Here is a 458421-nt window from a genome sequence, read left to right on the forward strand (position 1 = left end):
CATACATAGATCATGTCGGACAAAGGAAAACCATATATCGTGGCCGCGCCGCCAGAGCCTGCGTCCGAAGCGGGCGGCAACCGGGTGCAGGAGACTGGCGCGGGCGCGTCTGACATGGGCCAGAACACGGCACAGCCCCGGCGCAACCGGTGGCGCCGCCGCCTTTGGAAAAGCACGGTCTGGACCCTGGCGCTTTTGGCGGGGTTGACGGTTGCGGCCTGGGTGCTGCTCGACAAGCGGCTGGATGCGCCCGAGTGGCTGCGCAGCGAGGCCGAGCGGCGCATCGAGCGCCATTTGGGCGGGCTTCAGATTGAGTTCGGTGAGATCGAGCTGGTGGTGCGCCGGGGCTGGCGGCCGCGTCTTTCGCTGCGCGATGTGACGCTGTTTTATCCCGACGGCAGCCCGGCTGTGCATCTGGAGGACGCGCAGGCGGCCTTGGCGATGCGGCCCTTGCTGCGCGGGCAACTCCGGCCCAAGCTGATTTCGTTGTCGGGGCTGTTTGCGACCCTGGAAACGGGCAGCGACGGGGCGGTGGCGCTCAGTTTTTCGGATGGGGCGGCGCCGTTGCGGCAAGCGCGCAACCTGCCGCAACTCATCGAGGCCTGGGACCGTCAGCTGGAACTGCCGATCCTGTCGGCGGTGACGCAGGTGGAAACGCAGGCGGTGACGCTCAATTATATCGACCGTCGGATCGACCGCGCCTGGACGCTGGATGGCGGCGCGGTTCTGTTGTCGCGCAAGGGCGATCGTGTCAGCATCGATGCGGGTTTCTCGGTGCTCAGCGGGCGCGAGTATGCCAGCACCGTGGAGGCCAACTACCAATCCGACATCGGGGATACCGCAGCGGAATTTGCGGTGGTGGTGGATCAGGTGCCCAGCAGTGACATCGCCAGCCAGAGCCCGGCCTTTGGCTGGCTGGATGTGCTGCGTGCACCCATTTCAGGCGCGCTGCGTGGTGCGGTCGACAGCGAGGGCGCGTTGCGTCCGCTCAATGCGAGCCTGCAGGTGGGGCGCGGTGTGATCCAGCCCAATGACCAGCTCAAACCCATCCCCCTGCAATCGGCCGAGAGCTATTTCACCTTTGATCCTGCGCGTCAGGAGCTGGCCTTTTCGCGCCTCTCGGTGGAGAGCGGCTGGATCAGTGGCCAGATGGAAGGCCGCGCCGAGCTGGTGGGCGTGCGCGACGGGCGGCTGACGCAGCTTGTGGGCCAGCTGAGCTTTTCCGATCTCAAGCTCAACCCGCTGCGCCTTTATCCTGAACCTCTGGCGTTCTCCGGGGTGCAGGCCGATTTCCTTATGGAGCTGCAACCTTTCCGGCTGCGCCTTGGCGAGGCGCTGGTGCAGCAGGGCGAGACCGACGTGCTGTTGCGTGGTGATGTGCGCGCGGGCGAAACAGGCTGGCACTATGATCTCCAAGGCGCGGCGGATCGGCTTGATGTGGCGGTGGTCAAGGAAATGTGGCCGCCCTCCGCCCCGCCAAAGCCGCGGGCGTGGTTTACAGAGAACGTGCTCGCCGGAGACATCCACGACGTGCAGTTTGCCCTGCGTGGGCGCGATGGGCAAAAGCCCTTTGTGGCGCTGGATCTTGGATTTCTGAACGGCGAGGTGCGGTTCAACAAGTTCTATCCGCCGCTGACCCAAGCGGCGGGGCAGCTCAGTATCTATGGCCGGCGCCTGGTGGTGACGGCCACCGAGGGCGGCGTGGACGCGGATCTAGGCGGGCGGATGGATGTGGCAGGGACTTCCTTCATCATCCCGGATACGTCGCTCAAGGGCGACAACAGCCTTGGGATCCTGCGCGCCGAACTCGCGGGGCCCGCGCTGGCGGCGCTGTCGCTTCTGGACCGCGAGCCCCTGTCGATCCTGAGCAAGGTGAACCTTCCGGTGGCGCTTGGCACGGGTGAGGTCGACCTGAGCGCAACCGCTGCGATGCCGCTCAAGAAAGGGGTCAACGTCGCGGAGATTGACTATCACTACGCTGGCCAAATCAAGCAGGCCCGCAGTGAGGTCCTGGTGCCGGGCTATCCGATCGAGTCCGAGGCGTTGCAGATCTCGGGGGACAATCACCATGTCACGGTGGCGGGGCCCGGCCTTTTTGCCGGTGTTCCAATCGAGGCGCGCTGGCGTCAGGGTATCCGCCCCGGAAATGCACCCGATGGCACCATCGAGGCCGAGATCGAACTCTCGCCGCGCACCTTGGCGGCGCTCAACATCGGGCTGCCCGAAGGCATGGTGCGCGGGCAGGGGCAGGCGCAGGTCGAGGTGGTTCTGCCCCCCGGCGAGCCGGTCGCGCTCTCGGTGCAAAGCGATCTACGCGGCATTGGCCTGTCGCTGCCCGAGGTAGGCTGGCGCAAGGCCGAAAACAGCAGCGGCACACTCTCGTTTGAAACTGTACTGAGGGACACGCCATCGATCGAGAGTTTTACCCTCGAGGCCAATGGCTTGCGCGCGGCCGGGCGGATCACGGTAAAGCCGGATGGCGGGCTGGATCAAGCGCAGTTCTCGGCCGTGTCGCTTGGAAACTGGCTGTCGGGGGCGGTGACATTGCGCGGGCGGGGCGACGCCACCCCTGCGCTGTCGATGACCGGGGGCTGGATCGACCTTGAGCGCGCGCCCTTTGACAGCCGCGCGGAGGGCGGCTCTGGTGGCGGTGGCAGCAATACGCCGATCTCGCTGGCCATTGATCGGCTGCAAGTCACCAAGGAACTGGCGTTGACGCGCTTTCAGGGGCGGTTTGACACGCTTGGCGGGTTCAACGGGGCCTTCAGCGGCAACCTCAACACGCTCACCCCGGTCGAAGGGGTGGTGGTGCCGCAGTCCGGGGGGCTGGCGATGCGGCTGCGCTCGGCGGATGCGGGCGGGGTCTTTCGTGCGGCGCAGGTGATGCAGAACGGCTATGGCGGCAGTTTCGAGATGACCATGCTGCCGGCTTCAGATCCCGGCGAATATGTCGGCCAGCTCCGCGTGAAGAACATCCGTGTAAAACGCACCCCCGCCATTGCGGCGCTGATCAACGCGCTCAGTCTTGTGGGGCTCTTTGATGAGCTGTCGGGCCAGGGCATCCTCTTTACCGCGATGGAGGCCGATTTCCGCCTTGGGTCGCGCTATCTCACGCTGGTGAAGTCCTCGGCGGTGGGGCCGTCGATGGGGATTTCGCTCGATGGGGTCTATGACCTCAGCACCAGCCAGATGAACATGCGCGGGGTGCTTTCGCCGATCTATCTGGTCAACGCCATTGGCAGCGTGCTGACGCGCAAGGGCGAGGGGTTGTTTGGATTCTCATTCACCCTGAAGGGCAAGGCCGAGGACCCGGTGGTGTCGGTGAACCCGCTTTCGGGCATCGCGCCGGGGTTCCTGCGCGAGATCTTTCGCGGCGAGGCGCCACGGGCGCCCGGAGCGGCCCCCTTGCCGGAGGACGAGCAGAACCAGACCGCCGAAGAGCTGCGCGAAGAACGCGAGCGCCGCCGCGAGGCCCGCTAGGCAGGCTTTGCAGGGCAAAGATCGCGTCACGCGCGCCGATGCCCCATGGACTTTTGCGCAGGCGCGCAGTATCGCGCGGCCCAAGATGAAATCGGCGGTGCAAGGGCCTGCGCGGACGGTGCAACAGGTGGCACGACGAACGGCAATCCGCCCGGCAAGACAGACGACATCCCAAGCGGCGACGCAGTTGGTGAAACAGACGGTGAGCAGACCATGACAGAGTCCTTGAAACTGGGCGATTTTGATTTTGACCTGCCAGAAGAGCTGATCGCGACACGCCCTGCCGTGCCGCGCTCTTCGGCGCGTCTTCTGGTGGCAGAGCAGGACCGGATTTCGGACGGGCGCGTCACCGACCTTTTGGACTGGCTGGCACCGGGGGACCGGCTGGTGCTCAATGACACCCGCGTGATCCCTGCGCGTCTCAGCGGTCAGCGCCACCGCAACTCAGCGCAGGGACCGGTCTCGGCACGCATCGAGGTAACGCTTCTGGAGCCGCAGGCCGATGGCAGCTGGGCGGGTCTCCTGAAGCCCCTGAAAAAAATCAAGATCGGCGAGACCCTGCGGTTCTCCGATGCGCTTTCGGCCGAGCTTGTCGATGTGGTCGATGGTCAGGGACGGCTTCGGTTCAACCTCGCGGGCGATGATTTTGACGCGGCGCTGGCAGAGGCGGGCGCGATGCCCCTGCCGCCCTATATCGCCGCCAAACGCCCCGCCGACGAGCAGGACAAGACTGACTATCAAACCGTCTGGGCGCGCAATTCCGGCGCGGTGGCGGCGCCCACCGCGAGCCTTCATTTTGACGAGCCGCTCCTGAAGGCGCTGTCCGAGAAGGGGGTGACCTTTACCTATGTGACCCTGCATGTGGGCGCGGGCACCTTCCTGCCCGTGAAGGTCGAGGATGTGACCACCCACAAGATGCACGCCGAATGGGGCCAGGTGACGCCGGAGGCCGCCGCCGAGATTGCAGCCACCAAGGCCGCAGGCAATCGGGTGATCCCCGTGGGCACCACGGCGCTGCGCCTGATCGAAAGCGCGGCACGCGAAAGCGGCGCCATCACACCCTGGGAAGGCGAGACGGACATTTTTATCTATCCGGGTTTCGAGTTCCGGGTGGCTGATGCGTTGATGACGAATTTTCATCTGCCAAAATCGACCCTGATGATGCTGGTCTCTGCCCTGATGGGGCAGGATCGCATCCGCGCGATCTATGCGCATGCGGTAAAGGAGCGGTATCGCTTCTTTTCCTACGGGGATGCCTCGCTGCTCATTCCCTGATCGCGGCCCGTTGACGGCGCTGTGTCGGGGACCGGCAAGGGGTTGACCCATGTTGTCACTGTGCGAAAGGTCGCCCTAAGACCGCCCCGAGTCGGAATTGCCGGGTCAGGGCACCCTGAATGAGAGCATAACCAGACCCTTGGGGTGTGCTGGGGCTGATGGCCCTTTGCCCCTCTGACAGCCCACCGCGGCCTCGGGCCGGTTTTACTGAAAATACTTCCCGTATGCCGCTGTGCTGCGGGCTCCTCACGGACCGAAGGAGAACACGTCATGCTGCAAGTTCTGTCGAGCGCCTGGGCGCTTTTGCTGGGCATTGGCCTTTTGATGTTGGGCAACGGCCTGCAAGGCACGCTGCTGGGTGTGCGCGGTGGCATCGAGGGCTATTCCGCGCTCACCATGTCGCTGGTGATGTCCACCTATTTTGTGGGCTTGCTCCTGGGGTCCTGGGTGGCGCCGGGGATGATCCGGCGTGTGGGCCATGTGCGGGTCTTTGCGGCGCTGGCCTCGCTGATTTCGGCGGTGATGGTGATCTATCCCGCGCTGCCCAACCCGATTGTCTGGATGCTGGGCCGTCTGGTCGTGGGGTTCTGCTTTTCTGGCGTGTATGTCACCGCCGAAAGCTGGCTCAACAATGCGGCTGACAACCAGAACCGAGGCAAGGCGCTCTCTCTCTATATGGTCGTGATGACACTGGGGCTGGTGGCCGCACAGGGTTTCATCCTGATCGGGGACCCGGCGGGCTATCTGCCGTTTGTGATCGCCTCCATCGCGGTTTCGATCTCCTTCGCCCCGATTTTGCTGTCGATTTCGCCGACCCCCGCCTTTGATACGGCCAAGCGGATGACGCTTCGCGAATTGATGCATGCCTCGCCCCTTGGGTGTGTGGGGATGTTCCTCATTGGCGGCGTGTTCTCGGCGCAGTTTGGTATGTCTGCGGTCTATGCCACCGAGGCTGGGATGGAGCTGCATCAGGTTTCGCTCTTTGCGGCGAGCTTCTATGTCGGTGCGCTCTTTATGCAGTTCCCGCTGGGGCTGCTGTCCGACCGGATGGATCGACGGGTGCTGATCATGATCGTGGCAGGGGTCGCCGGGGTGACCTCGGTGCTGGCGATGCTGCTTGGGGGCACGTTCAGCCTGCTTCTGCTGGCCGCCTTTGTGATCGGCGGGCTGATCAACCCGCTCTATTCCTTGCTCCTGGCCCACACCAATGACTTTCTCGATCACGACGATATGGCCTCTGCCTCGGGCGGGCTGATCTTTATCAACGGGCTTGGCGCCTGTAGCGGGCCGGTCATCATCGGCTGGCTGATGTCGGACGCGATGTTCGGACCCAACGGGTTCTTCCTCTTCATGGCGATATTGCTGGGCGTGTTGGTTCTTTATGCCGGGTATCGCGCAACGCAGCGTGCGACCATTCCAGTCGAAGAGACCGGTGTCATGCCCGCCATGAGCCCGACCGCGACCTCGGTCGCGGTAGAGGTGGCGCAGGAATACGCCATCGAAACCGAGCTCGAAGAGCAAGACAGCGCCACAACCACGGGCTGACGGCAATAACCTGCTGAAAAATTGGCCATCTCTTCACAAAAGTGACGGAGGTGGCCTTTTTTGTAACGTAACGTCACTTGTGCTTGGGGGGTGAATCAGGCTTTTGATGGGTGTGTGGAAAACGTTTTACAGCCGGTGGAGAGAAACCAATGGCAGCCCCTGAAGAGATCCTGAAATTCTGGCTCGATGAGGTCGGAGAATCAGGGTGGTACCGTCAAGATGATGCGTTGGATGCTGAAATCCGCAAGCGGTTCGAGCAGGCCTGGATCAACGCCTGCGAAGGCAGCTACTCGCTCTGGCTCACCTATCCCAGCGGCACCTTGGCGTATATCATCCTCACCGATCAGTTCCCGCGCAACATGTTCCGTGGTCAGGGCAAAGCCTTTGAATCAGACCATATCGCGCTGGCGGTGGCCAAGGCTGCGGTGGATCGCAAATGGGATCTCAAGATCAACGAACCCGCGCGGCAATTCTTTTACCTGCCTATGATGCACTCCGAGAGCCTCTGTGATCAGGAACGCTGCGTGCGGCTGATCCACGAACGGCTCGACAAGACGGGCGCGCAGAACCTCCTGCATGCGCGCGCGCACCGTGAGGTGATCCGTCTCTTTGGCCGCTTCCCCTATCGCAATGATGCGCTCGCGCGTCACAGCACCGCCCCCGAACGTGACTATGTGAGCGCGGGCGGCTATGGCTCTACCGTGCGAGAGCTGCAGGCCTACGCCTGACAGGCACCTGACTAAGTGACCAAGGCCCTGCCGATTGCCACGGCGGGGCCTTTTTCATGTGGCGCGCGGATCTGAGACACGCGCAAGACGTTGCCACGCGCGCGGAAAGGATGGGGTTTTTGGTTGAACCTGTAGGCTTGCTTGTTAGGGTCAGAGGGTCTTAGCCGCCGCCACAGCAGGGGCAGGGCGGCGCGCCCGCTTCGACAGTTGCGGCGTGTGAGAAATTAGTTTAACGGTAAACTAGTTTTTGGATCTTAGTTCATGAGGGAACACAATGGCCGCAGCATCCTATGACGTGATCGTAATCGGCGCAGGCCCCGGCGGCTATGTTGCCGCGATCCGCGCTTCGCAACTTGGGCTCAAGACCTGCGTGGTTGAGCGCGAGCACCTGGGCGGCATCTGCCTCAACTGGGGCTGTATCCCCACCAAGGCGCTGTTGCGGTCCTCGGAAGTGTTTCACCTGATGGAGCGGGCCAAGGATTTTGGTCTCAAGGCCGAGAACATTGGGTATGATCTGGGCGCTGTGGTGAAACGCTCGCGCGGGGTGGCCAAGCAGCTCTCGTCCGGGGTCAAAGGTCTGCTGAAGAAGCACAAGATCGACGTCATCATGGGCGAAGCCACACTCCCCGCAAAGGGGAAGGTCGCGGTCAAGACCGACAAGGGCTCCGAAGAGCTGACGGGCAAGAATATCATTCTCGCCACCGGCGCACGGGCGCGTGAACTGCCCGGCCTCGAGGCGGATGGCGATCTGGTCTGGACCTACAAGCACGCCCTTGATCCCAAGCGCATGCCCAAAAAACTTCTGGTCATCGGCTCCGGCGCAATCGGCATCGAATTTGCGAGCTTCTACAACACCTTGGGTGCGGATACGACCGTCGTTGAAGTGATGGAACGGGTGCTTCCCGTCGAGGACGAGGAAATCTCCAAATTCGCCAAGAAGGCCTTTGAAAAGCAGGGCATGAAGATCATGCAAAAGGCGATGGTCAAGCAGCTTGATCGCGCCTCTGGCAAGGTCACGGCGCATATCGAAGTGGGCGGCAAGGTCGAAAAACACGAGTTTGACACCGTGATTTCCGCGGTGGGGATCGTCGGCAACGTCGAGGGGCTCGGGCTTGAGGGGCTGGGCGTCAAGATTGACCGCACCCATGTGATCACCGATGAATACTGCCGCACGGGTGTCGACGGGCTCTATGCCATTGGCGACATCGCGGGTGCCCCCTGGCTTGCGCACAAGGCGAGCCACGAGGGCGTCATGGTGGCCGAGCTGATCGCGGGCAAACATGCGCATCCGGTGAAGCCCGAAAGCATCGCGGGCTGCACCTATTGTCATCCGCAGGTGGCCTCTGTGGGCTACACCGAAGCCAAGGCCAAGGAGCTGGGCTACAAGGTCAAAGTGGGCCGTTTCCCCTTTATTGGCAATGGCAAGGCGATCGCGCTCGGAGAGCCCGAGGGCCTGATCAAGACCGTCTTTGACGAGAAAACCGGCGAGCTGTTGGGCGCGCATATGATCGGCGCCGAAGTCACCGAACTGATCCAGGGCTATGTGGTCGGGCGCCAGCTGGAAACCACAGAAGAAGACCTGATGAATACGGTCTTCCCGCATCCGACTCTGTCCGAGATGATGCACGAAAGCGTGCTGGACGCCTTTGACCGGGTGATCCACATCTGATTTCGCCAGCATATGTTTGATGAAAGGCCGGGTCTCATGCCCGGCCTTTTTTGTGGGGTTTGTGTGGGTACAAAATAGCGCGTTATCGATCTGGCGCCCCGGAGCCGGGAGGCATAAGTTGGCCGCTCATTTTCTTTACAGGGTCGAGGGCGACGAGATGCAGCAGCAGGGGCAGGGGACGAACTGGGTCATGGTGCTCTTGATCTGGGCCGCGGGCCTCGGCGCGGCGGCGCAATACGGCAAGATCGCCGTGATCTTTGACCAGCTGCCTGCGCTTTATCCCGGTGTGGGCGCGGCGATGGGCTGGACGGTGTCGCTGGTGGGGGTGCTGGGGATCATTTTTGGCGTTGTGGCGGGGCTTTATGTGTCGGCCATCGGTTTTCGGCGTACGCTTGTTCTGTCGCTGGTGCTTGGCGCGGGGGTCTCGGGCCTGCAGGCGCTGCATCTGCCCTTTGGCCTGTTTCTCATCACGCGCATGGTCGAGGGGATCTCCCATCTGGGCGTGGTTGTTGCGGCGCCGACGCTGATGGCGATCCTCGCGCGTGGCCCGGCGCGTGGGGTGGCGCTGACGATCTGGAGTACGTTCTTTGGCGTTGCCTTTGCGCTCTTGACGTGGTTCGGGCTGCCGCTCGTCGAGGCACGGGGCATCCCTGCGCTTTTTGCGGTGCATGCGGGGATGATGGGCCTTCTGGCGCTCATCCTGCATTGGGGGCTGCGCGACTTGCCGGTGCCGCCGCGCGCCAGCTATCCTGATCTGCGCGCCTTGCCATCGCTGCATCTGAATATCTACCGATCGCCGCACAAGCTGGCGCCTGCCGCGGGCTGGCTCTTTTATACCTGCTGCTTTGTGGCGGTGCTGACGGTGCTGCCGCCCTATATCGCCGAGAGCCAGCGTGCGCATGTGATGGGGGCGATGCCTCTGGTGTCGATCGTGGTCTCTCTGACGCTTGGGGCTGGCCTGCTGCGCGTGACCTCGGGGGTCAAAGTGGTGCAGCTTGGGTTCCTCATCGGCACGGTGGCGATGCTCTGGCTTTGGGCGATGCCGGGGTACTGGCTGGCCTGCATGGTCTTGGCGGCGGGGTTCGGGCTGGTGCAGGGGGCCAGCTTTGCTTCTGTGCCGCAGCTCAATGACACGCCTTCGACGCAATCAGAGGCCAATGGCGCCATGGCGCAGGCGGGCAACATGGGCAATGCCATCGGCACACCGCTGTTTGTCGCCGTGCTGACCTATGGGGGCTATGGCTCGCTGGTGCTGACCGTGGCGCTGCTGCTTTTGGCCGGGGCCGTGGTGCATCAGGCGCTTGCGCTGCACCGGCAACGGGTGGCGCGGGGGGCGGTCTGACAGTTTCTGTCAGGACAGATTTGCGCGTTCCCCCTCTGTTCCTCTTTTTCTCTTGGAGACTCGCGGCGGCTCACCTATGTGTAGTTCAAAGTTTGGGGGCAATATGGCTGAGTTGAAGAACATTGAGGTGCGCGGCGCGCGCGAGCACAATCTCAAGAACATCGACGTGGACATCCCGCGGGATGAACTGGTGGTGATCACGGGCCTCTCCGGTTCCGGCAAGTCGAGCCTTGCCTTTGACACCATCTACGCCGAGGGGCAGCGCCGCTATGTCGAATCCCTCAGCGCCTATGCGCGCCAGTTCCTCGATATGATGGAAAAGCCCGATGTGGATCATATCTCGGGCCTGTCGCCTGCGATCTCCATCGAGCAGAAGACCACATCGAAGAACCCGCGCTCGACCGTCGGCACCGTCACCGAGATCTATGATTATCTGCGACTGCTGTTTGCCCGCGCGGGCACGCCCTACAGCCCTGCCACCGGCCAGCCCATCGAGGCGCAGCAGGTGCAGGATATGGTCGACCGGATCATGACGCTTGAGGAGGGCACGCGGGGCTATCTGCTGGCGCCCATCGTGCGCGACCGCAAGGGCGAGTACAAAAAAGAGATGCTGGAGCTCAGGAAACAGGGGTTCCAGCGCGTGAAGGTGGACGGGGAGTTTCACGATCTTGATACGCCGCCCACGCTCGACAAGAAGTTCCGCCATGACATCGACGTGGTGGTCGACCGGCTGGTTGTAAAAGAGGGCATCGAGACCCGGCTGGCGGACAGCTTGCGCACTGCGCTGGATCTGGCCGACGGGATCGCCATTCTGGAGACCGCCCCGCGTGAGGGCGACCCGGAGCGGATCACCTTTTCCGAGAATTTCGCCTGTCCCGTCAGTGGCTTCACCATCCCCGAGATCGAACCACGGCTGTTTTCCTTTAACGCGCCCTTTGGGGCCTGTCCGCATTGTGACGGTCTGGGCGTGGAGCTGTTCTTTGACGAACGTCTCGTGGTACCGGATCAGAGCCTCAAGGTTTATGACGGGGCGCTGGCGCCCTGGCGCAAGGGCAAATCGCCCTATTTCCTGCAGACTATCGAGGCCATCGCCAACCACTATGAGTTCGACAAGAACACGCCGTGGAAGGATCTGCCCGCGCATGTGAAACAGGTGTTCCTGCATGGCTCCGGCGACGAGGAAATCGCCTTTCGCTATGACGAAGGCGGGCGCGTCTACAATGTGACGCGCGTCTTTGAGGGCGTGATCCCCAATATGGAGCGCCGCTACCGCGAAACGGATTCCAACTGGGTGCGCGAGGAGTTCGAGCGCTACCAGAACAACCGCGACTGCGGCCATTGTGGTGGGTATCGTCTGCGCGAAGAGGCGCTGGCGGTCAAAATCGGCCCGGCGGGAGGCCCCGCCGAGCATCGTCTGCATGTGGGGCAGGTGGTGGAGAAATCCATCCGCGAGGCGCTGGCGTGGATCGAAGAGGTGCCGAGCCATCTCAGCCCGCAAAAGCAGGAGATCGCCCGCGCCATCGTCAAGGAAATCCGCGAGCGTCTTGGGTTCCTCAACAATGTGGGGCTTGAGTATCTGACCCTCTCGCGCAACGCGGGCACGCTCTCGGGCGGGGAAAGCCAGCGGATTCGTCTGGCGAGCCAGATCGGCTCTGGCCTGACCGGGGTGCTCTATGTGTTGGACGAGCCCTCCATCGGCCTGCACCAGCGTGACAATGACCGGCTGATCACCACGCTCAAGAACCTGCGCGATCAGGGCAACACGGTGATCGTGGTGGAACATGACGAGGATATGATCCGGCAGGCCGATTACGTCTTTGATATTGGTCCCGGCGCCGGGGTGCACGGCGGGCAGGTTGTCAGCCACGGCACGCCCGCCACGGTTGAGGGTGATGCGGGTTCGGTCACCGGTCAGTATCTGGCCGGAACGCGTGAGATTGCGGTGCCGGATACGCGCCGCAAGGGCAACAAGAAGAAGATCAAGGTGGTGAAGGCCTCCGGCAACAACCTGAAGGACGTCACCGCCGAATTCCCGCTGGGGAAATTTGTCTGCGTCACCGGTGTGTCGGGCGGTGGCAAGTCCACGCTGACCATCGAGACGCTGTTCAAGACTGCCTCGATGCGTCTCAACGGGGCGCGCCAGACGCCTGCGCCTTGCGAAACCATCAAGGGGCTCGAGCATCTGGACAAGGTGATCGACATCGACCAGCGCCCCATCGGGCGCACGCCACGCTCGAACCCGGCGACCTATACCGGGGCCTTCACGCCGATCCGCGACTGGTTTGCCGGCCTGCCCGAAGCCAAGGCGCGCGGGTATAAACCGGGGCGGTTTTCCTTTAACGTGAAGGGCGGACGCTGCGAGGCCTGTCAGGGTGACGGGGTGCTGAAGGTCGAGATGCATTTCCTGCCCGACGTCTATGTCACCTGCGAGACCTGTCAGGGCGCGCGCTACAACCGCGAGACGCTGGAGATCAAGTTCAAGGGCAAGAGCATTGCCGATGTGCTGGATATGACAGTGGAGGATGCGCAGGAGTTCTTTGCCGCCGTGCCGACGATCCGCGACAAGATGGACGCGCTGATGCGGGTGGGTCTTGGCTATATCAAGGTCGGCCAGCAGGCCACCACACTGTCGGGCGGCGAGGCCCAGCGGGTGAAACTCTCAAAGGAACTCGCCAAACGGTCGACGGGCCGCACGCTTTATATCCTGGATGAGCCGACCACCGGTCTGCATTTTGAGGATGTGCGCAAGCTCTTGGAAGTTCTGCATGAATTGGTTGAGCAGGGCAATTCCGTGGTGGTGATCGAACACAACCTCGACGTGATCAAGACGGCTGATTGGCTGATCGACATTGGCCCCGAAGGCGGTGATGGCGGCGGCGAGATTGTCGCTGTGGGGACGCCGGAAAAGGTCGCCGAAGAGCCGCGCAGTCACACCGGGCGCTATCTGAAGCCGATGCTGGAAGCGCAGGCGCGCAAGAAGGTCGCGGCGGAGTGATCTCTGGGCGAGGGGCGCTGCCCCTCGCGCTCCCCGGGATATTTGGGGTTAGAAGAAGAGGGGCGCGGGTGCGCCTCTCTTTGTTTGGAACACTGTGTGTAGGGGTCAGCCTTGTGGCGAGAGCTTCTGGCCGGATGCTGGTTTGAGCAGCAGAAGCGGCGCCAACAGCAGGGCAAGGAAGGCGGTGTTCATCACCACGTTGAAGCTGGCGCCCGAGAGGGCGGAGCCGAGGCTGTCGGGCAGATACCAGGTGAGGAGCGCGGGGATCAGGAGCTGACGCGCGCGTTTTGGGTCGCTGGGCAGCACATGTGTGGCAATCTGCCAGATCAACACGCCAAGGCCGCACAGAAGCCCGCCCGAAATCGCCATCATCAGTTGGGCGACCTCGTCATTGATCTGTTGTGCCTGATCAAGAGGCAGGAAGGCCAGATCGACAAAGAACAGACCGGCAGGGCCGAGCGGGCTGTGCGGAGCCAGCACCAGCATCATCCCAAGAAGCGCCGTCCCAGCGGCGGTGACGCGCAGGAGCCGTGCTGCAAAATCAACTGTCATCATGTGGTCCTCTTTTATGCAAACTTGCCGGGAGGCTCGCCGATGCAGGGAAGGGATTCAATTACCTCGGAGGTAACTGTATTTCACAAGCGGATCGGCTAGGAATGTCAAAAAGCGAGGGGCGGATGAGCGCGTTTGGAACACAGCTGAAAGACTGGCGACAGCTGCGCCGGATGAGCCAGTTGGATCTGGCGCTCTCGGCAGAGGTCTCGGCGCGGCATCTGTCGTTTCTGGAAACCGGGCGTGCGCGGCCCAGCCGGGACATGGTGCTGCGTTTAAGCCGGGAGTTGCTGCTGCCACAGACGGAGATCAACGCGCTGCTGACAGCGGCGGGGTTTGCGCCTGCCTATGGGGCGCGTGATCTGGAGGACGCGGAGCTGGCCCCGGTGCGGGCGGCGGTGATGTGGATGCTGGAGCGCCACGCGCCATATCCGGCGATGGCTCTGGATCGACACTGGCAGCTGGAAGCGGCGAATGCGCCTGCCCGAATGCTGTTGCAGCCTGTGGGCATCGACTTGGGCGACAGCCTGCTGGAGGCGCTCTTGCACAATAGCGGGCTGCGTTCGAATATCCTCAACCTTCGGGAGGTCGAGCAGCTGACCCTGCAACGTTTGCGCAGCGAGCTGGCGCATTTTGGCCGGGACAGCGTGATCGAGGCCCATGTGGAGGATCTGCGCGCCCGGGGCGCGGGGCAGGTGCCAGAGGCCGGGCCATTGCCCGCCATGATCCCCACCCGCTATCAGATCGGCGCGCAGGTGCTCTCGTTTTTTTCGGCGATGTCGCAGTTTGGCACGGTGGAGGATATTGCCCTCTCCGAGCTCAGGATCGAATGCATGTTCCCGGCGGATGAGGCCACGCGAGTGGCGCTCATCCAGATGGGGGCGTCCTAGCTGCGGCCGCGTTTTTCAAAGCGCGGCAACATGGCGGAGAAATCCTTGCCCTTGCCGTCCTCTTTGTCGACGAACTGGCTGTAGAGCGCTTCGGCCAGTTTGCCCATCGGGGTGTCGGCATCGGCGCTGCCGGCGGCCTGCTGCGACAGGCGCAGGTCCTTCAGCATCAAATCGGCGGCAAAGCCCGGCTGGTAATCGTTGTCGGCGGGGGACTGCGGGCCGACGCCGGGTGCGGGGCAATAGGCGTTCATGGTCCAGCTGTAGCCTGAGGAGGTCGAGACCACATCGAACATCTTCTGGCGATCAAGGCCGAGTTTGTCGGCCAGCGCAAAGGCTTCGCAGGTGGCGATCATGGTGACGCCGAGGATCATGTTGTTGCAGATCTTGGCGGCCTGACCGGCGCCGGAGTCGCCGCAATGCACGGCCTTCTGGCCCATGATATCAAAGAGCGGTGCGGCCTTGGCAAAGGCCTCCTCAGATCCGCCCGCCATAAAGGTGAGCGTGCCGCCCGCAGCCCCACCGATGCCACCGGAGACCGGCGCATCCACGGCCAGAAGCCCGGCCTCTGCCGCCTGTTGCGCCACCGCGCGGGCGCTGTCCACATCAACGGTGGAGCAATCCACAAAAGCCGCGCCATTGGTCATGGCGGGGATGATCTCGGAGGCGACATGGCGCAGGATGTCACCATTGGGCAGCATGGTGATCACCACATCCGCGCCCGTTGCGGCCTCGGCCGCGCTCTTGGCGAGGGAGACGCCTTCGATCGAGACATCCGCCATGTCAAAGCCGGTAACGCTATGGCCTGCCTTGGCGAGATTGGCCGCCATCGGGCCGCCCATGTTGCCCAGTCCGATAAATCCGATTTGCATCTTAGCTCTCCTCCTCAAAACTCAATGCCTCGGCTCCAAGCGGTTGGAGCATCTGGCTCACGGCGACCGCAGGCACGTTGCCGTCGGCATATTGCCACTTGGGCGATTTGTCCTTGTCGATGATGAGGGCGCGCACGCCTTCGAGAAGGTCGCCCTTATCCATCGCACGATAGGTGAAACGATATTCCAGATCCAAGGCCCGGCGCATGGTCGCAGTGGAGCTGCGCAGGCGGTGGATCATCTCGACCGTGGTGGCGATGGAGAGCGGCGCACCGCGTTCCAGCACCTTGAGGGTGTCGGCGGCAAAGCTGTCCTTTCGCCCGCGCAGGACGGTCAGGATGTCGGCGGCGGTTTCGCCTGCAAATGTGGCGTCGATATCGCCCTGCATCGCCTGCAGCTTGCTCTCTGGGGCGGGCTGTGCGGCGGCCTCGAGAGCTGCGACATCGCCTGTCTCCTCAAGGGTCTTGATCAGCGCAGGCCAGGTGGTTTCGGGGATGTAGTGATCGGCAAAGCCAGCATAAATCGCATCGCCCGCATCCATCCGGTAGCCGGTGGTGCCGAGATATTCGCCCAGGCGCCCCGGCGCCAGCGCGAGCAGAAGCGAGCCGCCCACATCCGGCACCAGCCCGATCCCGCATTCGGGCATCGAGAGTTTGGAGCTGTCGCCCACCACGCGATGCGTGCCGTGACAGCCAATGCCAACACCGCCGCCCATGGTAAAGCCCTGCAGGAAGCTCACCACCGGTTTGGGATACTCAAAGATCCGCGCGTTCATGCGGTACTCATCCCGCCAGAATGTGCGGCCATAGGCAAAATCGCCCTTGGTTCCCGTCTCGTAGAGCTCGGCAATGTCACCGCCCGCGCAGAAGGCCTTGTCGCCAGCGGCGTCAAACACCACCAGCGCCACGGCATCGTCCTTGGCCCAGTCCTTGAGGGCAGCGTCGATCGCAAGGCACATGTCGTAAGAGAGGGCGTTGAGGGCCTTTTCGCGGGTGAGCGTTATGCGCCCTGCGCGCCCTTCGATACGGATATGGATGTCGCTCATGGCGGCGGTCCTTTCCTGAGACACTTAGTGGTTTTCCGCCAGCATATGACGGGCGACGATCACGCGCATGATCTCATTGGTGCCTTCAAGGATCTGATGCACCCGAAGGTCGCGTACCAGCTTCTCGATGCCGTAATCCGCGAGATAGCCATAGCCGCCGTGCAGCTGCAGGCATTGATCCACCACGTTGGAGCCGGTTTCGGTCACGAATTTCTTTGCCATGGCGCAGAATTTGGTGGCATCCGGGCTGCCCTGGTCCAGTTTCCATGCGGCCTGGCGCAGGAAGGTGCGTGCGGCCTGAAGCTCGATCTCCATATCCGCGAGGCGGAACTGAAGCCCCTGGAACTGGTCGATGGATTTGCCAAAGGCCTTGCGCTCGGACATGTATTGCAGCGTCGCATTTAGCCCGGCTTGCGCGGCGCCAAGCGAACAGGCGGCAATGTTGAGACGCCCGCCATCAAGGCCCTTCATGGCGTATTTGAACCCGTCGCCCTCCTGGCCCACGAGATTGCCCGCCGGCACGCGGCAGTCGTCAAATTGCACCTGCGCGGTGGGCTGGCTCTTCCAGCCCATCTTGTCCTCAAGCCCGCCAAACGAGAGCCCCGGCGTGCCATCCTCGACATAGAGCGTGGAGATCCCCTTGGGGCCGTCCTCGCCGGTGCGCACCATGCAGACATAGGCGTCGGAATAGCCGCCGCCGGAGATGAACGCCTTGGTGCCGTTGAGCACATAGCCTTCGTTGTCCCGGCTCGCGCGGGTCTTGAGCGCCGCCGCGTCAGAGCCGGACCCCGGTTCGGTGAGGCAGTAGCTCAGCACCGTGTTGAGGCTCATGACGTCGTCCATCACGCGCGCCTTCAAATCGTCGCTGGCAAACATGTCGAGCATCTTGGCGCACATGTTGTGAATCGACAGGAACGCTGCCACCGAGGGGCAGGCCATCGACAGCGCCTCAAAGACCAGGGTGGCATCCAGCCGCAAAAGGCCGGAGCCGCCGGACTCTTCGCTTACATAAAGAGAGCCAAAGCCCAGCTCACCCACCTTGGGCCACAGATCCTTGGGGATGGTGCCTTCAGATTCCCACTGGCGGGCAAAAGGCGCGATATGCTCCTGGCCAAAGCCATAAGCCATGTCAAAGATGGCCGTCTGCTCTTCTGTCATTGCGAAGTCCATGGGTTCTCCTCCCCGTTTCAAATGTGGCCGCATGCGGCGCCACAAGAATTGAACAACTGTTTATTTCTTACGCGGCTCGGGGCGTCACTTCAATATGCACAACTGCAAGATGGTCCTGCACCGTTGCGCCCATCGGCGCAAAACAGCGCTCAATTGGGGTGTTTTTCGATGCATTCATGTGGAATTTGAGGGAAATTTTAAGACCTCTGCGCCACTACTTTGGACCAAAGGCCCTCCTGTTTCCCATAGGATAGGGGCAAACCTATAGTCTGAGAAGGAGCGAGATCCTCGTGTCGCAGCCCAATCAAACCCCAAAACTCGCGGTGATGCAGCCCACCAAGAAGCAGTTCCCCGAGTTCGAAAAATTCGCCAATTCCGTCAAGGCGCAGGAACGCGCGAAATTCGCCTATGAAATGAAAAACGGGCTGCGCAGCAGCCGGGCGAAAGGGGAGCAGACCAAGGACACTGTGACCAAGCTTCTGCGCAAGGCTCAGGCGCTCATCCTGAAACATGAGAACGAAAAGGCCGAGGCGGTGATCAACCAGGCGATTGCGCTCGAGGGACAGGATGCGCGGCTCCATTCGCTGATGGGCGAAGTGCTCATGAAGGATTCCAACCGGATGATGGACGCGCTGGGGAGCCTGATGCGAGCCGTCAAGCTGGAGCCGACCAACGGCAGCCACTACGGCATGATCGGCACCCTTCTGATGCGCCTTCAGAAATTTGAAGAGGCGATCGATTACTTTGAAATTGCTGTGAAATTCGATCCCAAAAATCATATCGCCCTGTCGCGGATGATGCATACCAAAGCCCATCGCGCGCGCTGGGATGATTTCAACAAGATCCCGACCTACCTCAAGCAGTTCAAGAACCAGAACGTGCTGTCCGATCCTTTTGCCTTCCTGTCGCTTTGCGATGATGCGGCGTTTCAGAAACAGCGCTCCATCGCCCAGATCAATTCCAAGTTCTGCAACCCCGTCAAAGCCCCCATCTTCAAGGGGGAGCGCGCGGCCGGCGAAAAGATCCGGATCGGCTATTTCTCGAACGACTTCTACAACCACGCCACCATGCATCTCATGGGGGGGCTGCTGGAAAACCACGACCGATCGAAGTTCGAGATCTATATCTACGACTATGGCTCCAAGCTGCGGGACCACGAACACGAGCGCGCGCGTCGCAGCGCCGATGTGTTTCGCGATATCCGCACTCTGAACACTGCGCAGATCGTTGATCTGGCGCATGGGGATGCTCTGGATATTGCGGTGGATCTCAAGGGCTTTACCGAGAATGGGCGGCTGGACATGTTCAACAGTCGCGTGGCGCCTGTGCAGGTGGCCTATCTGGGGTATCCGGGCACGACCGGTTTGAAATCAATGGATTACATGGTGGCCGACAAGATCACGATCCCGTCGCACCTGCGCAAGCACTATACCGAAAACATCCTCTATATGCCCAATTGCTACCAGCCCAATGACGAGTCGCGCTTTATCGCCGAGGTTGCAGACACGCGGGCCAGCCATGATCTCCCCGAAGAGGGGTTTGTGTTCTCCTCCTTCAACAACCCCTACAAGGTCACGCCGCGCGAGTTCGGCATCTGGATGGACCTCCTGAAAGAAGTGCCCGACAGCGTGCTGTGGTTCTATGTCTCAAAGGCAGAGATCATCGACCGTCTGCGCAAGGAAGCCGAGTCGCGCGGTGTCGATGGTGCGCGCATCATCCCCACCGGGCGGATGCAGCCGGAGTACCACCTGGCGCGCCTGAAACACGCCGATCTTTTCCTGGATACCTTCAACGTCAACGCACACACGACCGCCAGTGATGCACTCTGGGCGGGCTTGCCCGTTGTCACCAAAACCGGCGAGCAATTCGCCGCGCGGGTGGCGGGCAGCATCCTCAGCGCAGCGGGGCTTGAGGATCTGGTCACTCATAGCGAGAAGAAATATTACGAAGTGGCTCTGCGCATTGCCCAAGATCCTGACTATCTTGCGGATATTCGCAAGCGTCTGGCGGCGTCGCACGAGAACTCGCCGCTGTTTGATACCAAATCCTACACCCGCGATTTTGAACGTCTGATGGAGCGCGCGTTCCAGAATTACATCGACGGCAACGCCCCGCGCAGTCTCGGAATTTCCGCAGCCTGAGCCGGGTCTCGCGGACTTCAGATCAAAGACTACAAGGCCGCGTCCCCTTTGGGAGACGCGGCTAATTCTTGGGCCTCTTCATGCCGGAGCCTAACGTTCAGGCGGGCGATCAGAGCAGGCGGACCTGTGTTCCGACTTTGACCAGCGGATAGAGTTTCTCGACGTGCTGATTGTAGAGCCCGATGCAGCCAGAAGAGCTCTGACGGCCAATTTTGCGGGTGTCGTGGGTGCCATGCACCAGATAGGCAGGCCAGTCGAGATAGAGCGCGCGGGTGCCAAGCGGGTTGTTTGGCTCGCCGCCTTCAATACGCTGCGGCAGCGAGGGATCGCGCTCGCGCATGTTGGCCGTCGGCGTCCAACTTGGGTTTTCGCGCTTGCGCACGATCTTGGAATAGCCCCGGCGGGTCAGCTCTTCGCTCATCGGGACAGATGAGGGAAAGAGCAGATAGGTCTCGCCATCGCCGCCCCAGTAATGCAGCGCGCGGCTCTCGATGTCGGCCAAGAGACAGCCCACGCCCAGCGTCTCAAAATGGTCCTGCCAGCGCTGCTGCTGGAACGAAGACACATTGCGCTGAACCGGGATTTGCTCGCGGATTGCGGGCTCTGATGCGGGGAAAGCATCGGTGGATTGCGCGCGCAAAAGCCCCGGTGTTGCAAGTGTTGCCGCCGCGCCCGCCATCAGGCTGCGGCGCGTCAGAGAAAGACGGGATTTGGTGAAGTCGGACATGCATCCATCCTCGTGGCTTTGAGTGCTCGAATTTTGATGGCGACACTATGAAAGCCAGGGCAGCTGCGCCAGTGCCATCCCCGCCTTGAAGGGGTGACATTTGCGTGAGCAGGCCGCTTGCGCAACTTATCGCGCATTCCCCAACAAAAAAGGCCGCCCGGAGGTCCCGGACGGCCAAAACATGAACCTTTCGGGGATCAGTCCATGGCTTTGAAGTTGAATTCGCCGCCTTCTTTGATGCCCGAGAACCAGCGCTGGGTCACAGTCTTGGTGCGGGTGTAGAAGCGGAAGGCGTCGGGGCCATATTGGTTCAGATCGCCAAAGGCCGATTTCTTCCAGCCGCCAAAGGTGTGGTAGCTGAGCGGGACCGGGATCGGGAAGTTGATACCGACCATGCCCACGTTCACGCGGTTGGCAAAGTCACGCGCGGTGTCACCATCGGCAGTGTAGATCGCGGTGCCGTTGCCATAGGCGTTGTCTTTGACAAGGTTCAGTGCGTCCTCGTAGTTGTCCATGCGGACTGTCGACAGAACCGGGCCAAAGATCTCTTCTTTGTAAATGTCCATCTCGGCGGTGACATTGTCAAAGAGGGTCGGGCCAACAAAATAGCCGTTCTCATACCCCTGCAGCGTCAGGCCACGGCCATCGGTCACAAGGGTTGCGCCCTGCTCGACGCCGCTGTCAATGAGACCCTCGATGCGCGCCTTGGCCTGCGGGGTGATCACGGGGCCGTAGTCGATGTCCTCACCGGCGGTGTAGGGGCCGACCTTGAGTTTCTCGATGCGGGGCACCAGACGCTCAATGAGGCCATCGGCGGTTTCTTTGCCGACCGGCACCGCAACGGAGATCGCCATGCAGCGTTCGCCCGCTGCGCCAAACCCGGCACCAACCAGCGCGTCTGCCGCCTTGTCGAGATCCGCATCAGGCATGATCAGCATGTGGTTCTTGGCGCCGCCAAAGCACTGCGCGCGCTTGCCGTTGGTCGCCGCGCGGCCATAGATATACTGCGCAATCGGGGTGGAACCCACAAAGCCCACGGCCTGAATGGTCTCGTTGTCGAGGATCGCGTCCACGGCTTCCTTGTCGCCGTTCACAACCTGCAGCACACCATCAGGCAGACCGGCTTCTTTCAGAAGCTCCGCCAGATAGAGCGAGGTGGACGGCACGCGCTCGGAAGGTTTCAGGATCATGGCGTTGCCGCACGAGAGGGCAGGGGCCATTTTCCACAAGGGGATCATCGCCGGGAAGTTGAAGGGGGTGATGCCCGCAACCACACCCAGAGGCTGGCGCATGGAGTAAAGGTCGATGCCCGGTCCGCCGCTGTCGGTGAATTCGCCTTTCAGCAGGCTCGGCGTGCCCATGCAGACCTCGACAACTTCAAGGCCGCGCTGCACGTCGCCGCGCGCATCAGGCAGGGTCTTGCCGTGTTCACGGGCAACCAGTTCTGCGAGCGTGTCCATGTGTTCGTTGATGAGTTGGCCGAACTTCATCATCACACGGGCGCGTTTTTGCGGGTTGGTTGCCGCCCATTCCACCTGTGCTTCGGCGGCTTTGGCGATGATTGCGTCCATTTCCGCCTTGGTGGCAAGCGGCACCTTGGCCTGCACTTCACCGGTGGCGGGGTTCAAAACGTCGGCAAAACGGCCGGAGGTCCCGGCGACTTTTTCACCATTCACGTAATGGGTCAGTTCCTGCATGTGCAGTCCTCCTCTGATCAGTGGTCGCCGCCATCCTAGGATTGCAAAAACAGACGTAAAAGAGGAAAGGCTTCAAATAGGTTTTGCATTTACGCAAATGGTTAAGGTAGGTTAACCATGAGCAGAATGCGAAGAAGGCTGGAGGATCCCGTCAGATGGAACCCCAATGGGACGATATGAAAGTGTTTTTGGCGGTCGCGCGGGAGAGCAGCCTCTCTGGCGCGGGGCGGGTCCTCAAGATGGACCCTGCCACAGTGGGCCGCCGGGTGGCCCGGTTTGAGGCCGCGCTCAAGACATCTCTCTTTGTAAAATCACCGCAAGGCTATGCGCTGAGCGCGGCCGGAGACAGGCTCTTGGGGCATGCGGAAGCGGCGGAACTCGCCATGCGGGCGGGCGAAGAGGCGCTCACTGGCCCGAGTGACACGCTTTCGGGGCAGATCCGCATCGGCGCGCCGGATGGATGTGCCAACTACATCCTGCCGCAGGTCTGTGCCGCGATTTCCAAAGACAACCCGGATCTTGATATTCAGGTTGTCGCCTTGCCGCGTGTGATCAACCTGTCGCGGCGCGAGGCGGATATGGCCGTCACCGTCAGCGCGCCAACTGCGGGCAAGCTGCTGGTGCAAAAGATCACCGATTATCACCTGCATCTGGCGGCCACCCGCCACTATCTGCGCGACAATCACCCGATCGAAAAGCTCGAGCACCTGCGCGACCATCGCATGATCGGCTACATTCCGGACATGATCTTTGATCGCGAGTTGGATTACCTCAATGATCTGGGCATCGAGCGCGTGTCGCTGGCGTCCAATTCGGTCTCTGTCCAGATCAAGATGCTTGCCGAAGGCAGCGCGCTTGGCGTGGTGCATGATTTTTCACTGCCGAGCCACCGGACCCTGCGCAAAGTGCTGAAGGAAGAGTTCAGCCTGACCCGCAGTTTTTACCTTGTCCGCCATCAGGGCGACCAGCGCAGCGACCGGCTTAATCGCTTTGCAGAGGCGCTCTCGGCGGGGATACGCGCAGAGGTTGAGCGATTGGAAGGCTTGACTTGATGTGATCTTGCGGCAAACCTTGAGGGAGTGAAAGAAAATTTCAAGGGTGCGCAAAATGCTCGTTAAGTCGATCCTTAAGTCCAAAGATATCGCCGAAGTTGTCACGATCACACCGGAGGCCACGATTGAGGCGGCGGCGCAGCTCTTGTCCGAGCATGGCATCGGGACAGTCGTTGTGTCGCCGGATAAATCCAAACCTGTTGGGATACTCTCGGAGCGCGACATCGTGCGCCAGCTCGCCAAGGTGGGGTCGGTTTGTCTCAATCATAAGGTCGAGGACTACATGACCCGCGACGTGGTGACCTGCACCCAGGACAGCGTTGCAGAGCAGGCGCTGAGCACGATGACCGAAGGGCGATTCCGCCATATGCCCGTTGTCGAAGATGGCGCGCTGGTGGGGATCATCTCGCTTGGAGATGTGGTCAAGGCGCAACTCAACGAGGTGGCGATGGAGAAAACCGCGCTTGAGGGCATGATCATGGGACACTAGGGAGCAAATCGCGGCTGGGCGGCGGCGATTATGCACTGGCTGAAGATTCAGTATTCTCACGCACTTGCATTGCGTCGCGCAACATGATTGCGTGCCCGGGAATGTGACGCAGGCAGGAGGGGCCCATGCGCATTGGCTTGTATCCCGGAACCTTTGACCCCATCACCTTGGGGCATATCGACATTATCCGGCGGGCAACCCTGCTGGTAGACCGGCTTGTGATCGGCGTGGCGATCAATCGCGACAAGGGACCGTTGTTCGATCTCGAAGAGCGCGTCGCCATGATCGAGGCAGAGTGCGCCAAGCTCACCGAGCAGACCGGCACCGAGATCGTCGTCCACCCGTTTGAGAATCTGCTGATTGACTGCGCCCGCGATGTGGGCGCGCAGGTGATTGTGCGCGGTCTGCGCGCGGTTGCGGATTTTGAATATGAATTCCAGATGGTTGGCATGAACCGCGCGCTCGATGACAGCATCGAGACGGTGTTCCTCATGGCTGAGGCCCGCCATCAGGCCATCGCCAGCAAACTGGTCAAGGAAATCTCGCGCCTCGGGGGCGATGTCAGCAAGTTTGTGACGCCTCTTGTGCGCGAACGCCTCGCAGAGCGTCTGGGCCAGCGCTAGGCCCCAGCCAGTCCATTTGGAACACTTGGATCCGGTCTGCCGCGCGCGGGCCGGTTTTGCTTTGTGGTCAGCGCCAGAAAGCGAGCCACTCGATCAGCTCAAACAGCTTTTTGCCCAAAAACAGCACATGACCGGTGCCAAAGAACACGATGTCCACCGTCAAAGCGGTGATCAGGAACAGCCCCAGGGCGATGGCGATGGTGTTGGTCATGCGGGAAGCCCAATAAAATACGCCCGGCCAGCTATGCCTGACCGGGCGTAAAATCTCAACCCTCACGCGAGGAAGGTGTTAGTTCAGGCGACCCATGGCGGTGGCAACATCGGCCATCCGGACCGAGAAGCCCCATTCGTTGTCATACCACGCCAGCACGCGCACCATGCGACCGTCGACCACGCGGGTCTGGTCGGGCGCAAAGATGGAGCTTTCTTCGGTGTGGTTGAAGTCGGTCGAGACCAGCGGCGCGGGCTCATAGCCCAGAACGCGCGACATATGGCCCTTGGACGCCTCTGCCACGGCGGCGTTCACCTCTTCGGCGGTGACCTCGCGCCCCGCGCGGAAGGTCAGGTCCACCGCGGACACATTCGGGGTCGGCACGCGGATCGCTGAGCCATCGAGACGGCCCTTGAGGTTCGGCAGAACCTCACCCAGCGCCTTGGCCGCGCCCGTAGAGGTCGGGATCATCGACATCGCTGCCGCACGGGCGCGGTAGAGATCGTCGTGACGGCGGTCTAGCGTCGGCTGATCGCCGGTGTAGGCGTGGATGGTGGTCATGATGCCATGCTCGATGCCAAAGGCCTCGTCCAGTACCTTGGCCAGCGGTGCAAGGCAGTTGGTGGTGCAAGACCCGTTGGAGACCATCTTGTCGGTGGACAGAAGATCCTCGTCGTTGACGCCGTAAACCACGGTGCGGTCCACGTTCTTGCCAGGTGCGGACAGCAGAACCTTGCCTGCGCCGCGCTCGAGGTGCTTCTTCGCCTTCAGGCCATCGTTGAATTTGCCGGTGCATTCCAGCACGACATCGCAGCCTTCCCAGTCCAGCGTGTCCATGTCGTAGGTGGAAAACACCTGCATGTCGCCGCGGCCAAGGTTCAGGCGGCCTTCGCTGAAATCGACCTGACCGGGGAAACGGCCATGCACGCTGTCGTATTTGATGAGATGCGCTGCCGTCTCGATCGGGCCGGTCGCATTGACCTTGATCACCTCGATATCGTTGCGAAAGCTGCCCGCGATATGGGCGAGGGTGCAGCGGCCGATACGTCCGAAGCCATTGATTCCAACTTTGATGGTCATCTCTGTCGTCTCCACGAGAAGGCTGTCTTAGGGGCAGCCTATAGCGATCATTAACCTCGGGAAAAAGAAGAAATTAGAGTAAACACAGACTGTTAGCGCAAAACCTTGATGGTGGCGTTAACACCTCTGACGGCGTTTGCGGTAACTGTTGCTCCGGGGGAGCGGCGCGATGCTGCGATGCGGCACGCTTGAATGATTCCCCTCCCGCAGGCTACACAGGGTCCCATGAATGCCACAGTGCAAAGGGGTGAGGTATGAGCGGTCTTCTGGCCTTGTTGGACGATGTCGCGGGGATCGCAAAGGTCGCTGCCGCATCGGTGGATGATGTGGCGACCCAATCGATGAAAGCGGGCTCGAAGGCGGCCGGCATCGTGATTGACGATGCCGCGGTCACGCCGAAATATGTCACCGGCTTCCACCCGGCGCGCGAGTTGCCGATGATCTGGCGCATTGCGCGCGGCTCTTTCATCAACAAACTGGTGTTCCTGTTGCCCGTGGCCCTGTTGATGTCGCAGTTTGCGCCCTGGCTCATTCCGCCGCTCCTGATCCTCGGGGGCTGCTACCTGTGTTTTGAAGGGGCCGAAAAGATCGCCCATGTGGTGCTGCCCCATGACGATCATTCCGGCGGGCCAGACGGCAGCCACGACATTGGAGATCCGGCACATCTCGAAGAGCAGAAGGTCAAAGGCGCCATCAAGACCGATTTCATCCTCTCGGCTGAAATCATGACGATATCTCTCTCGACGATCGAGAGCGATGTCTTGTGGATTCAGGCGGCCACCCTGGCCGTGGTGGGCATCATGATTACCATCGTGGTCTATGGCGTGGTTGCGGTGATTGTAAAAATGGACGACGTGGGCCTCTGGCTTACCAAGGTGGGCCGCACGGGCGTTACCCGCGCCCTCGGCCGCGGCATTGTCGCGTTTATGCCGTGGTTCCTGAAAATGCTGACTGTGGTCGGGACGGCCGCCATGCTCTGGGTCGGCGGGTCGATCATTGTGCATTCCGCGCATCAGATGGGCTGGCACTGGCCCGAAGATACGATCTACAGCTTTGCCAAATCCATCGCCCAAGGTGACGGGCTGGTGGAATGGCTGGTGAAGGCGGTGGTCGACGGTCTCCTCGGCTTTGTGGTGGGCCTCCTCTTGATCCCCCTCGCCACCAAAGTGATCGCGCCGCTGTTTGGCACCAAAGCCGCGCACTGACGACATCCGGACCTGACCAAACGCCAGACCTGACCAAAAAGGGCGCCCCAAACCCGGGGCGCCCTTTCATCTTCTAACTCAAAATATCCCGGGGGAGACCCGAAAGGGTCGGGGGCAGCGCCCCCAGCACCCGGCTTAGCCCAACAGCTCTTTGACCTTGGCGACGGTGCCTTCGGCGGTAATGCCGAATTTCTCAAAGAGCTCACCCGCCGGGGCAGAAGCACCAAAGCCCTGCATGCCGACAAAGCCTGCCTTCTTCTCCTGGCCGCGTTCCCCCAGCAAGAGGCGATCCCAGCCGCCATCGCGCACGGCGGCCTCGATGGCCACGCGCACGGGACCTGCGGGCAGAACCTTGCGGCGGTAGGCTTCGTCCTGCGCGTGGAACAGCTCCATGCAGGGCACAGAGACCACGCGGGTGCCGATGCCTTGACCCTCGAGGATGTCTTTTGCAGCCATCGCAACCGACACTTCGGAGCCGGAAGCCATCAGGATCACCTGACGCTTGCTCTCGGCCTCGGCCAGCACATAGGCGCCTTTCTCGGTGAGGTTGGCCAGCTTGTGCTCGGTGCGCACGGTGGGCAGGCCCTGACGCGTGAGCGCGATCACCGACGGGGTTTCCTTGGCCGTCAGCGCGATTTCCCAGGCTTCTGCGGTTTCCACCGCGTCGGCAGGGCGGAAGGTATAGGTGTTCGGGGTCGCGCGACAGATCGCGAGATGCTCGACCGGCTGGTGGGTCGGGCCATCTTCGCCCACACCGATGGAATCGTGGGTCATCACAAAGACCGTCGGGATCTTCGACAGGGCCGCCAGACGCATGGCCGGACGCGCATAATCGGTAAAGCAGAAGAACGTCCCGCCATAGGGGCGAATACCGCCATGCAGCGCCATGCCGTTCATCGCTGCCGCCATACCATGCTCGCGGATGCCCCAATAGACATAGCGGCCCTTGCGGTTGTCGGTGTCAAACACCCCAAGATCGCCGGTCTTGGTGTTGTTGGAGCCGGTGAGATCCGCCGAGCCGCCAATGGTTTCGGGCATGATCGGGTTGATGACCTCAAGCGCCATTTCCGACGCCTTGCGGGTTGCCACCTTGGGTTTGGTTTCCGAGATCTGCTTTTTCAGCGCCTTCACGGTCGCGGAGAGCTTCTTCGGCGCCTCAAGGGCAAAGGCCCGGTTGAACCGGTCCTGTTTCTGCTTGGAAATCTCGGCAAAACGCGCTTCCCATTCAGCGCGCGCCGTAGCACCGCGCTGGCCGATCGCTTCCCACTGGGATTTGATCTCGGCGGGCACCTCATAGGCGCCACCGGTCCAGCCATAGGCTTCCTTGGCGGCTTTGAGCTGATCGGCGTCGGTCAGAGCGCCGTGGCCTTTGGAGGTATCCTGCGCAGCGTGACCCAGAGCGATATGGGTTTTGCAGGCGATCATCGACGGTTTCTTGGTCTTCTTCGCGGCCTCGATGGCGGCGTCGATCTCGGCCGGGTTATGGCCGTCGATTTCCTGCACATGCCAACCGGACGCTTTGAAGCGCTGCACCTGATTGGTGCGATCAGAGAGATCAACGGTGCCGTCGATGGTGATGTTGTTGTTGTCCCAGAACACCACGAGCTTGCCCAGCTGGTGACGCCCGGCAAGGCCGATTGCCTCCTGGCTCACGCCTTCCATGAGGCAGCCGTCGCCCGCGATGACATAGGTGTAGTGATCGACAACCTTCTTGCCATACTGGGCGCGCAGGCTTTCCTCGGCCATGGCAAAGCCGACAGCGTTCGAGATCCCCTGGCCAAGCGGGCCGGTGGTGACTTCGACCGCGTCCAGAAGAAAGTTCTCCGGGTGGCCCGCCGTGAGCGCGCCGGACTGACGGAAGTTCTTGATCTGCTCGAGCGTGACCTGTGCGTCGCCCATGAGGTAGAGCAGCGAATAGATCAGCATGGAGCCGTGGCCGGCCGACAGGATGAAGCGATCGCGGTCCGCCCATTTGGGGGCGGAGACGTCGAACTTCATGTGCTTTTCAAACAGCACGGTTGCGACATCGGCCATGCCAATCGGCATGCCGGAGTGGCCGGAGTTTGCACCCGCAACCGCATCCAGCGTCAGGGCGCGGATGGCGGCGGCTTTGTTCCAATGATCGGGGTTTTCAGAGCGCAGGGCTGTCAGATCCACTGAACTGTTCCTCTTTGGGTTCGCAGGGGTTTGCCGCTGGATAGCAGTCTCAAAGCAAAGATCAAGCGCTGAGGCCCTGTTTTGCGGGGTTTCGCCACTCCCGGCGCCGGTCTGGCCATGAACTGTGCTCTGCAAGTGCTTGAAAGCAATGGGGGGGTGTTTTACCCCTTCATGAGATAAGCTGATCGCGGTGGCGCGCTGCCGGGTTGATTCGAACCCTGTTCAACTGGGACCCGCTCAGGCGGGGCGGGCGAACAGACGGGTGGCAGGCATCGCGAAACGGCGACAGATCGGCTCGGGACGGGCAGGCCGCAGGCTACGGTCTTGGCCCCGGGAAGACGAGGTGAAGAGGAACGCATGGAGCAGTTAGAAGAACTACAGGGCCGCATCCAGACCGCGCTGCATCGTATCTATGGCGGCGTCGCCGCGCTGGAGCAAAAGCATGCCAATCGTCCGGTGCCGACACTGGAAGAGCTGGATATGCAAAAGCATGCGGAGCTTCTGGCCGATCTCGAAGACGAGAAGATGGCCAATGCGCAGCTGATCGAACGGCTGCGCCTGCTGCATGGCCGGCTCGAGGACATGGAAAAGAAAGTGGCTGCCGTGGATGGCGCACAAGATCTGATTGCGCTGCATGCGGAACTGGAGCTGCTGCGCAACGAGGCCGGAAACTCCGTCGAAACGGAGGCACTGAAAGCCGAGGTCGCGCGCTTGAAGCAGGATCTTGAGGCCGCACGCAATCAGGCCGCAAGCGAGCGTGAAAAGCTCGAAGATGACCTGAGCGAAGCCACAGCCCAGAATGAACAGCTGCAAGCGCAGCTCTCGGCTCTGCCGGAGAGCCCTGCCGACACCGAGATGACGTCTGACGTGAAGGGCGATGCACATGCCGACAGCGCCGAGCTCGAAGCGCTGCGTGCAGAAGTCGCCGAATTGCGTGCGCGTGCGGAAGCCGCCGAAAGCGCCGCTGTCTCGCAGGATGTGGAGCCTGCTGACGAGGGCGTCAGCGCCGAGCTTGATCTGCGTCTGAGCGCCCTTGATGGCGAATTGCAGGGCCTGCGGGCCAGCAACGACCAGTTGCGCCAGTCCAATGCGGCCCTGCGTGCGGCCAATGCCGAAGGGGTTGCGGATCCTGCGCTCATCAACTCTGGCCTTGAGGCCGAGCTGGAGGGGCTGAAGGCCGCCCGCGCCACCGATCAGGCCGAGGTCAACGCGGTGCTGGCCCGATTGGAGCCGCTCCTTGCCACAGCCCCCAACCTGCCTGAAGGAGAAGAAGCCTGATGCCGGAAGTGACCATTCATATCGGGGGCCGCGATTTTGAGGTGTCCTGTCAGGAAGGCGAAGAGAGCTTTCTGCATATGGCGGCGGGGATGCTCGACGACGAGGCGCAGGTGCTGTCGGATCAAATCGGGCGGATGCCCGAGGCGCGGATGCTCTTGATGGCGGGTTTGATGCTTGCGGATAAGACCGCAGCCGTCGAGGACCGCATCAAGGAAGTCGAGGCCAAACTGGCCGAGAAAGACGCGCTGCTCGAAGAGCGGGATGCAGAGCTCGAGGAGTTGCGCAACGCGCCACCACCGCCTGCTGAACAAATTGAGGTGCCCGTGGTGCCGCCGCAGGTCGCCGAGACCCTCGCAGAGCTTGCGGCACGGGCCGAAGCGCTGGCGGGCGAGATCGAAGAAAAAGCCGCGCCAGATGATGACGAAGACGACGATGAGGCTGCAACCACTCCCGCGGTGGATCCGAGCGCCGACGCAATGGCGGCAGAAGGCAATGCGGATGAGGCCCGTGAAGAGACTCCTGACGACGTCAAGGAACAGGTCTGAACTCTGATCGCCCCGGGGCAGGCGCGCTGAGCAGTTGCGTCCACTAGTGCTGATGTCGCAGGAATGCTGATGTCGCAGGCGCCCGGATATAAAGGCCGCGCCACAAAAAAGCCCGCGAGACCCAGAGGTCTGCGGGCTTTTGTTTTGCGCCTCGCGAACGGATCAGGCGTTGGCTTCGCGGATCTTGTCGGCGGCATCCTTGTCGAAGCTGATGCCGTTTTGTTCAAACATTCCGTCGAGTTCGCCCGAAAGCGTCATCTCGGTGATGATGTCGCAACCGCCCACGAATTCGCCCTTGATGTAGAGCTGCGGGATGGTCGGCCAGTCGGAATAATCCTTGATGCCCTGGCGGATGTCCTCATCCGCAAGCACGTTCACGTCGGTGTAGTCGACACCGATGTAGTTCAGCACACCGGCCACGCGCGAGGAGAACCCGCACTGCGGCATGTCCTTGGTGCCTTTCATGTAAAGCACAACATCGTTGGCTTTGACGGTTTCATCGATGCGGGTCTTTGCGTCGGTCATGGTATTGGTCCTTTCGGTCTGGCCCCTGGTTCATAGAGCCGCTGAAAACTGTGGTTTTGGGTCCGAGCAACGAGGCTGCGGCGCTCGGTATCATTGCGGTTCTAGATCAGCGTATTGGAATGTCTGTTGCTGATCTAACGCCATGGTTTTGTAAAGAAATCTCCGGTATGACGTCTCTGCGCGCGCTCCAGCATATCCTGCATGCGCTCTTCTTTTTCATGCAGTATCTCTTGTTCCTCGGGCGTCAACGGCGGCATCCGGCGCTGTCTGAGCTTCTCGCGAATATGGAGAAAATCCGAGAAGAGGGCGATCGCGACAATGATCGCAATCGCGCCGCCTATGATCCAGATTGCCTCCATACCGGATGCTACTCCGGCGCTTTGGTGGTCAGGGCGAGGGCGTGCAGCTCACCGCTGGGGCCATCCATCTTGCCCTTGAGCGCGGCATAGACGGCGCGTTGCTGCTGCACGCGGTTTTTGCCGCGAAAGCTCTCGTCGATGACCATGGCGGACATGTGAACGCCATCGCTGCCGCCCACCTGAATTTGCGCATCCGGGAAGGTCTCGCGCAGGAGGGCTTCGATTTCATGGGCCTGCATTGGCATGGGGCGCATCCTTGCTGTGGTGTTCTTTGGCCAAAATGTAGGGCTGCAATGCGGGGGACGCAAGCAAGTCTACCGTGATTGTAAGGTCTGTTTTGTCGCGACCGATGTGAAACGGGACGGGGGGCGCTCCCGCCTGCTTATGGACCGGCCCCAAAGGGGCCCGCCCAACACAGTTGGGCCCGGCACCGCGCAGGCGCGGTGCCGGGCCCAAGGCCGCCAAGGGGGCTTAGCAACAGCTAAGGCCCCTCCGGGCGCGGGAGTGTCCCCGCCTTTTGTGATTAGGCGACTGCTTCGGCAAAGCTCGTGCGGAAGATCTGGCTCAGCTCTTCGAGCGTTGCCTCCGATCCGCCCATCTTCACCGTGTCGCCGGTAAACTTGCCAACGGTCTCAAGCGGCACCCCGGCCTGACCGGCAGCGATCATCAGCGCCTCGGCCTGGTCGAAGTTGCAGGCCACCAGATAGCGTGCCTGATCCTCACCAAAGAGCGTCGGGGTGTCGCTGGCGTCGATCTGCACCCCTACGCCTGCGGCCTCTGCAAGCTCAAACGCCGCGAGCGCAAGCCCACCGTCGCTGATGTCGGTGCAGGCCTTGATGAAATCGCGGTTGTTGCGGATGAACTCGCCGTTGCGCTTTTCGATCTCAAGATCCACTGCGGGGGCGTCGCCGTCCTCGCGGTTGAAGACCTCGTGCAGAAGCGCCGACTGGCCAAGATGACCAATGGTTTCGCCCACCAGCAGCAGCACATGACCGTCGCGGGCCTCGCCCAGGATCGGCTCTTCGCCCGCCGCAACCAGACCTACCGCGCCAATGGTCGGTGTCGGCAGGATCGCCTGGCCGTCTGTTTCGTTGTAAAGCGAGACGTTGCCCGAGACGATTGGCATATCAAGCGCCGAGACCGCCTCGCCGATGCCTTTGAGTGCGCCGACAAATTGGCCCATGATCTCGGGCTTTTCGGGGTTGCCGAAATTGAGGTTGTCGGTGGTCGCCAATGGCTTGGCCCCGACAGCGCAGAGGTTGCGATAGGCTTCGGCCACGGCCTGTTTGCCGCCCTCAACCGGGTTCGCCTTGACGTAACGCGGGGTCACGTCAGAGGTAAAGGCCAGTTTCTTGTCGGTGCCATGCACGCGGACCATGCCGCCACCCAGACCCGGACGACGCGCGGTGTCGCCCATCACGGTGGTGTCATATTGCTCATAGACCCACTGTTTGCCGGCATAGTTGGGGCTGGAGATCAGCGCCTTCAGGCCGTCGATCGGGTCAATGGTCGGCACATCCGCATCCGTAAGCGCCGCGGGGGCCTCGACCTCGATCCACGGGCGGTCGTATTCCGGCGCCGAGGACGAAAGCTTTGACAGCGGCAGATCCGCTTTGACCTCGCCGTTGTGCATGATGAGGAAGCGATCTTCGGCAATGGTCTCACCCACTATGGCAAAATCGAGGTCCCATTTCTCAAAGACGGCTTTGGCCTCGGCCTCCAGCTCGGGCTTCAGCACCATCAGCATGCGCTCTTGCGATTCCGAGAGCATCATCTCGTAAGCGGTCATGTTTTCTTCGCGCTGCGGAACCTTTTCCAGATCCAGACGCACGCCAAGGCCGCCCTTGTCACCCATTTCCACAGCGGAGCAGGTGAGGCCTGCCGCGCCCATGTCCTGAATGGAGATCACGGCACCGGTCTGCATCAGCTCCAGCGTGGCTTCCATCAGGCGTTTTTCGGTGAACGGGTCACCAACCTGCACGGTGGGGCGCTTTTCTTCGATGGTGTCGTCGAATTCTGCCGACGCCATGGTTGCACCACCAACCCCGTCGCGGCCGGTCTTGGCGCCGAGGTACACAACGGGCATGCCCACACCGGAGGCGGCGGAGTAGAAGATCATGTCGGTTTTTACGAGGCCTGCCGCAAAGGCGTTCACCAGGCAGTTGCCATTGTAGGCGGGGTGAAAGCGCACTTCGCCGCCGACACAAGGCACACCAAAACAGTTGCCGTAGCCGCCGACGCCCTCAACCACGCCGTTTACCAATTGGCGGGTCTTGTGATGCGCAGGCTCACCAAAGGACAGCGAATTCATCGACGCGATAGGCCGCGCGCCCATGGTGAAGACATCACGCAAAATGCCGCCAACACCAGTGGCGGCACCTTGATAGGGCTCGATGTAGGAGGGGTGGTTGTGGCTTTCCATCTTGAAGACGACCGCATCGCCATCGCCGATGTCCACGATGCCGGCGTTCTCGCCGGGGCCGCAGATCACCTGCGGGCCGGAGGTCGGCAGGGTGCGCAGCCATTTTTTCGATGATTTATAGGAACAGTGCTCGTTCCACATGGCGGAGAAAATGCCGAGCTCGGTGAAGGTCGGCTCGCGGCCGATGATCTCGAGGATCAGATCGTATTCATCGGGCTTCAGTCCGTGGTTTTCGATCACTTCAGGCGTAATGGCTGGTTCCTGCATGGCGCTAGATGGCCCCCCGGGTCGCTTCATGTTGTCGGCCTTTTAGAGCAAGCCCCGCTGCGGGGAAAGGGGGCATGAGAGGCGTGCAGAGATTGCCTCATGATTGGGCATTCTCGAAATGGAATGCATGAACATCCGGCAACGGCATGATGATGTCGGGAAATCTGCCCCTCGGGCGCGTTTTGGGCTGGCAGGGGCGCGCGCCACACGACAAAGAAGGATAAAACCGCGCACAGAGATGCGGGCGTTGGGCCAAAAAAAAGGCCGAGCACTAAGCTCGGCCGAAGTCCAACAGGGAGGTATGAAGTGCGGCCAGTGCCGCGTCTTCATGCAGGTGATTTAGGGTGCCCGCTGCGCTGCCGCAAGTGTTTTGAAACCCTTGTTGGATCAAGCCTGCCATGCGCTATGTGCATAGCTCCTGCGCGTGGCGCAGAAGGTAGATGGGAAAGTTATATTTTCCCAAGCTCTTTCATGTGCTTACGGTGTGCGATGATCTCATTCTGCACAAAGTCTCGGAAGGCGGAGACCCGCTGCGAGTGGCGCAATTCTTCTGGATAGGCGAGATAAACCGGCACACCATTGGTGTCCTCATTGGGCAAAACCTGCACCAGATCCGGGAAATCCTCGGTCACGTAATCCGGCAGAACCCCGATGCCGAGATCCTGCAAAACCCCCTGTAACACGCCGAAATAGTTGTTCACCGTGAGCATGGATTTGGGGTTATGGGTCATCAGCTTTTGCACCATGACCGCAGCGGACCCGACTTGCGCCGAACGCAGGCTCTGGCAGATCAGGCGGTGATCGCGGATTTCCTCGATGGTTTCGGGCCAGCCAAATTTGTCGATATAGCCGCGGGACGCATAGAGGCGCATCTGCACGGTCATCAGGCGTTTGCGAATGAGATCGGCCTGGCTTGGCTCTTTCATGCGGATCGCCACATCGGCCTCGCGCATGGGCAGATCCAGCACCCGCTCTTCGAGCATCAGGTCCACTTTGAGGTTGGGATACTGCTCGTAGAGCTTGATGAGACGCGGCGCGAGCCAGAGCGTGCCAAATCCGGTGGTGGTGGTGACGCGCAACTCGCCAAAGACGCCTTCTTCGCTGTCGCGAATCCGCGCCGAGGCGGTTTCCAGACGTTTTGACATCGTTTTGGTGGCGTCAAACAGCAGCTCGCCCTGTTCGGTGAGAATCAGCCCCCGCGCGTGCCGGTGAAAAAGCGTGGCGTTCAGGCTCTCCTCAAGACCCCGAATCTGCCGCGAAACAGCCGATTGGGACAGGTTGAGGTGTTCGCCCGCATGGGTCAGGCTGCCTGCATCCGCAACCGCGTGAAAGATCCTGAGCTTGTCCCAATCCATTGTTTTTACTCTTTCTGCCTCTTTGCCCCAAACTACATGATGATGAACCTAAGTTTCAAACCTTACCGGAGGCTGACACCGAAACTTTAAACAATCGGATATACAGGTCAGCATTTATGACCTATTATCTGGTCAAAATGCCAGCAAGTCGTGGTTGAGGAGGACCTGATGAGCACGCAAAAGATTTCGCTCAATGACCGTTACGATCTGGAAAAATCGCCCATTCTCTTGAATGGGACTCAGGCGCTGGTGCGTTTGATGTTGATGCAGAAGGCGCGCGATGTGGCTGCGGGTCTCAATACGGCGGGGCTGGTGACCGGCTATCGCGGCTCGCCGCTTGGCGCGGTCGACATGCAGATGAAGCGGGCCGAAAAACTGCTGACGCAATCTGATGTGACGTTCCAATATGGGCTCAACGAGGATCTCGCCGTCACCGCGCTTTGGGGGGCGCAGCAGGCGGAAATCCGCGGTGAGGGTAAATACGACGGTGTCTTTGGGCTCTGGTATGGCAAGGGGCCGGGGGTGGACCGCTCTGGCGACGCGCTGCGGCACGCCAATATGGCGGGCTCCTCAAAGCACGGTGGCGTCCTGGTGGCGATGGGTGACGACCACACCGGCGAAAGCTCCACCGTGCTGCACCAGTCCGAGTGGTCGCTCTTGGATTGTTACCTGCCGATCGTAAGTCCGGCAGGGGTTCAGGAAATTCTCGACTACGGCATCTATGGCTATGCTTTGTCACGGTTTTCCGGTCTCTGGGTTGGTCTCAAGACGATGAAGGACACCATCGAGGTGACCTCTGTTGTCGACGGTGATCCCAATCGCATTCAGCTTGTCACACCCGAAATGGATCTGCCCGCGGATGGGCTGAACATTCGCCTCGATGATGACCGCTTCCGCCAGGAAGACCGCATCATCGACCACAAGCGTTTTGCCGCCGAAGCCTTCAGCCACGCCAACAAGATGGACAAACGGGTCTGGGGCAAGCCCGGGGCCAAGATCGGTTTTGTGGCCGCCGGCAAGAACTGGCTGGATCTGGTTCACGCGCTAAGCCTTTTGAATATTGACGAAAACATGGCCGAGCGCCTGGGTATCACCACCTATAAGGTGGGCCAGACCTGGCCGATGGATATGAAGGGCTTTAATGCCTGGGCCGAAGGGCTCGACCTGATTGTGGTCGTCGAGGAAAAGCGCAAGCTGATCGAGATCCAGATCAAGGAAGCGCTGTTTGACAACCGGCGCGGTCGCCGCGTCTATGGCTGGTACAAGGGCGGCGCGGGCACCATGCACCGCGAGGAACTGTTCCCCACGAAATATGCGCTCGACCCGATCATGATTGCCGAGAAACTGGGCAATATCCTTATCGAGGAAGGGCGCGACACCGAAGCGATCCGCGCCGGACTTGCCGATCTTGACGAGGCGCGCCGCGCCGACAACGCTGAGGAAATCGCCTCGCGCCTGCCGTATTTCTGTTCCGGCTGCCCGCATAATTCCTCGACCAAGCTGCCCGATGGCGCACGCGCCTATGCGGGGATTGGCTGTCACTTCATGGTGCAGTGGATGGACCGGGAAACGGTCGGCTTTACCCATATGGGCGGCGAGGGCGCCAACTGGATCGGCGAGGCTCCGTTTTCCAATAGAAATCATGTTTTTCAAAACCTCGGGGACGGAACTTACAATCACTCCGGGGTGATGGCGATCCGTGCGGCGCTCGCTGAGGGCACCAATATCACCTATAAGATCCTCTATAATGACGCGGTGGCGATGACCGGTGGCCAGCAGGCCGAAGGCGGTCTCACGGCGCATCAGATCGCCCATGAATTGCGCGCGATGGGGGTCAAAACCATCGCCGTGGTCTATGACGAAAAAGAAGACGTGGACGCCAAGCTCTTTCCCAGCGGCATGCGGATGCATGAGCGCGCCGAGCTCATGCAGGTGCAGCGCGAGTTTGAACAGATCGAGGGCGTCTCTGCCATTATCTACGTGCAGACCTGCGCTGCGGAAAAACGCCGCCGCCGCAAGAAAGGCCTGTTCCCGGATCCCGATCAGCGGATCTTTATCAATTCGGACGTCTGCGAAGGCTGTGGAGATTGCGGCGTGCAATCAAACTGCGTCTCCATCGTGCCAAAGGAGACCGAACTGGGGCGCAAACGGGCCATTGACCAGTCGAGCTGCAACAAGGATTTTTCTTGCGTCAACGGGTTCTGCCCGTCGTTCCTCAGCATTGAGGGCGCCAAGATCAAGAAGAGCGCAACGGCCAGCCTCGATTTGCCGGACCTGCCCGAACCGCAGCTGCCGGAGATCGACGGCACGCATAACGTGGTGATCACCGGCGTGGGCGGCACAGGCGTTGTGACCATCGGCGCGGTGCTGGCACAGGCCGCCCAGATCGACGGCAAGGGCGCGGGCATGATGGAGATGGCGGGGCTCGCCCAAAAAGGCGGTGCGGTACATATCCATTGCCGCCTCGCCAACCGTCCCGAAGACATCAGCGCCATCCGGGTCGCCACCGGCGAGGCGCATGCGCTGATCGGCGGCGATCTGGTGGTGAGCGCGGGCGCAAAGACGCTGGGGCTGACCTCGACGGGCCGCACCGGTGCGGTGGTCAACAGCCATGAAATCATCACGGGTGACTTCACTCGAAACACCGATTTTTCCTTGCCAAGCGACAGGTTGCAGGTCGCGCTTCAGGCGCGGATTCGGGATCGGCTTGATCTCTTTGATGCGTCGGAACTGGCACGGGTCAGCATGGGAGATTCGATTTTCTCCAACATGATGGTCTTTGGCGCCGCTTGGCAGCGGGGGCTGATCCCGGTGCGGTTTGAGGCGATCAAACAGGCGATCGAGCTGAATGGCGCAGCGGTCGAAAAAAACCTGCGCGCCTTTGATATTGGCCGTTGGGCGGTGCTCTATCCCGACGAGGCAGCAAAGCTGCTGACGCCCAATGTGGTGGAACTACCCAAGTCGCTTGATGAGAAGATCGCCTATCGCCGCGATCATCTGATCGCCTACCAAGGCAAGCGTCTGGCCAAGCGGTATGACAAACTCCTGAGCGGAATTTCTGACGCCCGCCTCAAGGAAGCCGTGGCAAAAGGCTATCATAAGCTGTTGAGCTACAAGGATGAATACGAGGTGGCGCGGCTTCTTCTGAGCAGTCGCGAGAAGGCCGAAGAGGCCTTTGAGGGGGATCTCAAGATCAGCTACAACCTCGCGCCGCCGCTTCTGGGGGGCAAGGATGCCAATGGCCGCCCGAAAAAGCGCAAGTTCGGCCCCCGCACTGAACGTCTGTTCCGCGTTCTGGCCAAGCTCAAATCCCTGCGCGGCACGCCTCTGGATATCTTTGGCTATACTGCGGAACGCAAGATGGAGCGCGCGCTCATCAAACAATACGAGGCCGACATGAAGGCGTGGCTGCCAAAGGCCGGGAGCGTCGACCCGGGCGCCTTGGTTGCGCTTGCGGAACTGCCCTTGCAGATTCGCGGCTTTGGCCCTGTGAAAATGAAAAACGAGCAAGCAGCCGCCAAACGGCGCGAGGAATTGCTCGTGGCGCTGAAACAGGGGGCAACGCCGGTCAAAACGGCCGCAGAATAGGAACAGATCTGACATCTGGAATTAACCGGATGTCATGAATATGTTACCGAGGCCGGGCTAGATACACGCCCGGCCTTGGTCGGGGGAGGGTGCTTTGATCGGTGCCCTTTCCTTGTCTTTACGGAGATCACAAAGACATGCTTGAGCGTCGCCATATCGCGCGCGATATATCCTACTCCCACTCTGCCGAGACGCGGCCGGGTCGGATCATGATCCGTCTGATGGAAAACACCACCGGTCGGTTGCGGCTGATCAAACGGGCCAAGGGCTATGACATGGAAGTCGCCTCCGGGCGTAGTTTCTGGGATGTCATCGTCGAACGCTATGGCCTCAGCCTCGATGTGGTGGGCGGCAGCCTCGACGCGATCCCGCGCGACAAGCCGGTGATCCTGATCGCCAACCATCCCTACGGCATCCTTGATGGGCTGATGATGGGGCATATCCTGTCGCGCACGCGCTGCGATTTTCGCATGCTGGCGCATCAGGTGTTTCGCAAGGCCGAGGATCTGAACAAGGTGATCCTGCCGATTGATTTTGCCGAAACCAAAGAGGCAATGAAGGTCAATCTGCAGACCCGCAAGGACGCGCTCGATTACTTGGGGCAGGGCGGCGCTATCGGGATCTTTCCGGGCGGCACGGTCTCCACGGCCTCCAAACCCTTTGCACATCCCATGGATCCGGGCTGGCGCGGCTTCACCGCGCGGATGGTGGCCAAATCGGATGCGGTGGTGGTGCCTTTGTATTTCGACGGCCATACCTCGCGTCTGTTTCAGATCGCTTCGCACCTGCATTACACGTTGCGCATGGGGCTCTTGATTAAGGAGTTCAAAAAGCGCGTCGACACCCCCGTCAAGGTGGTGATCGGTGAGCCCATCGGGCGCGATGTGCTTGACCCCTTGGCAAAGGACTCCAAAGCAATGATGGATTTCCTGCGCAAAGCCACGTATGAGCTGTCACCAACACCGCTCAAATCCTATGACTACGGGTTCGAGTTCGAAGAAAAACACCGGGCGTGACGCGCGCCCGCACACCCAAAGGCAGTGTGACATGGCAGTTGGTATTTTTGATTCCGGTCTTGGTGGTCTGACCGTGTTGGATGCGGCGCAAAAGCGCCTGCCGGATGTGGATTTCCTGTATTACGGCGACAACAGCCATGCGCCTTACGGCGTGCGCGACGCCGAGGACATCTATGAGCTGACGCATAAGGCCGTGCATGACATGTGGGATCGCGGCTGCAATCTGGTGATCCTGGCCTGTAATACCGCCTCGGCCGCTGCGCTGCGGCGCATGCAGGAGGCCGGCGTGCCAGAGGGCAAGCGGGTGCTTGGCGTCTTTGTGCCGCTGATCGAGGCGCTCACCGAACGCCAGTGGGGGGACAACTCTCCTCCGCGGGAGGTGGCCGTGAAACATGTGGCGCTGTTTGCGACCCCTGCCACCGTGGCAAGCCGCGCATTTCAGCGCGAGCTGGCGTTTCGCGCCATCGGCGTCGACGTCGAAGCGCAGGCCTGCGGTGGCGTGGTCGATGCCATCGAGGAGGGCGACATGATCCTCGCCGAGGCGCTTGTGAAAAGCCATGTCGATGCGCTGCTGCGCAAGATGCCCCGCCCCGAGGCGGCGATCCTGGGCTGCACCCATTATCCGTTGATGGAAGACGTCTTTCAAAAGGCGCTGGGGCCCGATGTGCAGGTCTTCAGCCAGGGCCGTCTGGTTGCCGACAGCCTCGCGCACTATCTCGAGCGTCGTCCCGAGATGATTGGTGGCGGCAATGCGGGCTATGTGACCACCGGGAATGCCAACCGCGTCAGCAGCCGCGCGACGCAATTCTTGCGACGAGAAATCACTTTTGAAGCGGCCTGAGGGATTATACCCTCGCGCCCAACCTGATGTCCTGCCTGCGCTCTTTGCAGGCCCCCTTCATATCTGAACATTCGAGGTCTCGACATGACCCATAACGTGGCAATTCTTGGTGCGTCCGGCTATACCGGCGCAGAGCTGATCCGGCTGATTTCTCAGCACCCGAGCATCACCATCAAAGCCCTCGCAGCCGAGCGCAAGGCAGGCATGGAGATGGCAGATGTATTCCCGCATCTGCGTCATCTTTCGCTGCCAACCCTTTGCAAAATAGACGAAATCGACTTCGCACAGATCGATCTGTGTTTCTGTGCTCTGCCGCATAAGACCAGCCAAGAGGTGATCGCGAAACTGCCGGGTGATCTGAAAATCGTGGATCTGTCGGCGGACTTCCGGCTGCGCGACCCGGAGGCCTATGAAAAATGGTACGGCAACCCGCATGCGGCGCTCGAGCAGCAGCAGGAGGCGGTCTATGGTCTCACCGAATTTTATCGCGATGAGATTAAGGGCGCGCGGCTGGTGGCGGGCACGGGCTGCAATGCGGCCACCGGGCAGTTTGCGCTGCGGCCGCTGATCGCGGCGGGTGTGATCGACCTTGATGAGATCATCCTCGATATGAAATGTGCGGTCTCCGGCGCCGGGCGGGCGCTCAAGGAAAACCTGCTGCATGCGGAGCTGAGCGAAGGCTATAACGCCTATGCCATTGGTGGCACCCACCGGCATATCGGCGAGTTCGATCAGGAGTTCTCGGCTATCGCTGGGCGGCCCGTGAAGGTCCAGTTCACCCCGCATCTGCTGCCGGTGAACCGGGGGATCCTTGCGACCACCTACGTCAAAGGCGATGCTCAGGCGATCTATGAGACATTTGCCAAGGCCTATGCCGATGAGCCCTTTGTCGAGCTGCTGCCTTTTGGCGAGGCGCCTTCCACCCATCATGTGCGCGGGTCAAACTTTGTACATATCGGGGTCACTGCCGATCGCATCGCAGGGCGCGCAATTGTTATCGTGGCGTTGGATAACCTGACAAAAGGTAGCAGCGGTCAGGCCTTGCAGAATGCAAACCTGATGTTAGGTGAGGACGAGACAGCCGGGCTGATGATGGCACCGCTGTTCCCCTGAACATCAAGAGGTCCAGATGAAGTCCCTGAAGAAGCAGCGGCGTATCCAGATCATAGCGCTTGCCACCGTGGCCCTTGTTGGGTCCACGGCGCTCATTGGCTATGCCATGCGCGATGGCATCAACTATTTCCGCTCGCCCAGTCAGGTGATGGAGACCCCGCCCGAGCCGACAGAGACCTTTCGCATCGGTGGCCTTGTCGAAGAAGGCACCCTGCAACGCGGTCAGGGCGAGGCGGTGCGCTTTTCGGTGACCGATGGTGGCGCCAGCGTGCCGGTCACCTATGTGGGGGTTCTGCCGGATCTCTTTGAGGAAAATCAGGGCATGGTGGGGACCGGGCGATATGTCAACGGTGTCTTTGAAGCCTCTGAAATCCTTGCAAAACATGACGAGACCTACATGCCCAAAGAGGTCGTGGATGCCTTGAAAGAACAAGGTGTCTACCGCGAAGGCGACAGCTGATCTTTTTGCATTCTGGTCTGATCTGATAACGCGCCCGGCGATCACCGCCCGGGCGCGTTGCGTTTGCAGCGCACGGTCCGACCACCGGATCGAAAGTCGCATGCGATAGTCTTCCTGCCAGTTCCCGATTGGAGGATCTTGCATGGATGTTGTCAAAATTGCCCAAGAGATCGTCGCCCGTGAGGGGGGCTATGTGAATGATCCCGATGATCCTGGTGGGGCAACCAAACATGGCGTGACCATTCACACCATGCGCCGACTTGGGCTGGATCTCACCGGCGATGAGAGGGTGGATGCGCGCGATGTGCAGGCCCTGAGCCGGAAGGAGGCCGTAGAGATCTTTCTGCGCGAATACTATCGCCGTCCGCGCCTGCATCTGCTGCCGGCGCCGCTGCAGCCCAGCGTCTTTGATATGCATGTCAACGCAGGCGGCAACGCGGTGCGGATCCTGCAGGAGTTGCTGTGTGAGATGGGCTATGATCTCAGCGTTGACGGCGTGATCGGGCCACACACGGCCAAAGCGGCTGCGGCCGCCGGAGCGGTCAATATGGACGCGCTGGTCAATGCCTATGGGATCGCGCGCCGGAACTACTATTTTCAGCTGGCCGAGCGACGTCCGCAGAGCCGGAAATATGCCCGCACGCGTGCAGGCAAAAAGGGCGGCTGGATCCGGCGCGCAGAAGAGTTCATAGCGCCGCGTTATCATCTCACAGTGGCTGAATTTCATACGCGCACCGCGCATTGGGCTTGAGGTAAACACATGTTTTCAATGCTTTGGGAGACGTTCTTTGGGGGGCGTCGCAATCTTGTGCGCGAAACGGTCGAAGTGTTTCGTGAAAATTCCGAACAGTCCGCGGTGCGCGCGCATGATCTGCAGGCCGCTGCTTTGGCGCAATTTGCGGCGGAATTTGGTGGTCAGAAGAGCGGCTTTGACCGCTTTATGGATGGGCTCAACCGCCTGCCGCGACCGATGCTGGCACTGGGGACCTTGGGGCTCATGGGGGCCGCAATGCTGGACCCGGTGTGGTTTGCCGCGCGCATGCAAGGCATCGCGCTGGTGCCAGAGCCGCTGTGGTGGCTCCTGGGGATTGTGGTGTCGTTCTATTTCGGCGCGCGAGCGCAGGCCAAGACGCAGGCGTTTCAGGAAGGGATCGCGCGCAGTCTGGCGCGGGTGCCGCAGGCTGTTGAGAACCTTCAGAGCCTGAACGCCCTTCGTCAAGGCACTGATCACGATGAGAAAAGTGAAAACTCGGACAATCCCGCACTGGCGGACTGGCACCGTGATCGGCGCGGGTGAGAGCGCAGCTGCCTGCGGCGCGGCGACGCGGGCAAATGTGATTGGCGCGCAGGCAGGAGCGGGATATAGAAACAGGTATGATTACAGAGCTCGGTCACTTCGCCCTCATCCTCGCCTTTATGATCGCCATCGTGCAGACGGTTGTGCCCCTGATTGGTGCGCATAAACGCTGGCCCGGCTGGATGGCCGTGGCGGAACCCGCAGCGCAGGCCCAGTTCCTGTTTACGGCGTTTTCCTTTGGGGCGCTCACATGGGCCTTTGTGACCTCGGATTTCTCGCTGCGGCTGGTGACGCTCAACAGCCACTCCGCCAAACCGATGATCTACAAGATCTCGGGCACTTGGGGGAACCATGAGGGCTCCATGCTGCTCTGGGTGCTGATCGTGACCCTCTTTGGGGCCTTGGCCTCGGTGTTTGGAGGCGGGCTGCCGCCGACACTCAAGGCGCGGGTGCTCAGTGTGCAATCGGCCATTGGCGTGGCCTTTTTCGCGTTCATCCTCTTTACCTCCAACCCCTTCTTGCGGCTGGAAAACCCTCCCTTTGACGGGCAGGATCTCAATCCGCTCCTGCAAGATCCGGGCCTCGCGTTCCACCCGCCGTTTCTGTACTTGGGCTATGTGGGGCTCTCGATGGCGTTCTCCTTTGCTGTGGCTGCCCTGATCGAAGGGCGGGTTGATGCGGCCTGGGGGCGCTGGGTCCGGCCCTGGACATTGGCGGCGTGGGTGTTCCTGACCATCGGCATCGCGCTGGGGTCCTGGTGGGCCTATTACGAGCTTGGCTGGGGCGGCTTCTGGTTCTGGGATCCGGTGGAGAATGCGTCCTTCATGCCATGGCTTCTCGCCGCTGCGCTTCTGCATTCCGCGATCGTGGTGGAAAAGCGCGAGGCGCTCAAGAGCTGGACCATCCTTCTCGCGATCCTCGCCTTTGGCTTTTCGCTCATCGGCACCTTCATCGTGCGCTCTGGGCTTTTGACCTCGGTGCATGCCTTTGCCAATGATCCAGAGCGTGGCGTGGTGATCCTTGGAATTCTCGCCTTCTTTACCGGCGGCGCGCTGCTGCTCTTTGCCCTGCGCGCGCAGGCTATGGAGGCCAAAGGCGTGTTCTCCATGGTCAGCCGGGAGAGCGCGCTGGTGGCCAACAACCTCTTGCTGGCGGTCAGCTGCTTTGTGGTTTTTGTTGGCACGCTCTGGCCGGTGGTGGCGGAGATGGCCTTTGATCGCAAGCTCTCGGTCGGGGCACCGTTCTTTGATGCGGCCTTCCCGCCCTTCATGGTGGCGCTGGGGCTCTTGCTGCCGATCGGCTCAATGCTGCCGTGGAAGCGCGGTAAAGGCGCCAAGACGCTCTGGACGCTGCGCTATGGCATCGTACTGGCGCTGGCCCTTGCGGGGCTCGCCTGGGCGATCCAGACCGAAAAGAGCCTGCTTGGCCCCGTTGGCGTTCTGCTGGGCGCTTGGGTCGTAAGCGGCGCTGCACTTGATTTGTTGCAACGCGCAGGGCGCAAGGACCGGCTCTCGCGCCTGATGCGGTTGCCGCGTGCCGATTGGGGCAAGGCGGTGGCGCATGCCGGGCTTGGCGTGACGATCTTTGCCGTGGCAGGGCTGACGGCCTGGCAAAAAGAAGACATCCGTGTTGCCAACCTCAATGAGCCGTTCCGCGTCGGTCCCTTTGAACTGGTGCTGTCTGCGGTCGAAGAGGGGCGCGGGCCGAATTACTTCACCACGATGGGCGTGGTGGATGTGACCCGCAACGGCAAGGACGTCGCAACGCTGCGGCCGGAGAAACGCGTCTATCCGGTGGCGCAGATGCCCACCACGGAGGCGGCGATTGATTATCGGTTCACCCGCGATCTCTATGTGGTGCTGGGCGATGCGCAAGAGGGCGGCGGATTTACTCTGCGCACCTATATCAAGCCCTTCGCCAACTGGATCTGGGGCGGCAGCCTGCTGATGGCCCTTGGCGGCTTCCTGAGCCTCTCGGACCGTCGGTTCCGGGTTGCGGCCGGGGTGCGCAAGGCCCCCACCGAGGGGGTGCCCGCGGAATGAGACCTCTGTTTTCTGTGGCGCGCATTCTCGCGGCCTGCCTTGCGGCCTTGGTCCTGAGCCTTTCACCTGCACTGGCGGTGCAGCCGGACGAGGTTCTGGACGACCCGGTCCTGGAAGAGCGTGCGCGCGATCTCTCGGACGGGCTGCGCTGTCTTGTGTGCCGCAACGAGAGCATCGACGAGTCCAACGCCGATCTGGCCCGCGATCTGCGCCTCTTGGTGCGCGAGCGCCTCGTCGCCGGGGATAGCGACGAAGAAGCGATCGACTTTATCGTGGATCGGTACGGGGAATATGTGCTGCTCAAGCCCACAACGCAGGGGGCCAATTGGATCCTCTGGGCGGCGGGGCCCATGATGCTGGCGCTCGCTCTGCTCATTTCGTTCATGTATCTGCGCGGCCGCGCCACGGCGACGGCTGGACCAGAGGCAGACGGGCTCTCGGCCGAAGAACAAGAACGCCTGCGGGAAATTTTGAAAGACTGAGTTCTCTTCCCGTCCTGCGGGAAGGAGGGCGCCGAGGGCGTGCTGGATTGCCGCCCTTGGCATGATCTGCTAAAGAGGCCTTGGTCTGCAGTTCACCAAGGCTCCGCCACGCGCTAAACCTGCATCACATTGCTTCCATTGGACTCCTGATCGGGGTGCCACTGGATAAGGGCGGACATCCATATGGCCTGCGCCATATCCGGCATCCTGAAGTTACGGAGGACATGATGTCCAAGGATGTGATCCGTCTGACCATTCCTGATGTGTCGGATTTTGCCAAACATTTACGCCGCGCGTTTGCGCAGGCGCCCGGCCATGTGGAAATGCTGAACCATGTGGCCCGCGCAGCGGGGTATCGCAATTTTCAGCATCTGCGCCAACAGAACCCGCCATCACCCGAGATCGACCATAAGCGTATCGCGCGCGCGGCGCGCTATTTCGATGCGCAGGCGCGCTGGCAGAGCTGGCCGACCAAACGCGGTGTGCGAGAGCTGTGTCTTTGGGTGATCTGGGCGCGTCTGCCGTCGCGGACCTACTTCAGCGAGCGGGAGATTTCGGCCGTCATTGACGAACACTGCGTGTTTCGCGATGCCGCACAGATCCGCCGGAGCCTGATTGAGATGGGGCTTTTGCGTCGCAACCGGGATGGATCTGATTATCAGCGGGTCGAGACGGCGATGGACCCGCATGGGGCTGCGCTGATGTCTTTGCTCGCCGAGCGGCAAAAAGCGCAAGAAAATCCCTAAATAGCCTGACGCGGCGTTTGTCTTTTCGAGGTCGGATGCTTAGGTCAACATGCGCATAACTCGAACAGGGATATTTCACGCATGGACTACCGCGACATTCAGTATTCGCTTGAGAACGGGCTTGCGACCGTCACTTTGAACCGCCCGCAGAGCATGAATGCGCTCACCAGCCAGATGCGGGCGGAAATCACCCATGCGATGAAAACCGCCGCCGAAGAGGCGCGTGCGGTGGTGATCACCGGCGCTGGCAATGCCTTTTGTACCGGTCAGGACCTGAAGGATGCCTCCTCGAGCGGCAACCAGATCGATCTGGAGCGTACGCTGCGTGACGAATACACGCCCATGCTGGAAGCGATCTACACCTGTCCAGTGCCGACGATCTCTGCTGTGAATGGTCCGGCAGCAGGGGCGGGCGCCAATCTGGCACTGGCGGCGGATGTGGTGATCGCAACCGAGAGCGCCTATTTCCTGCAGGCCTTTGCCAAGATCGGGTTGATGCCGGACGCCGGCGGTACTTGGTTCATGCCGCGCCAGATGGGGCTGGCCAAGGCCATGGGCGCGGCGCTGTTTGCCGACAAGATCACCGCCCGTCAGGCGAGCGATTGGGGCATGATCTGGGAAGCGGTTGCGGATGACGGGTTTGAGGCGCATTGGCGCGCCCGTGCCGCGCACCTGGCCTCTGGTCCCTCCAAGGCCTTTGGCGCCATCAAGCAGGCGCTGCGCCAATCCACCACCAACAGCCTGCCAGATCAGCTGTCGCTGGAGGCGCATCTGCAGGGGGAACTGGGCCGCAGCCGCGATTTCATGGAGGGCGTCACCGCCTTTGTGGAAAAGCGCAAACCGGATTTCGAGGGGCGCTGAGGCCCCACTTGTTATGATCCCACGAAAAAGCCGCCCCCGATTGAGGGCGGCTTTTGTTTGCTCAAAGACCGAAGATCACGCAGAGACCAGGGCCACGTTTGACGCAAGGTCGAACCCATCGCCCGCGTTCTCGAGATAGGCGACCACCTCGCCGTTCACGGTGACCTCGATATCGGAAGATCCATCAGAATTGACGACCGTGTTGTAGTCGAGATCTGGTGCAGCGCCGGAGTAGCGGTAGAGCACGACTTCGTCTTCCACGTCGAAATCGCGAATGATCACCTGTTCGCCGGCTTGCAGCCAGTCTCCGACCAGGAACGTGTCGTCGCCGGTGCCGCCATTGAGGACGTCACCCGCGCCCCCCACCAAGAGATCACTGCCCGCGTCGCCATTCAAAACGTCGCTCTCTTTGTCATCCTCAAAGAGGAAGTCCAGGTTGGCTGGGCTGTTTTCACCATCAAGGAAGGCCTCGCGCAGGGCGGACGCCGAGGTGAGAGAGGTATCAACAAGCAGTTCGCCCCCGTTGATCACATCATCGCCGTCGCCGCCGGAGACCGTGTCCTCTCCGTTGCCGCCGTGCAGCCCGTCTGCACCATAGCCCCCATTCAGGACATCGTCGTCGTTGCCACCGTAGAGCAAGTCCTGACCAAGGCTGCCATTCAGGGTGTCCTCGCCGTTCCCGCCGAGCAGAACGTCAAGGCCACCGCCGCCGGTCATGCGGTCGTCGCTGCCCCCTCCCTCGAGGATGTCTGCATCCGCGCCGCCCGAGAGGAAATCATCGCCCGCGCCGCCGTAGAGATTATCGTTACCATCGCCACCGTAGAGATCATCGCCCCCAATCTGGCCGCCGAGCACATCTGCGCCGGCATCCCCGTGAATGGTGTCATCCCCATCGCCGCCAAAGCTGCTGTCATCCCCGTCGCCAAGCGTGATCAGATCACGGCCATCGGTGCCATCAAGCTGATCTGAACCTGGGGTTCCGGTTTCGGTGTTGTCGGGGATCGTGTCTTCGGTGTCGTCGTCATCATCGAGCGCAACAAACGCGCCGATGACCGCAATCGAGCCAATAAGTGCAAGCATCAACATAAAAATACTCCTCTGGCCACCACGAAAATCGGGCCGGGATCGGGTTAATCGCTGTCAGCAAGACGCCGCGAGAATTGCGGCACGTTTGACAAATTCATGATTTTTTTACGGCAAATCCCCGGCGTGCGGAGAATTTTAATCTTCATTTCTGAAAACGCAGCGTTTCCAGGCTCTGAACAATCGGGGATACCTGACCTCGACCGGAAATATTGTACTTATTATCAGTGCTTTAAATGAAAACGCCGCCCCGAATTGGGGCGGCGCACGCATTTCAGAGAGAGTTTCTCTTAGCGGTTTTCGATGTCGACATAGTCGCGCTGTGTCTCACCGAGATACAATTGGCGCGGACGGCCGATTTTGTTCTGCGGATCACCGATCATTTCTTTCCACTGGGAGATCCAGCCGACGGTGCGCGACAGCGCAAAGATCGGGGTGAACATGGAGGTCGGGAAGCCCATCGCCTCGAGGATGATGCCCGAGTAGAAGTCCACGTTCGGGAACAGCTTTTTCTCGATGAAATACGGATCGTTGAGCGCGGTCTGCTCGAGTTCCTTGGCGACCTGCAGGAGCGGGTTGTCTTCCACGCCCAGAAGCTCCAGCACTTCGTCTGCAGACTGCTTCAGCACCTTGGCGCGCGGGTCCGTGTTCTTGTAGACGCGGTGGCCAAAGCCCATCAGACGGAACGGATCGTTCTTGTCTTTGGCGCGTGCGATGAACTCCGGAATGCGATCGACAGAGCCGATTTCCTTGAGCATCTCGAGGCAGGCCTGGTTGGCGCCACCGTGGGCAGGGCCCCAGAGGCAGGCAATGCCAGCTGCGATACAGGCAAAGGGGTTGGCCCCGGAGGAGGACGCCAGACGCACGGTCGAGGTCGAGGCGTTCTGCTCGTGGTCCGCATGCAGGGTGAAGATCCGGTCCATCGCGCGGCTCAGGATCGGGTCCACGGTGTAGTTCTCGGCCGGGACAGAGAAACACATGTGCAGGAAGTTCGCGGCGTAATCCAGATCGTTGCGCGGATACACAAACGGCTGGCCGATGGAATACTTGTAGGCCATCGCAGCAATCGTCGGCAGTTTTGCAATCAGGCGGATTGCAGCCACTTCACGCTGCCACGGATCGGAGATGTCGGTGGAGTCGTGATAGAAGGCCGACATTGCGCCCACAACGCCCACCAAGGTTGCCATCGGGTGCGCGTCCCGGCGGAAACCACGGAAGAAGTTGTGCATCTGCTCGTGGACCATGGTGTGGCGGGTCACACGGGTCTCGAAATCCTCAAGCTGCGTCGCGGTCGGCAGCTCACCATAAAGGAGCAGGTAGCAGACTTCGAGGTAGTGGGATTTACCGGCCAGCTGGTCGATCGGATAGCCACGATGCAGCAGCACACCTTCGTTGCCGTCGATATAGGTGATCGTGCTGTCACAGCTCGCAGTGGAGGTGAAGCCCGGATCATAGGTGAACACTCCGGACTGCGCGTAGAGCTTGCGGATATCCAGAACATCGGGCCCGGCAGTCGGCGAGAAGATGGGGAGTTCGTAGGTCTCACCATTCAAGCTGAGCTGGGCTGTTTTCTGTGTGTCGGTCATAGATGTCCCTTCCTGTTACAGGCGCAGAGAGGGCGGGTGGCCCGTCCCGCGCAGCGGGGCGCCCGCGCCATCAAAGGCGCAGACGCAGTCCTATACGAACGGGCTTACCCAGACCTTAACAAGAGATCCTGACGGGTGCTCAGCCAGTTACGTCCTTGAGCCGGGCCAGAGTTTCCTCGCGGCCCAAGCAAATCATCATGTCAAAGACCGAAGGCGTTACCGCGCGGCCTGCAAGCACAGCCCGCAGGGGGCCAGCCAATTTGCCAAACTTCGTGTCCTTAGCCGCGGCAAATTCATTCAGGGCGGCCTCTAACTCGTCTCGCGACCAGCTAGCATTTTGCAGATGCGGCGTCAATTCGTTCAGTATACCAATGGATACTGGGTCGAGTGCTTTTTCGGCCTTCGCATCCCGTTCCAGGGGGCGTGAGGTCAGCACAAAATGCGCTTTTTCAAGGAGTTCGGGGAAGGTTTTTGCCCGATCCTTGAGGCAGTACATTGCCCGCTCAAGCCCTTGTGACTGTACGTCATTTAGGGCCGGCTGACCGGCCGCGTCCAGATAGGCCTCGATTTCTTGCCGCAGTGCAGCATCATCCGCGATTGCGATATGTTGGCCACAGAGATTTTCGAGCTTTTTGGTGTCAAATCGGGCCGGACTTTTGCCGATTCCGTCCAGATCGAACCAGTCTTTGGCCTGCTCATCGGTAAAGAACTCGTCATCGCCATGCGACCAGCCCAGACGCGCAAGATAGTTGCGCATGCCTGCCGCGGGATAGCCCATCGCCTGATATTCCTGCGCCCCAAGCGCGCCATGGCGTTTGGAGAGCTTCTTGCCGTCCGAGCCGTGAATGAGCGGGATATGAGCATAGACCGGCACGTCCCAGCCCATCGCCTCGTAGATCATCATCTGGCGCGCTGCATTCATCAGGTGATCGTCGCCCCGGATCACATGGGTCACACCCATATCGTGATCGTCCACCACCACGGCCAGCATATAGACCGGCGTGCCATCCGAGCGCAGCAGGATCATATCGTCCAATTGCGCATTTTTGATGGTCACATCGCCCTGAACCTGATCGCGAATGACGGTTTCGCCGTCTTTGGGCGCCTTGATGCGGATCGCAAAGGGCGCATCGGGGTGCTCAGACTCGGGCGTGTCGCGCCAGGGCGAGTGAAACAGGGTCGATTTGCCCTCGGCCTTGGCGGCCTCGCGAAAGGCGGCGATTTCTTCCTGGGTGGAGAAACACTTGTAGGCTTTGCCCTCGGCGAGCAGCTGGTGCGCCACTTCGGCATGGCGCTCGGCGCCTTCAAACTGGCTTACCACCTCGCCGTCGTGATCCAGCCCAAGCCACGCCATGCCCTGCAGGATGGCGGCGGTGGCTTCCGGGGTGGAGCGGGCGCGGTCGGTGTCTTCGATCCGAAGCAGGAATTTGCCGCCGCGGCCACGCGCAAAAAGCCAGTTAAACAGCGCGGTGCGCGCGCCGCCGATGTGCAAAAAGCCTGTGGGCGAAGGGGCGAAGCGGGTGACGACCGGTTGGGACATATGGGGCATTTACCTTTTGGAAACCTTGTGGGGTCAACGTTTGTCGCCTGTGTACCGAGCCAGAAGGCAGGGAGCAAGCGTGCGCGTGTTTGGCGCTCTTGATGCAAGGCTGCAGGCCCAGCGGGGACATCTGTTTCCATGGGTGCCGGTCTTCTTTGGCCTTGGGATCGGACTGTATTTTGCCTCTCCCATGGAACCCCAGCGGTTGCATTACCTTGGCATCCTGTTTGCGGCGGTGGGGCTCGGGGTGCGCGCGCGTCGTGGCGACGGGGTTGGTCTCCTTGCGGGGGCGTTGCTCTTGGTGGGGCTTGGGTTTTGCTACATGGGGCTGCGCGCGCATCAGGTTGGCGCGCCGGTTCTGAGCTATCGCTATTATGGCCCGGTCGAAGGGCAGGTGCTTGCGGTGGATCGCTCGGCTTCGGATGCGATGCGGATCACGCTCGGGTCGGTGCGGCTTCGGGATATGTCGCCCGCGCGGACGCCGGACAGGGTGCGAATTTCGCTCTTTGAGGGCTCCGCCCCAATGCCCGGATCATGGGTGATGACCACCGCCAATCTCTCGCCCCCGCAGGGACCCGCCGAACCGGGCGGCTTTGATTTTCGCCGTCATGCCTGGTTCCTCGGACTGGGGGCTGTCGGCTACAGCCGTGTGCCGGTGTTGCGGACCGGTCCACCCGAGGTCTTGCCGGTGGCGACCTTGCGGGCGCAGCTTTCTGAGCGGGTGCGGGCGGCCATGCCGGCTGACACAGGCGGCGTCGCCACAGCGCTTATGACCGGGGACCGGGCGCATGTGCCGCGACAGGTGACCGAGAACCTACGCGCGAGCAATCTGGCGCATCTTCTTGCGATTTCGGGCTTGCATATGGGGCTGTTTGCAGGGGTGGTCTTTGCCAGTCTGAGGCGTTGCTTTGCGCTCTGCCCGCCGATTGCCCTGCGCTGGCCGGTCAAGAAACTCTCGGCGGCTGTGGCCCTTGTCGCGAGCTTTGGCTACCTGCTCCTCTCGGGCGCCAATGTCGCCACCGAACGTGCCTTCCTGATGGTGGCGGTGATGCTGGTCGCGGTGATGCTGGATCGGCGGGCGATCTCGGTACGGGCCGTCGCCCTGGCGGCCATGCTTGTACTGCTGCGTCGCCCCGAAAGCCTGCTGAGTGCGGGGTTTCAGATGAGTTTTTCGGCAACCCTTGCGCTTGTTGTGGCCTTTCAGCTGTTGCAACCCTGGTTCCGCCCCGGGCGAGGAGGCGTATTGGGGGCGGCGGCACGCTGGGGGCTTGCGCTATTGGTGTCGTCGCTGGTGGCAGGCCTTGCCACAGCCCCGTTTGGGGCGGCGCATTTCAACATGATCTCGCACTATGGGCTCTTGGCTAATCTGGCGGCGGTGCCGGTCATGGGCGCGGTGGTGGTGCCGGGCGCAGTGCTGGCGATCTGCCTCGCGCCCATCGGGGCCAGCGCGGTTGGATTCTGGATCATGTCGCAGGGCATCGCATGGATCCTGAAGGTGGCAGAGACCGTGGCCACATGGCCGGGCGCGCGCGGTCATGTAGTTGCGCCCGAGGCGTGGATCCTGCCGGTTCTGGTGGCGGGCGCCTTGTGGCTGCTTTTGTGGCAGGGGCGATTTCGTTGGGCAGGGTTGATCCCAATTGCGCTGGCGCTTGTGGTCTGGCCATTCTCCCCCCGGCCCGAGGTTCTGATTTCTGCCGATGGCGGGCTTGTGGGCGTGATGACAGAGACAGGGCGCGCGTTGTCGCGCCCAAGCGGCAAGAGTTTTGTTGCAGGGATCTGGCTCGAGAATGACGGCGACGGGATGGACCAGGCCCGCGCCTATCGCCGTATTCCCGAGGGGCGAGATGGAAAAGTTCAGATCTTCCAATCCATTGGGAGGCGTTTTGTGCATGTGTTGGGCAAGACGGGATTGCGCGCATGGCAACCAAGCTGCGCGCGAGGAGAGGTCATCATCCTCTCGATAGAGGTCGAGCCCCCCGCAGCCGGAGACTGCCTCTGGCTGACGCCCAGACAACTGCGGGAAACGGGCAGCATCGCCTTTGCCGGAAATGGCGCGATGATCACCGCCAATGGGCAGGCGCGCCGCTTGTGGTCGGCGCCCTGAATAAACGCCCTGACAAAAACGCCCGGCCACAGAATATGCGGCCGAGCGAGAAATGGTGCACGCAGGTGTTTGCTCAGTAGGTGCGGATCAGCCCCACCAGACGCCCCTGCACCTTCACTTGATCCTCGGTATAGCTGCGGGTGGGGTAGGCCGGATTGGCGGCGTGAAGCTCGATCATGCGGCCCTTGCGTTCAAACCGTTTGAGCGTGGCCTCATGCCCCTCCACGAGGGCCACCACAATGTCGCCATTGTCGGCCGCGTCGGTCTCGCGGATCACCACCACATCGCCGTCGTTTATCCCGGCGTCGATCATCGAGTCACCGCGCACCTCGAGGGCGTAATGCTGACCCGAGCTGGAGAGCATGGCATTGGGCACCGCCACATGGGCGGCGGCCTGGTTGATCGCCTCGATCGGGACACCGGCTGCGATCCGGCCCATGATCGTGAGTTCCGTCGCCCCGGTATCTGCCACGGGTTTCAATTCTGCCGCAGCGCCGCCGTCGGCACTGTCACCCCGGCCGCCGGCGATCACTTTGGGCTGGAAACCATCGCTCGCAGCACCAAGCGCGCCGCCACCGCCCAGACTGTCGGGCAGGCGGATCACCTCGATGGCGCGCGCGCGATGGGCAAGGCGGCGGATAAAGCCGCGCTCTTCCAGCGCCGTAATCAGACGGTGAATGCCGGACTTGGACCGCAGATCCAACGCGGTTTTCATCTCATCAAAACTGGGAGGGACGCCATCCTTCTGCAGACGCTTGTGAATAAACTCCAGTAGCTGAAGCTGTTTTTTCGTCAGCATGGCTGCCCCCTCTGCACAATATCGTTGTTTATGTTCTATTCATGTTCCCGTTTTGTGTCAACGGGTCGGGTCATAAGGGGAACATAAAAAGCCCAGCTAAGGCGCAGAGACATCAGAGATTTCAGGCTAGAGCGGCAGATACTCCACCAGAGAGCCCGCCTCGCGCGCGGGGTCATTGGGGGGACGCACGATCAGCGCTTCGGCCTGAGCAAGGACCGACAAAAGCGAGCTGTCCTGACTGTCGAAGGCCTGAACGTCTGCGCCCCGCCATATGGCGCGCATGTAGTGCTGGCGTGGTCCATTGGCGGGCAGTCGGGCGGCAAGGGGCGCTTGTGCAAGTGGCGTCGTCTTGGTGGGAAGGCCAAGCATGGCTTCGATCATGGAGACCACAAAGACCCGCCCGCAGACCATGGCAGAGACCGGATTTCCGGGGAGCCCCACCAAAGATTCTTCGCCAAAACGACCTGCCATCAAGGGTTTACCGGGGCGCATCGCGACTTTGTAGAAGGCACGCTCAAACCCGAGGCTCTCGGCCACGCCTGCAACCAGATCGTGATCTCCCACGGAGGCGCCGCCGATGGTGACGATCAGATCGGCCTCCCGCGCCAATCCAAAGGCAGTCTGCAAGGAGGCTTCTGTGTCGCGGGCAATCGGCAGCACCCGCACATGGGCGCCGTGTTCTTCGAACATGGCCTTCAGGCCAAAGGTGTTGGAGACGATGATCTGATCGGGGCCGGGGATCTCGCCGGGCATCACAAGCTCGTCGCCGGTCGACATCAGGGCCACCACGGGACGGCGCCGCACGGGTACCTCGGCGATGTTCATCGCGGCCAGAAGCGCGATATCGGCCGGGCGCAAAAGGCGCGGCGCGTCAATCGTTTGTCCGGCACGAAAATCGCGGCCACGGTCGCGGATATTGGCATTGTCGCCCGGCGCGTCCGTGATTGTGATCAGATCGCCTTTGCGGTCCACATCTTCTTGAATCACAACGAAACTTGCACCCTCCGGCACCGGGGCGCCGGTAAAGATCCGCACGGCTTGTCCCGCGCCGACACGGCCCTGGAACCCATGTCCGGCTGCGGCCTCGCCGATGACCTTGAACATCGCGTGGCGTTCGACTTCGTCCGCATTGACCGCATAGCCATCCATCGCAGAGGCCGCAAAGGGCGGCTGGTCGCGGCGGGCCGAGACCGGTTCGGCCAGCACCCGCCCTGCGGCCTCTGCCAGTGGGACGGTTTCAACCGTGAGCGGCGCGACAAGGTCCAGAAGGGCGGCGCGGGCGTCAGCGACGGAGATCATGGATCACGCCTCATACCGACCGGATTTGCCGCCGTCTTTGAGCAGGACCCGGACGCCTCCGATTTCCATCGCCTTATCAACGGCTTTGGCCATGTCATAGACGGTGAGGCAGGCCGTGGAGACCGCTGTGAGCGCTTCCATTTCGACGCCGGTCTGGCCGGTGGTCTTGACGGTGCCCTCAACGCGCACGCCGGGCAGATCGGGGTCGAGCGTCAGGTCCACGGCGACCTTGGTGATCGGCAGCGGGTGGCAGAGCGGGATCAGTTCGGCGGTTTTCTTGGCGCCCATGATTCCGGCAAGGCGCGCCACAGAGAGAACATCGCCTTTCTTGGCGCGACCTTCGCTGATCACGTCAAAGGTATCTTGCGCCATCTTGATATGGCCCTCGGCCACGGCAATGCGCGCGGTCACGGCCTTTTCGGAGACGTCGACCATATGGGCATCGCCCTTCTGGTCAAAATGTGTGAGCGACATCGGCGGTCTCTCCTGTGGACAGATCAAAAGGGTCAGTTCGATTGGATCAGAGCGAGGGGGTCAGCGGGTTTGCAAGGATCGCGCGGGTGGCGGCGGTCACATCCTCCTGACGCATCAGGCTCTCACCGATGAGGAAGCTGCGCGCGCCATACTGGGCCATGTCGGCCAGATCCTCGGGCGTGAACAGGCCGCTTTCACAGACGATCGTGCGATCCGGCGGCACCATCCGCGACAGGGTGCGGGTGGTGTCGAGCGTGGTCTCAAAGGTCTTGAGGTTGCGGTTGTTGATGCCCATGAGGGGCGATTTCAACAGGCAGGCGCGGTCCAGTTCTTCTTCGTTGTGGACCTCCAAGAGCACGTCCATGCCCCATTCAAAGGCGCAGGCTTCGAGCTCGGCCGCTTGTGCATCGCTGACAGAGGCGAGGATGATCAGGATACAGTCGGCGCCAAGCGCGCGGGCTTCGGCCACCTGATAGGTGTCGTACATGAAATCCTTGCGCAGGCAGGGCAGATCGCAGGCCGCGCGCGCCGCCACCAGATAGTCCTTTGCGCCCTGAAAACTCGGCGTATCTGTCAGCACCGAAAGACAGCTCGCGCCCCCTTCGGCATAGGCTGTAGCGAGCGTGGCAGGGTCGAAATCTTCGCGGATCAAACCCTTGGAAGGGCTCGCTTTTTTGATTTCGGCAATCAGTCCATAGCCCTGATGCGTGGCCTTTTGTAGACGCTCGGCAAAGCCGCGTACGGGATCTGCGGCGCGGGCCTCGGCTTCGACATCCGCAAGAGGTTTGGCGGCTTTGTCGGTGGCGACCTCTTCGAGCTTGTAGGCCTTGATTTTGTCGAGGATGGTCTCAGACATCGAAGATGCTCCCTTGGGCTGGACGTGGGTCTGCCCACGTGATCGGCGGCTCGCCGCGCGCGGTGAGCCAGTCGTTGATCGCCGAGAACACGCGCGAGCCGAAAAAGCCCCGGCGTGCCGACAGCGGTGAAGGATGGGCCGTCTTGACGATCAGGTGATCGCCGGGACGAATGTGGCTTTCGAGCTTCTGCGCCTGATTGCCCCAGAGCACATAGGCCGTGGGGCGGCGCGAACTGAGGTCGAGCACCTGATGGGCCAGCTCTTGCCAGCCCAGCGATTTGTGGCCGTTGGCCTCGCCTGCGGGGACCGACAGCACCGTATTGAGCAGGAGCACACCCTGCGCCGCCCAGGGGCGCAGATCGCCGGTTTCCGGGCAGGTGCCGAGATCGTCGCGCATTTCCTGATAGATGTTGCGCAAGGACCGGGGCAGGGGCGTCACATCCGGTTCAACGGAAAACGACAGCCCATGCGCATGGCCCGGCGTCGGATAGGGGTCCTGACCAAGGATCACCACGCGGGTGGACTCGGGCGGGGTACGCTCCAGCGCGGCAAAGCGCTGATGCGCAGGGGGCAGGATCTGGCGCGTCTCCTGTGCAAGCGCTGCCTCGATCCGGGGCCAGTGGGTTTCAAAGAAGGGCAGCTCCGCCCAGCCCCCGACCGCAGGCCGCAGGGCTGAGGCGTGGTCTTGCGGGGCCATCAGCTGGCCTCCGACGTGATCCGTGCAACCGCCGTCACCTTGCCCAGAGCGGCACCGCTGTCGATGCTTTCGGCAGCGCGTTCCGCGCCCTCCTTGAGCGACGACACCACGCCGGCCACCTTGAGTGCTGCGGCAGAGTTCAAAAGCACCGCATCCCGGTAGGCCGAGGGCGTGCCTTCGAGGAGGGCGCGGAAGGCGGCGGCGTTCTCGGCGGGCGTGCCACCGACGATGGCCTCAAAAGGATGCTCCGGCAGGCCTGCCTCTTCGGGGTGGACCTCGAATTCGGAGATGTTGCCATCCTCCGAGAGACCCGCAACCCAGCTGACACCCGTGATCGTGAGCTCATCAGTCCCGTCAGAGCCATGCACCAGCCATGCGACCTCGGAGCCGAGCTGTTTCAGCGTCTCCGCCATCGGTCGGATCAGGTCACGGCTGAAGGCACCGGTGAGTTGGCGTTTGACATCTGCGGGGTTGGTGAGCGGGCCGAGGATGTTGAAAATCGTCCGCGTGCCAAGCTCCTGACGGGTGGGCATCACATGGGCGATTGCCGGGTGATGCATGGGCGCCATCATGAAACAGATGCCCGCCTCTTTGAGGGACTTTTCGACCACTTTCGGGCCAACCATGACCTGAATGCCCATCTCGGTGAGCGCATCTGCGGCGCCGGATTTGGACGACAGGTTGCGGTTGCCGTGTTTGGCGACGGGCACGCCTGCACCGGCAACCACAAAGGCGGTTGCGGTCGAGATATTGAGCGTGCCTTTGCCATCACCGCCGGTGCCAACGATGTCCATCGCATCTGCGGGGGCCGAGACCTTGTTGCATTTTGCACGCATCACGGCGGCGGCGGCGGCATATTCGTCCACCGTCTCGCCGCGGGTGCGCAGGGCCATCAAAAGACCGCCCATCTGGCTTGGCGTGGCTTCGCCATTGAACAGCGCGGCAAAGGCGGTTTCGGCTTCGGTTCGGGTCAGGGCGCGATCCGCGGCCAGACCGATCAGGGGTTTCAACGCATCACTCATGCCGGCACTTTCATTTCATTCAGGAAGTTTTGCAGCAGCGCATGCCCATGCTCGGAGGCAATGGATTCCGGGTGGAACTGCACGCCGTGGATGGGCAGCTCCTTGTGCTGCAGCCCCATGATGGTGCCATCCTCCAGCTCTGCGGTGATCTCCAGGCAGTCGGGCAGGCTCTCGCGCTCCACCACCAGTGAGTGATAGCGGGTGGCATCAAAGGGCGACGGCAGACCCTTGAAGAGACCTTTGTCGGTGTGGTGCATTTTGCCCATCTTGCCATGCACGATCTCATGGCAGCGCACGACCTTGCCGCCAAAAGACTGGCCGATGGTCTGATGACCAAGGCAGACTCCCAAAAGCGGCGTGCGGGTTTCGGCGGCGGCCTCTGTCAATGCAAGGCAGATCCCGGCCTGATCCGGGTCACAGGGGCCAGGGCTCAACAGGATGCCCGCAGGCTTCATCGCCATGGCTTGCTGCACGTCCAACGCATCGTTTCGCCAGACCTCGATCTCGGCGCCCAATTCGCCCAGATAATGCACGAGGTTGTAGGTGAAGGAGTCGTAGTTGTCGATAAGCAGCAACATCTTGGGACGCTCTTTTAAGGGTGGCGGGCGGGGTGCGCGCCGCAGTATAGTGTGTGGGACCATACATGTTCAGGGATGCGCGGCAGCGTCAAGGGCACATCCGGTCTGGCGCGCGTCAGACGGTAAAGATGACCGGCGCTGAGGCCTTTGGATGGGCGGCGCGCGTGAGAAAGAGCACAGGCGAGAAGGCGAAACAGGCATGCGAGGATTTCTGGGTGGCGTGAGCGTAGGGGCGCTGGTCGCAGTTGCGGGGGCGGCGGTGTGGTCGCTGTCGACGCCATTGCCGCAGGCGGTCGATGTCTCGCAGGAACTGCCCGTCACAACATTGCAGCCGCGTGAGGTTCCAGCGCCCCCGTCCGATGTGCCCGGAAGCGACGCAGATCTGGTTGAGGCCGCCCCAGCGGAACCCGATGCAAATGCCCTTGGCCGAGACAGCGCCCCAGATGAGATCGACACTTCGCTGCCAGAGCGTCCCAGCGTTTCGACCGATCCCGAGGTCACATTGGATGGCGCCCCGGTTCAGAGCGACACCCCCCGGATTGCGGTGACTTCCGATGCGGATGCGCCCGTGTCTGGTGGCGATGACAGCATCCGCCCTGAGGCGCCCTCGCAAGACACCACACCGGATCTGGGAGCAGATTCCGCCACACGGCCCGAGGTTTCGGCGGCCTCAGACCTGCCACTGCAGGCGCCAGACGCGGAAATCCCCACCCCCGATCTGTCGACCGAGGCCGATCCGGCGCCCCTGCGCCAGGAGACGCTTCAAGTGGAGGCGCCAGATATCGGCACGCCTCCGGATGTGACCGCGTCGCCCGTGTTGACCACTCCGCCCGTGCGGTCGCTCACCCCTTCTGATCCGGTCGAGGACAACGCGGGGGCAAATGGGGGCGTGAGAATCGCGGATCTGCCGCAGGCCTCCGAGGACCCAGAGACAAATGCAGGACCCAGTATCGGCACGCGCGTGCTGCCACTGACAGAACGCGACACCACGGGCGCGGATGCGTCTTCTGCAGCAGACAGTAGTGCTGCGCCCTTTGTGCGCAACAGCGAGCCGGCAAACCCGGAGCCGGGCCTGCCCTTGATGTCGATTGTCCTCGTCGAAGAAGAAGGCGCGGTGGGCGCCGAGGCGCTTGAGGATTTCCCCTATCCGCTGACGTTTACCATCGACCCGAGCGACCCGGATGCGGTGGCACGCATGAAAGCCCGGCGCGCGGCGGGGTTTGAGGTCATGGTGTTGGCGGATCTGCCCCGCGAAGGCCAGCCGCAGGACGCCGAAACCGCGATGCCGGTGTGGTTTGACCGCCTTCCAGAGGCGGTGGGCATCCTTGAGGGCATCGACAGCGGCGTGCAGGGCAACCGGGCGCTTGCGGATCAGGTGGCCAGCATCGCCGGTGATCTGGGCTATGGGCTGGTGCTACAGGACAATGGCCTGAACACGGTCCACAAAATGGCGCTGCGCGATGGTATTCCTTCGGGCGTGGTGTTTCGCGACTTTGACGGCGCGGGTCAGGACCCGCGCGCCATGCGCCGTTTTCTGGACCAGGCCGCGTTCCGCTCCGGTCAGGAGGGCGCGGTCATCATGCTGGGACGTCTGAAGCCGGACACGATTTCCGCGCTGCTGATCTGGGGGCTGCAAGACCGCGCCAGCAGCGTGGCGCTGGTGCCGATCTCGACCAGTCTCAAACGCCTGCTGGAGCCGGTCTCAAACTAATACCGTCGGCCAATGCGACAGCCGAATGTCAAAAAAAACGCGCTCCACGAGGATCTCGGGAGCGCGTTTTTCTTTTCCCTGCTGGGCATTTAGCTCAGCGGTTGCCGTTGCCGGTAAAGCGCGCCGCATCTGCAGCCGCACGGCGGATCGCGTTCGATTTATGCACGGTCTCCATATATTCGGCCTCCGGGTCGCTGTCATAGACGACGCCGCCCCCGGCCTGAATATAGAGGTTCTGATCCTTCACGATGGCTGTGCGCAGCGCGATACACATGTCCATGTCGCCGCCAGCGCTGAAATAGCCGACGCCACCGCCATAGATGCCGCGCTTTTCGGGTTCGAGCTCGTCGATGATCTCCATCGCACGCACCTTGGGCGCTCCGGAAACCGTACCCGCAGGCATGCCTGCAAAAAATGCATCGAGCGCGTCTTTGTCCTCGTGGAGTTCGCCAACAACATTCGAAACGATATGCATCACGTGGCTGTAGCGCTCGATGATGAATTCCTCGGTGGGTTTCACGGTGCCGATCTTGGCAACGCGGCCCACGTCGTTACGGCCCAGATCCAAGAGCATCAGGTGCTCGGCCAACTCTTTCTTGTCGGCAAGCAGATCCTGTTCCAGCGCTTTGTCTTCTTCGGGGGTTGCGCCGCGCGGACGGGTGCCAGCAATGGGGCGAATGGTGACCTCGTTGCCAAAGACCCGAACGAGGATCTCGGGGCTGGCGCCGATCACCTGAAAACCGCCGAAGTTGAAGTAGAACATGAACGGCGAGGGGTTGGTGCGTCGCAGCGAACGATAGAGCGCGAAGGGCGGCTGCGGGAACTCCTGCGTCCAGCGCTGTGCGGGCACTACCTGAAAGATGTCGCCGGCACGGATGTAGTCCTTGGCCTTCTCCACGGCGGCCATGTAGCCGTCCTTGGTGAAGTTGGAGACCGGGGGCGCGACCTCGCGCGCCTCGCCCAGATCGCGGGTCTCGGCGGGCATGGCACGTTCAAGATCACGCACCGCATCCATCACGCGTTCGGCAGCCTGAGCATAGGCCGCGCGCGCCGACTGGCCTTCGCTGACCCAGGCGGGAGAGACCACTGTGACCTCGCCTTTGACACCGTCCAGCACGGCCACCACGGAGGGGCGGATCATCACCGCGTCCGGCAGGCCAAGCGGGTCGGGGTTCACATCCGGCAGATGCTCCACATGGCGGATCATGTCATAGCCCAGATAGCCAAACAGCCCCGCCGCCGCCTGTGGCAGATCATCCGGCAGGTCGATGCGGCTCTCGGCCAGTAGCGCGCGCAGTGTATCAAGTGGGTTGCCGTCGAGCGGGGCAAAGCCCTCGGGATCGAACCGCGCGGCGCGGTTGATTTCGGCCTGTTCGCCCCGCGCACGCCAGATCAGGTCAGGCTTCATGCCGATGATGGAATAGCGCCCGCGGACCTCGCCGCCGGTCACCGATTCCAGCATGAAGGCATCCTTCTGCGCGCCGGTGAGCTTCAGCATCAAGGAGACGGGCGTATCCAGATCGGCGGCAAGCCGTGTGTAGACCACCTGGTTTTCGCCCGCCTCATAGGCTTTGGCGAAACTGTCGAAATCGGGGATCAGGGCCATAAGCGCATGCGCCTCGTACTGAGTTACTGGAAGTTGGCGTGAACAGCATTCACGGCCTGTTGGTTGACCTGCGGACGGGCGCGGGTCTGAACCGATTGCAGATAGATCTGGAAGATCTCGTTGGAGAGCGACTGGTTCAGCTGATCGCCGAGCGCCTGAGACAGGAACTGCATGTCATTGCCGTCATCCGGGGGCAGGATCTCGTCGAGACGCACCACAACAGTGCCTTCTGCGTCGGAGACAACACGCACTTCGCCCACTTCCATTTCGAACACCTGATTGAGGAGATCAACCGGGGTCTGATCGAGATAGGCGGTCCGGGTAAGGCCGGTCTGCTCGATCACTTCGCGACCTTCGGGGAACTGGCCGTTGTTGCCCTCGGTCGCGGTTTTGATCTGTTCGGCCTGCGCGGCAAGCGCCTTGGCGATCCGGTCGCCCTCGTAGGCTTCGGAAACGGCTGTGCGCGCGTCCTCAAAGGGCTCGGGGCGCGGGGGCAGGACCTCATCGAGGCGCAACGCAAAGAGGCTGCCATCCTCGAGATAGCCCACTTCGGGGAAATCTTCGGTCGTCACGGCCTCTGCCGCGTTGCGGAAGGTGTCATAGGCCGCAATGTCGTCAGTGGTATTGGCGGTCCAGTCAAGCTGGCCGAGCACCACGCCGTTTTCTTCCTCGGCGAGATCTTCGAGCGTCGCGCCACCGGCGAGCGCATCATCCAGCCCTTCGGCGCGGGATTCAATCAGGCGGCGGGCACGATCCAGAGCCAGCTCTTCGCGCAAGACCGGCAGGGCCTCTTCAAAGCTGGTGAAATTCGCTTCGAGCACGCCGTTCACACGGTAGAGCGCGGGGCCAAAATCTGATGGAAGCGGGCCAACCACGGCGCCCACGTCGGCGGCAAAGACGGCTTCGCCCGCAGCGCCAAGGTCGCCAATCGCCACATCACCCATGTCGATGTCCGACAGGGAGAGTTCGCGATCTGCCACCAGGGTTTCAAAGGTGGTCCCCCCCACATCGAGCTCGGCCTTGGCGGTTTGGGCGGCGTCCTCGTCGGGGAACACCAGCTGTTCGACAAGGCGGCGCTCGGGGACGTTGAATTCTGCGTCGCGCTCCTCGTAGAGACCGCGCAGAGCGGTTTCATCCACCTCGACCTGATCCACCAGCGCGTCGGGGCGCAGGGCGACATAGGTGATCACCTTGGTCTCGGGCAGGGTGAAATCCTCGATGTGGGTCTCGTAATAAGCCTTGAGCGCATCCTCGGTGGGCGCGATCGCGGTCAGGGGGACGTTGGCCTCGGCGAGCCGAACATAGGAAAAGCTGCGACGCGCACCGATATAGTTGGTGAGTGTCTCGCCCAGCACCGCGGGCATGCGGGTGCCACCGGTGATGGCCCCTTGCAGCAGCGTGCGCGCGGTTTCAGACCGCATGTCGGCCTCGAACTCAGCCTCGGACAGACCTGCGTTATCAAGGGCAAAACGGTAGTTGTCGCGGCTGAAGCTGCCATCAGACCCCTGGAAGGCCGAAATCCGGGTGATCTCTTCGAGCAGCACTTCGTCGCCCACAGACAGGCCGATCTCTGTGAGCTCATTGTCGAGCGCGGCCGTAGCCACAAGCCCCGAGAGCACACCGCGATCCACGCCCATGGCGATCAGCTGCGACAGGGGAATGGACTGGCCGGACTGGGCCTGAATGGCACGTTGTTCCTGTTGCAGGGCGCGGGCGTAGTCATCAACGCTGACGGTGGCATCACCCACGGTGGCCAGCGTGCGGGTGGTGCCGGATACGTTGATCGCACCAAAGCCCGCAAGCCCCACGAACAACAGACCCATGAGGATCCAAACGAAGGTCTTTGAAAGCTTTTTCATGCCTGCGGCCCTTTATGTCGTCTTTTTTGCTGGCGCGCCGGGGCGGGGATGCCGGGCGGCCGAAATTCTGCCGAATGGCTCGGCGGTCTCCTGTCGTCGCCCTGAATACGCGTCTGCCCCGGCGGGAGCAAGCATAGACGCGCGGCGGAGCCCAGAGGTTTTATCAACCGTCAAACTGCGCCAGTCGCGCGAGCATCTCCGCAATGCCGGTCTGATCGACATTGGCAAAGGCAATGCGGAACTGGCGGTGGCCCTCGGGGGCGCCAGCCGGTGTGAACATCGTGCCCGGCAAAAGCAGCATGCCAGCCGAGTGAAGCAGGCGTTGTGCTATCTCGTCGGAGCTTGCCGCGAACGGATGCGCCACATAGGCGAAATAGGCCCCCAGTCCCAAAAGCTGCCAGCCTTTTGCCGCCAGCGGAGCAAATCCGGCGGCAATGGCGTCGCGCCGCGCGAGGATCTCGCCGCGCTCGCCAGCGAGCCAGTCATCGAGGTTCTCGATCCCCCATTTGGCGCCGATCTGGCCGATCTGCGCGGGACAGATGGTGACGGTATCGAGGAATTTCTCCATCTCGAGCAGGCGCTCGGGCGCAGCCACGATCGCGCCCACGCGATGGCCGGTCAGCCGATAGGCTTTGGAGAAGGAATAGAGATGTATCAGGGTTTCATGCCAGTCCTTGCGCGAAAACAGCCCGTGGGGCGCGCCATCGCGGCTGTCGAAATCGCGATAGGTCTCGTCCACAATCAGCGTGAGCCCATGACGCTGTGCCAGCTCAAAGAACGCGTCCATCAAGGCCGCGGGATATTCAACGCCGCAGGGATTGTTGGGTGTGACCAGGACGATTGCGCGAGTGCGCGGCGTGATCAGCGCTTCGGCCTTGGCGACTTCTGGCAACATTCCGTCGCCCACAGGCAAGGGCAGGGTGGTGACCCCCTGCATGTCGAGCCACATCTTGTGGTTAAAGTACCATGGCGTCGGCAGGATGACCTCGTCACCTTCGGCGCAGAGGCTCTGGATGGTGGCGGCAAAGGCCTGATTGCAGCCCGAGGTGATCGCGACCTCGGACGGTGTGATGTCCGCCTCGTAGTGGCGCGTGATTTGGGCGGCGAGAGCTTTGCGCAGATCCGCATTGCCAAGCACCGGTCCGTAGAGATGGGCGCTGGTCTCTGACAACAGGGCGTCGGCCATCGCCTGACGCAGCCCTTCTGGTGGTGGATCGGCCGGGGCGGCCTGACTGAGATTGAGGAGCGGCAGATCGTCGGAAAAGGTCACATCTTCCAGCCAGCGCCGGGATTGCACGATTGGCGAAACAAAAGTGGCGTTGGTGCGGGAAAGATGCATTTGAATTTCCTCTTTTGACGTGACGTAATTTTTTTCGGATTTTTGCTATTCGGCCGCTTTTCAAATCTCAAGACAAGAGATGGAAAACAAAGCCAAAAAAGAAAACGCGCCAACAGGGGCGCGTTTTGTCATTTTCTAAATTGACGCTGGGTCAATCCGTACCCCGGTAAGGTTCGACATACTGCAACGCCATATCCCACGGGAAAAAGATCCAGGTGTCCTGGCTCACGCCCGTGATAAAGGTATCGACCTGCGGCTCACCCTGGGGCTTGGCGTAGACGGTGGCAAAATGCGCCTTGGGATAGAGGGTGCGCACCAGTTCCAGCGTTTTGCCGGAGTCGACCAGATCATCCACGATCAGGATGCCGGTCCCATCGCCCATGATGTCCGCGTCGGGGCTCTTGAGCACCTCGGCCTCGCGACGCTGATCAGCCTTGCCGCCGCCGGAGTGGTAGGATTTCACGCTGATGGTATCCACCGTGCGGATATCCAGCTCGCGCGCGACGATCATTGCGGGCGCCATGCCCCCGCGGGTGATCGCCACCACGGCGCGCCAATGGCCATCGTCGGGGCCAAGCCCGTCCAGACGCCACGCCAGCGCGCGGCTGTCTCGGTGGATTTGATCCCAGGAGATGTGAAACCCCTTCTCGTGGGGCAGGCGGTTCGGATCCTTGGTGCTCATCAGGGGTTAGCCTTTCTCGATATCGGGGGCGTCCACGGCCTTCATGCCGACCACATGATAACCCGCATCCACATGCAGGTTCTCGCCGGTCACACCGGAGGCGAGATCCGACAGCAGGTAGAGCGCGGATTTGCCCACGTCATCGGTGGTCACATTGCGGCGCAGGGGCGAATTGTATTCGTTCCACTTCATGATGTAGCGGAAATCGCCAATGCCGGAGGCGGCCAGGGTCTTGATCGGGCCGGCAGAAATCGCGTTGACGCGGATGCCGTCCTTGCCCAGATCCTCGGCGAGATATTTCACAGAGGCTTCCAGCGCGGCCTTGGCGACACCCATGACATTATAATGCGGCATCACTTGTTCGGCGCCATAATAGGTCAGCGTCAGCATGGAGCCGCCGGCTTCCATCATCTTTTCCGCACGCGCCGCCACGGCCGTGAAGGAATAGACGGAAATATCCATGGTCATCTGGAAATTTGCGCGGCTGGTGTCGACATAGCGACCACGCAGCTCGTTCTTGTCGGAAAAGCCGATGGCATGCACAACAAAGTCAAGCTTGCCCCATTTTTCCTCGAGGGACGCAAAGAGTGTGTCGATGGATGCTTCGTCTGAAACATCGCAGGGCAGAACAATGTCGCTGCCCAGCTGTTCGGCCAGTGGTCCAACGCGTTTCTTGAGCGCGTCTCCTTGATAGGAGAACGCAAGTTCCGCCCCGGCCTCGGCGCAGGCTTTGGCGATGCCCCACGCAATGGATTTGTCGTTGGCCAGGCCCATGATGAGGCCGCGCTTACCGGCCATCAGTTGACTAGACATGCAGGTTCTCCGCCTGTGATCGGTTAATAGAATGTCCTTTAGCCCGCTGGGGCAAAGTCATCAAGCCTACTCGCTCTTGTGGGGGCGTTCAATCGGGCAGAACGTCCCCCTTTCCAACGGCCTGCAAGGCCACTAGATGTATGCGCAAGCAGTAGGGAAACACCATTATGTCTGATCGTGAAGGACTCTTTGGCGGCGATGATCCGTTTGAGATCGCCCGCAAGTGGCTGGCAGAGGCCACCGAGACCGAAATCAACGACCCCAATGCCATTGCGCTTGCGACCGTGGATGCCTCCGGCATGCCCAACAGCCGCATGGTGTTGCTGAAGGAAATCGAAGACGCTGCCTTTGTGTTCTATACCAACTATGAGAGCGCCAAGGCACAGGAGATCGAGGCCAGCGGCACCGCGTCCTTTGTGATGCACTGGAAATCCCTGCGTCGCCAGATCCGCGTGCGCGGACATGTCACCAAGGAAAACGGACCGCAGGCGGATGAGTATTTTGCGTCCCGCTCGCTCAAGAGCCGTCTTGGGGCCTGGGCCTCCAAGCAGTCGCAGCCGCTCGCCTCGCGCAGCGCCCTGATGGCAGAGGTGGCCAAGATCACTGCCCAGAAAGGTCCAAATCCGAAGCGCCCGGAATTCTGGGGCGGCTACCGGATCACACCGATTGAAATTGAATTTTGGGCGGATGGGGCCTTTCGATTGCACGACCGTTTTGTGTGGCGAAAAAATACTTCACATGATAATTGGACAATCACGCGTCTTAGCCCGTAAGATCACCGTGAAAACGCCCATGGGCCACTCTGTGGCTCCTGACTCTTTTGCTCTTGAACTCCGATATGGATTTCGCGCAGGTAGGCGGGCATCACGGAAATAAAAAACGAACCGGTGGAATACTAAAGTGGCCGATGATCTGAGCAGTTTGCAGCATGTCCGTGGACTAGTGAAGTGGTTTGACCCCGCTAAGGGGTATGGATTCATTGTCTGTCCTGACGATGGTCCCGATATTCTCTTGCACGTGAACGTCCTGCGTAACTTCGGGCAAAGCTCTGTCGCGGATGGCGCCGGGATCGAGGTTGTGACCCATCGCACGGATCGCGGTGTGCAGGCGGTTGAAATCGTATCCATTACCCCACCGGAGCGCGAGGACACCCCCGTCCTGAGTGATCTGGCACAGCTGGATGACGAGGAGCTCAGCAACACACCGCTGGAGCCTGCGCGCGTGAAATGGTTCGACAAAGCCAAAGGGTTTGGCTTTGCCAATGTGTTTGGCCGCGACGAAGACGTGTTCCTGCATGTCGAAGTGCTGCGCCAGTCGGGGCTCTCTGACGTGCAGTCCGGCGAGGCACTGGCGATGCGCGTGATCGACGGCAAACGTGGCCGGATGGCTGTGGATGTGCTTGCCTGGGAGGCAGCCTCTTCAGACACCAGCAGCGTCTGATGATTCGTCGGGCGGCCTCGCATATCGCAGCCGTCGCCCTCTGGGTCGTCACGACCTCTGGTCTGGCTACCGCGGCCTGTTCGCGGGACCATGTAGATCTGCGCGGCCCGTGGGGGCAGGCGCGGTTCTCGGTCGAAGTGGTCGACACGCCCGAAACCCGCGCTCAGGGTCTGATGCACCGCAAGAGCCTTCCTGCGCGCTCTGGCATGCTCTTCATATACGAAGAGCCGCAGCGCGTGGCTTTCTGGATGAAAAACACTTTGATCCCGCTCGACATGATCTTTGTCGAGGCGGACGGCGTCGTATCGCACATCCATAAAAACGCTCTGCCCGGGGATCTTACGCCGATTCCGGGGGGCGATCAGGTGTTGGTCGTGCTCGAGGTCAACGCTGGCATCGTCGAGACCTACGGGATTTCAGTTGGCACTGAGATGCGGCACGAAGTTTTTTCATCTGAAGCTGCAAAATGGCCCTGTTAGGGCTTTTCAAATCAGAACAGCCCCGTTAGGAAGACGCACGGTCCGGGGCGTGGCGCAGTCTGGTAGCGCACCTGTTTTGGGTACAGGGGGTCGTGAGTTCGAATCTCGCCGCCCCGACCATTTCTTCCTCACATGATGAAGACCCTGCTATCTGCTGAACCTTCGGGTTCAGCAGCGGCGTCGGGTGCAGGAAACTCAACCCGCTCTTTTGGGTGAGTTGACGCTCAGATCACGTTCCAGAGAGAATCACTCCCTACGAATAGCGGGTCGGTTCGTCGGTATACCCACATATGGTGTTTACCCTTTGTTTAGAAACTGACGCAATCTGGCGTCAGGAGGGGTCAAAATCTGCTCGAAATTTTTGCGGAAGCAGCGCGTCGCGTGCGGGGCGTTGCAGATCGGTCGCGGCTCTGAATACGGCCGGTAAATCATCCGTGAGTTGTTTCAAAAATGCCACTGTATCGATGCATTCTGCGCGTGCACGAATGACGTCCTGCGGACAAGCCCCTCTCATTACGAGAGTTTTCATCTTTCCTTAACCAAGCATTCAAATTTGGCGATCCACCTCTGCGCCTGTGGATGAATCATATGCTCGGCGCGACCCTCGAAACCGTAAAAACGGTCAACTGGATTCTGGTCCGTAAAATTTGAAAATTTGCGTTGACCCTTTAGGCTCTCTTACGCGAGATTGTGGGTGTCGCTTGGGGGCGCCACAAGATCTAGTTGGATTTCAATCGCTGCTCCCTTGCATGGTGCTTAGTGCAAAACCGTTAATTTTGGGCCGGTGTAGGGCCTTCGAGCGTGGGAGCGAACCTGCGCCGGATGATGGATTTTGTGCTTAGCCCCTGGCGGCAACACAGGCCGGTACGCTGGGTGCCGGTGCGCAAGCGGGACTAATTGGGACAGGTGTAGCCATGAAAATCGAGCGTCGTTTCACAGAAGCAGGGCAGGATGCCTATGCATCCTTGGATTTCATCGGGGCGACGTCCGAGATCCGAAACCCTGATGGCACCATCGTGTTCCGGCTCGAAGGCATCGAGGTTCCATCGACCTGGAGCCAAGTGGCCAGCGACGTGATCGCGCAGAAGTACTTTCGCAAGGCCGGTGTCCCGTCGCGCCTGAAGAAAGTCCGCGAGAAAGGCGTGCCGGAGTTCCTGTGGCGTTCGGTTCCAGCTGATGACAATGTGGAGCTCGGCGGCGAGACCTCCTCCAAACAGGTGTTCGACCGTCTGGCCGGGGCCTGGACCTACTGGGGCTGGAAGGGGGGCTATTTCTCCTCCGAGGAGGACGCGCGCGCCTATTTCGACGAGATGCGCTATATGCTGGCAACCCAGCGCGCCGCGCCCAACAGCCCGCAGTGGTTCAACACTGGCCTGCACTGGGCCTATGGCATCGACGGCCCGGCGCAGGGGCATCACTATGTGGATTACAAGACCGGAAAGCTGACCAAATCCGACAGCGCCTATGAGCACCCGCAACCGCACGCCTGCTTTATCCAGTCCGTGTCGGACGATCTGGTGCAGGACGGTGGCATCATGGATCTCTGGGTGCGTGAGGCGCGCTTGTTCAAATACGGCTCCGGCACCGGCACCAACTTCAGCCATCTGCGGGCCGAGGGCGAGAAGCTCTCTGGTGGGGGCAAATCCTCTGGTCTCATGGGCTTTTTGAAAATCGGCGATCGTGCTGCTGGCGCGATCAAATCAGGCGGGACAACCCGTCGAGCAGCGAAGATGGTGATCGTGGATGCCGATCACCCGGATATCGAGCAATTCATCGAATGGAAGGTGCTCGAAGAACAGAAAGTCGCCTCCATCGTGGCCGGCTCCAAGATGCACGAGAAGATGCTCAACGGTATCTTTGAAGCGCTGCGGACGTGGGACGGTCTCTCTGAGGATGCCTATGATCCGGCGGAAAACCCGGCTCTGAAAAAAGCGATCCGCGAAGCCAAGAAGGTCGCCATCCCAGAGACTTATATCAAACGCGTGCTGGATTATGCTCGTCAGGGCTATGACAGCATCGAGTTCCCGACCTATGACACCGATTGGGACTCTGAGGCCTATTCGTCGGTCTCGGGCCAGAACTCCAACAACTCCATCCGCGTCACCAATGCATTCCTGCATGCGGTCGAAAAAGACGCCGATTGGGAGCTGATCAACCGCACCGACGGCCAGGTCGCCAAGACCGTGAAGGCGCGTGATCTCTGGGAGAAGGTCGGCCACGCAGCCTGGGCCTGCGCCGATCCGGGCATCCAGTTCCACGACACTGTCAATGAATGGCACACCTGCCCCGAAGATGGTGAGATCCGGGGCTCAAACCCTTGTTCTGAATACATGTTCCTGGACGACACCGCCTGTAACCTGGCGTCGCTGAACCTCCTGACCTTCTATCAGGGCGGCGTGTTCCAGGCCGAAGATTTCATGCACGCCAGCCGTCTGTGGACGCTGACGCTGGAAATCTCGGTGATGATGGCGCAGTTCCCATCGAAGGAAATCGCGCAGCTGTCGTATGACTTCCGCACGCTGGGTCTGGGCTATGCCAACATCGGTGGCCTGCTGATGAACATGGGCTACGGCTATGACAGCGACGAAGGCCGCGCGCTTTGCGGATCTTTGACAGCGATCATGACTGGTGTGGCCTATGCGACCTCTGCCGAGATCGCCTCCGAGTTGGGGCCCTTTGCGGGCTATGAGCGCAATGCCGACCACATGCTGCGGGTGATGCGCAATCACCGCAACGCGGCCTATGGTGCGACCGAGGGATATGACAAGCTCACCGTGAAGCCGGTGCCGTTGGATTTGCAGAATTGCCCGGATGCGCGTCTCACGGAACTCGCGATGAGCGCCTGGGACGAGGCGGTTCGCCTTGGCGAGGAACACGGCTATCGCAACGCCCAATCCACCGTGATCGCGCCCACCGGTACCATTGGTCTGGTGATGGACTGCGACACCACCGGGATCGAGCCGGACTTTGCCCTCGTGAAGTTCAAAAAACTCGCAGGTGGCGGGTATTTCAAGATCATCAATCGCTCGGTGCCCTCGGCGCTCGAAGGGCTCGGCTATTCCTCCGCGCAGATCGAAGAGATCGTCTCTTATGCGGTCGGTCATGGCTCCATCGGGAACGCGCCGGGGATCAACCACACCTCGCTCACCGGCCATGGTTTTGGCCCCAATGAGCTGGCAAAGGTGGACGCTGCACTTGAGAGTGCCTTTGACATCCGGTTTGTGTTCAACCAGTGGACATTGGGCGAGGAGTTCTGCACCGGCGTGTTGGGCATTCCTGCCGATAAGCTGAATGATCCGGCCTTTGATCTGCTGCGTCACCTTGGGTTCTCCAAGGCCGACATTGAGGCTGCCAATGACCATGTCTGCGGCACCATGACGCTTGAAGGTGCGCCGCATCTCAAGGAAGAGCATTATTCGATCTTCGATTGTGCCAACCCCTGCGGCAAAAAAGGTAAGCGTTATCTTGGGGTTGAGAGCCATATCAAGATGATGGCGGCCGCGCAGAGCTTTATCTCCGGTGCGATTTCCAAGACCATCAACATGCCCAACAACGCCACCATCGAGGACTGTCAGAAGGCCTACGAGCTGAGCTGGTCCTTGGGTGTGAAGGCCAATGCGCTCTATCGTGACGGCTCCAAACTGAGCCAGCCGCTCGCGGCGGCGCTCGTTGAGGATGATGACGAGGCGGCGGAGGTGCTCGAGAGCGGCTCGGTGCCGGAAAAAGCGGCTGTTCTGGCCGAGAAGATCGTCGAGAAAGTGGTCATCAAGGAGGTGATGAAATCTCATCGCACCAAGATGCCGCAGCGCCGCAAGGGCTATACGCAAAAGGCGGTTGTCGGCGGCCACAAGGTCTACTTGCGCACGGGGGAATATGAGGACGGCAACCTCGGCGAGATCTTCATCGACATGCACAAGGAAGGCGCGGGCTTCCGGGCGATGATGAACAACTTTGCCATTGCGGTCTCGGTTGGTCTGCAATACGGCGTGCCGCTCGAGGAATTTGTGGATGCCTTCACATTCACGAAATTCGAACCTGCGGGCATGGTTCAGGGCAACGACTCGATCAAGAACGCGACCTCGATCCTCGACTATGTGTTCCGCGAACTCGCCGTCAGCTACCTTGATCGGACGGATCTGGCGCATGTGAAGCCCGAAGGCGCAACCTTTGATGATCTGGGCCGTGGCGAAGCAGAAGAGGGCGTGTCGAACCTCTCTGAGCTGAGCGATGGGGCTGCGTCGAAATCGCTCGAGGTGCTAAAGCAGATCTCCTCTACCGGCTATCTGCGCAAGCGTCTGCCGCAGGAACTGGTGGTGCTGCAAGGCGGCCAGACCAGTGTAGCGGTGACCGCTCTGGATGGTAGCACTGATCCGGTTGCAGCCCTGCAAAAACTGGTACCTGAGACCTCTGAGGCCCCGGCCGTGAGCAGCGCAATGGATGCGCGCACCAAGGCCCGGATGCAGGGCTATGAGGGGGATCCTTGCGGCGAATGCGGCAACTACACGCTGGTGCGCAACGGCACCTGCATGAAATGCAACACCTGCGGCTCCACCTCGGGCTGTAGCTAAGAGATCTCCCGGCGCCAAGGCGTGCGCCGGGATCCAAGACCGCATCCGTAGGCTTACCTCGGGGGATGCGCAGGGGATGAGGCGGCTCTTTTGGATCTGCGGGCATCCCCGACGAACAAGAGGGATCACTGCGGTTGATCTCTCACCAGGATCGGAGCTCAGACATTTGGAGTTTCGAAATCTGTCTGGGGTGGGTGCGCTCACCCCATACGCCGAGAAGGACAAGGCAAGAAAAACATCGGGCGGTCAACAAAAAGAGCCTGATCGGCGAAACTGGCCCTCTCCCAATCGGAGGGGGCCTTTGCTTTGGTGAAGCCGCTGGTCTCCGGCGCGGCAGCAGGCCGGATTTTTGCGATCTGATGCCGATTTTCCCAGCCGACTGAACGAATTGTTAAGCATAATGAACGACCCTGAACACAGGGCCGGAGTCGCGCGGCCCGGCGGCCTTTCGGGGCTTGTATCTTCTTGTTTTGATGGGGTTGACCGATGCGCTTTGCTGCTCGGCATAACATGGGCGTCCTGTGTGGTCTGACACCTCTTTTGGGGGCTGTCGCCGCGCTCGGCCTGCTGGTTGGGTCCGCAGGGCTGGCCGATGACTGGTCCGGGCGGTTCCTTGGCGCGCGACTGGCGAGCGGGACACTCTCGCCGGACCCCATCCCAACGCTGCGCGCAGAGCCTCAGGCAGGGCGATCTGTGCCGCAGGCGGACTCAGGGGCCGGCTATCGGGTCGAATTTCCCCCTGTTGCAATCGCGTCGGGTGAAACGGCGACGTTCGAATTGGTCCCGCGCGCCGTCGGTTCTGTCTTTGTCGAGGAACTTCCGGAGCAAGAGGCCCTCAGTCTTGGGTGGGAAGTCGAGATTTCTCCGGGCTTTCAGTTGCGAGGCAGCGTCAGCGGAGATTATGGCGAGGATGGCAACTATTCCCTGTCACCAGAGCACCGGCAATTGGCGCTTACCGCCTCCTTTCGGTTCTGATCGGCGCAACCGCATCCCTGCGGAGAATGCCGAACTCCGGACAGGCTGCGTGTATGGGCGGGGGTAGGATTTCGGCGGCACCTAAAGAATTTGAGGTCCAACGGCTGGGGCTTGGGTCTGAGACCAGACACCCAAAGGTTCAACAAATTGAGACGGACACGCTCGCTAACAGACTTGCTGACAAAATGGCCGACAGCGTGGCGGAAAGGGCCACTTAACTTCGGATCGTTTTATGGTCCCAGCCGGACACTCTGCCGACACCGCAGTGTGGCAAGGCGTAAACGCAACACCTGAACCAAGTGCGCGGAGGAACGCCTGCGAACTCCGGGCTTGGCCGTTGTCACAACTTGTGCTAGGCCCAACCCATGGCGCATACCGAAACCATTATTACCATCTGTATTGCCTGCTGATCCACAGCGGGCTGGTTTCTGTCGTTCTCTTTCTTGTGACAAGTTGCTAAGCCCGCGCTACGCGCAGTGCGCTTGCTGTGGTGCTTGGGATTTGCCCGCGCTGACTTGTTGTCGAAGGAGCTGACATGACGACGATCAAATTGCACAACTCAAAGACCCGCAAGAAAGAGGTCTTTACGCCGATTGATCCCGACAATGTGCAAATGTATGTCTGTGGCCCAACGGTTTATGATCGCGCGCATCTTGGGAATGCCCGCCCGGTGGTGGTGTTTGACGTTCTGTTTCGCCTGCTGCGCCACGTCTATGGCGACAAGAAAGTCACCTACGCGCGCAATTTCACCGACGTCGATGACAAGATCAACACTCGCGCCGCCGAAAGCGGGCGCGCAATTGGCGAGATCACCTCGGAGACGATCCAGTGGTTCCTTGAGGATATGGGCGCGCTTGGGGCGCTGCAGCCCACGCATATGCCACGCGCCACGGAATACATCCCGCAGATGATCGCCATGATCGAAGAGTTGATCGCGCGCGATCACGCCTATGAAGCCGAGGGGCATGTGCTCTTTGCGGTGGACTCCTGGCGCGAAGGGTATGGGCAGCTCTCGGGACGGTCGGTTGACGATATGATCGCTGGCGCGCGGGTTGAGGTGGCACCCTACAAGAAAAACCCGATGGATTTTGTGCTCTGGAAGCCGTCGGATGCCGACCAGCCGGGCTGGGAGAGCCCATGGGGGCGGGGACGGCCGGGCTGGCACATCGAATGCTCTGCCATGAGTCATGATCTCTTGGGCGAGAGTTTTGATATTCATTGCGGTGGCAATGACCTGATGTTCCCGCACCATGAAAACGAGATCGCCCAGAGCTGCTGTGCCAACCCCGAAGGCGAGTTTGCGCGCTATTGGCTGCACAATGAGATGCTGCAGGTTGAGGGCAAGAAAATGTCTAAATCGCTGGGCAATTTCTTTACCGTGCGCGATCTCCTGGATCAGGGAATCCCGGGCGAGGTGGTGCGATTTGTGTTCCTGCAGACCCACTATCGAAAGCCGATGGACTGGACCGAGAAGAAAGCCGCCGAGGCGGAGGCGACGTTGCGCAAGTGGCGGGCGCTGACAGCGGGCATCGAGCCCGCCGCCACCGCAGCTGCCGCGGTTGTGGACGCGCTGTCGGATGATCTCAATACCGCAGGGGCGATTGCCGAGATGCACAAGCTGGCGGCGGCTGGCGATGGTGCAGGGCTTTTGGCGGCTGGCCAACTGGTTGGCCTTTTGGGCGATGAGATGGGCGAATGGGCTGCTGCGCCCTCGGTGGATCTCTCGGCCCATGAGGCGCGCCTGTTTAAGGCACGCCAGGCGGCCATGGAGACCAAGGATTTCTCCGAGGTGGATCGCCTGAAGGCCGCCTATACCGAGGCAGGGCTTGAGGTGCGCATGTCCAAAACCGGGGTGGAATTGGTCCCGGGCGCAGGCTTTGACGCTGCAAAGCTGGAGGCGCTGTCGTGACGGAACGGCTCTATCTTTATGACACCACCCTGCGCGACGGTCAGCAGACCCAAGGGGTGCAATTCTCCACGCTTGAAAAAAAGCAGATCGCCCAGGCCCTTGACGACCTAGGTGTGGACTATATCGAAGGCGGCTGGCCGGGGGCCAACCCCACCGACAGCGCCTTTTTCGATGAGGCGCCCAAGACCCGCGCGACGCTCACCGCCTTTGGCATGACCAAGCGGGCAGGACGTTCGGCGGCAAATGACGATGTGCTGGCGGCTGTGATGAACGCAGGCACCCGGTCGGTCTGTCTTGTGGGCAAGTCGCATGATTATCACGTAACGACCGCGCTTGGGATCAGCCTTGACGAGAACCTCGACAACATCGCGCAGTCGGTGGCGCATATCGTGGCCGAGGGGCGCGAGGCGCTGTTTGATGCAGAGCATTTCTTTGATGGCTACAAGGCGAACCCGGAGTATGCGCTGGCGGCCTGCCGTGCCGCGCTCGATGCGGGCGCGCGCTGGGTTGTTCTGTGTGATACAAATGGTGGCACGCTGCCGCATGAGGTGTCTCGGATCGTCACTGAGGTGATTGCTGCGGGGCTGCCGGGCGAGAAGCTCGGCATTCACACCCACAATGACACCGAAAACGCGGTGGCCTGTTCGCTGGCAGCGGTGGACGCCGGGGTGCGCCAGATCCAGGGGACGCTGAATGGGCTGGGGGAGCGCTGCGGCAACGCCAATCTCACCACGCTGATCCCGACGCTGCTGCTGAAGGAGCCCTACGCGAGCGGCTATGAGACAGGCGTGCCAAAAGGCGCGCTGGCCCGGCTCACCAAGGTCAGCCGGATGCTTGATGAGATCCTCAACCGGGTGCCGCAGAAGCAGGCCGCCTATGTGGGGGCCTCGGCCTTTGCCCATAAGGCGGGCCTGCACGCCAGCGCGATCCTCAAGGACCCGTCAACCTATGAGCATATCGACCCGGCTGTGGTCGGCAACGGCCGCATCATTCCGATGTCCAATCAGGCCGGGCAGTCGAACCTGCGCCGTCGTCTGGCCGAGGCGGGCCTCACGGTTGAAAAAGGCGACCCTGCGTTGGGCCGTATTCTGGAGCGGGTGAAGGAACGCGAGACCGAGGGTTACTCCTATGACACCGCGCAGGCCTCGTTCGAGCTGCTCGCGCGCGAAGAACTGGGCCAGATGCCAGAGTTTTTCGAAGTGAAGCGCTACAAGGTCACCGTGGAGCGGCGCAAGAACAAGTACAACAAGATGGTGAGCCTCTCCGAGGCGGTGGTCGTGGTCAAGGTCGACGGTGAAAAGCTGCTCTCGGTGAGTGAATCGCTGGATCCCTCGGGCAGCGACCGTGGACCGGTGAACGCGCTCGCAAAGGCGTTGCGCAAGGATTTGGGGCGCTATTCCAAGGTGTTGGATGATATGCGTCTGGTCGACTTCAAGGTGCGGATCACCCAGGGGGGCACCGAGGCCGTGACCCGCGTGATCATCGACAGCGAGGACGGCAAGGGGCGGCGCTGGTCCACGGTTGGGGTCAGTGCCAACATATTGGATGCCTCGTTCGACGCGCTGCTTGATGCGATGAACTGGAAGCTTCTGCGGGATGCATCTGAGGCAGCGGATGCAGTTTGACGATGACCTGATTGCCTGCGCCGAGGCGGTTCAGAAGGGCGATCCAGACCGGTTCCTGGCCGCAATGGCCGCGCCGGTAGAGGCGCGTGCTGTGCTGTTTGCCCTCTATGCGTTCAACCTGGAGATTTCGCGTGCGCCCTGGGCCAGCCAGGAAAGCATGATTGCAGAGATGCGGGTGCAATGGTGGCGTGATGTGGGCGCAGAGATCGCCGCAGGCGGGCCGGTGCGCAGACACTATGTGGCGACACCTCTCACGCGGCTTGTTGATCGCAGCGCGGCGCGAGCGATTGACGCGATGGCGGAGGCGCGACGCTGGGACATCTACCGCGACCCTTTTGAGGATGAGGCGGCGTTTGATGCCTATATCGACGCAAACGCCGGGGGGCTGATGTGGATGGCGGCGGCCTCTCTGGGGGCGGCAGACGAAGCCGTTGTGCGTGACTATGCCTATGCGGCGGGTCTGGCGGCCTATATGCGGGCGATCCCGGAGCTTGAGGCGCAACACCGCGTGCCGCTCTTGGATGGGACCTCTGCAGGGCTGGTCGCCTTGGCAGAGCGTGGGCTGGATCGGCTGGCAGCGGCGCGCCGTCGCCGGGGCGCGGTCTCACCCGCTGCGCGCGCGGCGCTCCTGCCCGGCTGGCAGGCGGAGGCGCTATTGCGGCAGGTGCGGGCAGAGCCCGAACGGGTTGGGGCAGGGGCGCTTGGCGTCAGTGAGTTCCGCCGGCGTATCAGCCTGATGTGGCAGGCTGGCAGCGGGCGCTGGTAGCTGCGCCCGCGCAATGGGGACTGAGACTGCGGCTGGCGATCAGGTCCCGTCTGGCGATCAGGCCGCGGCGGATTTGGGTTTCAGCACCAGCCAGATCAGTGCGCCCCCCGCGAGAACCAGGAAGGGCGCCATCGCCATATTGACAGCGGCCCAGCCCTCGACCGGGTTGCCGCCTGAGCAGTTCATCAGGCCTCCCGAGGCCAGTGATGCCACGGTGACACCGCCAAAGACCAAGAGGTCATTGAGACCCTGCATACGGCCGCGCTCATGCGCCTCATGCGCGCCGGCCAGCATTGTGGTTGCGCCAATAAAGCCAAAATTCCAGCCGACGCCCAGAAGGACAAGCGCCACAAAGAAGTTGCTGAGTTCTACGCCCTGCAAGGCGACCGCACCGGCGCCGGCGAGGATCACAAGCCCCGCGCCAACGATTTTCTCCACCCCGAAGCGCGCGATCAGATGCCCGGTAAAGAAGGACGGCACATACATGGCCAGAACGTGCCATGTGACCACATCCGCCGCCGCGTCCTGACCAAAGCCGCAGCCTACAACTGCAAGCGGTGTCGAGGTCATCACAAGGTTCATCAGCGCATAGGATACCATGGCGCAGATGACCGCGACGGCAATGGTTGGTGTTTTCATCAGCTCCCAGCGGCTGCGGCCCATCGGGGCGTCCTCGCTCGGGGCTTCGGGGCGGGGGATGCGCAGGAACGCAAAGAGCCCGACCCCCAGCACATTGACCGCAATCACCGCCATATAGGTGCCAAGGAAAGGAATGACGAAGGCGTCGCTTGTGGCTTTGACCAGCTGCGGGCCGATGATGGCCGACAAGAGCCCACCAGCCATGACATAGGAAATCGCCTTGGGGCGGAAACTGTCAGAGGCGGTGTCGGCGGCGGCAAAGCGGTAGAAGCCCTGCGCGCTCATGTAGACGCCGGTGAGGGCGCTGCCGATGAGAAACACCGGAAACGACCCGGTATAGAGCCCATAGCCGCCAATCAGACCACCAAGTGCGCCGCCCGTGGCCCCGATCGCAAAACCAGCGCGCCGGCCAAAGCGCTGCATGATCGCAGAGATCGGCGTGGCCGAGATCATCGAACCCGCGACAATGAGCGAGATCGGCAATGTCGCAAGACAGGGGTTGGTGGCAAGCGATTGACCGGCCAGCCCCCCAACGATGAAGATCATCGGCATCTGCGCACCCAAAAAGGCCTGCGCAAGCACAAGAATCAGAACATTGCGCTTTGCAATATGGTCGTCGGGGGCAGGAGCGGTCATAGTCATGGCCATTGCGTAGCCCTGAACAGGTGAAGGAACAAGCGGCGTGCAGTGCACCGATACAATTTTCGCGCGTGGCTCCAGATGACGGTGGGCCGCCTGATCGAGACCCCGGCCTGCGTGGCCGAAGGGGCTGCCTGGCTGGCGGCGCAAGAGCCACGCTTTGCCGAAGCGCTCGCGCAGACCGGGGACTTGCCGCTGCGGCGCAAGCCTGACGGGTTTGCACAGCTTCTCAGCGCCATTGTCAGCCAGCAGGTCTCGGTGGCGTCGGCCAATGCGATCTGGGCGCGGATGCGGGCCGCCAATCTTACTGGGCCGCGCAAGATCCAATGGGCCAGCGACGAGGATCTGCGCGCGGCCGGACTCAGTCGCCAGAAGATCCGCTATGCCCGTGCCCTGTCGGAGGCACGCATTGATTTCAAGGCGTTACGGCACGCTCCTACAGCGGAGGTGATCGCCGAACTGACACAGGTTTCAGGGATCGGGGTCTGGACGGCAGAGATTTACGCGATGTTTTCCTTGGGGCGCGCTGATGTCTTTGCGCCTGGCGATCTGGCCCTGCAAGAGAGCGCGCGGATGCTTTTTGATCTGTCCGAGCGCCCCAAAGAGCGCGCCCTGCGCGAGATGGCAGAGGCCTGGTCACCGTGGCGCTCGGTTGCGGCGCGGCTTTTGTGGGCCTATTACCATGTGGCAAAGGACAGGGAAGGGATCCGATGACTCGCGTTTTGACTGCCGGCCGCAAAGAGCCGCTCTCCGGGGAAACTCGTTCTGCCGTGGTGTTTCTGCACGGCTATGGCGCCAATGGGGCTGACCTTCTGGGCCTTGCCGATCCGCTGGCTGAACATCTGCCTGACACCCTGTTTGTGGCGCCGGATGCGCCCGAGGCCTGCGCCGGGGCGCCGATGGGCTATCAGTGGTTCCCGATCCCGTGGATCGATGGCTCTTCCGAGGAAGAATCCATGCGCGGCATGATGGCGGCGGTTGAGGATCTCAATGCGTTTCTCGACGCGCTTATGGTCGACGAGGATCTGCTGCCCGAGCAGGTGGTGCTCTTGGGCTTTTCGCAAGGCACCATGATGGCGCTGCATGTCGCCCCGCGCCGCGAAGATCCGGTGGCGGGTATTGTTGCATTCTCGGGGCGCTTGCTCTCGCCCGAGACGTTCAGCGACGAGGTCGTGAGCCGGATGCCTGTGCTTCTGGTGCATGGCGACCAGGACGACGTCGTGCCGCCGCAATCGCTGCCGCAGGCGGCCGAAGCCTTGCAGGAGGCGGGCTTTCGGGATGTGTTTGCCCATGTGATGAAGGGAACCGGCCATGGGATCGCCCCCGATGGGCTGAGCGTGGCGCTTGCCTTCATGCGCGACAAGCTGAGCCTCTGACGGGCGAACTAGCAAGCGTTCAGCGCTGTTCTTTAAGGATAATCTGAGATTGGGCCCGCTCGATGAGCGGGCTCTTTGCTATTTGGTCATTGAGCTGCGTGAGCGCATCTGTATCTGCAACCGCGATCATGGCCATTGCGTCCCATTCCCCGGCCAGCGAGGCCACATAGGTGATGCCCGAGACTTCTGAAAGCCAGGTCAGCGCCGGTGCACAGGGGCGTGTCGCAAACTGCAGCAGGATCATCGCCCGCAAGGGCGCTGCGGCCTCGGTGACTGCTGCGTGGTAGCCGGTAATGATGTTCTGATCTTCCATCGCGCGGATCCGGTCCTGCACCGCCTGGCGCGAGAGATGAACCGCGCGCGCGATGGCAGCGGTGCTCTGGCGGGCATTTCGCGCAAGTTCCGCCAGAATGCGCCGATTGGTTGGATCGAGATCCACGTCGCCGTCCTTTTCAAAGCGCCCGCGCCTGTGCCGGTCCAAAACAGCGAAACGCCGTCATTTTCCGTCGCTCTGCGGGCTGTTGTTGCGTCCATTCGTAAAAGATCATGCGCGCTATCAGAATGGAGAGAAAGATGAAACTGATTTCACCGCTTGAGTTTACCGGCACGCGTGCATGGGATGCGCTTGATATTGAACGATTTACCGGTGCCACCACGGTCCGGTTGCATTGGACGGATCAAGCCTATGTCTGGCATGTCAACGACGGGGCCGAGGTCTTTGTCGTGCTCAAGGGTGCGGTCGATATGCATGTGCGCCAGACCGGTCGGGAGGAGGTCTTCTCGCTGTCGGAGGGGGATATCTTTCACGCCGAGGCCGGGGACGAGCATGTGGCGCATCCGCGGGGTGCGGCGCGTGTCCTCGTGATCGAAGCTGAGGGCAGCATCTGATCTGATTAGCCGTCGCGGCGCTGCCGGGGCTTGCGGGCAGGTGTCGCCGTGGCGCGCCGTTTTGCGGCATGCTTGCGATGCGGTTTGGCCGCGGGCTTTGGCGGGCCGGGCACGCGGGGCGGGTCAAGATCGTCCCATTTGCCCTGCGCCAGACCATCGAGCGTCCAGGCGCCAATGGCATAGCGGATGAGACGCAGGGTCGGATAGCCCATAGCGGCCGTCATCCGCCGCACCTGCCGGTTTTTGCCTTCGGATATCTTCAGTTCGAGCCAAGCGGTCGGCACGGATTTGCGCTCTCGGATCGGCGGCGTGCGCGCCCAGAGCTGTGCGGGTTCCGAGATCAGTTCCGCCTTTGCGGGGCGTGTCATTCCGTCTTTCAAATCAACGCCTTGGCGCAGGGCCTTCAAAGCGTCCTCGGTGGGGATGCCTTCCACCTGAACCCAATAGGTTTTCTCGAGCTTATGCTTTGGGTCGCTGATCCAGGCCTGCAAGCGGCCATTGTCTGTGAGCAGCATCAGCCCTTCGCTGTCGCGGTCCAGACGCCCTGCGGGATAGACGCCGGGACAGTCAACATAATCGCTAAGCGTTGCGCGCGGGCTGCCCTCGCTGCCACGATCGGTGAACTGCGGCAGCACATCAAAGGGTTTGTTGAAACGGATCAAGCGGCTCATGAGGATCGCTCTACGGGCAGGCGGGGCGCGGTGCAAGCCCGGGCATCGGTGCCGCAGCGCAGAACGCCTGTTTTTTGGGCTGTGGATAACTGTCACGCCCCTGTCACGGAATCATCCTATCCCACACGACATCTGGTGGCGAATAGGGGCTTGTCAGGTTCCGGCCACGATATATAGTTAATCTCAAGCTGGGGCGGGTTCCCCGCTCTGGTGCCATCTCGAGGCAAGCAGGGCGAGGAAGACGTTTATGGACGGAGACTTCAGGACAGAATTCGTAAGAGAGCCGCGGGCTCTGAAGCAGCACCCGGCTTTGGTGCTCAATGCGGATTATCGTCCTTTGTCATACTATCCCTTGTCACTCTGGCCATGGCAGGACGCCGTCAAAGCCGCATGGCTCGACCGGGTTGCCATCGTGGCCGAGTATGACGAGGTTGTGCGCAGTCCCAGCACCGAAATCCGAATACCTTCGGTTGTGGTACTGAAAGATTTTGTCAAACCCCAAAAGCGCGTGGCCTTCACGCGCTTTAATTTATTCTTGCGCGACGAATTTCGCTGTCAGTACTGCGGCGCAAAGGGAGACCTTACCTTTGATCATGTGGTGCCGCGCGCCTCTGGGGGGATCACCAGCTGGGAGAACGTGGTCGCGGCCTGCTCGCGTTGCAACCTGAAGAAAGGCTCCAAACCGCTGCACCGTGCGGGCATGTCCCTGCGCAAACCGCCGCGCCGTCCGGGCGCGGAAGAGCTGCGCAATATGGGGCGGAAGTTTCCACCCGGATACCTGCATGAAAGCTGGATGGACTACCTCTATTGGGATAGTGAGCTTGAGGCTTGAAGCCCTTGATTTAAAAAGAAAAGCGCGCCATCGAGGGGCGCGCTTTTGTCGTCAGGCCTTGGCGCGCTGCACCATGCCAAAGAGATCGCGCGGATCATCCGGGTCCGCCAGCATATCGAGATCGATGAAGTAGTCCGTCCCTTTGATCCGGTCGCGAATGTAGCGCAGGGCGGAGAAATCCTCGATGGCAAAGCCGACGCTATCAAAGAGCGTGATTTGACGATCACCGGTGCGCCCCGGTTTCTGGCCTGAGATCACTTCCCACAGTTCGGTCACGGCAAAATCCTCGGGCATCTGCTGGATCTCACCCTCGACGCGGGTTTGCGGCGGGTATTCCACAAACACGTCCGACCGGTTGAGGATCCCGGGCGCAAGCTCGGTTTTGCCGGGGCAGTCGCCGCCAATCGCGTTGATATGCACACCGCTGCCGACCATGTTGTCGGTGAGGATCGTGGCATATTGCTTGTCGGCGGTGCAGGTGGTGAGGATCTGGGCGCCCTCGATCGCCTCTTCGGGGGTTTTGCAGATGGTGACATCCACCCCAAGCCCCGCGAGGTTCTGTGCACATTTCTCGGTCGCCGCCGGGTCTTTGTCATAAAGGCGCACGGCCTTGAGGCCGATGATGGCCTTCATCGCCAGCGTCTGGAATTCCGACTGTGCGCCATTTCCGATCATCGCCATCGTGTCGGCACCTTTGGGAGCGAGGTGCTTGGCCACCATGGCCGAGGTCGCAGCGGTGCGCAGCGCGGTCAGAATGGTCATCTCGGTCAACAGCACCGGATAGCCGGTATAGACATCCGCCAGCAGGCCGAAGGCGGTCACGGTCTGCAGCCCCTCAGAGGTGTTCTTGGGGTGGCCGTTGACGTATTTGAACCCATAAGCCTCACCGTCTGAGGTCGGCATCAGTTCGATCACGCCGACATCGGAATGGCTGGCGACGCGGGGGGTCTTGTCAAAGAGTTCCCAGCGCTTGAAATCGGCCTCGATATAGTCGGCCAGATCACGCATCATATCCTCGATGCCAACATGATGAATGAGGCGCATCATGTTGTCTACGCTGACAAAAGGAACAAGGGCCTTATCGGAAGGTTGGGTCATTGCATGGTCCTTTGACGGGGGCTGAGGTGAATGCCGGCGAGCATGCAACGCACCGACCCACCGGCCGTTTCAAGTGTGGGAATGGAGAGCGGCAGCAATTCTGCCGAGCGTTCGATCACCGCCCGCTGGTCCGGGGTCAGCGCCTGTGCCGCGCGGGCAGAGAGCGCCAGCACGCGCCGGTGCCCAGTGAGTTCGAAGGTGTTGCCGAGAAAGTTCTGGATCTGCGCGGCAGACAGGTCGATGACGCTGCGCCCGCTTTCTTCGAGCCGCTGCCTGACTTCAGCGCGGCGGGTGGTATCGCGGATCATATCCAGACAGATCAGCGCATAGTCGGTACCGATACCCATCAGGACATTGGTGTGATACACGTCACGCCCCTGATCGTCGCAGGCCTCGAAGACCATCGGTTCATAGTTGAAATGGGTGCAGAACCGCTCCAGCAGCACCGGATCCGCGCGGTTTGACTTTACCGTATAGGCAATGCGCCCGATATGATCGAGCACCATGGCGCCGGTGCCTTCGAGCGACAGAGAGTCCTGTTCCAGGCCGGAATAGTCGATCACGTCCTGAACGCGATACTCCCGCTTCAGCATCTCGATCACGTCCCAGCGTCGCTCCCGGCGACGGTTGGGTGCAAACATCGGATAGACCGCCACATGACCACCGGCATGGGTGGAGAACCAGTTGTTGGGAAAGACGGAATCGGGGGTGTCGCGGCTGGTGTCCTCGAACACATGAACCGTTACGCCAGCGTCGCGCAGCGCGGCGACCGCGCTGTCGAATTCCGCGATCGCGCGTGCGCTGATGGTGTCGGCATTGGTATCGGCCTGCGCCTGAAAGGCGTTGTCCCCTCGCGTTTCCGGGTTTGAGGTAAAATGATGCGGGCGCACCATAACCACAGCTGCCGGAGCTTGAAGCGTGCTCATGTGTTGTAGCTCCGGGTCGGTCGGTCAAAGACGCGCCGCCCCATGGCAGAGGCACAGAGATCCACCATCAGATGTGCTGTACGGCCACGCTCGTCGAGGAAGGGGTTGAGTTCCACCAAGTCCATCGAGGTCATCAAGCCGCTATCGTGCAAGATTTCGCAGACCAGATGGCCTTCGCGCACGGTGGCGCCGCCGGGAACCGTGGTGCCCACGGCAGGCGCAACGGAGGGGTCGAGGAAATCCACATCCAGAGACACATGCAGCATGCCGTTCTGCGCGGCGACCTTTTCAAGGAAGGCCGACAGCGGCCGGGCAATGCCATTTTCGTCAATGTCGCGCATGTCGTGGCGATGAATGCCGACCTGCTCCATCGCTTCGCGTTCGGGAGTATCCACCGACCGCAGGCCGATCATGCAGACGTTTTCCGGCGGCACCGGGTTGGGCACGGGCGGGAAATTGTCGAACCGGGCCTGATTGGTGAAATAGCGCACCGGGCAGCCATGAAGATTGCCTGTTTCCGTGCTTTCGAGCGAGTGAAAGTCACTATGCGCGTCGAGCCAGAGGACAAACAGCGGTCGTCCCACGGTGGCGGCGTGGTTTGCGACCCCGTGCACGGTGCCCAGGGCAAGGGCGTGATCGCCGCCCAAGAAAATGGGCATGCCCCGCGCCATGGCCGCCTCGGCCGCTTCAGACAGGCTTTCGGTCCAGGCTCGCGTTAAATTTGGCTCGTGGAGTTTGCCGGTGCCATCGTCGGGGGCATGCGGGGCAGGGGTCACGTTGCCGATGTCCTCAACCGTATGGCCGAGGCTCTCGAGCGCCTGCGCGAGACCGGCAGTACGGTAGGCATCAGGGCCCATCAGACAGCCCGTGCGGCGCTTGCCGCTGTCAACGGGTGCGCCAACGAGAATACAGTGACGAGACGACATCCGAGATCTCCTTGATTGAGGGTGTCTCTGATATTTCTCCGATTTGAGGTGGAATACAGAGAGCAAATTGCTCATAAGGGGAGCGGATACCACAAAACGGAGCCGATTCATGGACAAAACGGATGAACGCCTGATCGCGGCCCTGCGCCACGATGCCCGGGCTTCGCTCTCTGATCTGGCCATGCAGCTGGAGCTGTCGCGCACCACCGTCCGCACGCGGATCGAGCGGCTGCAATCGCGCGGGGATATTCTGGGCTTTACCGTGGTTCTGAAAGAGGACGTGCTGCGCGATCCGGTGCGAGGTCTGATGATGATCGGCATCGAGGGGCGCGGAGCGGCGCGGATTACCCGTCAGCTTCAGGGCTTGCCCGAAGTGCGCGCGATCCACACCACCAATGGGCGTTGGGATCTGATTGTGGAGCTCGGCACAGAAACGCTGGAGACGCTGGATGAGGCGCTGGCAAAGATCCGCATGTTTGATGGGGTGGTGACCAGCGAGACAAACCTTCTTCTGGCCACCAAGAAAGATAGTCGCGTCTAAGCGCCTGGGGTCAGGCGTTTTTGCGCGCGTGACGCGCAGCTGCAAACCAAAGCGCAGCCAATCCGAGCGAGATCACCGCGTTCCAGCCTGCCATGGAGAGGCCGAGCATCTCCCAGGGGATGTCGTCACAGCGGACAAGCGGTGCCGACATGATCTGCGACATCAGCTCATCTGCGCTGAGGCTTTCGATCGCGCCAGAGGTGCAGGTGGAGGGGCCTTCCCACCAACCTTGTTCGACACCCGCGTGAAAGGCCCCAATCGCCGAGGTGGCGAGTGCGGCCACCGCGCCGAGATAGGGCAGCACCGCGCCGGGAATGAGCAACGCCAGCGCGCCGACGCCAACTGCTGCGCCGTGAGGGTAGCGCTGCCAGATGCAGAGTTTGCAGGGCGCAAGCTCGCCAATGTATTGAAACGCAAAGGCGCCCAGCAGCAAGGCGGCAGAGCCACCGGCCGCGAGCAGGACGAGAAATCGGCTGAATGTCATAGATACCTCAGTGCAAGAAAGCCACCAAACAGCAGCACACAAAAGACGGTGAACACCAGCCCCAGGCGTTTTTCAATAAACTCCCGCACTGGCGCGCCAAATTGCCACAAGAGCCCGGCCACGAGGAAGAACCGCAACGCCCGTGCCAGCAACGATGTGACCACGAATGTCATGATCGGCATGCCCGTCCAGCCCGACATGATGGTGATGACCTTGTAGGGGAAGGGTGTCACCCCAGCGATCAGCACCGCCCAGAAGCCAAAGTCGTTAAAACGCTCGTTGAATTCGACCATCTTGTCGGCCTTGCCCATGGCCTCGAGGATCGGTTGGCCGATGCCTTCGTAAAAGAAGGCGCCGATTGCGTAGCCCATGAGCCCGCCGGCCACCGAGGAAAACAGCGCCACCAAGGCGATCAGCCAGGCGCGAGAGGGCCGCGCAAGGATCATCGGGATCATCAGCACATCGGGCGGGATCGGAAAAACGGAGCTTTCGATGAAGGCCACACCGGCCAGCCACCACAGCGCATGGGGATGGTCGGCAAGGGCCATGGTCCGGTCATATAGGCGACGCAGCATTCGGGGGGAAACCTCAGAGACAAGCAATGGGGCGGAGGTCGCATGTGCGCCCGCCCGGGTCAACTCTGCACTGCCGATGCACCCGGAGATGGGCGAATTTTCTGCATCCTTCCGCGATTTTGCCTCTGGACCTCGGCCTGCAGCAGCGCTAGGAAACAGGCGTTGCCCAAGTGGCGGAATGGTAGACGCAGGGGATTCAAAATCCCCCGCTGGTGACAGCGTGCCGGTTCGAGTCCGGCCTTGGGTACCATCGCAAAGCATTGCTTTTGCATGAGAAAACCGCCGGTCGTAAGATCGGCGGTTTTTCAGTTCCTGGGGGGTGTCCTGGTCTGTAGAGACATCCGAGGGCGTCTCGGGTCGTCGCTGTTCCTCAGGAAGGGGCGAGCTCAAGTGTCTCGTGCAACGTGATGTTGCGACCCGTCACCTTGGCCTGCAGCAGCGCTGAATCCGCGCGGCTCAACAAGGTGTCGAGGGTGCCTGCGGATGCTGCAACCGCAAGACCGATGGAAATCGTGACCTTCCCAAGAGATTGCCCGCGATGGGCAATGGCCATCTTTGCGGTGCGGGTGCGAATGCCTTCGGCGATCTCATGCGCGGCATCGACGTCGTGATCCGGCAGGATCACCACAAATTCCTCGCCGCCAAAGCGGTAACAGGAGCCGCTGTCGCCCACGACCTCGCGGAGTAACCCGGCAAAGCTTTGCATCACCGTATCCCCGGCCTCATGGCCAAACTCATCATTGATCCGCTTGAAGTGATCAATGTCGATCATCAGGCAGGCGGTCGGAAGGGTTGGCGGGTTTTGCACAAAATCGCCAAAGGCCACATCCAGCGAGCGCCGGTTCAAAAGCCCGGTCAGAGGATCATGTTCGACCAGCTGCGAGAGCCGGGTGCGCAGATTGAGGTTCACGGCCGCAAGCGCGACGTTTTCAGCAATAAGCTCCAGATAGACCCGATCTTCGCGCGCAACCTCTGTCGAGGTCTCGGCGCCAGAGAAACTCAGAAGGCCGATGGTCTCGCCCTGAGCAGCGAGCGGAATGCACAGGGTCGAAACGTTCGGGTCAGCGAGATGGTTGCAAATCACATCTTCTTTTGATTCCAAGGCGCTATAATGAGCGCGTCCGCGGCGCAGGGCCCAGCAGGCCTCGCAGATGATCTCGAGCGGGTCGTCGAATGACGTCTGCCATCGGGACACACAGTTCAAGGTCTCGTGACCGTCAGCGCGCAGGTAGAGCGTGCCGGAGAGGTCGGGAAAGATCTGCGGCGCATACCGCGCAAGGACATCCCCCAGTTCGTCGAGAGACTGGCAGGCCTGAACCCGGTGCATGAGCTTCAGGATCAGATCCTTGATCTTGATGTCACGGCGGCGCTCGGCGTCGAGACGTTCCCGCTCGAGCCCGTTTTCGCGGAACACATGCACGGCGCGATTGAGCTCACCAATCTCGTCCCGTCTGCGATCCAATGGCACCTCGACCTCGTAGTCCTGGCTGGCGAGGCGCTTTACGATGCCGGCCATGCGTGCCAGGGGCACCGCCACCCGGCGACGCAGGACAAAATAGAGTACGCCGAGGAAAACGGTGGCGGTGAGCGCGAGGGAGATCTGCGCAACGAATTCGAACCAGTCGCTGCGTTGATGTGCGGTGTCGAGCTCACGGTCTGTCCGGCTTTGCACCATCCGGCGGAACTGGACTACATCGTCAATGAGTTTGAGGTGGGCCTGGTAATGCGCGCCCCCGAACAAGAGCCCCCGCGCGCGGTCAATGTTGCCCGCTTGATAAGCTTTGATTGCCGCACGCTCCATCTCTTGCAGCGCATCTATATCCGCGATGATCCGATTCAGAAATGCGGTCTCTTCCGGGGTGGTGCCAAGACGCGTGCCGTCGCGGGCGGACTCTTCCAGCGCCATTTCGGCCTGATCGGTCCGCTCAAAAGCCTCAAGATGATCCGGGTCGCCGCGCATCACATAAAGCCGTGCCTCGTCGGTGCGCAGCTCCGCTCCGATCGCAAGCTCTTCGCCCAACTCGTTCAGGATTAGATGTGTTTCAACCGCCATGCGTTCTTCGGCCGAGCTGTTGATCGACGCGATGAACGCGGCGCCCGACAACGCGGTCAGAAGAACAGTCAATCCGTAGGCCCAATTCGTGATCGTATTGATTTTCATTCGAAAGTTCCAAAATTGACAAGACCCCGGCAGGGAATCGAATTTACGGATAATTTAAATATAAGAGTTTTTGAAGAAGTCCCGCGAAAGGAAATTCGCCAGAGCGCAAGGTTTTGGAAACTGAGGGCCTTGGGACACAGGATATTTTTGTCAAGAATTGCCAAATCGCCCGTGTTAGAGTCGGGTATGACCCTTGGGCTTCGCAGAGGATTTTAGCCCTTGCTGCGCGCCCGGCGCTGCGCGGGTTTCGGTCGAACTTTGGTTTCTTGAAACCTGCAGGCCACACCTGCGCGCGGGTGCGACGACGCCGTTTACACCATCCGTGAAGTGAGGTCAGCCCTTTTACAGAGAGGGTCGAAATTTGTCACAACGCGCCCACGCCCTGGTGGAACTGCGCCGAGGGTCTGATCCCCCAGCACAGATCGCGTATCGGCACCTTGCGCGGCGCAGATCAGCAGAGCGACTTCGCCTGTTCCCGCAGGGCGAATTTCTGGATTTTCCCGGTTGAGGTGCGCGGGATTTCGGTCAGGACAAATTTGCGCGGCACCTTGTAGGGGGCGAGTTGGTCACGACACCATTGCCTGAGCGCATCGGTGTCGATCTCTGCACCTTCGGCCAGCTCGATGAAGGCGCATGGTGTTTCGCCCCATTTCTCGTCGGGCATGGCGACAACGGCGGTGACGGCAATCGCGGGATGGCGATACAGCGCCTCTTCGACCTCGATGGAGGAGATATTCTCTCCGCCGGAAATAATGACATCCTTCGAGCGGTCCTTGAGCTGGATATAGCCGTCAGGATGAACAACACCCAGATCGCCGGAATGAAACCAGCCCCCCTCAAAGGCTTTTCGGGTGGCGTCAGGATTGCGAAAATAGCCCTTCATCACGACATTGCCGCGAAACATGACCTCGCCCATGGTTTCGCCATCATGGGGCACGGGCTCTAGGGTTTCGGGGTCCAGAACGTTGAGTCCCTCGAGCGGAAGATAGCGCACGCCCTGCCGGGATTTCAGGCGGGACTGTTCGTCGTGCGGCAGCTCGGACCAGCTTTGATGCCAGTCGTTGACCACGGCAGGGCCATAGGTTTCTGTGAGTCCATAAAGATGCGTGACTTCAAAGCCTGCGGTTTTCATGTCCGCCAGCAGCTTTTCCGGCGGCGGGGCAGCGGCTGTAAAAAACTGAACGGTCTGATCGAGGGGGCGCTGCACGTCGGCGGGGGCCGAGATCATCAGCGACATCACGATGGGCGCGCCACAGAGATGCGTGACGCCCTCGTCGGCGAGCGCGTTCCAGATCTGATCCGCCCGCACCTGGCGCAGGCAGACATGGGTGCCAATGATCGCCGAGAGCGTCCAGGGAAAACACCAGCCGTTGCAGTGAAACATCGGCAGGGTCCAGAGATAGACCGCATGTTTGCCCATCGTTGTCGTGAGCGCATTGCCCTGCGCCAAAAGATAGGCCCCGCGATGATGCGAAACGACCCCCTTGGGGTCTCCGGTGGTGCCCGAGGTGTAGTTGATCGAGATCGCGTCCCATTCGTCTTCGGGCATGAGCCAGGCAAACTCGGCGTCACCATCCGCAATAAAGCTATCGTAGTCCACGGCTTCGGTTTTGATCCGCGCGCCCTCGTAGACGGGATCGTCGACCTCGATCAGCAGGGGCTGCACCGAGCAAAGCGCCAGCGCCTCCTGCATCAAGGGCATGAATTCAGAGTCGACGATGACGACCTTGGACATCGCGTGATCCAGCTGAAAGGCGATGATCGCAGCATCAAGCCGGGTGTTGATCGAATGCAGCACCGCACCGCACATGGGGACGCCATAGTGACACTCAAGCATCGCGGACGTGTTTGGCAGCAGGGCCGAGACCGTATCGCCCCGCGTGATGCCCCTATGCGACAGTGCCGAGCCAAGCTGGCGCGCGCGTGCATAAAAAGCGGCGTAGCTGCGTCGAAGGGGGCCGTGAATGATTGCCGTGTGCTCTGGAAATACCGTTGCGGCCCGCTCCAGAAACATGAGCGGGGTCAGGGGCTGATAGTTGGCCGGGGTGCGATCCAGATCGGTATTGTAGGGGTTGGCGCTCATCGGCTTATGCATCCTGCCATTGCGGGGAACGTTTTTCGACAAAGGCATTGATGCCTTCTGCGGCATCCTGCGCCAACATGTTTTTGACCATCACGTCCGCTGCATAGTCATAGGCGTCCGACAGGGGCATTTCGCGCTGCGCATAAAACGCCTGCTTGCCAGTGGCGAGCGTCATGGAGGATTTGGACGCGATCTTATGCGCCAGTTCCAGCACCGCGTCCTGCAAGCCGTCTTCGGAGGTGACGCGGTTGACAAGACCGATCTCGGCGGCGCGCTCCGCAGAGGTCATGTCGCCCGTCAGCAGCATTTCCATGGCGTGTTTGCCAGCCACATTGCGGGACAAGGCAACCATCGGGGTGGAGCAAAACAGCCCGATGTGAACACCCGGCGTGCTGAAGCGTGCGCTCTCGGCGGCGATCGCGAGGTCGCAGCTGGCCACAAGCTGACAGCCCGCAGCGGTCGCGACGCCGGTGACTTCGGCGATGACGGGTTTGGGGCAGGTCACAATGCTCTGCATGACGGCCGAGCAAAGCGCCATGATCCGCGCAAAATAGGCCTTGCCGCCATCCGGCGCCGCGCGGCCGCGGGTCAGCTCCTTTAGGTCATGACCTGCGCTGAACGCAGGGCCATTTGCCGCAAGCACCACCACACGTACCGCGGGGTCCTGACCCGCGCTGGCTAAGGCCTCGCCGAGCGTGCCCAGCATCGCCTCGGAGAGTGCATTGCGGCGCGCGACATCATTCAGCGTGAGGCGCAGCACGCCGGTCTCGCTCAATTGCTTGAGGAGGATTGCATCCGTTTGCATGGGTGTTCTTTCAATGAATGTTGATTTCAACGCTATCGGCCAGGGTATTGGCGATAAAGCAGTAGCGGTGCGCGCGGTCCTGCATCTGGGCGAGCTCCTCCGCATCGACGCTAAAGCCCGTATCAAATCGCACCACCGGATTGAGATCGATCCGGGTCACGGACATCTGGCCTTTGGCGTTCTTGCCAAGGTGCGCCTCTGCATAGTCATGATAGCTTGCAACCGGCCACCCCGCCTTGGCCGAGAGCGCCAGAAAGGTCATCATGTGGCAGCTCGACAGGGCAGAGGCGAGGGCTTGCTCGGGATTTGTGTTTGCAGCGTCGCCGCCCCAATCGGGGGCGGCGTCCACCTGGACGTCGTAGGTGCTATTGTACTGGACCGTGTGCTCGTTCGAGAACTTACCGGTTTGCAGTTCGTTTTCAGTACGTTGCCAGTGCAATTCGATCGCGAGATGGGACATGTTTTGGTCTCCTCTCCAACGCTCAGGCGGCGGCAATCTGCTTGCGCGGATCAAAGAAGGGACGCTCCACAACGCTGGCAGAGGTTGCACCCGAGGTCATTGTCACCTCAACGTCGCTGCCGATCACCGCGTGTTCGGCGTCCACCATCGCCAGGGCGATGTTCTTTTCAAGGCGCGGGGAATAGACGGCGGATGTGACCTTGCCGATGGTTTCGCCATTCTTGGTGATCGGCCAGAACGTGGTGTTGGGCCCCCGCAGCGGTGCGGCGTCGATTACCAGACCAACCTGCAGGCGTGCGGGACCTTCCTTTTGGATGCGCTTGAGCGCCGCCTTGCCGATGAAGTCGGCTTCCATGTCGAGGTTTACAAGCCGGTCAAAGCCCAGCTCGAAGGGGTTGGTGTGAATATCGGCATCCGCATGATAAGAGAGCATGCCCCCTTCGATCCGGCGAATGGAGGAGGTGTGGCCCGGCTTCAAACCATGCTGCATCCCCGCCGCCATGATCCGTTCCCAGAGTGCGTCGCCCTGGCTTCCGTCGCGCAGATAGAGCTCATAGCCAAGCTCGCTCGACCAGCCGGTGCGCGAGACAATCAACGGGATACCATCGAGGTCGAGTTCGCGCAGCCAGTAGTATTTGAGGTCCATGATGCTCTCGCCAAAGAGCTCCTGCATCACCAGCCCAGATTTCGGCCCCTGCAGCTGCAGCGGAGAGACGTCCGGTTCGCAAATCTGCACATCCAGGCCAGAGTGCACCGCCACGCCCTGCGCCCAGAGCAGGATGTCGCTGTCAGCAAGCGAAATCCAGAAGTGGTTTTCAGCCAGCCGCAGCAGGATCGGGTCGTTCAAGATGCCGCCTTCGGCATTGGTGATCAGGATGTATTTGCACTGACCCACGGCCATGGTCGACAGGTCGCGCGGAGTGAGCATCTGAACGAATTTTGCCGCATCCGGTCCGGTGATCTCCACCTGGCGCTCGACCGCGACATCGCATAGGATTGCATCGTTGACGAGGTTCCAGAAGTTCTGCTCCGGATCGCCAAAGTCGCGCGGGATATACATATGATTGTAAACGGAAAAACCCTTTGCTCCCCAACGCACGGTGGCGTCGAAATACGGGGATTTGCGGATCTGGGTGCCAAAGCCGAAATCGTCTGCTTGCGTCATGTGTCGTCCTCCCAACGGTCGGCCAGATCGGCCGAGACAAGCCTGTGTTCGACGACGATTTAGATCGAAAAACGCGCGCAATTTGGTCCGGAGTTTTCAAATTCTCAGACCGTTCAGACCAATTTTGACGCCCGTTTTGGACAGATCAGACTTGTCGGGTCATTTCTCGCTTTTGGCGACCAGTTTCGCGAGGTTCGGGCGGCTCGTCTTGATCTGACGAGTCGCGATGTAGGTCATGTAGCGATCGATGGAGAGCTCGGCCGAGAGCATCTCATCCATGAGGCTCTGAAAGGCGGCAAGCGTGGGGGTGGCGACCTTCATGACATAATCCATGCCACCTCCGGTGGCGACACAGTCGATCACTTCATCAAGTCCGCGGATGTAGGTTTCAAACCTGTCAAAATCCGTCTTGCGGTGATGGGTGAGCGAGATGGTGACGACCACTTGGGTAAAATCAATGATCCGGTCGAGTGCCAATTCGGCATGATAGCCGCGAATATAGCCAGCGGCCTTGAGCCGTACCAGGCGCGCCCAACAGGGAGTGGGCGAGAGGTTCACAAGCTCCGCAAGCCGGGTCTTGCTCAGTTGGCCGTGTTGCTGCACGGCGCTCAGGATCCGAATTTCTGTCGCGTCGAGACCTTGCTTCTTCATTTGTGTGACACATCCATCCAGTCGAACGCCCTGAAGAATCATCCACAGGGGCTACTGGCTCGATCATGAATGAAATTTCCGCTGTCCTGAGCGGGGTTTCCGACCGTTCCTCATATGGCCACGTCAATTTTTCATTTTCCCGGAGAGACGGGTGGGAGCCAGCCGCGTTGGATTGCGCGTCATTAGGGTTTGGCCCTGTGTCACCTCGGGCAAGCAGGGCCTTTGCCGCGGCGGGTGCATGTTTTGGGGCCCGAACGGGCCTGGAGGCGGCTGAATTTGGGGGCGCTGCGTTAAATTGAGATTTACAACAAGTGTTTAGGTAGGTCATTGACGCTAAAAAAACACCGAAGCGCGCGTTGTGGCCCTTACTGTAAGCAGACCTACCGAACTTGACAGATTTGAGGCCATTTGGAACTTTGCGCGCAAATATCTGGTCGGGGGGCAAGATGGCGATCATCAACAGGGCCATAACGGGGCTCGCGGCGACCATATTGATGTGCGCCACCTTGAGCAGCCCTCAGGCGCAGGCCGAAGATTTCATCACAATAGGCACGGGGTCGGTGTCGGGTCTCTATTACCCGGTGGGCAATGCGATCTGCCGCCTTCTGAACAAGGACCGTCACCGGCACGGGATCCGCTGCACCGCCGAGACCAGCGAGGGGTCACTGGGCAATCTGCGCGATTTGCGCGAAGGGCGGATCGACTTTGCGCTGGTTCAGTCCGACTGGCAGGCCAAGGCCTTTGAAGGCACGGCGGCACTGTCACAGGGGGAGCCGTTTTCGGACATGCGCGCGGTGCTGTCCCTGCACGAAGAGATCTTTACCGTTGTTGCCCGTGCGGATTCCGAGATTGCGACCTTTTCCGATCTGCGCGGCATGCGGGTGAACATCGGCAATGAGGGCTCGGGGCAGCGCGCCACGATGCTCGCGTTGATGGGGGCTCTGGGCTGGAGCATGGAGAGTTTCTCCGAGGTGCATCATCTGTCTGCCTCCGAGCAATCCGCAGCGCTTTGTGCGGGGACATTTGATGCGATGGTCTTTGCTGTTGGCCACCCCGCTGCCACCGTCGAAGAGGCGACGACTGCGTGCGACTCGGTTCTGGTGTCGCTTGATGAACCTTCAATCCGCGCCGTGATCGCGGATACCGGGTATTTCGAGTTCACCGAGATTCCGGCCAACCTCTATCGCGGCAACCCGCATCCGGTGCAATCCTTTGGCTTTACGGCGACTTTGGTGACAACACGGCACCAGCGGCTCAAGGTGGTGCATGAACTGGTGCGCGCGGTGTTCTCTGATCTCGACGTTTTGCGCGGCGCGCACCCGGCTTTTTCGCGTCTGGAGGCCGGACCTATGGTTCAAAACGGGCAGACGGCCCCGATCCATCGCGCGGCGCGTGCCTATTATCGTGCGTCGGATCTGCTGGAGCGCGACGGTCAGTAGCCCGTCATCTCCAGATACCCGCTGCCGCCGTGGCTCCCGGAGATCAGAATGGGGCCTTCCCAATAGGAAAAACGCGTTCCCATCCAGGCCTTTGGGTTGAGCGCGCGCACGCGGATGTCGATGTCGCGCTCGGGCAGGGAAACCTGCCATGTGGTTGGAAGGCTACGCCCGGCCACCTCTGACCAGTCTTGGGGCGTGGCCTGAAAAGCGCCGGGCGAGAGCGGGTGAGCTGTCCCGTCCGGTGAGATCCATGTCCCGGAGGTGAAATCTCCCCGGTCTCCACGCAGGACAAAGCCCATCAGCTTGGCGCCATCGTCAAGACGCAAGGAGAACCAGTCCCAACCGGTCTGGTCCTCTGCAAGCGGCTGGCTCGACCATTCCCGGTCGAGCCAGGCTGAACCGGTGACGTTGACCGGGCCTTCGGGCAGGGTCACGGTGCCTTGGACCTCATAGGCAGGCTGGGCGTAATAATAGCTGGCCTGTCCGTCGGCTGATTTCACCGAGTAGCCCGCATCCCCATGCAAGATCAGCGGCGCATCTGCGGCAAGATCCAGATCATAGGAAAAATCCTGCCCCCGGGCCGTGAGCGTGAGTTTCTCCAAGCTTGCGTCCGGTGAGGTCATCTCCCAATCGTCGATCCAGGCGGAAAACGGTGCTGCCGAGACACCCGCCTGACCCGTGCCACCGCGCCCGATACGTTCTGCAAAGCGGTGAGTGGTCGCTGTGGTGAGGGCGGCATGTCCCATCCAGATTTGTGGGCTTTGCCAGCCTGCGCGCTCTTCCGGGGCAAGCGCCGAGCGAAACAGGGTCCATTGGATACCGAGATCCGCGCCCTCGGCGGTGCGCAGGTTTGCGGTGAGATACCACCATTCGATGCGATATTCGGGGTGGGCGGCGTGATCTTCGGGAAACCTCAAGGCGACACCGCGCTCTGGCACCGCAAAGCCGGTGGCCTCGGTGCCGAGATTGGCAAAGCCCTGCGCGAGAGCGCCAAGCGGCATGAGCCCGGCCCAGAGACATAGACACAGACAAAGGCCTATGCCTGCGTCTGTTAGCAAAGAGGAAACGCGAGAAAGGCTAGCGATCACTTGCAAATACTCCAAGCAGGGTGGCAGGGGCGAGCCGCGCGAGACGCAAGGCTGGCAAGAGGCTCGCAAGCGCTGCAACCGCAAGCGTCAGCACCAGCAATCGCCCCCAATCGGCAGGAAAAAGATACATTGGCAGGCGCCAGCCAAAGGCTTCGAGGTTGATGACCTTCAGCAAGGCCCAGGCCAGAAACAATCCCAGCGGCAGCGACAGCATGAATGTGGCAAGCGCAAAGGCGAGGCTGCGGCATAGCTCAAGCCCTGCAAGCGCGGGCCGCGTCACACCCATCGCCCAGATCGGGGCCAGATGGGGAAGACGTTTGTGCCACTGGCTGAGAAAGCTGGTCAAAAGCGCAAACCCCGCCACCCCCAGTGTCAGGATGTTGAGCGCGCCCGTCACCACAAAGGTACGGTCAAAGATCCCAACCGAGAGCTGCCGGATCGCCGCGCCCTCGACAATCTCATCGGTGCCAAGATTGAGGTCGCCCCGCGCGCGTTGCATCAGCTCTGCGGTCGAGAGGCCTTCTGGCGCGATCAGCCCGACCCGCGATACGGCGAGGTCACTGCGCTTGGCGCGCAGCGTGGAGAGCGCCACCACCGCCTGACCGTCCGGGTTGCCGTAATCTGGATAGATCCCGGCCACCGTCGGCGACCAGTCCGGGGCAAGGCGCAGCCGATCGCCCAGCGCCAGACCTTCGCGATGCGCAAGCTGTTCGCTGACCAGCACCGCGCCCGCACTGTAGAGCTGTGTCCAGACCTCTGGGTCTGCGCTCAGAAGCGGCCACTTGCTGCGGTAGATCGGATCATCGACGATGCCATAGATGCGCAGCGGCGCCGAGGCGGTGCGGCTGTCGCTGCGATACTGCGGCAGGGTGCGGGCGCCAAGGCTCTCGGCCCATGTCGCGACCTCTTCAGCCGCGAGGGGGGATGTGACCTCCAGATAGGCATCGGCGGGCACGCGCTGCTCGATCCAGTCCAGAAAGGTGAGCCGGAAGCTCGAAACCATGGTGCCGACACCGATGTTGGTCGCAATCGCCAAAAGGAGAGCCATCAAGGGCAACGAAAGCCCCACCAGTTGCAAGCGGCTGTCTGCCACCATCCAGCGCCAGACCGGGCTCTTGAGCGGTTTGAGGAAAAGGCCGGTTGCCCCCCAGAGGAGCGGCGGCACCAAAAGCGCGCTCCCGAGCAGAGTGCCCCCCAGAAAGCCAAAGCCGCCCCAGAGCCCCGGCAGGCCCCAGAGTGCGAGTGCGCCGGCTGCGATCAAACCGATTGCAGCGCCGCAGAAGAGCGCAATGCCCCGCGCGGTGATGCGAGAGGCGGAAACCGCCGGGCGTGAGAGCGTGCTCGCCATACGGTGCAGCGCCAAAAAAGCCTGCAGCCCTGCCGCCGCAGTGCCTACGGCCGTCATCGTCAGCCCTGAGAGCACCCAGAGCGGGCGCAGCGTAAGACTGCCATCAACAGGCGCGCCATAAAGCCCGCGCAGCGTGGCGCTGACGTCCGGCAGCAGCATCGCCGCCAGCAGATAGCCGATGACCAACCCTAATGTTCCGGCTACGACTGCAAGGATCAAAAGTTCCAGGCAGAGCGCCCGCAGAAGCGCGCGGGTGGACACTCCGAGGCAGCGCAGAGTGGTAATGGTACCGCGGCGCTGCTCGATCCCGAGTGTCACGCTCCCCTGTACGATAAAGAGCCCGACGCAGAAGGCGAGAAATCCAAAGGCGGTCAGGTTGAGGTGAAAACTGCGGGTCAGGCGCGCAGGATCGGCCAGCGCACCATCGGCGTTTTGCGAGACCTCCAGCTCTGGGGCAAGAGCGGCAAGCGCGGTGAGCCCGGATGGCTGATCCGGCAGGATCAACAGGCGCGAGAGCGAATTCTCCTGGCCCAGCAGTTCCCCGGCAAGAGAAAGATCCATCAGCACCACGCGCGGCGGCAGTTGTGGCAACGGAACCCTGTTCTCAAACTCGGCGAGCGCGGGCAGGGTGTCGGGATGGGCATAGACCACGCCCGGCGGGGTCAGGAGCGCAGGAAGATCGAACCCGGCCTCTGAGGCGGCGTCCAGCATCGCAGCCGTGCCCGGGTAGCTGAGCGCATCCACGCCCAGAACCGTAATCGGGCTGCCCGCTGCCTGCCAAGTGCCCTCAAGGATCGGTGAAAGCTGCCACCCCGCGCGCCGCAGCGAGACATAGGTCTGAAGCGGGATCGGGTCATTGTCCGGTGCTGCGAGGGCCTGAAGCTCAGTGTTGCCAAGTTGCTCAACCGCGCGGGCATAGGAGGCGCGGGCCTCAGCGTTGATCGCTTGAACTGCGGACCACAACGCCGTTGCAAGTGCCAGACCGGCAACCAGCAAAAAGAGCTGCAACGGCGCCCGGCGCCAATGGCTCAGGAAGCAATAGAGCGTCTGCCTCATGGGGCGTGATCCCGCACCTGCCCGGCCCTCAGGTGCAGGTGCCGACTGCAGCGCGCCGCGATGGCGGCGGAATGGGTGACAAGGAACAAGGCACAACCGGTGTCCGCGACCAGCTCCAGCATCAGGCGCAGCACCTCCGCGCTTGCGGTTTCATCTAGATTGCCGGTGGGCTCATCCGCCAACAGAAGATCCGGGCGCAGGGTCAGGGCGCGCGCAATCGCCACCCGTTGCTGCTGCCCGCCAGAGATTTGCTCGGGGTAGCGCGCAGTGAGATCCGCAAGGCCCAGTCGAGACGTGACTTCCGCACTCCAGGCGGGATCAAATCGCCCGCCGAGCTTGGCGTGAAGCGCGATATTGTCCGCAACCGTAAGCGCGGGCACGAGGTTGAACTGTTGAAAGACCAACGCAATGCGGCTGCGCCGAAGCTCCGAGGCTGCGCGATCATTGAGCCGGGTGATCTCGTGTTCCAGAAAGCGGATCTCTCCGTGGCTGGGGCGGTCCAGCGCTGCCAGCATGTGCAAGAGCGTGCTTTTGCCCGAGCCGCTCTCTCCGGTCAGGGCCACGCTTTCGCCGCGCGCCACCTCGAACGAGACATCCCGCAGCACATCGCGGGTCCCGCCGGGGTGGCGATGGGTCAGGCCGTTCACACTCAAAAGCATCAGAATGCCCCTTGAACCAATATCTTGCCTCATGGATGTAATGCAGGCGTTGCACGATCAACCCCTGATTTCTAAGCTGCGCCAGAGTGCCGCCCTATTGACCGAGCGAAGGACCCGCTACTTAGATGACATTGATCCAGCAAATTTTCTGGGGGGGGCTGTTTCTGTTTGTATGCCTGATCCTCGAGACCATCATGCTTTTGTGGTGTGCGGATGCGCTGCGACGCCATCGCATCCGCTTTCAACGTCTCTCGAGTATGGCGCATCAGACCGGGGTCCTGCTGATCTCGATCGGGTTCGTGGTCGGAGCGCATACGGCACAGATCTGGATCTGGTCCGCGGCGCTGTTGCTCAAGGCGCAGACCTTTGAAACCTGGAACGAGGCGGTCTATTTCTCGGTCGCCACCTACACAACGCTGGGCTATGGCGACATCGTATTGGACGCCGGACACAGGATTTTTGCGTCTTTTGCGGCCATGACGGGCATGCTCGCGTTTGGGATAAGCACGGCATTTCTGGTGGCCGTGATGCGGTCCGGGCTGGCACATGGGCCTTTTCGCGATGAGTAAGCCCGCAGATTTGCCTTCTCAGAGGAGAGGATGATGGCGATTGGCCAAGCCGTGATACAGGCTCTCGTGATTGCGCGCCGCGCGCTCGGGCGCTTCAGCCGCAAGAATGCATGGGTGCTGAGCAGCCATATCGCCATGTCGATGATGATGGCACTCTTTCCTTTTGTTCTCTTCACGGTGTCGCTGAGCGGCGCCATCGCCAGCCTGTTTTCCCATCGCATCGTTGTGGATGACGTGGTCAATCTGGTGTTTGGCAGCTGGCCGCAGTCGGTTGCTGAGCCGATCACCCGCGAGGTCTATGCCGTGCTCGAGACCTCTGGCACTGGCCTCATGACCCTTGGCGGGGTGCTGGCGCTCTATTTTGCCTCCAATGGTGTGGATGCGATCCGTATCGCGATGCTCAGAGCCTACGGTCAGGAAGAAACACGTCCCTTCTGGAAGCACCGCCTGATCTCCTTGGGGCTGGTGATCCTGGGCGGAGCAGGGCTGCTGCTGACAGCAGTGTTTGAACTGTTCTTGCCGCTGGGGGCGCGCTTTGTGGGGCGTTTCTTTCCGGATCTCGATTTTCTGCGAGGCTGGGAGCAGGGCGCCAACGGGCTTGTTGTGGCCGTGATCCCGGTGGCGGCGGTGTTCCTCTATCACCTTGTTCTTCTGCCAAAGCGTGAAACCCTGCGCCATGTGCTGCCAGGGGCGCTCGTGACGCTCGTGTTGTGGTGGGCGTCTGGTGCCGGGTTTGCGTTCTATGTCTCGAGTTTTGCAAGCTATTCTGCCACCTATGCGGGGCTTGCGGGGGCGATGGCGGCGCTGATCTTTCTGTACCTCAATGCAGCGATCCTGATCCTTGGTGCCGAGATCAACGGGGTCCTGCAAACCGACCGACAGGCGCGCGATGCCTGATCTGTCGTCTTAAATTGTCCTGAAGCGCACGTTTTTCGCCGTATTTCAGCCCAGAGCTTGACCAGGCCTACGCAGTAGCTAGGAGGAGGTGGATTTACGGGTCGCGTTTCGGGGGAACCTTTTTATGTCACAGACTGCTTTGCCTTCGGGCCGTGCTAAGCTCCTGGAACTGACCCGCTCGGTCGTAACGCAGAGTCATGCGCGCGCGGGACTGGCGCGCCGCGCGACTGAAAAGCCCGGCATGCCGGGCGCAAGCAACAGTGATCCGCTCCTGTCGCTCAGAGATCTCGCGGTAAAGTCGCTGCGCCCCAAAGCGATGCGCGACAGAGGTTAGACACCGCTTTTGATGTTCGGCGGGTGAAGATCAGCCTCTAAAGCCTGTCGCCACAACAAATTTCTCCGAACTGTCAGCCCGTGAGGAGGGCGGCTTTACATTGGCGACGGATTTGAATTTCTGCTTCAGCAGCTTTTGCAGTTCGCCTTCGGCACCACCGGCCAGAACCTTGGCGACAAAGGTGCCGCCTTCCTCGAGTACATCAAAGGCGAAATAGGCAGCGGTCTCGCAGAGAGACATAATCCGCAGGTGGTCCGTCTGCTTGTGCCCCGAACTGGAGGCCGCCATGTCCGACATCACCACATCCGCCTGACCGCCTAACCATTCCTTGACCTGATCGTCCGCGCCTTCGTCCATAAAGTCGAGCTGATGGAACTCGGCGCCTGCAAGTGGTTCGACCTCTTGCAGGTCAATGCCGATGAAACGTCCAATGGCTTTGCCGGATTTCTCGCCCAGCGCATTGATGCGCGGCACCGCCACCTGTGCCCAACCGCCCGGCGCACAGCCCAGATCAACAACCCGGGCCCCGGGCACAAGAAAGCGGTATTTGTCGTCGAGTTCCATGATCTTGAACGCCGCGCGTCCGCGATAGCCCTCGGCCTGCGCCCGTTTGACATATGGATCATTGAGCTGCCGCTGCAGCCAGCGGGTCGAGCTCAGTCGGCGCCCACGCGCGGTCTTGACCTTGACGGTCAGATCCCGCTGGCCCCGGCCAGAGGTGTTCTTTCCTGTTGGTTTCTTCGCCATGGTCATTCCTCTTACACGTCGTGCGCCACCTCAAAGGCGCGGCTTTGGGGCTATAACCGAGTTTTGCCGGCGCAGAAAGGGGCCTCAGAAAGGGCCGTCCTCCAACACGCCATCGGCGCTCATCTGCGCGTACAAAAGCCCCTCACGCAGGCCCCGGTCTGCCACCGACAAGCGATCGGTGGGCCAGCAGCGCAACAGCGCCTGCAGGATCGCGGCACCGGACATAATAAGCGCTTGTCGATCTTCGCCGATACGAGGATCGCGACGGCGGCCTTGCGGGCCGAGTTCGAGGTAGCCGCGGATCACCTTGTCGATCTGATCGGATGTCATCCGCAGCCCATCGACCTTGGTGCGGTCATAGCGCTTAAGCCCCAGGTGTGAGGCCGCCACGGTGGTCACGGTGCCGGAGGTGCCGACGATCTGGAACCCCTCGCGCGCCTGTTCGTCCTTGTAGGGGGCAAAATCGGCCAGATGTTCCTCGAAGAACCAGCTCATCAGGGCAAAGCGGGCGGCATCGTCCTCCACGTCGTTGAACTGGTCCCGCAGGGTTGCAACGCCCAGCGGCACCGAAATCCAATCCACCACTTTGGCGGCGGGAAAGGGGCTCTCGACGGTGTGAAATCCGGCATGCAGCCGCATGATCGCCGACGGGCGGTCGCGGCGCGGTACAGAGGAAATATCGATCCAGACCAGTTCAGTCGAGCCGCCCCCGATGTCGACCACCAAGAGCTGTTCGGTTTTCGTCGATACAAGCGGCGCGCAGGAAATCACGGCAAGACGCGCTTCTTCCTCGGGCTGGATGATGTCCATGGAGAGGCCGGTCTCGCGCTTGATCTGGCGCATGAAGTCGCGCCCGTTCTTTGCGCGCCGACAGGCTTCGGTCGCAACAAGCCGCATGCGTTTTACGCGATTGCGATTGATTTTCTGCTGACAGATGCGCAGCGCCTGAATGGTGCGCGCCATGGAAGAGCGCGACAAACGCCCAGTCTTTTCAAGGCCGGAGCCGAGCTGCACCGACTTTGAAAAACTGTCCACCACATGGAAGCCGCTGCCCTTGGGTTGGGCAATCAGCATCCTGCAACTGTTGGTGCCAAGATCCAGCGCTGCATAGAGCGCATCCGGATCTGGCCGGGCCGGTACAGGGGTCTCAACCGCTCTGGGAAACGCTCCTGTACCTTTGGAACGCCTGGGCGCCATGAATCACGCCCTCCGATTATCGTGTTGAATTTACAGTACGTCCGCAGGGGGCTCTCCGCAAGGGACTGTATCGGCGCGCAGCCAGGAAAGCCGATTCAAAAACCAGACTCACCCTCGCCCAGAGCGGTGTTGCCAGCAGCGGACACAAATGCGTGCAAAGGTCGCAAACGTCGCTCCTCCCATCTTTGTTGTCGAAATCCGACGCACCCGACCTTTGGCGGCGGACTAGAAACGCAGTACGACAGACGGATCTGAAAGGAACGGCAATGCCAGACGTCACCATCGTTTATTGGCGCGACATCCCGGCCCAGGTCATTGTGGGCAAGGGGCGACGGGGTGCGAAACGCCAGCTTGAAGAGCGCTTTGAGCAGGCGATTGATCGCGCCGCAATGAAGGTGAACGCCAAGGATAGCGACGCCTATCTCGCGGAATGGCGCAAAGCCGCACCTTTCAGCGTGGAGGGTGAGCCTGGTGATATTGCCGAAGCAGAGGCCACGCGTCTGGAGCAGGAATACGATCAGGACCGCCTCAAGGCCTTGATCGCAAACGATGGCTGGGCATGACAGCCCTCAACGCATTATGGGAGGCCGCCATGGCTTTGCTGAACTTCAAAAAACGTGCGGCTGACACAGAGATCACCGTGAACCCGGACGTGGAGGCCTTTCTGCAGGGCTATTCCATCGAGGTGATGCCGCGCACCGCGCAAAAGGTCGAGGACTTCCGCGAGCTTCTGCCCGCCGGCACCCGAGTCTATATTGCCCACATTGAGGGCACCCCGATCGAGGATATGATCGCCACAGCCAAACGCCTGAATGACGAAGGCTACCCGGTGATGCCGCATTTCCCGGCCCGCATCATCAAGGATGAGGCAACGCTTGCCGATTGGATTGCGCGCTATCAGGGTGAGGCGGATGTCAAACAGGCCCTGCTGCTGGCCGGTGGCGTGGCGCAGCCTCATGGTGCCTTTGACAGCTCCATGCAGCTTTTGGAGACCGGCCTCTTCGACAAGGCAGGGTTCACCAACCTGCATGTGGCGGGCCACCCCGAGGGCAACAAGGATATTGATCCCGACGGCTCCATGAAAAACGTCTCCGAAGCGCTTCAGTGGAAACAGAAATTTTCCGAGCGGACCGACGCGAAAATGGCGCTGGCAACCCAGTTTGCATTTGAGGCAAAGCCGATCATCGCCTGGGCGAACGGCCTGAAAGACGCGGCCGTTGACCTGCCGATCCATATCGGGATCGCGGGGCCTGCCAAGCTGCAGACGCTCATTAAATTCGCCATTGCCTGCGGTGTGGGACCGTCGCTCAAGGTGCTTCAGAAACGCGCCATGGATGTCACCAAGCTGATGCTGCCCTATGAGCCCAACGAGGTTGTGGCTGAGCTTGCGGCCTACAAGGCGGCAAACCCCGATTTCAACATCACCAATGTTCACTTCTTCCCGCTCGGCGGCATCAAAACCAACGCCACCTGGGCCATCAACAATGGCGGCGAGTCCACTCGCCCCGCCAAACAGCAAGGATAAACCATGACCCGTACTGTCGTAGAATCAAAAACAAAAACTGCTGTTCTGGGCTTTGATGAACCCTTCTGCGTGATCGGCGAGCGCATCAACCCCACCGGCCGCAAGAAACTGGCGGCGGAGCTGGAAGCGGGCGATTTCTCGACCGTGGAAAAGGACGCATTGGCGCAGGTGATGGCCGGGGCCAACATCCTCGATATCAATGCAGGTGTTGTCTACAATTCCAACCCGAACCCGAATGAGACCGAGCCGCCCTTGATGACCAAGATCGTCGAGCTGGTGCAGGGCCTTGTCGATATTCCGCTTTGCATCGACTCTTCTGTGCCCGGCGCGCTGGAAGCAGGTCTTGCCGCAGCCGAAGGTCGCCCGCTGCTGAACTCCGTCACCGGTGAAGAAGACCGCCTGGAGCTGGTTCTGCCGCTGGTCAAGAAGTACAATGTTCCGGTTGTGGCGATCTCCAACGACGACACCGGGATCTCCGAAGACCCCGATGTGCGCTTTGCAGTGGCCAAGAAGATCGTGGAACGCGCGGCCGATTTTGGCATCCCGGCGCATGACATCGTGGTGGACCCTCTGGTGATGCCCATCGGTGCGATGGCCACCGCAGGTCAGCAGGTCTTTGCTCTGGTGCGCCGCCTGCGTGAAGAGCTTGGCGTGAACACCACTTGCGGTGCCTCCAACGTCTCCTTCGGTCTGCCGAACCGTCATGGCATCAACAACGCTTTCCTGCCGATGGCAATGGGGGCGGGCATGACCTCTGCGATCATGAACCCGGTGGCCCTGCCGGTGACGCAGAAGGCGATTGCCGAAAAGAAAGAGCAAGTCGCTGCCGCGGGAATCATCCTGCCCGAGGGCATGGATGACGAGACTTTCGTGACGATGTTTGGCCTTGGCTCCACAAAGCCGCGCGCCGGCAAGGAAATGGAAGCGATCCGCGCTGCGAACCTGCTGACCAACAACGATCCGCATGGCGGCGATTGGATCAAGTTCAACAAGGCGCCGTCCTCTGAGGCCGAGGGCGAAGGCCGCGGGCGTCGCGGTGGCGGTCGCCGTCGTCGCGCGTGAGAAACGCCTTATAATTACCTGACAATATTTAAAAAGCCGGGCGCAGCGCTCGGCTTTTTGCATTTGGTCCGCTTGGGCAAACGCATCATGCGCCCTCAGAGCTTGCGTGTGAATGCGCCGCAAAATCTGCCGCAAGCCATAACTCCGGCACACCGCATTCCTGCAATAAATTTCAGTTTGCAGGATTTTTTTCGCGATGATTGATCCAAGGGATTTTTCCTCTCTAAATCAGAGTTGTGCAAAACATTGCATCAAGCGAAATTTATTGCAGTCCGGCGGGAGGAGACGCCGTGCGGCAAGGTGAAAGACCACAAGGGAGGAAAACTTATGGTCAATTTCAAACAGGTGGCCGTCTGCGCCGCAGCGTCCATGACCACGGTTCCCGGAGCCGCTCTGGCGGAGGCGGGAACGCTCAAATGCGAGCCGGGTGAAACCTATATCATGAATGTGATGGTCTCGAGCCATCCTTATTGGGTGCCAGTCTATCAGGGCTTCAAGCAGGCTGCAGAGGCTTTTGGTTGCGAGACCGTGTTCTCCGGCACGCCTGATTATGACATCACCAAGCAGATTGCGTCCTTTGAGCAGGATATGGTGAAGGCACCCGCAGGCATTCTGTTGCATCCGATGCAGTCTGACCCCTTCATCGAGCCCATCAACCGCGCCATCGATAACGGCACCGAAATCGTGACCTTTGCGGCGGACTCGCCCAATTCCAAGCGCTCTGGCTATATCACCTCCGACAATATGGCGGAGGCCAAGTTTGCCGCCGAGGAATTTGTCAAAGAACTGGGCGAGAGCTTTGAGTTTGCAGTGCTCGAGAACCCGGGTCAGTCCAACCACGACCTGCGCGTCACCGCATTCCTGTCTTACATGGAAGAGCATTATCCGGAGGCCAAGCTGGTGGGGCGTCAGGCCACCAACCAGGACAGCAACGCGGCCTATCGCGCCACCGCGTCGATCATACAGGCCAATCCGGACCTGAAGGCCCTGTGGATCCCAGAGGCAGGATCGGCAGAGGGCGCCGTCGCGGCCAAGCTCGAGGCGCAGTCCGATGTGATGGTGATGCATGCCGATATCACCCCGACCACGCTTGAGCACATCAAGGCGGGCAACATCCATGCGGCTTTGAACCCGAACCAGGGCATGCAGGGCTTTATGGGGTTCATGGGGGTCTTCCTCGCAGCAAAATCCGAGGTGTTTGATCCGTTCAACGACTACAAGGTCTCTGGCTACAACCCGGTGCAGATCCCGTTTGTTGACAATGGCTTTGCCGTGATCACGCAAGAGAACGCCGACAGCTTTGATCTCAACGCCTATATGGCCGGTCGCGATCCCAGCTGATCCGGACATCGCGGATGTGGCTGCCCGGTGAGGGGCCGGGCAGCCCACAGATCAATTTTCCAGAAGAGACGGGCGAGCGATATGACAGGCGACGTGATCCTGCAAATTTCGAACCTCACGAAGTCCTTTGGGCCGGTAAAGGCGCTAAAGGGCGTGGATTTCGAACTCCGCCGTGGCGAGATCCACGCAATCGCCGGAGAGAACGGCGCCGGGAAGTCCACGTTGATGAACATCATCGACGGTATTTTGCAGCCCGACAGCGGTGAAATCCGGCTCGATGGCACCCCTGTCGAAATTCCGTCTCCGGCAGCGGCGCAAAAGATGGGGATCGGCTTTGTGCATCAGGAGATCGCACTCTGTCCGGATGTCTCGGTCGCTGAAAACATCTTTATGGCTGCGACCAATTCAAGCCGGTCTTTTCTGATGGATTACAAAGGGATCGAAGCCAAAGCGCGCGAAGTTTTTGCGCAGTTGTCGAGCATTGATCCCTCTGTGCTCGTCCGGGACCTTTCGATTTCGAACCAGCAGCTTGTGGAGATCGCCAAGGCGCTGACGCTGGACTGCCGGGTGTTGATCCTGGATGAGCCAACGGCAGCGCTGACCGAGGCGGAGGCGCAGGTGCTGTTCAAGATCATGCGGCGGCTGGCGGATCAGGGGATTTCGTTGATTTATATCTCGCATCGTATGGTCGAGATCTTTGACAATTGCGACCGGGTCTCGGTGTTTCGCGATGGCCGCTATGTGACGACACAGGATGTCGCCAAAATCACGCCTGCAGATGTGGTCCGGGCCATGGTGGGGCGCGAAATTGGCGATCTCTATCCCGAAAAACAACGTCCCGAGGCCTGCAGCACGACCGAGGTCCTCCGGGTTGAAAACCTTTGTGAGGCCGAGCGGTTTCACGATGTGTCCTTTTCGCTGCATAAGGGCGAGATCCTGGGCTTTGCCGGGTTGATCGGTGCAGGGCGCAGCGAGATCGCCAAAGGGGTCTGCGCGCTTGAAGGTCAGGTGACTGGCAGGCTCTGGCTCAATGGAGAGCCGCTGGCGCTGCGCGACTATCAGGACAGCATTGATGCGGGGATTGTGTATCTCTCCGAGGATCGCAAAGGCGACGGCGTGTTTCTGGATATGTCCATCGCCAGCAATGTTTCGGCGCTGAAGGTCGAACAGGTGGCCAGCGCCCTCGGGTTGATCCAGCCTGGCAGGGAAATAGAGCAGGCGGACCGACTTGGGCGCAAGCTCAACCTCAAATGCGGCACGCTGCAGGATCCGGTTTCGTCGCTTTCGGGCGGCAATCAACAAAAGGTAGCACTGGCCAAGATGCTCTCGGTCAACCCGCGACTGATCTTTCTGGATGAGCCGACGCGTGGCGTTGACGTTGGCGCAAAGGCCGAAATCTACCGCATCCTGCGGGATTTGGCCGAGGAGGGCGCAGGCATTGTGGTTATTTCATCCGAGCTGCCAGAACTGATCGGTCTGTGTGATCGCGTGCTGGTGATCCACGAAGGGTGTCTGAGCGGTGAAGTGAGTGGCCCGGACATGACAGAAGAAAACATCATGCACCTTGCCTCGGGCACTCAGCAAGGCACGGGTGCAGCGTCGGTTGCGGCGCAATGAAGGGGGAGACAATGGAGCAATCTGTGAACATCGCACTGGCCGAAACATCGAGGGGAAAATCGCTTTTGGGGCGGCTCTTGCGGATGCGCGAAACGGGCCTCATTCTGATTATCCTGGCGCTTTTCATCGGCATGTCCTTTGCCTCGCCCTATTTTCTGACATGGGTCAATATTCGCGCCATGACCATGGCCTTTGCCGTCGAAGGCATCGTGGTTGTGGGCATGACGGTTTTGCTGATTTCTGGCGGCATCGACCTTTCGGTGGGGTCGGTCACGGCTCTGTCGGGGGTGATCGCGGGCTGGCTGTTCCTGCAGGGGATTGACCCCTGGGTGGCCGCAGCGATTGCGATTTTTGCCTGTACCGCCATCGGGTCGTTCATGGGGTTCTTTACCACGCGGATCGGGCTGCACCATTTTATCGTGTCGCTTGCCGTCATGGTGATTGCACGCGGGATCTGTCTTTTGGCGACGGGCGGGCGGCCCATCGGGCTCTATACGCTGCCGCCAGAGTTCAAATTCATCGGGCAGGGCACCATTGGTCCCATTCCGGTTGTGATCATCCTCTTTGTTGTGGTGGTGATCGCCGCGGATTTCATGCTGCGCCGCACCACCATGTTCCGCAAGGTGTTCTACACCGGCTCCAACGAGAAGGCCGCCGCCTATTCCGGCATCCGCACCAAGAAGGTGGTGTTTTTGACCACGACGCTTTGCTCTGCGCTTTGTGGGTTCGCCGGGATCATCTACATGGCGCGCTTCGGGTCTGCGCAGCCGACCTTTGGACTCGGGATGGAACTGAACGTCATCGCCGCTGCGGTGATCGGCGGTGCGAGCCTCAACGGCGGCTCGGGATCCATCTTTGGCGCGATCCTTGGGACGGTGCTGTTGTCGGTGGTGTCGTCTTCGCTCGCGCTCTTGGATGTGTCGGTCTACTGGCAGGACATCATCCGGGGGTCGATCCTTCTGGCGGCGGTGACAATCGACCACTTCCTCAACAAGAAGCGGGGCTGAGGGGGATATGGTTGAGCACAGACAAGGGTTCGAAACCGTCCGCCAGATCCACACTGTTTTGGTCCTTCATTTTATCGAGGGCAAGAAACAGTCGGAGATCGCGACCGAACTGAACCTCTCCACATCCAAGGTGAACCGGCTGATCTCTCAGGGGCGCAAGCTGGGCATGCTGAAGATCGAGATCGAGAGCCCGTTTCAGCGGCTCATGGACATTGAGGAGGCCGTCACCCGCTTTGCCAATCTCGGCAGCGCCGTTGTGACGCCGACCGTGGAGGGCAGCGAAAAAGCGACGCTGCAGCAGGTTGGCCGCGCTGCGGCTAGCCACCTGACCGAGACGCTGCGCGATGGCGATGTCATTGCGATTACCGGTGGCAAGGCGGTGAGCGCCCTGGTCGATGGACTTGATGTGGAGCGGCAATGGGACGTGACCGTTGTGCCGCTCACAGGGGGGGTGCAGGGCAAATATTTCACCGACGTTAACCACCTCGCCACCCGGTTGGCTGAACGTCTGGGGGGCAAGACCATGCTGCTGCATGCGCCGCTCTTTGCCGAAAGCAAGGCCCAGCGCGACATGCTGATGGATATTTCCTCCATCAAGGAAGTGCTCGATCTGGCCCGTCGCGCCAATGTGGCGCTTGTGGGGATCGGCTCCGTGCAGCCAGCGGAATCAAGCTATTACGACCTCCACCCGGTGCCGGAAGCCGATCGCAAGATGCTTGTGGGCACCGGTGTTGTGGGCGAGTTCATGGGCCATCTGATCCGCGACAATGGTGCGGTGGCCAATTTCGCCCTTAACTCGCGCCTCGTGGCCCTGTCGCCACAGGAACTGGGCCAATGTGAGCGCGTGATCGGGATCGCGGCGGGCGCCAGCAAGGTGCGCCCCATCGAGGCGGCGCTTGAAGGCGGGTTTCTGAGCTCGCTCATCGTTGACGAAGACACGGCCGCAGAAGTGCTGCAGAAATATGAAGGAACTGAATATGTCGCATGAAATGCTGAAACGTGAGATCGGCCGCTCCGGGATCGAGGCTTCGGCCATCGGGCTTGGCACCTGGGCCATTGGCGGCTGGATGTGGGGTGGCACGGATGAGGCGCGCTCGATCGCCGCTATTCAGGCCTCGATTGAGGCCGGAGTGAGCCTCATCGACACCGCGCCCGCCTATGGTCAGGGCGTCGCCGAGGAGATCGTCGGCAAGGCCATCAAGGACCGTCGCGACAAGGTGGTGCTGGCCACGAAATGCGGGCTCGTCTGGCACACGCAAAAGGGCAATCACTTCTTTGATTACGACGGCGCGCCGGTGCATCGCTATCTTGGCAAGGATGCGATCATCTATGAGGTCGAACAAAGCCTCACGCGTCTCGGCACCGATTACATCGATCACTACATCACCCATTGGCAGGATCCCACGACGCCGATTGCCGAAACGATGGAGGCGCTGGAGCAGCTGAAAACACAGGGCAAAATCCGCTCGATTGGTGCCAGCAATACCACGCCTTTGGACGTGCGTGCCTATCTCGAGGCGGGACAGCTTGATGCGGTTCAAGAAGAATATTCGATGGTGAACCGCGCGGTTGAGGCCGAGATGGCGCCGCTCTGTCATGAAAACGGGGTGTCCATCCTCAGCTATTCCTCGCTCGCGCTGGGGCTTCTGACCGGCAAGATCGGCCCCGACCGGGTGTTTGAAGGCGACGATCAGCGCAAGGACAACCCACGGTTTTCAATTGCCAATCGCGAAAAAGTGGCCCGCTTGATGGAGGCCATCGCGCACATTGCCGAAGTACACGGTGCCACCAAGGCCCAGGTGGTGATCGCCTGGACGCTGCAGCAGCCGGGGATAACCTTCTCGCTCTGCGGGGCGCGCGATGCGACACAAGCAGTTGAAAACGCCAAGGCGGGTCTGCTGCGTCTCAGCGCGGATGACATTGCCCGGATAAGCGGTGCCGCCAGCACGCATCTCAGCGACCTCGACGGCTGATTCACAGGCCCTGACGCCACCACATGACATGCACAAAACGCTGCGACGACCTCGTCAGCGCACGGAGAAGATATGCCCGATCAACGAGTGAAAAACTGGCAAAGCCTGTCTGGTGACGGGGCCTTTGACGTCGTGGTCGTGGGCGGTGGCGTCAATGGGATCGGCACCTACCGGGAGTTGGCGTTGCAGGGATTGCGCGTTCTTCTGGTCGAGCGGGGCGATTTTGCCAGCGGCTGTAGTGCGGCGCCGTCGCGGATGATCCATGGCGGCCTGCGATATCTGGAGAATGGCGAGTTCGACCTGGTGCGCGAGAGCCTGCAGGAGCGCGATGCGCTGTTGGTGAACGCGCCGCATTTTGTGCATCCGCTGCCGACGGTTATCCCCGTGACCTCGCTGTTTTCCGGTCTGTTCAACGCGGCGGCGTCCTTTTGGGGGCTGAGCAGCAAACCAGCGCCGCGTGGTGCGGTGCCGATCAAGCTGGGACTGAGCCTTTATGACTGGGTAAGCCGCAAACGCCGCCTGATGCCAAGGCACAGCTTTCAGGGACGCCGCGCCACCCGCCGCGACTGGCCCGAGCTGATGGAGGAGGCGCGGGGCACCGCGACCTACCATGATGCCTGGATCGGGTTTCCAGAGCGTCTCTGTATCGAAATGCTTCAGGATGTGGCGCGGGTGGCGCCGGGCTGTGTCGCGCTCAATTATTGCGAGATCGCAGCGGAGACCGGCGGGTTCAGTGTGACCTGCCAGCGCAGCGGTCAGACCGCAGAGATACGGCCCCGGCTCATTGTCAACGCCACGGGAGCCTGGCTGGATGAAACCGTGGCGCAGCTCGGCGGGACGGCGCCGCGGATGGTGGAGGGCACCAAGGGCTCGCATCTGATTTTGGATCACCCGGAGCTTTTTGCCGCGCTCAAGGGCAATATGGTCTTCTTTGAAAACGATGACGGGCGGGTCTGTATCGTGTTTCCGTTTCACGATCGGGTGCTGGCGGGCTCGACCGATATACGGGTGGCGCGCACCGGACGCGTGCGCTGCGAGCCGGAGGAGACCGACTATATCCTCGGTGCGCTCGCGAAAGTGTTTCCGGGGCTGCAGATTGACGCCAGTCAGATCGTGTTCAGCTATTCCGGAATCCGGCCCTTGCCGCAGAGCGACCAGGATTTTACCGGCCGGATTTCGCGCGGCCACGACATTCGCAAACTGGAGGGCAGGGTGCCCCAGCTCTGCATGATCGGTGGCAAATGGACCACCTTTCGCGCTTTTGCGCAGCAGACGGCAGATGCAGCGCTCGGGGAGCTTCGGCACGGTCGGCGCGTTGATACGCTGGATCTGGCGATTGGGGGCGGGGCGAAGTTTGAAGGGCGAGAAGCCCAGATCCTGCAGGAGCTTTGCAAGGTACAAAACCTCAGCCACGCCCGCGCCGGTCATCTCTTGCAGCGCTACGGCAGCCATGCCCCCAAGGTCGCAATCGCCTGTGGTCGCGAGGACCGCCCGCTGGCCGCAGGGACGCTCTATTCCGAGGGCGAGATCCTGCACCTTATCCGAAGCGAGTTTGTCGAAACCCTATCGGATCTGGCCCTTCGGCGCACGGATCTGGCGATCTCTGGCGTGCTCTCGATGCAGATCATCGAGGCGCTGGCGGCGCTGATGGCGCAGGAAACGGGTCTCTCGCCTGATCTCATCACGGCTCAGAAACAGGATCTGATTGCAGAGCTGAGCACCTATCACGGCGTAACCGCCGCAACTCTTGAACGTCGAAATACCGAAAGGAATGCCCAATGCGCATGAGCATGAAAGCCCGCATGAACCGGATGTTTAGCAACGGTGGTTGTCTGGACGTGGCCATCGACCATGGTGTCTGCAACGAACCGAGCTTCATGGTTGGTCTTGAAGACATGCCAGCGGTGATGAACACGCTGATTGACGCCCGCCCCGATGCCATCCAATGCGCCTATGGTCAGGCGGACCTCTTGCAGAGCCGCCCGGAAAAAGACAAACCGGCGTTGGTGATGCGCATTGATATGGGCAATCCCTATAACGATCAGCGCCACCGCGTGATGTGGTCAATGCTGCAAAACGCCGAAGAGCCCATCATCGGCGCCCTTGAGATGGATGCGGCGGCGGTGGTGGTGAACCTCTTCATGCTGCCCGATGAACCGGAACTCTTTCGCCAATGCGTCGAGAATATCTCTCGGGTGCGGGCGTCCTGTGAAAAATACGGCATGCCACTGATGATCGAGCCCTTGGTGATGCTGCCCAATGATGTGCGCGGTGGCTATCAGGTGGACGGGGATGCGGAAAAGATCGTGACGCTGACCCGTCTTGCCAGCGAAATGGGGGCCGACATCATCAAGGCCGATCCCACCGACGACCCAGAAGAGTTTTATCGCGTGGTCGAGGCGGCGCGCGTGCCGGTTCTCGTGCGGGGCGGCGGCAAGGACGATCTGCGCGCCGTGTTGAACAAATCCGCCGCTTTGATGCGTCAGGGTGCAAAAGGCATGGTCTATGGCCGCAACATCTATCAGCATGAGAACCCAAAAGCCGTGGTCAATGCCTTGATGGCCATGATCCACTCTGGCGCGGATGGTGAAGAAGCATGGGACATTTATAACCGTGGGTGAGGAACAGACATATCTCTTGGGTCTGGATGCGGGCAATACGGTCATCAAAGCCGTGTTGTTCGATCAAGACGGGCGGCAAGTGGCGATGCAGGCGCTCGATGGGCAGACCGCGACCCCAGCACCGGGCCATGTGGAGCGCGACCTGGGCGAATTGTGGCAGAACGCGGGTCAGGTGATCCGGGGCTGCATCGAAGAGGCTGGCATCTCCGCCCGCCAGATCGCTGGCGTTGGGTGCGCGGGGCATGGCAACGGGCTCTATGCGCTGGATAAATCTGGCGCGCCTTTGATTGGCATTCAGTCGCTTGATACCCGCGCCGCAGAGCTAGCGGAAGACCTATCCGAGACCCATGGCTCCGACCTGCACAAGATCTGCCTGCAGAAACCCTGGCCGTCGCAGACGCCGGTGTTGCTCGCCTGGGTCAAGCGACATCAGCCCGAGATCTATGACCGGATCGGAACGGTGTTGCTCTGCAAGGATTTCATCACCCATCAGCTGACGGGTATAAAGGTGAGTGACATCTCCGATATGTCCGGCTGTGGTCTGACGCGGATGCCAGCCTGCCGTTATGATGCTGAATTGATGCGCCTCTACGGGCTTCAGGATGCGCTTTCGATGCTGCCCGCGCTTGTGGAACCTGCCGAGATCGCGGGTCATGTGACCGCCGCTGCTGCCGCGCAGACCGGTCTCATCGAGGGGACGCCGGTGATTGGCGGCTACTTTGACGTGATCTCTTCGGCGCTGGGGTCCGGTGTCTGTCGCGCGGGGGAGGCATCAATCATCGCCGGAACCTGGTCGGTCAATCAGGTCTTTTCGCCAGAGCCGGTGTTGGACTCTTCGGTGTTCATGGCGTCCGGTTTTGCGCCGGGGCGCTTTGTGAACATCGACTCCTCGGCCACATCGGCGGTCAACCTCGAATGGTATGTGCGCGAACTGGTCGAGCGCGGCGCCCATGTCGATGATCCCTTTGGCCAATGCAACAATTTGGTGGCCGAGGTAACGCCCGCGCCGGATGATCCGATCTGCCAGCCCTTTCTCTACGGGTCGGGGCAGGGCGCTCAGTTCCGGGGCGGCTATTTTGGTCTTGCGGGCTGGCACGGCGAGGGCCACCTGCTGCGCGCGCTTTTTGAGGGCGTCGTATTCGAGCACCGCCGCCATATCGAGGTGCTGCGCGGGGCGGGGCTCGACTTTGACACAGCGGTGCTGTCGGGGGGCGGCTCGCGCAGCCCGCATTGGCCGCAGATCTTTGCCGATTGCCTTGATCGCAAGATCCGTGTTTCCGAGGCCAAGGAAACAGGCGCATTGGGAGCCGCCATCGGCGTCGCGGTGGCCGTGGGGCTGGCCGAGGACTATGAGAGCGCCGTGGCGCGGATGACCCGTACCAAGGCCGAGTTCACCCCAAACCCATTGATGAGACGGCATTACGACCAGCGCTACGCGCTCTACTCGGAGCTCAACGCGACTCTGCAGCCGCTTTGGGCACGATTGGGCGCCATGCAGACCGGCCAATGTGATGAGAATGGATCATAAGAGGAGGCCGCAATGGCCGTTTTGGTAATCGCAGAGCTGAAGACCGCTTATGAGCGGCGGGACACGCTGTTGGAGTTCGTCCAGACCCTCGCAGCGCACAGCAGGGCAGAGCCCGGCTGCCTGTCCTACCGCCCGATGCTCGATGTCGATCAGGCTGGTACGATCGTGATTGTCGAGAAATGGCAGAGCGCCGCCGCGCTCGAGGCCCATGGTCAAACAGCCCATATGGCGGACTTCAAGGCGGAGCTTGGCGGGGTCGAGGTCTCAATCGAGACCTTTGACATCGCCAACCCGTCATAGCGTCAAACATCAGGGTCGAGCCGGACCAATACCGCGGGCCGCAGACAGGCGGCCCGCGGCTCCGTGAAACATTGAATCTGAACGGGACCTTTCGTTCCGTCGCGGTGCGCGCGCCCAACAGTCGGCAAATGTTGAGACAAAGGGGACGCATGTGAGCGCGAACAGCGAGGATAATCGCGCAGCGCCTGCAAAAATCACGGTGAATAACTAGCGCTTGAGATATGTTTCAGATTAGTTTGGCGCATGCCAACCGTGACCAATGCTTTTGCGCGCGCCATGGCCCAAGCGGGCGGGATGACGCTGACCGACGATGGAGAGCTGATCTCTGGCGGTACTGTGGTGCGCCGACTTCCCAAACCTGCTGATGGCAAACTCTCTGAGACCGATTATTTCGATCTTCTGGATTGGATCCGGTTCCAGCAAAAGGACGAGATGGCACTGCTTGCGGCCTATGCCAAACTGATCCGGGCGGATGATATTGGTGTGCTGGGCCTTGCGATGAAAACCGCGCCAACCCTGCGGGCATCGCTCGAACGTTTGGAACGGTATTGGCAGGTTGTCACGGATACTGCGATCTATCGACTGGACACCTCCCAAGATCCGGCGCTCTTGATCTTTGAGGCGCGCACGGGGCATCATCCTGTGCTGGATTTTCGCAACGAGGGCGCCTTTGCCGGATTGGCACGGAATATGCGTCTGTTTGTCGAGGGGGATCTGGTTCTGGACTATGTCACCTTCAGACATGCCTGCCGCAGCGATCCAGAGCAGTACCAGGCGCATTTTGGCTGTTCCGTCCGCTTTGATGCGGAGCAAAACGTCATCGCGCTGCGCAAAGAGATGCTTGATCTGCCAAACCGGTTGGGCGATGCGGCGGTTTCGGACTTTCTGACCACGCACTTAGAGACCGAGATAGGCACGCTACAGGATGAAACCTCGGTACGTGCGGGGCTTTTGCGACTGTTGACGCCTGCGCTCAGTAACGGGGTGCCGCAGGCCGCAGATGTGGCCCGCGAGATGGGCATGAGCGAGCGCACGCTCTACCGGCGCCTTGCGGACGAGGGGCTTACGTTTCGCGACGTGCTGACCGAAGCTCAGTCGTCTCTGGCGCAGGAGCTTTTGAAAGACAGCCGCAGCTCGATCGCGGAGATCGCCTTTTTGACCGGGTTTTCGGAGCAGAGCACCTTTAGCCGTGCCTTCAAGCGCTGGGTCGGGCAAGCGCCAGCGCAGTTTCGACAGCAGTTCCCATCGCCCTGATCGCGATTGCTCGCGTATAGTGCACGCGGCCTCTGGCCCCGGCGGTCTATCAGGCACGCGATGCTCGCGCCCAATTGAAACCCTCTCAACTCAGGGGGCTGCTACGGCATTTACGGACGCTTGGCAGGTCCGGCCATGCGCTTGGCAGGTCCTGCCAATACCCGAAGGTCCCACCGAGCCTAACGTAAGGTCATCGACCCCAGAGAGGTCGGGTGATGTTCACAACCCGGCAAGGCCTCTCTGACATCCCAGGAGGCCCATACTATGACCGAAACATCCCCGACACACCCAATCCCGCAAAAGCCACGCGGCAGCCGCTGGTCTGGCTTGCCCGCCTGGCCACAGATCCGGCTGGGCGAGATGACGCAGATGCTCCTGCTCGCAGTTGCAGCGGCGCTTTTGACCGGGCTCCTCGCTCTGCCATTCACGATGCAGGGCCGCCTCATTGCGGACCCGATTGGCGACTTTGGTCGCATAACCCCTGTGGAGGACGCGCGTCAGTCGGCCTGATCTGCGGCTTGAATGGCGCGTGGTGCGGCGTCGGAGCCTCCCCTCTGGCCCATGCTGACCGATGCGCTACCCCCCAGCCTTAACCGCAGTTCTGACTGCGATTGCCCCCCGAGCGGATGGGCATGACGCGCCCGGTGCCCCATTGCCGTGCGTCAAGGCCCTAAGTGCTCGGACCGGTCGCGGCCGTCGGCGCCTCCGCGATGGCCGCACCACCTGAGGCCCGGCTCTATGCCTGTCCCGCAGAGCCGGGCCTATCCTTGATCGACGTCCTGTCCACAGGCGGCGTCACTTTCCTTTCTGGGTAAGCGTGTTTTGGCCGCTTCGCTTTTGTTGATTTCCTGCCTTGAGGAGAACCATCGCCATGACCCTGATTCTGCGCCTTGATACCAGCCCCCGTGTAAAAGGGGCGTACTCTCGTCATCTGGGAGATCGGTTCATCGAAGAATGGATCAACCGACGCAGTGATATGCGGCTTATCGCGCGCGACATTGGGTGTCCTTCGCCAAGTGCCCCTGGGGGATTGCATGATCCGCGCCTGTGTTTTGATACGGCCAAAAAACAATACATCCCGTGCAACCATCGAAAGAGGTTGTCTGCAGGGATATATGCAGAGGTCGATGCAGCCGAGGTCATCGTCATCACCGCGCCTCTGGGCGTTGATGGTGTGCCCGCTGCATTGACGGAATGGTGTGATCACGTGGCGCAGGCCCAATCACGCCGCGCCTCTGGGCCTTTTGGGCGGCGGTACGCCCGCAATGCCATGCTCATGGGGAAGATGATTGTGCTCCTGAGCGCCTGGGAAGAGGACCTTTGGAGCGACCGTGACGGGGCAAGCCTGCCGCATTTGAATGTCGAGACGCGCCCACTTGGTGCATCGGTCATCCACCACATGCACATCGCGCGATCTGGTATGGGCCATGAGGCGCAGGCCCTCTCGAGGTTCACTGCCGCAGGTGTGCTGGAGGATCTTGTGGCCCGCTTCGCGCATCCAAGATCCCACGCTGAGTCTGTGGTCACAGCATCCGCGTGTTCGGCCCAAGTGGCTTGAATTTCGGATTGCTGCCGATCAACTCTACGTCATCAAGGGGCGCGTTTCCGGCCTGAGAGGCTGAGCCATTGACGTCCAGACGTATCAGCATGCTCGAAAGCATGCGCTGTTCCGGTCACTCCACAGTGCCGCGCGCAGGTAGGTTTGAACCGGCCCGAGACAGATCCCGCACGAGCGCCTATTGCGCCGGGGTATGGTCAGCAGTTCACACTTGATTTTGAAGGAATAAGTGGCGGAGAGACAGGGATTCGAACCCTGGGTGCCCGTGAAGGCACAACGGTTTTCGAGACCGCCCCGTTCGACCACTCCGGCACCTCTCCGCGGGGGGTGTGAGGGCGTTTAAAGGTGATTTTCTCCGCGTGCAAGGGGCGATTTCACAGTTCGTTCAAGAAAGTCGAATTTTGGTTTGCTGAACGCAATTGTGCTTCTACATTTATTGTATGATCCGTTCGCTTCCCGCGCCGCTGCGCCCCGCCGCATTTGTCACTGTCCTGCTCAACGGCCTCTTTGCCGCAGCCTTTGCTGTTGTGATTGCGCTGCCCTCAAAAACCGAGGCCGCCGATCGTGATCAGGTCAAAGCCTTCCTTGAAATTACCGGTTTTGATGTGGCGCTTGACAGTATTGCGGAATCGGCAAGCGACGCGCCCAAGATCCTCGGGGCGGATGCGGGGGATTTTGGCCTGGCTTGGGAAAGCCTGACGGCTGAAGTATTTGACACCCAGAAGATGCGCGATACCGCGCTTGATATTCTTGAGCAAACCCTCTCTGCCGAGGCACTTTTCTTTGCCGCCGAGTTCTATGCGAGTGACCTTGGACAACGGCTGGTAGCGGTGGAGAACGCGTCTCACATGAACGAAGATGGCGGCACGCTGGAGGCAGGGGAGCGCATCGTCAGCAAGCTGGTGGAAGAGGGCGACCCGCGCGTTGCGCTCTACCGGGACATGAACGTCGCCATCGGCGGCACCGAGACCGCGTTGCGCGCGGTGCAGGAAATCCAGTTTCGGTTCTTGATGGCCGCCTCGGCTGCCGGGGTGATCGAGATGCGGATCGACGCCGATGGGCTGCGTGCCTTGATGAAGGCGCAAGAAGGCGAGATGCGACGCGAGATGGCCGCATCAAGCCTTGCGCAATCGGCCTATATCTATCGTGACTTCACCATCGAAGAGGTCGAGGCCTATGTCGAGGCGCTGGAGCATCCGCTGATGCAGGAAGTCTATGAACTCTTGAACGCGATCCAATATGAGATCCAGGCCAACCGCTTTGAGGAACTGGCGCATCGGATGTCGGATCTGCAGCCCGTGCAGGAACTCTGAGCATCCAACGGCCCCGTAGCAGGTGTTGGGTGATGTCCGTCTGTGGATAAATCTTTGCCGAGTGCAGACGAAGGCTTGACTTTGACTTTGTTCAGGTCCAAAAGCCCGCATCCCGGCCCGGAATCCCCGCGCCGGGGTTTTATTGTCATACCGTCCCGATAGGGGCGCGCTGTTCGAGGTGACACGGGCCAAGCCCTGTCGCAAACGCCCGCAAGGGGACCGAAGGACGCGGTGAGAAAAGGAAAGACTGAAATGTTCGCAGTCCTCAAGACTGGCGGCAAGCAGTACAAAGTTCAGGCGGGCGATATGCTCCGCGTTGAGAAACTGGCTGCAGACGCTGGCGAAACCGTCCAATTCAATGACGTTCTGATGATCGGTGGCGATGCCCCCGTCGTTGGTGCTCCGTTTGTGTCCGGCGCTGCCGTGCAGGCGGAAGTGGTCGAACAGATCAAAGGTGACAAGGTCATCAAGTTCGTCAAGCGTCGCCGTAAGCACTCCTCCAAGCGGACTGTCGGTCACCGTCAGAAGCTGACCCTGGTCAAGATCACCGAGATCCTGGCTTCTGGTGCGGATGCATCCGGCGTGAAAGCGGCAACCGGCAAAGGCGAGGCGGCTCCTGCTGCCAAAGCGGCGCCGAAAGCCAAAGCTGCTGCACCTGCAGCCGCAGGCTCCGACGATCTGACCCAGCTGACCGGTGTTGGCCCTGCCGCCGCCAAGAAGCTGGAGGCCGCTGGCCTCACCACCTTCGCTCAGATCGCAGCCTTGTCTGAAGACGACATTGCTGGTATCGACGCCATCAAGATCAAACCCGAATGGGTTGAGCAGGCCAAAGAGCTGGCTCAAGGCTAAGGAGAGACAAGAATGGCACATAAAAAAGCTGGCGGTTCGTCCCGTAACGGTCGCGACTCCGCAGGTCGCCGTCTTGGCGTGAAACTTTATGGTGGTCAGTCTGCAATCGCGGGCAACATCATCGTGCGTCAGCGCGGCACCAAGTTCTGGCCGGGCGAAGGCGTTGGTATTGGCAAAGATCACACCATCTTTGCGACCGCCAACGGCAACGTGACCTTCCACAAGGGCCTCAAAGGCCGCACCTTTATTTCGGTTCTCCCGGCGGCGGAGGCCGCTGAGTAAACCGGACCCAAAGGGTAATAAAATCTTTAGGGGGATCGGTTAAAAGACCGGTCCCTCTTTTCGTTTCTGGATGGGCCTGCTGGATCTAGCTGGGTGTGCGTGCAGGGGTGACTTGTTTGTAGCCTGTGCACTCCCCATCTCTTTGGCGCGGGGCAGAGGAGATAAGCCCCGGAAAGCCAAGTGTATTATCGAGGTCAGAGTTTCTTGAGGAGGAGCGTCGTTATGGGTTTGGATCAGACAGATCAGCAAGCCATCATCGAGGCGGATCGTTTTGATCTGCGGCCCTTGCGTCCGTCGGATGTGGGATTGATCGAACATTACGCAGGAGATGCGCGCATCGCAAAGATGACCGCACCGATCCCGCATCCGTATCCCCCCGGCGCGGCCGAAGCCTATGTCAAACGCGGCATCGAGGCAGAGCAGGGAGAGTTCATCTGGGCGATGGATGGCACGAAAGACGGCAATCCTGAACTCATGGGTGTGATCTCGCTGAAGTCCATGGACCGCAACCAGTCCGAGGTTGGCTATTGGGTGGCGCCAGCGTTCTGGAATACGGGCCTTGCGTCCATGGCGGTACAGCTTCTGGTCGAGGCGAACCCTCTGGGTGATGCCACCATGTTTGCAAGTGTGTTTCAGGACAACCCGGCCTCGGCGCGGGTACTGGCGCATTGCGGCTTTGAATACCTTGGTGACGCAGAAGATTTCAGCGTCGCACGGGATGCCAATGTCCCAACATGGACCTACAGCCGAAAGCTGTAACCGACAGGCAGCAGGCGGTATCATCGCGGGCGCGCCACCGGGCGGGTCCGCGTTTTTATGCCGGGCTGCGCAGCTTGGGCATGGAACGGGATCTCCTCAGATCCAAAGACGCAGGGTTGAGCCATCCCCTGAATTCAAGTATTGGCGATCCAACTCGAACACAGAGGCCTACTCATGAAATTCCTCGATCTGGCAAAGGTCTATATTCGCTCCGGCGCCGGCGGGAACGGTTGCGTCAGTTTTCGGCGCGAAAAATTCATCGAATACGGCGGCCCCGATGGCGGTGACGGCGGCAAGGGCGGCTCGGTCTGGGCGGAGGCCGTGGATGGCCTCAACACGCTCATCGATTTTCGCTATCAGCAGCATTTCTTTGCCAAAAACGGCCAGTCCGGCATGGGGCGCCAGCGCTCCGGCAAGGACGGTGACGAGATCGTGCTGCGGGTGCCTGTGGGCACCGAGATCCTCGATGAGGACGAAGAGACGGTTCTGGCGGATCTGACCCATGTGGGCGAACGCGTGCTGCTGGCCAAAGGCGGCAATGGCGGCTTTGGGAACCTGCACTTCAAATCCTCTACCAACCAGGCGCCCCGGCGCGCGAATTCCGGTCAGGAGGGTGTCGAACGCACCATCTGGCTGCGCCTGAAGCTGATTGCGGATGCGGGTCTATTGGGTCTGCCGAATGCGGGCAAATCGACGTTCCTGTCGTCGACCTCCAACGCGCGACCCAAGATCGCCGACTATCCTTTCACCACATTGCACCCGAATCTCGGGGTGGTGGGCATCGACAATACCGAATTTGTGATGGCGGATATTCCGGGCCTCATCGAGGGGGCGCACGAAGGCCGTGGCATCGGGGATCGTTTCCTGGGCCATGTGGAGCGTTGCGCTGTGCTGCTCCACCTGGTTGATGGCACCTCTGAAACGGTGGCCGAGGATTACCGCACCATCATCAACGAACTCGAAGCCTATGGCGGAGAGCTTGCGAGCAAGCCCCGTGTCACCGCGCTCAACAAGATTGACGCGCTGGATGACGAGGAACGGGCCGAGGCGCGTGCTGCGCTTGAGGCCGAGGTGGGAGCGCCGGTTCTGATGATGTCGAGCGTGAGCCGGGAAGGTCTGGATCTGGTCCTGCGTGCGGTGCGCGCCGAGATCGATGATGACCGCCTTCGGATCAAACAGGCGGAGGCGTCCGAGGAGGAGGACACCCCTTGGCAGCCCTAAGCACGGCGCGGCGCGTCGTCATCAAGATCGGCTCCGCCCTTTTGGTGGATCGCACCAGCAGTGCCTTGCGGCAGGAGTGGCTCCTGTCGCTGGCAGAGGATGTGGCCCGCCTGAAAAAACAGGGCAAGGATGTGATCCTCGTGTCCTCGGGCTCGATTGCGCTGGGGCGCGGTGCCCTGGGCCTGCCGCGCAAGGATCTGCCGCTTGAACAGTCACAGGCCGCCGCAGCTGTGGGCCAGATCCGGCTTGCGCGCGCTTATGAGGAGGCCCTGGCGCCGCATGGGATCACCACGGCGCAGGTGCTTGTAACGCTGGAGGACAGCGAAAACCGCCGCCGTTACCTCAATTCCCGCGCCACGCTCGAGACTTTGATCGGTCTGGGCGCGGTGCCCATCGTCAATGAGAACGATACCATCGCCACCGACGAGATCCGCTATGGCGACAACGACCGTCTGGCGGCCCAGGTCGCGGTGACGGTGGGGGCCGATGTGCTGATCCTGTTGTCGGATGTGGACGGGTTCTACAGCGCCAATCCTGCGCTTGATCCAGACGCCAAACGGTTTGACCGGATCGAACAGATCACGCCCGAGATCGAGGCAATGGCGGGCGATGGGGTCTCGGGGCTGTCCAAAGGCGGCATGATCACCAAGCTCTTGGCGGCCAAGATGGCCACCGCCGCAGGCTGCGCCATGGCAATCTCCGAAGGATCGGTGATGTCGCCGGTTTCGGCACTTGAGGCTGGGGCTGCTTCGACGTGGTTCACAGCCCAAGGTGACCCGCAGGTCGCGCGCAAACGCTGGATCGCCGCGATGAAAACCCGCGGCGTGATCACCGTGGATGAAGGTGCGGCCAAGGCGCTGCACAACGGAAACAGTCTGCTGCCCGCAGGGGTGCGTCATGTGGAGGGTGACTTTGGCCGCGGAGATCCGCTGGCCATCCTCGGCCCAGATGGCCGTAAGCTGGGGCAGGGGCTGAGCCGCTACACGGCCGAGGAAGCCCGCGCCCTTCAGGGACATCGTTCGGATGAGATCGAGGCGATCCTCGGCTATGCTGGACGTGCGGCCCTGATCCACCGGGATGACATGGCGCTTTGATCCTGTCATTCTGGCGCTAAGAAGACGTCCTGCCGGCGCGTGATGTGGCGGTATGGCTCGCACCCCGCCTGGGGAAGAAAAGGGCAAAGACATGAAAGATCTGGAAAATATTCCCGCGCTGATGGAAGACATCGGCAAGCGCGCCAAAGCGGCTGCGCAACAGCTTGCGACAGCCTCGGCGGCGCAAAAGGAGCAGGCGCTCAACGCGGCCGCCGATGCGGTCTGGGCCCAGCGCGGCGAGATCATTGCCGCCAATGCCAAGGACCTGGAGTTCGGGCGCGACAAGGGCTTGTCCTCGGCGATGATGGATCGCTTGATGCTGGATGAAGCCCGTATTCAGGGCATCGTGGACGGGTTGCGCGCCGTGGCTGCGCAGGCGGACCCGGTCGGCGCCGTCCTGGACGAATGGACACAGCCCAGCGGTTTGCGCATTCAGCGCGTGCGCACGCCGCTGGGTGTCATTGGTGTGATCTATGAGAGCCGTCCCAATGTTACCGCAGACGCAGGCGCGCTGTGTCTGAAATCCGGCAACGCGGTGATCCTGCGCGGCGGCTCCGAGAGCCTGCATTCCGCGCAGGCGATCCATGGCTGTCTTGCGGCGGGATTGCGCGCTGCAGATCTGCCCGAGGATGCGGTGCAACTGGTGCCGACCCGCGATCGTGCGGCGGTGCAGGAGCTCCTGACGATGACCGCGTATGTGGATGTGATCGTTCCGCGCGGTGGCAAAGGGCTGGTGGGGCTGGTGCAGCGCGAGGCCCGGGTGCCGGTCTTTGCGCACCTCGAAGGGATCGTGCATATCTACCTCGACAAAGATGCCGATCGTAAAAAGGCAATCGACGTGGTCTTGAACGCCAAGACCCGGCGTACCGGCATCTGTGGCGCGGCGGAGTGTCTGCTGATCCACGAGGACATTGCCGACAGCATCGGCAAGGATGTGCTGGATCTGCTTGCCATGGGCGGGGTCGAAATCCATGCCGAAGAGGGGCTGCCCGGCCCTGACAGCATGCAGGTCGCCACGTCCGAGGATTGGGGTAAAGAATATCTCGACGCGATTATCGCCGCCAAAAAAGTGGCAAGCATCGACGAGGCAATTGCCCATATCCGCAGGTATCATTCGGCCCATACCGATTGCATCATTACCGAGAATGATGCTGCCGTGGCGCAGTTTTTCTCTGAGCTCGACAGCGCGATCCTGATGCACAACGCCTCCACCCAGTTTGCCGATGGCGGCGAGTTTGGCATGGGAGCAGAGATTGGCATTGCAACGGGCAAGATGCACGCGCGCGGACCGGTTGGGGCGACGCAGCTGACGAGTTTCAAATATCTCGTGCGCGGTGACGGCACCGTGCGCGCCTGACCTGCGTGACGGATGTGACGCCTTGCTGAAACGCAAAAACGCCGCTGAGAGATCAGCGGCGTTTTTCATAGGTATGGCGACATGATTAGAAGCTGATCGAGATCTTCTCCGCAGTCTGGTTGAAGGCCAGCGTGTAGCCGGCTTCTTTGGCCGCGGCGGGCAGCAGTGCAAATTGCACCAGTGCTGGCGTGATTTCCGCAGGTGTGGTGTCTGCCACCAGACCAGACCAGAGCGTCTCGTCCAAGTTGATTTTGCGCCCTTCGCCGGTGACGGTCCAGCCGTCGGTGCTGCGCAGGATCTGGACAGTGCCGCCATAGGGCAGCGCGCTTTCGAGACAGAGCCCCGCCAGAAACGCCATTCGTACATCGCGGCGCGCAGCCGAGTCCTGAGACGACCAGTTGTATTTGATCCGCCCGCCTTTGCTGACGTCGCTCAGCACGCTCATGATTTCCATCCGGCCCAGCTCTTGTTCGCCGGCGGCGCCAAAAGCGACACGAAAGAAACGAATGCGGGCGTTGGCATTGTTCACACTGTCCGAAATCAGTTCAAGCTCCGGCCCCTCGAGCGAATTGGACATGCCGAGCAATTCCAGACCGTTGTTGATCGCGCCCACCGGGCTGATCAGGTCGTGACATATGCGTGAGCCTACCAATGCGGCCAGATTGGCGTTATCTACACTCATAACTTTCCTCCAATAGGGCCACCCAAGCGATGAATGACCTGAATGCGATCCTGGCACCCGGCATGTTTGTCCGTCATCCCGACCACCCGGATTGGGGGCTGGGGCAGGTACAGTCAAACGTGGGCGGTAAGATCACTGTCAATTTTCCCGACCAGGGCAAAGTCGTCTTTGACGGCGCGCGTATTGCCCTTGTTCCTGTCTTTGATCCGTAAAAACGGTTTATGAAAGGTTAACCAATCATAGACAAGTGTGCATATTTCTTGCGCACGAATATGCCGATGGGCTATTGCCCGCGACAAATCAAGGGTAGAGCTGAACCATGCACGATGGCGCGCCACAGTTTTCCGTGAGGATGGCAAAGACCGACGAGGACCTACGCGCCGCGCAGGCGCTGCGCTACGAGGTCTTTGTGCGCGAGCTGGGCGGATGCGGGGCTCTGGTGGATCACGAAGCCGGGCTGGAGCGCGACCAGTTCGACCCTTATTTCGATCATATGCTGGTGAGCGACGACACCTCGGGCGAGGTGGTTGGCGTCTACCGGTTGCTCCGGGGGGATCAGGCCGAGCGTTTAGGGCGGTTTTATTCCGAGGATGAATATGATCTTGCGCCCTTGCGGGCTTCGGGGCGCAAACTTTTGGAGTTGGGGCGCTCCTGCCTCCATGCGCAGTATCGCGGTGGCATGGCGATGTTTCACCTCTGGAACGGGCTTGCGGCTTATGTGGCCGAACATGAAATCGAAGTGCTCTTTGGGGTGGCGTCCTTTCATGGCACCGATGCCATGGATCTGGCGCAACCTCTGTCCATGCTGCATGCCAATCATCTCGCGCCTGAAGAATTACGCGTTCGTTCAAAGGCTTATCAGCCAATGAATGTATTGCCCGAAGATCAGATCGACCGCCGCAAGGCGATGCTGGAGACGCCTGCGCTCATCAAGGCGTATCTGCGGCTCGGCGGGTTTGTTGGCGACGGCGCTTATGTGGATCATGATTTCAACACCACGGATGTCTGTCTGATCCTCGACACCGCGCGCATGAACGCGCGCCAGAAGAGCATCTATACCCGCGGAACCGCCTCTGCATGAGTGTCAGCTGGCAGAGCGAGACGCCCCCCGAGAAGACCCGGATCACGGCGCTTGGTTGGGGCAGGGTGGTGCTGCGGGGCAGTGCGCTTGCGGTGCTTGTTTTTGGCTGTCTGGCGCTGTTGCTGATGGTCCGTCTCGTTGAGCGCCCGCTTTTTGGGGTTCAGAGACCGCTGACGCCGTTCATCACCGTGTTTGTGTGCCGCAACGCCTTTCGCATTCTTGGCATGCGGTTTCACACCCGTGGCCGCAGCATGCGCGCACCGGGAATTGTGGTGGCGAACCATTCGTCCTGGCTCGACATTTTTGCGCTGAACGCCAAGAAGCGGATTTATTTTGTTTCAAAGTCCGAGGTCGCGGGCTGGCCCGGCATCGGCTGGCTGGCGCGGGCGACGGGGACCGTGTTCATCGAACGCAACCGAGCCAAGGCCCAAGAGCAAAAGGCGCTGTTTGCCGCACGCCTCAAGGCCGGGCACAAGCTGTTGTTTTTTCCCGAAGGCACCTCTACCGACGGGCTGAGGGTCTTGCCGTTCAAGACCACGCTGTTTGCCTCCCTCTTTGAAGATGATCTGCGTGAAGAGATGCATGTGCAGCCTGTCTCGGTTGTCTTTGATGCCCCCAAAGGCGCCGAGCGCCGGTTTTATGGCTGGTGGGGCGACATGGACTTTGGCTCGCATCTTCTAAAAGTGCTTGCGGCGCAGCCACAGGGCGGGGTGGAGATCCTTTATCATCCGCCGGTTCGGGTGGCGGATTTTGCCGATCGCAAGGCGTTGGCGGCCTATTGCGAAGAAGTGGTGCGCGACGGACATGCCTCTGCGCTGCCTCTGGTGGTCGACGCGGTAGCCAAAGATCACCCCTGAGCCGTGCGCTTTTGCGCTTGCGCAACAGGAAAACCTGCCTTATACGCGCTCCATCGAACCCGCAGGCGGGGTTTGGCCTGTTCAGGGGAGACATCCCTGACAGACCGCCGGTTGGACACATTCCTGTCTGAACCCCCGCTGAGGATAAAACCGGAAAGGAAAGAATAGCATGGCTCTTCCCGAGTTCACCATGCGTCAGCTGCTCGAAGCTGGCGTTCACTTTGGTCACCAGACTCAGCGCTGGAACCCGCGCATGTCGCCCTTCATCTACGGCGCGCGCAACGGCATCCACATCATGGACCTCACCCAGACTGTTCCGATGCTGGACCAGGCTCTGACCGCGATCCGTGACACCGTCGCCAAAGGCGGCCGCGTTCTGTTTGTTGGCACCAAGCGTCAGGCCGCAGCGCCGATCGCCGAAGCCGCAGAGAAATCCGCGCAGTACTACATGAACCACCGTTGGCTCGGCGGCACGCTGACCAACTGGAAAACCGTATCCCAGTCGATCAACCGTCTGAAAGAGATCGACGAGCGCATGGCTGCTGGTGCCGAAGGCCTGACCAAGAAAGAGCGTCTGGGCATGGAGCGTGACCAGGAGAAGCTGCAAGCGTCCCTCGGCGGTATCCGCGACATGGGCGGCGTTCCGGACCTGCTGTTCGTCATCGACGTGAAAAAAGAAGCGCTGGCAATCGCCGAAGCCAACAAACTGGGTATCCCGGTTGTGGCTGTTGTCGATACCAACTGCTCGCCCGATGGTGTAGACTACATCATCCCCGGCAACGATGACGCGGCGCGCGCGATTTCGCTCTACTGCGATCTGGTTGCCCGTGCAGCACTGGACGGCATGTCCGCGCAGCTCGGCGCTGCCGGTGTTGACCTCGGTGCTCTGGAAGAGGCACCTGTCGAAGAAGCCGTCGCTGAAGAAGCAGCCGGCGCCTGATCCGACAGCGTGTCATCGAATTGACATGTGGGGCAGGGTAGACCTGCCCCAAACCGCATTTGACTTGAGGAGAGCCTAAGATGGCAATCACTGCAGCAATGGTGAAAGAACTGCGCGAATCCACCGGCGCAGGCATGATGGACGCGAAAAAAGCACTGGTCGAAAACGACGGCGACATGGAAGCCGCTGTTGACTGGCTGCGCACCAAGGGCCTCGCCAAAGCGGCCAAGAAATCCGGCCGTACCGCCGCAGAAGGTCTCGTGGCAGTTGTCGTCGACGGCGGCAAAGGTGTTGCTGTTGAGGTGAACTCCGAAACCGACTTCGTCGCGAAAAACGGCGAGTTCCAGACCATGGTTGCTGGCATCGCCAAAGCAGCCCTGTCCGTGAACACCGTTGAAGAGCTGGCAGAGGCGGATCTGGGCGGCAAAACCGTTGCCACCACCCTGACCGACAAGATCGCCACCATCGGCGAGAACATGACCCTGCGTCGCATGGCGAAGCTCGAAGGTGAGACCGTTGTGTCCTACGTGCACAACGCTGCCACCGACGGCATGGGCAAAATCGGCGTTCTCGTTGCGCTCTCGGGTGGTGACGAAGCGATCGGCAAGCAGGTAGCGATGCACATCGCAGCTGTGAACCCGGCGGCTCTCTCCGAGGCAGACCTTGATCCGGCGATCGTTGAAAAAGAGCGTCAGGTTCAGATCGACATCGCGCGCGAGTCCGGCAAGCCCGAGCAGGTCATCGAGAAGATGATCGAAGGCCGCATGAAGAAATTCGTTGCTGAATCCACACTGCTGAACCAGCAGTTCGTGGTGAACCCCGACCTGACCGTGGAAGCGGCAGCGAAAGAAGCAGGCGCAACCGTCACCGGCTTCATCCGCGTTGAGGTTGGCGAAGGCATCGAAGTCGAAAAAGAAGACTTCGCAGCAGAAGTGGCAAAGGCCGCTCAGGGCTGATTGCCCGTCTGAATAAGTGTTGAAGAGACCCCCGTAACCTTATGGTTGCGGGGGTTTTTCTATTTGATCTGTGCGTTTTTGGCAGGTGTCGTCGCGGCATCGATGCAGGCTTTGACGCATTCCGCTTCTAGTGAAAGAGCGCGTTCTGCATTGTGTCTGCGTTGCAAGCTGAAGCTCCGGCCATCAGCGCGGAAAAATACACGCTGACAGGCCGGACAGGTCAGAGAGCCCTTGTAATATCAGGGATCGTTTCCTGAAGTTCCCAGGCTAAGCCACCACTCACGGAACATCCTTAGTCTGAGCCGCCGATAAGATTCCGTAAAGTCTGCTTTTCCATACCATTTGAGGGGCTTACTGCATGAAAGTCACATGGAAACGTCATGAAAATGTAGCGTTTTAACGGGTACTCCCGGCACCGTGTTGGGCGTTTCAATGCACTTTGAGGGCTGCGTTTTAATGCTCGACCGCATACATTTGATTGTGCAATGCCGCCTTCAGCACAGCCTGGGCCGTTGTTTCAACACTCAGTGTCGCGCGTGCCAGACGGAGGTGCTTTTCGATCGTCGCGGGCGTCAGCCCCATCAGGAGCGCGATGTCCTGAGTGGTTTTGCCGTCGCCCACCCATTGCAGCACCTCGCGCTGTCGCTTGGTCAGGCCGCGTTTCGGTGCGTGGTAGGGCAGGGTCAGAATCTTGAGATGCGCCACATTGTTCATCAACACGATGTCCGCGCCATGCTCGGCCCAGATCTGATCGATTCCATCCTGATCGAGGTCCGCGCGCGCCGCCAGTGAGATCGCCCCCTTGAAGCGCTCTGAGGCGGAGTTGAAGCTGATCGTATACCCGGCATGCACGCCCATGGATTGATTGAAGTCCTGCACTTTGCGGGCCTGTTTGTCCAAGAGCCCCTGCGCGGCCATCTCCTGCGACACGCGCCAGCTTGCATGGCCCTCGTTCTCCAAGGCCCAGGTCAGCATCGGCGCATGTGCGTATAGCCCATCGGCAAGAAAGCCCTGCAGATACTCTGGGCAATGGTTGGTCAGGATCACAAAATCATCCGGATCCCCCAACGAGGTGCGTGTCTTGAACAGCGTGTAGCCATAGAGCAGGCGATCAAAACCATAGCGGCTCATTTGTTGGACATGCGCGCGCCACAACTCCTCGATGGTTTTGAACTGGGTCAGTTGTTGCAAATACTCAGACAGGGTCATGTCTGAGTCTCCAGCTTCCATGCGGGACACGGGACTGTTCGAGCATTGAGGCATAGTGCATGCGGCGTCCAGAGGCGCCGATCATGAAATCGCGGCGTTTCGGGATCAAAGCAGACTGTGGCGGTGCCAGCTGCGAGCTCGTTCTGCCAATTCAGTTTATCGCGCGTGTTCATGTCGCCTTTTGGTGCCCCCGTTGACCCAAACCGTTGGTTCAGGTTGCGAAAACCTGATGCGTGAGGGGCGTCACCTGTGTGAAACTCGGTCTTGCCGCAGTCATTTAAAGCGACGTGGCATCCCTTTGGTTTTGCAAAGGCAGCCCCCTGATCCCCAGACGTGTTTGCACAAACCTTGCGCAAAATGACCGGGCATTCAACTGCGGGTTGCCGCTTTGGAGGAAATCTTCTGCTGATGAGGTCGCAAAGCGCCAATGCGGCCCACCAGGGTGATGGCTCCAATACGATTAGAATTGCGCGCGGATCGGCTGAGGCTGGTAACACAATAGCAAACCTCCCTCTCCAGACTCGGCCATGGTGGGTTTTCTGCAGAGTTATCTGCGGTGCCAAGAATTTGAATTTGGGGGACTTATGGAACGCGAGGAATGGATCAACCGTCGGCTGCATGGTGACGGCGTGGTCGAGCTACAGTTGGGGCATGCGCCTCAAAACCAGCTCACGTCAGCTTTTCTGAAGGATTTTGCGCAAGAAATCAATGAGATGCGTTCTGATTCTGACGTGAGGTCCGTGCTGTTGACCAGCCCGTTCAAGGATTTTTCGACCGGCGTAGATCCTGAACTTAAGGATGTCAGCGCGCTGGAAGGTGACCTCAACGCTGCATTTCTGGCGCTCTATGCCTTCCCCAAGCCTGTTGTCGTTGCTTCTGTCGGCCTGAGCTCCGGGGCGGGCATGTTTTTTGTATTGGCCAGCGACCTGCGGGTCGCCCACGCGCGGGCCGGATTTGAGCTGATCGACGTACAGTTGGGACGTGCCTATCCCGCCGCCTTGATGGAGATTGCCCGCGCGACGCTTGATACCAACACCCAGCGACGCTTGATGCTCACTGGACAGCGCCTCGGTCCGATTGCGGCCCGCAACGCGCAGTTCATCGAAGTCTTGGCAGATGACCTTGAGGATCTGCACGGTTACGCCCTGAAAGAGGCCCGACGTATGGCGCAACTGCCGGCGGAGGCTTATGCGGCGATCAAACGCGATCTGCGGACCGATACAATCAAAAGGATCGAATCCCGCCTGGACGCCGCATTGCAGCCCACTTTTGGCACGTCGCGCCTCGCGAGCTGAGCGCGTGCTTGGATTTTTGAACCTGCGCGGTTAAACATGGCTCAAAACCAATAGGTTGGAGCGGGATGTTATGATCGCGAACAAGATCGAAGTGCGCCGCGCCGAGGACGGACAGATCGTGGTGAGCAAAGGCACCTGGTCTGATACCTTTCCGGAAGAACAGCGCGAAGCCTGGGCAACTTGGTATGAGCAGATGTATCAGGACTATGCCTATGATGGTTATGCGCTGATGGCGCAATCCCTGCGCGATCTCGCCTAGCGCGCGCAGATAGTTCTTTTACCAAAGATGCATCGCCGCAGAGGATTGAGGTTCGCTCCGCACATTCTCTGCGCCGTGGTCGGAATTGAATGATCCGAGAGCCGGGGAATGGAGCCTCTATGTCGGATACGTGTTGATGCTTGCCACGATAGCAATGCGTGCGTATTCGAGTGGTTCAACCCGTTGGCTAAGGGCCTCCACTTGATTACTCAAGCAGTCGAGTGATCGTGCTCTCGTGCTCTCGTGCTCTCGTGCTCTCGTGCTCTCGTGCTCTCGTGCTCTCGTGCTCTCGTGCTCTCGTGCTCTCGTGCTCCTCGGCCTGAAGGGCGAGGTCGCAAGCTCCTGCAGCGTTTCGAGTGGCCCCGTCACGGGGCGCCTTCGTCGGCTAAACCGCCAACCCGTCAGCGCGCGAAATTCGGCGCACAGTATCAGTGCCTGGGCGTATCGGGCAGTTCCACGGTGATCCAGTAATCGTCCAGAAGGGAGAGCAGCCGTGTGAAATCCTGGCCTGCGGTTTCTTTGACGACATAGCCCGCCACATGGCTGCTATAGGCCTGATGGATGTCTCCGGGATCTCGGGAGGTCGTGAGCATGAAGCAGATTAAATTCTGCAAGGCAGGCTTTGATCGAATGATCTCAACCAATTCGAGCCCGGTCATTTTCGGCATATTGATGTCGATGAGTGCGATGAGTGGCGTCGGCACGTGAATATGCGGGTGTGTGTTCTCAAGGATGGCCAGAGCCTCTTCCCCGTTCACGGCGCGCACGATTTCGTTCTTGATGCGGGCTTTGTGAAATGCGCGGCGCACGGCCTTTGCCTCAAAATCATCGTCCTCAACGAGAAGGATATTTGCCTTCTGCAAACCCTCCATCGCGTTTTCATGCAACATTTTGTACCTCCTCCAAATTTGGTTTTGGCCAGGTGAAAACGAACTCCGCACCGTTGCCATCGCCTTCTGAAATCACTTTGATCGACTGACCAAGGACCGCGAGGTGCTTGGCGACAAAGGCGAGACCCATCCCGCTGCCCTCGACTTCGTCCTTGGATTTCAGGGTGCGGAACAGGCCAAAGATAGCCTCCTGGAATTTCGGGTGAATGCCGGGGCCATTGTCCTTGACTGAAATCTCGAAGTGATCGCCTTGATCCTTGAGCGCCACGAGAACATGGCCCTGTGCCTTGTCATTGTGCTTGAAGGCATTGGACACCAGATTGAGCAAAACGACCTGCAACGGCATCTGGTTCATCTGCGCAGCAAGGAAGTCCTGCGAAAACTCGAGCTGAGTATCCTGGCCGGAGCCGCAAAGATCGGCAATGTTATGCGACAGATCCAAACCGGACATGATGTTGGATTTTGGATCAAAATCCCTTGTCCCAATCTTGGAGTGCGCAAGCAGATCGTCCAGCAAGCCAGACATCCGCAGGATGCGGGATTTCATGTAGTGAAGATGCTCTGTGGTTTCCTCTGTAAGATGTTCCTCGAGATCCTCCTCAAGCCAGGTAGCGGCGTGAGAGACTGCTCTCAGCGGGGCTTTCAGATCATGCGAGGCCACATATGCAAATTCCTCGAGATCCTTGTTGGACCGGTTGAGCTGCTCGATCAGGTCCTTTTGAGATTTCGACATCGCCTCGCGTTCCGTCACGTCCCGGATCACCACCAGCGCCAGTTTTTGCTCGGCCTCCCTGAGCAGGGCGAGGGTGACTTCGAACCAGTTCGAGCTGCCATCTTTTGCGTCTCTTTTGCCGCGGCATAATACGGCCTCCGCAAAATGTTTTCCGGCGTTGCCGGAGGCCAGAAGTTTGACTTTGGCCTCAATCGCCTGGGCGTCCCCTGAGGCGAAGTAGTCCGTTAGGGTGCTCTCCCCCATGACGACCGGGCCAAACAATGCACCAAAGGCCGCGTTGGACTGCTGTATCAGGCCATTGGAGGTGACCAGAACCATGCCATCGGTGGTGCCGTCAAAGACTTGGCGAGCGTCGGATTCCTGGCTGCGCAGGCGGGTGATCAGACCTTTGAAGGATTGCGCGAGATCGCCGACCTCATCCTCAAGATGGATGGGGAGAACGGGATCCTGCCCGGTTTCTGCCGATGCGAGAATATTGCCGCGCATGGTTTGCATTGGCGCCAGTGCCGTTTCAATGCCGCGTCTCGCAAAGGCGTAGCTGCAGAAAATGAGCAAAAGCCCCAAGACGATGAGATTGAGTGTGCTGAACGGCAGTATATTGGAAAAGAAATGCCGCTCCTTGATCAGTGTGAGAAATACGCTGTGTGTGGCTGAGCTCACGCTCTCGAGCTTGAGGGTGATGTATTCCGCGCCCTCGTTCACGAGCCGGAGCGGCTGCTCTGCATTGGCCCGGGATAGGTCGGTGCGCACGATTTCTGGCAATCCAACGACCATGCCGCCGTGATACTGTCCCGATTGCGCCTCTGCATCCCAGACGTAGCTGCTCCCCTTGGAGTTGTGTATGACGAAACTTGATGCCAGATTGAGCGGCTTGTACGCGGCTTGGTTATGTTTCAACAGGTCGACGTTGATAACGATAAAGCCAAATCTATGACCCTCGAATTTGTAGCCTGCCGGTTCCAACACGGGCACAAGCACCCGATACATCAGGGTTTTGGGTTCCTGGATGATGCCATTTTCGCGGTTGTAGGAGGGAGGCAGCGGTACTGCCTGACCGATGGGAACCGTCCTCGCAGCCTCGACATAGGGTTCGTTTCCCTTTTGCTGGAGCCGGTGATCAGGAACCCGCTCTATCCGTTCCCCGACTTTGTCAACACGCAGGATCTCCTGAGCGTTGTCCGCAAAGCCGACAAAGCGGATTTGCAGGTAATTCGGGCGAAGCGCGTGAAACGAGGAGAAAATCGTTGTCAGCCGTTCTTTCCATTCCTCGGTGGTATCGCCACTCACTGGATCGATCCCATTATTGTAATGCGCCCTGATCAATGCAGCGACCGGGGGCATATTCGCAAGGATTTCGGCGTCGGTAATGATGGCCGCGGTGGCATCCGCACTCGCGCGGCTGATTTTGTCGGCCGTTTCCCGTGTTAGAATGTTGGCATGCTGCAATTCAAGGTTTCGGGTGACCAAGGCGCTGGCCAAGGTGAGGGACGTCACCGCTGCAACGGCCACGATCACGGCAATTTTGCGCACCTTTGCGCTGATCGACTTTCTGGCGGAGCTGGTCAATGTCCGAGAACCTATGTGAGCGGCGCGCAAGACATCTCATTGAGGCTTGCATTGGAAAGCCTGCGCAGGAGTGGTCAAGCAAAGGTTAACACAGCAGGCGCAAAGGACGATATTGCGCTATTGTAACGCTTTATGTGGTCTTCGGGGAAGCCTTCACCAAAGAGCCCGCGGACAGGATCGGTCGCGTTGTGCGCCTTGTGCGGCGGTGCCTTGGGATTGTCAGGCGCGCGAGAGTAGAGTTGATGCATGCGAACATGCACGATCTGAGCAAAGCAACTCTCTTGGGACAAAGGAGAAATGGCGCACCTGAGAGGATTCGAACCTCTGGCCTCTGCCTTCGGAGGGCAGCGCTCTATCCAGCTGAGCTACAGGTGCGTCTGTCTGCGCGATATACGCGGCTGTGAAAACCACTGCAATCGAAAAATCACCGTCTCTGATCATTCATTGAATTTCCAGTGAATGATCAATGAGTTCCGCAGCGCATGCAACAAAATCTGCCGCGAACAGCGCGCAGGACATGTGAGAGCTTGGGCAGGGCCCTGTCATGCCTGACACAGGTTCAGGACCACGCTGCGCGTGCAGCGAGGCTCCGATTGCAATCGGATGGGGCGCTGTTAGCCGCGCCAGCTACGGACCACGCCGCAGTCCATGTGTACGAAGTTCGAGCCATAGTAGCGCCCGACGCCACCCGCTTTGCAGGCCTGAGCGGCTTGCGCCATCTGGCTGACTGTACGGGTAGACAGACGCAGGTCTGCAGCCTGACCCTTCATGTGAAGCGAGTTCTTGGCCACACCACGCGAGCGGCTGCGCAGCATCGCATTGGTCTGCGGGCTCCGGTAGCCGGAGAGCAGCAGGTAGGGTTCGTTCACTTCAAGAAGGTTCGACGAGGCCGCCATGATGTCAATTGTGCGCAGGTCGATCGCCTTGACCTGATCATTGCGCCAGTCGCGCATGAAGTGATTGATCTCTTTCACCGCGTCCTTGATGTACTTGCCATCGATCCAATAGATCATGTCCAAGCGCTCGCCTGTGCGACCGGAGTACATACGAATGCGCCGGATGTCGCCCCCTCCACGGAGGAAGCCGGCTGCCTGTGTGTAGGTTGGGGCTGCTGCGACTGTTGTGGCCGCAAATGCCTTTAGGAGTGCTCGACGGGATAACCCGGTAGTTTTTTCTGTCATCGTGATGAGCGTTGTCCCATACGCTTTTGTTTTCACACGTCCCGAAGTTTCGGGAAATTTGCGCTATTTCGCGCGAGAACTGTATGGCACAGCGAGAATCGACTGCCAACTGATGAATGATTGATTAAGACAGAGGGGCGTTTTTTCGGCAAAAATTTGCGCAAAAGGGGAGGGAGTGAGCTATTTTCCCCCTCATGCGATGCGCGTTTCTGCGTCAATTGGGGTTTCAAAGCATCACTGCGCCGCGTTCGGGTGCCGGTGAAGCAAATGTGAGTGGACTTGCAAGGGTCTCGTTTACCAACACTCGGATACAGTCTAACTGGACGTCTGCGTTACATACTGGAGTTTTTCAACAATGCCGCTGGCTCGCGCCCCGAAATTTGCTTCGTTCGTCACTGGTGGAATTCTTGCCGCCGTTCTGGGGACGACCCTGCTTTTTGCTGAAAAGGCCGAGGCGGCGAGCACCGGGTTTCGCCAAGCGGTTGCCGAGATGGCGTGGGAGGACGAGGCGGTCTCCAGCTATTACCGTCAAAACCAATACGCCCCCCTTTGGACCGCAGACACACCAGAGGCGACGGCGCGGCGCCGTGCCCTGATGCAGGCGCTCGAAGAGGCCTCCATGCATGGGCTGCCTGATATGTCGGCGCGGGCGGCGGACCTCGTTGAACAGATGCGCAACGTCCGTTCCACCCGCGATCTTGGCGCGGTCGAGGTTGCTCTGAGCCGGGCCCTGGTGGACTACGCAACGGACTTGCAGACCGGTCTGATCGACACGCCCGTCCGCATTGACGAAGGCATCGTGCGGGAAAAGCACAAGGTGGATGCGACGCGTTTCCTCGAGGGGATTGCGACCGATCGCCCGGCAGCCTTCCTGCAGGATCTTGTTCCGACCTCCTCTCAATATCGTGCTCTGCTGCGCGAGAAGATGCGGCTTGAGGCGCTGCTGCAGGCTGGCGGCTGGGGCGCAACCGTTCCCGTGCGCAAGATCGAGCCGGGCGACACGGGCCAGAGCGTGCTTGCCCTGCGCAACAGGCTGGTGTCGATGGGCTACCTGGCGCCCACGGCGACACGCAGCTATGACCTTGATGTTGAGGACGCCGTACGCCGGTTCCAGTCTGAACATGGCCTCGAGGTCGATGGCGTCGCAGGCGAGGGCACACTCAAGGAGCTGAACCGCCCGGTTTCGGATCGGATCAAGTCGGTTCTGGTCGCCATGGAGCGCGAACGCTGGCTCACCCCTGAGCGCGGCCTGCGTCATATCCTTGTGAATCTCACGGATTTCTCGGCCAAGATCATGGATGAGGGTGAAATCTCCTTTGAGACGCGCTCTGTGATCGGCAGCACCAAAAGCGACCGCCGCACGCCAGAGTTCTCGGACGAGATGGATCATATGGTGATCAACCCGAGCTGGTATGTCCCGCGCTCGATCATCACCAAGGAATATCTGCCCAAACTCAAGAATAACCCCAACGCCCACAGCTACATCGAGATCACCGATAATCGGGGTCGGGTGGTCAATCGAAACAACGTGGACTTTAGCCAGTTCACCGCGCGCAGCTTTCCGTTTGCCATGCGCCAGCCTCCGAGCAGCCGAAATGCGCTTGGTCTGGTCAAGTTCATGTTCCCGAACAAATACAACATCTACCTGCATGACACCCCGCAAAAGCATCTCTTTGGCCGCGAGGTGCGCGCCTTTTCGCATGGCTGCGTCCGTCTGCATCAACCCTTTGAATTTGCGTATGAACTCTTGACGCCTCAGACGGAGAACCCAAAGGACTACTTCCACCGGGTGCTGAACAGCGGCAAGGAAACCAAAGTGCCGCTGGAAACCAAGGTGCCGGTGCATCTGATCTATCGCACCGCCTTTGTGTCGCAGGATGGCCGCGCCGAATTCCGCCGCGATGTCTACGGACGTGACGCAAAGATCTGGTCCGCTTTGGAGCGGGCAGGGGTGGCACTTCCCGGCGTTCAAGGCTAAGTCTCAGGCCAAGATCCGCATTTGGAGGGATGGCCTGATGTTCACCGTTCGTGAAATTGCCACGGCACTTGGCGCGCAGGCGGCGGGTGATCTAGACCTCAAGATCACACATGCCTCAGAGCCCCAGGATGCGGGCGCTGAGGCGCTCGCGATGGCGATGTCGCCGCAATATGGTGAGGCCCTGACGCAGGGCAATGCACGCGCCGCCCTTGTCTGGGAGGGCGCAGACTGGCAGGCTCTGGGTCTAGACGCTGCTATTTTTGTTGTCCGTCCGCGCCTCGCCATGAGCGGTGTCACCCGCATGATGGACCGAGGTCAGCGCTTAGCTGCGGGAATCCATCCTTCTGCCGTCATCGACCCCTCAGCCGAGATCGGCGCGGATGTCACGATCGGGCCTCTCTCCGTGGTTGGACCGGACGCCAAGATTGGGGCGGGTTCGCTTATCGGGGCGCATTGTTTCATCGGCGCGGATGTCACAATTGGTCCAGAGGCCAACCTGAGGGAAATGGTGTCGATTGGTGCGCGCGTCACCATTGGTGCGCGGTTTCGCGCCCAGCCGGGCGCGCGGATTGCTGCGGATGGGTTTTCCTATGTGACGCCCGAGACGTCTGGCGTCGAGAATGCCCGGAAAACGCTCGGAGATCAGGGCGACACCTCCGCCCAGTCCTGGGTTCGGATTCATTCGCTTGGATCGGTGCGGATCGGCGACGATGTGGAGATCGGCGCAAACTGCACCATCGACAATGGCACCATTCGGGACACCGTGATCGGCAATGGAACCAAGCTCGACAACCAGGTGCATGTGGGCCACAACTGCCGCATTGGCAATGATTGCCTGCTCTGCGGCCAGACGGGCCTCTCTGGTTCGGTTGATATTGGCAACAACGTTGTCCTTGGCGGGCAATGTGGCGTCGCCGACAACCTCTTTATCGGTGACCGCGTGATTGCGGGAGGAGGCACCAAAATCCTCTCGAATGTTCCGGCCGGGCGAGTGATGATGGGCTATCCGGCGGTCAAGATGGACACCCACACAGAGATGTACAAAGCCCAGCGCCGTTTGCCGCGCCTGATGCGCGATCTCGATGCGTTGAAAAAGGCTGTTTTCAAATAGCGGCGCAGTCAGTAAACCACAGGCAATCTTATCTCCCGCAGGAGCCGCCCTATGAGCACGCAGGACAAGGTCATCGCAATCATCGCAGAGCAGGCGGTGTTGGAACCTTCGGATGTTTCTCTCGACAGCACGCTGGAAGATCTTGGCATTGACAGCCTCGGACTGGTCGAGAGCATCTTTGCGATCGAGGAGGAGTTTGACATCTCGATCCCGTTTAACGCGAATGAACCCGAGCAGAGCGATTTCGATATTTCAAATGTCGCAGCCATTGTGACCGGGATTGACAAGCTGATCGCTGAAAAGGGCTAACCGCCCAGAGCGCCATCGGACAAGAGGATTTGCGATGAAACGGGTTGTGATTACCGGCGCCGGGACCATCAACGCGCTGGGGCATTCGGTCGCCGAAACCTTGGAGTCCATGCGTGAAGGGCGTTGCGGAATTGGCGAGTTGGACTTTCGCGATGTTGATCGTCTTGCGATTAAGATAGGCGGGCAAGTCCAGAATTTCGAAGCAGAAGGTCGCTTCAATCGCCAGCAGATGGTGCTCTACGATCGGTTCACGCAGTTCACCTTGGTGGCGGCCTCTGAGGCGATCCGTCAATCCGGTCTCGAGTTCACCGGCGACCTGGCTGCGCGGTCCGGGGTCGTGCTGGGAACGGCAGGCGGTGGTGTCTCGACCTGGGATGACAACTACCGATCGGTCTACGAGGATGGCAAGAATCGCGTGCATCCTTTTGTTGTTCCGAAACTTATGAACAACGCCGCTGCCAGCCATGTGTCGATGGAATACAACCTCAAGGGGCCGAGCTTTACGGTTTCTACCGCCTGTGCGTCCTCAAATCATGCGATGGCGCAGGCCTTTCAGATGGTGCGCAGCGGCATGAGTCCCGCCATGGTCACGGGTGGGTCTGAATCGATGCTCTGCTTCGGCGGGGTGAAGGCGTGGGAAGGACTGCGCGTGATGTCCAAGGACGCCTGCCGCCCCTTCAGTGCCAACCGCAATGGCATGGTGCAGGGCGAGGGTGCTGGGATCTTTGTGTTTGAGGAATATGAACACGCCAAGGCCCGCGGCGCGGAGATCCTGTGCGAAGTGATCGGCTACGCCATGAGCTCGGATGCGGCCGACATTGTGATGCCCAGCAAACAGGGCGCGGCGCGTGCAATCTCGGGCGCGCTCAGGGATGCTCAGATCAACGCCAGCGACGTGGGGTATATCAACGCGCATGGGACCGGCACCGCCGCCAATGACAAGACCGAATGCGCAGCTGTTGCGGATGTCTTTGGGCCGCATGCTGATAACCTCATGATTTCGTCAACAAAATCCATGCACGGTCACCTTATTGGTGGGACGGGCGCGGTGGAGCTTTTGGCCTGTATCATGGCGTTGCGCGACGGGGTGATCGCGCCGACCATCGGCTATGAAGAGGCCGACCCTGAATGCGCGCTGGACGTGGTGCCCAATGAGGCGCGAGAGGCCAAGGTAGACGTGGCCTTGTCAAATGCTTTTGCCTTTGGCGGCCTCAACGCTGTGCTAGCGCTGCGTCGGGTCTGACGGTCAGGGCTGAGACCTGTCCGAGCGCACAGTAATCTTCTGCCGGAGCTCAAACCCGCCAGACCTCATATCGACCAGACATTAAAAAGCCCCGCCTGATCGATACGTCAGGCGGGGCTTCTTATTGTTAGGCCAGAGGCTTACTGCTGGACGACGTCGACGGCATTATAGCCTGCGGTAAAGCCTTTGAGCGACATCGGCACGGAGACGGTGGTGTCCGGTGCTGGCGCCGGGCGCAGGCTGAAGATGGCCTGGCTACCTTGTTTGAACGCGTTGATATCGGCTTCTGTAAGGCCGATCTGCGCGATGCAGCCAGCGGTGTTGCAGAAGGAGAAGTTATAGCGCTTGCCCGGTGCCCCATCGACGGAAACGGTTAGGCCTGCAGGCAGCAGGGTTTCAAGCGGTGCAATCACGGTTGCGCCTGCCACGGCCTGCCCACCGGTCTGTTCAATGCGAAAGAGGGAGACTTCGGCGACCGGGCCACCTTCTTCGTCGAGGAGAACCTGCAACAACGAGCACGGATCATCGCCGGACTGGGTCCGGACACAGGCCAGATCCCAATCGCCAAATTTTTCTTTGGAATATCGCTGACCAACCTGAAGCGCAGCCTCTGCAGGGGTTCCCAGATCGAGCAGTTGATCTGCAGAAGCCGTAGGGGCGTCTGCGCTTTCCTCTGCGGTTTGATCGGCGGTGTCCTGATCTGTCGTCTCTTGCGCCACCAGCGGCGACGCCGCAAGAAGAAGTGCGAGAGAGACGGAGCTGAGGGATTTCAACATAAATGCCTCTTCTGTTTGAATCTGTCCTCGCCGTTTACCACGCTATCCCATGAGTGTCAGGCGAATATGCGGGCGGGCCCAAACATATCCCTGATTTCCGCCGATTTGCAGCTGAGTTGCGTCTTGATCGGCCGCCGTCATCGCGTCTGACCTGGCAAGGGCGTGTTTTGTGGGATTGGTCGGGCGAGGGCGAACACACTGTATGCGGGTGCAACGAAAAAAGGGGGCCGAAGCCCCCTTTTTGCGTCTACATCTCCCCGTCGGACTGGCCGACTTAGTTATTATTCAGAACGTTACGAGCGAAATCGCCATCGGTCAACATGGAATAGAAAAAAAATGATCCCAGACTGCTGCGCGGCGTTTTACGGTCCAATTACTGTGAAAATATGACAAGCTGGCTGCAGTCTGGCGAAGGTTTCGCCGATGAGGCAGAGAGCGAGATAAAAAAAAGGCCGTGCGCGAGGCACGGCCAGTCTGACAGGGAGGAAATGTCCGATGACTCAACCGCATTCGAGCCAACGGGCATCTTCACGCTGGCACATAAAGGTTAACATTGTATTTTGATCCGGGCGCAATTTGGGGAGATACACGGGCATGGCAGAGGAAATATTCGTCGGTGGCGGAGGGGACGCATATGGCGATCCACAATACCTCACGTTGAAATATGCCAACCGGCACGGTCTGATTGCGGGCGCAACGGGAACCGGTAAAACCGTTACACTTCAAATCCTTGCCGAGAGTTTCTCGAATGAAGGCGTGCCGGTCATCTTGGCGGATGTCAAAGGAGACCTGTCCGGACTGGCGCGCGCAGGCAGCGAAACGGCGGAGTTGCATGCGCCTTTCGTGAAAAGAGCACAAAAAATTGGATTTACCTCTTTTTCCTATCACGACACCCCCGTCACCTTCTGGGATCTCTTTGCACAACAGGGCCATCCGATCCGGACCACGGTTGCCGAAATGGGGCCTTTGCTGCTGTCGCGTCTGCTGGAACTCAGCGAAGCACAGGAGGGTATCCTGAACATTGCCTTCCGGCTTGCGGATGAGCAGGGGCTGCCGCTGCTGGATCTCAAGGATCTACAAGCGCTGTTGGTCTGGGTCGGCGAGAACCGCGAAAGCCTGTCCCTGCGCTACGGCAATGTCTCCACCGCTTCGATCGGCGCCATCCAGCGCCGCCTGCTGGTTCTGGAGAACCAGGGCGGGGCGCTGATCTTTGGCGAGCCGGCCTTGGATCTTGAGGATCTGATGCGCTTTGATGCTGCGGGCCGGGGCATGGTGAACATTCTGGCCGCGGATAAATTGATGGCTTCTCCAAAGCTTTACGCGACGTTCTTGCTGTGGCTGTTGAGCGAGCTGTTCGAGAGCCTTCCTGAAGTCGGAGATCCGGAAAAGCCCAAGCTGGTGTTCTTTTTCGACGAGGCGCATCTCCTGTTTGAAGACGCACCCAAAGCCCTCATCGACAAGGTGGAACAGGTCGCACGGCTGATCCGCTCCAAGGGGGTTGGGATCTATTTTGTCACCCAGTCTCCGGACGACATTCCTGAGGATATTCTGGGGCAGTTGGGCAATCGCATCCAACATGCGCTGCGTGCGTTTACGGCGCGGGATCAGAAGAAGCTGAAGCTTGCCGCAGAAACCTATCGTGCAAACCCGCGTTTTTCGACCGAAGACGCCATCCGTGAGGTCGGCGTCGGCGAGGCGGTGACCTCCATGCTCGAGAAAAAGGCCGTACCTGGCGTGGTGGAGCGGACGCTTATTCGCCCGCCCTCGAGCCAGCTTGGACCGATCACCGAAGAGTTCCGCAGGAGTGTAATGCAAGCGTCTGATATGGCGGGAAAATATGACAAGTCTGTTGATCGCCATTCAGCCTATGAAATCCTGAAAGAGCGGGCGGACAAAGCCTCGAGAGAAGCGGCAGACGCCGAGGCGCAAGCCGAAACAGCGCCAGATCCGGTGGTGCGCGAGTTCAGCGCCGCGCGACGGTATAGCGGCAGTCGCGTGGGGCGATCCACCTCGCGCCGGATCGGCGGCGGTGACACTTTTGCCTCCGCCATGTCCGAGTCGGTGATCAAAGAACTGAAAGGCACCACCGGGCGGCGCATCGTTCGCGGGATTCTGGGCGGGCTCTTCAAGGGGCGCTGATGTAAAAAGAGCCGGAACCTCAGTGGGTTCCGGCTCTTTCTTTGTCTGTGATTTGGAGTGATCAGCCGATCCGGTAGTTCGGGGATTCGCGGGTGATCTGCACATCGTGCACATGGCTCTCTTTGAGGCCTGCGCCCGTGATGCGAACAAATTCACAAGAGGTGCGCATGTCATCGACAGTGGCGCAGCCGGTATAGCCCATGGCTGCACGCAGGCCGCCGACGAGCTGGTGGATCACTGCGCCAGCGGCGCCCTTATACGGAACCTGGCCTTCGATACCTTCGGGCACCAGCTTGTCGCTGGCAGCGTCTTTCTGGAAATAGCGATCCGCAGACCCGCGCGCCATCGCACCCATGGAGCCCATGCCGCGATAGGATTTGAAAGAGCGGCCTTGGTAGAGAATGACTTCGCCGGGCGACTCGTCGGTGCCCGCAATCATCGACCCCACCATGGCGCAGGAGGCGCCGGCGGCGATGGCCTTGGCAAAGTCACCAGAGAACTTGATGCCACCATCTGCAATTACAGGCGTATCGCCCGCAGCGCTTGCGCAATCCATGATGGCCGTCAGCTGAGGCACGCCGACGCCGGCCACCATGCGGGTGGTGCAGATGGAGCCCGGACCAATGCCGACCTTGACCGCATCCGCGCCCGCATCGATGAGCGCCCGTGTTGCGGCCGCGGTGGCGACGTTGCCTGCGATGACCTGAACATCGCTCGATAGCGCCTTGATGCGTGTCACGGCTTCGATCACGCCAGCGGAATGGCCGTGGGCTGTATCGACCACAACCACGTCGACGCCCGCATCAATCAACGCCTCGGAACGCTCGAACCCGCTATCCCCGACGGAGCTTGCTGCTGCAACACGAAGGCGGCCCAGGTCGTCTTTCACCGCTGTCGGGTTCAGGACGGCCTGTTCGGTGTCCTTGAGGGTCAAGAGGCCCGTCAGCTTGCCGTCCTTGTCGGTCACGAGCAGCTTCTCGATCCGCCGCGCCTTCATCAAAGAGATCGCCTCGTCGCGTTCTGCCGGTTCTTGCAGCATTGCAAGATTGTCAGAGGTCATCATCACCGAAACCGGCGTCTTGTCATCGGAGGCAAAGCGCATGTCGCGGTTGGTCACGATCCCGACGACACGGCCACTGTCATCCACAACCGGGAACCCGGTGACGCGATAGCGTTCTTGCAGTGCCTTGGCATCTGCCAGCGTCTGGTCGGCGCGCAGGGTGATGGGGTTGTAGACGATGCCGCTCTCGAAACGCTTCACGCGACGCACCTGACGGGCCTGCTCCTCGATGTCGAGGTTCTTGTGGATCACGCCCATGCCACCGGCCTGCGCCATGGTAATCGCCATGCGCGATTCCGTGACCGTGTCCATTGCCGAACTCAGCAGCGGGATATTGAGCGAGATAGCACGGGTCACCCGCGTGCGCGTGTCCGCCGTATTTGGCAGTACACTGGATGCGGCCGGAACCAGCAAAACATCGTCAAAGGTGAGAGCCTCACGAATCTGCATCTGTCTTCCCCATGCAAAACACCGTTTGGCGGTGACCCTATTGCACAGTTCCGCGAAAGGGGGAAGGGGGGCGCGACATTTTTCGCCGCATCGCGGCGGCCTTCGCCCCGCTGGCTGATGCAGATCAAAGAGGTGTTGGATTTGCCGGGTATTGGGTAGGCATATGGAAAACGCGCGGAGACACCTATGTTAGCCCCCCTCGACGGATTGATCATTCTCGACCTCACACATGTTCTTGCCGGGCCCTATGCCTCCATGACGCTTTCGGATCTCGGCGCGCGGGTCATCAAGGTGGAACGCCCTGGCGTTGGTGACGACACCCGCGCCTTTCCGCCGTTCAAAGACGGCGAGAGCGCCTATTTTGCAACCATCAATCATGGCAAGGAAAGCATCGCGCTCGACCTCAAGAATGCCAAGGACCGTATTGTTTTTGAAGAGCTACTTCAAAAATCGGATGTGGTTCTTGAGAACTATCGCCCCGGTGTGATGGAACGCCTCGGATATGGTTGGGATGACCTTCACCCCAAGTACCCCAAGCTCATCTATGGTGCGGTTTCCGGCTTTGGTCACAGTGGTCCCGACAGTCAGCGCCCCGCCTACGACATGGTGGTGCAGGCCCGCGGCGGCGTGATGTCGATCACCGGTGAACGAGACCGCGAACCTGTGCGCGTGGGCGCCTCTATCGGAGACATCGCCGCCGGTATGTTTCTGGCGCAAGGGATCCTGGCCGCCCTGTTGCAGCGCGAGAAAACCGGTGAAGGACAAAAGATCGACATTGCCATGCTTGATTGCCAACTCGCCATGCTGGAACATGCAATTGCACTGACCACCATAAGCGGCGAGGCGCCCCGGCCCTCGGGGGCAAGACATCCCTCGATTACCCCGTTTGAGACCTTTCATGCGGCAGATGGGCTGTTTGTAATCGCGGCAGGAAATGACGTTCTGTTTGCCCGGCTCTGCGAGGCATTGGAGTTGCCCATTGCGCAGGATGAGCGCTTTGCCACCAATCCCGCAAGATGCGAAAATGCGCGCCTTCTCAAGCGGTTGATCGAAGCAGTTACACTGGAGCATGGCAAACGGCACTGGATCGACCTACTGACCAAAGCTGGGGTGCCCACAGGGCCGATACAGAATGTGGCCGAGGTGCTGGAGGACCCGCAGATCCGGGCACGCAACATGGTGGTGGATGTGCTCGATCGGGACGGAAACCCGGCCTATGTGGCGGCAGGCAACCCAATCAAGATGAGCGCGCTCAAGGACCCAAGCACCCGCCCCGCCGCACCCAAGCTGGACGAGAATCGCGAAGAGATCCTGACGTGGCTGAGAGAGGCCTGAGGTCTCTCGGGTATTTTGCGCAAATGCCGCCGTTGGAACAGAAAACGGCGGTGTTCGACGTTCTCGCGCCTGAAACTGCCATATGCTTCGCATCAACTGCGCAGAATTAAAGGCTAAAGACATGTCGAACGATCCCCTCGTCGTGTTCACCCCCTCCGGCAAACGCGGACGTTTTCCAGTTGGCACTCCGGTGCTGACGGCGGCGCGCCAGCTGGGGGTCGATCTTGATTCCGTTTGTGGTGGGCGGGGCATCTGCTCCAAATGCCAGATCACGCCGTCTTATGGTGAATTCTCGAAACACGGTGTCACCGTGGCCGATGACGCCCTGTCGGAATGGAACAAGGTCGAGCAGCGCTATAAGGACAAGCGCGGTCTGATCGACGGGCGCCGTCTGGGCTGTCAGGCGAAGATCGAAAAAGACGTGGTGATCGACGTCCCGGCCGAGAGCCAGGTCCACAAGCAAGTGGTTCGCAAGCGGGCCGAGGCGCGCGACATCGTCATGAACCCCTCAATCCGCCTGTATTATGTCGAGGTAGAAGAACCGGATATGCACAAGCCCACCGGCGACTTGGAGCGTCTGTGTGAGGGGCTTGAGAAGCAGTGGAATATCAAGGGCGTAAAAGCCGATTTTGAGGTTCTTAGAGAGCTGCAGCCGACCCTGCGCAAAGGCGGCTGGACGGTGACGGTCGCGGTGCAACTGGGGACTGAGACCGCGCCTGCGCGCATCATGCAGATCTGGCCGGGCTACTATGAAGGTACGGTTTACGGGCTGGCGGTGGACCTTGGCTCTACCACCATTGCGGCGCATCTGTGCGATCTCAAAACCGGCGAGGTTCTGGCGTCCTCGGGGATCATGAACCCGCAGATCCGCTTTGGCGAAGATCTGATGAGCCGGGTGTCTTATGCTATGATGAACAAGGGCGGTGATCTGGAGATGACCCGCGCCGTGCGTGAAGGGATGAACGCGCTCTTTTCGCAGATTTCAGAAGAGGCGCAGATTGATCAGGGGCTGATCATGGACGCGGTCTTTGTCTGCAACCCCGTCATGCATCACCTGTTTCTCGGAATCGATCCCTTTGAACTTGGACAGGCACCCTTTGCGCTGGCCACATCGGACGCCTTGGCGCTGCAAGCGCGCGATCTGGATCTGAAACTTCACCGTGCGGCGCGGATCTATCTGTTGCCCTGTATCGCGGGACACGTCGGCGCGGATGCAGCGGCCGTCGCCCTCTCTGAGGCACCGGATAAATCCGATGACCTCGTGCTCGTTGTCGATGTGGGAACAAATGCCGAGATCCTATTGGGAAACAAGGATAAAGTGCTGGCGTGCTCTTCGCCAACGGGCCCTGCCTTTGAGGGGGCGCAGATTTCCTCCGGCCAGCGTGCAGCCCCCGGTGCCATCGAACGTGTCGAGATCGATCCCGTCACCAAAGAGCCTCGGTTCCGTGTCATCGGGTCCGAGATCTGGTCGGATCAGGACGGGTTTGAGCAGAGCATCGCAACCACCGGGATCACCGGCATCTGCGGCTCTGGCATCATCGAGGCCATCGCAGAGATGCGGCTGGCTGGTGTATTGGATGCCTCGGGTCTGATCGGATCCGCCGAGCAGACCGGAAGCGCGCGGTGTGTCCCCGAAGGTCGCACCAATGCCTATCTCCTGTGGGACGCAACCGCAGAGGGGGGGCCACGCATTACAGTCACCAATCCCGACATCCGGGCGATCCAGATGGCCAAGGCGGCGCTCTATTCCGGGGCGCGGCTGCTGATGGACAAGATCGGCGTGGATCAGGTGGACCGCGTGGTTCTCGCGGGGGCCTTTGGCGCGCATATCTCGGCCAAACATGCGATGGTGCTGGGCATGATCCCCGATTGCCCCCTCGACAAGGTGACAAGCGCAGGCAACGCGGCGGGAACGGGCGCGCGGATTGCGCTCCTCAACACTGACGCGCGTCAAGAGATCGAAGATACCGTGCGCAAGATCGAGAAAGTCGAAACCGCTGTCGAGCCACGTTTCCAGGAGCATTTTGTCAATGCTTCTGCAATTCCGAACTCCGCCGAGCCTTTCCCGATCCTGCAAAGCGTGGTGAGCCTGCCGGAGGTGAGCTTCAACTCCGCCGGGGCAGACGCCGCCCGCAGCGGTGGTCGGCGCAGGCGCCGCGGCGGCTGAGGAATAGGTCATCGCCATCGGTGTTGAAACCGCTTGTGGCGTGCCCGGCGCGGGCGTTAGAGAGGCATCCAAACGGAAACCGCGCCGGCAATCTGCATGGCGTCTCTGGAGCGGATGCAAATATGACACCGGGTGCGCGCGTACAGGCGGCTATTGAAATTCTCGATGAAATCCTCGCGGGTCAGGCTGTGGAAAAGACCCTGACCAACTGGGCGCGGCGCAGTCGATTTGCCGGATCAAAAGACCGCGCCGCGGTGCGCGATCACGTCTATCAGGCGCTTCGGTGCCGCCGGTCCTATGCGGTTCTGGGGGGAAGTGAGACCGGACGGGGGCTGATGCTTGGCGCTTGCAAGGATCAAGGGCTTGATCAGGCAGTGCTCTTTCACGGTGAAGGGCATGCGCCGTCCCCCCTCAGCGCCGCCGAACAGAGCATCGCGCCCGAATTTCACAGCGACGCAGAGCGTCATGATATCCCGGAGTGGCTCTGGCCCGTGTTTTCACGCAGCCTCGGCACTGAGGCGATTGCAGCGGCAACCGCGCTCAGGTCTCGAGCGGCAGTTCATCTGCGGGTGAACCTCTTGAAAGGAGATCGCGACAACGCCATCAAGCGGCTCACGCGGGAGGGCATTGCCACAGAGCCGCATCCAGCCTCGCCGACCGCCCTGACCGTGACAGAGGGGGCGCGCCGCATAAAAAACGCAGAAAGCTACCTGCAAGGCTTTGTGGAATTGCAGGACGCTGCCAGTCAGGCAGTCGTCGATAAGCTGCCAGTGCAAAATGCCCCGAGGATATTGGACTATTGTTCCGGCGGTGGAGGCAAGGCTCTGGCGATTGCAGCACAGACCCAGGCTGAGGTCTATGCGCATGATGCAGACCCACGACGCATGCGCGACATTCCCGAACGCGCCATGCGGGCGGGGGCGGATATTCGCTGCCTTACCTCCGAGGAGCTTGTAACGCAGGCGCCGTTTGACCTCGTGCTCTGTGATGCGCCCTGCAGTGGTAGCGGGTCTTGGAGGCGTGATCCCGAGGGTAAGTGGCGCCTCACGCAGGACACTCTTGATGACACCGTAGCGCTGCAGGCCCGAATTCTGGATGAAGCTGCTCAACGCGTCGCGCCGGGGGGCGTCCTGGCCTTTGCGACCTGTTCGATGCTGGATGTGGAAAACAGCCTGCAGACACAGCGCTTTCAGGAGCGGCACACCGGCTGGGCGCACTTGTCTGAAACGGCATGGCATGTGCATAGTGGAACAGACGGATTTTACGTATCGGTGTTTCGGCGGAATGGCACAGAATAAACGATTGTAAAGTTTCGCATTTCGGCGCTGTGGTTAACCTCGCTTTAACCATCCGTGTCATGATAGTGCGTCAATAAGACTGTTAACGGAGCCGTAATGATTGGTCGCTCTTCTTCGATTGCCCCCAGCCTGAAGATCCAGACGCCGGAGCAGGCGCGCTTGGCGGCGACCTTTCTGCTATCGGCGCTGTTGATCGTGTTGCCGTGGCTGTTGCCGGTGCCGGAGTGGATCGGGCGGGCGCTGGTGGCAGTCGGGCTGACGCTGGGCGGTGTCTCTGCGATGATCTTGATACAGACCCGGGTCCGCATGGGCGCGCGCACGATGGCGAGCGAGTTGCTGACGGGCTTTATCGACAAGGACGCATCCGCCAGCTTCGTCACCGACGAGGACGGGGTGATCCATGCCTGCAACACCGCTGCGCTCAAGCGATTTGAGGGCAGCGAAAGTGATACGATCTCGGGCACATTGCGCTCGGTTCTGGCCAATCCGTCCGCGGTGCTCTTCCGTTTGCAGAGCCGTGCCAAGCTCGAAGGGTCGGCCCGCGAGGACATCGTGACGCGGCGTGGAAACGTCCGCATTGCGGTGCATGAGATGGCCAATGGCAGCTTCTTGTGGCGAGTTGAGGACATGGGCGAACGCCCCTCCGGGCGCACGGCGGATGCCAGCCCGGTGCCGATGATCTCGGTTGGACGCACGGGCGCCGTCCTGTTCATGAACGAATCCGCGCGCAGCCTGATCGGAGAGCGCGTGAAATCGACAGATCGGCTCTTTACGTCACTGCCGGTGATCCCGGGGCGGATCAACACGATCATGACCAAAAGCGGCCCCGTTGAGGTGCTGGTCAGCGAACACGCGCGCGGCCAGGGGCGCAGCGAAATCTACTTCATGAAAGCCGTTGTCGAGGACAGTGGGCCTCATACCGGGTTCGAGAGCCTGCCGGTGCCGCTCCTCAAGGTTCGCGCGGGTGGCGAGGTGATGGCGGTCAACCGCATGGCCATGCGGCTTTTGGGCATCGAAGAAGCCGAAGGCGTGCAGTTGGGGCAATTGATGGAGGGCCTTGGCCGCCCCATGAACGATTGGCTGCAAGAAACGTCCAAGGGGCTTGCGCCGCATAAGTCCGAGTTCCTGCGGGTGTCACGCGACGACAAGGAAGTCTTTGTGCAGGTGACGCTCACGCGGATCATCGAGGATGGCGAGACGCTATTGCTGGCGGTTCTGAACGATGCAACCGAGCTGAAAACCCTTGAGGCGCAATTTGTTCAAAGCCAGAAGATGCAGGCGATCGGTCAGCTCGCGGGCGGCGTGGCACATGATTTCAACAATCTTTTGACTGCGATTTCAGGGCATTGCGACCTGCTTTTACTGCGTCACGATCAGGGCGATCAGGATTATGGTGATCTGATCCAGATCCATGAAAACGCCAATCGCGCTGCTGCCTTGGTGAGCCAGTTGCTTGCGTTTTCGCGCAAGCAGACCCTGCAACCCGAGGTGCTCGATGTGCGCGAGACGCTCTCGGATCTGACCCATCTGCTGAACCGTCTGGTGGGGGAGAAAGTCTCGCTCACGCTGAGCCATGACCCGGTTATGCGCTCCATTCGGGCTGACAAACGCCAGCTTGAACAAGTTCTGATGAACCTCGTGGTGAATGCGCGGGACGCGATGCCACACGGGGGCGAAATCCGCGTGGAAACTGAGGTAGTAGCGCTCGACACAGCACTTGAACGCGATCGCGCCCTTGTGCCGCCGGGCGAGTGGGTCACCATCCAGGTGAGCGACGAGGGCACAGGGATCTCGCCGGACAAGCTTCAAAAGGTGTTTGAGCCCTTCTACACCACCAAACGCACCGGCGAAGGCACGGGGCTTGGGCTTTCCACCGCCTATGGCATCATCAAACAGACTGGTGGCTTCATTTTTGTGGATTCCGTGCTCAATCAGGGCACCAAGTTCACGCTCTATTTCCCGGTTTATCGCAGCGATGCGTCACACGACGTCGAAGAAGCGGTCGCACCGGCCAAGACCAAGGCACCGGCAGCACAACACGGCGAAGGCGTGGTTCTCTTGGTGGAGGACGAAGCTCCGGTTCGGGCCTTTGCATCGCGCGCGCTGCGCATGCGCGGCTATACGGTCCTTGAGGCCGAATCCGCTGAAGAGGCGCTCGACACGCTCGAAGATCCAAACCTCAGCGTTGATGTCTTTGTGACCGATGTCATCATGCCCGGGATGGATGGGCCGACTTGGGTGCGGGAAGCCCTCAAAACCCGGCCCGGCACCAAGGTGGTCTTTGTGTCCGGGTACTCCGAAGGGGCCTTTGGCGATGCGGAGCCCGACGTGCCGAATTCGGTCTTCCTGGCCAAACCGTTCTCGCTCTCGCAGCTCACGGAAACCGTTCAGTCTCAACTTCAGTAAGCAAGCTCCGCGTTGTGCGGCGTGCCTGATTCAGGTGGTGATCGATTGATAGAGCTCAAACTCCTCAGGGTGTTTGCGCCTGAATTTCTGCTCCGTGGCGGCTGAAAGTGTTAGATCGCCCTTGGGGCTCACATTTTCCGGCTGCGTTTCATAACTGAGGCCCGTACGATCCCTCAAAAAGGCGTGAAAGGGCGCGAGGTCTTCATAGGCGAAGAGATGCGTCACACGACAGCCATTTGGCTGAGATTCCAGGAACTTGGCCTGACTTCCTACATTGGCATGAGCGGGTCGTTTGCCGCGGCAATAGTCAGTCACGAATTCATCAAAGCTGAGGTCTTTGGTTGATGCGGGCTGCCCGTCCAGATGCGGACGTTGGCGAAACCGGTACCAGCTGCCGAGCCAGCTGATCGGCTCGCGCATGATGGCGGCGACTTCGAGTTCGGCATCGCAGACCTTCTCAAACATCGGACGGATCCAGCGATTGTAGCGATAGAGCGGCGCATGTTTGAGCTCTGGCGGGTCGGAAATCACCAGATCGGCATGAGGCCTCAGCGCGCTCTGCAGGGCGGTTGTGCCGGTCTTGGGCACCGAAAGCAGCACCAGCCGCGCGCAGTAAAATACCATCATGACGTTAAAGCTCCGGCAATAGTTCAAACTGTCTTCGCTTTGTAAACCTATCCTTAACCACACTGCCAGTCCCGTAAACGAACTGGAAATCATCTTGCAATGTTCTTGTTTTGACCTCATAAGGAACAAGAGGAGAACAAAGCAGTCATTGTCGTCCGCCTCCGGGTGTGACACATAGAGAAGGACACGGGTACTATGGCGGATCTATTGACCATGAAGGACGACAAGAAGAGCGGCGACAAGCAGAAGGCCTTGGACAGCGCGCTTGCCCAGATCGAACGGCAGTTCGGCAAGGGCTCGATCATGAAACTCGGCGATGGCACAGCCTTGCAAGAGATCGAGGCAAGCTCTACCGGCTCTCTTGGGCTGGATATTGCGCTTGGCATTGGTGGTCTGCCGATGGGCCGGATCGTCGAGATCTACGGGCCGGAAAGCTCCGGGAAAACCACGCTGACGCTGCACTGTATTGCTGAGCAGCAGAAAAAGGGCGGCGTTTGCGCCTTTGTGGATGCCGAACACGCGCTGGACCCGCAATATGCCAAAAAGCTGGGCGTCGATCTGGACGAGCTGCTGATTTCGCAGCCCGACACCGGCGAACAGGCGCTTGAGATCACCGACACGCTGGTGCGCTCCGGTGCGGTCAACATGGTGATCGTCGACTCGGTGGCGGCTTTGACCCCGAAGTCAGAGCTCGAGGGCGACATGGGTGACAGCAACGTCGGCGTGCAGGCCCGCCTGATGAGTCAGGCGATGCGCAAGCTCACCGGTTCCATCAGCCGCTCCAAATGCATGGTGATCTTTATCAACCAGATTCGCATGAAGATCGGCGTGATGTTCGGCTCGCCCGAGACCACCACCGGCGGCAACGCGCTGAAGTTCTACTCCTCGGTGCGACTGGACATCCGCCGCATCGGGTCGATCAAGGACCGCGACGAGGTTGTCGGCAACGCCACCCGCGTGAAGGTCGTCAAGAACAAGGTCGCACCGCCGTTCAAACAGGTGGAATTCGACATCATGTATGGCGAAGGCATCTCCAAGATGGGCGAATTGCTCGATCTGGGTGTGGCCGCAGGCGTGGTCAACAAGTCCGGTGCCTGGTTCTCTTATGGGGACGAGCGGATCGGGCAGGGGCGCGAGAATGCCAAAGGGTATCTGCGCGAAAACTCCCGCATCGCACTGGAGATCGAAGACAAGATCCGCGCTGCGCATGGGCTTGATTTCGACATGCCCCCCGAAGCGCAAGACGACGATGTTCTGTTTGAAGGCTGACGATGCACGTCACCGCTGAGGAACTTGATGCGGCGCTGCCGCATGTGATGGCCGCCCCGAAGGATCGGGCGGCCATTTCCATGTTGTGCCTGCGTCCCGGCTATAATCAGCGCCACTTTGTGGATGAGATTACTGTCACCCCCGAGGGCGGCATTCCCGGCGAACGCTGGTCGAGCCGACCTTGGCTGCAATTGGACGACGGCAGCGCCCATCCGGGCATTCAGGTCTGCATCCTGTCAAAGCGGGTGCTGGATCTGGTCTGGCGTCACCGGGAAGAGGTGCCCCATCCGGGCGATACGTTTATCGTCGATATGGATCTGTCCGAAGAAAACCTCCCCGTGGGGCAGCTGCTGCAGGTGGGTAGCGCGCTGTTGCGGGTGTCGGATGTGTTCAACGATGGCTGCGTAAAGTGGAAAACCCGCTATGGTGTCGCGGCAAAGGATTGGGTGAACCGGCCAGAAAACCGCGCATTGCGGCTGCGCGGAATTCTCTGTTCCGTCGCGCAGGCTGGACGCTTTCAATCCGGGGATCTTATGATCAAAAAACAGTGACCAACCCCACTGTTTTCCTTGGGAATATGCGCCAGGCAACTTGGGCGGTGGACAGCCCTGCATGGGCGCGATAAACCGCTTTGGACTGTTCCAATCACATCTAGAGAGCCGCGTTGACATGCCCAGCTTGAACGACATCCGGTCGACCTTTCTGAACTACTTTGCAAAGCAGGGCCATGAGGTCGTGGATTCCAGCCCGTTGGTTCCGCGCAATGACCCGACGCTCATGTTCACCAACTCCGGCATGGTGCAATTCAAAAATTGCTTCACCGGTGTGGACCGGCGTGACTATGTCCGCGCCACCACGGCGCAAAAATGTGTGCGTGCTGGCGGCAAGCACAATGACCTCGACAATGTCGGCTATACTGCCCGCCATCACACGTTTTTCGAGATGCTCGGCAACTTCTCCTTTGGGGATTATTTCAAAAACGAGGCGATCCCCTTTGCTTGGGAGCTGATCACCGGCGAGTTTGATATTCCCAAGGATAAACTCTACACGACCGTCTATCACACAGACGACGAAGCCTTTGAAATCTGGAAGAAAGTAGGCGTCCCGGAGGAGCGGATCATTCGGATTGCGACCTCTGACAACTTCTGGCAGATGGGCGACACGGGCCCCTGTGGTCCCTGCACCGAGATTTTCTATGACCACGGCGATCACATCTGGGGTGGCCCTCCGGGCTCGCCCGAGGAAGATGGCGACCGGTTCATCGAAATCTGGAACCTTGTTTTTATGCAGAACGAGCGCTTTGCGGATGGGTCCATGGTGGACCTCGACATGCAGTCGATCGACACCGGCATGGGGCTGGAGCGGATTGCGGCTCTCTTGCAGGGCACCCATGACAACTATGAGACCGATCTTTTCAAATATCTCATCGAGGCCTCGGCCACGGTGACCAAGAGCGAGCCCTATGGTGACCAGAACGTGCATCACCGCGTCATCGCCGACCACTTGCGGTCCTGTTCCTTCCTGATTGCCGAAGGTGTGCTGCCCTCCAACGAGGGACGGGGCTATGTGCTCCGCCGCATCATGCGTCGCGCGATGCGCCATGCCTCTCTCTTGGGGGCAACCGATCCGGTGATGCACAAGCTGGTGCCCGCGCTCGTGAGCCAGATGGGAGCGGCCTATCCGGAACTGGGGCAGGGGCAGGCGCTCATTGAAGAGACCTTCGAGCAGGAAGAAACCCGTTTTCTCAAGACCTTGGATCGCGGCCTTAAGCTCCTGGACGATGCGTCCGGTGATCTAGAAAAAGGCGATGTCCTGCCGGGCGAGACGGCCTTCAAGCTCTATGATACCTTCGGTTTCCCGCTCGACCTCACTCAGGATGCGCTGCGCGCGAAGGGCATCGAGGTGGACACCGACGGCTTTGACGCCGCGATGAAAGCCCAGAAAGAGCAGTCGCGCGCCGGCGGCATTGGTCTGGGCGATGCGACCGATGTCAAAGTCTACTTTGATATCGTCGACGCCGAGGGCACGACCGAATTCCTTGGCTATGAGACGGAAAAAGCCGAGGGGCAGATCGTGGCGCTGGTCAAGGACGGCGCCAGGGTCGACAGTGCCAAAGCGGGCGAGAGCGTTCAGATCATCCTGAACCAGACACCTTTTTATGGCGAGAGCGGTGGCCAGGTTGGCGACAGCGGTATGCTCACGGTTGAGGGCGGCGCTGCGCGGATCACCGACACCAAGAAGGTCGAAGGCCTGTTCCTTCACATCGCAGAAGTCACCGAGGGCGAGATCGCTGTCGGCAGCGGTGCAGCGATGGAAGTCGACCACGTCCGCCGCAGCCAGATCCGGGCGAACCACTCTGCCACCCACCTGCTGCACGAGGCGCTGCGCAATGCGCTTGGCGATCACGTTGCCCAGAAAGGCTCGCTCAACGCCGCAGATCGTCTGCGCTTTGACTTTAGTCACAACAAGGCGGTAAGCGCAGAGGACTTGTCGAAGATCTCCGCAGAAGTGAATGATTTCATTCGCCAAAACTCGGCCGTCAGCACCCGCATCATGACGCCCGATGATGCCCGCGCCCTGGGCGCTCAGGCGCTCTTTGGTGAGAAATACGGCGAAGAGGTTCGCGTTGTCTCCATGGGGCGCGCACCGACTGGCAAGGGTGCGGATGGCGAAACCTACTCCATCGAACTCTGCGGCGGCACCCATGTGAAACAGACTGGTGACATTGGCACCTTTGTGATCTTGGGTGACAGCGCATCCTCGGCTGGCGTGCGCCGGATCGAGGCGCTCACGGGCGCGGCCGCTTTTGCGCATCTGGAACGCGAAGCCGGGCGGATGGCGGAGGTTGCCGCCTCGCTCAAGGCACAGCCTGCGGATGTGATGGAACGGCTGAAGGCGCTTATGGACGAGCGCAAGGCCCTGCAGAACGAGATTGCGACCCTCAAGCAGCAGATCGCCATGGGCGGCGGCGCCGGTGGCGGTGCTGAAGCCAAAGAGATCGGCGGCAAGACCTTTCTCGGTCAGGCGCTGCAGGGAGTCTCGGGCAAGGATCTGCGTGGGCTGATAGATGCGCATAAGCAGAAAATCGGCTCTGGCGTGATCCTGCTGATTGCCGAGGATGACGGCAAGGTCGCCGTTGCTGCCGGGGTCACCGATGATCTGACCGGCGAAATTTCTGCTGTGGATGTGCTCAAGGCGGCTGTGCCAGCTGTGGGCGGCAAAGGGGGCGGTGGTCGTCCCGACATGGCGCAGGGCGGCGGTAAGGATTTCTCCGGCGCCGACGAGGCCATCAAGGCTGCCGAAGCTCTTTTGAAAGGATAAGACATCATGCCAGCTCTTTGGATTGCTCATGTAACCGTCACCGATGCCGACGCGTATGGAAAATACGCCGAGCTTGCCGGGCCAGCGATTGCGAAACATGGCGGAGAGTTCATCGCCCGGGGAGGCCGCTTTGTGCAGCTCGAGGGCAAGGAGCGTCCGCGCAATGTGGTTGCAAAGTTCCCCAGCGTTGAGGCCGCAGTCGACTGCTACAACAGCCCTGAATACCAAGAGGCGCTGAGCCACGCACGCGATGCATCCGAACGTGAGCTGATGGTTGTCGAAACCAGCGCCTGAGGCGTAAAACCTGTGCAAAACAGAAGATTGGGCTGCGCGTTTCGCGTGGCCCTTTTTCGTGATTAACAGCACCTTGACGTCTGGGTGAGAGAATAGCCAGACGAGTTGAGGAGAACATCATGTGCCGTTGGGCCGCCTATATTGGTCCCCCCGTCCATCTGGACGAAGTCGTGTGCAAGCCCGAGCATTCGCTGGTCGCGCAATCTGTCCACGCCTTTGAGTGTAAAACACAAACCAATGCCGACGGATTTGGGATCGCCTGGTATGACAGCCGCGAGGAACCGGGGCTTTATCGCGACACCCACCCGGCCTGGTCCGATCCGAACCTGAAGTCGATCACCCATCAGGTGCGCTCCGGGTTGTTTCTGGCGCATGTGCGCGCCTCAACCGGAACCGCGACCAGTCGCAATAACTGTCATCCCTTCACCCATGGGTGCTGGTCCTTCATGCACAACGGTCAGGTGGGCGGGTTTGAAAACTTTCGCCGTCGCGCCGATATGATAATCCCGGATGAGCTTTATTCTGCGCGAAAGGGGGCGACGGATAGCGAAGCGCTGTTCCTGATCGCCATAGCGGAAGGGCTCTACGAGGACCCCAAGGGCGCCATGCAGCGCGCAGTCGGCAGGCTGGAGGCGTTGAGCAGAGAGTTTGGTCACACACCCCACATGCGGATTGGCGCGGCCTTCAGCTGCGGCGGCGCTCTCTATGCGGTGCGCTATGCCTCGGATCACCTCGCACCCACGGTCTACAGCAGCAAAAGCGCAGATGGCACCGGGCGGCTCGTGGTGTCCGAGCCCCTCCACAAAGGCGAATGCTGGGAAGCAGTTCCCGCAGGATCTTTCTGCCGTTTCACGGCTGATGACACGGAGATCGAGGACTTTGTCCCTCAATTCTGATACCAAGCGCTCAAATGAAAAGGCCCGGTCAGTTTTGACCGGGCCTTTTTGCATTTCTGAGGGGGCGATCAGCTGTTCGCCTTGGCCATCCGCTTGCGCTCATGCGGATCGAGGTAGCGCTTGCGCAGACGCACGGAGTTCGGCGTCACTTCGACCAGCTCGTCGTCGTTGATATAGGCAATCGCCTCTTCCAGCGAGAGCGTGACGGGCGTGGTCAGGCGCACGGCGTCATCAGAGCCAGAGGCCCGCACGTTGGTGAGCTTCTTTCCCTTGAGCGGGTTCACCTCGAGATCATTGTCGCGGCTGTGCTCGCCAATGATCATGCCGGTGTAGACGTCGGCTTGTGCGCCGATAAACATCTTGCCACGCTCTTCGAGGTTCCACAGCGCATAGGCCACGGATTGACCGTTCTCCATTGAGATCAGCACGCCCGCGCGACGGCCCGGGATGGCGCCCTTGTGCGGGGTCCAGCCGTGGAACACGCGGTTCAGAACACCGGTGCCGCGGGTGTCGGTGAGGAATTCACCGTGATACCCGATGAGGCCACGTGACGGGACATGGGCGATGATGCGGGTCTTGCCTGCACCGGCGGGCTTCATCTCTACGAGCTCGCCCTTGCGGTTGCCGGTGAGCTTTTCGATCACCACGCCGGAGTATTCGTCATCCACGTCAATGGTGGCTTCCTCGACCGGCTCCATGCGCTGACCGTTCTCTTCTTTGAACAGAACCTGCGGGCGCGAAATAGAGAGTTCAAAGCCCTCGCGGCGCATGTTCTCGATGAGAACGCCCATCTGCAATTCGCCACGACCTGCGACCTCAAAGGCCTCACCGCCGGGGGTGTCGGTGACCTCGATGGCGACATTGAGCTCGGCCTCTTTCAGGAGGCGATCCCGGATCACGCGCGACTGGACTTTCTTGCCATCACGACCCGCCAGAGGGCTGTCGTTGATGCCAAAGGTCACGGTGATCGTCGGCGGATCGATCGGCTGGGCGGGCAGGGCTTCGGTAACGGAGGTGTCCACAAGCGAATCCGCAACGGTGGCCTTTGCCATGCCGGCGATGGTCACGATGTCGCCAGCTTCGGCGAGATCGATCGGCTGCTGGGCCAGACCACGGAACGCGAGGATCTTGGTGGCACGGAAGTTCTCGATCAACTCGCCCTCACGAGTCAGCGCCTTTAGGCTGTCGCCCACCTTGAGCGTGCCGCTTTCCACACGTCCGGTCAGGATGCGGCCCATGAAAGGGTCGGAGCCGAGCGTGGTTGCGAGCATGCGGAAGGGTTCATCCTTCTGCGCGATCTGCTTGGGCGCGGGGACGTGCTTTACGATGAGGTCAAACAGCGCCGAGAGATCCTTGCGCGGACCATCCAGTTCCATATCGGCCCAGCCGGAGCGGCCGGACGCATACATGGAGGGGAAGTCGAGCTGATCGTCGTCCGCACCGAGGTTTGCAAACAAGTCAAAACACTCGTCGAGCGCGCGGTCGGGCTCGGCATCGGGCTTGTCGACCTTGTTCAGCACAACGATCGGGCGAAGGCCCAGCGCAAGCGCTTTCGAGGTCACGAATTTGGTCTGCGGCATCGGGCCTTCGGCGGCGTCCACAAGCAGAACAACACCGTCCACCATGGAGAGGATGCGTTCTACTTCGCCACCAAAGTCGGCGTGGCCGGGGGTGTCGACGATGTTGATCCGCGTGCCGTTCCATTCTACCGAGGTGGCTTTGGCCAGGATGGTGATGCCGCGCTCGCGTTCCAGATCGTTGGAGTCCATGGCGCGTTCAGCCACGGCCTGGTTTTCGCGAAAGGCGCCGGATTGTTTCAGAAGCTCGTCAACCAGAGTGGTTTTGCCGTGGTCAACGTGCGCGATGATCGCAATATTGCGCAGGTCCATGAGGTATGCCTTTGATTGGGGTTGCCGGGCGCATACCGCGATAAAGCCCCCATGGCTAGTGCAAAAGAGGGACAAAGCCACAACTGTCGCCGCACTGCCGCGTGATCCTGGTCTTTGCGGCGGGTATCAGTGGCCAGAGCTGCTGGAGAACAGGTGGATCACCAGAATGCCTGTGATGATCAACGCCATTCCCGCAATTGCAGGCAGATCAATGCGTTGGCCAAAGACAAGAAAGCCGATGGTGGCGATCAGGACAATCCCGAGCCCGGACCAGATCGCATACACGATCCCCACTGGCATCACCTTGAGCGTGAGGCTCATCAGAAAGAAAGACAGGCCGTAAGCAACGACAACAATCACAGACGGCAGCAGCCGGGTGAATTGCTGGCTCGCCTGAAGTGCGGTTGTCCCAATGGTTTCGGCCAAAACGGCGGCCATCAGGTAAAGATAATGCATGGCATGTCCTCATCGGTCCTGAGAGTCCCACCTCAAGCGGGCAGGGCATGCTCCCCTCAAATCCTGCCATGCGCGCCGACGCAAGAGGGGAAATGCAGGCGCGCCCATCGATTGAGCCGTGCGCGCCGGGTTCTTAGCCTTCAGAGGCGGCCTTGTGCCGTAAACCAGGGCAACAGAAGCGCACGCACATGGTCCCAGACCTTCGGTGCGCCCCGCGCAATTTTCACGCCCACGCGGGTTTCCAGCTGCGGTAGGGTGACATCATAGGCCACCCAGCTGCCACCGCCGGTGGCAATATTCAACAAGACCGGCTGCACGCGGTCGATGGATTTGGCAAAGACCGCATCCGCGCTCTGGGCGGCTTCGAATTCCTGCCAGATCATGAGGCAGTCCTTGGCCTGCGCGTCCGGCAACAGCCCAAAGATCCGCTCTGCGGCGGCTTTCTCAGTCTCTTCGATCTGGCGCAGCGCGGCGGCGTCCAGATTGGAGTGAATGGGCACATCGCCGGCGTCAATCTCGACCAGATCGTGCAGTAGCAGCATCTTGAGAACGCGCGAGACGTCGACTTCCGACAGGCTATGCGGAGCGAGGATCCAGCCATAGAGCATGATGTGCCAGCTGTGTTCTGCCGAGTTTTCATATCGGGTGCCGGAGGCAATCCGCGAGGCGCGTAGAACCGACTTCAACCGGTCAGCTTCGGACAGAAACGCGAGCCGTGCTGCAAAGTCCGGATCGCTGACGGTCTGACCGTCAATGAGGCTGCATGCTGCTGCATAAGCCTCGGGAAACCGCTCTCGAAGAGAGGTGGCGCGACCGGTGGTCAGGTTTTCGCGTACCACCCGAAGGTGATCGGCGGGAGGCGAAACAGCGCAAAGCGTCTGGAAGATCGGCTGGCAGTAGTCCAGCGATTTTGCAAAGCGCGCATCTGCTGTATGCGCCGCTTCAAATTCCTGCCAGAGCGCCTGCAGCCGGTGGCCCTGCGCTTCTGGAAGCAGTCCGAATATCCGTCGCTGCGCGCGGTCTTCGGCTTGTGCCACCGCCTCCCAGTCTGTTGGCTCATCAATCGGATGATCGCCAACGTCGATCTCCACGATGTCATGCAGCAAGAGCATCTCGATGACACGGGTTATGGACACGTCGGAGGGCGCATAGGGGGCAAACACCAGCGCATAGAGCGCCAGATGCCAGCTGTGCTCGGCCGAATTTTCTACCCGGCTGCCGTCCAGCAGAAGGTTCTGCCGTTCCACCTCGCGCAGCCTTTCGATTTCAGTGAGGAATTCGAATTGCTGCTCAAGATCTGTGGTCATTGGTGTTTTTTGGCCTCTGCCTCGAGTGCAGCCTTGGCGGCCTCCAGGCGTTTGCTGAGAAAATCACGGGCCTTGCGCTCGGCAAGACGAATGCGAACCTCTGTCAGAAAGGCTTCTTCAAGAGATTGGGAGGCCGCCCCGAGCACCTGGGCGATCTCCATGTAGATGCGATCTTCGCCGAGCGCATCTTGGACCTTGAGGGTGTCCTCCGCCAGCTTTGCAGCCAGTGTGTCCAGCGTCCCCATCAGCGGGTGTTCTCTGTCAGGCGTCGCTTCACATAATCGGTCACGCTGCCGATCATCGTGTCCATATGCGGCTCCTGGAAGAAATGATCCGCGCCTTCGACTTCTTCGTGGGTGATGGTGATGCCCTTCTGCTCGTGCAGCTTGTTCACCAGCCCCACGGTGTCCGCAGGCGGCGCCACGCGGTCGGCGGTGCCGTTGATGATCAGACCAGAAGACGGGCAGGGCGCCAGGAAGGAGAAATCATACATATTGGCAGGCGGCGCGACAGAGATAAATCCGGTGATCTCCGGACGGCGCATCAGCAGCTGCATGCCGATCCAGGCCCCAAAGGAGAATCCCGCAACCCAGCAGTGCTTGGAGTTGTTGTTCATCGACTGCAGATAATCCAGCGCGGAGGCGGCATCCGAGAGTTCGCCCACCCCTTGATCATATTCGCCTTGCGAGCGACCCACACCACGGAAATTGAACCGCAAAACGGTAAAGCCCATGTTGTAGAAGGCATAATGGAGGTTGTAGACCACCTTGTTGTTCATTGTGCCGCCGAACTGCGGATGCGGGTGCAACACGATCGCGATCGGCGCATCCTTTTCCTTTTGCGGGTGATAACGGCCTTCCAGGCGTCCTTCGGGTCCGGGGAAAATGACCTCAGGCATGGGTGGGTTAATCCTACTCTGCTTCTTGGCGAGGTGGCGGAGACAAATACTTGACGAATTTTATCCGGCACCTTAGAACTGTTCTAAAGAGGCGCAGGTGAAGGACCGGCACCCTGTCAAGCTGAGATACGCATTGGCAGGGCTATCGTCAATCATTTGCTGCTTTTTCGACAAAAGGGTTGGCAGATGAAGCTTTCGACAAAAGGACGGTACGCAATGGTGGCCTTGGCTGACATCGCGTTGCAGCCATCAGAGGGACTGGTCGTCCTGGCCGATATCTCCAAGCGTCAGCAGATCTCTTTGCCGTATCTCGAGCAGCTCTTCGTGAAACTACGTCGTGGCGGGCTTGTGGCCTCCGTGCGTGGGCCCGGGGGTGGGTATCGTCTGGCGCGGCCCGCATCCGAAATTCGGGTCGTTGAGATCCTCGCCGCCGTTGATGAGACCGTAGACGCCATGCACAAGGGGGCAGGGGCGTCGGGTGGATCAAGTGGGAGCAGGGCGCAATCACTGACCAACCGTCTGTGGGAGGGGCTGAGTGCGCATGTCTACGTCTTTCTTCATCAAACACGCCTTTCGGATGTGATCGAGAACGACCTCGCGCCCTGTCCAGCAGTGCCCAATCTCTTCTCCGTGGTCGATGAATAGACCACGCGCGAGGCCCCCCTTGACCTCTGCGTGAATGCAACTGTGACTGCCTGAAAATATGACTCCATGACTCGTGTTTATTTAGATCATAACGCCACATCGCCCCTGCGCCACGACGCGCGGGCAGCGATGATCGCGGCCATGGATGTGTGCGGCAACCCGTCGTCGGTGCACGCCGAAGGACGCGCGGCCAAGGCCGTGGTGGAGCGTGCCCGGGCCCAGATTGCAGCGGCCTTTGGCGCCGACGGGGCAGACATCGTGTTTACCTCGGGTTCGACCGAGGGAGCCGCACTTGCGTTGATGGGGCGTGATCTACACGGATCCGCGCTTGAGCATGACGCTGTAAGGGCTTGGATCAAAGAGGATCTTACAGTTGAGGCTCAGGGTCGTGTCGCGGTTTTGGACCCGCAGAGTTCCTGTCTTCAGCTTGCCAACTCGGAAACCGGCGTCATCCAGGATCTGCCCGAAGGGCTTGCGGTCACGGATGCCACGCAGGCCTTTGGAAAGCTGCCGGTCGCCTTCAATTGGATGGGCGCGACGATGGCGCTCATCTCGGCGCACAAGCTCGGTGGACCCAAGGGTGTCGGGGCGGTTGTGCTGAAGCGCGGGACGGATTTGGCCGCGCAGATCAAGGGTGGCGGCCAGGAGATGGGGCGCCGCTCCGGGACGGAAAATGTTATTGGAATCGCAGGGTTCGGCGCCGCAGCTGAAGCAGCCGCGAAGGATCTTGATAACGGTGTCTGGGACCGGGTTGCAGAAATTAGAAATATTCTAGAAAAGGCGGTTGCGGCCCAGTGCCCGGGCACTATTTTTATTGGCAACGAGGCGCGCCGCCTGCCCAATACCTCGTGTTTTGCGACCCCCGGCTGGAAGGGCGAGACGCAGGTGATGCAGATGGACCTTGCGGGGTTTGCCATCAGCGCGGGGAGCGCCTGCTCTAGCGGCAAGGTGCGCGCAAGTGCGGTTCTGACCGCGATGGGATTTGATGAGAAGACAGCTCAGGGAGCGATCCGCGTATCGCTTGGGGCTGACACGACCGAAACGGATGTGCTGCGGTTTGCAGAAACGTGGTGCGCCAAACAGAAGAAACATCGCGCCCGCTCGGCGTGAGTGCAGGAGAAGACGATGGCCGCTCTGGACCAATTCGAAGCCAAGGAAGGCGTTGATCAGGAAACCGTGGATGCGGTGCGCGAGGTCAGCACATATAAATACGGCTGGGACACCGATATCGAGATGGAATACGCCCCCAAAGGCGTGAACCAGGATATCGTGCGCCTGATTTCCGAGAAAAATGAAGAGCCTGAGTGGATGACCGAATGGCGTCTTCAGGCCTTTGAGCGCTGGGAAGGCATGAAAGAGCCGAACTGGGCGATGGTGAACTACCCTGAAATCGACTTTCAGAACCAGTATTACTACGCCCGTCCCAAGAGCATGGAAGTGAAGCCGAAGTCGCTGGATGAAGTCGATCCAAAGCTGCTTGCTACTTACGAAAAGCTCGGCATCCCCTTGAAAGAGCAGATGATTCTTGCGGGTGTTGAGGGCGCAGAGGATGCCCCCGCAGAGGGCCGCAAGGTGGCTGTGGATGCGGTGTTTGACTCCGTGTCTGTCGGCACGACCTTTCAGGACGAACTCAAGAAGGCTGGCGTGATCTTCTGTTCCATCTCCGAAGCCATCCGCGAGCATCCCGAGCTGGTCAAGAAATACCTCGGCTCGGTGGTCCCGGTGTCGGACAACTTCTACGCCACACTGAACTCGGCCGTGTTCTCTGATGGGTCCTTTGTGTATGTGCCGCCGGGCGTGCGCTGCCCGATGGAACTTAGCACCTATTTCCGCATCAATGCCGAAAACACCGGACAGTTTGAGCGGACGCTGATCATTGCCGATAAAGGCAGCTATGTCAGCTACTTGGAAGGTTGTACTGCACCACAGCGTGACACTGCGCAGCTGCATGCTGCCGTGGTTGAGATCATCATCGAAGAAGATGCCGAGGTGAAATATTCCACCGTGCAGAACTGGTTCCCCGGCGATGAGAACGGCAAGGGAGGCATCTACAACTTCGTGACCAAACGTGCCGATTGCCGCGGCGACCGCTCCAAGGTGATGTGGACGCAGGTTGAGACCGGCTCTGCAGTGACTTGGAAGTATCCCTCCTGCATTTTGCGCGGCAATGAAAGCCAGGGCGAGTTTTATTCCATCGCCATCGCCAACAACATGCAGCAGGCCGATACGGGCACCAAGATGATCCACCTTGGCAAGGACACCAAGAGCCGGATCGTGTCCAAAGGGATCTCTGCCGGCAAGGCGCAGAACACCTATCGCGGTCTGGTGTCGATGCACCCAAAGGCCAAGAATTCGCGCAATTATACCCAGTGCGACAGCTTGCTGATCGGCGACAAATGTGGCGCGCATACAGTGCCTTACATTGAGGTCAAGAACAATTCCTCGCGCTGCGAACACGAGGCGACAACCTCCAAGGTGGATGATGATCAGCTGTTCTACTGCCGCCAGCGCGGTATGGACGAAGAAGAAGCGGTTGCACTGGTCGTGAACGGTTTCTGCAAGGACGTCCTACAGGCTCTGCCGATGGAATTTGCGATGGAAGCGCAGCAGCTTGTTGCAATCTCCCTTGAGGGCTCGGTCGGCTAATGGCCGGCCCCTGGCAAACGAGCGAAGGAGCGACCTCCATGATCGTCACGACAACAAATAGCGTCGAAGGCTACCAGATCTCCGAGTACAAAGGCATCGTCGTGGGCGAGGCAATCATGGGTGCCAATGTTGTGCGCGATGTATTTGCCCAGATCACCGACATTGTTGGCGGTAGATCAGGCGCTTATGAGAGCAAGCTGCAGGACGCGCGCGAGACGGCTTTGAGCGAACTCGAAGACCGGGCGCGTGCGCTTGGCGCGAATGCGGTTGTGGGGGTCGACCTCGATTATGAAGTTGTCGGGCAATCGATGCTCATGGTCTCTGCCAGCGGCACCGCTGTCGTGATCGGCTAAAGAGGAAACGCCGTGCTGTTTGACCCTTCAAAACTCCCTGACATTGTTGCCCGGATCTCTTCCGGGCAATCCGTGGGGTTTGCGGATGTGTCGCTCTACACGAGCGAAATTCACGGGCGCCGCATGGTGTTTTCTGTCGATATGCAGCGCGACCCGATCCAGCGCTCCCATCGCGAAGGGCACTTTTACGAAGAGGAAGAACTCTCTGTAATCAAGTCTCTTTTCCCGCTTGGGGGCACCTTTGTCGACATCGGGGCCAATGTTGGAAATCACGGGCTTTATGCCGCAGCCTTCCTGTCGGCTGCGCGCGTGATCCCCTTTGAGCCGAACCCAAAAGCGCTAAAGCTCTTGCTGGCAAATATCTCTGCCAATGGGCTCGCCCCCAAATATGACCTCAGCCATCTGGGCAAAGGTCTGGGGGATGCGCCACGCGCGGGGTTTGGGATGGAGGCCAGAGACCGCAATCTCGGGGCTGCAAAGATGCTTGCCGGAGAGGGTGATATCGAGATCACCACGGGGGATCTGGCGCTTCAGGATGAGCAGGTCGATTTCATCAAGATCGACGTGGAAGGCATGGAAATCCTGGTGCTTTCCGGCCTGCAGGACACGATCAAACGATGCCGGCCAGCCTTGCTTGTCGAGGTCGACCGGGAAAACGATGCAGCGTTTCACGCCCTGATTGAACAGATGGGCTACGGGGTGTTCGACACCCTACAGCGCTATAACCGAAACAAGAATTACGTCATCAAGCCGCTTCAGTTGGATGCGGAGAGCTGACGAAACCACGATCTGCAGATCGCGCAGCCAGCGCTGACTGCAAGCAGAAAAAGGCGAAAAACATGCTAGAAATCAAAAACCTGCACGTGAAACTTGAGGATGAAGACAAGCAAATCCTCAAAGGTGTGAACCTCACCGTCGAAGCTGGCAAAGTGCATGCGATCATGGGGCCGAACGGCTCAGGCAAATCGACGCTGTCCTATGTGCTGTCCGGCAAGGACGGCTATGAAGTCACTGAGGGCTCCGCATCCCTGTTGGGTGAAGAACTCCTGGAGCTAGAGCCCGAAGAGCGCGCAGCGCTTGGCGTGTTCCTCGCGTTCCAATACCCGGTCGAGATCCCCGGCGTGGGCAACATGACCTTCCTGCGGACTGCGGTGAATGCGCAGCGCAAGGCGCGTGGCGAAGAGGAACTCTCAGCGACCGACTTCCTGAAGCACGTGCGCGCGCAGGCCAAAGAGTTGAAGATCGACGCCGACATGCTGAAGCGCCCGGTCAATGTCGGCTTCTCCGGCGGTGAGAAGAAGCGCAACGAAATCCTGCAGATGGCGATGCTTGAGCCCAAGATGTGCATCCTCGACGAGACCGACTCCGGTCTTGACGTGGACGCGATGAAACTGGTCGCGGACGGCGTCAACGCGCTGCGTGACGAAGGCCGCGGCTTCCTCGTTATCACCCACTACCAGCGTCTTCTGGATCACATCAAACCGGATGTGGTGCACATCATGGCGGATGGTCGCATCGTTAAAACCGGTGGTCCCGAGCTGGCGCTTGAGGTCGAAAACAACGGTTACGCAGACATCCTGTCCGAGGTGGCATAATGGGACTTCCCGAGCTGAAACAAACAACGACGGAGGCACGCCTGGCGGCGTTGTCCTTGCCCGAAGGTGGATGTCTTGAGGCGGCGCGTCGCGCCGCCGTGGCCCGGGTTCAGACCATGGGGCTGCCGGACCGTCGGGATGAGTATTGGAAATACACCCGCCCGGACACGCTGACCGCGGCAGACGCGCCTGCGGCTGCCGTTTTCGACAGTGGCGAGGCGCCGATGTTCGACAACTTCGACCGGCTGCGCATCGTTTTTGTAGATGGCGTGTTTGACGCAGAGGCCTCTGATGACCTCGCACTTGAGGGTGTGAGCATCGAGCGTTTGGCTGACATAGATCGCAAAGATATCCATTGGGCCAAGGACATCTACGGTGTTCTTGAAGCGCGTGGCCAATCCCCGGTGGAGCGTCCTCTGGCAGCGCTCAACACGGCTTTTGCGACGGATGGCGTGGTCATCCACGTCACCGGCAAGCCGTCCAAGCCGATCAACTTGGTCTATCAGCACGCGAGCGAAAACTCGGATGCGATCCTGCACCATGTGATCAAAGTCGACAGCGGGGCCGAAGCGACGATCCTCGAAAATGGCCCAGCCGCGTCTCGCTTTAACAAAGCGATGGAAATCGACATCGCTGACACGGGCAAGCTGCATCTGGTGCGCGCCCAGGGGCGCGATCACGAGCGCCGCGCCGCAACGCATCTCTTTGCGCGGCTTGGGACGGAGTCCGTTTTCAAGAGCTTTACGCTGACGGTGAACGGTGTGCTGACGCGCAACGAGGCCGTGGTCGAATTCCTCGGTGATGACGCTGTGGCGCATCTGGCTGGTGCCTGTGTTGGTGATGGTGATTTTCACCACGATGACACCGTGTTTGTTACGCATGACGCGGTCAATTGTGAGAGCCGCCAGGTCTTTAAGAAGGTCCTGCGCAACGGCGCCACCGGCGTTTTCCAGGGTAAGATCCTTGTGAAGGAAGGCGCGCAAAAGACTGATGGATATCAGATTTCTCAGTCTTTGCTCTTGGATGACGACAGCCAGTTCCTCGCCAAGCCAGAGCTTGAGATCTACGCAGACGACGTGGCCTGTTCGCACGGGTCCACCTCCGGTGCCATTGATGAGGATGGTTTGTTTTACCTGCGTTCTCGTGGCGTGCCTGAGGCCGAGGCCACTGACCTGATGACGCTGGCGTTCCTGGCCGAAGCGGTTGAGGAAATCGAAGACGAAGAGATCGCCGCAAGCATCAACGACCGCCTTTACGGCTGGCTCGCACGGCGGCGCTGAGGTCCGGGATGGCTGTGACCGCAGACATCACGGCGACATATCGGGGGCCGCGCAAGGTGATTGCGCGGCTTCTCGCTATGGGGCCGCGTGAAGACCGGCTTTTGGCTTTTGTAATGGGCGCTTGCGTGCTGTTGTTCATTGCACAGATGCCGAGATTGGCCCGTGAGGCTCATCTGAGTGGGCAAGAGCTGAATATGCTGCTGGGCGGAGCCTTGATGGGAATCATCTTCATCGCTCCTTTGGCGCTCTATGCGCTTGCGCTGATCTCGCACCTGGTGGTGCGACTGGTCGGAGGGCAGGGCGATGCCTACTGTGGTCGGCTTGCCCTGTTCTGGGCACTTCTGGCGTCATCGCCATTGCTGTTGCTCAATGGTCTGGTGGCAGGCTTTATTGGGCCGAGCCCTGCACTGAGTTCAGTTGGACTTTTGTGGCTTGCTGTTTTCCTTTGGTTCTGGATCTCTGGTCTGATCGAGGCCTACTGGGGTAAAAACTGATGAACTTCAAAGACCTATTGGTCGAAACTATCGTTAATCCTGCCTCGGCTGCGCGCCGGATCATGGCGCTCAATCTTACTGACGAAGTGGTCTGGACGGGGTTTGCGCTGAATGTTGTGCTCAGCGTTCTGCTCTATGCAGGGCAGGGCGTGTTGCTGGGCGATCCCTCCAATGCGCTCTTTCCGGGACTGAGCCCCGCACTCTTTGGCGCGTTCCTTGTCGTGCTGCAGCTCAGCTACACTGCCGCGTCGATGGTTGCGGCGAGGTGGATGGGCGGAGACGCAGAATTTGGCACCATTCTGGGACTGCTCGTCTGGCTGCGCATCGTGAATATCGTTGTGCAGGTTATTGCGATTGCGATGGTTTTTGTCATTGCACCCTTGGCCGTTCTGTTTAACTTCGCAGCTGCGCTCTATGGGCTCTATGTCTTGGCGCACTTCACTAAAGAAGGGTTTGGCCTCTCTTCGCTTGGCAAATCTGCAGGCGTGATCCTGTTGGCCGGGCTTGGTGCGATGATCGCTGTTTTGATCCTGATGGGCCTTTTTGCGCCCACAATTCTGGAGACGTCCAATGTATGATGTCGAAAAAATCCGCTCTGACTTTCCGATCCTGTCACGCGAAGTGAACGGAAAGCCGCTGGTCTATCTCGATAACGGGGCCTCTGCGCAGAAACCTCAGGTTGTGATCGATGCCGTGACCAAGGCATACGCGGAAGAATATTCAAATGTTCACCGTGGCTTGCATTATCTTTCTAATCTCGCGACTGAGAAATACGAAAGCGTACGCGGCATCATCGCAAAGTTTTTGAACGCGGGTCACGAAGATCACATCGTGCTGAATTCCGGAACCACAGAGGGTATCAACCTCGTGGCGTATTCCTGGGCCATGCCGCGGATGGAAGCCGGCGATGAGATCATCCTCTCCGTCATGGAGCACCATGCGAACATCGTGCCCTGGCATTTCCTGCGCGAACGCCAAGGTGTCGTCATCAAATGGATCGACACGGACGCGGACGGAAGCCTGGACCCGCAAAAGGTTCTGGACGCCATTACACCAAAAACCAAGCTGATCGCAGTCACCCAGTGTTCCAATGTCTTGGGAACCGTTGTTGATGTAAAATCCATCACAAAAGGCGCGCATGACAAAGGCGTGCCAGTGCTTGTCGACGGCTCTCAGGGCGCGGTTCACATGCCCGTGGATGTGCAGGATCTCGACTGTGATTTCTATGCCGTCACCGGGCACAAGCTTTATGGTCCGTCTGGGTCCGGCGCGATCTATATCAAGCCGGAGCGTATGGCCGAGATGCGTCCGTTTATTGGCGGCGGCGATATGATCAAAGAAGTGTCCAAGGATCAGGTGATCTACAACGATCCGCCGATGAAGTTCGAGGCTGGTACGCCAGGGATCGTGCAGACGATCGGTTTCGGCGTCGCGCTCGAATATATGATGGAGATCGGAATGGCAGAAATTGCCGCCCATGAGGCCGATCTGCGAGACTATGCATCGGAGCGTTTCAAGGGGTTGAACTGGTTGAATATTCAGGGCCATGCTCCTGGAAAAGCAGCGATATTCAGTCTGACCCTTGAGGGCGCGGCACATGCGCATGACATTTCAACCATTCTCGACAAGAAAGGTGTCGCGGTGCGTGCCGGGCATCATTGTGCGGGGCCTTTGATGGATCATCTTGGCGTCTCTGCAACTTGCCGCGCGAGCTTTGGCATGTACAACACGCGTCCAGAGGTAGATACGTTGATTGAGGCGCTAGAACTCGCACATGAGCTTTTTGGCTAGGACTGGTGGGGCTCCAATCGGAGTGTATGCTCTATAGTAGCATATTTTACATAATACTGATTATGGGATTTGTATTCGCCCTCATATCCAGCGTCGATCAGCACCCTTGAGCCCATGAAAACAGACAAAAAAAACGCGCTCCGGTTTGGAGCGCGTTTTCTTGAATTTGATGTTGGTTCAGTCTCGCACGATCAGCACCGAACATGGTGCGTAGCGCGCCACGCGTGCTGAGTTTGGACCTTGTAGTCGATCCATCAACTCAGGTTTATGCGCGCCCATCACGACGAGATCTGCTTCGGAGCGTTTGATCGCATCCAGGATCATCTCGTAGACATTTGCCCCGACTTCAACGATGTGCTGCACGTCCTTCATGTCCGGCACGACCTTTTTGACATAGGCATGCAATTGGCGGTCCGCTTCTTTGACTGCCTCTTTCATGGTGCCGTCCTTGAAAAACGATCCCACAATGCTCATGCCGTAGTCCGGGACCACGGTCACCACGCTCAGCGTGGCACCGTAGAATTCCGCAAGCTCTGCTGCGCGCTTCAGCAAGGTCTCTTCCGCGTCCATATGCGTCAGGTCGATGGCGCAAAGTACATGTTTGGTCATCAGGCTACTCCTTCTTCTTTGCGCTTCCGGCCCATTTGCAGGAAGACCACGAAACCAAGGATCAAGAACGCCGGCAGATAGAAGACTTCTTTCGGCAGACGATCAGCCTCAACCTCCATCTCGACCAGTTCCCAGTCGAAATCGATGCCAAGCTGCTCTGCCGGACCGCCAAAGTTCAGGTTGTCGACGTAGATCTTGCCATCCTCATCGCGGAACTCAATCCCAGCGCCATCATAGAGACGGGTCTGCCCATCCGCGCCCTTTTCGCCAAGCGGCAACAGGAAACGGGCATCGACCATATCGCCTTCAAGGCTTTCGCCCACCAGACGCACACGCAGCGTTCCGCCATCTTCGACCGCTTCGGCCATCTCGTAGACCGCAGAGCCCGGTCGGGTTTCAAAGGCGGGTTGCAACTGATCGAGGAAGAACCCGGGCCTGAACAAGGTAAAGGCCACCAGGAGCAACAAGACACTTTCCCAAATCTTTGATTTCACGATGAAATAGTTCATTGTCGAGGCCGCAAACAGCAGCATCGCAATCATCGCGACGATAAAGACAAAGATGGCCTGGATCGGTCCCACATCAATCAGCAGAAGATCTGTGTTGAAGATAAAGAGGAACGGCAACAGCGCGGTGCGGATCGAGTAGAAAAACGCCTGAAAGCCGGTGCGCAGCGGATCACCCTTGGAGATTGCCGCAGCTGCAAAGCTTGCAAGGCCCACGGGTGGCGTCACATCCGCCATGATCCCGAAGTAGAAGACGAACATATGGACAGCAACCAGCGGCACGATCAGGCCGTTTTGCGCGCCAAGTTCGACCACAACGCCGGCCATCAGCGAACTCACCACGATATAGTTGGCGGTTGTTGGCAGACCCATGCCCAGAACAATGGAGATGAGCGCGACAAATATCAGCATCAGCATGACGCTGCCACCCGAGAGGAATTCTACGAATTCCGCCATCACCTGCCCAATCCCCGTAAGGGTCACGGCGCCCACGATGATCCCGGCAACACCCATGGCGCAGGCCAGGCCAATCATGTTGCGCGCACCGATGATCAGGCCTTCAAAGATGTCCGCAATGCCTTGTTTGAAATCAGCAATTGCAGTGTCTTGACCTCGGAACATCGCCTTGATCGGGTTCTGCGTCGCGAGGATCACAAGCATTGCGACGGACGACCAGAAGGCCGACAGCCCCGGCGATTTCCGTTCGATCATCAGAAGATACATCAGCAGCAGGATCGGCATGATATAATGAATGCCGGTTTTAAAGATCTCGCGCGTGGGAGGCAGGTTTTGCATCGACTCGATGCTGATCTCCAGATCCTCTTGTGCGGCAGCCACCTTCAGCGCCAGAACATAGAGCACCGCCATGATCACGACGATCAGCCATGTGGTTGCGCCACCTGCAATGCTCTCCAGCGCGTTCACGAGAACACCGCAGAGCCAGAGGGTGCCGCCCCCGATCAGGATCGAGATCGAGATGGTGAAGATTGCACCGAGGAAGAACTTGACCGGATGCATCCGGCTCGAGCCCTTCATGCCCATTTTCAGCGCTTCAAGGTGCACGATGTAGATCAGCGCGATATAGGAAATCGCTGCCGGGATGATCGCAGTTTTGACCACTTCCACATAAGGAATGCCGACATACTCGGTCATCAGGAAGGCCACCGCGCCCATCACGGGCGGCGTCAGAACGCCGTTGATTGACGAAGAGACTTCGATCGCGCCTGCCTTGGTGGCGGGAAAGCCCACGCGCTTCATCAGCGGAATGGTGAAGGTCCCGGTTGTGACCACATTGGCGATGGACGAACCCGAAATAAGACCGGTGGCGGCCGAGCCGATCACAGCTGCTTTGGCGGGGCCGCCGCGCAGGTGCCCGAGGGCCGCAAAGGCCAGTTTCAGAAAGTAGTTCCCTGCCCCGGCTTGATTAAGAAGTGCGCCGAAGAGCACAAAAAGAAACACAAAACCCGAGGATACGCCCAGAGCGACACCAAAAACGCCCTCAGTGGTTAGCCACATATGGCTCATGGCTTTGTTGATCGAGGCGCCCTTCCATTGCACCACTTCCGGCAACCATGGCGAAGAGCCAAAAAAGACATAGGCGAGGAAGAACAGCGCAACACCCATCAACGGGAAACCAAGGCTGCGGCGTGCGGCCTCCAGCAGCAGCACCAGCCCCACGATGGAGACGATCACATCGGTCTGGTTGGGCGCACCAGAGCGCGCAGCGACGCCGGAGTAGGCATAAAACAGATAGGAGGCACAGAGCGCACCAACGGCACCAATGATCCAGGTTGGAATCGGAATGTGGTGTCTAGGGCTCGATTTCAGTCCGGGAAACGCGATGAAGGCCAGAAGCACCGCAAAACCAAGGTGAATGGCCCGGGTCTGGGTGTCATTCCACACGCCAACCCCGAGGATAAAGGGCAGCGGTGAGGCGATCCAAAGCTGATACAGCGACCAGACAAGTGGTAGATACCACAGCGCATTACGTCCCAACGCATCCTGCGGCAAGCGACCGCCAGTGTCGCTATCGGCTACAAAATCCTCAAGCGAACGGTCTTCTTGAGCCGTCGCGCTCTGGTTATCTGTCATCGTGTCCCCACCCGGTTTGTTATGCACTCTTGTTGAAACGAAAACGGCTCCCGCCCCTTAAAGAAAGGGGCGAAAGCCTTTGATTTCACGAAAGAAGTGATTGGATCACTTCCAGCCGCGCTCTTTGTAGTACTTCATCGCGCCGGGGTGGATTTCAGCCGACAGTGCGTCGCTCACCATCTCTTCTTCGGAGAGACGGGAGAAAGCCGGATGCAGCTTTTTGAAGTCGTCGAAGTTTTCGAAGACCGCGCTTACAACAGCGTAGACCACCTCGTCGGAGACGTCAGCGGAGGTCACGAAGGTTGCTTTGGGGCCCCAGGACGGAATGTCGTCCGGGTTACCCGGATACATGCCACCGGGGATGGTTGCGGCTGCGTACGGCGTGTTCTCTGCCAGCAGAGTGTCAATGTTTTCACCGGACAGCGGAACGATGTTCACGTCACAGGACGAGGTCGCTTCCTGGCTCGAACCATTCGGCAGACCGGAGGCCCAGATGGTTGCGTCGATCTTGCCGTCGCACAGCGCCGCGGCCTGCTCGGAGGACTTCAGCTCTGCTGCCAGCGCAAAATCATCGGTGGTCAGACCGGAGTATTTCATCAGGGTTTCGGCCAGAACGCGGGTCCCGGAGCCGGGGTTCGCGATGTTGACTTTCTTGCCCTTCAGATCGTCGACGGAGGCGATTTCCGCATCCTTGCGCGCCATCAGGTGCATCGGCTCCGGGTGGACCGAGAACAGAGCGCGCAGACCTTCGAACGGGCCGTCTGCTTCAAATGCGCCGGTGCCGTCGAGACCAGCCTTCTGAACGTCGGACTGGACAACGCCGAACTCCAGCTCGCCTTCACGGATGGTGCGGGTGTTGTAAACGGAACCACCGGTGGATTCCACGGAGCAGCGAATGCCGTGCTCTTTGCGGTCTTTGTTCACCAGACGGCAGATCGCGCCACCCGTAGGGTAGTAAACGCCGGTCACGCCACCGGTGCCGATGGTGATGAACTGCTGTTCAGCCGCGGACGCCGCCCCGGCAAAGCCGAGCGCAACAGTTGCAGCAGATGCAAGAAGTGTGTGCTTGAGGACCATAAGTACTCTCCCTGATTTAAAACCTAAAATCGGTCGCGGTGCCGATAGTATGCGCGCGATGCTTCCACAAGTTATTTTTGCAGTCACGACATAACTAATGTTTTTTCTTCGCCACCCAGTAGGCGTTGTTGTCCTTGCGCAGGGTCTCATAAGACGTGATTCTGTCCTTCACGTCCTGACCGCCCAAAGCCACCAGCAATGACACAAGATTTTCGGCCACCGCCATAACCCCCGTGTAACACCCAAAGTGATGTGTGCTCAATGTAGACGCAACAAGAGTTTCTTCAGGGGTGAATTTTGAAGAAATCACCTCACTATCGGAGATCATGACCAGTTTGACCCCCTTTTTACGTGCAAATTCACAGGCTTCGATGGTCTCGCGCGAATAAGGCGTGAGCGTGATCGCGATCATCACGTCGCCTTCGTCGGCATAGTTCAACTCATCAATGGCGCTGTTGATATGGCGAGGAATCAGTTGCAGCGACGGCAGCGCCATGCGGCCGACGTAATGAAAATAGTAGGCAATCGAATAGCTTGCGCGCACAGCGGTCAGATAGACATTCTTGGCACCAAGGAGCATCTCGGCCACCCGCTGCAATTGCCTTAGATTCTGCCCCTCCAAGCTGCGTTGGACAATCGCCATCGAATTCAGCGCCGCTTCGGCCTGTTTCTGGCCAAGTTCTCCACTTTCGCGCCATCGGTTGATCCATTCAGGCGCATCGACAAACTGTGTTGGGGCCACCAGCGCGACACGAAACGGATCCCGCATGTCCTCGTAGCTGTCAAAGCCGAGCCGTTCGGAGATCCGCACCAGGGTATAGGTCGAAACCTCGGCCTTGCGTGCCGTGTCGCGGATCGAGTCGAGCCCAAAGTCGGCCGGGTGATCCACGATGTATTTTGCGGCCACCTGGAGGCGCGGTGACAGGTCCGAAAGCTCCTCTTTGAGGCGTGTTATCGTTTTATTTCTGAGGGTTGGGTCCATACTCTCACCCGTTTTCTCTCCTGTTGCGATTATAACGAACGTTATTTTTTGCTCACATTGACGGGTTTCGTGATTTCATCAAGGCTTTTTTGCACGCCCGGTTCGCCGGGACACTGATCCTGATTCCGCCCAAAATGGAATGACACCATGCCCAAAGACCTTCCCGCACACGCCTCCGTAGTCGTCATCGGCGGCGGCATCATGGGGTGTTCGACACTCTATCACCTCGCAAAGATGGGAGCGCACGACGCGATCCTGCTCGAACGCAACCAGCTGACCTCTGGCACCACCTGGCACTCTGCGGCTCAGGTGCGGGCGCTGCGCCATTCGCGCAACCTCACCCGAATGATCCAATACTCGGTGGAGCTCTACAGCCAGCTCGAGCGTGAAACCGGGCAGAGTGTTGGCTGGATTCAAAAAGGCTCCCTGTCGCTGGCCACCAATCCTGACCGGCTGGTTCATATCCAGCGGCAGGAGGCGCTTGCACATGCCTATGGTATTGAAGCGACATCGATTTCACCGCAGGAGGCCAAAGAACGCTGGCCGCTGATGAACGCGGATGATGTGCTTGGCGCAGTGTGGTCGCCCGATGATGGCCGGGTCTCGCCTTCGGACGTCTGTGCCGCATTGGTCAAGGGCGCAAAATCCCTGGGTGCGCGTCTCTTTGAACAAACTGGTGTGACGGGAATTCTGACGGAGAATGGCCGCGTCAAAGGAGTCGAAACGAGCCGCGGTGTCGTCATGTGCGATGCGATTGCCCTATGTGCGGGGCTGTGGTCGCGTGAGATCGGTGCCATGGCCGGGGCCGAGGTCCCTGCCCTTGCCTGCGAGCATTTCTACCTGCTGACCAAGCCGATTGACGGAATCCAGGGCAACACGCCGACCCTCTCGGATCACGACAACCATCTGTATATTCGAGACGATTCCGGCGGGCTGCTGGTGGGTTGTTTTGAACCCATGGGCAAAGCAATCGCGCCCGGGCGTCTTGATGAAAGCTTTGAATTTGGCCTGCTCCCCGAGGATTGGGACCATTTTGAGCCGATGATGCTGAACGCGCTGCACCGTTTGCCCGCATTGGAAACGGCAGAGGTCAAAATGCTGCTTAACGGCCCCGAGAGTTTCACGCCCGATGGCACGTTTATGCTCGGTGAAACCGCCGAGACGCGTGGGTTGTTCTTGGGGTGTGGGATGAATTCGGTGGGGATCGCGTCGGGAGGTGGCGCGGGCATGAACCTTGCGCATGCAATCCTGCATGGCGCGCCAGCCTATGATCTCTCTGAAGCGGACGCAAAGCGCTTTGCGCCGGTCTTCAATTCATTGGATCACCTGATGGCGCGCGCGCCCGAGATCCTCGGCACCCATTACGAAATTGCATACCCGGACCGACAATTGTCTACTGCGCGCAATCTGCGCCCCCTGCCCGTTCACGCGGCGCATGTCTCGTCCGCTGCGCATTTTGGTCAGGTCTACGGGTGGGAACGCCCGCTTTATTTCGGAAGGACCGCGGAACCAAGGCTGAGGTTCGAACGGCCGGACTGGTTCTCCAATGTCGCCAATGAGGTCAAGGCCGCACACACCCGTGCTGCCGTGTTTGATGCCTCTTCCTTTGGCAAAATTGACGTGACAGGACCGGATTCTGAGGCGTTTCTTTTGCATGTTTGTTCGGGTCACATGGCGCGCGCGCCCGGATCCGTCATCTATACCGCCATGCTGAACGAACATGGGCGGTTTGAATCTGACATCACGGTGCACCGACTTGCGACAGATCATTACCGTTTGTTTGTCGGCACAGCGGCCATCAAGCGAGACATGGCCTGGCTTCTGCGGCACAGCCGCGAGTTCGACGTAAAGATATGTGATACAACAGAAGATTTCGCCACCTTTGGTTTGATGGGGCCAGAGGCTATGCGCATTGCGCGCGATCTTGGCGCCGCAGAGCTGGCCTCACTTGGCTATTTCAAACATGGCGAAGCGATGATCGCGGGGCATCCTGTGCGCGCGGCCCGGCTCTCTTATGTTGGCGAGGCTGGTTGGGAAATCACCTGCAAGACTACATCCGCGCAAGAGGTCTACACCGCGCTCCTTGATGCAGGTGCGACCCCGGCCGGGCTCTATGCGCAGACCTCCATGCGCATCGAGAAAGGGTTCTGCGCGATGGGGCATGAATTGGACAGCGATGTAAGCCCGCTTGAGGTCGGCCTTGGTTTCGCCCTACGCAAGAGTGGTGGCTTTATCGGTGCTCAAGCGCTTGAAGAGATGAAGAAAAAAAGCCTCAACCATCAAATCGTTTCGCTCCTGTTCGAGGAGGTGGATGTGGTGCCGCTGGGGCATGAGCCGGTCAGTGCGCGCGGTGACATCATCGGGCATACGACCTCCTGTGCCTTTGGCTACCGCATCGGGCGCCCGGTCGCTTTGGCTTTTTGCAAAGCGGGATTGGAAACCGGCCATGAGGTAGAGGTCAATATTGCAGGGCGTCGGGCGACAGCGCGGGTTCAGATTGGGCCGGTGTTCGATCCTGAAGGCCTCCGGATGCGCGACATTGGCTAAAACAGGGCGCGACACAGCGGTTCTAGGGGTAATTTTGCAAAAACGCACCCCAAACCCCACCAGATTGGGGGTGCTTGGATGAGATACCGCAAAGCGCATTAACCTCTGGAAGGGCACGCCTTAGCACTGTTCGTTCAGAGGTTTTGCGCGGATACCCCTGCCTTTCTGATGGGCGCACATGTGAAGGAGGTCTGCAAAAATGTCCCTGCACTACGCCAAGATGATGCATTGGGATGATTCATGTGCAAAGCAACTTGGGATCGATTCATACCTCTTAATCGCAGAGCCGCTGGCCTAAGCGGTTTTGCTTCCTGTGTTAATCCGCGCCTTAAGGTTTGTCGCGAGCTGCTCACCGATCCCGTGAGTGTTGGCGCCCCTTGCGTCGCGGAATCCCCGCAAAATAGCCGCCCTTGCATTCCTGCAAGGGCGGCTTTGCGTTTTTGAGCCTCGTTAAGGCTTAGAAGAACGCCTGCAGGCCGGTCTGCGCGCGCCCAAGGATCAGGGCATGGACGTCATGCGTGCCTTCGTAGGTGTTCACGGTCTCAAGGTTCATCATGTGACGAATGACCTGGAACTCAAGGCTGATGCCGTTGCCGCCGTGCATGTCACGCGCATGCCGTGCAATTTCGAGAGCCTTGCCGCAGTTGTTGCGCTTTACGATGGAGATCATCTCCGGCGCGGCATTGGCCTCATCCATGAGACGCCCAACACGCAAGGAGGCTTGCAGGCCCAACGCGATCTCGGTTTGCATATTGGCCAGTTTCAACTGGAAGAGCTGCGTGTTCGCCAGAGGGCGCCCAAACTGATGGCGGTCGAGGCCATACTGGCGCGCCGCATGCCAGCAGGCTTCCGCCGCCCCCATGACACCCCAGCTGATCCCGTAACGCGCGCGGTTCAAACAGCCAAAGGGTCCCTTCAGTCCTTCGACATGTGGCAGCAGCGCCTCTTCGCCAACCTCGACCCCATCCAGGACGATCTCACCCGTGATCGAAGCGCGCAGTGACATCTTCTGTTGAATTTTCGGAGCCGACAGGCCCTTGGTGCCCTTATCGAGCACAAATCCGCGGATCTTGCCGCCGTGGGCTTCGGATTTTGCCCAAACCACAAAGACATCGGCGATGGGCGCGTTCGAAATCCACATTTTGGAGCCCGTGAGGCGATAGCCATCTGCGGTCTTTTCGGCGCGTGTTTTCATGCCGGCCGGATCTGAGCCCGCATCGGGTTCGGTCAAACCAAAACAACCGATCCACTCACCGGAGGCGAGTTTCGGCAGATATTTCTGGCGCTGCTCCTCGCTGCCATAAGCGTAGATCGGGTACATCACCAGCGAGCTTTGCACCGACATCATGGAGCGATAGCCGCTGTCGACACGTTCCACTTCGCGTGCCACCAGGCCGTAGGAGACATAACCGCCACCGAGGCCGCCGTATTCCTCTGGGATCGTGGTGCCCAGAAGCCCCATTTCGCCCATTTCGCGGAAAATCTCGGGATCGGTCTGTTCGGTCTCATAGGCCTCAGTCACACGGCTTTGCAGTTTTTCCTGTGCGTAAGCGCGTGCAGAGGCTTCAATCATGCGTTCGTCTTCGGTCAGCTGATCGCTCAGGCGCAGCGGGTCGTCCCAAGCAAAGCGGCCAAGGTCAGGTGCATCTTTTGCGCGAAGTGTGGGTTTGTCATCCAGCATGTGGGCCTCCAATCAAAGTGTTGACGAGAGCTTAAGCGCGGCTGGCCGCAAAAAACAGCGAGACTTTGGAAAGAATGTATGACAAAAAATCATACATGTCGGTACCTCGCAGATTTCTTCCTTCGATTGCGTCCCTCCGCGCGCTGGAGGCGGTTGACCGCCTCGGGAGCGCTTCTGCGGCTGCGGTAGAGCTCTCCTTGACGCAAGGGGCTGTGAGTCGCCAGTTGCAGGCGCTGGAGCGGCAGCTTGGCATTGAGCTTGTCCTGCGCGATGGAAAGGCGCTCTCTTTGACGCCAGATGCGACGGACTATGCCCAGGAGGTACGCCATGCGCTCGACCGGATTGCGCAGGCAACCCTGCAGGTGCAATCCGTTCCATTGGCCGGAAGCCTGAACCTCGCCATTTTGCCCGCCTTTGGCATGCGCTGGCTGATGCCTCGTTTGCCGGCGTTCTCACGGCGACATCCGGATGTGACAATCAATATGTCCACCCGGTTGTCGCCTTTTAACTTTGCAACGCAAAGCTTTGATGCCGCACTTCATTTTGGACATGCAGACTGGCCGGGGACGGATTCTCTGCTGCTCAAGCACGAGCAGCTTTTGCCGGTCTGTGCGCCGGAGCTTGTCAAACGCGCCAAGGTTGATGCACCGGGCGATATCCTCGCCCTACCGCTTTTGCATATTCAAACCCGGCCGACCGCTTGGGCGGATTGGTTTCAACGGCAGCAAGTTCCGACTTCGGGCACGCTCGGTGGTAGCATGTATGACCAGTTCTCGACCATCAATCAGGCTGCGCTGCATGGTTTGGGGGTGGCCTTGATGCCGGATTATCTCGTGGAACAGGACCTCGCGACAGGGCGGCTGGTGTCATTGCATCCCGTGCCCGAAGACATTGGCGGCGCGTATTATCTGGTCTGGCCGACCAGCAAGTCTCGCCACAGCGGCCTTCAGAAATTTCGTGACTGGCTAGCCGAACAGGCACAGCCCGAAGATCCCTTGCCGCGCTAAGCCCACTGTTTGATGGAAAAACGGCTCCGGAAAACCGGAGCCGCAATAAATCGTTACAGTACAAATCTAATGTGGTCGGCTACCCGAGCGCATAGCCCGCACCGCGCACCGTACGGACGGGATCATCGCCCCCATGCTGGGTCAGTGCCTTGCGCAGACGGCCGATGTGAACATCGACGGTGCGGGTGTCGACATAGATATCCCGCCCCCAGACGCGATCCAGCAGCTGTTCACGGCTCCAGACACGGCCCGGCTTCTCCATAAAGGTCGAGAGCAGGCGAAACTCGGTCGGGCCAAGCTTGAGCGGATGTTCCGAGCGGCTCACCTTGTGCGTTTCCGCGTCAAGGATAATGTCGTCAAACTCGAGCCGCATGCCAACGGTGGCTGGCCGGACGCGGCGCAGTTGCGTGCGCACCCGGGCCATCAGCTCGATCACGGAGTAAGGTTTCACCACATAGTCGTCCGCGCCGGTCTCCAGACCGCGCACCTTGTCGACCTCTTCCGAGCGCGCGGAGAGCATGATGATCGGAATGCTCCGGGTGTCCGTGCGCGTCTTCAGGCGGCGGCAGATCTCGATTCCGGTCAGATTGGGCATCATCCAGTCGAGTACGATGATGTCAGGCATGTCCTCTTCGACGAGCAGCAGCGCCTCTTCACCGTTCTCCGCCTTGATCACCCGAAAGCCGTCCGCCTCCAGATTGTAAGCAAGCACTTCGCGCTGCGCCAGTTCGTCCTCGACGACCAGAACAGTAGGCTGATCGACTGCCATGGCTTAGATCTCCTGCATGGTCACCGACGTATTGTCGGCTTTTGTGCGTTCTTCCTCGGGCTTGTTGCCGGTCACGAGATAGACCACCTGCTCTGCGATCGCGGTGACATGATCGCCCATGCGTTCGATGTTTTTTGCAATAAAGTGCAGGTGCATACAGGACGAAATGTTGCGCGGGTCTTCCATCATATGCGTGAGGAACTCCCGAAACAGAGCGTTGTACATCTGGTCCACGTCGCGGTCGCGCTGGATCACGTCGCGCGCCAGCTCATCATCTCGCTGAATATAGCTGTCGAGCGCGTCCCGGAGCATCAACTCCACCTCACGCGCCATGCGCCGCAAGGCTGCTGCACTGTCGGCCACTGATGGGCTCTGGGCCAGAACGCTGGTTCGTTTCGCCATGTTCTTGGCATAGTCGCCAACCCGCTCCAGGTGGCCCGAGATCTTGATGACGCTGAGCACGACGCGCAGATCAACGGCGGCCGGTGCGCGGATGGCGATCACGCGGGCGGCATCCTCATTGATCAGCTCTTCGAGTCCGTCGATGGCTTTGTCGTCCTGCACCACTTTTGCGGCCAGCTCTTCGTCGCGTGTTTCAAGCGCGCGCGCGCCTTCCATGATGGCGGCCTCGACAAGCCCGCCCATCTTCATGATCCGGGCCTGAATGGCCTCCAGGTCGCGGTCGAATGCAGATGCAATATGTTGTTCAACCATTTGATATGTCTCCAACTTAGCCGATGCGGCCAGTGATGTAGCTTTCGGTGCGCGGATCTTCGGGATTGGTAAAGATCTGACCGGTTGGGCCGAACTCCACGAGGTTTCCGAGGTGGAAAAACGCGGTCTTTTGGCTCACGCGTGCAGCCTGCTGCATGGAGTGTGTCACGATCACAACCGAATAGTTTTCGCGCAGCTCGTCGATCAGTTCTTCTACCTGTGCAGTTGCGATCGGATCCAGTGCGGAGCACGGTTCGTCCATCAGCAGAACCTCGGGCTCTGTGGCGACCGCACGGGCAATACAGAGGCGCTGCTGCTGGCCACCGGAGAGCCCGGTGCCCGGCGCGTGAAGCCGGTCTTTGACCTCGTCCCAGATCGCTCCGCGACGCAGAGATTTCTCAACAATTTCATCGAGTTCCGCTTTGTTCTTGGCCAGGCCATGAATGCGGGGACCATATGCGACATTGTCATAGATCGACTTGGGGAACGGGTTGGGTTTCTGAAACACCATCCCAACCTGCGCGCGCAGCTGGACCGGGTCGACGCGTTTGTCGTAGATATCCTCGCCCTCAAGCAGGATGTCCCCGGTGACGCGGCAGATGTCGATCGTGTCGTTCATCCGGTTGAGGCAGCGCAGAAAGGTCGATTTTCCGCAGCCCGACGGACCGATGAAGGCGGTCACGGTCTTGTCCTCGATCTCGACGTTCACGTCCTTGATGGCGTGGCTGTCGCCGTAATAGACGTTGACGCCCTTGGCTGCGATCTTGGTGCGTTGTGTTTCCACGGTGCTGTCCATTGCTGTCATATCGTTCATTGTAGGGCCCCTTTACCAGCGGCGTTCAAATCGGCGGCGCAAGATAACGGCCAATGTGTTCATGGTGATCAAGAAGACCAGCAGGATGATGATACCGCCCCAGGCGCGTTCGTAAAACGCTGGATCGGCGCGTTTGGCCCACTCATAGATCTGTGCGGGCATGGCGGAGTTCGGCGACAAGAGACCGGAGGCAATGCTGTCGGGGGCGTTGGAGGCGATAAAGCCCACCATGCCGATCAGCAGAAGCGGCGCGGTTTCACCCAGTGCTTGTGCCAGACCGATGATGGTCCCGGTGAGGATCCCCGGTGCGGCGAGCGGCAGAACATGGTGAAACACGGCCTGCATCTTGGAGGCGCCCACGCCCAATGCGGCATCGCGGATCGAAGGCGGTACGGCCTTAAGCGACGCGCGGGTCGAGATGATGATGGTCGGCAGTGTCATCAGCGTGAGCACCAGACCGCCCACAAGCGGCGCCGAGGTCGGCAGGTGCATGTAGTTGATAAAGACCGCAAGCCCCAGAATACCAAAGACAATCGAGGGTACCGCCGCGAGGTTGGAGATGTTCACCTCGATGATGTCGGTAATCCAGTTCTGCGGCGCAAACTCCTCAAGATAGATCGAAGCCGCAACTCCGATCGGCAGTGCAAGCGCCAGCACCACGAACATCATGAAGAGCGACCCCAACATGGAGACCCCCATGCCTGCGGCTTCGGGGCGTGCGTCCGATGCATCCGAGCCGAGAATGAAGTCGAGGTTGAAGGTTTTTTCGATCACATTGGCCGCCACCAGCGCGTCAACGAGATCGAGCTGTTCAACCGAGATATTCTTGTCATTCTCGATGCTGTCTCGGCTCACGCGCCCCTTCAGATACCCGTCGACACGGCTCTGTGCGAGGAAGCGGAACTCCACAGTGGTGCCGATCTGATCCGGATTGGCGATCACGAATTCGCGCAGGGTTGCGGCGGCGTTCTTGGACAGAAGCCCCGCCATGTCCTTGGCCTTGAGCGAGGTTTCAACGCCAAGATCGGTCACTTTCGCCTCGACGGCGTTGCGAATGATCGGCGCATATCCAAACGTCGTGACCTTCTTGATGTCTTCAATATCGCGGTTGCCGTTCTTGTCGAGCTTGCTTTCCAGGAGCTCGACCGGGAGCGTGATGAATGTCTGCTGAAACGCGCCTGTTCCCTTGCTGACGATGGTTGTCACCAGAACAACAAGCATCAACAGGCCGACCGCGATAGCGGCAATGCCATAGGCCTTGAACCGGGTCTCGGCGGCGTTGCGGCGTTTGGTGCGATCCGACAGTTCCAGCAGTGAGGTGCCAGGTTTGCGCGACATGGGTGCGTCTCCGGAGGAGGGATTTTGGCTAAGATCGGTCATCAGTCATACTGCTCCCGGTATCTGCGCACGATGTAGAGTGCGAGGACATTGAGCCCGAGGGTCAGCACGAAGAGTGTCAGGCCAAGGGCAAAAGCGACCAGGGTTTCGGGGCTGGCGAAATCGGTATCGCCAGTCAGCTGGCTCACGATCCGGGTGGTGATTGTTGTCATGGAATCAAGCGGGTTGAGCGAGAACTTCGCAATCGCGCCTGCGCCCATCACCACGATCATGGTCTCGCCGATCGCGCGGGAGGCTGCCAGCAGGATCGCGCCGACGATGCCGGGCAAGGCTGCGGGCATGACCACCTGACGCACGGTCTCGGACTTTGTGGCGCCAAGACCAAGCGAGCCATCGCGCATCGCCTGTGGCACCGCGTTGATGATGTCATCAGAGAGCGAGGAGACAAAAGGAATGAGCATGATCCCCATCACGACGCCTGCGGTCAGAACCGAGGTCGCGCCGCTCATCCACTCCACTCCCAGGACGCCGTTTTCGCCCTGGCCAAAGAAACGCACAAGCGCCGGTCCCACGGTCAAAAGCGCAAAGAGGCCATAAACGATGGTCGGGATCCCGGCGAGGATCTCAAGCAGAGGCTTGGCAAAGGAACGGGTGGTCTTGCTGGCATATTCGCTGAGGTAGATCGCGGCAAACAAACCGATCGGCACTGCAACCATGAGCGCAATAAAGGAGATATAGAGTGTGCCCCACAGAAGCGGCAGGATCGACAGATCGGAATCACCGCGAAAGTTCGGAGCCCAGGTGTCGCCAAAGAAGAAATCGGTCCAGGAATGCAGCGCAAAGAAGTTGCGTGTCTCAAACAGCATCGAAAGGACAATACCGATGGTGGTGAGGATCGCGAGCGATGCCGCAAGGATCAGCAATGCCATGATGCCCTGCTCGACCACGTTGCGGGCGCGAAAATCCTTGTGCGTGCGCCCGTAGGACCAGCCAAAGCCGCCCAGAGCCACCAGAACAACGCTGACCCACATGGACAAATGGCCGGTGCTGGAAAGCGCGCGATAGGTTTGCGCGGCGCTCAGCACCTCGGGACGCACGTCCGATCCCAAGGCGACGCCAACATCGCCCAGAACGGCGCGTACGTCGGTGGTGCCGCTGCTGAGGTCATCTGACTGTGCCTGCGTCATGGCCCCCTGGGCCACGGCAATGTCGAGCCCCTCGGCCACGCGGCGCACGTCGCTCATGACGAGGCTCAGGGTCGAGCCTTCGGAGATCGCCGCGTCGGGGATCATGCCGGAAACCCGTTTGTCGATGATCATGGGCTGCGCCAAGAGCCAGACGGCAAGAAGGACAAGCGCCGGCACCAAAGCCGACAGTGCCACGTTATGCCCATAATAAGAGGGCAGCGAGTGTAGATCCTTGGGGTTTCCATCCGCGGAAACCAAGGCCCGATTGCGGCCGAGGAAGAACCCGGCGACCGAGAGGGCGATCAAGCCGAGGATAAGCCATAGGGTAGGCATCAAGAGCTCCGTTTGGCGGTGCAAGAAGGGAGGAAAACAGCGATACTTTTGAAACGAAAGGCCGGGACGTCATATCCGCCCCGGCCTGAACTTTACATGCGCGGGGCTATTAGGAGTTGCCGCCCATGGTTGCTTCTGCTGCAACAGCTTCCTGAGTCTTTGCAAGCTCGGGGTCTGCTACGAGGCCGTATTCGGCCAGCGGGCCGTCGGGGCCAGCAACTTCATCTGCAACGAAGAACTCAGCGAATTCCTTGAGGCCGGGGATTACGCCGATGTGCGCTTTCTTCACGTAGAAGTACAGCGGGCGGGACACCGGATATTCGCCGGTTGCGATGGATTCGGTGGAGGGAACAACGCCGGACATGGTTGCAACCTGCAGCTTGTCGGTGTTGTTCTCGTAGAAGGCCAGACCGAACACGCCGATACCGTCCTTGTTGGAGTCGATACGTGCGAGGGTCTCGGTGTAGTCGCCGTCGATGTCCACGGACACGCCGTCGGTGCGCAGAGCGATACAGGCTTTTTCGGCTGCTTTCTTGTCGCCACCGTTGGCTTCTTTCAGCAGATCGAACGCGCCGGTTTCTTCACAGCCAGCGAGGATCACTTTGTCTTCAAAGACTTCGCGGGTGCCGTGCTTGGTGCCGGGGATGAAGGCCTGGATGGGCTGTGCCGGGAAGGCGGCGTTTACATCGGCCCAGGTCTTGTTCGGGTTGTCGACCAGCGCGCCGTCAACAACAACTTTGTCGGAGAGCGCGAGGAACCAATCGGTCGGGGTGAATTCAAAACCGTTGCCGTCGATGTCGGAGGCAAACACGATGCCATCATAACCGATGCGGACTTCGATGATGTCGGTCACGCCGGCTTCGGCACAGGCCTTGATCTCTTTTTCTTTGATCGCGCGGGAGGCGTTTGCAATGTCGATGGTGTTTTCGCCAACGCCTTCGCAGAAACGCTTGAGGCCGGCGGAGGATCCACCGGATTCGACAACCGGTGTCGGGAAGTCGAAGTTTTCGCCAAAGGCTTCGGCAACGATCGAAGCATAGGGCAGAACGGTGGAAGAACCTGCGACCTGCACCTGCTCACGCGCAGAAGCTGCGGTGGCCGATACGGCTGCGATGGCGAGAGTGGATGCGGTCAGTTTCACAAAGGACATTGAAGTCTCCATGAGTTTAAGAAGTTTACGATCACCCCCAAGATGATCTTGCGCCCCTCCTAGAAGGCTCAGGTGTGGCTTTTGTGACAGCTATGTAACAGCTGTATGACAACAGCGGGCCTGAGGTGAAAAAAATCCGAAACACTTGGAAAAGAGACCTGTGAACTTGGTGCAACGGCCGGTTTGCCGGGGATGGCGTGGCAGAAAGTATGAATCCTGTGTCACAAAACGCGCCAGTACCAATGGTTCGCGCGCAGGATTGCACGTGAAAGCCGTCTCAACGAAGAGAAGGACGCGGGACCTATTGGGGCAAGATCACGGTGAAGGTCGCGCCTTTGCCAAGGTCGCTCTCGACGCGCAGGCGTCCGCGGTGGCGGTTGATGATGTGTTTTACAATCGCGAGTCCAAGGCCCGTGCCCCCCAACTCGCGGGAGCGGTGATTGTCGGCGCGATAGAATCGTTCGGTCAGGCGCGGCAGGTGAACCGGATCAATGCCAGGGCCATCATCGATCACCTGCACCCGCACCGCCGGACATCTGAGCGCGGGATCCCGCTCCAGCGCCATCAGGGAGACGGTCACATTGTCCCCACCATATTTCAGCGCATTCTCTATGAGGTTGGTGAAAACCTGCTGGAGCTGATCCGGATCCGCAGGGATCTCCACTGCGCCTGCGGGCGCATCAAGCGTAAGCTGGGTGCCGCCGCTCTCGGCGAGGGGCGCCAGCGATTTGATCGTGGACTGAAGATGCGCCAAGAGGTCGATACGTTCCTTCGGGCGTACGCGTTCCTCGCTCTCGACACGGTTGAGCGACAGCAGATCCCCCACAAGGCGATTCATCCGGCTCGCCTCGCCTTCCATGATTTCCAGGAAACGATCCCGCGCCGCCGCATCATTGCGCGCAGCACCCCGCAGGGTCTCGATGAACCCCATCAATGCGGTCAGTGGCGTGCGCAGCTCGTGGCTGACATTGGCGACAAAATCACGCCGCATCTGGCTGGCCTGCTCGCGGTCGGTGATGTCGTCAAAACACAAGAGCACCGCGCCGCCATTCACGGCTCCTACTCCCGGCACATATCGCAGGGTCACTTCAAAGGTGGTGTCCTGCGCGCCATCATTGGAAAGATGGCGCGCGGTGCGCGGTTTGCGGTCCAGAAGACAGGCCTCGATCGCAGTGGTCACATTGGGCTGACGCAAGATCGTTGCAAAATGACGCCCGATGACTTGCGGGCCAAGCAGGGTCGCCCCCTCCACATTGGCCGCAATCAACCGCTCTGTCTGATCGATCAAAACAGCCGGCATCGGAAACGCGGCCAGAAGCCCGTCGATCAGCTCTTGCGACATGATTTTATGCCTCGTCATTGCGTCGTGGCGGCCTTCTTAGGGTTCAATTGTAACTAGGACATGGCAGAGGTGATGGCGTTCTCGAAGATCGCGCAGAGCGCCTCTGGATCCTCCAGCCCTACGGACACGCGAAAGAAACCCTCGTGCAGGCCGAGTTCTGCCCGGTTTTCAGCCGTAAGCGCCCGATGCGATGAGGATGCCGGATGCGAGAGCGTCGTGCCCACATCGCCCAAGGTCGGCGCAAAGGACAGGCCTTCTGCTGCGCGGGTAAAGGCATTGGCCGCTTCTCGTCCGCCATCAAGCTCAAAGCTCACCATATTGCAGCCCCGCCCCTTCAGGAGCGCCTCTGCGCGCGCATGATCGGGATGATCCTTGCGCGTGGGGTAGATCACGCGTTTGATGCCCGGCAGGGTTGCGATGTGATCCGCAAGCCGTGCAGCCGTCGCCTCGGCGCGGTCAAAGCGCAGATCAAAGGACAACAGCCCCCGCTCCGCCAACCAGCAGTCAAAGGGGCTTGGCGTCATGCCGGTGGTCACGGAGAACACGCGCATCCGGTCATTGAGCGCCGGATCTTTGGCGACCACATACCCAAGCATCACATCAGAGTGGCCCGCGAGCAGCTTTGTCACCGAATGGATCACGATGTCCGCACCATGCTCAAAGGGTTTGAACGCGCGCGGCGTGGTGAAGGTATTGTCGACGGCCAGCAAAATACCGTGCTCGCGGCAGAGCGCTGCAAGGCCATCGATGTCGGCCACCGCCAGTGTCGGATTGGAAACGGCTTCGACCAGAATGAGCTTGGTCTCGGGGCGGATTGCCGCGCGGATCGCCGCAACGTCACCGGGGTTGGCGAGGGTTGTTGCGATCCCCAGCCGTGGCAGGTCTTCTTTCATCAGGCGCAGCGAGCGCCCGTAGAGCTGATCGCCGCCGATGACATGATCACCGGTTTGCAACAGCCCCAGCAGCACCGCTGAGACCGCCGCCATGCCGGAGCCACAGACAACGCCGCCCGACGCCCCTTCCATGTCGTCGAGCCGCCGCGCGATCACATCCGCGTTTGGGTGTCCCTCGCGCGAGTAGGTATAGCCATGGACGCGGCCCTCATATTGATCATCCAGCGCATCCGGGGTTTCAGACGCGTAAACGACCGAGGGGCTCAGCGGAGTGACAACCGGGTGGCTGGCGCTGTCCGGCAGGCCATGGGGACGCATTACGGAGGGGCGAGAATTCTTCACGGTCAAATTTCCTTCAGGTCTTTCTTAAAACGGCGCATGTTGTCCTGGTAGTGAATGGCGCTTGCGGTGAGCTTGGCGACAAGCGCATCGTCCACCTCGCGCACCACTTTGCCGGGGGCGCCCATCACCAGAGAATTATCAGGGATCTCCTTATTCTCGGTGATCAGGGCGCCCGCCCCGATCAGGCAGTTTTTACCGATCTTGGCGCCATTCAGGATGGTAGCCCCCATCCCGATCAGGGAGTTGTCGCCGATGGTACAGCCATGCAGCATGACCTTATGGCCGATGGTGCAGTTCGCGCCAATGGTGAGCGGGTAGCCCGCATCAATATGCATCACCACGTTTTCCTGCACATTGGTGCCACGACCAACGCGGATTTCCTCGTGATCGGCGCGGATGGTGACGCCAAACCAGACCGAGGCCCCCTCTTCCAGCACCACTTTGCCAATGAGATTTGCGTCAGGCGCGACCCATGTGTCGGCATGGATCTGGGGGCGGTCTTCTCCTAGGGCGTAGAGGGTCATGACAGGTCCTCAAATTCCTGCTGCAGGGCGCGTGCGTGTTCGATGAGCGACGGCTGTTGAATGCGGCGCAGGCGGGTGGCGGTGATGATCGTCTTCAAGGCTTCTTCGGTCTCATCGAGATCCTCGTTGATCAGCACATGATCATAGGACCCCCAGTGCGAGATCTCGTCCCAGCTCTTTTGCATGCGACGGCTGATGGTTTCCGCGTCGTCCTGACCACGGCTTTCGAGGCGGCGGCGCAGCTCGGTAATGGAGGGCGGCAACAAAAAGATCGACAGCGTGTGTTTGCCGAGATCCGAATTGGTGATCTGCTGCGCGCCCTGCCAGTCGATGTCAAAGAGCACATCGCGGCCTTCGTTGATGGCTGTCTGAACCGGCCCCTTCGGAGAGCCGTAGAAATTCCCGAACACATGGGCGTGTTCGAGCATATCGCCATTGGCCACGTCCTGTTTGAACGACTCGACCGTGACAAAATGATAGTCCTGCCCATCGACCTCGCCCGGGCGGGGCTTGCGCGTCGTGGCCGAGACCGAAAAGCTGATGTCGCTGTCCCAGGCCCGCAGCCGCTTGGCGAGGGTGGATTTGCCTGCACCGGAGGGGGAGGACAGGATGATGAGAAGACCCCGTCGCTGCGCTTTTGAATGTGCCATGTTAGGGAGTTCTCCTTATTCTATGTTCTGAACCTGCTCGCGCATCTGGTCGATCACGGTTTTGAGTTCCAAACCCACTTCGGTCAAGGCCGCGTTCTGCGCCTTTGAACAGAGCGTGTTGGCCTCCCGGTTGAACTCTTGCATCAGGAAGTCGAGCTTTCGCCCCACCAATCCCCCCTGCCCGAGCAGTTTGCGTGCGGCGGCAATATGCGCCTTCAGGCGGTCGAGTTCTTCGGTAACATCTGCTTTGACCGCGATCATGGCGAGCTCCTGCGCCACGCGGTCGGGATCTGCGCCGTCGCTTTGGTCCAGCACACGGGCAAGATTTGCGCGAAGCGCCTCCTTTATGAGGGGGTCGCGCGCTGCGGCGCGCTGGGCGGCCTCCTGGCTCAGGGATTCGATCCGTTCAAGTTGTGCGCTCAAAACCACCTCCAGAGCCGCCCCTTCATTAGAACGCATGTTAATGAAGTCGGCCAAAAGTGAGTCGAATTCGGATAGCAGCTGGGTCACGAGGTCTTCGGTTTTGGCTTCGTGACTGACCTGTTCGAGCACGCCACGTATCTGAAGGATATCCGTCGCTCGCACCGGTGTGAGGTCCAGGCCCGCTTCGGTGGCGGCAGCCTGTGTCTGCTGGATCGCCGCCAGTGCAGCCGTCATCGCAGCAGCATTGATCTGTAGCTCGCCTTTGCCATCGTCGGCACGGCTCAGCCGCAGTCCGATCGTGACATTGCCACGACCTAGGCTTTTGGTTGCGCGTTTTTTAATTTCATTTTCAAGACCTTCGAGCCAGTCAGGCACGCGCACACGCACATCCAGCCCCTTGGCGTTCACCGATCTGATGTCCCAGATCCAAGCCAAGGCACCCTCACCGCCCTGCCCTGAGGCAAAGCCTGTCATCGAATGCAAAACCATCTGTGATCCTCCTGCATCCTGAATACAGTGGCAGGGTCCGGGGTCAATGGTCCGGCGGATAGTGCCTTGCACATAGGCAGAGCGGACCTATACCAAAGTGTTAACCATTGATTAAACTATTGGTCCAAACTTTAGTCAGATTGTGTCATGTTAACTTCAAGGTAACCACTATGGCGTTAACACTTGAGCATGGGCCTCCTGCCAAGTTTCGATGCTGGAACCGGATGCAGAGGACAAGAGAATGATGTTTCGCGGTCAAGACGACACAGATAAAAAGACAGGGTTGGATAAAGTGGTAGCTATGGATCGCTTTCGCACACGTTCGAACGTGTCGCCTCTGCGTCAGGCCGAGGCCTATTGGACCGCACTGCGTCGCGGGGATGACATTCCCAGCCGCTCGCAGGTCGACCCGCGCGGTCTTGAAAACATCCTGAGTCAGACCTTCATTCTGGAGCGTGTTGCACCGGGCATCGCGCGATTCCGCCTTGCCGGGCAAAAGGTCAACGAGCTTGCGGGGATGGAAGTGCGCGGTATGCCTCTGACTGCGTTTTTCACCGCCGAGTCCCGCAAGACCGTGAGCGCCGCGCTCGAGCACATGTTCGACGACCCCTCCATTCTGGAATTTGAACTGCACACCCAGGCCACCCGTCTGCGCGGCAGCCGCACCGCAAAGATGATCCTGCTGCCGCTGCGCAGTGATCTCGGCGATGTGAGCCGGGCGCTGGGCGTCATGGTCTCTGAAGGGGCAGCAAGCCGCGTGTCGCAACGCTTCCTCGTCGACAGCTGCGACATTCGCAAGATCACCAAGGCCAGCGAGTCCAAAACTGCGCCCGAGTTCAAGGCCGCACCCCGCGTGTCCGAACCCCAGATGCAGGGCCAATCGCAGCGCGATCTCACGAACAAACCGGTGAGTACCGGTGGTTTCAGCGAGCCGCGCACGGGATTTGAACGCAAATCCCCGAGCCTGATGGATGAGGCCCGCTCGCTTCTGGATCGGGCCCGCCGCGAAAACCGCGACGCTTTGAAATCTGCCCGCACGCCTGCCCGGGCCGATGCGCGCCCCGAGGGTCCTGTGACGCTGGAGACCGTCTCCACCACCGATGTCGAAAAACTTGTTTCGCGCCCGCCGCGTGGTGGCAAGCTGAAGAAAGGCGCGTCGCACCTGCGTCTTGTGGTTTCGCGGGACTGATTATTAAAATTCGAATCGAAAACGCCAAGAATTCTTATAAGTTTCAAGCTACTGGACATAGACCTTGAAGCATTGACGCCCGAACGCAGAACGCGTTTCGGGCGTTCTTTTTGCGTGCAAGGACGATACCGCGCCCAGACTATCACGCGCTGCCAGGCACTTTGCAAAAGCCCGGATAAAAAAAGGCCCGCAAAGCTGCGGGCCTTTTGAAATGCTGCGGACGGATCACTCAGATCGCGGCGCGCGTGTCGTCCGGTGTGCGCAGGCGCGACAGTTCTTCTGCGACAAGAAACGCCAGTTCCAGCGATTGATCCGCGTTGAGACGGGGATCGCAGGCGGTGTGGTAGCGATCGCTCAGGTCCTCGTCGGTCACTTCGCGCACGCCGCCGGTGCATTCGGTGACATCCTGGCCCGTCATCTCAAAGTGAACGCCACCGGGGATCGTTCCTTCGGCCTGATGCACACCAAAGAAATCACGCACTTCGCGCAGCACCGAGTCAAACGGACGGGTCTTGTAGCCGCTGGCGGATTTGATGGTGTTGCCATGCATCGGATCACAGACCCAGGTGACATTGGCCCCTTCGTCCTTCACGGCCTGAATGAGGCGTGGCAGATGGTCTGCAACTTTGCCGGCGCCAAAGCGGGCGATCAGCGTCAGCTTGCCTTCTTCGTTTTCAGGATTGAGCTTTTGCATCAGGACCTTGAGGTCGTCAGCTGTGGTGGTCGGACCACATTTGAGACCGATCGGGTTCAAGACCCCGCTGCAGAATTCCACATGCGCGCCATCGGGCTGGCGTGTGCGGTCCCCGATCCAGATCATGTGACCCGAACCCGCAAGCCATTTGCCGGAAGTCGAGTCGAGACGTGTCAGCGCCTCTTCATACTCCAGCAACAGACCTTCATGGCTGGTGTAGAATTCCACCGTCTGCAGCGTATGAGCATTGTCGGCGGTCACACCGGCGGCTTTCATGAAGTCGAGCGTATCGGTGATCCGATTGGCCATATCCCGATAGGCTTCGGCCTTGTCGCCTTCGGTGAACCCCAAGGTCCAGGCGTGGACCTGATGCACATCCGCATAGCCGCCGGTCGAGAAGGCGCGGATCAGGTTCAACGTCGCCGCCGCCTGGGTATAGGCCTGCAGCATTTTGCGCGGATCGGGAATACGCGCTTCGGGTGTAAAGGCCAGCTCGTTGATGATGTCACCGCGATAGCTCGGCAGTTCGACCCCATCAACGGTCTCGGTCGGCGCCGAGCGGGGTTTGGCAAATTGACCGGCCATGCGGCCCACTTTGACCACCGGCACCTTGGCGCCATAGGTCAGCACCATGGCCATCTGCAACATCACCTTGAAGGTGTCGCGGATGCCGTCTGCGCTGAACTGCTCAAAGCTCTCGGCGCAGTCGCCGCCTTGCAGCAAGAAGGCCTCGCCGCGCCCGGCAGCACCCAGTTGCGCCTTCAGGCGACGGGATTCACCGGCAAAAACCAGGGGCGGATACTTGGCCAGCTGCGCCTCAACAGCCTGCAGCGCGGCCTGATCGGTATAGTCAGGCATCTGTACGCGCGGCTTGCTGCGCCAGTTCGTTTTTTGCCAGTCGCTCATGGCTTTCACTCCGAAAATAACTTTGGAACCGTGATTTACGAAAGAAGCGTATACATAAGAGCGCTAACAGAGGCCAGTTTAGAATTTCCACATCTTGACCATGACGCTATCCTATGAGCAGGGTCTTTGAATTCGCGGCCATCGTGTCGCGTGGCTTTCCCAGCTCCGTCTAAAAGACCAGATTTGTAAGGACCAGAGCCATGCAAACCAAGCCAGAGGCGATTCCCGAGCTCACGTCGGGCGGTAAACATCGTCGGTTTACGTTTGTCCTGTTGGATCAATTCACCCTCCTGTGCTTCTCCGCCGCGATGGAATCGCTGCGGATCGCCAATCGCATGGCAGGTCGCGACCTCTATTCCTGGACCCTTGTTGGCGAAGGTGGCGAGACTGTTACCTGCTCTGCCGGGACCGTGTTTCAGGTGGATTCTGACCTCACAGAGTTACAACGTGATGACACCATTATGCTCTGCGGTGGGATTGAGGTGCAAAAAGCCACCACCAAGCGGGTGCTCTCTTGGCTGCGTCGCGAGGCGCGCAAGGGTCTGACCATCGCGGGCTTGTGTACGGCCTCTTATACCCTGGCCAAGGCGGGTTTGCTGGATGGCAAGCGCGCGACCATTCACTGGGAAAATTCCGACAGTTTTGCCGAAGAGTTCGAAGATGTGGATCTGACCAAATCGGTCTTTGTGATCGATGGCAATCGTCTGTCGACCGCGGGGGGCACCTCGTCGATCGACCTCATGCTCAAGATCATTGCCGACGACCATGGCGAGGAGCTTGCCAATATGGTGGCGGATCAGCTGATCTATTCGTCGATCCGCACCGATCAGGACACCCAGCGCCTGTCGATTCCGACCCGCATCGGCGTGCGCCATCCCAAACTCTCGATGGTGATCCAGATGATGGAGAAGAACATCGAAGAGCCGATCAGCCCGTCGATCCTCGCAGAAGACGTGGGCATGTCGACGCGTCAGCTTGAGCGGTTGTTCCGCCGATACCTCAACCGCAGCCCCAAGCGGTACTACATGGAGCTGCGCCTGCAAAAGGCTCGCAACCTCCTGATGCAGACAGATATGAGCGTCATCAATGTGGCGCTGGCCTGTGGCTTTGCATCGCCGTCGCATTTCTCCAAATGCTACCGCGCTCATTACGACACCACGCCCTATCGAGAGCGTGGCAGCAAGGGCGTACGCCACATCACCTGAGTTTGCTCAGTTCGGGGTGATCCGAAAGAGGGCGCCCTCGTATTCCGAGGCAAACCAGATGCTGCCATCGGGGGCTTCGCGGATATCGCGCACCCTTGCGGTTTCGGGCGATTTCATCTGCTCGACCTCCTGCAGGGGTGCCCCCGAGAGCCTTGAGATGTAATCAAATTTCAGGGATCCCACAAAGATGTCTCCGCGCCAGTTGGGCCAGAGCTTGCCCGAGTAGATCATCATACCCGAGGGCGCGATGGAGGGATCCCAATACCACTCCGGCTGTTGCAGCCCCGGCTTTTCGGTGCCCTCGCCGATCTTCAGCCCCGAATAGTGGCGCCCGTAGGAAATGACCGGCCAACCATAGTTGGCGCCCCGTGTGATCCGGTTGATCTCATCGCCGCCGCGCGCGCCATGTTCAACGGCCCAGATGTCGCCGGCCGCATCAAGCGCCATGCCCTGCGGGTTGCGGTGGCCGTAGGACCAGATCGCCGGACGCGCGTCCTCAGAATTTACAAAAGGATTGTCCGAGGGAATGCTGCCATCCGGAAGGATGCGAATAATCGAACCCTGCTCGCGTGACAGATCCTGTGCGCTGGGACGGTCACCACGTTCTCCGAGGCTGACATAAAGACTGCCGTCGGGGGCTTCGACCAGCCGCGAGCCAAAGTGCCGCCCGCCCCGCGCGCCTGGCGTGGCTTCAAAAATCACCTCAAGCGAGTCGAATCGGCTGCCGTCTTCAGAGAGTTCAGCCCGTGCCACAGCGGTCCCCGCGCCGCGCCCCTGCGGACGGGCAAACGTGAGATATACGGTGCGGCTCTGAACGAAATCCCGCGCGGCAACAACGTCCAGAAGGCCACCCTGCCCGTCCGCAGCGATCTCAGGGACGCCATCGACCTGTTGGCGTCGCGCGCCGTTCAGATACCAAAGCTGTCCGGAGCGCTCCGTGACCAGCAGTGCGCGTCCGGGCAAAAACGTAAAACCCCAAGGAACATCAAACCCATCGGCCATTTTTTCAACGCGGAGCGTGCCTTGGCTTGAGTCCATTTGCTGCGCCAGCGAGGGCACGGCCATCGCGGCACTAAACATCAAACTGGCGATCACGGCGAGCGGGCGTAGCATCAGCTTTCTCCTTTGACAGTGGGATGTTAGCGCAGACATTGTGACGTAACAAAAAGCCTGTCCGATCGCTCTTCCCTTTCTTGCGGGGCTTGCATAGGGTTCGTGTCGAACAACATTGTTCCAATTAGGGAGAATTCAAATGAAAAAACTGCTGACCGCGACGGCAGCCATCGCATTGAGCGCTGGCACCGCGTTTGCAGACGGCCACGGCCACCCCGACGAAGTAAAGCTGGGTGTCCTGTTTGGCTTCACCGGCCCGATCGAATCCCTGGCGCCGACCATGGCCTCTGGTGCTGAACTCGCGATGTCCGAAGTCACCGAGTCCGGCAAACTCTTTGGCGGTGCAAAAGTGACCCCGATGCGCGCGGACACCGGCTGTATCGACAATGGTCTTGCGACTGCGAACGCAGAAAAGCTGATCGCAGATGGCGCCAACGGCATCGTGGGTGGTGACTGTTCCGGCGTGACCGGCGCGATCCTGCAGAACGTCGCGATCCCGAACGGCATGGTGATGATTTCTCCCTCCGCAAGCTCGCCGGGTCTGACCTCGATGGAAGACAACGGCCTGTTCTTCCGGACCACCCCGTCTGACGCACGTCAGGGCGAGATCATGGCGTCGATCCTTGCAGATCGTGGCGTCGACAGCATCGCCATCACCTATACCAACAACGATTACGGCAAGGGTCTGTCGGATTCGATCAAATCCGCATTCGAGGCCGCAGGCGGTGAAGTCACCATCGTGACCGCGCATGAAGACGGCAAGGGTGACTACTCTGCCGAGGTTGCGGCGCTGGCATCAGCCGGTGGCGATATTCTGGTTGTTGCGGGCTATCTCGACCAGGGTGGTCTGGGCATCATCCAGGGCGCGCTCGACACCGGTGCGTTCGACACCTTTGGTCTGCCGGACGGGATGATCGGCGATTCGCTGCCCAACAACGTGGGCCCGGACCTCAATGGCTCCTTCGGGCAGATCGCCGGCTCTGACAGTGAAGGTGCCGAGATGTTCGCTGCCAAAGCCTCCGAGCTTGGCTTTGACGGTACTTCTGCCTATTCGCCGGAATCCTATGATGCGGCAGCGCTTTTCCTGCTCGCGATGCAGGCATCGGGCTCTGTTGATCCCAAGGATTACGTCGCCAAGATCACCGAAGTCGCCAATGCTCCGGGTGAGAAAATCAACCCCGGTGAGCTCGGCAAAGCGCTCGAAATTCTCGCCAATGGCGGTGAGATCGACTATGAGGGCGCAACCGGCGTCAACCTGATCGGCCCCGGCGAGAGCGCAGGCTCTTTCCGTGAGATCGAAGTTCAGGACGGCAAGAACGTGACCGTGAAATTCCGCTAAGGCGGACCACTGTTGCACATCGCATCTGATCAGCCCGGGAGCCATTGCGCCCCGGGCTGTTCCAAATAAAAGGGCCGACAAAGAGATCGGCAGGGGTAAACATGACATGATCGTCGTCGAGGATTTGCATAAGCACTTCGGCGGGTTCCACGCGGTTGACGGCGCCTCGCTCGAAATCGCAAAGGGCTCGATTACGGGTTTGATCGGACCAAACGGTGCCGGAAAGACCACGCTTTTCAACGTTGTGGCAGGGGTTCTTCCTCCGACGTCAGGCCGCGTCCTGATGGATGGAGAGGATATTACCGCCCTGCCGCCACATGAATTGTTCCACAAAGGTCTGCTGCGCACCTTCCAGATCGCGCATGAGTTCTCCTCGATGACCTGCCGCGAGAACCTGATGATGGTTCCGGGCAACCAATCGGGTGAGACGCTGTGGAACACCTGGTTTGGCCGCAAGCGCATCGCCGATGAAGAGCGCGCCCTGCGCGCCAAAGCAGATGAGGTGCTGGAGTTCCTCACCATCAGCCATATCGCCGATCTCAAGGCCGGCGAGATTTCTGGCGGCCAGAAGAAGCTCCTGGAGCTGGGGCGCACCATGATGGTCGATGCCAAGATCGTCTTCCTCGACGAGGTGGGCGCCGGTGTGAACCGTACCCTCCTTTATACGATTGCCGATGCCATCAAACGCCTCAACGAGGAACGTGGCTATACCTTCGTGGTGATCGAACACGACATGGAGTTCATCGGCCGCCTGTGTGATCCGGTGATCGTCATGGCCGAGGGCAAGAAACTGGCCGAGGGTACCCTCGATGAGATCAAGGCGAATGAGCAAGTCATCGAAGCTTATCTCGGCACGGGCCTGAAAAATAAAGATAAACTGCAAGGGGCTGACGCATGAGCGAACCCTTTTTGATTGGCGACAGCATGACGGGTGGCTATGGCAAGGGGCCGGACATCCTGCATGATTGCACCATCGCCGTGAACCCGGGCGAAATCGCCGTGATCGTGGGCCCCAATGGCGCGGGAAAATCCACCGCCATGAAAGCCGTCTTTGGTATGCTGAACGTGCGCTCCGGCGCGGTACGTCTGGGCGGAGAAGACATTACCAGCCTCAGCCCGCAAGAGCGCGTGATCAAGGGCATGGGTTTTGTGCCGCAAACGAGCAATATCTTCACCTCGATGACGGTCGAGGAAAACCTCGAGATGGGCGCCTTTATCCGCACCGATGATTATTCCGACACCATGGAGCAGGTCTATCACTTGTTTCCGATCCTGAAGGACAAACGCCATCAGGCGGCCGGGGAATTGTCGGGCGGTCAGCGTCAGCAGGTGGCCGTGGGCCGCGCATTGATGACCAAGCCCAAGGTTCTGATGCTGGATGAGCCGACCGCTGGCGTGTCGCCCATCGTGATGGACGAGCTGTTTGACCGCATCATCGAGGTTTCCCGCACCGGGCTGCCGATCCTGATGGTGGAACAAAACGCCAAGCAAGCGCTTGAAATCGCGGACAAAGGCTATGTCCTCGTTCAAGGCGCGAACGCCTATACGGGCACCGGTCAGGAACTGCTGGCCGATCCCGAAGTACGCAAATCTTTCCTGGGAGGCTAAGAGATGGATTTCCTCAATGCCTTCGTGGCGCTTTCAAACTTTGTTCTGATCCCCGGCATCGCCTATGGCAGCCAACTGGCGCTTGGCGCACTTGGGGTGACGCTGATCTACGGGATCTTGCGCTTTTCGAACTTTGCCCATGGGGACACCATGGCCTTTGGGACCATGGTCGTGATCCTGTTTACTTGGCTGTTCCAGTCCTGGGGCATCTCCGCAGGCCCGCTGCCAACCGCGCTTCTGGCGTTGCCAATCGGGATCGTGATGACCATGGGGTTGGTTCTGATCACCGACAAGGCCGTGTTCAAATTCTACCGCGAGCAAAAAGCAAAGCCCGTGGTCTTTGTGATGGTCTCGCTTGGCGTGATGTTCATGATGAACGGGCTTGTGCGCTTTATCATCGGTCCCGGCGATCAGCGGTTTGGTGATGGCGAGCGGTTCATCATCAAGGCCCGCACCTTCAAGCAGATGACCGGTCTTGATGAGGGTCTAGCAATCAAGACCTCGCAGGGCATCACCGTGGTCACAGCCATTGTTGTGGTGGCGCTGTTGTTCTGGTTCCTCAACAAGACCCGAACGGGCAAATCCATGCGCGCCTATTCCGACAACGAGGATCTGGCGCTGTTGTCTGGCATCAATCCCGAACGCGTGGTCATGATCACATGGATCATCGTCGCAGCACTGGCGACCATTGCCGGCACGCTATACGGGCTTGATAAGTCATTCAAACCTTTCACTTATTTCCAGCTTCTCCTGCCGATCTTTGCGGCGGCCATCGTGGGCGGTCTCGGCAGCCCTCTGGGCGCAATCGCTGGTGGGTTTGTCATCGCCATGAGCGAGGTGATGATCACCTACGCTTGGAAAAAAGTGGGCGGTTACCTGCTGCCTGAAAGCCTGGAACCAGAGGGGCTCGCACAGCTTCTGAGCACGGATTACAAATTTGCGGTTTCCTTTGCGATCCTCGTCGTTGTGCTGCTGTTCAAACCCACCGGTATCTTCAAAGGAAAAGCGGTATGAGCGATACGTTGAAACATACGCTTCTGTTCGCCTTCGTCGGCCTGTTGCTGGTGCTCGAGGGGACCACAAATGCGTTTGGCGTTTTCTCGGGATCGTGGAACTCTGCGTTGACCATCCTCAATATGGGGCTGATCTCGGCCATCATGGCGATTGGGGTCAATCTGCAGTGGGGGTTTGCCGGGTTGTTCAACGTCGGCATCATGGGCTTTACCGCGCTTGGCGGGCTGGCCGTGGTTTTGACCTCCATGCCGCCCACCCCCGGTGCCTGGCAGGCAGGTGGTTGGCAAATCCTGCTGGCGCTGGTGCTGGGTGCGGCGACCATCGCAGCCGCAATCTACAGCTATCGGGTGATGGCGGCGGGCAAGGCGCGCACGCTGACCCTGCTTGCAATCCTGATCGTGGGATTTGTGGTTTACCGCGCAGCGCTGGATCCCGGTGTTGAAGCCATCGAGTCGATCAACCCCGCGCTTGAGGGCAACATTGGCGGCTTTGGCCTGCCCGTGCTCCTGGCCTGGCCGCTGGGCGGTCTGCTGGCGGCGGGTGTTGCGTGGATGATCGGCAAGACAGCGCTGGGGCTGCGGTCGGACTATCTGGCGATCGCAACACTTGGCATTGCCGAGATCATCATTGCGGTGCTGAAGAACGAGGACTGGCTGTCCCGAGGGGTCAAAAACGTCGTCGGCTTGCCGCGCCCCCTGCCCTATGAGGTTGATTTGCAAGCAGATCCTGCGTTCGTGAACCAGGCTGCGGCTTGGGGCATGGATGCCACCACGGCCTCCACGCTCTACGTGAAACTGGGCTATGCGCTCATGTTCACGGTCGTGCTGCTGGTCTTCCTCTGGATGGCACAAATGGCGCTCAAGAGCCCCTGGGGGCGGATGATGCGCGCCATTCGGGACAATGAAGTGGCCGCCAACGCCATGGGCAAACATGTCACCCGGCGCCATCTGCAGGTCTTCATCCTTGGTTCGGCCATTTGCGGCGTGGCTGGTGCGATGATGACGACGCTCGACAGCCAGTTGACACCCGGCACCTACAACCCGCTGCGGTTTACCTTCCTCATCTGGGTGATGGTGATCGTCGGAGGCTCCGGTAACAACTTCGGCGCGGTGCTTGGCGGGCTCTTGGTGTGGTTCCTGTGGATCAAGGTGGAGCCGATGGGCGTGATGCTGATCGAGCTTGTGACCTCTGGCATGTCCGAGGACAGCGGACTGCGCGCACATCTTCTGGAGAGTGCCTCACATATGCGCCTGTTCACCATGGGGCTGGTCTTGCTGCTGGTGCTCCGGTTTAGCCCAAGGGGTCTGATCCCGGAGAAATAACCTCGGCAAGCCTGCCAACTTGAAGACAAACAAAAACGCCTGTCGAAATATTCGGCAGGCGTTTTCAATTTCCCGAGAGCCTTAATCCCGAAGCTTTGTAAATACCAGTTTCATGGGAATATCCGGCGCATCACGGCTTGCGGCGGTGCCGACGATGCGGTTGTTGCTCAGCAGTTTTGCGTTCACTGCGATGCTCACATGCTCTTTGCCAAAGACTGGCACCATGTCGTTTTTATGCGCGTGTCGAAACGCTTCGAGTTCGAGCGCCACATCAGATCCTGCCTGCGAATAGTTCCCGTCGTATGCGATGATACTGTCACCTCCGCGCGCGCGCCCGCCCGCAAAACTGATGACTCCAAATCCGCGCAGAGCGGGGGTTACAAATTCGACTGTGTAAAGACCATCGATGTTCTTCAACTGCTACTCCAAAAACCATGTCGCAAAACGCCCCAAAGGAATGTCGCAATTCCATCGGGGTCTATGAAAAATAGAATCGATATTGATCAAAAAGAAGTGGTTCGGATCAAAATGGTGAATGGGACGGGCCTATATTGCAAGCCCCAACGCAGTATCTGGTCTGATCTGCCTCATGGGACATGGCGTCATCATCAGGCAAAGACTGGCCACGCTCAAAAGCGCAGCGTCTAGTTTGAAACTTATGGAGAAGTGGTGCGGGTGAAGGGACTTGAACCCCCACGCCTTGCGGCGCCAGAACCTAAATCTAGCGCGGATTTATGCAAATCAGCGCCTTAGCTTTTTTATTTCCCCAAACAAAGCCAGAACGAACTAGGAAACCGGGAAACTCGCGCAGCTGCCTATTCTACCGGCTCAGCCGTGATTGCGGTGCGATATCCCCCACTGTCTAGGATGTGGGTTGCCCGGCTGACCAACCATTCTCCGTCAATGTAGGATCGAAACCCACTGGCGCTCAGGCGCGCCTCGGCGACTATGTCGGAGTTTCCGGGCATGGTGATTGAAAGGCTGCGTCCTGCTCGCCCCAAGCGCTTTAACTCGGATTCGGCTGTTTTCCGGGCTGTTACCTTGTCCGGGAAGCGTCGCCGCAGCCTTAAGGCGGGCTCACCTTGCCCGGCCTCTACCTCAACCGGCTGACCAGCTTCGAGATCCTGCGTGGTCGCGATTACGCGCCCAACCCGCTCGCGCAGGCTGTTCCTGTAGCGCCATTCGGTCACCGATGATTTATCAACTCTCACCACCGGGAGAGGCTGGCCGGATGCGGTTAGGCTTTCCCCTCGCCTGGTCATGATCAGTCGGCCATTGCCCGGCTTGGCAATCGCATCAAAATCCCGCGCGATCCGTGACAAGAGATTGATATCGCTTTCGTCAATCTGATCGATGTGAGGCAAAGCCTCTGCGCGCAGGCTTTCGGACACCATAGCGATCAGGCCATGCTCGCTCGCGATTTTTTCGACCATTGCCCCTATTGTGGTGCCTTCGGGCCAGCTCCGCTTTTTCTGATCGGTAAGCGCCGTTTTGCCGCTTGTGGTTTCTCCGTTCACCGATGCCGTCCCGGTGATCGTCACGGTATCAGGTGGCCCGCCCGTCTCAATCGTATCGGCGACAAACAAGCCCATGTAGGACAGACTAAGCGGGAACCCCAACCAGACTTCGATTTCAGCGCCAGCGCGGGGTTCGGAAATCCTCTGAAACAGGTTCGTGTCACTTAGGCGGATCTCGACAGTGTCAGACTGCACGCCTGCGCCATCCGTCACACGTAAGCTCACCAGCCGCGGCGCAAGAACGCCACTGATATCTTTGCCGTCAACAGTGACTCGAAAGTACGGTCTGAAATCCATCAATCCCATAGGCGCAGGCTTTCTGCTTCTTTGGGTGTATCGATCACGGGGAGTTTAACCCGAGTTCCCAGCGGCAGGATCGGCCCCATTGCAGCGATACCCGGATTTGCTTCGAGCACCGTTTCGAACGCGCCCCGGATCTCTGCGCGGTAGTGGCGCCAGACAATCTCATCGAGGGCCTCACCTTCCTTAGAATGGTAGAAGACTGCGGAGTCCACCGTCGTACCTCCGAATACTGATCCCAAATTCTTGCCACAGTGGCGCGCCATGGTGCGTAAAGGTCCGTTGGCCCTCTCGCACACTTTTGACCACCCAAACGCCCAGAATGCGCCCTGTACCAGCAATGAGCGGCAACGGAATGCCGATGGCGGCCTGACGGCGCATCTTGTCTAGTTGCGCCAGCCCGCCCTTGAAGTGTGGATAAATTACTCCGCGCAACGAAATCGTGTCCTCGCCATATCCCGTGAATTGCAATGCGTCATCTGCGCCGACACGCTCCTGCGCAGCCCAGCGGTATTCGGTCGACCTCTCAAGGTTTTGATAGGCAGCGTTGTCGATACTGAACTGGTAGGCGCCGAGTTGCATCATCGTTCCGGCCATCATGCGCCCCCGTATTGCCCATAATTGTGAGCCTGGTCATAGAGCGCCCCTGCCTGCGCTTCGCGCCCGCGGCGCTCGAGCTCGTCGATGAGACTCTGCGGGCTCATACTGCCAGCATGAATTTGTGCATGGATCACAACCGGCGCGGCCTGAGCAGCATGCGTCTGCGGAGAAGCTACCCGACCCTGCATCTGATCGCCTGTGACCTCGATACGCTGCAACACCGGCGCGACGGCTTGCTGCGCGCCCGCCATGGCCCTCTGCAGGCCAGCACCCAAAGCATCCAGAACAGGCCCAGCGCGCTCAGACAGACGCGCCAGACGCTCTGTCGCGTTTGCGTGTGCCACATAGCCGCCCTTCGAGGTCCAGATCGTCTCAGGCCCTTGTTCTCCAACCTCGCGGAAGCCACGCCCGATGGTGCCGCCTAAATAGGAACCAGAAATCCTTATGGGCTTTGCGCGACCGCTGCGCGGATTGGCCGGCCCTTCATCGCCACTGCTATCGCCACCGCCGAACAGATTGCTGACACCGTTACTGATGCTGTCGCCGATTCCCTGGATGCCCGCGACGGCTCCCGCACCCTTGTCCCGGAGCCATGACAGGCCATCGAGGACGGGTTGCAGCTTTTCCATCAGCCAAACGAACTTTTGCGCCAGCCATTCGATCACAGCGCCGACAGCGGTTTTGACCTCTTCCCACGCGGCGGAGATCCCGCCGGTTGCGCCCAGTGCCTCGATCACAGGTCCGATACTGCCGTCATACGCAGTTTCGAGCACGACGCCGATTTCGCCAATAGCGGTCCCGATCATCGTGCGGGCGATGTCCCACGCTGCTGTGATGTGGCTTGTAATCCCCAGCTTGTCGGTGATCGGCTTTATCCCGTTCTCCCATGCAAAACGAAAAACTCCAGTGATCCCGTCGAACACTGTCGAGAAGACCGCCTTTGCTGATCCCCAAGCGTCGGACAGGCCTGCAGCGGCGGCATCCATGTCACCCCGCCAGACACCAGAGACAAATCGACCAAGCCCGCCGAAATGACCCTTCACGCCATCCCATAGTTCGGCGAACCACGGCCCGACCTTCTCCCAGTTTTCATAGATCAGGTAAGCAGATCCCGCGATCCCGGCCACGGCAAGCCCAATGGGGTTCATCAGCAAAGCCCGCCCGACAGCAAGAACGCCCGTCTTGACCAGGGCAAGCCCACCAGCGAACAACTTCATCGCGCCAGCTCCTGCGGCCCCCCACGGCACAAGCGCCGCCATAGAGACGCCGAGGCGACCGACCGCCCAGCCGAAATTGAGCACGCTGGCGATGGTGCGACCGGCCAAGACCGTGCCGACGACGATTCCGAAATTCTTCCAGCCCCCGACCATTTCCGCCGTTTTGGAGATCACGCCACCGACTGCCTTAGACACATCACCCATGCCCTCGGCGATTTGACCGATCACAGGCAAAGCTGCCTCAAGCTTGGTTGCGGCGGTATCAGCAAAGGCTGCAACGTCGTCGCGATTGGTCACGGCCCATTCGCTAAACCGCTGCATCGACCGGGTGACCACAGGCATCAGCTCTGACCCGATGGTGTTTTTCAGGCCTTTGATCGACAGTTGCGCATCTAGCTGTGCGTCGGCAAAAGCTTCTGCGTCCCGCGCAGCTTCCTCGCTCAAGACATAGCCGGTGCGCCGGGCGTCTTCGCGCAGTTGTTCCAGCGCATCCGATCCGTTTCCGAGCATGTTTACCATGCCGATCCCCGACCGGCTGAACAATGCCGCAGCAATCGCCGCGCGTTCGGCTGGCGCTTCGATACCCTGCAGTTTGTCCGCGATTGCACCCATGGCGCGCTCTGGCCCCATGGCTATCAGGTCGCTTGCACTCAGGCCGATCTGGTCGAGCGCTTTTTTCGCGGCACCCGTGCCTTGCGCTGCCTCGCCCAGGCGCTTCTGCATTGCTGTCAGTGAGCTATCGAACGTCTCTGTCGACACCCCAGAGCGCTCGGCCGCATAGCGGTATTCCTGTAACGCCTCGATCCCGATCCCGAGCTTCCCTGCCGTTTTGGCAACCTGGTCACCGTATGAAGCCGTTGAACTGGTCAGCGCGAAGATCCCGGCGCCAACCGCTGTAATTCCAATTGCCGATTGCCTTGCGAGCCGTCCGATCCGTTGGGTCATATCGCCAAAGGTTTTGCCGACCCGGGCGCTGTCGCGCATCGCGCGCTCCCAGCGCCTCTGTTTGCGCGCCAGATCCTCGAGCGTGCGCTCTAATGCTTCATACTCGCGGTCCAGGTGCTCGACCGATTTGCCCTGTTTCTCAAGGTCTTTGCGCGTGCGCGAAAGCTCTTTCTGGCGTTCTTTAACATCGCGGATGCTTTGCCCGACCTTGTCAAAGCCCGACCGGACAAAACCGATACCCTTGCGGAAGGAATTTTCAACAACACCGCCGATGGTCACAGTGGCGTTAAGGCGCTGATTTTTTGCCATTGATTTCCCTCAGGCCTTCAAGCCACCACGTCATGCGACTGACGCTCATTGCGGAGATCTCGGCGCACGACCAGCCGGTCTCGCGTGCGATCAGCAGCACGCCGAGGCGCGCCGCCTCAGGCGTCAGCCATTGAAAAAATCCAGCGCCTCTTGAAGTCGGCGGTAGTCGCGCATCGGAGCGGTCTGCACCTCTTCGGGCGACAGATCTGCCAGATTTGCAATCAGCGTGATTTCATGAACGGCGTTGTCACCCTTTGCCATTTGGCGCGCGGCCATGTTGTCGCCTGCCGTCGGTTCGCGCAGGGTGACCTCTTTGCGTTTTTCGCTGCCAACGGTGATGCCCTTTGCAAGCGTCACGGTCACGGACTCCTGATCGCCGTCGGTGTTGTGCTTGCAATAGGAAGGAAGTGCCGGATTTTGCATGGTTGCTCCTTAGATGCCCAGCGCGGCGCGCTGCTCTGCCAGATGATCGACGCCGTCGATGATCCGCTTCATATTGATCACGTCGATATCGCAAACGACGCGCGGCCCGACGGTTTCCTTAAACGCTTCAAGCGTCATGCTTACAGTGAGGGTCGCAGACTGCCCGGGCGACCAGGTGCCACGATCAGGGGTGATGATCTTTCCCCGCATGTTGTGGATTACCGGCGTGACGGTGCCATCCTCGCTTTCCAGAGCGCCGCGCGCGGTGATCTGGATCCGACGCCCCGGCGCGATACCCCAGAGGGCCAACACGTCTGCGCTGTAGTTGCGCAACACAAACGAGGTGGTCATCTTTTCCATGCCCATATCGAGATCGATCGGGCCGTTCATACCACCGCCGCGGTATTCCTCGGTTGCGATAGACGGGCTTGGCGGGGTGTAGTCGCCCAGCTCACCAGCAAAGCCCCGCCCGTCAACGAACAGATTGAAGTTTTTCAGAATGTTGCGAATAGACATTAGCCCAGCGCCTCCGTGATGTACTCATTTGTCAGGTGAGAGCGGAAGGTCACCCGCTCGGCTGGGTACACGGGTGTAAAGTCAAAGTTGAACCACACCTGCCCGTTGGCAATGCTCTCGGGGGTGTTCAAATCCGGATCAGCCCAGCACGTACCACCGAGGATCGCACCTTGCGCAACCAGCCCCGCGATAAAGGCGTTCACCCCTTCGACCACGTCCTCGATGTAGGTCTTGGAAATCCCACGGTCCACGGCCCAAAGATGCGTGCGCTGGATGCTTTCATTCAACACATCTGCGGTGCGCCGCACACAGAGGTATTGCCACTTTGGATCGGCTGTGGGCGCGCGGTTCCCCCAAAGGCGGAACCCGTCCTGACGGATGATCGTAGCGACGTCATTGCTGTTGAGCAGGTTCGCTCGGCTTGCCTGATCGCCCAGCTTGAAATCAACCGGGCGCGAGGTCCCGATTATTCCAAAAATACCCTTATTTGAGGGCGATACCCAAAACCCTTCGTCATTGTCAGTGCGGGCAATCACACCAGCAACCCGGGCAGAGGCCGGTTCATTGACCACCTCACCTGCGCTGTCGAGAACCTTCACCCAAGGGTCAACGACATAGATGCGACCTGAAGTGCCCCAATCGCCAGCGTAAGTGTGTGCATCTGCGTCGGTCGTGTTCGGCCCGTCTGCGATGATCACCGCGCCGATACGGTTAGCAATGCCTTCCAACTCGGCGACCACCGGGTTCGCAAGATAGGAGCCGGGATTTCCTGCGTCCTCTGGGCGCTGATGCGTCCAACCTGGGGCGATAAGGATGCGCGGTGCAAACCCCACGACGCTCTCCGCACCAGACAGCGCATGCACACCCTCAAATTGCCCGTCCGTCGCATTCACGCCGCCGATCACATTGGCGAGCGTTGCTGCTTCATCGACGCCCTCGTCAACGCGCACAACGATCACAACCGCGCCGATCTGGTCAAAGATCCCGTCGAGCGCAGCAGGAAGCGTTCCACCGCCGGTGCCGTCGTCGGTGGTGTCGAGCTTTGCCGCCTCAAGGCGGCTGCCTGCGACCAGTACCGGTGTATTCAGCGGAAAGGCAGTTTCGTCAGCCGCAGGCGCAGTCCCAACAATACCGATCACACTGGTCGGGATCGCTTGGATCGGGCGCGGACCCGTGTCGATCTCGAGAACCTCGACGCCGTGAAGAAACCCAGCCATTTTACCCTCGCTGCAAATTGCATGTTGCTGCAATCATCGCGAGCGCGAGCGATAAGCGCCTCTGGCGGTTTTCCTTCGGTATAGCCAGAGGGTCAGATTCCCAATGCCGAGATTCACAGTCCCAATGCAGATTGACCTAAGCGGCGGGCCCACATCGCGACAAAAGCGATGGTCGTGCGAAGTGGGGGCGCATGATCGCTCAAAGCAGCTGCTCGCCATTGTGCGTCGGCCTCGAAAGCGCGAGATCCGTTCTCGAGAAGCGTGTCATGTATCAATGCCGCTTTAAGGTAATAGGGATCATCTGGCGACCAGATCCATTGCAAAACGCGAGGTACAGAGCTTTCAAATTCACGGCCCGGCGGAATTGTCAGAACAAATGGTGATGTTTTCCACATCAGGTGCCAGGTTACGGTTCGCGTGGTTACATAGCCACGCGAACCACCCTTGATGCACCATGACGTATCAAGCGCCATTTATGCCTCGACACCGCTCGAGATTTCCGCCTTTCGTTCTGGCGTCAAAAGCCCAGCTGCAACCAGCAGATCTAGTCCCGCCTGAATTTGCGGATTACCCAGATCAACATTGTCAGTTGGTGCGAGCGCATCAATCCGCTGCAACATGACTGCCAATTTGGCGACCCCCATCAAGCGAGCCTTTTCCGGCGCATCTGCGGCGTTAAGCTTGTCAGAGGTGACCTGTTCAGATGCCGCGATACGGATCATTGCTTCCTCATCAGGGGTAAACAGACCGTAGTATTCGGTGCGGGTTACACTGGTTCGCATTTGCCCAGAGTTCGGCTCATTTGATGGTCCCGGCTCAGGTGGCGCTACCCAAGTGCCTTGCGCATCGCGCCGCCAGCCTAGCCCTACTTCGTCCGGCACCGCTTCGAACTGCGCAGCAATGCTGGGGTGAAATGCTGTCTCGGGTGCAGGATGCACATCGACTGCAACGTCGTTTTGAATGCGCGCTTTCATTTTACCACTCCACAATCACGAGGCCATGTCCGCCTTTGCCGCCATCACCGCGGGCGCCGCCGCCACCGCCGCCAATGCCGCCGTGGTTGCGACCTCCGGAGAACCCGCCGCCCGCACCGCCACCAATACCGCCGCGACCACCGTGGTGTGATGTTGTATTCCAACCACCGCCACCGCCGCCGCCAATCCCTCCCGGAGCGCCTTGATACTCAGTGCCCTCTCCACCGCCGCCAACGAACCCATCAAACGGAAATCGTAGAACAGCGTTTATCGGGTTGAAGGACGTGTAGGGGTTCTCGGATGAGCTTGCGCGCTCTATTCCGGCCTGATGGCCAAGAATGTCGGGCGCACCGAAATTGTCGCTCTCATGCCAGCCGTGGTGGTGCAAGTCTGCTAGGCCAAATGGCCCACCGCCACCATAAGCGAAGCTGTGACCGTTGTTCACGCCTGCCCCGCCCGATTGGACAAACGCGGCGCTATTGCCGCCATTTCCAAGCTGTGATCCAGCGCCCCCGCCCCCAGTTCTCTGGGCTTGCCCCGACACCCCGCCCGATGCCTGAAAGTCGCCACCAAAGCCTTGGCCTCCGACCGTGGGCGTGTTGCTGTCGTCGGATGCAGTGCCGCCCGTGGCCGAAATCAAAGCGCCAAAAGACGACGTGCCGCCCGAAGTTGGGAAATCGCCACCGTCGCCGCCTTGCCCCACCGTTACGTCGAAGCTGTCGCCCGGTGTGACGTCAAAAACGCCATGTGCATAACCACCTCCGGCTCCGCCGTAGCCGTCATTGCCGCGCCCGCCGCCGCCGGGGCCAACAACACGCACACGTAGACTTGTGACACCTGCGGGAACGATGAAGATGTGTGTCCCGGGCTGTTGGAAACAACTCCACATGCCCGAGCCGAACTCGCCCATGTAGCCTGCCGGTAGGATTTTCTGGCCCGAAATTGTATTGGTTCCGATCCCCACTGCTGCTGCGCTAGCTTGTTCCGAACCTGATGCAAAACGCGCCATCAGACGTCCTCCTCATAACCTGAAACCCTCACATCCACTGTGTCGGTGGAAGCTTGGACATAGATCACCTCACCCGCCGCCATCGGTTCATTGGTGCGGAGAAGTGGGTTGGCAAGGGACACAGAATGTCCGGTTTCAATCCAGTCACCATCAGCAGGCGCGCTACCATCCGTGATCGCAATTTTTACGGTTGCCGCATCGGGTCCATGATTTGCCACGTTGATATTGATTGCCGCACCAGTTGCAGCCGGAACGGTATAGAGGGCGGTGTTTACACCCGCCGACAACCTCGCTCGCGCCTTGATAAATCCGCTCGCCATGTTAGCGACCTCCGAGGTAAGCGCGCCGTGCGCGCGTGGGTTTCAAGAGATTGGCCACGGTATCCGCATAGTTTTCATCATTGGCGATGGCAGCGGCGATCTCGGACAGCGTGTTCAAAGCTTCGGGCGCGCCAGCCACCAAATCATTTACGGCCTGATCCAGAACCAATTTGACCGCATGTGGCGACATGATTGTGTCTGTGCTGACACCCGCAATGGCCTGCGGATCGGTTGCAAATTTGGCAGAGACTTGGCCATCAACATAATTGATCACCCATGCCGTCGTGGCCGTCACCACTGCTGGATCAATAGTGAGGTTGATTGTGCCTGCATTGGCGACAAGGAACTCGATACGGACCAGGGTGTCCGAAAACGCGCCATCGGCGGGCACCGGCTTGTATGTCTCCGGCAGGTTGCCGACTACAAAAAGTGTGCCATCATCTGTAAAAAGGCCCACCTCGCGCATAACAAAAGCGCCCGTTGCGGCGGGGATCACAAGCTCGGCGGCATATTTGGTGGGCTGGCCAATCGGATCGGGCTGATAGACGCGATTGATCGCGGCCCGAAACACCTCTCCCGCGAGGCCAGTCATAGCCGGATCAGGGACAATTGCCGCGCCACCACCGTCGCCCACCGCCATATCGCCGAGGGTGATCAGCGCCCCCTCTCCCTGAGCTTGCGCCAAAAGCGCCAGTCCTGCGGTGGTGTGAATTGCAACTATCTGTGTCATCTTACCCCCTTCATGCTGCGCTCACGGTGATCTCTTGCCCCACCACTACCGCCGCTGCGGCGACGGGTTCAGAGACTGTTGCGGTCGAGATTTGAACTGATGTTAGGTGCGCCCGAATAGGCTTTGATTCATCAACTGCGCGCAGTGCGCGCTGGATACTCTCAGGGCTGTTAAAGTCGCGCACAGCATCAAGCTTGAGTGCAAAAGTATGGGGTGCCCTTCGCGGATCTGCCTGAAACCACTCCACGATTTCAGGCACAAACCCAATCGCCTCGAGCGCCTCAGCGACTGCACCCCGTGTCCCTTTTCGTTGATGGACCACAAAAGAGCGGCGAATAACCTCACGCTTTGCAGGCTCGCTCCAAGAAGGATCCCACTCATCTACAGAGAGAGAAAAGGCCAACCATGGCAAAAGCTCAACCGGGCAACGATCAGGATCCCAGATTTCGCGGAGCGGCGCTGTCGTGAAGAGAGGCGGCCCGCTAACTGCTTCCAAAGCGCGTTCCTGCGTCGTTGCGTTATGCGGCAGAAGGCTTTCAGGCATTGGTGCCCCCAATGCTAACTGAAACAGCAGAGCAGAATGCCGCCTCGCTTGCATCTACCAGAATATCTGCTGCAGGACTGATCAGCGCGACGTTCTGCACTCCTGGCTGATGAAGTGCAGCATAAAGCCCCGAAAGGGTAATATCTGCCCCGATACGGTGCTGCTGGCTTGCATACTCTAGTGCTGCGCGTTGAGCCGCGTCTCGCACAACCGCACTATCGGGTCCGGGTAAGACAGTAAGAACCGCCTCGATGGTATATCCGATGATTGCGGCCCCTTGGACAGTCACGAGATCCGTAAGCGGGCGCACATCATCCTTGTTCAAGGCAGCATCAACAGCAGTCAGCAGAGTTGCAGGCGCAGCACCATCGCCCGACCGGGAAAGAACCGTGACCAGCACCTCGCCCGGCGCGGGGCTTTGCACGCTGGCATCCCCGACGTCCGGATCCGCGCCAAGTGCATGGAACACATAGGCACCCATCGGCCCCGCAGTGCTCAGCCCTTCAAATGCGAGGAACATTCGGCGGCGCAATGCGTCGTCGGTCTCAAGGACAGGGGGAACTGGCGGGAGAGCCTCAGGATCACCGGGATCGATCACCAATCGTTCAACAGCATAGCGGGCGGCAATATGGTCAAGATCAGAACCCGTCGCATAGGCAGGCATCACTGCTCGCGCTGCGTCGTTCCCCTGCTGAATAGTCAAGGTTCGATAAAACGCCGCGATCTCGAGGATTTTGTAGGCAGGGTCACTTTCGACCAGAGCGTCAAAAGCCGGATCTCTCTGCCTGAGCTCAGATAGCATTTCTGCGAGCGCGACTTCGTAGTCGATAGCCTGCAACACATCGGGCGCAGGCAACTGAGACAGATTGATTGATGCAAAGCCGCCAGCCATCAGTTGAGCCCTATTCCTTCGAGAAACACAGGCTCACCTGTTGGAAGATACTGGCCCGCCAAAGCGATTACGATTGCGCCAGGTTCGGAACCCTCGAGCGAAACACTTTCCAGTTGAAGCCTTGGCTCCCACGTTTCGATGGCTTCGTAGGTCGCTGCCATCATATCTAGTCGAGTTGCGTCATTCATTGGCGCATCAACCAAGCGGTAAAGGCGACTTCCATAGTCGCGGCGCATCACACGGGTGCCAATCGGCGTTGTCAGGATGTCACGCACCGACTGACGCAGATGCGCCAGATCAGACATGTGTTTGCCAGTGGATGCGTCTATTCCAATCATGGGCCGATCATTGCCGTGATCAGCTCCACTAGGCCTCTGGCGGTTTTCCTATCCACCCGCGAACACGTTCCCGGAGCCGCTCGCGACGGAGGAACCGCAATCGACGGGATCACCGATGCGCCCAATCTGTTTGCCCTCAACGAACACGGTGCTCGACCCGGTGGCAAGGATGCCGCCATGGCAAATCGGTACTGGATTGCAATGAACCGACCAGCCATCTCCCTGTCTGTGGACAGGCTTGCCGTTTGTATAGACGGAACCGCTACCGCCAGTGCTCGAGCGGGAAGGATAGTTGCCGTGGCCCGTGCAGGTGTCGCCTTTTCTGGTAACAGCCGGCATCAGTTCAGGTCGATCCTGGGTGCGCTAATCCGGATCCCGTTTTCATCGATCTCAATCGAGGAATCGCCGACTTGGATCTTGAACAACCCACCCGCTCCGGCTGTTGGAGGGTTAGAACTGCTGAAGGCCGAGCCGATGATTACGCCTTGCGCGGTGTCACCAGATTCCGACAAGACCATGACCTGCTCGCCCTCCGACGGTGGAGCCCAGACGCTGATTGCCCCGGCGCGAAGCGGAAACCATGACAGCCAAGCGCTTTCGCTCTCGCCGCCGAAACTAACCTTCGCGCGAGCGGCGCCCGGGTCAACGGCGGTAATCACACCAAACCGCACGATCCCCTCGCGCACTTGTTCGTTTCTTGCCGCGCCATAGCTCATAGCGGTGCCTCCACGGTTTCGGAATATTCATCCTCATTGCCTGGCCCGATATCTGGTGCCCAGCCTACATTTACCACCTCTGGAACGACGCCCTCGCCGGTCCACACGCTTTCGCCCAGATCGATCTGTTGATCCCATTCGACGGACCAGACCTCGAACTTGTCAAATTCAGGGTCGAAAGCATCAGGCCCGATATACGTCACCTGTGCCGGACCAACCCTTTGCCCCCATCTCTGGCGATGAACTTTGGCGGCGAGCGCGGCCGTCAATTGGCGAACCTCACGTTTGACGCCCTCTGTGCGAAAGCCGAGGATAACGCGGGCGACCCATTTTGAAACGAAAGGCACCTGTTCGGTGCCGGGGTCTGCATCCGGATCGCCTTCTAGGTCGATCAGTTCGACCAGTACCGCAGGCACCGGCAGGGCCTTTTTATCGAGGTCATAGTCACCGACAGTGGCGAGGTCAGGAAAGTCGGCCCTGATCTGGGCGAGTATTGCGTCGTGCATCGCGATCAGATCAACGTTTCTGGACATCAGCTACCCACTCCATAGATCGTACGGGCGCGCACCTCGGCCCGAAAATAGTGAAAGAATACCTCTTCGATCTCGTCAAAAACTTCGTCCTCGATAAAGGTTTGGGCCTCATCGTCGATAGGCATCCTCGCCTCTTTGATCGGATAGGCACGAGATCCGGCCCGCTGTTTGATCGTAGGGCGGCCCTTTGCATTTCTGCCAATGAACCCGCCCGGGAAATCGTGCCCGGCATAGCTGGCTCCTGTCGCCGTCCTGGACGCGCGGCCCTTGAAGGCTGACACCCGCATATCATTCAGGCCGAACCACATGCGAACGCTCCCCATGGCGCCATTCCGCTTGAACCGAAACCCTTGCAGGCGTCGGCGTAGCTCCGCAGCGGTGCGCAATTGCAGCTTGGTTCGCAGTCCCTTGCGCGAGCGAGTTTTCATGGTTTGCGCGGTTCGACGCAAGGCGCGGGAATAGGCGTTGCGCAGATCCTTTTCGCTGGCGTCAAACTCTTCGGCGATGCGCCTCAGTTCGCCTTGATCAAAATCGAAGGCAGCAAACACGCGATCACTCCGTCGCCATGTGCAGCACCGCGAAACCGGTTCCGTCAGGCTGCGGATTTGTCAGCAGGTAATAGGTCCGCCCCTCGATCACGACGGGATCCTTGTCGCGCAGGTCGGCGACATCGGACGCCTTGCAAGTCAGGCGCGGATCGGAGCTGTCAGCCTCATACTCACCAATCTGGGCGTTCATGTAAGGCTCGTCGAAGATCCCGCGGATGGTACGAGAAACGCCTCCCCGTGGCGTGACGGTTACCTCAAGGGCAAAGTCGTCCGTCGACAGGAAGGCGTCGGGATTATCCCAGCTCGGCGCTGGCATCAGGTGGGCGCTTTGGCCGTGGCTGCCGGATCAGTTTTGGCCGGGTCGGTCGCTGCCGCCTTCTTCGCGCCCGTCTCAGCAGCTTTCTTGCTGGCAGGTTTCTCCGGCGGTTCTTCGATCTTGCCCCGCTCTTTCAGCCCGTGAGCCTCTGCGGCAGTCAACGCGACGGTATCGCCTGGCTTCTTGATCGCCTTATCCCAGACAAAAGCACTGGTGACGGCGAAAATCTTTTTCTGCGGTTTCTTGGTATCAGCCACGTTTTCGATCCTTTTTCAGGGGGTGTCTCTGGCCTGATCAGGCCAGAGATTTAATGCGTGCTCGGGTTAGCTGGCGTCAGTGCCGAAGCAGAGGCCCGCCGGGTGACGCAGAACATAATCCGCGTCCTGCATCGTCACGATGCGCAGGCGCCCGCGGCGGCTGTGGGTGTACGGGTCCACCGTAATATCCAGACCACCCCACATGCCAACCAGGACGTTCGCGAAATCACCGTGGAACACGTCACCATCTTTAATCTGGTTGGTAACTTCGCCGCGATATCCGTTCACGGTGTTGTCGCTCTCCCAGATGGGCGCACCGTTTGTGCCGCTGAATTTCTGCGTGCTCTTGAAGTGACCACGCATCTTGGCGTTCTGCACATACGCCATGCTATTCACATCGGCATTTGCAGCAGAAATCTCGCTCTCCATCTGGATCACTTCGGCCCAGGTCGGGAGGGCGGATCCGCCACCAGACGCTGCGCCGCCAAAGTCGACCACATTCACGCCGCTCGTATTCGCGATACCCAGCGGCTGATCGTTGGCGCCGGTGCCATAGAAACCCGCAAAATCCAGCGAGGTTGCCAATGCGAGCGCAAGGTCACTACGCACCAGCGCCTCGATATCCAAACTGGATTGCTTGAGAGTGCGGCGCGTGATCTCCGAATAGGCCGCAACAGTTTTCGGAGAAAACTGGCGCTGACCCAGAGACAGCAGATCCTCTGTCGCCTCGATATCCTCACCGATCCAGTAGCCGGTCGCACCACCTTCCTGCGTCGGGATATCAGGGTTGCCCACCAGACCCATCAGCGGAGTCGCGAGCTGCAAAAGGATCGTACGGTTGCGCAGCATCTGAATAAAGCTCTGCGTCAGCAACGGGTTTGCGATGGTGTTGCCGCCGGTATCGGCAGCGGTCGCGCCACCGGAACCCGTGTTCAGCGGCGCACGCATCAGCACGTCCATCGGCACCATTACGCCCTGCGCATCGCGCCCCTGCGCCTCGGCGGCAGCATCGGAGACCTCGAACTCGAAAGCAGCCGCTTCCTGGGCGCTGCGGTCTGTCGGATTTGCCAGCGCCCGGATCGCGCGCAGGAACGAAAACTGCTCTGTTTCGCTGTCGGTCAGGCCAATGCTGGAACGCTCAGAAATTTGGCGACTTTCATTGCTGCGCTGGTGTAGGTGATCAAGCAGGCGTTCGCGCATGTCGGTCACGCCATGACGCCCGGCAATCATTTCTGTTGCGAGCTCCGGCGCGTCGTATTCGCGACCCAACTCGGTCAGTTCGCGCACGCGGGCCGCTTCCTGCTCCTGCAGACGCGACAGCATGGCAGTTTCCGCTGCGCCTGCACGTTCGAGCACCTCGATCACTTCGATGATCTGATCGTTTTCGTCGACCTTGGCCCGGACAAGATTGCCCTCGGCGTCGCGGGTGATGATGGTTTTCATCTGTGTTTCCCTTTGTCCTGTATCGTTGGGCTCGGCCACCGCGCCCGCATTCTCTTCGCCAGTTTGGCCACGATCCGCCCCGCCCGCCTCTGGCGGATTTTCCAGCGCGCGACCGATGCCGACTGTCGGATCAGCTGGCACCGGTACGACCGAAATCTCGAACGGCTCCCAGCGCGTGACCGTGATAAGGTTCGGCTGACCTTCCCGTATTTCCTCGCTGATCGTGATCACCCGGTAGCCAACCGAGACGTGCTGCCGAATGCCGTCGACGATGTCCTGAAAGATCTCGCTCGCGCGGGCGCTCTTGCCGAACCGCACAACAGCGCGCCCGACGCCGTCGGAATCGACGCGCGCACTTTGCACAACGCCGACCTGATCGTCCCAATTGTGCCCGACCAATACTGCCCCGCCGTCGAGCAGACGGTCCAGAACCACGGCCTCGGCGTCATGGGAAAGCACCTCATCGCCAAACCAGCGCCGCACCGGGGTCGTGCTCGAGAAGGCAAGCTCGACAGTGCGCGCCTCGACGTTGATTTCGCGCACCTCTCCCATGCGGCGCATCGCACCGCCCTCGCCGCGCGCGTTGATCTGCTCCGCTGTGACTTCGCGGGTCAACGACCGCCCGATAATGTCATTCGCTTTTGTCGGGGTCTGGGTCGGCGTCTGGGTCGGTTTCTCCGGTGCCGGTTTTGGCTGGCTGTCCACTGCCCTGCCCTCCTTTTGATTTGGCTGTGATCAAGGCCTCGATCACGTTGTCGGGGATTTTCGCCTCGCGCATCGCTGCGATATCTTCTGCGACCTCGGCATAGACCTCGCGCGGGTCGCGCCCGCGCTCGCGGATCACCTGACCGCGCGACTTGAACAGGTTGTCGACGGCGTCGGCGTCGGCCGTCACGTCTTTTGCAGGATCAATCCACTGCCAGCGCCGTGCCTGGAAGGTCACCGCCATGAACTTCGACCGCTTGCTCGCTGGCAGCGGCGATCCGTTGTCGAGGGTGATTTTCTGTTTCAGCAGCGAGTATTCGAGCCAACGCTCATAGATCGGCAAGGCAAAGGCCTCGATCAGGCTCTCTTGCAACTCAATCCACTGGTCCCGCTCACTCAAAACGCCGTGGCGGATGCTCGATAGATTCACGCCCTCAAGGTCATTGGCAAGATCGTTGTAGGCAACGCCCAAGCCTGTCGCGACCCCGCGCAGCATGTGCTTTGAAAACACCGCCATTTCGCCGTTTGGATATCCGGTTTCGACCCGCTTTAGACGCGCACCCATCGGGAGCTGATGATAAACTCCCATTTCACTATCGAGTTCGATGTCCTCAAAGCCTAGATCATCGTCGCTCTTGGTGGCGTCGTCCTCTTCTGGCTCAGGGCCGAACCCTTCGTCCCATTCGATCACGCCGACCTTGTTCGCGCCTTCACGAGCGTTGTTCAGAGCGCTTTTCTCGAACTCGCCAAGTTGGCGCATACGCAAGAGCGCGGTCGCCATCCACGGCAGCCCGCGTTTCTGCCCGACAAAATCCTCTTCAAACCAGTGGATAATTTCATCCGCCGGAACCCGGATGAACGCCCGCCCGGAATAGTGATAATCGGCCTGCGATTGATCGAGGGTGGTGAAATAATAGGCCACGGGTCGGCCCATCTTCGTATATTCGATCCCTGCCCGAATGAACCCACCACCGGGGCGACGATCCTCATCAAAATCGACCGGGCACAACACCGGGTCGAGGATCTGCAATGCAAATCCCCACGGGCCCGCATCCCGCCCAACCACCATGCGCACCATAAACTCGCCATCGGTGCAAAGGCCGTTCACAATCGTTTTCTGGATCTGCCGTAAGGTGCGACGCCCTTTGACGTCGCAATTCATCGCCTTGCACCAGGCGCGCCATGCGCGTTCGATGGCCTTGTTTGCCTGTGCGTCCAGCTTGTCACCGTCAAACGCCTGCGCCTGCAGTGTGAACCCCTTCTGTCCAATCAGGTTTCGCCGTGCGCTGGCCTTGAACGCCTTTGCATAGTCGTTGTTCGCCGACTGCTCGCGCGAACGTGCCACCAGCACGCGCCAATTGCGGCGGATGATTTGATCCGCTGGCATTGGTGAATTGGTCCAACCGCTTGTCATGCGATCTGTCTCTGCGGCGGCAAACATGCGCTGGCCACGCCTTCGGGGTGCCGTCAGCATTGGAGGGGGCTTGCGATCCGGCTCCGGCGCAACAGGATCTTCGCGTCTGAACAGTCGCCAGATCATGTCAAGCGCACCTTGATCGCGCGCCCGAAGCCGCCGCGCCGCCGCGCTTTCTTAGCCGCCAGCTCGGCACGATATTGATGGCGCAGTTTCATCAGCTCCGACAACGGCGTGCGCTGCAGTGATCGGTTGTTGATGGTGTAACTTTGCTGATCAATGGTCGCGCGGTTTTCGATCACCGCCTCGATGGCATCCAGCACCTTGCGCACATGATCGCGTCCGTCGAAATTCTCACCTTGCGCAGCAAGATCCGGCGCGATCAGAACTTCGCCGCGCTCGACCGGATGCACATCAGCGCCGTCGCTGGCACGGATCACGTAGGCATACCGCCCGGGCTGCCAAGAGGCCGTGACCAACGCAGATGCCTCAAAAATATGATCCACACCACTCGCAGCGCTAATCAAGTCAATCGAGCTCTTGCCGCGCAGGAAGAGAGAAAGCCCCCACTCCGGCGCCGGAAAAATCGGTTGCTCGACCACTGCCCGAAACGTCAACCCTGCCCCGATTTCAGTTGGAATTGCGCCCACGTCCTAACCCTGCTCAATACCTGCGACGGCGTCGGCGCTTCTTCGCCCCCCAGCCAGTCTTTTTCGGAGCTTGGCTGTTTGGGGCTTCCGGTTCCTCTGGCGGTTTTACCAAAGCTCGCTCAGCGTCTGGTGAAATCTCGACGGCCTCGTCCTCGGTCTCCTGCCCCTGAACATCCAGTGACGCGACCAGGCGTTTGATATTCGGGCGCAGGATGCGCAGCGCTGCGTAGGCATAGACGCGGCAGTCAAATGCTTCGTTGCGTGGGCGTACATTGTGCCATTCTCGGACTGCGAACCCCTTCACATACCGGGTGCGCAGCGCCTCGGCGGTGAACATATCGAACCACGCCGGATCCCGATCTGCCGGGAAATGGCAATGGCCCGGCCCCGCGTCGCTAATCCGCGCCCGCTGGGCGACTACGGCTTTCGCCTCATCGACGCCGATGGAGTGCAAGTAGACGGGGCGCACGCCCTTTTGTTTGACCTTCGAGGGCTGCGTAACGATGGGTCTGCCCCAGCCACCGACGCCCTTGATCGCCCAGACCTTGCGGCCCAAACGCTTGCGGGCATAGTCATAGGCTGCTTGCGTGCGCCCACCTTCACCCCCGGTATCGAGGCAGGCGGCAGAGACCCGCAACTCCGCTCCGCTCTCGTGCTCCCATGTTTCCGACAGCAAGGCGTCTAGTTCGTCCCAGACGTCCTGTTGCAGCGGATCGCCCCACAAAACCCGATAATCGACAGACCAGGATTCCTCCCCCAAGCCCCAGCCAACTATTTCGACCTCGAGGCGGTCGTTTTGCATATCAATACCAGCCGTCAGGACGCCTGCCCCCAACGGGACCGGTGCTGCGAACTTAGCAGCCCGTGCCATCAGCACGGACGCCTCGAGCTTGTCGCCTTCCTCTTCCCATGTCTCAGCGAGCGACACGTTCACAAAGGTTTGCAAATCCCCCGCGGCCTTTTTGTCGAGGAAGGACTGCACGATATCCTCGAGCCGCCGAAAGCAGGAATACAGCTCCGACAAATGATAGGACGCGTGACCTCGGAACGGCTTGCTGGCGATCCAGCCGCCGCCGTCGCGTTCGGCGTTGCGGATCGCTGCCACTCGCTCGCCATCGCTCCAAACGGTTCCGCATCCCTCACCCACGCACAGATAGCCTGCTGTTTCGGCGAGGTGCAGCCCGTCGGCGTCTTTGGACCAGGTCACCTGCGACCAGTTCAGCCGTTGCAGGTGGCCGCAATGCGGACACCGCACGTAAAAATAGCGCTGGTCTCCTGCCTCAAAGGACTTTTCAATCCAGCTGCCGCCCTTGATCGTCGGCGTGCTGATTTCCAACAAGAGCCGCTGATCACCAAAGGTCGCCGCCCGTTGCCACAGCAGGCCGACCGGGTGGCCTTCGTTTGTCCGGTCGTAGCCGTCGGTTTCATCGCAAACAATGAACGGCGCCGAACGTCCGCGCATGGTCTTCGGAGAACCCGACCAACTGAACATGAGAAACCCGCCCGGGTAACTCTTCATGCGCTGATTATTGACGCCTTGGCGCCCGCGCGGCTTCGCGATCAGCTCGGCGAGGTCTTCGTTCTCTTCAACAAGCGGGTTGAATTTGGTCTCGAGCCACGTCGTCAAATCGCCTTGGCTCGGCTGCATCATCATCTGAGACACAGGATTGAAGCCGATGCGATAGGCCTGCGCCGCAAGCGCGGTCTGCGTCTTGCCGACCTGCGCGCCCCACATGAGCGAGATCCGGTTGCACCGCGGATCTGCGGTCATATCGATCACTTCGCGCTGATAGGGCGCGTTGTCGAACCGCATTTTGCCCGGCACAGCGTTTCCGACGGGGATCTTGATATTTTCCTCGGCCCACTCCGACGGCTTTAGGTTCGGCGGCGGGCGCAGAAATGCCCGGGCGCGCCGAGCAATGCGGACAACAGCCCGCGCATTCGAGAAATCAGCCCGGGCGTTCACGCACTGTCGGCCCCCTCTTCGGCCTCTTCGTCGTCCTCGTCGAGATCCGCCTCGGTAATTAGGTCCGTATCTGCCAGCGCCTCAAGCACCTGGTCGACCTCATCCAGCAAAACCGCCTTGATCTGCGTTTCATCGCTTTCACCGATCAGGCGCCGCGCTGCACGGCTGGGCAGGACGTTGCGGATACCCGCGCGCACCTCGCCAAAGGCTTTCGCAAGGGCGCGGTCGAACTGCTCCACCGGCACCAACTCTTCCTTGGCCCGCGCGAGATCAAGCTCTGCTTGTTCCGTTTCCGCTGCGAGCTTGCGCAATGTCAGTTCGTCTTTGGTCGCCATTCCGGTGTGGCTCGCCTGCGCCCGGATATCATCATCGCGCCAGCTCCGAACCTCAGCTGTGTTGAATTTCCAAGCCCGGCCGCGCCCGCCACGCTGAACCACCGGGCAGCCGCGCCGAACCCACTCATCGACGGTCGGCAGCGACACGCCGTTGATATTGGCGAGTTCGGCCCGGTTTACTTCCTGACCCTTGCTTTTCTTATTTTTCTCAGCCACTTGCGCCCCCTAGTGACGATTTTCAAACCCTGCCCGGCAACGCGTGCATTTTTACCTCCCCAAACCGCTTTATTGAAATTCATCAGGGAGTTGCGCGATCTATATAATAAACAACCCCTTCGCCCGGCGGCACGCACACATAAATTTCGGCGCATAGGCACACCCACAGACGTCACCCCCCGGGGAAGGACCCGCGAAAAGGCCTGGCGATAATGCCGAACAGCGCTCCGCCCATCTGCTGCGGTGTTGGCAGCAGCCAGCCGACAAGGGCCACCAGAAGCAACCATGCAGGCGGATCTTCGCGAACGATCACCGTCTCGACGTTCTCACTCCTGACCCGCGTATCGCCTGCGCTCAGTTCTACGCTGCGCGCCTGCACGTCCTCGATCCTCTGATCGCTGAACGTCGCCTGCCCGACGGTCTGGGCATTGTTACGGCCTGCCTGGACGTTCGCCGCCACGCTGGGCCCGCCACCCAGCGCCCCGCCGACGAGACCCGCAACCTTCGCGCAGGACGCCAAAGCCGCACAGATCAGCAGGAGAGGCAGCAGCGGCATCAGGTCAGCCCCTTGAGGCACAGCGTTCGCTTGCTATCGGCCCGGCGATTGGCTAGCCCGCGCACCCGTTTGCCACCCGCGATCACCCAGCGGCGCAGTTCATCGCACGCGGCCCGGTGCTTACCAGCGTTTGCAAGGCGCATCATCGTCGACCGACAAACCGGGCCAGACCCAACATTGTATGCAAGCTCTAGCATGGAGGCCTGAACACCTGCCGGAATATTCGGGTTCGTCATGCAAGGACGGATCTCGGAATAAAATGCACGCACATCTTTCTCGAGCCGGTCGACGCATTCAGCCATAGTCGCAGTGTCACCGATCTGAACGCCGTGAGTATCGCCGAAACAGATCGTCGGCACACCCACGATATCGCGGTAGGCCTCAAGCCGCACACCTTCCCACTTGGCCACAAATGGCGATGCTAGAGCAATCACAAGCGCACCAGCGCCGACGCCCTTTACAAACCTCGTACTGGCCGCACCCGATGTGTCTTGCCAGAACTCGGACAATAGCTTGGACAGGCCCACTTGTGCGATCAGGCGCGCAGGAATAGCCAATGCGTTCACCGCTGCGGCCAACCCGGCAAAGATAAGGGGGTCGACACGAAGCAATCCGGGCGACACCAGCGACACAAATATGGGGAAAGCCGAGATCAAGCACGCAAGCGCAATGAGACGGATAGACCATGCACCCTTGAGCGTTTCTTTCCAATTTTGAATGAGTTGCATTGCAAAGCTCTCCTTTCGCCCCAGAACAGGGCATTGCCCCTGTTATCTACGGTGAAGGATCTCGCGGATCTCGCGAACGTCTTTACGGACCTCCGAAAAGGCCTCGCGATCCTCGTCGCGCTGCTTGTCACGCGCCTCGAGTGACTGCTGCAGCATTTCGATCTGTTTCTGATTGGTGAAGATCCTACGCACCAACCAAACACCGCCCGAAGCCGCTCCGGTGATCGCAGTCACAAATAGCCCGGTGGATGCCTGTTCAATGCGTTCGATAAGCGACATGCGCGCGACCCTCAGCCCGTTTTCGGCAAGGTCGCGCGTTTAGGGCGCGGGTTCCTCTGGCGGTTTTGCCATCAACACTTCTCGGCAGTCCTGTCAGTGAGTCCCGCCTGCATTGACGCGATATCGGCTCACAATAGAATTTGCTTCTAAACAATAATAGCGTGGAGTTTGGAGGTTTTATTCCCTAACATAAAACTCCCCAATAGAATGTCGCAACCGGTGTGATTGGTGTGAATGAGGATTTCGTGTGAGCAAAGAGATTATTAATATAAGTAACTTAGCATCCGTTGACGAAACAGAGCTAGTCCTCGTGCAGAGTATGGTTGCTGAGCTATTCGGTGAACCGCATCAACTTGTAAATCTTCAGGGAGCTTATTTCGGGCCTCGTCGATATCCACACACGGTCTATCTATCTGAGGCGGATCGATTTTGTGTGGCGATTTTAATTCCTAGTCACCAAGCTGATAAGCTTGCTTTCCGCGTCGCGCATCTCTCGCACGAACTAGTACACTGCTTGAACCCTAATGGATGGCCCTCCAAGGCGACAATACTCGAAGAAGGGCTCGCAGAGCACGCGAAAGTCTATATATCGCGTGTGATGTACGAGGGCTTTCCTCAACTCGGTGCTAACATACAGACGTATGGTGCATACCAAGAAGCATTTGATCGGATCGAGGATCTAATCAAATACGAAGGTCTTAAAGGTTTTTATAGTGGAATTAGAAAACTGAGAGAAGACACATGCCGTCCGTTCGCGGAGATCAAAGCAGAAGATTTGAAGAAGGTGTTCTTGAACACACCTGTCGAACTCTTGGAACTTCTAAGTCAGCCATTTCGCGAGTTAGATTAGTCTCCTTTATCCCCGCCCCGGTTCTGCTGATGTGAGAATAAAAAATGAAGCGTGACGACGACTACATTAGAAGAATGTTGTTAGCTTTAGAGCTCGCTGACGACCCCTACCTTGCAGCCAGTCAAGAGACCAACAGCATGTCTGCAAGCGAGGTGAAGAAAAACTATCATATCGCTCTTTTGTGTGATGCTGGTTTCATGAAACGTCACTCTGAAACACGTTTTCGAATGACAAACCAAGGGCACGATTATGTTTTATCCATCGAAGACGATGGCGTTTGGGATCAAACCAAGAAGAGTGCTGCCCAGGTTGGGGGTGTTGCTCTTGGCCTGATGAAAGATATAGCGCTTGGCTATGTAAAGCAGAAGTTAGTTGGGCTAGGGATACCTGTTGAGTAGGGACTAAACGGCCCCCAAAGTCTGGGATACAAATCTGGTTTCAGTTAGAGAAATCATAAAAGAGTACAGGCACTACCGCCTTCAACTGCAGTTTACTCGCGATGTGATGCTGCTCCCACGTTCTAGGTCAATGAACTCGAAGCGACAGCTCTCGTTGCCAAACTCGATATCGATATGTTGGCCGATTGTCGGCCAAGCATTGACTTCAGCGGGCGCGCCATCGACCTGTACGAACATCGCACTCCCGGAGTTCGTATCCTCGAAAACTAGAAGGCGGCTGACACCATTAGGAGCGATAAAGTCGTAAGCTACGTTTTGCTCAAAGGTTCTAAGCCCTTGGAAGCTACGTGGCACAAAGGGAAGCTGATCGTTGTCACCTGTTGTAATCGTTCGTGCGATTTGCGTTTCCAGTGACTGAAGCCGTTGCTTGAGTGCCTCGCTTTCATCTTCCGTCAACGCTAGGCTCAGTCCGTCAAGTGCGGATGAAAGACTTCCAACACTTTCGATCAAGTCGGGTGGGGATTCGATTGCAAGCTTACCCGGATAGAAAAGAGAATACGCTCCAATACTTGCTGCTACAGCTGTTCCGACACCACCCAAAAAAGAGCCGAAGTTTTTAATACGCGACATACGGAGCTCCTAGAAAATACGAAAAGGCCGACTTATCAAGTTTTTCAATCTTTGATGTACGCAAAAACCAACTCACGCAGGCTCGCACGTCCACCACAGTGCCGATCTCAATGCCTTCTGTAAAGTACCAGATAGGGCTCGAACTCGCTGCAGTCCAAGGCGAATAGTGCTTGTTTTGATAGCTACCCTAGCCTCTTGCGCCAGTACTCGCCCTGATCTAACAGCCCCTGCGCGGTCTTGATCTCGACGCCCATTTCTTGCGCGATCTCGGCAATGGATGCGCCTGCGTCCCACTGGCGCAACGCATGGTCAGCCATGTACGCCTTGCGAAGCCCGTGGCAGCTCGGAAGCTCGAGGATACAGTTCGCATGGCTGTGACTGAGCTTTTGCGCCGCCTCGATGCCGATCATGGTGGCGATCCGGTGGTCCTCGGGGATGCTGCCCGGGACGTAAAGCTGTCGCCGCCATTTCCGCGCGCCTGTCGCCCGGGTGCCCTCTACCAGACGCACCGCATTGCGCCGGCCGATTACCTCCGCGATCTCCTGGACGCTCTCGGGCAGCGGCACGTTGCGGCCCCGGCCTGCGGCAAACTCCGCCAGCGGATAGCGCACGACTGCGGGTAGATCGGGCTGATAGAGCGCAGGAACCGAGGCCGAGGCTTTGCGCTGCCCGGAGCGCTGCGCCTGATCGAGCAGTTTGCGCAGGTTCGCCACCTCGTGTTTCAGGTCCTCGACTACGCCCATGACTTAGCCCTTTGCTCGCGTGACTAGGATCTCCATGCCTTGTGCGGCCAAAATCGCTTTCTTAAGCTTGAACGCTTCCGTTTCATGGCCTTTGCGATCCTCGATCACAGTCACGCCGAGGCGATTGTCGACATAAACAAAATCTGCGCGATAGACGCGCTGCTTGGCCCCGCCGTCGGTCATGATCGGCCCGTCTCGCCCGATCAGCCCGATCTCGACCTGACGCCGCAAGCCGCAGATCTCGCCCGCCGCCTGTAGCAGCTTCAATTCTTCCCAACGCTCAGCCTCGGTCTTGCTGTCGTGAGTGATCCCGTCGGCGGTAGTCGTGCGCTTCGTGCCGCGCACCCGGCGCCGGTCCTCGACGGTGGTGGCCTGATGGGCGTCCCGATATTCCTCGGCTGTCATGCGTTCTGTCACTGCGTCCCCCTTCTCTCTTTGGCTTCTGCCTCCATCCGCTCTCGCAGATCTTGTTCGAAGAACTGCGCGAGAGAGATCGTCTGAACCCACCCGCCTGTTTTGCCCGTGTCGGTACAGCCTGACCGGCGCGGCAAGCCCATCACCCCTGCACGCGTCCCAATCGCTGAGCGGTGAGAATATCCGAAGTGTTCTGCCATTTCCGTCGAGTTGACACCGGCGAGCCACATCCGGCGAAACGTCTCGTTATCACAGAGCTGTTTGCGCACTTTCGCGCGGCTCGGCAGCCCAAGTGTTCGGGCTTTGTAGCTGACGGCCTGACGCGTCACGCCCAGCGCCTGAGCGATGCGCTCTGTTGGAATATCCTTGCGAGCCCAAAGCGGCGCAAGAGATTCACGGGTGATGTTCTTTAGTGGGCGCTCCGTCATAGTTGTCACCCCATTCCCAAGCATTCTTTATAGAGTGCGAGAACGGCCTCTTCCTCGGCGATGTCATCGGCGTCGCGTTTGCGCAGGGCGATCAGCTTTCTCAATACCTTGACGTCATATCCCCGGCCTTTGGCCTCGGCCATGACCTCTTTCTGTTGCTCAGCAATGGCCTTCTTCTCTTCTTCCAGGCGCTCGAAGCGTTCCACAAACTGCCGGAGCTCGCTCGCTGTGGCGCGATATGCGGCACTCTCTGCCCCCTCCCGGACGGCCCTATCCGCCTCGGTCTCCCGCATCGGAAGGGAACTCACCTTCGAGGCTTGGGTCGCAGCCATTTCAAACAACCGCTCTGGTACCTCTGTCGCGACTATCTCACGGCGTCCGACGTGATCATGGACAGTCACAACGCCCAGCGCTTCCAATGCCTCAAGCAACCGCGCTGCCTTGTTGTATCCGATGGCCAGGGAGCGCTGCACATAGGAGGTGCTGGCCTTCTGGTCCTCAATGAGGATCTGTGCGGCCTTGGCGAGCAATGGGAAGTCGACTGGCGTCTTGCTGAGTTCCGCGCAAACGTCAGAGGCTTGATCAACCACGGCGTTTCCTTTCCTGTTCAGCCTTGAGGCGCTGTCCTGCGAATTTGAGGGCGCTTGCCATGTCTCCGGCGTGCGGGTGCTGTTGAGGTTTCCGGCTAAGCCAGTTTTGAGTTCGATAGGCTTCGCGGATCTCGTCGAGAGAGTTGAACCGCGTTTGCCGGTCGATAGTCTGCAACGGTCCCTTGCTGGGTTGCGGGGCGCGGATCACGCAATCGCCCAGTGCGAGATCGACGGTCACGACCACAGCTCCAAAGCGGTGGCCATGGGTGTCGGGGTCAGCATGGTTGCTCATTGCGCCACCTCAAGCATGGCTTGCGCCTCTGCGTCGGTGATGCGAAGTCCAGCCCTACGGCAGTCCGCAGCGGTCACCTTCCCGGCACGGATGCACTTCGCTGCGGTGTCAGGGCTGATCTTGCCGAACATGAAATGGCCCATTTCGACGCTGCGTATCGTCTTTGCCCAGTGTTCGACGAAATCAGTTTCGGATGCGCTGGGCGTGGCAGGCTGGGCTGGAACGTAGGTTTGCCAGAAACCATCCTCGAAAAACCGATCTGCGCGGCGGATATAGCGCGGGGCGTTTCCCTGCTGCTCAGCCGCATAGGCCTCGGCTGCGCCGATGATCTGCTCGGCAGTAGCCCCGGACTCCAAGGCTCTGCTGATCGCTCGAAGGGTTGCCTTCGCTGTCGCCAGCTTCGGAAACACCCGCTCGAAGTCTTTCAACAAATTATCCGAACAAACATCCGTTGTGGGCGCGGATTGGTCCGCGCAACTTGTTTGTTTTTCTTTTTGTTTGTTGTTCTTTCTTATGGGGCCGGTTTTTCCGGCGGGCGGGTTCAACCGGCGGGCGGGTTTTTCCGGCTCACGGTGAGAGGGTTCGACCGGCTGCGCACCGGTAGCCGGTTTTTCCGGCTCACGGTGATTGCCGTTTTCCCCCGCATCTTGTGGCTCGCTACCCCCTGATGACACTGCATCTGGTGCCTGCGGTTCGTCGAACACTTCCCAGATATATCCCTCCAGGCGCCCGTTTTCGCCGTTCTTGGCGTGGACGCGTAGATAGCCCGCTTCGATCACCTCGCGGCGGATCCGCTGCCACTTGTCTTTTTTGCAGCCGAGGATGCGCTGACATTCGGAAACGTAGAACGTCCAACTATCGCTGCATGACATGATGTAGCAAAGCAGGAGCCGCGCCTCTGGCGAGATCTCCACATCGCGGATCAAAGCGTTCGGGATTGTCGAGAATGCAGTACGGCGGCGAATGCTGACCGATGCCTCTTTCTTGGCCGTCATGACCGCCCCCTTAGCTGCGCCAAGGCTTGCGAGAATAGCTTTCCGCCGAGCGACGCGGCTGGAACCGTCGATGCGACCGCAGGGCCCAAGATCTTGTGCGTGACCCGACAGGCCTCGGCGGCAGCCTTGGCCAGGGCGCGGGTGTCGCGCCTTTCCTGCGCATGCCTGACGGCTGCACAGGCCTGCTCTCTGGGATTCATGGTTAGACCCTCCCTATGAACTCGGTGCGCCCGTGGTCCTCTGCTGTGAACAGATGCCAGGCGCAGTTGTCTTTTCCGGTGTGCTTGCTGCCCTCGATCCACTTGACCCGCCCGACCGATACGATCTTGCGGCAGTGGCGCAGGTACGGGCGCGCCTGCAGGGTGTAGGACCAATCCGCATCGAACAGCAGCCACGTCGGGCAGACCTGAATGCAGTGCGCAATCAGCGGGTGCAGGATCACGCGCGACCACGGCGGGTTGGTAATGATGAAATCCAGCGGGCGCTGCGGGCGCTGCAGCGGTTGCCAATTCAGGGCGTCGCCCTGTACTACGTCGCCGCGCCCGGGATTGATATCGACCGCCTCGGCGCACGTCCCACCGATCCGGCGCAGGTGGTCGATCAGTTTACCGTTTCCGGCGCAAGGCTCAGAGAACCGAAACTGCGCTGGCAGATGTGGCGCCAATATCGGCACCGGCCCCCAGGGCGTGCGGTACAGATCATTCTTGCGGCGTTTGAAGGAGCTGCGCTTACCCATGGGTGGCACCTCCTAAGAATAGCTGACGGTGACGGGATTGCCCGCCTCTGGCGCCCGCCCGCGCCCCGGTGATCAAGCTTTTCAGGCTCCATTGCTCTCTCAGGCCGCGCCGGGTCCTGATGCCAGCATGATCTTGGTGTTCCGCTGTCCCGTGATGTCCAGCGGGGAAGTATTCCGGCGCGTGTTCGTTGCGCGGTGGGTTTGCAGCCCCACCGAGCGCCTTCATCCCGCTAACCAGATAGGAGGCAGCAGAATGAAATTCTCTGTGACGACACTTCATTCGGTCGCCTTGTCTTGGCGAAACTCGTAGCGCCGTTTCACTTCACGGTTGCTAGAGAGGTGACGAACGGTAATCTCAAAAGTGGAGAGCTTGCTTCCAAATTTGGCGACAATCGACTGCTCCACCGAGTTGCCATCATCAACAGAAGGTATCCCGCCCTTGGTTTCGGTATCAGACATTTTGAAAATCCTTGATAAAGCGCCCATCTGGAAGCGGCTCAAAGAGCTGCCCGGACGGATTGAAGCGCTTGAAGCGCGAGTTGCGGAGTTGGAGGGTCAACCGGCACAAGCGTCGCACCTGCATACCTGCGCACAATGCGGGAAGCCTGCGAGTGTCACAAAAATTTCGGATCACCCGGAATTTGGCTTTGCTGGCGTGAAAATCCGCACGATCACATGTGAGGATGGTCACGCGCTCAACTATGATTGGGACCCAAGTAAGGACTAGTGGGTGCTGATTTCTCTTGCTTTTGTGAGCCATATTCACGCCGCTACCTCCAACGCCTGACCGAAAAACTCAGGCGCGCCGGGGTCGGTCAGCATGACGAGCAAAGCGATATGGCTGGCTGGCGCTGTGACGGCGCCCCACCAGTTCAGCGCGGTCTGAAACGATACATCGCAGAACAGCGCGACCTCGCGCGGGCTGTGGAACCGGGTACGGAAGTATGACGACCAAAGATCAGGCGCGCTGACCTTTAGGGCGTGCGGGTCAAACTGATTTGACCAAGACTTTTGCCCAGCGCCACGCGCATCATGACCGCATGGTAGATCATTGTTCACAATCAGGGTTAGACGCTGGCGGCTCATGCGGCTGCCTCCGGCGAGTCCGCAGGTGCGGGATTGTCGGCCATATAGCGGCGGATCTTGTCCACGGTGTGCAGCGTCGGGCTGGACCGTCCTGCCTTCCAGGCTTTCCACTGGCGCCAATTGGCACCGATGGCTTGACGCAAGATATGCTGCGGGCTTCGGCCAACAGCAGCCGCATAGGTTGTGATCTCTTCGAGAAACTGTTCCATGCCCCTTAATGGGGTTTATTTACCCCATCGGTCAAGGGTCATTTTACGCCATGCGCGACGCTCAACAATGGGGTAATTTACCCCTCATGCAACAGACTTTTCGGGACGCATTTCTTGCGGCTATCAAAACCACCGGCAAATCTATGCGACAGGTCGCTCTGGACGCAGGCGTTTCCTATGAGCAACTCAAAAATCTTTCGCAGGGCAAGAGTAAGTCGACAAACGTTGACGATGCCATCCGCATAGCTGCATCTTTCGGGACCAACCTCGAAAACTTCTTGGAAGGGAATACCGCACCCTCTGTGCGCCCGACTATCTCGATCGCGGGCACAGTTGGCGCGGGGGCGCAGGTTCCGGTGTTCGATGCCTACCCGAAAGGCGGTGGCCCGCAGGTGGAGTGCCCTCCGGGCCTGTCTCCGCATGGCATCGTTGCTGTTGAGGTTGAGGGAGACAGTATGGAGCCCGTTTATTCGGACAGGGACTTGTTGTTTTACAGCCGAAACGGTCACGACAGCGTTCCATCGGACATCATCGGGCATCGCTGTGTCTGCGAAGACGAGGACGGCATGGGGTGGGTCAAACAAGTAAAGGCCGGGGACGAACCCGGCCTATTTCATCTTATTTCATTGAATCCCGGCGCGAACAACATCTGGAACGTGCGTCTGAAGTGGGCGGCTCGGGTCCAACTGCACTGGCCAGCCGACTTGGCGAAAAAGGCATGACATATCGCTTCATGCGTCAAGTCTAGATAGACCTGCTTGGCGGCTATGCGCAGTTAGCGACATTTGCAAAGTCTTAGGATCTGCCACCTGGGCAATGGCCCCATGCTGCACGAGCAATCGAGGGAGCAGACCTTCGCTGCAGATGCAGCCATAAACCACTGTCGAACGGAAGGGAGGCGGACATATCAGCCGCTCGCCTGCCGAGGAGCAATGAGCGCTTTGAAGTTTTTGTGGGCATTCGTGAGAGCATTGGAATCGGTAACATAGCCGTCACAGAAGGCAGGAAATAGACAGGCATTTCCAAACCAATGCCATCGGTGCGCGGCGACATCCTCGAAGCCTCGCCGGTCGCTCAATAAGTCATTCGCCTGGGCGCCTTACATTCTCGAACTCAGGCGCACCATCAAAACTCGGCGATGCAGATTCGCCAGGGCGCAGGATAGTTGAGCAGTCGAACCGAAGTTCGGCTGGCACATCTGCACTCAGATCGCGGCACGAAGTCACGTCAGGACCACCTGCCAAAATATCCCAAAACTCCGCTGGCGAATAGCCACAGGCAGGAACTTCCGCTTCAGGCTCACCCGATAGCAGCTCCGACATCTCGCGGGTATCTGCTAGGGTTAAGCAGGCATCGCGCACCTCCATGAAGGTAACACCGACAATCGCGGCGACGCCGACATATGGCACCGCTTCGATCGCCATTGAGGACGTATTAGTGGAGATCATTCGCGAAGTTCGTCGAGCAAGCCGTTCGTTGATCGCACTGACACGCTCGCGAAGTGGTCCATCAAGCTCCTCGACTTGAATTTCGAGATTAGCAAGCCGACGACTAAGGCGAACGCGTTCGGCGGTGAGTTCCGCGGTTTCGCTGGACAAGTTTGTTAGCTCCCGCCGAGCGCGTCTAAGATTTTGATCGAGCTCCGCCTTCTCGTCCGCGAGACGGGCAGCACGCCGATTCAACGTCTCATTGTCAGCACTGAGTTCGACCACTTCGTTTCGTGCGCGCCGCAACTCGGCATCAAGCCGCTGCGCCTCGGCCTCGAACACTTCAGTCTGCGCAGTCAGTCTGACCACGGCTTCGCGGTTTCCGCGATGAGTTGTCGGGGTGCCGACATCTGCCACAACGCTGGCTAAACTCCAGAGACCTCGTTTTGTGGCGTCGTAAACTGCGTCAGCGGTCAGCAAAAGGATATTGCTGCCGAGGATCAACACTACGAAAACAAGTAAGAAAGCGGTACGCCTGAGAACGCGAAGAACGAAGCTTACTATCCGTCGCATATTGTCTCAATTCCCTTCGACGCAGATCTCATGAAACCGGAGATCTAGCGCATGGTCCCCGGCGATAGCCTCATTCACTTTAAGCAACTCGCGTGCGGTACGCTCCTTTGTGTCTGCGGCGCACGGGTCGTCCATAGCTTCGAGGAGGCTCGCCACAGTTTCCGGTTTGGATGAGTAACGAGCAGCGAGATGCAGAGGTGTCTGACCTTCATTGTTAGTCGCGTTGGCATCTACTCCCTTTTCAAGGAGAAAACGGATCACGCCACTCGGCCGGTCCCAGCCCGCCGCAACATGCAGCGCATTGTTGTCATCGTTTGAAACAACACTCAGGTCCCCTCCACCGGCCGCGAAGGCAGTCAGGACCCGCAGGTCCTCGGCATGACGGCTCGCGACCAGGAAAGCAGGCCAATAGTATTTGTCTGCATTCGACTCGATCGGGCGAGCTATCGACGGATCAGCACCACCTGCCATTAGTGCCGAGACAACATCCGCGCTGTTGGGGCGCATTACGGCTAAGTGGAGTGGCGTAATTCCGTAGTCCGAGGACAAGGGATTCCACCGATTTTCGACCGCATACCTCGCATTTGGATCCGCACCCCAAGCCAAAAGCCAGCGGACGGTTTCGGCGGTTTCACCAGTCTCGGTAGCAATGTGCAGTGCCGTGCGCCCGGCATTATCCAAGCGGTCTCGTAAGTTCTGCCAGCCCTCCTCGCCTGCGGCTCGACGTATTGCATCAAGCACGAGGTGGTTCTTCTCTGTTTCGACGGCTAAATGCAAAACGGTAGCGAGTTCGGAGTTTCGTCCATTCAGAAACTCATCACTCTCCGATCCTTCCAGGCAGGCGATCAGCGTTTCGCTGTTACTCTCTCTCACAAATTCAGCATCGACTTCGCAGGCGGATGCACTGGCTGAAAAAGCACAGGATAAAAATAGGCCCAAGTATGTTTTCTGCACAGCTGCACTTTCCCAGGAATTTATCACAACGGCACAATTAGACATTCCTCAGCATCCCGCAAGGCTGCAGGCTTTTCAACAGCGACGACCTTTGGCCTTATCGCGCGTTCGCTTCCAACGATCCTGTGACTGGATGAAGTCGGCTTGCTGTGCATTTCAGTCATTGGACGTTGTCGCAGCATCGGTCAATGTGGGCTCAAACCGGACATGCGGCGTCGCGGCAGCAGTGTTGCAGCAAAATCGCATGCCAGCCCTGCTGCGGGGTGACAGCTGTCAGGAAGCCTTTCGCGCTCGCAGCAGCCCTTTCGTTGCGCCTTGCATGAATGTCGTGGTTGGGCTGAGTACCGGTCATTCACTGCGCAGGCGCGAAGGTCCGGAGAGGGCCGACGGTTTTGAAATGCGCCATTCGATGGATATCGAAGGCGAGCGCGAATAGGAGGTCGAGAAGGATCGCGACATCGACCGGGGACCGGATCACAGCCACTAGCCGTTGAGTAGCTTGTGCAGGGTCGTTTCACCTTCTCGGAGCGGGATGTCTGCGTGATCGAACCCAATGCCAATCAAGAAGGAAATCACACCTGTCGCTGTTTTGAACTCTCGCACCTTGATCGAATTCTGCGTCAAGCGAGTCCTTGCAGTTACAAGGAGCTTTTCCTTACCGTCAGCCCCTATAGTCCGCATAATCCAACGGCCATACCAGCTTGGTCCTTTGCGTTCCGGGACGGTCTGACACAACACTTCGACCCCATGCCCCTTCTCAGCAAGCTCGCGTAGGCCCTGTTCAGTGATCACGTTTGGTTCAAGTTGGGTTGGTCTGGTCATCGGATGATCTTCACATAACGGGACTTACATCCCTATGCTAGAATGTACCCCAGTTATCAATAGTATATAATTGGTTTTGTCTCTCCGAATATATCCTCGCGAGAATGCTCGCAAGGCTGGCGGGAGACAGACCCTCCACTCGGAGAGATGCTGCAGAAGATCTCACGACAGGAAAATGCTCATAGTCCATAATGCTGCATCAGCTATGAGCGGCGGCTTTGCGCAGATAGCGACCTTTGCAAAGTCGCAGCGGCCAGCCAAGCACAAAGACGTGACCGACTCACAGCCGCCATTCGTGTTAGTTACAGCTGATGATCGGTACACGCTTTTAAGAGATGATCGTATCGGACGCAGCCCGGCACGGACTGAATTCCTACCTCATTACCTTCAAGATATTTCAGAGTTCGGCCTCAGAGCCTGCTGCGCGACGTTCGAAGCGACTGATCATAGCCGTAATATCTGGGTCGCCGAGTCGGCCTTCCGCAGCCTTCAACTCATCCATAGAGGCATCGAAAAAGCTGTATGACCCGGTTCGACGAAGATACTCCAAACCTAGCTCTGCATATGCGGACAGAATACTCTTATTGTTCGGAAACCTGGCGATACCCGTCGAAGCAAGTTCTTGGGCTTGCTCAAGAATAACAATTCTATCCTCATCGAGCAAACCAGGCGCACGAGCTGCTCGAGCAACCATCAACTTAATTTTATAGCGATGGACGGGGCCGTCTGAGCCGAAGTCAAAGTTGAAGACGCGAATCTCCGTTTCCGCTTTCTCAAACTCACCTTGGTCGATGAGGTTCCTGATCAGCCGATGTCGCGGAACCCTCTCGCCTGGGGCCATGGATATCATTCGCCTCAATAGACGATTCTGCTCTTTCTTTTCGGGAATTCGTGAAATTCCGCCGTCGAGATTGCAAAGCTCGCGCAGGGTTCTAACCTCAATATCGTAGGACGGAGAAATGTTATCTATGACGTGATCAAGGAGGGATATTATCTGTTCGAGATCCCCAAATTTGTATCTAGTGACAATTTCTGAAATGACACCATGCCTGCACTTCCACCCATATATTCCTTTGCGTCGATCAACCGGATATTCTTCGACGATATCATCCAAGGAAGTCAAAATATTTGAGATATTGCTCGCTTCAACGTTAAGCATGCGAACGGCAAGTTGGCGGTGGACGCGTACTCCGAGTGTCTCCATAGCTGCGACGTGTTTATAAATGTCCTGAGGGATGGCGTCCAAGCCAGCAAATTCTCGAAGGATGATATCGTCGAACGACTCAGACGCAAAAATGTTCTTCAGACAAACAAACATGTCTGCTTCGCATCTATGCACCAACCGCCTTCTGCGCTCGCCTTTGTTGAATCCGCTAAAAGACTCCTCGACAAGCTCACGGATGCGCGGCTGTCGTTCAATTAAATTCAAGAGCCGGTCGATCTCATCTACAGACAGTTTTGAAAGCCAAAAATCCTTCCCACAACGATTGAAGTTTGGTGTTTTGCTTCGAGGTATCCAATTGCTTTTTGTTGAAACAGCAAGAATTTTCAGGTGCGGATTGTCATCTGCGACAAGCAGGTCCATCAGCTCATTAAGTTGGTGCAAATGAGAATGTGCTTCGTCTACAAGCAGGACACCTAAGAGCTCACTTTCCTTGAGGTTTCCGGCAATCTTTCTCCAGTTGGCGACGCTAAGAGTATGTTCATTCACATGCTCCCAGGCCCTGAAGCCTGCGCGGCGGAGGAGTTGTAATGTCTGTCTGGCAGCGGTTGACTTGCCTACTCCGGCAGCCCCTAGAATAACCCCAGAAAGGGTACAAGGATCTTCAAAGTGTTTAGCAACCTCACGTGAGATATCGCGTTCGAATGTTAGGCCCGCTTCGACCTCTCGGTGAGTTGCAGGCCAGCCGTTGAACATCGAACTGACGTCGGCTTCGGCTCCATTGGAAACTTCCGACACTTCGACAATAGAGTTTGATATATGCGTGCCGATTAGCGCCTCGTCGTCTTTCGAAATCATGACGGGTGCGATCTTTGGCGGTCTTTTGTCGAGTCGCGTGAAGAACTCGTCAATTCCGCCGAAGACTACACGCAACCCTTTGCGTTCTTGAAGGAGCGCACGACTTTGGTTTTCAGAGTAGATCAGAAGTGTGATCTGACCAGGGGATAGCGCTTTTTCATTGATCTTTACAGCCCGCCTCACCAGAGTATCCATGTCTGGATCGGACAGTGATTGCCCAATTATCACAAGATCGGCACCTGCCAGATCGCCGCGCATCCGATCATAAAGCTGTTCTCGAAACTCTTCAGTATGATCGTAGTCATCCACAGTCAGGATAATTCTGCTATGATGGCCGGTTGAAATATCTTTTTCAATTGTCCCATGAATCTTAAATAGCTCGCAATCGTATTCTTCCTCATCTATATGGAAGTCAAAGTTAGAAGAATATACTCGACACCTCTTTTTGGCACTATCGAACGATTGTTCTACGAGAGTGTCATAGTTTGTAGTATAGATACTCTTCCACCTCCAGCGAGGGATTTTCATGAGTCCACCCTTCGGCTTCACATGTGGGAAAAATTTGCGCAAGTCATTAATGACCTGCCGACGGCTTGACTTTTTTTCGGCCAAGAAGGTGATTTCGGACAGCTCAAGATCTTTTTCCAGGCTGTACTTTTCGGAGTAATGACTGATCAGTGAATCAACGCCTGGAGCCCCCGACGGGATTGATGCGCCTGCACCAAACAGAAGCACAGTTTTTTCAGGATCCACTTGGCCAATAAATTCATCCATTGAAACCGGCAATGCTCTACACCTCGCTTAAATTCTGATCCGAGAAGGATCCACCGCAAGACAACTAGAAAGGGAGAAGAGTTTCAAGCTCAGATGGCCAGCGCCTCTTAGGAAAACGCATCTCCAGAGCAAAACTGACTTTCACGTACACACGTTTCTGCACAACCTGTGGTGACAGGGATCAGGCAAAATAACGCGGGAGCTTGGTGCAACCCTCGACTCTGCCTTGCGTACTTCGCTCAGTGCGTGTCCGAAATCTGCGCACTGCTGCCGTTCGTGACAAGCGCAGCGAAGGTCGGCCCTCCGCCCGAGGTGTAGATCGATCATGTCTGCTTGGGGCTGGGACCCGCCCCTCCCGACCATGATGAGTCTCCAAGCATCGAATGGGGTTTTTTTACCCCACTTACCTTGACGGGGTAATATTACCCCACTACAGTCAATTCATCAACCGATGGAGGATTGAATGCAAGACCTTACCCAAGCCGCTCGGCAAATCGCCGGTTCGCCCGAGGAGCACCTCGACGAAATCCACCTGTTTACATCCGCATGGGCAACAATGAAGGCCGCGCGCGGCCAGGGCTTCAACCCTGCGCGCTTGCGCCCTCAGCATCTGATTGATCGCCCAGCGCCAACACCGGAGCCGACCGATATGGCTCTGGATCGTGTCGGGCAGAAGGTCCGCGCGATCATGGATGAACGGGGGATCCAGCCGCACCGCCGCCATGCGGCGTAATGCCCGACGCAGCCGCAATGCCCCTCCGTTCTTCGCGGTAAGCGCGGCGCATATCGGGCAGCCCCCACGGGCTCCACCCGCCCCAATATGAACACCACGCGGCAAGGTTTTGAGGATTGGCTTTGCCGCGCATTCCAGAGGTTTCGCACCCGTCTTGCGGTGCGGATCGGGCGCGGGCGGTTCAATCCTCCAAATTGCACGCCGCCCGCGCATTTACCGAGAGAGAGCATGACCCCCTATTCCGCTGCCCAGATCCTGAAAGCCACGCCCCTACTCAACCGCGCGCGCAAATTTCGTGAGCTCGGCGGCAACATCTGGCGTCCAGATCATGACCCATGGGTTTATGAAGAAATGCTTTGGATGGTTGATCTTCACGGCATCCGCGTCGACGCGCCTACCAGAGGCCAAGCGATTTCGCTTTGGATCGAGGCAGCAATCAGCCGCACGACCAAACGCGCGACCGACGGTCGCCCAGATTGCCCGTTCAACGGCCAAGAAAGCGCGCCGTCCAAGATCCCCGTCGAGGCCTGAAACCTGCCTCTGACCAACTGGCAGGGGTGATCGCACCCCTGCCCTTTTCTCACACCCTGCGGATAGTGCCGCAGCGCCCGGGGCCACGTCCACCACTCACGCGAACCAAAGCGCCCCGGGCAAAATTCCAAAGGTGATCCAAATGGCAAAGATACTGATCGGTTGTGAAACCAGCGGCATCGCCCGGCGCGCCTTTGAGGCCCTCGGCCATGACGTCTGGTCTTGCGACATTGAGGCCGCAGAGGATGGCTCCAACCGCCATATCCGCTGCGACATTCGCGACGGTATACTTGACGAGGGCTGGGATCTTTTGACCGTGATGCACCCGCCTTGCACACGCTTGTGTCGTTCCGGCCGTCGCTGGATGAGTGGCCCCGGCAAGTGGACCCGCCCCCGTCAACTCCCAAAGGGGAAGACCTGGCAAGACATGCGCGACGACTTTGAGGAAGGCGTCAGTATTTTTACTGCTTGCTGGCGCGCTCCGATTGATCGGGTCGCTATCGAAAACCCGGTGATGAACGACCTCGCCAAAGATCGAATGCCCGCAGATTTGCCAGCACCGCACCTTGTGCAACCGTTCTGGTTTGGTGAGCCGACCTATAAAGCGACAGGATGGTATCTGCGCGGCCTTTCACCCTTGGTCGAGACCAACCGGCTCAAGGAGCCGGAACGCGGATCCGATGAGTGGAAGAAATGGAACCGTATTCATCGGATGTCGCCCAGCGCGGAGCGCACCCGACTGCGCAGCCGATCCTTCCCCGGAATGATGGAAGCCGCCGCTCTGCAATGGGGCGACCAAGCATCAAAGCAATATGCCGCCGCGGCTTAATCCACGAACCAACCGAAAGGCCTAAAGATGAATGCTCATACTGAAATCAAATCCGATCACGCGATTGAGTCTTTGACGGTTGGTATTGGCGCCCAATGCACTTCCCGCGCTGCTTTCTTGGATCAGATCGAAGAGGCGGAGCAATACCGCGCGGATCCGAAATTCGCACCAAACGAAGGGAAGCTCTCGGTGCTGCGCACGGAATAGTGCCCGTACATCAAATAGAGCAGACCGACCGTTTAAGGACTCCCCCATGGGACGAATCGCACAGATAGCAGTTGCCGAACGCACAGCGGCAAAGATGATGGACATGGCTCCGTCAGACTTTCGCCGATTGGTGCAGGCCGGATCTCTCCCCTCTCCAGTTCGTATCTCTGGCTTTGAGCGCTGGCGGGTGTCCGACCTTGAGTCAGTTTTGAACGGCAACGCTATGAGCGAAGATGAGTTCACATGGTAAAGAAGTTGGAGCGAAAGTATGTGACGACCAAGACCGTCAAGGGTCGTGTCTACTATTATTTTCGGCGCGGAGAGACGTATCAGCGTCTTCCAAATGACCCTGACAGCCAAGAATTTGATGATGCTTATTGGGCCATCCGATCAGGGCGCGCGAAAAAAAAGGCCAAAACGACATTCGAGGCCCTGATTGTCAGCTACTACCAGACGCCAGAGTTCAGAGATCGAAAGCCCAGAGTGCAGCAAGAGTACAGACGCACGCTTGAGCTGATCAGAGAAAAGAACGGCCCCAAGGATTTCACCAAGCTGCGCAGGCGCGACGTTATTGCCGCTCGCGATGCGTATGCCGATACATGGCGTAAAGCAAATGCAATGGTCGAGATGATTTCCATCCTATCGCGTCACGCCATCGATCTTGAATGGATTACAGCAAATCCAGCAAGCGGGGTGAAGAAGCTGACGGGGGGTGAATATGAGCCTTGGCCTGACGCCAAGCTGCAAGCCTTCGAGGCATTTTGCAAGAAACATGATCTCGAATGGGAATTGACTGCCTACATGCTGGGTGTGGGAACCGGTCAGAGAATCGGTGACGTGGTAGGTATGGAGTGGGCGCACTATGACGGCCAGTTCATCGCTGTCGTTCAAGAGAAGACAGCAGCGCGTTTGTGGGTAGCTTGTCCTACGTTCTTGAAGCGATACCTCGACGGCTTGCCGCGTAGAGGGCGCTTCATCATCGCGCAGTCACTGCACAAAGGAGTCGCGAAGCGGACTATTCAGCAGCGCGTCATGGCCGTGCGCGAGAAAATCGGTGCTGTTGGCTATGTAATTCACGGATGGCGATACACCGCTGCGGTCCACCTGGCAGAGGCCGGTGCGAGCGATAGCGAGATCCAAGCTGTGACCGGTCACAAGACGCTTGAGATGGTCAAGAAATATCGAAGTCAAGCCAATCAGAAGCGCCTTTCAAAGTCCGCACAAGCGCGACGGACCAGAACATGAACAGAACGAGAAAGCGGGAAACTAAATGGGAAACTCGACAAACGCCGCAAAAGTTGGCTTTCCCTAGGGTCTAGATTTTTTGTTTGGAAACAATGTGGTGCGGGTGAAGGGACTTGAACCCCCACGCCTTGCGGCGCCAGAACCTAAATCTGGTGCGTCTACCAATTCCGCCACACCCGCAGTGAGAGGCTATTTGTCAGCCTCGCTTCGGAATGTAAAGAGCTTTTGGGGAGAACGCGACGTGAATTGCCTCGATAATCTTCTGCAATCTGGGGTGGTTGCCTCACTGCATAGGTGTCCACCGCTAGCCTACTGAAAGCGGATGAGAAATCACCAGAACTGAGGATCAATTCGCTTGCCGAGGTCAGCCGGTCAGTGGTAATGAACCCCTGTCGCGGGTGTAGCTCAATGGTAGAGCAGCAGCTTCCCAAGCTGACGACGAGGGTTCGATTCCCTTCACCCGCTCCAAACTCCCCCTGACCTCTATCGTACCTCGTCTGCCGCCGCTGGAACGGCTTGCGTTTGCGTGGGTTTCGAAATAGGCCAGTGCCATGGAACCTCGATTTCTCACCCCGCTCACCGCCGAAGAACAACGCGCGTATGGCCTGTCAAATCCCGCGCCCATGGCAATGGCGGACCGGGTTCGGTTCTCTGAAATCGACATCCTGCAGCATGTAAACAACAAAGCCTATCTCGACTGGTTCGAGGCGCTTCGGGTGAACTACTACAACAGCCATTTTCGCCATCATTTCAATGGCGAAGAGCCACGTCATGTGGTGCGCAACGCGGATATTCACTATCTGCGCGAGATGGTGCTCGGGGAAACCTATATCACCACTGCTCGGGTTCTGTCGTTCCGGCGCACCTCTTATGTGCTGGAACAGCAGATATGGTCCGGCGATCTTCGCGCCAGCATGGTCGGGGTGATGGTGTTTAGAACCGCGGACGGCAGCGCCGGCTATCCGATCCCGGAGAGCCTGACGCAGCAGTTTGTCGACGTTGATGGGGCGACGCAGGCAGGCTGAGCACCTCCCTGCGGCAAGATCATCGAGGGCTCAGGCAGCCCAATGGACCTCACATTCAGACAGGACAGCCTGAATCGGCGCTTCTTCTGGCGGCAGGCTTTGCGCGCGTTCCAGCGCCTCGCGTTTGTCCGCACCAAAAATCACCAAGTGTTTTGCCATAGCGGCGTCCAGGACCCGTGCGGTCAGCGTGATACGCGGCTCGGGTTGGCTATCGGGACGCATTACGGCAAGCTCTGGCGCGTCTGCGGCCAGCGCGGCCTCGAGCCCGGAAACGCCCGGAAAGAGGCTGGCCGTGTGCATGTCCGTGCCCATGCCCAAGAGCGCAACTCCAAGGCCACCCTGCCCGCGCACCTCTTCGCAGAGCGGCGCGATCGCGTCGTTTGGCTCAAGCCCTGTTTTGTAAAACGGCAAGAACCGGGCCTCGGACGCACGGTTGGTCAAGAGCCGATTGCGGATCAGCTTTGCGTTCGAGCGATCGCTGTCCTCTGGAACCCAACGCTCGTCCGAAGCCATCACGCAGACATTGGCCCAATCGAGCTCAGCAGCGCAGAGGTCGTCGAATATCGGGCCCGGAGTGGTGCCGCCAGCGACGGCGATGGCGGCGTGCCCATCGTTCAAAAGCTGGGTTTTCAGATCCCCGGCAATCCGATTGGCAACCGAGATCGAGAGCATCTCTCTATCCGGATATTCGTTGAAATACATGACACTGCTCCTGAAACTTGAGGTCGCATCCCGCAGGATGAAATCGTCTGTTCAAAACAGTGTCACAGCTTGCCGCAAAGGCCAAGCCATCGAACCGGATCTAGTTGATGTAGAATTCGCCGACGACGTTTCGCCATTCCCCGGCGGAAACCATCTTGCGATGCGCAAAGCGAACGTGATGAAGGGCTCCTTCTATCTCTTCCTGCCAGAACTCGATGAAGGAAAACAATCGTGGGTGGTCCGGGGCGAGATCATAGTCTTGCCAGACGAAGGTGTTCAAGACATGGGCGTAGTCGGGCATTCTGTAGGTCAATTCGGCCGTTGTGAGCCCATATCCCTTGAGCATCAATTCTGTCTCTGATGGCGCCATTTGTGTCCTCCGAAAAGTTTCGATACACCCAGCCTATTCATGATAGGTAAATTTTCAAATAAATCAGTTTGTTAGCAGTTATCCGTAGATGCTGCTAAGGTTTGCAGGGCTGCTTGCTTGCACGGTATATGCGCAGTCTGATAAGGTAGTCCCACAATATATAGATCCCAAAGAGAAGCGGGCAGCCAACGTGAGCGATACGCCGGAAACCCCTGAAAACCCTGACGAAAACCTACCTCAGCGTCCATCATACGATGGTCCGACGGTCTCCATCGAATCCGAGATGCGCAACTCGTATCTCGACTATGCGATGTCGGTCATCGTCAGTCGCGCCATCCCCGATCTTCGGGATGGTCTGAAGCCGGTCCACCGCCGGATCCTCTATGCGATGCATGAGACCGGAAACAGCCACGACAAGGCCTACCGCAAGTCGGCGCGTCCCGTTGGCGACGTGATGGGTAAGTACCACCCGCATGGCGACAGCGCGATCTATGACGCCCTTGTCCGTATGGCGCAGGACTTCTCCATGTCCCTGCCGCTGCTGGACGGCCAGGGCAACTTTGGCTCCATGGACGGCGATAACCCGGCTGCGATGCGCTATACCGAAGTGCGCATGGACAAGCCTGCGGCCTTCATGCTCGCCGATATCGAAAAAGAAACGGTTGATTTTCAGGACAACTACGACGGCAAGGACAAGGAACCCACTGTTCTGCCAGCACGTTTCCCGAATATGCTGGTCAATGGCGCCGGGGGTATCGCGGTGGGGATGGCCACCAATATTCCGCCGCACAACCTTGGCGAAGTGGTGGATGCGACGCTTGCGCTGATCGAAGATCCCGATCTGACATCCGAGCAGCTCATCGAATATGTGCCGGGACCGGATTTTCCGACCGGCGGCGTGATGCTGGGCCGATCGGGAGCGCGCAAAGCCTATCTTGAGGGGCGCGGCAGCGTCATCATTCGCGCAAAAACCCGCGTCGAAGAGATCAGGAAAGATCGCTATGCTATTGTAGTTGATGAGATTCCCTATCAGGTCAACAAAGCGTCCATGATCGAGAAAATCGCCGAACAGGTGCGAGAGAAGCGCATCGAAGGCGTGGCACATGTGCAGGACGAGTCCGACCGCAACGGTGTGCGCGTGGTCGTCGAACTGAAGCGCGACGCGACACCCGAGGTGGTTCTGAACCAGCTTTATCGCTTTACGCCGATGCAGACCTCTTTTGGCTGCAACATGCTGGCGCTGAACGGCGGTCGCCCCGAGCAGCTGACCCTGCGCAAATTCCTTACATCTTTCATCGACTTCCGCGAGGATGTTGTCGCACGTCGCACCGCGTATAACCTGCGCAAGGCACGCGAGCGCAGCCACATCCTGTGTGGCTTGGCGGTGGCAGTGTCCAACGTCGATGAGGTCGTCGCCACCATCCGCTCCTCTGCGGATGCGGCCGAGGCCCGTCACAAGCTGATGACTCGTCGCTGGCCTGCGGCAGATATTGCCGGCTACATTCGCCTGATCGATGATCCGACCCACACGATGAACGACGACGGGACCTATAACCTCTCTGAGGTACAGGCCCGCGCGATCCTCGAACTCCGGCTGCAACGCCTCACCCAACTGGGGGTCAAGGAAGTCACCGACGAGCTTGAAGAACTGGCAGGTAAAATCAAGGAATACCTTGAGATTCTATCGTCACGCGAACGTATCATGAGCATCATCGCCGATGAGCTTGCCGAGGTCCGCGAGAGCTTTGCCGTGCCGCGTCGCACCGAGATCGTCGACTGGTCCGGCGACATGGAGGACGAGGATCTGATCGAGCGCGAGGACATGGTCGTGACCGTGACCTCTGGTGGCTACATCAAGCGTACGCCGCTCGCCGATTTCCGCGCCCAGAAACGTGGCGGCAAAGGGCTGTCCGGGATGCAGACCAAAGAAGAGGATGTGGTGACCACGCTCTTTGTGGCGAATACCCACACGCAGCTTCTGTTCTTTACCACCGACGGGATGGTTTACAAGCTTAAGACCTGGCGCCTGCCGCAAGGGGGACGGACCTCCAAGGGCAAGGCGATCGTCAACATTCTGCCAATCCCCACGGGCGTCTCCATCGCGGCGATCATGCCAGTCGATCGGGATGAAAAGGAATGGGATGATCTGCAGATCATGTTCGCGACCTCTGCTGGAACTGTGCGTCGTAACCGGTTGTCCGACTTCACAAATGTGATGCGCAACGGCAAGATCGCGATGAAGTTCGAGGATGAGAACCAAGGCACCAAGCTGATCAATGCGCGCATCTGCTCGGAAGATGACGACATCATGCTGGTGACCAATACCGGTCGCGCGATCCGCTTCCCTACCACTGAGGTGCGCGTCTTCAACTCTCGCAACTCGGTCGGTGTACGCGGGATCAAGCTTGGCGAGGACGACGAGGTTGTCTCCATGTCGGTGATCCGTCACTCGAAATACACGCCCGAGCAGCGCTCCGCCTATCTCAAGATGCGTCGCGCCATGGCGGGTCTGACGGATGAGGATGCCTCTGACGAGGATGCGGTTGAGGATCCGAATTTCTCTACCGAGCTCTTTGCAGAGATGTCTGCGGCGGAAAACCTGATCCTGACCATTACTGCAGGCGGGTCCGGTAAGCTCTCGTCCAGTCACGATTATCCTGTGCGCGGGCGTGGCGGAATGGGCGTCACCGCGATGGACAAAGCCATGCGCGGCGGGGCATTGGTGGCCTCCTTCCCGGTAGAACTGGATGACCAGATCATGCTGGCAACATCCAAGGGGCAGTCGATCCGCGTGCCGGTTGATGGCATTTCCTTCCGGTCTCGTTCTGCGGGCGGCGTGCGGATCTTCAACACCGGTAAGGGTGAAGAGGTCGTCTCGGTCGCTTGGATTGCGGACAACGGTGACGACGAAGAAACCGTGGAAGAATAATCTCTTACCGCTAAAATCTCGCGAATACGCCGCTCCAGATTTGGGGCGGCGTTTTTCGTTTACGCTTCGCTCATGTTTTGGGCGCAAACTTGACCGTGATTTCCGCGTATTGAGTCGGGAGAAGCGGCGCATGAATCTCTACCATTGTCAGATTGACCTCCAACACGAAGCTAAGGCTTTGGCCTTTGCCAGCGCAGTGGAGCAATGGATGGAATATCTGAAAAGTCGCGGCGCGATCACCGGTTGGCGCCTACTTCGGCGCAAGCTGAACCTTGCAAACGATACCTGCAAGGATTTCCTGCTGGAGATCGAGTTTGAGAATATGACTCAGCTCGATCAGGCGTTTCGAATTCTGGGTGAACACGACGAGGAGGTCGCGCGCCTCTATGCAAACGTCAACGTTCTTATCGCGAGATCCGATTTTGGCCTCTATCGACCTTTCCCCGATCCCGAACGCGCGGAGCGGATGGCGTTGATCTAAAAAAAGCCCGGGACATATTGCCCGGGCTTTGATCTTTCTCCGACGTCACCTGTGTCAAAGATCATAGATCTCTGAGAATTTTGCTTCGAGGTAGTGCATCAATGGGGCGTGGGTCGGCGCAGAGCCTGCAGCATGGGCAATGGTCTCTTGCGGCTCTCGCAGCCCGCCGAATTGCTGCAGGTTTTCCCGCAACCATTCGGTCGCACCAGAGGTGTTTCCTTCAGACAGTTGTGCATCCAGATCCGCGATGTCGCGGCGCAGCGCCTCATGTAGGCAGCCAGCGTAGACGTTGCCAAGCGAGTAAGTCGGGAAATACCCAAAGAGCCCAACGGACCAGTGAACGTCCTGGAGGCATCCGTTTGAGGGCTTGTCCACCGCATAGCCAAAATCGGCAAGGAAGCGATCATTCCAGGCGCTCTCGAGGTCCTGAACCTCCAGATCGCCCAGCATCAAGGCGCGTTCCAGGTCGAATCGGAGCATGATGTGCAGGTTGTACTGCAGCTCATCCGCCTCTGTCCGGATGTAGCCATTCTCCACGCGGTTTACCGCTTTGTAGAACTCCTCCGGAGAAGAAACGCCAACATCCCCAAAGGCTTCGGTCATTTCCTTGAAGAGCCATCCGGTGAAGGCGCGGCTGCGACCGATCTGATTTTCATAGATCCGGCTCTGGCTTTCATGCACCCCCATGGAGACGCCGCGGCCAAGCGAAGTCAGCAGATGAACCCGGTCTATATTCTGCTCATAGGCGCCGTGGCCGACTTCGTGAATGGTTGAGTAGATGCAGTTGAACGGATCTAGCGGGTTGGTTCGCGTTGTAATGCGCACATCCAGACCGCTACCCGAACTGAAAGGATGGACCGCTTTGTCGACGCGACCGTGGCTCATATCATAGCCAAAGGTCTTGGCGACCTTGCGCGCGAGCTTCATCTGGGTGTTCTCGTCAAAGGTGCCAGACAGCCCCGCCGGGGTCGGTTTTTCCAGCACGCGCGCACGTAGATCGACCAGGCCCGGACGCATCGCATCAAAAATTTCCGCAATTTCCGAAGAGGTTGTGCCCTGCTCGTAATCTGCAACCATTGCGTCGTAGAGGTTTCCACCCGCCGCCAATGCCTGACCTTCCTGCCGCTTCAGTGCGACTACTTCGCTGAGGACCGGCAGGAATGCCGCGACATCTTCATCGGCGCGGGCCTGCGCCCACTTGCCTTGTGCCTCGGATGTGACTCGCGCGATCTGACTGGCCAGATCACCGGGGACCTTGACCGCCCGCTCGTAGGCGCGGCGAATTTCGCGCAATTGTGCCGCGCCGGTCTCATCCGGGGCCTGCGCAGTGTCGAGCCACTCTGCGACCCGAGGATCAGAGCGACGCGCGTGCAGCACGGCTTCGATTGCCGCCATCTCCTCACCGCGCTGGGGGGCCGCGCCGCGAGGCATCATGGTCTCCTGATCCCAGCCCAACCGACCTGCGATTTGACCCAGAGCCTGCGTTTGGCGTTCAAAAGCAATCAGTTCTTCAAAAGAGCTCATGTCTTCAATGTCCTTTGATGGAAGTTGCGACAGGATAGGCAGAGAGGAAGCGCGCGCGCAAGATCAGCACCCAAACCAGCACGGCGACGGCTTGGTGAACGATTGCGATCTCGACCGGGGCTGCGGTCATGACTGTGACGATGCCGATCACGAGTTGGAGGCTCAGTGCTGCGAACACGGCGTTGAAGGCAAATTGCGTCGCCTTGTGTGCGCTCCGGCGTCCCCGCAGCCAGACCACAACGGCAAAGGCAAAAAGAAGATAGCCGGCAACCCGGTGAATGAACTGTACAAGCCCAGGATTTTCAAAGAAGTTTTTCCACAGAGGCTCAATCATGAAGGGGCGCGGTGGAAAGATCTGCCCCCCCATAAGCGGCCAATCGGTGTAGGATCGCCCTGCATCAATGCCAGCCACCAGCGCACCCAGCAGGATCTGCAGGAAGGCAAAGTGCAAAAGGCCGGTGCTCATGCCAAAGAGCTTTTCTTCCTTCAGGCGCCGCGCCTGCATCAGGTCGCGTTCTTCGCGCCCGAGGAGAAACATGTACCAGGCCAGGAAACCGAGGATCACAAAGGCCAGGCCAAGGTGTGTCGCCAGCCGGTATGAGGCAACCGACGTCATCCCCTCACCAAGCGTCACACCGGAGGCAACCATCCACCAACCGATAGCGCCCTGAACACCGCCGAGAATACCCGGAAGAAGCAGACGCCCGGTCCAGCCAGTTGGGATGCTTCGGGTGACAAGAAAGCCGAAAAAGCCCAAGGCCCAGATCAATCCGATCACACGACCAAGCTGGCGATGGCCCCATTCCCACCAGTAAATAGTTTTAAAGTCAGAGAGTTCCATCCATGTGTTCATCAGATGGTACTGGTCGATCTGCTTGTATTTCTCGAATTCGGCCTGCCATTCGGCTTCGCTCATCGGCGGCACCGCGCCGGTCACGGGACGCCATTCCGTGATCGAAAGACCAGAGTCGGTGAGACGCGTCAGGCCGCCGACTGCAATCATGGCCACCACCAGTGCAAACAGCACCGCAAGCCAGACACGGATCGCACCGCGCGCGCCCCGGCGCTTGCGATCAATCCCGCCCGGCGTTGGCGAGGACTGTTGTTTGCTGTCGGAGGAGACTTCCTCAAAAATCGTGCGATTGCTCATCTTGGCCTCACATCTTAATCTTGCAGGACGCTAGGGTCTGAGGGTGGAAAGGTCCAGCGAGAGTTAGTCCTCTTCGCGCTGCTTCCAACGGACCATCTGTCGCATCACCCCATGTAGCATTTGCACATCAGCGCGCGTCAGTTGCATCCGGCTCCAGAGGTTGCGGAACACTGTCTTCATGCCGGGGGCCTTTTCGGGCGGGAAGAAATAGCCCGCTTCCGTCAGGCGCTCCTCATAGTGGTTCACAAGGGCTTCCACCTCTTGATTGGTTGCCCATTCGGATTTCCCGATTTCAAAGGTCTCATGCGCGACCTGCTCTTGCTGGCGGCGCCATTCATAGGCGGTCAGCAAGACACATTGCGCAAGGTTGAGCGAGGCAAACTCCGGGTTCACCGGCACGGTGATGATGGCGTTTGCCTTGGCAATGTCATCGTTTTCCAATCCGGCGCGTTCCGGACCAAAGAGAACGGCAACCTTCTCGCCCTGCACCATCAGTTCTGCGGCCTTCTTCATTGCCCCTTCGGGGCTGAACACCGGTTTGGTCAGCTCGCGCGGGCGCGCCGTGGTGGCAAAGACATAGGTGCAATCCGCCAGCGCTTCGGGCAGGTCCTGTGCCAGTTGCGCTTCGTCGAGGAGGCGCCCCGCTCCGGAGGCCATGGCCACGGCCTTGGGATTTGGCCAGCCATCGCGCGGCGCAACGATACGCATGCGGTCGAGGCCAAAGTTCCACATGGCCCGCGCGGCCCCACCGATGTTTTCACCCATCTGAGGGCGCACGAGCACAAAGTCAGGTTGAGGACGGTCTGAGGGCATCTTGGAACTCCGCAAAAATCGGCTCTGCCTTACTGTCTGCGCCGGGTTGGGGCAAGGCTTCGGGGTGGGAAAACCCACGCGATCCGTGCCCAAATCCTTGCGTTGCGCGTGAATTCGGGTAAATACCCGCCAATCACGCCAACAGGAGCCCTGACAATGGACAGCGCAGAGCAGACACCGGAGCAGCCGCAGATTTACCTGGTCACGCCGCCGAGCTTTGAGCTGGGGCAGTTTCCCGGCCAGTTGGCCCGCGTTCTGGACGAGATTGAAGTCGCCTGTGTCCGGCTCGATCTGGTGAGCCGCGATGAGGACACCCTGAGCCGCGCGGCCGACGCCCTACGCGAAGTCACCCATGCCCGCGACATCGCGCTGGTGATCTCGGATCATCAGATCCTCGCTGAACGGCTGGGGCTCGACGGGGTGCATCTGACGGATTCGTCGAAATCCATCCGCAGCGCCCGCAAGGCTCTGGGCACAGAAGCCATTGTCGGCTGTTTCTGCGGCGCCTCGCGTCATGAAGGCCTCACCGCCGGCGAAGCGGGTGCGGATTACGTCTGTTTTGGTCCGGTCGGGGCCTCCGGGCTTGGCGATGGGGCGATGGCAGAGGCGGATCTGTTCCAGTGGTGGTCCGAGATGATCGAAGTCCCGGTCGTGGCCGAAGGCGGTCTCACCGACGATGTGGTGCGCAAGATCGCGCCCTTTACGGATTTCTTTGCCGTCGGCGAAGAAATCTGGCGCGAGGAGGATCCGGTCGCAGCGCTGAAGTCGCTTCAGGCCGCGATGGGCTAACCACCGCACAGACCATTTCAACCTTACCAATGATTGCGCGGCATCGCCCGGCCGTGCACAGTCATTCCTGTTGCGACAAGAGGCTTCCGGCACCGTAAATGGGCTTGCGGGGGCCAACGAAAGGCGTCATGAGATCCCTATGACTGAAAGCGCTGATTTCTCCAAACCTGATATTCTCTGTGTCGGTTCCGTCCTTTGGGACATTATCGGCAGAAGCACCATGGAGATGCAGCGTGGCTCTGACATGCCCGGGCGCATCACCCGCCTGCCCGGCGGAGTTGCCATGAACATCGCGATGACGCTGGCGCGTTTTGGAATGAAACCCGCCGTGCTGAGCGCCATTGGGCGCGATCCCGAAGGGGATGAGCTGGTTTCGGCCTGTGGGCATCTGGGGCTGATGACGGACTATCTATATCGCTCGGAGGATTTGCCGACCGATCGCTACATGGCGGTTGAGGGTGCCAATGGGCTGATCGCGGCGATTGCCGATGCCCATTCGCTCGAGGCAGCAGGCGACAAGATCCTGCGCCCCCTCGTCGAGGGGCCGCTGGGCACGGCCGATGCGCCGTTTGAAGGACCGGTAGCGCTTGATGGGAACCTGAAGCTGGCGCTTCTGGATGAGATCGCGACCCATCCTGCCTTTGCGCGCTCGGATTTGCGCGTCGCGCCCGCCTCGCCCGGCAAGGCGGAACGGCTGCGCCCGTTTCTGACCCATGCCCGCGGCACGCTTTACGTGAACCTCGAAGAGGCAGGCCTGCTGTGTCAGGACCAGTTTACCGACAGTGAAACCGCTGCACAGGCGCTGCTGGCGCGCGGGGCTGCCCGCGTTCTGGTTACCGATGGTGGCCAATCCGCCACCGAAGCCGATGCCAGCGGTCACCGCACCCAAGTTCCGCCACGCGTCACCGTCGCCCGGGTCACCGGCGCAGGCGATACGTTCATGGCCGCCCATATCGCTGCTGAGGCGCGGGGAGAAGACCGCGACAGCGCGCTCGCTTCTGCGCTTCATGCAGCCGCAACCTATGTTTCCGGAGAACCGCCCCTTTGATCGACATTACCTATTCCGCAGAAGTCGAAGCAGCCCGCGCCGCAGGCAAACCAATTGTTGCGCTTGAAAGCACCATCATTACCCACGGTATGCCTTACCCGCAGAATGTCGAGGTGGCCGCACAGGTCGAGGCTGACATCCGCGCTGCAGGCGCTGTGCCCGCGACCATGGCTGTGATCAATGGTACACTGCATGTCGGGCTTGAGGCCGACACGCTGCAGTCGCTCGGTCAGGCAAAAGACGTTGCAAAAATCTCGCGCGCTGATTTTGCCGCCTGCATGGCGACGGGCGGCACCGGGGCAACCACGGTGGCTGCGACCATGATCGCGGCGCGGCTCGCCGGTATTTCCGTCTTTGCCACGGGCGGCATTGGCGGCGTTCACAAGGGCGCTGAGACGAGCTTTGATATTTCTGCCGATCTGCTGGAGCTGGCGCAGACGCCTGTGACGGTTGTGGCCGCCGGCGCCAAGGCAATCCTCGATGTGCCCAAAACGCTGGAAGTGCTTGAAACACAGGGCGTTCCGGTCATCGCCTATGGTCAGGACAGCTTTCCTGCGTTCTGGTCCGCGACCTCGGATCTGAAGGCCCCCCTGCGCATGGACAGAGCCACCGAGATTGCTCGCGCGCATTTCCTGCGCGGCGCGATGGAGTTGCCCGGCGGTCAGCTGGTGGCAAACCCGATCCCTGTCCAGGACCAAATCGCAGCCACCGACCTGGCCCCGATCATTGCACAAGCGCAAAGCGAGGCAGATGCACAGGGTGTGACCGGCAAGGATGTGACCCCCTTCCTGCTGCAGCGCATTTTTGAGCTCACCGAAGGGCGGTCTTTGGAGGCCAATATCGCACTTGTGCGCAACAACGCGCGCCTTGCGGCTGAAATTGCCAAAGAATTGGCCAAACTCTGAGACAATCTTAACCGGCTCGCATGCGAAACCATTGTAGCGCAGGGCGACAGTCCCTAATTTGCATGCGAGCCAACTAGATAGCAGACCATGAACACGCCATTCGACGAGACCCCGCCCCCGCCCCGCCGTCCCGGGCTCTTTGCCCGCCTTCGGTCGTCCTTTCTGACGGGGATTGTCGTCATTGCGCCAGTCGGTCTGACGATTTGGCTCCTTTGGACCGTGATGGGCTGGGTGGATGGCGTTGTTCTGCCGCTGGTGCCAAATACGTTTCAGCCGGAGCAGTATATCGGCATCAACCTGCGCGGTGTCGGGCTGATTATCTTCCTGCTCTTCACCATTGTGGTGGGCTGGATCGCCAAGGGCATCATCGGGCGTTCGCTCATTGGGTATGCCGAAAGCCTAGTCAATCGGATGCCGGTAGTGCGATCAATCTATTCCGGGATCAAACAGATCTCGGAAACGGTCTTTGCCCAGACCGAGCGCAGTTTTGAAAAGGCCTGCCTGATCCAGTATCCGCGTCGCGGCATCTGGGCGATTGGGTTCATCTCGACCACCGCCAAGGGTGAAATCGTCAAACACACGGAAACGAGCGGGCGTCTCGTAGGTGTTTTTGTGCCCACCACTCCGAACCCGACCTCCGGTTTTCTTTTGTATTTTCCCGAAGAGGACGTGGTCGAGCTCGACATGACCGTCGAGGACGCGGCAAAGCTGGTGATTTCGGCGGGTCTGGTCTACCCCAATGGCAAGGACGCAGCCGAGGCGCTTGAGGAAAAAGCCGCCAAAGAGCTTTCCTGATCAGCCAAACATCTCAACAAGATCAACGGTTTGCCGTTGATTGAGATCGTCTCTATGGGCTGCTAGAAACGCATCGGCTGCGTTGCGCCCCGCTTCTTTGAGCATGTGAAGGACCTGCGGGATCGGGATGAGCTTGGTTGTCACCGAAAGACGCGTCATCAAGGCATCATCGGCAATCATATGCACCAGAACCCGCTTCATCTGGCCTTCTTCAATATTGCCCTGCGAAATCAACCTTTGCACAAACGAGATCGCGCGGAGTTCGCGCAGCAAGGACGAGTTGAAGCTGATCTCATTGATCCGGTTTTGAATGTCATGAGCCGTCTTTGGCACTTCCTCACGCACCAGCGGATTGATGTTCACAACAATCAGGTCGTCCGGAAGGTCGTCGCGAAACAGCGGAAACAGCGCCGGATTCCCAGTATAGCCGCCGTCCCAATAGGATTCGACATGCCCGGTCTCGGGATTATCAATCTCGATCGCCTGAAACAGATTGGGCAGGCAGGCCGAGGCCAAAATGGCGTCGGTTGAAACATCTGTTCCGGAGAACACCCGAACTTTGCCGGTTTGAACGGATGTGGCGCAAATAAAGAGATCAGGCCCCGCATCGGCGCAAACCTTGTCGAAGTCGAATTGTTCAACGACCGGCTGTAAAGGGTTTCGATAAAATGGACCGTAGGTATAGGGGGAGATCGCCTGGCTCATAGCCTCAATGGGAGAAAAAGGCGCAGCCACCTTGAGCGCGCCCAGGATTGGAGCGGCGTCAAAGCCGGCGATCCAATTGGCCATCCGCATGTCGCCCACAGCCCCCATGCGTGCCCAGAGCCGATCCAGGGACGCCTTGGCGCCTGCACGCCCCTCTTTGGCCATGCCCGCCTTGAAAGCCGCACCGTTGAGCGCCCCCGCAGAGGTTCCCGTGATGGCTGCGACCTCGATGTCCGGATCTTCCAGGATGCGATCCAGCACCCCCCAGGTGAAGGCACCATGTGCGCCGCCGCCCTGCAGGGCCAGATTGATCTTTTTGACCATGGTTGCTGTTTCCCTCGCGTTCCGGTCCTGAACATTCAGGTCCCGGCACAGATGCGCGCTGCCGGTTCAGTGCCCCGGCCGCGCGCAGGCATCCTCAGAGTGCGGTCCAGCCGCCGTCGACGCTGATGGTGGTTCCGGTGATTTGCTTGGCCGCATCCGAGCAGAGGAAATTCACGGTCCCGCCCAGTTGTTCGACGGTGGCAAACTCTCGCGAGGGCTGGCGTTCGAGCATCACCTTCTTGATGACCTCTTCGCGCCCCATGTTGTATTTCTCCATGGTGTCAGGGATTTGCGCCTCCACCAATGGGGTCAGCACATAACCCGGACAGACCGCGTTGCAGGTGATAGGCTCTTCGGCGGTCTCAAGCGCAACGGTTTTTGTCATGCCCACAATCCCGTGTTTGGCCGCGACATAGGCCGATTTATAGGGAGAGGCCGTCAGCCCATGGGCCGAGGCGATGTTTACCACCCTGCCCCAACCGGCCGCGCGCATCATCGGCAGGGCCGCCGCCGTGGTGTGAAACGCAGAGGTGAGGTTGATCGCAATGATCGCGTCCCATTTTTCGGTGGGGAAGCTGTCAATCGGGGCAACATGCTGGATGCCGGCATTGTTCACAAGAATATCGCATTGGCCCGCCGTCTCGATCAGCGCGCGGCATTGCTCCGCTTTGGACATATCCGCCTGAATATAACGCGCCTCCACTCCAAATTCCTTGCCGATCTCGGCGGCGATGGCGTGGTCTTCATCGCGATCGGTGAAAGAGTTCAACACAACATTGGCGCCAGCCTTGGCCAATTCCCGGGCGACACCCAGACCGATTCCGGAATTGGACCCGGTGATCACTGCGGTTTTACCTTTGACGGACATGAGCATTCCTCTGCTAGCCTGCTTTCCTTTCGCTCAGCTTCGCATGCTGCAGGCGCAAAATAAACGCCCTTCGGATCGGAAATTTACATCACAGGAGTGCAACGCGGGAATTGGCTGCTGCACCGGGCGCGGTCACCACAAAAGAAAAAAACGCCGGCACGAAGCCGGCGTTCAGTTATTGAGGCAGGTTTCATACAGGCAAGAAACCTATCGAGCAGTGACACTGTTATAAGCAATTTCTGGCCTCGGTCCAAGCTAAAAGTTTGAACTCTTCCCGTAGCCCAGATAGCGTCATGACTTATGAAAATAAGGGCAGCGCAGGATTGTTCTCAAAATGAGACCATTATTTTTCTCTTCTATCCGCTCAGCCGTGGCTGGAATCACGTTTCTCACCGGGGCGTCCTTTGCGGCCGCAGAATCAGCCCATGGCATCGCCATGTATGGCGATCCCCAGCTTTCGCCGGGGTTTGAATCTCTGCCCTATGTGAACCCCGAAGCCCCAAAAGGCGGCGCGGTTGTATTTGGCAATCTGGGCGGTTTTGACTCCCTCAATCCATTTACCCAGAAAGGCAACCCGCCCTGGCAAATGCGGTTCTGGGGTTACGAGAGTTTGATGGGGCGCTCCTATGACGAGCCGTTTTCGCTCTATGGGTTGCTGGCCGAATCGATTGAAACGCCAGAGGACAGATCCTGGGTCGAATTCACGCTGCGCGAAGAGGCCAGGTTTTCGGACGGCACCCCGGTCACGATCGAGGATGTCATCTGGTCCTACGAGACCCTCGGCACCGAGGGAAACCTGCGCTATCGCGGTTTCTGGGCCAAGGTTGACAGCATTGAGCAGACCGGCCCGCGGAGCCTGCGGCTGACGTTCAATGTCGAGGATCGCGAGCTCGCGTTGATCGCTGGGCTGCGACCCATCCTCAAGAAGTCACAGTGGGATGGGCGTGACTTTGCAGATGCTCCGCCGAATGAGGCCCCCATCGGCACGGCGCCCTATGTGGTGAGCGACTTTGAACTTGGTCGCTCTGTGACTTTCACCCGCAACGCTGACTATTGGGGCAAGGATCTGCCACTGCGCCGGGGCACCAATAATTTCGACGAAATGCGACTCGAGTTCTTTGGCGACCAAACGGTCCTCTTTGAAGCCTTCAAGGCAGGGGAACTCTCGGCGGTGCGTGAATTCAACGCTGCGAAGTGGGATAGCGATTACGGTTTTGCACGCGTGCAAAATGGGGATGTCATCAAGACGGAAATTCCCAATCAGAAACCCTCGGGCATGACGGGGCTTGTGATGAATACAAGGCGCGCACCATTGGATGACTGGCGGGTGCGGCAGGCTCTTATCGAGGCGTTCAACTACGAGTTCATCAATGACACGCTGACCGGCGGGCGACTGCCGCGCATCACCTCTTATTTCTCGAACTCTTACCTGTCGATGCAGCCGGGAGAGGCAACAGGTCGTGTGGCAGAGCTGCTGGAGCCCTTTAAGGATGCGCTTCTTCCCGGCACGCTCGAAGGCTATGCGCTTCCGGTTTCTGATGGCAGCGAGCGCAACCGCGCCAATCTGCGCCGTGCCCGCGCCCTGTTGCAGGATGCCGGCTGGACCGTCGGAGACGACGGGATACTGCGCGACGCGAAGGGCGCCACGATGGCGCTCAAGGTTCTGCTCCAGAATGGCAACCTCGGCGAAGCTGAGATGCAAAAAGCCGTCGACATCTATGCCACCGCACTGGAACGTCTGGGGATCAGCCTGACCACAGACCTCGTTGACAGCGCACAATATGTCGAGCGCCAGGACGCCTATGAATTTGATCTGACCTTCTTTCGCCGCGCGCTTTCGCTCAGCCCCGGCAACGAACAGATGCTCTATTGGGGCAGCGCAGGGGCGGACACGCCCGGCTCTCGTAACCTGATGGGCATGAAAAGCCCCGCTGCCGAGGCGATGATCCAGCATATGCTGACGACCAAATCCTCGGAAGAGTTCATTGCCGCAGCCCGTGCTCTGGACCGGGTATTGACCGCAGGACGCTATGTGATTCCCATCTGGCAGTACGCAAAAAGCCGCATCGCGCATGAGGCAAGCCTGCGCTACCCGATGCGCATCCCGATCTATGGCGACGGGATCTATTACATGCCCGAGGTCTGGTGGAACGCCTCCGAATAAACCTCTAACCGGCCCTCTGGGCCGGTTTTTTTTCGCATCTGGCGAGGGGATTGAGTGGAAAATCATGCGCTGTTTTCTCACTGAAACGGCGCCTTTGAGCGAGGACACAGGCAGCACTGGCTCGGCCAAGATGAGCCTAATGTTTCAAATCCACTAAATTCTTATGACATTGTTGTTGTTTCTTGCTAGATTTGCGGCACAGAGTTCGAAATCTGTCTCAGACGCGAGTGATCCGATGTTGAACTGCACTGAAGTCGATCTTGCTCAGAGTTTGCCACGCCTGCGACAGCGGTTCCCGGGCTTTGTGGTCGATTCCAAATTCACTGCCAAGGCGCGTGGTGAGGATCTCGTCCGTGCGCTCGCCACCTCTCAAGGAATATCGATGACAGAAGCCCGCGAAGAGATGCGGGATTTTCTTTATCTGGAAAGCCTCAGAGCGGAGCTCAGCCTGACGCGTTGACCTCTACCGGCCCCGCCAGCAGGCAGGTCCGTGAAAGACTTCCGCTAGGATTGCCAGCTCACATCTGATTGAGCGATGTCACCCAGAGAATAGTCGCGTCTTCGGAACTGACCGAGATCACATTGTGCCCCATGGCGCCGTCATAATAGGCGCTGTCGCCTCGGCGCATCTCCACGGGTTCGTAAAACTCTGTATAGAGTTTGACGACCCCCGTCAGGACATACATAAATTCCTCGCCGTCATGGCGCACCCAGCCATCAAATTCATCCATGGAGCGCGCGCGCACACGGGCGCGATAGGGCAGCATGTTCTTGCGTGTCAGCCCATCTGCCAGCAGTTCATGCTCGTAGGTTGCCGTGGCATGCGCAGAGCCCTCGCCGAATTTGGTCACGATCATGCGGCCATTGACCTGATCGCGCTGCGGCGGCGTAAACAGCTGCGGCACGGAAATCTGCAGGCCGACCGCCAGCTTCTTGAGCGCGTCATAGGTCGGCGACATCTGGCCGTTTTCGATCTTGGACAAAGTGGATCGCGCAAGTCCGGCCTGGCTGGCGGCATGTTCGAGTGTCCAGTCCCGCTGCTTGCGCAGCTCGCGCACACGCGCGCCCAGATCTAATGCTTCGGGCGCGCTTTGATCGCCATTGGCGTGCGCGATAGAGATGAGTTTCTTCGGGTCGCGTTCCTGCATAGCAACCCTATAAGTCTGCACGCAGGGCCTTGCAACGCCGACTTGCTCGAATGCGCACCTCAGGATAGGCATTTCACCATGCTTTCCATTTTTGACACCGGCGCACCGCCTGCCTGCCCCCCAGCTTTCAATCTTGCGGCGCATGTCTTGCGCCACGCCGCGAACCGTGCCGGTCACCCCGCCCTGGTGATTGCAGGACCGGAGCAGGATCAGATCTGGACCTATGCTGCCTTTGAACGCGCGGTGCGGGGAACCGCACGGGGCTTTCTCGAATCCGGATTTGAGCCCGGCGATATCCTCTTGATGCGATTGGGAAATACCGTCGAATTCCCGATTACGTTTCTCGCCGCGATCCTGGTCGGTATTGTGCCAGTGCCGACATCTTCGCAGCTGACCAAACGCGAGGTCGCGCGGATGGTGGAGGATCTATCCCCCGCAGGGATCGTCAGCGCGCCTGACATCGCCACCCATCCGCACTCGCGCGCGGTCTCTCTTGATAGGCTGCGCGCCATGCAGTCCTGCCCACCAGCCGACGCCGTGCTCGGTGATCCGGATCGGCTCGCCTATATCGTCTATACCTCTGGCACTGGCGGATCTCCGCGCGCGGTGCAACATGCCCATCGGGCTATCTGGGCCCGGCAGATGATGATCCGCGACTGGTATGACCTGAGCCGAAATGATCGCCTGCTGCATGCAGGAGCCTTCAACTGGACCTTTACCCTTGGCACCGGGATCATGGATCCGCTGTCCGTCGGTGCAACCGCCATCATTCCATCTGCCGACACGGATCTTTTGGACCTGCCGCGGGTATTGACGCGCACTCAGGCGACGATCTTTGCCGCCGTACCAGGTGTTTATAGAAAGATTCTGAAGTGCGACACCCTGCCCGTTCTGCCTGACCTCAGACATGGGCTTGCAGCGGGTGAGGCTCTGAGTGGCGATATCCGCGACGGCTGGAAAGATCGAATTGGCACCCCGATCTTTGAGGCCTTTGGCATGTCTGAATGCTCCACCTTTATCTCCTCGGCCCCGCATCGCCCTTCTGTCGCACAGAGCATGGGCGCGCCACAACGCGGCCGCAGAATTGCGATCATCGGCGAGGATGGCCCTGCTCCAATCGGCGAAGAAGGGATCATCGCGGTTCACCGATCTGATCCCGGTTTGATGCTCGGCTACCTCAATGCCCCCGAGGAGACTCGCGCGCGCTTTGACGGTGAGTGGTTTTTGACCGGGGATCGTGGCATCATGCGGGCGGATGGCCAGATCATCTATTGCGGGCGCAACGACGATATGATGAATGCAGGGGGCTTTCGCGTCTCCCCGCTCGAGATCGAAACAGTGTTTGCGACCCATCCCGGTCTGTCTCAATTTGCGGCGGCTGAGGTGGAGGTGAAACCCGGCGTCCACATCATCGTGGGCGTTTTCAAGGGTCGCGAGGATGTGACCGAAATGGCGCTACAGGCTTTTGCACAAGAGCGTCTGGCCGCGTACAAACGCCCAAAGACTTACAAGCGCCTGGCGGAGTTTCCAACCAACCCGAATGGAAAACTCTTGCGCCGCGCCCTGCCCGATCTGTTTAAGGACTGACCCATGACTGAACCGCTTGCGCAAGTGAAACTCGATATTCTGTCGGATCCGATCTGCCCCTGGTGCTATATCGGCAAGACCCATCTGGACCGCGCTCTGGCAGAGGCGCCGGATCATCCTTTTGTGATCGAGTGGCACCCGTTCCAGCTCAATCCTGATATGCCAGGCGATGGCATGGACCGCCGCACCTATCTGGAAACGAAATTTGGTGGCAAAGACAACGCGGTAAAGGTCTATGCTCAGATCGCGGAGCATGCGCAGGCCGCGGGTGTCGAGATCAACTTCGAAGCCATGCAGCGCACCCCGAACACGATCAACGCGCATCGTCTGATCCATTGGGCCGGATTGGAAGCCAAACAATCCGACGTCGTCGACGCTCTGTTCAAAGCCTATTTCGTCGAGGGCAAGGATATTGGCGATCCCGTGGTGCTCGCCGATCTGGCCGAACAAGCAGGCATGGAGCGCGCCGTAGTTGAGCGTCTTCTGAGTGGTGATAGCGATGCAGAGGACATCCGCGCACGCGACGCGCATTCGCGCAAGATGGGTGTCAATTCGGTCCCGACATTTGTGATTGCCAATCAACATGTGGTGCCGGGTGCGCAACAGCCCGAGCTCTGGGCGCAGGTCATAGCGGATATTCGCGCTCAACTTGAACAATCGGCCGCCGCATCAGACTCGCCTGAAGAAGGTGATGCAGTGCATTAATAACGCGCGTGTTTTGCGGATCTGGCTCGCCCAGGCCGCCGGACATCGCTCCAGAGCGCACAGGGATCTGTGCGCTCATTTAACACTTGAAGCACTTCCCGCCACATTCATATCGTGTTAGCGCCGTTGGGCTGGTGGCCGAACCTTTCGCAGAGTGCGCCTATGTTCATGTCACCGCGAGAGGTTACACATGATTGAAAAACGCAAAAAAGCCCTGCCACAGGGCGAATTCATTGCTCTGATCGCGATGATGTTTGCAACCATCGCGTTCTCGATCGACGCGATGCTGCCCGCACTTCCGGAAATCGGCGCAAGTCTAAGCCCTGACGATATAAATCAGGCTCAACTTATTATTTCTTCCTTTGTTCTTGGCATGGGGGTTGGCACCTTTTTTACCGGCCCCCTGTCAGATGCCTTCGGGCGCAAGCCGGTGATCTTTGTTGGCAGCGGTCTCTATTGCCTTGGCGCTCTGGCTTCGTTTTTCAGCCAGTCTCTGGAGACGATTTTGATCTCGCGGCTGCTGATGGGGCTTGGGGCTGCTGGCCCACGGGTGGTCGCGATCGCGATTGTGCGCGACCTTTATGTCGGGCGCGACATGGCGCGCATCATATCGCTCGCGATGATGATTTTTACGCTGGTGCCCGCCTTTGCGCCCCTGCTCGGAAGCGGCATCATTGCTGTCTCCAGCTGGCGCGGAATCTTTGTCGCCTTTGCGGTGTTTTCGCTGATCACCGTGCTCTGGATGAGCATCCGTCTTGAGGAGCCCTTGCCCCGGGACAAGCGTCGGCCTTTCCGGTTGCCGCAGCTCATGGGCGCGCTTCGCGAGATGGTCAGCCATCCAACCGTACGTCTCTCGATCATGGCGCAGACCTTTTGCATGTCGATGTTGTTCACTGTTATCATAATGGTACAGCCCGTTTATGATGTCGTGTTCGCACGCAGCGAGAGCTTTCCCTTCTGGTTCATGATGGTCGCTCTGATGGCCGGTACCGCCAGCTTGTTGAATGCCTCTTTGGTGGGGCGCATTGGTATGCGGCGCATGGTGACCTGGGCCCTGGGAGTTCAGATCCTCATCAGCACAGGTGTCTTCGCCCTGACCCAGCTCTCACTTGGCGAGCCGACGAGCTTTTACATTTTTGTCTTCTGGCAGACGAGCGTATTCTTCATGGTAGGGCTCACCCTCGGAAATTTGAATGCCATCGCCATGGAGCCAATGGGGCATATCGCTGGCATGGCAGCGTCCGTCATGGGCGCCCTTTCCACCGTGGCGGCGGCAGTGATTGCCGCGCCGATTGGCCTTCTGTTTGACGGCACGATCATCCCGATGGTTGGCGGTGTTCTTGCAACCGCTGGGCTGGCGTTCATCGTAATGCTCTGGATGGGGCGCGTTGAGGCGGCAGCAACTCCCGCATAAAAGAACAGTCCCTCTGTCAGGCAGAGGGACTGTTTTAAATCAAAACCTTATGTAGATCAGTTGATGGAGCGGCCATCGCCCTAGCGGTTCTTCTTGCGCTCCGCGATGATCTTTTCAGCAAGGTCACGCGCGATGGCAAAGGCCCCTTTGATCTTGTCGCTGTCCTTGCGCCAGTCACGACGCACGACGATCTTGTTGTCCTTGACCTTCGCCAACCCATTTTGGGATTGAATGAACTCAACCAGACCTTGGGGCGAGGCAAACTTGTCGTTGTGAAACTGGATGGTCGCGCCCTTGGGGCCACCATCGAGCTTGGCAATCCCGGCCTTCTTGCACATGGCCTTGATCCGAACCACCAACATCAACGTGTTGACTTCTTTTGGTAATTTCCCAAATCGGTCGATCAGCTCGGCGGCAAAGCCCTCAAGTTCAACTTTGGTTGTGAGCGAGGACAAGCGGCGATATAGGCCCAGACGCACGTCGAGATCCGGCACATAGGCTTCTGGGATCAGAACCGGCACGCCAAGATTGATCTGCGGCGCCCATTGATCGTCGCCTTCAACCAGCCCCTCGACCTCACCGGATTTGATCTTGGCAATCGCCTCTTCCAGCATCGATTGATAGAGCTCATAGCCCACATCTCGCATCTGACCGGACTGTTCCTCGCCAAGAAGGTTCCCTGCACCGCGGATGTCAAGGTCCTGAGATGCAAGAGTAAAACCTGCCCCCAGAGTGTCGAGCGAACCCAACACACGTAGCCGCTTTTCTGCGCTATCGGTGAGTCTTTGTCGTGGCTTTGTGGTCAGATAGGCATAGGCGCGGGTTTTGGAGCGCCCCACACGTCCACGGATCTGATAGAGCTGCGCCAGTCCAAACATATCGGCGCGATGCACAACCATTGTGTTAGCGGTGGGAATATCCAGCCCGGACTCAACAATCGTGGTCGCCAGAAGAATATCGTACTTGCCGTCATAAAAGGCGTTCATCCGGTCATCGAGTTCACCGGCGGCCATCTGCCCATTCGCCACCACATAGGACAGCTCCGGCAGTTGCTCCTGAAGGAAGGCTTCGATCTCGGGCAGATCGGAAATCCGCGGCACCACATAAAAGCTCTGCCCGCCCCGGTAGTGCTCGCGTAGCAGTGCTTCGCGAATGGTGATCGCGTCAAACTCGGTCACATAGGTACGGATCGCGAGACGATCCACTGGTGGCGTGCCAATAATCGAGAGATCCCGAACCCCTGTCAGGCTGAGTTGAAGTGTCCGCGGGATCGGGGTTGCGGTGAGCGTCAGCACATGGATGTCGGATCGCAGCTGTTTTAGGCGCTCTTTGTGGGCCACACCAAAATGCTGCTCCTCGTCGATGATCAACAGCCCAAGGTTCTGAAAGCGGATATTCTTGGCCAATAGCGCATGGGTCCCCACAACGATGTCGACCGTGCCCTTGGCCATGCCTTCGCGTGTCTGGCTAGCCTCTTTTGAAGTCACAAAGCGCGACAACTGTCTGACTTCGAGAGGAAATCCACGGAACCTCTCTTTGAAAGCCGCAGCGTGCTGACGGGCGAGCAATGTGGTCGGCGCAACAATCGCGACCTGAAGGCCGGACATTGCCGCCACGAATGCGGCGCGCATGGCCACTTCGGTCTTGCCAAAGCCAACATCGCCGCAGATCAGACGATCCATCGGCTGACCCGAGTTGAGGTCGCTAATTACATCTTCGATGGCGCGCAGCTGATCGTCGGTTTCCTGATAGGGGAAACGGGCGGAGAACTCTTCCCAGGCATGCGGCGGCGGATCCATCGCAGGCGCTTTGCGCAAGGCGCGCTCAGCGGCAATGCGGATCAAGCGATCCGCCATCTCGCGGATGCGCTCCTTGAGGCGGGCTTTCTTGGCCTGCCAGGCACCGCCTCCGAGCTTATCCAAGAGGCCTTCGTCATGGCCGTATTTGGACAGCAGTTCGATGTTTTCAACCGGAAGATAGAGCTTTGACTCTTCGGCATATTCCAGCAACAAACATTCATGTGCAGCGCCCGCGGCAGTCACGACCTCAAGTCCGATATAGCGGCCAATGCCGTGATCGACATGCACCACAAGATCCCCCGGAGAGAGGGATTGCGCCTCGGTGAGGAAATTCTCCGCCTTGCGGCGCCGCTTGGGCTTGCGGATCAGCCGATCCCCAAGCACGTCCTGTTCGGAGATCACCGTCATATCCGGTGCTTCAAAACCGTGTTCCAGCGCCCAGACCGCGAGGTGGAGGCCAGACTTTCCGATCCGCCGTCCGTCCGAGACAGCGATCGTCTCGGCGAGGCCCTCATCCTCGATGAGGCCGCTCAGGCGTTCACGCGCACCCTCGGAATAGGAGGCAACAACCACTGGCCCCTTGGTCATCCGCGCTTTGATATGGTCGGCTAACGCACCAAAAAGACTTATGTTTTCCTGCTGGCGCTCGGGCGAAAAATTGCGTCCGATGCGACCGCCCGCATCGACCACACCAGGGCCGGAGGCCTGAGGGAACGGATGGAATTGAACCGCGCGATGGGCGTCAATCTGCGTCTCCCAGGTGGTGTCATCGAGATAGAGAAGCCGTGGCGGGGTCGGTTTATAGACCGAGTCCATGCGCCCCTTGGTGTCCATCGCGATTTTGCGGGTCTCATATTGATCGACGATGCTGTCCCATCGCGCCAAACGCGCCGGGGTCAGCTGATCGTCCAGCGTGACCGATGCATCGGGCATATAGTCAAACAGGGTCTCAAGCCGCTCATGAAAAAACGGCAACCAATGCTCCATGCCTTGATGTTTGCGCCCTGCACTTACGGCCTCATAAAGCGGATCATCACTGCCGGCCGCGCCGAACTCTATGCGGTAATTCTGTCGAAACCGGGTGATCGCGGCCTCATCAAGGATCACCTCGGAAACCGGCGCAAGCTCGACCACCTCGAGCTTTTCGGTGGTGCGCTGGGTGGCGGGATCAAACCGGCGCGCGCCATCAAGCGTGTCGCCAAAGAGATCAAGCCGAACCGGCCCGCTTTCGCCGGGCGGAAAGATGTCGATGATGCCGCCGCGAATGGCGTAGTCGCCGGGTTCCATCACCGTTGGGCTTTGGGAGAACCCCATACGCACCAGGAACTTACGCAACGCATCTTCATCAATTCTGGAGTTCACCCGCGCGGAGAATGCGGCTTCTTTCAAAACCTCGCGCGCAGGGACGCGTTGCATGGCGGCATTCAGCGTGGTGAGCAGGATGAACTGGTCCGGCAACCCGTGCACCAGCGCCGCAAGGGTCGCCATGCGCGCAGCGGAAATATCAGCATTGGGCGAGACACGGTCATAAGGCAGACAATCCCAGCCGGGGAAGATCACCACCGGAATCTCTGGGGCAAAGAACCGCAAAGCCGCGCGCATGGCTTCAAGCCGCTTGTCATCGCGGGCGATATGCAGCACCGGGCCGGCGCTTCGCGCCATTTCTTTCAGAACCAGGCGCGCGTCATACCCCTCGGGTGCGCCCCCCATTACGACGGATTGCTGTGACATAAGCGTTCCTTAGTAGATCCTGTTGGCTCTTTAGCCGAGCGCGCCAAAAGTGAGGTTCTGATACATTCCCCAAAGGGCGGTGACAAATATCGAGATAACGCCGACCAACTGTATCAGAACCCGCGCCCGTGTGAGCCGTTTGCGCAGCGCATCAATATCATGCGGCGTGCGCAGGGCCCGAGCGGCGCGCAGGTTAATTAGGCCGACGACATACATCGGTATCAGCATCAGCACCACGGCCTGTGCAAATTCGACGCGGTAGTAAAACCCCAAAAGCACCAAGGTGGTGATCATAAAAAACGCAAAAGCAGTGAGGGCAAACCCCGAAACTTCAGAGATATAAAGAAGCCTGTTCACCTGAATGCGCACCGCATCCTGGAGATCTTGGGCCGCTGATCCACCGTGTTTTGCCGCGCGCGCGACCATGTCAAAGGGTACGCCAAGAACCCAGTGGCTCGCCGAGGACCACAGCACCGCCAGCGCGATCCAGTACCAAAGGTTCGAAAACGACCTGAGGTCGATCAACTCGAAGATGAGACTAAAGAGATCCAAGGTGTTTGGGTTCCCCAAGAGAGTAAACAAAAGACGCCCTGCGCGCTGCCTGCCCTGTATCCATCGCCACGCTCTGCGACACAAGTGCTGCTGCGTCAGAAATGCGCGGATCGGAGACTTGTGAAGCACCACTGTTCCATGCAACCCATGTGCACCGGAACAGAATACGAGACCGAGATGCCCCATATCAGCGCTTCCTTTCCTGCCTCCCGCCCCCGTCGCCTGCGTGCCTCTGCCGCTTTGCGCGACCTCACGCGGGAGAACGAACTCTCGGTGAATGACCTGATCTGGCCGGTTTTTGTACGCGATGGGGAGGGGATCGAGGAGCCGGTTCCCTCGATGCCAGGCGTGGTGCGGCGCTCTGTCGACAAGGTGGTTGAGGCCGCCGTCGAAGCGCAGGCACTCGGAATTCCGGCGATCTGCCTCTTTCCCTACACGGATCCGTCTTTGAAAACAGAGGATTGTGCCGAGGCTTGGAACCCGGAGAACCTCTGCAATCGGGCCATCCGTGGGATCAAGGCCGCGGCGCCCGATCTCGCCGTGATGACCGATGTCGCGCTAGATCCCTATAATATCAACGGCCACGACGGCTTTGTGATTGATGGCGAAATTCGCAACGACGAAACCGTCGAGGCGCTGGTCAAGATGACCCTCGCACAGGCCGAGGCCGGGGCGGATATCATCGGCCCCTCTGACATGATGGACGGGCGCATCGGAGCCATGCGGTCTGCATTGGAAAGGAAGGGATTTCAGAATGTTACGATCCTGTCCTACTCTGCAAAATACGCGTCTGGATTTTATGGACCGTTTCGTGATGCGGTCGGCGCCTCGGGGGCCCTGACCGGCGACAAGAAGACCTATCAGATGGACCCCGCCAACACCAATGAAGCCCTTCGCATGATTGAACGCGATCTGCGCGAGGGGGCGGATATGGTGATGGTGAAACCCGGATTGCCCTATCTCGACATCTGCCACCGCGTGAAAGAGACCTTCCAGGTCCCGACCTTTGCCTACCAGGTGTCAGGAGAATACGCGATGATCCAAGCGGCGGCTCTGAATGGTTGGATCGATGGGGAAAAAGTTATGCTAGAAAGCCTCATGGCCTTCCGTCGGGCTGGATGTGATGGTGTGCTTACCTATTTTGCGCCACAGGTCGCGAAACTGTTGAACGGCTAAACCTCTTTGCAAGACCCCGGCAGGAACCTGCTCAATCGGGCAGGCTTCAAAGTGACAGCTTTAGGGATTATGCATATAGTTGTGTCAAACAAAGCGCCAAAGCGCAGATTCACGAGCAGGTAACAGAACATGAGCACATCCAAATCCCGTCTTTCCCGTCGTGCGTTTACCGCCAGCGGACTCGCGGCCATTGGGGCCACCGCAGCATGCAGCAACGGGATCGGCAACACCAATGACGTGAAAATCGACGCCCGCGTCAATGCCACCCTCAATCAGATGTATGACCGCTATCCCGGCACCCGCGATCTGGCACAGAAATCTGCCGGTATGCTGGTGATGCCCCTCGTCACCGAGGCGGGCTTTATCTTTGGTGGCGCCTATGGGCGCGGCGCGCTGCGGATCAATGGCGCCACGGTTGACTATTATGCCGCCCTCAAGGGCAACGCCGGTCTGCAGCTGGGCGCGCAGCAATATTCCCATGTCTTGTTCTTTATGACCGACGCCGCGCTGGCGCGGTTCCGCCGCTCGTCGGGTTGGACGGCCGGTGCAGATCTTGAGTATGTGGTCATCGACGAAGGCGACGCACTGACGGCGGATACAAATACGCTGACGGCGCCTGTGGTTGCTGCAGTCTTTGGTCAGGCCGGGATTCGGATCGGAGCCACCATCGAGGGCTCCAAATACACACGTATCATTCCCTGATTTTGTTTTATATCAAGGTGATGAAGACCTCCCCTCATTCGAGGGGAGGCTTTTTTTCAGCCCAAGGCCCGCAGCCGTTTGATCAGGGATGAGGTGTCCCAACGCCCGCCGCCCAGTTTTTGAACGTCCTTGTAGAACTGATCGACCAAGGCCGTGACAGGCAGGCTTGCGCCAATGTCGTCGGCGGTATCAAGGCAGATTCCGAGATCCTTGCGCATCCAGTCCACGGCAAACCCGTGCTCGAACTCATCGTCGAGCATGGTCTCATAGCGATTTGCCATCTGCCAGCTGCCCGCTGCCCCCTGACTGATCACCTCGACCACCGCGCGCCCGTCGAGCCCGGCTTTCTCCGCAAAATGAAGCGCTTCGCTCAAACCTTGCACAAGGCCGGCAATGGCGATCTGGTTGCACATTTTGGTCATCTGGCCTGCGCCACTTTCACCGATGCGCCGGCAGATCCGTGCATAGGCTTCCATCACTGGCGCAGCTTTGTCGTAATCCGCAGCATCCCCGCCGCACATCACCGAAAGAACCCCATTCTCGGCCCCCGCCTGACCGCCCGAGATCGGAGCGTCGACAAACCCAAGCTGCGCGTCTTTGGCGCGGGCGTAGAGCTCTGCCGTGACCTCTGCTGATACCGTGGTGTGATCGACAAAGATCGCACCCGGTTTCATTCCGGCAAAGGCACCGTCCTCACCTAGGCAAACAGAGCGCAAATCATCGTCATTGCCCACACAGGCCATGACAAAATCCGCGTTTTGTGCGGCCTCTCTGGGCGTTGGCGCAGACCGACCGCCCGTCGCTGCCGCCCAGCCTTCGGCCTTTGCAGTTGTGCGGTTGTAAACCGTGACCTCATGCCCGGCCTTTTGCAGATGCCCGGCCATCGGATACCCCATGACCCCGAGCCCAAGGAACGCAATTTTTGCCATGTCCTTTCCCCCTGTTCTGTCTTCGCATATGTTGGCGCCAACCCTAGCAGCACCCGCCCAAAGCGCAATGCGGCTTGGCAACAAACACAGAAATACCAAGGGAATAGAAAAGAATGGCACGCCTCTTCCGCTGGCTCCTCCGCCTCACGGCTGGTACGATTCTGCTTGGTATTCTGGGGGCGATCCTGGTCTATTTCCTCGCGGCGCAGTCCTTGCCAGACTATGACAAGGAGATCGCCCTGCCCGGCCCTACGGCTCCGGTCGAGATCGTGCGCGACAACGCGAATGTGCCGCATATCTTTGGCAGCTTTGGTGCCTCGGATGAGGACGTGTTTTTTGGGCTCGGGTATGCTCATGCGCAGGATCGACTGTGGCAGATGGCCGTGATGCGACGCACGGCGCAGGGTCGGCTTTCCGAGGTCTTTGGCCCCCGTACCGTCCGCACAGACAGTTTTTTGCGGCGGCTTGATCTTTATGGGGCGGCGCGAAGTTCGGTTTCCGCCCAGAGCCCCGAAACGCTCCGGGCGCTGCAGGCCTATGCTGCGGGCGTGAATGCGCGCCTGCAAGAGATCAACGAAGACGCGCTGGGGCGTGGGGCACCGGAAATGTTCCTGTTCAACATGCCCATAGCGCCGTGGCAGCCCGCCGACAGCATCGCCATTATGAAACTGATGGCCGTGCAGCTCTCATCCAATATGCAAGAAGAGATCCTGCGCGCGCAGACTTCCATTGCCCTCGATGATCCCAAACGCCTTGAGGATATCCTGCCCGATGCTCCCGGCTCTGGGACGGCGACGCTTCCGGAATATACGGAGCTGTTTCCCGGCCTCCCGGGATTTCGTGGTCTCGAGGAACAGCGCCGGGCGCAAACGGCGCATGCTGCGTTGATGCCCCTGGCGCCACGTGGGCTTGGTGGGGCTTCGAATGCCTGGGCTGCGGCGCCCAATCGTTCGGCGGCGGGTGGCACGCTTCTTGCCAATGACCCGCATCTGAAGCTGACAGCGCCCGGAACCTGGTATCTGGCACGTCTTGAGCTTGGCACCGGCGGTGTGATTGGTGGCACAATCCCGGGCATCCCGGCTGTGCTCACCGGGCGTTCTCAGCAGTTGGGATGGGGGCTCACCTCTTCCTATCTGGATGATCAGGACCTCTTTATCGAGAAGATCAACCCGGACAACCCGCAGCAGTATCTGACCCCAAATGGCTACAAGGACTTCACATCGCGGCCTTCGATCGTGCAGATAAAGGGCAATGCGCCGCTGACGCTGACCCTGCGCTGGACCGAAAACGGGCCGGTTCTGCCCGGCTCGCTGTTTGAGCTCAGCACCATTACGCCGCCCGGCCACGTTGTGAGCCTAGGGTGGACGGCATTGTCGCGCGAGGACACCTCGATGACTGCGGCGCTCGATCTGATGCGGGCAGAAAATGTCGCGCAGGCCATTGCCGCAGGCGAGAACTTCATCGCGCCTTCCCAAAATATCACGCTGGCGGATCATGACACCATCGCGCTCAAGACCGTGGGCGTCATGCCCGACCGCGACCTGCGCAACCAAAGCCGGGGACGCCTGCCCAACCAGGGCTGGCGGCGCGAAAACCGCTGGCAAGGGCGCTTGCCCTATGCGGCGAACCCGGAGTTCATTGCGCCCAGCGGTGGGATTTTGGGAAATACAAACAACAAGTTGCTAGAGCGCCCCTTTCCCAACCACGTCAGTTATTCCTGGGGCGACACACAGCGGATCAATCGCTGGCGCCGTCTGATGCAGAGCCGCGAGGTGCATACCCGCGACAGTTTCATCGAAGCGCAGCTCGATACGGTTTCCTATAGCGCGCAAACCCTCCTGCCTCTTATCGGGGCGGATCTGTGGTTCACCGGTGAAGCTGCGCCCAATGGCACGCCGGAACGCCAGCGCCAGATCGCATTGTCGCTCTTGGCGGAGTGGAACGGCGAGATGAACGAGCATTTGCCCGAGCCTCTGATCTACGCAAGTTGGGTGCGTGCTTTGCAAAAACGTCTGATCGAGGACGACCTAGGCCCCCTTGCGGATGCGTTTGACCGGGTTGAGCCGCTGTTCCTGGAACGGGTGTTCCGCAATATCGATGGCGCTGCAGCCTGGTGTGATGTCGCCCAGAGCGCCCCGACCGAGAGCTGCACCGACATGGCGCGCCTCGCGCTGGACGACGCGCTCGTCTACATCAGCGAAAACTACGGCAGTACATTGGAAAGCCTGCGCTGGGGGGATGCGCATCAGGCCACCCAGGATCACGAGGTCTTGGGCGAGGTGCCGTTCCTGCGCTATTTCGTCAACATCCGTCAATCCACCAGTGGTGGAGACAATACGCTGCAGCGCGGCCTCACCTCGGGCGAGGAGCCGGCGCCCTTCAACAATGTGCATGGGGCGGGCTATCGCGGTGTCTATGATTTCGCCGATCCCGAAAGCTCTGTTTTCATTATAGCAACAGGCCAGTCCGGGCATTTCCTGTCGCGCTACTACGATGACATGGCACAGTACTGGCGGCGTGGGGAGTATATCCCGATGTCTCTCGACGAAAAACTGGCGCGCGCCGCTTCCGTCGGCGTCACCCGTATCCTGCCGCGCAACTAAAGAAAAACGCAGCGCTCTAGAGCGCTGCGTATTGTGCTTTTTGCTTTTCGGTCCAGCGCACGGAAATCTCAAACCCGGTGTCGGTCTGGTTTTCCTCTTGCACAACGTCTTGTTTGAAGAGCCAGGCGCGCTGTTTTCCTTGGGAAAAGTCCAGCGTCAGTACCTCATCCACACGCACGCCCTGAAGCTTCATGGCAATGTCGTGCAACAGTTGAGGCAGCCCCTCGCCGGTTATCGCGGAAATCGCGTAGAGCGAGTCGTTGCGGTCTGCCCGTTGGCGGCAGGCATCCGCCTCTTCCTCGGAGAGCTGGTCGATCTTGTTCCAGACCTCGATGACCGTGCGGTCCTCGTCCACTCCAAGCGAGCTCAGGATCTGCTCCACGTCTTCGGCCTGATGTTCGGTGTCGCTGTGGCTGATGTCGCGCACATGTAGGATCACATCTGCGGCCAGCACCTCTTCGAGCGTCGCGCGAAACGAGGCAACCAGTTCGGTCGGAAGATCAGAGATGAATCCCACGGTGTCCGAGAGGATGACTTCTGGCCCATCCGGCAGCTCAACGCGGCGCATGGTGGGGTCCAGCGTGGCAAAGAGCATGTCTTTCGCCATCACCTCTGCCCCGGTCAGACGATTGAACAGAGTGGATTTTCCAGCGTTGGTATATCCCACAAGCGCAACAATCGGATAAGGCACTTTGGCGCGCGCGGCGCGATGCAGCGTACGCGTTTTCACAACCTTGTCGAGTTGTCGCCGCAGTCGGACAAGCTGTTCGTCGATGGCGCGGCGGTCCGCTTCGATCTGGGTTTCGCCGGGGCCGCCGACAAAGCCAAGACCACCACGCTGACGCTCTAGGTGGGTCCAGGCACGCACCAGTCGCGTGCGCTGATAGCTGAGCGCTGCCATTTCAACCTGCAGCACGCCCTCACGGGTGCGCGCACGATCCGAGAAGATCTCGAGAATAAGCCCGGTTCGGTCAAGAATTTTGACCTTCCAGGCTTTTTCGAGGTTGCGCTGCTGGACCGGGCTTACGGGGCCGTCAATCAAGACCAGTTCGACCTCTTCGGCTTTGAACAGGGTCTTCAGCTCTTCGATCTTGCCGGAGCCAAACAGCATACCGGGATGCGCCTTGGGAAGGCCCACGACAGTTGAGCCGACCACTTCAAGGTCGGGCAGTGCGGCGGCGAGCGCCACACCTTCCTCTAGCGCCGGAACTGCGTCGCGACGATCCCTATCTGACTTGATATCCGGATGCAGAACCCAAGCCCGGGTCTGCTTCCTGTCATGCTCCATCAATTGGAGTCTTCACCTTCATATAGGCTGATGGGCTGGGCCGGCATGATGGTGGAAATCGCATGCTTGTAGACAAGCTGCGACTGGCCATCGCGGCGCAGCAACACACAGAAGTTGTCGAACCAGGTGATCACGCCCTGCAGTTTCACACCGTTGATCAAGAAAATTGTGACTGGAACTTTTGTTTTGCGAACGTGGTTCAGGAAAGCGTCCTGAAGATTCTGTCTGTCCGAAGCCATTTGCTTATTATCTCGCCTTTGTTCTTGCCACGCGCTGCGGCCCAACGCGTCCCTTATGGCGAGTATGGACGCAGATTTCGCGGGTTTCCACCCGAAAAACGTCACTTTTTCGCATGACTTAGCCAGTATGTGTCAGTTGCGCCAAAGATTGGGCGACAGAAGCGCGATAATGGCCAGCGTTTCCAGACGCCCCAGAACCATCGCAAAACACAAGATCAGCTTTGCGGGGGCATCCAGCAGATTGAGCTCGATGGGAACCTGCCCTGCGGCCTCCACCAAAGGCCCCGTTGTGGAAAGCCCCGCAACGGCGAGAATCATAGCCTGTTCAAACGGAATACCAAAGGCCGAGAGCGCCACCGAAATGAGCGTCAAGGACAGCGCAAAGAGCATGAAAAAGATCCAGGCCACAAAGGCACCATTGCTCTGCAGGCGTCGATTGCCCCGCCCCTCACCACTGACGGAGGACGGTAGGACCAGACGCTCCATTTCCCGAAGACCATTGAGATATAGCGCATAGACACGCAGGAGCTTTACGCCGCCTGCAGTGGTCGCAACGCCACCGCCCATGACCGCCAGCCCGAGCAGGATCATACCCGGTGTCTCCAGTCCCGACCATTCCTGCGCGCTGAACCAATACGCGCTCTCAAATCCGTTGGTTGTGAGGAATGAGGCAACGGTGAAAATCGCACCCCAAAGAGAGGTCAGCGCCATGCCCCAATCGTCAGACGCATTCACCTCGAGCGAGGCTAGCCAATGCCGCAGAAACAAGAGCATCGGCACGCCGAGAATGATGAGAATGCCAGAGCGGAACTCGGGATCCTTGTCGAGACGCCCATGCCCCACAGCCACTGTATCGCTGGAAAACGTCAGGCGTGAGAGCGCAAACAGCAGAAAAAGGAACATGATCATCTCGCCAGCGAGGCCCGCCTGTGCATCCTGAATGCCGCCAATCGGCGACAGACCGGAGGTCGCCATGATCGACATGGCATGGCTGACGGCGACAAGGCCGCTCTCGCCACACAGCATGAGCAAAAGAGCCAGCGCAAAGGTCAGGCCCGCATAAACCGGCGCAAGCGCACGGGTCACGATGATCAGCTTACGCCGCGGGTCGGGGCGCTGGCTTTCGCGCAGGATTGCATCGCTGCGACCGGGTTCTGCGCGCGTGGTGACCTCAAACCCGCCGAGCGACAGAGGCGCCAGCACGGCTGAGGCCGCAATCCACATGAACATGCCGCCAAGCCACGCCACCAGAACCCGCCACAGGTGCACCGAGTCCGGCACCCGTCCAGGACGGTCAAAAATATCGGCCCCCGTGGTCGTTAGCGCCGAGACCATATCGAAATAGGCATTGAGATAGCTTGTGTTTTTCAACGCATCCTGCAGCGGAATGGCGAGGTAGAGCGGCAAAAGCACAAAAGTCGCGAGCAGGGTCATAAGCTGCCCTGGCATCCCGTAACGCGGCACGCGGTTCGAAACCGAAAGCCCCACAAAGGCCACCAACGTGAGCCCGACAATCCCGGAATAAAAGAAGCTCTGCGATGTCTGGTGGTCATCCACAATCACCGCATGTACGGCCGGGATCCACATCGCAATGGCAAACACCCCCCAGATGAGCAGCAGCAGCGGCAAGCGCAGCACACCGCGCACTTGTTTCAGGGGGCGGCGTATCATCCTAGAAGTAGTCGATCGAGACTTGCATCAGGCGCTCGACCTCCCGCACATCAGCGGCCATCGCAAAGAGGGCAATCGTGTCCCCCGCCTCGATCCGAAGCCCGCCACTGGGGCGCATGACCTCGCCGTTCTTGGATACAGCGCCCACCAGCACACCTTCGGGGAAATCAATGTCCCGAATGGCCTGCCCCGCCATGGGAGAGGTAGAAAGCACTTCGGTTTCAATAACTTCCGCTTCGGCGTCGCCAATGGAATAAACCTGCCGGATACGGCCATAGCGGATGTGACGCAGGATAGAACTGACGGTGGTGGCGCGCGGATTGATATGCGCGTCAATCCCGAGGTGCGGCAGCAGCGGCAGCAGCGTCGGGTCGTTGATCAGGGCGATTGCAAACGGGCAGCCTTCGGTCTTGGCACGCACCGCTGCCAGCATGTTGGTCTTGTCGTCATCGGTCACCGCCAGCATGGCATCGGCCTTGTCGATGCCCGCCTCGATCATCAGCCCCCGATCCAGACCATCGCCATTCAGAACGATCGTGCGTTCCAGAGCCTCTGCGGCAACCTCGGCGTTTTTGCGGTTCTTTTCGATCATCTTGGCCCGCGTGCGCCGGGTGCGCGCCTCGAGCGCTTTGGCAACTTCAAGGCCGACATTGCCGCCGCCGACGATCACCACGCGCTCCTGACGTTTCTCAGTCTTTCCAAAGACTTCCATCGTGCGGCTCACGTCGTCTGCATGGCAAAACACATAGGCCGCATCGCCCACAAACAGTTGATCCCCTGGCTCCGGCGCAAACAGCGATCCGTCGCGGCGAATGCCAACCACAATGGCACGCAACGTCGAGAAGAGCTCCGTCAACTGGCGCAGCGGCGTGTTTACAACGGGGCAGTCTGCCTCCACGTTGATGCCCAACAGCTGCGCACGTCCGTCCATGAATACTTCGGTGTCAAAAGCTGCCGGCGCGCGCAGACGCTGCATAGCCGCCGCCGCAACTTCCCGCTCCGGGCTGATCACCACATCGATCGGCAGATGGTCCCGGCGATAGAGATCGGAATAAATCGCGTTCAGATAGCTCTTGGCCCGCAGACGCGCGATCTTGCGCTGGATGGCAAACACGGAATGCGCCACTTGGCAGGTGACCATGTTCACCTCGTCCGAGTGCGTGGCGGCGATGATCATATCCGCGTCCCGCGCCCCGGCCCGATCAAGAACATCCGGATATGAGGCAAAGCCCGCAATGCCTTGAACATCAAGCGTATCTGTCGCGCGGCGCACAAGGTCAGGATTGTTGTCGACAACCGTCACGTCGTTGTGTTCGCCGGACAAATGCCGTGCGATCTGCCAACCGACCTGCCCGGCTCCACAGATGATAACTTTCATAGATCCGCTCTCCGGGCGCTGGACTGCCTGATTTGCATGCCAGATGGTGCGAAGGGGGTCAATTCAATTGTCCCGCCGCAGCCCTGGCCTACACCTGATTTACGCTGTCTCTTCCGTGGCTTCCTCGCTCTCGACCCGCGCCACCCGCGCGCCCGCCTTGTTCGATGTGACAACGCCGAGCGATTTCAGTTTGCGGTGGAGCGCCGAGCGTTCCATGCCCACAAAGGAGGCCGTGCGGCTGATGTTGCCGCCAAAGCGATTGATCTGCGTCAGAAGATATTCGCGTTCAAAGGCCTCGCGTGCCTCGCGCAAAGGCAGCGTAGCCAAGGCGCCAGAGAGCACGACGCGACCTTCTGTTTCGACCTTTTCTTCTTCGCTCGGCAGATCCTTTGCCTGAATGGGACCGGAGGTTTCTCCAAGGATCAGAACGCGTTCCACCAGATTCTTCAGCTGGCGCACATTGCCCGGCCAGGTCATCGTCTGCATCAAGGCCACGGCGTCTTCGCTAAGGGCGCGCAGTGGCAGGCCCTGCGTCTGGTTGAAGCCTTGGATGAAATACTCCGCCAGCAGCGGGATGTCCTCGCGCCGGTCCGAGAGCGATGGCACGCAGATCGGAACCACATTCAGACGGTGATACAATTCCTGACGGAAGTTGCCATCCTTGATCTCCTGTTCGAGATCGCGATTTGTGGCCGAGATCACCCGTAGGTCCACCTTGACCTTCTCGGTGCCGCCAACGCGCACAAACTGCTGATCCACCAGCACGCGCAGGATCTTGGATTGGGTGCCGGGGGGCATATCCGCCACTTCGTCAAAAAAGACGACGCCCCCATCTGCCTGCTCCAGCAGCCCCGGCTCGACGCCGCGTTCGCTGCTCTCACGCCCAAAGAGCACATCTTCCATGCGCTCGGGCTCAATGCTGGCGCAATTCACGGTGACAAAAGGCTCACTGGCGCGGTGGGAGTTTGCGTGAATATAGCGGGCTGCTACTTCCTTGCCGCTGCCCGCAGGCCCGGTGAGCATGACGCGCCCATTGGATTTCGTCACCTTGTCAAGCTGGCTGGTCAAGGCACGAAACGCGGGCGACGTCCCGACCATATCGGTTGCACCTACATCCTTGCGGCGCAGATCCGTGTTTTCGCGACGCAGGCGAGAGGTCTCCATCGCGCGCCGGATCACAACCATCAACTGGTCGATATTAAAGGGCTTCTCGATGAAGTCATAAGCGCCCTGCTTGATCGCCGCGACCGCAATTTCGATATTCCCGTGCCCCGAGATGATGACCACCGGAACCTCCGGGTAATCCCGCTTTACGGTTTTCAGGATGTCGATCCCATCCATCTGGCTGTCTTTGAGCCAGATGTCCAAAATCAGCAGCGCAGGCGGAGCGTCTTCAAAGGCGGCCATGCATTCTTCGGAGTTGGCCGCTTTGCGCGTGGCATAGCTTTCGTCCTCCAGGATGTCTGAAACCAGCTCCCGGATGTCACGTTCATCATCAACAATCAGAATATCACTCATGTCAGCCCTGCTACTATAGTTTGTTTCTGGACGGCATTTCCTGGCGCCAGCGCCGGGAGACGGATCACCGCCATTGCGCCTTGGTGGCTCATCCCGTCAAAGATGGGCGCGTCTTCCAGCACCAAACTGCCACCATGCTCTTCGATAATTTTCTTTACGATCGGCAGGCCGAGGCCTGTGCCCTCGTCACGGGTGGTGACATAGGGTTCAAACAGCCGGGCGCGATCTGCGGGCAAGCCGATCCCATTGTCCGCAATCGTAATGACAAACCCGCTATCATCGCTGCTCACATCGACCCGGATCTCCGGCGCGTAGCCCGGCTCTACGCCTTTCTTGCGCAAGGTCTCCGTGGCTTCGCCAGCGTTCTTGATAAGATTGGTCAGCGCCTGCCCGATCATTGTGGCGTCAACATCCACGTTCAGCGGATGATCCGGGATCTGCGCGTGGATCTTGAGATCAGGTTGCCCGGCTTGCTGCAGCAACACGGCACTATGCACCAGCGCGCCTAGGTCTTCTTCGTGTCGATCGGGTTCCGGCATCCGTGCAAATTTTGAAAACTCATCAACGATGCGACGCAAGTCGTTGGTTTGACGCACAATAACATCGGTCATCGACTGCAGTTGATCGCTCTGCTCTTCGCTGAGTTTTGGAGCAAACTTGCGCTTGATCCGCTCCGCGCTGAGCTGGATCGGGGTGAGCGGGTTCTTGATCTCATGGGCGATCCGGCGCGCCACGTCACCCCATGCCGCCATGCGCTGCGCACTCACGAGATCGGTGACATCGTCAAAGGCAACCACATAGCCCTCGAGCGTATTGTCATCGCCGTGTCGGCGCGACATCCGCACAAGGAGGTTCTCCAACTGCCCTTGTCGGGTTACTTTGATCTCACCCTGGGCATTGTTGCTGCCGCCTTTGACGAGATCGTCAAACAGCGGACCAAACTCCGGAATGGCCACCGCAAGTGCAAGTGACTTTTGGTCCTCACGCCAATCCAGCAAGCGCTTGGCCGAGGTGTTCACAAAGGTCACGCAGCCCTTTGCATCAAGCCCCACAACGCCAGAGGTCACCGACGACAGCACCGAGTCAAACAGACGACGGCGCTGCTCGATCTGATGCGTGTTCTGTAGCAAGGTTTCACGTTGTGCCTGAAGTTGCTGCGTCATCTGATTGAAATAACGCCCTAATTGCGCAATTTCGTCGTCGCCGTTCTCTTCTACCACCTGCACACTCAGATTGCCACCGCCCACACGCTGCGCCGCAACCGTCAAGCGCCCGACCGGGCGTGAAAGGCGCTCCGCAAACCACATGCCAAGCCACATCGCCGCAAGGATCAGGATCACTGCAAAGCCGAGATACAACAGGCCGAATTCAAATAGCACCCGCCCGCGCTCACTCTCGAGTTGTTGATAAAGATGCGCAGTTTCCTGAGTGTCGTCGAGCAGGTTCAACAGTTCACCGTCGACTTCACGACTGACGTAGAGATACCGATCCACAAAGGCGTTGAGACGCACCAGGGCGCGAAACTCGCTATTGTCCCAATCCTGGATCAGGTGCAGCCCCTCGGATTCGGCGGCTGCGATCTGTGCATCAGTGGGTTCTTCGAAGTCAAACTCGTAGGATCGCTCCCCGCGGGTTTGGATCGCCCCGATCCCATTGATCACATAGGCCTCTTGCAGGCCGCGCTGGATCTGCAGCTGGCCTTGCGACAGAACCTGCCGCAACTGCCCGTCGCTCATGAAGAAATTCTTGTTCCGGCTTCGATCCAGAAAACGCGCCAGCGCCAGCGCATCCTGTTCGAGATCCTGACGCTGCTGGCGTTCATAGGCTTCTGCAGCCTTGACCGAGTTGCCAATCACATCGCGCACGCGCTCGGAAAACCAGCCCTCAAGACCCACATTCACCGTCAAGACAGCAAAGACCGCAACCGTCACGGTGGGCACCAGCGCGAGGAAGGCAAAGGCGCCGATCAATCGCAGGTGCAGACGCGAGCCCGCCGACTTCTCACGCCGCGCGGCGATCAGACGTCCGATCTGGCTGAGGACCAGCGCTGCAATCGACAGCACATAGACAAGATCAGCGAGCAGGATCAGGCGCAGCGCCGGGGAGCTCGCATTCTGGCCAAAGGGACCGATCACAAGAAATGTCACCAAAGCCATGATGGGCCCGAGCAACACCAGCCCCAAGGTGGTGATGTTGCGCGCGCGGCGCGTCTTACGCCAGCGATCCAGGGCGCCAAGCCACAGATACACCGAACGGATATGTGACAACTGTGCCACCGCCTGCCCCCAGTTGATGTTGAGCCTTCTTGGCTCACCACACTATCTCGCGTTGCCCCATGGGCCTATTGACCTCCGGGCAACGCTGCTGTGGCGATATTACATCAGTTTGCGGCGGCGTGTCACCTCTATATCGAGATCAGTGATTTTCTTGCGCAGCGTATTTCGGTTGATCCCGAGGAGATCGGCACATTTCGCCTGATTTCCGCCGGTTGCAGCAAGCGAGATCTCGATCAACGGCGCTTCGACTTCGCGCAGCAGCCGCGCATACAGCCCCGGTGGTGGCAGCATGTCGCCATGCAGATCGAAATATCGCTGCAGATGGCGCGCCACAGATTCGGAGAGCTTTTCATTGCTTGCCCCGCCCCCCATGACGGGCGCAACTCCGGTGCTCTGCGGCCCAAGCGCTGCGGCGACTTCTGACTTGCTGATTGTATCTCCGCGCGCTGTAAGCGCCAGTCTTTTCACGATATTTTCAAGCTGACGCACGTTCCCAGGCCAAGAATAGTGCCGCAAGAGATCCCGCGCTTCGTCGCTCAGCATGCGTCGCGGCCCCCCTTCGGCGTCCGCGCGGGTCAGGAAATGCTCACACAAAAGTGCGATGTCCTCGACCCGTTCGCGCAACGCAGGCACCGCAAGCTCCGTACCGCAAATCCGGTAGTAGAGATCCTGACGCAGTTTGCCGGCTTCGATCTGTTCAGCAAGATCTTGCTGACTGGAGGTCGCAATAAAGCGCGGTGCGTGGTCTCCGGGCGAATCCATCATCCGCACAAGCCGCGCCTGAGCCTCATCGGTCAGATCAACCAGCTCATCGACCAGCAAGGTGCCGCCCTTCACTTGACTGAGCAGGCGCGAGGGGCCTTCAAGCTCGATGAGATCAGACGCCTCAGCGACCACAAATGGCAGGGTCCTGCGGTCCGAGAAATCGTGTATTGCCTTGGCAATTAAGGACTTCCCAGACCCGCTCTCGCCCGTGATCAAAAGCGGCATATCGGTGTTCATAACCCGCGCAATCAGACGATAGAGCGTCTGCATCACCTCTGTGCGCCCCACCAGCGGCAGCTCATCGGGTCGCTCCTCGACGACCTCGACATGGCTGGTGCTCTGGGCGCTGCGCTTTTCGGTGAGGGCCTTGGCCGTGCGCTTCATCAGCTCAGGCAGGTCAAAAGGTTTGGGCAGATAATCATAGGCTTCGGCTTCGGCAGCCTTGATGGCGGTCATGATCGTATTCTGCGCCGAGATCACGATGACCGGCAGCCCGGGCCGGTCCTGGGCAATCTTGGGGAGCATCTCCAGCCCATTGCCGTCCGGCATCATCACGTCGGAGATCACAACATCGCCTTTGCCTTCGCCAACCCAGCGCATCAACGTTGTGAGAGAGGACGTCGCATGGACCTTGCACCCCGCCCGCGTCAGCGCCTGTGTGAGCACAGTGCGGATCGTACGGTCATCATCTGCAACAAGAACGGTGCCATCCATGTCTTTGGTCTCCTGAGTTATTTCTGCTCTCGCGGAACGCGCGAAAGCGACAGTCTGAAGGTCGTGTTGCCGGGCTCTGAGCGCACGGAAATCCAACCGTTATGGTCGCCGATGATCTTGCTGACCAAGGCCAGGCCAAGACCTGTTCCGTTCTCCTTGCCAGAGACAAAAGGCTCAAAGATATCGTCGCGGATCTTCTCCGGCAGCCCTGGCCCATCGTCGCTGATCTCGATCTGCAAGGGCAGCAGCTTGCCCTGTCCGTCGCTGCGACGCAGGCGGAAGGAGTGTTCATAAAAGGTGCGTACCGTAATGGTGCCACCCGCGCTGCCTGCGGCCTCTGAGGCATTCTTGAGAAGGTTCAAAACCACCTGCAACAGCTGATCCGGGTCGCCCCAGGCCAGCGGCAGCGAGGGGTCGTATTTCTCGACAATCTTCATATGTGCGCCGAAGCCCAGCAGCGCGGAGCGGCGCGCGCGGTCCAGAACATCATGCAGATTGACCGGTTTGAAGTCCGGCTCGGAGAGATTTCCAAACTGCTCCACCTGCTCCAGCAGCTTCACGATCCGGCGGCTCTCACTCACGATTAGATCCGTAAGTTCAAGGTCATCCGTGGAGAGGTTCATGCTCAAAAGCTGCGCGGCACCGGTGATCCCCGCCAAAGGGTTCTTGATTTCATGCGCCAGCATCTCTGCCATGCCGATCGCCGATTGCGCGGCCGATTTGGCGGAGTGGGTCTGCGTCATCCGCCCCGCAAGCTCTCGCGGCGAGAGCATCAGCAGCATATGACCAGGATGCCCGTGGAGCGGCGCAATCTGCACAGCACATTGCAACGGTGCGCGTTCGCGGGCGCCGACATCGACATCATTCACAAATAGGGGCGTGCCCTGCTCTCGAGCCTTGTCAAAGGCCAGTTCGATCGAGGACTCAATCGCGACCTTCTGCCAGATTTTCTTACCAATCAGGGACTTGCGCGAGGAGTTGATAAAGCCCTCAGCAGCTGAGTTCACATCTTCAATGCAATTATGCTCATCGACCAGAAACGCGGGTACCGGCAGCGAAGCCCAGATGTCGCAGTCGTTGCTGTGAGGATTCGAGGCATCATTCATGCGGCAGTCTCCTGCTCAGTTCCCTGAAGCGCACTCGGGAGCAATCGCAACACATCAGAGGGGGATTTGGCCGTCAGAACCTCGCGCCGCAGGGCCGCAGGTGTCCCGGCCTCATCCATATACCAGCCTAGGTGCTTGCGCGCGACGCGGAGGCCCAACTCCGCCCCATAAAAGGCAAGCATCGCCTCGTAGTGCTTTGAAACCAGATCAATAAATGCGCGCCCTTCGGGAACGTCCGGAGCAGCCGTGCCCCAGAGATCATGCGCGATCTGAGCCAGAAGCCAGGGTCTTCCCTGCACACCGCGCCCGATCATGACGCCATCCGCTCCGGAGTCTGAGAGCGCCTTGCCCGCGCTTTTTGCATCGACAATATCGCCATTGGCCAGCAAGGGAACAGAGATCGCATTCTTGATCTCCGAGATCGCAGCCCAGTCAGCATGACCTTTGTAAAACTGGCACCGGGTACGACCATGGATAGTGACCATCTGGACACCCGCGGCTTCGGCGCGGCGCGCCACATCAGCGGCATTGAGACAGTTATCGTCCCACCCCAACCGGGTCTTGAGCGTGACAGGCACATCCACCGCCTGAACGACTGCCTCAATCAACGACAGCGCGTGATCGGGGGTCTTCAGGAGCGCAGAGCCCGAATAGCCGTTGGTCACTTTCTTTGCCGGACATCCCATGTTGATGTCGATCATCCGCGCCCCACGATCTGCCACCTGACGCGCGGCCTCTGCCATCCAATACGCGTCGCGCCCGGCGATCTGAACCGAGGTATTCTCCACATCGGCGCTCAGTTCCGCCTTCTCGCGCACGCCGGGCTTGGCTTGAACCATCTCCTGACTGGCGACCATCTCGCTCACCACTAGGCCCGCCCCGAAAGAGCGCACCAGATCCCGAAACGGGCGGTCAGTGATCCCGGCCATGGGCGCCAGAGCGACGGGGGGATCGAGATGTGTGGGTCCAACTGAAAAGGACAACTGCTTAATCCTTATGCATACGAGTGTTTTTTAGCTTGAATCGGAGCTATGCTCCATTCCAACACGCCATTCCAGCCCTGCTCATGACACTGTATGCCTATTTTTTAATCACACCTGCTCGAAACATTGCTACTTTATCCGCCGCAGCTTAAACACGCCGGCAAGTTGCTCATGCACAGGACGAACACCGCGCCATGACCCTCGCCGTATTGATCGTTGCCGCCGGCAAAGGCACCCGCGCAGGCGGTGGTCTCGCCAAGCAATGGCGCCCACTGGCCGGGCGACTGGTCATCGACTGGACGATCGAGGCCTTTCAACGTGCGGGGTGCGGCACCATCATGGTTGTGCGCGATCCCGACAATGAGCACGCGATCGAGGCGCTTGCGCCCTACCCTGAATTATTGCTCGCAGATGGCGGTCCCTCGCGGTCTGAATCCGTGCGTAACGGTTTGATTGCGCTCCAAGAGATCGGTGTCGAACGCGTTCTTATTCATGACGCGGCGCGTCCATGTGTGTGTCCTCAGGTGATCCAACAGGTGCTCGACGCACTTGATGACACGCCTGCTGCCGCGCCAGGACTTGCGGTGACAGATGCGCTTTGGACCGGGGCCGATGGCCATGTCACAGGCACGCAGGACCGAAGCGCGCTCTTTGCGGCGCAAACGCCGCAAGGCTTTCATTTTGACGCGATCCTTGCGGCGCATATGCGCCACGACGGCACCGCAGCGGATGATGTCGAGGTTGCCCGTCAAGCGGGGCTCGCGGTCCGTATCACGCCGGGTGACGTCAATAATATCAAGATCACCCGGCCCGAAGATTTCTCCCGCGCCGAGCACATATTGAGGAGCACCATGGACAACATTCCTGACATCAGGCTTGGAAATGGCTATGACGTTCACCGGTTCGGACCCGGGGATCATGTCATGCTCTGTGGGGTTCAAGTGCCGCATGAGCGCGGTCTGCAAGGCCATTCCGATGCGGATGTGGGCATGCACGCGGTCACCGACGCACTCTACGGGGCGATGGCAGAGGGCGACATCGGCCGCCACTTCCCGCCAAGCGACCCTCAGTGGAAAGGCGCGGCGTCGGACATCTTCCTGCGCCATGCGGTCGAATTGGCACGCTCCAAAGGGTTCACCATCAATAACGTGGATTGCACCCTCGTCTGTGAATACCCCAAAGTCGGCCCCCACGCAGAGGCGATGCGCGCCCGGATGGCAGAGATCATGGGCATGGATATGGGACGCCTCTCGATCAAGGCGACAACTTCAGAGCGGCTTGGGTTCACCGGTCGCAAAGAAGGCATCGCGGCACTGGCGACAGCAACATTGGTGCGGGCATGACACTTCCACAACTTCTCGGAACCTGTTGCGGAATAGGGTATTTTCGCCCTGCGCCCGGAACCTGGGGGTCACTGGCCGCGCTGCCGTTGACCTATGTGTTGCATGTCACGGGTGGCTTTCCTCTGCTCGCCGTTTTTACCGTGGCCTCTGTTCTTGTGGGCCTGTGGGCGGCCAAGGAAATGACCCGCGGCCAGGAAGATCTGGACCCTTCGGAATTCGTGCTGGATGAGCTCGCGGGGCAGATGCTTGCGCTCTGGGCCATATCTCTGCCGGCCTGGTTGCATGGACTGGAGATCACCGCGCTCTGGCCCGGTTGGGTCGCAGGATTTTTGCTGTTTCGGCTCTTTGATATCTGGAAGCCCGGGCCGGTGGGCTGGGCGGACCGCAAGAAAGGTCCCTTTGGCGTTGTCATGGACGATGTCATAGCCGGTGGTATGGCCGCGGTAGGGGTCGCGATGCTTGCAGGCCTCTCCCATGGGGTGCTTGGGCTATGAATATCAAAGACTTACTTCGCGCAGCTCAATCAAAGAATGCCACCATCGCCACAGCCGAAAGCTGCACCGGAGGCATGGTTGCGGCGGCGCTCACGGATATTCCCGGCTCCTCTGCGGTGGTGGATCGTGGGTTTGTGACCTATTCCAACGCCGCGAAGATGCAGATGCTCGGCGTCCGTCCCGAGACGCTTCGGGAGTTTGGCGCCGTGAGCGAAGAAACCGCGCGCGAGATGGCAGATGGGGCGCTGAAGGAAGCCGGAACGCAACTGGCCATCTCTGTCACCGGCATCGCAGGTCCCGGTGGCTCGGAGCATAAGCCCGAAGGGCGCGTCTGCTTCGGTCTGGCACAAATCGGGGCCGAGACCAGAACGGAACTGGTGGAGTTTGGCGCGCTAGGCCGGGACAAGGTGCGCCTCGCCAGCCGCGATCATGCGCTGGCGATGTTGATGCAGGCGCTCAGCGACAGCGGCGCCTGACGGCGCAATCCGCCTTGTTAGAGCCTGATGTGGTCAGCCATAAAGCTCTGCCGCGCGCCGCTCAAATGCGCGCACGATCCGCTGCATCGCCTCGTTGAAGACGACCCCGATGATCCCCTGTAGCACGGCGTTCTTGAATTCAAAGTCGACAAAGAAACTGACATCGCAGCCCCCATCCGCGCGGTCCTGAAACGCCCAGTTTGACTTCATGTAGCGAAACGGCCCGTCAAGATATTCGGTGTCGATCTTGTGCTCATTGGGATGCAGGACCACACGGCTGCCAAAGCGTTCTCGGAACACCTTGAAGGAAATCACCAGATCCGCCTCCATCACCTCGGATGCGCCCTGCGGTGTGCGGCTGCGGATGCGCGCTGCAGCGCACCACGGCAGGAATTTCGGGTATGATCCCACATCGGCCACCAGATCATACATCTGCTGGGCGCTATAGGGCATCGGTCGGGTTTCCGAATGTGTTGGCATCGCGGGTCCATTCGTCTTCTGTACAGGTGGCGCGTGGTGTCCTATGAACGCGTGCGAAATTCAAGGGGGCAAGCATGTCAGAGCGACCATATGTCATTGATGTAATGATCTCGGCCAAGGCCATCGCTGCACGAATCGAAGAGCTATGCGGCGACATCACGGCCGAGTTTGGCGATACCGACAAGCTCGTGGTCGTGGGCCTGCTGCGCGGAAGTTTTGTCTTTATCGCGGATCTGGTGCGTGAGCTGGATCTCCCGATCGAGGTCGACTTCCTTGAGGCGTCCTCTTATGGCGACGGCATGGAAAGCAGCCGAGAAGTGCGCATTCTCAAAGACTTGCGTGGCGCTATTGAAGGGCGCGATGTGCTGGTGGTTGAGGATATCGTCGACACGGGCCATACCCTGAACCATGTGATCTCGCTCCTGAAGAGCCGCAAGCCTGCGCGTCTCAAATCCATTGCGCTTCTGGACAAACCCTCGCGTCGCGAAGTCGACTTTCGCGCAGATTGGATCGGCTTTGAGATCCCGGATGAATTTGTCGTGGGCTACGGAATCGACTTTGCCCAACGCAACCGCAACCTGCCTCACATTGGCAAAGTGCGCTTCACCGAAGTGTGACCCCAGACCAGCAAAGCCTTGCCGGTTTGCCTTGATGCAACCGGCGGCATCTGGCGCATGAGATTTGGCTCCGAACGGCCTGTGCGACATATACTGACGCAACCTACCGTTCAAAGGAGCGTCGCATGTCATATTCAAAGCTCATCCCCAGCCTTGCGATTGCAGGGCTGACCCTCGCACCGCTCGCCGCGCTGGCCGGTCCACCCAAATGGGCACCAGGTCATAAAAACAGCGCCGCGCATTACGCGCCGGGACAAGTCAAGAAGCTTCACGCGCACGACCAGTATCTGAGCGGGGCTTGGGACTATGTCACTGACTATCAGCGCTGGGGACTGCAGCCCCCTGCTCCCGGCCATCACTATGTGCGCAAGGATGGGGAAATCCTTGAGGTGGTCAAAGACACGCTCGCCATCGTGGGCGCGGTCGCCGTTGTCGATGCCCTGATCGACTGATCACACGACCGCATTCTGGCAGAGCGCTGAGCCTACCCCAACAGCTGACGGATCGCGCGAATAAAAATTCCGGACCCGATTGGGATGAGAGCATCCGGAAAATCATAATCGGGATTGTGCAATTGGGGATGGCTCTCTCCTGCCCCCAACCAGAACATCGCGGTCCGGGCAGATTTCCCAAACTGGCCGAAGTCTTCGGAAAACGCCTGCGGGCTCTCGGTCAGGGTGATTGGAACCGCGCCTGCGTGGCAAGCGGCTTCGATCACCTGAACCGCATCAGGAGCGTTTGTACAGGCGTCAAAAACATCGTGATAGGTGATCACATGACCAAGCCCAAGATCCGCGGTGGCGCTCTCGACCATGATCTGCACAGCTTCGATGAGCTCTTGCATCTTGCGATCCGTCGCGGTCCGAAGAGTCACCCAAACCTCACCCACCCCGGGTGCGATCCCAAAAGTGGGCTCGCCCAAAGTGGCGTGTGTTACGGTGGTTAGGGCGTAGTCTTCATCCAACGCGCTGCCCGTCGCCAGCGCTGCAAGCTTCTGCATCAGCTGCGCAATCGCCAGCGCAGGAGAGCGCCCATCTTGTGGCGCAGCGGCATGGGAGGTCCGGCCCGTCAACCGGATCCGCGCGCCGCGCGAGGCGCAATTGGCAGGTCCCACCGGCAAAGAGACATGCCCAAGCTCCAGCCCCGGCAGATTGTGCAGCGACAGAACCATGTCGGGTCGGATCTCGGGGAACTTTGTATCTTCCCGATAGGCTTTCGCCCCCTGACCGGTCTCTTCTGCTGGTTGAAAGATCAACACAACACGCCCTGAGGCTGGCCGCTGACGCGTCATCTCCTCGGCCACGGCCAGAACCATGACCATATGCCCGTCATGCCCACAAAGATGTGCTTTGCCAGGGGCTTGAGAGATGTAACTGAGGCTGCTTTCTTCCTGGATCGGCAGCGCGTCCAGCTCACAGCGGATTGCAACAGTTGCGCCGGGCGCGACGCCGTCAAAGATGGCAGCGATCCCATGGCCGCCAATGTCTGTTAGGATCTGATCAGGGTTGAGGCGCTGCAACTCGGACAGGATGCGGGCAGCCGTTTCCTGTTCAGCGCCAGAGAGTTCCGGCGCTGAATGAAGTGCATGGCGCAGTGCGATCAACCGATCCAGTTCGTCAGGCGTCATGCAAGCCCAAGCTTGGCATTCCGCGCCGCGCGCAGCTTGGCGAAATCATCGCCCGCGTGATAGGACGACCGGGTCAGCGGTGTTGCCGACACCATCAGAAAGCCTTTGCCATAGGCTGCTTTTTCGTATGACTCAAACTCTTCCGGTGTCACGAACCGATCCACCGCATGGTGCTTGGGCGTCGGCTGCAGATATTGGCCGATGGTCAGGAAATCAACATCCGCCGCACGCATGTCATCCATCACCTGTTTCACCTGAGGCGCCTGCTCTCCCAGCCCCACCATGATGCCCGATTTGGTAAAGATGCTCGGATCGAGCTCTTTGACGCGCTGCAACAACCGCAGCGAGTGGAAATAACGCGCACCTGGCCGCACCTCGGGATAGAGCCCGGGAACGGTTTCGAGGTTGTGGTTGAACACGTCTGGCTTGGCCTCGACAACCGTTTCCAGCACCTCAGGGGCACATTTCAGAAAGTCCGGGGTGAGGATCTCGATCGTGGTCTGCGGCGAGCGATGACGCACCGCGCGGATCGTTTGCGCAAAGTGATCGGCACCGCCATCCTCTAGATCGTCGCGGTCCACGGATGTGATCACAACATGGTTGAGGCCGAGTTTTTGCACCGCATGCGCCACGCGCCCAGGCTCAAACGCATCCAGAGTGTCGGGGCGACCGGTTGCAATATTGCAGAAGGTGCAGCCACGAGTACAGATTTCACCCATGATCATCATGGTTGCGTGGCCCTGGCTCCAGCATTCGCCCACATTGGGGCAGCCCGCCTCTTCGCACACGGTTACGAGGTTGTTTTCCCTCATAATTTTATGCGTCTCGGCATAGCCCTTGCCACCTGGCGCCTTGACGCGAATCCAGCTTGGCTTTTTGGGCTGAGCATTATCGGGACGGTGCGCCTTTTCCGGGTGGCGCTGTTCCGGGATTTTCAGATCTCTCACAGGGTCTTCCTTGTGACTGCGACAGGTATTTGGGCGCAACATAACAGTCCCTGCCCTGCTCCACCAGTGCCGCTTCGCAATAACGATGTGTCGCTCTTGGTTCTGCAACGGACTTGGAACTCAGGCGCGCGGACACTTGCCCGAAACTTTTACCACCCAAGGCAGAATGAAATCCGCATTTGAAACAGCAATCATCCGATCATTTGGGTTTGCGGCGGCAAAGATTCATAGTGGTGATGCAATTGCTGAAGCGCAATTCTGAGAACGATCTTGCCCGACCTTGCGGACCAGCCGAGTTCGCGTTCCGCCACCTCGAGCCCCTCGAGATGACAGCAGCAGCGCAGGGCAATATCGCTCAAGCCCGGCCCGAGTGCACACAGCGCGGTTGTGGCGCGCTGGAAGGCGTCGCGGCTGAGGGCGTTTGTCGGACCCGTAGCATGCTCTGCCGCGCGCGGATTGTCGTCAAAAACCCGGCGCTCCGTGGCGACATGCTGACCAATCTGCGCGAGTTCGAAATCTTCTCTTAATCGTTCACCTGCGCGTACCATCTCTTTGCTCAGAAAAGAATTTCCATCACGGTCTACCAACCGCGCAAGGGTTTGCAACGGTGTGTCCTGCTGGCCATACCGCGCTCGTTTTGCGTTAAGAGCGTCAGACTGTGAAAACTCCGCAATCTGTCCTGCAAGGCCCGATTGCGTTGTCGTTTCCATGCGTGAACGGTGACACGCCTCGGCCTTTGCTGTCAGCTGGGCAAGTGCGCTACGACCGTCCTTGCTGAGCCGATAGCGATAGACGCGGCCAGAGGAAAAACAGCTGACCCAATCGCGCAGCGCAAGGATTTCGGCAAGGCTACGCTCTATGACGGTTTTGTGCACCTCGGACCCGACCTCGCGCAGGATCACCGCCTTGGGCATATCCCGCCCAACCGCAAGCACCGCACCACCATATGAGAGAAGCGTTAAACTTCGCACTGCATCTTCTTCTTTGTAATGGGAAATTTCCCCAGATGGATCTGAATCCGCATCACAGAGTTCAGACAAGCGCTGCAATGCGCCGTCCATCAATGGATCTTCGCGCAGTTGCTCGACACGGTGGATCTGGCGCATAACGGTCGACGGGTGACACGCCGCGCTGCGCGCCAGTTCGCGGATCGAAATCTGAGAGACCGTGTGCGCGAGATAACGAGAGATTTCAACAGGTACCCAATCCGGCAGACACGGCCGGGTTACTCCATTCATAGCTGACCCCTAGCTTTGCCCAGGCCCACGCCACCGATCACCGGCCGGATGACACGCATCATGACCTTGATCTCTCCCCATTCCTGAACGTTAAAACTTCGGCAATTTCAAAATATTGCCACAAATTGTCAAAGCTATTGGAAATGGACCGTTCGCTCACATGCTGATTTGCGCAACACCCGTTTAGGTTGTTTACTATTGCCCCTGTTGTTCACTCAGGCTCGGGGAATTGTCATGCAGGATCTTAGAACACGGCTTACCACGCTTCATCGCCCACGTCTGCTGGCGCGGACCGCGCGTATTGGGGCGGATGACTATATCCGTCAGCGCGATCTTAAACGCCTGCTGCCGTCGACGCCATCGCAGGGCACCGGCGCAATCCTGATGCAGCTTTTGGACCTCGAAGCCACGCAGGAGCGCGCGCGCTTAGGGCAGAATCCCGGCTATTCCTTTGCCCGTCATGTCGCAGTCCTCACGGCGTTGAGCGCCGAAAGCCGTCTCTATCTGGCGTCGCGCTCGCAGCCCCGACGCGCAACAAAAAACGGCGCCCCGCAGGACGCCGTTTGAACTCAATACCACGGATCGCTTACATAAAGGCGTCGGGCATCGAGGCTTTCTTTTCTGCGATGTAAGCCATCAGCGCCTCACGGATCGCGGGATCCAGTTCGGGCTGTTTGTAGGTGGCGAGCAGATGTTCCACACGCGCCGAGGCAAGTTTGTAGGTGTCGCGCGCGCCTTCTTCTTCCCACTGCTCAAAAGGCTTGTAATCCAGGAGGTTGGACTTCCAGAACGCCGTTTTGAAGTTCGCTTGCGTATGGGCACATCCTAGGTAGTGACCTCCCGGGCCAACCTCACGGATCGCATCAAGGCCCTGCCCGTTTTCATCCATCTGGATGCCTTTGGCCAGTCCATGCAGCACGCCGAGCTGATCGGCGTCCATCACGAATTTCTCAAAATCGGCCACCAGACCGCCTTCGAGCCAGCCGCAAGAATGCAGCATGAAGTTCACGCCGGACAAGAGCCCCATGTTGAGCGAGTTCGCCGTCTCATAGGCCGCCTGCGCATCGGGGAGTTTGGAGCCGCAGAACGACCCCGCCGAGCGGAAGGGCAGATTGAGGCGCCGCGCCAGCTGCCCGGCGCCATAGGTCACCATCGAGGCTTCGGGCGTGCCAAAGGTCGGCGCACCGGAGTTCATATCGATCGACGACACAAAGGCCCCGAAGATCACCGGCGCACCGGGACGGATCAGCTGGCTATAGGCCACACCGGCCAGAACTTCTGCCAGGACCTGTGTCAATGTGCCCGCGATGGTGACCGGAGCCATTGCACCGCCCACGATGAAGGGCGAAATGATGCAGGCCTGGTTGTTCTTGGCATAAACCTCAAGCGCGCCCATCATCACATCGTCAAACGTCATTGGCGAGTTGATGTTGATCAGCGAGGTGGTGACAGTATTTTCCTGCACGAAATCCTTGCCGAACAGGATGCCGCACATATCAACGGTGTCCTGCGCACGGCTCGGTTCCGTAACCGACCCCATGAAGGGTTTATCCGAGAGCTCGATATGCGCCATCAACATGTCGAGGTGGCGTTTGTTCACCGGAACATCGGTGGGCTCGCAGACGGTCCCGCCAGAGTGATGCAGCCATTTCGACATATAGCCGAGCTTCACGAACTTCTGGAAATCCTCCAGCGTTGCGTAGCGCCGGCCACCATTGGCATCGCGCACAAACGGCGGGCCGTAGATCGGCGCGAGCACGAGGTTCTTGCCGCCGATCTCAACGGATTTCTCGGGGTTGCGCGCGTGCTGGGTAAACTGGCTCGGCGCAGTTTCGCAGAGTTTGCGCGCCAGACCACGCGGGATCCGGACCCGCTCGCCCTGAACATCGGCGCCCGCGTCGCGCCAGCGTTCAAGCGCGGCCGGGTTATCCACGAAATTGACGCCAACCTCCTCGAGGATGGTCTCGGCGTTTGTCTCGATGACCTCGAGCGCCTCTTCTGTCAGCACCTCGTAGTTCGGGATATTGCGCTCGATATACTTCGCTGTCTCGATCTTGACGCTGGTGCGTTCGGCACGACGGGCGGCGCCACCGCCACCCCGGCTTCGACGACGCGGTGCTGCATCCGTCATTGTTCTTCCTCACGACAGTATGAATTCTGTGCATTCTGATTATCGGAGCAAGACTGGGCCGCGCCGAAGGATAACGGCTATTCTCGCATAAATGCGACATTCCGGAGTAGAATTTCCGGACTCGGAGAGAGAATTTGCCCCGCCACAGCCCATCTGACCTCTTGCCAGACGTCCCGCCAGACCCTAAGAGCCAAGCATGACCGAGACAGCCCATGACCGCCTTTTAATTATAGACTTCGGCAGCCAGGTAACGCAGCTGATTGCGCGCCGCCTGCGCGAGTTGAACGTCTATTGTGAAATCCACCCCTATCAGAATGTCACCATGGACTTCGTGCGCGAGTTCGCGCCCAAGGCGGTGATCTTCTCTGGTGGTCCCGACAGCGTGACGCGCGAAGGCTCTCCCCGCGCGCCGCAAGAGATTTTTGACTACGGCGTGCCGATCCTTGGCATCTGTTATGGCCAGCAAGTGATGATGCATCAGCTTGGCGGCACTGTTCAATCCGGCCATGGAACCGCCGAATTTGGCCGCGCCTATGTGACACCCACCGAAGAGCGCATCGACATGCTCAGCGGCTGGTTCCTGGATCAGACGGAACAGGTCTGGATGAGCCACGGCGACCATGTCTCTGAAATCGCACCCGGTTTCAAGGTCTACGGCACCTCGCCCAACGCGCCATTTGCGATCACGGCGGATCTGGAGCGCAACTTCTACGCTGTTCAGTTCCACCCCGAGGTTCATCACACTCCCAACGGCAAGACGCTCTATGAAAACTTCGTGCGTCTGGCCGGGTTCAGCGGTGACTGGACCATGGGCGCCTATCGCGAGCAGATGGTCGAAACCATCCGCGAGCAGGTCGGCGACAAGAAAGTCATCTGTGCCCTTTCGGGTGGCGTCGACAGTTCCGTTGCGGCGGCTCTGATCCACGAGGCGATCGGCGATCAGCTGACCTGTGTGTTTGTGGACCATGGTCTTCTGCGCAAGAACGAGGCGGAAGAAGTCGTCGGCATGTTCCGCGACCACATGAACCTGCAGGTCATCCACGCGGATGAGACCGAGCTCTTTCTCGGTGAGCTAGAAGGTCAGTCCGACCCCGAAACCAAGCGCAAGATTATCGGCAAGCTGTTCATCGACGTGTTCCAGAAATACGCCGATCAGATCGAAGGCGCGGAGTTCCTGGCCCAAGGTACGCTCTACCCGGATGTCATCGAGTCGGTCTCGTTCTCTGGTGGCCCTTCGGTGACGATCAAGTCGCACCACAACGTCGGTGGTCTGCCCGAAAAAATGGGCCTGAAACTGGTGGAGCCGCTGCGCGAGCTCTTCAAGGACGAAGTGCGCGCGCTCGGGCGTGAACTTGGCCTGCCCGACAGCTTTATTGGACGGCACCCCTTCCCCGGACCGGGTCTGGCGATCCGTTGCCCCGGCGAGATCACCCGCGACAAGCTGGACATCCTGCGCGAAGCGGATGCCATCTATATCGACCAGATCCGCAAACACGGTCTTTATGATGAGATCTGGCAGGCCTTTGTGGCGATCCTGCCGGTGCGCACCGTGGGCGTGATGGGCGACGGTCGCACCTATGACTACGCCTGTGCCCTGCGCGCGGTCACCTCGGTCGATGGGATGACGGCGGATTACTACCCGTTCAGCCATGAGTTCCTTGGTGAGACCGCAACGCGGATCATCAATGAAGTCAAAGGCATCAACCGTTGCACCTATGACATCACCTCAAAGCCTCCGGGCACGATCGAGTGGGAATGATCTCAGGCCCAAGTCTGATACGAGCCCCGGTGCTGCGCACCGGGGCTTTTCATTTCTGACCCCCACGGGCTCCGCCTCAAAAGACCGAGGAGCGCGAAGCGCCAGGATGTCATCCCCCGGGGGTTGACCTCCCGCGCTTTTTGTCGCCTCTCTGCACCAAACAAACCGGTGCACCATGACCCAAACCGCAACAGACTCCGCCGCTGCCCAGCAAAACGCGCTTCTGCGCGCTGCGATCTGGATGATCGGGGCGATTCTGTCGTTTTCTGCCATGGCTATCGCGGGGCGCGAGGCGGGGCTCACGCTCGATACCTTTGAAATCATGATGTATCGCAGCCTTGTCGGGGTGCTCGTCGTTGCCGGCGCGATCACGCTGATGCGGCGCTGGCACTTGGTCAGCTCCGAGCGGCTCACGCAGCACGGCCTGCGCAACATGGCGCATTTCACCGGACAGAACCTGTGGTTTTACGCGGTGTCCGTGATCCCTCTGGCGCAAGTCTTTGCGCTGGAATTCACCTCTCCGATCTGGGTGATCCTGCTGGCGCCGCTGTTTCTGGGCGAAAAGCTGACCCGGATGCGTGCGCTGGCTGTCGCGCTTGGCTTTGTGGGCATCCTCATCGTGGCCCGACCAAGCCCGCAGACATTCAACATTGGTCTGGCCTGTGCGGCGGGATCGGCGGTGTTCTTTGCGCTGACCAACATCGCGACCAAACGCCTGACCCGCAGCGAGAGCATCTGGTCGATCATGTTTTGGCTCACCGCTATGCAGCTGGTGCTTGGGATTGTCTTTGCGGGCTGGGACATGGATATCGCCCTGCCCGATGCCCAGAGCCTGCCGTATCTTCTGGTGATCGGCTGCGCCGGTCTCAGCGCCCATTTCTGCATCACCAACGCGCTTTCGCTGGCGCCCGCTGCATTGGTGGTGCCGATTGATTTTGCCCGATTGCCCTTCATCGCCCTTCTGGCCTGGCTCATTTACGGCGAGTCGGTAGAGATCTGGCTCTTTGTGGGTGCGGCACTTATTCTCATCGGGAATTTCATAAATATTGTATCCTCTCGGCAACAGTAGGCCATGTGACGCACAGTCGCGCCACAAGCTGCCGCCCCGTCAACATTGCGAGATTTGTGACATTTCTTTTACGATTTTCCCCAGTAAGCGCTGCGCAACATCGTTTCGCGACGCGCCTGAGGGAGGATCTTTATGAAACATTATATCGCGGCATCCGTTGCTTCGACGCTTCTGGCGACCACGGCGATGGCGAGCGGCTTGGACCGCACCGGACAGCCGATCGGACTGATTTTCGAGGAAGGCACCTATGCGGAGTTTTCCTTTGCCACGACATCGGTTGACCTGAGCGGCAACGACCGCACAAGCCTCAACCCGGCCGGTTCCGCAAGCGGCGACGTTGGCGAGCGTTTCAACATGCTTAGCGGCGGCTTCAAGACCGACATCAATGATGAGCTGTCTCTGGCCATCATCTACGACCAGCCCTGGGGCGTGGACGTGGACTATCCGACCACCAACGGATCCGCACTGCTCGGCGGCACCATGGCGCAAGCGGATTCCAATGCCATCACCGCTCTGCTGCGCTATAAGCTCAATGATCGCTTCAGCGTGCACGGCGGTCTGCGCTATCAGGAGATCGACGGCGAGATCACCCTGGCAGGCGCAGCCTATAACGCCACGGTTCCCCTCTCCGGCTACAACGTGAAAGTGGACCGCGAAGGCGGCTTTGGCTGGGTTGCCGGTGTTGCCTACGAGATCCCAGACATCGCGCTGCGGTTTGCCCTGACCTACCAGTCCGAAATCGAGCATGATTTCAATCTCACCGAAACAACGCCTGCAGGCGTTCCGGTGATCGGCGGCACGACGCTGAATACTACCACCACCACCAAGACTCCTCAGTCTGTGAACCTCGACTTCCAGTCCGGCGTTGCCAAGGACACCATCGTCTTTGGTGGCATCCGCTGGGCCGAGCACAGTGTCACCGATCTTGTGGTGCTTAGTGCGCTTGGTGGCCGTGATCTGATCGATCTGGATGACTCCATAACCTACACCATCGGTGTGGGACGCCGCTTCAACCAGAACTGGTCCGCATCGCTCGCGTATATCTATGAGGACGCGGATGGCGACAACCTCGTGTCTCCGCTGGCGCCGACCCACGGGATGGAAGCGATCCGCCTTGGTGTGCAGTACCAGACCGAGAAAATGAAAATCGGCGCGGGCGTGCGCTACACCAAGCTTGGGGATGCGGTTGCATCGCCGGGTGGTACGCCGGTTGCGAATTTCAACGACAACGATGCGCTGAGCTTTGCCGTCAAGGTTGGCTTTTACTTCTAAACGCCGCATCAAAGGACACGGAACTGCCCCGCCCTCACTGGCGGGGCTTTTTTGTGGGTGACGCCGCGCCGCTTGGCGTCTGGCGTCGCGCCTGTGATTGACCTGTCGCTTCTGCCTGTCTAGCAAGGCAGCGTAGACCGCGAATAAGGCAGCAGTTTCATGCTATATACCTCCGCTCAGGCGTGGCGCGACGCGCCCTCAAAACGGGTTCTTTTCTTCGGCATGTCCGGGCTTGGAAAAACCTATATCAGCAACATCCTGCGCCGCTCCGGTCAGTGGTTTCATTACTCTGCCGATTACCGCATCGGGACGCGCTATATGGGCGAATATATCGCGGACAATGCCAAGGCGGAGGCGATGAAAGTCCCGTTTCTGCGCGATCTGCTGCTGTCGGATTCGATTGATATTTCCTCCAATATCACCTTTGAAAACCTGAGCGCCGTAACCGCCTATCTCGGGGTGCCGGGTGACGCCCAAAAGGGCGGCCTGCCCATCGAGGAGTACCGCACCCGCCAGGACCAGTTCCGCCGCGCCGAAATCGACGCGCTGCTGGATACGCGCTATTTCATCGACCGTTCCGACCGCATTTACGGCTATCCGCATTTCATCTGCGATTCCGGGGGCTCGATCTGCGAGTGGGTCGATGCAAATGACCCCAATGATCCGCTCTTGAGCGAACTCAGCGCGCATACGCTTCTGGTCTGGATCAAAGGCACCGAGGATCACACGCAAGAGCTCATTCGTCGGTTTGATCGCGCCCCAAAGCCAATGGCCTATCAGCCCGCCTTCCTCACCCGTGTTTGGGAGGAATATCTGAATGAAAACAACATCACAGACGCAGATGTTGATCCTCATGCCTTCTTGCGCTGGACCTATGCGCAGGCGCTTGCGCACCGTCAGCCCCGCTATGAGGCGATGGCCGCACATTGGGGCGTGACGGTCACGGCAGATCAGGTGGCACACGTCCAGAACACAAGCGATTTCGAGGAGTTGATTGCATCCGCTCTTGAGACACGAGCGGAACAGACTTAATTAACGGCACCCTGCTACTTTTAGCGCACCCACAAAGGACACGACATGCCTATCAAGATCCCCGCTGACCTGCCCGCCTACTCCGTCCTGTCGGACGAGGGCGTCATGGTCATGTCGCCGGATCAAGCGGCGCGTCAGGACATCCGACCGATCAAGATTGGCCTGCTCAACTTGATGCCGAAGAAAATTCAGACGGAAAACCAGTTTGCCCGTCTGATTGGGGCGACGCCGCTGCAGATCGAGTTCTCCTTGATCCGCATGACCGAGCATCAGACCAAGAACACCGCCGCCGCCCACATGGAAGAGTTTTATCGCCCCTTTCAGGAGGTGCGCGACGAGAAATTCGATGGTCTGATCATCACCGGTGCTCCGATTGAGCATCTGCCGTTCGAGGACGTCACCTATTGGCAGGAGCTCTGCGAGGTCTTTGAGTGGACGCAGACCAATGTGCATTCCACCTTTGGCGTTTGCTGGGGCGGCATGGCGATGATCAATTACTTTCACGGCGTGCGCAAACATATGCTGGATCACAAGGCCTTTGGCTGTTTCCGGCATCAGAACCTGCAGCCGACCTCGCCCTATCTGCGCGGGTTTTCGGATGATTTTGTGATCCCCGTGTCGCGCTGGACCGAAATGAGCCAGAGCGAGATCGACGCCGCACCGGGTCTGACCACGCTCTTGGGCAGCGCCGATGTCGGCCCCTGCCTCGTTGAGGACAAGGCGCACCGTGCGCTCTATATCTTCAACCACTTTGAATATGACAGCGACACGCTGAAACAAGAATATGACCGAGATGTCGCCAGCGGCACCGAGATCAACGTGCCGATCAACTACTACCCGGACGACGATCCAAGCCAGCGCCCGCTCAACCGTTGGCGCAGCCACGCGCATCTGCTCTATGGCAACTGGGTGTCTGAAATCTATCAGACGACCCCATATGATGTGGAGCGCATCGGTCTCGACACGACGGACCTTCGGGCCTGATCTTTGCGGATGAGTGCCATCCTTGCTCTTGCCGTGACGCTTGGCTTTGCTGGGGTTGCGGGCTTTACCGCCCTGCGCGCCCCACTGCGCGAGGCCGAGAGTATCGCCAATCATCCGCCTCAAGGACAGTTCCTGAACGTGGACGGCCATCAGATCCATGTGGTCGAGCGCGGCCAGCCGCAAGGCAGCGCCCCTGATCTGGTGCTGATTCATGGGTCCAACGGCAGCATCCGGGACATGACGTTCCGACTGTCGCCCGCGCTCGAAGAGGCCTATCGCATCTTGATCTTTGATCGACCTGGGCTTGGCTATTCCGATGCAATCTCCGCTGATGGGACCAGCATCCAAACCCAGGCGGCCATTTTGCAAAAAGCCAGCGCGCGCCTCGGCGCACAGCGCCCGATCGTGCTGGGCCAAAGCTACGGGGGCGCCGTGGCGCTCGCCTGGGCGACGGAGTTTCCGCAGCATACCGCAGCCGTTGTCAGCGTTTCTGGTGTATCGCACCCTTGGGACGCGGAACTACCGACCTTTTACAAACTGACCTCGTCGCGCTTTGGCAGCGCGGTCATCGTCCCGCTGCTCACCGCCTTTGTGCCCAAGAGCTATGTACGCGACTCGCTCAAGGACGTCTTTGCCCCGCAGGCGGTGCCCGACGGGTTTGCAGATCATTTTGGGCTCGCCATGAGCCTGCGCCGCAGTTCCTTGCGGGCCAATGCCAAGCAGCGCGCCAATCTTCTGACCGAGGTCGAGGCGATGGCGCCAAAGTATCCTGACCTCAGCATGCCCATCGAAGTGGTGCACGGCACCGCCGACACCACCGTGGGCATATCAATTCATGCCGAGCGCCTTGTTGCGGACAGCCGGACCGCGCGTCTCACGCCGTTGCCGGATGTTGGACATATGCCGCATCAGACCCACACGCAGGAGGTGGTGGCAGCGGTCCATCGAGCGGCAACGCGGGCAAACTTGCGTTAATCGCTTTAACATTGAACAGTGACAGGGCAAGTGTGGGCGGGCGAGAAAGGACAGGGTGGAAATGACTTTGCCATTTGACGGCGCAATCAGCCAGTATTTCGAGAATGAAGCCCCCAAAGAGGTGCGTAAGGCGATCGAGGATGCTGGCAAGGATGACATTCTGAGCCCCAGCTACCCTTATGACGAAGAGCTCTCCAAGGGCGACTACAAGGATCAATACAGGGCGCTGCAGGTCGAGCTGGTCAAGCTTCAAGCGTCGCTCAAGGCGTCTGGTCAGCGCGTCGCGATTGTCTTTGAGGGGCGCGACGCTGCTGGAAAAGGCGGTACAATCAAACGCTTCCGCGAGAACCTGAACCCCCGCGGGGCCCGCGTTGTGGCGCTTGGCAAACCCACCGAAACCGAGGCAACGCAATGGTATTTCCAGCGCTACATCTCTCAGCTGCCGGCGGGCGGAGAGATCGTCTTTTTTGACCGCAGCTGGTACAATCGCGGAGTCGTCGAGAAGGTTTTTGACTTTTGCACTGACAGCCAGCGCAGGCACTTCTTTTCGCAAGTCACTGACTTTGAAAAGATGCTGGTCGACGAAGGGATCCAACTGTTCAAATTCTGGCTGAATGTGGGGCGTGCCGAACAATTGCGCCGTTTTCTGGCCCGCGAGAGCGATCCACTCAAACAGTGGAAACTCAGCTGGATCGATGTTGAAGGGCTGAAACGCTGGGACGCCTATTCAGAGGCAATCCAGGAAACGCTCACCCTGAGTCACCGCCCCGAGGCCCCCTGGACCATCGTGCGCTCTGATGACAAGAAACGTGCGCGGCTTGAGGCCATCCGGCATGTGCTGCTGTCTGTCGACTACGCCAACAAGGATCGCGCTGCGCTCGGCAGCGCTGACCCGCTGATTTGTGGAGGCCCCGAGATCTGGGATGGCTAAACGTGGCTATCATCACGGTAATCTCCGCCAGGCTCTGGTGGAATCCGCCCTGCGCCTCATCGAGGTCAAGGGGCCGACGGGGTTTACGCTTTCGGAGGCCGCCAAACAGGCTGGCGTCACCCCGGCTGCCGTTTACCGCCATTTCGAGGGGCGCGAAGATCTGATTGCAGAAGCCGCACGGCAGGGCTTTTTGATGTTTGCGGACTTGTTGCAGCACGCCTATGATAAATATCAGTCGTCTGCGCTGGCCGCGTTTGAAGCGACCGGACGTGCCTATCTCGCCTTCGCGCGCAAACACCCCGGTCACTATATCGCGATGTTTGAAAGCGGCATTTCGGCCAATCGCACGCCCGAGCTGGCAGAAGCCGCGAGCCGCGCGCGCGGAGTGCTCGAACAAGCCGCCGCCAAACTCAGCCAACATATACCGGCCGAAAAACGCCCGCCTGCCTCCATGTTCTCGGCCCATGTCATGGCCATGAGCCACGGTGTCGTGGAACTTTATGCGCGCAACGCGCCGGGCACTGCCTCGCCTTATGCGCCAGAGGATCTCTTGGAGAGCGGCATTGGCGTGTACCTGCGGGGCCTTGGATTGATTGATCCAGATAGCTGAGTGATTGAGGGCGCTCTTGTCCGTGCCCGGTGCCTCTTTTATCCGTGCGCGCTTAATCCGCTGCCTTTTAATGATCGCCGCATTCCCGTTTCAGGATGAGTTAACCATCGCCTCCTAGATTGTTCTAAGTTTGCGCTGTTTACGAGGATGAGTCTATGCGACTGCGATTGGTTATGCTGTTGGTCATTGGGCCAATGATGGCATTGTCGAGCTATCTTGCTTATGACGAGCTGCACATTCAGTGGGACAAATACGCACACGCAAGGTTAACCAAAGAGAAAACTCTCGAAGAATCCCTCATGAACGATGTGGTTCACGAGATGCAAAAAGAGCGCGGCTTCTCTGCCGGTTTCATCGCTTCGCAGGGCAAGAACTTCCCCACTGAACTCACGGAACAGCGGCGCCTCACCGACGAAGCCATTGCAGACTCCATGTCGCGGATTCCGGTGATTGAGGTCGCTAAACCGGACATGACCGCTGCGGTGCGCGAGCGGATCGGCCAGCTTCAGGATATGCGCCAACGCGTGGACAGCTTGGGCCTCTCGGTGCCTGAAATGGCCAAGTTCTACACCTCGACCATCGGCTTGATGCTTGAAATGGCGCGCCCAGCGACAGAGGGCGAGCCCGCAGAGCGGCTGCGTCTTCTCGAAGAAGCTCGGGTCTTGCTCGCCTCAGCCAAGGAGGCCGCAGGGCTTGAGCGCGCTATGGGGGCAACCGGCCTCGGGAAAGGCTTTGACCTTGCGTTGCACGATCGCTTTGTCCACCTCGGCGGCGAACAGGGGGCCTATCTCCACGAGGTCGATGCGCTGGTAGATCTCAATGTGTGGTTGTCAGAACTGCTTTCGACCGATGCCTACAAAGAGATTGCAGAAACGCGCAGCACGCTCGTGCGGGGATATTCCACCGGGGACTTCGGCGGGCTGACCGCAGGGGAGTGGTTTCAGATTTCAACGAACTGGATCAACACCTTGCGCGAACAAGAGATCGAGATTGGCGCCCTGATTGACAGAATTGCGACCGACATCGAAAGCAGTTCCCAAACCGCGTTCCGCGCGTTTGCAGCCGTGACTCTGATTTCACTTCTGCTGGCGTTCAGCATTGCGGTTTATATGTTTGGGCGTGTCATCAAACGCGTGGGCGAGCTCACCGATGTTGTCAAAGCCTTCACGCGTGGAGATTACAGCGTCTTTGTACAGGGTATCGAAGGCAAGGATGAGCTCAGCGTCATGGCGCATGCAATCTATTCCTTCAAGCAAGAAACCCTCAAGACCCTGCGCGAGGCCGAAGCGCTTGAGGCTGAGCAAGATAAGCGCAAAAAGGAACAGGATCACATCGTTGGCGAACTTCGCGGTGCCTTCACGCGTCTTTCCGTGGGCGACCTGACGGTTGAATTCACCGAGCCCTTCCCCGAGGACTACGAAGATGTCCGCGCCGATTTCAATCAGACCATCGGTCGACTGCGTGAATCTATGGAGGAACTGGTCGATACAGCTGGCAGCCTCTGCACCGGTGCCGCTGAAATCGACCAGGCGGCCAGCGATCTGTCACAGCGCACAGAGAGCCAGGCGGCCACGCTTGAGGAAACGGCGGCTGCGCTCGAGGAAATGACGGCCAGCGTCAAATCCGCAGCAGATGGCGCCCGCAACGCAGAGCGCACCACCGAAGAGGCAAGATCAGAAGCAACTCAGAGCGGCACTGTCGTAAAAGACGCGGTTGAGGCCATGTCCGAGATCGAAAAGGGTTCCCAGCAGATTGCGCAGATCATCAGTGTGATCGACGACATCGCATTTCAGACAAATCTCCTTGCGTTGAATGCCGGCGTCGAAGCCGCGCGCGCAGGCGAAGCCGGTCGTGGATTTGCTGTGGTGGCCTCCGAAGTCCGCGCCTTGGCGCTGCGTTCCTCGGATGCGGCAATGGAGATCAAATCGCTGATCGGCAACAGCTCCGAACAGGTGGAGCGTGGCGTGGATCTGGTGCGCCATGCAGGCGAGGCGCTTGAGAGCATCGTTGGCCAGGTGACCCATATCTCGACGCTTGTCACCGAGATCACCAAAGGTGCGGTTGAACAGTCCACTGGGCTCGAAGAGATCAACACAGGTGTGGTTCAGCTTGATCAGGTGACCCAGCAGAACGCCGCGATGGTCGAGGAAACTACTGCCGCCAGCAGCATCCTCAACTCCAACGCACGCCAGCTTGGCGAAATCGTCCAGCGTTTCAAGATCCGCGGCGACCAGGCGGCGGACAATATGCCTCAGCTCTCGCGCGCTAGCTGACCCTGCGCGCAGGTTCGCCTGCGACGGTGGACGCTATCCTACAACAGAAAAGGCCGCCCAAGAGGCGGCCTTTTGCGTATTCGTAAGTTCCGGAAGCTTAACGCTTGGAGAACTGGAAGGAGCGACGGGCCTTGCGGCGGCCGAACTTCTTACGTTCCACAACGCGGCTGTCGCGGGTCAGGAAGCCTGCGGCTTTGAGAGCGCCACGCAGGGAGGGATCATAAAGCTGCAGCGCTTTGGAGATACCGTGCTTGACCGCGCCGGCCTGACCGGAGAGACCACCGCCTTTGACGGTTGCGTAGACGTCGAACTGGTCTTCGACACCGGCAACCGTGAACGGCTGGCGCAGGATCATCTGCAGCACCGGACGTGCGAAATACTTGTTGATCTCTTTGCCGTTCACTTCGACCTTGCCGGAACCCGGCTTGATCCAAACGCGGGCAATTGCGTCTTTCCGCTTGCCGGTGGCGTAGGAACGACCCAGCTCGTCACGAACGGGCTCGCGCGGGGCCAGCTCTTCGGCTGCGGTTTCGACGCCTGCGACGGCGCCCAGCTCTTCGAGAGTGTTGATCTGATCAGCCATCGTCATTAGCTCCGGGTGTTTTTCTTGTTCATGGATTTGACATCCAGAACTTCGGGGCTCTGGGCTTCATGCGGGTGCTCGGCACCAGCATAGATGCGCAGGTTGGTCATCTGCTGACGGGACAGGCGGTTGCCCGGCAGCATGCGCTTGACGGCCTGCATGACCACGCGCTCGGGGTGTGCACCCTCGAGGATCTGCTGCTTGGTGCGGGATTTGATGCCGCCCGGATGGCCAGTGTGCCAGTAGAAGTTCTCTTCGCGCTTCTTACCGGTCATCTGGATTTTTTCAGCGTTGATGACGATTACGTTGTCACCCATGTCCATGTGGGGGGTGAACGACGGTTTATGCTTGCCGCGCAGGCGGGTGGCAACGATCGACGCCAGACGGCCCAGCACCACGCCCTCGGCGTCGATGATGATCCACTTCTTGTCGATGTCTGCCGGAGTAGCAGAGAAGGTTTTCATGTCAGGTCAATCCTGTTTGTCGTGACGATGGCGCCGTGGACGACTCCATCTGAATTCGATGGAGGGGGTTTACGGCGCTGTTACACAACAGTCAATACAGCCAAACCACATAAAACCCATTGATTACAGGGGGTTACAAAATAGGTATCAAAATACCCCAATGATCTGGAGCCGATTATGCCCTCAGACGCTGATTTGCTCTGGTGGGTTGTCCAATAGCATGCGCAAACGCAGCATGGCATCCTCAAATCGCGCCAGCGTGACATGCCCATTGACGGCGATGCGCACTGCATTGGGCGCACGCCCGTCCCTCAGGGCAAACTCATCTGCAGAGCGCAGTTGCACCCCCTGCCCTTCGGCCGCACGTGTAAACGCACCCGCTCGCCAGCCCGAAGGCAGCCGCAGCCAAAGGAACGGCACCTGCGAGTCCCAGGTGAGTTCAAAGGCTCCGAGGGCGTTTACGGCGACACGGACATATTCCGCCATCTCGTCGCGCACGGTCTGGACCAGCTTCTTGCTGCGCGGGTCCGACAATAGCAGGCGTGTCACCTCGGCGAGCGGCTGCGCAAGCCCAAAGAAACCGTATTCCGCAACGCGGCGCAGATCTGCGGATTTGCCGACGGGGGCGATTGCAAACCCCACCCGCAGCGCCGGGGTGAGCGATTTGGAAATCGATGTCACATGCCAGCTGAGCTCCGGCGCGAGCGCGCGATAGGTCGGCGCGCGGGCCTCCCCCATGCGATAACAATCGTCCTCGATCAATTGTACATTGTGTCGTCTCAATATGGCGAGGATCTCTTTGCGCCGTTCAAGCGGGGTAAAAGCGCCGGTTGGATTGTGCACTTCGGGACTGGTACAAAGTACAGATGCACCCGATTTCTTGATCGCAGCCTCCAACGCCTCTGGCACAATGCCGTTTTCGTCGATCGCAACACCGACCACTTTGGCACGCAGGATCTCTGCAGCGCGCCTGAACCCGGCATAAGAGAGGTCCTCGACCAAGATGGTGGGATTGCTCTCTTTCAGGATCGCTTGCATCACCGTCATGACGGCATTCTGGCCCCCATGGGTCAAGACCACATCGCGCTCACTCAGTGGCCCGAGCGGGGTATCGGATAGCCAGTCGACAACCGCTTGGCGCACCGGCTGATAGGCGTCGCGCGTCGGATAATTCAACAACGCCAAGCGGTCGCAATCAGCGGCTTTTCGGAGCGCTTCGCGGATCAGCTTGACTTGACCCACGTCGACAAGACGCGGGCTGAACAGAGAGACGTGATTGGGGTTGCTGCGTTCAAGAAGATGCAACTGCCGCGACCAGACGTCATCCATCACAGCCGTTTCGCGTTCGGCCACAAAGGTTCCGCGTCCGACCTCGGCCTGCAAGATGCCCTCGTCTGTCAGGATCGTGTAGGCCCGCGCGACGGTGCCAGGCGTGATACTGAGCTGATAGGCGAGCTCGCGGACAGGCGGCAGCTTTGCGCCCACCTGCAATGTACCACTCTCCACCGCCAATCGTATCGTATCAGCCACGCGCTTGTACTTGGGCCCCGGCTTTTCGGTCAGGGACCCGGTCAGGGTGGAGGGCCAAATTGTACCCATCACAATCTCCGCTTAGACAATCCGTATCACGCTTTGTATTCAATACATGCCAGTACATTCAAATTGCATCAATACAAAATGTGAGACAGACCATGACAAATGTGACAGAACACCCGACGCATCTCGCTTATCTGACCAACCGCCCGGCCCTGCCGATGATTGCGGAAGCAGCGATTGGATTTGCGGTTCTGGTCACCAAATGGTCGGTCCGAAAACGCACCCGCCGCCAGCTGAGCCGCCTCGATGCTCATCAGTTGCGCGATATTGGCCTCCATCGCGAGGAAGCCATGCGCGAAGGAACTCTTCCGTTCTGGAGACCCTGATCCCCGGGGCACAGAACCAACTGGCAGGCCGGAGCTCGTCTCCGGCCTTTTTTATGTCGCCACTTCACATCCTGATGCCGAATTCAAGTTTCATAAATTTTTGCCTTGATCGAATCTCTGCGCTTTCCTATCTGCGCCTCACTTTCGGTACCGATCCCAACCCTGAACTCTTATTCGGGGGGGCGCTAAGGACCGTCTGGATTGTCATCTACTGGAACGAAGGGGAGTGTCATGTCGGACGCCAACCTCTTCCAACTGGGGATCGGTCTGGAGACAGGCGCCCATGAGGAAGATACCGCCCGCGGTGTACCCACCGCTATTGTTAACTCTTTGGTCGAAGCCGACCGGGAGGATCACTTTATCCGTCGCGACGGCAAGGTCTTTGCCGGGACCCATCTGATCATCGAAGTGATGAAAGGCTCCGGACTGGATTGTCAGGCCCGGATCGAAGACGCGTTTCGCAAGATGGTCGAGGTCTGCGGCGCAACCCTGCTGCATATCCATACCCATAAATTCTCGCCTCAGGGTGTGTCGGGTGTGGCCGTGCTCGCCGAGAGCCACATCTCTGTGCACACCTGGCCCGAGATCGGCTACGGCGCATTTGACGTCTTCATGTGTGGCGATGCACAGCCTTGGAAAGCCGTCGATGTGCTAAAAGCCGCCTTTGAGACCGATGTGGTAGAAGTGCGCGAATTGCTGCGCGGCGAGGAAATCGTCGCCAAGGAGATCGCAGCATGACGAAAGAGGTCTGGAACACAGAACGCCTGCACGATCATTTCGCCCAATCCCTGCGCGTGAGCGAGATGTATTATGACAGCAAGACCGAGCACCAGCGGCTCAAGGTCTTTCAGAATGGCACCTTCGGGCGCGTTCTGACGCTGGACGATGTGGTACAGACCACCGAAGGCGACAACTTCATCTATCATGAAATGCTGACCCATGTGCCGATCCTGGCACATGGGGCCGCCAAACGTGTGCTCATCATCGGTGGCGGCGACGGTGGCATTGCGCGCGAGGTGCTGAAACACGCCTCCGTCGAGCATGTCACCATGGTGGAAATCGACGCTGGCGTTGTCGATTTTTCCAAGGAATACCTGCCGATGCTGAGCCAGGGCGCATTTGACGATGCGCGTCTCAACCTGGTGATCAATGACGGTGCGGTCTTTATGAAAGAGACCGAAGATAAATTCGACGTCATCATTGTCGACTCGACCGACCCCATCGGCCCCGGCGAAGTGCTGTTTACCGATACATTCTATGGCCATGCAGCGCGTGCGCTAACCGAGGATGGCATCATCGTCACCCAGAACGGCGTGCCGTTCATGCAGGGCGATGAGCTGACCAACACGATGCGGGCCTTTCAAGCGCTGTTTCAGGATGCGACCTGCTATCTCGCGACGATTCCGACCTACGTCGGCGGCCCGATGGCATTGGGCTGGGGTAGCCACTCCACAAAGGCGCGTTCGGTGGATCTGACAACGCTTGAAGCTCGGTTTGCAGCGGCAGGCCTTTCGCCGGACTACTACACCCCAGAGGTGCACAAGGCGGCATTCGCGCTGCCCGGATACGTCAAGAAACTGTTTCCATAAGGTAGCTTACTTAGCGACCTTAAAGCAAACGCGTCCCGGTTCCTACCTCGGGCGCGTTTAGCGTTTCGGCGGGATGGAATAGGTCATGGTTGAGCGCGCGACCGGGGCCTCCATCCCTTCGGAGAACAACAGGATATCCCCGACTGCCAATGTGCGCCCCAGTTTCAACAGGCGTGCTTGCCCCAAGAGATCGCGTCCGCTTTCGGGTTTGCGCATAAAATCGAGCGAGGCATTGGTCGTGACCGCCAGCGCCTCTCGTCCGAGGTGCGCCAAAACCAAGGCGTAGACCGAGACATCAGCGAGCGCGAACATCGACGGGCCTGAAACCGTTCCTCCCGGACGCAAATGCCGCTCCTGCACGTTGAGGCGCATGGTGATCTCGCCTTTTGCAAGCGCATCGATGCTGAACTCGCCCTGTATCTGAGGAAAGACCTCCTCGAGATAGGCGCTGAGGCCGTCTTTATCAAACACCAGTTCCATGTTGCCTCTTCCACTTAATGCCGTATCAGTCTGCACGCCCGAACCAGCCACTCAAGAGGCAAAGATAAAAACGCCACGGCATTTTTATGAGACAAATCAGATCGCTGAGTGTTCTGACGTTTTTCCTAAAATTTTCGGATAATTTAGTCTTTGTTTACGAATGGCGCGATATTGTTTCCGTATTGAGGCTTCTAAAGAAGGCAAGAAAGTGGCAAGAGTTGGGCAAGCCAACCGGCTACACGCTATTGGGGCTGCAGCTTTGGATCGTCCCTCCTACCGGATCTCTCACCCGGATTTGACGTCCTCGAAGCTGCGGCCCAAATAATTTCCCCTCAGAGACAACGTGCGCGCACGACGATATTGCGCCCGAAGGCCGCCTGCCCTATGTGGCCTTTCATGACACAAGAGCTTCATATCGTCGGCGGCGGAATGGCCGGATCGGAAGCCGCCTGGCAGGCGGCGCACATGGGCGTTGACGTGGTGATCCACGAGATGCGGCCCAAGGTTGAAACCTTTGCCCATCAGACCGGCAACCTCGCCGAGATGGTCTGCTCCAACTCGTTCCGCTCGGATGATGACGAGCAGAATGCAGTGGGGCTTTTGCATTGGGAAATGCGCGCGGCCAACAGTCTCATTATGACCACCGCAGGTGAACACCGGCTTCCGGCTGGGGGTGCGTTGGCCGTGGATCGCGATCCCTTTGCGGAATCCGTGACCGCCAAACTCAAGGCGCTGCCCAATGTGCGCGTGTCCTACGAGGAAGTCACAGACCTCCCCACCGAGGGGCACTGGATCTTTGCCACCGGTCCCCTCACCTCGCCCGCGCTTGGCGAAGCGATCCAGCGCGAAACTGGGGCAGAACGGTTGGCATTCTTTGATGCCATCGCGCCCATCGTCTATGCCGAGAGTATCGACATGTCCCAAGCCTGGATGCAGTCGCGCTATGACAAGGGCGAAACCGAGGAAGAGCGCACCGCCTACCTCAACTGCCCGATGACCAAGGACCAATACGAGGCCTTCATCGACGCGCTTCTGGCCGCAGACAAGACCGAGTTCCATGAGGGCGAAACCGCTGGCTATTTCGACGGCTGCCTCCCGATCGAGGTGATGGCAGAACGCGGCCGCGAGACCCTGCGCCATGGCCCGATGAAGCCCGTTGGCCTTACCAATCCGCACAAGCCGGACGAAAAGGCCTGGGCCGTGGTGCAGTTGCGCCGTGACAATGCGCTCGGGACGCTTTTCAACATCGTTGGTTTTCAGACCAAGATGAAATACGGCGCGCAAACGGATGTCTTCCGGATGATCCCCGGCCTCGAGAACGCCAAATTTGCGCGGCTCGGCGGCATTCATCGCAACACCTTCCTGAACTCTCCGACGCTGCTCGATCATGAGATGCGCCTGAAATCAAAGCCGAACATTCGGTTTGCCGGACAGGTGACGGGCGTTGAGGGCTATGTGGAAAGTGCGGCGATGGGCTTGTTGGCCGGGCGTATGGCCGCCGCTGAGATCCTCGGCAAGGACCTGCCTCAGGTGCCGCAGGACAGCGCCATGGGGGCCTTGATCCACCACATCACCGGCGGCGCCGAAGCCAAGACTTTTCAGCCGATGAACGTCAATTTTGGCCTGTTCCGCCCGGTCGAGGGGCTGAAAGGTGGACGTCGTGGCCGCAAGGACCGCTACAAGGCCTATACCGATCGCGCCAAGGTGGCATGGCAGGAATGGCTCACAAATTTTTGATGGACGCACTCATGATCCCGGCTCTAGACTGGGATCATGAGTGATACATTCCTCGAGAAAACATATGAGTTGAACACAGTCGAAGAGACTGTCGATCATTACAACCGCTGGGCCGAGAGCTACGACACGGAGATTGCGGAGAACAACTACGCAACGCCGGGTCGCATTGCAGATGCACTTTGGTCCGTTCTACCGGACGCAGAGGCGCCCCTCCTCGATTTTGGATGTGGCACCGGGCTTTCGGGGATCGCGCTGCGACGCGTCGGCTATGAGCAGATCGACGGGATGGACCCTTCGTCAGAGATGCTGAAGGTCGCCCAAGGCAAAGGCGCCCATCGTCACCTCTCCGTTGTGGACCCCGACAGCCGCAAACCGTTCAAATCCGGCGTCTACAAGGCCGTGGTCGCCTGCGGCGTGCTTGGGACCGGAGCCGCACCTGCCTCGGTCTTTGGGCATCTGATGCACTGCCTCAATCGTGGCGATCTGCTGGCGTTTTCGCTGAACGATCATGCCCTTGCCGACCCCTCATATATCGGTGCCATGAACGAATGGCTTGATTGCGGGGCTGCGCGGTTGCTATTCAAGGAACATGGCCCCCACCTGCCGGGCCTCAACCTGAACGCCTGCGTCTATGTGATTGAAAAAGTGTGACATTCACAACTCGTTTTGCCCCTTCTCCGACGGGGCCTCTGCACTTGGGCCATGCCTATTCCGCGTTGCTCGCTTCTGATTTTGCGCGCCAGCAGAACGGTCGATTTCTGCTGAGGATCGAAGACATCGATCAGACGCGCGCCCGAGCCTCTTGGGAAGAGCAGATCTATCAGGATCTTGCCTGGCTTGGTCTCAGTTGGCCGGAGCCGGTCTTGCGCCAATCTTCACGCTTGCCCCGATACCGCGCCGCGCTGGAACGCCTGAGCGCATTGGGGCTGACCTATCCCTGTCGCTGCAATCGCGCCGATATTGAGGCCGCGGCAGGCGCACCTCAGGAGGGTGTGCCGCAGTTTGGCCCCGACGGGCGCATCTACCCCGGCACATGCCGCCAGCGACCGCTCTCGGATGCACGCCCAACCGACGTGATCCGCCTCAATATGAAGGCGGCGCTCGCACGGCTCCCAGCCCTGAGTTTTATTGAGACATCCGAGGAACTTGGCGGCCATATCTCGCTTGATCCCGAAGAACTTGTGCAAGCAGTCGGCGATATCATCCTGGTGCGCCGCAATATGGGCAGTTCCTATCACCTCTCGGTGGTGGTGGATGACGCCGATCAGGGCATCACGGATGTGGTGCGCGGTGCGGATCTCTTTGAAAGCACGCAGATCCATGTGGTGCTGCAGACGCTTCTGGATCTGCCAGTCCCGCGCTACCATCATCACCGCCTGATCCGGGACGATCAGGGCAAGAGACTTGCCAAACGCGATGATGCCCGCGCCATTTCAAAATACCGTTCCGAGGGCGCCAGCCCGCAAGATATCAGACAACTCGTCGGGCTAGATTAGCATTTTAGATCAGGATATTGGCGTCATGATCTCATGCTCTTCGCCATCCCGAATAGCCGTGTAGAAACAGCTGCGGCGATTGGTGTGGCAAGCAGGCCCGGTCTGACGCACCATTGCCAAAAGCGCATCACGGTCGCAATCGACGCGCAGTTCGACCAGTTCCTGCACATGGCCCGAACTCTCCCCCTTGATCCAGAACGACTGGCGCGAGCGCGACCAATAGGTCACCCGCCCGGTCTCGAGCGTTTTGGCGACGCTCTCCGCGTTCATCCAGGCCATCATCAGAATCTCGCCGCTTTCCACATCCTGAGCAATACAGGGCACAAGGCCAGCTTCGTTGTATTTGAGCGTCTCGGGCGAGAACTTCACCAAATCGTGCATGTTAAAAACCTTTTGCATCTCAGGGGCACGCCCCTATGTATGAGGAACACGGTGCAAGGGAAACCCAGGAACACGACATGTCCGGCGAAACCGATCTGATCAAGCTCTACTCCACCAAGATCCTCGCACTGGCGGCTGATATTCCCCATCTTGGGCATCTCGAGCAGGCCGATGCCACGGTAAAACGCCGCTCGCCGCTTTGCGGATCAACAGTGACGGTGGATGTGACCCTTGAGGACGGAAAAGTCGCGCAGTTTGCGCAGGACGTCAAAGCCTGCGCTTTGGGTCAGGCTGCAGCTGCCGTTGTGGGCGCCGCCATCATCGGACGCAGCGCTGCCGAGGTGGAGCGGGCCCGTGATCAGCTGAAGGCAATGCTCACCGAAGGCGGGCCGGTGCCGGAGGCTCCGTTCGACGGGCTCGAAGTACTGATCCCTGCGCGGGACTTCAAAAACCGTCACGCCTCGATCATGTTGGCGCTAGAGGCCACGCTGGAGGCGATGCAAACGGCGCAAAAAGCAGACTGCGCCTGATCCGGTTGACCTGCAACATCCCACGTTAACAGAAAAAACCGCCGCTCATCCGGGCAGATGGCGGCGGCAAGTGATCGCGCGGTCATGCGGGACCCGGTGGGCACCAATCACCAGAAACGAAGTTTCTGGTGCGGATCGAACAGGCAATCGATCCTAACACGGGACTTGAGGCTGGTGCCCCCGGCATGACAGCACAGAAGAAACTGAGAACGGGTTACGAAACTGAAAAACGTCGCTCAGACGAGACCCGGAAGATGCAGGCCCACGATCAACATCACGACCAAAGCGGCCGCACCGAGAGTATCCTGCAGCAATGTGGATTGTGCGTTGCGCAGCGCGGTTTTGAATTGCGTGACCATCTGAAAACCTCCTCGATCTCTGTCTGACGTTTGCAACGTCTTGTTGTCCTTTTGTTCTCATTTTAAGCGAGTCGTGTAAAGAACTTTCTAAGAACATTTGCGAACAAACTGGAACAAAAATCTGTCAGGATAGGAACACAGGCCAATTAGCCGACTGAAATCAACCGGATAGCCTCATCCTGACGCAACAACCACAAGAGCGTTCTTGCTGCGCGCCCGCGCGCACTGGAGAGATCGGGATCCGAGGTCATCAATGCGCGCGCATCGCTTTGCGCGATTGCCATCAGATCCGACTGACGCTCGAGATCCGCGATATGGAACCGTGGCAAACCAGATTGTGCCGTGCCGATGACGTCTCCGGCACCGCGCATTTGCAGATCGGTTTCGGCGATGACAAATCCATCTTCGCTCTCGCGCAGCACCTCGAGCCGCTTGCGTCCGCCTTCGGTCAGGGGCGGCTGATACATCAGCAAACAGGTGGACTGCGCCTCGCCGCGCCCCACCCGTCCCCGCAATTGGTGCAGTTGGGCAAGGCCAAAGATCTCGGCACGTTCGATCACCATGATCGACGCGTTGGGGACATTGACCCCGACCTCGATCACGGTGGTCGCCACCAGAACACGGGTGCGGCCTTCTTGAAACGCGAGCATGGCGGCATCTTTTTCCGCTGGCGGCATTTGGCCATGCACCAGCCCCACCACCTCCTCGCCCAAGACCGCGCGCAGGTGTTTGAACCGCTCGTCCGCAGCGGTCAGATCCATCACCTCGGATTCCTCAACCAGCGGGCAGACCCAATAACACTGCCGTCCCTCGTCGATGGCACGACGCAGGTGGTCCACAACCTCGGACATCCGCTCTGTGCTCAGAATCGCAGTCTTGATCGGTTTGCGTCCTGGCGGTTTTTCATCGAGGATCGAGACCTCCATATCGCCATATTGGGTCAACGCCAGCGAGCGCGGAATCGGCGTCGCGGTCATGACAAGAACATCCGCGCGCTTGCCTTTTTCAGCCAGTTCCATGCGTTGCCGCACGCCAAAGCGGTGCTGTTCATCGACGATCACGAGGCGCAGATCGTCAAAGACGACATCTTGCTGGAACACCGCATGAGTGCCGACAAGAATATGGATGTCGCCCCGCGCGAGGGACTCCAGTTTGGCGCGACGGTCCTTGCCCTTGTCGCGTCCGGTCAGGATCTCAAGAACGACACCGGCGTCTTCGGCAAGCGGCTTGAGCCCTTCAAGATGTTGCCGCGCAAGGATTTCTGTCGGCGCCATCATCACACCCTGACCGCCAGCCTCGACCGCAACCAGAAGCGCCATGAAACCGACCAGCGTTTTCCCCGCTCCCACGTCGCCTTGCAGCAAACGGTTCATGCGCCGCTCAGAGCCCATATCGGCGGTGATCTCTTCTATGGCTCGCCCCTGCGCCCCGGTGGGGCGATAGGGCAATGTGGCAAGCACCTTTCTCTGCAGCGTGCCCGTCGCGACTGACCGCCGTCCCGGCAGGTCCCGCTCCACCGAGCGGGCAATCGCAAGTGTAAGCTGGTGCGCAAAAAGCTCGTCATAGGCAAGGCGCGCGCGCGCCGGGGCCTGTGCGCCTAGATCCTCCAGCGTCGCGGGCGCATGTGCGGCAGAAATCGCCGCGTGCCAATCCGGCCAGCCCTGTTTCGTTTTTTGCGCGGGATCCATCCACTCTGTGAGATCCGGCACCCGCGCAAGGGCGCTCTGGACGGCCTTGTACATGGTTTTTTGGGTGATGCCGTGTGTCAGATGATAGACCGGCTCAAAGTCCGGAATGTCCCCGGCTTCTTCTAGCGGCAGCATGTGTTCGGGGTGGACCATCTGAGCCATGCCATCAAATAGCTCAAGCTTGCCCGAAACCACACGCCGCGCGCCTTCCGGCAATTGCGCGGTCAGATACCGGCTTCGGCCGTGGAAAAAGACCAGCTGAAACTCAGTCTCCTGGTCCGTCACGTCGATGCGATAGGCACCGCCCCGGTTGCGGGCCGGACGATGGCGCCCCACGGTGACTTCGACCGTTGCGGTCGTCGGCAGATCCAACCCCCGGATGGTTTCGCGCCTACGCCGGTCAACAACGCTGTATGGCAGCGAGAACAGAAGATCGCGGGGGGCCGTGATATGCAGCTGCGCAAAATGCTCGGCAATCTTTGGTCCGACGCCTTGCAAGGTCTCAAGTTCCGCGAAAAGCGGGAACAATTGTTCTGGGCGACCGCTCATGATGCGTCTATGCCTGCCCGATCAAGTCCAGCCATCCGTCCTCATCCAATGTCTGAATGCCGAGCTCTGCAGCCTTGGCGGCCTTCGACCCCGCGCCCGGTCCGGCCACAAGAATATCGGTTTTCTTTGACACCGACCCAGACACTTTGGCCCCAAGCGCCTCGGCGCGCGCCTTTGCCTCGGCGCGGGTCATTTTTTCGAGCGTGCCGGTAAAGACGACGGTCTTGCCCGCAACGGGGCTGTCATCTGCCGGGGCATCCGGTTCAATAATCTCTAGATGCGCGATCAGACGATCAAAAGCGGCGCGTTCTTCGGGGTTGGCAAAGGCATCCGACAAAGACAAAGCCACGGTTGGGCCAAGCCCATCCACACTGATGAGATCATCCCACGCCGCCTGCGAGTCCGGCGCAACTGCACAGGTTGCAACCGCGGCATTTCGGGCCTCAGAGATTTTTGCACGGCGCGCACTGGCTTGTGCCTCCTGCCGTTCAACAATCTCGGCTTCATCCGCAGCCCGGTGCGCCAACGCCGCTGCGCGCGCGAGATCCGCGGCCTCCGCCAGGGCGCTCCAGGTCCGGAAATGCAGGGCAAGGTCCTTGGCGGCAACTTCTCCCACATGGCGGATCCCGAGGCCAAAAATGAGCCGGGCAAACTCAATTCGCCGCTTGTCCTCGATGGCTGCAAACAGAGCAGACGCAGATTTCTCCCCCCAGCCTTCGCGGTTTTTCAACTGCTGCAAACCAGAGCCATATCTCTGTTGGAGCTCAAAGATATCGGCGGGTTCCTTCACCCATCCATCGCTGTGGAATTGTTCCACCTGTTTGGCGCCCAGCCCTTCGATGTCAAAAGCCGCGCGCGAGACAAAATGCTTGAGTTTCTCAACCGCCTGCGCCGGGCAAATCAACCCGCCGCTGCAACGTCGCACAGCATCACCTTCTTCGCGCACCGCGGGGCTGTCGCATCGGGGACAGCGCGTGGGGAACGCATAACGCTCCGTGCCCTCGGGGCGTCGGCTCAGATCGACGTCGGCGACCTTTGGGATCACATCGCCCGCGCGGTAGATCTGCACCCAGTCCCCGACGCGGATGTCCTTGCCGCCCCGGATCGGAGCGCCTTTGGAATCAAGTCCCGCAATATAGTCTTCGTTGTGCAACGTGGCGTTGGAGACAACCACACCGCCCACGGTCACCGGATGCAGACGCGCAACCGGGCTCAGGGCGCCGGTGCGTCCAACCTGAATGTCGATCCCCTCAAGGTGGGTCCAGGCCAGCTCGGCCGGAAACTTATGCGCAATGGCCCAACGTGGCGTCGTTGACCGAAAGCCAAGACGCTCTTGCAAGGACAGATCGTTCACCTTGTAAACAACTCCGTCTATGTCATAGCCGAGATCCGCGCGCTGCTCCTCGATGGCGTGATAATGCGCGAGCAGCTCGGAAATCTGCTCGCAGCAGCGTGTCAGCGGATTGGTCTGAAAGCCAAGGGACGCCAGTCTCTCGATCGCGTCAATTTGCGTTTCTGCGAGAGGTTCAGACAGCTCTCCCCAGCTATAGGCAAAGAACCGCAAAGGTCGGGCGCGGGTGATTTCAGCATCGAGCTGGCGCAGCGAGCCCGCCGCCGCATTGCGCGGGTTGGCAAATATCTTGCCGCCGGTCTCGGCATGACGCGCATTCAGAGCCTCGAAATCTGCGTGGCTCATGTAGACTTCGCCACGCACTTCCAGGACCTCGGGCGCGCCAGAGATTTCTTGCGGAATATCGCTGATGGTGCGGGCGTTTTCGGTGACGTTTTCCCCCACCGCGCCATCGCCGCGGGTTGCAGCTTGCACAAGTTTGCCCGCCTCATAGCGCAGGGAAAGCGAAAGCCCGTCAATTTTCGGCTCTGCGGTGAAGGCGAGCGGAGCCTCGGAGGAGAGCCCCAGATAGCGGCGCAACCCGACAGCAAAATCCTCAACATCCTGATCTTCAAACGCATTTCCGAGGGACATCATACGTTGCGCATGGGTGACCTTGCCAAAGCCAGAGGCGGCCGGCGCGCCAACGCTCGCTACACGGGTGCCGTCTTTGGCCAAGATGGGAAAGGCGTCTGCAAGGGCCAGATAGCGACGCTTGAGGCGATCGTAATCCGCATCCGACAGAGTGGGCGCGTCTTTTTGGTGATAGTCGTGATCGGCTTTTTCGATCTTGGTCTGCAGCGCCTCAAACTCAGCGCGCGCGTCGGCCTCATCCATCGACCGGGGATCCTGCTCTGTCATTCTGGCTCCGCCCTTTGGGTAGTGTTCTGCCCATGGTGATAGTGCCCGCAATGAGAGAGGTCCAGTGTCAGATCTAGAGACGCAAAAACCCCGCCGGGATGCTCAGCCCGACGGGGTTTTTAAATGAATGGGCTATGATGGCCCGTCTGACGTTCAGGCGCCGACCGCCATGCGTGGCCCACCAGCGGAGAGATCTTCTTGCGGATCTCGCAGCACATAGCCACGGCCCCAGACGGTTTCGATATAGTTCTCGCCGTCGGTTGCTGTGCTGAGCTTTTTGCGCAGCTTGCAGATAAAGACGTCGATAATCTTGAGCTCGGGCTCGTCCATTCCGCCATAGAGGTGGTTCAGGAACATCTCTTTGGTCAGGGTTGTGCCCTTGCGCAACGAGAGCAGCTCGAGCATCTGGTATTCCTTACCAGTGAGATGCACAGATTTCCCTTCGACATCAACGGTCTTGGCGTCAAGGTTAACCGAGATCTTGCCCGTCTTGATGATCGACTGCGAATGCCCTTTCGAGCGACGAATGATCGCGTGGATCCGGGCGACCAGCTCTTCACGATGGAAGGGTTTGGTCAGATAGTCATCCGCGCCAAAGCCAAAGCCTTTGATCTTGTTCTCGGTGTCATCAGCACCGGAGAGGATCAGGATCGGGGTCTCGATACGCGACAAACGCAGCTGACGCAGAACCTCATGGCCGTTCATATCCGGCAGACCAAGATCCAGAAGGATCAGGTCGTAGTCATAGAGCTTGGCCAGGTCTATGCCCTCTTCGCCAAGATCCGTGGTATAAACGTTCAGGTTCGCATGAGTCAGCATCAGCTCGATGCTTTTCGCTGTCGTGGGATCATCCTCGACCAGAAGAATGCGCATATTAGGTCTCCGCCTGTACTCTGTTGTCCTCAGGTTGCGTTAACCTTGCTGCGAAAAGGTTAATGTCTCGTTACCATGTTGGTTAATTTTTTAGGATCACACAAGTTAACGCGGCGGTTTTTACCTTAAGGATTACGGAAATCCTTTAGGCGCGTGGTTTTCAATGCGTCTTCGCCATGATCAGCAACGGCGGCAACCCAGCTTCTGAACTCCTCTTCACTGAGGTTGTAGAGGCGCAATGCCTCGGTCTGGGGAATCAATCCGTACAAAACTCCGCGCACAACGGCCGCCTTGCGCGAGGCAACCCAGCGTTTCGTGGTCTGAGGCGGCAAATCCGCCCGAGTCATGACTGTTCCGTCCGGCAGAGTGACCGCACGGGGGCCATCAACTTTCTTTAAAAACATCGCTATGCCCTTACTAGGATGCGTATTCAGCTTGATACGGGCAGAGTGGCGCGGAGGCCTTAACGCGAAGTGAAATCGGCCCCTTGAGAATACTTAGCATTTTCCTATATTCTTCGATGCTTTCCATCTTCCCCACTCGACTCGTAAGGAGTACGCCATGGCGCTGGACAACGAGGCACCAGTGAATTCGCTAGGTTTTGCAAAATCTCCCGCCGAGACGCGTGTCGTCGTCGCCATGTCTGGCGGCGTAGATAGCTCTGTTGTGGCAGCATATTTGGCCGATCAGGGCTATGATGTGGTGGGTGTGACGTTGCAGCTTTATGATCACGGCGCGGCGCTTGCGAAAAAAGGCGCCTGCTGTGCGGGCATCGATATTCACGACGCACGCCGTGTCGCAGAGGAACGCGGCTTTCCGCACTATGTTCTGGATTATGAGAACATTTTTAAGGATGCCGTCATCGACGAGTTTGCTGACAGCTATCTGGCGGGCGCAACGCCGGTGCCCTGCATCCGCTGTAATGAGCGTGTGAAGTTCAAGGACCTGCTGGAAACGGCCAAGGATCTGGAGGCTGACTGCATGGCAACCGGCCACTATATCCAGCGCAAGATGGGGGAACACGGGCCGGAGTTGCATTCTGCCGAGGATGCCAACCGCGATCAGAGCTATTTCCTGTTCTCCACCACACCAGAGCAGCTCGATTTTCTGCGATTCCCGCTAGGCCATTTGCCTTCCAAGGACGCAACCCGCGAGATGGCGGCGCAGTATGGCCTGTCGGTTGCTGATAAACCGGACAGTCAGGATATCTGCTTTGTGCCCAATGGCGATTACGCTTCGGTCATCCAGAAACTGCGCCCTGGTGCTGCTGAACCCGGACAGATCGTGCATGCTGATGGCCGCGTGTTGGGGGAACACAACGGGGTGATTCACTACACCATCGGTCAACGCCGCGGTCTTGGCATCGGGGGGCTCAGCGAGCCGCTCTACGTGGTGAAGCTTGATGTGGACCAGAAACAGGTGATCGTCGGCCCCAAGGAAATGCTGGCCACCCGCCGGGTGCCTGTACGCGAAATCAACTGGTTGGGCGATGCACCTTTTACCAGCCGTGACGAATGGCACCTGAGCGTCAAAGTGCGCTCTACCCGCCCGCCGCGCGACGCGATCATCCGCCCGATCTCAGAGACAGAGGCCGAGGTGGAGCTCTTTTCTGCCGAAGAAGGCATCTCGCCCGGTCAGGCCTGCGTGTTCTACGACCCCAATGGCAGCCGAATTTATGGCGGCGGTTGGATCTGGAAGGGTCAGTAAACCAAAAAATGCGGGAGCCTTCGGGCTCCCTTTTCTTTTGCTTGATACAAAAAGGGCCGGCTCAGGCTTATGGGAGCCGCGCGAGAACTGCGCGGGCGGCACGTAGACCCGGCGCTTCACCGCCTTCCCCCACCCGTTCCATCGTGAGGCGCATGGCATCTTGCTGCGCCTCGGGTGCCATCGACACCTGATCGAGACGCGCCGCAATGGTTTCGGCGGTGCAATTGGGACCAAGGCATTCCGGCACCACGCGGGTGTCGCTCACCAGATTGACCAATGTCACCGTATCAATCAGCGCCATGCGCTTCATGATCTGCCAGGTGAGCCAGTTGAACCGATAGGCAATCACCATCGGTGTACGCGCCGCGGCCAATTCGAGCGAGACAGTCCCAGACGCAGCCAGCGCCAGATCGGCAGTGGCAAAGGCTGCGCGCTTGTGCGCGGCAAACACTGCGGGCGCATGATCCGCCGGATCCAGCACGAGGCTGTCCGCAGGCCAATTCGCCAGTGCCTCGCGCACCATAGGCGCCACATGTGATGCGGATGGGACAACGATCCGGTGGTCGGGGTGTTTGGCTTTGAACTGTGCAAGTGCTGCACCGAACACATCAGCAAGGCGCTCCACCTCGGACCGCCGCGAGCCCGGCAGCGCCAAGAGAACGGGCGCATCGCCCAGATCAAACGCCGCGCGAAACGTTGCAATTTCCGCCTCGCTCGCCTTGGGCTCAGCCACAACCGGATGGCCGACAAAATCGCACTCCATCCCGGCGGCTTCCATATAAGGCGGCTCGAACGGCAACAGTGCCAGCACATGATCGATGACCTTCGCCATCTTTGTCGCGCGCCCCGGCCGCCACGCCCAGACGGAGGGCGCAACATAATGAACGGTTCGAATATCGCTGGCGTCTTTCACCAACTTTGCCACCCGCAGAGAAAAATCAGGGCTGTCGATGGTGATCATTACGTCAGGCTTCATCGCCACCACCGCATCGGCGGTTTCCTGAATGCGGCGCTTGAGGTCGAAATACTTCGGCAAGACCTCGGCAATCCCCATCACGGACAGCTCTTCCATGGGAAATTGCGACTTCAGCCCCTCGGTCTGCATCAGACTGCCGCCGACGCCTTCAAAGGAAACGTCGGGCGCGAGCGTTTTGAGGCCCCGCATGAGCGCCGCGCCAAGGCGGTCACCCGAAGGCTCCCCCGCAAGGACAAACACCCTGAGGCCCAAGGCTCAGGCCTCGCGCAACCAGAGGAACAGGCCGTGGCGGTCGCAGGCGGCCACTACCTCTTCTCGGTCGAGCACAATCACGCCCTCCGCCTCGAGCACAATCCCGTTGAGACCAGCGCGTGCTGCACCTGCGACGGTTGCCGGTCCGATGGTGGGCAGATCCGCGCGTCTGTCCTGCCCGGCCTTTGGGGCCTTGTAGAACAGACCGCCCTGCCCGTCCGGGCGTTGCGCAAGGCTTTCGAGCATCCAGTCGGTGCCAAAAAGCGTCTCAATCGCAATCGCTTGCCCGGAGCGCACGGCACAGGCTTGACCGATGTCTGCGGCGCTAAGACCAAAGGCAATCACGGCGGCACGTTCAGCATCCGCCTTGTCGATCTCGCCAGGTTTGACCTTGGTAGGCACGCCCTCGGGCATCAGAAGATCCGGCGCGATCTCATGTGCGGCCTTCACCTCAAAACCGCTCTGTTCGAGAATGCCGATCACCGCACGCAAGGCACCGTCGTCGCCTGCGGCGATGGCCGCTTGCAACACGGGCACCAGCGGCAAGGTTGCGCCATCAATCGCGCTTGGGTCGATCTGTGGCCGCGTCACTGCCCCGGCCATGCAGACCTGCGTGATCCCTTTGGACTTCAGCTCCTCCAGAAAGCTGCCAAGCTGTTCGAGGCGAAAGGTCACATCCGCCTCGACCTGATCCGGTTCTGATCCGGACATGGCGCAAACCATTGGGCGCTCGGGCAGACGTGCGATGAGCTCCGCAGGCAAGGCACCGCGACCAGCAATGAGTGCAATCATAATCGGACCTTTCTCAGCCGCCGGGAGTCAGGAAGTGGCGGTCGCTCTGACCGGTGATAAAGGCCACGATTTCCTGCACATATTCGCTGTCGTTTTCATCGCCCAAGCGGCGGGCGCGTTCGGAGAACGTCCCCTCGCCCTGCGCCAGCATCTGAAAGGCTGCACGAAGGGCGGTGATGTCCGCGCGACTCACACCGCGCCGTTTCAGGCCCACAAGATTGAGCCCATCCAATTCGCCGCGCGAGGCCTGCACGAGACCGTAGGGAATAACGTCATTCGTCACCATGGTGACAGCGCCGATGATTGCGCCGCGGCCGATGCGCACCCATTGATGGATGCCCGACAGCCCGCCGATGATCACGTCATCCTCAAGCACACAATGCCCTGCAATTGCGGCAGAATTCACCACGATCACACGGTCGCCCACCTGCGCGTCATGGGCGATGTGGCAGCCAGCCATGAACAGCCCGTCATCCCCGATCCGGGTCACGCCGCCGCCGCCTTCGGTGCCCGCGTTCACGGTCACGTGCTCGCGGATGCGGTTGCGCTTGCCAATCACGGTGCGGCACTTCTCGCCCTTGAACTTCAGATCCTGCGGGATCTCGCCCAGCACAGAGAAGGAAAACACAACCGTGTCATCGCCGATCTCCGTGTCGCCGGTCACGACCACATGGGACTTCAGCACCACGCGGTCGCCCAACACCACCTCAGCGCCGACGATGCAAAAGGGGCCGATTTCGCAGCCTTCGCCGATTTTGGCGCCATCCTCGATAATGGCGCTGGGGTGAATCGTGCTCATCAGCCGTCCTTTCCGTCCCGGTCGATCATCGCGGTGAACTCGGCCTCAGCGGCGAGTTCGCCATCAACGGTGGCGCGACCGGAAAACTTGAAGATCTTGCCACCGGGTTTGCCGCGCACCGTCTCCACATGCATTTCCAGCACATCACCGGGAACAACCTTGCGGCGGAATTTGCATTTGTCGATATTCATGAAATAGATCAGCATATCGGTGCCGATCAGATCCATGCCAACCCCGAGCATCACACCAGAGGTCTGCGCCATCGCTTCGACGATGGTCACACCGGGCATGATCGGAGTACCGGGGAAATGGCCCTGAAAATGCGGCTCGTTCATGGTGACATTCTTGATGCCGCGCGCGGATTGATAGCCGTCGATATCGACCACCTTGTCCACCAGCAAAAACGGATAGCGATGCGGCAGAATCTGTTGAATCAAGCCGATATCGGCGCTCTTGAGGTCGGGATTGGCGTCAGCACTCATGGGTCACGTTCCATTGGTTTCGTCAGATATGTGTGGTAGCAATTGCCGCCCCTTCGGGCAAGTTCAGGGCTGATTGCTGTCCGGTTCGCTGGCATCGAGGCCTTCGCCGAGGATGGTGTCGATCCGCGTGATGGCGAGGTCGGTGACATCAATGGCGTCAGCACTCAGAAGCACGGTCGATTGTTCAAGGATCGCAGCAGCTCCGGTTTCTGCCATGATCTGCTCGAGGATCGGGATCGACGTCTGTCGAAACGCCCGCCGTGCCTCGTCTCTGGCGGTGGTGATTTCCACAAACTTTGCTTCTTGGGTCGTGCGGGTTTCCTGCACCTTCTGATCAAAGGCCTGCGCCAAGGCGCGGAACGCCTCCGGGTCGGTGGTGGCGCGTCGCTCTGCCAAATCCAGTTCCTCGGCTCTGAGCTCAGCTTCGATTCGACGGTTTTCCGCCATCAACACGGCGCTGCGTCCTTCCATCTCCCGCGCGATCCGCTGGCCATAGGCGCTCTCGGAATAGAGCCGATCGGAATGGATGGTCAGGATCAGGCTTTTGGGAATGCCGAGATTCTGCTCGGGGGAGAATCCCCCAAGGCCAATCCCCGGCACGGTGGCCACAGGAGGTTCCTGTGCCGTCAAAGTTGCTGCGGGCAGCAGGGCACTCAGCCCCACTGCCCAAAGCAGATGTGTTGAGATCAGACGTCGCAACGGGATTAGAACCGCGCCTGAATGGTCAGGTCGAAGTTCCGCTCCTTGTCGAAGTCTTCCTTGACCAGTGCCTTGGAGAAGTTGAACCGCAATGGTCCAAGGCCCGTGGTCCAGAGAAGCGAAAAGCCGACGACATGGCGGAAGGAGCCGTCGCGTCCGACGACATTGCTGCCGAAATCAGCGTTGGAATCTTCCAGCCCCCAGAGGTTGCCGACGTCATAAAAGAGACCGCCACGCAGGCCGAGCTCTTCCGGCAGGCCCAGAGGGAACTCCGCATCAAAACGCGCGACCGCATAAAGGTTGCCGCCGAGCGCGTCGTCGTAAGAGCCGCTCATATCACGCGGACCAATCCCGCCAGGCTCAAAGCCACGCAGAGTGTCCGAAGTCAGAAGAAAGCGATCGATGGTGCGGCTGCGATTGTCACCGAGCCAGCCAAGATAGCCTGCTTCCACGGTGGCGCGCAGAGTGACCTCTTCGTTGAACACAAGCTTCTGCGCCACGATCTTGCTGGTGGCACGGATGTATTCATTGTCCCCACCAAGACCCGCATAATCGATGCCGCTCTGGACAAGGAACCCGGCCGTTGGGTTGAGACCGGTGCGACGGCTGTCATAGGTGAAGGTCGCCCCGATGGAGCTTGTCGTGCGCTTGCCTTCTGCGATCTCGCGCTGAAGCACCGGACCAACCAGAGGTTGATTGTTGCTGTCGAGACCACGGCTTTCCATCTCGTCCTGCTCAAACCCATACCGCAACTGCAACGATGTGGTTTCGCTGGCATCAAAGGTGATGGATGGGCGGAAGACCACCTCTTTGGTGTCATACTCGGAGTAGCTCGACTCTGTTTCGCTCAGACCGAGGTCGATGGCGAACTGCAGATCACGGCCGAGAAGCTTGGGCTCGCCAAAGCGCAGATTGTAGGCTTCGGTGTCTTCTGTGGTCGAAATATTGAACGACAGTTGCTGACCGCGTCCAAGGAAGTTTTTTTCGGAAATCCCGATTGCCACCCCGATCCCGTCGTCCACCGAGTAGGAACCACCAAGGTTGAACGAACCGGTGGGTTGCTCGACCACATCGACATCAACAATGACCTCGCTTGGCGTGCTGCCCTGACGCACATCCACCTCGGATTCCGAGAAGAAGCCCAGAGCCTTGATACGTTCGGCGCTGTTGCGGATTTCGCGCTGATTGAGAGGGTCGCCCTCAACGATGCGGAACTGTCGACGGATCACCCGGTCGAGAGTGGTGGTGTTGCCTTCAATGTCGATGCGCTCGACAAAGACCCGCGGTCCGCGGACCATTGCAAATTCAACATCGAGTGTCAGATCCCGATCATTGCGCGTGACACGCGGCTCCACCCGCAGGAAATCAATCCCCTGACGCACCGCGAGTTGCTCGAGAGTCTCAATCGCATTTTCGATCAACAGCGGCGAGTAGGTCACGCCCGGCTTCAGGCGCAATTTACTGCGGTAGAGATCCGGATCTGCATCGGCAAACTCGCTGGTGACGGTGATCTCGCCAAACTCAAACTGCTGGCCTTCGGTCACATCCACCACGAGGAAAGCCGCATCGCGCTCCTTTGTAACTTCGGCATTGACGCTGTTGACCCGGAAATCGACATAGCCGCGCGAGCGGTAGAAATCAGTCAACACCTGACGGTCGAACTGGATACGATCCTCGATCAGCGTATCCCGGTTGATCAGAGCCCGCAGGAATGTGGCCTGTTTGGTCTCAAGGATGCGCCGCAAACGCCGATCCGAGAACGCGCGGTTGCCGACAAAGGAGACGCGCTCGACTTCGACGGTATCGCCTTCGGAGATCTCAAAGATGAGATCGACGCGATTGTCGCTGCGGCGGATGATGCGCGGCGTCACCCGAGAGGCCAGACGGCCCTGCGCGCGATAGAGTTCAGCAATTGCGCCCGCATCGCGTTCTGCCTGATCGGCGCTGAACACACGGCGCGGCGAGGATTCAATCACCTCGCCAAGTGCGTCGTCCTTCAGACGTTTGTTGCCCTCAAAACTGATCCGGCTGATGGTGGGAAATTCCACCACTTTGATGACGAGCGTATTGCCACGGGGCACCAGTTCGACAGACTCGAACAAACCGCTGTCAAACACGCCGCGGTAGGCATCGTTGAGCTCACCACCGCTCACCCGCTCTCCTCGCGAGAGGCCCGTATAGGCCACGATGGTCGAGCTTTGAATGCGCTGGTTTCCCTCGACGCGTACATTGGTGAACCGGAATTCCTGAGACTGCGCCGGCAGCGGCGCGATCCCAAGCCCGATCGCCAGCACCGCAGAAAGCGCGGTGGTTCCCAGAAAGCCCTTAAAAGAAACGGACATTGCGCCCTCTCGGCGCGCATCGCGGGCACATGCCGCGTTTTTCCCCCAGACCATCAATTATACCCAATTATTATAGCAGCTTGATAAGCTGCGTACCGGGTTTGAACCCCGTTGTCAAAAACAAGAAAAGCAGCAGGCGTGGAGCCGCTGCTTTGAAATTTTGCCTAAGCTGTTTTGGCTTCGCAGAAATCTGCGGCTGCGCCCTCTGATCAGAGAAAAGAGCCGATCCAGACCCCGGCAAAAATAGCAAAAGAGATCGCCCCCACAAACAGGACGCGGTCGATGTTCAGGCGGACCAGAAGGTCCAGACCTTCATAAGATCGCTGCAGCGTATGCATGAAAGTTCCCCAGATTCACTTATGGTCCGGCAGCCGCCGGAATCACTCACCCAAAGAGAAGCTAGGAAAGATTTGTGGCGAGATCTGGGCGGGAACGAGGCAAGGCTGCCCCATCCCGCCCAAGCGCCATGGCGCAGTCTCAGCAGAACAAAAGATCGTTGCTGACGGAAAAGATCATCAGACCAAGGATCAGGGTCAGGCCGATGGTCATCAGGATCTGCATCGCGCGATCATTCGGGGGCTTCCCGGTCACGGCCTCATAGGCAAAGAAAACCAGGTGACCGCCATCCAGCACCGGCACTGGAAAAAGGTTCAAAAGACCAATCCCTGTCGACAGCGCCGCAATCAACCAGATGAAATTCATCGCCCCCTGGCTTGCCAGAGTTCCGGAAATCTCGGCGATCGCAACCGGGCCAGAGAGGTTGCAGGTGCTGATCTGACCCGTGATCATGTGTTTCAGACCCGAAAGGGATTGTTCAATCATGATCCAGACCTGTGTCACCCCCTGCCCGACGGCGGCCACAGGCGAGACCGACTCGCGCGCAGGCTCAAAGGCAAGCCCGCCGGCGATCCCGATCCGCCAATTGGTCTGGAACCCGCCATCGGCTGTCGGTTCATCGGTTCGGCGTGGCGTTAGTGTCACCTCGCGTGTCTGGCCCGCGTTCCAGACGGTCAACTCCAAGGGCGCACCCGCACCGGTCTCGACACGTTCCTTCAAGTGGGAGAAGGCAAAGATCTCTTCACCATCGACCCCTACGATCACATCGCCTTCGCGCAGGCCTGCGTCAGATGCCGCGCTGCGCGGCGCCACACCGGAGACGAGGCTTGGGGTCAGATAGGGCCCGCGGGCGATCATTTCCTGACCGTCGCGCACAACGCGATACTCCAGAACCTTTTCCACTGGCAGGCCGCCCTCGAAGGCGCCCCAAGCAACGGCGTCAGAAAAATCTGGCGTCACGATCCCTGCGACCGACAGAATTTCGTCACCGGGCTGCAGGGTGTAGCTCTCTGCGGGCAGTGGCTTGATTTCGCCTACTGCAAAAGGCTCCTGCATCTGGCCCCGGCTCAGATTGACGCCGGTGAAGATCACTGCCGCAAGGACGAAGTTGAAAATCGGACCCGCCGCCACGGTTGCCGCCCGCGCCCAGAGCGGCGCGCCATGCATGGTTTTGCGCAGCAGTTCAGGGTCGCGCTCGGCCGCCGAAATCGCGCTGGCATCCTTGCCAGAGGCCGCGTCCGCGTCGCCCAGAAATTTCACAAACCCGCCAAACGGAAAGGCCGCCAGCTGCCATCGGGTGCCGCGCTTGTCGACCCGGCTGGCCAGCACCGGGCCAAACCCCAGCGAGAAGACCTCCGGATGAATGCCGCACCAACGTCCCACGATGTAATGACCGTATTCATGCACGAACACGATGATCGAAAGCACCACGACAAAGCTGCCGATCGTGTAAAGGAGCCCGCCCAGTTGCGAGACCAAAAATACTGCGTCCAAAACTCTATCCTGTTCGTTGCGTCACGACCTGATCCACCGCCCTACGCGCCAGATCGTCAACTCGGGTGACGTTTTCAAGTGTCATTGAGGCATCAATAAGGCCCGGTTGGGCCTCGAGCGTCGCCAGTCCTTCTTCAGTTAGGCTGGCCATGTCCAGAAAACCAATGCGCCCCGCGATAAAGTGATCGAGCGCGCGTTCCTTGGCGCCGTTGAAGGCCGCCCCGCTCAGCCCGCCACGCCGCATGACCTCTTGCGCAAGCCTCAGCGCCGGATAGCGCTGAAGATCGGGCGCGCGAAATTCCAGCTGGCCGATTGCGGCCAGATCGAGCCGCGCCACCGGCAGCGCATTGCGGTCCGGCCAGTGCAACGCATAGCCGATGGCATGGCGCATATCCGGCGCGCCAAGGTGGCTCATGAGCGCACCATCGCGAAATCCGACCAGCGCATGAACCAGCGACTGGGGATGCACCAATACCTCGATCTGCTCAGGCGCAACACCAAAGAATTCTCTGGTTTCAATGACTTCAAGCGCCTTGTTGAACATCGACGCACTGTCGATCGTGATCCGCTGCCCCATGTCCCAATTGGGATGAGAAGAGGCCTCGGCCAATGATGCCGTTTTTAACCGTTCCAGCGGCCAGTCCCGAAAGGCACCGCCCGACGCAGTGATGATGATACGCTCGACCTCTTCGATACGTTCGCCGACAAGCGCCTGAAACACAGCTGAGTGCTCACTGTCCACGGGCAAAATCCGCGCGCCGTGATCTGCAGCGGTCTGCATCAAAAGCGCGCCCGCACAGACGAGGGATTCCTTGTTGGCCAGCGCCAGCGTCGTGCCCTGCTCCAGCGCTTTGAGGCCCGGCGCAAGACCCGCAGCGCCCACGATGGCCGACATGATCCAATCCGCAGGACGGCTTGCGGCCTCCACCAGGGCCGCCGCGCCCGAGGCCGCTTCAACGCCACTGCCCGCAAGCGCGGAGCGCAGCTCCTCAAGCCGGGCGTCATGCGCCGTGATCGCTATATCTGCTTGCAGTTCTATGGCGTCCCGCGCCAGCTGCGCCACATTATGCCCACCGCTGAGCGCCACCACGTCATAGGCGTCGGGGGCGCGGCGGATCAGGTCAATGGTGCTCTGCCCGATTGATCCCGTTGCCCCAAAAATCGATATCTTTTTCATAGTGACCCCATGCATCACCCGCCCCGCGCCCCGCGTTGGGGCAGGTTCATCCCCAGATGATGGCGATCAAGAAACAGAGTGCCCCAGCGCCCAGCATGCCATCAAAACGGTCAAAAACACCGCCGTGGCCCGGGATGATCTGGCTTGAATCCTTGACATTGCGGTAGCGTTTGACCGCGCTTTCCACGATGTCACCAGCCTGGCTTGCCATCGACACAAAAACCGAGATCCAAACGAGGCTCCAGGGAAGACCGACAAAGAGCGCAAAGACCAGCCCCACGCCTGCTGCAGCGCCCCAGCCGCCAGAGGTGCCGGACCAGGTCTTCTTTGGGCTGACGGCAGGCCAGAGTTTCGGTCCGCCGAACGTCTTTCCAGCAAAGTACCCTGCCACATCCGTCGCAACGACGACGGAAATCAGCCAGATGGTCCAGGTGACTCCCATGCCCTCACGCATCCAAATCAGTCCAAAACCGCCAAGAAGCACCCAGACCAGGATCGCCAGAAACGAGAGGTTGCGCTCTTCGAGGATGCGGGTTCCTACCACCATCGGCACCGCGAGAACCAAGAGCGCGAGAAACAGCGGCACGATTGACGCAACGCACACCGCAGCTGCAGCCAGCGCGCCAAAGCCAAGCGCAAGGAGGCTCCCATCGGTACGATACATCCGGGTGACTTCCCAGAAAACCGCGCCCACGCTCAGGGACACAAACAGGGCAAACGCAAGGTTGCCGAGATAAATCGCAGCGCCGCCCAACAGGGCCAGCACAACCGCAGAGGCAGTGCGCGGTCCGAGATCGGCCCAACGGTTCGCCTTGGAGGCATGCGCGCTAAGAGGTGTTTTCATTTCTTGGTGGCCCCGAACCGTCTGTCTCGATTGCCGAAGTTACGACACAGGCGCGCCAGTTCTTCGGATGAAAAATCGGGCCACAGCGTGTCGATGAACTCGTATTCAGAATAGGCGGACTGCCACAGCAAGAAATTCGAGATCCGCGCCTCACCTGAGGTACGGATCACCAGATCCGGATCCGGCAGCACATGGGTGTCGAGATAGCGCGGCAGGGTTTCTTCATCGACGTCCCTGGGGTCCAGCCGCCCATCCGCAACATCCTGTGCCAGACGCTGAGTTGCGCGTGCCACCTCATCCCGCCCGCCGTAATTCAGCGCAATGGTGAGGTGAGTGCCGTCATTGCCTGCGGTCTCGAGCTCGAGCGCATCCATCAGCTGCACCAGTTTGGTGTCGAGCCGCACGCGGTCTCCGATGAAACGAACGCGCACATTCTTTGCCGCCAGCGCCTTCATTTCCTTGGAGATATAGCGCCGGAACAAGCTCATCAGGCCTGCGACCTCGACCTGTGTGCGTTTCCAGTTTTCAGTCGAGAAGGCAAAAATCGTGAGATACTTGATCCCAAGCGACGGACAGCATTCCACCACTTCGCGCACGCGCCGCGCGCCCGCATGATGCCCGAACAGCCGTGGCCGCCCGCGCGCCTGCGCCCAGCGGCCGTTGCCATCCATGATGATCGCTACATGTTTCGGCCCGTCACCAACGCCCGGTGCAGGATCTCCCGCACCAGCCGCACGCGGCGTTGCGCTATCTGTGACGAGTGACATCTGAGCTGATCAAACCTGCATGATTTCGGCTTGCTTGGTCTCCAGCGCAGCGTCCACGGCCTTGATCATCTTGTCGGTCAGTTCCTGAACCTCGGTCTCCCAGAATTTCTGGTCGTCCTCGGACATGCCGTCGGCTTTGGCTTTCTTGATCTGATCCATCCCGTCGCGGCGCACATTGCGGATCGACACGCGGGCGTGTTCGGCATATTGGCCGGCAACCTTGGTCAACTCGCGGCGGCGTTCCTCGTTCAACTCGGGGATCGGCAGCATGATGATGGTGCCATTAAGCTGCGGGTTGATACCGAGGCCCGACTCGCGGATCGCTTTTTCAACTTTGCCAACGAGACCCTTGTCCCAGACATTGATGGTCACCATACGCGGCTCGGGCACGTTCACGGTGCCCACTTGGTTGATCGGAGTCATCGACCCGTAGGCATCCACCATCACCGGTTCCAGCATCGACGCGGAGGCGCGACCGGTGCGCAGCGACGCGAATTCTGTTTTGAGATTCGCCATCGCGCCGTCCATGCGGCGTTTCAGATCATCGGTGTCCAGTTCAAACTCTTCAGACATTCTGCTCTCCCCTTGCTTGAGGCGGTCTTGAGGATGGCTCTTACGCCATCATGTATAGATTGTATAGCGATCTCGGCGGACAAACACCCGCGAAACCTTCGGAACTTGGTGAAATTGCACGCAAAACACGCGCCTCTGCGGTTGGCGCGTGCTGCAAGTTCTCGCCCGATGCCGGTTTAACCGTGTACCTTGGTATAGGTGCCCTCGCCCGCAAGCACGCCGCGGAATCCGCCAGGCTCGTCCAGGCCAAAGACAATCAACGGCAGGTTGTTGTCCCGCGCCAGCGCGATGGCCGAGGCGTCCATGACCTTCAGGCGTTTGGCGAGTACATCGTCATAGCTCACGCTGTCATAGCGCTTGGCGTCCTCGTTGGTTTTGGGGTCCTTGTCATAGACCCCGTCCACCCCGTTCTTGCCCATAAAGATCGCTTCGCAATTCATCTCATTGGCGCGCAGGGTCGCGGCGGTATCGGTGGTGAAATAGGGGTTGCCGGTGCCCGCGGCAAAAATGCAGACCCGTTTCTTTTCCAGGTGGCGCACGGCGCGGCGGCGGATGTAGGGCTCTGCGACCTCATCCATGCGGATGGCCGAGATCACGCGGGTAAACACCCCGAGATCCTCTAGCGCGGACTGCATCCCCAGCGCGTTCATCACGGTTGCGAGCATCCCCATGTAGTCAGCGGTGGTCCGCTCCATCCCCTGTGCCGAGCCCGAAAGCCCGCGAAAGATGTTGCCACCCCCGATCACCATGCAAATCTCGACGCCGAGATCATGCACAGATTTCACTTCTTCGGCGATTCTGCGCACGGTCGGCGGATGCAGACCAAACCCTTGCGTTCCCATAAGGGCCTCGCCGGAAATTTTCAGCATCACACGGTTATAACTTACGGTCGATGAGACGTCCGGCTGCTCTGGGCTCTGGGGCATGTTGCGCTCCGCGATATGTCGGGGTTAAAACTCGCGGCAAAATGAAGCAAAACCCGCCGAGGATCAATCCGGCCAGCCGGATAATTGCCGATCTTCTTAAGTAGAGCGACCTCATCGCGGCAACGGCAAGCAAAGGCGCAGGGCAAAACCTTGTTGGATATTGATAAAATCCCAGCTGATCAGCCCGTGCTGATTGCCGGTCCAACCGCATCTGGCAAATCCGAGCTGGCGCTGCGCATCGCCGAACACAGCGGTGGCGTGATCGTCAATGCCGACGCAAGCCAGGTCTATGACTGCTGGCGGGTTGTGACCGCGCGCCCCTCGGCAGAAGACGAATCCCGCGCAGCGCACGCGCTTTATGGTCATCTGAGCTATGACACACTTTATTCCGCCGGGCACTGGCTGCGCGATGTCACACCGCTCTTGAAGGGCACGAAGCGCCCCATCATTGTTGGGGGCACCGGGCTTTATTTTCTGACACTCACAGAGGGGATGGCAGATATTCCCGCAACCCCGCCCGAAGTGCGCGCCGAAGCGGATACTCTGTCGCTCGAAACGCTCGCCGCAGATCTCGATCCAGAGACGCGCGCCCGCATCGACATGCAGAACCGCGCGCGTGTGCAACGCGCCTGGGAGGTATTGCGCGCCACCGGACGCCCGCTCGCCGAATGGCAGGATGACACGCCGCCACCGCTCTTGCCTGCCAAGGATTGCACCGCGCTGGTGGTCGAAGCAGAGCGCGACTGGCTCGAAACGCGCATTCGGCGTCGGTTTTCTATGATGATTGCCCAAGGCGCGCTCGAGGAGGCGCGCGCCATGCAGGACAGGTATGATCCCGCGCTTCCCTCCTGCAAAGCGATCGGCGTCCCGGAGCTGATGGCGCATCTGAGTGGCGCACTCACCCTAGAGCAAGCAGAGGAACGCGCCTCAGTTGCGACCCGGCAATATGCCAAGCGGCAGCGCACTTGGTTCCGCGCCCGAATGAAATCTTGGCAGAGGGTCTCGCCGCAGGCATGATCTGAGCCTAGACAATCTGAACCCGCTTTCGCGCGGCGTGATCCAAAGCTTGCACAGAATTCAGCAGCCCGGCGCACACTTTTCCGCCTGCTCTTTTCCGCCTGCTCTGGCCAAATCCTGCAAAGAATTTGATCGAATCAGCCGCAGGCGTCACTCTCGGGCCGATCACGCTAGGAATTTAAGACTGCTCATAATGCCATTTGACCCCAAGATCCGTGGACCGCTGGACGTACGACCGCTTTTGCAGCTGATGTCCGCAGGGTCCTGGCAGGTTGAATTGGCCCACGAGCGCGACTGCCATCTGGTGATCTGGATCACCCGCGGTCAAGGCCGCGTGTTGTTGGATGGGCAGTGTCGCGGCTTTGGTCCTCATACGGCCCTGTGCATACCAGCGCGAACATTGTTCTCGCTCGAGTTGGGCCGACAATGCATTGGGCAAGTCCTGCGCATCGGCGAAGACATCCCCTGCGGCCTTCCTGAAACCCCGATGCAGATCCGCATAAACGACATGCAGGAGCAGGGGCGGATCAATGCGCTCTTTGACGCGGCCTTGCGCGAGCAGCAGGTCGCGGATGACCACACCGCCAAAGCTATCACGAGCTATGCTGATCTGGTGGGCATCCACCTGCAACGGCTTTGGGTCAGAGCGCCCGAGAACCGAAAACCCACGGCCGCGCGCAGGCTCTGCCGCGCCTATTGTGCGCGGCTGGCGCAAGACGCCGAAGGGGCGTTTAACATGGCGGGCCATGCGTCAGAGCTTGGCGTGACACCGACGCATCTGACACGCGTTTGCAAGCAGGAGACCGGAAAGACCGCCGCAGCGCTGCTCACCGAGCGGCAGTTACACGCGGCGCGGAGCCTCCTCGCCTCGACACGTTTGCCAATGCGCGACATTGCGCAAAGTCTCGGTTTCGGAAGCGCCGCCTATTTCACCCGTTTTATTACCCAGCACACGGGCAGCACCCCAAGCGATCTGCGCAAGAAGGCACATGGCGCTCAGCTTGCCTCTGGTCGGAATCCCTGAATCGCCTCAGAACGCCCAGTTTCTAGACACAAGTGTCCTTTTATCAAAAGCGACGCTGATAATGTCGCATTTAGACATTTTAATGCCGATACTGTGCATTGACCTGTCCGCCCAACTGGTGCCGTATAGTGATGTTGGGGAACCATATGACAAATCAAACACCTCCGTATGATGCGTGCCTTTTGGATCGACCGCAGATCGCACCGCCGCCTCATGGGAAGGTCGCCGCCCAACGACGCTCTAGTACAGGGAGAAATATATGACCACCACCAAACTCAAGAGCTCGACGACCCATCATTGGGCGGCTGAGATGCATGCGCAGGAACTGAAGGCGGGCAAGATCTCGCGCCGCGAGTTCCTGACCCGTGCGACAGCGCTTGGTGTCTCGGCCACCGCCGCCTATGGGATGATCGGCCTGAGCGCCCCTGCCCGTGCGGCGGACAACATGAAAGAAGGCGGCACCCTGCGCGTGCAAATGAGCGTGCGCGGCCTCAAGGATCCCCGCACCTTCGACTGGTCCGAAATCGGCAACCAGGCGCGTGGCACGCTTGAATACCTGGTTGAATACAACAACGACGGCTCCTTCACCCCGATGCTCCTGGAGAGCTGGCAGGTGAATGACAGCGCCGATGAATACACCCTGAACGTTCGCAAGGGCGTCAAATGGAACAACGGCGACGACTTTACCGCCGAAGATGTGGCCCGCAACATCGAAGGTTGGTGCGACAAGGACATGGAAGGCAACTCCATGGCTGGCCGCTTTGCCACGCTTGTCGATCCCGACACCGGCAAAGCCATCGAGGGCGCGATCGAGGTGGTAGACAGCCACACCGTGAAACTGAAACTGCCTAACTCCGACATTTCCATCATTCCGGGCATGGCGGATTATCCGGCAGCGATCACCCATGCGAGCTTTAGCGCGGATGATGCGCAAAACGCCGTGGGCACCGGTCCCTATCTGATTTCCGAGCTCGAAGTCGGCGTCAAATGCGTGCTCACGCGCAATGAGAACCACAGCTGGTGGGGTGAAGCGATCTACGGCAAGCCGGCGCTCGACAGCATCGAATACATCGATTTCGGCACCGATCCGTCGTCGTGGCTGGCAGCGCTGGAATCCGAAGAAGTCGATATGCTCTATGAATCCGTTGGCGAATTCATCGACTTGATGGACTCGCTTGGCTTCGTGAAATCCGAAGTTGTCACCATGGCAACCATCGTCGTGCGTCCCAACCAGCTGGCCGAGGTGGACGGCATGTCCCCCTATGCCGACAAACGCGTGCGCAAGGCGCTGCAGATGGCGGTGGACAATGATGTCTGCCTGGAGCTTGGCTATGGCAACCGCGGTGTTGCTGCGGAAAACCATCACGTCGGCCCGGCGCATCCTGAATATGCCGAGCTCCCTAAAGAGGCGGCTGATCCCGATGGCGCCCGCGCGCTGATGGAAGAAGCCGGCATGATGGATTTCGAACATGAGCTCTTCTCCATCGACGATGACTGGCGCAAGAACACCACCGATGCGGTCGCTGCCCAGCTGCGTGACGCGGGGTTCAAGGTCAAGCGGACCGTGCTGCCGGGATCGACCTTCTGGAATGACTGGACCAAATATCCGTTCAGCTCGACCAACTGGAACCACCGTCCCTTGGGTGTTCAGATCTGGGCGCTGGCCTACCGTTCAGGTGAGGCCTGGAACGAATTCGGCTGGTCCAACCCCGAGTTCGACCAGATCCTGGCCGACGCGCTTGCCATCGCCGATGCCGACGCGCGCCGCGAAGTCGTCGCCAAAGGTCAGAAGATGATCCAGGACGAGGGTGTCACCATCCAGCCCTATTGGAAATCCCTGTTCCGTCACATGCGCGAAGGCGTGCGCGGTGCCGATATGCATATCTCCTACGAGCACCATCACTACAAATGGGGCTGGGCTGCCTGATCGCGCCCCCTTTACCTAAAGGCCTGTCCCCAATCCGTTTTTCGGACCGGATTGGGGGCAGGCCCAACGCACCACGCCTGAATTCAAAACAATAAAGGCCTCCGCGATTTGGACGACCCACGTCCAAATGTCTCAGGGCCAGCTGACCGCCAGTCTGCAGGGGAACACATGGGACCATTCATATTGCGCCGCACGGGTGTGATGATCATTACGGCTTTGTGCCTGACGTTCATCGTCTTCGTGATGACCAATCTCTATCCAAACCTCGAAAAACTCGCCAAGACCGAAGGCAACTTCCGCATGTCGGACGAAGCGGTTGCAAGCTGGCTTGATAAGAATGGCTACGGTCAGCCGATGCTGTTGAAATACGGCCAGTGGCTGGGCGTGGTTCCCGGTTGGCAGCGCAGCGGCGAGGAAGGCGTCACCGGGCGTTGCATTGATGGAACCGTCACCCCGGAAGAAGCCGCGCAGGCCGCGCGGTTTTGTGGCATTCTGCAAGGCGACTGGGGCTATTCCACACGTTTCAAAACAGACGTGAGCGAAATCATCCAGACCCGGCTGGGCAACACCGGCTATCTGATGATGTGGGTTTTGATCCTCATGGTGCCCTCGGCCCTGATCGTGGGCGTTCTGGCCGGGATGCGCGAAGGTTCGGCAACCGACAGGTCCCTGTCGACCGTGTCGATCATGACGACCGCGACGCCGGAATATGTGTCGGGCGTGATCTTCATTGCGGTCTTTGCCTCCTCCACAGTGGGGCTCAAATGGTTCAAAGGCACCGCAACCGCTGCCATGGAGAACCCGACGTTTGAGAATTTCTTCCTGCCGGTACTGACCATCGCGCTCTATGGCATGGGCTATATCGCCCGGATGACACGCGCCTCCATGACCGAAGTGATGACGGCCCAATACATCCGGACTGCACGCCTTAAGGGGGTGAGTTTTCCAAACATCGTTCTGCGCCACGCGCTGCGCAATGCGTTGATTGCCCCCTTCACGGTAATCATGCTGCAGTTCCCCTGGTTGTTGAACGGAGTCGTGATTGTCGAAACCTTGTTTAACTACAAGGGCTTCGGCTGGGCACTGGTCGAGGCGGCCAGCAACAACGACATCGAGCTTCTGCTGGCGATTTCGGTCGTCTCCGTCATCGTGGTTCTGTTGACGCAGCTGATTTCCGACATCGGCTACATCTTCTTGAACCCCCGTATCCGTATCTCGTAAGGCAGGAGGCTTTTCATGGACCCTTTGACTTGGACTGGCGCTCTTGGCTTTCTCACACCGATCCTGGTGATCGCGCTCATCCTGCTGGCGGCGAGCATTGTGATCTGGATGTTGGCGTCCGCAATGAGCGCGGGCACACGCTATGTGGCAAATGCCGATGGCAGCCTCTCTCTTGCAGGCAATCCGCAGGCGATGGCCGCGCTGGCGGTGCGCGCCACATTCGGCGCGGTCGCGGCGATCGCACTCGCCTATCTCGTCCTGGGCCTGATCATGGGCACGGGTGCGGGGATCATCGGAGCAATTTCACAGCAGATGTGGCCCACCTGGGTCGCGCTGCTCTTGCTGTTCTCGCTGTCGATCAAGTTCAAGAGACGCCTTGGGCTCTATGGCAAGCTCTTTGACAGCCCCATCGGCATGATCGGGTTTGGCCTCGTGATGTTCTGGGTCTTCACCGGCGTCTTTGGTGCGATGGACCTTATCGCCACCCATGACCCGCTGGCGCAGGTCTCCGGCATGAAAAACAAAGTCCCCGGCACTCCGTTGCGCAGCGTGGAAGACGGAGAATATGCCTGGTATCTTCTCGGTGGAGACAACCTTGCACGGGACGTGTTCTCTCGCATGGTCAAAGGGGCGTGGGAGGTATTGAAGTACGCGCCTCTGGCAACGCTTTTTGCCTTTATGGTTGGGATCACATTGGGGCTTCCGGCAGGCTATTACGGTGGCAAGCTCGATACGTTCCTGTCCTTCCTTGCCAACCTCATTCTGGCCTTTCCGGTGATCCTGCTGTTCTACCTTCTGGTGACGCCCGAGATCGTTGCGACAGGCCTGCCGCAGTATATGGCGGTGGTGCTCTTTGCCTTTCCAATGGTGTTTTGCGGGGTCTTGATCCACTCAAGATTTCGCACACAGCCCAGCAAGAACGCTTTCTGGCTGGCGTTGGTTCTGGTTCCGATGGTCCTGATGTACATGTCGCTCATCAACGCCGAAGGTTCCAAAATCGCGTTTTGGCCGCTGGATTTCTTTGACATTCCCGGGGGGGTGCTGGTGGTGTTTGTCTCGGTGGTGTTTGTGAACTCCCCCACGGTGTTTCGGATCGTGCGTGGCCTTGCGCTGGACATCAAGACCCGCGACTACGTCGCTGCCGCGCAGACCCGTGGTGAGCGCCCCTGGTACATCATGCTGTGGGAGATCCTGCCCAATGTCCGCGGTCCATTGATCGTCGATTTCTGCCTGCGCATTGGGTACACCACCATCCTACTGGGAACACTTGGATTTTTTGGCCTTGGCCTGCCGCCGGAAAGCCCCGATTGGGGCTCCACCATCAATGATGGACGCAAGCTGTTGTCGATCTATCTGCACCCCGCCCTGCCGCCCGCCATTGCCCTGATGAGCCTTGTTCTTGGGCTCAACCTGCTGGCAGATGGATTGCGTGAAGAGAGCCTTCGGGACTGATGAGAACACGGCCGGGGGCGCTGCCCCCGGACCCCCGGGATATTTTGGGTTAGAAGAGGCTTTGAGGTCTCGGCTGACCCGTCAGGGAGAGCAAAATGAGCAAACTCGCAGACTATGACGGCCCGATCCTTGAAATCGACAAGCTGTCGATCTCATTTTTTACAAGGCTGCGCGAGATTCCAGCGGTGATGGACTTTTCGGTCGCCGTGCAACCGGGCGAAGCGGTTGGGCTGGTCGGAGAATCCGGCTGCGGCAAATCCACCGTGGCGTTGGGCGTCATGCAGGATCTGGGCAAGAACGGGCGCATCGTCGGTGGTTCGATCAAGTTCAAGGGCCGTGATCTCGCGGAGATGAGCGCCGAGGAGCTGCGAGATGTGCGCGGCAACGAGATCGCGATGATCTATCAGGAGCCGATGGCCTCGCTCAATCCGGCGATGAAAATCGGCAAGCAACTGATGGAAGTGCCGATGATTCATGAGGGTGTCAGCGAGAAAGAGGCCTATGATCGCGCGCTCGAGGTGGTCACGGATGTAAAACTGCCGGATCCCAAGCGGATGCTGAATTCCTATCCGCATCAGCTCTCGGGCGGGCAGCAGCAGCGGATCGTCATTGCAATGGCACTGATGTCCAAGCCTGCACTCTTGATCCTCGATGAGCCTACCACCGCACTTGATGTAACTGTTGAGGCCGCCGTGGTCGAACTGGTCAAGGATCTGGGCAAGAAATACGGCACCTCAATGCTGTTTATCTCGCACAACCTCGGGCTTGTTCTTGAGACTTGTGACAGGATTTGCGTGATGTATTCCGGTGAGGCGGTGGAGCGCGGGTCGATTGAGGATGTCTTTGACCACATGCGCCACCCCTACACGCAGGCCTTGTTCCGCTCAATTCCCCTGCCGGGCGCCGACAAGAACGCGCGTCCGCTGGTGGCGATCCCCGGCAACTTTCCCCTGCCCCATGAACGCCCGCGCGGCTGCAACTTTGGCCCACGCTGTGACTATTTCGAAGCCGGGCGCTGTGATGCAAGCGACATCGCAATGGCGGCGGTGCCGGGCAATGAACGCCACCATACCCGCTGTCTGCGCTTTGAAGAAATCGACTGGAACGCACCGCTCGCTCTGGCGGAGCAAACCAGCAAGACAGAGCCCGGGCGGGTTGTGCTCAAGATGGACAAGCTCAAGAAATATTACGAGGTCGCGGCCAATGCGCTGTTTGGGGGCGGCGCGCGAAAGGTTGTCAAAGCCAATGAGACACTGAGCTTTGAGGCGCGCGAATCCGAGACGCTTGCCATCGTGGGCGAGTCCGGCTGCGGTAAATCCACATTTGCCAAGGTACTGATGGGGCTGGAAACAGCGACCGAGGGCGAGATCCTTCTGGACGACCGCAACATCGAGGACGTGCCGATCGAGGCGCGGGATGCAAAGACCATTTCCGATGTGCAAATGGTGTTCCAGAACCCCTTCGACACGCTCAATCCTTCGATGACGGTCGGGCGGCAGATCATCCGGGCGCTGGAGATCTTTGGCATCGGTGACAGCGATGGCGCAAGAAAGCAGCGCATGCTCGAACTTCTGGATCTGGTGAAGCTGCCACGTGCCTTTGCCGACCGGATGCCGCGACAGCTCTCGGGCGGGCAGAAACAGCGGGTTGGTATTGCCCGTGCCTTTGCCGGGGGCGCGCGGATCGTGGTTGCGGATGAACCCGTCTCGGCGCTGGATGTGTCGGTGCAGGCTGCTGTGACCGATCTCCTGATGGAGATCCAGCGCAATGAGAAGACGACCCTGCTCTTTATCAGTCACGATCTCTCGATTGTGCGCTATCTCAGCGATCGGGTGATGGTGATGTATCTCGGTCATGTGGTCGAGCTTGGCGAAACCGAGCAGGTGTTCTCACCGCCCTATCACCCCTATACCGAGGCGCTGTTGTCTGCTGTGCCAATCGCGGACACATCGGTCGAAAAGACCCATATCGTGCTTGAGGGGGATATCCCTTCGGCCATGAACCCGCCCTCCGGGTGCCCGTTTCAGACTCGTTGCCGTTGGAAATCGAAGGTTCCAGGTGGCCTCTGCGAGGCTGAGGTGCCGCCCATCCAGACCCTTGAAAACGGGCACCAGATCAAATGCCATCTGAGCGGCGAAGTTCTGGAGAGTATGGAGCCGGTCATCAAGATCGCGGCGGAGTGATGCCTTTGCCCGTTTGAAAACAAAGCGGCCTTCCCGATTGGGAAGGCCGCTGAGATTGCCAAATCCTATGGCATTTGTCGGACAGGACTTCTGTCGCTGGCCGTGACCGCGTCAGGGATCAGCGCAGCGTCTTGTCGAAATCTTCCCAAGCAGAGACCCAGCGTTCGCCGCCCAGTTGCTCGTAGAACCCCTGCAGCTGCTCCTCATAGGGGAGCCACTGGTTCTGCGTCTCAGTCGAGAGCTCTTCCTGACCAAGCATGGTCGCAATCTGCGGCACGTCACAGAGCGCATTTGGTGTGAGGCATGCGGCGTTGTATTCAAGACCCGCATGCTCCAAGAGGAGGCCGATTTCACGCTCGGAGTTTTGCACCAGCGCCTCGTAGGACTGCAGGCGCATGCTGTCGCCAAGTTTGGAAGCATAGACGGTTGCCGAGGAATAGACCGTGCGCATCACCTGCGCGATCCATTCGGTACGCGATGCCAGCGCATTGCCGTTCAGCACGTTGGACGCGATATTGGCCAGCGCCGTGTCCATCGGGTGACGCGACATGAAGACAAATTTGGCCTCGGGGAAGAGGAATTGTGCAAGGCCGAATTCCAGACATCCCAGCGGATGCGCGTCAACAATGGTCTTGCCACCAGCCACCTGACCGCCGAGGGCGCGCTCGAGGTAGTACTGACGGAAGATGTCGATTTCTTCTGCGCTCAGATGCTCCATCCAATCCCAGTAGTTGCAGGGACGGTCGGTCTTGGCGAGATGCATGCGGATGGCACCATGGGTGCGCGAGAGCGCCGTTTTTGCGCCAACACTGAACACGCCAGGGTGCTGTGCGAGAATTCGATCCACCAGACCGGTGCCAGACATCGGCATACCGCCGATAAAGACCAGTTTGGGCAGCAGCGACGCATCCTCAGAGGCCGGGCGCGGTTCAAACAAGGCTTCTTGCTCGGCGACCATCTCGTCGAAAATCGCAGGCGCAAAAGGACCGGCCACCTCGTTGCGCGCAGATTGGAACAGCGTAAATGCGACCTCTGCCTCGCCCGACCCATGGGCGATCTGGGCCAGCGCATAGTGGATCAAGGCACGGTGTTTGGCATCCAGATCCTCACGCTCGGAGAGCGACATCAGGCGCTGGGCATAGAGGCTGTCGACGGAAAATGTCTCAATCCCGTTGAGCGCAGTCAGCGCCGGGATCGAATTGGGATCGCGCTTCAGCACTTCCTCAAAGGCCTGCTCGGCACCAAGGAGATCACCCTTGGTTTGCAGCATCAGGCCAAGCTTGCCCCATGCGGAGGGATCATCGGGCCAGGTTGCAGTGACATGGCGCATGACGTTTACCGCATTCTCGTAGTCACGCATTTCAAAGAAGCAATCGGCGGTGCGATCCAGCAGGCCAGCATCCAGCTCACCTGTTTGAACAAAAGGCAGCATCACGCTGAGAGAGCGTGCAAATTTGCCCGTGGCCATAAGACCGTCGACGGTTGCAAATGCCTCAGCCAAGGCATCGGGAGTATGGCTGTTTTCTACCAGCATGTGTTGTTCGCCCTTCTGTAACGATGGGCCGAAGTTGCGGGACAGAAGTGAATCCCCGGTAAAGCGCTTGGTTCGAAATTGTGTCTTTTTCTTGGAATTTAACGCCCAATCCCTAAACGCCCGCCTTTCTACTCCTGCAGGAGGGGCTCGTAACGGGAATCGGTCAGCGTTTTGAGAAAAGCAACCAGCGCATCCACCCGACGATCATCCAGTGCCGGCCCATGGGTCAGCTCCTTTTGCGCCAATGTGTCCGGCACCGGGATCTCTCCCCAGGGCGCACCGGTCTCGGGGTTGATCTGTGCAGATGCGGCCTTGCTGTTGTAGCGATTGTAAAACAGCACAACGGTGCGCAGATCCTGAAACACCCCATTGTGCATATAGGGCCCCGTCACGGCCACATTTCGCAGCGTGGGTGTCTTAAACTTGCCGCGCTCCGCGCGATCCAGAACGCTGGGGTTCTCATAAAGCCCGGCGTCCACCCAATCCTCTGCCACCCCGTTTTCAAGGCGACCCGCCACATTCGCGGGAACACCGATGTTGTGATAGCGAAAATCGCTAAACGGCTCTGCGGGATCAATCGCGCTGCGGCGCAACTGGTGGCATTGGTTGCAGTTGGTGAACTGCTCCGAAAAGAACAAGAGACGGCCTAACTCCTCTTCGCTGCTCAACTCGACATCCCCGCGCAAGAAGCGGTCGTACTTGCTGTCGAAAGGCTGAAAGACGTCACTGCTCTCAAAGGCGGCAAGCGCTTGGGTCAGCGCCTTGAACCCCGCCTCCGTATCTGTGGTGATGTCGACACTATAGAGCGTCTGAAAACTCTCGACATACTCTGGATGTGCGGCCAGTCGAGCGATGGCCTCCGCTTGGCTTGAAAGCCCCAGTTCGATGGGGTTCAGGATCGGCCCTCCGGCCTGCTCTGCCAAATCAGCGGCACGGCCATCCCAGAACTGGCCCCCCACCCACTCGCCCGCGTCATTCTGATGAAAGGCAGGCGACAAAGACGCATAGGCTGCGGTGGGTGCGTGACGCCCCCCAAGCGACACGCCATCGTCTCCACGGGAAAACGCGCCTTCGGCGTCACCTCTGGGATCGACGAAGCCCGCAGCGGGATCATGGCATGTGGCACAGGACTGACTGCGGTTCAAAGACAGATCCGTCTCAAAGAACAGCGCCTCCCCAAGATCCTCAGCTGTCTGATAGGGGGCTGCAACCAATGGCGCGGCACATAGTATAAGGCAGGAAGCATGGCGTAAGAGTTTGAACATCGCGATCTCCGGGGTCTGTGCAGCGGTCTAGCGCAGCGCCGCCACAACTTCCAGATGCAGAAAGGACGCAGCCCTATGCGCCGCGCCCTTTCAACCCCACAGTCCCACCCGAGGGTATCTCGTGGTCAAACTCAGACCATATAAACGATCAACAGCGTCAGCAGGTTGATCGATGCAAACTGCAATAGCTCTGGTTGGGACTTTGCGCGCAGCGCCGCCAAGAACGCAACCAGCACCGCGCCCAGAAATCCGCACAGCGCAATGGCGCCGATGACGTCCCCAAAGAGCCCCGTTCCCGCGCCCCAAGGCGACCCATCCAGCGCCATGCCCTTGAGCAGCAGCCCCAGAAGTGCGCCAAAGGCAACGCCCAGAAGCGTCGGGCCGATGTCACGACGCCCACCGCGACCATGATAATCGAGGATGTCGTCCACCAGTTCGGGACGCGGCCGCGCACCGGGCTCCCACCCGATCCGTGTCAGCTGTCCTTCAAACGTTTTCCCACTCACTGAATGTCCCTCCGTGTTGAGGGAGAGATTTACGTCTGATTAAGGCAGATTAATGACCGGTTAACGATAGGGGCGCGGCAAATTGGTTAACGATGCTGAAAATTGTATTAACGCCCCCGTCAAGGGACGGACAGAAACCCGCCACAACCAACTCCAAAGGCACGATTAGCTACCGAGGATCTTGCGCACGTAATTTTGGGTTTCCTTGTAGGGCGGCACGCCGCCATGGCGTGTGACCGCCTCAGGTCCAGCGTTATAAGCCGCCAGCGCAAGTCGCCAAGAGCCGAACTTGCGGTACTGCTGCGCCAGATACTTGGCGCCGCCCCTCAGGTTTTCAGCCGGGACCAACGGATCCACGCCCAGAGTACGGGCGGTCTGCGGCATCAACTGCGCCAAACCAAGCGCGCCCTTGTGGGACTCGGCGGTGGGGTTCCAGTTGCTCTCCTGCTGCACCAATCGCAAAAAGAGATCCTCTGGCACACCGTTTGCACGCGCAGCGCTGCGCGCCACCTCCAGATACTCCCCGCGATAGCTGCCGCGATAGACCGGCAGCACGTCATCTTGAAGACTGTCGGGTTTCAACCGCTCCGAGCCGCGATATTGGGTCGCCCCGCGGGTATCCAGAAACTTGGTCTGGGCAGCAAACACCTTACGCTTGGAGCTGTTGCTGAACAGATCACTAGCCACGACAGGTGTAGCAAGGCAGGTCACGATGAGAGCAGCAGTCGAAATACGTCGCATGTGTGAAATCGAAAACTCTTCGGTTCAGATGGCGGGAATATAGCGCCTCAATCCTTAAAATGAAAGATAAGCACCGCAGAAGTGTCCTCCCAGTTGCGAAACTCTGCGCAAACTCCTGTGGAAATCACGCGCAGACCGCCCTTTCCCGCGTCCGGCGCTCTTTCATCGCGCGGTCAGGCTCGTTACTCTGACCCGCAGACAGCGAGCGGGATTCGACATCACGCTCTGGCGATGCCTCGCACTCGCTCCGAAATAGATAAGAAAACAAAGGACAGGACCCCCATGGCCGGATCCCTGAACAAAGTAATGTTGATCGGCAACCTTGGCCGCGACCCCGAGGTGCGCAGCTTCCAGAACGGTGGCAAGGTCTGCAACCTGCGGATTGCGACCTCCGAAACCTGGAAAGACCGCAACACCGGCGAGCGCCGCGAGAAGACCGAGTGGCACTCGGTTGCGATCTTCAACGAAGGTCTGGTGCGTGTGGCAGAGCAATATCTGCGCAAAGGGTCCAAGGTCTATGTCGAAGGTCAGCTGCAGACCCGCAAGTGGCAAGACCAGAGCGGCCAGGATCGCTATTCTACTGAGGTTGTGCTGCAGGGCTTTGGCTCCACACTCACCATGCTCGACGGTCGTGGCGAAGGCGGCGGTGGCGGCTTTGGCGGTGGTCAGGGCGGCGGCGACTACGGTGGCGGCGGGGGCGGCTACGGTGGTGGCGGCAGCTATGGCGGCGGCGGTGGCAACCAGGGCGGTGGCTTTGGCGGCGGTGGCCCCTCGCAAAACATCGACGACGACGAAATCCCGTTCTGATCGTCGCGCGTTTTGGAAACGCTCCGCGAGATACAAATCTCGCCAGGAACAAGAAGGCCCGACAGACGTCGGGCCTTCTTCTTTAAATCAATACGTTACCGGCGCATCCTTAGCCGCGCATACGGGCGCCATCCGCGTCGAACAGGGGCTCGGTGATCAACCGCGCGCGCTGTTTCTTGCCGAGGATCTCGATCTCCACCTCGAGACCTTCTGTTGCGCGCTCAACCGGAACAAAACCAAGCGCGATGGATTTCTGCGCAAAATGGCTGTAACCACCTGAGGTGCAGAACCCCACGACGTCTCCATCGAGCCAGATCGGCTCATAGGCAACCACATCGGCGTCTTCGGCGTCGACCTCAAACGCGCAGAGCTTTCGCTCCGCCCCGGTTTCCCGCTCGGCTTCGGCAGCGGATCTCCCAATAAATTCAACGGGTTTCTTGAAGGAGATAAAGCGATCGAGACCGGTCTCTGCCGCCGTGTAATCCGGCGAAAACTCCGACAGCCAAGATCCAAAGAACTTGTCCAAGCGCAAAGACATCATGGCCCGCATGCCAAAGGGCTTCATCCCGTGGCCCTGACCTTCACACCAGAGGGTCGTCCAGAGTGCACGCTGGCTCGGCAGGTCGCAGTAAATTTCATACCCAAGATCACCCGTGTAGCTGACCCGCTGCACCACGCAGTCCACCATCCCGACCGTCAGGCGACGCACATCTAGAAAGCGCATGTCGGAGATATCGGTCCGCGTGCAGGCCTGCAGCACCGCTGCCGCCTTTGGCCCTGCGATCTGAAAGCCATTCACTTGATCCGACACATTCTCGATGGAAACATTCGCATCGAGATTTTGCAGGAACCAGCGCATGTGATAGGCCTGCGCACCGTATGACGCCGTCAACTGGAACTCCCCCTCCGAGAGGCAGGAAATCGTGAAATCCCCGATCAGGCGTCCCTTGGGTGAGAGCATCGGCGTGAGGCTCAGACGGCCCTGTTGCGGCACGCGGCCCGCCATGATGCGATCGAGCCAGGCGCGCGCACCGCTGCCTGTGATGCGATATTTGCCAAAGTTGTGAATCTCATTGATTCCAATGCCTTCTCGCACGGCTTTCACCTCGCGGGCGGTGGCCTCAAAGGCGTTGGAGCGGCGGAAGGAGGGCGTTTCGAACCGCGCCTCGCCCTCGGCGGCAAAATAGTTGGGCACCTCCATGCCATATTGGTGCCCCCAGACAGCGCCCATCTCATCAAAGATGTCGTACATTGGCGTTGTGCGGAAGGGGCGCGCGGCAGGCAGTTCTTCGTTCGGATAAGAAATCGAGAAGCGTTTCTGATAGTTCTCGACCACTTTGGGGCGCGTGTAGCCGGGGGTGATCCAATCGCCATAGCGCGCCACATCCATGGCTGCGGTGTCGCGTTCGCACTCGCCATCGACCATCCATTGCGCAAGCATCAACCCGACACCGCCGCCCTGGCTGAACCCGGCCATCACGGCGCAGGCCGACCAGTAATTGCGCACGCCCGGAACCGGCCCCACCAGAGGATTGCCATCTGGCGCAAAGGTAAAGGGGCCGTGGATCACGGACTTCACCCCAGCCTCGGCCAGCGCTGGGAAACGTTTATACGCAAAATCAATACTGTCTTCGATCTTGTCGAAGTCATCCGGCAGGAGTTCATGACCAAAGTTCCACGGGGTTCCGTCAACCGCCCACGGCCGGCAGGGTTGTTCATAGAAACCGATACAGAGCCCGCGACCCTCTTGACGCAGATAGCTTTCACCAGCGGGATCCATCACATGCGGATGCTCGCCGCCCGCCTCAACGATCTCCTTGATAAGCGGCACCTCGTCGGTGACGATATACTGGTGCTCCATCGGGTGCAGCGGAAAATAGATGCCCGCCATTGCCCCCACTTCGCGCGCCCAGAGCCCACCTGCATTGACGATGTGCTCGGCGTGGATGGTGCCTTTTTCCGTGACCACGTCCCAGCTTCCGTCAGGGCGTTGATTGGTCTCGATCACCTTGCAATGGGTCTCGATCGTGGCGCCGCCCAACCGCGCGGCCTTGGCATAGGCATGCGTGGTACCGGAGGGGTCCAGGTGGCCGTCGAGCGGATCATAGAGGCCGCCAATGATCCCATCAATATTCGTGACAGGCGCGATTTTCTTGATTTCTTCGGGGCTTACGATCTCTGTCTCAAGTCCCATAAAGCGATGTTTGGCACGTTCTGCCTTCAACATGTCAAATCGCTCTTGCGTCTCCGCAAGGGTCACGCCGCCCACATGGTGCAGGCCGCACGACATGCCGGTGATGGCCTCGAGCTCTTTGTAGAGCTTGATGGTATAGCCCTGAAGCGCCGCCATATTGGTGTCGCCGTTGAGCGTGTGAAAGCCACCGGCGGCGTGCCAGGTCGAGCCCGAGGTAAGCTCGGACCGCTCGATCAGCATCACATCGGACCAGCCAAGTTTTGTCAGATGATAGAGGACGGAACAGCCAACAACGCCACCGCCGATAATCGCCACACGCGTGGTGGTTTTCATGGGTTTATCTCCCTGTCAGGACCGATTTCCCCCATTCTGGACACATGTGTTCATTAGTCCAGTCAAAAAACGACCGCCGATGTCGCACAATAGCCTAATCGTCGCCCCACGGACCCAACGCACTCTGCCACAAAGAAACCATTCATCTTGTACGAAGCGCGGCGCCCAAAGCGAAACACAGGCACAAACTCACTGAGGTTGCGGTGTCAGCCGTGCAGGGGGCGGATCTTCAGCCGCGTCACGCGATTGCCTTCGCGGGCCGTCACTTCGAACCGGAACCCGTGGAAAGAGAACACCTGCCCCACCGTTGGGATCATCTGTGCCTCATGGATAACCAGGCCTGCAACAGTGTTTGCCTCAAGATCCGGCAGGTTCCAATCCATCGCACGATTGAGATCGCGGATCGTGGTCGCCCCTTCGACGATGAAATTCCCATCACTGGTCTTGCGCGCAAAACTCTGCTCGGCGGGGTCGAATTCATCGGTGATCTCGCCCACGATCTCTTCGAGAATATCCTCAAGCGTGATCAGCCCCTGCAGCGAGCCATATTCATCCACCACCAGCGCAAAATGCGTCCGCATGCGCAGAAACTGGCGCATCTGGTCATCAAGCGTCGTGGTTTCGGGCACAAAATAGGGCGGCTTGCAGACCTCGGTGATCTGAAAATCACGCAGCGCAGAGGCATCCCCATCCGCGCCACCGATCTTGGCATACATCTGCCGCAGCAGGTCCTTGGCATGCACCACGCCGATAATGTTTTCCTGATCCTTGCGATAGAGCGGCAGACGCGTGTGCGAGGACGTCAGACATTGCTCCAGAATCGCCTCGGGATCGGCCTCCGCGTCAATCATTTCGATCTTTGAACGGTGGAGCATGATCTCTTCGACAAAGCGGTCAGAGAGATCAAGCGCCCCCAGGATACGGTCGCGGTCTTCTTTCTCGACCACACCTTCGGAATGGCCGATCTGAAGCGCGCCCACGATTTCCTCGCGCACCGCCATGATGTGGCTGTCGGGATCGATTTTTACACCAAAGACCCGCAGCACACCGCGCACGAGAAAGCGCACCGCGCCCACGATCGGGGCCAGGATTTTCACCAGCGAGCCGATGATCGGCGCGACCGCGGCCGCAGCCTTCTCGGAGTTGGTGATCGCATAGGTCTTGGGCAGCACCTCTGCAAAGATCAACACCAGAAGCGTCATGACGAGCGTGGCGAGCGCCACGCCGCTCTCTCCAAAGAGTTTGGTGAAAAGCGCCGTCGCAAGCGAGGCGGCAAGGATGTTCACGAGGTTGTTGCCCAGAAGAACCGAACCGATCAGCTTCTCATTGTCCTCGGTGACTTCGAGTGCGCGCGCGGCGCCGCGCGATCCCTTGTCGGCCTGGCTGCGCAGCTTGCCGCGTGAGGCTGCCGTCAAAGCGGTCTCGGATCCCGAAAAGAACCCGGAGAGAACCAACAACAAAACAATGCCCCCGGCGGTAATCCAGAAGGAAGTGTCAAGTGCGGCTGTAGCGCTGTCCATTTTAGGGTCCTGATTGATGTGGGGTTTCAGTGGTTATGGGGTGCAGAGCGCCGTGGTTCAAGCGGCGCGCCCCCCGAAATCAACGAGTTTCGTCGTCTTTTGCCGCAAGCGGGTGATGCTGGTGTACCAACTCCGCCAGCCGCGCATCCAGCACATGGGTGTAGATCTCGGTTGTCGCAATATCCGCATGCCCCAAGAGCGCCTGAATCGCCCTGAGGTCTGCACCGTTTTGCAACAGATGCGTGGCAAAGGCATGACGCAGAGTATGCGGTGTGACCTTTTCGGGCGAGACGCCGCCTGCGACCGCCAGTTCTTTGATCAGGAGATAAAACCGGTGCCGCGTAAGATGGCCCTCTTTACTGCGCGAGGGAAAGAGAAAGCGCGATGCCTTGTGCCCCTGCCCTTCGCGCTTGTCCTCAAGACTGTCGCGCAGCACGATCCACGCCCCCAGCGCCGCGCGGGCGGGTGGCGACAGTGGGACCATACGTTCTTTTCCACCTTTGCCGAGGATCAACAGCATGTTGGGATCACCTCGGGTGGCGGACACCGGCAACGAGACCAGCTCGCTCACCCGCATGCCCGTCGCGTACAAAAGCTCCATCAGGCAGGTGTTGCGCAACCTGTCGGCCTCGGTTCGCCCGACTTCGCGCGCGGCAGCAAGGAGGCGATCAACTTCTGCCTCATCAAGGGTCTTGGGCAGTGATTTGTCGCGCCCCGGTCCTTTGATCTGCAAGGCAGGGTTGTCCTGCCGCCATCCTTCTTCAAAAGCAAAACGGTAAATCTGCTTGATCGCGGACAAGCGGCGTGCACGCGTGGCGCGGCTCAGCCCCTCGGCATCGCATGAGATCAGATAGGCCTCGATGTCAGCCTGTTGCATCTGCGCAAAGCTCTGCCCTTTGGTGCGCATCCAGGTGGTGACATTCCGAAGGTCCCGCCCGTAAGCCAGCAGCGTGTTGCGCGCTGCACCGAGTTCTGCGGCCTGCGCATCGAGAAAGGTCGAAATCCATTGCAGATCGTCCGCGGGTGCCAGCATGGTTCAGCTTCCTCGCGGCAACAACAGGAGCTGCAGCGCTGCGCGGCGGGCGCTGTCTTCAAGACCCATCCGCCGAAACGCCGCGAGTGACAAGGTGATTGCCTCGATATTGCCGTCGGCACCGTGGCTAAAGCTCTTCATGGTCACCAGGATGGCCTCCCCCAAGCGGGCCCGGTCAAGCAACAGTTTCTGGGCGGCTGGCATCTCGCTATCTGCGGCAAAACCGCGGGCGATCGCCTTTTCCTGTGGTGTCGAGGCCAGATCCATCGCAGGGGTGCCTTGAGCGAGGGAGACGAGGAACCGCGTCGCGCGGCTTTGGTCGGGCGGAGACTGTGCGGCGATCTCATACTCTGCCGAGAGCAGACGCATGTGCCAGGCGATCTGTGCGGCCGGACCGTCGAGCACGATACCGGCCAGACGCGGCGCAAACAGATCTGCCATCGCCATCTCAAGCCCTGCCGCCTGTGCAGCCGCCCAGAACGCAGGCAGGGTTTTGCGCACCGCTTCGGCACTGCCGGTCCCAAGCGCCGCGTCAAAGCGTTGCACGGCATCGACACGATCCCAAATGCCTCCCGAGGCTGCGGGCTTTCGTTGAGTAAACAGGCCAAGCAATTGATTGGGATTCATGGCGCGACTGCGGGTCAGGCGCTCTGCCGCTTCGAGCTGCGCCTTCCAGCCCGCCACATCGCGCAGATCCGCACTGGCAAAGGCGCGTGGCAACGACCGGGTCGGCATGGGTTCGCCGATGGCCTCGAACATGCGAAATTCGAGCGGGGTCGGGTTCTGCGGCAGCGGCAGCGGCGGCATGCCCTCGTAGATGTCCGGGTTCAGGAAACGATCCAGCAGTGCCATATCATCAGACTCAAGGAGCCCGAGCGCATCGGCTGTTTCCAGCATCAATGCCGCCGTTGGCCAATCCCCACGGCGTGCAGCGCAAAAGATGCGCGCCGGATAATCCTGCATCAAATAGGGATCGGCCGTCAGCGCCGCGCAGCTGCGGTCCTCATCCCCATTCAAAAGCGTCGCGTCAAACCAGCGCTCAAAACGTGCAGCGCTCTCGGTGGGGCCTGCTTCTTGCACAAGGGCCTGCACCGGTTCCGTCGCGCCCAGATCACGCAGCCGGTCGAGCCGCGCCAGCAGGATTTCATCATTGTCGCGAAACGGCGGGCGCGCTTCCGTCAGCAGCAGTGTCATCAGCAAGGATTGCATCGAAGGCAGATCCTGAACCGGCACGTCACGGATCAAACCCGCAAGCTGGTCCGGCGGGCTGCCCTGCCAGAGTGTGATCGGAAGCCCGGTGCGCGACTGTGGCACCAGCCCCACAGGCGGCAGAAGCCGCTCAAGCGGGGTCACGGTAATGTCCGGCCCATAGGCGCTCTTGGCGACCGGGGGTTCCTGGAGCAGGGTCGTTGGAATATTGGCAACCGGCGGCGCACTGTTGAGCCAGTCAATCGCGGCCAGCGGCTCGCGCGCGTCTCCGGGCGCGCTCGCAAGCAAAAAGACGCCGATCGCCAGCGATGCAGTCTTAGTCGGCATTGAGCACCACAGGCTTGCGCACTTCTTCCGAGGGCGCCGAGAAATCCGCCCCAAACCAAGGCCCCACATACGCATAAGCAATCAGTGCGATTGCGGCGAGTACAATAAGAATAGCAAGGTATTTTATCAAACGTGCCATGGGTGTCCCGGAGCCTGCTTCTTTGTGTGTTTTGAGAGTTTTATATATGGCCTTTTTGCCAATATCACGTCATTCACAGAAGAATGAGCGAAAATCACCAAATCAGCGATGCGACGGCAGAAACTCGCGCGCCGGGACGATTAAAAAAGACCATTGTGCTGGTGGGTATGATGGGAGCGGGAAAGACCGCAGTCGGGCGCGCCTTAGCTGCCCGCCTCGACGTCCCTTTTCTCGACAGCGATCATGAGATCGAGTCTGCCGCGAATATGTCGATCCCCGAGATCTTTGCCCGCGATGGCGAGCCGTTCTTTCGTGAAAAAGAACATCAGGTGATCGCGCGCCTCCTAAAAGAGGAATGCGGTGTCCTGTCGACCGGCGGTGGCGCTTTTCTCGCGGAGCGCAATCGCACCATGATTTCCGAGATCGGCGTCTCGGTCTGCCTGCAAGCCGATCTTGATGTGTTGTGGAAACGCGTAAAAGGACGCGACACGCGTCCCCTTTTGCGCTCCGCCGACCCTTACCAGACGCTCTCGGACCTGTATCACGCGCGGGTGCCAACTTACGCGATGGCGGATCTCAAGGTGATCTCTGACGGGCAGGTTTCGATCGACAATATGGTGGACCGGGTGCTGGAGGCCTTGCGCACCCGACCGGATGTACTGGAGTTTGACTGATGGAACAAACCGTTCACGTTCCCCTTGGCGCGCGCGCCTATGATGTGGTGATCGGCCCCGATCTTGTTGCACAGGCGGGCCAGCGTATTGCGCCCCTCCTGCGCCGCAAGACAGTGGCTGTGCTCACGGATGAGACCGTGGCCGCGCTTCATCTTGAGGCTCTGCGCGCGGGACTCGCAGCCGACGGCATCGAGATGGAAGCACTTGCCTTGCCGCCCGGCGAGGCCACTAAAGGCTGGCCCCAGTTCACCCGCGCGGTGGAGTGGCTCTTGGACAAGAAAGTCGAGCGCGGCGACATCGTCATTGCCTTTGGCGGGGGCGTCATCGGCGATCTGGCGGGTTTTGCCGCAGCCGTGCTGCGCCGGGGCGTTCGTTTTGTCCAGATCCCCACATCCCTGCTGGCGCAGGTCGACAGTTCCGTCGGGGGCAAAACCGGCATCAACGCTCCGCAAGGCAAGAACCTGATCGGCGCCTTCCACCAGCCCAGCCTGGTACTGGCCGATACAGCGGTTCTTGGCACGCTCACAGAGCGCGATTTTCTTGCCGGCTACGGTGAGGTGGTGAAATACGGGCTCTTGGGCGATGCGGCCTTTTTTGACTGGCTCGAAGAAAATGCCCCGGCAATGGCGGCAGGTGACATGGCGCTGCGGGTCGAAGCCGTGGCGCGTTCGGTTCAGATGAAAGCCGACATCGTGGCCCGCGACGAAACCGAACAAGGCGACCGGGCGCTGTTGAACCTTGGTCATACCTTCTGTCACGCGCTGGAAGCGGCGACCGGCTACAGCGACCGGTTGCTGCATGGCGAAGGCGTGGCGATCGGCTGTGCGTTGGCCTTTGAGCTCTCAGCCCGCCTCGGCCTCTGCAGTCAGGAAGATCCCAGCCGCGTGCGCGCGCACCTCAAGGCGATGGGCATGAAAACAGACCTCTCGGACATTCCCGGCGATCTTCCCCCCGCCCAAGAGCTTCTGGATCTCATGGCGCAGGACAAGAAGGTCGTGGATGGTCAGCTGCGCTTCATCCTCGCGCGCGGCATCGGAGCGGCCTTTGTCACCGCCGATGTGCCCTCTGAAAAGGTGCTTGAGGTGCTGCAAGAGGCGCTGGCGCATACACAACCCGCCTGATCTCGATGGGGCAAGAGATGAACGCTGGCCCGTCACAACATATGCCGAAATTGGCCATTCTCCTGCTGGCGGCGGGCGCATCGTCACGAATGCGCGGGCGTGACAAATTGTTGGAACAGGTGAACGGCCGCCCCCTGGTTGCGGGGCTGAGCGATGCGGCGCGCGCATCGGGATGTGAGGTCTATGTGACTGTGCCGCATCTCGAACACCCGCGCGCCAGTGCTGCGGGCGAGGCTCATCTGGTTGCGGTTCCGAATGCGGTCGAAGGATTGAGTGCCTCGCTCCGCGCGGGCATCACCGCTCTGGCGGGCGATATCGACGGTGTCATGGTGTTGCCAGCCGACATGCCCGAAATCACTGCTGCGGATTTCCTGAAAATGGCAGAGCAATTTGCCGGTCCAGAGGGGGCTATTCTACGTGCAAGCGGCACAGATCAAAGCGGCGCTCGCCGAGCAGGTCACCCCGTGCTGTTTCCACGCCGATGCTTTGATGCGCTGCAAACGCTCACGGGCGATGCGGGCGCGCGGGAACTTCTCAAACAGGAGGCGGTGCAGTTGATCGCGCTGCCGGGCGCGCATGCGCTCACGGATCTGGACACGCCCGAAGACTGGACCAAGTGGCGCGCGCGCCAAGGTGACGTCTGATCAGTGCAGCAACATCCGCGCTTCGCGTTCCTTCAACTCGCGCCGTGCCGAGGGATAGGCCTTTTGCCCTTCCTTGGTGCGAAGTTCGGGAAACAGTTCAAAGATTTCATTGCGCTGGGCATTGTCCAAACCGCGCAATGACTGATCCACCGGCTGAAAGCTCTCGGTCCAGGCGCCATCAGAGAGCACGACCTCATGCTGATTGAACATAAAATGAATATAGGTCACTGCGGTTGTCACAATGGCATCAATTCCAGTCAAACCGGTGAGGTGCTTTGCGGCCACCAGAACCTCGCGGTCCTCGAAATAGAGCGCCGTTTTATCGTTCGCCACAAGAACGCGGTGGTTGGGGCTCACCATCATGTCGCGCTCGGGCAGCCCATTGCCAAGGGCCCCCTGCCGGATCAGGATGGGTTGCAGATGGGAGGCATGGGACAGATCCTGCGGCCCCATCGCATTGTGACCAAACCAGCGGATTTCCTGGATGCCATTATCACGGGTAATCACCCGGTCCCCCACCTGAAGGTTCTCGACCAAGCGTTCACCGCGCGGAGTCGCAATCAAGGTGCCGGGGGTAAAACAGGGCGTGACCCGATCGCTGGCGGCGCGGGCTTTGCTCTCGCCCGTACAGTCGCCAGACGTGCGTTCGCATGTCTTGTTCATGCTGTGGTCTCCTCCACTGTCTTTTCTTTGGGTTGTATTCAGGAAACCCTATCCTCGCTGTGATTGTATCACGCGTCTGGAGGTAAAGACATAGCCGAGCGCCCTGATCGCACCTAGCTCTAAGAGGCCCGTCGAGCCCCAGACCGCTGATTTCAGGGGCAGTTTCGGAGGAGTCTGGATGCAGGATTGTTTCCAAACGGGCTAAGGACCTTGGGCCCGATGCGCAGAGATCTTGAAAATTATGTGATAATTTGAGGCAAATTGGACTGCCCAACCAATTGGCCAACCAAAGTGACGCCACCGGAGCGATCTTTGTTTCCGAGGTCGAAACCAACAACAGGCCAGAAGCGCCCCCTCGCTTGCTGAAAATCCTTCGGGCGACAATCCCTGGATTGTTGCAAACACGCGCGCGAGTTCAAACAGTTTGACGCCTTTGTTCACTGAACGTGGCACAAAGTGCTCGAATCGCGCGATTGCATAGCGTTACGCCTGCGGGTCAAACTCGACGTAACCAGGCCACGCCCTACTCGCCTGTCCAATCCGGCATAGGGGCTTTGGAGAGAAATGCGCCAATACCCGCCTCGGCATCTCGCGCCATCATGTTTTCGGCCATGGCACGACCGGTGCAGGCATAGGCCTCGGCCAGCGACATCTGCGCCTGCTCATAAAAGGCCGATTTGCCGATCTTGATCGCGGCTGGGGATTTGCCGGCGATGCGACGCGCCAGTTCGGTGGTTTCTTGCGCGAGATCTGAAAGCGGCACCACGCGGTTGACCAGTCCGATCTCGGCCGCACGGGAGGCCGGGATAAATTCGCCAAGCAAGAGCATCTCCATCGCATGTTTGCGCAATAGATTGCGGGTCAGCGCCACCATCGGCGTGGAACAGAACAGACCAATCGTCACCCCGGAGGTCGCAAACCGCGCATCCTCGGAAGCGACCGCAAGATCGCAGGTGGCAACCAGTTGACAGCCTGCAGCAGTCGCGATCCCCGACACCTCGGCAATGACCGGCTGCGGCAGCTCCACAATGGTCTGCATCATCCGCGAGCAGGTTGCAAAAAGCTGTTGGAAATACTCAAAGCCGCCATCGTCACCAGCGCGCGCTTCGGTCATTTCCTTTAGGTTGTGACCGGCGCAAAAATGATCCCCAGCGCCACTGAGGATCACCGCTCGCACGCTGCGATCCTCGGCGATTTCATCCAGTGCCGCCTGCAGCGCATGGAGCATCGCCTCCGAGAGCGCGTTGATCCGGCGCGGCTGGTTCAGGGTGAGCCGCGCAACGCCGGCATCATCGTGTCGCGTGATCAGCGGCTCTGCGATGTTGTTGTTGGCAATATCGTCTTTGGCCATGGGGCACCTCCTGTCGCAGACCAAAGCCTAGATCAGCAACCTCGCACCGCCAAGCCTGAAGCCTCAGCCGAGACCAAATTCCGAAATCGCCTCTTGGGTCAGGGTTTCGCCGCTGGAGACGGTGAGCCGCCCTGTGGTGAGGGCCGGATCATAGGCACGCCCATCCGAAAGCTGCGCATGTCCCCCCGCCTCAAGCGCGGCCAGAACGCCCGCCGCGTGGTCCCAGCAATTCAACCCCTCGGTCTGCACAAAATCGACGTGGCCCTGCGCCATCATCCGATATTCGTGGCAGGAACAGAACAAGGAGGTTGTGCGCTTGGCGCGCACCATTCCTTGCGCCACGGCCAGTTGTTCCTCCTTGGCAAAGACGAAATGCGGCACAAAACCCGTGGCTTCGGAGAACCTGCGTTCAGGGGCGACGCGCAGGCGCCGTGCCTCAAGACCGGGGGCCGCCATCCAGGTTCCACCACCAAGGCTTGTCTGCACCCAGTCATCGCTCACCGGATCATACAAAAGGCCGAACACAGTTTGTCCGCGCAGCGTCACCGCTAGAATTACCCCAAATGTCGACAGACCATGGGCGTAGTTCCACGTCCCATCAATCGGGTCCACGATCACTGCGACTTCGGCCTGTCCCACCTGATCGAGCACGCGGGGATCAGCAGAGACAGCCTCTTCGCCGATGACGACGGCGCCGGGCAAAATGTTCTCTACCGCGCGGGACATATGTTCTTCTGCCGCGACGTCCGCAACGGTCACCACATCGATAGAAGAGGTCTTGGCCGAGATCGCCCCTGCCGAGAGATTACGAAACCGCGGCATGATCTCAATGCGCGCCGCATCTCTGACCATGGAAATCAGCGCGTTTTCAATATCGTGATCGAGCCGCATGTGATCCTTGCCTTTCATAAAGAGCCTTGCAGCAGGTCCTATCGCCTCAGCGCGGATAGTTCACGCCCGAGATTGCTGATTGGTATGAAATTTTTGCGACAGCCGCCTTCCCGCGCGACATGTGATCGAACCGTGTGATAGGCTGGCTTCGACGCCAAACGGATCGCCAGAACCCTGCCGAATTGCAGATCTTTGAAGAAAGAATGCTGATTGGGGGTTATGGCGGAGAGACAGGGATTCGAACCCTGGAGACGGTTTCCCGCCTACACACTTTCCAGGCGTGCGCCTTCGACCACTCGGCCACCTCTCCGTGGGGGCGACTTTTGATGCATTCCGGGGGGGATTGCAATAGGCTTTCTGAGAAAAAGTTCAGTTTTTTTCGCCGCCCCCGATTTTACCCTAAGTCGCTGTCACCATGAGGGAATTATCCCCAGCCCACGCCTAGTCTTTAAGGGTCCGCCCCCCTGCCCTCGGCGCCACAAAAGAAAGCGCCGCTGCGGGATCTCCCGGCAGCGGCGCACTCTGGTGGCATCAGTTTGCAGGCGAGCTCAGACCTAGCGGTCGCCGTCGCCATCGCCCTCTGCGTCGGCGTCCTGATCCTGCGCAAGATCGTCGAGATCGGGTTTGAGCCGAGCCGCATGCGTTGATGCGCCTGCTGAAGTCGAGGTCTCGGCCTGAGGTGACTCTTTGCTGGTCTGGATCGCCTCGGGATTGCGGATCCAGATGTCACGCTGGGCAAAGGGAATCTCGATCCCTTCTTCCGTAAATCTCTTGGCGATCTCGTAGTTCATGTCGGACTTCACCGACAGAACCCAGTTCACATCGCGCAGGATGGCGCGGATCTCAAAGTCGAGACTATCCGCCCCAAAGCCCTGGAACACGACCGAAGGTGCCGGGTTCATCAGGACCATAGGATGCGATTGCGCAACCTCCATGAGGATCTCCTCGACCTTGCGCGGATCGGTACCATAGGCCACGCCAACCGGAACGATCACCCGTCCAACAGTATTGCCTCGGGTATAGTTCGTGACGGTGCCGGAGATCAGATCCGAGTTCGGGACAATCACATCGGTACGGTCAAACGTCTCGATCCGGGTGGAGCGCACAGAGATGTCACGCACATAGCCCATGAGCCCGCCTACCTCGATCCAATCTCCCTTGGAGACCGGTCGTTCGATCAACAGGATGATGCCCGACACGAAGTTCGACACGATCGTCTGCAGGCCAAAGCCGATCCCGACCGAGAGCGCACCGGCAACAATCGCGAGCGACGACAGGTCGAGCCCGGCGGTAGAAACCGCGATGAGCGCCGACAGGAAGATGCCGATATAGCCGACACCGGACACAATCGCGTTCTGCCCACCGGGGTCAATCTTGGTCTTTGGCAGCAGTGACGAGCGCAGACTCCCCTGCAAGAGCCGGGTCAGCACATAACCGCAGACAAAAATCACCACAAACGTCAGGAAGATCGTCGGAGAGATCTTGGTGTCGCCGATGCTGTAGCCTTCGAGGAAGCGCGACCAGAGTTCGGTCAAATCCGAGGTCCGCGCGCCCCAGATCAGCGCAAAGAAGGGCAGCGACAGCAGGGCCAGTACAAAGCCGGTGATCACTGCAAAGAGCGAGTCCTCCGCGCCTTGACCGTTGCGCGTGACATATCCGTATATATCCGACAGGAACCGCTGCAGGATCATCAGGGTGGTGACCAGACCAAGCGTCAGGATCACCGGGTAAACAATTGCGATTGCTGCGTTAATATAGCCCAGAGCCCCAAGGATCGGCGCAACAAGGGCCATGATGAACACCGCCCGCCGCAGAAGCGACATGGCGCGATTGGCCCCGGCCGCAATGGCGCCCTCATCCTCGCTGCCGCCGTTTTCTTCGATCTCGAGGCGGCGCTGGCGCACCCGGATACGGTTCAGACGTACCAGGAACAGCGAAGCGAGAATGACCAGAGGCCAGCTCAATACCGCATAGGTCGCATCGGTGAAATTCTCGATGGTGTCGAGACGATCCAGCATCATCTGCATCACCAGCACAAGTGCCAGCGACACAAGGATCACACGCACCTGACGCTGAAAGCGCGGCTCAAAGGGTATGAGCTCATTGGTGATCTGATACACATAAAGCCGCTCGCCCAGCCAATGCGAAGCAAACAGGATAAAGGACCACAGCGGCACATCATCCAACAGCAATGTCCCCCTGACGCCCAGCACACCGGACATATCGATCGCACGCACCAGAAGAACCGTCCCCACATAGGGCAACAGCACCTGCAGAAGCGAGACGATGAACCGCCAGACGCCTGTGCCGCGCCAGCCGAGTTCGCGCAGATGGGTGCCCGCACGACGCGCCCAGTAGCGTCCGCGCCCCAAGAGCAGCAGCGCCCCGGCAGTAAACAGCAGCAGGACCGGCAAACGGCCCCGGATGGTTTCAAGCGTGGCCGCGCTCGACAGAAGGGTTGCGGTCTCGTACCAGAACGCGCCCAGCACCTTTGCCGTGTCAGAGAAGGCGGTCGGCCAGTGCTCGGGATTGACCGGCATTGGCGCGCGCTCCAAGAGCGTGCGGGTTGCGCGTTCTCGGATCAGCTTGTCGATTTCGGTAATCAGACCCTGCGCCCGGCTATAGCCGAGATCCGCCAGCACCTGCGGCGCGCTGAGGTTGGCAAGCTGGCTCTGCAACTCCTGCCGCAGTTTGGCAATGTTTTCAGGCTCGCTGCCATTTTCTTCGGGCGGTGGCCCGAGTGCCTCGATCTGTGCGCGAAGAGTTCTCAGGCGATCCGCATTCTGGCTGCCTGCGTCGAGAAATTGCTGACGATACTCCGTCAGCTCCAGCCGCAGGGCCTCCAGCGCGCCATTGGACGCGCGTCCGGCATCCAGCACCCGCTCTGCACGATCTGCAGTGCGCTGCCAGGCCTCATAATACTCGCCCAATTTGCCAGAAGCGGCGGTCTGCACCAGATCGCGGGCCTCGTGCAGCCGGGTCTGCCCGCCGGTTTCCTGCGCCAAAGCAACAATAGGCAAAAGCAAACAGGTCAGCCCCAAAAGGCCGACCTGAAAAAGCGTTCTCAAATAAGTCATCTGATTCAGATGTCCTCGAATACTCCGGGAATTGAAGCAGGAGTATGGGTCATCCAGTCGGGGACCGGCAAGCCCTTGTCTTTGAGGAATTCCGGATTAAAGAGCTTGGACTGATAGCGCGTTCCATAGTCGCACAGGATGGTAACGATGGTGTGCCCCGGCCCCAGTTCCTTGGCCAGACGCACTGCGCCGGCAATGTTCACGCCGGAAGATCCGCCAAGCACCAGCCCCTCTTCGTGCAGAAGGTCAAACACATAAGGCAGCGCCTCTGCGTCCGGAATCTGGTAGTTGAAATCTGGGGTGAGCCCCTCGAGGTTCTTGGTGATCCGGCCCTGACCGATCCCTTCTGTGATCGAGGAGCCCTCGGACTTCAGCTCGCCAGTGGTGTAGTAGGAATAAAGCGCGGCGCCATTGGGATCGGCAAGGCCGATCTTCACGCCCTTGGGCTGCAGCGCCTCGGCAATCCCGGCAAGCGTCCCGCCGGAGCCAACAGCACAGATGAAACCATCCACCTTGCCGCCCGTCTGCTCCCAGATCTCGGGACCGGTGGTTTCCACATGGGCCTGACGGTTGGCCACATTGTCAAACTGATTGGCCCAGATGGCGCCATTCGGCTCTGTCTTGGCCAGCTCGTTTGCCAGGCGCTCGGAGTAGCGCACATAGTTGTTGGGGTTCTTGTAAGGCGCTGCAGGCACCTGAACCAACTGTGCCCCCGCCAGACGCAGCATGTCCTTCTTTTCTTCGGACTGGGTTTCAGGGATCACGATCACGGTCTTGAAGCCCATGGAGGCGCCGACCAGCGCAAGCCCAATGCCGGTATTGCCCGCTGTACCTTCTACAATCGTGCCGCCGGGTTTGAGTTCCCCGCGGGCGATAGCGTCCTTGATGATGTAGAGCGCGGCGCGGTCCTTCACGGATTGGCCGGGGTTCAGAAACTCCGCCTTGCCAAGAATTTCGCAACCGGTTTCTTCGCTGACTTTGTTCAGTCGGATCAGAGGGGTATGGCCGACCGCATCGGCCAGATCGCGTGCAATGCGCATGAAATTCCCTTTCGCTCGTTCCCCTCTGATGTAGCTGGGCACCGGCGCGATCACAAGGGTCCAGAGCGCGCGCAGGCTGGCGTTTCGCCTGTCGGGGACGATTTCGGCGCGACCGTGGTTCCACTGCGTCTGACTTGCCCGCAAAACCATCGCGCCGCGGCGGGCATCATCACAACACTGTCCATGCTGTGTGGGGTTTTGCGGAACGTGCTGACTTTAATCGCTCTTGGGCGGGCGCAGCATGATCCATGACTGCCGCTAGGTCTGAATCACTTCCAGCGCTTGCTGGCGATCTCGACCGCCATGCCGATCAATGTTCCCCCCACAGCGAGGGTCAACAGAACACTCGGGACCGCCATGATGAAGAAATACTCCAGCGCGATGGTAAAGATCGCAGCCAAAGCTTCGAACGGGCCATCATAAATGCTGCGCTTTGCGAGGCGAAACATCTCGACGGCGCCCTGAATGAAGAGGCCCCACAGCACCAGCACCGCAGTGCCGGTGATCCCGTTTGTAATGCCCGCCGCCCATCCGCGACCGGCGCGCGGACCGATAGACTTCCAGCCAATCACAAGTCCCAGCCCCATGTTCACAAAGGTAAAATAGCCAAAATCCGTGTCATCCGGCATCAAGGGCATGATCTGGCCGGATACGACAAACGCCAGAAGAGCAAGGGCAACGGCGGCCACGAGGCGGGCGGCGGTGGGCATGGGGATTTGATTTCCTGCAATTGCGAGACTGTCGGCGAGGCTATGCGCAGGTCGCGCAGAAATCCAGCGCAAACCCACAGCAGACACCGCCCCAAAGACAACCTGTGTACCCATCGCCACGACCGCGTGGCTCAGCTCTGATTGCGGCTTTCTTTGTAGGCAGAAAGCGCGCGCTCGCGGCCCTCTTTCAAACCGATAATCGGTGAAACACGCGACTGGTCGGGATGAAGCGACCACCTGCGCGGGATCGCCTCAAAGTATGCCATCGCGGTTTCGGGCGGGTTGGCCTGGCCTTCGGGCAGCCACCGACGCGCATAGTCTCCCTTGGGGTCGAACTTCTCGAGCTGACCATCCGGGTTGAAAATGCGAAAAAAGGGCGCCGCATCAGGACCGGAACCCGCCACCCACTGCCAGCCCATCGCGTTCGAAGCGGGATCCCAGTCGACAAGACAGTCCTCGAACCACTGCAATCCGTATTTCCAATGGATCATCAGATGCTTGGTAAGAAAGCTTGCCACGATCATCCGAGCGCGGTTGTGCATCTTGCCGGTGACGTAGAGCTCTCGCATCGCGGCATCGACAAAATCATAGCCGGTCTGTCCCTGTTGCCAGCGCTGCAAAGCGTCGCCAGGGTCGTCCTGCCAGGGGAAACCGTCCCATTCCTCTCGCCAGTTTCGCGTCAGGATGCGTGGCGAGCGATGCATCAGGTGATAGGCAAACTCGCGCCAGACAACCTCTTTGAGGAAATGCTCCGCGCCGGGCTGGCCGTCCTGCATCGCCTGCGCGCCCAGATGCCACATCCGATGTGGGCTGATTTCCCCCCAGGCGAGATTTTCCGAAAGCTCCGAGGTGGCAGCACGGGCGGGAAAATCCCGATGGGCTTTGTAGTTCGAAACCCGTTCCGTCAGGAAATCATCCAGTTGCGCGAGGGCTGCGTCCTCTCCCACACGGCAATGTTGCGCAACAATCGCGCCACCCCGACGCATTGCGGCATCCATGCCAAGATCCGCGAGCGCTTCACCTGACGGCCAACTCTCGGGCGCGGCCAACCGGGAGGGGGCGGCAGTCAGCTCCGCGACATCGCGCGTACGGACTGCCTTCCAGAACGGCGTATATACCCGGTACATGCCGCCGTCCTTGGTGTCGACGGTCCAAGGTTCGAATAGCAGCCGCCCACCCGTGGATTTTGCCTTTATATCAGACGCTTTGAGTGCTTCCTTGATCTTTGCGTCACGTTTTGTGGCCGCCGGATCGTAGAGCCGCGACCAGATCACATGTCCGGCGCCGCTCTCCGCGATGACCTCGCGCAGCACCTCGAGTGCGTCGCCACGGCGGACGATGAGACGGCTGCCTTTCTCCTCGAGCGTTTTGGCAAACCGTTCAAGCCCGAGGCCAAGGCGGAACTTTGGCGCGGCCCCGAGGGCCTCTTCTTGCGCGTCATGGATATAGAGCGGGATAATCGGTCCGCCCGCCTCCTGCGCGGCCCTGAGGGCTGGATTGTCGCGCAGGCGCAGGTCGCGCCGAATCCACCAGATCACCGGTCGGGTGTCAGCCATGGTCAGTTTTATCCCTTGCTCGATCAGTCTTTACAGGACGCGATCTAGGGCCTCGATCAGCGCTGTCACCTCCAATTGATCGGTATAGTGAGTAAAACTCAGCCGCAGCACGCCCTGCGCGGGGTCGACCCCCATTGCCCTGAGCGCACGCACTGCGTAAAAGTCGCTGCCCCCCGCCATGATCCCAAGCTCTGCCAATTGCTTGGCAACGGGCTCTGCTGCCCGCCCAAGCGCAAGCGCGACGGTCGGGGCACGCTCTTTGGCGTTCGCGGGGCCAAGCAAGCGCACATCGTTTCGCCCCTTCACCGCATCCAGGAGCGGCTGCAACAAGGAGATCTCCTGCTCGCGCATCAGATCGTGCACAAAGGCGCCCGCCCCTGTGCCTGTGATCTCAGGTGCGTTGTGATGTTCGGCGAGCGCCTCGAAGTAGTCGACCATTCCCGCACAGGCGGCGACCTGCGCGTGATCGGGTCCGGCGGGGGTGAAGCGTTTGTAAGGAACATCCCCGTTAAAGTAGTGCGCCTGATTGGGCAAAAGCTCGGCAAGAGCGGGATTGATCACCATGATCCCTTGATGAGGGCCATAGGTTTTATAGGCGGAGAACAAATAGATATCCGGCCCCAGTTCACCCACGTTCGGCAAACCATGCGGCGCGTAAGAGACGCCATCAACGCAGACAAAAGCCCCCGCAGCATGGGCCAGCGCAGTGATTTCCGTGACCGGATTGATCTCGCCCACCACATTGGAGCAATGGGGAAAACAGACCAGCCGCACGCTCTCGTCCAAGAGATCCTCCAGCGCGCTCGGTTCAAGATGGCCGGTGGCAGGATCGATCTGCCACTCCAGCACCTCGATGCCCTCGTCGGCCAAGCGTCGCCACGGGCCGGAGTTGGCCTCATGGTCCTGATTGGTAACGATGATCTTCTCGCCCGGCTTCAAGAAGCCCCGGAAGGCCTGCGCCAGCACATAGGTATTCTGGGTTGTCGAAGGACCGAAGCTCAGATCCTGCGCAGAGACACCCAGCATCGCCGCCAGACGACTGCGCGCTTCATCCATCTCGGCGCCGGCTGCCTCGGAGGCGGCATAAGGCGCGTAGGGCTGGACCTTATGCTCGGTGTAAAATCGAAACAGGCGGTCGATCACCTGCCGGCAGGTGTAAGAGCCGCCTGCATTCTCAAAGAAGGCCTGACCCTGCAAAGAGGGCTGTTCAAATGCCGGAAATTGTTTGCGGACAAATTCGATATCCATGGCGCGTTTCATGCTCCCTTTGCAGCCTTGGCAAAGACAGTGCAATTCCAAGCGCCAAGATCAAGCCCGGAAACGCTCTGGCGCGACTTCGCGCCGCGCCAGAACTCGGATGTCATGGTCTCAGGCGTTGACGTCGACGACGACGCGCCCCTTCACCTGCCCGGCCAGAATATCGGCGCCGAGTTTTGGCAGGTCGGTCAGTGATGCGGGCTGGATCATGGCGTCGAGCTTTTCGAGCGGCAGATCGCTGGCAATTCGCTGCCAAGCGCGCTGGCGGTTCTCAAAGGGCTGCATCACGGAATCGATGCCGAGGAGGTTCACACCACGCAGAAGGAAGGGAATCACAGTGGCCGGCAGAGCCGCACCGCCCGCAAGCCCCACGGCCGCAACCGAGGCACCGTATTTCATCTGCCCGAGCACGCGCGCCAGCATATCCCCCCCGACCGCGTCGACACAGCCTGCCCAGGTCTCGCTTTCGAGCGGGCGTTTTACGGTCTCGTTCAGATCCTCGCGGGGCACGATCTGGGTTGCGCCGAGGCTCTGGAGGTAGTCGGCTGTCTCGGGACGCCCGGTAACGGCAGCCACCTCGTAACCGAGGTTGGCGAGGATCGCCGTCGCCACGGAGCCAACGCCCCCGGCCGCGCCTGTGACCAGAACCGGTCCCGTTCCGGGTTTCAGCCCGTGATCCTCCAGCGCCATCACCGCCAGCATCGCAGTAAAGCCTGCAGTGCCCACGGCCATCGCCTGACGGGGCGTGATCCCTTCGGGCAGCGGCACCAGCCAATCCGCCTTGACACGGGCCTTTTGTGCATAGCCGCCCCAATGGGCTTCGCCCACGCGCCAGCCGGTCAGGACCACCTTATCGCCCGGGGCGTAGCGCTCATCAGAGGAGCTCTCGACGGTGCCGGCAAAATCGATCCCCGGCACATGCGGATAATTGCGCACCAATCCGCCGCCCTTGGGGCTGAGACACAGGCCATCCTTGTAGTTCACGGTGGAATAGTAGACGGCGACCGTGACCTCTCCTTCCGGCAGATCCTCAAGGGTCAGATCCTGAATTTCAGCAGCGGCTTTGCCGCTCTCGCTGTCTTGCGTCATAACAAGGGCTTTGAACATGTTGATCTCTCCCATTAATTCCAGAAATTTTCGCGCACCAGAGCAGTACGCATTCCATCCGGTGTCTCCACCTCTAGCTGCGTCCCCGCATCCCAATGCGTCATCTTGACCATGCCGATCGCAACATTCGTGGCATGATCCGGCGACCAGGTGGCCGAGGAGACCCGACCGACACGACGCCCATTTGCAACGAGCGGCCAGAATTGATCACAGGGCGGCACCGCTTCGCCGGAAATCTCGATCGGGCGGATCTGCTGCACCGGGCCTTCCTTGGCCACCCGCAGCAGCGCATCACGCCCGATACACCCAATGGCCGTGTGGGTGTTACAGAACCGCCCAAGGCCGCATTCGTGCGGTGTGTTGTCGTCGGTCATATCATTGCCGTAGCTCAGAAGACCGCTCTCGATCCGCTCAATGAGGTTGGGACAGCCCGCACGCACCTCGAGATCTGCGCCAGCCTCAAACAGACGGTTCCAGAGCGGCATGCCAAGATCGCCGCCTTCGACGTAGATCTCGAACCCACCCTGCTTTGAGTAGCCCGACCTTGCCACCACCAGATCGCGTCCTTCGAACTGGTAGACGCCAAAGCGGAAAAACCGGATCGCGCGCACAGTCTCGCCGAAGACACGCGCCATCAAGTCCTCTGCCTTGGGGCCCTGCACCGCAAGCGGCGAAACATCCGGTTCATCCACCAGCACATCAAGGCGCCAGCCGTTTGCGATCCCCTTGACCCAGTACAACAGATCACTGTCCGCAATGGAGATCCACCAACGATCCTCTGCGAGCTTTACGGCTACGGGATCATTGAGCATCCCGCCGGTCTCATCGACGATGGGGACATAGTAACATTGACCGGGCATCATGCCACGCAGATCGCGCGGGGTCAGCATCTGCATCAGGCGTCCGGCGTCGGGGCCGCGCAGTTCCACCTGGCGTTCGCAGGCGACGTCCCAGACTTGCACATGACGCTTGAGGTGGTGGTAGTCGGCTTCGACACTCTCAAACACCGTGGGCAGCAGCATGTGATTGTAGACGGTGTAGCCTTTGACTCCAGCGGCTTCGACGCCCTCCGAAAAAGGGGTTCGACGCAGGCGCCGAGAGAGGGAAATGGCAGGTTTCAGAACGGTCATGGCAAACCCTTTCATACCATGAGTTGAGGGCGAGCGGCGCATCACGACGCGACCGCCGCTCGGTCACGTAGGTGCTGCGCGTCAGCGCGGCCCCTTCCAATCGATCTGGCAGATCTCGGCAGAGCGGCCGTCAAAATCCCAGACACGACCAAAGGCGCGCACACGCCCCTTGGTGGCGGTTGCAACGGTGATATCGGGGCCCATCCAATACTCGGTATTGGTCACCACGATGTCCTGGTCGCTGTCGGCACCACCTACCGGAACCACTTCGCCGTGGATCTGCTTGCCCACGATCAGACGCCGGGTCTTACCCTCAGTCTCAAACAGCACCGGTGCGCGTTCGGCGCCGAGGAATTCGCTGACGAGCACTTTGAAGAGACCGGTGGTACCTCTTGCTTTTCCAGAGAAAACATCGATCAGCCCCTCATAGGCCGCGTCGCTGGCGCGTTCGTCGATATAGGCGGCGGCCTTCCAGTTGCCGCGCGCCATGAGACCCGGAATCTCCAGCACAAGCCCGACATTCAATCCCGAAAGGTCTGCATCGCCGTAATGGCCTTCGTCGATGCGTACGCCAGCCCAGGCCTGGCAGTAGCCCTCGGTCGGCGGGTGCTTGCCCAGCGACACGACGCAGGGGCAGAACACGGTGCAGTTGCAGTTCAGGATCAACTCGCCCTTGATCGCCCAAGGAATTGTTCCAACCGCGCTCTGATCGCGCGGCGCGACCTCTGTCTCAGACTTGATGCTGTCATTTGTCATGTGAATTCTCCTCCAAATTCAGATAGATGTCATCAGAACCCAAAGACCGCTTGCGCAGAGGATCACGCCCATTGGGCGGGTCAACCAGCGCCCGATTTCGGGCAATTTTTCCAAAACCATAAAAACCGTCGCCAGCGCCATAAATGCGAGGTTCATCACCCCGCCGACAAAGGCCAGCAGCATCAGCGCCCAGCAACAGCCCAAACAGACCGCGCCCAGACGCAGGCCATTGCGCCAAGGCCCTTCGTCCCAGTGCTGCATGAAGAACACCAGCGGTCGACGGCACTTGGACAGGCAGGAGTCCTTTAGTGGTGTGAACTGATAGGCGCCCGCAATCAGCAGCAAAGCGCCAGACAAAAGCCCCGAGCGACTATCGCCAAACACGGTGATGAGATCCGCGCGAACCAGCCCCAATTGCAGCGCCGCCGCAAGCACCGAAAAACCGATCCAGACCGTCAGATAGCCAAACACCAGATCACCAAAACGAGTGTTCTCACCGGTTTGGCTCAGATCGTCATAGGTGGCAAAAGCCGGAAGCGCGGTGGGGGCCATCATCGCGGCCGACATCAGACCCCACATCAGGACCATCTTGCCCGCACCGGCTGCATCCGCGGTCATTGTACAGAGTGCCAGCCAGAAATCCGCCCCGTAGACCTGCCCCGCTGCACGCAGATCCGCAGGCACCGACATGGCAAAGAGCCCAGCCCAGGCCAGAAGAATACCAGCAAAGAGCAAGAGCCAATGCAGGCCGCTCATCTGGCGAATACTCTGTGTCAGGCGTGCTTTCAGCATGGCGTTTGCGATGACCTCCCCGTCTCGCTGCGACTCATTCCCTCTTGTGAATCAAATGTCAGACTTTTAAATGTCTGACAAATGAAAATTTTCACCCCCCAATCTGACGTGAGGGCACATACTCGTGAAGATCGATCCCAAAAGCAGCGCTGATCTCTCCGCTCAGATTGCCACTGCAATCCGCGACGCCATCATCTCTGGCGCACTGATTGTCGACGAACGCCTGCCCTCGGAGGCCGAACTGGCCGAGCAGTTCCAGGTTTCCCGCGCCACCGTGCGCGAAGGGTTGAAGAGGCTCGCAGCGCAATCGCTGATCCGCACACAACGCGGCGCGTCTGGCGGGGCTTTTGTGAATCGGCTGAGTTTTGAGGATGCTTACAGCCAGCAGATCACCACCTCGACCCTTCTGCTCAGCATGAATGCGGTGAGTTTCGATACGGCCTGCGAAGCGCGCTATGCGCTGGAGCGGGCCTGCGCGCCGCTTTCTGCAGAGCGTCGCACCGCCGACCAGCTGGCCACCATGCGCGCCGAGATCTTTCGACAGGGTCAGCCCGGCCTCACGGATGAGGCCTTTTGCGCGTCTGACGTGGCCTTTCACCGCGCTCTGGTGGATGGCGCGCATAATCCGGTCCTGTCCTACCAGCTTGCCGGTGCCGTCGAGGCGATGCAGCCCCTCATGAACATGATCACCTTCACCGCAAGAGACCGCGCCACCATTCTTGCGCTGCACACCACCGTCGCCGATGCCATCGAAGCCGGCAAGGGAGACGCGGCAGTCGCGGGTCTCAGCGCATTAGAGGAGGAAACGCGCAACCTCGCCGCCGATGTCTTTGCCCGCCGCGCGACAAAACGCTGACCCTCTTCATCTTCTTTCAAATATCCCCGCCGGAGGCAACGCGCGTCAGCACGTCAATTCTCCCCTTTAACTCCCCTCCAAACCACCCTATATTTGGAGTGTTCCTTCGGGAACTATGGACATAAACGCGCTCGTAATAAGCGGATCGGACCCGGGGGCGGTACCCGGCGGCTCCACCAAATCACTTCCGGCTTTCTCCTTCGTTTGGGGAGTTTATTCGGAACCGGGGGGCCGAAATAGGATCGACGGACGTCTAAAGGGGTTAGCTTTGTCTCGGCTGTCTGCCACCGTTACCGGCGAAAACAGTACAATTGCAAACGACAATCGTGCTCCGGTTGCTCTGGCTGCGTAAGCAGTTCGAGTCGAACCGACTTTAAGTCCTAGCGCCTAGCCGCGTTAGGCGGGGTTCGCAGGTACCTGGCAACAGAAACCTGCACTCCTCTCCTTGAGCCTCCGTTCTCCCATTTCCGAAGACACCCCCGCGCAATAGCCTCTGCACAGGGGCCATCGGTGGCGTCTGCGCCCCGATCTCCATAAAGTTTGACAGGAAATTCTCGACACCGCACCGCTATTTAACGGTAGGGTTGCGAAGTTACGGCGTTATGGCTCTCGACATTATGTGTAACTTCACTTAGGCGGCGCCTTTGGTAACTGTTAAGATGATGAAGCTTCTCTGAGATGAAAAACAGCGCCCTGCTGAAATACTGGTTCGAAGAAGTCTGGAACAAAGACAACCTCTCCGTCATCGACGAGCTTCTGGACCCGGATGTAACCTTCAATGGCGCGCTCGACGGCGTAGCAGCCCCCGGTGTGGACTACAAGGAAGTGGTCGGCGCGCTCAAGGCGCGGCTGGATCAGCCTTATGTGACCATCACCCACAGCATGGATGATGGCGATCTGGCGATGGTGCGCGTACAGGTACGTGCCCACGATCTGACCCGGACGCGCGAATTGGATTTCACCGGTCAGATGTGTGTCCGCGTGCGCGATGGCCGCTTTGTCGAGTTCTATTCGAACTTTGACTACTTGCGGATGTTCGAGCAGCTCGGCCAATTGCCCAGCGACGCCCTGCCGGTCTGCCTGACCGGAGAGAAGCTGACCTGGGTCGAATAATCCAGACCAGATGACGGCCCATCCCGCCTGCTCGGCGGGTGGGCAAGGCTCTGGCTATCCTGTCAGGCTTTGATAGAAGGGGCGCAGGTGTAATCAACCGGGCCGCCCTGATGACCACTCCCCTCGCCTCGCAGACCCCGCCCCCCTCGTGGTGGGCGCTGTTTCACTGTTTTGGAATGATCGGCCTTCTGAGTTTTGGCGGACCCGCCGCGCAGATTGCGCTGATGCACCGTGAACTCGTGGATCGCCGCGATTGGCTTGAGGAAGAAGCGTTTTTAAGAGGGCTGTCGTTTTGCATGCTGCTGCCGGGGCCCGAAGCGATGCAGCTGGCGACCTACACGGGCTGGCGCATGCGTGGCGTTGGCGGAGGTCTCTTGGCGGGCAGCCTGTTCATCATCCCCGGCGCGCTGGTGATTGCAGCGCTGGTCTTTCTCTACGTAAGCTTCGGCACCCTCCCCGCGGTGAAATCCGCATTTCTCGGCATCAAGGCTGCGGTGGTGGTGATCGTCATTCAGGCCCTCTGGCGGATCTCGCAAAAAGCGCTCAAGACCGCCGGTGCCTGGGCGCTTGCACTTGGTGGATTTGTGGCGCTCTTTGTCTTTGACCTCCCCTTTCCTTTGGTGGTGCTTCTCGCCGGGGGAATTGGTCTCCTTCAACGCGCGCCATCCACCGATCCCCTGCCTTCGGCGCATCATGTCCCGGCGCATCATGGGCGCACCATCCTGTTTTGGACGGCGCTCTGGCTTCTGCCCCTTCTCGGCCTCAGTCTGATCGGGGCGGAGTTTCTCGCCACAATTGGATGGTTTTTTGCAAAACTGGCGGTTGTGACCTTTGGCGGCGCATATGCTGTACTGGCGTATATGACCCAGACTGTCGTCAGCGATCATGGCTGGATCACCACGGGACAGATGATCGACGCATTGGGTCTTGCGGAGACCACGCCCGGGCCGCTTGTGCTTGTGACGCAGTTTGTGGCCATGCTTGCCGGTTCCGAAATGGGCGGCACAAAACTCGCGATTGCCGCCGGAGCAGTTGCGCTTTGGGCGACCTTTGTGCCCTGTTTTCTCTGGATTTTTGCTACCGCTCCCTATGTCGAACGACTGACGGCCCACCCGCGCCTGCGCAGTGCTCTGGCGGCAATCACGGCAAGCGTAGCGGGGATGATGCTCAATCTCTCTGTTTGGTTTTTGCTGCATCTGCTGTTTCAGACCAACACCCATCGAGATCTTGGGCCGATCTCGGTACCTCTGCCCGAGTTTGGCAGCCTCGACCAGACTGCGCTGATCCTGACCGCTCTGGCGCCAGTCGTGGCTGCTCTCTTGCGCGGGCGGATCCTTTGGCTCCTTGCAACCATGGCGTGCTTTGGACTTGTTGTTGCAGGCTTCACGGTCGGCTAAAGCGCGCGGGCTTGGCTTGCAATGCCCTCAAAATAGGTCCAAAACTGAAAGAGCTAAGGTGCGGTATCGACCGAAGGTACCAGGGCCGCACCCCCAATTATAAAAGGTGAGGCGATGTCCCGTCAGATCGACTATGGTAACCTGATGCATCGTGCCATGCGTGGCTTAATCCGTAATGTCCTTGACGATGTTGCTGAGCATGGCCTGCCAGGGGCTCATCATTTCTTTATTACGTTCGACACCTCGCACCCGGATGCGGAACTGGCCGATTGGCTGTCAGACCGGTATCCCGGCGAGATGACCGTGGTGATGCAGCACTGGTTCGACAATCTCAATGTCACCGATGAAGGCTTTTCGGTCACCCTGAATTTCGGTGACGCGCCAGAGCCGCTGTATATCCCTTATGACGCCATCAAGACCTTCGTCGATCCATCAGTGGAATTCGGCCTCCGGTTTGAGAGCGCAAATGAAGACGATGACGAGGATATGCCGCCGATCGAAGTGGCAAGCGACATGCAGGACGTCGAAGAGGACGACGCACCGGCAGCCAAGAAAGACGCCGATGTTGTGTCGCTGGACAGCTTCCGCAAATAATCTCACGGCGCGGGGTCTTCCCCGCACTCGCGTGTTGTCCAGATGCAAAATGGCGCCCCGATCTCTTCGGCGGCGCCGTTTCTATTTCGGAGCATCCCTATCGCAGTGACACCGTCGTCTTTCGGTCCTAGGGCGATGTTACGGATCAGTCTCGGGTCAGGAACGTGGATACCTTGCGCGACGGTTTGCCGTTGCGATGCAGCGAGAACTCAAGGTTAAGCCCGCCCTCGGCAAGGCTACGATCATATTGCTGCATCAGGTAGTCGCCGTTCTCGGCAACATAAAGCGAGAAAATCGTGAGCGTATCGCCAATCACACGCGCCCAGACGTAGGGCTCGCCCTTCATCGGGTTCATCTGCACCGTATGCCCAAATACATTTGTCTGCATTGCAGCAGCAAAAACGCCGTCGCGCTCGGACGGCAGGAACTCGATTTTATAGCTCTTAGTCTTGGAATCACCATCTGCGCGACGGATCGCGGTGCTCCATTTCACCTCGAACCCTTTAGAGGTCTCACGGATGACAACGCTCATGTCGCGTTTTTCCACCGTGCCGTCGATCTGTTCCACTTCGGCGCTGCCAGAATAGGAGCCGACGAATTTATCGAGCAGCTCAGAGCCAAGAGCGCTTTGCACGCTCAGCATCAGCACCGAGAGCGCCATAAACGCCCAGAGCGCCAAGCGAGAGGTCTCTGGCAGGCTGCGAGGCGGACTAAGGGCGATGCTGCGCATGGTTTGAACTTTAACTCCTGTTGGTGCGGTGGTCTGACGACTCTTCTTTAGACTAATCTATGCATCTTCCCCAAACTGGCAATGGCACTTGCTGGTCTGGGACAGTATACCGAGCCCAGAAACCCCACGTCAGGCGTCCGCGTCTCAGAACAATTGCGTCGCGCCGCCAGCAGGGGTAAACGGCATACATCAGTATACCACTTGAATGTTCCAAGTGGCCGAACCAGCGACGGAGACAGACACGATGTCGAACACCCGCACCGAAACCGACAGCTTTGGCCCGCTTGAGGTCCCTTCCGACAAATACTGGGGGGCGCAGACTCAGCGTTCGATCATGAACTTTCCCATTGGCTGGGAAAAACAGCCTGTCGCCATCGTGCGCGCGCTTGGCGTGATCAAGAAGGCCTGCGCCATGGCCAACAAAGCTTCGGGCAAGCTGGACGCCAAGATCGCAGATGCGGTGATCCAGGCCGCAGGCGAAGTGGTTGAGGGCAAGTTCGACGACAACTTCCCGCTCGTGGTCTGGCAGACCGGGTCCGGCACCCAGTCCAACATGAACTCCAACGAGGTGATCGCCAACCGCGCGATCGAGATCCTCGGCGGCGTCATTGGCTCCAAAGATCCAGTCCACCCGAACGATCACTGCAACATGGGGCAGTCCTCCAACGACACGTTCCCGACTGCCATGCATATCGCCACCGCAATGTCCGTGCGCGACGTGTTGGTGCCGGGCCTCACGAAACTGGCCGAGGGGCTGGAAGCCAAGGCCGAGGAATTCAAAGACATCATCAAGATCGGCCGCACCCACACGCAGGATGCAACGCCGCTCACACTGGGTCAGGAATTCGGCGGCTACGCGCATCAGATCCGTCAGGGTCTGGCCCGGGTTGAGGCTGCAATGCCCGGCATCTACGAGCTGGCACAGGGCGGCACCGCAGTTGGCACCGGTCTCAATACCGTAGAAGGCTGGGGCGAGGAAGTCGCTGCAAACATGGCAGAAATCACCGGTTTGCCGTTTGTGACCGCGCCCAACAAGTTCGAAGCCCTCGCAGCGCATGACGCGATGGTTTTCCTCTCTGGCGCGCTCGCGACCATCGCTGGCAGCTGCTACAAGATCGCCAACGACATTCGGTTCCTCGGCTCTGGCCCGCGCTCCGGTCTGGGCGAGCTGATCCTGCCAGAGAACGAACCCGGCTCTTCGATCATGCCGGGCAAAGTGAACCCGACCCAGGCCGAGGCGCTCACTCAGGTGGCAGCACATGTCATGGGCAATGACGCCGCGATCAAATTTGCGGGCTCTCAGGGTCACTTTGAACTGAACGTCTACAACCCGATGATGTCCTATAACCTCTTGCAGTCCATCCAGCTCCTCGGCGACGCGGCCGACAGCTTTACCGAGCGGATGCTGAGCGGCATTCAGGCCAACGAGCCGCGCATCGACAAGCTGATGAAAGAAAGCCTGATGCTGGTGACCGCGCTGGCACCGACCATCGGCTACGACAACGCCACCACGGTCGCCAAGACCGCGCATAAAAACGGCACCACCCTCAAGGAAGAGGCGATCAAACTCGGCTTTGTGGACGAAGAGACCTTTGACAAGGTTGTCCGCCCCGAGCAGATGATCGGCCCCAAGGCGAAGTGATGGGAAAACCGGTAAACCTGAACCGGTTCAGAAAAGAAAAAGTGCGGGCCGAGAAAAAGGCCCGCGCTGACCAAAATGCTGTGAAATTCGGCCGCAGCAAATCTGAAAAACAACGCGACAAAACCGTTGATCAACGTGGCAGAGATCATCTGGACGGCCACAAGATTGACGATTAGGGCGATCACAGCACAGGCGCCATTTTCAAAGCGCCCTGCTCTGCGCGCGGCCCCATATTTGCGTTAGCAATTTCTTTACCTTTTTACATTTCGCGCGCATACTGATGCGTCAAACGCGCTTCTTTAAAATGGCGCAACGAGCAGATTCAATTTTCGACGGAGGCATCACAGGCATGCCCACCCATGACTTTTTTGTCTACACGCCGGATGCGCTGACGTTTTCCGGCGGTACGATCCGCGTAAACTCTGGTTTTGACCCGCTTTCTGATCGGCGCGTTGTGTCTCTCACAGATGACGATTCCACGCTGGATGGGGATTTCACCCGAAATGAGCGCGGTATCGACAGCAACCAGCGGGCAACGGTTTTTGAAAGCGATGGCAGCACATTGGCGCGTATCGGCGGAGATTTTGTGCAAAACGACCAAGTCTATGCAGAAAATCAATATGTGCTGACCGGCGATGATGGCAGCGAAATTACCGTTTATGCGCTGGAAAGCGGCGGCACACTTATTGGCTATCTTCCAACTGCGCCGCTTTTACGGGATGTGAATTACAGCTACCGGACCCACAATGTCATCAACGATGACGAGCTGACGGGCTCCTATCAATATTGGTATCGTCAATACCTCGGCGAGGACGCGACCGATGCCGGATCCTATGATGACATTCAGGGGGCCGTGATCGTGTGTTTTACGCCCAACGCGCAGGTCACCACCCCGGAAGGTCCGCGCCGCATCCGGGATCTTGCCGTGGGCGATCGCGTGCTGACACGGGACAATGGTTATCAGACCCTGCGGTGGAAATATCACCGCCGCCTGTCACGCGCAGATCTCGACCGTCAACCGCATCTGGCGCCAATCATCTTTGAGCCAGACGCACTGGCGCCGGGCTGCCCCAAACGCCGCCTCAAAGTGTCTCCACAGCACCGGATTCTCATTGAATCCCACATGAGCGGGCTCCTCTTTGCCAGCAATGCCATCCTCGCACCGGCCAAGGGGCTGGTGAACGGCACCAGTGTGCGACAGGATCAAAGTGGCATGCCGGTCACCTATGTGCATCTGATGTTTGATCGCCATGAGGTGATCGAGGCCGATGGGCTCTATTCCGAAAGCTACCATCCCGGTGCCTGGGCGCTTGCGGCTGCCGAAGATGCGGTCCGGCGCGAGCTTTTTGAGATATTCCCGGCTCTGGAGGCGGATCTCAATGCCTATGGCCCTACATGTTATCCCTCTATAAATGCTCAAGAAGCACGTCTACTGAAGGCATGAGATCATGATTGGCGAACGGCCCAAGAAACGCTCCCTCACCCTGCGCGGTCACCGGACCTCGGTCTCGCTGGAGGATGCTTTCTGGAGCGAATTTCGTCGCCTCGCTGCGCGCGAAGGTCGGGCGATCAATGAGCTCGCCGCCGAGATTGACGAGCAGCGCGGTACGGACTGCGGGCTTGCCTCTGCCATTCGTCTCTATGTCCTGAGCGCCCTCAAGGCAGAAACCGTGACCTGAGCGCGTAGCTAGCGATGCGAAAAACGCAGCCAGATGCCCGTGCGAGAGCGTACCGTCAGATGCGCAACGGGCTCGGGGCTCCGACCTTCGACAGGCGTGATGCGATAGTGGCGCAGAATTTGCGCGAGGATTAAGACCCCCTCGACCATGGCAAACCCGGCCCCCGTACAGACCCGGGAGCCCGCCGAGAACGGCATATATGCGTTCCGGGCACAGGCTTTTCCGTTCTCGCTCTGCCATCGGCCAGGATCGAACTCATCCGGCCGCTCCCAGAGACGTTCGTGGCGATGCAGATGCCAAGGGCTGAGCACCATCTGAGATCCCCTGAGCACCTCGCGGTCCCGGAACCTCTCTGTCTGAACTGCCTCGCGTACCATCATCGGCACCGGTGGATACAGCCGCAGCGTCTCGCGAAACACATCGCGCGTCAGGCGCAGCTTTGACAGATCCGCAAATTCCTCTGCACCATGCTCTGCTACTTCGGCGGCCAGCTTCTCCTGCCATTCGGGATAAAGCGCCAACAGATAGAGCGCCCACCCCAGCGCCGAGGCACTGGTCTCATGCCCGGCCAGAAAGAAGATCGCCACCTGATCGACCATTTCCTCGGCTCCAAACCCTTTGCCGGTTTCCGGGTCCAGCGTGGTCATAATCTTGGTCGCCAGATCGTCTGGTGCTGTGCCCGCGGCAATCTCTGCCATCCGAGCCTTGGTCAGATCAGCAATCAGCCTGCGAATATGGCGCGCGTTCTGTCGGGTTCCCTTGGGGTAGAACCGGGGCATCCAGCGGGGCACCGGTACAAAGGCCGCCAGATTGAGGATCGGCTGCGCCTGCTGATAGGCGCGGAACCGGGAAAAGACCTCTGCGGCGACCTCATGTTCGATGGGAATGGAAAACAGCGTGCGAAAGATCACATCCGCCGCGATATGCGAGGCTTCAGCCTCGATCTCGAGTTCTGACCCATCCGCGTGTGGACGCAAACGCGCAACCCCTGCCTCGGCTGCGGCGCGCATCGCTGGAAAGCTCTCCTTCAGTCGACCGCCCTCAAAGGCGGGATCAATGATGCGCCGCTGCCGTTTCCAGGTCTCGCCATTGGTCAGAAAGACGGAGTTTCCAAGGAGTGGCCGCAGCCCCTCGCCCACGCGGTTGGATTTCGGGAAATCATCCGGGCGCTCTTTCAGGATCACATCCAGAAGCGCAGGTTGATTGACCAGGAAGGACCGAAAGAAGGGCGTGCGAAACTCTGCCATCCACGCCCGATAGAGCCGCTGCGGCTGCGCCGACAGAATATCGGCCCGAAACAGCTTCAGGTAGCGCCAGAGCGAGACTCTGTCAGGCCGTACCGGGGGTTTTGGCGGGCGCAGGGTCATCGCTTGTCCATATCCCGGTAGCGGCTCAACGGCTTTGCCAGACGAGAGCGAGAATGACCGCGCGCCTTCAGCCGCGCGCCGAGCGTCAATGGGCCAGCCGTGATCCGAAAATAGTCATAGTGCTTGGGCTGATCAAACGCGCAAAGATACTGAAAATGAAGGCGGAAGTACCGCCGCTTCAGCGCCTGCCAGCGGGCGGGGCTGAGGGTCTTGGTAAACGCCGCAGAAAAGACGATGGGCCAGCGCTGCTCAGGTGGTGCAACGCCGCTGACCGCCACCGGATCACAGAGCGCAAACGCGCAGCCGTCGCCGGGTGCGGTCACGTCATACCATGCGATGCTCTGCTGCTCAGAAATCTCGCGCAGATCACGTCGCAGACGCGTGGCGCGCGGCAGGAACGACACCATTGGCACCACTTGCCCCAATGTCAGGAGACTGAGCACGGGACGCTGTTCTGGCAGGTCCTCCTGCAAGAGATCAGCCAGCACAGAAACCCCGATGTGGGCGCCGGAGGAATGCCCGACCACCAGAACCTCATCCACGGTGTTTTCAGTGAGCGCATCGCGAACAGTGGCTGTAAACGCCTTCATCCGCGCCTCGAGCTCGGCAGGGATCGCGCCACAAAGCCCTGCAGAATAAGCATAATCATGCATGAGGTAATATACAAAGAGCTTGTTGTCATGCGCCTTGAACAGCCTCAGCAACATCACAGCCGCCCCAGCCCCAACCGACCCTTGCAGGAAGATCGCAACCAGATCAGGCAGGGAGAACCACGCGCCAATCACCCCGGTTAATCGGGCGAACGCATAGCCTGCCAGGAGCGCAAGGAAGGCCTGCACCAAGAGAATGGCCACCGGGTAAAGTGCGGCAATCACCGGTCCTTTTCGCAGGCGCATCAGACGCCACAATGTCCCCGTGGCCACATAGATCCAAACAGTTCGCAAAAGCTGCCAATAGGTCGCCGCGACTGTGCTGCGCATGCTGTGCTTGACGATGTCGGACCAGACCAGAACCTCGATGTCGGTCTCGACATCGGCCCCCTCGATAGAGGCGCTCACATGCCAACCGAATGGTCCCGGCGAGGATTTCGGGCGCAGTGTCAGATCGTAGCCCGAAATCTCGGCCTGCTCCGCCCCTTCGCTGCGATATAGCTCGCGGTAACGGCGCGGGTGGAACGGGTCATACCCCGGTATGTAAAACACCCGGCGTCTCTGCACCGGACCTGCGCTGGATGTGCTGCTCATGCGTGATCTTGTCGCCCCGATCTTTATGCGCCCAAGCCTAACTCAGCTTGCTGCGCAGTGTAAGATGGTGCGTGCACCCCGCGTGGGCGGCGGGGTGGCGGTGGGATTGGTCCTTAGCCCAGAGTTGCGAGTGCCGGGAAGGTTTCGAGAAGCCAGAAAGAGAAGCTGGTGAAAAGCCCTGTGACCAGCATGAAGCCCACCACCAGAAGCAACCCGCCCATCAGTTTCTCAATGAGGCTCATGTGGCGTTTGATACGGTTCATCAGCACCATGGATCTGTTGAGGAAGATCGCTGCCAGAAGGAACGGCACGCCCAACCCCAGTGCATAAACCCCCAACAGGAGCGTACCACGGCTCACGGACGCCTCGGAGGCGGCAAGCGACAGGATCGCGCCAAGCTGCGGACCGATGCAAGGCGTCCAGCCAAAGGCAAAGGCCAGACCAAGCACATAGGCCCCAAGTGCCGAGCCGCCGGTCTCGCCGGTTTCCATCCGCGCTTCGCGATCCAGGATCGGAATCCGAAAAACCGACAGGAAATGCAGACCAAAAATGATCACGACGACACCTGAAGCTTTGGCAAAAAGCTCCTGATTTTGAAGAACAAATGCGCCAAACGCGGAGGCCGTGAACCCCAGGAGCAGGAAAACCGTCGACAGCCCCATCACAAAGAATACCGCCGCCAGGATGGCCTTGCGCCGAGCAGCGGCCGTGCCTTGGATCTCGCCAATCGTCACGCCGCTCATATACGCCAGATAGGGCGGAACGATCGGCAGCACGCAGGGGCTCAGAAAGCTGATAATGCCCCCGACAAGGGCAACAAACATGGCGGGCAGAAGGCTCGCGTCTATGATCTCGATTCCAAACATGACCCGTACATAGTCGCTGCGCACAACGGCGTCACCTGCACGCTGTGTCACATCCTTGTGGACAGGCTGTAACACGCGCCTTATCTCGGAAAGCATGACTGATATTGACGCCACTCTGGATGCCATCGGCCTCCTCTGCCCTCTGCCCGTACTCAAGGCGAGAAAACGTCTTCAACCGCTTCGCGAAGGGGGTGTTCTGCGCATCCTCGCTGATGATCCGGCCGCAATCATTGATGTGCCGCATTTCTGTGCCGAAGCCGGGCATGAGTTTCTGGGAATGGAAGAGCAAGATTCCCACCAGGTGTACCTCATCCGCAAGGGCGCAGCCTGAGACCTGCGCGCCAAATGCCCGGACAACTGTACGTGGGCGCTGGCAGATCGCACACGCATACGACATGAAATGAAAAAGGCGGCCCCTGCGAAGGAGCCGCCTTTTTCAAGTCTCTGAGGTCCTTAACGACCCACGGACCACCAGCCGCGCCGTTTGGGCTTGGCCGGTTCCTCGGGTTCAGGTTCCGCAACCGCAAGCGCCGGTTCCGGCTTCGCCTCTTCGGGTTCAACCTCTGCGTGGGTCTCCTCCTGAACCGGCTCCGGGGTCTCTTCAGGAGCAACTTCTTCAGATGCGGCCTCTTCTGCTGCGACCGGAGCAGGTGTCGTCTCGGCAACAACAGTCTCGGCCTTCGGCGCCTCTTGCGAGTCTGCAGTGTTCTGCGGTGCCTCGGAGGGTGCTTCCTCCGCAGTTGCCTCTTCGGATGCAGTGGTCTCTGCAGCGACAACAGGCGCCTCATCAACAGCCGCATCCTCAACCGGAGCAGGTGCTGCCGGTTCGGCTGGGGCTGCCTCTTCTGCCTCAGAGGCTTCCGAAGGCGTCGCTTCCGGAGCGGCGTCCTGAGCCTCTGCCTCTGCAGCTACCTCGGTTTCCACCTTCTTGCGAGAGCGGCTGCGGGTGCGCGTCCGAGTGCGCTTCTTCTTGGGCTCCGCCTCTCCGTCGCCTTCGCCAGCGGCATCCGGCGCGGTTTCGGTTTTGGAATCTGACTCAGCATCCTGAGAGTCTGTCGCCGCATCGGAGGCATCGGAGGCATTTGCCTCACTTGCCTGCGCGTCAGCGTCCTGACCGTTCTCGCCATTGCCAGACTTCTTGCGACGCCGGCGACGACGCTTGCGCTTGGGCTTTGCCTCGCCTTCGGTTTCATCGGCTTCAGGGGCTTGGGGCGCAGGCGCTTCCTCCGGGGTTTCAGCAACCTCTTCAATGGCATCGACCTGATCCATGATCGATGCATCCACCGACACCACAGGGGTCGTGACTGCAGGGATCGCGCGCGATGCCGTCTTGAACTTCTCAAGCGAGAAATCCGGGCTGACGAGGGTCACATCGCCTTCGATCCGGACCGACAGGCCATAGCGCGCTTCGATCTGAGCGATATGCTCGCGCTTCTGGTTCATCAGGTAGTTCGCGATGTCCACGGGACATTTTACCAGCACTTCGCGCGACCGGCGGCGGGTGCCTTCCTCTTCGATCTGACGCAGGATGGACAGCGCCATGCTGTCGTCCGACCGGATAAGTCCGGTGCCGTGACAATGCGGACAAGGCGCTGTTGTTGCCTCGATCATGCCCGGACGCAGACGCTGGCGCGACATTTCCAAGAGGCCAAAGCCGGAGATCCGGCCCACCTGAATACGGGCACGATCGGTCTTGAGCTTGTCTTTGAGCTTCTTCTCGACGGCGGCATTGTTCTTGCGCTCGTCCATGTCGATGAAGTCGATCACAATGAGACCCGCGAGATCGCGCAGACGCAGCTGGCGCGCCACTTCTTCGGCCGCCTCCAGGTTGGTCTTGACCGCGGTTTCCTCGATCGATGCTTCCTTAGTTGCCCGGCCGGAGTTCACGTCGATTGCCACCAGTGCCTCGGTCACGCCGATCACGATATAGCCGCCCGACTTCAGCTGAACGGTCGGATTGAACATCCCGCCGAGATAGCTTTCCACCTGATAACGCGCAAAGAGCGGCAGCTGATCCTGGTAGTTTTTCACGTTCTTGGCGTGGGACGGCATGATCATCTTCATGAAGTCCTTGGCGATGCGGTAGCCGCGTTCGCCTTCAACCAGAACCTCGTCGATCTCGCGATTATACAGGTCGCGGATCGAGCGTTTGATGAGGTCGCCCTCTTCATAGATCTTTGCGGGCGCGATGGATTTCAGCGTCAGTTCGCGGATCTGCTCCCACATGCGCTGAAGGTATTCATAGTCGCGCTTGATCTCCGCCTTGGTGCGTTTGGCCCCGGCGGTGCGCACGATGAGTCCCGCCCCGGTCGGCACATCAAGTTCGGTCGCGATGTCCTTGAGTTTCTTGCGGTCTGCGGCATTGGTGATCTTGCGCGAGATGCCGCCGCCACGGGCGGTGTTGGGCATCAGAACGCAATAGCGACCTGCAAGAGACAGGTAAGTGGTCAGCGCAGCGCCCTTGTTGCCACGCTCTTCCTTGACAACCTGCACCAACAGCACCTGACGGACCTTGATGACCTCTTGGATCTTGTACCGTTTGGGGCGCGGTTTGCGCGGCGGACGAATGTCTTCCTGATCATCGTCGTCGGCAACCGACTCGATGCTGTCATCCTTGTCGGCTGCATCAGCCCCACCGGTTTTCGCCTCGGGCGCATCCTCTGTGCCACCTTCATCGGTGTCGTCGTCCGCATCCGCCTCTTCAATAGCGGCGGAGTCTTCGGCCACGGTTTCGGCTTCGCCATCTGTCGCGGGTTCTGCTACGACGCTGTCGTCGCCCGCTGGCGCTTCGCCGTCAGTTGTGTCCGCCTCAGGCATCTCTGCCGCTGCATCATCGCCCACCGGTTCCTCGACCGGGGTCTCTGCTACGGTTTCCATCGGCGAGGTCGCCTCCGGCACCTCTGCCAGCACCGTGCTGTCATCGCTGAGGTCAATTGTCTCCATTCCGGAAATCTCACCCTCGGGGGTGGCGACTTCTTTTGTTTCAACGGCGTCAGCGGTCTTGGCTTTTTCAGCGCGGGTCTTGCTGCGCGAGCGGCTGCGGCGCTTGGGCTTGGGTTCGTCGTCTTCTTCATCGCGGGCGCGCATTGCCTCGGCATAGGCGCGCTCTTCTTCCATCAGGGCCTCGCGGTCCGCGACGGGGATCTGGTAATAGTCCGGGTGAATTTCCGAAAACGCGAGGAAGCCATGGCGGTTGCCGCCATAGTCCACAAAAGCGGCCTGCAGCGAAGGCTCGACGCGGGTTACTTTTGCAAGATAGATATTGCCAGCCAGCTGGCGTTTGTTTTCAGATTCAAAGTCGAATTCCTCAACTTTGTTTCCATCCACCACCACAACGCGAGTTTCCTCTGCGTGGGTGGCGTCGATCAGCATTTTCTTCGCCATTAGTCCTTGGATTGCACCATGCCAGTACAGGTTGCCTCCGGTCGGGGCGCATACGACAGGAGGCCGAAGCCCCCGTGCCCGCGCCGGGTCCGGGTGGACGAACATGTTGTGGGTGGTGTCTTGTCAGGGCGATATTTGACTGCGTCACGGACCAGGAGATGCACGAAAGGGAATTCCGGCTTAAAGGCGGAAATCCTGCGTCAGTGCTCAATCGTCTCGCGCGCGTCATCGCGGTTCTTCTCCGACAGGTGGGGATATCCCGAACCCTGCCCGTTATTTCCTCTTTGATCTGACCGAGTCTCGGCCGCGTCAAAGCAGGCACTCTTCAGCCTCGCAGTCTGCGAGACGTTCTGGACTGTCAGCCATGCCCCGGCGTGGGCCGGACGGACATGACGACAGAAAATCTCATGGGTGAACACCTGTTTTGCGGCGCTCCGTCTTTCAGCATAAGGCCTGTGGATAGGTAATGACAATGGTCATTCTGCGCAGGCACCGCCGAGAGAGGTATTTTCATCCTTGCCTGCAAATTTCAAAGGCAAGGTTAAGACCGGGGCGTGGAGCGGCGTTTTGATGCAAAACTATCCCGGTTTACGTCAGAGACTGCGGCCCTGCCGACGGCGCTCATGGTGAAAGTGGGCCTGAGCGGTGGTGACGGCCTCTGTGAGGGTCGTCGCGAAACGCTGTCCAACATCCGGAAACGCCCGCGCGCTTGGGCGCAGATCCGGGATTTGCACTGCAAAACAGCCTGCCCGCGCCGCCGCCGTGATCCCTGTGTCGCTGTCCTCAAAAGCCGCGCAGTTCTGGGGCGGTACGCCAAGCTGCTCTGCCGCCTGAACATAAGGTGCAGGATCCGGTTTGTTTGCAGGGACCTCATCACCGCCGATTACGGTCCGAAAACACCTCAACAACCCGGCTCGGTCAAGGTGATGGCGGGCCTTGTCACCAAATGTCGAAGTCACAACAGCCATGACCGCCCCAGATGCATGAAGGGCTGAGATCGTCTCTGCGACCGTCGGCTTGACGGGGATGCCCGCCGCAAGCCGCCTCTGGCTGTGGTGCTGCCAGGCCAGATCAAGTGCGTCGAAATCGCGATCCGGCCCGATGAAGTCGCGCACCATGGCCTCGCCCTGCGTCCGGGCGCTGCCAATGAGGGTCATGAAGAACGCGCGCATCTCGCCGGGATCCAGATCGAACTCCGGCGCGCAATCGAGAAAGGCGTCCAGCGTGAGCCGCTCCGTATCAAGGAGCAGCCCATCCATATCAAAGAGATACCCCGCGGGCATCAGCCGAGATAGTCGGAGCGCTGCAGGCCGTATTTCGCCATTTTCTCATTCAGCGTTCGACGCGGCAGGCAGAGCTCTTCCATCACCGAAGCGATAGACCCCTTGTGACGACGCATGGTGTTGTCGATCAACATACGTTCAAAGGCTTCGACGTATTCTTTCAGAGGCTTGCCTTCGGTGGTCATCACCGGCTGCATATCTTCGTGGTCGCTCATCAAGAGAGAGGCAATGGTGCCTGAGCCGCGGCGCGATTGCAGCACTGCGCGCTCTGCCACGTTGATCAGCTGACGAACGTTACCGGGCCACGGCGCCTGCAAGAGCTGCGCAGCCTCCTGCGCCGTCACCTGCGGCGCCTCGCAGCCGTATTCCTCGGAAAATTGTTCCGACAGGCGAGTGAACAGCGTCAGGATGTCCTCGCCCCGCTGGCGCAACGGGGGCACCGTGATGCGCAGCGCGGCCAAGCGATAAAAGAGATCGGCGCGCAGTACATCCTCGGAGGTTTTCCCCGCCTCCTGCAGGTTGGAGATCGCAATGATGCGGGTCTCGCCCGGAATGCCCTGCTCGTTGATAAAGCTCAAGAGCTTCGCCTGCAGGGCTTCGCTCAGCGCCTCGACATCCTCCAACACAAGGGTGCCGCCACGGGCCTCTTCGACGGCGGGCAGCATGCTGTCTTCGGGCTGCATGGGACCAAACAGACGTTTGGCGAGTGCTTCTTCCTCAAGAGCGGCACAGGACACCAGCACGAATTTCTTGCCCGCGCGGCTGCCCACGGCATGAAGCGCATGCGCAACGAGCGTTTTGCCGGTGCCGGTTTCCCCGTCGATCAGAACATGGCCATCCGCCTGGCCGAGGTCGAGAATGTCCTCGCGCAGGCGGTCCATAACGGGGCTGGTTCCGATCAGCTTCTTCATGATTTGACCGCCATCGGAAAGCTCGCGGCGCAGCGCACGTGTATCGAGCGTCAACCGTCGTGCGCCAGTGGCGCGCTTGGCCAGCTCCGACATGCGGTCAGGGTTGAAGGGTTTTTCGAGAAAATCAAACGCTCCGACGCGCATGGCCTCGACTGCCATCGGCACATCGCCGTGACCGGTGATCATGATCACCGGCAGCGAACTGTCCGATCCCATGAGTTTCTTGAGGAACTGCATCCCGTCCATGCCCGGCATTTTGATGTCGGAAATCACAATGCCCGGATAATCCGGCCCCAGCGCCTTGAGCGCATCCTCGGCGCTGGCGAATGTTTCGGTGTCATAGCCAGACAGTGCCAGCCATTGGCTGATCGACTGACGCATGTCCTGTTCGTCATCCACAATCGCAATTTTCATGGCCTGTGCCATAAGTTGCCCTCCAGGTCGTGCCGCCTATTCGGCGGCCTCGATGCCGTCCATCAGGATCGGCAGTTGCATTTCAAACACCGCGCCGCCCGCATCGGAATTGCGGGCCGTGAGGCGACCGCCTAGGTCGTTCACGATCCCCGAGGAGATAGCAAGCCCAAGTCCGACACCGTCACCCGGTTGCTTGGTGGTGTAAAACGGCTCGAACAGGCTGTCGAAATCCTGAATGCCGTCGCCATTGTCGCGGACCGTGAGGGTCGCAGTTTCACCGGCGGCCAGGATGATCTCAACCTCGGGTTCCTCAACAGATTTGGTGGCATCCAGCGCATTGCGCAAGAGGTTCACCATAACCTGCTCCAGTCGCATCCGATCCGCCATCACAAAGACCGGCTCATCCGGCAGGATACGGGTGATCTGGACGTGGCGCTGGCGCAGTTGCGGCTCCATCATCGACAGCGAAGAGGCGAGCGCATCGCCCATGTTTACTGGGCTGAACGCGTCTCCACCCTTGCGCGCATAGGATTTCAGCTGCCGCGTGATCGCCCCCATGCGTTCAATGAGGTCGTCGATGCGCCCAAAAGACGACAGCGCCTCGTCGGGGCGGTTACGTTGCAGGAGCAGGCGCGCACCCGCGAGGTAGGTTTTCATCGCCGCCAGCGGCTGGTTGAGCTCATGGCTCACGGCGGCAGACATCTCTCCGAGCGCGGCCAGTTTGGAGCTCTGCGCAAGGCTTTGTTCAGCCACAGCGAGGGTCTTTTGCACCCGTTCACGCTCGGCAATTTCCCGCTGCAGGCGCGCATTCAACACGCGAAGCTCCGCCGACTCGCGCTGAAACAGCGCCATCCGCAGCGCCGTCTTGCGGCTCAACGCGTAAAACGCCAACGCAAGCAGGATCGCAAACCCCATGATTTCGAGCGCAATCACCGCGTTGACCTGTTCGCGGATCGAATCATAGGTGGTGTAGGACATCATCCGCCACCCCTGGAACGGCACCCGAGTCTCGAGCCGCATCACCGCCTCACCTTGCAGGTAGACATCGGTGGGCAGGGCAGCCCAATCCGCAGTCGCGCGGATGGCACGCTGGATCGCACCCTCCGGTGTTTGCTCCTTCAGGGCCTCCCCTTCCGAGAGCCCCCGCCAGCGCGCCTCTGTGGCGAGCACAACGGTGCCGGTGCTGTCGGCCACCATCACGGCGTCGGAAATGCCCGCCCAGGCGCGTTCGAACTTTTGCAGATCGACCTCGACCATAATGACGCCAAGCGTGCCGCTGCTGTCGACGAGACGGCGCGAATACGTGAATTGATACCCCCGCACCTCGCGCGGGATCACCGAAAACACGGTGGCGTTCGACCGGATTGCCTCAACAAAGAAGGGCGCATTGCGATAGATTTCACCGAGTCGAACACGATCCGTGGCCGCAACCGTGCGCCCATCTCGGTCCATCAAGGTTATGGAGGCCGCACCGATTTCATCAACAAAGGAAATGAGGCGCTGGGTCGAAAGCGAAAAATCCTGGCTCTGCAGCGCCGAGATCAGCGCCTGGTCGCGCGACAGAAGCTGCGGCACAATCGCGTGGCGGCGCAATTCGCTGACGAGGTTGCCTGAATAAAGCGCAAGCCGCAGTTCCGCCCGATTGCGTGTGGTCTCGGTAAAACTGTGGGTCAACGTGGAGTTGGTGAACCAGACGGTCGCCCCTGCGATGGCCATGAAGGCCACAAGTGCCAGGCGCACGCGCCAGGAGATCGTGCGCGACCTCAACGTCGGGCGCTCAGCACGACGTTCAGAAGGCGCAGGCGGCTTTGCGCCGGGAGTCTCCTCAGAGGCAGTCATGACGCAACACTAGGTTTACCGCCTCTGAGGCTCAAGTCAGGCGTCCGTGAGAAGTCCGGACAATGCGCGGAACATCGCCACACCGTCGGTGCCGCCATGGCCTTCGTCGGCGGCGCGTTCGGGGTGAGGCATCATGCCCAGGACTCGACGGTTTTCCGACAGGATCCCCGCAATGTCTGCGACCGAACCGTTGGGATTGTCCACATAGGTGAACGCGACGCGGTCCTGATCCTTCAGCATCTGAACCGTGGCGTCATCCGCATAGTAGTTGCCATCGTGATGCGCGATCGGCACGCCGATCACATCGCCTGCGTTGTAACCTTGGGTGAAGGCACTGTCGGAGGTCGCAACCGCCAGGTCGACGGTCTTGCAGATATATTTGAGCCCCGCATTGCGCAGCAGTGCGCCGGGCAGAACGCCGGTCTCGGTCAGGATCTGAAACCCGTTGCAGACCCCAAGCGCATATCCGCCGCGCTCGGCATGCGCGACCACGGCCTTGCAGATCGGTGACTGCGCCGCGATCGCACCGCAGCGCAGATAGTCCCCATAAGAAAACCCACCGGGCACGCCAACGATGTCCACCCCCTCGGGCAGTTCGCTGTCCTTGTGCCACACCATCGAGACATCGAAACCGGCCTGCTCAAAAGCTACGGCAAGGTCACGGTCGCAGTTGGATCCGGGGAAAACGACGACAGCAGCCTTCATCACTGGATCTCGACGCTGTAGGATTCGATGACAGTATTGGCGAGCAGCTTTTCGCACATCTCGGTCACGTCGGCCTCAGTGGCACCCTCGGCCAGCTCCAGGTCAATCACCTTGCCCTGACGCACGCCTTCGACCTTGTCAAAGCCAAGCGCGCCAAGCGCGTGACGCACGGCCTCTCCTTGCGGATCGAGAACCCCGTTCTTCAGCATCACATGCACCCGTGCTTTCATCGCGTCTTTCCTCAAGTTCCTGCGGGCGGGAGCATGAGCGCCCTGCCCTGTTGCGCTATTGAAAAACCCGCAAGACCGACGGAGCGGCGCTTGCGGGCGAAATCTCTTAGTTCACCAGCTGGGGCTTGCCCGGCGCGGGTGGGTTGTTGGGCATGACGCCCAGACGGCGGGCCACCTCGGTATAGGCATCCGTGAGGCTGCCAAGGTCGCGGCGGAACACATCCTTGTCGAGCTTTTGCCCGGTCTTGATGTCCCACAGACGGCAGCTGTCGGGGCTGATCTCATCGGCCACCACAAGACGCTGGAAATCGCCGTCGTAGATCCGGCCGATCTCGATCTTGAAGTCCACGAGGCGGATCCCCACGGCGAGCATCACGCCAGAGAGGAAGTCATTCACCCGCAGCGCCAGCGACAAGATATCATCCATGTCCTGCTGGCTCGCCCAGCCAAAGGCGGCGATATGCTCTTCGGTGACCAGCGGGTCCCCCAGCGCGTCGTCCTTGTAGCAATATTCCACGATCGGACGCGGCAACTGAGTGCCTTCGTCCATCCCGAGACGCTTGCACAGCGACCCGGCGGCATAGTTGCGAACGATGATCTCCAGCGGGACGATCTCGCAAGAGCGCACGAGTTGTTCGCGCATGTTCAGCCGTTTCAGGAAGTGTGTTGGCACCCCGATCTGCCCCAGACCCAGCATGAAGAATTCGCTCAGGATGTTGTTCAGGACACCCTTGCCCTCGATCACGTCGTGCTTTTCGGCATTGAAGGCTGTGGCATCGTCCTTGAAGTACTGGACGATCGTGCCCGGTTCGGGCCCTTCATACAGAGTTTTTGCCTTGCCTTCGTAAATCTTCTTGCGCCGCGCCATGGAGAGCCTTTCGGTATGGACCACCGGGAATCTGCCCCGATCCGTAGCGCTCTCATAGTGCAAGGGGCCTCATCCCGCAAGCACAGCGCAGGGCGATCTCGGCCCAGCATCGCCACAAATCCTGCTCTTCCTAATCGAAAGGCGCAAAAAGAGAAAAATTTCGCCCAAGAAACGCGAAGTTGCAGGGTTTTGCACCTATTTCGTTGACGGTTTGTTCAAGAACCCCTGCTAGCTTGGGGGCAACTTCATACGGATATCTGCGGATGTCCGGCCTCCCGTGGTGGGACCCGGGGACGCGGTCACAGTGCAGAGAATGGCACGCCGCACCCTCTCATCGATGCGAAACTCAGATGTGAAAACACCTCTCCGTCCTGATGTGCTATCCTGCGCTCAGGGCCAAGAGGGCCAAGAGCGGATATTCTGACGCCCCACTGGCCCACTTCTTATGGGAGGACGTGAGATGACAACATTTGATGACCGCGAGAAGGCATTCGAAAACAAGTTTGCGCATGACGCTGAACTGAAGTTCCGCGCAACCGCGCGCCGCAACAAGCTGCTGGGCCTTTGGGCCGCGGATCTGTTGGGGCACAGGGACGAAGCGGCAGAAGCCTATGCCCAGACCGTCATTATCGCCGACCTGGATGAACCGGGCGACGACGATGTCCTCGCCAAGCTCGCCACCGACCTCGAAGGCATGGTCGAACGCGCAGCCATCCGGGACAAGATGATGGAGCTGATGATGCAGGTGGCAGAAGACCTCCCCCAAACCGATACCTGATCCCGGCACCCGGCCCGCGCAGATGCGTGAGGCACAGAGCTGCCGGTCCCTGAACCGGCAGGCACGCGTTCCGCAAAACGGGCGACGTCTGCTCCAAATGGCGGAAGCGAGATGCCGATGCGGGCCAGACGCAAGCAGACCTTTGCGAATTCCCTGAGGGTGGTGACGCCCCTGCTCATTATGGCGGGCTGTTTGTTCGCCCTGACCCGACAAGCGGATCTGCCGCATTTCCACGACCTTCTGGGCCTGCTCACGCAGGTGCCCGCGCCGCATTGGATCGGCGCCCTCGGGGCAACTGTGCTCAGTTTCTGGGCTCTTGGCCGCTATGACGCGGTCGCACACCGGCATTTGCGCAGCGGAATCGATGACCGGACCGCACGGCGCGCGGGCATGGCCGCTATCGCCTTTTCGCAGGCCGTTGGATTTGGCTTGTTTTCGGGGTCCTTTGCACGTTGGCGCCTGCTGCCGCAACTGAATCCATTGCTTTCGGCGCAGCTGACCGGGTTTGTGGGCATCACCTTCATGACAGCCCTCGCTGTCATTTGCGGGATCTTTCTGATCCTTGTGGGACCTTCATGGGGGATGCGCCTTGTGGGCGGGGGCATCCTGTTTGCCGCGATCGCCGCTGTTGGCCTGTGCTTCTTGCACCCAGAGTGGCGCATCCGTGGTTTGCGGCTCCGGTTCCCTTCTGTGCAGGCCATCCTTGCGCTGGCGCTTTGGACCATGATGGATGTGACCTTTGCCGGGGTCGCCCTCTGGCTGTTGCTGCCGGTTGGACATGGCATCGGCCTTGATGTCTTGCTGACCGCCTATTTTCTGGCCCTTGGACTGGCGATCATCTCCTCCTCTCCGGGCGGAGCCGGGCCGCTGGAACTTGCAATGCTCACGCTTCTGCCCGGTGCCGATCCCGCGACGCTGGTGGCAGGACTTCTCGCCTTTCGGGCAGTTTATTATGCGCTGCCCGCGATGCTTGCGGGTGCTGTGTTGCTCTGGCCACGGCTGCTGCGCCACGGAAAGGCAATGCCGGACCCCTGGGAGACTGGCGATCTGGGCTGCGATCTGCGGCCTGCTGCCAGCCAGCCCTTCGTCCGCCCGCAGGCCGAAACGGCCGTGCTCTTGCAAAACGGCGGCCATGTGATGGCCTTTGGGCTCAATCAAGTGGCGCTCCTTGATAGCCCGCAGCTCTCTGCGGTGCTATTTGATCCAATCAGCGGCCGACAAGACGAGATCCCCGCCGCCCTGCGCGCCCATGCACTCTCGCGCAATGCGGCAGCTTGCTTTTACAAATGCAGTGCCCGCACCGCGCTGGCAGCCCGTCAGGAGGGTTGGAAGATCCTGAGAGTGGCTCAGGACGCCATCCTTGCGCCGGAGACCTTCACCGTCGAGGGCTCCAAGCATCGCCAACTGCGTCGCAAACTGCGCCACGCCGAGAAGGCCGGACTGCAGGTGGAGCCCGCCTGGGGGACGCTGCCCTTGACCCAGATGGCCCAGGTTGATGCCGCATGGACGCGCCAGCACGGCGGTGCCCGTGGCACGACGATGGGCCAGTTCGAGCCGGGATATGTGGCGATCCAGATGACCTGTCTTGCCTGGCTTGAGGACCGCCTTGTCGGCTTCATGACCTTTCACCGGGCGGCGGATGAATGGTGCCTTGATCTGGTGCGCCAATTGCCCGGGGCGCCCGATGGCACCGCCCATGCTATGATTTGCACCGCGGTCGAGGCCGCGCGCGATGCGGGCGTGCGCCGCCTGTCGCTTGCGTCGGTTCCCGATCACCGCTTCAGCGCGCGCTTTGATGGCGGCCTGCGTCAGTTCAAGTCCTGCTTTGCCCCCACCTGGGAGGCCCGATACATGGCGGCGCCAAGCTGGGCTCAGATGGGGCTCGCGATTGCCGAAATGACCCGGCTGGTGCATCGTCCGGCGCGTCCGGAGGCTGCAATGGCGCAGATCGACATGCTGCAGGACCCTATTCCTGATGATACTGTCGAAAATGCAGTTGCGGCAAAACGGACCGCGTGACAAAGAAAACGCCTTGCGGAGCCAAAGCGCTCTGTGTGCGAATTGGGTAAGTGGACAAGAACATGAGCAACAGTTTCCAAGAGCTTCTGGACAGCCGTGATGTGCTTCTGGCGGATGGCGCGACAGGCACCAACCTGTTCAACATGGGGCTGCAGTCCGGTGATGCGCCGGAACTGTGGAACACCGACGCGCCAGACAAGATCAAGGCACTCTATCAAGGCTCGGTCGATGCCGGCAGCGATCTGTTTTTGACCAATAGCTTTGGTGGCACCGCCGCACGTCTGAAGCTGCATGACGCACAAGGCCGTGTCCGCGAGCTGAACCGCATCGCCGCAGAACTTGGACGCGAAGTTGCGGACAAGGCTGAACGCAAGATTGCCGTTGCCGGCTCTGTCGGACCCACCGGCGAAATCATGCAACCGGTTGGGGAACTCTCGCACGCGCTCGCGGTGGAAATGTTCCACGAACAGGCCGACGCGCTCAAGGAAGGCGGCGTAGACGTGCTCTGGCTCGAAACGATTTCCGCTCCCGAGGAATTTGCCGCCGCCGCTGAGGCCTTCAAACTGGTGGATATGCCCTGGTGCGGCACCATGAGCTTTGACACCGCCGGACGTACCATGATGGGCGTGACCTCTGCCGATCTGGCCAAACTCGTCGAGGAGTTCGACACCCCGCCGCTCGCTTTTGGCGCCAACTGCGGCACCGGGGCATCGGATATCCTGCGCACCGTGCTCGGATTCGCCGCGCAGGGCACCGAACGTCCGATCATCTCCAAGGGCAACGCGGGTATTCCCAAATATGTCGATGGCCATATCCACTATGACGGCACCCCGGACTTGATGGGCGAATACGCCGTCCTGGCGCGCGACTCCGGAGCCAAGATCATCGGCGGCTGCTGCGGCACCATGCCGGACCATCTGCGCAAGATGCGTGAAGCCCTCGACAGCCGCCCGCGCGGCGAACGCCCGACGCTGGAACATATCGTAGAGCTGCTTGGCCCGTTCAGCTCGGCCAACGACGGCACCGAAGAAGGCAGCGATGCCAGCGCTGAGCGCCGAGGCCGTCGCGGGCGCCGTCGCAGCTGATCCGATCCTCAGCATGCGTCCTTGAAAGAGCCGGTCATTGAACAGGCTCTTTATTTATGCGCTGTCAGAATTAAGCGGTGTCAGGAAAACAGGCTGAGCTGATCGCCGGGCTGCAGCGGTTTTGCAAAGAGGTCTGTTCTGAGGGGCGCGGTGCGCTCTGCCAATCCAAGCCGCTTGCAAGCCAGCCGAAAACGGCGCGCGATCATCTCGGCATACTCGCCCTCCCCTCGCATCCGGTGCCCCCAGCGCGGATCGTAATCGCGCCCGCCATGCATCTCGCGCAGCCGCGCCATCACCTTGGCGGCCCGATCGGGTGCATGCTCTTGAAGCCAGTCCTGCCAGAGCTGCGATACCTCGCGCGGCAGGCGCAACATGATCCAGCTGGCCGCATCTGCACCCGCGTCCTGCCCGGCTGCCAATAGCGCCTCAAGCTCGTGATCGGTGAGCCCCGGCACCAAGGGCGACGTCATTATGCGTACTGGAACCCCCGCAGCACTCAGCCGTCGGATCGTCGCCAGGCGCCGCGCAGGCACCGGCGCGCGCGGCTCCATCCGCCGCGACAGGTTCGCATCCAACGTGGTCACGGAAATCCCGACTCGCACCAGGCCGCGGCGCGCCATATCGGTCAGAATATCAATATCGCGCTCGATCAGAGTGCCCTTGGTGACAATTGCCACCGGGTGATTGAACGCCTGCAGCACCTCAAGACACTGGCGCATCAAGAGATGATCCCGCTCGCAGGGCTGATAGGGATCCGTGTTGGTGCCGATGGCCAGGGTCGCGACCTTGTAGCTCCGCGCCGAGAGCTCTTTTCGCAGCACCTCTGCCGCGTTGCTGCGTGCAACAAGCCGGGTTTCGAAATCCAGCCCCGGCGACAGGCCGAGATAGGCATGCGACGGGCGCGCAAAACAATACACGCAACCTTGCTCACAGCCGCGATAGGGGTTGATCGAGCGGTCAAAGGGCAGATCCGGCGAACGGTTGTAAGAGATCAGGCTGCGCGCTAGCTCGTTGCGAATCTCTGTCGCAACAGAAGGATCCGGCGCCTCCTGCCACCAGCCATCGTCCTGCGCCTCGCGCGCCAGATCAAACCGGCCTGCCGCATTGCTGAGCGCACCGCGCGCTTTGCGACATCGAGGCGAAAAAGGATCCGTGTTCTGCATTTGGTCCTTATGGCACACCTATGAGAACAAATAAAGAACATAAACTCAAGAAACCCCCAAGCCCCTGCCTCAAAGGGTCAATCTGACCTATTTCCCGACGCAAAGGTCGGTTCGAAACGCGCCAATGTCGCAATCAAAACAGTGGAGTTCTGAACATCTGTCAAAAACACATAAAAGCGCCAATTCAGGCCCGCCCGCCAGCTAAGGAAGACAGATATGTCGGAAGAAGAAGACATCATCCTCTCAGAACTCGATGACGAGGAACTGGTCCAACAAATGTTTGACGACCTCTATGACGGTCTGAAGGAAGAAATCGAGGAAGGCGTCAACATCCTGCTCGAACGCGGCTGGGCGCCCTACAAGATCCTGACCGAAGCACTGGTCGGCGGCATGACCATCGTGGGTGCAGACTTCCGCGACGGCATTCTCTTCGTTCCCGAAGTGCTTCTGGCGGCCAACGCCATGAAGGGTGGCATGACGATCCTGAAGCCGCTTCTGGCAGAAACCGGCGCACCGCGCATGGGCTCCATGGTGATCGGCACCGTGAAAGGCGACATTCACGACATCGGCAAGAACCTCGTCTCGATGATGATGGAAGGCGCCGGTTTTGAGGTGGTGGACATCGGCATCAACAACCCGGTCGAAAACTACCTCGAGGCCCTCGAAGAGCACAAACCCGACATCCTCGGCATGTCCGCGCTCCTGACCACCACCATGCCCTACATGAAGGTCGTAATCGACACGATGGTCGAGCAAGGCAAGCGTGACGATTACATCGTGCTGGTGGGCGGCGCGCCCCTCAACGAAGAATTCGGCAAGGCCATCGGCGCCGACGCCTACTGCCGCGACGCGGCTGTCGCGGTTGAAACCGCCAAAGAATTTGTGGCGCGCAAGCACAACGCCATGAACGCCTGATATGGCCACCGCGTCCCCTCGACGCGGTCGGGCGGCCCGACTTTCAAAGCGGGCCGCTCTGTCTTTGCCACAGGGCAAATCTCTCGACGCACAAAGCCTGACCGAACACGGCCTCGCCGCCCCAGAACGAGAGCGCAAAACTGGCCGCATCCTTTTGATCGCCTGTGGCGCTCTGGCGCGTGAAATCCTGGCGATCACGCGCGCCAATCAGTTCGATCACATCGATCTGACCTGCTTGCCGGCGAAACTTCATCTTTATCCTGACCAGATCGTCACCCATGTGGAGGCCGCCGTCACAAAGCACCGCGCGGTCTACGATCAGATCTACGTGGTCTACGCCGATTGCGGCACGGGCGGGCAGCTCCAACAAAGCTGCGCCGAATTGGGGGTCGAGATGGTCCCCGGCCCCCATTGCTACGCCTTCTTTGAAGGCACCGACCGCTTTAACGCCTATGCCGACGCCGGTGAAATCACGGCCTTTTACCTCACGGATTTTCTGGTCAAACAATTCGATGCCTTTGTGTGGCGTCCAATGGGCCTTGATAAGAACCCCGAGCTGCGGGACATGATCTTCGGGAACTATACCACCCTGATCTACCAGTCGCAGACCGAAGACCCGGACCTGTTGGAAAAAGCCCGCGCCTGCGCAGCGCGCATGGGGCTCGACTTTCAACACCGTCACACCGGCTACGGGGAACTCGAAACCACCCTCATGGACTGGGCCACGCCCAATCCTTCTTCTGACTAGAAATATCCCGGGGTGAATAGGCCAAAGGCCAAGAGGGGCAGCGCCCCTTTTTGGTTGCCCTAGGTTGCCCCTGGCGCCACTGTTACGCTTGGGCCGCCGCCGTTTCGCGGATGCGCTCGATCATCGCGCGCAAACCGTTGGAGCGCTGCGCAGAAAGGTGATCATTGAGCCCAAGGCGCCCCATCTCCGCGCGGGCGTCGACGGCCAGCACCTCGGAAAGCGTGAGCCCGTTATAGAGTTTTTGCAGAACTGCGATCAGCCCTTTGACGATCATCGCATCGCTGTCGCCGTCAAAGTGAAACACGCCATTTTCAATCTGCGGGTGCAGCCAGACCTGGCTTGCACAACCGTCCACCTTGGTTGCAGGCACCTTCAGCGCGTCGTCCAGCGGCGCCATCGCCTTGCCCTGTTCGATCACATGACGGTAGCGATCCTCCCAGTCCTCAAAGAACTCAAAGTCCTCGACGATTTCCTCGAAGGCAGCGCTGGCCATGTCAAACCTCATCTCGTGATCACGATCTGTCTCGGACCTAGGCCAGAGACCAGGTCTTTTCAACCGCTTTTCAACGCCGCTTCAATCGGGTAGTCAGTTTTGCAAGTAACTCTGACTGCGGCAGGTATTCATGCGTATCACTCTTAGTGCCCTTTTGATCAGCACATTGGTCCTGTCCTCCTGTGGCGGGTGGCGCGACTCGCGCATCAATCCCACCAACTGGTTCGGACAATCGCGTGAAGCAGAGGCTCCGGCGGCTGAAAACCTCAATCCGCTGATCCCGCAGGAAGAGGAAAAAGCCAACCTCCTTGGCAGCAGGAACGACAAGGAAGAAGACCGCAGCCTTCCCATCGCGCTCATCAAGGACATGCGTATCGAGCGCACCTCCGTGGGTGGCATCCTGACAGTGGAGGGCGAAGCCGCCCGCAACGGTGCGTTCAACGCAGAGTTGGTGCCGTCAGACCCGCAAGAACCCGGTCAGTTGGAATATACCTTTCGCGTGACCTACCCCAAGGCCGCAACTTATCAGGGCACAGTCGCCACCCGCACCATCCGCGCCGCGGTGAGCCTGTCGGAACAGGACCTGACCGGCATTCGTGTATTGCGCGTAGTTGGCAAGGAAAACGCCCGCGAGATCCGCCGCTGAGCCCCCTCCGAGCAAGCCCACTGCGCGGTAGACTACGCACTCGGAGCTTGCACCGGGTAATCACATCAAAAAACGCGCCACAGGCTTCTGGGCGCGTTTTTTGGTGTCAGAGTGTTCGACGTCGGATGTCGACAGGAGTGTCGCTAGAGGTCAACAACCTTCACCTGCTGGCCTTTGGCCGCGAGCGCAATCTCTCCATTGCACAGGCGCAACGCATCCGCGCCAAAGACCTCGTGCCGCCAGCCTTTTAGCGCAGGAACATCGCGCTCCCCGGCGGCGATTGCATCCAGATCCGCCGAAGGGGCGATCAGTTTCGCCGCCACGCCAGAGGTCTCGGTCTTGGCCTTGAGCAGGACCCGCAGCAGATCGGCAAGTGCGCCATTGATCTGCATTTTCTCGCGCGAGCGATCCGCCTGAGGCATGTCGTCCTGCGGACAGTTCACACCGCGCTCGACCGCTTTTAGAATGCCTTCGGCAATGGCGCCTTTGCGCGCCTCCCGCAGCAACAGGCGTGATCCCCCCAGATCCGACGCGGTCCGGGGCTTGGTGGAAGCCAGTTCCACCAGGGCATCATCCTTGTAGACGCGATTGCGCGGCACATTGTTGGTTTGCGCATATTCTTCGCGAAAGGCCGCCAGCTCGCGCACCACTGCAAGGAAACGCCCGGAGTTGGTGCGGGTTTTCACCCGGCGCCAAGCCTCACGCGGCTGAATGTTATAGGTTGCGGGGTCGGTCAGGACCTGCAACTCCTCGGCAACCCAATGGCTGCGCTTGGTCTTGTCGAGCTCTTTGCGCAGATGCTCGTATATCTGGCGCAGATGGGTGACATCCGCCAGAGCATAAGTCTTTTGCGCATCCGAGAGTGGACGGCGGGACCAGTCTGTAAAGCGGGATGTCTTATCAAGGCCTTGCTTGCAAATCTTGCGCACCAGCGTCTCGTAGCCGACCTGCTCGCCAAAGCCGCACACCATGGCCGCAACCTGGGTGTCAAACAGCGGTTTTGGAAAAACGCCCGCATCCACCCAGAAAATCTCCAGATCCTGCCGCGCGGCGTGAAAGACCTTTACCACATCCTCATTGCGGAAAAGCTCGTACAAGGGTTCGAGCGACAAATCCCCGGAAAGCGGGTCAACCAGCACGGCGTCGGTTTCCCCATCACCGCGATAGGCAATCTGGATCAGGCAAAGCTTAGAGTAATAGGTGCGCTCTCGCAGAAACTCGGTGTCCACCGTCACATAAGGGTATTTCGCGGCCTCTTGGCAAAAGGCGCGCAGCTCGTCGGTGGTGGTCAGAGTTTTCATCAACTGGGTCTTTTTTAAGGGTTTCTGCCGCTCGGTTTCCCGTTGATACGACGACCAAGAGGCGGTTGCAAACCCCCTAAAGGCTTCGGCTCAGCTCAGGTGCAAGACTGCACGCTCGCCACGCAGATAGCGCTCCAGCACCGCCGGATAGAGGCGATGTTCCTGAACGAGCACCCGCGCGGCCAGATCATCGGGCGTGTCGCCGGGATGAACGGGCACTTCGGCCTGCCCCAGAATCGGGCCGTCATCGAGGAGCGGAGTCACCTCATGCACACTGCAGCCATGGCGCAGGTCGCCAGCTTCCAGAGCGCGGGCATGGGTGTGCAAGCCCTTGTATTTGGGGAGCAGGGAGGGATGGATATTGAGCATCCGGCCTTCGAACTGGCGCACGAAACCTGCGGTCAACACCCGCATGAAGCCCGCAAGACAGACCACATCAGCGCCAGCCTCCAGAATGGGTTGCACCAGCTCAGCCTCAAATGCTGCGCGATCCTTGCCAAAGGGGCGGTGATCGACCACCGCCGTGGCGACCCCGCGTTCGGCGGCCTTGGAGAGGCCCCCGGCATCCGCGTTGTTGGACAGCACCAGGCAAGGCGAACCCGGATGATCGGCGTCGTTCAACATGCTGTCGACGAGGGACACCATATTGGAGCCCCCGCCGGAAATCAGGATCGCAACGCGTTTCTTGTCGCTCACAGCAGCGCGCCCGTGTAGCGAATACCCTCCCCGCGCGTCACAGTGCCAAGCCGCGCAACGGTCTCGCCCTCACCCTCGAGCACCTCGGTGAGCGCATCGGCCCGGTCGGCTTTCACAACGAGGATCATGCCAATCCCGCAGTTGAAGGTCTTGAGCATTTCGCTCTCTTCAATGCCACCGGTTTGCGCCATCCACTTGAACACACCCGGAAGCTCCCAGGCGCCGAGGTCGATGTCCGCACCAAGGTCGTCGGGCAGAACCCGCGGCAGGTTCTCCGTGAGGCCGCCGCCTGTGATATGCGCAAGTGCATTGACGCCCCCGGCCCGCACTGCGGCAAGGGATTGTTTGACATAGAGACGCGTGGGGGTCAGCAGCGCCTCGCCCAGTTTGCCCTCGCCAAACGGGTTGTCGCCATCCCAGCCCAGACCGGAGTATTTCACGATCTGCCGCACCAGAGAGTAGCCGTTGGAATGCACGCCATCGGAGGCCAGCCCCAAGAGGACATCGCCTTCGCTGACACCTGCCGGCAGGGCTGTGCCACGCTCCATGGCGCCCACGGCAAACCCGGCGAGGTCAAAATCACCTTTGGGGTACATGCCGGGCATCTCGGCGGTCTCGCCGCCGATCAGCGCACAGCCAGAGCGCACGCAGCCTTCGGCGATGCCTTCGATGATTCGCGCCGCGACATCGGTTTCCAGCTTGCCGGTGGCAAAATAGTCGAGAAAGAACAGCGGCTCTGCGCCCTGACAAACCAGATCGTTGACACACATCGCCACAAGATCGATGCCGACGCCGTCCACGAGACCCGTATCAATGGCAATCCGCAGCTTAGTGCCCACCCCATCGGTCGCGCCTACAAGGATTGGATCCTCGTAGCCAGCAGCCTTCAGGTCAAACAGCGCGCCAAAGCCGCCAAGGCCGCTCATCACGCCGGGGCGGTTGGTTCGCTTAGCGGCCGGTTTGATCCGGTCCACAAGTTCGTTGCCCGCATCAATATCGACCCCTGCATCCGCATAGGTCAGCCCGTTCTTGCCGCTGGTCATCGCATGGCTCCTTCGCAATGGTTGCGCAGCGTTTAGCCTATAGGACGCATGAAGGAAACAAGGGAATCTGCCCCTCCGCACACTGAGCGACACAGCAAAGGGAGGGGCATGTCGCCCCGGTGCCGAAACGGCGCGTATTTACGCCCCAGATCGACAGCGGAACGACGCCTGATAGCCCCTGGTCAGAGGCCGAATTGCCAGGGCGCCTGGTCAAAGGCGTAGGCCCCGCCGTCGCGTTCGACCCGTCCGAGTCCGGGGAAATCCAGATGCATGCCCGTCACCAGCAACTGATCAGCAACTGCGCGGTCGAACATCGCTTTGCGGGTCTGGGCCGCCAGCGACTGATCCGCATCAAAGGGGATGGTCCAGTCAGGATTGCGGAACTGAAGCGCGGTGCTATGAACCACATCGCCCCAGAACAAGAGCTGCTCGGAGCCTGCATCAAGCATAAAGCCACTGTGCCCCGGCGTATGTCCCGGCAATGGCATGGCGCTGAAGCCCGCCGCCACCTCGGCCTCGCCACTAAACGGCTTCATCCGATCCGCATACGGCGCTACCGCATTGCGGGCCATCTGAAAGAAGCCGCGACTGCCTTCGTCGACGGAGGCCATAATCGCATCGTCGTGCCAGAACCCCCACTCGGCGTCGGCCACCACCAACTCTGCATTGGGAAAGGCCGCGCTGCCGTCCGCATTCAAAAGACCACCCGCGTGATCCGGATGCATATGGGTCAACAAGATCGTGGAGATCTGATCGGGCGTCACGCCTGTCGCGGCGAGGGCCCCCATCAACCCGCCAAGCTCCGGCCCCATCAGCGCAGCCGTGCCGGTGTCAATGAGGGTGTACTGGCCTGCGCGCTCCACAAGATACCCGTTGACCGGGATCTCGAGCCCCTGCGCGTCCTCGCGGTAGAAGGTCCCGGCAAGCGTCTGCGCAACGGTTTCAGGATCGGCCCCGGTGAACATACCAGATGGCAGCGACAGATGCCCATCAAGAAGCGCGGTAATCACGGCGTCGCCAAGGCGGAACTGATGCAGCACAGGCGCAGGGGCCATTGGTGCGGCCAGCGCCATCTGGCCCAGAGAAGGTACAGCAAGACCTGCACCAGCAAGGCCCACGGATTTCAAAAGAGTTCTACGGGAAAGGGTCATAAGAGGCTCCAATATCCTAGTCAGCGAAAGCACCGACAAATGCGAGATAGAGTTTAACGCTGGTACTCTACAGTCCCGGAGAGCTAATAAGGGGTATTAGCATTTGCGATAGGAGCGCTGATGGACCGGCTGTCGCTACTTGAAACCCTCATCGTGGCCCTGGACGAAGGCAGCCTTAATCGCGCTGCCGCCCGCAAATCCATGACCCAGTCCGCGGTCAGCCAACACATCAAGCAGTTGGAGACGCTGATGGGGCACCAGTTGCTACATCGCACAGCCCAAGGCGTGCGCGCCACGCGCTCTGGCGAGCTGGTCTACACTCACGCCCAGAGGTTGCTTGGCAATTTTGACCGCATGACCGCGGAGCTCGATCAGCTACAAGACAGCCTCTCCGGCGATTTTCGCATCAGCGTGAACAGCTTTCTTGGCCGTCACCTGATTGGGCACATGTTGGTGGAGCTCGACCAGAGCCATGATGATCTGAACATCATCCTGCGGGTCGAGGACAGGTTGGTCGACGTGGTGCGGGAGAACTACGATCTCGCCATCCGCACCGGGCGGCTTGGCGAAACGGATGGGGTTGGGCGGCGGATCGCAACCATGGAGACAGTGCTTTTGGCGACGCCTGCCTACCTCGATCAGATGGGGCGCCCCGAAAGCCCCGAAGACCTGAAGCGGTTGAAATACATCCAGCACCACGAGGATCAGACCAACGGGTTCTTCCCCCTCAGCCGGGGTGGCGAACAGGTTCTGGCGCCGATCCGCGTGGGGTTCACGGCTGATGATCCCGATCTGATCCGCCATGCGGTCACCAACGGCACCGGCTATACCCGCATGCCGCTGTTCTTTGTGAAGGAAATGCTGGACGCGGGCGAATATGAACGTGTGCTGCCCGACTGGGACGCCCCGGACAAGGATGTGTTTGCCGTCTACCCCTCTCGCCATGGCGTCGATCGCAGACGCGAATTGGTGATCGAGGGTGTCGTGGCCACATTCGAAGCCTTTCGCAATCGCCAGCCAAAACCGCACCTCAGGGCCGTCGGCGCCTAAGCCCCGCCGTTACCCGCCATCAAACGGCTGTTGGGAATGTCGGCTGTTTCGGCCATCAATCACTAAATGAGTGTTAGATGTCAGCGGGATGCAACGGCTCGATTTTCTTCTTCGCAACGGATTGCGAGGCCGCAGCAAGGGTTCTATAAGGCTCTTGGCGGGAGATTAGCTCAGCGGTTAGAGCAGAGCGCTCATAACGCTTTGGTCCAGAGTTCGAATCTCTGATCTCCCACCACGCATCTGCGCCACTGGCTTCGACACCCTGCACCTACCCTGCACCACGAGGCCCTGAACCAAGAGCCATCCAGGACGCAATTGCCCCGATCGCAGCTGCTCTGTCGCCCGTATCGCACTTGCTTGAGTGTACCAAAAATCTTGTCACAGCGCCGGTTGAGGCCGCTCAGAGCGCGATCACAATATCGGCCTGAAGCCCGCCCAGCTCTTCGCTGGTGCCAAGGCGCAGTGTTCCACCATGGGCGCGGGCAATATCAGCCACAATGGCCAACCCCAGCCCGACACCGGTGCCCAGATCCTGATTCCGCGCCGGATCAAGCCGCGTGAAGGGGCGCATCGCATCCCCGCGCAATGCTTCGGGGATACCAGGGCCGTCATCCTCCACCCGAATGCGCAGCGATTTCTGCATCACTGCAACCGACACTCGGGCGCGCGTGCCATAGCGCACCGCGTTTGAAATCAGATTGTCAAGGGCACGACGCACCGCAGCGGCCCGCAGCGGCACCCGGCGATTGCCGACCGTCTCTACCAGATGCACGGTCTTGCCCTGTCGGGTCCAGTTCTCGACCGCTTCCTCCACGAGCTTGCAGGGGTCGGTTTCCTCCATCGCGCTTGTAGTCACACCGCGCGAGAAGTCGAGAAAGGCATCGACCATAGCTTCCATCTCCTTCACGTCCTGCAACATCGGCTCGGCCTCCTCGTCGTCCAGCATCGAGAGGCTCAGTTTCAAGCGCGTCAAAGGCGTGCGCAGGTCGTGGCTGACCCCTGACAACATCAAGGTGCGCTGTTCGATCTGCCGATCAATGCGCGCGCGCATGTCATTGAAAGCCGCCCCCGCCGCGCGTACCTCGGTTGCCCCACGCGGGTGATAGGGGATCACCCGCCCGCGCCCAAAGGCCTCGGCCGCATCCGCGAGCCGTTTGATGGGGCGCAGTTGGTTGCGCATATAGGCCATGGCGATCACCACAAGCATAAAGCCAAACAGCACCGTGATCACGATCAACTGGTGTGGTGCGGCGACGGTCACGCGACGGCGGCTGAACTTCACCTCCGCGAGACCAAATTTTGTATCGATCATGATATAGCTGGCGTGGGAGCGCGTGAACCGGATGGACTGGAACTGCGGCAGGTATCCCACCATGGAGTCGCGCACAAAACGGCCAGACAGATCCTCAAACGGAATGGAGTTCTGCGGCGTGGGCTCCTCGGCAGAGATAAAACGCATCTGAAAATTGAGCCGCTGCAACATCGGCTGAAGGTCACTCAGGGCCGCTTCGGGACTTTCTGCGGTGGCGATCTGATCGCTGATGACATTGAGCTCGCGCGCAACAGTGTAGGCCATTTGCTGCGTGATGTCCTCAAGGTCTCGGCGAATGAACACAAAGGCCACCACCAGTTGTAAAGCCACCACCGGCATCAACAGAATAAGCGCCGCCCGGCCGTAGATCCCGCTGGGAAGGCGCGGTACATAGTGTTTGAGATCAGAGAGTTTCATGACTAAGCCTAGAGCGGGACAATTCTGCGTCCCCAAGGATGAGGCACATCATGAGCAGATCGCAACCCACCGATGGGTTCAACCCCAAACCCGGCTTCGCAGAGATGATCGCTCCCGGCATCCGCCGAATTCTGGCGCCCAACCCCTCGCCGATGACCTATCGCGGGACCAACACCTATCTGATCGGTACGCGCAATCTGGCGGTGATTGACCCCGGGCCAGGCTCAGAGCCCCATCTTGAGGCAATCCTGTCGAGCCTGAACGCTGGTCAATCCATCGACGCCATTCTGGTGACCCACAGCCACCTTGATCATTCTCCGCTTGCAAAGCGTCTCCAAGAGGAAACCGGCGCAGCGATCTATGCTTTTGGACCCGCGGGCGCCGGGCGCAGTGCGATCATGGAAACGCTCGCCCAGGAGGACGTCACGGGTGGTGGCGAAGGGATCGATCATGCCTTCAGCTGCGATCATGTCCTCAAGGATGGCGAGACGCTGTCCGGTCCGGATTGGCAGATCGAGGCCCTGCATACCCCGGGGCACCTTGGCAATCATCTGTGCTTTGCGCTCGGCGATATCTTGTTCTCGGGCGATCATGTGATGGGGTGGGCAAGCTCTCTGGTTTCGCCCCCGGATGGGGACCTTACGGATTTCATGGCCTCCTGTCGCAAGCTGCAAGATCGTCAGTGGTCCCGTTTCCTGCCCGGCCACGGCGCCCCGATCGACGCCCCGCATGCGCGTCTCGACTGGCTGATTGCGCACCGGTTGGAGCGAGAGCGCGCGATTCTCGCGGAACTTCGGATCGCACCCAGAACCGTCTCGGAACTGGCGGCCACGATCTACAAGGAGACGCCCGCCGCGCTTCTTAAGGCCGCAGAGCGCAACGTATTTGCCCATCTCGTGGATCTGACACAACGCAATATCGCGCAGCCCGAAGGTGCTCTGAGCCTTTCAACGCGTTTCTCCTGTACCGATTGATTTTTTTCACCGTTTTTTGTTTTTTCGCTCTGGACGCCCGGAAATCCCAGCGCTATACGAGCGCCCACACTCCGGCGTAGCTCAGCGGTAGAGCAGTTGACTGTTAATCAATTGGTCGTAGGTTCGATCCCTACCGCCGGAGCCAAAATCTCTTGAAATACAAGAGAGTAACAAGGCCGCCCTTTGGGGCGGCTTTTGTTTTCCTGACCGTTCTTTGCCCAGGTGTTTCCCATATATGGCAGATGTCTATTGCCCCGGGGTTGCGCCCTGCCCCGCGGTCACAAAAACCGTGTGATCTGATGGATCGGCAGCCTTCAAGACCCCAAATACGTGCCCCCGAAGGCTGATACATCGCGTCCGTCAAAACAGACTGCTCCTGATGAGCGGCATCCTGGCTGACAGCGATGCGGGGGATCCCAATTATCCTCGAGGAACTGGGCTGCGCGCGGCCTCATGGTCAGTGTCGCGCAGCCAAGAGTATCAAAGTTCAGGCTTCAACGCTGTCCAGTTGCGCCACAAACGCCGCGTAGGTTTCTGCGATCCCGTCGCGCAGGGGGCGTGCGCCAGACCAGCCCATGGCCGCCAAACGCGCGCTGTCCATCAGCTTGCGCGGCGTTCCATCTGGCTTTGAGCTGTCAAAAACCAACTCGGGGCTCACACCCACGATCTCGGCAATGAGTTCGGCGAGCGCGCGAATGCTGATTTCCTTGCCCGAGCCAACATTGACATGGTCCGCACCCGAATAGTGTTTCAGCAAGAACACCAGCGCATCGGCCAGATCGTCGCAATGAAGAAACTCGCGCAGCGGAGTGCCCGACCCCCAGAGCGTGACCTGATCCGCCCCCGTCAAACGAGCAGTATGGAACTTGTGCAACAGAGCGGGCAGCACATGACTGGTCTCAAGATCATAGTTGTCCCCCGGCCCATAGAGATTGGTGGGCATCGCCGAAATCCAATCCCGCCCGTATTGCTGGCGATAGGCCTGCATCAGCTTGATGCCTGCGATCTTGGCCACCGCGTACCATTCGTTGCTCGGCTCGAGCGCGCCAGTCAGCAGGCTTGCCTCGGGAATGGGTTGCGGGGCGAATTTCGGATAGATGCAGGAAGAGCCCAGAAACAGGAAACGCTGGACATCTGCAGCATGTGCAGCCTCGGCAAGATTGGTTTCGATCTGAAGGTTTTGCAACAGGAAATCAACGGGATAGTCGCTGTTCGCCTTGATACCCCCGACCCGTGCTGCAGCCATGATGATGGCATCCGGACGGGTTGCGGCCATCCACTCCATCACTGCCTGTTGCCGCGTAAGATCCAGATCCTCGCGGCCGGCAGTCACGACCTCACAGTCTTCTTCGGCCAGCCGTCGCAAGACCGCACCGCCGACCATTCCACGATGACCAGCCACAAAAATGCGCTTTCCCCGTAGATCAAACACCTGTTCAGATGTCATGGCAGGGTTTACTCCCCGATGCAGACCGGCAGATCATAGCCATGTTCTTTCAAAAGGGCATGACGGCGCGCGGTTTTCAGGTCTTCCTCAATCATTTCCGCGCACATCTCCTGCGCCGTGATCTCCGGCACCCAGCCGAGTTTTTCCTTCGCCTTTGTCGGATCTCCAAGGAGCGTGTCGACCTCGGCCGGACGGAAGTACCGCGGATCAATACGCATGACAATATCGCCCACCCTGAGCGCGGGTGCGGCATCACCGTTGATCGCGGTGACAGTTGCCACCTCGTCCACGCCCTTGCCGGAAAACTCGAGCTCAATCCCGAGTTCCGCTGCCGACCAGATGATGAACTCCCGCACGGAAGATTGCTTGCCCGTGGCGATCACGAAATCCTCGGGCGTGTCTTGCTGCAGCATCATCCACTGCATGCGCACATAGTCCTTGGCATGACCCCAATCCCGCAGGCTGTCGATATTGCCCATGTAAAGGCAGGGCTCGAGCCCCTGTGCGATATTGGCAAGGCCGCGGGTGATCTTGCGGGTCACAAATGTCTCACCCCGGCGCGGGCTCTCATGGTTGAACAGAATGCCGTTACAAGCGTAAAGGCCATAAGCCTCGCGGTAGTTCACCGTGATCCAATAGGCGTACATCTTGGCCACCGCATAGGGCGAGCGGGGGTGAAACGGAGTCGTTTCGCGTTGCGGCGTCTCCTGCACCAGACCATAGAGCTCAGATGTCGAGGCCTGATAAAACCGGGTCTTCTGCTCAAGACCGAGGAAACGGATCGCCTCCAAGAGGCGCAGTGTGCCAATGGCATCCACATCTGCCGTGTATTCCGGAGCCTCAAAAGACACCGCGACATGAGATTGCGCACCGAGGTTATACACCTCATCCGGTTCGACCTCGCGCAAGATCCGCGTCAGGTTGGAAGTGTCGGCCAGATCTCCATAATGCAGCTTGAAGCGCGCCCGATCCGTGTGCGGATCCTGATAGATATGGTCGATACGGCTGGTGTTGAAGGATGAGGCGCGGCGCTTAATGCCATGCACCTCATAGCCCTTCTCCAGCAGGAACTCTGCCAGGTAAGAGCCGTCTTGACCGGTGACCCCGGTGATGAGCGCACGTTTGGTCATGTTATCCTCGTGTATTCGGGCACGCGCTTTTGGGGCGTGCAGGCTCAAGGTTCAGGCGCGGGTTCAGGCGCTTTGTCTCAGGTTTGAGTCCATTGGGCAGGCCACAGAGTTGAAACACTCAGCGACGCGATCAATGTCGGCTGCGTTGAGGTTGTGGTGATTGGGAAGGTAGATGCCAAAATCATGAATCAGGTCGGCATTTGGCAGAACCTGATCACCATAGACCCGTACCCAGAACGGGTGGCGGGCGATATTGCCACAGATCAGAGGGCGACATTCAATCGACTCGGCCTTGAGCGCACGCGCGACCTCCATTCGGTTTTCCACCAGCGTTCCATAGGCAAACGACGACAGCAGTTCTGTCTCGCTCTGCTGCTTGAAAAACCCAGGCAGGCCTTGCGCGTAGGTCTCGAAATTCTCCGCCCGAATGCGGCAGATTTCATCGAGCTTTTTGAGCTGCTGCAACCCGATGTAGGCCTGCAGGTCGGTCGAGCGCAGATTGAAGCCCGCATAATAGAACGTGTAGAGATTGCGGAACTCATCCACATTATGCGTGCGCTGTAGGTCCGCCTGGCGCCCCGGCGCAAGATCCCGGCTCCACCCGTGCGAGCGCAGCGACAGCATGACCTGATGCAGTTCCTGATCGTCGGTTACCACCATGCCACCTTCGATGGTGGAGATGTGATGCCCGTAATAAAACGAGAAACTCCCCGCAAGACCGTGACAGCCGAGTTTCTGCCCCTCAAAGGTCGACCCAAGCGCCTCGCAGCTGTCCTCCAGAAGGATCACATCATAGCGCGCGCAGATCTCCTTGATCTCGCGCAGGTGGTTGGCGTGCCCAAGCACATGCACCAGCAGCAGCATCGAGGGCGCCTCTGTTCGGCAGAGCTCCTCCAGGTGGTTGAGATCAAGCCCGAGGTTCAGGGGGTCGCAGTCACACAGACGCACATCAAATCCCAGTTGCATCAGGGGCGAGACGGTCGTCACCCAGCTAACGCCGGGTGCGATCACCTTGTTGTTGCGCAGGCGACCGGCCTCTTTGGCTGCATAGATCATCAGCAGGTTCGCCGAGGACCCCGAGTTTACAAAAACCGCGTAATTGCAACCCATCCACTCGGCAAAGCTGGCCTCGAACTGGCTGGTGACTTCGGCCTTTGTCAGGCGATTGCCAGCCAGCATCCATTCTGTCGTGATCTTGAGGTCGTCCTGAGAGATCGTCTCTTCCGCCAGAAGAACCGGTTTAACTGTTTTGGAGGTGGTCACTGCGCGGCCCTCACCATCTGCATGGCTTTCAATTCGACATAGTAGGCGCGCACCTCGTTGTAGGCGGCCGCAATGTCGCGTTTCTTTTGTGCATCCTTGAATGCATCGATGGTGATGCTGCCGTCATGGGCGCGGAAACTGGCAAGGGGCTCCTTGACAAATCCGACACGCGGGTAGCGCAACATCGACAGGAGTGAGGCAAAAATATCTGGCCCCACCCCATGATACTCACTGGTCTGCAGTGGCAGGCGGCCCTGATAAAGCGCATCGATCAGCACCTGCTTACGAAAGAGCGCCGCACCCGGCGAAATCAGCGAGCCGACGATTTTCTCCTCGGCGAGATGATTGTCGAAAGTGCCGGTCTGGGGCAGCCATTCCAGAAACTGCGTCATCATCTGGCGACCGCTCTTATCGTCGATCACTTCGGCCCCACTGAAGGCAAAGCCCACATCCTCACCCATGACACTCAGGCACTTTTCGATAAAGGTCTCGGCGATCCAATCGTCGTCATATTGCAGATGAACATAGGTGCTGTTTGCATGCAAAATGCCATCCAACCAGCAGAAATGTGGTCCAAAATCGCGATCGCGCCGCACATAGGTGATCTTGTCGCCATAAGAGGCTGCCACCTCGGGGGTGCTGTCGGTGGACCCATGGTCGACCACAATCACCTCGCAGCTATGGGTCTGCGCCAAGGCGCTGTCGATCGCCTTGGGGAGCATCTCTGCGCGGTTAAACGTCGGGATGACAATGGATACGGACTCAGTCATTTGCTTCTCCAAGGATGTCATGCAGGAGGGAGACGTCGGGAACCAGATTGTTATCGGCTCCCATGGCTTTGATTTTGAGAGGAAAAGGCGCAAAGCTCTGGGCGAACTCGGCGACAGTCTGGGCGCGACCGGAACCGAGGTTCACCACCCCTTCAAAGGAAGAAATAGCCAGGCGCACAAGCTGCTGCGCAGCCGCCTCAGCGGTGAGGAAATCGCGCAAGCTGCCAGCACCATATAGTTCGAATTCCGTTTCTGGGCTGGCTTTTGCAAGGCGACGTTCCAGTGATGGGCGCAGGTAGTTTCCCTCCTGCGCAGGATCATGGATCGAGAATAGACGCGCCACGCAGAGAGCGCGCCCGACTTGGGCGCAGATGTCGCGAGCGGCCTGTTCTCCCATCAGTTTGGTCTTTCCATAGACCGAGACCGGATCTGTTGGATCCTCCTCAGAGATGGGGCGGTCCTGGGCGGCGTAGACATGACCGGACGAGCAATGCAGCAGGCGCGCAGGTGTCGCCTGCCCTACTTCTGCAGCAGCCAAAGCGGCGAGTAGATTGATCGTTCCGCCCGCGTTGACAGCATAGCCGCGCGCCGGATCAGCGCAGACCTCGTCCACGGGAACCAAAGCAGCGAGATGGATCACCAGATCAAGCGGGCCTGCCCTCTGCACCACCCGCGTGGTCGCGGCCAAATCCGTGAGATCCGCAGTATTGCGCAAAACCTGCGCGCCTGGCGCATGAGCCAGGAGCGCGGTTGAAACATGCCTGCCAAGGATGCCGCCACTGCCGGTCAGAAATATGCGAAGGGGCTGGCTCATGCTCGGGGATGTGACGCGGCCGGAGTGCCATGGCCCAGAAGACCAAGATATTTTAGCGCGAGAGCCTGGCTTTCGTTTTCTATTGCGTTGCGCGATTTTGGAAACGGGGACGCGCCTTGCGGTGCCGGTTGGGGCATCGCGTTCCGTGTGGCTGTTATGCTCTGGGCAAAAGACACCTCATGCACACCATGGGTGCGCAGGTTTTCCTCGTCATTGTGCGGGCGGAACTCGGCCTGCGCATCCGGTGAGGAAAAATACCGCCCAATAACCAGAGGCAGCCGCGCGGTGCGCAGTTTTTTCTTGTGCAGATGCTGCCAGAAAATCGCATCGCCAATCGACAGGATCGGGTCGCGATTGCCGAAATGAGTTGGATACCAGCGCTGAGTTTTCTCAAGATCCCAAAGCGTTGCAGGCCCAAGCGTACCCCGCTCGCCCGTGCCGCTTCCGAGGCGCAAACGTTTATCGCCCTCAATCGGAGCGGGGGGCCAAGCGGGCTCAAAACAGGTTTGTTTAGGATCGCTCGACCCAAAGACCTCCGTCTGAAACGCGTGGTCGAACTGGATGATCCATTCACCGCCAATCAAGGCTGTATCCGTCTGCAAAAGCCCGCGCAGCATCATTTCAGCCGCATCCGTGCTCAGCCGGTCATCCATGTTGAGGTTCATGACGAACCGGGTGCGCGCAAGCGCCACCCCTGCTGCCCATGCCTCGTAGATGGTCAGAGGCTCGGAGAAGGAGTGCCACGGTGCGGCCAGCCATTCGGGCGCGGTGTCCCCATTGTCGAAAATATAACAAGGCTCTACCGGGATGCTTTGCCGTTTTAGATTGTCCCAATGGGATTTCAGCAACTCCAGCTTGTTTGGCTGTTTGTGCCAGACCGCACAAAACACGGTCACATGTGGGCGCGACGGCGCAGTCGTATCAGGGAGGTTGTGAGATGATAACCGCATCTTCCAGGCCGTTTCCTCGTCAAAAGTTCCACGTCGCGTGGCTCGTGAAAGTTTTAATAAAGCCCAGAGTTTAAGGTGCAGTTAATCTAGAATGAGAAAAACTACGCCACGCCGACGGGTTTCAGATCGTGTGATACGAGGCTCTATTGTGCACCAGAAGATCACGGGGATCGCGCTTTGCGCTGAAATGACGGTAAGAGGCGCTACCGCATTGGCGGAAGGATTATGTTAGGAATTCAACGCTAATCTGGCGGGAAGTTTCGCCGAGCGGTATCGGCGTCGATCCACTCCTGCGATGGAACTCCTACATGCTTTTTAAGAAGTCCAAAACCGCTGCGTCCTCCAGCCTGAATGACGATCAGAAGCTGCGCGCGATGATCGAAAACACCCAGGCCGTCATCGAGTTCAAGGTCGATGGGACCATCATTCGCGCAAACAAGGTCTTTTTGGACACGCTGGGCTACACGCTTGAGGAAATCGAGGGCCAACACCACAGCATGTTTGTCTATCCGAGTTTTGTGAGAAAAGACGCCTACAAGCAGATGTGGCGCGATCTGGCTGCGGGCAATCCGCTGACGGATCAGTTTCCGAGGCTGCGCAAGGACGGAGAAGTTGTTTGGATTCAAGCAACCTACGCGCCGTTCTTCAATGAAGATGGGACCGTCGACCGGATCGTGAAAATCGCGTCCAACATCACCAAGCGCCGAATGGAAATTCTTGGAATTGCCGCCGCGCTGGAACAACTGAGAAACGGTGATTTGACCTATCGATGCGCCCCCTCCGACATCGATGACATCGGGCGTCTCTCCACAGCCTATAACGAGGCTGTCAGCTCTCTGCAAAACACCATTCGCACGGTGCGCGAAGTGGCAGATGGCGTCACACGCACGGCGGGTCAGTTGAATGACTCCTCCTCTGAACTGTCGCAACGCACGGAAAATCAGGCGGCGACACTGGAGGAAACAGCCGCCGCAGTCGAGGAGTTGACAGCAACCGTCCGCTCTTCGGCGGATGGCGCACGCGAAGTCGAGGACAATGTTCGCCAGGCCCGCGTGACCGCTGAGAAAAGCGGCCAGGTCGTCAGTGACGCTGTAAAAGCAATGTCCAAGATCGAAGAATCCTCGCAAAGCATTTCAAAGATCATCTCCGTGATCGACGACATCGCCTTTCAGACCAACCTGCTGGCCTTGAACGCTGGCGTCGAAGCTGCGCGCGCAGGCGAAGCGGGGCGCGGATTTGCCGTGGTTGCCTCCGAGGTCCGAAATCTAGCGCTTCGCTCTGCGGATGCCGCTGGTGAAATCAAAGGCTTGATCGATCAAAGCGCCACCCATGTCTCTGACGGCGTGACCCTGGTGGGCCGCACCGGCACAGAACTCGAGGCGATCATCAGCAGCGTGAACTCGATTTCTGAGAACGTCAGCGTCATCGCACGCGGAGCCGAGGAACAAGCCGTAACGCTCAGCGAAATCAACAGCGGCATCGGTCATCTTGATGAGGTGACACAAAACAACGTCGCTATGGTGGAAGAGACCACTGGCGCAAGCCAGACCCTCGCCAGCGATGCCTCGGTGATGTCGAAAGAGATCGCGAATTTTGTATCCGAGGGCGAAATCAAGATCGCAAAACATGTCGCGCCGATCCCGAACACGCCGCCGCCAACCGTGGAACCTGAACTGGAACTGCGCACCGGCACCTAGTCCTCTAGAGTCCCCCCCGGTTGGGACTCATCCCAAGCCATTCCGATCTAAGGGCGCGGTCGGCACTCATGCCACCGCGCCTTTCCCATCGAAGGTGTGGATGGACCAGTAAGGTTCCCGCCCCGACATAAGACCCCCAAGAGGGAGTGCACATAAACTGCTGCCTCCCTTATTGCTTTAGGGCTGGATCTTCCGGCTCTGGCCAAGATTGGGCGACTTGAGCCTCCGCATTAACCCGGAGTTGAGAACCCCGAACTACGGCCTCGCTCCTGAGGCCAAAACGTCCGCAATTAGCTCGCGTCAAGACTGGGACGCCGCTCCCTCTTCTGGTCAACGCCAAGATCAGGGCGCGCATCAGTCTTGATGATCCGCGACACTGCGGCGCGCGTCTTTCACAAAAGGCTCTGCGATGCGTGGCAATGCCTGCGACCTGACCGACATTGCCACGCGCAAATTCGCAGATTGTGCATGCGCGCCCGCCAAAAGCAGTCGATCTGAAAGACGAAAAAGGCGCCGCAGACGGAACAACCGGATCATGCGAGACGCACCACATGAGCGCGCAGCACCTCGCTTCAGCGCGCTGCCCTAGGTTTGCATATTTGAAATTTACTCAACCTCTGCAGACGCATCAGTGGCTGACCCCGAAGAGATAGTCCCATATTTGATGGCGTTTTCACTTTTCGCCCGTCATTCACCCTCAACAGGAACTTAAGAATTTTCGCATAAAACGATGATGAGCCCTGTTCAATTGGCCCGGTAACAAGAAGCTGCCCCTCTTGCAGGGGCTGGAAGAGTAAATGGCAACGATGAACTCAGGCCTCGGCGGTGCGACGGGGTATGGTGAAAACAGCTTTGTCACGAATGGGCCGGACAGCGGCACCCTCGATGATGGCAGCGTTTATGTTGATATCACCTCGGTGTTCGGCCCTGGAGGGATCACGCTCTTTGGCCAGAACTATACCGGGTTCAACGTCGGCACCAACGGTGTCATTGGTTTTGATTGGGACAGCACCACCTACAACCCCGAGGGCCTCGAAGGTTTTAACCAAGGCCCACTGATCGCACCGCTGTGGACCGATATGGATCTCAGCCAGGGCGGCGACATCCTGTGGGATCTCGACACGGTCAACGGCACGGTCACGATCACCTGGCTCGATGTTGCCCCCTCTTCGGGCGCCGGCACGAACTCCTTTCAGGTTGTGCTGACCGATACAGGCGGCGGCAACTTTGATCTCGAGTTTATCTATGAGGACATCCAGTATGGTGATGGCGACACGCTCGGCAACAGCGTCGGCCTGACCGATGGCAATGGAAATGTCTACGAACTCGAAGGCTCACGCGATACCAATGACGCCACCCAATACGAGACCACAAGCTTTGACAGTGGCCCGGCCCCGGGTCATTTCTCGACCTCGGTTGTAGATGGCACACCGGACGTCTATTCCATCGACGGCACCTCCGGCGCGGACAACATGGACGTCGGCTATACCGACGCCGATGGGCAGGACATCACCAATCAGGATGACTACATCCTTGCTGGCGACGGCAATGACACCATTCGCGGAGGCGAGGGAGACGACACGATTGTCGGCGGCGCTGGCGATGATGTGATCTACAGCGGCAGCGATTCAGACGCTGCGGCGCCGACCTATGTGCAGGTGTACAACGGCGACAATTATCACGGCACAACCGGTCAGGACTTCTATCACTGGAATGCGGAAACAGGCAGCAACGCCGTCATCCGCATGAACAATACGCCCACCGAGTCGGGCTCTGGCGATGGCGAGGCTGACTATGTGGTTGTCGGAACCACCAACAACACCGGCACCCTGACCATTGGCGACTTTGACGTCGGCAATGACCGGATCGTACTGCCCGAGGCCTATGCTTCGATTTCGATGACCAACGCGTCCTCGCCGACAGATTATTATTCCGACATTACAATTACATATGCGAACGGCAATACGCAGAGCTTTGTGATCTATCACGACGGCTCCACGCCGCTTACTGCCAGCGAGGTCTTCACCACCGAGGTTCCGACTGTCACTGCAAGCGACAACGATCAGCTCATCGGGGGCGAAGGCGACGACACTTTTATCCTCGAAGATCACTCCGGGAATGACACGATCGATGGGGGTGCGGGTGAAGGCGATCACATTGACGCGTCCAACCTGTCTGGGCCGGTTTCGGTTACCTATTCGGGGGATGAGGCCGGGGACATCGTCAGCGGGTCGGATACGATCACCTTCAGCGACATCGAGCAGATCACCCTGACCAATCAGGCTGATTTTTTTGATGCCAGCGCTGCTGCCACCGGCGTATCTCTGGATGCAGGGACCGGGGATGACACCATCATCGGCTCCAGCGGCAATGACACGCTCTCCAGCGGCATCGGCCATGACACCATCACCGGGGGCCTGGGTGATGACGTGATGACAAGCGCCGGTGGGGAGGACCTCTTTGTCCTTACCACCAGCGGCGGGCGCGACACCATCACCGATTTTGGTACCGGCGATCTGGATGGCGATGGGCGCTTCAACGACCAGCTCGATGTGTCCAATCTCTCGGGCGGTACAGGACCTGGCGGCAGCGTCACACGAAACGATGTTGTCGTCAGCGACGATGGCAGCGGCAATGCGGTGCTGACGTTCCCGGATGGCGAGCAGCTGGTGCTCCTTGGCGTGCCACCGACCTTTATGTCTGCCCCGGCCAATCTCTATTCTGCGGGCATTCCCTGTTTCACCACGGGCACACTGATCGACACTGCGACGGGGCCACGTCCGGTTGAGACACTCCGGGTCGGCGATCTGATGCAGACGGCTGATGAGGGCTGCCAACCCGTGATCTGGATTGGAACAACCCATGTTCCCCATAGCGCACTCATGTCCAATCCGCGGCTGAGGCCCATCACACTGCACCCAGGCGGGAGCCTTCAACTGGCGCAGCCCATGACGGTGTCGCGTCAGCACCGGTTCGTGTTCGCCGACCCACAGGATCGGACCGAGCGTTTCCTGCGCGCCAATCAACTCCTTCAGGTAGCGCCGGATCAGGTCAGTGTTGATTGCCCTCTAGGCGGCGTCACCTATGTTCATGTCCTGCTTGAGCGGCACCAGGTCTTGTTTTCCGGCGGCGTCGCAACGGAGAGCTTTTTCCCCGGCCCCTGGTCTTTGCGCGGGCTCTCGCCTCGCTCCGTGGCAAAGCTCGCCGCTTTGCTGCCCCGGTTGCGCTATTTGCACGGGTTGCCCCCCAAACTCGCGAGAATGGCGACCGAGCAGGTCTATGCTCCGCTGGCACGCGATGAAATCAGCACCGCAGAGTTGCGAGAGAGACTGCGCGCCACCCGTCTGAAACAAAGCGCCTGAAACGGTGCCCAGTCGCGGCAGGCCGCCACAGGGCCACATTCTGCGCGCAAACGCCGCAGCCCACTCGAACACAATCCCAACTGATACCGGCGACGCCAATGGCGTCTACACTGGAGCGATTGACAGGAAAAATTCTGTCTATCCATGTAAAAATCGTCAATTTCTACCGTAAATTTACAGTATTTCAGCGGGCAGCGGAAAAAGATTTACAAGCAAGCCCTTATTTTAACGATGTTTATTCACATCTTTTCAACTTCGCTTATTATCACGCCCAAGGTTGGAGAAGGTTTGACTCTTGGCGCACTTCCATGTGGAGATCGCGCCCAAGAGAATTTTGGAGGGAGGACATTCCATGACCACGCCCGAGAGCGCAGTTTACCCACCGTCTGAGGACATCGTCAAAAACGCCCATGTCAATGCGGCAAAATACGACGAGATGTACGCGCAATCCCTTGAGAACCCAGAGAAGTTCTGGGCAGAGCAGGCTGAACGCATCGACTGGATCAAGCCGTTCACCAAGGTCAAGAATGTGTCCTATGATTTTGGCAACGTGGACATCAAATGGTTCGAGGACGGTCAGCTGAACGTCGCAGCCAACTGCATCGACCGCCATCTGGAGACCCGTGGCGATCAGACCGCGATCATCTGGGAGCCTGATGATCCATCCGATGAGGCCAAGCACATCTCCTACAAGGAGCTGCACCTCAGAACCTGCCGCATGGCCAACATCCTCGAGAGCATGGGTGTCGGCAAAGGCGACCGAGTGGTGATCTACCTGCCCATGATCCCCGAAGCCGCCTATGCCATGCTGGCCTGCGCGCGCATCGGTGCGATCCACTCAATTGTTTTTGCAGGGTTTTCACCGGACGCCCTGGCGGCGCGGATTAATGGCTGCGACGCCAAGGTTGTGATCACCGCCGACGAGGCCCCGCGCGGAGGGCGCAAGACGCCTCTGAAGTCGAACGCCGACGCCGCCCTGCTGCACTGCAAGGAAAGCGTGAAGTGCCTCGTGGTGCGCCGCACCGGCGGTCAGACCACATGGATCGACGGTCGCGACCACGACTATAACGAGATGGCGCTGGAGGCGAATGACTACTGCAAACCCGCCGCAATGGACGCAGAGGATCCGCTGTTCATTCTCTACACCTCCGGTTCGACCGGGCAGCCCAAGGGCGTTGTACACACCACCGGTGGCTACCTCACCTATGCCGCACTCACCCATGAGGTGACGTTTGATTACCACGATGGCGACATCTACTGGTGTACGGCCGATGTGGGCTGGGTCACGGGCCATAGCTATATCGTGTATGGCCCCCTCGCCAATGGCGCCACCACATTGATGTTTGAGGGCGTGCCCACCTACCCCGATGCGGGCCGGTTCTGGGCGGTCTGCGAAAAGCACAAGGTCAACCAGTTCTACACGGCACCGACGGCGATCCGCGCCCTGATGGGGCAAGGGACGGAATTTGTCGAGAAATACGACCTCTCCGACCTGAAGCTCCTCGGCACAGTGGGCGAGCCCATCAACCCGGAGGCCTGGAACTGGTACAATGATGTGGTCGGCAAGAGCAAATGCCCGATCGTCGATACCTGGTGGCAGACTGAGACCGGCGGACACCTGATGACCCCGCTGCCTGGCGCCCACGCCACCAAACCGGGTGCTGCGATGAAGCCCTTCTTTGGCGTGGAGCCTGTCGTCCTCGATCCGCAGTCGGGCGCTGAAATCGACGGCAACGGCGTTGAGGGCGTGCTCTGTATCAAGGACAGCTGGCCGGGCCAGATGCGTACAGTCTGGGGCGATCACGAACGTTTCGAGAAGACCTACTTCTCTGATTACAAAGGCTATTATTTCACGGGTGATGGGTGCCGCCGCGATGCCGACGGCGACTATTGGATCACCGGGCGCGTGGACGATGTGATCAACGTCTCTGGTCACCGCATGGGCACCGCCGAGGTGGAAAGCGCGCTTGTCGCACATGCCGCCGTGGCCGAAGCCGCTGTTGTGGGCTACCCGCATGAGATCAAGGGCCAGGGCATCTACTGCTATGTCACCCTGATGAATGATCGCGAGCCTTCTGACGAGCTCCTGAAGGAGCTGCGTCAGTGGGTGCGCACCGAGATTGGCCCCATTGCATCGCCTGATGTAATCCAATGGGCGCCTGGCCTGCCGAAGACACGTTCGGGCAAGATCATGCGCCGCATCCTGCGTAAAATTGCGGAGAATGATTTTGGCAGCCTCGGCGACACCTCGACCCTCGCGGATCCTTCGGTCGTCGATGATCTGATCTCCAACCGTGCCAACAAGGGTTAAGCGACCATGACCACAGATGTTATGACCCGCCCCGCGGTACTGATCCTGCTGGGCCCTCCGGGGGCTGGCAAAGGCACGCAGGCGCGGATGCTTCAGGAAAAATACGGCCTTGTGCAGCTTTCCACCGGGGATCTTCTGCGTGCGGCCGTGGCTGCGGGCACCGATGCGGGCAAACAGGCCAAGGCGGTGATGGATGCGGGCGGTCTGGTCTCTGACGAGATCGTCATCGCCATCCTCAAGGACCGGATGAACGACGCAGATTGCCGCAACGGGGTCATCCTCGACGGCTTCCCGCGCACAACCGTGCAGGCCAAAGCGCTGGATGGGCTGCTGGCCTCGACCGGACAGCGGATCAACGCAGCAATCAGCCTCGAAGTGAATGACAGCGCGATGGTGACACGGATCTCCGGGCGCTCCACCTGCGCGGATTGCGGAGAAGGCTATCACGACACCTTCAAGCCGCCTATGCCGGGTGAAGTCTGCGCCAAATGCGGCGGTGAAACCCTCACGCGGCGCGCTGATGATCGGGCAGAGACAGTGGCCAGCCGGCTTGAGGCCTATCATGCGCAGACCGCACCGCTGATCGCCTATTACCAAGAGGCCGGCGTGCTGAAATCCGTGGATGCAATGGCGGAAATCAGCAGCGTTGCGACGCAGATATCCTCTGTGGTGGAAACGATCCTGCACTAAGGTCGCCCTCTGCGCGAGAGCATCAGATGCCTCCGCCCCGAGGGTCGGAGGCATCTGATTTATTTTCTTTTGCATCCAAGGGCAGAGGTTGAAATAAGGGCGAGGCCCGCTATCCCTCAGAGGCACGCGCAGCATTGATGACAGCAACGGATCCCCTGCCCCATGACCCTTACCAGCTTCACTCCCGGCCCCGACACTCAGGCAGAGATGCGTGCGGCATTGGGGTGTTTTGCAACCGGTGTGGTCGTGGTCACAACACAGACTGAGCGCGGACCGCTTGCGATGACCGTCAACAGCTTCACCTCTGTCTCGCTGACGCCGCCGCTGGTGCTGTGGTGTCCGGCCGTACACTCGAAGCGGCATGACCCATTTGTGGGGGCCAAACACTTCTCGATTCATGTGATGGCCGAAGATCACATGGATGCAGCGCTGCATTTTGCCCGCCATGGCGAGGCCTTTGACGTCCACCCCTGGAGCCGGAACACGCAAAATCAGCCCGTTCTCGACGACGCAATGGTCCGCCTGGACTGCGCCCATCACGCCGCCCACCCAGGTGGCGATCACACCATTTTGGTGGGTGAAGTCCTGAACGTCAGCCGCCGCGCCGATCTGGGACCCGGTTTGGTATTCCATCAGGGCAAATACGGTCGTTTTTCCGACTGACTTTTCAACAGAGCGCCCGGTAGCTCCTCAGGCTCAGATACCCCGGTGCGCCCTCAGGCGCTGCACAGGACTGTAGCAACCGGTAGGATTGACAGCACCCGCTCGGGACAGGCGCTTGCGCAGAGACCGCAGCCCGTGCAGGCCTGATCGCGGATCTCCAGCGTGTTGCCCGTATCGCCCAGGTGCATCGCATCCGTGGGACAGGACCATACACAGTGTTGGCACAGCGTACATCCGTCCGTGAGGCTCACATACCCCGCCACTGAGGGTGCTTCCGTCTCTGCGCGAGGCTCAGGTGGTATCGCGGCATCTGCGTCATCTTTGATGGGGTCATCCAGCAGGACCGAAAGCGCGTTTTCAGAGTGGAACAGAGCAACCGTCCCATCCAATCCAGCGCAGGCAGCAATATCTTCGACAAGGTCGAGCTGTCGATGTATTAGACGAATATCGGGCGACAACTCGATGAAAACGCGTGAAAATCCATGCGCGAGTGCGCCCAGGACGTCCTCGGTTCTGAGGCAGCCCGACGGACAGACCCTCAGGTTTGTGACAGCATAAGACCCGCGTAGATCGCCGTTTACATGTGCTGGAACACTGGCTGCGTAATAAAGCACCAAAGCCTCTGGCGCACCGCCGATCCGTGTCCGAAGGCGCGCCTTGAGACAGACGCGTTCGAGAACTGCGGAGCGGCGCACGTTTGGCGACGCCGCCCCACAAAAACCCAACTCACTTGTTAACTGGGACATTCTCTCCCCCGTACAACGGGGAGCAGATCCCCGCACAAGTGAAGCGTGCAAGCCCTTAACAGAATGTTACTTTCTCTTAAAATTGACGATACCCAGCCGAAGCCTCGGCTGGGTATCCAGTTAATTTACGATGGCATTACCGTGGTGCGAAATCAGTTCAGCGCCGCATCGGTGATCGCATGGGTCCACGCCCCTTCAGGCGCCTTGGTGATGACCGGGTCAGAGCCGCCGCTCAGCAGGGTCTGCACCGTGCGCTCGTAGTCTGCCACGTCAAGCGCGCCATTGCTGCCGGAAGTGAGTTTGGCAATCTCGCCCATCATCCGCTTTTGGTGGGTTTCGGTCTGGGCACCAGAGGCATCATTGTCGAGCACGATTTCTGCGGCCTCCTCCGGGTTCTCTTCGGCGTATTTCCAACCCTTCATAGACGCTCGGACAAAGCGCTCCATTTTGTCGACGAAGGCCGGATCGGAGAGGTTGTCCTCGAGCACATAGAGGCCATCCTCGAGCGTTGCGACGCCTTGGTCCTCGTATTTGAAGGTCACAAGCTCATCAGCCGAGACCCCCGCATCAATCACCTGCCAATATTCGTTATAGGTCATGGTGGAGATGCAATCGGCCTGCCGCTGCAGCAGAGGATCGACGTTAAAGCCCTGTTTCAAAACCTCTACGCCTTCGGGACCCTTGCCCTCTGTCGAGATACCGAGCTTGCCCATCCAGCTCATGAAGGGGAACTCATTGCCGAAGAACCAGACCCCAAGAGTGCGATCCGCGAGATCCTTGGGTGCAGAGATGCCGGTGTCTTTCCAGCAGGTGAGCATCATGCCAGAAGATTTGAACGGCTGGGCAATGTTGACCAGCGGCAGCCCCTTTTCCCGCGCAGCCAGAGCTGCGGGCATCCATTCCACGGTCACATCCGCGCCGCCCCCTGCGATCACCTGCGTGGGCGCGATGTCGGGGCCACCGGGAAGAATGGTCACATCCAGCTCTTCTTCCCCGTAAAACCCTTTGTCCAGCGCCACATAGTAGCCTGCAAACTGCGCCTGGGTGACCCATTTCAGTTGCAGCTTCACCTCATCTGCGGCCTGCGCAGCAGAGGTTGCCATCAGTGCCATGGCGGCGGCTGTTAGCACGTTTTTCATCAGATTGAACTCCCTGTTGGTTATGATGAAATCATGCGCGAGTTGAGATCGACACGCAAAAGATTTGCCATTAATTGACGATCGATCCCTTGGTTTCGCACAAGACTTGGGCACCGGGCATGGCGGGGATTTATCCCTCTATACAGCACCTTGCGCCCAAATGATGATGTGCCCCCACGTCGCGCAGGGACACGCGTTTTTGTCAGCCCCGTTGGGACGGGTGCCAGAAGGTTAGTGACTTCTCCAAGAGAGCCACGAGCCCATAAAAGAGCGAGCCTGCGAGCGCAGCGACAACGATCTCGGCCCACACCATATCAAGCGCAAGCTGCCCGACCGAGGTGGAGATCCGGAACCCCATCCCAACCGTTGGCGAGCCAAAGAACTCCGCCACGATTGCCCCGATCAGCGCCAGGGTTGTCGAGATCTTGAGACCATTGAAGACAAACGGCAAGGCCGCAGGCAAGCGCAGTTTGATGAGGCTCTGCCAATAGGACGCGGCATAGGTGCGCATCAGATCGCGTTGCATCTGGTCGGTTTCGCGCAGCCCGGCCACGGTGTTCACCAGCATCGGGAAGAACACCATCACCACGACCACGGCCGCCTTGGACTGCCAGTCAAAGCCAAACCACATCACCAGGATCGGCGCGGTGCCAACAATCGGCAGCGCCGCGACGAAATTCCCCACCGGCAACAGCCCGCGACGCAGGAAATCACTGCGATCCACCAAAATGGCGGTCAGAAACGCCGCGCCACAGCCGATCACATAGCCACCCAGCGCCCCTTTGAGGATGGTCTGGCTGAAGTCTGCCCAAAGGATCGGCAGGCTCGCCGCAAATCGCTCGGCAATCAACGAGGGCGCGGGCAAGATCACCAGCGGGACCTCAAGGCCGCGCACCAGCAGCTCCCAGACGATGAGGATTGTCACCCCAAAGATCGCCGGCACCAGGAGGCCCACCGCACGGCTATCCGCCTTTGGCCCATTGGCAAGGCGAGTGTTGATCCACCACCCCGCGCACCAGACTACTGCAGCTAAGAAAACCAAATACATCAGCGCACCTCCAGAGGAGTTTGGGGCCGGGTTGCCATCAGACGTTTTCCACTCATGGTTTCACCCCCATACGCCCAAGCAGCATGCGCTCGAGTACTCCGAGGAGCGCCACCAGAGCCGCAGCCAAGATGGCCGCTGCAAAAAGCGCCGACCAGATCTGCACCGTCTGACCGTAGTAGCTTCCTGCCAGAAGCCGCGCGCCAAGCCCTGCGACCGCACCAGTCGGCAATTCCCCAACGATGGCCCCCACGAGCGAGGCCGCAATGCCGATCTTGAGCGAGGCAAAGAGATAAGGCATCGACGAGGGCAGACGCAGCTTCCAGAACACCTGCCCCTGCGAGGCGTTGTAGGTCTTCATCAGATCAAGCTGCATGTGATCCGGGCTGCGCAAGCCTTTGACCATACCGACCACCACAGGAAAGAAACTGAGGTAGGCGGCGATGATCGCCTTGGGCAAAAGCCCTTGTACGCCAATGGAATACAAGACGACGATGATCATTGGCGCCAGCGCGATGATCGGAATGGTCTGGCTCACGATGGCCCAGGGCATCACCGACATGTCCATGACTCTGGAATGCACGATCCCGACCGCAAGCAGGATGCCAAGCCCTGTGCCGATCGCAAATCCAAGAAGCGTCGCGGAGAGCGTCACTTGCCCATGATAGATCAGGCTGCGTTTGGAGGTGATCTTCTTCATCACCGTGGTGTCCCAGAGCTCTGTGGCGACCTGATGCGGCGCCGGCAAGCGCGGGCGCTCCACCGACCATGCACGCGAAATCGCAAAGCTGTTCTGAACCACAAGTCCAAGTGCCGAAGCGTCTCGACGCTCACGCGCGGTTGCAGGCTCCACCTGCTCCCCTGCCCGCTCAGCGGCGTCCAGCACCCCCTTGATGTTCATCGGCACGCAGGCAAGATACCAGAGGCCAATAATCCCCGCGACCACGGTTAGGACGGCCATAAACGTCTTCATACGCCGCCCTCCATTGCAAAATCCTCAGTCATGAGCATGCCCCGCACGAAGCCCCTCACGCACGCGATGCGAAATCTCGATGAACTCCGGCGTGTCGCGAATATCGAGCGGGCGTTCCTTGGGCAGGGTGCTCTCGATCACCTCGTGGATACGACCCGGACGGGGCGACATCACGACGATCTTGGTCGACAGATACACCGCTTCGGGGATCGAATGGGTCACAAAACCGATGGTCTTGTTGGTGCGCGCCCAGAGCTTCAGGAGCTGTTCGTTGAGGTGGTCGCGCACGATTTCGTCAAGCGCGCCAAAGGGTTCATCCATCAGCAACAGATCCGCATCAAACGCCAGCGCACGCGCAATCGAGGCGCGCTGCTGCATCCCCCCCGACAGCTGCCACGGAAATTTTCCACCAAAGCCCGCAAGCTCCACAAGCTCCAGCACCTCGGCCACGCGCTTGTCCTGTTCCGCTTTGGAATATCCCATGATTTCAAGCGGAAGCTTGATGTTCTTGGCGATCGTGCGCCACGGATAAAGCCCCGCCGCCTGAAACACATAGCCATAGGCACGCTGCTTGCGCGCCTCTTCCGGCGTCATCCCGTTCACCGTGAGGCTTCCGCCTGTCGGCGTCTCCAGAGACGCGATACAGCGCAGAAACGTGGTCTTGCCGCAGCCCGATGGCCCAATAAAGGAGACGAAATCCCCCTTATTGATGGTCAGATTGATGTCCTTCAGCGCGTGTACGGATGTGTCGCCTGATCCAAACACAAGGTCCAGATCGCGTGCTTGTATCACAGCCGCCCCTGGCTCCCGATCGATGGCTTGTTCTACCTCTGAGGTCATTTGCATATTCATTTCATAGCCTTGATCAAACAAACGGGGGCGCAGAGGCCCCCGTTTTCATGCGTTTAGACGCCAGTGGCGGGAATGCCGCTGCGCTCAACCGGGCGCGGCGCGGTCAGCTCTTTCCAGGTGCTGAGCGCCTTGTTCACCACGGTGTTGGGCGCGCGCTCCACAAATTTGCCGTGACCTTCCTGGGTCTTGATCTCACCGTCCATCACGGCGACCTGTCCACGGGTCAGGGTGTAGCGCGGCAGGCCCTTCACCTCTTTGCCCTCGAACACGTTGTAATCAATGGCAGATTGCTGGCTCTCGGCAGAGATCGTCTTGGTTTTCTTGGGATCCCAGACCACCAGATCTGCATCCGCCCCCACAAGCACAGCCCCCTTCTTGGGATAGCAGTTCAGGATCTTGGCAATATTGGTCGAGGTCACCGCGACAAACTCATTGGGCGTCAGGCGGCCAGTTTCGACACCATGCGTCCAGAGCATCGGCATCCGGTCCTCAAGCCCGCCCGTGCCGTTGGGGATCTTGGTGAAATCGCCCACGCCGTATCTTTTCTGCTCGGTCGAGAACGCGCAGTGATCGGTCGCGACCACCGACAGGGACCCGGACTGAAGCCCCGCCCAGAGGCTGTCCTGATGCTGTTTGTTGCGAAACGGTGGCGACATCACGCGCCGCGCAGCGTGATCCCAATCGGGGTTGAAATACTCGCTCTCATCCAGTGTCAGATGCTGGATGAGCGGCTCGCCCCAGACCCGCTTGCCAAGCATGCGCGCCCGACGAATGGCCTCGTGGCTCTCTTCACAGGAGGTGTGCACCACATAGAGCGGCACACCGGCCATATCCGCAATCATGACCGCCCGGTTGGTGGCTTCGCCTTCCACCTGCGGCGGGCGCGAATAAGCATGCGCTTCGGGGCCGGTATTGCCCTCGGCCAAAAGCTTGGCACTCAACTCCGCCACCACATCGCCGTTCTCGGCATGCACCATGGCGATGCCACCCAACTCCGCAAGACGCTGAAATGACGCATAAAGCTCATCATCATTCACCATCAAGGCGCCCTTGTAGGCCATGAAATGCTTGAAGGTGTTGATGCCCCGGGTCTCGATGACGGTCTTCATCTCATCAAAGACCTGCTCGCCCCACCAGGTCACCGCCATATGGAAGGAATAGTCACAATTGGCGCGAGTCGACTTGTTGTCCCAGCGCTTGAGCGCATCGAGCAGGCTCTCACCCGGCTGCGGAAGCGCAAAATCGACCACCATGGTGGTCCCGCCCGCAAGCCCGGCACGGGTGCCACTTTCAAAATCATCCGAAGAATAGGTGCCCATGAACGGCATCTCCAGATGGGTATGCGGATCAATCCCGCCAGGCATGACATAGCAACCGCTGGCATCCAGCACCTCATCGCCCTTCAGATCCGGGCCGATTTCGGTGATGACGCCGCCCTCGATCAGGACATCCGCCTTATAGGTTAGATCCGCGGTCACAATGGTGCCGTTCTTGATGACTGTCGTCATATCAAACTCCCTGTGGTCCGGCGACTTTTGCGCCGTTTTGTTATTGAGCTCCCGGCAGAGTTTCTTCTAACTCCAAATATCCCGGGGGAGTCGCGGGAACCGCGACGGGGGCAGAGCCCCCTCTTGTTGTCAGGCGACGATCTCAGCCGTCTCAAGCACCGCATGCAGCATCACATCCGTGCCGGCCGCGGCCCAGTCCTTCGAAATCTCTTCCGCCTCATTATGGCTCAGACCGTCCACGCAAGGACACATGATCATCGCGGTGGGTGCCACATCATTGATCCAGCAGGCATCATGCCCCGCGCCAGAGACGATATCCATGTGGCTATAGCCCAAACGCTCTGCCGCGCCCCGAACCGCACTCACGCAGCTCTCATCAAAGGTCACCGGGTCGAAATGCCCCACCGGCTCGATCTCCAGACCGAGACCGAGCTCCGCCGCGATTTCCTTTGCTTTGGCTTCGTATTGCGTGCGCATCGATGTCAGCTTTTCAAGGTCGGGAGAGCGGAAATCCACGGTGAACACCACCTTGCCCGGGATCACATTGCGCGAGTTGGGGAAGACATCGCAATGCCCCACTGCGCCCACTGCATGCGGCTGATGCGCCATGGCGATCTGATGCGCCGCTTCCGTCATCCGCGCCATGCCGAGCCCGGCGTTCACCCGCATATTCATCGGGGTCGAGCCAGTGTGCGCATCCTTGCCGGTCACGGTACATTGCAACCACCAGAGCCCCTGACCGTGTGTCACCACGCCAATGTCTTTCTTCTCAGCCTCAAGAATCGGACCCTGCTCGATGTGCAGCTCAAACATGGCGTGCATCTTGCGGGCGCCGACCTCTTCATCGCCAACCCAGCCGATGCGCTTCAGCTCGTCGCCAAAGGTCTTGCCTTCAGCATCCTCGCGCCCATAGGCCCAGTCTTGCGTATGTTTGCCGGCAAACACGCCCGACGCCAGCATAGCCGGAGCAAACCGCGTGCCTTCCTCATTGGTCCAGTTGGTCACCACGATCGGGTGCTTGGTCTTGATGCCGAGGTCATTCATGGTCCGCACGACCTCAAGACCGCCAAGCACCCCTAGAACGCCATCGTATTTGCCGCCCGTCGGCTGGGTGTCGAGATGCGATCCCATGTAGACCGGCAATGCCTCGGGATCTTCACCCGGGCGGGTTGCAAACATATTGCCCATGGAGTCGAGCCCCATGGTCATGCCCGCCGCTTCACACCACGACTGAAACAGGGCGCGGCCTTCGGCGTCCTCATCGGTGAGCGTCTGGCGATTGTTGCCACCGGCCACACCGGGGCCAATCTTGGCCATATCCATCAGACTGTCCCACAGCCGATCGCCATTGATTTTCAGATTCTGTCCAAGCGCCGTCATGTCTCTTTGCTTCCTTCCCTGTAGTCCGCCCTGCCCGCGAAGAGCGGGGCAAGGTCACGCGCGGTTGGCTCCGCCCGGGTCAGTGGCTCTTTTTTCTGCCGCTGGCCAATGTCGGAGCCTTGAAGGCGCGCACATTTGACCAACTGGTCAAACTCACGCTATCACCAGATCAGACTCAGTCAAGAAATTGCGCGTCCTGATTTCAGGATAAGATTTTGGCTGCTTATGATATGAGCAATTTTCAAGCAGCTTCGCGACCTCTCACAGCAAGAGAAAGAATCGGCACGATATGGCCTCAGACCGCAGCCCCACGAGAATTCAAAAACGAAACCGTGCCAATATCTTAGAGGCCGCTCTGGAAGTGTTTTCCCAACATGGGTTTCGTGGCTCCACGGTAGATCAGGTGGCCACCGCCGCCGGTCTTTCAAAGCCCAATCTGCTCTATTATTACCCCTCAAAAGAAGCGATCTTTACAGAGCTTTTGTCAAAGCTTCTTGACGATTGGCTGGCGCCCTTGCATGAAATCGACCCGGATGGCGAACCGATGGAGGAAATCCTCGGCTATGTGCAGCGCAAATTGCTGATGAGTCAGAGCATGCCGCGCGAAAGCCGTCTCTTTGCCAATGAGATCGTGCAAGGCGCACCGCGCATGATCGACACGCTTTCGACCGACCTGCGTGCGCTGGTGGACAAGACCGAACTGATTTTCCAGAACTGGATGGACGCCGGCAAGATCGCCCCGGTTCACCCGCGCCATCTGCTGTTTTCAATCTGGTCGCTCACGCAACACTACGCCGATTTCGAGGTCCAGGTGCAGGCGCTGATGACCCCCGAAGATCCGTTTGAGGCCGCACCGGAGTTTCTCGACACGCTCTATCGCAGGATGTTGACCCCGCCCTGATCCGATCCCCCGCGCCCTGGCCAGAAGACGGCTGGGTGCAGAGATCCTGTGCCTCGAACTGGCACCACCTCCCGAGATAGATCTGCCTGCGCAAGTCACTTACGTCGGCCTCTCAGGTCAATAATGCCCCCATTGCCCCCCCCAGAAATTCACTCCGCTGGCCTCAGGCCTGTTGATCCGGTTGAAACGATAGAGCGCCGCGCAACGCGCGGCGCTTGGCCCAAGGGGAGCGGGTGCCGGTTTCAGACCGGCATCCGCAACGGGCGGGAGCGCCCCCGCCCTTTTTTGTTTATTCCGCAGCCGTTGCAGACGGATTATTAGGGTGCTGGGTCCAGTTGCCATATTCGCCGCTCACCACCTTGCCGGTGCGTTCATCAATGGCGCCCACGGCAACCTCTTCCATGGTGATACAGCCTTCAACCGGACAGACGTTGACGCACAGGTTACACGCCACGCATTCGTCGTCCTTCACGGTAAAGGTCCGATCCGCCGACATCTCAATCGCCTGATGCGAGGTATCCTCGCAGGCCGCATAGCAACGTCCGCATTTGATGCAGTCATCCTGAGAGATCTTGGCCTTGGTCACATAGTTGAGGTCCAGATACTGCCAGTCGGTCACATTCGGAACCGCCATGCCACGGAAGTCCTCGATCGAGGAATAGCCCTTCTCGTCCATCCAATCCGACAGGCCCGAAATCATCTCTTCAACGACCTTGAACCCATAGGTCATGGCCGCCGTGCAAACCTGCACATTGCCAGCCCCAAGAGCGATGAACTCCGCCGCATCGCGCCATGTTGTCACGCCGCCAATGGCGGAAATAGGCAGACCTGCGGTTTGCGGATCGCGGGAAATTTCGGCCACCATATTCATGGCGATCGGTTTCACCGCCGGGCCGCAATAGCCGCCATGGGTGCCCTTGCCGCCAATCATCGGTTCGGGCGACATTGCATCAAGGTTGACCGAGGTGATCGAATTGATGGTGTTGATCAGAGACACAGCATCGGCATTGCCGGCCTTCGCGGCCCGCGCCGGATGACGAATGTCGGTGATATTGGGCGTGAGCTTCACGATCACCGGCTTGTCATAATACTGTTTGCACCATTCGGTGACCATCTGAATGTATTCCGGAACCTGCCCCACAGCAGAACCCATGCCGCGCTCGGCCATCCCATGCGGGCAGCCAAAGTTGAGCTCGATCCCGTCACATCCTGTTTCCGCCACACGCGGCAGGATCGCTTTCCAAGCCGCCTCTTCACAGGGCACCATGATCGACGCAATCAGCGCGCGATCCGGGTAGTCCTTTTTGACGCGGGTCATCTCCTCGAGGTTCACATCCAGCGGGCGATCCGTGATCAGTTCGATGTTGTTGAGCCCCAGAAGACGGCGGTCCGCCCCCCAGATCGCGCCATACCGCGGCCCGTTCACGTTGACAACCGGTGGCCCTTCGGCGCCGAGGGTCTTCCAGACCACACCGCCCCAGCCCGCCTCAAAGGCGCGGCGCACGTTATATTCTTTGTCGGTGGGCGGCGCGGAGGCCAGCCAGAAAGGATTCGGCGATTTGATACCGAGGAATTCTGTTGTAAGATCAGCCATTTGATCTCTCCCTATTTGCTAACTATGCAAGCCGCCCCACCTGGGGGAGCGGCGCATAGCGGCTTCAGCCCATCAGGCTTGCGTGGATATCTTCGGCCGCATCGCGACCCTCGGCAACGGCAGTGACCGTGAGATCATCGCCGCCAGAGGCACAGTCGCCCCCGGCCCAGACCCCGGCGACGGAGGTTTTGCCCGTCTCGGAGACTTTGATCTTGCCGCCCTCAAGCGCCAGTGCATCCGGCTGGCCTTCGAGCGTCTGACCGATGGCTTTCATCACCTGATCCGCAGCAAGGCGGAGGGTCTCTCCGGTGCCTTTCACGCGCCCGTCAACGATTTCGGTGTACTCGAGCTCGATCTCTGCGGCGGCGCCGTTGCCATGGATCGCCTTGGGCATCACGTTGAACATCAGTTTCACGCCCTTGGAGGCCGCGAGATCCTGCTCAAAACGGCTTGCGCCCATGGCGTCGCGACCGCGACGATAAGCGATGGTCACATTCTCGGCACCCAAGAGTTTGGACTGCACGGCCGCGTCTACAGCGGTCATACCGCCGCCGATCACCACCACATTGCGCCCAACCGGAAGCGAGCGCAGATCTTCGGCCTGGCGCAGTTCGGCAATGAAATCCACCGCATCGCGCACGCCGTCCTTGTCTTCACCTTCTGCGCGCAGCGCGTTGACGCCTTGCAGCCCGACAGACAGGAACACCGCGTCGAAATCCGCCTGAAGCCCGTCAAGCGTGAGGCCCGCGCCGAGGCCCTGACCGTACTCGATGGTGATCCCACCGATCTGGAGCAGCCACTCGACCTCGCGCGCAGCAAAATCATTGGTCGATTTATAGGCGGCGATGCCAAATTCATTGAGACCACCCGCCTTGGGTTTGGACTCGTAGATTGTCACCTCATGACCGTGCATAGCCAACCGGTGCGCCGCCGCAAGCCCGGCAGGCCCCGCACCGACGACCGCGACCCGCTTGCCTGTCGCCGCAGCACGGGTAAAGGGGTGCGCGCCCTTTTCCATCAGCATATCCGTGGCATAGCGCTGAAGGCGACCGATCTCGACCGGCTTGCCTTCGGCCACTTCACGCACGCAGACTTCCTCGCAGAGCGTCTCTGTCGGACAAACCCGCGCACACATCCCGCCAAGGATGTTCTGCTCAAGAATGGTCTTTGCCGCGCTCTCGGCATGACCCGCCTGAATTTCACGAATGAACTGCGGGATGTCGATGCTTGTCGGACAGGCCGTCATGCAGGGCGCGTCGTAACAGAAATAGCAGCGATCCGCTGCAACCGCGGCTTCATGCGCGTCATAAGGCGCGTGAAGATCTGCGAAGTTCTCGGCGATTTCCTGGGCACTCAATCGCTCAGAACGCACGCCGGATACCTGGTGGCCTACTGCCATTGGGTGTCTCCTTGCTGAAATTGGACAGTCAGTGATGTCTTCTTGTTATCCACACAGTGCCACAGGCGATTTTTTTATCAACTGGTAAAATTTAGAGAGGCTGCATTATTCTGCATCACGAGATAAAAATCTTCCGCTTGAGGCTTGATATTGTTCGCAAAATCACAGTGCCCAAAACTGTGGCACATTCGAATATTGTTGCAAGATGAGAGCGAACCGGGGGCTTCAGACGCAAAACGGGGATCTGAGTTGCCCCAGATCCCCGTTCCAAAACCACACTGAAATGCCCCGATCAGGACATGCCAAGCGCCTCTTTGTACATCTCGAGAACCGCCTCTTCTTCGGCGATGTCGTTTTCGTCGCGCTTGCGCAGGGCGATGATCTTGCGCAGAACCTTGACGTCATACCCGCGCCCCTTGGCTTCGGCCATGACCTCTTTCTGTTGCTCGGCGATCGCCTTTTTCTCTTCGTCCAGACGCTCGAACCGTTCGACAAACTGACGCAGTTCGCCAGCCGTCACGCGGTAGTTTTCACTCTTTTCATCTTCGGTCATGTCCATGGGATGGCCCTCGTGCAAATTGCCTCAACTGCTCCGGTTGAACCCGGTTGAGGCAGAGGGATACAGGGCTGCTGCACGCCTCGCAAGACTGGAGTTCGCCTGCATTTGCTTGCAGTGGCGCGACCACTCTTGTAGGCGCTTGTTCACCCGTGAGAGCGCAGGCGCAGAACGTGCGCCAAGTGCGCAGTGGCAAGAGGATGGCAAGCGATGGAATACCTGATTTGGGCCGGTGGCGGCCTGTCGATCCTGGGTATGGTGGGGCTGGTGTGGTGCGTGTGGACCGTCGTACGCGCCAAACGCAAGGGGCTGACCGATGACGAGTTGCGCGACGTCTTGCAGTCGGTTCTGCCCAAGAACCTCGGCGCTTTGTTGCTCTCGGTGCTTGGGCTGATGCTGGTGATGGTCGGGCTGTTCCTGCGCTGAACACCCGTGGCCTGATGCAGCATCAGGCCACGCAGCACCGGTCAGATCGGCATGTTGTCAAACTGGCTTTCGACCAATTCGTCGTTCAGCACTTGTTCCGTGCGACGCAGATGCCCGGGCACCGGCACGCCGGCCGCTTCGATCCGTCGCAGAATGCGTGCAAATTCTTGATGCAGATCCTGCCGAGCGGCCTCAGACGCGGTGCGGATCTCCTGCTCAAGATCGCAGGCACGTTCAATCAACTGTTGCGATGTCATTCGTTACTCCTCCCTTACAGGTCAACCAAAGCCCCCTGTATTCGCAGCCTGGCACGCGCTGCGTCGATCAAGTCTACTCAAATCAAAAGGTGGGGCAATCTATGTGCCCCTGCAATTCCGCAAATTGACGCATTCCAAGCGTTAAGGCTGCAATAAAAGGCACGTTGCCCATTTGCGTTGCGTGTATTCCGGTCCTGCAGGACCAAAACCCCTGCCCGAGATCGAACCTGTACGGCGCTTCGATCTAGACCAATGCGGGACAAAGGCGTAAACGATACCGCATGGATGCACGCACATTGACCCCCCGCTACTCGGTTTCTCCGCAGATCTCCGTGGAGGATATTCCCGCAATCAAAGCCGCCGGTTTTACAACGGTGATCTGCAACAGACCTGATGCAGAAGTCCCGCCCAGCCATCAGGCCGAGGCGATCCGCGCAGCCGTCGAAGACGCCGGGTTGTCTTTTCAGGTCCTGCCGCTCACCCACCAGACGATGACGCCGGAAAACGTTGAAAAACAAGGCGCTTTTGTCCAAAGTTCAGAAGGTCCGGTGCTGGCGTATTGCGCCTCGGGCACGCGGTGTTCCGTGATCTGGGCGCTGGGTCAGGTGGCCAATCCAGAGATTTCGGTGGATGACATCATGTCGACCACGCAGGAGGCTGGGTATGATCTTTCGGGCCTGCGCCCCACGCTTGAGGCCCTTAAGGGGTAGTCTCCGCCACGGATTCCCGAGCGCGGATCTCCGGGCGATTGTCCCGGCATCACGCGAAGGAAACGCCCTGACGAAGATCAGTCGCAATGACGGCCCGCGGTGTCCACCGTGGGCCATATTTTTCCAAGAGAGCTGATGCGCCCCGCGGCGCTGTGGTTATGTTCCGGTCTCTGAAAGATCAGACAGACCAGCAAGCTCCGAGATCTCGGCCGCCGTGTCATCGGCGTTAAAATCACCAAGGTCATTCATGGGCAGTTCGGGCAGCTCTCCCATGGCGTCAAAATCGCCCATGGGCAAGTCGCCCCCTTCAAGGCCGCCGCCAAAATCGCCTCCGAGGTCGCCGCCAAGATCACCGCCCAAATCGACACCTAGGTCGCCGCCCATCATGCCACCGAGATCGCCACCAAGGCCATCACCGGGTTCCTGCAGACCATGCGCGGCAATCGAGAGATCAAGCGTGTTGTCTTCGAGCGCGGGCGCCCCACCATGACCGATCCCGTCGGAAAAACTGCCTTCGTTATGAGGCACAAGACGGGTGCGCTGCTGATCCAGACGCACGGCACGCGCGCCATTCATCTGCCCCAACCGTCCCTTTGCAATGGCCTGACCATTGATGGCAATCAAATCGGTCTCGTAGAGATAGGCCTGATCGAGCGGCAAGAGCTCTCCCACTTTGAGGGTGGAGAACTGGCGCAAAGGCACGCGCATCTTGCACAGGACCGCCGTCAGTTCCGCCCGCATGGAGCCAACGCTCGACCCCAGACGCGGGCCACGGATCGCATTGGCCTCGTCATATTCATCGACAGACGGTTCCGGCAGAACCAGACAGATTTCGCCCTGCATCTTGCCAGTGGCGAGATCGACGTTGAGATTGATGACCCGGTAATCCTCGGCTTCCATACCGAGCACAAGTGTGCGCACATCTTCGACCTGCGCGCCAAAGCGATAGCCTTCGAAGATGCTCAGGTCGGTCTGGTCTTCGAGCAGGCTCGAGACCTTGGCAAACAGCTTTTCAAGGAATTCCGCCACCATGGCGGCGTCCGTGGGCGTATAATTGCGCTCATCCCCGGACATGCCCAGCACGGTACCCATGGTCTGCTGTTGAATCAGAGCTGTAACCGCCGCCGCATCCAGTGTCGCAGCACCAATCCGTCCTGCAGGGCAATCCAGAACCACAAGGAGGTGTTTATCGGAAAGAAGGCCGGTCAGATCCTCGGGCACGCGGTTGGTCTGACGTGCCGCGATCACTGCCATGGGCAATTCGCACAGATCCTCGGCAGCCCGCGCCACCGATCTGCGCAAGGCCTTGAGCGTGAGCGAGCCGCCTGTCCCGGCAGTGCCCTCTTTTGAGGCTGCAAGTTTGCGCGCCAGTCCCCCGACCGCGCGATTGCCTTCCTCAGTTTGATCCTTATCCGTCATAAATGAACCCGAAGCCTTCCGCACCCGTATGCAGACGGTTCTATCCCAGCGCTGGTTACCAAGACCTTTACAAATTTCAGAGGATTTCTTCTATTTTCGTCTCTCGTGGCAAAGAGACCAGAAAAGCGGCCCCTTTTTGCGTCGCAAGCAGATGAATATCACCACCCAGCTTGCGCATGATCTCCTTGCAGATCGCCAGCCCAAGACCTGCCCCTCCTGCGCGTTCGGGTGTCACGCGTGAGAATTTCTCAAAGATCATTTCGCGAAAATCCGCAGGGATTCCAGCGCCATTGTCGATGAATTCAACATCTACCCGGTTGGCAAAGACCCGCACATTGATGCGCAACTCCGGCGCAGCTGCAGTGCAGTATTTCTGCGCATTGGCGATCAGATTGATGAAGACCTGCGCCAGCCGGTCGACGTCGGTTTCAATCTCCACAGCCTCGGAATTGCGATCCCGCACCACCCGCAGCGGACCCTCCGCGCCCGCCAGCGCCGAGGACAACGCATGATCCAGCACATCGCCCAGAGGCCGGCGCGAAACATTGAGCGAAACGGACCCGCTCTCCAGAACGCTCAGATCCAGCAGGTCATTGAGCAACCTTGTGAGGCGCAGGGCCTCGTCATGGATGATCGATGCGTATTTATGCTGCTCAGCGGGATTGAGAGAAGGCTCATCGCGCAGGATTTCGGAAAAGGCACGTACCGATGTCATCGGCGTGCGCAGCTCGTGGCTGACCTGAGAGAGAAACGCATCTTTCTGCTCAGAGAGACGGGTTAGCTTCTGGTTGGTCTCCCGCAACTGCAGCGCGGTGCGCGAGAGCTCTTTTGATTGCGCCTCAAGGCGGCTCGAGTATTCCAGAAGTTGTGCCGATTCGTCCGCCACCGCCAGGAGATCCTCGACGGACACCGCTGCACCGCTGACAATCTGGCCGATCATCGCATGGGCAGCCGCCGCCCCAATCGAGGCGCTGAGTTCGCGCTCCAGTTGCTCGAGAAAACTCGGTGTCGGCTCCGGCAATGGCCCCGGGCCGCCTTGACGTTCCAGCGCCGCCTGAAAGAACTTCTGTGCCTCTTCGGGGCCGAGGATGCGTTGGGACATAATCATCAGGTCTTCGCTTTGGGCCACCGAGCCAGTCCAGCCACCGGGACCCGCCGAGTGGTCAAAGACATGCACGAACTGCGCGCCCTGGAGACGCTCCATGGGGCTTGGAAAGCTCAGGACCGAGACCAGCGCAAAGGCTGCCACATTGAGGCTCATGGACCAGAGGACAGAATGGACGATGGGGTCAAAGCCCTCGATCCCAAAGAGCGCCTGCGGGCGTAACCATCCGACTCCAAACGGCCCTTCCGACAGCGTGGCATTGGAAAAGACGCCTCCGGCGACCTCTGGCAGCAAGAGCGTATAGCTCCAGACCACAAAGCCGATGGTCAGCCCCGCAAGCGCGCCTGCGCGTGTGGCACCGCGCCAAAACAGCCCTCCGACCAGCGCGGGCAGGATCTGCGCGATGCCCGAAAAAGCGATCAGACCGATGGCGGCCAGCGCTGCGCCGCCGCCCGAGATCTGATAGTAGGCATAGCCGAGCGCCATGATCGCGGCGATGGAAAAACGCCGCGCAAAAAGCACGACCGAGCGCACATCCCCAGAAACCGACGCCCCTTTGAAGGCCCCGGTCGAGCGCAACCAGATCGGCATCACAATGTGGTTTGAAACCATCGTCGACAGGCTCATGGCGGCGACAATCACCATCGAGGTGGCCGACGAAAACCCGCCCAGAAATGACAGCATGGCCAGACCGTTCTGCCCTTGGGACAGGGGCAAGGCGAGCACAAAGAGGTCCGGATTGGAGCCCTGCGGCAAAAGCTCAAGCCCGATCGCCGCGATTGGCACCACAAAGATCGAAATGAGCAGGAGATAAGTCGGAAAGGCCCAGGCCGCGACCCGTAGGTGGCGTTCGTCCTCGTTCTCCACCACCATCACTTGAAACATGCGCGGCAGGCAGACAAAGGCCGCCGCTGCCAGAAAGGTGATCGCCGTCCAGCGCCCGCCGTCCACCTGCCAATGCCCGATGGGAGAGCGGTCGATGCGGGCAAGAGTTTCCTCGATCCCGCCAGCGATGCCCCAGACCACGAACACGCCCACCGCCACCAGCGCAATGAGCTTGACCACCGCCTCAAGGGCGACGGCCATGACGACGCCGTGGTGGCGCTCGTTGGCGTTGAGGTTGCGCGTCCCAAAGAGGATGGCAAAACAGGCAAGGCCCATCGCAATCCAGAACACCGTGCCGGATTCATTGTGGCCGCGAGAGGGGTCGGCCTCGGCAAAGATCGCGACCGAAAGGGTGATAGATTGCAATTGCAGCGCAATATAGGGCGTGACCCCCACAACCGCGAGCACCGTGACTCCGATGGCCAGCACGTTGGATTTGCCGTATCGCGCCGAGAGCAGGTCGGCAATCGAACTGATGCGCTGGCTGCGCCCGACCCGCACCAGTTTGCGCAGTCCCCACCACCAGCCGATCATCACCAGGGTCGGCCCCAGATAGATGGTGACATATTCCATGCCGGAGCGCGCCGCATAGCCAACTGCGCCGTAAAACGTCCAGGCCGTGCAGTAAATCGACAGCGACAGCGTGTAGATCAGTGGCGAGCGCATAAAGCGCGCGCTGCGCCCCCGCAGCGCCTGCCGGTCCGCCCAAAAGGCCACCATGAACAGCAGGGCCACATAGCCAATGCTCACGACTGCCAGAAGGTTGAGCGAGGTCATGCATCGCCCTCCGGGTCGCTGTTGTCGGCGGGGCGAGGCGTGTCTGTCCGCTCGAGCCCAGTCTCAGGCAGGGCGCGCGGGGCCAGCACATCCGCAGTGTCGGTCGGCGCCCCGACCCCCGTCCAATGGACCGCCCAAAGCCTGACCGCGACGGAAAATCCAACGCTAAAGAGTATGAGCCCGATCCAGACCCCAAAGATATAGATCATTGCACCGGACATGCTGCCGGCGGCCTGCGACGTCTCTGGGCCAGACGGCTCTGGCCATAGCAGCGGCACCAGAAACAGCAGCGCTCCAAGGATTGGCGCAATCCGGGCAATATCCATCAGGCGACGACGGCGATACGTCCGGCGCTCCACAAAAGGAGCGCGCAGCTCGTCCTTGCTGCCTGCGCCATCAGATCGGATCATCCCGCGCGGCTCAGCCGGCGTCGCGCACGGCCGCTGCCTGCGCCTGAGACTGCCGCGCCTGCGCATCAAGATCGCGCACGGCCGTCAACACTTCGGTGTTGGAGAACGGCTTGGTCATAAAACGGGTCACACCGGCGCGCTCTGCCATTTCGCGGTCCTTGAGTTGCCCGCGTGCGGTCAACATTAGCACAGGCAGATCCGAAAACGCGCTCAACTCCCTGAGTTCACGGATAATTTCCATGCCACTCTTGCCCGGCAGCATCAGATCCAAAATCACCAGATCGGGTTTTTTGGCTTCGATCACGGAAACCGCAGTGCCGCCATCGGCATGAACATCGACCTGCCACCCCTCGCGCGACAACAAGAAGCGGATCGCCTCGGCGATATTGGCTTCGTCTTCAATCAAAACGACTCGTCCAGCCATTGATGTCCTTGTCCTCCCCAAGCACCACACCGTGTTACCGGTTCCTCCGGGTGCGGTAGCAATCTTTGCATGAAAGCAGCGCGGCTGTCACCCAGCAGTTAGAGTTGCGTTAACCTGGCGCCTCTCGCATCGCGTAAAATCGACGGCTCGCGCCTTGCTGCGCATCCGCGCCGCGCGCAGATCCTGCAGCTCGCCCCTACCGGGCGCGAGCCTGATGCGGGGGGCTGGTCTGGCTGCTCAGACGGCAGGATCAGCATCACCGAGCGCAGGACGGGGTCGCGGTCAAAGTCCGAAGGCTCGGCCTGCCAGGAAATCGCGAAACAGGTGCTGTCGCGCGCCGCGCGCCCCTCTTGATGCACGTTTCGCTGGATCGGCACCCCCGGTTGCGAAAGCGCGGTGAACAGCGGCCAGAGCGGACAGGAAGCGCCAAAGCGCGGCAGAGGAAACCCCGCGACGGGCTTGCGCAGCAAGATCGAACCGGAGGCGTCGCAGATCACCAGCCCGACTGACACCCCCAGAACATCCTCTGGCATCATCGCAAGGCGGCGCAAGAGGCGATAGATTTCCACATCCAACGCCTGTGCCAGTTTGCCCGGCACCAGACCGTGTCGCGCAATGGCGGCCGTCAGCGCGGCCATCGGCATGCGTTCGGCGTCCTCGCGGTAGACCTCCAAGGCCGCCTCGGCAAGCTTGCGGGCAGCGGTGCTTTCAAGCTCGCTCACCGATTGCACAAGCTCGCGCGGGCTTGCGGTGCCCTCTTCTAGTTCGGGGAAATGGAACTCGCGAGCGACGAGAAACGCCTCCACTTCCTCTTGCGGGATGCCGCGCCGCTCGCCGTCCTGATCGCTTTCATCCAGAAACCGGACCAGCGCGCGGCTGCTGTCCGCCAAACGCTGCGCATCCTGATCGAGGTTCTTGTGAAACCGGTCACGCCATTCTGCTTCGAGCTCTCCGGGCTCTGCGAGAATGCCCGCCGTGGACCGGATCGCAGCGGCTGTTGAAAGCACCTCATGGAGCGAGGCGGCAAGGTGCGGGTCATGGGTGAGGCGATCCGAGAGCGACCGAACGGTACGCTCCAGCGCGCCGATGCGACCATGGGTTTGTGCCAGCACCTCGGCCCAACCGGGAAAACGGCCTGCAAACTCGTCCACCCGATCGAGTTCGACCATCGGCGTGCGCGCTTCTGCCGCAGCCTCGCGCAGGGACGCCACAAGCGTCGCCTCGACCCCTTCGGTCAAAAGAGAAGGCTCGACGCCAAGCACCTGCGCCAAGGTCACAAGGAGTTTGCCGCCGATTCTGCGGCGGTTGTGCTCGATGAGATTGAGGTAAGAGGCCGAGATGCCCGCATCACGGGCCAGATCGGCCTGGCGCAACCCCAGCATCATGCGCCTCTCGCGGATGCGGCTGCCTGTCAGACTGTCTCCGGGCATGAGGTGCCTCCTGTTGCAAAACGCCACGTTATCAACGGCTTTCTGCGCGGCAGAATAAGAAAATTTACCGCAACACCGCCTTCACTTTACATTTCTTTACAGAAAAAACATTCAAAACAAGCGTTTTATTGCGGTGGTTTACAACACACCCCCATACTCATTTTGCACAATGTTGCAAGGTGATGCGTGAAAGTGAGGAGTCGCTCATCGCCTTTTTTAATCCTAGGGAGGAATTTAAATGTCCAAGTCAGACGTAAGCCGTCGCGGCCTGCTGAGAACCGGTGCGGTCGCGGGTGCAGGGCTCGCCATGCCGACCATCTTTACGGCCCAAAGCGCGCATGCATTCACCAACAACCCCACTGGCGGCACTGTTACACTCGGCTTTAACGTCCCGCAGACCGGCCCTTACGCCGATGAAGGTGCGGACGAGTTGCGCGCCTATGAGCTGGCGGTCGAGCACCTGAACGGCGGTGGCGATGGCGGCATGCTCACCACCTTCAGCTCCAAGGCTCTGCAGGGCAATGGCATCCTGGGCAAGAAAGTCGAATATGTCACCGGCGATACCCAGACCAAATCCGATGCGGCGCGCGCTTCTGCCAAGTCCATGATCGAAAAAGACGGTGCGATCATGATCACGGGCGGCTCGTCTTCGGGTGTGGCTGTGGCCGTGCAGGCGCTCTGCCAAGAGGCAGGCGTAATCTTTATGGCGGGTCTTACCCACTCCAATGACACCACAGGCAAAGACAAGCGGGCCAATGGTTTCCGCCACTTCTTCAACTCTTACATGTCTGGTGCGGCGCTGGCGCCGGTGCTGGCGAATGCCTACGGCACCGACCGTAAGGCCTATCACCTGACCGCCGACTACAACTGGGGCTATACCACCGAAGAAGCAGTCCGGTCCTCCACCGAAGCGATGGGCTGGGAAACCGTGGCTGCGGTGAAAACACCGCTAACCCAGACCGACTTCTCGTCCTATATCGCCCCGGTTCTGCAGTCCGGTGCCGACACGCTGGTTCTGAACCACTACGGCGGCAACATGGTGAACTCTCTCACCAACGCGGTGCAGTTCGGCCTGCGCGACAAGCAGGTGAACGGCAAGGACTTCCAGATCGTTGTTCCGCTCTACTCCCGCCTGATGGCGAAAGGTGCGGGCGCCAACGTGAAGGGCATCTTCGGCTCCACCAACTGGCACTGGTCGCTGCAGGACGAAGGTTCCAAGGCCTTTGTACGCTCCTTCGGCACCAAATACGGCTTCCCGCCGAGCCAGGCCGCTCACACCTGCTATGTGCAGACCCTGCTCTATGCAGACGCGGTTGAACGCGCTGGCTCCTTTGCGCCCTGCGCCGTGGCAGAAGCGCTCGAGGACTATGAGTTCGACGGTCTGGGCAACGGCAAGACGCTCTATCGTGGCGCCGATCACCAGTGCTTCAAGGACGTGCTGGTTGTGAAAGGGAAAGAGAACCCGACCTCGGAGTTCGACCTTCTCGAAATCGTCGAAGTCACCCCGGTTGGCCAGGTCACCTATGACCCGAACCACCCGCAGTTCCAGGGCGGTGCGCTCGGCACCTGCAACAACGGCGCCTAATCGCCGGAACGAACGACTTCTAAACACTGTTTGGTGAACAAAAACAGGTAGCGGGCCACTGCAAGACGGCCCGCTGCCCTGGTCGCCAGCACCCAACGACAAGCCCCCGGCGGGACCCCGTTAAGAACCAATGCGGTTTTGAGCCCTCTGCCCTCCGGGCCTTGTTCACCTTGCACTCACACTTCCGAAGGGTGGGACGATGGACGCAATAATCCTCCAAATCCTGAACGGGCTCGACAAGGGCTCGGCCTATGCGCTGATCGCGCTGGGTCTGACATTGATTTTCGGCACGCTGGGCGTTGTAAACTTTGCCCATGGCGCGCTGTTCATGATTGGGGCCTTCTGTGCAGTGACGCTGTCGCGCATCCTGACGCTGAGCCATACGATCATTGATGAAACCAAAACCGACTTCCTCGGCAATCCGCTGAAAGTTGAGGTGCCTTATGTGCACGACATCTTTGGCGTCGAGATGGGGAATGCGATCATCGACTGGTCGGTGCCGCTGTCGGTGCTTTTTGCGATCCCGATCATGATTGCCGTGGGCGTGATCATGGAACGCGGTCTCATCAAGCATTTCTACAAGCGCCCCCACGCGGACCAGATCCTCGTGACCTTTGGTCTGGCGATCGTTCTGCAGGAGGTGATCAAATACTTTTACGGTGCCAACCCGATCCCGACCCCGGCGCCCGAAGCCTTCAAAGGCTCGCTCGATTTCGGGGCTGCACTCGGCTTTGACCCCAACCTCATCATCTACCCCTACTGGCGCATCATCTACTTCTGCTTTGCAGCAGTAATCATTGGCGGCGTCTTTGCCTTCCTGCAGTTCACAACCTTCGGCATGGTGGTGCGTGCAGGCATGGCCGACCGCGAGACCGTGGGGCTACTGGGGATCAACATCGACCGCCGCTTTACCATCATCTTTGGTGTGGCCGCCGCCGTCGCAGGGCTTGCCGGGGTGATGTACACGCCGATCAACTCGCCCAACTATCACATGGGCATGGACTTCCTCGTGCTGAGCTTTGTGGTGGTGGTTGTCGGCGGCATGGGCTCCCTGCCCGGTGCGGTGCTGGCCGGCTTCCTTCTGGGCGTGCTCGAGAGCTTTGCCTCCATGCGCGAGGTCATCGACATCATCCCGGGCATCAACCAGGTCATCATCTATCTGGTCGCCATCATCATTCTTCTCACCCGCCCCCGTGGATTGATGGGCCGCAAAGGCGTGATGGAGGACTAAGGACATGTTCAAACTGGAAAAAACCGATCTCAAACTTCTCATGATCGTGGCTGTTCTGACCATGTTCGCCCCGTTCATCCTGAACCCCTTCCCCGTCGACAGCGCCATGGCGCAGTTCAACGCGGGCTATCCGGACCTGATGCAGCGCTTTGTGATCTTTGGTGTCTTTGCCATCGGGTTCAACATCCTCTTTGGCCTCACCGGCTACCTCTCCTTTGGTCACGCGGCCTTTCTCGGGGTGGGGTCCTATGCGGCCGTCTGGATGTTCAAACTGCTGAGCATGAACGTGCTGCCCGCCATCGTGCTGTCGGTTCTGGTCTCCGGTCTCTTTTCGCTGGTGATTGGCTTTGTGAGCCTGCGGCGCTCGGGGATCTACTTCTCCATTCTGACTCTGGCCTTTGCCCAGATGATGTTTGCGCTGGCCTATTCGGTTCTGACCCCGATCACGGGCGGTGAAACGGGCCTGCAGTTGGCGCTGGATGATCCGCGCATTCTCGGCGCCAGCCAGACCGCCGAGGGCAATATCCCGGTCCCGAGCCTCTTTGGGCTGGAGATGCGCGACAGTGCAGAACTGGTGATCGGCGGCTGGTCCTTTACCTTCAACTTTGGCTACTACTTCTGCGCGCTGGTGATGCTTGCATCGTTCTATCTCGCGATCCGCATCTTCCGCTCGCCCTTTGGGATGATGCTGCGGGCGGTGAAATCCAACCAGCAGCGGATGAACTACACTGGTCTCAACTCCCGTCCCTATATGCTTGCGGCCTTTGTGATCTCTGGCATGTACGCGGGGCTCGCCGGTGGTCTCATGGCCTCCATGGACCCGCTGGCTGGCGCGGAGCGGATGCAGTGGACCGCATCGGGCGAAGTCGTTCTGATGACCATCCTTGGTGGGGCTGGCACGCTGATCGGTCCGGTTCTGGGCGCAGGCTTCATCAAATACTTCGAGAACATCTTCTCCAAGATCAACGACAACGTGCTGCACAGCTGGTTCAGCTTCCTGCCGGATGGGCTTGAGGACTTTGTGGTTTTCATCATCCACCCCTTTATCGGCAAGGGCTGGCATCTGACGCTTGGCATCCTCTTCATGCTGGTGGTGATCTACCTCCCCGGCGGACTTGTGGAAGGCGGACAGCGGGTCGGAAACTGGCTCAAGGGGCGCAAGAAGTCTGACGCCAAGCAGAGCAACACCAATCCGGCGGAATAAGGAGACCCTCATGAGCATTCTCGAAGTCAAAAACGTCGGCAAACGCTTTGGTGGCCTCCAGGCGCTGTCGGATGTGAACCTCTCCGTCAAGGAGAACTCGGTCCACGCCATCATCGGCCCCAATGGGGCCGGCAAATCCACCCTGCTGAACTGTCTTGTCGGCAAGCTGATCCCCGACACCGGGTCAGTGATGTTCGACGGCCAGTCGGTGCTCGGGCGCGCGCCCTATGAGATCAACCAGATGGGCATCAGCCGCGTCTTTCAAACGCCTGAAATCTTTGGAGATCTGACGGTTCTTGAAAACATGATGATCCCCTGCCTGGCGAAACGGGACGGCGCGTTTGAGCTGAATGCCATTGCCGCAGTGATGTCGCAGCGCGACATTCTGGACCGTGCCGAAGCGATGCTGGTGGAGATGAATATGGCCGACAAACGCCATATGCACGCGGCCTCGCTCTCGCGTGGGGACAAACGGCGGCTGGAGATCGGCATGTGTCTCAGTCAGGAGCCACGGCTGCTCCTGTTGGATGAGCCCACCGCCGGTATGGCGCGGGCCGACACCAACAACACCATCGACCTGTTGAAACAGATCTCGGACGAGCGCGACATCACCATCGCCATCATCGAACACGACATGCATGTGGTGTTCTCGCTTGCCAATCGGATCACCGTTCTGGCGCAGGGCACCCCCCTCGTGGAGGACGATCCGCAAAACATCCGGGGCAACCCGAAGGTGCGCGAAGCCTACCTCGGCGAGACCGCGTAACGGAGAAAGGACAAGACCATGAACGTAAAACCGGATTTCTCCAAGAGCGCCAACCACGCGGCCACCGCCCCTGCCTTTCTGTCGGTTTGGGATGTGCATGCCTATTACGGCGAAAGCTACATCGTGCAGGGCATCAACTTTAATGTGCATGAGGGCGAAATCCTCGCGCTTTTGGGCCGCAATGGCGCGGGCAAGACCTCGACCCTGCGCTCCATCGCGCGCATCGGCTCTCCGATGGTAACACGGGGCGAGATCTGGCTCGATCACCAGCCGCTGCACCTGATGGAAAGCCACGAGGCCGCCACTGCCGGTTTGGGTCTGGTGCCCGAAGATCGCCGCATCATTCCCGGTCTTACGGTCGAGGAAAACCTGCAGCTGGCACAGATTGCCCCACCAATCGGCTGGTCGATCGAGCGCCTCTACGAGCTCTTCCCGCGTCTGGGCGAGCGGCGCAAGCAGGAGGGCGTGACACTCTCGGGCGGCGAACAGCAAATGCTTGCGATTGCGCGCGCCCTGGCCCGCGACATCAAGGTGCTGTTGCTCGACGAACCCTACGAGGGTCTGGCCCCGGTGATCGTGGACGAGATCGAAAAAACCCTCATCCACATCAAGGAACAGGGGATGACCACCATCCTCGTAGAGCAAAACACGGTGCGGGCACTGCAACTGGCTGATCGGGCGGTGATCCTCGACACAGGCGGGATCGTTTTTGACGGCGCCGCGGCAGAGGTTCTCGAAAACGAAGAACTGCGTTCTGAATACCTCGCGATCTGATCTGCGGATCGGACGCTGAAAAGGTGACGCCGCCGGCGCGCCATCTGGTTACTCCGTCGTGAGCGGCACATCCCTGCCACTCACACGACCTGGGCCGGGCCTGTTTTCAGGTCCGGCTTTTTTCACACACCTCGACGGGGGTGAGCAGACCTTGCGGCCGTGACACACATGCGCCCTTCCCTTGCGCCAAGGCCCGCTTTAGAACCGGGCCATGTCTGATCCCGCAACTGATCCCGCTTTTGACTATGCGCCTGTTGGACTTGCGCTTTTGGAACATCGCATCATCAAGCGGTGCAATCTGCTCTTTGCCGAGATCTTTGACGCCCCCCCAGAGGCGCTTTGCGAGACACCAATTGCTGCGCTTTATCCCAGCGCCGAGGATTACCAGCGCATAGGCGAGATCTTGCAGTTGCCGGAATCACAAAGCGGAATCTACCACGACGAACGCATTATGCGTCGCACGTCGGGCGCGCTGTTCTGGTGCCGGGTGCGCGGGCGATCCCTCGACGGTGCGCGCCCGTTTCAGGCCGGTGTATGGTCCTTTGCCGATCTCTCCGAGGAGCGCCCCGTTGTCAGCCTGACCCCACGCGAACGCGAAGTCGCGATCCTCACCTGTCGGGGGCTCTCGGCCAAGGAAATTGGCCTCAAACTGGATCTCTCCTATCGTACGGTAGAGACTCACCGGGCGCGCCTCTTGGTGAAATTCAACGCCAAAAAGCTGCCCGAACTGGTCGCAAAACTCAGTGGCATGCCTCTTTGAAGCCCGCAGAGAGGCCGATATTTCCCTGCAAAAATGATTGAAAAGAGAGGCTTTCCCCCTCATCTTCAGAGGCAATCAAGCACGCTTTCCTTATGGTCAGCTATGGCTTATAAGGCCAAAAATTTCCGCCCCGGACGCATTCGGGGCCAGACAGGACCCTGCCGAGGAACACAATGACAAATAAATCTCACGAAGCAGATGTGGCGTTCATCAAGGCTCTGGCGGAGCTTTTGCGCGAAAACGACCTGACCGAGCTTCAGGTCAAGCGCGACTACGCGGAAGATGACAGCCTGAATGTGCGCGTCTCCCGCCAGCACCCCGCTCCCGCCGCGCCGGTTCACGTCGCAGCAGCCCCCGCGCCTGCCCCGGCCGCCGCAGCGCCCGCCGCTGTCGCAGCCGCAGCGCCCGCATCCGACGATCCTGCCAATCACCCCGGCGCTGTGACCTCCCCGATGGTGGGCACCGCCTATCTCGCACCCGAGCCGGGCGCTTCTGCCTTTGTGTCCGTGGGTCAGCAAGTGAGCGAAGGCGACACCCTGTTGATCGTCGAAGCAATGAAGACCATGAACCATATCCCGGCCCCCAAATCGGGCACCGTGAAGCGCATCCTTGTTGAAGATGGCGCCGCGGTCGAGTTTGGTCATCCGCTCGTCATCGTCGAGTAAGGCCCTGCCATGTTTGACAAAATCTTAATTGCCAACCGGGGTGAGATCGCGCTGCGCGTGATCCGTGCCTGCCGCGAGATGGGCATCCAATCCGTTGCGGTGCACTCCACCGCCGACGCCGATGCCATGCATGTGCGCATGGCCGATGAGTCGATCTGCATTGGCCCACCGTCAGGCGCCCAGAGCTATCTGTCGATCCCCGCGATCATCTCCGCCTGCGAAATTTCGGGCGCTCAGGCGATCCACCCGGGCTACGGGTTTCTCTCCGAGAACGCCAATTTTGTGCAGATCGTCGAGGACCACGGGCTGACCTTCATCGGCCCCTCCGCAGAACATATTCGCCAGATGGGCGACAAGATCACCGCAAAAGACACCGCAAAAGCGCTCGGCATTCCTTGTGTGCCGGGATCTGACGGCGGTGTGCCCGATGTGGAGACCGCAAAAAAGGTCGCCGCCGAAATGGGCTATCCGGTGATCATCAAGGCCACCGCCGGTGGCGGCGGGCGCGGCATGAAAGTGGCCCAGACCGAAGCAGATCTGGTTCAAGCGTTCCAGACCGCGCGCTCAGAAGCCAAAGCGGCCTTTGGCAACGACGAAGTCTACATGGAGAAATACCTCCAGCGTCCGCGCCACATCGAGATCCAGGTCTTTGGTGATGGCAAAGGCGGCGGCGTACACCTGGGCGAGCGCGACTGCTCCTTGCAGCGGCGCCACCAGAAGGTCTTTGAAGAGGCTCCCGGCCCCTGCATCACCGAGGAAGAGCGTGCCAAGATCGGCAAGATCTGCGCGGATGCGATCGGCAAGATGGGCTACTCCGGTGCGGGTACCGTCGAATTCCTCTATGAGGATGGCGAGTTCTACTTCATCGAGATGAACACCCGCCTGCAGGTGGAACACCCTGTGACCGAAGCCATCTTTGGCGTCGACCTGGTGCGTGAACAGATCCGCGTTGCCTCTGGCCTGCCGCTCTCGTTCACGCAGGATGATCTGATCATCAACGGTCACGCCATCGAAGTGCGCATCAATGCCGAAAAGCTGCCGAATTTCTCGCCCTGCCCGGGTAAGATCACCGCATATCATGCCCCCGGCGGCCTTGGCGTGCGGATGGATTCGGCGCTTTATGACGGCTACTCGATCCCGCCGTACTACGACAGCCTGATCGGCAAGCTGATCGTCCACGGGCGCGACCGGGAAGAGGCCCTTGCGCGTCTCAGCCGCTCGCTGGGCGAGCTCATTGTGGACGGGATCGATACCACGGTGCCGCTGTTCCACGCGCTCTTGCAGGAAAAAGACATCCACACCGGTGAGTACAACATTCACTGGCTGGAAAAATGGCTTGAAGCCAACCTTCAGGCCTGAGACATCTTTCTGGGGGCGGCGGTTTAAAACCTCCGCCCCTCTGCTACCCCGTGCTAGGCTAATCTATGACGCTCAGCGCTGATCTCCTGCTTCATGCTTACGCGAACGGCGTCTTCCCCATGGCGGAGAGCCGCGACGATCCAGAGGTGTTCTGGGTCGATCCAAAGCGCCGTGGCATTCTGCCTTTGGACGGTTTTCGGATTTCTCGTTCTCTGGCCAAACGCCTTCGCCGCGATGATTACAGCATCAGCGTAAACCGCGATTTTGCGGGCGTGGTGCAGGGGTGTGCCGATCGCGAAGAGACCTGGATCAACGGTGAAATCT

The 458421-nt window shown here is 59.7% G+C and carries 430 protein-coding genes, 9 tRNA genes, 1 other RNA gene and 2 pseudogenes (1 of these 442 running past the window's edge); 204 read left to right on the forward strand and 238 right to left on the reverse strand.

Translation table 11 applies throughout. The annotated features are described in order from the left end of the window. Positions 1-12: 12 nt before the first annotated feature. The 7 genes from TM1040_RS09785 to uvrA all read left to right on the forward strand — a co-directional run bounded on the left by TM1040_RS09785 (position 13) and on the right by uvrA (position 13034). Positions 13-3480, forward strand: coding sequence for a DUF3971 domain-containing protein (locus tag TM1040_RS09785; RefSeq protein ID WP_011538432.1), 3468 nt, complete (start codon positions 13-15; stop codon positions 3478-3480). Between the two features lie 225 nt (positions 3481-3705). Beyond that, complete coding sequence (queA, locus tag TM1040_RS09790; protein WP_011538433.1) at positions 3706-4755, forward strand: tRNA preQ1(34) S-adenosylmethionine ribosyltransferase-isomerase QueA; 1050 nt, start codon at positions 3706-3708, stop codon at positions 4753-4755. 270 nt (positions 4756-5025) lie between these two features. Continuing rightward, positions 5026-6300, forward strand: coding sequence for an MFS transporter (locus tag TM1040_RS09795; RefSeq protein ID WP_011538434.1), 1275 nt, complete (start codon positions 5026-5028; stop codon positions 6298-6300). Positions 6301-6449: 149 nt separating this feature from the next. Next, on the forward strand, positions 6450-7028 hold the full coding sequence (locus TM1040_RS09800; RefSeq protein WP_011538435.1) for a DUF924 family protein: 579 nt from the start codon (positions 6450-6452) through the stop codon (positions 7026-7028). A 274-nt stretch (positions 7029-7302) separates the two neighbouring features. Next, the gene (lpdA, locus tag TM1040_RS09805; protein WP_011538436.1) at positions 7303-8697 is read left to right on the forward strand and encodes a dihydrolipoyl dehydrogenase; all 1395 of its coding nucleotides are present in this window, start codon (positions 7303-7305) and stop codon (positions 8695-8697) included. 157 nt (positions 8698-8854) lie between these two features. Continuing rightward, positions 8855-10039: an MFS transporter gene (locus TM1040_RS09810; RefSeq protein WP_011538437.1), complete on the forward strand. Its 1185-nt coding sequence runs from the start codon at positions 8855-8857 to the stop codon at positions 10037-10039. Positions 10040-10142: 103 nt separating this feature from the next. After that, on the forward strand, positions 10143-13034 hold the full coding sequence (gene uvrA, locus TM1040_RS09815; protein ID WP_011538438.1) for an excinuclease ABC subunit UvrA: 2892 nt from the start codon (positions 10143-10145) through the stop codon (positions 13032-13034). A 105-nt stretch (positions 13035-13139) separates the two neighbouring features. Here uvrA and TM1040_RS09820 read toward each other — a convergent pair whose 3' ends face one another. After that, positions 13140-13589: a hypothetical protein gene (locus TM1040_RS09820; RefSeq protein ID WP_011538439.1), complete on the reverse strand. Its 450-nt coding sequence runs from the start codon at positions 13587-13589 to the stop codon at positions 13140-13142. 122 nt (positions 13590-13711) lie between these two features. Between TM1040_RS09820 and TM1040_RS09825 the strand changes: the two genes are divergently transcribed. Then, positions 13712-14476, forward strand: coding sequence for a helix-turn-helix domain-containing protein (locus tag TM1040_RS09825; protein ID WP_011538440.1), 765 nt, complete (start codon positions 13712-13714; stop codon positions 14474-14476). Here the strand turns inward: TM1040_RS09825 and mmsB are convergent. Genes mmsB through TM1040_RS09840 form a run of 3 tightly spaced genes read right to left on the reverse strand, consistent with a single transcriptional unit; the run spans position 14473 to position 17560 of the window. Further along, positions 14473-15345 carry a 3-hydroxyisobutyrate dehydrogenase gene (mmsB, locus tag TM1040_RS09830; RefSeq protein ID WP_011538441.1) on the reverse strand — a complete coding sequence of 291 codons (873 nt, stop codon included), beginning with the start codon at positions 15343-15345 and terminating at the stop codon, positions 14473-14475. The two genes, TM1040_RS09825 and mmsB, sit on opposite strands and share 4 nt — an antisense overlap. Before the next feature lies 1 nt (position 15346). Beyond that, positions 15347-16390 (reverse strand): enoyl-CoA hydratase/isomerase family protein, encoded by a 1044-nt coding sequence (locus tag TM1040_RS09835; RefSeq protein ID WP_011538442.1) that lies wholly within the window; start codon positions 16388-16390, stop codon positions 15347-15349. Positions 16391-16414: 24 nt separating this feature from the next. Continuing rightward, a complete protein-coding gene (locus tag TM1040_RS09840) occupies positions 16415-17560 on the reverse strand; it encodes an acyl-CoA dehydrogenase family protein (RefSeq protein WP_011538443.1) in 1146 nt (381 codons plus the stop codon). Between the two features lie 290 nt (positions 17561-17850). Here TM1040_RS09840 and TM1040_RS09845 point away from each other — a divergent pair, with 290 nt between their 5' ends. Beyond that, positions 17851-19701, forward strand: a complete 1851-nt coding sequence (locus TM1040_RS09845; RefSeq protein ID WP_011538444.1) for a hypothetical protein — start codon at positions 17851-17853, stop codon at positions 19699-19701. 109 nt (positions 19702-19810) lie between these two features. On the opposite strand, the gene TM1040_RS09850 is transcribed toward TM1040_RS09845, so the two are convergent. Then, on the reverse strand, positions 19811-20428 hold the full coding sequence (locus tag TM1040_RS09850) for a L,D-transpeptidase (protein ID WP_011538445.1): 618 nt from the start codon (positions 20426-20428) through the stop codon (positions 19811-19813). Positions 20429-20625: 197 nt separating this feature from the next. Next, the gene (locus tag TM1040_RS09855; RefSeq protein ID WP_011538446.1) at positions 20626-22125 is read right to left on the reverse strand and encodes a CoA-acylating methylmalonate-semialdehyde dehydrogenase; all 1500 of its coding nucleotides are present in this window, start codon (positions 22123-22125) and stop codon (positions 20626-20628) included. A 155-nt stretch (positions 22126-22280) separates the two neighbouring features. Here TM1040_RS09855 and TM1040_RS09860 point away from each other — a divergent pair, with 155 nt between their 5' ends. From TM1040_RS09860 to coaD, 3 genes are all read left to right on the forward strand, one after another. Further along, a complete protein-coding gene (locus tag TM1040_RS09860) occupies positions 22281-23177 on the forward strand; it encodes a LysR family transcriptional regulator (protein ID WP_011538447.1) in 897 nt (298 codons plus the stop codon). Positions 23178-23232: 55 nt separating this feature from the next. Then, on the forward strand, positions 23233-23667 hold the full coding sequence (locus tag TM1040_RS09865) for a CBS domain-containing protein (RefSeq protein ID WP_011538448.1): 435 nt from the start codon (positions 23233-23235) through the stop codon (positions 23665-23667). A gap of 125 nt (positions 23668-23792) precedes the next feature. After that, the gene (gene coaD / locus TM1040_RS09870) at positions 23793-24290 is read left to right on the forward strand and encodes a pantetheine-phosphate adenylyltransferase (protein ID WP_011538449.1); all 498 of its coding nucleotides are present in this window, start codon (positions 23793-23795) and stop codon (positions 24288-24290) included. Positions 24291-24357: 67 nt separating this feature from the next. Here coaD and TM1040_RS20275 read toward each other — a convergent pair whose 3' ends face one another. Together TM1040_RS20275 and gap are read right to left on the reverse strand one after the other, a co-directional pair. Further along, a complete protein-coding gene (locus TM1040_RS20275; protein WP_011538450.1) occupies positions 24358-24501 on the reverse strand; it encodes a hypothetical protein in 144 nt (47 codons plus the stop codon). Between the two features lie 78 nt (positions 24502-24579). After that, a complete protein-coding gene (gene gap, locus TM1040_RS09880) occupies positions 24580-25581 on the reverse strand; it encodes a type I glyceraldehyde-3-phosphate dehydrogenase (RefSeq protein WP_011538451.1) in 1002 nt (333 codons plus the stop codon). A gap of 254 nt (positions 25582-25835) precedes the next feature. On the opposite strand from gap, the gene TM1040_RS09885 reads away from it, so the two are divergent. Continuing rightward, positions 25836-26786 (forward strand): DUF808 domain-containing protein, encoded by a 951-nt coding sequence (locus TM1040_RS09885; protein WP_011538452.1) that lies wholly within the window; start codon positions 25836-25838, stop codon positions 26784-26786. A 135-nt stretch (positions 26787-26921) separates the two neighbouring features. On the opposite strand, the gene tkt is transcribed toward TM1040_RS09885, so the two are convergent. Continuing rightward, entirely contained in the window at positions 26922-28943 is a 2022-nt protein-coding gene (gene tkt, locus TM1040_RS09890; protein ID WP_011538453.1) for a transketolase, read from the reverse strand. A gap of 357 nt (positions 28944-29300) precedes the next feature. Between tkt and TM1040_RS09895 the strand changes: the two genes are divergently transcribed. Further along, entirely contained in the window at positions 29301-30221 is a 921-nt protein-coding gene (locus tag TM1040_RS09895) for a hypothetical protein (RefSeq protein WP_011538454.1), read from the forward strand. Further along, positions 30221-30631, forward strand: a pseudogene (locus TM1040_RS09900) (cell division protein ZapA); the annotation flags it as partial. The gene TM1040_RS09895 and the pseudogene TM1040_RS09900, both read left to right, overlap by 1 nt. Before the next feature lie 297 nt (positions 30632-30928). On the opposite strand, the gene grxD reads toward TM1040_RS09900, so the two are convergent. From grxD to TM1040_RS09925, 5 genes are all read right to left on the reverse strand, one after another. Beyond that, on the reverse strand, positions 30929-31291 hold the full coding sequence (grxD, locus tag TM1040_RS09905) for a Grx4 family monothiol glutaredoxin (protein ID WP_011538456.1): 363 nt from the start codon (positions 31289-31291) through the stop codon (positions 30929-30931). Positions 31292-31425: 134 nt separating this feature from the next. Then, complete coding sequence (locus TM1040_RS09910; RefSeq protein ID WP_044026723.1) at positions 31426-31650, reverse strand: hypothetical protein; 225 nt, start codon at positions 31648-31650, stop codon at positions 31426-31428. 8 nt (positions 31651-31658) lie between these two features. Beyond that, complete coding sequence (locus TM1040_RS09915) at positions 31659-31895, reverse strand: BolA/IbaG family iron-sulfur metabolism protein (protein WP_011538457.1); 237 nt, start codon at positions 31893-31895, stop codon at positions 31659-31661. A 278-nt stretch (positions 31896-32173) separates the two neighbouring features. Beyond that, entirely contained in the window at positions 32174-34339 is a 2166-nt protein-coding gene (gene purL, locus TM1040_RS09920) for a phosphoribosylformylglycinamidine synthase subunit PurL (protein WP_011538458.1), read from the reverse strand. 449 nt (positions 34340-34788) lie between these two features. Continuing rightward, entirely contained in the window at positions 34789-35694 is a 906-nt protein-coding gene (locus TM1040_RS09925; RefSeq protein ID WP_011538459.1) for a LysR family transcriptional regulator, read from the reverse strand. Between the two features lie 165 nt (positions 35695-35859). Between TM1040_RS09925 and TM1040_RS09930 the strand changes: the two genes are divergently transcribed. The 11 genes from TM1040_RS09930 to TM1040_RS09980 all read left to right on the forward strand — a co-directional run bounded on the left by TM1040_RS09930 (position 35860) and on the right by TM1040_RS09980 (position 48140). Then, positions 35860-39282, forward strand: coding sequence for an indolepyruvate ferredoxin oxidoreductase family protein (locus tag TM1040_RS09930; RefSeq protein ID WP_256378225.1), 3423 nt, complete (start codon positions 35860-35862; stop codon positions 39280-39282). Between the two features lie 137 nt (positions 39283-39419). Further along, complete coding sequence (locus TM1040_RS09935) at positions 39420-40298, forward strand: lysophospholipid acyltransferase family protein (RefSeq protein ID WP_011538461.1); 879 nt, start codon at positions 39420-39422, stop codon at positions 40296-40298. A 31-nt stretch (positions 40299-40329) separates the two neighbouring features. After that, positions 40330-41139, forward strand: coding sequence for a glutamate racemase (locus TM1040_RS09940; protein ID WP_011538462.1), 810 nt, complete (start codon positions 40330-40332; stop codon positions 41137-41139). Positions 41140-41223: 84 nt separating this feature from the next. Next, complete coding sequence (argC, locus tag TM1040_RS09945) at positions 41224-42252, forward strand: N-acetyl-gamma-glutamyl-phosphate reductase (protein ID WP_011538463.1); 1029 nt, start codon at positions 41224-41226, stop codon at positions 42250-42252. A gap of 16 nt (positions 42253-42268) precedes the next feature. Next, positions 42269-42712, forward strand: coding sequence for a cytochrome c maturation protein CcmE (gene ccmE / locus TM1040_RS09950; protein ID WP_011538464.1), 444 nt, complete (start codon positions 42269-42271; stop codon positions 42710-42712). Positions 42713-42854: 142 nt separating this feature from the next. Beyond that, entirely contained in the window at positions 42855-43463 is a 609-nt protein-coding gene (locus tag TM1040_RS09955) for a holin-associated N-acetylmuramidase (protein WP_011538465.1), read from the forward strand. Between the two features lie 9 nt (positions 43464-43472). Beyond that, the gene (locus tag TM1040_RS09960) at positions 43473-44009 is read left to right on the forward strand and encodes a holin family protein (RefSeq protein WP_011538466.1); all 537 of its coding nucleotides are present in this window, start codon (positions 43473-43475) and stop codon (positions 44007-44009) included. Positions 44010-44086: 77 nt separating this feature from the next. Beyond that, positions 44087-46051 (forward strand): heme lyase CcmF/NrfE family subunit, encoded by a 1965-nt coding sequence (locus TM1040_RS09965; protein WP_011538467.1) that lies wholly within the window; start codon positions 44087-44089, stop codon positions 46049-46051. Then, positions 46048-46533: a cytochrome c-type biogenesis protein gene (locus tag TM1040_RS09970; protein ID WP_011538468.1), complete on the forward strand. Its 486-nt coding sequence runs from the start codon at positions 46048-46050 to the stop codon at positions 46531-46533. The genes TM1040_RS09965 and TM1040_RS09970 overlap by 4 nt, the downstream gene beginning before the upstream one ends. Before the next feature lie 224 nt (positions 46534-46757). Beyond that, complete coding sequence (locus tag TM1040_RS09975; RefSeq protein WP_207204916.1) at positions 46758-47279, forward strand: DUF2087 domain-containing protein; 522 nt, start codon at positions 46758-46760, stop codon at positions 47277-47279. 81 nt (positions 47280-47360) lie between these two features. Further along, entirely contained in the window at positions 47361-48140 is a 780-nt protein-coding gene (locus tag TM1040_RS09980) for an enoyl-CoA hydratase-related protein (protein ID WP_011538470.1), read from the forward strand. A 75-nt stretch (positions 48141-48215) separates the two neighbouring features. Here TM1040_RS09980 and TM1040_RS09985 read toward each other — a convergent pair whose 3' ends face one another. The 3 genes from TM1040_RS09985 to gltX all read right to left on the reverse strand — a co-directional run bounded on the left by TM1040_RS09985 (position 48216) and on the right by gltX (position 52349). Continuing rightward, positions 48216-49226 (reverse strand): calcium-binding protein, encoded by a 1011-nt coding sequence (locus tag TM1040_RS09985; RefSeq protein WP_011538471.1) that lies wholly within the window; start codon positions 49224-49226, stop codon positions 48216-48218. Positions 49227-49513: 287 nt separating this feature from the next. Then, positions 49514-50809, reverse strand: a complete 1296-nt coding sequence (gltA, locus tag TM1040_RS09990; protein ID WP_011538472.1) for a citrate synthase — start codon at positions 50807-50809, stop codon at positions 49514-49516. 139 nt (positions 50810-50948) lie between these two features. Then, on the reverse strand, positions 50949-52349 hold the full coding sequence (gene gltX, locus TM1040_RS09995; RefSeq protein WP_011538473.1) for a glutamate--tRNA ligase: 1401 nt from the start codon (positions 52347-52349) through the stop codon (positions 50949-50951). Positions 52350-52428: 79 nt separating this feature from the next. On the opposite strand from gltX, the gene TM1040_RS10000 reads away from it, so the two are divergent. Continuing rightward, entirely contained in the window at positions 52429-54453 is a 2025-nt protein-coding gene (locus tag TM1040_RS10000) for a ComEC/Rec2 family competence protein (protein WP_044026724.1), read from the forward strand. A 73-nt stretch (positions 54454-54526) separates the two neighbouring features. Here TM1040_RS10000 and lexA read toward each other — a convergent pair whose 3' ends face one another. From lexA to TM1040_RS10035, 7 genes are all read right to left on the reverse strand, one after another. After that, on the reverse strand, positions 54527-55252 hold the full coding sequence (gene lexA, locus TM1040_RS10005; RefSeq protein WP_011538475.1) for a transcriptional repressor LexA: 726 nt from the start codon (positions 55250-55252) through the stop codon (positions 54527-54529). Positions 55253-55378: 126 nt separating this feature from the next. Continuing rightward, the gene (gene glp, locus TM1040_RS10010; protein ID WP_011538476.1) at positions 55379-56551 is read right to left on the reverse strand and encodes a molybdopterin molybdotransferase MoeA; all 1173 of its coding nucleotides are present in this window, start codon (positions 56549-56551) and stop codon (positions 55379-55381) included. A 3-nt stretch (positions 56552-56554) separates the two neighbouring features. Beyond that, the gene (gene moaC / locus TM1040_RS10015) at positions 56555-57025 is read right to left on the reverse strand and encodes a cyclic pyranopterin monophosphate synthase MoaC (protein WP_011538477.1); all 471 of its coding nucleotides are present in this window, start codon (positions 57023-57025) and stop codon (positions 56555-56557) included. 46 nt (positions 57026-57071) lie between these two features. Beyond that, complete coding sequence (gene trpC, locus TM1040_RS10020) at positions 57072-57881, reverse strand: indole-3-glycerol phosphate synthase TrpC (protein WP_011538478.1); 810 nt, start codon at positions 57879-57881, stop codon at positions 57072-57074. After that, positions 57874-58578 carry a uracil-DNA glycosylase gene (locus TM1040_RS10025; RefSeq protein ID WP_011538479.1) on the reverse strand — a complete coding sequence of 235 codons (705 nt, stop codon included), beginning with the start codon at positions 58576-58578 and terminating at the stop codon, positions 57874-57876. The genes trpC and TM1040_RS10025 overlap by 8 nt, the downstream gene beginning before the upstream one ends. Then, positions 58578-59600 carry an anthranilate phosphoribosyltransferase gene (trpD, locus tag TM1040_RS10030; RefSeq protein ID WP_011538480.1) on the reverse strand — a complete coding sequence of 341 codons (1023 nt, stop codon included), beginning with the start codon at positions 59598-59600 and terminating at the stop codon, positions 58578-58580. The genes TM1040_RS10025 and trpD overlap by 1 nt, the downstream gene beginning before the upstream one ends. Next, positions 59597-60178, reverse strand: coding sequence for an anthranilate synthase component II (locus TM1040_RS10035; protein WP_011538481.1), 582 nt, complete (start codon positions 60176-60178; stop codon positions 59597-59599). The genes trpD and TM1040_RS10035 overlap by 4 nt, the downstream gene beginning before the upstream one ends. 199 nt (positions 60179-60377) lie before the next feature. Between TM1040_RS10035 and TM1040_RS10040 the strand changes: the two genes are divergently transcribed. Beyond that, complete coding sequence (locus tag TM1040_RS10040) at positions 60378-61889, forward strand: polysaccharide deacteylase family 2 protein (protein WP_044027081.1); 1512 nt, start codon at positions 60378-60380, stop codon at positions 61887-61889. Between the two features lie 94 nt (positions 61890-61983). Here the strand turns inward: TM1040_RS10040 and trpE are convergent, their stop codons facing one another. The 5 genes from trpE to fabI all read right to left on the reverse strand — a co-directional run bounded on the left by trpE (position 61984) and on the right by fabI (position 68188). Then, a complete protein-coding gene (trpE, locus tag TM1040_RS10045) occupies positions 61984-63495 on the reverse strand; it encodes an anthranilate synthase component I (RefSeq protein ID WP_011538483.1) in 1512 nt (503 codons plus the stop codon). Positions 63496-63518: 23 nt separating this feature from the next. Beyond that, positions 63519-65354 carry a peptidylprolyl isomerase gene (locus TM1040_RS10050; protein ID WP_011538484.1) on the reverse strand — a complete coding sequence of 612 codons (1836 nt, stop codon included), beginning with the start codon at positions 65352-65354 and terminating at the stop codon, positions 63519-63521. Positions 65355-65517: 163 nt separating this feature from the next. Continuing rightward, the gene (locus tag TM1040_RS10055; RefSeq protein ID WP_011538485.1) at positions 65518-66693 is read right to left on the reverse strand and encodes an aminotransferase; all 1176 of its coding nucleotides are present in this window, start codon (positions 66691-66693) and stop codon (positions 65518-65520) included. A gap of 151 nt (positions 66694-66844) precedes the next feature. After that, positions 66845-67375: a xanthine phosphoribosyltransferase gene (gene gpt, locus TM1040_RS10060; protein ID WP_011538486.1), complete on the reverse strand. Its 531-nt coding sequence runs from the start codon at positions 67373-67375 to the stop codon at positions 66845-66847. Between the two features lie 6 nt (positions 67376-67381). Next, positions 67382-68188, reverse strand: a complete 807-nt coding sequence (gene fabI, locus TM1040_RS10065; RefSeq protein ID WP_011538487.1) for an enoyl-ACP reductase FabI — start codon at positions 68186-68188, stop codon at positions 67382-67384. 167 nt (positions 68189-68355) lie between these two features. Between fabI and pdxH the strand changes: the two genes are divergently transcribed. The 9 genes from pdxH (at position 68356) to TM1040_RS10110 (ending at position 79950) form a co-directional block, all read left to right on the forward strand. After that, the gene (pdxH, locus tag TM1040_RS10070) at positions 68356-68961 is read left to right on the forward strand and encodes a pyridoxamine 5'-phosphate oxidase (protein ID WP_011538488.1); all 606 of its coding nucleotides are present in this window, start codon (positions 68356-68358) and stop codon (positions 68959-68961) included. Positions 68962-69088: 127 nt separating this feature from the next. Next, positions 69089-69628, forward strand: coding sequence for a cold-shock protein (locus TM1040_RS10075; protein WP_011538489.1), 540 nt, complete (start codon positions 69089-69091; stop codon positions 69626-69628). Continuing rightward, entirely contained in the window at positions 69628-70107 is a 480-nt protein-coding gene (locus tag TM1040_RS10080; protein WP_011538490.1) for a DUF192 domain-containing protein, read from the forward strand. Before TM1040_RS10075 ends, TM1040_RS10080 begins: the two co-directional genes overlap by 1 nt. 43 nt (positions 70108-70150) lie before the next feature. Then, positions 70151-70227: transfer RNA gene (locus TM1040_RS10085), tRNA-Pro, on the forward strand. Between the two features lie 794 nt (positions 70228-71021). After that, entirely contained in the window at positions 71022-74675 is a 3654-nt protein-coding gene (locus TM1040_RS10090; RefSeq protein WP_011538491.1) for a vitamin B12-dependent ribonucleotide reductase, read from the forward strand. A 486-nt stretch (positions 74676-75161) separates the two neighbouring features. Next, on the forward strand, positions 75162-75650 hold the full coding sequence (locus TM1040_RS10095; RefSeq protein WP_011538492.1) for a hypothetical protein: 489 nt from the start codon (positions 75162-75164) through the stop codon (positions 75648-75650). 535 nt (positions 75651-76185) lie between these two features. Next, entirely contained in the window at positions 76186-77559 is a 1374-nt protein-coding gene (gene cysS / locus TM1040_RS10100) for a cysteine--tRNA ligase (RefSeq protein WP_011538493.1), read from the forward strand. Continuing rightward, the gene (cimA, locus tag TM1040_RS10105; RefSeq protein WP_011538494.1) at positions 77556-79184 is read left to right on the forward strand and encodes a citramalate synthase; all 1629 of its coding nucleotides are present in this window, start codon (positions 77556-77558) and stop codon (positions 79182-79184) included. The genes cysS and cimA overlap by 4 nt, the downstream gene beginning before the upstream one ends. Then, entirely contained in the window at positions 79174-79950 is a 777-nt protein-coding gene (locus tag TM1040_RS10110) for a squalene/phytoene synthase family protein (RefSeq protein ID WP_011538495.1), read from the forward strand. Before cimA ends, TM1040_RS10110 begins: the two co-directional genes overlap by 11 nt. 57 nt (positions 79951-80007) lie before the next feature. On the opposite strand, the gene TM1040_RS10115 is transcribed toward TM1040_RS10110, so the two are convergent. Next, complete coding sequence (locus TM1040_RS10115) at positions 80008-81231, reverse strand: MFS transporter (RefSeq protein WP_044027084.1); 1224 nt, start codon at positions 81229-81231, stop codon at positions 80008-80010. Positions 81232-81309: 78 nt separating this feature from the next. On the opposite strand from TM1040_RS10115, the gene TM1040_RS10120 reads away from it, so the two are divergent. Beyond that, positions 81310-81942, forward strand: a complete 633-nt coding sequence (locus TM1040_RS10120; RefSeq protein ID WP_011538497.1) for a DNA-3-methyladenine glycosylase family protein — start codon at positions 81310-81312, stop codon at positions 81940-81942. Beyond that, a complete protein-coding gene (locus TM1040_RS10125; protein WP_011538498.1) occupies positions 81939-82604 on the forward strand; it encodes an alpha/beta hydrolase in 666 nt (221 codons plus the stop codon). The genes TM1040_RS10120 and TM1040_RS10125 overlap by 4 nt, the downstream gene beginning before the upstream one ends. 19 nt (positions 82605-82623) lie before the next feature. Here TM1040_RS10125 and TM1040_RS10130 read toward each other — a convergent pair whose 3' ends face one another. After that, positions 82624-83043 (reverse strand): Lrp/AsnC family transcriptional regulator, encoded by a 420-nt coding sequence (locus TM1040_RS10130; RefSeq protein WP_044027085.1) that lies wholly within the window; start codon positions 83041-83043, stop codon positions 82624-82626. A gap of 134 nt (positions 83044-83177) precedes the next feature. On the opposite strand from TM1040_RS10130, the gene TM1040_RS10135 reads away from it, so the two are divergent. Further along, on the forward strand, positions 83178-83492 hold the full coding sequence (locus TM1040_RS10135; protein WP_011538500.1) for a cupin domain-containing protein: 315 nt from the start codon (positions 83178-83180) through the stop codon (positions 83490-83492). A gap of 5 nt (positions 83493-83497) precedes the next feature. On the opposite strand, the gene TM1040_RS10140 is transcribed toward TM1040_RS10135, so the two are convergent. Continuing rightward, entirely contained in the window at positions 83498-84163 is a 666-nt protein-coding gene (locus TM1040_RS10140; RefSeq protein ID WP_011538501.1) for an rRNA large subunit pseudouridine synthase E, read from the reverse strand. 247 nt (positions 84164-84410) lie between these two features. On the opposite strand from TM1040_RS10140, the gene TM1040_RS10145 reads away from it, so the two are divergent. After that, positions 84411-84995, forward strand: coding sequence for an HNH endonuclease (locus TM1040_RS10145; protein ID WP_011538502.1), 585 nt, complete (start codon positions 84411-84413; stop codon positions 84993-84995). Between the two features lie 51 nt (positions 84996-85046). Here the strand turns inward: TM1040_RS10145 and TM1040_RS10150 are convergent, their stop codons facing one another. From TM1040_RS10150 to rocF, 3 genes are read right to left on the reverse strand one after another with little or no spacing between them, the layout of a single operon-like run. Beyond that, complete coding sequence (locus tag TM1040_RS10150; RefSeq protein ID WP_011538503.1) at positions 85047-86093, reverse strand: ornithine cyclodeaminase; 1047 nt, start codon at positions 86091-86093, stop codon at positions 85047-85049. Next, positions 86090-87019: a citrulline utilization hydrolase CtlX gene (gene ctlX / locus TM1040_RS10155; RefSeq protein ID WP_011538504.1), complete on the reverse strand. Its 930-nt coding sequence runs from the start codon at positions 87017-87019 to the stop codon at positions 86090-86092. Before ctlX ends, TM1040_RS10150 begins: the two co-directional genes overlap by 4 nt. Further along, positions 87016-87945 carry an arginase gene (gene rocF, locus TM1040_RS10160; protein ID WP_011538505.1) on the reverse strand — a complete coding sequence of 310 codons (930 nt, stop codon included), beginning with the start codon at positions 87943-87945 and terminating at the stop codon, positions 87016-87018. The genes ctlX and rocF overlap by 4 nt, the downstream gene beginning before the upstream one ends. A 109-nt stretch (positions 87946-88054) precedes the next feature. Here rocF and TM1040_RS10165 point away from each other — a divergent pair, with 109 nt between their 5' ends. After that, positions 88055-88486, forward strand: a complete 432-nt coding sequence (locus TM1040_RS10165; RefSeq protein ID WP_011538506.1) for an Lrp/AsnC family transcriptional regulator — start codon at positions 88055-88057, stop codon at positions 88484-88486. Between the two features lie 10 nt (positions 88487-88496). On the opposite strand, the gene TM1040_RS10170 is transcribed toward TM1040_RS10165, so the two are convergent. Then, the gene (locus tag TM1040_RS10170; protein WP_011538507.1) at positions 88497-88970 is read right to left on the reverse strand and encodes a disulfide bond formation protein B; all 474 of its coding nucleotides are present in this window, start codon (positions 88968-88970) and stop codon (positions 88497-88499) included. After that, complete coding sequence (locus tag TM1040_RS10175) at positions 88967-89545, reverse strand: YqaA family protein (protein WP_011538508.1); 579 nt, start codon at positions 89543-89545, stop codon at positions 88967-88969. Before TM1040_RS10175 ends, TM1040_RS10170 begins: the two co-directional genes overlap by 4 nt. A gap of 164 nt (positions 89546-89709) precedes the next feature. On the opposite strand from TM1040_RS10175, the gene TM1040_RS10180 reads away from it, so the two are divergent. Beyond that, a tRNA-Leu gene (locus TM1040_RS10180) sits at positions 89710-89795 on the forward strand. 120 nt (positions 89796-89915) lie between these two features. On the opposite strand, the gene TM1040_RS10185 is transcribed toward TM1040_RS10180, so the two are convergent. The 6 genes from TM1040_RS10185 to TM1040_RS10210 all read right to left on the reverse strand — a co-directional run bounded on the left by TM1040_RS10185 (position 89916) and on the right by TM1040_RS10210 (position 96870). After that, the gene (locus tag TM1040_RS10185) at positions 89916-91706 is read right to left on the reverse strand and encodes a sensor domain-containing diguanylate cyclase (RefSeq protein WP_011538509.1); all 1791 of its coding nucleotides are present in this window, start codon (positions 91704-91706) and stop codon (positions 89916-89918) included. A 451-nt stretch (positions 91707-92157) separates the two neighbouring features. Next, positions 92158-93789 (reverse strand): acyl-CoA synthetase, encoded by a 1632-nt coding sequence (locus tag TM1040_RS10190; RefSeq protein WP_011538510.1) that lies wholly within the window; start codon positions 93787-93789, stop codon positions 92158-92160. A gap of 4 nt (positions 93790-93793) precedes the next feature. Then, entirely contained in the window at positions 93794-94594 is an 801-nt protein-coding gene (locus TM1040_RS10195) for an enoyl-CoA hydratase (RefSeq protein ID WP_011538511.1), read from the reverse strand. Between the two features lie 10 nt (positions 94595-94604). Next, complete coding sequence (locus TM1040_RS10200) at positions 94605-95054, reverse strand: OsmC family protein (RefSeq protein ID WP_011538512.1); 450 nt, start codon at positions 95052-95054, stop codon at positions 94605-94607. Positions 95055-95076: 22 nt separating this feature from the next. After that, positions 95077-96219 carry a glycine cleavage T C-terminal barrel domain-containing protein gene (locus tag TM1040_RS10205; protein WP_011538513.1) on the reverse strand — a complete coding sequence of 381 codons (1143 nt, stop codon included), beginning with the start codon at positions 96217-96219 and terminating at the stop codon, positions 95077-95079. A gap of 159 nt (positions 96220-96378) precedes the next feature. Continuing rightward, on the reverse strand, positions 96379-96870 hold the full coding sequence (locus TM1040_RS10210; protein WP_044026726.1) for an Lrp/AsnC family transcriptional regulator: 492 nt from the start codon (positions 96868-96870) through the stop codon (positions 96379-96381). A gap of 446 nt (positions 96871-97316) precedes the next feature. Here TM1040_RS10210 and TM1040_RS10215 point away from each other — a divergent pair, with 446 nt between their 5' ends. After that, complete coding sequence (locus tag TM1040_RS10215) at positions 97317-98309, forward strand: TAXI family TRAP transporter solute-binding subunit (RefSeq protein ID WP_011538515.1); 993 nt, start codon at positions 97317-97319, stop codon at positions 98307-98309. Here TM1040_RS10215 and TM1040_RS10220 read toward each other — a convergent pair. The 3 genes from TM1040_RS10220 to TM1040_RS10230 form a co-directional block, all read right to left on the reverse strand. Further along, positions 98303-99310 (reverse strand): lipocalin-like domain-containing protein, encoded by a 1008-nt coding sequence (locus TM1040_RS10220; protein WP_011538516.1) that lies wholly within the window; start codon positions 99308-99310, stop codon positions 98303-98305. The genes TM1040_RS10215 and TM1040_RS10220 overlap by 7 nt on opposite strands. A 76-nt stretch (positions 99311-99386) precedes the next feature. Continuing rightward, entirely contained in the window at positions 99387-101801 is a 2415-nt protein-coding gene (locus TM1040_RS10225) for an FtsX-like permease family protein (RefSeq protein ID WP_011538517.1), read from the reverse strand. Further along, the gene (locus tag TM1040_RS10230) at positions 101798-102460 is read right to left on the reverse strand and encodes an ABC transporter ATP-binding protein (RefSeq protein ID WP_011538518.1); all 663 of its coding nucleotides are present in this window, start codon (positions 102458-102460) and stop codon (positions 101798-101800) included. Before TM1040_RS10230 ends, TM1040_RS10225 begins: the two co-directional genes overlap by 4 nt. A gap of 125 nt (positions 102461-102585) precedes the next feature. Here TM1040_RS10230 and TM1040_RS10235 point away from each other — a divergent pair, with 125 nt between their 5' ends. From TM1040_RS10235 to TM1040_RS20280, 3 genes are all read left to right on the forward strand, one after another. Next, positions 102586-103029, forward strand: a complete 444-nt coding sequence (locus TM1040_RS10235; RefSeq protein ID WP_011538519.1) for a potassium channel family protein — start codon at positions 102586-102588, stop codon at positions 103027-103029. A gap of 30 nt (positions 103030-103059) precedes the next feature. After that, positions 103060-103926: a YihY/virulence factor BrkB family protein gene (locus TM1040_RS10240; RefSeq protein ID WP_011538520.1), complete on the forward strand. Its 867-nt coding sequence runs from the start codon at positions 103060-103062 to the stop codon at positions 103924-103926. Between the two features lie 124 nt (positions 103927-104050). Then, positions 104051-104260: a hypothetical protein gene (locus tag TM1040_RS20280; protein ID WP_166485541.1), complete on the forward strand. Its 210-nt coding sequence runs from the start codon at positions 104051-104053 to the stop codon at positions 104258-104260. Between the two features lie 30 nt (positions 104261-104290). Here the strand turns inward: TM1040_RS20280 and TM1040_RS10245 are convergent, their stop codons facing one another. Together TM1040_RS10245 and TM1040_RS10250 are read right to left on the reverse strand one after the other, a co-directional pair. Beyond that, positions 104291-105007 carry an RlmE family RNA methyltransferase gene (locus TM1040_RS10245; RefSeq protein WP_011538522.1) on the reverse strand — a complete coding sequence of 239 codons (717 nt, stop codon included), beginning with the start codon at positions 105005-105007 and terminating at the stop codon, positions 104291-104293. A gap of 84 nt (positions 105008-105091) precedes the next feature. Further along, positions 105092-106204 (reverse strand): Ppx/GppA phosphatase family protein, encoded by a 1113-nt coding sequence (locus tag TM1040_RS10250; protein WP_011538523.1) that lies wholly within the window; start codon positions 106202-106204, stop codon positions 105092-105094. A 266-nt stretch (positions 106205-106470) separates the two neighbouring features. Here TM1040_RS10250 and TM1040_RS10255 point away from each other — a divergent pair, with 266 nt between their 5' ends. The 15 genes from TM1040_RS10255 to TM1040_RS10325 all read left to right on the forward strand — a co-directional run bounded on the left by TM1040_RS10255 (position 106471) and on the right by TM1040_RS10325 (position 121990). Continuing rightward, positions 106471-106767: a virulence factor gene (locus TM1040_RS10255; protein WP_011538524.1), complete on the forward strand. Its 297-nt coding sequence runs from the start codon at positions 106471-106473 to the stop codon at positions 106765-106767. 29 nt (positions 106768-106796) lie between these two features. Next, positions 106797-107729, forward strand: a complete 933-nt coding sequence (locus tag TM1040_RS10260; RefSeq protein ID WP_011538525.1) for a methylenetetrahydrofolate reductase — start codon at positions 106797-106799, stop codon at positions 107727-107729. Between the two features lie 3 nt (positions 107730-107732). Continuing rightward, positions 107733-108791 (forward strand): methyltetrahydrofolate--corrinoid methyltransferase, encoded by a 1059-nt coding sequence (locus tag TM1040_RS10265; protein WP_011538526.1) that lies wholly within the window; start codon positions 107733-107735, stop codon positions 108789-108791. Between the two features lie 327 nt (positions 108792-109118). Continuing rightward, positions 109119-110132: a substrate-binding domain-containing protein gene (locus TM1040_RS10270; RefSeq protein WP_011538527.1), complete on the forward strand. Its 1014-nt coding sequence runs from the start codon at positions 109119-109121 to the stop codon at positions 110130-110132. Between the two features lie 81 nt (positions 110133-110213). After that, positions 110214-111749: a sugar ABC transporter ATP-binding protein gene (locus TM1040_RS10275; RefSeq protein ID WP_011538528.1), complete on the forward strand. Its 1536-nt coding sequence runs from the start codon at positions 110214-110216 to the stop codon at positions 111747-111749. Between the two features lie 11 nt (positions 111750-111760). Beyond that, positions 111761-112756, forward strand: coding sequence for an ABC transporter permease (locus tag TM1040_RS10280; protein WP_011538529.1), 996 nt, complete (start codon positions 111761-111763; stop codon positions 112754-112756). Between the two features lie 7 nt (positions 112757-112763). Next, a complete protein-coding gene (locus tag TM1040_RS10285) occupies positions 112764-113744 on the forward strand; it encodes a sugar-binding transcriptional regulator (protein WP_011538530.1) in 981 nt (326 codons plus the stop codon). After that, complete coding sequence (locus tag TM1040_RS10290; protein ID WP_011538531.1) at positions 113734-114729, forward strand: aldo/keto reductase; 996 nt, start codon at positions 113734-113736, stop codon at positions 114727-114729. Before TM1040_RS10285 ends, TM1040_RS10290 begins: the two co-directional genes overlap by 11 nt. Before the next feature lie 72 nt (positions 114730-114801). Next, a complete protein-coding gene (locus tag TM1040_RS10295; RefSeq protein ID WP_011538532.1) occupies positions 114802-116517 on the forward strand; it encodes a glycerol-3-phosphate dehydrogenase/oxidase in 1716 nt (571 codons plus the stop codon). Continuing rightward, positions 116514-117350, forward strand: coding sequence for a class I fructose-bisphosphate aldolase (locus TM1040_RS10300; RefSeq protein ID WP_011538533.1), 837 nt, complete (start codon positions 116514-116516; stop codon positions 117348-117350). Before TM1040_RS10295 ends, TM1040_RS10300 begins: the two co-directional genes overlap by 4 nt. Further along, complete coding sequence (locus tag TM1040_RS10305; protein WP_254658871.1) at positions 117343-118878, forward strand: FGGY-family carbohydrate kinase; 1536 nt, start codon at positions 117343-117345, stop codon at positions 118876-118878. Before TM1040_RS10300 ends, TM1040_RS10305 begins: the two co-directional genes overlap by 8 nt. Positions 118879-118890: 12 nt before the next feature. Continuing rightward, positions 118891-119178, forward strand: coding sequence for a putative quinol monooxygenase (locus TM1040_RS10310; RefSeq protein WP_011538535.1), 288 nt, complete (start codon positions 118891-118893; stop codon positions 119176-119178). Between the two features lie 243 nt (positions 119179-119421). Then, entirely contained in the window at positions 119422-120432 is a 1011-nt protein-coding gene (locus TM1040_RS10315) for a helix-turn-helix transcriptional regulator (RefSeq protein ID WP_011538536.1), read from the forward strand. 264 nt (positions 120433-120696) lie between these two features. Beyond that, positions 120697-120942, forward strand: coding sequence for a hypothetical protein (locus tag TM1040_RS10320; RefSeq protein WP_011538537.1), 246 nt, complete (start codon positions 120697-120699; stop codon positions 120940-120942). Positions 120943-121303: 361 nt separating this feature from the next. Next, complete coding sequence (locus TM1040_RS10325) at positions 121304-121990, forward strand: NAD(P)H-dependent oxidoreductase (protein WP_011538538.1); 687 nt, start codon at positions 121304-121306, stop codon at positions 121988-121990. Positions 121991-122220: 230 nt separating this feature from the next. Here TM1040_RS10325 and TM1040_RS10330 read toward each other — a convergent pair. Next, positions 122221-122310 (reverse strand) — tRNA-Ser (locus TM1040_RS10330). A gap of 120 nt (positions 122311-122430) precedes the next feature. Here TM1040_RS10330 and TM1040_RS10335 point away from each other — a divergent pair. The 7 genes from TM1040_RS10335 to TM1040_RS10365 all read left to right on the forward strand — a co-directional run bounded on the left by TM1040_RS10335 (position 122431) and on the right by TM1040_RS10365 (position 128865). Further along, positions 122431-123303: a DUF2059 domain-containing protein gene (locus TM1040_RS10335; protein ID WP_011538539.1), complete on the forward strand. Its 873-nt coding sequence runs from the start codon at positions 122431-122433 to the stop codon at positions 123301-123303. A 252-nt stretch (positions 123304-123555) separates the two neighbouring features. After that, positions 123556-124152: a 50S ribosomal protein L21 gene (locus tag TM1040_RS10340; RefSeq protein WP_011538540.1), complete on the forward strand. Its 597-nt coding sequence runs from the start codon at positions 123556-123558 to the stop codon at positions 124150-124152. A 12-nt stretch (positions 124153-124164) separates the two neighbouring features. Continuing rightward, positions 124165-124434: a 50S ribosomal protein L27 gene (rpmA, locus tag TM1040_RS10345; RefSeq protein ID WP_005611266.1), complete on the forward strand. Its 270-nt coding sequence runs from the start codon at positions 124165-124167 to the stop codon at positions 124432-124434. Between the two features lie 222 nt (positions 124435-124656). Then, positions 124657-125193, forward strand: coding sequence for a GNAT family N-acetyltransferase (locus tag TM1040_RS10350; protein ID WP_011538541.1), 537 nt, complete (start codon positions 124657-124659; stop codon positions 125191-125193). 174 nt (positions 125194-125367) lie between these two features. Beyond that, a complete protein-coding gene (gene obgE, locus TM1040_RS10355) occupies positions 125368-126414 on the forward strand; it encodes a GTPase ObgE (protein WP_011538542.1) in 1047 nt (348 codons plus the stop codon). Continuing rightward, a complete protein-coding gene (gene proB / locus TM1040_RS10360; RefSeq protein ID WP_011538543.1) occupies positions 126402-127508 on the forward strand; it encodes a glutamate 5-kinase in 1107 nt (368 codons plus the stop codon). The genes obgE and proB overlap by 13 nt, the downstream gene beginning before the upstream one ends. A gap of 91 nt (positions 127509-127599) precedes the next feature. Next, on the forward strand, positions 127600-128865 hold the full coding sequence (locus TM1040_RS10365) for a glutamate-5-semialdehyde dehydrogenase (protein ID WP_044027091.1): 1266 nt from the start codon (positions 127600-127602) through the stop codon (positions 128863-128865). Between the two features lie 85 nt (positions 128866-128950). Here the strand turns inward: TM1040_RS10365 and TM1040_RS10370 are convergent, their stop codons facing one another. Then, positions 128951-129547, reverse strand: a complete 597-nt coding sequence (locus TM1040_RS10370) for a histidine phosphotransferase family protein (protein WP_011538545.1) — start codon at positions 129545-129547, stop codon at positions 128951-128953. A gap of 29 nt (positions 129548-129576) precedes the next feature. On the opposite strand from TM1040_RS10370, the gene TM1040_RS10375 reads away from it, so the two are divergent. The 5 genes from TM1040_RS10375 to tsf all read left to right on the forward strand — a co-directional run bounded on the left by TM1040_RS10375 (position 129577) and on the right by tsf (position 133381). Then, complete coding sequence (locus tag TM1040_RS10375) at positions 129577-129759, forward strand: DUF3553 domain-containing protein (protein WP_011538546.1); 183 nt, start codon at positions 129577-129579, stop codon at positions 129757-129759. Positions 129760-129866: 107 nt separating this feature from the next. After that, on the forward strand, positions 129867-130628 hold the full coding sequence (locus tag TM1040_RS10380) for a GNAT family N-acetyltransferase (RefSeq protein ID WP_011538547.1): 762 nt from the start codon (positions 129867-129869) through the stop codon (positions 130626-130628). Next, the gene (locus TM1040_RS10385; protein ID WP_011538548.1) at positions 130625-131485 is read left to right on the forward strand and encodes a lysophospholipid acyltransferase family protein; all 861 of its coding nucleotides are present in this window, start codon (positions 130625-130627) and stop codon (positions 131483-131485) included. The genes TM1040_RS10380 and TM1040_RS10385 overlap by 4 nt, the downstream gene beginning before the upstream one ends. Before the next feature lie 169 nt (positions 131486-131654). Continuing rightward, complete coding sequence (gene rpsB, locus TM1040_RS10390; protein ID WP_011538549.1) at positions 131655-132425, forward strand: 30S ribosomal protein S2; 771 nt, start codon at positions 131655-131657, stop codon at positions 132423-132425. A gap of 80 nt (positions 132426-132505) precedes the next feature. Next, positions 132506-133381: a translation elongation factor Ts gene (tsf, locus tag TM1040_RS10395; RefSeq protein ID WP_011538550.1), complete on the forward strand. Its 876-nt coding sequence runs from the start codon at positions 132506-132508 to the stop codon at positions 133379-133381. Positions 133382-133834: 453 nt separating this feature from the next. Here the strand turns inward: tsf and TM1040_RS10400 are convergent, their stop codons facing one another. Next, complete coding sequence (locus TM1040_RS10400; RefSeq protein WP_011538551.1) at positions 133835-134590, reverse strand: helix-turn-helix transcriptional regulator; 756 nt, start codon at positions 134588-134590, stop codon at positions 133835-133837. Between the two features lie 584 nt (positions 134591-135174). Between TM1040_RS10400 and TM1040_RS10405 the strand changes: the two genes are divergently transcribed. Together TM1040_RS10405 and TM1040_RS10410 are read left to right on the forward strand one after the other, a co-directional pair. Next, complete coding sequence (locus TM1040_RS10405) at positions 135175-135885, forward strand: enoyl-CoA hydratase/isomerase family protein (RefSeq protein WP_011538553.1); 711 nt, start codon at positions 135175-135177, stop codon at positions 135883-135885. A gap of 70 nt (positions 135886-135955) precedes the next feature. Next, positions 135956-136144: a hypothetical protein gene (locus TM1040_RS10410; RefSeq protein WP_044026729.1), complete on the forward strand. Its 189-nt coding sequence runs from the start codon at positions 135956-135958 to the stop codon at positions 136142-136144. A 428-nt stretch (positions 136145-136572) separates the two neighbouring features. Here the strand turns inward: TM1040_RS10410 and TM1040_RS10415 are convergent, their stop codons facing one another. From TM1040_RS10415 to TM1040_RS10430, 4 genes are all read right to left on the reverse strand, one after another. Then, on the reverse strand, positions 136573-137034 hold the full coding sequence (locus TM1040_RS10415; RefSeq protein WP_011538554.1) for a response regulator: 462 nt from the start codon (positions 137032-137034) through the stop codon (positions 136573-136575). Further along, positions 137024-139333, reverse strand: coding sequence for a sensor histidine kinase (locus tag TM1040_RS19745; protein WP_011538555.1), 2310 nt, complete (start codon positions 139331-139333; stop codon positions 137024-137026). Before TM1040_RS19745 ends, TM1040_RS10415 begins: the two co-directional genes overlap by 11 nt. 298 nt (positions 139334-139631) lie before the next feature. Then, a tRNA-Arg gene (locus TM1040_RS10425) sits at positions 139632-139708 on the reverse strand. A gap of 239 nt (positions 139709-139947) precedes the next feature. Next, positions 139948-140514: a YcbK family protein gene (locus TM1040_RS10430; RefSeq protein ID WP_011538556.1), complete on the reverse strand. Its 567-nt coding sequence runs from the start codon at positions 140512-140514 to the stop codon at positions 139948-139950. A gap of 355 nt (positions 140515-140869) precedes the next feature. Between TM1040_RS10430 and TM1040_RS10435 the strand changes: the two genes are divergently transcribed. From TM1040_RS10435 to TM1040_RS10450, 4 genes are read left to right on the forward strand one after another with little or no spacing between them, the layout of a single operon-like run. Continuing rightward, a complete protein-coding gene (locus TM1040_RS10435; RefSeq protein WP_011538557.1) occupies positions 140870-142492 on the forward strand; it encodes a L,D-transpeptidase family protein in 1623 nt (540 codons plus the stop codon). Between the two features lie 37 nt (positions 142493-142529). Next, positions 142530-143603: a UDP-3-O-(3-hydroxymyristoyl)glucosamine N-acyltransferase gene (lpxD, locus tag TM1040_RS10440; protein ID WP_011538558.1), complete on the forward strand. Its 1074-nt coding sequence runs from the start codon at positions 142530-142532 to the stop codon at positions 143601-143603. A gap of 51 nt (positions 143604-143654) precedes the next feature. After that, on the forward strand, positions 143655-143912 hold the full coding sequence (locus tag TM1040_RS10445) for an acyl carrier protein (protein WP_011538559.1): 258 nt from the start codon (positions 143655-143657) through the stop codon (positions 143910-143912). 34 nt (positions 143913-143946) lie between these two features. Beyond that, positions 143947-145155, forward strand: a complete 1209-nt coding sequence (locus TM1040_RS10450) for a beta-ketoacyl-[acyl-carrier-protein] synthase family protein (RefSeq protein ID WP_011538560.1) — start codon at positions 143947-143949, stop codon at positions 145153-145155. A gap of 140 nt (positions 145156-145295) precedes the next feature. Here TM1040_RS10450 and TM1040_RS10455 read toward each other — a convergent pair whose 3' ends face one another. Continuing rightward, positions 145296-145931: an invasion associated locus B family protein gene (locus TM1040_RS10455; RefSeq protein WP_011538561.1), complete on the reverse strand. Its 636-nt coding sequence runs from the start codon at positions 145929-145931 to the stop codon at positions 145296-145298. Positions 145932-146525: 594 nt separating this feature from the next. On the opposite strand from TM1040_RS10455, the gene TM1040_RS10460 reads away from it, so the two are divergent. Further along, a complete protein-coding gene (locus TM1040_RS10460) occupies positions 146526-148070 on the forward strand; it encodes a helicase HerA-like domain-containing protein (RefSeq protein ID WP_011538562.1) in 1545 nt (514 codons plus the stop codon). Positions 148071-148131: 61 nt separating this feature from the next. Here TM1040_RS10460 and guaB read toward each other — a convergent pair whose 3' ends face one another. After that, on the reverse strand, positions 148132-149580 hold the full coding sequence (gene guaB / locus TM1040_RS10465) for an IMP dehydrogenase (protein ID WP_011538563.1): 1449 nt from the start codon (positions 149578-149580) through the stop codon (positions 148132-148134). A gap of 186 nt (positions 149581-149766) precedes the next feature. Between guaB and TM1040_RS10470 the strand changes: the two genes are divergently transcribed. From TM1040_RS10470 to TM1040_RS10485, 4 genes are all read left to right on the forward strand, one after another. Then, positions 149767-150915, forward strand: a complete 1149-nt coding sequence (locus tag TM1040_RS10470) for a CaiB/BaiF CoA transferase family protein (protein ID WP_011538564.1) — start codon at positions 149767-149769, stop codon at positions 150913-150915. Between the two features lie 121 nt (positions 150916-151036). Then, positions 151037-153082: an ASKHA domain-containing protein gene (locus tag TM1040_RS10475; RefSeq protein WP_166485542.1), complete on the forward strand. Its 2046-nt coding sequence runs from the start codon at positions 151037-151039 to the stop codon at positions 153080-153082. A 122-nt stretch (positions 153083-153204) separates the two neighbouring features. Then, the gene (locus tag TM1040_RS10480) at positions 153205-154380 is read left to right on the forward strand and encodes an RsmB/NOP family class I SAM-dependent RNA methyltransferase (protein ID WP_011538566.1); all 1176 of its coding nucleotides are present in this window, start codon (positions 153205-153207) and stop codon (positions 154378-154380) included. A 96-nt stretch (positions 154381-154476) separates the two neighbouring features. After that, positions 154477-156786, forward strand: coding sequence for an ATP-binding response regulator (locus TM1040_RS10485; protein WP_011538567.1), 2310 nt, complete (start codon positions 154477-154479; stop codon positions 156784-156786). Positions 156787-156816: 30 nt separating this feature from the next. On the opposite strand, the gene TM1040_RS10490 is transcribed toward TM1040_RS10485, so the two are convergent. Further along, positions 156817-157413, reverse strand: coding sequence for a hypothetical protein (locus tag TM1040_RS10490; protein ID WP_044026730.1), 597 nt, complete (start codon positions 157411-157413; stop codon positions 156817-156819). Between the two features lie 195 nt (positions 157414-157608). Between TM1040_RS10490 and recA the strand changes: the two genes are divergently transcribed. The 5 genes from recA to TM1040_RS10515 all read left to right on the forward strand — a co-directional run bounded on the left by recA (position 157609) and on the right by TM1040_RS10515 (position 163193). Next, positions 157609-158682, forward strand: coding sequence for a recombinase RecA (gene recA, locus TM1040_RS10495; RefSeq protein ID WP_011538569.1), 1074 nt, complete (start codon positions 157609-157611; stop codon positions 158680-158682). 2 nt (positions 158683-158684) lie between these two features. Beyond that, positions 158685-159233, forward strand: coding sequence for a hypothetical protein (locus TM1040_RS10500; protein WP_011538570.1), 549 nt, complete (start codon positions 158685-158687; stop codon positions 159231-159233). A gap of 118 nt (positions 159234-159351) precedes the next feature. Then, on the forward strand, positions 159352-162003 hold the full coding sequence (gene alaS, locus TM1040_RS10505; RefSeq protein WP_044027096.1) for an alanine--tRNA ligase: 2652 nt from the start codon (positions 159352-159354) through the stop codon (positions 162001-162003). 6 nt (positions 162004-162009) lie between these two features. Continuing rightward, on the forward strand, positions 162010-162297 hold the full coding sequence (locus tag TM1040_RS10510; protein WP_011538572.1) for a DUF1330 domain-containing protein: 288 nt from the start codon (positions 162010-162012) through the stop codon (positions 162295-162297). A 119-nt stretch (positions 162298-162416) separates the two neighbouring features. Continuing rightward, positions 162417-163193, forward strand: a complete 777-nt coding sequence (locus TM1040_RS10515) for a class II glutamine amidotransferase (protein ID WP_011538573.1) — start codon at positions 162417-162419, stop codon at positions 163191-163193. Between the two features lie 68 nt (positions 163194-163261). Here TM1040_RS10515 and typA read toward each other — a convergent pair whose 3' ends face one another. The 5 genes from typA to TM1040_RS10540 form a co-directional block, all read right to left on the reverse strand. Further along, on the reverse strand, positions 163262-165082 hold the full coding sequence (typA, locus tag TM1040_RS10520) for a translational GTPase TypA (RefSeq protein ID WP_011538574.1): 1821 nt from the start codon (positions 165080-165082) through the stop codon (positions 163262-163264). Between the two features lie 126 nt (positions 165083-165208). Further along, complete coding sequence (locus TM1040_RS10525; RefSeq protein WP_011538575.1) at positions 165209-165538, reverse strand: DMT family transporter; 330 nt, start codon at positions 165536-165538, stop codon at positions 165209-165211. A gap of 140 nt (positions 165539-165678) precedes the next feature. Further along, positions 165679-166845 carry an HD domain-containing protein gene (locus tag TM1040_RS10530; RefSeq protein WP_011538576.1) on the reverse strand — a complete coding sequence of 389 codons (1167 nt, stop codon included), beginning with the start codon at positions 166843-166845 and terminating at the stop codon, positions 165679-165681. Continuing rightward, positions 166842-167090, reverse strand: a complete 249-nt coding sequence (locus tag TM1040_RS10535) for a hypothetical protein (protein WP_011538577.1) — start codon at positions 167088-167090, stop codon at positions 166842-166844. The genes TM1040_RS10530 and TM1040_RS10535 overlap by 4 nt, the downstream gene beginning before the upstream one ends. After that, positions 167090-167743 (reverse strand): alpha/beta hydrolase, encoded by a 654-nt coding sequence (locus TM1040_RS10540; RefSeq protein ID WP_011538578.1) that lies wholly within the window; start codon positions 167741-167743, stop codon positions 167090-167092. Before TM1040_RS10540 ends, TM1040_RS10535 begins: the two co-directional genes overlap by 1 nt. A gap of 186 nt (positions 167744-167929) precedes the next feature. On the opposite strand from TM1040_RS10540, the gene TM1040_RS10545 reads away from it, so the two are divergent. From TM1040_RS10545 to TM1040_RS10590, 10 genes are all read left to right on the forward strand, one after another. Beyond that, the gene (locus TM1040_RS10545) at positions 167930-168388 is read left to right on the forward strand and encodes an Rrf2 family transcriptional regulator (RefSeq protein ID WP_011538579.1); all 459 of its coding nucleotides are present in this window, start codon (positions 167930-167932) and stop codon (positions 168386-168388) included. A 66-nt stretch (positions 168389-168454) separates the two neighbouring features. Beyond that, positions 168455-169498 (forward strand): cysteine desulfurase family protein, encoded by a 1044-nt coding sequence (locus TM1040_RS10550; protein WP_011538580.1) that lies wholly within the window; start codon positions 168455-168457, stop codon positions 169496-169498. Positions 169499-169513: 15 nt separating this feature from the next. After that, positions 169514-171034: a Fe-S cluster assembly protein SufB gene (sufB, locus tag TM1040_RS10555; protein ID WP_011538581.1), complete on the forward strand. Its 1521-nt coding sequence runs from the start codon at positions 169514-169516 to the stop codon at positions 171032-171034. 38 nt (positions 171035-171072) lie between these two features. Next, positions 171073-171387, forward strand: a complete 315-nt coding sequence (locus tag TM1040_RS10560; protein ID WP_011538582.1) for a heavy metal-binding domain-containing protein — start codon at positions 171073-171075, stop codon at positions 171385-171387. Positions 171388-171399: 12 nt separating this feature from the next. Beyond that, positions 171400-172164 carry an FkbM family methyltransferase gene (locus TM1040_RS10565; RefSeq protein ID WP_011538583.1) on the forward strand — a complete coding sequence of 255 codons (765 nt, stop codon included), beginning with the start codon at positions 171400-171402 and terminating at the stop codon, positions 172162-172164. Positions 172165-172226: 62 nt separating this feature from the next. Beyond that, the gene (gene sufC / locus TM1040_RS10570) at positions 172227-172982 is read left to right on the forward strand and encodes a Fe-S cluster assembly ATPase SufC (RefSeq protein WP_011538584.1); all 756 of its coding nucleotides are present in this window, start codon (positions 172227-172229) and stop codon (positions 172980-172982) included. Then, positions 172982-174262: a SufB/SufD family protein gene (locus tag TM1040_RS10575; RefSeq protein WP_011538585.1), complete on the forward strand. Its 1281-nt coding sequence runs from the start codon at positions 172982-172984 to the stop codon at positions 174260-174262. Before sufC ends, TM1040_RS10575 begins: the two co-directional genes overlap by 1 nt. 8 nt (positions 174263-174270) lie before the next feature. Then, positions 174271-174756, forward strand: coding sequence for a hypothetical protein (locus TM1040_RS10580; protein WP_011538586.1), 486 nt, complete (start codon positions 174271-174273; stop codon positions 174754-174756). Further along, positions 174756-175334: a YIP1 family protein gene (locus TM1040_RS10585; RefSeq protein ID WP_011538587.1), complete on the forward strand. Its 579-nt coding sequence runs from the start codon at positions 174756-174758 to the stop codon at positions 175332-175334. Before TM1040_RS10580 ends, TM1040_RS10585 begins: the two co-directional genes overlap by 1 nt. Continuing rightward, on the forward strand, positions 175327-176547 hold the full coding sequence (locus TM1040_RS10590; protein WP_011538588.1) for a cysteine desulfurase: 1221 nt from the start codon (positions 175327-175329) through the stop codon (positions 176545-176547). The genes TM1040_RS10585 and TM1040_RS10590 overlap by 8 nt, the downstream gene beginning before the upstream one ends. A 177-nt stretch (positions 176548-176724) precedes the next feature. On the opposite strand, the gene TM1040_RS10595 is transcribed toward TM1040_RS10590, so the two are convergent. From TM1040_RS10595 to TM1040_RS10610, 4 genes are all read right to left on the reverse strand, one after another. Next, on the reverse strand, positions 176725-177156 hold the full coding sequence (locus TM1040_RS10595) for a universal stress protein (RefSeq protein ID WP_011538589.1): 432 nt from the start codon (positions 177154-177156) through the stop codon (positions 176725-176727). Then, positions 177156-179753: a TRAP transporter permease gene (locus tag TM1040_RS10600; protein ID WP_011538590.1), complete on the reverse strand. Its 2598-nt coding sequence runs from the start codon at positions 179751-179753 to the stop codon at positions 177156-177158. The genes TM1040_RS10595 and TM1040_RS10600 overlap by 1 nt, the downstream gene beginning before the upstream one ends. 105 nt (positions 179754-179858) lie before the next feature. After that, positions 179859-180830 carry a TAXI family TRAP transporter solute-binding subunit gene (locus tag TM1040_RS10605; protein ID WP_011538591.1) on the reverse strand — a complete coding sequence of 324 codons (972 nt, stop codon included), beginning with the start codon at positions 180828-180830 and terminating at the stop codon, positions 179859-179861. 94 nt (positions 180831-180924) lie between these two features. Continuing rightward, positions 180925-181812, reverse strand: a complete 888-nt coding sequence (locus TM1040_RS10610) for a MurR/RpiR family transcriptional regulator (protein WP_011538592.1) — start codon at positions 181810-181812, stop codon at positions 180925-180927. Positions 181813-181959: 147 nt separating this feature from the next. Here TM1040_RS10610 and TM1040_RS10615 point away from each other — a divergent pair, with 147 nt between their 5' ends. Continuing rightward, positions 181960-184359, forward strand: a complete 2400-nt coding sequence (locus TM1040_RS10615; RefSeq protein WP_011538593.1) for a GcvT family protein — start codon at positions 181960-181962, stop codon at positions 184357-184359. 457 nt (positions 184360-184816) lie between these two features. Here TM1040_RS10615 and TM1040_RS10620 read toward each other — a convergent pair whose 3' ends face one another. Then, on the reverse strand, positions 184817-186040 hold the full coding sequence (locus TM1040_RS10620; protein WP_011538594.1) for an acyl-CoA dehydrogenase: 1224 nt from the start codon (positions 186038-186040) through the stop codon (positions 184817-184819). A 95-nt stretch (positions 186041-186135) separates the two neighbouring features. Here TM1040_RS10620 and TM1040_RS10625 point away from each other — a divergent pair, with 95 nt between their 5' ends. Next, positions 186136-187047 (forward strand): LysR family transcriptional regulator, encoded by a 912-nt coding sequence (locus TM1040_RS10625; protein WP_044027097.1) that lies wholly within the window; start codon positions 186136-186138, stop codon positions 187045-187047. Between the two features lie 79 nt (positions 187048-187126). Here the strand turns inward: TM1040_RS10625 and phoB are convergent, their stop codons facing one another. From phoB to TM1040_RS10680, 11 genes are all read right to left on the reverse strand, one after another. Next, positions 187127-187816, reverse strand: coding sequence for a phosphate regulon transcriptional regulator PhoB (phoB, locus tag TM1040_RS10630; protein ID WP_011538596.1), 690 nt, complete (start codon positions 187814-187816; stop codon positions 187127-187129). 3 nt (positions 187817-187819) lie between these two features. Then, on the reverse strand, positions 187820-188530 hold the full coding sequence (phoU, locus tag TM1040_RS10635; RefSeq protein WP_011538597.1) for a phosphate signaling complex protein PhoU: 711 nt from the start codon (positions 188528-188530) through the stop codon (positions 187820-187822). A gap of 16 nt (positions 188531-188546) precedes the next feature. Beyond that, the gene (pstB, locus tag TM1040_RS10640; RefSeq protein WP_011538598.1) at positions 188547-189344 is read right to left on the reverse strand and encodes a phosphate ABC transporter ATP-binding protein PstB; all 798 of its coding nucleotides are present in this window, start codon (positions 189342-189344) and stop codon (positions 188547-188549) included. Between the two features lie 12 nt (positions 189345-189356). Next, entirely contained in the window at positions 189357-190724 is a 1368-nt protein-coding gene (gene pstA / locus TM1040_RS10645; RefSeq protein WP_011538599.1) for a phosphate ABC transporter permease PstA, read from the reverse strand. Next, positions 190724-192202: a phosphate ABC transporter permease subunit PstC gene (gene pstC / locus TM1040_RS10650; RefSeq protein ID WP_011538600.1), complete on the reverse strand. Its 1479-nt coding sequence runs from the start codon at positions 192200-192202 to the stop codon at positions 190724-190726. Before pstC ends, pstA begins: the two co-directional genes overlap by 1 nt. A gap of 109 nt (positions 192203-192311) precedes the next feature. Next, positions 192312-193352: a substrate-binding domain-containing protein gene (locus tag TM1040_RS10655; RefSeq protein ID WP_011538601.1), complete on the reverse strand. Its 1041-nt coding sequence runs from the start codon at positions 193350-193352 to the stop codon at positions 192312-192314. Positions 193353-193653: 301 nt separating this feature from the next. Next, positions 193654-194694, reverse strand: coding sequence for a sensor histidine kinase (locus TM1040_RS10660; protein ID WP_011538602.1), 1041 nt, complete (start codon positions 194692-194694; stop codon positions 193654-193656). A gap of 53 nt (positions 194695-194747) precedes the next feature. Further along, positions 194748-195905 (reverse strand): trans-sulfuration enzyme family protein, encoded by a 1158-nt coding sequence (locus TM1040_RS10665; protein ID WP_044026731.1) that lies wholly within the window; start codon positions 195903-195905, stop codon positions 194748-194750. A gap of 26 nt (positions 195906-195931) precedes the next feature. Continuing rightward, complete coding sequence (locus TM1040_RS10670) at positions 195932-196453, reverse strand: gamma carbonic anhydrase family protein (RefSeq protein WP_011538604.1); 522 nt, start codon at positions 196451-196453, stop codon at positions 195932-195934. Further along, positions 196450-197103 carry a guanylate kinase gene (gene gmk, locus TM1040_RS10675; protein WP_011538605.1) on the reverse strand — a complete coding sequence of 218 codons (654 nt, stop codon included), beginning with the start codon at positions 197101-197103 and terminating at the stop codon, positions 196450-196452. The genes TM1040_RS10670 and gmk overlap by 4 nt, the downstream gene beginning before the upstream one ends. A gap of 15 nt (positions 197104-197118) precedes the next feature. Next, positions 197119-198015, reverse strand: coding sequence for a YicC/YloC family endoribonuclease (locus tag TM1040_RS10680; RefSeq protein ID WP_011538606.1), 897 nt, complete (start codon positions 198013-198015; stop codon positions 197119-197121). A gap of 241 nt (positions 198016-198256) precedes the next feature. Between TM1040_RS10680 and TM1040_RS10685 the strand changes: the two genes are divergently transcribed. After that, positions 198257-199204 (forward strand): PAS domain-containing protein, encoded by a 948-nt coding sequence (locus tag TM1040_RS10685; protein WP_011538607.1) that lies wholly within the window; start codon positions 198257-198259, stop codon positions 199202-199204. A 229-nt stretch (positions 199205-199433) separates the two neighbouring features. Here TM1040_RS10685 and TM1040_RS10690 read toward each other — a convergent pair whose 3' ends face one another. After that, positions 199434-200804 carry a class II 3-deoxy-7-phosphoheptulonate synthase gene (locus TM1040_RS10690; protein WP_011538608.1) on the reverse strand — a complete coding sequence of 457 codons (1371 nt, stop codon included), beginning with the start codon at positions 200802-200804 and terminating at the stop codon, positions 199434-199436. A 200-nt stretch (positions 200805-201004) separates the two neighbouring features. On the opposite strand from TM1040_RS10690, the gene TM1040_RS10695 reads away from it, so the two are divergent. Further along, on the forward strand, positions 201005-202009 hold the full coding sequence (locus tag TM1040_RS10695; protein WP_011538609.1) for a GlxA family transcriptional regulator: 1005 nt from the start codon (positions 201005-201007) through the stop codon (positions 202007-202009). A 6-nt stretch (positions 202010-202015) separates the two neighbouring features. On the opposite strand, the gene TM1040_RS10700 is transcribed toward TM1040_RS10695, so the two are convergent. Next, positions 202016-203122: a PQQ-dependent sugar dehydrogenase gene (locus TM1040_RS10700; RefSeq protein WP_011538610.1), complete on the reverse strand. Its 1107-nt coding sequence runs from the start codon at positions 203120-203122 to the stop codon at positions 202016-202018. Positions 203123-203261: 139 nt separating this feature from the next. Here TM1040_RS10700 and TM1040_RS10705 point away from each other — a divergent pair, with 139 nt between their 5' ends. The 5 genes from TM1040_RS10705 to TM1040_RS10725 all read left to right on the forward strand — a co-directional run bounded on the left by TM1040_RS10705 (position 203262) and on the right by TM1040_RS10725 (position 208405). After that, positions 203262-204461, forward strand: coding sequence for an ABC transporter substrate-binding protein (locus TM1040_RS10705; RefSeq protein WP_011538611.1), 1200 nt, complete (start codon positions 203262-203264; stop codon positions 204459-204461). Positions 204462-204567: 106 nt separating this feature from the next. Beyond that, positions 204568-205359, forward strand: a complete 792-nt coding sequence (locus TM1040_RS10710) for an ABC transporter ATP-binding protein (protein WP_011538612.1) — start codon at positions 204568-204570, stop codon at positions 205357-205359. Further along, entirely contained in the window at positions 205356-206069 is a 714-nt protein-coding gene (locus tag TM1040_RS10715; RefSeq protein ID WP_011538613.1) for an ABC transporter ATP-binding protein, read from the forward strand. The genes TM1040_RS10710 and TM1040_RS10715 overlap by 4 nt, the downstream gene beginning before the upstream one ends. A 3-nt stretch (positions 206070-206072) precedes the next feature. Beyond that, positions 206073-207083: a branched-chain amino acid ABC transporter permease gene (locus TM1040_RS10720; RefSeq protein ID WP_011538614.1), complete on the forward strand. Its 1011-nt coding sequence runs from the start codon at positions 206073-206075 to the stop codon at positions 207081-207083. Next, a complete protein-coding gene (locus TM1040_RS10725; protein WP_011538615.1) occupies positions 207080-208405 on the forward strand; it encodes a branched-chain amino acid ABC transporter permease in 1326 nt (441 codons plus the stop codon). Before TM1040_RS10720 ends, TM1040_RS10725 begins: the two co-directional genes overlap by 4 nt. 81 nt (positions 208406-208486) lie before the next feature. Here the strand turns inward: TM1040_RS10725 and TM1040_RS10730 are convergent, their stop codons facing one another. The 30 genes from TM1040_RS10730 to TM1040_RS10870 form a co-directional block, all read right to left on the reverse strand. Next, complete coding sequence (locus TM1040_RS10730) at positions 208487-208822, reverse strand: hypothetical protein (protein ID WP_011538616.1); 336 nt, start codon at positions 208820-208822, stop codon at positions 208487-208489. A gap of 398 nt (positions 208823-209220) precedes the next feature. Next, positions 209221-210117 carry a contractile injection system protein, VgrG/Pvc8 family gene (locus TM1040_RS10735; RefSeq protein WP_254658873.1) on the reverse strand — a complete coding sequence of 299 codons (897 nt, stop codon included), beginning with the start codon at positions 210115-210117 and terminating at the stop codon, positions 209221-209223. A gap of 101 nt (positions 210118-210218) precedes the next feature. After that, positions 210219-210437 (reverse strand): tail protein X, encoded by a 219-nt coding sequence (locus TM1040_RS10740; protein ID WP_011538618.1) that lies wholly within the window; start codon positions 210435-210437, stop codon positions 210219-210221. Then, the gene (locus TM1040_RS10745) at positions 210409-210819 is read right to left on the reverse strand and encodes a phage tail protein (RefSeq protein ID WP_011538619.1); all 411 of its coding nucleotides are present in this window, start codon (positions 210817-210819) and stop codon (positions 210409-210411) included. Before TM1040_RS10745 ends, TM1040_RS10740 begins: the two co-directional genes overlap by 29 nt. Beyond that, positions 210819-213293, reverse strand: a complete 2475-nt coding sequence (locus tag TM1040_RS10750) for a phage tail tape measure protein (RefSeq protein ID WP_011538620.1) — start codon at positions 213291-213293, stop codon at positions 210819-210821. Before TM1040_RS10750 ends, TM1040_RS10745 begins: the two co-directional genes overlap by 1 nt. A gap of 123 nt (positions 213294-213416) precedes the next feature. Continuing rightward, entirely contained in the window at positions 213417-213716 is a 300-nt protein-coding gene (locus TM1040_RS10755) for a phage tail assembly protein (RefSeq protein ID WP_011538621.1), read from the reverse strand. Between the two features lie 9 nt (positions 213717-213725). Further along, the gene (locus TM1040_RS10760) at positions 213726-214232 is read right to left on the reverse strand and encodes a phage major tail tube protein (RefSeq protein ID WP_011538622.1); all 507 of its coding nucleotides are present in this window, start codon (positions 214230-214232) and stop codon (positions 213726-213728) included. Next, positions 214232-215449, reverse strand: coding sequence for a phage tail sheath C-terminal domain-containing protein (locus TM1040_RS10765; protein WP_011538623.1), 1218 nt, complete (start codon positions 215447-215449; stop codon positions 214232-214234). The genes TM1040_RS10760 and TM1040_RS10765 overlap by 1 nt, the downstream gene beginning before the upstream one ends. A 113-nt stretch (positions 215450-215562) precedes the next feature. After that, entirely contained in the window at positions 215563-215922 is a 360-nt protein-coding gene (locus tag TM1040_RS20010) for a DUF1353 domain-containing protein (RefSeq protein ID WP_011538624.1), read from the reverse strand. Then, complete coding sequence (locus tag TM1040_RS20285; RefSeq protein ID WP_011538625.1) at positions 215923-216423, reverse strand: hypothetical protein; 501 nt, start codon at positions 216421-216423, stop codon at positions 215923-215925. 1 nt (position 216424) lies between these two features. Next, positions 216425-217432, reverse strand: a complete 1008-nt coding sequence (locus TM1040_RS20290) for a glycine-rich domain-containing protein (protein WP_011538626.1) — start codon at positions 217430-217432, stop codon at positions 216425-216427. Continuing rightward, positions 217432-217752, reverse strand: coding sequence for a hypothetical protein (locus TM1040_RS19755; RefSeq protein WP_049763235.1), 321 nt, complete (start codon positions 217750-217752; stop codon positions 217432-217434). Before TM1040_RS19755 ends, TM1040_RS20290 begins: the two co-directional genes overlap by 1 nt. A 1-nt stretch (position 217753) precedes the next feature. Then, positions 217754-218482, reverse strand: coding sequence for a phage tail protein (locus TM1040_RS19760; RefSeq protein ID WP_011538628.1), 729 nt, complete (start codon positions 218480-218482; stop codon positions 217754-217756). A 10-nt stretch (positions 218483-218492) separates the two neighbouring features. Next, on the reverse strand, positions 218493-219080 hold the full coding sequence (locus TM1040_RS10790) for a phage tail protein I (protein WP_371261773.1): 588 nt from the start codon (positions 219078-219080) through the stop codon (positions 218493-218495). After that, positions 219019-219918, reverse strand: coding sequence for a baseplate assembly protein (locus tag TM1040_RS10795; RefSeq protein ID WP_011538630.1), 900 nt, complete (start codon positions 219916-219918; stop codon positions 219019-219021). The genes TM1040_RS10790 and TM1040_RS10795 overlap by 62 nt, the downstream gene beginning before the upstream one ends. After that, the gene (locus tag TM1040_RS10800) at positions 219918-220256 is read right to left on the reverse strand and encodes a GPW/gp25 family protein (RefSeq protein WP_011538631.1); all 339 of its coding nucleotides are present in this window, start codon (positions 220254-220256) and stop codon (positions 219918-219920) included. The genes TM1040_RS10795 and TM1040_RS10800 overlap by 1 nt, the downstream gene beginning before the upstream one ends. Positions 220257-220304: 48 nt before the next feature. Further along, a complete protein-coding gene (locus TM1040_RS20025) occupies positions 220305-220595 on the reverse strand; it encodes a PAAR domain-containing protein (RefSeq protein WP_011538632.1) in 291 nt (96 codons plus the stop codon). Further along, positions 220595-220972 (reverse strand): phage baseplate assembly protein V, encoded by a 378-nt coding sequence (locus TM1040_RS10810; RefSeq protein WP_011538633.1) that lies wholly within the window; start codon positions 220970-220972, stop codon positions 220595-220597. The genes TM1040_RS20025 and TM1040_RS10810 overlap by 1 nt, the downstream gene beginning before the upstream one ends. Continuing rightward, complete coding sequence (locus tag TM1040_RS10815; RefSeq protein ID WP_011538634.1) at positions 220969-221505, reverse strand: hypothetical protein; 537 nt, start codon at positions 221503-221505, stop codon at positions 220969-220971. The genes TM1040_RS10810 and TM1040_RS10815 overlap by 4 nt, the downstream gene beginning before the upstream one ends. Beyond that, complete coding sequence (locus TM1040_RS10820; RefSeq protein ID WP_011538635.1) at positions 221505-222053, reverse strand: hypothetical protein; 549 nt, start codon at positions 222051-222053, stop codon at positions 221505-221507. Before TM1040_RS10820 ends, TM1040_RS10815 begins: the two co-directional genes overlap by 1 nt. 4 nt (positions 222054-222057) lie before the next feature. Next, positions 222058-222369, reverse strand: coding sequence for a head-tail joining protein (locus tag TM1040_RS10825; protein WP_011538636.1), 312 nt, complete (start codon positions 222367-222369; stop codon positions 222058-222060). Then, a complete protein-coding gene (locus TM1040_RS10830) occupies positions 222369-222626 on the reverse strand; it encodes a hypothetical protein (RefSeq protein WP_011538637.1) in 258 nt (85 codons plus the stop codon). The genes TM1040_RS10825 and TM1040_RS10830 overlap by 1 nt, the downstream gene beginning before the upstream one ends. Positions 222627-222692: 66 nt before the next feature. Continuing rightward, complete coding sequence (locus TM1040_RS10835; RefSeq protein WP_254658874.1) at positions 222693-224774, reverse strand: phage major capsid protein; 2082 nt, start codon at positions 224772-224774, stop codon at positions 222693-222695. After that, entirely contained in the window at positions 224701-226314 is a 1614-nt protein-coding gene (locus tag TM1040_RS10840; protein ID WP_011538639.1) for a phage portal protein, read from the reverse strand. The genes TM1040_RS10835 and TM1040_RS10840 overlap by 74 nt, the downstream gene beginning before the upstream one ends. Continuing rightward, a complete protein-coding gene (locus tag TM1040_RS10845) occupies positions 226311-226790 on the reverse strand; it encodes a hypothetical protein (protein ID WP_254658875.1) in 480 nt (159 codons plus the stop codon). The genes TM1040_RS10840 and TM1040_RS10845 overlap by 4 nt, the downstream gene beginning before the upstream one ends. A gap of 61 nt (positions 226791-226851) precedes the next feature. Next, complete coding sequence (locus tag TM1040_RS10850) at positions 226852-228804, reverse strand: phage terminase large subunit family protein (protein WP_011538641.1); 1953 nt, start codon at positions 228802-228804, stop codon at positions 226852-226854. Next, a complete protein-coding gene (locus TM1040_RS10855) occupies positions 228801-229355 on the reverse strand; it encodes a terminase small subunit (protein ID WP_011538642.1) in 555 nt (184 codons plus the stop codon). The genes TM1040_RS10850 and TM1040_RS10855 overlap by 4 nt, the downstream gene beginning before the upstream one ends. A 172-nt stretch (positions 229356-229527) precedes the next feature. After that, on the reverse strand, positions 229528-229911 hold the full coding sequence (locus TM1040_RS10860; protein WP_011538643.1) for a bacteriophage spanin2 family protein: 384 nt from the start codon (positions 229909-229911) through the stop codon (positions 229528-229530). Then, positions 229911-230639 carry a lysozyme gene (locus TM1040_RS10865; RefSeq protein ID WP_049763236.1) on the reverse strand — a complete coding sequence of 243 codons (729 nt, stop codon included), beginning with the start codon at positions 230637-230639 and terminating at the stop codon, positions 229911-229913. The genes TM1040_RS10860 and TM1040_RS10865 overlap by 1 nt, the downstream gene beginning before the upstream one ends. 42 nt (positions 230640-230681) lie before the next feature. Continuing rightward, positions 230682-230918 (reverse strand): hypothetical protein, encoded by a 237-nt coding sequence (locus tag TM1040_RS10870; RefSeq protein ID WP_011538645.1) that lies wholly within the window; start codon positions 230916-230918, stop codon positions 230682-230684. 247 nt (positions 230919-231165) lie between these two features. Between TM1040_RS10870 and TM1040_RS10875 the strand changes: the two genes are divergently transcribed. Both TM1040_RS10875 and TM1040_RS10880 read left to right on the forward strand, forming a co-directional pair. Then, positions 231166-231768 carry a hypothetical protein gene (locus TM1040_RS10875; protein WP_011538646.1) on the forward strand — a complete coding sequence of 201 codons (603 nt, stop codon included), beginning with the start codon at positions 231166-231168 and terminating at the stop codon, positions 231766-231768. A gap of 44 nt (positions 231769-231812) precedes the next feature. Beyond that, on the forward strand, positions 231813-232166 hold the full coding sequence (locus TM1040_RS10880; protein WP_011538647.1) for a DUF2513 domain-containing protein: 354 nt from the start codon (positions 231813-231815) through the stop codon (positions 232164-232166). Positions 232167-232247: 81 nt separating this feature from the next. On the opposite strand, the gene TM1040_RS10885 is transcribed toward TM1040_RS10880, so the two are convergent. The 12 genes and pseudogenes from TM1040_RS10885 to TM1040_RS10945 all read right to left on the reverse strand — a co-directional run bounded on the left by TM1040_RS10885 (position 232248) and on the right by TM1040_RS10945 (position 238289). Next, positions 232248-232796 (reverse strand): hypothetical protein, encoded by a 549-nt coding sequence (locus TM1040_RS10885; protein ID WP_011538648.1) that lies wholly within the window; start codon positions 232794-232796, stop codon positions 232248-232250. A gap of 182 nt (positions 232797-232978) precedes the next feature. Beyond that, positions 232979-233539 carry a hypothetical protein gene (locus TM1040_RS10890; RefSeq protein WP_011538649.1) on the reverse strand — a complete coding sequence of 187 codons (561 nt, stop codon included), beginning with the start codon at positions 233537-233539 and terminating at the stop codon, positions 232979-232981. Between the two features lie 3 nt (positions 233540-233542). Then, positions 233543-233956 carry a DUF1064 domain-containing protein gene (locus TM1040_RS10895; RefSeq protein ID WP_166485544.1) on the reverse strand — a complete coding sequence of 138 codons (414 nt, stop codon included), beginning with the start codon at positions 233954-233956 and terminating at the stop codon, positions 233543-233545. Further along, complete coding sequence (locus tag TM1040_RS10900; protein ID WP_011538651.1) at positions 233953-234381, reverse strand: hypothetical protein; 429 nt, start codon at positions 234379-234381, stop codon at positions 233953-233955. The genes TM1040_RS10895 and TM1040_RS10900 overlap by 4 nt, the downstream gene beginning before the upstream one ends. Before the next feature lie 5 nt (positions 234382-234386). After that, the gene (locus tag TM1040_RS20505; RefSeq protein WP_044027111.1) at positions 234387-234674 is read right to left on the reverse strand and encodes a DUF2312 domain-containing protein; all 288 of its coding nucleotides are present in this window, start codon (positions 234672-234674) and stop codon (positions 234387-234389) included. 78 nt (positions 234675-234752) lie between these two features. Continuing rightward, a pseudogene (locus TM1040_RS20555) lies at positions 234753-234971 on the reverse strand (DNA translocase FtsK); the annotation flags it as partial. After that, positions 234964-235263 carry a hypothetical protein gene (locus TM1040_RS20405; protein ID WP_011538653.1) on the reverse strand — a complete coding sequence of 100 codons (300 nt, stop codon included), beginning with the start codon at positions 235261-235263 and terminating at the stop codon, positions 234964-234966. The gene TM1040_RS20405 and the pseudogene TM1040_RS20555, both read right to left, overlap by 8 nt. Next, on the reverse strand, positions 235260-236258 hold the full coding sequence (locus TM1040_RS10915; protein ID WP_011538654.1) for a helix-turn-helix domain-containing protein: 999 nt from the start codon (positions 236256-236258) through the stop codon (positions 235260-235262). The genes TM1040_RS20405 and TM1040_RS10915 overlap by 4 nt, the downstream gene beginning before the upstream one ends. Positions 236259-236460: 202 nt before the next feature. Continuing rightward, positions 236461-236994 (reverse strand): class I SAM-dependent methyltransferase, encoded by a 534-nt coding sequence (locus TM1040_RS10925; RefSeq protein ID WP_011538655.1) that lies wholly within the window; start codon positions 236992-236994, stop codon positions 236461-236463. Positions 236995-237270: 276 nt separating this feature from the next. Next, complete coding sequence (locus tag TM1040_RS10930; protein ID WP_044026736.1) at positions 237271-237453, reverse strand: hypothetical protein; 183 nt, start codon at positions 237451-237453, stop codon at positions 237271-237273. 303 nt (positions 237454-237756) lie between these two features. Then, entirely contained in the window at positions 237757-238080 is a 324-nt protein-coding gene (locus tag TM1040_RS10940; protein WP_011538658.1) for a hypothetical protein, read from the reverse strand. Next, positions 238077-238289, reverse strand: coding sequence for a hypothetical protein (locus TM1040_RS10945; protein WP_044026737.1), 213 nt, complete (start codon positions 238287-238289; stop codon positions 238077-238079). The genes TM1040_RS10940 and TM1040_RS10945 overlap by 4 nt, the downstream gene beginning before the upstream one ends. Before the next feature lie 86 nt (positions 238290-238375). On the opposite strand from TM1040_RS10945, the gene TM1040_RS10950 reads away from it, so the two are divergent. Further along, positions 238376-239011, forward strand: a complete 636-nt coding sequence (locus TM1040_RS10950; RefSeq protein ID WP_011538659.1) for a S24 family peptidase — start codon at positions 238376-238378, stop codon at positions 239009-239011. 360 nt (positions 239012-239371) lie between these two features. Here the strand turns inward: TM1040_RS10950 and TM1040_RS10955 are convergent, their stop codons facing one another. The 4 genes from TM1040_RS10955 to TM1040_RS10975 form a co-directional block, all read right to left on the reverse strand. Next, a complete protein-coding gene (locus TM1040_RS10955) occupies positions 239372-240289 on the reverse strand; it encodes a hypothetical protein (RefSeq protein ID WP_011538660.1) in 918 nt (305 codons plus the stop codon). A 6-nt stretch (positions 240290-240295) separates the two neighbouring features. Next, a complete protein-coding gene (locus TM1040_RS10960) occupies positions 240296-241288 on the reverse strand; it encodes an ankyrin repeat domain-containing protein (RefSeq protein WP_011538661.1) in 993 nt (330 codons plus the stop codon). A 438-nt stretch (positions 241289-241726) separates the two neighbouring features. Further along, positions 241727-242065 (reverse strand): hypothetical protein, encoded by a 339-nt coding sequence (locus TM1040_RS10970; RefSeq protein WP_011538662.1) that lies wholly within the window; start codon positions 242063-242065, stop codon positions 241727-241729. Between the two features lie 397 nt (positions 242066-242462). After that, on the reverse strand, positions 242463-244859 hold the full coding sequence (locus TM1040_RS10975; protein WP_044026739.1) for an SIR2 family protein: 2397 nt from the start codon (positions 244857-244859) through the stop codon (positions 242463-242465). Positions 244860-245322: 463 nt separating this feature from the next. On the opposite strand from TM1040_RS10975, the gene TM1040_RS10980 reads away from it, so the two are divergent. The 6 genes from TM1040_RS10980 (at position 245323) to xerC (ending at position 248404) form a co-directional block, all read left to right on the forward strand. Further along, a complete protein-coding gene (locus tag TM1040_RS10980) occupies positions 245323-245592 on the forward strand; it encodes a hypothetical protein (RefSeq protein ID WP_011538664.1) in 270 nt (89 codons plus the stop codon). Between the two features lie 228 nt (positions 245593-245820). After that, complete coding sequence (locus TM1040_RS10985; RefSeq protein ID WP_044026740.1) at positions 245821-246123, forward strand: hypothetical protein; 303 nt, start codon at positions 245821-245823, stop codon at positions 246121-246123. A gap of 142 nt (positions 246124-246265) precedes the next feature. Next, positions 246266-246952, forward strand: a complete 687-nt coding sequence (locus TM1040_RS10990; RefSeq protein WP_011538666.1) for a hypothetical protein — start codon at positions 246266-246268, stop codon at positions 246950-246952. Between the two features lie 27 nt (positions 246953-246979). Next, positions 246980-247159, forward strand: a complete 180-nt coding sequence (locus TM1040_RS10995) for a hypothetical protein (RefSeq protein WP_044026741.1) — start codon at positions 246980-246982, stop codon at positions 247157-247159. Between the two features lie 46 nt (positions 247160-247205). Then, positions 247206-247409 carry a hypothetical protein gene (locus TM1040_RS11000; RefSeq protein WP_044026742.1) on the forward strand — a complete coding sequence of 68 codons (204 nt, stop codon included), beginning with the start codon at positions 247206-247208 and terminating at the stop codon, positions 247407-247409. Continuing rightward, positions 247403-248404: a site-specific integrase gene (gene xerC / locus TM1040_RS11005; RefSeq protein WP_011538667.1), complete on the forward strand. Its 1002-nt coding sequence runs from the start codon at positions 247403-247405 to the stop codon at positions 248402-248404. The genes TM1040_RS11000 and xerC overlap by 7 nt, the downstream gene beginning before the upstream one ends. A gap of 95 nt (positions 248405-248499) precedes the next feature. Here xerC and TM1040_RS11010 read toward each other — a convergent pair. Continuing rightward, positions 248500-248584 (reverse strand) — tRNA-Leu (locus TM1040_RS11010). 214 nt (positions 248585-248798) lie between these two features. On the opposite strand from TM1040_RS11010, the gene TM1040_RS11015 reads away from it, so the two are divergent. Together TM1040_RS11015 and TM1040_RS11020 are read left to right on the forward strand one after the other, a co-directional pair. Next, positions 248799-248872, forward strand: a tRNA-Gly gene (locus TM1040_RS11015). A gap of 83 nt (positions 248873-248955) precedes the next feature. Continuing rightward, positions 248956-249429, forward strand: coding sequence for an acyl-CoA thioesterase (locus TM1040_RS11020; protein WP_011538668.1), 474 nt, complete (start codon positions 248956-248958; stop codon positions 249427-249429). Between the two features lie 30 nt (positions 249430-249459). Here the strand turns inward: TM1040_RS11020 and pgl are convergent, their stop codons facing one another. Further along, on the reverse strand, positions 249460-250131 hold the full coding sequence (pgl, locus tag TM1040_RS11025; protein ID WP_011538669.1) for a 6-phosphogluconolactonase: 672 nt from the start codon (positions 250129-250131) through the stop codon (positions 249460-249462). Positions 250132-250231: 100 nt separating this feature from the next. Then, the gene (locus tag TM1040_RS11030) at positions 250232-250501 is read right to left on the reverse strand and encodes an usg protein (RefSeq protein ID WP_011538670.1); all 270 of its coding nucleotides are present in this window, start codon (positions 250499-250501) and stop codon (positions 250232-250234) included. A gap of 190 nt (positions 250502-250691) precedes the next feature. Between TM1040_RS11030 and gyrA the strand changes: the two genes are divergently transcribed. Both gyrA and TM1040_RS11040 read left to right on the forward strand, forming a co-directional pair. Further along, entirely contained in the window at positions 250692-253430 is a 2739-nt protein-coding gene (gyrA, locus tag TM1040_RS11035) for a DNA gyrase subunit A (protein ID WP_011538671.1), read from the forward strand. Positions 253431-253560: 130 nt separating this feature from the next. Then, complete coding sequence (locus TM1040_RS11040; RefSeq protein WP_011538672.1) at positions 253561-253911, forward strand: DUF6614 family protein; 351 nt, start codon at positions 253561-253563, stop codon at positions 253909-253911. A 54-nt stretch (positions 253912-253965) separates the two neighbouring features. Here the strand turns inward: TM1040_RS11040 and TM1040_RS11045 are convergent, their stop codons facing one another. The 3 genes from TM1040_RS11045 to TM1040_RS11055 all read right to left on the reverse strand — a co-directional run bounded on the left by TM1040_RS11045 (position 253966) and on the right by TM1040_RS11055 (position 257398). After that, on the reverse strand, positions 253966-255435 hold the full coding sequence (locus tag TM1040_RS11045) for a carboxypeptidase M32 (RefSeq protein WP_011538673.1): 1470 nt from the start codon (positions 255433-255435) through the stop codon (positions 253966-253968). A gap of 4 nt (positions 255436-255439) precedes the next feature. After that, positions 255440-256585, reverse strand: coding sequence for a heme A synthase (gene ctaA / locus TM1040_RS11050; protein ID WP_011538674.1), 1146 nt, complete (start codon positions 256583-256585; stop codon positions 255440-255442). A 63-nt stretch (positions 256586-256648) separates the two neighbouring features. Continuing rightward, positions 256649-257398: an RNA methyltransferase gene (locus TM1040_RS11055; RefSeq protein ID WP_011538675.1), complete on the reverse strand. Its 750-nt coding sequence runs from the start codon at positions 257396-257398 to the stop codon at positions 256649-256651. Between the two features lie 156 nt (positions 257399-257554). Here TM1040_RS11055 and TM1040_RS11060 point away from each other — a divergent pair, with 156 nt between their 5' ends. The 4 genes from TM1040_RS11060 (at position 257555) to TM1040_RS11075 (ending at position 260935) form a co-directional block, all read left to right on the forward strand. After that, positions 257555-258187 carry a thiamine phosphate synthase gene (locus TM1040_RS11060; RefSeq protein ID WP_011538676.1) on the forward strand — a complete coding sequence of 211 codons (633 nt, stop codon included), beginning with the start codon at positions 257555-257557 and terminating at the stop codon, positions 258185-258187. Positions 258188-258326: 139 nt separating this feature from the next. Continuing rightward, positions 258327-259235: a PfkB family carbohydrate kinase gene (locus tag TM1040_RS11065; protein ID WP_011538677.1), complete on the forward strand. Its 909-nt coding sequence runs from the start codon at positions 258327-258329 to the stop codon at positions 259233-259235. Then, positions 259232-260140 (forward strand): pseudouridine-5'-phosphate glycosidase, encoded by a 909-nt coding sequence (locus tag TM1040_RS11070; protein ID WP_011538678.1) that lies wholly within the window; start codon positions 259232-259234, stop codon positions 260138-260140. Before TM1040_RS11065 ends, TM1040_RS11070 begins: the two co-directional genes overlap by 4 nt. Before the next feature lie 87 nt (positions 260141-260227). Beyond that, positions 260228-260935: a DUF502 domain-containing protein gene (locus TM1040_RS11075; protein WP_011538679.1), complete on the forward strand. Its 708-nt coding sequence runs from the start codon at positions 260228-260230 to the stop codon at positions 260933-260935. On the opposite strand, the gene TM1040_RS11080 is transcribed toward TM1040_RS11075, so the two are convergent. Then, the gene (locus TM1040_RS11080; RefSeq protein ID WP_011538680.1) at positions 260936-261964 is read right to left on the reverse strand and encodes a patatin-like phospholipase family protein; all 1029 of its coding nucleotides are present in this window, start codon (positions 261962-261964) and stop codon (positions 260936-260938) included. Between the two features lie 94 nt (positions 261965-262058). Further along, positions 262059-262832 carry a 3-hydroxybutyrate dehydrogenase gene (locus tag TM1040_RS11085; RefSeq protein ID WP_011538681.1) on the reverse strand — a complete coding sequence of 258 codons (774 nt, stop codon included), beginning with the start codon at positions 262830-262832 and terminating at the stop codon, positions 262059-262061. A gap of 334 nt (positions 262833-263166) precedes the next feature. Here TM1040_RS11085 and TM1040_RS11090 point away from each other — a divergent pair, with 334 nt between their 5' ends. Continuing rightward, a complete protein-coding gene (locus tag TM1040_RS11090; protein WP_011538682.1) occupies positions 263167-264996 on the forward strand; it encodes an extracellular solute-binding protein in 1830 nt (609 codons plus the stop codon). Between the two features lie 235 nt (positions 264997-265231). Further along, positions 265232-265456, forward strand: a complete 225-nt coding sequence (locus tag TM1040_RS11095) for a hypothetical protein (RefSeq protein WP_044026743.1) — start codon at positions 265232-265234, stop codon at positions 265454-265456. Positions 265457-265514: 58 nt separating this feature from the next. On the opposite strand, the gene TM1040_RS11100 is transcribed toward TM1040_RS11095, so the two are convergent. Next, positions 265515-266144, reverse strand: a complete 630-nt coding sequence (locus TM1040_RS11100; RefSeq protein WP_011538684.1) for a helix-turn-helix domain-containing protein — start codon at positions 266142-266144, stop codon at positions 265515-265517. A 78-nt stretch (positions 266145-266222) separates the two neighbouring features. Here TM1040_RS11100 and TM1040_RS11105 point away from each other — a divergent pair, with 78 nt between their 5' ends. From TM1040_RS11105 to TM1040_RS11115, 3 genes are all read left to right on the forward strand, one after another. Next, a complete protein-coding gene (locus TM1040_RS11105; RefSeq protein WP_011538685.1) occupies positions 266223-267731 on the forward strand; it encodes a class I adenylate-forming enzyme family protein in 1509 nt (502 codons plus the stop codon). A 3-nt stretch (positions 267732-267734) separates the two neighbouring features. Then, positions 267735-268436 (forward strand): DsbA family oxidoreductase, encoded by a 702-nt coding sequence (locus TM1040_RS11110; RefSeq protein WP_011538686.1) that lies wholly within the window; start codon positions 267735-267737, stop codon positions 268434-268436. A 190-nt stretch (positions 268437-268626) separates the two neighbouring features. Then, positions 268627-269850: a multidrug effflux MFS transporter gene (locus TM1040_RS11115; protein ID WP_011538687.1), complete on the forward strand. Its 1224-nt coding sequence runs from the start codon at positions 268627-268629 to the stop codon at positions 269848-269850. A gap of 80 nt (positions 269851-269930) precedes the next feature. On the opposite strand, the gene mfd is transcribed toward TM1040_RS11115, so the two are convergent. Together mfd and TM1040_RS11125 are read right to left on the reverse strand one after the other, a co-directional pair. Then, a complete protein-coding gene (gene mfd / locus TM1040_RS11120; protein WP_011538688.1) occupies positions 269931-273380 on the reverse strand; it encodes a transcription-repair coupling factor in 3450 nt (1149 codons plus the stop codon). A gap of 30 nt (positions 273381-273410) precedes the next feature. Then, complete coding sequence (locus tag TM1040_RS11125; RefSeq protein ID WP_044026744.1) at positions 273411-273932, reverse strand: hypothetical protein; 522 nt, start codon at positions 273930-273932, stop codon at positions 273411-273413. A 177-nt stretch (positions 273933-274109) separates the two neighbouring features. On the opposite strand from TM1040_RS11125, the gene hemB reads away from it, so the two are divergent. Both hemB and TM1040_RS11135 read left to right on the forward strand, forming a co-directional pair. After that, a complete protein-coding gene (gene hemB / locus TM1040_RS11130) occupies positions 274110-275108 on the forward strand; it encodes a porphobilinogen synthase (RefSeq protein ID WP_044027115.1) in 999 nt (332 codons plus the stop codon). 129 nt (positions 275109-275237) lie between these two features. Next, positions 275238-275810: a YSC84-related protein gene (locus tag TM1040_RS11135; protein WP_011538691.1), complete on the forward strand. Its 573-nt coding sequence runs from the start codon at positions 275238-275240 to the stop codon at positions 275808-275810. Between the two features lie 56 nt (positions 275811-275866). Here TM1040_RS11135 and TM1040_RS11140 read toward each other — a convergent pair whose 3' ends face one another. Continuing rightward, positions 275867-276739: an NAD(P)-dependent oxidoreductase gene (locus tag TM1040_RS11140; protein ID WP_011538692.1), complete on the reverse strand. Its 873-nt coding sequence runs from the start codon at positions 276737-276739 to the stop codon at positions 275867-275869. Between the two features lie 113 nt (positions 276740-276852). Here TM1040_RS11140 and TM1040_RS11145 point away from each other — a divergent pair, with 113 nt between their 5' ends. Beyond that, complete coding sequence (locus TM1040_RS11145) at positions 276853-279342, forward strand: penicillin acylase family protein (RefSeq protein ID WP_011538693.1); 2490 nt, start codon at positions 276853-276855, stop codon at positions 279340-279342. Between the two features lie 16 nt (positions 279343-279358). Here TM1040_RS11145 and hflX read toward each other — a convergent pair whose 3' ends face one another. The 9 genes from hflX to dusB form a co-directional block, all read right to left on the reverse strand. Continuing rightward, on the reverse strand, positions 279359-280630 hold the full coding sequence (gene hflX / locus TM1040_RS11150) for a GTPase HflX (RefSeq protein WP_011538694.1): 1272 nt from the start codon (positions 280628-280630) through the stop codon (positions 279359-279361). Then, the gene (gene hfq / locus TM1040_RS11155) at positions 280630-280869 is read right to left on the reverse strand and encodes an RNA chaperone Hfq (protein ID WP_005611588.1); all 240 of its coding nucleotides are present in this window, start codon (positions 280867-280869) and stop codon (positions 280630-280632) included. The genes hflX and hfq overlap by 1 nt, the downstream gene beginning before the upstream one ends. A gap of 132 nt (positions 280870-281001) precedes the next feature. Further along, entirely contained in the window at positions 281002-282540 is a 1539-nt protein-coding gene (locus tag TM1040_RS11160; protein WP_011538695.1) for a TrkH family potassium uptake protein, read from the reverse strand. A 1-nt stretch (position 282541) separates the two neighbouring features. Beyond that, positions 282542-283918, reverse strand: a complete 1377-nt coding sequence (trkA, locus tag TM1040_RS11165; protein ID WP_011538696.1) for a Trk system potassium transporter TrkA — start codon at positions 283916-283918, stop codon at positions 282542-282544. Positions 283919-284017: 99 nt separating this feature from the next. After that, positions 284018-285436 carry a sigma-54-dependent transcriptional regulator gene (locus TM1040_RS11170; RefSeq protein WP_011538697.1) on the reverse strand — a complete coding sequence of 473 codons (1419 nt, stop codon included), beginning with the start codon at positions 285434-285436 and terminating at the stop codon, positions 284018-284020. Continuing rightward, positions 285433-287712 (reverse strand): sensor histidine kinase NtrY-like, encoded by a 2280-nt coding sequence (locus tag TM1040_RS11175; RefSeq protein ID WP_011538698.1) that lies wholly within the window; start codon positions 287710-287712, stop codon positions 285433-285435. The genes TM1040_RS11170 and TM1040_RS11175 overlap by 4 nt, the downstream gene beginning before the upstream one ends. Positions 287713-287811: 99 nt before the next feature. Beyond that, positions 287812-289191: a response regulator gene (locus tag TM1040_RS11180; RefSeq protein ID WP_011538699.1), complete on the reverse strand. Its 1380-nt coding sequence runs from the start codon at positions 289189-289191 to the stop codon at positions 287812-287814. A 17-nt stretch (positions 289192-289208) separates the two neighbouring features. Then, a complete protein-coding gene (locus TM1040_RS11185) occupies positions 289209-290297 on the reverse strand; it encodes a two-component system sensor histidine kinase NtrB (protein ID WP_011538700.1) in 1089 nt (362 codons plus the stop codon). Continuing rightward, positions 290294-291280 carry a tRNA dihydrouridine synthase DusB gene (dusB, locus tag TM1040_RS11190; RefSeq protein WP_011538701.1) on the reverse strand — a complete coding sequence of 329 codons (987 nt, stop codon included), beginning with the start codon at positions 291278-291280 and terminating at the stop codon, positions 290294-290296. The genes TM1040_RS11185 and dusB overlap by 4 nt, the downstream gene beginning before the upstream one ends. 194 nt (positions 291281-291474) lie before the next feature. Between dusB and TM1040_RS11195 the strand changes: the two genes are divergently transcribed. Genes TM1040_RS11195 through TM1040_RS11205 form a run of 3 tightly spaced genes read left to right on the forward strand, consistent with a single transcriptional unit; the run spans position 291475 to position 293593 of the window. After that, a complete protein-coding gene (locus tag TM1040_RS11195; RefSeq protein WP_011538702.1) occupies positions 291475-292623 on the forward strand; it encodes a bifunctional 2-C-methyl-D-erythritol 4-phosphate cytidylyltransferase/2-C-methyl-D-erythritol 2,4-cyclodiphosphate synthase in 1149 nt (382 codons plus the stop codon). After that, positions 292620-293117, forward strand: coding sequence for a phosphatidylglycerophosphatase A family protein (locus TM1040_RS11200; RefSeq protein ID WP_011538703.1), 498 nt, complete (start codon positions 292620-292622; stop codon positions 293115-293117). Before TM1040_RS11195 ends, TM1040_RS11200 begins: the two co-directional genes overlap by 4 nt. Then, a complete protein-coding gene (locus TM1040_RS11205) occupies positions 293114-293593 on the forward strand; it encodes a CinA family protein (RefSeq protein WP_011538704.1) in 480 nt (159 codons plus the stop codon). The genes TM1040_RS11200 and TM1040_RS11205 overlap by 4 nt, the downstream gene beginning before the upstream one ends. 33 nt (positions 293594-293626) lie before the next feature. Here the strand turns inward: TM1040_RS11205 and TM1040_RS11210 are convergent, their stop codons facing one another. Continuing rightward, entirely contained in the window at positions 293627-294073 is a 447-nt protein-coding gene (locus TM1040_RS11210; protein ID WP_011538705.1) for a type II toxin-antitoxin system RatA family toxin, read from the reverse strand. A 74-nt stretch (positions 294074-294147) separates the two neighbouring features. Here TM1040_RS11210 and hpt point away from each other — a divergent pair, with 74 nt between their 5' ends. Then, positions 294148-294690 carry a hypoxanthine phosphoribosyltransferase gene (hpt, locus tag TM1040_RS11215; RefSeq protein ID WP_011538706.1) on the forward strand — a complete coding sequence of 181 codons (543 nt, stop codon included), beginning with the start codon at positions 294148-294150 and terminating at the stop codon, positions 294688-294690. Positions 294691-294815: 125 nt separating this feature from the next. Further along, entirely contained in the window at positions 294816-295142 is a 327-nt protein-coding gene (locus TM1040_RS11220; protein ID WP_011538707.1) for a hypothetical protein, read from the forward strand. Positions 295143-295174: 32 nt separating this feature from the next. On the opposite strand, the gene TM1040_RS11225 is transcribed toward TM1040_RS11220, so the two are convergent. The 3 genes from TM1040_RS11225 to TM1040_RS11235 form a co-directional block, all read right to left on the reverse strand. Continuing rightward, positions 295175-296317: an amidohydrolase gene (locus tag TM1040_RS11225; protein ID WP_011538708.1), complete on the reverse strand. Its 1143-nt coding sequence runs from the start codon at positions 296315-296317 to the stop codon at positions 295175-295177. Continuing rightward, complete coding sequence (gene lipA, locus TM1040_RS11230; RefSeq protein ID WP_044027117.1) at positions 296314-297264, reverse strand: lipoyl synthase; 951 nt, start codon at positions 297262-297264, stop codon at positions 296314-296316. Before lipA ends, TM1040_RS11225 begins: the two co-directional genes overlap by 4 nt. Before the next feature lie 191 nt (positions 297265-297455). Next, on the reverse strand, positions 297456-298502 hold the full coding sequence (locus tag TM1040_RS11235; protein ID WP_011538710.1) for a DUF6456 domain-containing protein: 1047 nt from the start codon (positions 298500-298502) through the stop codon (positions 297456-297458). Between the two features lie 234 nt (positions 298503-298736). Here TM1040_RS11235 and TM1040_RS11240 point away from each other — a divergent pair, with 234 nt between their 5' ends. After that, on the forward strand, positions 298737-299069 hold the full coding sequence (locus tag TM1040_RS11240; protein ID WP_011538711.1) for a DUF6477 family protein: 333 nt from the start codon (positions 298737-298739) through the stop codon (positions 299067-299069). Between the two features lie 19 nt (positions 299070-299088). Here the strand turns inward: TM1040_RS11240 and TM1040_RS11245 are convergent, their stop codons facing one another. Continuing rightward, on the reverse strand, positions 299089-300633 hold the full coding sequence (locus tag TM1040_RS11245; RefSeq protein ID WP_011538712.1) for a trimethylamine methyltransferase family protein: 1545 nt from the start codon (positions 300631-300633) through the stop codon (positions 299089-299091). Positions 300634-300829: 196 nt separating this feature from the next. Between TM1040_RS11245 and guaA the strand changes: the two genes are divergently transcribed. The 9 genes from guaA to TM1040_RS11290 all read left to right on the forward strand — a co-directional run bounded on the left by guaA (position 300830) and on the right by TM1040_RS11290 (position 311538). Then, positions 300830-302392, forward strand: a complete 1563-nt coding sequence (gene guaA / locus TM1040_RS11250) for a glutamine-hydrolyzing GMP synthase (protein ID WP_011538713.1) — start codon at positions 300830-300832, stop codon at positions 302390-302392. A 175-nt stretch (positions 302393-302567) separates the two neighbouring features. Further along, on the forward strand, positions 302568-303461 hold the full coding sequence (locus TM1040_RS11255; RefSeq protein ID WP_011538714.1) for a DMT family transporter: 894 nt from the start codon (positions 302568-302570) through the stop codon (positions 303459-303461). Between the two features lie 132 nt (positions 303462-303593). After that, entirely contained in the window at positions 303594-304733 is a 1140-nt protein-coding gene (locus TM1040_RS11260) for an OmpP1/FadL family transporter (RefSeq protein WP_011538715.1), read from the forward strand. A 159-nt stretch (positions 304734-304892) separates the two neighbouring features. Continuing rightward, positions 304893-305765, forward strand: a complete 873-nt coding sequence (locus TM1040_RS11265; protein ID WP_044026745.1) for a hypothetical protein — start codon at positions 304893-304895, stop codon at positions 305763-305765. Between the two features lie 45 nt (positions 305766-305810). Continuing rightward, positions 305811-306749, forward strand: coding sequence for a homoserine O-acetyltransferase MetA (gene metA / locus TM1040_RS11270; protein WP_011538717.1), 939 nt, complete (start codon positions 305811-305813; stop codon positions 306747-306749). Positions 306750-306758: 9 nt separating this feature from the next. Further along, the gene (locus TM1040_RS11275) at positions 306759-307724 is read left to right on the forward strand and encodes an alpha/beta fold hydrolase (protein ID WP_011538718.1); all 966 of its coding nucleotides are present in this window, start codon (positions 306759-306761) and stop codon (positions 307722-307724) included. Between the two features lie 61 nt (positions 307725-307785). Continuing rightward, on the forward strand, positions 307786-308655 hold the full coding sequence (gene ppk2, locus TM1040_RS11280; RefSeq protein WP_011538719.1) for a polyphosphate kinase 2: 870 nt from the start codon (positions 307786-307788) through the stop codon (positions 308653-308655). After that, positions 308648-309265 carry a TetR/AcrR family transcriptional regulator gene (locus tag TM1040_RS11285; protein WP_011538720.1) on the forward strand — a complete coding sequence of 206 codons (618 nt, stop codon included), beginning with the start codon at positions 308648-308650 and terminating at the stop codon, positions 309263-309265. Before ppk2 ends, TM1040_RS11285 begins: the two co-directional genes overlap by 8 nt. Before the next feature lie 155 nt (positions 309266-309420). Beyond that, positions 309421-311538, forward strand: a complete 2118-nt coding sequence (locus TM1040_RS11290) for a methyl-accepting chemotaxis protein (protein WP_011538721.1) — start codon at positions 309421-309423, stop codon at positions 311536-311538. Positions 311539-311635: 97 nt separating this feature from the next. Here TM1040_RS11290 and rpsI read toward each other — a convergent pair whose 3' ends face one another. The 3 genes from rpsI to TM1040_RS11305 form a co-directional block, all read right to left on the reverse strand. Next, the gene (rpsI, locus tag TM1040_RS11295) at positions 311636-312121 is read right to left on the reverse strand and encodes a 30S ribosomal protein S9 (protein WP_005611659.1); all 486 of its coding nucleotides are present in this window, start codon (positions 312119-312121) and stop codon (positions 311636-311638) included. Between the two features lie 5 nt (positions 312122-312126). Continuing rightward, positions 312127-312585, reverse strand: coding sequence for a 50S ribosomal protein L13 (gene rplM / locus TM1040_RS11300; RefSeq protein WP_011538722.1), 459 nt, complete (start codon positions 312583-312585; stop codon positions 312127-312129). Between the two features lie 183 nt (positions 312586-312768). Beyond that, complete coding sequence (locus tag TM1040_RS11305) at positions 312769-314184, reverse strand: PLP-dependent aminotransferase family protein (protein ID WP_011538723.1); 1416 nt, start codon at positions 314182-314184, stop codon at positions 312769-312771. Positions 314185-314276: 92 nt separating this feature from the next. Here TM1040_RS11305 and TM1040_RS11310 point away from each other — a divergent pair, with 92 nt between their 5' ends. The 3 genes from TM1040_RS11310 (at position 314277) to speE (ending at position 316096) form a co-directional block, all read left to right on the forward strand. Further along, a complete protein-coding gene (locus tag TM1040_RS11310) occupies positions 314277-314507 on the forward strand; it encodes a DUF1127 domain-containing protein (protein WP_044026746.1) in 231 nt (76 codons plus the stop codon). A 231-nt stretch (positions 314508-314738) separates the two neighbouring features. Then, positions 314739-315245, forward strand: a complete 507-nt coding sequence (speD, locus tag TM1040_RS11315; RefSeq protein ID WP_011538725.1) for an adenosylmethionine decarboxylase — start codon at positions 314739-314741, stop codon at positions 315243-315245. Further along, a complete protein-coding gene (gene speE / locus TM1040_RS11320; protein ID WP_011538726.1) occupies positions 315242-316096 on the forward strand; it encodes a polyamine aminopropyltransferase in 855 nt (284 codons plus the stop codon). The genes speD and speE overlap by 4 nt, the downstream gene beginning before the upstream one ends. A gap of 57 nt (positions 316097-316153) precedes the next feature. Here speE and TM1040_RS11325 read toward each other — a convergent pair whose 3' ends face one another. Further along, positions 316154-316576 (reverse strand): PaaI family thioesterase, encoded by a 423-nt coding sequence (locus tag TM1040_RS11325; RefSeq protein WP_011538727.1) that lies wholly within the window; start codon positions 316574-316576, stop codon positions 316154-316156. Between the two features lie 396 nt (positions 316577-316972). Between TM1040_RS11325 and trmFO the strand changes: the two genes are divergently transcribed. Genes trmFO through gluQRS form a run of 3 tightly spaced genes read left to right on the forward strand, consistent with a single transcriptional unit; the run spans position 316973 to position 319809 of the window. Next, positions 316973-318313 (forward strand): methylenetetrahydrofolate--tRNA-(uracil(54)-C(5))-methyltransferase (FADH(2)-oxidizing) TrmFO, encoded by a 1341-nt coding sequence (gene trmFO / locus TM1040_RS11335; protein WP_044027120.1) that lies wholly within the window; start codon positions 316973-316975, stop codon positions 318311-318313. Positions 318314-318349: 36 nt separating this feature from the next. Further along, complete coding sequence (locus TM1040_RS11340; RefSeq protein ID WP_011538729.1) at positions 318350-318964, forward strand: class I SAM-dependent DNA methyltransferase; 615 nt, start codon at positions 318350-318352, stop codon at positions 318962-318964. Beyond that, positions 318961-319809: a tRNA glutamyl-Q(34) synthetase GluQRS gene (gluQRS, locus tag TM1040_RS11345; protein ID WP_011538730.1), complete on the forward strand. Its 849-nt coding sequence runs from the start codon at positions 318961-318963 to the stop codon at positions 319807-319809. Before TM1040_RS11340 ends, gluQRS begins: the two co-directional genes overlap by 4 nt. A 9-nt stretch (positions 319810-319818) precedes the next feature. Here the strand turns inward: gluQRS and hisI are convergent, their stop codons facing one another. Beyond that, on the reverse strand, positions 319819-320208 hold the full coding sequence (gene hisI / locus TM1040_RS11350; protein ID WP_011538731.1) for a phosphoribosyl-AMP cyclohydrolase: 390 nt from the start codon (positions 320206-320208) through the stop codon (positions 319819-319821). Between the two features lie 59 nt (positions 320209-320267). Here hisI and TM1040_RS11355 point away from each other — a divergent pair, with 59 nt between their 5' ends. Further along, complete coding sequence (locus TM1040_RS11355) at positions 320268-320720, forward strand: iron-sulfur cluster assembly scaffold protein (protein ID WP_044027121.1); 453 nt, start codon at positions 320268-320270, stop codon at positions 320718-320720. Positions 320721-320956: 236 nt separating this feature from the next. Here TM1040_RS11355 and TM1040_RS20560 read toward each other — a convergent pair whose 3' ends face one another. From TM1040_RS20560 to TM1040_RS11375, 5 genes are all read right to left on the reverse strand, one after another. Further along, a complete protein-coding gene (locus TM1040_RS20560) occupies positions 320957-321079 on the reverse strand; it encodes a hypothetical protein (protein WP_256378221.1) in 123 nt (40 codons plus the stop codon). Positions 321080-321225: 146 nt separating this feature from the next. Continuing rightward, a complete protein-coding gene (recG, locus tag TM1040_RS11360) occupies positions 321226-323316 on the reverse strand; it encodes an ATP-dependent DNA helicase RecG (RefSeq protein ID WP_011538734.1) in 2091 nt (696 codons plus the stop codon). Between the two features lie 7 nt (positions 323317-323323). Beyond that, positions 323324-325543, reverse strand: a complete 2220-nt coding sequence (gene ligA, locus TM1040_RS11365; protein WP_011538735.1) for an NAD-dependent DNA ligase LigA — start codon at positions 325541-325543, stop codon at positions 323324-323326. Between the two features lie 177 nt (positions 325544-325720). Next, complete coding sequence (ctrA, locus tag TM1040_RS11370) at positions 325721-326440, reverse strand: response regulator transcription factor CtrA (protein WP_011538736.1); 720 nt, start codon at positions 326438-326440, stop codon at positions 325721-325723. Positions 326441-326565: 125 nt separating this feature from the next. After that, positions 326566-326844, reverse strand: coding sequence for a DUF1153 domain-containing protein (locus tag TM1040_RS11375; RefSeq protein WP_011538737.1), 279 nt, complete (start codon positions 326842-326844; stop codon positions 326566-326568). A 157-nt stretch (positions 326845-327001) separates the two neighbouring features. Here TM1040_RS11375 and mnmA point away from each other — a divergent pair, with 157 nt between their 5' ends. Then, positions 327002-328147 (forward strand): tRNA 2-thiouridine(34) synthase MnmA, encoded by a 1146-nt coding sequence (gene mnmA, locus TM1040_RS11380; protein ID WP_011538738.1) that lies wholly within the window; start codon positions 327002-327004, stop codon positions 328145-328147. A 67-nt stretch (positions 328148-328214) separates the two neighbouring features. Here the strand turns inward: mnmA and lpxB are convergent, their stop codons facing one another. The 13 genes from lpxB to pyrH all read right to left on the reverse strand — a co-directional run bounded on the left by lpxB (position 328215) and on the right by pyrH (position 340606). Further along, positions 328215-329375, reverse strand: coding sequence for a lipid-A-disaccharide synthase (gene lpxB, locus TM1040_RS11385; protein ID WP_011538739.1), 1161 nt, complete (start codon positions 329373-329375; stop codon positions 328215-328217). A 3-nt stretch (positions 329376-329378) separates the two neighbouring features. Beyond that, the gene (locus TM1040_RS11390; protein ID WP_011538740.1) at positions 329379-330167 is read right to left on the reverse strand and encodes an LpxI family protein; all 789 of its coding nucleotides are present in this window, start codon (positions 330165-330167) and stop codon (positions 329379-329381) included. Positions 330168-330180: 13 nt separating this feature from the next. Further along, positions 330181-330966, reverse strand: a complete 786-nt coding sequence (gene lpxA / locus TM1040_RS11395) for an acyl-ACP--UDP-N-acetylglucosamine O-acyltransferase (RefSeq protein ID WP_011538741.1) — start codon at positions 330964-330966, stop codon at positions 330181-330183. Beyond that, positions 330966-331448, reverse strand: coding sequence for a 3-hydroxyacyl-ACP dehydratase FabZ (gene fabZ / locus TM1040_RS11400; protein ID WP_005617880.1), 483 nt, complete (start codon positions 331446-331448; stop codon positions 330966-330968). Before fabZ ends, lpxA begins: the two co-directional genes overlap by 1 nt. 63 nt (positions 331449-331511) lie before the next feature. Then, positions 331512-332057 carry an OmpH family outer membrane protein gene (locus tag TM1040_RS11405; RefSeq protein WP_011538742.1) on the reverse strand — a complete coding sequence of 182 codons (546 nt, stop codon included), beginning with the start codon at positions 332055-332057 and terminating at the stop codon, positions 331512-331514. Between the two features lie 95 nt (positions 332058-332152). After that, a complete protein-coding gene (gene bamA / locus TM1040_RS11410; RefSeq protein WP_044027122.1) occupies positions 332153-334489 on the reverse strand; it encodes an outer membrane protein assembly factor BamA in 2337 nt (778 codons plus the stop codon). A 209-nt stretch (positions 334490-334698) separates the two neighbouring features. After that, a complete protein-coding gene (locus TM1040_RS20565) occupies positions 334699-334827 on the reverse strand; it encodes a hypothetical protein (RefSeq protein ID WP_011538744.1) in 129 nt (42 codons plus the stop codon). Positions 334828-334966: 139 nt separating this feature from the next. Next, entirely contained in the window at positions 334967-336319 is a 1353-nt protein-coding gene (rseP, locus tag TM1040_RS11415; RefSeq protein ID WP_011538745.1) for an RIP metalloprotease RseP, read from the reverse strand. 4 nt (positions 336320-336323) lie between these two features. Continuing rightward, the gene (dxr, locus tag TM1040_RS11420; protein WP_044026748.1) at positions 336324-337496 is read right to left on the reverse strand and encodes a 1-deoxy-D-xylulose-5-phosphate reductoisomerase; all 1173 of its coding nucleotides are present in this window, start codon (positions 337494-337496) and stop codon (positions 336324-336326) included. Between the two features lie 46 nt (positions 337497-337542). Continuing rightward, positions 337543-338340: a phosphatidate cytidylyltransferase gene (locus TM1040_RS11425; protein ID WP_011538747.1), complete on the reverse strand. Its 798-nt coding sequence runs from the start codon at positions 338338-338340 to the stop codon at positions 337543-337545. Then, a complete protein-coding gene (locus tag TM1040_RS11430) occupies positions 338337-339107 on the reverse strand; it encodes an isoprenyl transferase (RefSeq protein WP_011538748.1) in 771 nt (256 codons plus the stop codon). Before TM1040_RS11430 ends, TM1040_RS11425 begins: the two co-directional genes overlap by 4 nt. A 9-nt stretch (positions 339108-339116) precedes the next feature. Next, positions 339117-339680 (reverse strand): ribosome recycling factor, encoded by a 564-nt coding sequence (gene frr / locus TM1040_RS11435; RefSeq protein ID WP_011538749.1) that lies wholly within the window; start codon positions 339678-339680, stop codon positions 339117-339119. Between the two features lie 176 nt (positions 339681-339856). Next, a complete protein-coding gene (pyrH, locus tag TM1040_RS11440; protein ID WP_011538750.1) occupies positions 339857-340606 on the reverse strand; it encodes a UMP kinase in 750 nt (249 codons plus the stop codon). A 153-nt stretch (positions 340607-340759) separates the two neighbouring features. On the opposite strand from pyrH, the gene miaA reads away from it, so the two are divergent. The 6 genes from miaA (at position 340760) to TM1040_RS11470 (ending at position 349430) form a co-directional block, all read left to right on the forward strand. Beyond that, positions 340760-341623 carry a tRNA (adenosine(37)-N6)-dimethylallyltransferase MiaA gene (gene miaA, locus TM1040_RS11445; protein ID WP_044026749.1) on the forward strand — a complete coding sequence of 288 codons (864 nt, stop codon included), beginning with the start codon at positions 340760-340762 and terminating at the stop codon, positions 341621-341623. A gap of 193 nt (positions 341624-341816) precedes the next feature. Further along, on the forward strand, positions 341817-342647 hold the full coding sequence (locus tag TM1040_RS11450) for an AraC family transcriptional regulator (RefSeq protein WP_011538752.1): 831 nt from the start codon (positions 341817-341819) through the stop codon (positions 342645-342647). Positions 342648-342906: 259 nt separating this feature from the next. After that, positions 342907-344574, forward strand: a complete 1668-nt coding sequence (locus TM1040_RS11455; protein WP_011538753.1) for an ABC transporter substrate-binding protein — start codon at positions 342907-342909, stop codon at positions 344572-344574. 168 nt (positions 344575-344742) lie between these two features. Further along, positions 344743-345795 carry an ABC transporter permease gene (locus tag TM1040_RS11460; protein WP_011538754.1) on the forward strand — a complete coding sequence of 351 codons (1053 nt, stop codon included), beginning with the start codon at positions 344743-344745 and terminating at the stop codon, positions 345793-345795. Positions 345796-345810: 15 nt separating this feature from the next. Continuing rightward, complete coding sequence (locus TM1040_RS11465; protein WP_011538755.1) at positions 345811-347247, forward strand: ABC transporter permease; 1437 nt, start codon at positions 345811-345813, stop codon at positions 347245-347247. 95 nt (positions 347248-347342) lie between these two features. After that, a complete protein-coding gene (locus TM1040_RS11470; protein WP_011538756.1) occupies positions 347343-349430 on the forward strand; it encodes a dipeptide ABC transporter ATP-binding protein in 2088 nt (695 codons plus the stop codon). Positions 349431-349548: 118 nt separating this feature from the next. On the opposite strand, the gene TM1040_RS11475 is transcribed toward TM1040_RS11470, so the two are convergent. From TM1040_RS11475 to TM1040_RS11490, 4 genes are all read right to left on the reverse strand, one after another. Continuing rightward, the gene (locus TM1040_RS11475) at positions 349549-350964 is read right to left on the reverse strand and encodes a tetratricopeptide repeat-containing sulfotransferase family protein (protein WP_011538757.1); all 1416 of its coding nucleotides are present in this window, start codon (positions 350962-350964) and stop codon (positions 349549-349551) included. A gap of 128 nt (positions 350965-351092) precedes the next feature. Then, positions 351093-352229, reverse strand: a complete 1137-nt coding sequence (locus TM1040_RS11480; protein WP_011538758.1) for a cytochrome-c peroxidase — start codon at positions 352227-352229, stop codon at positions 351093-351095. Positions 352230-352360: 131 nt separating this feature from the next. Next, positions 352361-352735 carry a hypothetical protein gene (locus TM1040_RS11485; RefSeq protein ID WP_011538759.1) on the reverse strand — a complete coding sequence of 125 codons (375 nt, stop codon included), beginning with the start codon at positions 352733-352735 and terminating at the stop codon, positions 352361-352363. A gap of 165 nt (positions 352736-352900) precedes the next feature. Beyond that, positions 352901-353476, reverse strand: coding sequence for a lytic transglycosylase domain-containing protein (locus TM1040_RS11490; RefSeq protein WP_011538760.1), 576 nt, complete (start codon positions 353474-353476; stop codon positions 352901-352903). A gap of 282 nt (positions 353477-353758) precedes the next feature. Here TM1040_RS11490 and ssb point away from each other — a divergent pair, with 282 nt between their 5' ends. Then, the gene (ssb, locus tag TM1040_RS11495; protein WP_011538761.1) at positions 353759-354283 is read left to right on the forward strand and encodes a single-stranded DNA-binding protein; all 525 of its coding nucleotides are present in this window, start codon (positions 353759-353761) and stop codon (positions 354281-354283) included. A gap of 109 nt (positions 354284-354392) precedes the next feature. On the opposite strand, the gene TM1040_RS11500 is transcribed toward ssb, so the two are convergent. The 5 genes from TM1040_RS11500 to TM1040_RS20305 all read right to left on the reverse strand — a co-directional run bounded on the left by TM1040_RS11500 (position 354393) and on the right by TM1040_RS20305 (position 361038). Next, entirely contained in the window at positions 354393-356810 is a 2418-nt protein-coding gene (locus tag TM1040_RS11500; protein ID WP_011538762.1) for a GcvT family protein, read from the reverse strand. Positions 356811-357016: 206 nt separating this feature from the next. After that, a complete protein-coding gene (locus TM1040_RS11505; RefSeq protein ID WP_011538763.1) occupies positions 357017-358330 on the reverse strand; it encodes an HlyC/CorC family transporter in 1314 nt (437 codons plus the stop codon). Positions 358331-358409: 79 nt separating this feature from the next. Continuing rightward, positions 358410-359363, reverse strand: a complete 954-nt coding sequence (locus TM1040_RS11510; protein WP_011538764.1) for a tyrosine recombinase — start codon at positions 359361-359363, stop codon at positions 358410-358412. Between the two features lie 3 nt (positions 359364-359366). Continuing rightward, positions 359367-360899: a hypothetical protein gene (locus TM1040_RS11515; protein ID WP_011538765.1), complete on the reverse strand. Its 1533-nt coding sequence runs from the start codon at positions 360897-360899 to the stop codon at positions 359367-359369. Then, a complete protein-coding gene (locus tag TM1040_RS20305; RefSeq protein ID WP_011538766.1) occupies positions 360889-361038 on the reverse strand; it encodes a hypothetical protein in 150 nt (49 codons plus the stop codon). The genes TM1040_RS11515 and TM1040_RS20305 overlap by 11 nt, the downstream gene beginning before the upstream one ends. Before the next feature lie 83 nt (positions 361039-361121). Between TM1040_RS20305 and TM1040_RS11520 the strand changes: the two genes are divergently transcribed. Genes TM1040_RS11520 through TM1040_RS11530 form a run of 3 tightly spaced genes read left to right on the forward strand, consistent with a single transcriptional unit; the run spans position 361122 to position 363477 of the window. Further along, the gene (locus TM1040_RS11520) at positions 361122-361712 is read left to right on the forward strand and encodes a shikimate kinase (protein ID WP_011538767.1); all 591 of its coding nucleotides are present in this window, start codon (positions 361122-361124) and stop codon (positions 361710-361712) included. After that, positions 361712-362833: a 3-dehydroquinate synthase gene (gene aroB / locus TM1040_RS11525; protein ID WP_011538768.1), complete on the forward strand. Its 1122-nt coding sequence runs from the start codon at positions 361712-361714 to the stop codon at positions 362831-362833. Before TM1040_RS11520 ends, aroB begins: the two co-directional genes overlap by 1 nt. 17 nt (positions 362834-362850) lie before the next feature. Continuing rightward, positions 362851-363477 carry a nucleotidyltransferase family protein gene (locus tag TM1040_RS11530; protein ID WP_011538769.1) on the forward strand — a complete coding sequence of 209 codons (627 nt, stop codon included), beginning with the start codon at positions 362851-362853 and terminating at the stop codon, positions 363475-363477. Here the strand turns inward: TM1040_RS11530 and TM1040_RS11535 are convergent, their stop codons facing one another. From TM1040_RS11535 to TM1040_RS11595, 13 genes are all read right to left on the reverse strand, one after another. After that, positions 363478-364140: a Hint domain-containing protein gene (locus tag TM1040_RS11535; RefSeq protein ID WP_011538770.1), complete on the reverse strand. Its 663-nt coding sequence runs from the start codon at positions 364138-364140 to the stop codon at positions 363478-363480. Positions 364141-364663: 523 nt separating this feature from the next. Continuing rightward, entirely contained in the window at positions 364664-365491 is an 828-nt protein-coding gene (locus TM1040_RS11540) for an enoyl-CoA hydratase (protein WP_011538772.1), read from the reverse strand. Positions 365492-365554: 63 nt separating this feature from the next. Continuing rightward, a complete protein-coding gene (locus TM1040_RS11545; protein WP_254658877.1) occupies positions 365555-366400 on the reverse strand; it encodes an inositol monophosphatase family protein in 846 nt (281 codons plus the stop codon). A 202-nt stretch (positions 366401-366602) separates the two neighbouring features. Beyond that, positions 366603-366692 (reverse strand) — tRNA-Ser (locus TM1040_RS11550). Between the two features lie 244 nt (positions 366693-366936). Then, positions 366937-369459 carry a DUF3772 domain-containing protein gene (locus TM1040_RS11555; protein WP_011538774.1) on the reverse strand — a complete coding sequence of 841 codons (2523 nt, stop codon included), beginning with the start codon at positions 369457-369459 and terminating at the stop codon, positions 366937-366939. 5 nt (positions 369460-369464) lie between these two features. Beyond that, the gene (locus TM1040_RS11560) at positions 369465-370499 is read right to left on the reverse strand and encodes a cysteine synthase A (RefSeq protein ID WP_044027127.1); all 1035 of its coding nucleotides are present in this window, start codon (positions 370497-370499) and stop codon (positions 369465-369467) included. A 269-nt stretch (positions 370500-370768) separates the two neighbouring features. Next, positions 370769-371209: a TrgA family protein gene (locus tag TM1040_RS11565; protein ID WP_044027129.1), complete on the reverse strand. Its 441-nt coding sequence runs from the start codon at positions 371207-371209 to the stop codon at positions 370769-370771. Positions 371210-371340: 131 nt separating this feature from the next. Continuing rightward, a complete protein-coding gene (locus tag TM1040_RS11570; protein ID WP_011538777.1) occupies positions 371341-372765 on the reverse strand; it encodes a cryptochrome/photolyase family protein in 1425 nt (474 codons plus the stop codon). Between the two features lie 30 nt (positions 372766-372795). Then, positions 372796-374025, reverse strand: coding sequence for an aminotransferase class V-fold PLP-dependent enzyme (locus tag TM1040_RS11575; RefSeq protein WP_011538778.1), 1230 nt, complete (start codon positions 374023-374025; stop codon positions 372796-372798). A 108-nt stretch (positions 374026-374133) separates the two neighbouring features. Further along, positions 374134-375129: an acryloyl-CoA reductase gene (gene acuI, locus TM1040_RS11580; protein ID WP_011538779.1), complete on the reverse strand. Its 996-nt coding sequence runs from the start codon at positions 375127-375129 to the stop codon at positions 374134-374136. 14 nt (positions 375130-375143) lie between these two features. Next, the gene (locus TM1040_RS11585) at positions 375144-376259 is read right to left on the reverse strand and encodes a dimethylsulfoniopropionate demethylase (RefSeq protein WP_044026751.1); all 1116 of its coding nucleotides are present in this window, start codon (positions 376257-376259) and stop codon (positions 375144-375146) included. Between the two features lie 81 nt (positions 376260-376340). Further along, positions 376341-377015: a DUF1326 domain-containing protein gene (locus tag TM1040_RS11590; RefSeq protein WP_011538781.1), complete on the reverse strand. Its 675-nt coding sequence runs from the start codon at positions 377013-377015 to the stop codon at positions 376341-376343. Between the two features lie 18 nt (positions 377016-377033). Beyond that, entirely contained in the window at positions 377034-377807 is a 774-nt protein-coding gene (locus TM1040_RS11595; RefSeq protein WP_011538782.1) for a DUF2182 domain-containing protein, read from the reverse strand. Between the two features lie 124 nt (positions 377808-377931). On the opposite strand from TM1040_RS11595, the gene TM1040_RS11600 reads away from it, so the two are divergent. The 5 genes from TM1040_RS11600 (at position 377932) to TM1040_RS11615 (ending at position 381767) form a co-directional block, all read left to right on the forward strand. Next, positions 377932-378663, forward strand: a complete 732-nt coding sequence (locus TM1040_RS11600; protein WP_011538783.1) for a FadR/GntR family transcriptional regulator — start codon at positions 377932-377934, stop codon at positions 378661-378663. Positions 378664-378724: 61 nt separating this feature from the next. Continuing rightward, positions 378725-379101: a transfer-messenger RNA gene (gene ssrA, locus TM1040_RS20035) on the forward strand. 240 nt (positions 379102-379341) lie between these two features. After that, positions 379342-379776 carry an ester cyclase gene (locus tag TM1040_RS11605; protein ID WP_011538784.1) on the forward strand — a complete coding sequence of 145 codons (435 nt, stop codon included), beginning with the start codon at positions 379342-379344 and terminating at the stop codon, positions 379774-379776. A gap of 110 nt (positions 379777-379886) precedes the next feature. Continuing rightward, on the forward strand, positions 379887-381173 hold the full coding sequence (gene chrA, locus TM1040_RS11610; protein ID WP_011538785.1) for a chromate efflux transporter: 1287 nt from the start codon (positions 379887-379889) through the stop codon (positions 381171-381173). Between the two features lie 114 nt (positions 381174-381287). Further along, positions 381288-381767 (forward strand): SspB family protein, encoded by a 480-nt coding sequence (locus TM1040_RS11615; RefSeq protein ID WP_011538786.1) that lies wholly within the window; start codon positions 381288-381290, stop codon positions 381765-381767. 145 nt (positions 381768-381912) lie between these two features. Here the strand turns inward: TM1040_RS11615 and TM1040_RS11620 are convergent, their stop codons facing one another. Next, positions 381913-382497 (reverse strand): hypothetical protein, encoded by a 585-nt coding sequence (locus TM1040_RS11620; protein WP_011538787.1) that lies wholly within the window; start codon positions 382495-382497, stop codon positions 381913-381915. 244 nt (positions 382498-382741) lie between these two features. On the opposite strand from TM1040_RS11620, the gene fumC reads away from it, so the two are divergent. From fumC to TM1040_RS11640, 4 genes are all read left to right on the forward strand, one after another. After that, positions 382742-384139 carry a class II fumarate hydratase gene (fumC, locus tag TM1040_RS11625; protein ID WP_011538788.1) on the forward strand — a complete coding sequence of 466 codons (1398 nt, stop codon included), beginning with the start codon at positions 382742-382744 and terminating at the stop codon, positions 384137-384139. After that, complete coding sequence (locus tag TM1040_RS11630; protein WP_044026752.1) at positions 384139-384315, forward strand: DUF4169 family protein; 177 nt, start codon at positions 384139-384141, stop codon at positions 384313-384315. The genes fumC and TM1040_RS11630 overlap by 1 nt, the downstream gene beginning before the upstream one ends. Before the next feature lie 173 nt (positions 384316-384488). Then, on the forward strand, positions 384489-385583 hold the full coding sequence (locus TM1040_RS11635; protein ID WP_044026753.1) for a Hint domain-containing protein: 1095 nt from the start codon (positions 384489-384491) through the stop codon (positions 385581-385583). 4 nt (positions 385584-385587) lie between these two features. Continuing rightward, positions 385588-385818 (forward strand): ribbon-helix-helix domain-containing protein, encoded by a 231-nt coding sequence (locus TM1040_RS11640; RefSeq protein ID WP_011538790.1) that lies wholly within the window; start codon positions 385588-385590, stop codon positions 385816-385818. Positions 385819-385826: 8 nt separating this feature from the next. Here the strand turns inward: TM1040_RS11640 and TM1040_RS11645 are convergent, their stop codons facing one another. The 3 genes from TM1040_RS11645 to TM1040_RS11655 form a co-directional block, all read right to left on the reverse strand. Beyond that, positions 385827-387185, reverse strand: coding sequence for a cytochrome P450 (locus TM1040_RS11645; protein WP_011538791.1), 1359 nt, complete (start codon positions 387183-387185; stop codon positions 385827-385829). Next, positions 387182-388429: a hypothetical protein gene (locus TM1040_RS11650; RefSeq protein WP_011538792.1), complete on the reverse strand. Its 1248-nt coding sequence runs from the start codon at positions 388427-388429 to the stop codon at positions 387182-387184. The genes TM1040_RS11645 and TM1040_RS11650 overlap by 4 nt, the downstream gene beginning before the upstream one ends. A 113-nt stretch (positions 388430-388542) precedes the next feature. Further along, entirely contained in the window at positions 388543-389295 is a 753-nt protein-coding gene (locus TM1040_RS11655; protein ID WP_011538793.1) for a cytochrome c biogenesis CcdA family protein, read from the reverse strand. A 94-nt stretch (positions 389296-389389) separates the two neighbouring features. On the opposite strand from TM1040_RS11655, the gene TM1040_RS11660 reads away from it, so the two are divergent. Further along, complete coding sequence (locus tag TM1040_RS11660) at positions 389390-389626, forward strand: sulfurtransferase TusA family protein (RefSeq protein WP_011538794.1); 237 nt, start codon at positions 389390-389392, stop codon at positions 389624-389626. Positions 389627-389748: 122 nt separating this feature from the next. On the opposite strand, the gene TM1040_RS11665 is transcribed toward TM1040_RS11660, so the two are convergent. The 7 genes from TM1040_RS11665 to purC form a co-directional block, all read right to left on the reverse strand. Next, positions 389749-392679: a ribonuclease E/G gene (locus TM1040_RS11665; RefSeq protein WP_011538795.1), complete on the reverse strand. Its 2931-nt coding sequence runs from the start codon at positions 392677-392679 to the stop codon at positions 389749-389751. Between the two features lie 593 nt (positions 392680-393272). Further along, complete coding sequence (locus tag TM1040_RS11670) at positions 393273-393938, reverse strand: HAD family hydrolase (protein ID WP_254658879.1); 666 nt, start codon at positions 393936-393938, stop codon at positions 393273-393275. 23 nt (positions 393939-393961) lie between these two features. Then, positions 393962-395299, reverse strand: a complete 1338-nt coding sequence (locus TM1040_RS11675; protein WP_011538797.1) for a sigma-54-dependent transcriptional regulator — start codon at positions 395297-395299, stop codon at positions 393962-393964. A gap of 24 nt (positions 395300-395323) precedes the next feature. Further along, entirely contained in the window at positions 395324-397126 is a 1803-nt protein-coding gene (locus tag TM1040_RS11680) for a sensor histidine kinase (RefSeq protein WP_011538798.1), read from the reverse strand. 36 nt (positions 397127-397162) lie between these two features. Then, complete coding sequence (gene purQ / locus TM1040_RS11685; protein ID WP_011538799.1) at positions 397163-397831, reverse strand: phosphoribosylformylglycinamidine synthase subunit PurQ; 669 nt, start codon at positions 397829-397831, stop codon at positions 397163-397165. After that, positions 397831-398061: a phosphoribosylformylglycinamidine synthase subunit PurS gene (gene purS / locus TM1040_RS11690; RefSeq protein WP_005607046.1), complete on the reverse strand. Its 231-nt coding sequence runs from the start codon at positions 398059-398061 to the stop codon at positions 397831-397833. Before purS ends, purQ begins: the two co-directional genes overlap by 1 nt. A gap of 106 nt (positions 398062-398167) precedes the next feature. Continuing rightward, entirely contained in the window at positions 398168-398929 is a 762-nt protein-coding gene (purC, locus tag TM1040_RS11695; protein ID WP_011538800.1) for a phosphoribosylaminoimidazolesuccinocarboxamide synthase, read from the reverse strand. 460 nt (positions 398930-399389) lie between these two features. Here purC and TM1040_RS11700 point away from each other — a divergent pair, with 460 nt between their 5' ends. From TM1040_RS11700 to bmt, 3 genes are all read left to right on the forward strand, one after another. Continuing rightward, complete coding sequence (locus tag TM1040_RS11700) at positions 399390-399707, forward strand: DUF1476 domain-containing protein (protein ID WP_011538801.1); 318 nt, start codon at positions 399390-399392, stop codon at positions 399705-399707. Between the two features lie 117 nt (positions 399708-399824). Then, a complete protein-coding gene (locus TM1040_RS11705) occupies positions 399825-401726 on the forward strand; it encodes a phosphatidylglycerol lysyltransferase domain-containing protein (RefSeq protein WP_254658880.1) in 1902 nt (633 codons plus the stop codon). Positions 401727-401788: 62 nt separating this feature from the next. Beyond that, a complete protein-coding gene (gene bmt / locus TM1040_RS11710; RefSeq protein ID WP_011538803.1) occupies positions 401789-402811 on the forward strand; it encodes a betaine--homocysteine S-methyltransferase in 1023 nt (340 codons plus the stop codon). An 80-nt stretch (positions 402812-402891) separates the two neighbouring features. Here bmt and TM1040_RS11715 read toward each other — a convergent pair whose 3' ends face one another. Next, on the reverse strand, positions 402892-403974 hold the full coding sequence (locus tag TM1040_RS11715; protein ID WP_011538804.1) for a PA0069 family radical SAM protein: 1083 nt from the start codon (positions 403972-403974) through the stop codon (positions 402892-402894). A gap of 216 nt (positions 403975-404190) precedes the next feature. On the opposite strand from TM1040_RS11715, the gene TM1040_RS11720 reads away from it, so the two are divergent. Then, positions 404191-404889: a corrinoid protein gene (locus tag TM1040_RS11720; protein WP_011538805.1), complete on the forward strand. Its 699-nt coding sequence runs from the start codon at positions 404191-404193 to the stop codon at positions 404887-404889. Between the two features lies 1 nt (position 404890). After that, positions 404891-405637 carry a DUF1638 domain-containing protein gene (locus TM1040_RS11725; protein ID WP_011538806.1) on the forward strand — a complete coding sequence of 249 codons (747 nt, stop codon included), beginning with the start codon at positions 404891-404893 and terminating at the stop codon, positions 405635-405637. 82 nt (positions 405638-405719) lie between these two features. On the opposite strand, the gene TM1040_RS11730 is transcribed toward TM1040_RS11725, so the two are convergent. Next, complete coding sequence (locus TM1040_RS11730) at positions 405720-406130, reverse strand: SufE family protein (RefSeq protein ID WP_044026755.1); 411 nt, start codon at positions 406128-406130, stop codon at positions 405720-405722. Between the two features lie 130 nt (positions 406131-406260). Here TM1040_RS11730 and TM1040_RS11735 point away from each other — a divergent pair, with 130 nt between their 5' ends. Then, the gene (locus TM1040_RS11735) at positions 406261-406776 is read left to right on the forward strand and encodes a hypothetical protein (RefSeq protein WP_011538808.1); all 516 of its coding nucleotides are present in this window, start codon (positions 406261-406263) and stop codon (positions 406774-406776) included. 143 nt (positions 406777-406919) lie between these two features. On the opposite strand, the gene rnd is transcribed toward TM1040_RS11735, so the two are convergent. The 4 genes from rnd to TM1040_RS11755 form a co-directional block, all read right to left on the reverse strand. Further along, positions 406920-408077 (reverse strand): ribonuclease D, encoded by a 1158-nt coding sequence (gene rnd, locus TM1040_RS11740; protein ID WP_011538809.1) that lies wholly within the window; start codon positions 408075-408077, stop codon positions 406920-406922. Positions 408078-408167: 90 nt separating this feature from the next. Next, complete coding sequence (gene purN / locus TM1040_RS11745) at positions 408168-408773, reverse strand: phosphoribosylglycinamide formyltransferase (RefSeq protein WP_044026756.1); 606 nt, start codon at positions 408771-408773, stop codon at positions 408168-408170. Continuing rightward, the gene (gene purM, locus TM1040_RS11750) at positions 408770-409816 is read right to left on the reverse strand and encodes a phosphoribosylformylglycinamidine cyclo-ligase (protein WP_011538811.1); all 1047 of its coding nucleotides are present in this window, start codon (positions 409814-409816) and stop codon (positions 408770-408772) included. The genes purN and purM overlap by 4 nt, the downstream gene beginning before the upstream one ends. A 182-nt stretch (positions 409817-409998) precedes the next feature. Continuing rightward, positions 409999-410967, reverse strand: coding sequence for a quorum-quenching N-acyl-homoserine lactonase RmmL (locus TM1040_RS11755; protein ID WP_011538812.1), 969 nt, complete (start codon positions 410965-410967; stop codon positions 409999-410001). Between the two features lie 120 nt (positions 410968-411087). On the opposite strand from TM1040_RS11755, the gene TM1040_RS11760 reads away from it, so the two are divergent. Both TM1040_RS11760 and TM1040_RS11765 read left to right on the forward strand, forming a co-directional pair. Then, positions 411088-412017: a LysR family transcriptional regulator gene (locus TM1040_RS11760; protein WP_011538813.1), complete on the forward strand. Its 930-nt coding sequence runs from the start codon at positions 411088-411090 to the stop codon at positions 412015-412017. A gap of 159 nt (positions 412018-412176) precedes the next feature. Further along, positions 412177-412252: transfer RNA gene (locus tag TM1040_RS11765), tRNA-Ile, on the forward strand. 165 nt (positions 412253-412417) lie between these two features. On the opposite strand, the gene TM1040_RS11770 is transcribed toward TM1040_RS11765, so the two are convergent. Beyond that, complete coding sequence (locus TM1040_RS11770; protein ID WP_011538814.1) at positions 412418-413746, reverse strand: ATP-binding protein; 1329 nt, start codon at positions 413744-413746, stop codon at positions 412418-412420. Between the two features lie 50 nt (positions 413747-413796). Here TM1040_RS11770 and TM1040_RS11775 point away from each other — a divergent pair, with 50 nt between their 5' ends. Together TM1040_RS11775 and TM1040_RS11780 are read left to right on the forward strand one after the other, a co-directional pair. Then, positions 413797-414720, forward strand: coding sequence for an MBL fold metallo-hydrolase (locus tag TM1040_RS11775; RefSeq protein ID WP_011538815.1), 924 nt, complete (start codon positions 413797-413799; stop codon positions 414718-414720). Positions 414721-414790: 70 nt separating this feature from the next. Next, a tRNA-Asn gene (locus TM1040_RS11780) sits at positions 414791-414865 on the forward strand. 342 nt (positions 414866-415207) lie between these two features. Here the strand turns inward: TM1040_RS11780 and TM1040_RS11785 are convergent. From TM1040_RS11785 to TM1040_RS11810, 6 genes are all read right to left on the reverse strand, one after another. Then, positions 415208-416167, reverse strand: a complete 960-nt coding sequence (locus TM1040_RS11785) for a GDP-L-fucose synthase family protein (protein ID WP_011538816.1) — start codon at positions 416165-416167, stop codon at positions 415208-415210. 8 nt (positions 416168-416175) lie between these two features. Further along, on the reverse strand, positions 416176-417297 hold the full coding sequence (gene gmd, locus TM1040_RS11790) for a GDP-mannose 4,6-dehydratase (RefSeq protein WP_011538817.1): 1122 nt from the start codon (positions 417295-417297) through the stop codon (positions 416176-416178). Between the two features lie 63 nt (positions 417298-417360). After that, complete coding sequence (locus TM1040_RS11795; protein WP_011538818.1) at positions 417361-418560, reverse strand: DegT/DnrJ/EryC1/StrS family aminotransferase; 1200 nt, start codon at positions 418558-418560, stop codon at positions 417361-417363. Continuing rightward, positions 418557-419330, reverse strand: coding sequence for a glycosyltransferase family 2 protein (locus tag TM1040_RS11800; protein ID WP_011538819.1), 774 nt, complete (start codon positions 419328-419330; stop codon positions 418557-418559). Before TM1040_RS11800 ends, TM1040_RS11795 begins: the two co-directional genes overlap by 4 nt. Further along, on the reverse strand, positions 419323-420144 hold the full coding sequence (locus tag TM1040_RS11805; RefSeq protein WP_011538820.1) for an NAD-dependent epimerase/dehydratase family protein: 822 nt from the start codon (positions 420142-420144) through the stop codon (positions 419323-419325). Before TM1040_RS11805 ends, TM1040_RS11800 begins: the two co-directional genes overlap by 8 nt. Then, positions 420141-421094 (reverse strand): glycosyltransferase family 2 protein, encoded by a 954-nt coding sequence (locus tag TM1040_RS11810; RefSeq protein WP_011538821.1) that lies wholly within the window; start codon positions 421092-421094, stop codon positions 420141-420143. Before TM1040_RS11810 ends, TM1040_RS11805 begins: the two co-directional genes overlap by 4 nt. Positions 421095-421402: 308 nt before the next feature. Here TM1040_RS11810 and TM1040_RS11815 point away from each other — a divergent pair, with 308 nt between their 5' ends. The 5 genes from TM1040_RS11815 (at position 421403) to TM1040_RS11840 (ending at position 429817) form a co-directional block, all read left to right on the forward strand. Beyond that, entirely contained in the window at positions 421403-422791 is a 1389-nt protein-coding gene (locus tag TM1040_RS11815) for a methyl-accepting chemotaxis protein (RefSeq protein WP_011538822.1), read from the forward strand. 797 nt (positions 422792-423588) lie between these two features. Continuing rightward, positions 423589-426153: a Hint domain-containing protein gene (locus tag TM1040_RS11825; protein ID WP_011538823.1), complete on the forward strand. Its 2565-nt coding sequence runs from the start codon at positions 423589-423591 to the stop codon at positions 426151-426153. Positions 426154-426505: 352 nt separating this feature from the next. Beyond that, positions 426506-428464 carry an acetate--CoA ligase gene (gene acs / locus TM1040_RS11830; RefSeq protein ID WP_011538824.1) on the forward strand — a complete coding sequence of 653 codons (1959 nt, stop codon included), beginning with the start codon at positions 426506-426508 and terminating at the stop codon, positions 428462-428464. Between the two features lie 6 nt (positions 428465-428470). Next, positions 428471-429154 (forward strand): adenylate kinase, encoded by a 684-nt coding sequence (locus TM1040_RS11835; RefSeq protein WP_011538825.1) that lies wholly within the window; start codon positions 428471-428473, stop codon positions 429152-429154. 162 nt (positions 429155-429316) lie between these two features. After that, the gene (locus TM1040_RS11840; protein ID WP_011538826.1) at positions 429317-429817 is read left to right on the forward strand and encodes a flavin reductase family protein; all 501 of its coding nucleotides are present in this window, start codon (positions 429317-429319) and stop codon (positions 429815-429817) included. A gap of 53 nt (positions 429818-429870) precedes the next feature. On the opposite strand, the gene TM1040_RS20570 is transcribed toward TM1040_RS11840, so the two are convergent. The 7 genes from TM1040_RS20570 to TM1040_RS11870 all read right to left on the reverse strand — a co-directional run bounded on the left by TM1040_RS20570 (position 429871) and on the right by TM1040_RS11870 (position 437460). Next, positions 429871-430563 carry a 4Fe-4S dicluster domain-containing protein gene (locus TM1040_RS20570; RefSeq protein ID WP_256378222.1) on the reverse strand — a complete coding sequence of 231 codons (693 nt, stop codon included), beginning with the start codon at positions 430561-430563 and terminating at the stop codon, positions 429871-429873. Positions 430564-430715: 152 nt separating this feature from the next. After that, entirely contained in the window at positions 430716-431702 is a 987-nt protein-coding gene (locus TM1040_RS11845; RefSeq protein WP_011538828.1) for an ABC transporter substrate-binding protein, read from the reverse strand. Positions 431703-431904: 202 nt separating this feature from the next. Continuing rightward, the gene (locus tag TM1040_RS11850) at positions 431905-432750 is read right to left on the reverse strand and encodes an ABC transporter permease (protein WP_011538829.1); all 846 of its coding nucleotides are present in this window, start codon (positions 432748-432750) and stop codon (positions 431905-431907) included. Positions 432751-432802: 52 nt separating this feature from the next. Further along, complete coding sequence (locus TM1040_RS11855; RefSeq protein ID WP_011538830.1) at positions 432803-433720, reverse strand: ABC transporter permease; 918 nt, start codon at positions 433718-433720, stop codon at positions 432803-432805. Positions 433721-433744: 24 nt separating this feature from the next. Continuing rightward, positions 433745-434572 carry an ABC transporter ATP-binding protein gene (locus tag TM1040_RS11860; RefSeq protein WP_044027135.1) on the reverse strand — a complete coding sequence of 276 codons (828 nt, stop codon included), beginning with the start codon at positions 434570-434572 and terminating at the stop codon, positions 433745-433747. 53 nt (positions 434573-434625) lie between these two features. Next, a complete protein-coding gene (hydA, locus tag TM1040_RS11865) occupies positions 434626-436080 on the reverse strand; it encodes a dihydropyrimidinase (protein WP_011538832.1) in 1455 nt (484 codons plus the stop codon). 129 nt (positions 436081-436209) lie between these two features. After that, a complete protein-coding gene (locus TM1040_RS11870) occupies positions 436210-437460 on the reverse strand; it encodes a Zn-dependent hydrolase (RefSeq protein WP_011538833.1) in 1251 nt (416 codons plus the stop codon). Positions 437461-437749: 289 nt separating this feature from the next. Here TM1040_RS11870 and TM1040_RS11875 point away from each other — a divergent pair, with 289 nt between their 5' ends. Next, positions 437750-438361: a TetR family transcriptional regulator C-terminal domain-containing protein gene (locus TM1040_RS11875; RefSeq protein WP_011538834.1), complete on the forward strand. Its 612-nt coding sequence runs from the start codon at positions 437750-437752 to the stop codon at positions 438359-438361. A 289-nt stretch (positions 438362-438650) separates the two neighbouring features. Here the strand turns inward: TM1040_RS11875 and preA are convergent, their stop codons facing one another. The 3 genes from preA to TM1040_RS11890 form a co-directional block, all read right to left on the reverse strand. Further along, positions 438651-439955 (reverse strand): NAD-dependent dihydropyrimidine dehydrogenase subunit PreA, encoded by a 1305-nt coding sequence (preA, locus tag TM1040_RS11880; RefSeq protein WP_011538835.1) that lies wholly within the window; start codon positions 439953-439955, stop codon positions 438651-438653. 64 nt (positions 439956-440019) lie between these two features. Beyond that, positions 440020-441354, reverse strand: coding sequence for an NAD(P)-dependent oxidoreductase (locus TM1040_RS11885; protein ID WP_011538836.1), 1335 nt, complete (start codon positions 441352-441354; stop codon positions 440020-440022). Between the two features lie 292 nt (positions 441355-441646). Continuing rightward, a complete protein-coding gene (locus TM1040_RS11890; protein ID WP_005609905.1) occupies positions 441647-441913 on the reverse strand; it encodes a DUF2312 domain-containing protein in 267 nt (88 codons plus the stop codon). 207 nt (positions 441914-442120) lie between these two features. On the opposite strand from TM1040_RS11890, the gene TM1040_RS11895 reads away from it, so the two are divergent. Next, positions 442121-442336: a hypothetical protein gene (locus tag TM1040_RS11895; protein ID WP_011538837.1), complete on the forward strand. Its 216-nt coding sequence runs from the start codon at positions 442121-442123 to the stop codon at positions 442334-442336. Positions 442337-442377: 41 nt separating this feature from the next. Here TM1040_RS11895 and TM1040_RS11900 read toward each other — a convergent pair whose 3' ends face one another. Beyond that, positions 442378-442593 (reverse strand): hypothetical protein, encoded by a 216-nt coding sequence (locus tag TM1040_RS11900; RefSeq protein WP_011538838.1) that lies wholly within the window; start codon positions 442591-442593, stop codon positions 442378-442380. 281 nt (positions 442594-442874) lie between these two features. On the opposite strand from TM1040_RS11900, the gene TM1040_RS11905 reads away from it, so the two are divergent. Then, complete coding sequence (locus TM1040_RS11905; protein WP_011538839.1) at positions 442875-443303, forward strand: TIGR01244 family sulfur transferase; 429 nt, start codon at positions 442875-442877, stop codon at positions 443301-443303. 156 nt (positions 443304-443459) lie between these two features. Here the strand turns inward: TM1040_RS11905 and TM1040_RS11910 are convergent, their stop codons facing one another. The 5 genes from TM1040_RS11910 to TM1040_RS11930 all read right to left on the reverse strand — a co-directional run bounded on the left by TM1040_RS11910 (position 443460) and on the right by TM1040_RS11930 (position 449753). After that, a complete protein-coding gene (locus TM1040_RS11910) occupies positions 443460-444722 on the reverse strand; it encodes a FliM/FliN family flagellar motor C-terminal domain-containing protein (protein WP_011538840.1) in 1263 nt (420 codons plus the stop codon). Positions 444723-444798: 76 nt separating this feature from the next. After that, positions 444799-447489, reverse strand: a complete 2691-nt coding sequence (locus tag TM1040_RS11915; protein WP_011538841.1) for an ATP-binding protein — start codon at positions 447487-447489, stop codon at positions 444799-444801. Further along, positions 447486-447899 (reverse strand): hypothetical protein, encoded by a 414-nt coding sequence (locus tag TM1040_RS11920; RefSeq protein ID WP_011538842.1) that lies wholly within the window; start codon positions 447897-447899, stop codon positions 447486-447488. The genes TM1040_RS11915 and TM1040_RS11920 overlap by 4 nt, the downstream gene beginning before the upstream one ends. A 10-nt stretch (positions 447900-447909) precedes the next feature. After that, entirely contained in the window at positions 447910-448323 is a 414-nt protein-coding gene (locus TM1040_RS11925; protein WP_011538843.1) for a response regulator transcription factor, read from the reverse strand. Between the two features lie 98 nt (positions 448324-448421). Next, positions 448422-449753, reverse strand: a complete 1332-nt coding sequence (locus TM1040_RS11930) for a helix-turn-helix domain-containing protein (protein ID WP_011538844.1) — start codon at positions 449751-449753, stop codon at positions 448422-448424. Positions 449754-449991: 238 nt separating this feature from the next. Here TM1040_RS11930 and TM1040_RS11935 point away from each other — a divergent pair, with 238 nt between their 5' ends. The 9 genes from TM1040_RS11935 to aat all read left to right on the forward strand — a co-directional run. After that, positions 449992-451338: a substrate-binding protein gene (locus TM1040_RS11935; RefSeq protein ID WP_011538845.1), complete on the forward strand. Its 1347-nt coding sequence runs from the start codon at positions 449992-449994 to the stop codon at positions 451336-451338. A 199-nt stretch (positions 451339-451537) separates the two neighbouring features. After that, on the forward strand, positions 451538-452569 hold the full coding sequence (locus TM1040_RS11940) for a branched-chain amino acid ABC transporter permease (protein WP_011538846.1): 1032 nt from the start codon (positions 451538-451540) through the stop codon (positions 452567-452569). A 4-nt stretch (positions 452570-452573) separates the two neighbouring features. Beyond that, a complete protein-coding gene (locus TM1040_RS11945; protein ID WP_011538847.1) occupies positions 452574-453773 on the forward strand; it encodes a branched-chain amino acid ABC transporter permease in 1200 nt (399 codons plus the stop codon). Positions 453774-453783: 10 nt separating this feature from the next. Then, positions 453784-454539 (forward strand): ABC transporter ATP-binding protein, encoded by a 756-nt coding sequence (locus TM1040_RS11950; protein ID WP_011538848.1) that lies wholly within the window; start codon positions 453784-453786, stop codon positions 454537-454539. A gap of 18 nt (positions 454540-454557) precedes the next feature. Further along, positions 454558-455313, forward strand: a complete 756-nt coding sequence (locus TM1040_RS11955; protein ID WP_011538849.1) for an ABC transporter ATP-binding protein — start codon at positions 454558-454560, stop codon at positions 455311-455313. 211 nt (positions 455314-455524) lie between these two features. Then, positions 455525-456073: a helix-turn-helix domain-containing protein gene (locus tag TM1040_RS11960; RefSeq protein WP_011538850.1), complete on the forward strand. Its 549-nt coding sequence runs from the start codon at positions 455525-455527 to the stop codon at positions 456071-456073. Positions 456074-456246: 173 nt separating this feature from the next. After that, a complete protein-coding gene (gene accB / locus TM1040_RS11965; protein ID WP_011538851.1) occupies positions 456247-456738 on the forward strand; it encodes an acetyl-CoA carboxylase biotin carboxyl carrier protein in 492 nt (163 codons plus the stop codon). A gap of 9 nt (positions 456739-456747) precedes the next feature. After that, the gene (gene accC, locus TM1040_RS11970; protein WP_011538852.1) at positions 456748-458097 is read left to right on the forward strand and encodes an acetyl-CoA carboxylase biotin carboxylase subunit; all 1350 of its coding nucleotides are present in this window, start codon (positions 456748-456750) and stop codon (positions 458095-458097) included. Positions 458098-458162: 65 nt separating this feature from the next. Continuing rightward, on the forward strand, positions 458163-458421 hold the start of the coding sequence (gene aat, locus TM1040_RS11975; protein ID WP_011538853.1) for a leucyl/phenylalanyl-tRNA--protein transferase. Its footprint extends 374 nt past the window's final position; 259 of the gene's 633 nt are visible here — the first part of the coding sequence; the start codon lies at positions 458163-458165; the stop codon falls past the right edge of the window.

The organism is Ruegeria sp. TM1040 (assembly GCF_000014065.1).
GTDB lineage: Bacteria > Pseudomonadota > Alphaproteobacteria > Rhodobacterales > Rhodobacteraceae > Epibacterium.

Coding starts and splice junctions, on each gene's coding strand:
- TM1040_RS11450 (WP_011538752.1), top strand. CDS start 341,817: ATGCCATTTGACCCCAAGATCCGTGGACCGCTGGACGTACGACCGCTT.
- TM1040_RS10040 (WP_044027081.1), top strand. CDS start 60,378: ATGCGAGGATTTCTGGGTGGCGTGAGCGTAGGGGCGCTGGTCGCAGTT.
- lexA (WP_011538475.1), bottom strand. CDS start 55,252: ATGCTGACGAAAAAACAGCTTCAGCTACTGGAGTTTATTCACAAGCGT.
- TM1040_RS10265 (WP_011538526.1), top strand. CDS start 107,733: ATGACCCGTACTGTCGTAGAATCAAAAACAAAAACTGCTGTTCTGGGC.
- TM1040_RS10960 (WP_011538661.1), bottom strand. CDS start 241,288: ATGTCTAATTGTGCCGTTGTGATAAATTCCTGGGAAAGTGCAGCTGTG.
- TM1040_RS11390 (WP_011538740.1), bottom strand. CDS start 330,167: ATGATTGCACTCATTGCTGGTCGCGGTGCCTTGCCTGCGGAGCTCATC.
- TM1040_RS11530 (WP_011538769.1), top strand. CDS start 362,851: ATGAACGCTGGCCCGTCACAACATATGCCGAAATTGGCCATTCTCCTG.
- TM1040_RS10375 (WP_011538546.1), top strand. CDS start 129,577: ATGAATGACCTGAATGCGATCCTGGCACCCGGCATGTTTGTCCGTCAT.
- glp (WP_011538476.1), bottom strand. CDS start 56,551: ATGATCTCCGTCGCTGACGCCCGCGCCGCCCTTCTGGACCTTGTCGCG.
- TM1040_RS20280 (WP_166485541.1), top strand. CDS start 104,051: ATGTCACAGACTGCTTTGCCTTCGGGCCGTGCTAAGCTCCTGGAACTG.
- gmk (WP_011538605.1), bottom strand. CDS start 197,103: ATGGCACATTCAAAAGCGCAGCGACGGGGTCTTCTCATCATCCTGTCC.
- TM1040_RS09925 (WP_011538459.1), bottom strand. CDS start 35,694: ATGGATTGGGACAAGCTCAGGATCTTTCACGCGGTTGCGGATGCAGGC.
- TM1040_RS10220 (WP_011538516.1), bottom strand. CDS start 99,310: ATGCCGCTTGGCGCTCTCGCGCAGGGCTTTGCCAATCTCGGCACCGAG.
- TM1040_RS11950 (WP_011538848.1), top strand. CDS start 453,784: ATGAGCATTCTCGAAGTCAAAAACGTCGGCAAACGCTTTGGTGGCCTC.
- TM1040_RS10595 (WP_011538589.1), bottom strand. CDS start 177,156: ATGACCAAACATGTACTTTGCGCCATCGACCTGACGCATATGGACGCG.
- TM1040_RS11140 (WP_011538692.1), bottom strand. CDS start 276,739: ATGGCAAAAATTGCGTTCCTTGGGCTCGGGGTCATGGGGTATCCGATG.
- TM1040_RS10990 (WP_011538666.1), top strand. CDS start 246,266: ATGGCAAAGATACTGATCGGTTGTGAAACCAGCGGCATCGCCCGGCGC.
- TM1040_RS20565 (WP_011538744.1), bottom strand. CDS start 334,827: ATGCATACGCTGCAGCGATCTTATGAAGGTCTGGACCTTCTGGTCCGC.
- TM1040_RS11655 (WP_011538793.1), bottom strand. CDS start 389,295: ATGTTTGGAATCGAGATCATAGACGCGAGCCTTCTGCCCGCCATGTTT.
- TM1040_RS10500 (WP_011538570.1), top strand. CDS start 158,685: ATGCACGTCACCGCTGAGGAACTTGATGCGGCGCTGCCGCATGTGATG.
- TM1040_RS10380 (WP_011538547.1), top strand. CDS start 129,867: ATGCACGATGGCGCGCCACAGTTTTCCGTGAGGATGGCAAAGACCGAC.
- TM1040_RS11615 (WP_011538786.1), top strand. CDS start 381,288: ATGTCCCGTCAGATCGACTATGGTAACCTGATGCATCGTGCCATGCGT.
- metA (WP_011538717.1), top strand. CDS start 305,811: ATGCCTATCAAGATCCCCGCTGACCTGCCCGCCTACTCCGTCCTGTCG.
- TM1040_RS11065 (WP_011538677.1), top strand. CDS start 258,327: ATGACTGAAAGCGCTGATTTCTCCAAACCTGATATTCTCTGTGTCGGT.
- TM1040_RS10125 (WP_011538498.1), top strand. CDS start 81,939: ATGACTCGCGTTTTGACTGCCGGCCGCAAAGAGCCGCTCTCCGGGGAA.
- TM1040_RS11755 (WP_011538812.1), bottom strand. CDS start 410,967: ATGACCCTTTCCCGTAGAACTCTTTTGAAATCCGTGGGCCTTGCTGGT.
- TM1040_RS10610 (WP_011538592.1), bottom strand. CDS start 181,812: ATGGACCCAACCCTCAGAAATAAAACGATAACACGCCTCAAAGAGGAG.
- TM1040_RS11115 (WP_011538687.1), top strand. CDS start 268,627: ATGATTGAAAAACGCAAAAAAGCCCTGCCACAGGGCGAATTCATTGCT.
- TM1040_RS10205 (WP_011538513.1), bottom strand. CDS start 96,219: ATGACGCAAGCAGACGATTTCGGCTTTGGCACCCAGATCCGCAAATCC.
- TM1040_RS10135 (WP_011538500.1), top strand. CDS start 83,178: ATGAAACTGATTTCACCGCTTGAGTTTACCGGCACGCGTGCATGGGAT.
- trpE (WP_011538483.1), bottom strand. CDS start 63,495: ATGGCCCTGATCCCCGATTTCGACAGTTTCGCCAAAGCCTATGAGGCG.
- TM1040_RS10685 (WP_011538607.1), top strand. CDS start 198,257: ATGATGTTTCGCGGTCAAGACGACACAGATAAAAAGACAGGGTTGGAT.
- TM1040_RS11220 (WP_011538707.1), top strand. CDS start 294,816: ATGTCATATTCAAAGCTCATCCCCAGCCTTGCGATTGCAGGGCTGACC.
- TM1040_RS10335 (WP_011538539.1), top strand. CDS start 122,431: ATGATCCGTTCGCTTCCCGCGCCGCTGCGCCCCGCCGCATTTGTCACT.
- TM1040_RS10445 (WP_011538559.1), top strand. CDS start 143,655: ATGAGCACGCAGGACAAGGTCATCGCAATCATCGCAGAGCAGGCGGTG.
- TM1040_RS11680 (WP_011538798.1), bottom strand. CDS start 397,126: ATGACTGCCTCTGAGGAGACTCCCGGCGCAAAGCCGCCTGCGCCTTCT.
- TM1040_RS10035 (WP_011538481.1), bottom strand. CDS start 60,178: ATGTTGCTGCTTATCGACAACTACGACTCCTTCACCTACAACCTCGTG.
- TM1040_RS10250 (WP_011538523.1), bottom strand. CDS start 106,204: ATGGCGCCCAGGCGTTCCAAAGGTACAGGAGCGTTTCCCAGAGCGGTT.
- TM1040_RS11840 (WP_011538826.1), top strand. CDS start 429,317: ATGACCCTTACCAGCTTCACTCCCGGCCCCGACACTCAGGCAGAGATG.
- TM1040_RS10325 (WP_011538538.1), top strand. CDS start 121,304: ATGACCCTGATTCTGCGCCTTGATACCAGCCCCCGTGTAAAAGGGGCG.
- TM1040_RS09895 (WP_011538454.1), top strand. CDS start 29,301: ATGGAGCAGTTAGAAGAACTACAGGGCCGCATCCAGACCGCGCTGCAT.
- TM1040_RS09850 (WP_011538445.1), bottom strand. CDS start 20,428: ATGTCCGACTTCACCAAATCCCGTCTTTCTCTGACGCGCCGCAGCCTG.
- TM1040_RS11210 (WP_011538705.1), bottom strand. CDS start 294,073: ATGCCAACACATTCGGAAACCCGACCGATGCCCTATAGCGCCCAGCAG.
- TM1040_RS11670 (WP_254658879.1), bottom strand. CDS start 393,938: ATGGATGGGCTGCTCCTTGATACGGAGCGGCTCACGCTGGACGCCTTT.
- pgl (WP_011538669.1), bottom strand. CDS start 250,131: ATGTATTTCAACGAATATCCGGATAGAGAGATGCTCTCGATCTCGGTT.
- TM1040_RS09940 (WP_011538462.1), top strand. CDS start 40,330: ATGGCAGTTGGTATTTTTGATTCCGGTCTTGGTGGTCTGACCGTGTTG.
- TM1040_RS10025 (WP_011538479.1), bottom strand. CDS start 58,578: ATGGCCCCGCAAGACCACGCCTCAGCCCTGCGGCCTGCGGTCGGGGGC.
- TM1040_RS11630 (WP_044026752.1), top strand. CDS start 384,139: ATGGGAAAACCGGTAAACCTGAACCGGTTCAGAAAAGAAAAAGTGCGG.
- TM1040_RS10515 (WP_011538573.1), top strand. CDS start 162,417: ATGTGCCGTTGGGCCGCCTATATTGGTCCCCCCGTCCATCTGGACGAA.
- TM1040_RS10490 (WP_044026730.1), bottom strand. CDS start 157,413: ATGATGGTATTTTACTGCGCGCGGCTGGTGCTGCTTTCGGTGCCCAAG.
- TM1040_RS09960 (WP_011538466.1), top strand. CDS start 43,473: ATGTTTTCAATGCTTTGGGAGACGTTCTTTGGGGGGCGTCGCAATCTT.
- TM1040_RS11455 (WP_011538753.1), top strand. CDS start 342,907: ATGACCACCACCAAACTCAAGAGCTCGACGACCCATCATTGGGCGGCT.
- hemB (WP_044027115.1), top strand. CDS start 274,110: ATGCCCCATATCAGCGCTTCCTTTCCTGCCTCCCGCCCCCGTCGCCTG.
- TM1040_RS10080 (WP_011538490.1), top strand. CDS start 69,628: ATGATTCGTCGGGCGGCCTCGCATATCGCAGCCGTCGCCCTCTGGGTC.
- purL (WP_011538458.1), bottom strand. CDS start 34,339: ATGCAGGAACCAGCCATTACGCCTGAAGTGATCGAAAACCACGGACTG.
- TM1040_RS11930 (WP_011538844.1), bottom strand. CDS start 449,753: ATGCCCGGAGACAGTCTGACAGGCAGCCGCATCCGCGAGAGGCGCATG.
- uvrA (WP_011538438.1), top strand. CDS start 10,143: ATGGCTGAGTTGAAGAACATTGAGGTGCGCGGCGCGCGCGAGCACAAT.
- TM1040_RS11885 (WP_011538836.1), bottom strand. CDS start 441,354: ATGGCAGTAGGCCACCAGGTATCCGGCGTGCGTTCTGAGCGATTGAGT.
- TM1040_RS11770 (WP_011538814.1), bottom strand. CDS start 413,746: ATGAAACTCTCTGATCTCAAACACTATGTACCGCGCCTTCCCAGCGGG.
- TM1040_RS10575 (WP_011538585.1), top strand. CDS start 172,982: ATGGGACTTCCCGAGCTGAAACAAACAACGACGGAGGCACGCCTGGCG.
- TM1040_RS10915 (WP_011538654.1), bottom strand. CDS start 236,258: ATGACGGCCAAGAAAGAGGCATCGGTCAGCATTCGCCGCCGTACTGCA.
- TM1040_RS10295 (WP_011538532.1), top strand. CDS start 114,802: ATGCCCGATCAACGAGTGAAAAACTGGCAAAGCCTGTCTGGTGACGGG.
- coaD (WP_011538449.1), top strand. CDS start 23,793: ATGCGCATTGGCTTGTATCCCGGAACCTTTGACCCCATCACCTTGGGG.
- TM1040_RS11920 (WP_011538842.1), bottom strand. CDS start 447,899: ATGATCCGATCTGATGGCGCAGGCAGCAAGGACGAGCTGCGCGCTCCT.
- purS (WP_005607046.1), bottom strand. CDS start 398,061: ATGAAAGCACGGGTGCATGTGATGCTGAAGAACGGGGTTCTCGATCCG.
- TM1040_RS10525 (WP_011538575.1), bottom strand. CDS start 165,538: ATGCATTATCTTTACCTGATGGCCGCCGTTTTGGCCGAAACCATTGGG.
- TM1040_RS10240 (WP_011538520.1), top strand. CDS start 103,060: ATGATGGCGATTGGCCAAGCCGTGATACAGGCTCTCGTGATTGCGCGC.
- TM1040_RS10620 (WP_011538594.1), bottom strand. CDS start 186,040: ATGCTGGATGACAAACCCACACTTCGCGCAAAAGATGCACCTGACCTT.
- trpD (WP_011538480.1), bottom strand. CDS start 59,600: ATGAGTGATGCGTTGAAACCCCTGATCGGTCTGGCCGCGGATCGCGCC.
- pstC (WP_011538600.1), bottom strand. CDS start 192,202: ATGCCTACCCTATGGCTTATCCTCGGCTTGATCGCCCTCTCGGTCGCC.
- TM1040_RS10460 (WP_011538562.1), top strand. CDS start 146,526: ATGGCAGAGGAAATATTCGTCGGTGGCGGAGGGGACGCATATGGCGAT.
- TM1040_RS10600 (WP_011538590.1), bottom strand. CDS start 179,753: ATGACAGATAACCAGAGCGCGACGGCTCAAGAAGACCGTTCGCTTGAG.
- TM1040_RS09975 (WP_207204916.1), top strand. CDS start 46,758: ATGATGTCCAAGGATGTGATCCGTCTGACCATTCCTGATGTGTCGGAT.
- TM1040_RS11515 (WP_011538765.1), bottom strand. CDS start 360,899: ATGCCGACTAAGACTGCATCGCTGGCGATCGGCGTCTTTTTGCTTGCG.
- TM1040_RS10185 (WP_011538509.1), bottom strand. CDS start 91,706: ATGAAAATCAATACGATCACGAATTGGGCCTACGGATTGACTGTTCTT.
- phoU (WP_011538597.1), bottom strand. CDS start 188,530: ATGGTTGAACAACATATTGCATCTGCATTCGACCGCGACCTGGAGGCC.
- TM1040_RS10745 (WP_011538619.1), bottom strand. CDS start 210,819: ATGGCCGGAACGATGATGCAACTCGGCGCCTACCAGTTCAGTATCGAC.
- TM1040_RS10055 (WP_011538485.1), bottom strand. CDS start 66,693: ATGCATCTTTCCCGCACCAACGCCACTTTTGTTTCGCCAATCGTGCAA.
- TM1040_RS09985 (WP_011538471.1), bottom strand. CDS start 49,226: ATGTTGATGCTTGCACTTATTGGCTCGATTGCGGTCATCGGCGCGTTT.
- pstB (WP_011538598.1), bottom strand. CDS start 189,344: ATGAACGATATGACAGCAATGGACAGCACCGTGGAAACACAACGCACC.
- TM1040_RS11030 (WP_011538670.1), bottom strand. CDS start 250,501: ATGGCGCCATCAGAGACAGAATTGATGCTCAAGGGATATGGGCTCACA.
- TM1040_RS10700 (WP_011538610.1), bottom strand. CDS start 203,122: ATGCTACGCCCGCTCGCCGTGATCGCCAGTTTGATGTTTAGTGCCGCG.
- TM1040_RS10430 (WP_011538556.1), bottom strand. CDS start 140,514: ATGACAGAAAAAACTACCGGGTTATCCCGTCGAGCACTCCTAAAGGCA.
- mmsB (WP_011538441.1), bottom strand. CDS start 15,345: ATGCAAATCGGATTTATCGGACTGGGCAACATGGGCGGCCCGATGGCG.
- TM1040_RS09800 (WP_011538435.1), top strand. CDS start 6,450: ATGGCAGCCCCTGAAGAGATCCTGAAATTCTGGCTCGATGAGGTCGGA.
- lpdA (WP_011538436.1), top strand. CDS start 7,303: ATGGCCGCAGCATCCTATGACGTGATCGTAATCGGCGCAGGCCCCGGC.
- TM1040_RS20010 (WP_011538624.1), bottom strand. CDS start 215,922: ATGGCGCTTGATACGTCATGGTGCATCAAGGGTGGTTCGCGTGGCTAT.
- gmd (WP_011538817.1), bottom strand. CDS start 417,297: ATGACCAAACGTGCGCTCATCACCGGGGTCACCGGTCAAGACGGCTCT.
- TM1040_RS11645 (WP_011538791.1), bottom strand. CDS start 387,185: ATGACCCTGCGCCCGCCAAAACCCCCGGTACGGCCTGACAGAGTCTCG.
- ctrA (WP_011538736.1), bottom strand. CDS start 326,440: ATGCGCATTCTTCTGGTCGAGGATGATCCCACGACAGCGAAAAGCATC.
- TM1040_RS11170 (WP_011538697.1), bottom strand. CDS start 285,436: ATGAGTGATATTCTGATTGTTGATGATGAACGTGACATCCGGGAGCTG.
- TM1040_RS11540 (WP_011538772.1), bottom strand. CDS start 365,491: ATGGCCAAAGACGATATTGCCAACAACAACATCGCAGAGCCGCTGATC.
- TM1040_RS10970 (WP_011538662.1), bottom strand. CDS start 242,065: ATGACCAGACCAACCCAACTTGAACCAAACGTGATCACTGAACAGGGC.
- TM1040_RS11925 (WP_011538843.1), bottom strand. CDS start 448,323: ATGGCTGGACGAGTCGTTTTGATTGAAGACGAAGCCAATATCGCCGAG.
- rpsI (WP_005611659.1), bottom strand. CDS start 312,121: ATGGCTGATCAGATCAACACTCTCGAAGAGCTGGGCGCCGTCGCAGGC.
- TM1040_RS09980 (WP_011538470.1), top strand. CDS start 47,361: ATGGACTACCGCGACATTCAGTATTCGCTTGAGAACGGGCTTGCGACC.
- TM1040_RS11895 (WP_011538837.1), top strand. CDS start 442,121: ATGGAATACCTGATTTGGGCCGGTGGCGGCCTGTCGATCCTGGGTATG.
- TM1040_RS11800 (WP_011538819.1), bottom strand. CDS start 419,330: ATGACTGAGTCCGTATCCATTGTCATCCCGACGTTTAACCGCGCAGAG.
- TM1040_RS11940 (WP_011538846.1), top strand. CDS start 451,538: ATGGACGCAATAATCCTCCAAATCCTGAACGGGCTCGACAAGGGCTCG.
- TM1040_RS20025 (WP_011538632.1), bottom strand. CDS start 220,595: ATGCCGGCTGTTACCAGAAAAGGCGACACCTGCACGGGCCACGGCAAC.
- xerC (WP_011538667.1), top strand. CDS start 247,403: ATGGTAAAGAAGTTGGAGCGAAAGTATGTGACGACCAAGACCGTCAAG.
- TM1040_RS11460 (WP_011538754.1), top strand. CDS start 344,743: ATGGGACCATTCATATTGCGCCGCACGGGTGTGATGATCATTACGGCT.
- TM1040_RS10225 (WP_011538517.1), bottom strand. CDS start 101,801: ATGAGGCAGACGCTCTATTGCTTCCTGAGCCATTGGCGCCGGGCGCCG.
- TM1040_RS11020 (WP_011538668.1), top strand. CDS start 248,956: ATGGAACCTCGATTTCTCACCCCGCTCACCGCCGAAGAACAACGCGCG.
- gpt (WP_011538486.1), bottom strand. CDS start 67,375: ATGAGCACCAAGGATCCGAACCGCCTGCCCCACGAGAAGGGGTTTCAC.
- TM1040_RS10795 (WP_011538630.1), bottom strand. CDS start 219,918: ATGGCTGGCGGCTTTGCATCAATCAATCTGTCTCAGTTGCCTGCGCCC.
- recG (WP_011538734.1), bottom strand. CDS start 323,316: ATGAGCGGTCGCCCAGAACAATTGTTCCCGCTTTTCGCGGAACTTGAG.
- TM1040_RS11520 (WP_011538767.1), top strand. CDS start 361,122: ATGAGCGAAAATCACCAAATCAGCGATGCGACGGCAGAAACTCGCGCG.
- TM1040_RS10165 (WP_011538506.1), top strand. CDS start 88,055: ATGGACAAAACGGATGAACGCCTGATCGCGGCCCTGCGCCACGATGCC.
- TM1040_RS20305 (WP_011538766.1), bottom strand. CDS start 361,038: ATGGCACGTTTGATAAAATACCTTGCTATTCTTATTGTACTCGCCGCA.
- lpxA (WP_011538741.1), bottom strand. CDS start 330,966: ATGAGCACGATTCACCCCAGCGCCATTATCGAGGATGGCGCCAAAATC.
- purC (WP_011538800.1), bottom strand. CDS start 398,929: ATGGCGCGGCGCAAGAAGATTTACGAAGGCAAGGCAAAAACTCTGTAT.
- TM1040_RS11110 (WP_011538686.1), top strand. CDS start 267,735: ATGACTGAACCGCTTGCGCAAGTGAAACTCGATATTCTGTCGGATCCG.
- TM1040_RS10150 (WP_011538503.1), bottom strand. CDS start 86,093: ATGACCCAACCTTCCGATAAGGCCCTTGTTCCTTTTGTCAGCGTAGAC.
- TM1040_RS11545 (WP_254658877.1), bottom strand. CDS start 366,400: ATGAAAGGCAAGGATCACATGCGGCTCGATCACGATATTGAAAACGCG.
- TM1040_RS11945 (WP_011538847.1), top strand. CDS start 452,574: ATGTTCAAACTGGAAAAAACCGATCTCAAACTTCTCATGATCGTGGCT.
- TM1040_RS09915 (WP_011538457.1), bottom strand. CDS start 31,895: ATGCCAATGCAGGCCCATGAAATCGAAGCCCTCCTGCGCGAGACCTTC.
- TM1040_RS09970 (WP_011538468.1), top strand. CDS start 46,048: ATGAGACCTCTGTTTTCTGTGGCGCGCATTCTCGCGGCCTGCCTTGCG.
- speE (WP_011538726.1), top strand. CDS start 315,242: ATGACGAAAGAGGTCTGGAACACAGAACGCCTGCACGATCATTTCGCC.
- TM1040_RS10530 (WP_011538576.1), bottom strand. CDS start 166,845: ATGACCACAGATCTTGAGCAGCAATTCGAATTCCTCACTGAAATCGAA.
- argC (WP_011538463.1), top strand. CDS start 41,224: ATGACCCATAACGTGGCAATTCTTGGTGCGTCCGGCTATACCGGCGCA.
- TM1040_RS11310 (WP_044026746.1), top strand. CDS start 314,277: ATGACAAATGTGACAGAACACCCGACGCATCTCGCTTATCTGACCAAC.
- tsf (WP_011538550.1), top strand. CDS start 132,506: ATGGCAATCACTGCAGCAATGGTGAAAGAACTGCGCGAATCCACCGGC.
- TM1040_RS10615 (WP_011538593.1), top strand. CDS start 181,960: ATGCCCAAAGACCTTCCCGCACACGCCTCCGTAGTCGTCATCGGCGGC.
- TM1040_RS11055 (WP_011538675.1), bottom strand. CDS start 257,398: ATGCCCTCAGACCGTCCTCAACCTGACTTTGTGCTCGTGCGCCCTCAG.
- TM1040_RS10210 (WP_044026726.1), bottom strand. CDS start 96,870: ATGAAGAAGCAAGGTCTCGACGCGACAGAAATTCGGATCCTGAGCGCC.
- TM1040_RS11225 (WP_011538708.1), bottom strand. CDS start 296,317: ATGACGCCTGACGAACTGGATCGGTTGATCGCACTGCGCCATGCACTT.
- gltA (WP_011538472.1), bottom strand. CDS start 50,809: ATGACCGACACACAGAAAACAGCCCAGCTCAGCTTGAATGGTGAGACC.
- TM1040_RS11715 (WP_011538804.1), bottom strand. CDS start 403,974: ATGCAGAACACGGATCCTTTTTCGCCTCGATGTCGCAAAGCGCGCGGT.
- TM1040_RS10900 (WP_011538651.1), bottom strand. CDS start 234,381: ATGACGGAGCGCCCACTAAAGAACATCACCCGTGAATCTCTTGCGCCG.
- TM1040_RS10485 (WP_011538567.1), top strand. CDS start 154,477: ATGATTGGTCGCTCTTCTTCGATTGCCCCCAGCCTGAAGATCCAGACG.
- TM1040_RS09840 (WP_011538443.1), bottom strand. CDS start 17,560: ATGGACTTCGCAATGACAGAAGAGCAGACGGCCATCTTTGACATGGCT.
- accC (WP_011538852.1), top strand. CDS start 456,748: ATGTTTGACAAAATCTTAATTGCCAACCGGGGTGAGATCGCGCTGCGC.
- fumC (WP_011538788.1), top strand. CDS start 382,742: ATGTCGAACACCCGCACCGAAACCGACAGCTTTGGCCCGCTTGAGGTC.
- TM1040_RS11490 (WP_011538760.1), bottom strand. CDS start 353,476: ATGCGACGTATTTCGACTGCTGCTCTCATCGTGACCTGCCTTGCTACA.
- TM1040_RS09885 (WP_011538452.1), top strand. CDS start 25,836: ATGAGCGGTCTTCTGGCCTTGTTGGACGATGTCGCGGGGATCGCAAAG.
- TM1040_RS10695 (WP_011538609.1), top strand. CDS start 201,005: ATGCAAACCAAGCCAGAGGCGATTCCCGAGCTCACGTCGGGCGGTAAA.
- TM1040_RS10715 (WP_011538613.1), top strand. CDS start 205,356: ATGAGCGAACCCTTTTTGATTGGCGACAGCATGACGGGTGGCTATGGC.
- recA (WP_011538569.1), top strand. CDS start 157,609: ATGGCGGATCTATTGACCATGAAGGACGACAAGAAGAGCGGCGACAAG.
- TM1040_RS11235 (WP_011538710.1), bottom strand. CDS start 298,502: ATGAATGGAGTAACCCGGCCGTGTCTGCCGGATTGGGTACCTGTTGAA.
- ssb (WP_011538761.1), top strand. CDS start 353,759: ATGGCCGGATCCCTGAACAAAGTAATGTTGATCGGCAACCTTGGCCGC.
- TM1040_RS11475 (WP_011538757.1), bottom strand. CDS start 350,964: ATGCTGGTAGAAAACAGCCATACTCCCGATGCCTTGGCTGAGGCATTT.
- TM1040_RS11000 (WP_044026742.1), top strand. CDS start 247,206: ATGGGACGAATCGCACAGATAGCAGTTGCCGAACGCACAGCGGCAAAG.
- ligA (WP_011538735.1), bottom strand. CDS start 325,543: ATGGATGAGGCCGACGCGCGCGCTGAGTTTGAGGCGCTGCAGACCAAG.
- TM1040_RS11595 (WP_011538782.1), bottom strand. CDS start 377,807: ATGCTGAAAGCACGCCTGACACAGAGTATTCGCCAGATGAGCGGCCTG.
- TM1040_RS09785 (WP_011538432.1), top strand. CDS start 13: ATGTCGGACAAAGGAAAACCATATATCGTGGCCGCGCCGCCAGAGCCT.
- TM1040_RS11085 (WP_011538681.1), bottom strand. CDS start 262,832: ATGTCCGTCAAAGGTAAAACCGCAGTGATCACCGGGTCCAATTCCGGA.
- TM1040_RS09860 (WP_011538447.1), top strand. CDS start 22,281: ATGGAACCCCAATGGGACGATATGAAAGTGTTTTTGGCGGTCGCGCGG.
- TM1040_RS10940 (WP_011538658.1), bottom strand. CDS start 238,080: ATGAGCCGCCAGCGTCTAACCCTGATTGTGAACAATGATCTACCATGC.
- TM1040_RS11640 (WP_011538790.1), top strand. CDS start 385,588: ATGATTGGCGAACGGCCCAAGAAACGCTCCCTCACCCTGCGCGGTCAC.
- hydA (WP_011538832.1), bottom strand. CDS start 436,080: ATGACGACAGTCATCAAGAACGGCACCATTGTGACCGCGGATCTAACC.
- TM1040_RS10660 (WP_011538602.1), bottom strand. CDS start 194,694: ATGTCGCAAGAGCTGATCGACGGGCTTCTGGCCGCGTTTCCGATGCCG.
- TM1040_RS11100 (WP_011538684.1), bottom strand. CDS start 266,144: ATGCAGGAACGCGACCCGAAGAAACTCATCTCTATCGCGCACGCCAAT.
- TM1040_RS11785 (WP_011538816.1), bottom strand. CDS start 416,167: ATGACATCTGAACAGGTGTTTGATCTACGGGGAAAGCGCATTTTTGTG.
- rocF (WP_011538505.1), bottom strand. CDS start 87,945: ATGTCGTCTCGTCACTGTATTCTCGTTGGCGCACCCGTTGACAGCGGC.
- hisI (WP_011538731.1), bottom strand. CDS start 320,208: ATGCAAAAGGTTTTTAACATGCACGATTTGGTGAAGTTCTCGCCCGAG.
- TM1040_RS09835 (WP_011538442.1), bottom strand. CDS start 16,390: ATGAGCGACATCCATATCCGTATCGAAGGGCGCGCAGGGCGCATAACG.
- TM1040_RS11535 (WP_011538770.1), bottom strand. CDS start 364,140: ATGAACAAGACATGCGAACGCACGTCTGGCGACTGTACGGGCGAGAGC.
- typA (WP_011538574.1), bottom strand. CDS start 165,082: ATGGACCTGCGCAATATTGCGATCATCGCGCACGTTGACCACGGCAAA.
- TM1040_RS11465 (WP_011538755.1), top strand. CDS start 345,811: ATGGACCCTTTGACTTGGACTGGCGCTCTTGGCTTTCTCACACCGATC.
- TM1040_RS10365 (WP_044027091.1), top strand. CDS start 127,600: ATGAAAGATCTGGAAAATATTCCCGCGCTGATGGAAGACATCGGCAAG.
- TM1040_RS10545 (WP_011538579.1), top strand. CDS start 167,930: ATGAAGCTTTCGACAAAAGGACGGTACGCAATGGTGGCCTTGGCTGAC.
- TM1040_RS11700 (WP_011538801.1), top strand. CDS start 399,390: ATGACAACATTTGATGACCGCGAGAAGGCATTCGAAAACAAGTTTGCG.
- TM1040_RS11245 (WP_011538712.1), bottom strand. CDS start 300,633: ATGACGGATGCAGCACCGCGTCGTCGAAGCCGGGGTGGCGGTGGCGCC.
- TM1040_RS10260 (WP_011538525.1), top strand. CDS start 106,797: ATGGCTTTGCTGAACTTCAAAAAACGTGCGGCTGACACAGAGATCACC.
- TM1040_RS09965 (WP_011538467.1), top strand. CDS start 44,087: ATGATTACAGAGCTCGGTCACTTCGCCCTCATCCTCGCCTTTATGATC.
- TM1040_RS11850 (WP_011538829.1), bottom strand. CDS start 432,750: ATGTATTTGGTTTTCTTAGCTGCAGTAGTCTGGTGCGCGGGGTGGTGG.
- fabZ (WP_005617880.1), bottom strand. CDS start 331,448: ATGAGTGCTGACGCCAATCCCGACCTCAAGAGCGCCGATATCGGCTTG.
- TM1040_RS11325 (WP_011538727.1), bottom strand. CDS start 316,576: ATGGAACTGGTGTTTGATAAAGACGGCCTCAGCGCCTATCTCGAGGAG.
- TM1040_RS10370 (WP_011538545.1), bottom strand. CDS start 129,547: ATGAGTGTAGATAACGCCAATCTGGCCGCATTGGTAGGCTCACGCATA.
- TM1040_RS11805 (WP_011538820.1), bottom strand. CDS start 420,144: ATGAGCCAGCCCCTTCGCATATTTCTGACCGGCAGTGGCGGCATCCTT.
- TM1040_RS11810 (WP_011538821.1), bottom strand. CDS start 421,094: ATGCGGTTATCATCTCACAACCTCCCTGATACGACTGCGCCGTCGCGC.
- TM1040_RS10985 (WP_044026740.1), top strand. CDS start 245,821: ATGACCCCCTATTCCGCTGCCCAGATCCTGAAAGCCACGCCCCTACTC.
- hpt (WP_011538706.1), top strand. CDS start 294,148: ATGTCAGAGCGACCATATGTCATTGATGTAATGATCTCGGCCAAGGCC.
- mfd (WP_011538688.1), bottom strand. CDS start 273,380: ATGTCACAGCAATCCGTCGTAATGGGGGGCGCACCCGAGGGGTATGAC.
- TM1040_RS10095 (WP_011538492.1), top strand. CDS start 75,162: ATGCGCTTTGCTGCTCGGCATAACATGGGCGTCCTGTGTGGTCTGACA.
- phoB (WP_011538596.1), bottom strand. CDS start 187,816: ATGGCAGTCGATCAGCCTACTGTTCTGGTCGTCGAGGACGAACTGGCG.
- TM1040_RS11275 (WP_011538718.1), top strand. CDS start 306,759: ATGAGTGCCATCCTTGCTCTTGCCGTGACGCTTGGCTTTGCTGGGGTT.
- TM1040_RS10765 (WP_011538623.1), bottom strand. CDS start 215,449: ATGGCTGGGTTTCTTCACGGCGTCGAGGTTCTCGAGATCGACACGGGT.
- TM1040_RS10385 (WP_011538548.1), top strand. CDS start 130,625: ATGAGTGTCAGCTGGCAGAGCGAGACGCCCCCCGAGAAGACCCGGATC.
- TM1040_RS11340 (WP_011538729.1), top strand. CDS start 318,350: ATGAGTGATACATTCCTCGAGAAAACATATGAGTTGAACACAGTCGAA.
- TM1040_RS20285 (WP_011538625.1), bottom strand. CDS start 216,423: ATGAAAGCGCGCATTCAAAACGACGTTGCAGTCGATGTGCATCCTGCA.
- TM1040_RS09825 (WP_011538440.1), top strand. CDS start 13,712: ATGAGCGCGTTTGGAACACAGCTGAAAGACTGGCGACAGCTGCGCCGG.
- TM1040_RS11575 (WP_011538778.1), bottom strand. CDS start 374,025: ATGAAACGCGCCATGGATATCGAATTTGTCCGCAAACAATTTCCGGCA.
- TM1040_RS10535 (WP_011538577.1), bottom strand. CDS start 167,090: ATGGGGACGCTGGACACACTGGCTGCAAAGCTGGCGGAGGACACCCTC.
- TM1040_RS11080 (WP_011538680.1), bottom strand. CDS start 261,964: ATGGTCAAAAAGATCAATCTGGCCCTGCAGGGCGGCGGCGCACATGGT.
- acs (WP_011538824.1), top strand. CDS start 426,506: ATGACCACGCCCGAGAGCGCAGTTTACCCACCGTCTGAGGACATCGTC.
- TM1040_RS11160 (WP_011538695.1), bottom strand. CDS start 282,540: ATGATACGCCGCCCCCTGAAACAAGTGCGCGGTGTGCTGCGCTTGCCG.
- sufB (WP_011538581.1), top strand. CDS start 169,514: ATGGCCGCTCTGGACCAATTCGAAGCCAAGGAAGGCGTTGATCAGGAA.
- TM1040_RS11045 (WP_011538673.1), bottom strand. CDS start 255,435: ATGAGCTCTTTTGAAGAACTGATTGCTTTTGAACGCCAAACGCAGGCT.
- TM1040_RS10705 (WP_011538611.1), top strand. CDS start 203,262: ATGAAAAAACTGCTGACCGCGACGGCAGCCATCGCATTGAGCGCTGGC.
- guaB (WP_011538563.1), bottom strand. CDS start 149,580: ATGCAGATTCGTGAGGCTCTCACCTTTGACGATGTTTTGCTGGTTCCG.
- TM1040_RS10670 (WP_011538604.1), bottom strand. CDS start 196,453: ATGACCCTCTACGCCCTAGGAGAAGACCGCCCCCAGATCCATGCCGAC.
- TM1040_RS11355 (WP_044027121.1), top strand. CDS start 320,268: ATGTCCGGCGAAACCGATCTGATCAAGCTCTACTCCACCAAGATCCTC.
- TM1040_RS11565 (WP_044027129.1), bottom strand. CDS start 371,209: ATGCCCACCGCCGCCCGCCTCGTGGCCGCCGTTGCCCTTGCTCTTCTG.
- TM1040_RS10880 (WP_011538647.1), top strand. CDS start 231,813: ATGAAGCGTGACGACGACTACATTAGAAGAATGTTGTTAGCTTTAGAG.
- TM1040_RS11620 (WP_011538787.1), bottom strand. CDS start 382,497: ATGCGCAGCATCGCCCTTAGTCCGCCTCGCAGCCTGCCAGAGACCTCT.
- TM1040_RS10475 (WP_166485542.1), top strand. CDS start 151,037: ATGTCGAACGATCCCCTCGTCGTGTTCACCCCCTCCGGCAAACGCGGA.
- TM1040_RS11855 (WP_011538830.1), bottom strand. CDS start 433,720: ATGAAGACGTTTATGGCCGTCCTAACCGTGGTCGCGGGGATTATTGGC.
- TM1040_RS11665 (WP_011538795.1), bottom strand. CDS start 392,679: ATGGCGAAGAAAATGCTGATCGACGCCACCCACGCAGAGGAAACTCGC.
- TM1040_RS10435 (WP_011538557.1), top strand. CDS start 140,870: ATGCCGCTGGCTCGCGCCCCGAAATTTGCTTCGTTCGTCACTGGTGGA.
- purM (WP_011538811.1), bottom strand. CDS start 409,816: ATGACCAGCGGCAAGAACGGGCTGACCTATGCGGATGCAGGGGTCGAT.
- TM1040_RS10275 (WP_011538528.1), top strand. CDS start 110,214: ATGACAGGCGACGTGATCCTGCAAATTTCGAACCTCACGAAGTCCTTT.
- TM1040_RS10625 (WP_044027097.1), top strand. CDS start 186,136: ATGTCGGTACCTCGCAGATTTCTTCCTTCGATTGCGTCCCTCCGCGCG.
- TM1040_RS10690 (WP_011538608.1), bottom strand. CDS start 200,804: ATGAGCGACTGGCAAAAAACGAACTGGCGCAGCAAGCCGCGCGTACAG.
- ppk2 (WP_011538719.1), top strand. CDS start 307,786: ATGACTTTGCCATTTGACGGCGCAATCAGCCAGTATTTCGAGAATGAA.
- TM1040_RS09865 (WP_011538448.1), top strand. CDS start 23,233: ATGCTCGTTAAGTCGATCCTTAAGTCCAAAGATATCGCCGAAGTTGTC.
- TM1040_RS11835 (WP_011538825.1), top strand. CDS start 428,471: ATGACCACAGATGTTATGACCCGCCCCGCGGTACTGATCCTGCTGGGC.
- TM1040_RS10190 (WP_011538510.1), bottom strand. CDS start 93,789: ATGAGCGCCAACCCCTACAATACCGATCTGGATCGCACCCCGGCCAAC.
- TM1040_RS11775 (WP_011538815.1), top strand. CDS start 413,797: ATGAGCAGATCGCAACCCACCGATGGGTTCAACCCCAAACCCGGCTTC.
- TM1040_RS10800 (WP_011538631.1), bottom strand. CDS start 220,256: ATGATTGGAATAGACGCATCCACTGGCAAACACATGTCTGATCTGGCG.
- TM1040_RS10090 (WP_011538491.1), top strand. CDS start 71,022: ATGAAAATCGAGCGTCGTTTCACAGAAGCAGGGCAGGATGCCTATGCA.
- TM1040_RS09910 (WP_044026723.1), bottom strand. CDS start 31,650: ATGGAGGCAATCTGGATCATAGGCGGCGCGATTGCGATCATTGTCGCG.
- bamA (WP_044027122.1), bottom strand. CDS start 334,489: ATGTCCGTTTCTTTTAAGGGCTTTCTGGGAACCACCGCGCTTTCTGCG.
- TM1040_RS11845 (WP_011538828.1), bottom strand. CDS start 431,702: ATGAAAAACGTGCTAACAGCCGCCGCCATGGCACTGATGGCAACCTCT.
- TM1040_RS11910 (WP_011538840.1), bottom strand. CDS start 444,722: ATGACGGATAAGGATCAAACTGAGGAAGGCAATCGCGCGGTCGGGGGA.
- TM1040_RS09795 (WP_011538434.1), top strand. CDS start 5,026: ATGCTGCAAGTTCTGTCGAGCGCCTGGGCGCTTTTGCTGGGCATTGGC.
- TM1040_RS11905 (WP_011538839.1), top strand. CDS start 442,875: ATGGATGCACGCACATTGACCCCCCGCTACTCGGTTTCTCCGCAGATC.
- TM1040_RS10760 (WP_011538622.1), bottom strand. CDS start 214,232: ATGTCTATTCGCAACATTCTGAAAAACTTCAATCTGTTCGTTGACGGG.
- TM1040_RS11725 (WP_011538806.1), top strand. CDS start 404,891: ATGGCCACCGCGTCCCCTCGACGCGGTCGGGCGGCCCGACTTTCAAAG.
- TM1040_RS10110 (WP_011538495.1), top strand. CDS start 79,174: ATGCAGTTTGACGATGACCTGATTGCCTGCGCCGAGGCGGTTCAGAAG.
- frr (WP_011538749.1), bottom strand. CDS start 339,680: ATGTCTGAAGAGTTTGAACTGGACACCGATGATCTGAAACGCCGCATG.
- guaA (WP_011538713.1), top strand. CDS start 300,830: ATGACCGAGACAGCCCATGACCGCCTTTTAATTATAGACTTCGGCAGC.
- TM1040_RS11090 (WP_011538682.1), top strand. CDS start 263,167: ATGAGACCATTATTTTTCTCTTCTATCCGCTCAGCCGTGGCTGGAATC.
- TM1040_RS10655 (WP_011538601.1), bottom strand. CDS start 193,352: ATGTCCTTTGTGAAACTGACCGCATCCACTCTCGCCATCGCAGCCGTA.
- TM1040_RS10540 (WP_011538578.1), bottom strand. CDS start 167,743: ATGCCTGAGGTCATTTTCCCCGGACCCGAAGGACGCCTGGAAGGCCGT.
- TM1040_RS10955 (WP_011538660.1), bottom strand. CDS start 240,289: ATGCGACGGATAGTAAGCTTCGTTCTTCGCGTTCTCAGGCGTACCGCT.
- TM1040_RS10235 (WP_011538519.1), top strand. CDS start 102,586: ATGACATTGATCCAGCAAATTTTCTGGGGGGGGCTGTTTCTGTTTGTA.
- obgE (WP_011538542.1), top strand. CDS start 125,368: ATGAAATTCCTCGATCTGGCAAAGGTCTATATTCGCTCCGGCGCCGGC.
- TM1040_RS10300 (WP_011538533.1), top strand. CDS start 116,514: ATGAGCATGAAAGCCCGCATGAACCGGATGTTTAGCAACGGTGGTTGT.
- TM1040_RS10890 (WP_011538649.1), bottom strand. CDS start 233,539: ATGGGCGTAGTCGAGGACCTGAAACACGAGGTGGCGAACCTGCGCAAA.
- TM1040_RS10725 (WP_011538615.1), top strand. CDS start 207,080: ATGAGCGATACGTTGAAACATACGCTTCTGTTCGCCTTCGTCGGCCTG.
- TM1040_RS10860 (WP_011538643.1), bottom strand. CDS start 229,911: ATGCCGCTGCTGCCTCTCCTGCTGATCTGTGCGGCTTTGGCGTCCTGC.
- TM1040_RS11735 (WP_011538808.1), top strand. CDS start 406,261: ATGCGTATCACTCTTAGTGCCCTTTTGATCAGCACATTGGTCCTGTCC.
- TM1040_RS10050 (WP_011538484.1), bottom strand. CDS start 65,354: ATGAAAAAGCTTTCAAAGACCTTCGTTTGGATCCTCATGGGTCTGTTG.
- TM1040_RS11505 (WP_011538763.1), bottom strand. CDS start 358,330: ATGGACAGCGCTACAGCCGCACTTGACACTTCCTTCTGGATTACCGCC.
- TM1040_RS11760 (WP_011538813.1), top strand. CDS start 411,088: ATGGACCGGCTGTCGCTACTTGAAACCCTCATCGTGGCCCTGGACGAA.
- ccmE (WP_011538464.1), top strand. CDS start 42,269: ATGAAGTCCCTGAAGAAGCAGCGGCGTATCCAGATCATAGCGCTTGCC.
- trpC (WP_011538478.1), bottom strand. CDS start 57,881: ATGTCTGAGACCATCCTCGACAAAATCAAGGCCTACAAGCTCGAAGAG.
- aroB (WP_011538768.1), top strand. CDS start 361,712: ATGGAACAAACCGTTCACGTTCCCCTTGGCGCGCGCGCCTATGATGTG.
- TM1040_RS10710 (WP_011538612.1), top strand. CDS start 204,568: ATGATCGTCGTCGAGGATTTGCATAAGCACTTCGGCGGGTTCCACGCG.
- TM1040_RS11955 (WP_011538849.1), top strand. CDS start 454,558: ATGAACGTAAAACCGGATTTCTCCAAGAGCGCCAACCACGCGGCCACC.
- TM1040_RS11060 (WP_011538676.1), top strand. CDS start 257,555: ATGGACAGCGCAGAGCAGACACCGGAGCAGCCGCAGATTTACCTGGTC.
- TM1040_RS11915 (WP_011538841.1), bottom strand. CDS start 447,489: ATGACCTCGCTCAACCTTCTGGCAGTCGTGAGCATTGGCTATGTGGCC.
- trmFO (WP_044027120.1), top strand. CDS start 316,973: ATGACACAAGAGCTTCATATCGTCGGCGGCGGAATGGCCGGATCGGAA.
- TM1040_RS10560 (WP_011538582.1), top strand. CDS start 171,073: ATGATCGTCACGACAACAAATAGCGTCGAAGGCTACCAGATCTCCGAG.
- TM1040_RS10350 (WP_011538541.1), top strand. CDS start 124,657: ATGGGTTTGGATCAGACAGATCAGCAAGCCATCATCGAGGCGGATCGT.
- TM1040_RS11590 (WP_011538781.1), bottom strand. CDS start 377,015: ATGACAAATGACAGCATCAAGTCTGAGACAGAGGTCGCGCCGCGCGAT.
- purQ (WP_011538799.1), bottom strand. CDS start 397,831: ATGAAGGCTGCTGTCGTCGTTTTCCCCGGATCCAACTGCGACCGTGAC.
- TM1040_RS11200 (WP_011538703.1), top strand. CDS start 292,620: ATGACACTTCCACAACTTCTCGGAACCTGTTGCGGAATAGGGTATTTT.
- acuI (WP_011538779.1), bottom strand. CDS start 375,129: ATGTTCAAAGCCCTTGTTATGACGCAAGACAGCGAGAGCGGCAAAGCC.
- TM1040_RS11265 (WP_044026745.1), top strand. CDS start 304,893: ATGCTATATACCTCCGCTCAGGCGTGGCGCGACGCGCCCTCAAAACGG.
- TM1040_RS10255 (WP_011538524.1), top strand. CDS start 106,471: ATGCCAGACGTCACCATCGTTTATTGGCGCGACATCCCGGCCCAGGTC.
- TM1040_RS19760 (WP_011538628.1), bottom strand. CDS start 218,482: ATGACACAGATAGTTGCAATTCACACCACCGCAGGACTGGCGCTTTTG.
- TM1040_RS10450 (WP_011538560.1), top strand. CDS start 143,947: ATGAAACGGGTTGTGATTACCGGCGCCGGGACCATCAACGCGCTGGGG.
- TM1040_RS11675 (WP_011538797.1), bottom strand. CDS start 395,299: ATGGCACAGGCCATGAAAATTGCGATTGTGGATGACGAACAGGACATG.
- TM1040_RS11660 (WP_011538794.1), top strand. CDS start 389,390: ATGACTGATATTGACGCCACTCTGGATGCCATCGGCCTCCTCTGCCCT.
- pdxH (WP_011538488.1), top strand. CDS start 68,356: ATGTCTGATCGTGAAGGACTCTTTGGCGGCGATGATCCGTTTGAGATC.
- TM1040_RS10480 (WP_011538566.1), top strand. CDS start 153,205: ATGACACCGGGTGCGCGCGTACAGGCGGCTATTGAAATTCTCGATGAA.
- TM1040_RS20505 (WP_044027111.1), bottom strand. CDS start 234,674: ATGCGGGAGACCGAGGCGGATAGGGCCGTCCGGGAGGGGGCAGAGAGT.
- TM1040_RS11290 (WP_011538721.1), top strand. CDS start 309,421: ATGCGACTGCGATTGGTTATGCTGTTGGTCATTGGGCCAATGATGGCA.
- ctlX (WP_011538504.1), bottom strand. CDS start 87,019: ATGAGCACGCTTCAAGCTCCGGCAGCTGTGGTTATGGTGCGCCCGCAT.
- TM1040_RS10280 (WP_011538529.1), top strand. CDS start 111,761: ATGGAGCAATCTGTGAACATCGCACTGGCCGAAACATCGAGGGGAAAA.
- TM1040_RS10415 (WP_011538554.1), bottom strand. CDS start 137,034: ATGTTGCATGAAAACGCGATGGAGGGTTTGCAGAAGGCAAATATCCTT.
- TM1040_RS10215 (WP_011538515.1), top strand. CDS start 97,317: ATGGCGATCATCAACAGGGCCATAACGGGGCTCGCGGCGACCATATTG.
- TM1040_RS11900 (WP_011538838.1), bottom strand. CDS start 442,593: ATGACATCGCAACAGTTGATTGAACGTGCCTGCGATCTTGAGCAGGAG.
- TM1040_RS20405 (WP_011538653.1), bottom strand. CDS start 235,263: ATGAGCAACCATGCTGACCCCGACACCCATGGCCACCGCTTTGGAGCT.
- TM1040_RS09820 (WP_011538439.1), bottom strand. CDS start 13,589: ATGATGACAGTTGATTTTGCAGCACGGCTCCTGCGCGTCACCGCCGCT.
- TM1040_RS11135 (WP_011538691.1), top strand. CDS start 275,238: ATGAGCACATCCAAATCCCGTCTTTCCCGTCGTGCGTTTACCGCCAGC.
- TM1040_RS10865 (WP_049763236.1), bottom strand. CDS start 230,639: ATGCAACTCATTCAAAATTGGAAAGAAACGCTCAAGGGTGCATGGTCT.
- TM1040_RS10200 (WP_011538512.1), bottom strand. CDS start 95,054: ATGTCCCATCTCGCGATCGAATTGCACTGGCAACGTACTGAAAACGAA.
- TM1040_RS11825 (WP_011538823.1), top strand. CDS start 423,589: ATGGCAACGATGAACTCAGGCCTCGGCGGTGCGACGGGGTATGGTGAA.
- TM1040_RS11040 (WP_011538672.1), top strand. CDS start 253,561: ATGAATCTCTACCATTGTCAGATTGACCTCCAACACGAAGCTAAGGCT.
- TM1040_RS10410 (WP_044026729.1), top strand. CDS start 135,956: ATGATCGCGAACAAGATCGAAGTGCGCCGCGCCGAGGACGGACAGATC.
- trkA (WP_011538696.1), bottom strand. CDS start 283,918: ATGAAAGTTATCATCTGTGGAGCCGGGCAGGTCGGTTGGCAGATCGCA.
- TM1040_RS11650 (WP_011538792.1), bottom strand. CDS start 388,429: ATGAGCAGCACATCCAGCGCAGGTCCGGTGCAGAGACGCCGGGTGTTT.
- rplM (WP_011538722.1), bottom strand. CDS start 312,585: ATGAAAACCTTCTCTGCTACTCCGGCAGACATCGACAAGAAGTGGATC.
- TM1040_RS11570 (WP_011538777.1), bottom strand. CDS start 372,765: ATGGCTGACACCCGACCGGTGATCTGGTGGATTCGGCGCGACCTGCGC.
- gltX (WP_011538473.1), bottom strand. CDS start 52,349: ATGTCCCAACCGGTCGTCACCCGCTTCGCCCCTTCGCCCACAGGCTTT.
- TM1040_RS11425 (WP_011538747.1), bottom strand. CDS start 338,340: ATGAAAACACCTCTTAGCGCGCATGCCTCCAAGGCGAACCGTTGGGCC.
- TM1040_RS09810 (WP_011538437.1), top strand. CDS start 8,855: ATGCAGCAGCAGGGGCAGGGGACGAACTGGGTCATGGTGCTCTTGATC.
- alaS (WP_044027096.1), top strand. CDS start 159,352: ATGCCCAGCTTGAACGACATCCGGTCGACCTTTCTGAACTACTTTGCA.
- TM1040_RS10825 (WP_011538636.1), bottom strand. CDS start 222,369: ATGCCAGCGCCGAGCTGGGATAATCCCGACGCCTTCCTGTCGACGGAC.
- ctaA (WP_011538674.1), bottom strand. CDS start 256,585: ATGAGCAATCGCACGATTTTTGAGGAAGTCTCCTCCGACAGCAAACAA.
- TM1040_RS10995 (WP_044026741.1), top strand. CDS start 246,980: ATGAATGCTCATACTGAAATCAAATCCGATCACGCGATTGAGTCTTTG.
- bmt (WP_011538803.1), top strand. CDS start 401,789: ATGAGCAACAGTTTCCAAGAGCTTCTGGACAGCCGTGATGTGCTTCTG.
- rpmA (WP_005611266.1), top strand. CDS start 124,165: ATGGCACATAAAAAAGCTGGCGGTTCGTCCCGTAACGGTCGCGACTCC.
- TM1040_RS09955 (WP_011538465.1), top strand. CDS start 42,855: ATGGATGTTGTCAAAATTGCCCAAGAGATCGTCGCCCGTGAGGGGGGC.
- TM1040_RS11470 (WP_011538756.1), top strand. CDS start 347,343: ATGAGCAAACTCGCAGACTATGACGGCCCGATCCTTGAAATCGACAAG.
- TM1040_RS10580 (WP_011538586.1), top strand. CDS start 174,271: ATGGCTGTGACCGCAGACATCACGGCGACATATCGGGGGCCGCGCAAG.
- TM1040_RS20560 (WP_256378221.1), bottom strand. CDS start 321,079: ATGGTCACGCAATTCAAAACCGCGCTGCGCAACGCACAATCCACATTG.
- TM1040_RS10605 (WP_011538591.1), bottom strand. CDS start 180,830: ATGGTCCTCAAGCACACACTTCTTGCATCTGCTGCAACTGTTGCGCTC.
- TM1040_RS11585 (WP_044026751.1), bottom strand. CDS start 376,259: ATGACCGTTCTGAAACCTGCCATTTCCCTCTCTCGGCGCCTGCGTCGA.
- TM1040_RS10470 (WP_011538564.1), top strand. CDS start 149,767: ATGTTAGCCCCCCTCGACGGATTGATCATTCTCGACCTCACACATGTT.
- chrA (WP_011538785.1), top strand. CDS start 379,887: ATGACCACTCCCCTCGCCTCGCAGACCCCGCCCCCCTCGTGGTGGGCG.
- gap (WP_011538451.1), bottom strand. CDS start 25,581: ATGACCATCAAAGTTGGAATCAATGGCTTCGGACGTATCGGCCGCTGC.
- TM1040_RS10980 (WP_011538664.1), top strand. CDS start 245,323: ATGCAAGACCTTACCCAAGCCGCTCGGCAAATCGCCGGTTCGCCCGAG.
- TM1040_RS10270 (WP_011538527.1), top strand. CDS start 109,119: ATGGTCAATTTCAAACAGGTGGCCGTCTGCGCCGCAGCGTCCATGACC.
- TM1040_RS11870 (WP_011538833.1), bottom strand. CDS start 437,460: ATGACGGCGCTTGGACAGAATCTGAAAATCAATGGCGATCGGCTGTGG.
- TM1040_RS10195 (WP_011538511.1), bottom strand. CDS start 94,594: ATGCAAACGGATGCAATCCTCCTCAAGCAATTGAGCGAGACCGGCGTG.
- TM1040_RS10810 (WP_011538633.1), bottom strand. CDS start 220,972: ATGAGCTATGGCGCGGCAAGAAACGAACAAGTGCGCGAGGGGATCGTG.
- TM1040_RS11860 (WP_044027135.1), bottom strand. CDS start 434,572: ATGAATATGCAAATGACCTCAGAGGTAGAACAAGCCATCGATCGGGAG.
- TM1040_RS10320 (WP_011538537.1), top strand. CDS start 120,697: ATGACCGAAACATCCCCGACACACCCAATCCCGCAAAAGCCACGCGGC.
- TM1040_RS11195 (WP_011538702.1), top strand. CDS start 291,475: ATGACCCTCGCCGTATTGATCGTTGCCGCCGGCAAAGGCACCCGCGCA.
- TM1040_RS10120 (WP_011538497.1), top strand. CDS start 81,310: ATGACGGTGGGCCGCCTGATCGAGACCCCGGCCTGCGTGGCCGAAGGG.
- TM1040_RS11240 (WP_011538711.1), top strand. CDS start 298,737: ATGCAGGATCTTAGAACACGGCTTACCACGCTTCATCGCCCACGTCTG.
- TM1040_RS11305 (WP_011538723.1), bottom strand. CDS start 314,184: ATGGGTACAATTTGGCCCTCCACCCTGACCGGGTCCCTGACCGAAAAG.
- speD (WP_011538725.1), top strand. CDS start 314,739: ATGTCGGACGCCAACCTCTTCCAACTGGGGATCGGTCTGGAGACAGGC.
- grxD (WP_011538456.1), bottom strand. CDS start 31,291: ATGACCGACGCAAAGACCCGCATCGATGAAACCGTCAAAGCCAACGAT.
- TM1040_RS20275 (WP_011538450.1), bottom strand. CDS start 24,501: ATGACCAACACCATCGCCATCGCCCTGGGGCTGTTCCTGATCACCGCT.
- TM1040_RS09935 (WP_011538461.1), top strand. CDS start 39,420: ATGCTTGAGCGTCGCCATATCGCGCGCGATATATCCTACTCCCACTCT.
- TM1040_RS10310 (WP_011538535.1), top strand. CDS start 118,891: ATGGCCGTTTTGGTAATCGCAGAGCTGAAGACCGCTTATGAGCGGCGG.
- TM1040_RS10170 (WP_011538507.1), bottom strand. CDS start 88,970: ATGACATTCAGCCGATTTCTCGTCCTGCTCGCGGCCGGTGGCTCTGCC.
- TM1040_RS10245 (WP_011538522.1), bottom strand. CDS start 105,007: ATGGCGAAGAAACCAACAGGAAAGAACACCTCTGGCCGGGGCCAGCGG.
- TM1040_RS10510 (WP_011538572.1), top strand. CDS start 162,010: ATGCCAGCTCTTTGGATTGCTCATGTAACCGTCACCGATGCCGACGCG.
- TM1040_RS10285 (WP_011538530.1), top strand. CDS start 112,764: ATGGTTGAGCACAGACAAGGGTTCGAAACCGTCCGCCAGATCCACACT.
- mnmA (WP_011538738.1), top strand. CDS start 327,002: ATGGCGCTGGACAACGAGGCACCAGTGAATTCGCTAGGTTTTGCAAAA.
- accB (WP_011538851.1), top strand. CDS start 456,247: ATGACAAATAAATCTCACGAAGCAGATGTGGCGTTCATCAAGGCTCTG.
- TM1040_RS11075 (WP_011538679.1), top strand. CDS start 260,228: ATGAACACGCCATTCGACGAGACCCCGCCCCCGCCCCGCCGTCCCGGG.
- TM1040_RS10550 (WP_011538580.1), top strand. CDS start 168,455: ATGACTCGTGTTTATTTAGATCATAACGCCACATCGCCCCTGCGCCAC.
- TM1040_RS10680 (WP_011538606.1), bottom strand. CDS start 198,015: ATGGTTTTGCATTCGATGACAGGCTTTGCCTCAGGGCAGGGCGGTGAG.
- TM1040_RS10455 (WP_011538561.1), bottom strand. CDS start 145,931: ATGTTGAAATCCCTCAGCTCCGTCTCTCTCGCACTTCTTCTTGCGGCG.
- TM1040_RS10175 (WP_011538508.1), bottom strand. CDS start 89,545: ATGCTGCGTCGCCTATATGACCGGACCATGGCCCTTGCCGACCATCCC.
- TM1040_RS10925 (WP_011538655.1), bottom strand. CDS start 236,994: ATGGGTAAGCGCAGCTCCTTCAAACGCCGCAAGAATGATCTGTACCGC.
- TM1040_RS11730 (WP_044026755.1), bottom strand. CDS start 406,130: ATGGCCAGCGCTGCCTTCGAGGAAATCGTCGAGGACTTTGAGTTCTTT.
- TM1040_RS10870 (WP_011538645.1), bottom strand. CDS start 230,918: ATGTCGCTTATCGAACGCATTGAACAGGCATCCACCGGGCTATTTGTG.
- TM1040_RS11560 (WP_044027127.1), bottom strand. CDS start 370,499: ATGCGCATTGCACGCGATCTGGCCGATGCGGTCGGCCATACCCCTCTG.
- pyrH (WP_011538750.1), bottom strand. CDS start 340,606: ATGCCCCAGAGCCCAGAGCAGCCGGACGTCTCATCGACCGTAAGTTAT.
- TM1040_RS10590 (WP_011538588.1), top strand. CDS start 175,327: ATGTATGATGTCGAAAAAATCCGCTCTGACTTTCCGATCCTGTCACGC.
- TM1040_RS11095 (WP_044026743.1), top strand. CDS start 265,232: ATGTTGAACTGCACTGAAGTCGATCTTGCTCAGAGTTTGCCACGCCTG.
- TM1040_RS11875 (WP_011538834.1), top strand. CDS start 437,750: ATGGCCTCAGACCGCAGCCCCACGAGAATTCAAAAACGAAACCGTGCC.
- TM1040_RS11480 (WP_011538758.1), bottom strand. CDS start 352,229: ATGTTCAAACTCTTACGCCATGCTTCCTGCCTTATACTATGTGCCGCG.
- hflX (WP_011538694.1), bottom strand. CDS start 280,630: ATGGAGCATGACAGGAAGCAGACCCGGGCTTGGGTTCTGCATCCGGAT.
- TM1040_RS11635 (WP_044026753.1), top strand. CDS start 384,489: ATGCCCACCCATGACTTTTTTGTCTACACGCCGGATGCGCTGACGTTT.
- TM1040_RS11105 (WP_011538685.1), top strand. CDS start 266,223: ATGCTTTCCATTTTTGACACCGGCGCACCGCCTGCCTGCCCCCCAGCT.
- TM1040_RS11500 (WP_011538762.1), bottom strand. CDS start 356,810: ATGAAAACCACCACGCGTGTGGCGATTATCGGCGGTGGCGTTGTTGGC.
- TM1040_RS11180 (WP_011538699.1), bottom strand. CDS start 289,191: ATGGATGGCACCGTTCTTGTTGCAGATGATGACCGTACGATCCGCACT.
- TM1040_RS11555 (WP_011538774.1), bottom strand. CDS start 369,459: ATGACTTATTTGAGAACGCTTTTTCAGGTCGGCCTTTTGGGGCTGACC.
- TM1040_RS10720 (WP_011538614.1), top strand. CDS start 206,073: ATGGATTTCCTCAATGCCTTCGTGGCGCTTTCAAACTTTGTTCTGATC.
- TM1040_RS10815 (WP_011538634.1), bottom strand. CDS start 221,505: ATGTCCAGAAACGTTGATCTGATCGCGATGCACGACGCAATACTCGCC.
- TM1040_RS10340 (WP_011538540.1), top strand. CDS start 123,556: ATGTTCGCAGTCCTCAAGACTGGCGGCAAGCAGTACAAAGTTCAGGCG.
- TM1040_RS11935 (WP_011538845.1), top strand. CDS start 449,992: ATGTCCAAGTCAGACGTAAGCCGTCGCGGCCTGCTGAGAACCGGTGCG.
- TM1040_RS20570 (WP_256378222.1), bottom strand. CDS start 430,563: ATGTCCCAGTTAACAAGTGAGTTGGGTTTTTGTGGGGCGGCGTCGCCA.
- rpsB (WP_011538549.1), top strand. CDS start 131,655: ATGGCTCTTCCCGAGTTCACCATGCGTCAGCTGCTCGAAGCTGGCGTT.
- TM1040_RS11185 (WP_011538700.1), bottom strand. CDS start 290,297: ATGAATGATGCCTCGAATCCTCACAGCAACGACTGCGACATCTGGGCT.
- TM1040_RS11430 (WP_011538748.1), bottom strand. CDS start 339,107: ATGTCACTCGTCACAGATAGCGCAACGCCGCGTGCGGCTGGTGCGGGA.
- moaC (WP_011538477.1), bottom strand. CDS start 57,025: ATGTCGCTCACACATTTTGACCAGAAGGGCGATGCCCATATGGTCGAC.
- TM1040_RS11285 (WP_011538720.1), top strand. CDS start 308,648: ATGGCTAAACGTGGCTATCATCACGGTAATCTCCGCCAGGCTCTGGTG.
- TM1040_RS10140 (WP_011538501.1), bottom strand. CDS start 84,163: ATGAGCCGCTTGATCCGTTTCAACAAACCCTTTGATGTGCTGCCGCAG.
- TM1040_RS11145 (WP_011538693.1), top strand. CDS start 276,853: ATGGCACGCCTCTTCCGCTGGCTCCTCCGCCTCACGGCTGGTACGATT.
- TM1040_RS10750 (WP_011538620.1), bottom strand. CDS start 213,293: ATGGCAAAAAATCAGCGCCTTAACGCCACTGTGACCATCGGCGGTGTT.
- TM1040_RS11255 (WP_011538714.1), top strand. CDS start 302,568: ATGACCCAAACCGCAACAGACTCCGCCGCTGCCCAGCAAAACGCGCTT.
- TM1040_RS10840 (WP_011538639.1), bottom strand. CDS start 226,314: ATGATCTGGCGACTGTTCAGACGCGAAGATCCTGTTGCGCCGGAGCCG.
- TM1040_RS11510 (WP_011538764.1), bottom strand. CDS start 359,363: ATGCTGGCACCCGCGGACGATCTGCAATGGATTTCGACCTTTCTCGAT.
- TM1040_RS10885 (WP_011538648.1), bottom strand. CDS start 232,796: ATGTCGCGTATTAAAAACTTCGGCTCTTTTTTGGGTGGTGTCGGAACA.
- TM1040_RS10145 (WP_011538502.1), top strand. CDS start 84,411: ATGGACGGAGACTTCAGGACAGAATTCGTAAGAGAGCCGCGGGCTCTG.
- rnd (WP_011538809.1), bottom strand. CDS start 408,077: ATGAAAACTCTGACCACCACCGACGAGCTGCGCGCCTTTTGCCAAGAG.
- TM1040_RS11890 (WP_005609905.1), bottom strand. CDS start 441,913: ATGGACATGACCGAAGATGAAAAGAGTGAAAACTACCGCGTGACGGCT.
- hfq (WP_005611588.1), bottom strand. CDS start 280,869: ATGGCTTCGGACAGACAGAATCTTCAGGACGCTTTCCTGAACCACGTT.
- TM1040_RS11960 (WP_011538850.1), top strand. CDS start 455,525: ATGTCTGATCCCGCAACTGATCCCGCTTTTGACTATGCGCCTGTTGGA.
- TM1040_RS10405 (WP_011538553.1), top strand. CDS start 135,175: ATGGAACGCGAGGAATGGATCAACCGTCGGCTGCATGGTGACGGCGTG.
- TM1040_RS10230 (WP_011538518.1), bottom strand. CDS start 102,460: ATGCTTTTGAGTGTGAACGGCCTGACCCATCGCCACCCCGGCGGGACC.
- TM1040_RS11605 (WP_011538784.1), top strand. CDS start 379,342: ATGAAAAACAGCGCCCTGCTGAAATACTGGTTCGAAGAAGTCTGGAAC.
- cysS (WP_011538493.1), top strand. CDS start 76,186: ATGACGACGATCAAATTGCACAACTCAAAGACCCGCAAGAAAGAGGTC.
- TM1040_RS11205 (WP_011538704.1), top strand. CDS start 293,114: ATGAATATCAAAGACTTACTTCGCGCAGCTCAATCAAAGAATGCCACC.
- TM1040_RS19755 (WP_049763235.1), bottom strand. CDS start 217,752: ATGGCGAGCGGATTTATCAAGGCGCGAGCGAGGTTGTCGGCGGGTGTA.
- TM1040_RS11720 (WP_011538805.1), top strand. CDS start 404,191: ATGTCGGAAGAAGAAGACATCATCCTCTCAGAACTCGATGACGAGGAA.
- TM1040_RS10585 (WP_011538587.1), top strand. CDS start 174,756: ATGAACTTCAAAGACCTATTGGTCGAAACTATCGTTAATCCTGCCTCG.
- preA (WP_011538835.1), bottom strand. CDS start 439,955: ATGGCTGATCTTACAACAGAATTCCTCGGTATCAAATCGCCGAATCCT.
- TM1040_RS09855 (WP_011538446.1), bottom strand. CDS start 22,125: ATGCAGGAACTGACCCATTACGTGAATGGTGAAAAAGTCGCCGGGACC.
- lpxD (WP_011538558.1), top strand. CDS start 142,530: ATGTTCACCGTTCGTGAAATTGCCACGGCACTTGGCGCGCAGGCGGCG.
- TM1040_RS10400 (WP_011538551.1), bottom strand. CDS start 134,590: ATGACCCTGTCTGAGTATTTGCAACAACTGACCCAGTTCAAAACCATC.
- TM1040_RS11375 (WP_011538737.1), bottom strand. CDS start 326,844: ATGTTTTTAAAGAAAGTTGATGGCCCCCGTGCGGTCACTCTGCCGGAC.
- TM1040_RS10315 (WP_011538536.1), top strand. CDS start 119,422: ATGCCAACCGTGACCAATGCTTTTGCGCGCGCCATGGCCCAAGCGGGC.
- TM1040_RS20290 (WP_011538626.1), bottom strand. CDS start 217,432: ATGGCGCGTTTTGCATCAGGTTCGGAACAAGCTAGCGCAGCAGCAGTG.
- TM1040_RS10290 (WP_011538531.1), top strand. CDS start 113,734: ATGTCGCATGAAATGCTGAAACGTGAGATCGGCCGCTCCGGGATCGAG.
- fabI (WP_011538487.1), bottom strand. CDS start 68,188: ATGTCTAGTCAACTGATGGCCGGTAAGCGCGGCCTCATCATGGGCCTG.
- dxr (WP_044026748.1), bottom strand. CDS start 337,496: ATGAAAAAGATATCGATTTTTGGGGCAACGGGATCAATCGGGCAGAGC.
- sufC (WP_011538584.1), top strand. CDS start 172,227: ATGCTAGAAATCAAAAACCTGCACGTGAAACTTGAGGATGAAGACAAG.
- TM1040_RS10950 (WP_011538659.1), top strand. CDS start 238,376: ATGCAACAGACTTTTCGGGACGCATTTCTTGCGGCTATCAAAACCACC.
- TM1040_RS11815 (WP_011538822.1), top strand. CDS start 421,403: ATGCTTTTTAAGAAGTCCAAAACCGCTGCGTCCTCCAGCCTGAATGAC.
- TM1040_RS10975 (WP_044026739.1), bottom strand. CDS start 244,859: ATGGATGAATTTATTGGCCAAGTGGATCCTGAAAAAACTGTGCTTCTG.
- TM1040_RS11260 (WP_011538715.1), top strand. CDS start 303,594: ATGAAACATTATATCGCGGCATCCGTTGCTTCGACGCTTCTGGCGACC.
- TM1040_RS10945 (WP_044026737.1), bottom strand. CDS start 238,289: ATGGAACAGTTTCTCGAAGAGATCACAACCTATGCGGCTGCTGTTGGC.
- TM1040_RS10790 (WP_371261773.1), bottom strand. CDS start 219,080: ATGCAAGCGAGGCGGCATTCTGCTCTGCTGTTTCAGTTAGCATTGGGG.
- TM1040_RS11705 (WP_254658880.1), top strand. CDS start 399,825: ATGCGGGCCAGACGCAAGCAGACCTTTGCGAATTCCCTGAGGGTGGTG.
- TM1040_RS10755 (WP_011538621.1), bottom strand. CDS start 213,716: ATGCAAAATCCGGCACTTCCTTCCTATTGCAAGCACAACACCGACGGC.
- pstA (WP_011538599.1), bottom strand. CDS start 190,724: ATGACCGATCTTAGCCAAAATCCCTCCTCCGGAGACGCACCCATGTCG.
- TM1040_RS10930 (WP_044026736.1), bottom strand. CDS start 237,453: ATGTCTGATACCGAAACCAAGGGCGGGATACCTTCTGTTGATGATGGC.
- TM1040_RS10115 (WP_044027084.1), bottom strand. CDS start 81,231: ATGACTATGACCGCTCCTGCCCCCGACGACCATATTGCAAAGCGCAAT.
- TM1040_RS10665 (WP_044026731.1), bottom strand. CDS start 195,905: ATGCGTCCCCATGGCCTGCCGGACAGCGCCAGCCACCCGGTTGTCACT.